The organism is Rhizobium sp. SL86, from assembly GCF_026672545.1.
Lineage (GTDB): Bacteria > Pseudomonadota > Alphaproteobacteria > Rhizobiales > Rhizobiaceae > Neorhizobium.
Map to the genome: position 1 here is coordinate 1 of NZ_JAPPRJ010000008.1, position 436,768 is coordinate 436,768.

477 protein-coding genes, 2 tRNA genes and 6 pseudogenes (1 of these 485 cut by a window edge) are annotated in these 436,768 nt (G+C 61.8%); 207 read left to right on the plus strand and 278 right to left on the minus strand.

Features of this window, described 5'->3' with window-relative positions:
- Positions 1–188: pseudogene (locus OU993_RS20675) on the minus strand (hypothetical protein); the annotation flags it as partial.
- A gap of 147 nt (positions 189–335) precedes the next feature.
- On the opposite strand from OU993_RS20675, the gene OU993_RS20680 reads away from it, so the two are divergent.
- Positions 336–713, plus strand: a complete 378-nt coding sequence (locus OU993_RS20680) for a hypothetical protein (protein WP_268160630.1) — start codon at positions 336–338, stop codon at positions 711–713.
- Positions 714–902: 189 nt separating this feature from the next.
- Here the strand turns inward: OU993_RS20680 and OU993_RS20685 are convergent, their stop codons facing one another.
- The 55 genes from OU993_RS20685 to OU993_RS20955 form a co-directional block, all read right to left on the minus strand.
- A complete protein-coding gene (locus OU993_RS20685) occupies positions 903–1,244 on the minus strand; it encodes a phage baseplate assembly protein domain-containing protein (protein ID WP_268160632.1) in 342 nt (113 codons plus the stop codon).
- An 18-nt stretch (positions 1,245–1,262) separates the two neighbouring features.
- Positions 1,263–1,550 carry a phage baseplate assembly protein gene (locus OU993_RS20690; protein ID WP_268160634.1) on the minus strand — a complete coding sequence of 96 codons (288 nt, stop codon included), beginning with the start codon at positions 1,548–1,550 and terminating at the stop codon, positions 1,263–1,265.
- On the minus strand, positions 1,511–2,149 hold the full coding sequence (locus OU993_RS20695) for a hypothetical protein (RefSeq protein ID WP_268160636.1): 639 nt from the start codon (positions 2,147–2,149) through the stop codon (positions 1,511–1,513). The genes OU993_RS20690 and OU993_RS20695 overlap by 40 nt, the downstream gene beginning before the upstream one ends.
- A gap of 321 nt (positions 2,150–2,470) precedes the next feature.
- A complete protein-coding gene (locus tag OU993_RS20700) occupies positions 2,471–2,881 on the minus strand; it encodes a hypothetical protein (protein WP_268160638.1) in 411 nt (136 codons plus the stop codon).
- Between the two features lie 49 nt (positions 2,882–2,930).
- On the minus strand, positions 2,931–3,641 hold the full coding sequence (locus OU993_RS20705) for a DNA circularization N-terminal domain-containing protein (protein ID WP_268161266.1): 711 nt from the start codon (positions 3,639–3,641) through the stop codon (positions 2,931–2,933).
- Complete coding sequence (locus tag OU993_RS20710) at positions 3,553–6,498, minus strand: phage tail tape measure protein (protein ID WP_268160640.1); 2,946 nt, start codon at positions 6,496–6,498, stop codon at positions 3,553–3,555. Before OU993_RS20710 ends, OU993_RS20705 begins: the two co-directional genes overlap by 89 nt.
- Before the next feature lie 83 nt (positions 6,499–6,581).
- Positions 6,582–6,716, minus strand: coding sequence for a hypothetical protein (locus tag OU993_RS20715; RefSeq protein WP_268157394.1), 135 nt, complete (start codon positions 6,714–6,716; stop codon positions 6,582–6,584).
- On the minus strand, positions 6,716–7,192 hold the full coding sequence (locus tag OU993_RS20720) for a hypothetical protein (RefSeq protein WP_268157396.1): 477 nt from the start codon (positions 7,190–7,192) through the stop codon (positions 6,716–6,718). The genes OU993_RS20715 and OU993_RS20720 overlap by 1 nt, the downstream gene beginning before the upstream one ends.
- On the minus strand, positions 7,189–7,554 hold the full coding sequence (locus OU993_RS20725) for a phage tail tube protein (protein ID WP_268157398.1): 366 nt from the start codon (positions 7,552–7,554) through the stop codon (positions 7,189–7,191). Before OU993_RS20725 ends, OU993_RS20720 begins: the two co-directional genes overlap by 4 nt.
- A 12-nt stretch (positions 7,555–7,566) precedes the next feature.
- The gene (locus OU993_RS20730; RefSeq protein WP_268157400.1) at positions 7,567–9,054 is read right to left on the minus strand and encodes a phage tail sheath subtilisin-like domain-containing protein; all 1,488 of its coding nucleotides are present in this window, start codon (positions 9,052–9,054) and stop codon (positions 7,567–7,569) included.
- 2 nt (positions 9,055–9,056) lie between these two features.
- Positions 9,057–9,293: a DUF2635 domain-containing protein gene (locus OU993_RS20735; protein WP_268157402.1), complete on the minus strand. Its 237-nt coding sequence runs from the start codon at positions 9,291–9,293 to the stop codon at positions 9,057–9,059.
- Positions 9,290–9,880: a hypothetical protein gene (locus OU993_RS20740; RefSeq protein ID WP_268157404.1), complete on the minus strand. Its 591-nt coding sequence runs from the start codon at positions 9,878–9,880 to the stop codon at positions 9,290–9,292. The genes OU993_RS20735 and OU993_RS20740 overlap by 4 nt, the downstream gene beginning before the upstream one ends.
- A complete protein-coding gene (locus OU993_RS20745) occupies positions 9,880–10,314 on the minus strand; it encodes a gp436 family protein (RefSeq protein ID WP_268157406.1) in 435 nt (144 codons plus the stop codon). Before OU993_RS20745 ends, OU993_RS20740 begins: the two co-directional genes overlap by 1 nt.
- 23 nt (positions 10,315–10,337) lie before the next feature.
- A complete protein-coding gene (locus OU993_RS20750; RefSeq protein WP_268157407.1) occupies positions 10,338–10,739 on the minus strand; it encodes a hypothetical protein in 402 nt (133 codons plus the stop codon).
- 119 nt (positions 10,740–10,858) lie between these two features.
- Positions 10,859–11,752: a Mu-like prophage major head subunit gpT family protein gene (locus OU993_RS20755; protein WP_268157409.1), complete on the minus strand. Its 894-nt coding sequence runs from the start codon at positions 11,750–11,752 to the stop codon at positions 10,859–10,861.
- 9 nt (positions 11,753–11,761) lie between these two features.
- A complete protein-coding gene (locus OU993_RS20760) occupies positions 11,762–12,157 on the minus strand; it encodes a hypothetical protein (protein WP_268160643.1) in 396 nt (131 codons plus the stop codon).
- Between the two features lies 1 nt (position 12,158).
- A complete protein-coding gene (locus OU993_RS20765) occupies positions 12,159–13,208 on the minus strand; it encodes a phage protease (protein WP_268160645.1) in 1,050 nt (349 codons plus the stop codon).
- 74 nt (positions 13,209–13,282) lie between these two features.
- A complete protein-coding gene (locus OU993_RS20770; protein ID WP_268160646.1) occupies positions 13,283–13,786 on the minus strand; it encodes a phage virion morphogenesis protein in 504 nt (167 codons plus the stop codon).
- The gene (locus OU993_RS20775; protein ID WP_268160648.1) at positions 13,783–14,958 is read right to left on the minus strand and encodes a phage head morphogenesis protein; all 1,176 of its coding nucleotides are present in this window, start codon (positions 14,956–14,958) and stop codon (positions 13,783–13,785) included. Before OU993_RS20775 ends, OU993_RS20770 begins: the two co-directional genes overlap by 4 nt.
- A complete protein-coding gene (locus OU993_RS20780; protein ID WP_268160650.1) occupies positions 14,955–16,547 on the minus strand; it encodes a DUF935 domain-containing protein in 1,593 nt (530 codons plus the stop codon). Before OU993_RS20780 ends, OU993_RS20775 begins: the two co-directional genes overlap by 4 nt.
- The gene (locus OU993_RS20785) at positions 16,547–18,232 is read right to left on the minus strand and encodes a hypothetical protein (protein ID WP_268160651.1); all 1,686 of its coding nucleotides are present in this window, start codon (positions 18,230–18,232) and stop codon (positions 16,547–16,549) included. The genes OU993_RS20780 and OU993_RS20785 overlap by 1 nt, the downstream gene beginning before the upstream one ends.
- Positions 18,229–18,867: a phage protein Gp27 family protein gene (locus OU993_RS20790; RefSeq protein WP_268160652.1), complete on the minus strand. Its 639-nt coding sequence runs from the start codon at positions 18,865–18,867 to the stop codon at positions 18,229–18,231. The genes OU993_RS20785 and OU993_RS20790 overlap by 4 nt, the downstream gene beginning before the upstream one ends.
- Before the next feature lie 3 nt (positions 18,868–18,870).
- Positions 18,871–19,182 (minus strand): VpaChn25_0724 family phage protein, encoded by a 312-nt coding sequence (locus OU993_RS20795; RefSeq protein ID WP_268160653.1) that lies wholly within the window; start codon positions 19,180–19,182, stop codon positions 18,871–18,873.
- A gap of 7 nt (positions 19,183–19,189) precedes the next feature.
- A complete protein-coding gene (locus OU993_RS20800) occupies positions 19,190–19,516 on the minus strand; it encodes a DUF2730 family protein (RefSeq protein WP_268160655.1) in 327 nt (108 codons plus the stop codon).
- Positions 19,513–19,728, minus strand: coding sequence for a TraR/DksA C4-type zinc finger protein (locus OU993_RS20805; protein ID WP_268160657.1), 216 nt, complete (start codon positions 19,726–19,728; stop codon positions 19,513–19,515). Before OU993_RS20805 ends, OU993_RS20800 begins: the two co-directional genes overlap by 4 nt.
- Entirely contained in the window at positions 19,718–19,906 is a 189-nt protein-coding gene (locus tag OU993_RS20810; RefSeq protein ID WP_268160659.1) for a hypothetical protein, read from the minus strand. The genes OU993_RS20805 and OU993_RS20810 overlap by 11 nt, the downstream gene beginning before the upstream one ends.
- Positions 19,907–19,919: 13 nt before the next feature.
- Positions 19,920–20,285, minus strand: coding sequence for a hypothetical protein (locus OU993_RS20815; RefSeq protein WP_268160660.1), 366 nt, complete (start codon positions 20,283–20,285; stop codon positions 19,920–19,922).
- Entirely contained in the window at positions 20,282–20,575 is a 294-nt protein-coding gene (locus tag OU993_RS20820) for an NAD(P)+ transhydrogenase beta chain (RefSeq protein WP_268160663.1), read from the minus strand. The genes OU993_RS20815 and OU993_RS20820 overlap by 4 nt, the downstream gene beginning before the upstream one ends.
- Positions 20,576–20,693: 118 nt before the next feature.
- Positions 20,694–21,398: a peptidoglycan recognition protein family protein gene (locus OU993_RS20825; RefSeq protein WP_268160666.1), complete on the minus strand. Its 705-nt coding sequence runs from the start codon at positions 21,396–21,398 to the stop codon at positions 20,694–20,696.
- A 78-nt stretch (positions 21,399–21,476) separates the two neighbouring features.
- Positions 21,477–21,866 (minus strand): hypothetical protein, encoded by a 390-nt coding sequence (locus OU993_RS20830; RefSeq protein ID WP_268160668.1) that lies wholly within the window; start codon positions 21,864–21,866, stop codon positions 21,477–21,479.
- Positions 21,863–22,057, minus strand: a complete 195-nt coding sequence (locus tag OU993_RS20835; protein ID WP_268160670.1) for a hypothetical protein — start codon at positions 22,055–22,057, stop codon at positions 21,863–21,865. Before OU993_RS20835 ends, OU993_RS20830 begins: the two co-directional genes overlap by 4 nt.
- Position 22,058: 1 nt before the next feature.
- Complete coding sequence (locus OU993_RS20840) at positions 22,059–22,301, minus strand: hypothetical protein (protein ID WP_268160674.1); 243 nt, start codon at positions 22,299–22,301, stop codon at positions 22,059–22,061.
- Positions 22,298–22,594 carry a hypothetical protein gene (locus OU993_RS20845; protein ID WP_268160676.1) on the minus strand — a complete coding sequence of 99 codons (297 nt, stop codon included), beginning with the start codon at positions 22,592–22,594 and terminating at the stop codon, positions 22,298–22,300. Before OU993_RS20845 ends, OU993_RS20840 begins: the two co-directional genes overlap by 4 nt.
- On the minus strand, positions 22,594–23,235 hold the full coding sequence (locus tag OU993_RS20850; protein WP_268160679.1) for a gp16 family protein: 642 nt from the start codon (positions 23,233–23,235) through the stop codon (positions 22,594–22,596). Before OU993_RS20850 ends, OU993_RS20845 begins: the two co-directional genes overlap by 1 nt.
- Positions 23,232–23,504 carry a hypothetical protein gene (locus tag OU993_RS20855; protein ID WP_268160681.1) on the minus strand — a complete coding sequence of 91 codons (273 nt, stop codon included), beginning with the start codon at positions 23,502–23,504 and terminating at the stop codon, positions 23,232–23,234. Before OU993_RS20855 ends, OU993_RS20850 begins: the two co-directional genes overlap by 4 nt.
- Entirely contained in the window at positions 23,501–23,746 is a 246-nt protein-coding gene (locus OU993_RS20860; protein ID WP_268160684.1) for a hypothetical protein, read from the minus strand. Before OU993_RS20860 ends, OU993_RS20855 begins: the two co-directional genes overlap by 4 nt.
- Positions 23,743–23,940 (minus strand): hypothetical protein, encoded by a 198-nt coding sequence (locus OU993_RS20865; RefSeq protein WP_268160687.1) that lies wholly within the window; start codon positions 23,938–23,940, stop codon positions 23,743–23,745. The genes OU993_RS20860 and OU993_RS20865 overlap by 4 nt, the downstream gene beginning before the upstream one ends.
- Complete coding sequence (locus OU993_RS20870) at positions 23,937–24,188, minus strand: hypothetical protein (RefSeq protein ID WP_268160690.1); 252 nt, start codon at positions 24,186–24,188, stop codon at positions 23,937–23,939. The genes OU993_RS20865 and OU993_RS20870 overlap by 4 nt, the downstream gene beginning before the upstream one ends.
- A 10-nt stretch (positions 24,189–24,198) precedes the next feature.
- Positions 24,199–24,558, minus strand: coding sequence for a hypothetical protein (locus tag OU993_RS20875; RefSeq protein WP_268161267.1), 360 nt, complete (start codon positions 24,556–24,558; stop codon positions 24,199–24,201).
- 71 nt (positions 24,559–24,629) lie between these two features.
- Positions 24,630–24,884: a hypothetical protein gene (locus OU993_RS20880; RefSeq protein WP_268160692.1), complete on the minus strand. Its 255-nt coding sequence runs from the start codon at positions 24,882–24,884 to the stop codon at positions 24,630–24,632.
- A complete protein-coding gene (locus OU993_RS20885) occupies positions 24,881–25,282 on the minus strand; it encodes a hypothetical protein (protein ID WP_268160695.1) in 402 nt (133 codons plus the stop codon). Before OU993_RS20885 ends, OU993_RS20880 begins: the two co-directional genes overlap by 4 nt.
- Complete coding sequence (locus OU993_RS20890; protein WP_268160697.1) at positions 25,275–26,471, minus strand: hypothetical protein; 1,197 nt, start codon at positions 26,469–26,471, stop codon at positions 25,275–25,277. The genes OU993_RS20885 and OU993_RS20890 overlap by 8 nt, the downstream gene beginning before the upstream one ends.
- Positions 26,468–26,782 carry a hypothetical protein gene (locus OU993_RS20895; protein WP_268160700.1) on the minus strand — a complete coding sequence of 105 codons (315 nt, stop codon included), beginning with the start codon at positions 26,780–26,782 and terminating at the stop codon, positions 26,468–26,470. Before OU993_RS20895 ends, OU993_RS20890 begins: the two co-directional genes overlap by 4 nt.
- A gap of 11 nt (positions 26,783–26,793) precedes the next feature.
- A complete protein-coding gene (locus OU993_RS20900; protein ID WP_268160702.1) occupies positions 26,794–27,450 on the minus strand; it encodes a DUF3164 family protein in 657 nt (218 codons plus the stop codon).
- A gap of 4 nt (positions 27,451–27,454) precedes the next feature.
- On the minus strand, positions 27,455–27,739 hold the full coding sequence (locus OU993_RS20905; protein ID WP_268160704.1) for a hypothetical protein: 285 nt from the start codon (positions 27,737–27,739) through the stop codon (positions 27,455–27,457).
- Entirely contained in the window at positions 27,736–28,047 is a 312-nt protein-coding gene (locus tag OU993_RS20910; protein ID WP_268160705.1) for a hypothetical protein, read from the minus strand. The genes OU993_RS20905 and OU993_RS20910 overlap by 4 nt, the downstream gene beginning before the upstream one ends.
- Positions 28,044–28,331: a hypothetical protein gene (locus OU993_RS20915; protein ID WP_268160707.1), complete on the minus strand. Its 288-nt coding sequence runs from the start codon at positions 28,329–28,331 to the stop codon at positions 28,044–28,046. The genes OU993_RS20910 and OU993_RS20915 overlap by 4 nt, the downstream gene beginning before the upstream one ends.
- The gene (locus OU993_RS20920) at positions 28,328–29,353 is read right to left on the minus strand and encodes an AAA family ATPase (protein WP_268160709.1); all 1,026 of its coding nucleotides are present in this window, start codon (positions 29,351–29,353) and stop codon (positions 28,328–28,330) included. Before OU993_RS20920 ends, OU993_RS20915 begins: the two co-directional genes overlap by 4 nt.
- 118 nt (positions 29,354–29,471) lie before the next feature.
- Complete coding sequence (locus OU993_RS20925) at positions 29,472–31,430, minus strand: transposase domain-containing protein (RefSeq protein WP_268160711.1); 1,959 nt, start codon at positions 31,428–31,430, stop codon at positions 29,472–29,474.
- A complete protein-coding gene (locus tag OU993_RS20930; RefSeq protein WP_268160712.1) occupies positions 31,427–31,627 on the minus strand; it encodes a hypothetical protein in 201 nt (66 codons plus the stop codon). The genes OU993_RS20925 and OU993_RS20930 overlap by 4 nt, the downstream gene beginning before the upstream one ends.
- Positions 31,624–31,881, minus strand: a complete 258-nt coding sequence (locus OU993_RS20935; protein WP_268160715.1) for a DNA-binding domain-containing protein — start codon at positions 31,879–31,881, stop codon at positions 31,624–31,626. The genes OU993_RS20930 and OU993_RS20935 overlap by 4 nt, the downstream gene beginning before the upstream one ends.
- A complete protein-coding gene (locus OU993_RS20940; RefSeq protein ID WP_268160718.1) occupies positions 31,878–32,342 on the minus strand; it encodes a hypothetical protein in 465 nt (154 codons plus the stop codon). Before OU993_RS20940 ends, OU993_RS20935 begins: the two co-directional genes overlap by 4 nt.
- Positions 32,339–33,184 carry a ParB N-terminal domain-containing protein gene (locus OU993_RS20945; RefSeq protein ID WP_268160721.1) on the minus strand — a complete coding sequence of 282 codons (846 nt, stop codon included), beginning with the start codon at positions 33,182–33,184 and terminating at the stop codon, positions 32,339–32,341. Before OU993_RS20945 ends, OU993_RS20940 begins: the two co-directional genes overlap by 4 nt.
- Complete coding sequence (locus tag OU993_RS20950; RefSeq protein ID WP_268160723.1) at positions 33,185–33,556, minus strand: hypothetical protein; 372 nt, start codon at positions 33,554–33,556, stop codon at positions 33,185–33,187.
- Entirely contained in the window at positions 33,553–33,705 is a 153-nt protein-coding gene (locus OU993_RS20955) for a hypothetical protein (RefSeq protein WP_268160726.1), read from the minus strand. Before OU993_RS20955 ends, OU993_RS20950 begins: the two co-directional genes overlap by 4 nt.
- A 61-nt stretch (positions 33,706–33,766) precedes the next feature.
- Between OU993_RS20955 and OU993_RS20960 the strand changes: the two genes are divergently transcribed.
- Positions 33,767–34,207, plus strand: coding sequence for a hypothetical protein (locus OU993_RS20960; protein WP_268160729.1), 441 nt, complete (start codon positions 33,767–33,769; stop codon positions 34,205–34,207).
- Between the two features lie 255 nt (positions 34,208–34,462).
- Here OU993_RS20960 and OU993_RS20965 read toward each other — a convergent pair whose 3' ends face one another.
- Positions 34,463–34,783 carry a helix-turn-helix domain-containing protein gene (locus OU993_RS20965; RefSeq protein WP_268160732.1) on the minus strand — a complete coding sequence of 107 codons (321 nt, stop codon included), beginning with the start codon at positions 34,781–34,783 and terminating at the stop codon, positions 34,463–34,465.
- 130 nt (positions 34,784–34,913) lie between these two features.
- Here OU993_RS20965 and OU993_RS20970 point away from each other — a divergent pair, with 130 nt between their 5' ends.
- Positions 34,914–35,429, plus strand: a complete 516-nt coding sequence (locus OU993_RS20970) for a hypothetical protein (protein WP_268160734.1) — start codon at positions 34,914–34,916, stop codon at positions 35,427–35,429.
- Positions 35,430–36,132: 703 nt separating this feature from the next.
- On the opposite strand, the gene OU993_RS20975 is transcribed toward OU993_RS20970, so the two are convergent.
- Positions 36,133–36,354 carry a helix-turn-helix domain-containing protein gene (locus tag OU993_RS20975; protein ID WP_268160736.1) on the minus strand — a complete coding sequence of 74 codons (222 nt, stop codon included), beginning with the start codon at positions 36,352–36,354 and terminating at the stop codon, positions 36,133–36,135.
- Positions 36,355–36,803: 449 nt separating this feature from the next.
- Here OU993_RS20975 and OU993_RS20980 point away from each other — a divergent pair, with 449 nt between their 5' ends.
- The 3 genes from OU993_RS20980 (at position 36,804) to OU993_RS20990 (ending at position 39,014) form a co-directional block, all read left to right on the plus strand.
- Entirely contained in the window at positions 36,804–36,932 is a 129-nt protein-coding gene (locus OU993_RS20980) for a hypothetical protein (protein WP_268160739.1), read from the plus strand.
- A gap of 182 nt (positions 36,933–37,114) precedes the next feature.
- Positions 37,115–38,077: a 1-phosphofructokinase family hexose kinase gene (locus tag OU993_RS20985; protein ID WP_268160742.1), complete on the plus strand. Its 963-nt coding sequence runs from the start codon at positions 37,115–37,117 to the stop codon at positions 38,075–38,077.
- A 106-nt stretch (positions 38,078–38,183) separates the two neighbouring features.
- Complete coding sequence (locus tag OU993_RS20990) at positions 38,184–39,014, plus strand: universal stress protein (RefSeq protein WP_268160744.1); 831 nt, start codon at positions 38,184–38,186, stop codon at positions 39,012–39,014.
- Here OU993_RS20990 and OU993_RS20995 read toward each other — a convergent pair whose 3' ends face one another.
- From OU993_RS20995 to OU993_RS21020, 6 genes are all read right to left on the minus strand, one after another.
- The gene (locus tag OU993_RS20995) at positions 39,015–39,854 is read right to left on the minus strand and encodes a GNAT family N-acetyltransferase (RefSeq protein ID WP_268160747.1); all 840 of its coding nucleotides are present in this window, start codon (positions 39,852–39,854) and stop codon (positions 39,015–39,017) included.
- Positions 39,851–40,594 (minus strand): aspartate/glutamate racemase family protein, encoded by a 744-nt coding sequence (locus tag OU993_RS21000; RefSeq protein ID WP_268160749.1) that lies wholly within the window; start codon positions 40,592–40,594, stop codon positions 39,851–39,853. Before OU993_RS21000 ends, OU993_RS20995 begins: the two co-directional genes overlap by 4 nt.
- The gene (locus OU993_RS21005) at positions 40,594–41,415 is read right to left on the minus strand and encodes an ABC transporter permease (RefSeq protein ID WP_268160751.1); all 822 of its coding nucleotides are present in this window, start codon (positions 41,413–41,415) and stop codon (positions 40,594–40,596) included. Before OU993_RS21005 ends, OU993_RS21000 begins: the two co-directional genes overlap by 1 nt.
- Position 41,416: 1 nt before the next feature.
- On the minus strand, positions 41,417–42,322 hold the full coding sequence (locus tag OU993_RS21010) for an ABC transporter permease (protein ID WP_268160753.1): 906 nt from the start codon (positions 42,320–42,322) through the stop codon (positions 41,417–41,419).
- 245 nt (positions 42,323–42,567) lie between these two features.
- The gene (locus tag OU993_RS21015; RefSeq protein ID WP_268160755.1) at positions 42,568–43,857 is read right to left on the minus strand and encodes an ABC transporter substrate-binding protein; all 1,290 of its coding nucleotides are present in this window, start codon (positions 43,855–43,857) and stop codon (positions 42,568–42,570) included.
- Between the two features lie 46 nt (positions 43,858–43,903).
- Complete coding sequence (locus OU993_RS21020; protein ID WP_268160757.1) at positions 43,904–44,989, minus strand: ABC transporter ATP-binding protein; 1,086 nt, start codon at positions 44,987–44,989, stop codon at positions 43,904–43,906.
- Between the two features lie 259 nt (positions 44,990–45,248).
- Here OU993_RS21020 and OU993_RS21025 point away from each other — a divergent pair, with 259 nt between their 5' ends.
- Positions 45,249–45,959 carry a GntR family transcriptional regulator gene (locus tag OU993_RS21025; protein WP_268160758.1) on the plus strand — a complete coding sequence of 237 codons (711 nt, stop codon included), beginning with the start codon at positions 45,249–45,251 and terminating at the stop codon, positions 45,957–45,959.
- Between the two features lie 8 nt (positions 45,960–45,967).
- On the opposite strand, the gene OU993_RS21030 is transcribed toward OU993_RS21025, so the two are convergent.
- On the minus strand, positions 45,968–46,828 hold the full coding sequence (locus tag OU993_RS21030; protein ID WP_268160760.1) for a LysR family transcriptional regulator: 861 nt from the start codon (positions 46,826–46,828) through the stop codon (positions 45,968–45,970).
- 134 nt (positions 46,829–46,962) lie between these two features.
- Between OU993_RS21030 and OU993_RS21035 the strand changes: the two genes are divergently transcribed.
- On the plus strand, positions 46,963–47,142 hold the full coding sequence (locus OU993_RS21035) for a hypothetical protein (protein WP_268160762.1): 180 nt from the start codon (positions 46,963–46,965) through the stop codon (positions 47,140–47,142).
- Between the two features lie 53 nt (positions 47,143–47,195).
- Here OU993_RS21035 and OU993_RS21040 read toward each other — a convergent pair whose 3' ends face one another.
- On the minus strand, positions 47,196–49,016 hold the full coding sequence (locus OU993_RS21040) for a methyl-accepting chemotaxis protein (RefSeq protein WP_326493860.1): 1,821 nt from the start codon (positions 49,014–49,016) through the stop codon (positions 47,196–47,198).
- Between the two features lie 324 nt (positions 49,017–49,340).
- Here OU993_RS21040 and OU993_RS21045 point away from each other — a divergent pair, with 324 nt between their 5' ends.
- Both OU993_RS21045 and OU993_RS21050 read left to right on the plus strand, forming a co-directional pair.
- Positions 49,341–49,694, plus strand: a complete 354-nt coding sequence (locus OU993_RS21045) for a hypothetical protein (RefSeq protein ID WP_268160763.1) — start codon at positions 49,341–49,343, stop codon at positions 49,692–49,694.
- 127 nt (positions 49,695–49,821) lie between these two features.
- Positions 49,822–50,175 (plus strand): DMT family protein, encoded by a 354-nt coding sequence (locus OU993_RS21050; protein ID WP_268160765.1) that lies wholly within the window; start codon positions 49,822–49,824, stop codon positions 50,173–50,175.
- Here the strand turns inward: OU993_RS21050 and OU993_RS21055 are convergent.
- The 5 genes from OU993_RS21055 to OU993_RS21075 form a co-directional block, all read right to left on the minus strand.
- Entirely contained in the window at positions 50,159–51,022 is an 864-nt protein-coding gene (locus OU993_RS21055; RefSeq protein ID WP_268160767.1) for a glycerophosphodiester phosphodiesterase, read from the minus strand. The genes OU993_RS21050 and OU993_RS21055 overlap by 17 nt on opposite strands.
- Positions 51,023–51,039: 17 nt before the next feature.
- Positions 51,040–51,798 carry an iron ABC transporter ATP-binding protein gene (locus OU993_RS21060; protein ID WP_268160769.1) on the minus strand — a complete coding sequence of 253 codons (759 nt, stop codon included), beginning with the start codon at positions 51,796–51,798 and terminating at the stop codon, positions 51,040–51,042.
- Positions 51,795–52,766: an iron chelate uptake ABC transporter family permease subunit gene (locus OU993_RS21065; protein ID WP_268160771.1), complete on the minus strand. Its 972-nt coding sequence runs from the start codon at positions 52,764–52,766 to the stop codon at positions 51,795–51,797. Before OU993_RS21065 ends, OU993_RS21060 begins: the two co-directional genes overlap by 4 nt.
- Complete coding sequence (locus OU993_RS21070) at positions 52,756–53,724, minus strand: ABC transporter permease (RefSeq protein ID WP_268160773.1); 969 nt, start codon at positions 53,722–53,724, stop codon at positions 52,756–52,758. The genes OU993_RS21065 and OU993_RS21070 overlap by 11 nt, the downstream gene beginning before the upstream one ends.
- Before the next feature lie 95 nt (positions 53,725–53,819).
- Positions 53,820–54,746: a siderophore ABC transporter substrate-binding protein gene (locus OU993_RS21075; RefSeq protein ID WP_442793021.1), complete on the minus strand. Its 927-nt coding sequence runs from the start codon at positions 54,744–54,746 to the stop codon at positions 53,820–53,822.
- 275 nt (positions 54,747–55,021) lie between these two features.
- On the opposite strand from OU993_RS21075, the gene OU993_RS21080 reads away from it, so the two are divergent.
- Both OU993_RS21080 and OU993_RS21085 read left to right on the plus strand, forming a co-directional pair.
- On the plus strand, positions 55,022–55,864 hold the full coding sequence (locus OU993_RS21080; RefSeq protein WP_268160775.1) for an alpha/beta hydrolase: 843 nt from the start codon (positions 55,022–55,024) through the stop codon (positions 55,862–55,864).
- Between the two features lie 126 nt (positions 55,865–55,990).
- Complete coding sequence (locus OU993_RS21085) at positions 55,991–56,803, plus strand: SDR family oxidoreductase (RefSeq protein WP_442793030.1); 813 nt, start codon at positions 55,991–55,993, stop codon at positions 56,801–56,803.
- A gap of 297 nt (positions 56,804–57,100) precedes the next feature.
- Here the strand turns inward: OU993_RS21085 and OU993_RS21090 are convergent, their stop codons facing one another.
- Both OU993_RS21090 and OU993_RS21095 read right to left on the minus strand, forming a co-directional pair.
- Positions 57,101–57,385, minus strand: coding sequence for a hypothetical protein (locus tag OU993_RS21090; RefSeq protein ID WP_268160778.1), 285 nt, complete (start codon positions 57,383–57,385; stop codon positions 57,101–57,103).
- A 4-nt stretch (positions 57,386–57,389) separates the two neighbouring features.
- Positions 57,390–58,730, minus strand: coding sequence for an NAD(P)/FAD-dependent oxidoreductase (locus OU993_RS21095; RefSeq protein WP_268160779.1), 1,341 nt, complete (start codon positions 58,728–58,730; stop codon positions 57,390–57,392).
- A 200-nt stretch (positions 58,731–58,930) separates the two neighbouring features.
- Between OU993_RS21095 and OU993_RS21100 the strand changes: the two genes are divergently transcribed.
- Entirely contained in the window at positions 58,931–59,056 is a 126-nt protein-coding gene (locus tag OU993_RS21100) for a hypothetical protein (protein WP_268160781.1), read from the plus strand.
- 133 nt (positions 59,057–59,189) lie between these two features.
- On the opposite strand, the gene treY is transcribed toward OU993_RS21100, so the two are convergent.
- Together treY and OU993_RS21110 are read right to left on the minus strand one after the other, a co-directional pair.
- The gene (gene treY / locus OU993_RS21105) at positions 59,190–61,859 is read right to left on the minus strand and encodes a malto-oligosyltrehalose synthase (protein ID WP_268160783.1); all 2,670 of its coding nucleotides are present in this window, start codon (positions 61,857–61,859) and stop codon (positions 59,190–59,192) included.
- A gap of 136 nt (positions 61,860–61,995) precedes the next feature.
- Positions 61,996–62,277 (minus strand): hypothetical protein, encoded by a 282-nt coding sequence (locus OU993_RS21110; protein WP_268160786.1) that lies wholly within the window; start codon positions 62,275–62,277, stop codon positions 61,996–61,998.
- Positions 62,278–62,464: 187 nt separating this feature from the next.
- Here OU993_RS21110 and OU993_RS21115 point away from each other — a divergent pair, with 187 nt between their 5' ends.
- Both OU993_RS21115 and OU993_RS21120 read left to right on the plus strand, forming a co-directional pair.
- Complete coding sequence (locus tag OU993_RS21115) at positions 62,465–62,653, plus strand: DUF3008 family protein (RefSeq protein WP_268160788.1); 189 nt, start codon at positions 62,465–62,467, stop codon at positions 62,651–62,653.
- Positions 62,654–62,830: 177 nt separating this feature from the next.
- Complete coding sequence (locus tag OU993_RS21120; RefSeq protein WP_268160790.1) at positions 62,831–63,154, plus strand: hypothetical protein; 324 nt, start codon at positions 62,831–62,833, stop codon at positions 63,152–63,154.
- Between the two features lie 54 nt (positions 63,155–63,208).
- On the opposite strand, the gene hutX is transcribed toward OU993_RS21120, so the two are convergent.
- Positions 63,209–63,742: a heme utilization cystosolic carrier protein HutX gene (gene hutX / locus OU993_RS21125; protein ID WP_268160792.1), complete on the minus strand. Its 534-nt coding sequence runs from the start codon at positions 63,740–63,742 to the stop codon at positions 63,209–63,211.
- Entirely contained in the window at positions 63,739–64,083 is a 345-nt protein-coding gene (locus OU993_RS21130) for an antibiotic biosynthesis monooxygenase family protein (protein ID WP_268160795.1), read from the minus strand. The genes hutX and OU993_RS21130 overlap by 4 nt, the downstream gene beginning before the upstream one ends.
- Positions 64,084–64,260: 177 nt before the next feature.
- Between OU993_RS21130 and OU993_RS21135 the strand changes: the two genes are divergently transcribed.
- Genes OU993_RS21135 through OU993_RS21145 form a run of 3 tightly spaced genes read left to right on the plus strand, consistent with a single transcriptional unit; the run spans position 64,261 to position 67,019 of the window.
- Complete coding sequence (locus tag OU993_RS21135) at positions 64,261–65,136, plus strand: heme/hemin ABC transporter substrate-binding protein (RefSeq protein ID WP_268160797.1); 876 nt, start codon at positions 64,261–64,263, stop codon at positions 65,134–65,136.
- A gap of 3 nt (positions 65,137–65,139) precedes the next feature.
- Positions 65,140–66,228, plus strand: a complete 1,089-nt coding sequence (locus OU993_RS21140; protein WP_268160798.1) for a FecCD family ABC transporter permease — start codon at positions 65,140–65,142, stop codon at positions 66,226–66,228.
- Positions 66,228–67,019: a heme ABC transporter ATP-binding protein gene (locus tag OU993_RS21145; RefSeq protein ID WP_268160801.1), complete on the plus strand. Its 792-nt coding sequence runs from the start codon at positions 66,228–66,230 to the stop codon at positions 67,017–67,019. Before OU993_RS21140 ends, OU993_RS21145 begins: the two co-directional genes overlap by 1 nt.
- 15 nt (positions 67,020–67,034) lie before the next feature.
- On the opposite strand, the gene OU993_RS21150 is transcribed toward OU993_RS21145, so the two are convergent.
- Complete coding sequence (locus tag OU993_RS21150; RefSeq protein WP_268160803.1) at positions 67,035–67,400, minus strand: YbaN family protein; 366 nt, start codon at positions 67,398–67,400, stop codon at positions 67,035–67,037.
- A gap of 221 nt (positions 67,401–67,621) precedes the next feature.
- On the opposite strand from OU993_RS21150, the gene galE reads away from it, so the two are divergent.
- From galE to OU993_RS21180, 6 genes are all read left to right on the plus strand, one after another.
- Complete coding sequence (gene galE / locus OU993_RS21155; RefSeq protein ID WP_268160805.1) at positions 67,622–68,611, plus strand: UDP-glucose 4-epimerase GalE; 990 nt, start codon at positions 67,622–67,624, stop codon at positions 68,609–68,611.
- Positions 68,612–68,638: 27 nt separating this feature from the next.
- On the plus strand, positions 68,639–69,343 hold the full coding sequence (gene ung / locus OU993_RS21160; protein WP_268160807.1) for a uracil-DNA glycosylase: 705 nt from the start codon (positions 68,639–68,641) through the stop codon (positions 69,341–69,343).
- 132 nt (positions 69,344–69,475) lie between these two features.
- On the plus strand, positions 69,476–70,408 hold the full coding sequence (locus tag OU993_RS21165; RefSeq protein ID WP_268160809.1) for a VOC family protein: 933 nt from the start codon (positions 69,476–69,478) through the stop codon (positions 70,406–70,408).
- A 10-nt stretch (positions 70,409–70,418) separates the two neighbouring features.
- Positions 70,419–71,027, plus strand: a complete 609-nt coding sequence (locus tag OU993_RS21170) for an alpha/beta hydrolase (RefSeq protein ID WP_268160811.1) — start codon at positions 70,419–70,421, stop codon at positions 71,025–71,027.
- Positions 71,028–71,196: 169 nt separating this feature from the next.
- Entirely contained in the window at positions 71,197–71,502 is a 306-nt protein-coding gene (locus OU993_RS21175; protein ID WP_268160813.1) for a hypothetical protein, read from the plus strand.
- Between the two features lie 138 nt (positions 71,503–71,640).
- Positions 71,641–72,042: a RidA family protein gene (locus OU993_RS21180; RefSeq protein ID WP_268160815.1), complete on the plus strand. Its 402-nt coding sequence runs from the start codon at positions 71,641–71,643 to the stop codon at positions 72,040–72,042.
- Between the two features lie 14 nt (positions 72,043–72,056).
- On the opposite strand, the gene OU993_RS21185 is transcribed toward OU993_RS21180, so the two are convergent.
- From OU993_RS21185 to OU993_RS21220, 8 genes are all read right to left on the minus strand, one after another.
- Positions 72,057–73,610, minus strand: a complete 1,554-nt coding sequence (locus tag OU993_RS21185; protein WP_268160817.1) for a pyruvate kinase — start codon at positions 73,608–73,610, stop codon at positions 72,057–72,059.
- A gap of 103 nt (positions 73,611–73,713) precedes the next feature.
- A complete protein-coding gene (locus OU993_RS21190; RefSeq protein WP_268160819.1) occupies positions 73,714–74,283 on the minus strand; it encodes a transglycosylase SLT domain-containing protein in 570 nt (189 codons plus the stop codon).
- Positions 74,284–74,356: 73 nt separating this feature from the next.
- Positions 74,357–74,938: an NAD(P)H-dependent oxidoreductase gene (locus tag OU993_RS21195; protein WP_268160820.1), complete on the minus strand. Its 582-nt coding sequence runs from the start codon at positions 74,936–74,938 to the stop codon at positions 74,357–74,359.
- Positions 74,939–75,315: 377 nt separating this feature from the next.
- Positions 75,316–76,731, minus strand: a complete 1,416-nt coding sequence (locus OU993_RS21200) for an FAD-binding oxidoreductase (protein WP_268160822.1) — start codon at positions 76,729–76,731, stop codon at positions 75,316–75,318.
- 5 nt (positions 76,732–76,736) lie between these two features.
- A complete protein-coding gene (locus OU993_RS21205; protein WP_268160824.1) occupies positions 76,737–78,044 on the minus strand; it encodes a cytosine deaminase in 1,308 nt (435 codons plus the stop codon).
- Positions 78,044–78,859 (minus strand): ABC transporter permease, encoded by an 816-nt coding sequence (locus tag OU993_RS21210; RefSeq protein ID WP_268160826.1) that lies wholly within the window; start codon positions 78,857–78,859, stop codon positions 78,044–78,046. Before OU993_RS21210 ends, OU993_RS21205 begins: the two co-directional genes overlap by 1 nt.
- The gene (locus OU993_RS21215; protein ID WP_268161269.1) at positions 78,859–79,635 is read right to left on the minus strand and encodes an ABC transporter ATP-binding protein; all 777 of its coding nucleotides are present in this window, start codon (positions 79,633–79,635) and stop codon (positions 78,859–78,861) included. The genes OU993_RS21210 and OU993_RS21215 overlap by 1 nt, the downstream gene beginning before the upstream one ends.
- 357 nt (positions 79,636–79,992) lie before the next feature.
- The gene (locus OU993_RS21220; protein WP_268160828.1) at positions 79,993–80,997 is read right to left on the minus strand and encodes an ABC transporter substrate-binding protein; all 1,005 of its coding nucleotides are present in this window, start codon (positions 80,995–80,997) and stop codon (positions 79,993–79,995) included.
- A gap of 195 nt (positions 80,998–81,192) precedes the next feature.
- Between OU993_RS21220 and OU993_RS21225 the strand changes: the two genes are divergently transcribed.
- Positions 81,193–82,158, plus strand: a complete 966-nt coding sequence (locus OU993_RS21225; protein ID WP_268160830.1) for a LysR family transcriptional regulator — start codon at positions 81,193–81,195, stop codon at positions 82,156–82,158.
- A 296-nt stretch (positions 82,159–82,454) separates the two neighbouring features.
- Here OU993_RS21225 and OU993_RS21230 read toward each other — a convergent pair whose 3' ends face one another.
- Complete coding sequence (locus OU993_RS21230; protein ID WP_268160832.1) at positions 82,455–83,252, minus strand: creatininase family protein; 798 nt, start codon at positions 83,250–83,252, stop codon at positions 82,455–82,457.
- Between the two features lie 121 nt (positions 83,253–83,373).
- Positions 83,374–84,261 (minus strand): DMT family transporter, encoded by an 888-nt coding sequence (locus OU993_RS21235; RefSeq protein ID WP_268160833.1) that lies wholly within the window; start codon positions 84,259–84,261, stop codon positions 83,374–83,376.
- A 200-nt stretch (positions 84,262–84,461) separates the two neighbouring features.
- On the opposite strand from OU993_RS21235, the gene OU993_RS21240 reads away from it, so the two are divergent.
- The 5 genes and pseudogenes from OU993_RS21240 to OU993_RS21260 all read left to right on the plus strand — a co-directional run bounded on the left by OU993_RS21240 (position 84,462) and on the right by OU993_RS21260 (position 90,285).
- Complete coding sequence (locus tag OU993_RS21240; protein WP_268160835.1) at positions 84,462–85,760, plus strand: adenylosuccinate synthase; 1,299 nt, start codon at positions 84,462–84,464, stop codon at positions 85,758–85,760.
- A 60-nt stretch (positions 85,761–85,820) separates the two neighbouring features.
- Positions 85,821–86,039: pseudogene (locus OU993_RS28955) on the plus strand (hypothetical protein); the annotation flags it as partial.
- A 556-nt stretch (positions 86,040–86,595) separates the two neighbouring features.
- The gene (locus tag OU993_RS21250) at positions 86,596–88,395 is read left to right on the plus strand and encodes a hypothetical protein (protein WP_268160839.1); all 1,800 of its coding nucleotides are present in this window, start codon (positions 86,596–86,598) and stop codon (positions 88,393–88,395) included.
- Positions 88,396–88,558: 163 nt separating this feature from the next.
- The gene (locus OU993_RS21255) at positions 88,559–89,494 is read left to right on the plus strand and encodes an ABC transporter ATP-binding protein (RefSeq protein ID WP_268160841.1); all 936 of its coding nucleotides are present in this window, start codon (positions 88,559–88,561) and stop codon (positions 89,492–89,494) included.
- Positions 89,491–90,285 carry a hypothetical protein gene (locus OU993_RS21260; RefSeq protein WP_268160843.1) on the plus strand — a complete coding sequence of 265 codons (795 nt, stop codon included), beginning with the start codon at positions 89,491–89,493 and terminating at the stop codon, positions 90,283–90,285. Before OU993_RS21255 ends, OU993_RS21260 begins: the two co-directional genes overlap by 4 nt.
- An 89-nt stretch (positions 90,286–90,374) precedes the next feature.
- Here OU993_RS21260 and rpoH read toward each other — a convergent pair whose 3' ends face one another.
- The 4 genes from rpoH to OU993_RS21280 form a co-directional block, all read right to left on the minus strand.
- Positions 90,375–91,277: an RNA polymerase sigma factor RpoH gene (rpoH, locus tag OU993_RS21265; protein WP_268160845.1), complete on the minus strand. Its 903-nt coding sequence runs from the start codon at positions 91,275–91,277 to the stop codon at positions 90,375–90,377.
- 255 nt (positions 91,278–91,532) lie between these two features.
- On the minus strand, positions 91,533–91,811 hold the full coding sequence (locus OU993_RS21270; protein WP_268160847.1) for a helix-turn-helix domain-containing protein: 279 nt from the start codon (positions 91,809–91,811) through the stop codon (positions 91,533–91,535).
- Positions 91,780–92,055: a BrnT family toxin gene (locus tag OU993_RS21275; protein ID WP_268160849.1), complete on the minus strand. Its 276-nt coding sequence runs from the start codon at positions 92,053–92,055 to the stop codon at positions 91,780–91,782. Before OU993_RS21275 ends, OU993_RS21270 begins: the two co-directional genes overlap by 32 nt.
- A 65-nt stretch (positions 92,056–92,120) precedes the next feature.
- Positions 92,121–93,149 carry an RluA family pseudouridine synthase gene (locus tag OU993_RS21280; protein ID WP_268160851.1) on the minus strand — a complete coding sequence of 343 codons (1,029 nt, stop codon included), beginning with the start codon at positions 93,147–93,149 and terminating at the stop codon, positions 92,121–92,123.
- Between the two features lie 40 nt (positions 93,150–93,189).
- On the opposite strand from OU993_RS21280, the gene OU993_RS21285 reads away from it, so the two are divergent.
- Both OU993_RS21285 and OU993_RS21290 read left to right on the plus strand, forming a co-directional pair.
- Entirely contained in the window at positions 93,190–93,573 is a 384-nt protein-coding gene (locus tag OU993_RS21285) for a hypothetical protein (RefSeq protein WP_268160853.1), read from the plus strand.
- 2 nt (positions 93,574–93,575) lie between these two features.
- A complete protein-coding gene (locus OU993_RS21290; protein ID WP_268160856.1) occupies positions 93,576–94,412 on the plus strand; it encodes a TrmH family RNA methyltransferase in 837 nt (278 codons plus the stop codon).
- Positions 94,413–94,436: 24 nt separating this feature from the next.
- Here the strand turns inward: OU993_RS21290 and OU993_RS21295 are convergent, their stop codons facing one another.
- Positions 94,437–95,684, minus strand: coding sequence for a hypothetical protein (locus OU993_RS21295; protein ID WP_268160857.1), 1,248 nt, complete (start codon positions 95,682–95,684; stop codon positions 94,437–94,439).
- Positions 95,685–95,781: 97 nt separating this feature from the next.
- Positions 95,782–96,375 (minus strand): DUF1134 domain-containing protein, encoded by a 594-nt coding sequence (locus OU993_RS21300; protein WP_268160858.1) that lies wholly within the window; start codon positions 96,373–96,375, stop codon positions 95,782–95,784.
- 196 nt (positions 96,376–96,571) lie between these two features.
- Here OU993_RS21300 and chpT point away from each other — a divergent pair, with 196 nt between their 5' ends.
- On the plus strand, positions 96,572–97,219 hold the full coding sequence (chpT, locus tag OU993_RS21305) for a histidine phosphotransferase ChpT (protein ID WP_268160860.1): 648 nt from the start codon (positions 96,572–96,574) through the stop codon (positions 97,217–97,219).
- 110 nt (positions 97,220–97,329) lie between these two features.
- On the plus strand, positions 97,330–97,692 hold the full coding sequence (locus OU993_RS21310; protein ID WP_268160862.1) for a response regulator: 363 nt from the start codon (positions 97,330–97,332) through the stop codon (positions 97,690–97,692).
- 176 nt (positions 97,693–97,868) lie between these two features.
- Here the strand turns inward: OU993_RS21310 and ctrA are convergent, their stop codons facing one another.
- A complete protein-coding gene (ctrA, locus tag OU993_RS21315; protein ID WP_268160864.1) occupies positions 97,869–98,570 on the minus strand; it encodes a response regulator transcription factor CtrA in 702 nt (233 codons plus the stop codon).
- Positions 98,571–99,008: 438 nt separating this feature from the next.
- Here ctrA and OU993_RS21320 point away from each other — a divergent pair, with 438 nt between their 5' ends.
- On the plus strand, positions 99,009–99,359 hold the full coding sequence (locus OU993_RS21320; RefSeq protein WP_268160866.1) for a flagellar export protein FliJ: 351 nt from the start codon (positions 99,009–99,011) through the stop codon (positions 99,357–99,359).
- Between the two features lie 93 nt (positions 99,360–99,452).
- Here OU993_RS21320 and OU993_RS21325 read toward each other — a convergent pair whose 3' ends face one another.
- Entirely contained in the window at positions 99,453–99,734 is a 282-nt protein-coding gene (locus OU993_RS21325) for a GNAT family N-acetyltransferase (protein WP_268160868.1), read from the minus strand.
- 91 nt (positions 99,735–99,825) lie between these two features.
- Between OU993_RS21325 and OU993_RS21330 the strand changes: the two genes are divergently transcribed.
- Complete coding sequence (locus OU993_RS21330) at positions 99,826–100,290, plus strand: paraquat-inducible protein A (RefSeq protein ID WP_268160870.1); 465 nt, start codon at positions 99,826–99,828, stop codon at positions 100,288–100,290.
- Positions 100,291–100,392: 102 nt separating this feature from the next.
- Here OU993_RS21330 and sciP read toward each other — a convergent pair whose 3' ends face one another.
- Together sciP and OU993_RS21340 are read right to left on the minus strand one after the other, a co-directional pair.
- Positions 100,393–100,668: a CtrA inhibitor SciP gene (gene sciP, locus OU993_RS21335; protein ID WP_165218067.1), complete on the minus strand. Its 276-nt coding sequence runs from the start codon at positions 100,666–100,668 to the stop codon at positions 100,393–100,395.
- A gap of 183 nt (positions 100,669–100,851) precedes the next feature.
- On the minus strand, positions 100,852–101,883 hold the full coding sequence (locus OU993_RS21340; RefSeq protein ID WP_268160871.1) for a DUF2793 domain-containing protein: 1,032 nt from the start codon (positions 101,881–101,883) through the stop codon (positions 100,852–100,854).
- Positions 101,884–102,148: 265 nt separating this feature from the next.
- Here OU993_RS21340 and OU993_RS21345 point away from each other — a divergent pair, with 265 nt between their 5' ends.
- From OU993_RS21345 to OU993_RS21360, 4 genes are read left to right on the plus strand one after another with little or no spacing between them, the layout of a single operon-like run.
- The gene (locus OU993_RS21345) at positions 102,149–103,402 is read left to right on the plus strand and encodes a sarcosine oxidase subunit beta family protein (RefSeq protein WP_268160872.1); all 1,254 of its coding nucleotides are present in this window, start codon (positions 102,149–102,151) and stop codon (positions 103,400–103,402) included.
- A gap of 17 nt (positions 103,403–103,419) precedes the next feature.
- Entirely contained in the window at positions 103,420–103,707 is a 288-nt protein-coding gene (locus OU993_RS21350) for a sarcosine oxidase subunit delta (protein WP_268160873.1), read from the plus strand.
- Positions 103,707–106,664, plus strand: a complete 2,958-nt coding sequence (locus OU993_RS21355; protein ID WP_268160874.1) for a sarcosine oxidase subunit alpha family protein — start codon at positions 103,707–103,709, stop codon at positions 106,662–106,664. The genes OU993_RS21350 and OU993_RS21355 overlap by 1 nt, the downstream gene beginning before the upstream one ends.
- A gap of 11 nt (positions 106,665–106,675) precedes the next feature.
- Positions 106,676–107,227 (plus strand): sarcosine oxidase subunit gamma, encoded by a 552-nt coding sequence (locus OU993_RS21360; protein WP_268160875.1) that lies wholly within the window; start codon positions 106,676–106,678, stop codon positions 107,225–107,227.
- Here OU993_RS21360 and OU993_RS21365 read toward each other — a convergent pair whose 3' ends face one another.
- Complete coding sequence (locus OU993_RS21365; protein ID WP_268160876.1) at positions 107,228–108,430, minus strand: multidrug effflux MFS transporter; 1,203 nt, start codon at positions 108,428–108,430, stop codon at positions 107,228–107,230.
- Between the two features lie 120 nt (positions 108,431–108,550).
- Here OU993_RS21365 and OU993_RS21370 point away from each other — a divergent pair, with 120 nt between their 5' ends.
- Complete coding sequence (locus tag OU993_RS21370) at positions 108,551–109,204, plus strand: TetR/AcrR family transcriptional regulator (RefSeq protein WP_268160877.1); 654 nt, start codon at positions 108,551–108,553, stop codon at positions 109,202–109,204.
- A 40-nt stretch (positions 109,205–109,244) separates the two neighbouring features.
- Here the strand turns inward: OU993_RS21370 and greA (OU993_RS21375) are convergent, their stop codons facing one another.
- Positions 109,245–109,727 carry a transcription elongation factor GreA gene (greA, locus tag OU993_RS21375; RefSeq protein WP_268160878.1) on the minus strand — a complete coding sequence of 161 codons (483 nt, stop codon included), beginning with the start codon at positions 109,725–109,727 and terminating at the stop codon, positions 109,245–109,247.
- A gap of 366 nt (positions 109,728–110,093) precedes the next feature.
- Between greA (OU993_RS21375) and OU993_RS21380 the strand changes: the two genes are divergently transcribed.
- From OU993_RS21380 to OU993_RS21420, 9 genes are all read left to right on the plus strand, one after another.
- A complete protein-coding gene (locus OU993_RS21380; protein WP_268160879.1) occupies positions 110,094–110,525 on the plus strand; it encodes a type II toxin-antitoxin system VapC family toxin in 432 nt (143 codons plus the stop codon).
- A gap of 168 nt (positions 110,526–110,693) precedes the next feature.
- The gene (locus OU993_RS21385; RefSeq protein ID WP_268160880.1) at positions 110,694–113,123 is read left to right on the plus strand and encodes a GcvT family protein; all 2,430 of its coding nucleotides are present in this window, start codon (positions 110,694–110,696) and stop codon (positions 113,121–113,123) included.
- Between the two features lie 220 nt (positions 113,124–113,343).
- On the plus strand, positions 113,344–114,246 hold the full coding sequence (locus OU993_RS21390; protein ID WP_268160881.1) for a branched-chain amino acid ABC transporter permease: 903 nt from the start codon (positions 113,344–113,346) through the stop codon (positions 114,244–114,246).
- Between the two features lie 49 nt (positions 114,247–114,295).
- Positions 114,296–115,648 (plus strand): high-affinity branched-chain amino acid ABC transporter permease LivM, encoded by a 1,353-nt coding sequence (gene livM, locus OU993_RS21395; RefSeq protein WP_442793031.1) that lies wholly within the window; start codon positions 114,296–114,298, stop codon positions 115,646–115,648.
- Positions 115,648–116,517, plus strand: a complete 870-nt coding sequence (locus OU993_RS21400) for an ABC transporter ATP-binding protein (protein WP_268160883.1) — start codon at positions 115,648–115,650, stop codon at positions 116,515–116,517. The genes livM and OU993_RS21400 overlap by 1 nt, the downstream gene beginning before the upstream one ends.
- Positions 116,517–117,263, plus strand: coding sequence for an ABC transporter ATP-binding protein (locus OU993_RS21405; RefSeq protein WP_268160884.1), 747 nt, complete (start codon positions 116,517–116,519; stop codon positions 117,261–117,263). The genes OU993_RS21400 and OU993_RS21405 overlap by 1 nt, the downstream gene beginning before the upstream one ends.
- 24 nt (positions 117,264–117,287) lie before the next feature.
- Positions 117,288–117,641: a DUF6867 family protein gene (locus OU993_RS21410; protein ID WP_268160885.1), complete on the plus strand. Its 354-nt coding sequence runs from the start codon at positions 117,288–117,290 to the stop codon at positions 117,639–117,641.
- 141 nt (positions 117,642–117,782) lie between these two features.
- On the plus strand, positions 117,783–118,898 hold the full coding sequence (locus tag OU993_RS21415) for a branched-chain amino acid ABC transporter substrate-binding protein (RefSeq protein ID WP_268160886.1): 1,116 nt from the start codon (positions 117,783–117,785) through the stop codon (positions 118,896–118,898).
- A gap of 212 nt (positions 118,899–119,110) precedes the next feature.
- Entirely contained in the window at positions 119,111–119,707 is a 597-nt protein-coding gene (locus OU993_RS21420; protein WP_268160887.1) for a hypothetical protein, read from the plus strand.
- Positions 119,708–119,760: 53 nt separating this feature from the next.
- Here OU993_RS21420 and OU993_RS21425 read toward each other — a convergent pair whose 3' ends face one another.
- The 4 genes from OU993_RS21425 to OU993_RS21440 form a co-directional block, all read right to left on the minus strand.
- Entirely contained in the window at positions 119,761–120,291 is a 531-nt protein-coding gene (locus tag OU993_RS21425; protein ID WP_268160888.1) for a chemotaxis protein CheD, read from the minus strand.
- A gap of 211 nt (positions 120,292–120,502) precedes the next feature.
- Complete coding sequence (locus OU993_RS21430; protein ID WP_268160889.1) at positions 120,503–121,039, minus strand: AAA family ATPase; 537 nt, start codon at positions 121,037–121,039, stop codon at positions 120,503–120,505.
- A 127-nt stretch (positions 121,040–121,166) separates the two neighbouring features.
- Complete coding sequence (locus tag OU993_RS21435; protein WP_268160890.1) at positions 121,167–122,093, minus strand: response regulator transcription factor; 927 nt, start codon at positions 122,091–122,093, stop codon at positions 121,167–121,169.
- Positions 122,086–125,472 (minus strand): hybrid sensor histidine kinase/response regulator, encoded by a 3,387-nt coding sequence (locus tag OU993_RS21440; RefSeq protein WP_268160891.1) that lies wholly within the window; start codon positions 125,470–125,472, stop codon positions 122,086–122,088. The genes OU993_RS21435 and OU993_RS21440 overlap by 8 nt, the downstream gene beginning before the upstream one ends.
- 215 nt (positions 125,473–125,687) lie before the next feature.
- Here OU993_RS21440 and OU993_RS21445 point away from each other — a divergent pair, with 215 nt between their 5' ends.
- Complete coding sequence (locus OU993_RS21445; protein WP_268160892.1) at positions 125,688–126,506, plus strand: aspartyl/asparaginyl beta-hydroxylase domain-containing protein; 819 nt, start codon at positions 125,688–125,690, stop codon at positions 126,504–126,506.
- A 166-nt stretch (positions 126,507–126,672) separates the two neighbouring features.
- On the opposite strand, the gene OU993_RS21450 is transcribed toward OU993_RS21445, so the two are convergent.
- Positions 126,673–127,269 carry a LysE family translocator gene (locus OU993_RS21450; RefSeq protein WP_268160893.1) on the minus strand — a complete coding sequence of 199 codons (597 nt, stop codon included), beginning with the start codon at positions 127,267–127,269 and terminating at the stop codon, positions 126,673–126,675.
- 402 nt (positions 127,270–127,671) lie between these two features.
- Here OU993_RS21450 and OU993_RS21455 point away from each other — a divergent pair, with 402 nt between their 5' ends.
- Positions 127,672–128,634 (plus strand): GlxA family transcriptional regulator, encoded by a 963-nt coding sequence (locus tag OU993_RS21455; protein WP_268160894.1) that lies wholly within the window; start codon positions 127,672–127,674, stop codon positions 128,632–128,634.
- 151 nt (positions 128,635–128,785) lie between these two features.
- On the opposite strand, the gene OU993_RS21460 is transcribed toward OU993_RS21455, so the two are convergent.
- A complete protein-coding gene (locus OU993_RS21460) occupies positions 128,786–129,880 on the minus strand; it encodes a 5-methyltetrahydropteroyltriglutamate--homocysteine S-methyltransferase (protein WP_268160895.1) in 1,095 nt (364 codons plus the stop codon).
- A gap of 494 nt (positions 129,881–130,374) precedes the next feature.
- Between OU993_RS21460 and urtA the strand changes: the two genes are divergently transcribed.
- From urtA to aidB, 20 genes are all read left to right on the plus strand, one after another.
- Positions 130,375–131,661 (plus strand): urea ABC transporter substrate-binding protein, encoded by a 1,287-nt coding sequence (gene urtA, locus OU993_RS21465; RefSeq protein ID WP_268160896.1) that lies wholly within the window; start codon positions 130,375–130,377, stop codon positions 131,659–131,661.
- A 256-nt stretch (positions 131,662–131,917) separates the two neighbouring features.
- The gene (urtB, locus tag OU993_RS21470; RefSeq protein WP_268160897.1) at positions 131,918–133,522 is read left to right on the plus strand and encodes an urea ABC transporter permease subunit UrtB; all 1,605 of its coding nucleotides are present in this window, start codon (positions 131,918–131,920) and stop codon (positions 133,520–133,522) included.
- Positions 133,519–134,688 (plus strand): urea ABC transporter permease subunit UrtC, encoded by a 1,170-nt coding sequence (urtC, locus tag OU993_RS21475; protein WP_268160898.1) that lies wholly within the window; start codon positions 133,519–133,521, stop codon positions 134,686–134,688. Before urtB ends, urtC begins: the two co-directional genes overlap by 4 nt.
- A 5-nt stretch (positions 134,689–134,693) precedes the next feature.
- Positions 134,694–135,452, plus strand: a complete 759-nt coding sequence (urtD, locus tag OU993_RS21480) for an urea ABC transporter ATP-binding protein UrtD (RefSeq protein ID WP_268160899.1) — start codon at positions 134,694–134,696, stop codon at positions 135,450–135,452.
- Positions 135,453–135,705: 253 nt separating this feature from the next.
- Entirely contained in the window at positions 135,706–136,401 is a 696-nt protein-coding gene (urtE, locus tag OU993_RS21485) for an urea ABC transporter ATP-binding subunit UrtE (protein ID WP_268160900.1), read from the plus strand.
- Positions 136,402–136,550: 149 nt separating this feature from the next.
- Positions 136,551–137,753 (plus strand): alpha/beta hydrolase family esterase, encoded by a 1,203-nt coding sequence (locus OU993_RS21490; protein ID WP_268160901.1) that lies wholly within the window; start codon positions 136,551–136,553, stop codon positions 137,751–137,753.
- On the plus strand, positions 137,690–138,514 hold the full coding sequence (locus OU993_RS21495; RefSeq protein WP_268160902.1) for an urease accessory protein UreD: 825 nt from the start codon (positions 137,690–137,692) through the stop codon (positions 138,512–138,514). The genes OU993_RS21490 and OU993_RS21495 overlap by 64 nt, the downstream gene beginning before the upstream one ends.
- A 22-nt stretch (positions 138,515–138,536) precedes the next feature.
- Positions 138,537–138,839 carry an urease subunit gamma gene (locus tag OU993_RS21500; protein WP_137136226.1) on the plus strand — a complete coding sequence of 101 codons (303 nt, stop codon included), beginning with the start codon at positions 138,537–138,539 and terminating at the stop codon, positions 138,837–138,839.
- Positions 138,840–138,851: 12 nt separating this feature from the next.
- Positions 138,852–139,157: an urease subunit beta gene (locus OU993_RS21505; RefSeq protein WP_268160906.1), complete on the plus strand. Its 306-nt coding sequence runs from the start codon at positions 138,852–138,854 to the stop codon at positions 139,155–139,157.
- 17 nt (positions 139,158–139,174) lie between these two features.
- Complete coding sequence (locus OU993_RS21510; RefSeq protein ID WP_268160907.1) at positions 139,175–139,597, plus strand: lysozyme inhibitor LprI family protein; 423 nt, start codon at positions 139,175–139,177, stop codon at positions 139,595–139,597.
- A 146-nt stretch (positions 139,598–139,743) separates the two neighbouring features.
- Positions 139,744–141,456 carry an urease subunit alpha gene (gene ureC / locus OU993_RS21515; RefSeq protein ID WP_268160909.1) on the plus strand — a complete coding sequence of 571 codons (1,713 nt, stop codon included), beginning with the start codon at positions 139,744–139,746 and terminating at the stop codon, positions 141,454–141,456.
- Between the two features lie 42 nt (positions 141,457–141,498).
- Positions 141,499–141,774, plus strand: coding sequence for a ribbon-helix-helix protein, CopG family (locus tag OU993_RS21520; protein WP_268160911.1), 276 nt, complete (start codon positions 141,499–141,501; stop codon positions 141,772–141,774).
- 6 nt (positions 141,775–141,780) lie between these two features.
- Positions 141,781–142,062: a type II toxin-antitoxin system RelE/ParE family toxin gene (locus OU993_RS28960; RefSeq protein WP_442793023.1), complete on the plus strand. Its 282-nt coding sequence runs from the start codon at positions 141,781–141,783 to the stop codon at positions 142,060–142,062.
- 88 nt (positions 142,063–142,150) lie between these two features.
- Positions 142,151–142,573: a GNAT family N-acetyltransferase gene (locus OU993_RS21525; protein ID WP_268160913.1), complete on the plus strand. Its 423-nt coding sequence runs from the start codon at positions 142,151–142,153 to the stop codon at positions 142,571–142,573.
- 56 nt (positions 142,574–142,629) lie between these two features.
- On the plus strand, positions 142,630–142,872 hold the full coding sequence (locus OU993_RS21530; protein WP_268160915.1) for a hypothetical protein: 243 nt from the start codon (positions 142,630–142,632) through the stop codon (positions 142,870–142,872).
- Between the two features lie 181 nt (positions 142,873–143,053).
- Complete coding sequence (locus OU993_RS21535) at positions 143,054–143,590, plus strand: peroxiredoxin (RefSeq protein ID WP_268161270.1); 537 nt, start codon at positions 143,054–143,056, stop codon at positions 143,588–143,590.
- Positions 143,591–143,712: 122 nt separating this feature from the next.
- Entirely contained in the window at positions 143,713–144,240 is a 528-nt protein-coding gene (gene ureE, locus OU993_RS21540; protein ID WP_268160917.1) for an urease accessory protein UreE, read from the plus strand.
- Between the two features lie 6 nt (positions 144,241–144,246).
- Complete coding sequence (locus tag OU993_RS21545) at positions 144,247–144,918, plus strand: urease accessory protein UreF (RefSeq protein WP_268160919.1); 672 nt, start codon at positions 144,247–144,249, stop codon at positions 144,916–144,918.
- 81 nt (positions 144,919–144,999) lie between these two features.
- Positions 145,000–145,620, plus strand: a complete 621-nt coding sequence (ureG, locus tag OU993_RS21550) for an urease accessory protein UreG (RefSeq protein ID WP_268160921.1) — start codon at positions 145,000–145,002, stop codon at positions 145,618–145,620.
- Positions 145,613–146,431, plus strand: coding sequence for an AidB family quorum-quenching N-acyl homoserine lactonase (gene aidB / locus OU993_RS21555; RefSeq protein ID WP_268160923.1), 819 nt, complete (start codon positions 145,613–145,615; stop codon positions 146,429–146,431). Before ureG ends, aidB begins: the two co-directional genes overlap by 8 nt.
- 42 nt (positions 146,432–146,473) lie before the next feature.
- Here aidB and OU993_RS21560 read toward each other — a convergent pair whose 3' ends face one another.
- The 7 genes from OU993_RS21560 to OU993_RS21590 form a co-directional block, all read right to left on the minus strand.
- The gene (locus tag OU993_RS21560) at positions 146,474–147,160 is read right to left on the minus strand and encodes a Crp/Fnr family transcriptional regulator (RefSeq protein ID WP_268160925.1); all 687 of its coding nucleotides are present in this window, start codon (positions 147,158–147,160) and stop codon (positions 146,474–146,476) included.
- A gap of 128 nt (positions 147,161–147,288) precedes the next feature.
- The gene (locus tag OU993_RS21565; protein ID WP_268160927.1) at positions 147,289–150,624 is read right to left on the minus strand and encodes an efflux RND transporter permease subunit; all 3,336 of its coding nucleotides are present in this window, start codon (positions 150,622–150,624) and stop codon (positions 147,289–147,291) included.
- Positions 150,625–150,640: 16 nt separating this feature from the next.
- Positions 150,641–151,849 carry an efflux RND transporter periplasmic adaptor subunit gene (locus tag OU993_RS21570; RefSeq protein ID WP_268160929.1) on the minus strand — a complete coding sequence of 403 codons (1,209 nt, stop codon included), beginning with the start codon at positions 151,847–151,849 and terminating at the stop codon, positions 150,641–150,643.
- Positions 151,850–152,217: 368 nt separating this feature from the next.
- Positions 152,218–153,210, minus strand: a complete 993-nt coding sequence (locus OU993_RS21575) for an ABC transporter substrate-binding protein (protein WP_268160931.1) — start codon at positions 153,208–153,210, stop codon at positions 152,218–152,220.
- 26 nt (positions 153,211–153,236) lie between these two features.
- Entirely contained in the window at positions 153,237–154,103 is an 867-nt protein-coding gene (locus OU993_RS21580; protein ID WP_268160933.1) for an ABC transporter permease, read from the minus strand.
- A complete protein-coding gene (locus OU993_RS21585) occupies positions 154,100–154,978 on the minus strand; it encodes an ABC transporter permease (protein WP_268160935.1) in 879 nt (292 codons plus the stop codon). Before OU993_RS21585 ends, OU993_RS21580 begins: the two co-directional genes overlap by 4 nt.
- A 198-nt stretch (positions 154,979–155,176) precedes the next feature.
- Positions 155,177–155,965, minus strand: a complete 789-nt coding sequence (locus OU993_RS21590; protein WP_268160937.1) for an ABC transporter ATP-binding protein — start codon at positions 155,963–155,965, stop codon at positions 155,177–155,179.
- 124 nt (positions 155,966–156,089) lie between these two features.
- On the opposite strand from OU993_RS21590, the gene OU993_RS21595 reads away from it, so the two are divergent.
- Positions 156,090–156,500 carry a cupin domain-containing protein gene (locus OU993_RS21595; RefSeq protein ID WP_268160939.1) on the plus strand — a complete coding sequence of 137 codons (411 nt, stop codon included), beginning with the start codon at positions 156,090–156,092 and terminating at the stop codon, positions 156,498–156,500.
- A 257-nt stretch (positions 156,501–156,757) separates the two neighbouring features.
- Here OU993_RS21595 and hydA read toward each other — a convergent pair whose 3' ends face one another.
- From hydA to OU993_RS21610, 3 genes are all read right to left on the minus strand, one after another.
- Positions 156,758–158,212 carry a dihydropyrimidinase gene (gene hydA / locus OU993_RS21600; RefSeq protein ID WP_268160941.1) on the minus strand — a complete coding sequence of 485 codons (1,455 nt, stop codon included), beginning with the start codon at positions 158,210–158,212 and terminating at the stop codon, positions 156,758–156,760.
- A gap of 100 nt (positions 158,213–158,312) precedes the next feature.
- Complete coding sequence (locus OU993_RS21605; protein WP_268160943.1) at positions 158,313–158,519, minus strand: hypothetical protein; 207 nt, start codon at positions 158,517–158,519, stop codon at positions 158,313–158,315.
- A gap of 40 nt (positions 158,520–158,559) precedes the next feature.
- A complete protein-coding gene (locus tag OU993_RS21610) occupies positions 158,560–159,813 on the minus strand; it encodes a Zn-dependent hydrolase (protein WP_268160946.1) in 1,254 nt (417 codons plus the stop codon).
- Between the two features lie 292 nt (positions 159,814–160,105).
- Here OU993_RS21610 and OU993_RS21615 point away from each other — a divergent pair, with 292 nt between their 5' ends.
- Positions 160,106–160,750 (plus strand): TetR family transcriptional regulator C-terminal domain-containing protein, encoded by a 645-nt coding sequence (locus OU993_RS21615; RefSeq protein ID WP_268160948.1) that lies wholly within the window; start codon positions 160,106–160,108, stop codon positions 160,748–160,750.
- Between the two features lie 6 nt (positions 160,751–160,756).
- Here the strand turns inward: OU993_RS21615 and OU993_RS21620 are convergent, their stop codons facing one another.
- Positions 160,757–161,059 (minus strand): ArsR/SmtB family transcription factor, encoded by a 303-nt coding sequence (locus tag OU993_RS21620; protein WP_268160950.1) that lies wholly within the window; start codon positions 161,057–161,059, stop codon positions 160,757–160,759.
- A gap of 82 nt (positions 161,060–161,141) precedes the next feature.
- Here OU993_RS21620 and OU993_RS21625 point away from each other — a divergent pair, with 82 nt between their 5' ends.
- Positions 161,142–161,486, plus strand: coding sequence for a carboxymuconolactone decarboxylase family protein (locus OU993_RS21625; RefSeq protein ID WP_268160952.1), 345 nt, complete (start codon positions 161,142–161,144; stop codon positions 161,484–161,486).
- 26 nt (positions 161,487–161,512) lie between these two features.
- Here the strand turns inward: OU993_RS21625 and OU993_RS21630 are convergent, their stop codons facing one another.
- Positions 161,513–162,565 carry a YeiH family protein gene (locus OU993_RS21630; RefSeq protein WP_268160954.1) on the minus strand — a complete coding sequence of 351 codons (1,053 nt, stop codon included), beginning with the start codon at positions 162,563–162,565 and terminating at the stop codon, positions 161,513–161,515.
- Between the two features lie 113 nt (positions 162,566–162,678).
- Between OU993_RS21630 and OU993_RS21635 the strand changes: the two genes are divergently transcribed.
- Positions 162,679–163,560 (plus strand): LysR family transcriptional regulator, encoded by an 882-nt coding sequence (locus tag OU993_RS21635; RefSeq protein ID WP_268160956.1) that lies wholly within the window; start codon positions 162,679–162,681, stop codon positions 163,558–163,560.
- A 135-nt stretch (positions 163,561–163,695) separates the two neighbouring features.
- Here OU993_RS21635 and OU993_RS21640 read toward each other — a convergent pair whose 3' ends face one another.
- Positions 163,696–163,896 (minus strand): hypothetical protein, encoded by a 201-nt coding sequence (locus tag OU993_RS21640; protein WP_268161271.1) that lies wholly within the window; start codon positions 163,894–163,896, stop codon positions 163,696–163,698.
- A 469-nt stretch (positions 163,897–164,365) separates the two neighbouring features.
- Here OU993_RS21640 and OU993_RS21645 point away from each other — a divergent pair, with 469 nt between their 5' ends.
- Positions 164,366–164,881: a helix-turn-helix domain-containing protein gene (locus OU993_RS21645; RefSeq protein ID WP_268160958.1), complete on the plus strand. Its 516-nt coding sequence runs from the start codon at positions 164,366–164,368 to the stop codon at positions 164,879–164,881.
- A 7-nt stretch (positions 164,882–164,888) separates the two neighbouring features.
- Here the strand turns inward: OU993_RS21645 and OU993_RS21650 are convergent, their stop codons facing one another.
- Positions 164,889–165,083, minus strand: a complete 195-nt coding sequence (locus OU993_RS21650) for a type II toxin-antitoxin system VapB family antitoxin (RefSeq protein ID WP_268160960.1) — start codon at positions 165,081–165,083, stop codon at positions 164,889–164,891.
- 157 nt (positions 165,084–165,240) lie between these two features.
- Here OU993_RS21650 and OU993_RS21655 point away from each other — a divergent pair, with 157 nt between their 5' ends.
- Entirely contained in the window at positions 165,241–166,134 is an 894-nt protein-coding gene (locus tag OU993_RS21655) for a helix-turn-helix transcriptional regulator (RefSeq protein ID WP_268160962.1), read from the plus strand.
- A gap of 66 nt (positions 166,135–166,200) precedes the next feature.
- Here OU993_RS21655 and OU993_RS21660 read toward each other — a convergent pair whose 3' ends face one another.
- From OU993_RS21660 to OU993_RS21670, 3 genes are all read right to left on the minus strand, one after another.
- The gene (locus tag OU993_RS21660; RefSeq protein WP_268160964.1) at positions 166,201–166,377 is read right to left on the minus strand and encodes a hypothetical protein; all 177 of its coding nucleotides are present in this window, start codon (positions 166,375–166,377) and stop codon (positions 166,201–166,203) included.
- Between the two features lie 138 nt (positions 166,378–166,515).
- Positions 166,516–167,829, minus strand: a complete 1,314-nt coding sequence (preA, locus tag OU993_RS21665; RefSeq protein ID WP_268160966.1) for an NAD-dependent dihydropyrimidine dehydrogenase subunit PreA — start codon at positions 167,827–167,829, stop codon at positions 166,516–166,518.
- A gap of 17 nt (positions 167,830–167,846) precedes the next feature.
- Entirely contained in the window at positions 167,847–169,208 is a 1,362-nt protein-coding gene (locus OU993_RS21670) for an NAD(P)-dependent oxidoreductase (RefSeq protein ID WP_268160968.1), read from the minus strand.
- Positions 169,209–169,302: 94 nt separating this feature from the next.
- On the opposite strand from OU993_RS21670, the gene OU993_RS21675 reads away from it, so the two are divergent.
- From OU993_RS21675 to OU993_RS21705, 7 genes and pseudogenes are all read left to right on the plus strand, one after another.
- Positions 169,303–169,881 carry a hypothetical protein gene (locus OU993_RS21675; RefSeq protein ID WP_268160970.1) on the plus strand — a complete coding sequence of 193 codons (579 nt, stop codon included), beginning with the start codon at positions 169,303–169,305 and terminating at the stop codon, positions 169,879–169,881.
- Positions 169,882–170,087: 206 nt separating this feature from the next.
- On the plus strand, positions 170,088–170,492 hold the full coding sequence (locus OU993_RS21680; RefSeq protein WP_268160972.1) for a FliM/FliN family flagellar motor switch protein: 405 nt from the start codon (positions 170,088–170,090) through the stop codon (positions 170,490–170,492).
- Between the two features lie 224 nt (positions 170,493–170,716).
- Positions 170,717–171,025: pseudogene (locus tag OU993_RS21685) on the plus strand (DUF2325 domain-containing protein); the annotation flags it as partial.
- Complete coding sequence (locus OU993_RS21690; RefSeq protein WP_268160974.1) at positions 171,022–171,258, plus strand: hypothetical protein; 237 nt, start codon at positions 171,022–171,024, stop codon at positions 171,256–171,258. The pseudogene OU993_RS21685 and the gene OU993_RS21690, both read left to right, overlap by 4 nt.
- A 158-nt stretch (positions 171,259–171,416) precedes the next feature.
- On the plus strand, positions 171,417–171,752 hold the full coding sequence (locus OU993_RS21695) for a hypothetical protein (protein ID WP_268160976.1): 336 nt from the start codon (positions 171,417–171,419) through the stop codon (positions 171,750–171,752).
- A gap of 83 nt (positions 171,753–171,835) precedes the next feature.
- Positions 171,836–173,383 carry a cryptochrome/photolyase family protein gene (locus OU993_RS21700; RefSeq protein WP_268160978.1) on the plus strand — a complete coding sequence of 516 codons (1,548 nt, stop codon included), beginning with the start codon at positions 171,836–171,838 and terminating at the stop codon, positions 173,381–173,383.
- A 67-nt stretch (positions 173,384–173,450) separates the two neighbouring features.
- Positions 173,451–174,140, plus strand: coding sequence for an SDR family NAD(P)-dependent oxidoreductase (locus tag OU993_RS21705; RefSeq protein ID WP_268161273.1), 690 nt, complete (start codon positions 173,451–173,453; stop codon positions 174,138–174,140).
- A 3-nt stretch (positions 174,141–174,143) separates the two neighbouring features.
- Here OU993_RS21705 and OU993_RS21710 read toward each other — a convergent pair whose 3' ends face one another.
- A complete protein-coding gene (locus tag OU993_RS21710) occupies positions 174,144–174,572 on the minus strand; it encodes a DUF3429 domain-containing protein (RefSeq protein WP_268160980.1) in 429 nt (142 codons plus the stop codon).
- Positions 174,569–175,723 carry an NAD(P)/FAD-dependent oxidoreductase gene (locus OU993_RS21715; protein ID WP_326493861.1) on the minus strand — a complete coding sequence of 385 codons (1,155 nt, stop codon included), beginning with the start codon at positions 175,721–175,723 and terminating at the stop codon, positions 174,569–174,571. The genes OU993_RS21710 and OU993_RS21715 overlap by 4 nt, the downstream gene beginning before the upstream one ends.
- Before the next feature lie 221 nt (positions 175,724–175,944).
- Between OU993_RS21715 and OU993_RS21725 the strand changes: the two genes are divergently transcribed.
- A complete protein-coding gene (locus OU993_RS21725; protein ID WP_268160982.1) occupies positions 175,945–176,847 on the plus strand; it encodes a flagellin N-terminal helical domain-containing protein in 903 nt (300 codons plus the stop codon).
- 41 nt (positions 176,848–176,888) lie between these two features.
- Here the strand turns inward: OU993_RS21725 and OU993_RS21730 are convergent, their stop codons facing one another.
- The gene (locus tag OU993_RS21730; protein WP_268161275.1) at positions 176,889–178,622 is read right to left on the minus strand and encodes an ArnT family glycosyltransferase; all 1,734 of its coding nucleotides are present in this window, start codon (positions 178,620–178,622) and stop codon (positions 176,889–176,891) included.
- Between the two features lie 125 nt (positions 178,623–178,747).
- Positions 178,748–179,113 carry a winged helix-turn-helix transcriptional regulator gene (locus OU993_RS21735; RefSeq protein ID WP_268160984.1) on the minus strand — a complete coding sequence of 122 codons (366 nt, stop codon included), beginning with the start codon at positions 179,111–179,113 and terminating at the stop codon, positions 178,748–178,750.
- A gap of 123 nt (positions 179,114–179,236) precedes the next feature.
- Between OU993_RS21735 and OU993_RS21740 the strand changes: the two genes are divergently transcribed.
- Positions 179,237–179,836 (plus strand): nitroreductase family protein, encoded by a 600-nt coding sequence (locus OU993_RS21740; RefSeq protein ID WP_268160986.1) that lies wholly within the window; start codon positions 179,237–179,239, stop codon positions 179,834–179,836.
- 22 nt (positions 179,837–179,858) lie between these two features.
- Positions 179,859–180,260 (plus strand): ester cyclase, encoded by a 402-nt coding sequence (locus tag OU993_RS21745; RefSeq protein WP_268160988.1) that lies wholly within the window; start codon positions 179,859–179,861, stop codon positions 180,258–180,260.
- 161 nt (positions 180,261–180,421) lie between these two features.
- Here OU993_RS21745 and OU993_RS21750 read toward each other — a convergent pair whose 3' ends face one another.
- Positions 180,422–181,429 (minus strand): DAPG hydrolase family protein, encoded by a 1,008-nt coding sequence (locus OU993_RS21750; protein ID WP_268160990.1) that lies wholly within the window; start codon positions 181,427–181,429, stop codon positions 180,422–180,424.
- 94 nt (positions 181,430–181,523) lie between these two features.
- Here OU993_RS21750 and OU993_RS21755 point away from each other — a divergent pair, with 94 nt between their 5' ends.
- From OU993_RS21755 to OU993_RS21770, 4 genes and pseudogenes are all read left to right on the plus strand, one after another.
- Positions 181,524–182,447 carry a LysR family transcriptional regulator gene (locus tag OU993_RS21755; RefSeq protein WP_268160992.1) on the plus strand — a complete coding sequence of 308 codons (924 nt, stop codon included), beginning with the start codon at positions 181,524–181,526 and terminating at the stop codon, positions 182,445–182,447.
- A gap of 365 nt (positions 182,448–182,812) precedes the next feature.
- The gene (locus OU993_RS21760) at positions 182,813–183,568 is read left to right on the plus strand and encodes a class I SAM-dependent methyltransferase (protein WP_268160994.1); all 756 of its coding nucleotides are present in this window, start codon (positions 182,813–182,815) and stop codon (positions 183,566–183,568) included.
- Between the two features lie 81 nt (positions 183,569–183,649).
- Positions 183,650–184,582 (plus strand): AraC family transcriptional regulator, encoded by a 933-nt coding sequence (locus OU993_RS21765; RefSeq protein ID WP_268160996.1) that lies wholly within the window; start codon positions 183,650–183,652, stop codon positions 184,580–184,582.
- 103 nt (positions 184,583–184,685) lie between these two features.
- A pseudogene (locus tag OU993_RS21770) lies at positions 184,686–185,213 on the plus strand (SDR family oxidoreductase); the annotation flags it as partial.
- Positions 185,214–185,677: 464 nt separating this feature from the next.
- Here the strand turns inward: OU993_RS21770 and OU993_RS21775 are convergent.
- Positions 185,678–186,004, minus strand: a complete 327-nt coding sequence (locus OU993_RS21775; protein ID WP_268160998.1) for a DUF4236 domain-containing protein — start codon at positions 186,002–186,004, stop codon at positions 185,678–185,680.
- A gap of 65 nt (positions 186,005–186,069) precedes the next feature.
- On the minus strand, positions 186,070–186,894 hold the full coding sequence (locus tag OU993_RS21780) for a S24 family peptidase (RefSeq protein WP_268161000.1): 825 nt from the start codon (positions 186,892–186,894) through the stop codon (positions 186,070–186,072).
- 150 nt (positions 186,895–187,044) lie between these two features.
- On the opposite strand from OU993_RS21780, the gene OU993_RS21785 reads away from it, so the two are divergent.
- The 7 genes from OU993_RS21785 (at position 187,045) to OU993_RS21815 (ending at position 190,833) form a co-directional block, all read left to right on the plus strand.
- Positions 187,045–187,344 (plus strand): helix-turn-helix domain-containing protein, encoded by a 300-nt coding sequence (locus OU993_RS21785; protein ID WP_268161002.1) that lies wholly within the window; start codon positions 187,045–187,047, stop codon positions 187,342–187,344.
- Entirely contained in the window at positions 187,341–188,261 is a 921-nt protein-coding gene (locus OU993_RS21790; RefSeq protein ID WP_268161004.1) for a hypothetical protein, read from the plus strand. Before OU993_RS21785 ends, OU993_RS21790 begins: the two co-directional genes overlap by 4 nt.
- Before the next feature lie 127 nt (positions 188,262–188,388).
- A complete protein-coding gene (locus OU993_RS21795) occupies positions 188,389–189,357 on the plus strand; it encodes a ParB/RepB/Spo0J family partition protein (RefSeq protein WP_268161006.1) in 969 nt (322 codons plus the stop codon).
- 373 nt (positions 189,358–189,730) lie between these two features.
- Entirely contained in the window at positions 189,731–189,853 is a 123-nt protein-coding gene (locus OU993_RS21800) for a hypothetical protein (RefSeq protein ID WP_268161008.1), read from the plus strand.
- Positions 189,850–190,104, plus strand: coding sequence for a hemolysin XhlA family protein (locus tag OU993_RS21805; RefSeq protein ID WP_268161010.1), 255 nt, complete (start codon positions 189,850–189,852; stop codon positions 190,102–190,104). The genes OU993_RS21800 and OU993_RS21805 overlap by 4 nt, the downstream gene beginning before the upstream one ends.
- Entirely contained in the window at positions 190,094–190,669 is a 576-nt protein-coding gene (locus tag OU993_RS21810; protein WP_268161012.1) for a DUF1804 family protein, read from the plus strand. The genes OU993_RS21805 and OU993_RS21810 overlap by 11 nt, the downstream gene beginning before the upstream one ends.
- Positions 190,666–190,833 carry a hypothetical protein gene (locus OU993_RS21815; protein WP_268161014.1) on the plus strand — a complete coding sequence of 56 codons (168 nt, stop codon included), beginning with the start codon at positions 190,666–190,668 and terminating at the stop codon, positions 190,831–190,833. The genes OU993_RS21810 and OU993_RS21815 overlap by 4 nt, the downstream gene beginning before the upstream one ends.
- 81 nt (positions 190,834–190,914) lie before the next feature.
- On the opposite strand, the gene OU993_RS21820 is transcribed toward OU993_RS21815, so the two are convergent.
- Positions 190,915–191,715, minus strand: coding sequence for an RES family NAD+ phosphorylase (locus OU993_RS21820; RefSeq protein WP_268161016.1), 801 nt, complete (start codon positions 191,713–191,715; stop codon positions 190,915–190,917).
- A 467-nt stretch (positions 191,716–192,182) separates the two neighbouring features.
- Here OU993_RS21820 and OU993_RS21825 point away from each other — a divergent pair, with 467 nt between their 5' ends.
- From OU993_RS21825 to OU993_RS21850, 6 genes are all read left to right on the plus strand, one after another.
- Positions 192,183–193,322, plus strand: a complete 1,140-nt coding sequence (locus OU993_RS21825) for a baseplate J/gp47 family protein (RefSeq protein ID WP_268161018.1) — start codon at positions 192,183–192,185, stop codon at positions 193,320–193,322.
- Entirely contained in the window at positions 193,315–193,977 is a 663-nt protein-coding gene (locus OU993_RS21830; protein ID WP_268161019.1) for a phage tail protein I, read from the plus strand. Before OU993_RS21825 ends, OU993_RS21830 begins: the two co-directional genes overlap by 8 nt.
- Before the next feature lie 3 nt (positions 193,978–193,980).
- Positions 193,981–195,639: a phage tail-collar fiber domain-containing protein gene (locus OU993_RS21835; protein ID WP_268161020.1), complete on the plus strand. Its 1,659-nt coding sequence runs from the start codon at positions 193,981–193,983 to the stop codon at positions 195,637–195,639.
- A 14-nt stretch (positions 195,640–195,653) separates the two neighbouring features.
- Positions 195,654–196,229 carry a DUF4376 domain-containing protein gene (locus OU993_RS21840; RefSeq protein WP_268161021.1) on the plus strand — a complete coding sequence of 192 codons (576 nt, stop codon included), beginning with the start codon at positions 195,654–195,656 and terminating at the stop codon, positions 196,227–196,229.
- 168 nt (positions 196,230–196,397) lie between these two features.
- Positions 196,398–197,204 (plus strand): DNA adenine methylase, encoded by an 807-nt coding sequence (locus tag OU993_RS21845; protein WP_268161022.1) that lies wholly within the window; start codon positions 196,398–196,400, stop codon positions 197,202–197,204.
- A gap of 182 nt (positions 197,205–197,386) precedes the next feature.
- Positions 197,387–197,587 (plus strand): hypothetical protein, encoded by a 201-nt coding sequence (locus OU993_RS21850; RefSeq protein ID WP_442793024.1) that lies wholly within the window; start codon positions 197,387–197,389, stop codon positions 197,585–197,587.
- Positions 197,588–197,596: 9 nt separating this feature from the next.
- Here the strand turns inward: OU993_RS21850 and OU993_RS21855 are convergent.
- The 5 genes from OU993_RS21855 to OU993_RS21875 all read right to left on the minus strand — a co-directional run bounded on the left by OU993_RS21855 (position 197,597) and on the right by OU993_RS21875 (position 201,739).
- Positions 197,597–197,673 (minus strand) — tRNA-Arg (locus OU993_RS21855).
- A gap of 125 nt (positions 197,674–197,798) precedes the next feature.
- Positions 197,799–198,275, minus strand: coding sequence for a hypothetical protein (locus OU993_RS21860; RefSeq protein WP_268161023.1), 477 nt, complete (start codon positions 198,273–198,275; stop codon positions 197,799–197,801).
- A gap of 233 nt (positions 198,276–198,508) precedes the next feature.
- On the minus strand, positions 198,509–199,348 hold the full coding sequence (locus OU993_RS21865) for a transglutaminase family protein (RefSeq protein WP_268161024.1): 840 nt from the start codon (positions 199,346–199,348) through the stop codon (positions 198,509–198,511).
- 27 nt (positions 199,349–199,375) lie between these two features.
- On the minus strand, positions 199,376–200,317 hold the full coding sequence (locus tag OU993_RS21870) for an alpha-E domain-containing protein (RefSeq protein ID WP_268161025.1): 942 nt from the start codon (positions 200,315–200,317) through the stop codon (positions 199,376–199,378).
- Positions 200,318–200,329: 12 nt separating this feature from the next.
- A complete protein-coding gene (locus OU993_RS21875; RefSeq protein WP_268161026.1) occupies positions 200,330–201,739 on the minus strand; it encodes a circularly permuted type 2 ATP-grasp protein in 1,410 nt (469 codons plus the stop codon).
- 304 nt (positions 201,740–202,043) lie between these two features.
- Between OU993_RS21875 and OU993_RS21880 the strand changes: the two genes are divergently transcribed.
- Complete coding sequence (locus OU993_RS21880; protein ID WP_268161027.1) at positions 202,044–202,913, plus strand: DMT family transporter; 870 nt, start codon at positions 202,044–202,046, stop codon at positions 202,911–202,913.
- 144 nt (positions 202,914–203,057) lie between these two features.
- On the opposite strand, the gene OU993_RS21885 is transcribed toward OU993_RS21880, so the two are convergent.
- The 3 genes from OU993_RS21885 to OU993_RS21895 all read right to left on the minus strand — a co-directional run bounded on the left by OU993_RS21885 (position 203,058) and on the right by OU993_RS21895 (position 206,060).
- Positions 203,058–203,696 carry a rhomboid family intramembrane serine protease gene (locus OU993_RS21885; RefSeq protein WP_268161028.1) on the minus strand — a complete coding sequence of 213 codons (639 nt, stop codon included), beginning with the start codon at positions 203,694–203,696 and terminating at the stop codon, positions 203,058–203,060.
- 120 nt (positions 203,697–203,816) lie between these two features.
- On the minus strand, positions 203,817–205,406 hold the full coding sequence (locus tag OU993_RS21890; protein WP_268161029.1) for a DEAD/DEAH box helicase: 1,590 nt from the start codon (positions 205,404–205,406) through the stop codon (positions 203,817–203,819).
- A 315-nt stretch (positions 205,407–205,721) separates the two neighbouring features.
- Complete coding sequence (locus OU993_RS21895; protein ID WP_268161030.1) at positions 205,722–206,060, minus strand: hypothetical protein; 339 nt, start codon at positions 206,058–206,060, stop codon at positions 205,722–205,724.
- Between the two features lie 350 nt (positions 206,061–206,410).
- Between OU993_RS21895 and OU993_RS21900 the strand changes: the two genes are divergently transcribed.
- Positions 206,411–210,052, plus strand: a complete 3,642-nt coding sequence (locus tag OU993_RS21900; protein ID WP_268161031.1) for a response regulator — start codon at positions 206,411–206,413, stop codon at positions 210,050–210,052.
- On the opposite strand, the gene mnmD is transcribed toward OU993_RS21900, so the two are convergent.
- The gene (mnmD, locus tag OU993_RS21905) at positions 210,041–210,760 is read right to left on the minus strand and encodes a tRNA (5-methylaminomethyl-2-thiouridine)(34)-methyltransferase MnmD (RefSeq protein WP_268161032.1); all 720 of its coding nucleotides are present in this window, start codon (positions 210,758–210,760) and stop codon (positions 210,041–210,043) included. The genes OU993_RS21900 and mnmD overlap by 12 nt on opposite strands.
- Before the next feature lie 13 nt (positions 210,761–210,773).
- Here mnmD and OU993_RS21910 point away from each other — a divergent pair, with 13 nt between their 5' ends.
- From OU993_RS21910 to OU993_RS21950, 9 genes and pseudogenes are all read left to right on the plus strand, one after another.
- The gene (locus OU993_RS21910) at positions 210,774–211,976 is read left to right on the plus strand and encodes an NAD(P)/FAD-dependent oxidoreductase (protein ID WP_268161276.1); all 1,203 of its coding nucleotides are present in this window, start codon (positions 210,774–210,776) and stop codon (positions 211,974–211,976) included.
- 98 nt (positions 211,977–212,074) lie between these two features.
- The gene (locus tag OU993_RS21915) at positions 212,075–212,782 is read left to right on the plus strand and encodes a DUF1045 domain-containing protein (RefSeq protein WP_268161033.1); all 708 of its coding nucleotides are present in this window, start codon (positions 212,075–212,077) and stop codon (positions 212,780–212,782) included.
- Between the two features lie 88 nt (positions 212,783–212,870).
- Positions 212,871–213,767, plus strand: a pseudogene (gene puuE, locus OU993_RS21920) (allantoinase PuuE); the annotation flags it as partial.
- A 30-nt stretch (positions 213,768–213,797) separates the two neighbouring features.
- Positions 213,798–214,295, plus strand: a complete 498-nt coding sequence (gene uraD, locus OU993_RS21925) for a 2-oxo-4-hydroxy-4-carboxy-5-ureidoimidazoline decarboxylase (protein WP_268161035.1) — start codon at positions 213,798–213,800, stop codon at positions 214,293–214,295.
- Between the two features lie 32 nt (positions 214,296–214,327).
- Positions 214,328–214,618 (plus strand): nucleotidyltransferase family protein, encoded by a 291-nt coding sequence (locus OU993_RS21930; protein WP_268161036.1) that lies wholly within the window; start codon positions 214,328–214,330, stop codon positions 214,616–214,618.
- A complete protein-coding gene (locus OU993_RS21935; protein ID WP_268161037.1) occupies positions 214,615–214,983 on the plus strand; it encodes a HepT-like ribonuclease domain-containing protein in 369 nt (122 codons plus the stop codon). Before OU993_RS21930 ends, OU993_RS21935 begins: the two co-directional genes overlap by 4 nt.
- 6 nt (positions 214,984–214,989) lie before the next feature.
- Positions 214,990–215,496: an ureidoglycolate lyase gene (locus OU993_RS21940; RefSeq protein ID WP_268161038.1), complete on the plus strand. Its 507-nt coding sequence runs from the start codon at positions 214,990–214,992 to the stop codon at positions 215,494–215,496.
- Positions 215,497–215,499: 3 nt separating this feature from the next.
- The gene (gene uraH / locus OU993_RS21945; protein ID WP_268161039.1) at positions 215,500–215,856 is read left to right on the plus strand and encodes a hydroxyisourate hydrolase; all 357 of its coding nucleotides are present in this window, start codon (positions 215,500–215,502) and stop codon (positions 215,854–215,856) included.
- A gap of 1 nt (position 215,857) precedes the next feature.
- Positions 215,858–216,604, plus strand: a complete 747-nt coding sequence (locus tag OU993_RS21950) for a metallophosphoesterase family protein (protein ID WP_268161040.1) — start codon at positions 215,858–215,860, stop codon at positions 216,602–216,604.
- A 4-nt stretch (positions 216,605–216,608) separates the two neighbouring features.
- Here the strand turns inward: OU993_RS21950 and OU993_RS21955 are convergent, their stop codons facing one another.
- Entirely contained in the window at positions 216,609–217,754 is a 1,146-nt protein-coding gene (locus OU993_RS21955; RefSeq protein WP_268161041.1) for an alpha-hydroxy acid oxidase, read from the minus strand.
- 156 nt (positions 217,755–217,910) lie between these two features.
- Between OU993_RS21955 and OU993_RS21960 the strand changes: the two genes are divergently transcribed.
- Positions 217,911–218,156 (plus strand): type II toxin-antitoxin system Phd/YefM family antitoxin, encoded by a 246-nt coding sequence (locus OU993_RS21960; RefSeq protein WP_268161042.1) that lies wholly within the window; start codon positions 217,911–217,913, stop codon positions 218,154–218,156.
- Positions 218,146–218,430 (plus strand): type II toxin-antitoxin system RelE family toxin, encoded by a 285-nt coding sequence (locus OU993_RS21965; RefSeq protein WP_215565347.1) that lies wholly within the window; start codon positions 218,146–218,148, stop codon positions 218,428–218,430. Before OU993_RS21960 ends, OU993_RS21965 begins: the two co-directional genes overlap by 11 nt.
- A 7-nt stretch (positions 218,431–218,437) precedes the next feature.
- On the opposite strand, the gene OU993_RS21970 is transcribed toward OU993_RS21965, so the two are convergent.
- From OU993_RS21970 to puuD, 4 genes are all read right to left on the minus strand, one after another.
- Positions 218,438–218,857 carry a DUF1508 domain-containing protein gene (locus tag OU993_RS21970; RefSeq protein ID WP_268161044.1) on the minus strand — a complete coding sequence of 140 codons (420 nt, stop codon included), beginning with the start codon at positions 218,855–218,857 and terminating at the stop codon, positions 218,438–218,440.
- A complete protein-coding gene (locus OU993_RS21975) occupies positions 218,850–219,098 on the minus strand; it encodes a type II toxin-antitoxin system HigB family toxin (RefSeq protein ID WP_268161045.1) in 249 nt (82 codons plus the stop codon). Before OU993_RS21975 ends, OU993_RS21970 begins: the two co-directional genes overlap by 8 nt.
- Before the next feature lie 102 nt (positions 219,099–219,200).
- Positions 219,201–220,511, minus strand: coding sequence for a guanine deaminase (gene guaD, locus OU993_RS21980; protein WP_268161046.1), 1,311 nt, complete (start codon positions 220,509–220,511; stop codon positions 219,201–219,203).
- A gap of 1 nt (position 220,512) precedes the next feature.
- The gene (puuD, locus tag OU993_RS21985; RefSeq protein ID WP_268161047.1) at positions 220,513–221,754 is read right to left on the minus strand and encodes a urate hydroxylase PuuD; all 1,242 of its coding nucleotides are present in this window, start codon (positions 221,752–221,754) and stop codon (positions 220,513–220,515) included.
- Positions 221,755–222,041: 287 nt separating this feature from the next.
- Here puuD and OU993_RS21990 point away from each other — a divergent pair, with 287 nt between their 5' ends.
- Positions 222,042–222,386, plus strand: coding sequence for a hypothetical protein (locus OU993_RS21990; RefSeq protein WP_268161048.1), 345 nt, complete (start codon positions 222,042–222,044; stop codon positions 222,384–222,386).
- On the opposite strand, the gene OU993_RS21995 is transcribed toward OU993_RS21990, so the two are convergent.
- The gene (locus tag OU993_RS21995) at positions 222,380–223,297 is read right to left on the minus strand and encodes a LysR substrate-binding domain-containing protein (protein WP_268161049.1); all 918 of its coding nucleotides are present in this window, start codon (positions 223,295–223,297) and stop codon (positions 222,380–222,382) included. The genes OU993_RS21990 and OU993_RS21995 overlap by 7 nt on opposite strands.
- A gap of 339 nt (positions 223,298–223,636) precedes the next feature.
- Positions 223,637–224,554 (minus strand): LysR substrate-binding domain-containing protein, encoded by a 918-nt coding sequence (locus OU993_RS22000; RefSeq protein WP_268161050.1) that lies wholly within the window; start codon positions 224,552–224,554, stop codon positions 223,637–223,639.
- A 100-nt stretch (positions 224,555–224,654) separates the two neighbouring features.
- On the opposite strand from OU993_RS22000, the gene OU993_RS22005 reads away from it, so the two are divergent.
- Entirely contained in the window at positions 224,655–224,903 is a 249-nt protein-coding gene (locus tag OU993_RS22005; RefSeq protein WP_268161051.1) for a hypothetical protein, read from the plus strand.
- Here OU993_RS22005 and xdhC read toward each other — a convergent pair.
- The 7 genes from xdhC to OU993_RS22040 all read right to left on the minus strand — a co-directional run bounded on the left by xdhC (position 224,900) and on the right by OU993_RS22040 (position 232,702).
- A complete protein-coding gene (gene xdhC, locus OU993_RS22010) occupies positions 224,900–225,694 on the minus strand; it encodes a xanthine dehydrogenase accessory protein XdhC (RefSeq protein ID WP_268161052.1) in 795 nt (264 codons plus the stop codon). The two genes, OU993_RS22005 and xdhC, sit on opposite strands and share 4 nt — an antisense overlap.
- A gap of 282 nt (positions 225,695–225,976) precedes the next feature.
- Positions 225,977–226,354 (minus strand): endonuclease domain-containing protein, encoded by a 378-nt coding sequence (locus OU993_RS22015; protein WP_326493862.1) that lies wholly within the window; start codon positions 226,352–226,354, stop codon positions 225,977–225,979.
- Positions 226,355–226,359: 5 nt separating this feature from the next.
- Entirely contained in the window at positions 226,360–228,696 is a 2,337-nt protein-coding gene (gene xdhB, locus OU993_RS22020) for a xanthine dehydrogenase molybdopterin binding subunit (RefSeq protein ID WP_268161053.1), read from the minus strand.
- A 207-nt stretch (positions 228,697–228,903) separates the two neighbouring features.
- Complete coding sequence (xdhA, locus tag OU993_RS22025) at positions 228,904–230,376, minus strand: xanthine dehydrogenase small subunit (protein ID WP_268161054.1); 1,473 nt, start codon at positions 230,374–230,376, stop codon at positions 228,904–228,906.
- A 20-nt stretch (positions 230,377–230,396) separates the two neighbouring features.
- Positions 230,397–231,173 (minus strand): 3-hydroxybutyrate dehydrogenase, encoded by a 777-nt coding sequence (locus OU993_RS22030; protein ID WP_268161055.1) that lies wholly within the window; start codon positions 231,171–231,173, stop codon positions 230,397–230,399.
- 139 nt (positions 231,174–231,312) lie between these two features.
- On the minus strand, positions 231,313–231,810 hold the full coding sequence (locus tag OU993_RS22035; protein WP_268161056.1) for an invasion associated locus B family protein: 498 nt from the start codon (positions 231,808–231,810) through the stop codon (positions 231,313–231,315).
- 187 nt (positions 231,811–231,997) lie between these two features.
- Complete coding sequence (locus OU993_RS22040) at positions 231,998–232,702, minus strand: glutathione binding-like protein (RefSeq protein ID WP_268161057.1); 705 nt, start codon at positions 232,700–232,702, stop codon at positions 231,998–232,000.
- A gap of 380 nt (positions 232,703–233,082) precedes the next feature.
- Between OU993_RS22040 and OU993_RS22045 the strand changes: the two genes are divergently transcribed.
- The 6 genes from OU993_RS22045 (at position 233,083) to bacA (ending at position 238,385) form a co-directional block, all read left to right on the plus strand.
- Positions 233,083–234,147 (plus strand): LLM class flavin-dependent oxidoreductase, encoded by a 1,065-nt coding sequence (locus OU993_RS22045; protein ID WP_268161278.1) that lies wholly within the window; start codon positions 233,083–233,085, stop codon positions 234,145–234,147.
- Between the two features lie 21 nt (positions 234,148–234,168).
- Complete coding sequence (gene map / locus OU993_RS22050) at positions 234,169–234,924, plus strand: type I methionyl aminopeptidase (protein WP_268161058.1); 756 nt, start codon at positions 234,169–234,171, stop codon at positions 234,922–234,924.
- A 127-nt stretch (positions 234,925–235,051) separates the two neighbouring features.
- The gene (locus OU993_RS22055; RefSeq protein WP_326493865.1) at positions 235,052–235,309 is read left to right on the plus strand and encodes a toxin-antitoxin system TumE family protein; all 258 of its coding nucleotides are present in this window, start codon (positions 235,052–235,054) and stop codon (positions 235,307–235,309) included.
- Complete coding sequence (locus OU993_RS22060) at positions 235,269–235,649, plus strand: HVO_A0114 family putative DNA-binding protein (RefSeq protein WP_326493863.1); 381 nt, start codon at positions 235,269–235,271, stop codon at positions 235,647–235,649. The genes OU993_RS22055 and OU993_RS22060 overlap by 41 nt, the downstream gene beginning before the upstream one ends.
- A gap of 97 nt (positions 235,650–235,746) precedes the next feature.
- Positions 235,747–236,913, plus strand: a complete 1,167-nt coding sequence (locus OU993_RS22065; RefSeq protein WP_268161060.1) for a YbfB/YjiJ family MFS transporter — start codon at positions 235,747–235,749, stop codon at positions 236,911–236,913.
- A 194-nt stretch (positions 236,914–237,107) separates the two neighbouring features.
- Positions 237,108–238,385 carry a bacteroid development protein BacA gene (gene bacA, locus OU993_RS22070; protein ID WP_268161061.1) on the plus strand — a complete coding sequence of 426 codons (1,278 nt, stop codon included), beginning with the start codon at positions 237,108–237,110 and terminating at the stop codon, positions 238,383–238,385.
- Positions 238,386–238,445: 60 nt separating this feature from the next.
- Here bacA and OU993_RS22075 read toward each other — a convergent pair whose 3' ends face one another.
- The gene (locus tag OU993_RS22075; RefSeq protein WP_268161062.1) at positions 238,446–239,426 is read right to left on the minus strand and encodes a polysaccharide deacetylase family protein; all 981 of its coding nucleotides are present in this window, start codon (positions 239,424–239,426) and stop codon (positions 238,446–238,448) included.
- A gap of 294 nt (positions 239,427–239,720) precedes the next feature.
- Between OU993_RS22075 and OU993_RS22080 the strand changes: the two genes are divergently transcribed.
- On the plus strand, positions 239,721–240,392 hold the full coding sequence (locus OU993_RS22080) for a tetratricopeptide repeat protein (RefSeq protein ID WP_268161063.1): 672 nt from the start codon (positions 239,721–239,723) through the stop codon (positions 240,390–240,392).
- Between the two features lie 35 nt (positions 240,393–240,427).
- On the plus strand, positions 240,428–241,849 hold the full coding sequence (gene der, locus OU993_RS22085) for a ribosome biogenesis GTPase Der (RefSeq protein ID WP_268161064.1): 1,422 nt from the start codon (positions 240,428–240,430) through the stop codon (positions 241,847–241,849).
- Between the two features lie 30 nt (positions 241,850–241,879).
- Here the strand turns inward: der and OU993_RS22090 are convergent, their stop codons facing one another.
- The 4 genes from OU993_RS22090 to OU993_RS22105 form a co-directional block, all read right to left on the minus strand.
- Positions 241,880–242,944 carry a glycosyltransferase family 4 protein gene (locus OU993_RS22090; RefSeq protein ID WP_268161065.1) on the minus strand — a complete coding sequence of 355 codons (1,065 nt, stop codon included), beginning with the start codon at positions 242,942–242,944 and terminating at the stop codon, positions 241,880–241,882.
- A gap of 87 nt (positions 242,945–243,031) precedes the next feature.
- Complete coding sequence (locus OU993_RS22095; RefSeq protein ID WP_268161066.1) at positions 243,032–243,544, minus strand: hypothetical protein; 513 nt, start codon at positions 243,542–243,544, stop codon at positions 243,032–243,034.
- A gap of 153 nt (positions 243,545–243,697) precedes the next feature.
- Positions 243,698–244,279, minus strand: a complete 582-nt coding sequence (locus OU993_RS22100; RefSeq protein ID WP_268161067.1) for an ADP-ribosyltransferase domain-containing protein — start codon at positions 244,277–244,279, stop codon at positions 243,698–243,700.
- 67 nt (positions 244,280–244,346) lie between these two features.
- The gene (locus OU993_RS22105) at positions 244,347–245,258 is read right to left on the minus strand and encodes a sugar kinase (protein WP_268161068.1); all 912 of its coding nucleotides are present in this window, start codon (positions 245,256–245,258) and stop codon (positions 244,347–244,349) included.
- Between the two features lie 187 nt (positions 245,259–245,445).
- On the opposite strand from OU993_RS22105, the gene bglA reads away from it, so the two are divergent.
- Positions 245,446–247,095, plus strand: a complete 1,650-nt coding sequence (bglA, locus tag OU993_RS22110; protein WP_268161069.1) for a beta-galactosidase BglA — start codon at positions 245,446–245,448, stop codon at positions 247,093–247,095.
- Between the two features lie 9 nt (positions 247,096–247,104).
- Here bglA and OU993_RS22115 read toward each other — a convergent pair whose 3' ends face one another.
- Positions 247,105–247,995: an AraC family transcriptional regulator gene (locus OU993_RS22115; protein WP_326493864.1), complete on the minus strand. Its 891-nt coding sequence runs from the start codon at positions 247,993–247,995 to the stop codon at positions 247,105–247,107.
- A 238-nt stretch (positions 247,996–248,233) separates the two neighbouring features.
- On the opposite strand from OU993_RS22115, the gene OU993_RS22120 reads away from it, so the two are divergent.
- From OU993_RS22120 to OU993_RS22130, 3 genes are read left to right on the plus strand one after another with little or no spacing between them, the layout of a single operon-like run.
- Positions 248,234–248,371 carry a hypothetical protein gene (locus OU993_RS22120; RefSeq protein WP_268161070.1) on the plus strand — a complete coding sequence of 46 codons (138 nt, stop codon included), beginning with the start codon at positions 248,234–248,236 and terminating at the stop codon, positions 248,369–248,371.
- 54 nt (positions 248,372–248,425) lie between these two features.
- Complete coding sequence (locus OU993_RS22125; RefSeq protein WP_268161071.1) at positions 248,426–248,701, plus strand: Atu4866 domain-containing protein; 276 nt, start codon at positions 248,426–248,428, stop codon at positions 248,699–248,701.
- 59 nt (positions 248,702–248,760) lie between these two features.
- The gene (locus OU993_RS22130) at positions 248,761–250,554 is read left to right on the plus strand and encodes a M23 family metallopeptidase (protein ID WP_268161072.1); all 1,794 of its coding nucleotides are present in this window, start codon (positions 248,761–248,763) and stop codon (positions 250,552–250,554) included.
- A 2-nt stretch (positions 250,555–250,556) separates the two neighbouring features.
- On the opposite strand, the gene ade is transcribed toward OU993_RS22130, so the two are convergent.
- Positions 250,557–252,251: an adenine deaminase gene (ade, locus tag OU993_RS22135; protein WP_268161073.1), complete on the minus strand. Its 1,695-nt coding sequence runs from the start codon at positions 252,249–252,251 to the stop codon at positions 250,557–250,559.
- 241 nt (positions 252,252–252,492) lie between these two features.
- Here ade and OU993_RS22140 point away from each other — a divergent pair, with 241 nt between their 5' ends.
- Complete coding sequence (locus OU993_RS22140) at positions 252,493–253,782, plus strand: hypothetical protein (protein WP_268161074.1); 1,290 nt, start codon at positions 252,493–252,495, stop codon at positions 253,780–253,782.
- Between the two features lie 91 nt (positions 253,783–253,873).
- Here OU993_RS22140 and OU993_RS22145 read toward each other — a convergent pair whose 3' ends face one another.
- Entirely contained in the window at positions 253,874–254,980 is a 1,107-nt protein-coding gene (locus tag OU993_RS22145) for an ABC transporter substrate-binding protein (protein ID WP_268161075.1), read from the minus strand.
- A 309-nt stretch (positions 254,981–255,289) separates the two neighbouring features.
- On the opposite strand from OU993_RS22145, the gene OU993_RS22150 reads away from it, so the two are divergent.
- Positions 255,290–255,721 carry a thiol-disulfide oxidoreductase DCC family protein gene (locus OU993_RS22150; RefSeq protein ID WP_268161076.1) on the plus strand — a complete coding sequence of 144 codons (432 nt, stop codon included), beginning with the start codon at positions 255,290–255,292 and terminating at the stop codon, positions 255,719–255,721.
- Positions 255,722–255,736: 15 nt separating this feature from the next.
- On the opposite strand, the gene OU993_RS22155 is transcribed toward OU993_RS22150, so the two are convergent.
- The 6 genes from OU993_RS22155 to OU993_RS22180 all read right to left on the minus strand — a co-directional run bounded on the left by OU993_RS22155 (position 255,737) and on the right by OU993_RS22180 (position 260,654).
- Positions 255,737–256,057 (minus strand): hypothetical protein, encoded by a 321-nt coding sequence (locus OU993_RS22155; RefSeq protein WP_268161077.1) that lies wholly within the window; start codon positions 256,055–256,057, stop codon positions 255,737–255,739.
- A gap of 454 nt (positions 256,058–256,511) precedes the next feature.
- Positions 256,512–256,823 (minus strand): ArsR/SmtB family transcription factor, encoded by a 312-nt coding sequence (locus tag OU993_RS22160; RefSeq protein WP_268161078.1) that lies wholly within the window; start codon positions 256,821–256,823, stop codon positions 256,512–256,514.
- A 98-nt stretch (positions 256,824–256,921) separates the two neighbouring features.
- Positions 256,922–257,674, minus strand: a complete 753-nt coding sequence (locus tag OU993_RS22165; protein WP_268161079.1) for a HugZ family pyridoxamine 5'-phosphate oxidase — start codon at positions 257,672–257,674, stop codon at positions 256,922–256,924.
- 4 nt (positions 257,675–257,678) lie between these two features.
- A complete protein-coding gene (gene choV / locus OU993_RS22170) occupies positions 257,679–258,728 on the minus strand; it encodes a choline ABC transporter ATP-binding protein (protein ID WP_268161080.1) in 1,050 nt (349 codons plus the stop codon).
- The gene (gene choW, locus OU993_RS22175; protein ID WP_268161081.1) at positions 258,725–259,570 is read right to left on the minus strand and encodes a choline ABC transporter permease subunit; all 846 of its coding nucleotides are present in this window, start codon (positions 259,568–259,570) and stop codon (positions 258,725–258,727) included. The genes choV and choW overlap by 4 nt, the downstream gene beginning before the upstream one ends.
- 184 nt (positions 259,571–259,754) lie before the next feature.
- Positions 259,755–260,654 carry a choline ABC transporter substrate-binding protein gene (locus OU993_RS22180; protein ID WP_442793032.1) on the minus strand — a complete coding sequence of 300 codons (900 nt, stop codon included), beginning with the start codon at positions 260,652–260,654 and terminating at the stop codon, positions 259,755–259,757.
- A 268-nt stretch (positions 260,655–260,922) separates the two neighbouring features.
- Between OU993_RS22180 and OU993_RS22185 the strand changes: the two genes are divergently transcribed.
- The 3 genes from OU993_RS22185 to OU993_RS22195 are packed head-to-tail and all read left to right on the plus strand — an operon-like array spanning position 260,923 to position 263,440.
- Positions 260,923–261,378 carry a pseudoazurin gene (locus OU993_RS22185; protein WP_442793025.1) on the plus strand — a complete coding sequence of 152 codons (456 nt, stop codon included), beginning with the start codon at positions 260,923–260,925 and terminating at the stop codon, positions 261,376–261,378.
- A gap of 46 nt (positions 261,379–261,424) precedes the next feature.
- Positions 261,425–262,276 (plus strand): hypothetical protein, encoded by an 852-nt coding sequence (locus tag OU993_RS22190; RefSeq protein WP_268161083.1) that lies wholly within the window; start codon positions 261,425–261,427, stop codon positions 262,274–262,276.
- 33 nt (positions 262,277–262,309) lie between these two features.
- Positions 262,310–263,440 carry a DUF2333 family protein gene (locus OU993_RS22195; RefSeq protein WP_268161084.1) on the plus strand — a complete coding sequence of 377 codons (1,131 nt, stop codon included), beginning with the start codon at positions 262,310–262,312 and terminating at the stop codon, positions 263,438–263,440.
- A gap of 15 nt (positions 263,441–263,455) precedes the next feature.
- Here the strand turns inward: OU993_RS22195 and OU993_RS22200 are convergent, their stop codons facing one another.
- Entirely contained in the window at positions 263,456–263,854 is a 399-nt protein-coding gene (locus tag OU993_RS22200; RefSeq protein ID WP_268161085.1) for a PAS domain-containing protein, read from the minus strand.
- A 115-nt stretch (positions 263,855–263,969) separates the two neighbouring features.
- Positions 263,970–264,695 carry a helix-turn-helix transcriptional regulator gene (locus tag OU993_RS22205; protein ID WP_268161086.1) on the minus strand — a complete coding sequence of 242 codons (726 nt, stop codon included), beginning with the start codon at positions 264,693–264,695 and terminating at the stop codon, positions 263,970–263,972.
- A gap of 487 nt (positions 264,696–265,182) precedes the next feature.
- Between OU993_RS22205 and OU993_RS22210 the strand changes: the two genes are divergently transcribed.
- The 3 genes from OU993_RS22210 (at position 265,183) to OU993_RS22220 (ending at position 270,650) form a co-directional block, all read left to right on the plus strand.
- Positions 265,183–267,441, plus strand: a complete 2,259-nt coding sequence (locus OU993_RS22210; RefSeq protein ID WP_268161087.1) for a TonB-dependent hemoglobin/transferrin/lactoferrin family receptor — start codon at positions 265,183–265,185, stop codon at positions 267,439–267,441.
- A gap of 154 nt (positions 267,442–267,595) precedes the next feature.
- Positions 267,596–269,275 (plus strand): formate--tetrahydrofolate ligase, encoded by a 1,680-nt coding sequence (locus OU993_RS22215; RefSeq protein WP_268161088.1) that lies wholly within the window; start codon positions 267,596–267,598, stop codon positions 269,273–269,275.
- Between the two features lie 235 nt (positions 269,276–269,510).
- Complete coding sequence (locus tag OU993_RS22220) at positions 269,511–270,650, plus strand: GGDEF domain-containing protein (protein WP_268161089.1); 1,140 nt, start codon at positions 269,511–269,513, stop codon at positions 270,648–270,650.
- 4 nt (positions 270,651–270,654) lie between these two features.
- On the opposite strand, the gene OU993_RS22225 is transcribed toward OU993_RS22220, so the two are convergent.
- Both OU993_RS22225 and OU993_RS22230 read right to left on the minus strand, forming a co-directional pair.
- Positions 270,655–271,563, minus strand: a complete 909-nt coding sequence (locus OU993_RS22225) for an extensin-like domain-containing protein (protein WP_268161090.1) — start codon at positions 271,561–271,563, stop codon at positions 270,655–270,657.
- Positions 271,564–271,664: 101 nt separating this feature from the next.
- Positions 271,665–273,491, minus strand: coding sequence for a methyl-accepting chemotaxis protein (locus tag OU993_RS22230; protein ID WP_268161091.1), 1,827 nt, complete (start codon positions 273,489–273,491; stop codon positions 271,665–271,667).
- A gap of 474 nt (positions 273,492–273,965) precedes the next feature.
- Between OU993_RS22230 and OU993_RS22235 the strand changes: the two genes are divergently transcribed.
- Entirely contained in the window at positions 273,966–276,155 is a 2,190-nt protein-coding gene (locus OU993_RS22235) for an anthranilate synthase (RefSeq protein ID WP_268161092.1), read from the plus strand.
- A gap of 105 nt (positions 276,156–276,260) precedes the next feature.
- On the opposite strand, the gene OU993_RS22240 is transcribed toward OU993_RS22235, so the two are convergent.
- From OU993_RS22240 to OU993_RS22255, 4 genes are all read right to left on the minus strand, one after another.
- Positions 276,261–276,770, minus strand: coding sequence for a GrpB family protein (locus tag OU993_RS22240; RefSeq protein ID WP_268161093.1), 510 nt, complete (start codon positions 276,768–276,770; stop codon positions 276,261–276,263).
- A 48-nt stretch (positions 276,771–276,818) separates the two neighbouring features.
- Positions 276,819–277,112: a type II toxin-antitoxin system RelE/ParE family toxin gene (locus OU993_RS22245; RefSeq protein WP_268161094.1), complete on the minus strand. Its 294-nt coding sequence runs from the start codon at positions 277,110–277,112 to the stop codon at positions 276,819–276,821.
- Positions 277,100–277,372 (minus strand): CopG family ribbon-helix-helix protein, encoded by a 273-nt coding sequence (locus OU993_RS22250; protein ID WP_268161095.1) that lies wholly within the window; start codon positions 277,370–277,372, stop codon positions 277,100–277,102. Before OU993_RS22250 ends, OU993_RS22245 begins: the two co-directional genes overlap by 13 nt.
- 117 nt (positions 277,373–277,489) lie before the next feature.
- Positions 277,490–278,056: a dual specificity protein phosphatase family protein gene (locus OU993_RS22255; RefSeq protein ID WP_268161096.1), complete on the minus strand. Its 567-nt coding sequence runs from the start codon at positions 278,054–278,056 to the stop codon at positions 277,490–277,492.
- On the opposite strand from OU993_RS22255, the gene OU993_RS22260 reads away from it, so the two are divergent.
- From OU993_RS22260 to queF, 3 genes are read left to right on the plus strand one after another with little or no spacing between them, the layout of a single operon-like run.
- Positions 278,055–278,291, plus strand: coding sequence for a hypothetical protein (locus OU993_RS22260; RefSeq protein WP_268161097.1), 237 nt, complete (start codon positions 278,055–278,057; stop codon positions 278,289–278,291). The two genes, OU993_RS22255 and OU993_RS22260, sit on opposite strands and share 2 nt — an antisense overlap.
- Positions 278,288–279,199: a cation diffusion facilitator family transporter gene (locus OU993_RS22265; protein WP_268161098.1), complete on the plus strand. Its 912-nt coding sequence runs from the start codon at positions 278,288–278,290 to the stop codon at positions 279,197–279,199. Before OU993_RS22260 ends, OU993_RS22265 begins: the two co-directional genes overlap by 4 nt.
- A 2-nt stretch (positions 279,200–279,201) precedes the next feature.
- Positions 279,202–279,666 (plus strand): preQ(1) synthase, encoded by a 465-nt coding sequence (gene queF / locus OU993_RS22270; RefSeq protein WP_268161099.1) that lies wholly within the window; start codon positions 279,202–279,204, stop codon positions 279,664–279,666.
- Positions 279,667–279,741: 75 nt separating this feature from the next.
- Here queF and OU993_RS22275 read toward each other — a convergent pair whose 3' ends face one another.
- Positions 279,742–280,536, minus strand: coding sequence for a DUF2076 domain-containing protein (locus OU993_RS22275; protein WP_268161100.1), 795 nt, complete (start codon positions 280,534–280,536; stop codon positions 279,742–279,744).
- A 153-nt stretch (positions 280,537–280,689) separates the two neighbouring features.
- Positions 280,690–281,280: a HupE/UreJ family protein gene (locus OU993_RS22280; protein WP_268161102.1), complete on the minus strand. Its 591-nt coding sequence runs from the start codon at positions 281,278–281,280 to the stop codon at positions 280,690–280,692.
- Between the two features lie 220 nt (positions 281,281–281,500).
- Here OU993_RS22280 and OU993_RS22285 point away from each other — a divergent pair, with 220 nt between their 5' ends.
- The 3 genes from OU993_RS22285 (at position 281,501) to OU993_RS22295 (ending at position 283,897) form a co-directional block, all read left to right on the plus strand.
- On the plus strand, positions 281,501–282,088 hold the full coding sequence (locus tag OU993_RS22285; RefSeq protein WP_268161103.1) for an ATP-dependent Clp protease proteolytic subunit: 588 nt from the start codon (positions 281,501–281,503) through the stop codon (positions 282,086–282,088).
- Positions 282,089–282,209: 121 nt separating this feature from the next.
- Positions 282,210–283,172, plus strand: a complete 963-nt coding sequence (locus tag OU993_RS22290; RefSeq protein ID WP_268161104.1) for an acetylxylan esterase — start codon at positions 282,210–282,212, stop codon at positions 283,170–283,172.
- On the plus strand, positions 283,169–283,897 hold the full coding sequence (locus OU993_RS22295; protein ID WP_268161105.1) for an esterase family protein: 729 nt from the start codon (positions 283,169–283,171) through the stop codon (positions 283,895–283,897). Before OU993_RS22290 ends, OU993_RS22295 begins: the two co-directional genes overlap by 4 nt.
- Before the next feature lie 29 nt (positions 283,898–283,926).
- On the opposite strand, the gene OU993_RS22300 is transcribed toward OU993_RS22295, so the two are convergent.
- The 3 genes from OU993_RS22300 to OU993_RS22310 are packed head-to-tail and all read right to left on the minus strand — an operon-like array spanning position 283,927 to position 287,047.
- The gene (locus tag OU993_RS22300) at positions 283,927–284,637 is read right to left on the minus strand and encodes an ATP-binding cassette domain-containing protein (protein ID WP_268161106.1); all 711 of its coding nucleotides are present in this window, start codon (positions 284,635–284,637) and stop codon (positions 283,927–283,929) included.
- Positions 284,637–285,812, minus strand: a complete 1,176-nt coding sequence (locus OU993_RS22305) for an FtsX-like permease family protein (RefSeq protein WP_268161107.1) — start codon at positions 285,810–285,812, stop codon at positions 284,637–284,639. The genes OU993_RS22300 and OU993_RS22305 overlap by 1 nt, the downstream gene beginning before the upstream one ends.
- Positions 285,809–287,047 carry an HlyD family efflux transporter periplasmic adaptor subunit gene (locus tag OU993_RS22310; RefSeq protein ID WP_268161108.1) on the minus strand — a complete coding sequence of 413 codons (1,239 nt, stop codon included), beginning with the start codon at positions 287,045–287,047 and terminating at the stop codon, positions 285,809–285,811. Before OU993_RS22310 ends, OU993_RS22305 begins: the two co-directional genes overlap by 4 nt.
- A 64-nt stretch (positions 287,048–287,111) precedes the next feature.
- On the opposite strand from OU993_RS22310, the gene OU993_RS22315 reads away from it, so the two are divergent.
- Positions 287,112–287,738 carry a TetR/AcrR family transcriptional regulator gene (locus tag OU993_RS22315; protein WP_268161109.1) on the plus strand — a complete coding sequence of 209 codons (627 nt, stop codon included), beginning with the start codon at positions 287,112–287,114 and terminating at the stop codon, positions 287,736–287,738.
- 3 nt (positions 287,739–287,741) lie between these two features.
- Here OU993_RS22315 and OU993_RS22320 read toward each other — a convergent pair whose 3' ends face one another.
- Positions 287,742–288,350 (minus strand): LysE/ArgO family amino acid transporter, encoded by a 609-nt coding sequence (locus OU993_RS22320; protein WP_268161110.1) that lies wholly within the window; start codon positions 288,348–288,350, stop codon positions 287,742–287,744.
- A gap of 99 nt (positions 288,351–288,449) precedes the next feature.
- On the opposite strand from OU993_RS22320, the gene OU993_RS22325 reads away from it, so the two are divergent.
- Together OU993_RS22325 and OU993_RS22330 are read left to right on the plus strand one after the other, a co-directional pair.
- On the plus strand, positions 288,450–289,346 hold the full coding sequence (locus tag OU993_RS22325; protein WP_268161111.1) for a LysR family transcriptional regulator ArgP: 897 nt from the start codon (positions 288,450–288,452) through the stop codon (positions 289,344–289,346).
- A gap of 172 nt (positions 289,347–289,518) precedes the next feature.
- Positions 289,519–290,931 carry a putative bifunctional diguanylate cyclase/phosphodiesterase gene (locus OU993_RS22330; protein WP_268161112.1) on the plus strand — a complete coding sequence of 471 codons (1,413 nt, stop codon included), beginning with the start codon at positions 289,519–289,521 and terminating at the stop codon, positions 290,929–290,931.
- 15 nt (positions 290,932–290,946) lie between these two features.
- Here OU993_RS22330 and prmB read toward each other — a convergent pair whose 3' ends face one another.
- Complete coding sequence (gene prmB / locus OU993_RS22335) at positions 290,947–291,882, minus strand: 50S ribosomal protein L3 N(5)-glutamine methyltransferase (RefSeq protein WP_268161113.1); 936 nt, start codon at positions 291,880–291,882, stop codon at positions 290,947–290,949.
- A gap of 81 nt (positions 291,883–291,963) precedes the next feature.
- Here prmB and OU993_RS22340 point away from each other — a divergent pair, with 81 nt between their 5' ends.
- Both OU993_RS22340 and OU993_RS22345 read left to right on the plus strand, forming a co-directional pair.
- Positions 291,964–292,773 (plus strand): pseudouridine synthase, encoded by an 810-nt coding sequence (locus OU993_RS22340; RefSeq protein ID WP_268161114.1) that lies wholly within the window; start codon positions 291,964–291,966, stop codon positions 292,771–292,773.
- A 213-nt stretch (positions 292,774–292,986) separates the two neighbouring features.
- On the plus strand, positions 292,987–293,958 hold the full coding sequence (locus OU993_RS22345) for a hypothetical protein (RefSeq protein WP_268161115.1): 972 nt from the start codon (positions 292,987–292,989) through the stop codon (positions 293,956–293,958).
- 221 nt (positions 293,959–294,179) lie between these two features.
- On the opposite strand, the gene OU993_RS22350 is transcribed toward OU993_RS22345, so the two are convergent.
- A complete protein-coding gene (locus tag OU993_RS22350) occupies positions 294,180–295,418 on the minus strand; it encodes a saccharopine dehydrogenase family protein (protein WP_268161116.1) in 1,239 nt (412 codons plus the stop codon).
- 52 nt (positions 295,419–295,470) lie between these two features.
- Complete coding sequence (locus OU993_RS22355) at positions 295,471–296,568, minus strand: carboxynorspermidine decarboxylase (RefSeq protein ID WP_268161117.1); 1,098 nt, start codon at positions 296,566–296,568, stop codon at positions 295,471–295,473.
- 451 nt (positions 296,569–297,019) lie between these two features.
- Here OU993_RS22355 and OU993_RS22360 point away from each other — a divergent pair, with 451 nt between their 5' ends.
- On the plus strand, positions 297,020–297,211 hold the full coding sequence (locus OU993_RS22360) for a diguanylate cyclase domain-containing protein (protein WP_442793026.1): 192 nt from the start codon (positions 297,020–297,022) through the stop codon (positions 297,209–297,211).
- Between the two features lie 328 nt (positions 297,212–297,539).
- Positions 297,540–299,264: a 2-isopropylmalate synthase gene (gene leuA / locus OU993_RS22365; protein ID WP_268161118.1), complete on the plus strand. Its 1,725-nt coding sequence runs from the start codon at positions 297,540–297,542 to the stop codon at positions 299,262–299,264.
- Positions 299,265–299,324: 60 nt separating this feature from the next.
- On the opposite strand, the gene OU993_RS22370 is transcribed toward leuA, so the two are convergent.
- Positions 299,325–300,716, minus strand: a complete 1,392-nt coding sequence (locus OU993_RS22370; protein ID WP_268161119.1) for an aminotransferase-like domain-containing protein — start codon at positions 300,714–300,716, stop codon at positions 299,325–299,327.
- A gap of 102 nt (positions 300,717–300,818) precedes the next feature.
- On the opposite strand from OU993_RS22370, the gene OU993_RS22375 reads away from it, so the two are divergent.
- Positions 300,819–301,682 (plus strand): DMT family transporter, encoded by an 864-nt coding sequence (locus tag OU993_RS22375; protein WP_268161120.1) that lies wholly within the window; start codon positions 300,819–300,821, stop codon positions 301,680–301,682.
- A 21-nt stretch (positions 301,683–301,703) separates the two neighbouring features.
- Here the strand turns inward: OU993_RS22375 and OU993_RS22380 are convergent, their stop codons facing one another.
- The 3 genes from OU993_RS22380 to OU993_RS22390 all read right to left on the minus strand — a co-directional run bounded on the left by OU993_RS22380 (position 301,704) and on the right by OU993_RS22390 (position 304,143).
- Complete coding sequence (locus OU993_RS22380) at positions 301,704–302,531, minus strand: anti-sigma factor family protein (protein WP_268161121.1); 828 nt, start codon at positions 302,529–302,531, stop codon at positions 301,704–301,706.
- Positions 302,531–303,052 (minus strand): sigma factor-like helix-turn-helix DNA-binding protein, encoded by a 522-nt coding sequence (locus tag OU993_RS22385; RefSeq protein ID WP_442793027.1) that lies wholly within the window; start codon positions 303,050–303,052, stop codon positions 302,531–302,533. Before OU993_RS22385 ends, OU993_RS22380 begins: the two co-directional genes overlap by 1 nt.
- Positions 303,053–303,189: 137 nt before the next feature.
- Positions 303,190–304,143, minus strand: a complete 954-nt coding sequence (locus OU993_RS22390) for a metallophosphoesterase family protein (protein ID WP_268161123.1) — start codon at positions 304,141–304,143, stop codon at positions 303,190–303,192.
- Positions 304,144–304,184: 41 nt separating this feature from the next.
- Between OU993_RS22390 and OU993_RS22395 the strand changes: the two genes are divergently transcribed.
- The gene (locus OU993_RS22395; protein ID WP_268161124.1) at positions 304,185–304,673 is read left to right on the plus strand and encodes an NUDIX domain-containing protein; all 489 of its coding nucleotides are present in this window, start codon (positions 304,185–304,187) and stop codon (positions 304,671–304,673) included.
- A 20-nt stretch (positions 304,674–304,693) separates the two neighbouring features.
- Here the strand turns inward: OU993_RS22395 and OU993_RS22400 are convergent, their stop codons facing one another.
- Positions 304,694–305,680: a glutathione S-transferase family protein gene (locus OU993_RS22400; protein WP_268161125.1), complete on the minus strand. Its 987-nt coding sequence runs from the start codon at positions 305,678–305,680 to the stop codon at positions 304,694–304,696.
- Between the two features lie 248 nt (positions 305,681–305,928).
- Between OU993_RS22400 and OU993_RS22405 the strand changes: the two genes are divergently transcribed.
- On the plus strand, positions 305,929–306,462 hold the full coding sequence (locus tag OU993_RS22405; RefSeq protein ID WP_268161126.1) for a GNAT family N-acetyltransferase: 534 nt from the start codon (positions 305,929–305,931) through the stop codon (positions 306,460–306,462).
- 4 nt (positions 306,463–306,466) lie between these two features.
- Here OU993_RS22405 and OU993_RS22410 read toward each other — a convergent pair whose 3' ends face one another.
- From OU993_RS22410 to istA, 5 genes are all read right to left on the minus strand, one after another.
- A complete protein-coding gene (locus OU993_RS22410; RefSeq protein ID WP_268161127.1) occupies positions 306,467–307,192 on the minus strand; it encodes a class I SAM-dependent methyltransferase in 726 nt (241 codons plus the stop codon).
- Positions 307,189–307,626 carry a GNAT family N-acetyltransferase gene (locus tag OU993_RS22415; protein ID WP_268161128.1) on the minus strand — a complete coding sequence of 146 codons (438 nt, stop codon included), beginning with the start codon at positions 307,624–307,626 and terminating at the stop codon, positions 307,189–307,191. The genes OU993_RS22410 and OU993_RS22415 overlap by 4 nt, the downstream gene beginning before the upstream one ends.
- Positions 307,627–307,747: 121 nt before the next feature.
- Complete coding sequence (locus OU993_RS22420) at positions 307,748–307,945, minus strand: hypothetical protein (RefSeq protein WP_268155107.1); 198 nt, start codon at positions 307,943–307,945, stop codon at positions 307,748–307,750.
- On the minus strand, positions 307,942–308,715 hold the full coding sequence (gene istB, locus OU993_RS22425) for an IS21-like element helper ATPase IstB (RefSeq protein ID WP_268161129.1): 774 nt from the start codon (positions 308,713–308,715) through the stop codon (positions 307,942–307,944). Before istB ends, OU993_RS22420 begins: the two co-directional genes overlap by 4 nt.
- Positions 308,708–310,207 carry an IS21 family transposase gene (istA, locus tag OU993_RS22430; RefSeq protein WP_268154920.1) on the minus strand — a complete coding sequence of 500 codons (1,500 nt, stop codon included), beginning with the start codon at positions 310,205–310,207 and terminating at the stop codon, positions 308,708–308,710. The genes istB and istA overlap by 8 nt, the downstream gene beginning before the upstream one ends.
- Positions 310,208–310,418: 211 nt before the next feature.
- Here istA and OU993_RS22435 point away from each other — a divergent pair, with 211 nt between their 5' ends.
- Positions 310,419–310,814, plus strand: coding sequence for a hypothetical protein (locus tag OU993_RS22435; protein ID WP_268161130.1), 396 nt, complete (start codon positions 310,419–310,421; stop codon positions 310,812–310,814).
- Positions 310,815–311,075: 261 nt separating this feature from the next.
- Here OU993_RS22435 and OU993_RS22440 read toward each other — a convergent pair whose 3' ends face one another.
- The 6 genes from OU993_RS22440 to OU993_RS22465 all read right to left on the minus strand — a co-directional run bounded on the left by OU993_RS22440 (position 311,076) and on the right by OU993_RS22465 (position 318,700).
- Positions 311,076–311,387 (minus strand): helix-turn-helix domain-containing transcriptional regulator, encoded by a 312-nt coding sequence (locus tag OU993_RS22440; protein WP_268161131.1) that lies wholly within the window; start codon positions 311,385–311,387, stop codon positions 311,076–311,078.
- A 12-nt stretch (positions 311,388–311,399) separates the two neighbouring features.
- Entirely contained in the window at positions 311,400–311,726 is a 327-nt protein-coding gene (locus OU993_RS22445) for a type II toxin-antitoxin system RelE/ParE family toxin (RefSeq protein WP_268161132.1), read from the minus strand.
- A gap of 110 nt (positions 311,727–311,836) precedes the next feature.
- A complete protein-coding gene (locus tag OU993_RS22450; protein WP_268161133.1) occupies positions 311,837–313,903 on the minus strand; it encodes a hypothetical protein in 2,067 nt (688 codons plus the stop codon).
- Between the two features lie 10 nt (positions 313,904–313,913).
- Positions 313,914–316,724: a DUF4159 domain-containing protein gene (locus OU993_RS22455; protein ID WP_268161134.1), complete on the minus strand. Its 2,811-nt coding sequence runs from the start codon at positions 316,722–316,724 to the stop codon at positions 313,914–313,916.
- Positions 316,721–317,641 (minus strand): DUF58 domain-containing protein, encoded by a 921-nt coding sequence (locus OU993_RS22460; RefSeq protein ID WP_268161135.1) that lies wholly within the window; start codon positions 317,639–317,641, stop codon positions 316,721–316,723. Before OU993_RS22460 ends, OU993_RS22455 begins: the two co-directional genes overlap by 4 nt.
- A gap of 45 nt (positions 317,642–317,686) precedes the next feature.
- Positions 317,687–318,700 carry an AAA family ATPase gene (locus OU993_RS22465; protein ID WP_268161136.1) on the minus strand — a complete coding sequence of 338 codons (1,014 nt, stop codon included), beginning with the start codon at positions 318,698–318,700 and terminating at the stop codon, positions 317,687–317,689.
- 172 nt (positions 318,701–318,872) lie between these two features.
- On the opposite strand from OU993_RS22465, the gene OU993_RS22470 reads away from it, so the two are divergent.
- From OU993_RS22470 to OU993_RS22480, 3 genes are read left to right on the plus strand one after another with little or no spacing between them, the layout of a single operon-like run.
- Positions 318,873–319,496 carry a DUF1285 domain-containing protein gene (locus OU993_RS22470; protein ID WP_268161282.1) on the plus strand — a complete coding sequence of 208 codons (624 nt, stop codon included), beginning with the start codon at positions 318,873–318,875 and terminating at the stop codon, positions 319,494–319,496.
- Positions 319,493–320,140: a CoA pyrophosphatase gene (locus OU993_RS22475; protein ID WP_268161137.1), complete on the plus strand. Its 648-nt coding sequence runs from the start codon at positions 319,493–319,495 to the stop codon at positions 320,138–320,140. The genes OU993_RS22470 and OU993_RS22475 overlap by 4 nt, the downstream gene beginning before the upstream one ends.
- Entirely contained in the window at positions 320,137–321,399 is a 1,263-nt protein-coding gene (locus OU993_RS22480; protein ID WP_268161138.1) for a CCA tRNA nucleotidyltransferase, read from the plus strand. The genes OU993_RS22475 and OU993_RS22480 overlap by 4 nt, the downstream gene beginning before the upstream one ends.
- A gap of 31 nt (positions 321,400–321,430) precedes the next feature.
- On the opposite strand, the gene OU993_RS22485 is transcribed toward OU993_RS22480, so the two are convergent.
- From OU993_RS22485 to hemF, 3 genes are all read right to left on the minus strand, one after another.
- Positions 321,431–321,625 (minus strand): DUF1059 domain-containing protein, encoded by a 195-nt coding sequence (locus tag OU993_RS22485; RefSeq protein ID WP_268161139.1) that lies wholly within the window; start codon positions 321,623–321,625, stop codon positions 321,431–321,433.
- Positions 321,626–321,735: 110 nt separating this feature from the next.
- A complete protein-coding gene (locus tag OU993_RS22490) occupies positions 321,736–321,936 on the minus strand; it encodes a hypothetical protein (RefSeq protein ID WP_268161140.1) in 201 nt (66 codons plus the stop codon).
- Between the two features lie 202 nt (positions 321,937–322,138).
- A complete protein-coding gene (hemF, locus tag OU993_RS22495) occupies positions 322,139–323,047 on the minus strand; it encodes an oxygen-dependent coproporphyrinogen oxidase (protein ID WP_268161141.1) in 909 nt (302 codons plus the stop codon).
- 176 nt (positions 323,048–323,223) lie between these two features.
- Here hemF and OU993_RS22500 point away from each other — a divergent pair, with 176 nt between their 5' ends.
- Positions 323,224–323,481, plus strand: a complete 258-nt coding sequence (locus OU993_RS22500; RefSeq protein WP_268161142.1) for a hypothetical protein — start codon at positions 323,224–323,226, stop codon at positions 323,479–323,481.
- Between the two features lie 164 nt (positions 323,482–323,645).
- A complete protein-coding gene (locus tag OU993_RS22505) occupies positions 323,646–324,605 on the plus strand; it encodes a flagellin N-terminal helical domain-containing protein (RefSeq protein WP_268161143.1) in 960 nt (319 codons plus the stop codon).
- Positions 324,606–324,786: 181 nt separating this feature from the next.
- Here OU993_RS22505 and OU993_RS22510 read toward each other — a convergent pair whose 3' ends face one another.
- Together OU993_RS22510 and OU993_RS22515 are read right to left on the minus strand one after the other, a co-directional pair.
- Positions 324,787–326,049, minus strand: a complete 1,263-nt coding sequence (locus OU993_RS22510; protein WP_268161144.1) for a hypothetical protein — start codon at positions 326,047–326,049, stop codon at positions 324,787–324,789.
- Between the two features lie 100 nt (positions 326,050–326,149).
- A complete protein-coding gene (locus tag OU993_RS22515; protein ID WP_268161145.1) occupies positions 326,150–326,611 on the minus strand; it encodes a tRNA (cytidine(34)-2'-O)-methyltransferase in 462 nt (153 codons plus the stop codon).
- 383 nt (positions 326,612–326,994) lie between these two features.
- On the opposite strand from OU993_RS22515, the gene OU993_RS22520 reads away from it, so the two are divergent.
- The 3 genes from OU993_RS22520 to OU993_RS22530 all read left to right on the plus strand — a co-directional run bounded on the left by OU993_RS22520 (position 326,995) and on the right by OU993_RS22530 (position 332,031).
- Complete coding sequence (locus OU993_RS22520; RefSeq protein ID WP_268161146.1) at positions 326,995–328,851, plus strand: ABC transporter ATP-binding protein; 1,857 nt, start codon at positions 326,995–326,997, stop codon at positions 328,849–328,851.
- A 114-nt stretch (positions 328,852–328,965) separates the two neighbouring features.
- The gene (locus OU993_RS22525) at positions 328,966–330,084 is read left to right on the plus strand and encodes a diguanylate cyclase domain-containing protein (protein ID WP_268161147.1); all 1,119 of its coding nucleotides are present in this window, start codon (positions 328,966–328,968) and stop codon (positions 330,082–330,084) included.
- Positions 330,085–330,168: 84 nt separating this feature from the next.
- Complete coding sequence (locus tag OU993_RS22530; RefSeq protein WP_268161148.1) at positions 330,169–332,031, plus strand: ABC transporter ATP-binding protein; 1,863 nt, start codon at positions 330,169–330,171, stop codon at positions 332,029–332,031.
- Between the two features lie 67 nt (positions 332,032–332,098).
- Here OU993_RS22530 and OU993_RS22535 read toward each other — a convergent pair whose 3' ends face one another.
- The gene (locus OU993_RS22535) at positions 332,099–332,293 is read right to left on the minus strand and encodes a hypothetical protein (protein ID WP_268161149.1); all 195 of its coding nucleotides are present in this window, start codon (positions 332,291–332,293) and stop codon (positions 332,099–332,101) included.
- 190 nt (positions 332,294–332,483) lie between these two features.
- On the opposite strand from OU993_RS22535, the gene petA reads away from it, so the two are divergent.
- The 3 genes from petA to OU993_RS22550 are packed head-to-tail and all read left to right on the plus strand — an operon-like array spanning position 332,484 to position 335,231.
- Positions 332,484–333,062: a ubiquinol-cytochrome c reductase iron-sulfur subunit gene (gene petA, locus OU993_RS22540; protein ID WP_268161150.1), complete on the plus strand. Its 579-nt coding sequence runs from the start codon at positions 332,484–332,486 to the stop codon at positions 333,060–333,062.
- Between the two features lie 12 nt (positions 333,063–333,074).
- The gene (locus OU993_RS22545; protein ID WP_268161151.1) at positions 333,075–334,346 is read left to right on the plus strand and encodes a cytochrome b; all 1,272 of its coding nucleotides are present in this window, start codon (positions 333,075–333,077) and stop codon (positions 334,344–334,346) included.
- A 24-nt stretch (positions 334,347–334,370) separates the two neighbouring features.
- Positions 334,371–335,231, plus strand: a complete 861-nt coding sequence (locus OU993_RS22550) for a cytochrome c1 (protein ID WP_268161152.1) — start codon at positions 334,371–334,373, stop codon at positions 335,229–335,231.
- A 48-nt stretch (positions 335,232–335,279) separates the two neighbouring features.
- Here the strand turns inward: OU993_RS22550 and OU993_RS22555 are convergent, their stop codons facing one another.
- Together OU993_RS22555 and OU993_RS22560 are read right to left on the minus strand one after the other, a co-directional pair.
- Complete coding sequence (locus OU993_RS22555) at positions 335,280–335,612, minus strand: type II toxin-antitoxin system PemK/MazF family toxin (RefSeq protein ID WP_268161153.1); 333 nt, start codon at positions 335,610–335,612, stop codon at positions 335,280–335,282.
- Complete coding sequence (locus OU993_RS22560) at positions 335,602–335,952, minus strand: hypothetical protein (RefSeq protein ID WP_268161154.1); 351 nt, start codon at positions 335,950–335,952, stop codon at positions 335,602–335,604. The genes OU993_RS22555 and OU993_RS22560 overlap by 11 nt, the downstream gene beginning before the upstream one ends.
- Before the next feature lie 143 nt (positions 335,953–336,095).
- Here OU993_RS22560 and OU993_RS22565 point away from each other — a divergent pair, with 143 nt between their 5' ends.
- Entirely contained in the window at positions 336,096–336,638 is a 543-nt protein-coding gene (locus OU993_RS22565; RefSeq protein ID WP_268161155.1) for an adenine phosphoribosyltransferase, read from the plus strand.
- A 99-nt stretch (positions 336,639–336,737) separates the two neighbouring features.
- On the plus strand, positions 336,738–337,352 hold the full coding sequence (locus OU993_RS22570; protein ID WP_268161156.1) for a LysE family translocator: 615 nt from the start codon (positions 336,738–336,740) through the stop codon (positions 337,350–337,352).
- Positions 337,353–337,402: 50 nt separating this feature from the next.
- Here OU993_RS22570 and OU993_RS22575 read toward each other — a convergent pair whose 3' ends face one another.
- Complete coding sequence (locus OU993_RS22575; RefSeq protein ID WP_268161157.1) at positions 337,403–337,870, minus strand: MaoC family dehydratase; 468 nt, start codon at positions 337,868–337,870, stop codon at positions 337,403–337,405.
- Complete coding sequence (locus OU993_RS22580; RefSeq protein WP_268161158.1) at positions 337,867–338,337, minus strand: MaoC family dehydratase; 471 nt, start codon at positions 338,335–338,337, stop codon at positions 337,867–337,869. Before OU993_RS22580 ends, OU993_RS22575 begins: the two co-directional genes overlap by 4 nt.
- A gap of 66 nt (positions 338,338–338,403) precedes the next feature.
- On the opposite strand from OU993_RS22580, the gene OU993_RS22585 reads away from it, so the two are divergent.
- The 4 genes from OU993_RS22585 to OU993_RS22600 all read left to right on the plus strand — a co-directional run bounded on the left by OU993_RS22585 (position 338,404) and on the right by OU993_RS22600 (position 341,646).
- Positions 338,404–339,060, plus strand: a complete 657-nt coding sequence (locus OU993_RS22585) for a Crp/Fnr family transcriptional regulator (RefSeq protein WP_268161159.1) — start codon at positions 338,404–338,406, stop codon at positions 339,058–339,060.
- A 94-nt stretch (positions 339,061–339,154) separates the two neighbouring features.
- Entirely contained in the window at positions 339,155–339,361 is a 207-nt protein-coding gene (locus OU993_RS22590) for a YgaP family membrane protein (protein ID WP_268161161.1), read from the plus strand.
- Between the two features lie 74 nt (positions 339,362–339,435).
- Positions 339,436–340,425, plus strand: a complete 990-nt coding sequence (locus OU993_RS22595; protein ID WP_268161162.1) for an SLAC1 anion channel family protein — start codon at positions 339,436–339,438, stop codon at positions 340,423–340,425.
- 126 nt (positions 340,426–340,551) lie between these two features.
- The gene (locus tag OU993_RS22600) at positions 340,552–341,646 is read left to right on the plus strand and encodes a hypothetical protein (RefSeq protein ID WP_268161163.1); all 1,095 of its coding nucleotides are present in this window, start codon (positions 340,552–340,554) and stop codon (positions 341,644–341,646) included.
- A gap of 41 nt (positions 341,647–341,687) precedes the next feature.
- Here OU993_RS22600 and ychF read toward each other — a convergent pair whose 3' ends face one another.
- Positions 341,688–342,791 carry a redox-regulated ATPase YchF gene (ychF, locus tag OU993_RS22605; RefSeq protein ID WP_268161164.1) on the minus strand — a complete coding sequence of 368 codons (1,104 nt, stop codon included), beginning with the start codon at positions 342,789–342,791 and terminating at the stop codon, positions 341,688–341,690.
- A gap of 236 nt (positions 342,792–343,027) precedes the next feature.
- Between ychF and clpS the strand changes: the two genes are divergently transcribed.
- On the plus strand, positions 343,028–343,336 hold the full coding sequence (clpS, locus tag OU993_RS22610; protein WP_268161165.1) for an ATP-dependent Clp protease adapter ClpS: 309 nt from the start codon (positions 343,028–343,030) through the stop codon (positions 343,334–343,336).
- A 25-nt stretch (positions 343,337–343,361) separates the two neighbouring features.
- Here the strand turns inward: clpS and OU993_RS22615 are convergent, their stop codons facing one another.
- From OU993_RS22615 to lgt, 12 genes are all read right to left on the minus strand, one after another.
- On the minus strand, positions 343,362–343,811 hold the full coding sequence (locus OU993_RS22615) for a GNAT family N-acetyltransferase (protein ID WP_268161166.1): 450 nt from the start codon (positions 343,809–343,811) through the stop codon (positions 343,362–343,364).
- A gap of 5 nt (positions 343,812–343,816) precedes the next feature.
- Positions 343,817–344,554 carry an aminoacyl-tRNA hydrolase gene (gene pth, locus OU993_RS22620; protein WP_268161167.1) on the minus strand — a complete coding sequence of 246 codons (738 nt, stop codon included), beginning with the start codon at positions 344,552–344,554 and terminating at the stop codon, positions 343,817–343,819.
- Positions 344,555–344,621: 67 nt separating this feature from the next.
- On the minus strand, positions 344,622–345,350 hold the full coding sequence (locus OU993_RS22625) for a substrate-binding periplasmic protein (RefSeq protein WP_268161168.1): 729 nt from the start codon (positions 345,348–345,350) through the stop codon (positions 344,622–344,624).
- 36 nt (positions 345,351–345,386) lie between these two features.
- Entirely contained in the window at positions 345,387–347,762 is a 2,376-nt protein-coding gene (locus OU993_RS22630) for a putative bifunctional diguanylate cyclase/phosphodiesterase (protein ID WP_268161169.1), read from the minus strand.
- 311 nt (positions 347,763–348,073) lie between these two features.
- Complete coding sequence (locus OU993_RS22635; protein ID WP_268161170.1) at positions 348,074–348,670, minus strand: 50S ribosomal protein L25/general stress protein Ctc; 597 nt, start codon at positions 348,668–348,670, stop codon at positions 348,074–348,076.
- 327 nt (positions 348,671–348,997) lie between these two features.
- Positions 348,998–351,256, minus strand: coding sequence for a methyl-accepting chemotaxis protein (locus OU993_RS22640; protein WP_268161171.1), 2,259 nt, complete (start codon positions 351,254–351,256; stop codon positions 348,998–349,000).
- Positions 351,257–351,339: 83 nt separating this feature from the next.
- Positions 351,340–352,272, minus strand: a complete 933-nt coding sequence (locus tag OU993_RS22645) for a ribose-phosphate pyrophosphokinase (protein WP_268161172.1) — start codon at positions 352,270–352,272, stop codon at positions 351,340–351,342.
- A 131-nt stretch (positions 352,273–352,403) separates the two neighbouring features.
- Positions 352,404–353,225, minus strand: coding sequence for a hypothetical protein (locus OU993_RS22650; protein ID WP_268161173.1), 822 nt, complete (start codon positions 353,223–353,225; stop codon positions 352,404–352,406).
- Positions 353,226–353,301: 76 nt separating this feature from the next.
- Positions 353,302–354,453, minus strand: a complete 1,152-nt coding sequence (locus tag OU993_RS22655) for a M24 family metallopeptidase (protein ID WP_268161174.1) — start codon at positions 354,451–354,453, stop codon at positions 353,302–353,304.
- A 1-nt stretch (position 354,454) separates the two neighbouring features.
- A complete protein-coding gene (pgeF, locus tag OU993_RS22660; protein ID WP_268161175.1) occupies positions 354,455–355,249 on the minus strand; it encodes a peptidoglycan editing factor PgeF in 795 nt (264 codons plus the stop codon).
- Between the two features lie 185 nt (positions 355,250–355,434).
- Positions 355,435–356,538: a class I SAM-dependent methyltransferase gene (locus OU993_RS22665; protein ID WP_268161176.1), complete on the minus strand. Its 1,104-nt coding sequence runs from the start codon at positions 356,536–356,538 to the stop codon at positions 355,435–355,437.
- A 19-nt stretch (positions 356,539–356,557) separates the two neighbouring features.
- A complete protein-coding gene (gene lgt, locus OU993_RS22670) occupies positions 356,558–357,400 on the minus strand; it encodes a prolipoprotein diacylglyceryl transferase (RefSeq protein ID WP_268161177.1) in 843 nt (280 codons plus the stop codon).
- A gap of 227 nt (positions 357,401–357,627) precedes the next feature.
- On the opposite strand from lgt, the gene OU993_RS22675 reads away from it, so the two are divergent.
- The 4 genes from OU993_RS22675 to OU993_RS22690 all read left to right on the plus strand — a co-directional run bounded on the left by OU993_RS22675 (position 357,628) and on the right by OU993_RS22690 (position 359,971).
- Positions 357,628–357,888: an accessory factor UbiK family protein gene (locus OU993_RS22675; protein ID WP_268161178.1), complete on the plus strand. Its 261-nt coding sequence runs from the start codon at positions 357,628–357,630 to the stop codon at positions 357,886–357,888.
- A gap of 406 nt (positions 357,889–358,294) precedes the next feature.
- Positions 358,295–358,795 carry a YbjN domain-containing protein gene (locus tag OU993_RS22680; RefSeq protein ID WP_268161179.1) on the plus strand — a complete coding sequence of 167 codons (501 nt, stop codon included), beginning with the start codon at positions 358,295–358,297 and terminating at the stop codon, positions 358,793–358,795.
- Positions 358,795–359,613, plus strand: coding sequence for a pyrroline-5-carboxylate reductase (gene proC / locus OU993_RS22685; protein ID WP_268161180.1), 819 nt, complete (start codon positions 358,795–358,797; stop codon positions 359,611–359,613). Before OU993_RS22680 ends, proC begins: the two co-directional genes overlap by 1 nt.
- A gap of 19 nt (positions 359,614–359,632) precedes the next feature.
- Entirely contained in the window at positions 359,633–359,971 is a 339-nt protein-coding gene (locus OU993_RS22690) for a tRNA-binding protein (RefSeq protein ID WP_268161181.1), read from the plus strand.
- Between the two features lie 3 nt (positions 359,972–359,974).
- Here the strand turns inward: OU993_RS22690 and OU993_RS22695 are convergent, their stop codons facing one another.
- From OU993_RS22695 to OU993_RS22705, 3 genes are all read right to left on the minus strand, one after another.
- On the minus strand, positions 359,975–361,270 hold the full coding sequence (locus tag OU993_RS22695) for an ATP-binding protein (RefSeq protein ID WP_268161283.1): 1,296 nt from the start codon (positions 361,268–361,270) through the stop codon (positions 359,975–359,977).
- Positions 361,271–361,458: 188 nt separating this feature from the next.
- A complete protein-coding gene (locus tag OU993_RS22700) occupies positions 361,459–362,163 on the minus strand; it encodes a response regulator (protein ID WP_268161182.1) in 705 nt (234 codons plus the stop codon).
- Between the two features lies 1 nt (position 362,164).
- Positions 362,165–362,632 carry a MarR family winged helix-turn-helix transcriptional regulator gene (locus OU993_RS22705; RefSeq protein WP_268161284.1) on the minus strand — a complete coding sequence of 156 codons (468 nt, stop codon included), beginning with the start codon at positions 362,630–362,632 and terminating at the stop codon, positions 362,165–362,167.
- 299 nt (positions 362,633–362,931) lie between these two features.
- On the opposite strand from OU993_RS22705, the gene OU993_RS22710 reads away from it, so the two are divergent.
- Positions 362,932–363,123, plus strand: a complete 192-nt coding sequence (locus OU993_RS22710; protein WP_268161183.1) for a hypothetical protein — start codon at positions 362,932–362,934, stop codon at positions 363,121–363,123.
- A gap of 67 nt (positions 363,124–363,190) precedes the next feature.
- On the plus strand, positions 363,191–363,838 hold the full coding sequence (locus OU993_RS22715) for an MBL fold metallo-hydrolase (protein ID WP_268161184.1): 648 nt from the start codon (positions 363,191–363,193) through the stop codon (positions 363,836–363,838).
- A 161-nt stretch (positions 363,839–363,999) separates the two neighbouring features.
- Here the strand turns inward: OU993_RS22715 and OU993_RS22720 are convergent, their stop codons facing one another.
- From OU993_RS22720 to OU993_RS22730, 3 genes are all read right to left on the minus strand, one after another.
- Positions 364,000–364,215, minus strand: a complete 216-nt coding sequence (locus OU993_RS22720) for a cold-shock protein (protein ID WP_003494703.1) — start codon at positions 364,213–364,215, stop codon at positions 364,000–364,002.
- A 446-nt stretch (positions 364,216–364,661) separates the two neighbouring features.
- Entirely contained in the window at positions 364,662–365,552 is an 891-nt protein-coding gene (locus tag OU993_RS22725) for a DMT family transporter (RefSeq protein ID WP_268161185.1), read from the minus strand.
- 124 nt (positions 365,553–365,676) lie between these two features.
- Positions 365,677–366,012 (minus strand): hypothetical protein, encoded by a 336-nt coding sequence (locus tag OU993_RS22730; protein WP_268161186.1) that lies wholly within the window; start codon positions 366,010–366,012, stop codon positions 365,677–365,679.
- Positions 366,013–366,326: 314 nt separating this feature from the next.
- Here OU993_RS22730 and OU993_RS22735 point away from each other — a divergent pair, with 314 nt between their 5' ends.
- The 3 genes from OU993_RS22735 (at position 366,327) to OU993_RS22745 (ending at position 368,299) form a co-directional block, all read left to right on the plus strand.
- A complete protein-coding gene (locus tag OU993_RS22735) occupies positions 366,327–367,529 on the plus strand; it encodes a pyridoxal phosphate-dependent aminotransferase (protein ID WP_268161187.1) in 1,203 nt (400 codons plus the stop codon).
- Positions 367,530–367,637: 108 nt separating this feature from the next.
- Positions 367,638–367,910 (plus strand): type II toxin-antitoxin system Phd/YefM family antitoxin, encoded by a 273-nt coding sequence (locus OU993_RS22740; RefSeq protein ID WP_268161188.1) that lies wholly within the window; start codon positions 367,638–367,640, stop codon positions 367,908–367,910.
- Positions 367,907–368,299, plus strand: coding sequence for a type II toxin-antitoxin system VapC family toxin (locus tag OU993_RS22745; protein ID WP_268161189.1), 393 nt, complete (start codon positions 367,907–367,909; stop codon positions 368,297–368,299). The genes OU993_RS22740 and OU993_RS22745 overlap by 4 nt, the downstream gene beginning before the upstream one ends.
- Positions 368,300–368,330: 31 nt before the next feature.
- On the opposite strand, the gene OU993_RS22750 is transcribed toward OU993_RS22745, so the two are convergent.
- Positions 368,331–369,554 (minus strand): PQQ-dependent sugar dehydrogenase, encoded by a 1,224-nt coding sequence (locus tag OU993_RS22750; RefSeq protein WP_268161190.1) that lies wholly within the window; start codon positions 369,552–369,554, stop codon positions 368,331–368,333.
- 214 nt (positions 369,555–369,768) lie between these two features.
- The gene (locus tag OU993_RS22755; RefSeq protein WP_268161191.1) at positions 369,769–370,866 is read right to left on the minus strand and encodes a calcium:proton antiporter; all 1,098 of its coding nucleotides are present in this window, start codon (positions 370,864–370,866) and stop codon (positions 369,769–369,771) included.
- 217 nt (positions 370,867–371,083) lie between these two features.
- Here OU993_RS22755 and OU993_RS22760 point away from each other — a divergent pair, with 217 nt between their 5' ends.
- Positions 371,084–371,341 carry a DUF2188 domain-containing protein gene (locus OU993_RS22760; RefSeq protein ID WP_268161192.1) on the plus strand — a complete coding sequence of 86 codons (258 nt, stop codon included), beginning with the start codon at positions 371,084–371,086 and terminating at the stop codon, positions 371,339–371,341.
- A 47-nt stretch (positions 371,342–371,388) separates the two neighbouring features.
- On the opposite strand, the gene OU993_RS22765 is transcribed toward OU993_RS22760, so the two are convergent.
- Both OU993_RS22765 and OU993_RS22770 read right to left on the minus strand, forming a co-directional pair.
- Positions 371,389–372,345: a sterol desaturase family protein gene (locus OU993_RS22765; protein WP_268161193.1), complete on the minus strand. Its 957-nt coding sequence runs from the start codon at positions 372,343–372,345 to the stop codon at positions 371,389–371,391.
- 68 nt (positions 372,346–372,413) lie between these two features.
- The gene (locus OU993_RS22770; protein ID WP_268161194.1) at positions 372,414–373,325 is read right to left on the minus strand and encodes a LysR family transcriptional regulator; all 912 of its coding nucleotides are present in this window, start codon (positions 373,323–373,325) and stop codon (positions 372,414–372,416) included.
- Between the two features lie 89 nt (positions 373,326–373,414).
- Between OU993_RS22770 and OU993_RS22775 the strand changes: the two genes are divergently transcribed.
- Positions 373,415–374,458 (plus strand): NAD-dependent epimerase/dehydratase family protein, encoded by a 1,044-nt coding sequence (locus OU993_RS22775; protein WP_268161195.1) that lies wholly within the window; start codon positions 373,415–373,417, stop codon positions 374,456–374,458.
- An 85-nt stretch (positions 374,459–374,543) separates the two neighbouring features.
- On the opposite strand, the gene OU993_RS22780 is transcribed toward OU993_RS22775, so the two are convergent.
- From OU993_RS22780 to trxB, 4 genes are all read right to left on the minus strand, one after another.
- Entirely contained in the window at positions 374,544–375,665 is a 1,122-nt protein-coding gene (locus OU993_RS22780; RefSeq protein WP_268161196.1) for an alkene reductase, read from the minus strand.
- A 47-nt stretch (positions 375,666–375,712) separates the two neighbouring features.
- The gene (locus OU993_RS22785; RefSeq protein ID WP_268161197.1) at positions 375,713–376,009 is read right to left on the minus strand and encodes an ArsR/SmtB family transcription factor; all 297 of its coding nucleotides are present in this window, start codon (positions 376,007–376,009) and stop codon (positions 375,713–375,715) included.
- 557 nt (positions 376,010–376,566) lie between these two features.
- Positions 376,567–377,463 (minus strand): LysR family transcriptional regulator VtlR, encoded by an 897-nt coding sequence (locus OU993_RS22790; protein WP_442793033.1) that lies wholly within the window; start codon positions 377,461–377,463, stop codon positions 376,567–376,569.
- 8 nt (positions 377,464–377,471) lie between these two features.
- On the minus strand, positions 377,472–378,446 hold the full coding sequence (gene trxB / locus OU993_RS22795) for a thioredoxin-disulfide reductase (protein ID WP_268161199.1): 975 nt from the start codon (positions 378,444–378,446) through the stop codon (positions 377,472–377,474).
- A 247-nt stretch (positions 378,447–378,693) separates the two neighbouring features.
- On the opposite strand from trxB, the gene OU993_RS22800 reads away from it, so the two are divergent.
- Both OU993_RS22800 and OU993_RS22805 read left to right on the plus strand, forming a co-directional pair.
- Positions 378,694–379,161 carry an Lrp/AsnC family transcriptional regulator gene (locus OU993_RS22800; protein WP_143125779.1) on the plus strand — a complete coding sequence of 156 codons (468 nt, stop codon included), beginning with the start codon at positions 378,694–378,696 and terminating at the stop codon, positions 379,159–379,161.
- A gap of 159 nt (positions 379,162–379,320) precedes the next feature.
- Entirely contained in the window at positions 379,321–380,082 is a 762-nt protein-coding gene (locus tag OU993_RS22805) for a hypothetical protein (protein ID WP_268161200.1), read from the plus strand.
- 90 nt (positions 380,083–380,172) lie between these two features.
- Here the strand turns inward: OU993_RS22805 and OU993_RS22810 are convergent, their stop codons facing one another.
- From OU993_RS22810 to greA (OU993_RS22820), 3 genes are read right to left on the minus strand one after another with little or no spacing between them, the layout of a single operon-like run.
- Entirely contained in the window at positions 380,173–380,970 is a 798-nt protein-coding gene (locus tag OU993_RS22810) for a glycosyltransferase family 25 protein (protein ID WP_268161201.1), read from the minus strand.
- A 6-nt stretch (positions 380,971–380,976) separates the two neighbouring features.
- Positions 380,977–382,035, minus strand: a complete 1,059-nt coding sequence (locus OU993_RS22815) for a glycosyltransferase family 4 protein (protein WP_268161202.1) — start codon at positions 382,033–382,035, stop codon at positions 380,977–380,979.
- 23 nt (positions 382,036–382,058) lie between these two features.
- Positions 382,059–382,535 (minus strand): transcription elongation factor GreA, encoded by a 477-nt coding sequence (gene greA / locus OU993_RS22820; protein WP_252751128.1) that lies wholly within the window; start codon positions 382,533–382,535, stop codon positions 382,059–382,061.
- A gap of 231 nt (positions 382,536–382,766) precedes the next feature.
- On the opposite strand from greA (OU993_RS22820), the gene OU993_RS22825 reads away from it, so the two are divergent.
- Together OU993_RS22825 and OU993_RS22830 are read left to right on the plus strand one after the other, a co-directional pair.
- Positions 382,767–383,999 (plus strand): putative DNA modification/repair radical SAM protein, encoded by a 1,233-nt coding sequence (locus tag OU993_RS22825; RefSeq protein WP_268161203.1) that lies wholly within the window; start codon positions 382,767–382,769, stop codon positions 383,997–383,999.
- Positions 383,999–385,471 (plus strand): UdgX family uracil-DNA binding protein, encoded by a 1,473-nt coding sequence (locus tag OU993_RS22830; RefSeq protein ID WP_268161204.1) that lies wholly within the window; start codon positions 383,999–384,001, stop codon positions 385,469–385,471. Before OU993_RS22825 ends, OU993_RS22830 begins: the two co-directional genes overlap by 1 nt.
- Here the strand turns inward: OU993_RS22830 and OU993_RS22835 are convergent.
- From OU993_RS22835 to carB, 6 genes are all read right to left on the minus strand, one after another.
- The gene (locus OU993_RS22835) at positions 385,462–387,009 is read right to left on the minus strand and encodes an MFS transporter (RefSeq protein ID WP_268161205.1); all 1,548 of its coding nucleotides are present in this window, start codon (positions 387,007–387,009) and stop codon (positions 385,462–385,464) included. The two genes, OU993_RS22830 and OU993_RS22835, sit on opposite strands and share 10 nt — an antisense overlap.
- 213 nt (positions 387,010–387,222) lie before the next feature.
- Positions 387,223–388,440, minus strand: coding sequence for a DUF2235 domain-containing protein (locus tag OU993_RS22840; protein ID WP_268161206.1), 1,218 nt, complete (start codon positions 388,438–388,440; stop codon positions 387,223–387,225).
- A gap of 45 nt (positions 388,441–388,485) precedes the next feature.
- Positions 388,486–388,953, minus strand: a complete 468-nt coding sequence (locus OU993_RS22845; protein ID WP_268161207.1) for an SRPBCC domain-containing protein — start codon at positions 388,951–388,953, stop codon at positions 388,486–388,488.
- 44 nt (positions 388,954–388,997) lie between these two features.
- On the minus strand, positions 388,998–389,318 hold the full coding sequence (locus OU993_RS22850) for a HigA family addiction module antitoxin (RefSeq protein WP_268161208.1): 321 nt from the start codon (positions 389,316–389,318) through the stop codon (positions 388,998–389,000).
- Positions 389,290–389,574, minus strand: coding sequence for a type II toxin-antitoxin system RelE/ParE family toxin (locus OU993_RS22855; RefSeq protein ID WP_165221667.1), 285 nt, complete (start codon positions 389,572–389,574; stop codon positions 389,290–389,292). The genes OU993_RS22850 and OU993_RS22855 overlap by 29 nt, the downstream gene beginning before the upstream one ends.
- 67 nt (positions 389,575–389,641) lie before the next feature.
- Positions 389,642–393,124: a carbamoyl-phosphate synthase large subunit gene (carB, locus tag OU993_RS22860; RefSeq protein ID WP_268161209.1), complete on the minus strand. Its 3,483-nt coding sequence runs from the start codon at positions 393,122–393,124 to the stop codon at positions 389,642–389,644.
- A 332-nt stretch (positions 393,125–393,456) separates the two neighbouring features.
- On the opposite strand from carB, the gene ypfJ reads away from it, so the two are divergent.
- A complete protein-coding gene (gene ypfJ / locus OU993_RS22865) occupies positions 393,457–394,377 on the plus strand; it encodes a KPN_02809 family neutral zinc metallopeptidase (RefSeq protein WP_268161210.1) in 921 nt (306 codons plus the stop codon).
- Here the strand turns inward: ypfJ and OU993_RS22870 are convergent.
- On the minus strand, positions 394,365–395,225 hold the full coding sequence (locus tag OU993_RS22870) for a LytTR family DNA-binding domain-containing protein (protein ID WP_268161211.1): 861 nt from the start codon (positions 395,223–395,225) through the stop codon (positions 394,365–394,367). The two genes, ypfJ and OU993_RS22870, sit on opposite strands and share 13 nt — an antisense overlap.
- 92 nt (positions 395,226–395,317) lie before the next feature.
- Between OU993_RS22870 and OU993_RS22875 the strand changes: the two genes are divergently transcribed.
- Both OU993_RS22875 and OU993_RS22880 read left to right on the plus strand, forming a co-directional pair.
- Complete coding sequence (locus OU993_RS22875) at positions 395,318–395,809, plus strand: DUF2306 domain-containing protein (RefSeq protein ID WP_268161212.1); 492 nt, start codon at positions 395,318–395,320, stop codon at positions 395,807–395,809.
- A 34-nt stretch (positions 395,810–395,843) separates the two neighbouring features.
- A complete protein-coding gene (locus OU993_RS22880) occupies positions 395,844–396,515 on the plus strand; it encodes a glutathione S-transferase family protein (RefSeq protein ID WP_268161213.1) in 672 nt (223 codons plus the stop codon).
- A gap of 37 nt (positions 396,516–396,552) precedes the next feature.
- On the opposite strand, the gene OU993_RS22885 is transcribed toward OU993_RS22880, so the two are convergent.
- A complete protein-coding gene (locus OU993_RS22885) occupies positions 396,553–397,548 on the minus strand; it encodes an aldo/keto reductase (RefSeq protein WP_268161214.1) in 996 nt (331 codons plus the stop codon).
- A gap of 114 nt (positions 397,549–397,662) precedes the next feature.
- On the opposite strand from OU993_RS22885, the gene OU993_RS22890 reads away from it, so the two are divergent.
- Complete coding sequence (locus tag OU993_RS22890; protein WP_268161215.1) at positions 397,663–398,568, plus strand: LysR family transcriptional regulator; 906 nt, start codon at positions 397,663–397,665, stop codon at positions 398,566–398,568.
- A gap of 150 nt (positions 398,569–398,718) precedes the next feature.
- Complete coding sequence (locus tag OU993_RS22895) at positions 398,719–400,098, plus strand: MATE family efflux transporter (protein ID WP_268161216.1); 1,380 nt, start codon at positions 398,719–398,721, stop codon at positions 400,096–400,098.
- A gap of 102 nt (positions 400,099–400,200) precedes the next feature.
- Here the strand turns inward: OU993_RS22895 and carA are convergent, their stop codons facing one another.
- Complete coding sequence (gene carA, locus OU993_RS22900) at positions 400,201–401,406, minus strand: glutamine-hydrolyzing carbamoyl-phosphate synthase small subunit (protein ID WP_268161217.1); 1,206 nt, start codon at positions 401,404–401,406, stop codon at positions 400,201–400,203.
- A gap of 324 nt (positions 401,407–401,730) precedes the next feature.
- On the opposite strand from carA, the gene OU993_RS22905 reads away from it, so the two are divergent.
- Positions 401,731–402,180, plus strand: a complete 450-nt coding sequence (locus tag OU993_RS22905; RefSeq protein ID WP_268161285.1) for a GatB/YqeY domain-containing protein — start codon at positions 401,731–401,733, stop codon at positions 402,178–402,180.
- Positions 402,181–402,225: 45 nt separating this feature from the next.
- Here OU993_RS22905 and OU993_RS22910 read toward each other — a convergent pair whose 3' ends face one another.
- Positions 402,226–402,558 (minus strand): BrnA antitoxin family protein, encoded by a 333-nt coding sequence (locus OU993_RS22910; RefSeq protein WP_268161218.1) that lies wholly within the window; start codon positions 402,556–402,558, stop codon positions 402,226–402,228.
- Positions 402,521–402,808 (minus strand): BrnT family toxin, encoded by a 288-nt coding sequence (locus tag OU993_RS22915; protein WP_268161219.1) that lies wholly within the window; start codon positions 402,806–402,808, stop codon positions 402,521–402,523. The genes OU993_RS22910 and OU993_RS22915 overlap by 38 nt, the downstream gene beginning before the upstream one ends.
- A 524-nt stretch (positions 402,809–403,332) precedes the next feature.
- On the opposite strand from OU993_RS22915, the gene dnaG reads away from it, so the two are divergent.
- The gene (gene dnaG / locus OU993_RS22920) at positions 403,333–405,354 is read left to right on the plus strand and encodes a DNA primase (protein ID WP_268161220.1); all 2,022 of its coding nucleotides are present in this window, start codon (positions 403,333–403,335) and stop codon (positions 405,352–405,354) included.
- A gap of 392 nt (positions 405,355–405,746) precedes the next feature.
- The gene (rpoD, locus tag OU993_RS22925; RefSeq protein WP_268161221.1) at positions 405,747–407,795 is read left to right on the plus strand and encodes an RNA polymerase sigma factor RpoD; all 2,049 of its coding nucleotides are present in this window, start codon (positions 405,747–405,749) and stop codon (positions 407,793–407,795) included.
- Between the two features lie 66 nt (positions 407,796–407,861).
- Here rpoD and OU993_RS22930 read toward each other — a convergent pair whose 3' ends face one another.
- On the minus strand, positions 407,862–408,101 hold the full coding sequence (locus tag OU993_RS22930) for a DUF2798 domain-containing protein (protein ID WP_268161222.1): 240 nt from the start codon (positions 408,099–408,101) through the stop codon (positions 407,862–407,864).
- A gap of 344 nt (positions 408,102–408,445) precedes the next feature.
- Between OU993_RS22930 and OU993_RS22935 the strand changes: the two genes are divergently transcribed.
- The 3 genes from OU993_RS22935 (at position 408,446) to OU993_RS22945 (ending at position 410,562) form a co-directional block, all read left to right on the plus strand.
- Complete coding sequence (locus OU993_RS22935) at positions 408,446–409,585, plus strand: DUF930 domain-containing protein (protein WP_268161223.1); 1,140 nt, start codon at positions 408,446–408,448, stop codon at positions 409,583–409,585.
- Positions 409,586–409,613: 28 nt separating this feature from the next.
- Entirely contained in the window at positions 409,614–410,036 is a 423-nt protein-coding gene (locus OU993_RS22940) for a secondary thiamine-phosphate synthase enzyme YjbQ (protein ID WP_268161224.1), read from the plus strand.
- Positions 410,037–410,184: 148 nt separating this feature from the next.
- Positions 410,185–410,562: a hypothetical protein gene (locus OU993_RS22945; protein WP_268161225.1), complete on the plus strand. Its 378-nt coding sequence runs from the start codon at positions 410,185–410,187 to the stop codon at positions 410,560–410,562.
- A 323-nt stretch (positions 410,563–410,885) separates the two neighbouring features.
- Here the strand turns inward: OU993_RS22945 and OU993_RS22950 are convergent, their stop codons facing one another.
- A complete protein-coding gene (locus OU993_RS22950) occupies positions 410,886–411,647 on the minus strand; it encodes an SIMPL domain-containing protein (RefSeq protein WP_268161226.1) in 762 nt (253 codons plus the stop codon).
- A gap of 180 nt (positions 411,648–411,827) precedes the next feature.
- Between OU993_RS22950 and OU993_RS22955 the strand changes: the two genes are divergently transcribed.
- Positions 411,828–411,903, plus strand: a tRNA-Ile gene (locus tag OU993_RS22955).
- Between the two features lie 200 nt (positions 411,904–412,103).
- Here OU993_RS22955 and OU993_RS28965 read toward each other — a convergent pair.
- Positions 412,104–412,469, minus strand: a pseudogene (locus tag OU993_RS28965) (tyrosine-type recombinase/integrase); the annotation flags it as partial.
- A 72-nt stretch (positions 412,470–412,541) separates the two neighbouring features.
- Here OU993_RS28965 and OU993_RS22960 point away from each other — a divergent pair.
- Positions 412,542–412,847, plus strand: coding sequence for a hypothetical protein (locus OU993_RS22960; RefSeq protein WP_268161227.1), 306 nt, complete (start codon positions 412,542–412,544; stop codon positions 412,845–412,847).
- A gap of 199 nt (positions 412,848–413,046) precedes the next feature.
- Here OU993_RS22960 and OU993_RS22965 read toward each other — a convergent pair whose 3' ends face one another.
- Positions 413,047–413,313 (minus strand): helix-turn-helix transcriptional regulator, encoded by a 267-nt coding sequence (locus OU993_RS22965; RefSeq protein ID WP_044458832.1) that lies wholly within the window; start codon positions 413,311–413,313, stop codon positions 413,047–413,049.
- Positions 413,314–413,323: 10 nt separating this feature from the next.
- Positions 413,324–413,542, minus strand: coding sequence for a helix-turn-helix domain-containing protein (locus tag OU993_RS22970; protein ID WP_130750046.1), 219 nt, complete (start codon positions 413,540–413,542; stop codon positions 413,324–413,326).
- Positions 413,543–413,607: 65 nt separating this feature from the next.
- On the opposite strand from OU993_RS22970, the gene OU993_RS22975 reads away from it, so the two are divergent.
- The 3 genes from OU993_RS22975 (at position 413,608) to OU993_RS22985 (ending at position 414,883) form a co-directional block, all read left to right on the plus strand.
- Positions 413,608–414,051, plus strand: coding sequence for a helix-turn-helix domain-containing protein (locus tag OU993_RS22975; protein ID WP_268161228.1), 444 nt, complete (start codon positions 413,608–413,610; stop codon positions 414,049–414,051).
- Positions 414,048–414,401 carry a hypothetical protein gene (locus OU993_RS22980; RefSeq protein ID WP_268161229.1) on the plus strand — a complete coding sequence of 118 codons (354 nt, stop codon included), beginning with the start codon at positions 414,048–414,050 and terminating at the stop codon, positions 414,399–414,401. Before OU993_RS22975 ends, OU993_RS22980 begins: the two co-directional genes overlap by 4 nt.
- 197 nt (positions 414,402–414,598) lie before the next feature.
- On the plus strand, positions 414,599–414,883 hold the full coding sequence (locus OU993_RS22985) for a helix-turn-helix transcriptional regulator (RefSeq protein ID WP_268161230.1): 285 nt from the start codon (positions 414,599–414,601) through the stop codon (positions 414,881–414,883).
- Positions 414,884–414,885: 2 nt separating this feature from the next.
- Here OU993_RS22985 and OU993_RS22990 read toward each other — a convergent pair whose 3' ends face one another.
- From OU993_RS22990 to OU993_RS23090, 21 genes are all read right to left on the minus strand, one after another.
- Positions 414,886–415,917 carry a hypothetical protein gene (locus OU993_RS22990; protein ID WP_268161231.1) on the minus strand — a complete coding sequence of 344 codons (1,032 nt, stop codon included), beginning with the start codon at positions 415,915–415,917 and terminating at the stop codon, positions 414,886–414,888.
- A gap of 58 nt (positions 415,918–415,975) precedes the next feature.
- Positions 415,976–416,731, minus strand: a complete 756-nt coding sequence (locus OU993_RS22995; RefSeq protein WP_268161232.1) for an endonuclease — start codon at positions 416,729–416,731, stop codon at positions 415,976–415,978.
- A gap of 31 nt (positions 416,732–416,762) precedes the next feature.
- Complete coding sequence (locus OU993_RS23000) at positions 416,763–418,130, minus strand: DNA cytosine methyltransferase (RefSeq protein ID WP_268161233.1); 1,368 nt, start codon at positions 418,128–418,130, stop codon at positions 416,763–416,765.
- Between the two features lie 19 nt (positions 418,131–418,149).
- Positions 418,150–418,584, minus strand: a complete 435-nt coding sequence (locus tag OU993_RS23005; RefSeq protein WP_268161234.1) for a very short patch repair endonuclease — start codon at positions 418,582–418,584, stop codon at positions 418,150–418,152.
- A gap of 36 nt (positions 418,585–418,620) precedes the next feature.
- Positions 418,621–418,887 carry a helix-turn-helix transcriptional regulator gene (locus tag OU993_RS23010; protein WP_268161235.1) on the minus strand — a complete coding sequence of 89 codons (267 nt, stop codon included), beginning with the start codon at positions 418,885–418,887 and terminating at the stop codon, positions 418,621–418,623.
- Positions 418,888–419,062: 175 nt separating this feature from the next.
- Complete coding sequence (locus OU993_RS23015; protein WP_268161236.1) at positions 419,063–420,913, minus strand: type IV secretory system conjugative DNA transfer family protein; 1,851 nt, start codon at positions 420,911–420,913, stop codon at positions 419,063–419,065.
- Between the two features lie 28 nt (positions 420,914–420,941).
- A complete protein-coding gene (locus OU993_RS23020; protein WP_268161237.1) occupies positions 420,942–422,567 on the minus strand; it encodes a relaxase/mobilization nuclease domain-containing protein in 1,626 nt (541 codons plus the stop codon).
- Positions 422,561–423,043, minus strand: coding sequence for a MobC family plasmid mobilization relaxosome protein (locus tag OU993_RS23025; protein WP_268161238.1), 483 nt, complete (start codon positions 423,041–423,043; stop codon positions 422,561–422,563). Before OU993_RS23025 ends, OU993_RS23020 begins: the two co-directional genes overlap by 7 nt.
- Positions 423,040–423,801, minus strand: a complete 762-nt coding sequence (locus OU993_RS23030) for a helix-turn-helix domain-containing protein (protein WP_268161239.1) — start codon at positions 423,799–423,801, stop codon at positions 423,040–423,042. Before OU993_RS23030 ends, OU993_RS23025 begins: the two co-directional genes overlap by 4 nt.
- Positions 423,802–424,069: 268 nt before the next feature.
- Complete coding sequence (locus OU993_RS23035; RefSeq protein ID WP_268161240.1) at positions 424,070–425,344, minus strand: three-Cys-motif partner protein TcmP; 1,275 nt, start codon at positions 425,342–425,344, stop codon at positions 424,070–424,072.
- A gap of 36 nt (positions 425,345–425,380) precedes the next feature.
- Positions 425,381–426,214 (minus strand): DUF5131 family protein, encoded by an 834-nt coding sequence (locus OU993_RS23040; protein ID WP_268161241.1) that lies wholly within the window; start codon positions 426,212–426,214, stop codon positions 425,381–425,383.
- Positions 426,215–426,276: 62 nt separating this feature from the next.
- Positions 426,277–427,086 carry a DNA adenine methylase gene (locus OU993_RS23045; RefSeq protein WP_268161242.1) on the minus strand — a complete coding sequence of 270 codons (810 nt, stop codon included), beginning with the start codon at positions 427,084–427,086 and terminating at the stop codon, positions 426,277–426,279.
- Between the two features lie 168 nt (positions 427,087–427,254).
- On the minus strand, positions 427,255–427,830 hold the full coding sequence (locus tag OU993_RS23050; protein WP_268161243.1) for a DUF4376 domain-containing protein: 576 nt from the start codon (positions 427,828–427,830) through the stop codon (positions 427,255–427,257).
- A gap of 14 nt (positions 427,831–427,844) precedes the next feature.
- A complete protein-coding gene (locus OU993_RS23055; protein WP_268161244.1) occupies positions 427,845–429,251 on the minus strand; it encodes a DUF2793 domain-containing protein in 1,407 nt (468 codons plus the stop codon).
- On the minus strand, positions 429,248–429,844 hold the full coding sequence (locus OU993_RS23060; RefSeq protein WP_268157381.1) for a YmfQ family protein: 597 nt from the start codon (positions 429,842–429,844) through the stop codon (positions 429,248–429,250). Before OU993_RS23060 ends, OU993_RS23055 begins: the two co-directional genes overlap by 4 nt.
- Before the next feature lie 14 nt (positions 429,845–429,858).
- Positions 429,859–431,010, minus strand: a complete 1,152-nt coding sequence (locus tag OU993_RS23065; RefSeq protein ID WP_268161245.1) for a baseplate J/gp47 family protein — start codon at positions 431,008–431,010, stop codon at positions 429,859–429,861.
- Positions 431,010–431,471 (minus strand): phage GP46 family protein, encoded by a 462-nt coding sequence (locus OU993_RS23070; protein WP_268161246.1) that lies wholly within the window; start codon positions 431,469–431,471, stop codon positions 431,010–431,012. The genes OU993_RS23065 and OU993_RS23070 overlap by 1 nt, the downstream gene beginning before the upstream one ends.
- Before the next feature lie 54 nt (positions 431,472–431,525).
- Entirely contained in the window at positions 431,526–432,041 is a 516-nt protein-coding gene (locus OU993_RS23075) for a phage baseplate assembly protein domain-containing protein (protein ID WP_268161247.1), read from the minus strand.
- A complete protein-coding gene (locus tag OU993_RS23080; protein ID WP_268161248.1) occupies positions 432,038–433,258 on the minus strand; it encodes a phage baseplate assembly protein in 1,221 nt (406 codons plus the stop codon). Before OU993_RS23080 ends, OU993_RS23075 begins: the two co-directional genes overlap by 4 nt.
- Entirely contained in the window at positions 433,258–434,493 is a 1,236-nt protein-coding gene (locus OU993_RS23085; protein ID WP_268161249.1) for a DNA circularization N-terminal domain-containing protein, read from the minus strand. The genes OU993_RS23080 and OU993_RS23085 overlap by 1 nt, the downstream gene beginning before the upstream one ends.
- A protein-coding gene (locus OU993_RS23090; RefSeq protein ID WP_268161250.1) for a phage tail tape measure protein crosses the window boundary here: on the minus strand, positions 434,493–436,768 show its 3' portion. Its footprint extends 379 nt past the window's final position; 2,276 of the gene's 2,655 nt are visible here — the last part of the coding sequence; its start codon lies off the right edge, out of view — the gene reads right to left on this strand; its stop codon occupies positions 434,493–434,495. The genes OU993_RS23085 and OU993_RS23090 overlap by 1 nt, the downstream gene beginning before the upstream one ends.

Genomic DNA, 436,768 nt, shown 5'->3' on the forward strand with positions numbered 1-436,768 from the left:
TACTGCCGCCCCCACCAGGCCTGATGTTCATGCACGTTGCGGATCTCGCCGGCGATCGGCGACAAAAGATTGGCAATGACACCCTGGGCAGAGCGCACAGCGAGCGAGACCTTGGCAAGGGTAACGGCAAGGCCACGCGCCTGGGCAAGCGTTAGAATGCGTTGTTCGACGCGAGGCCATGCGTCCAAAAATGGTCGAGGCGGTATCGATTGGCCAGGGCATCAGTCCGCCACCCTCTTGGTCAGAGACAGCGTCTCGTCATCCACCTGAATGCGGTAGCCCAGCGTGCTCCCGGACCCAATCCACCTCGATCAAGCCGCTGGTTCGCCAGTCTCTTGTTCTACCCAGGCGAAGCCTTCCTGCAGCCAGTATTCGGCGAGTTGGCGGGTTGCTGTTCTCGGTTTGTTTTGCCCGGTCGAGCAGCCACATCTTGCATCCACCGGGCCTGCCGATCGGGCGAGCGCGTCGATGATGCCGCCCTGTCGCTCGAGAAGCTCGCCGGCGCCAGAATCGCGCGGCCTCCGCAAGTCCGTCACCCGATCGGCGCCGCTTCAGACCTCGCCGCCGCCAGCATCGCCGGACCGACGACGTATCGAGCACCGGGCGTCGAAATCCCCGCCGAGCGTGAGATCGCAACGGCGGGTGAGTGGATCAAAGGTGAGGCCAAGGTCGATGAACATGGGCGCTACGCTATCGCGCGCGCGCGGACCTGATCATGCCCGCCGTCGCGGGCGCTACCGATCGGCAATCGGTCTCTTCGCCGCCGCGCACCACAAGGTGCCGATGCGTCTTGTCGATCCGCACGCCATCGTGCCAGATCCCGCCGCCGGTGACGTGAACGCCGGCCGCGTCAACCTTGAACATACACCGCCGACCGAGATGTCCGCCTTCGACGGCAGCCTTCACCGCGATCTTGCCGTCAGCGCCGACGATGACCTTGTTCCGGCCTTGTTGGCGACGCCGACGTCGCCCTTCCTTAGTCCGCCCATGCGCTGCGATGGATTGGAAGGCGGCAGCACCCACATATCGCCTTCATCGCCACCGATCGCGATGGCCAAACTGATCGCGCCATCGGTGTCCGGCACGCCGACGAGGCCATAAGGTTGCCAGACTTCGACATTTTTCCGCTCAATGCCTTCCTCCACCCCAACGGTTGCCGTCTGCATCTCGCCGCTGTCGTCGACCGACTTGATGGAAACGCGGCGGATCATGCCTCGCAGCTTGTCGAAGATCTCCTTGCTCATAGGGCCTCCGCCGTGCCGTCAAGAGTTGTTGTTGCCGGGTCTAGCCAGCCTCTTGCCTTTCCGGTTCTTGCGACGATTGCCGACCGGTTCGGCATCGAAGGCCTCCGGGCTGCAGACGGTGATATCCGTTACGCAGCCGGAATAGTCCTCGATCCAGCCGACACGCGAGATCAACAGGTCGCGGTAGACATCGAGATAGGCATCGCTCACCTCGACCAGCTGATTGACGGTCCATAGCTGGCCGCCGACCTCATGGCCTTTGACGGTCAGTGTGAACTCCTCGCTTTCGCAGCGGGCCGTGCGCATGCGCCGTTCCGCCCGGCCTGGGTAGAGGTGCCGTCTGCCTGAGAGCGGGCCAGATGCACGACCGGGCAGTGGGGGGTGATCTCGTCATCCACCGCGCGTCCCGTTGCCGCGATGCCACGTCGCTCACGCGTCGTGGGCGCTGCCGTCACCGTCCTGTCGATCCTCGGCGCCGATCGGCTCTGCCGTCGCGTCGAGGCGGGCCTCACCACGGGGCTTGCCGCCGCGCCTTCCGATTGGCCTCGCACGGTGGTGTCCGAATGACGGCCGCTGTAATCGAAGGTGCCGCGAGACCGCAATACGTTGCCCGGCAGGGTGAGGGCTGCTGGCGCTCTGGTCTTGCCGGTCTGGGTGATGACGATGCCGCCGATGCCATCCGAGAGCACCAGCGCACGGCGGGAGCGCGCACCCTTCTCGATGGCGGAAAAGGCCGTCTCGGCCAGATCGATCGAATAGCGGGCGAAGGGCTCGCCGGTATCGATCTCGCTGCGGACTGTCAGGCCATAGGGTTTGGCTATCCGTGCGACGGCGTCTTCCAGCTTTACATTGGCATATTCGGCCTGATCGGCCATTGCGGCGCAATCGATCAAATCATTCGCCACGTCGCGTCCGGAGATGGTAACGCTCGCTTAGCCGTCACCGATGTCCGGCTCCACCTTGTCGATCCATCCTTTCAGCACTGTGCGGCGACCGATCTTGATTGTGACGGTTGGCCCTGGCCTGAGCTTCAGGAAAGGGCCGGTAATCGAAAACAGCGGGGCTGTGGCGAATGGCAGGGATAAGGATGTGAGCGGGCACCGTCGCGAAAGGTACAGGAGAATGCGCCGGAAAAATCCTTCTTCAGATCCCGGCTTACCTCACAGGAAAGCCACTGATTGTGTTCCGTGCCTTCGATGAAGAAGCGGATGCTTTTTGCCATCAGGTCAGCTCCCGAACTTCAATCGAAGCGGTGTCGAGATAGGAGGGATGGCGCGGACTGTTGCGCGCAACGATATCGGCATAGACCTCCTCCAGGCGCGCCGGATCATTGCCGGCAATGTGTTGCGCCAGAGCCCAGGCGTCGAGCGGCCGGCCCCGGCGGAAGTCATTACTGCCGGCAGCTCGCCGATGACCTCGTTGAGGTATGCCATGGCAGCGGCCGTGACATCGTTTGCCGCACGGATCAGCACGCTGTTCTCGGCCTGAAGGCTTGTTTCGCCGATCTCTTCCGGCTGCTCGACCAGACGACCGTCGCCATCCGAAACTTCAGCACTATCGGTCAGCACCTCCTGGCTGCTGGCATGTTCCGCGTAAGGGATCTGCCAGCCGCCAGAGCCAAGCACATGAGCGGCCATGCCAACGAGCAGGACTTTGTCGGCAGTGCCGGCGCCGCGTTCGCCTCGGTCAGGAGCCGATCGGAAAGCAGCATGCCGATTTCTGTGAGGCTTTGCGGCGACGGGCTGCTTTTGCGCCGCGATAGCGGATGCGACGGCTGGTTCCTCTGTCACCACTTGCAGGACCGCCGTTGCCGTCAGCCACCATGTCGAGCGCCGCCGGTGTTTCCGGCGCCGAGGCTGCAAGGCCTGCACGCATGGTGCTGACGGCCGAGACCGAACCGCGCGGTGTCTGAAGCGACGATAGGGTCGAGGTGGCAATCCGGCTCGACCGGCGCACCGATGCGGCAACAGAGTTTGATCGAACAGCCGCGATCAGTGACGATGTCGCACCGATCCTGGAGGAGAGAGCCGACAGGAGAGCGGAAAATCCGCCGGCAGACAGCGAGCCGAACGAGACACCGCGCCGCTTGAACCGGGCGCTGATGCGCACCATGCGCAGCTCGCGCGATGAGAACGATATCCGCGCCGGTTCCTCCAGGATGACCGACATGGGGCCAAGCCAGGGATGGATCAGCAGCCCGGCGCCAGGCGTTTCGAAGACGGCTTGAAGGCGCTTTGCCTTTGCACGGTAATCATCGGCCAGGATGAAGGCCTCAATGCTGACGATCGAGGGGAGCACCCCGAAATCGTCATACGCCGCCTGATCGACGCCGGGGAACAGGTATTCCAGGACACGACGGCCGACCTCGGAGGATGTGTCGACGATCGCGATCTCGATGCCGCGATATCGGCCAGGAAGGCAACCGGGCAGCGCATTGAGGCTGTCGAGGATCATCAGTTCCTCCCGATGACACGGCCCGTGTTGACGTTGGGTGACGGCGAGGAGACGTTCGTCTCCTGCTCGACCACACGGCCGGGACCTCGACCTTGACGGTTGCCTGTGTGCTGACGTTGAGGGTTTGCGGCGGGGCTTGTGCCGGCATCGGTGCCTGGGCCGCAGCGATAGCGTTTGGCACCCGCGCGTTATCGTTTGCCGCTCCCGGCGTCCCGCCACCGAGCCATGAGGGCAGACTTGGCCAGCTGATCAGGCTTCCAAAGTCGAGCTTTCCGACCGCGCCGATGATGCGAGTGGGAAGCGCCTTGAACCATTCAACGAGTTCATCGACCTTGCCCTTGACGCCATCAACCATCTTCTGACCGGCGTCGATGCCTGTGTTATAGAAGTCAGCCGGCAACGCCCGGATTGCCGTCAGAAAGTCATTGACCGCTTGTGAACCGTCTCGCCATGTATCGGCTATGCCTTTTGGAACAAGGCTTTCGAGGCTGCGCTTGCCTTCGGCCAGGGCAGCGACAACAGTTACCAGATCAGCAAGAGCTTCAGAAAAGGTGCGCAGGGTGAAGCTTGCTACCTCGATCGTCCCTCCCGCGAAGCCACCGATCCACTTGGCGATGCCATCCGCCTTGGACATGTCAATGTTGATGAGTGAGCCGAGGGCGCGGGCAAGACGCAGCATGCCGCTGCCGATCTCTATGATCGGCTTGACGGGGGCGCCGGGGTTTTCTCCGATCGGGGCCAGATAAGGCGCGAAACCAGACCCGAAATCCTTCAGGGGCTGCCAACCTGCCCGGAACCCCTTAAGCGCGACATCCAAGGCCTCGAAAGCAGCGATCTGCCACTGTCGATCGCCAGGCCGGAGAGATGCATCGAAGGCCAATCCTTCTGAGAAGCCGCTCAACAGCTTCTTCAGGTTCTCCCACCCCGCAGACACGTCCGTTAGGGCCGCGCCCATGCCTTCCTTGAGGATAGGGCCATAACGACCCACCATCTCCTGGCCGGCGGTGATCAACTTGGCGCCGGTATCAGAAATAACCGACCATGCCGCCGAAACCGCTGCGGAAGAGGCCCAATCCCAGGCTTTGCCAATTCCATTCATGACGGCAGGACCATAACGATCCGCCACCTCCTGACCGGCGGTGATCACTCTGGCGCCGGTATCAGAAATAACCGACCATGCCGAAACCGCCGCGGAGGAGGCCCAATCCCAGGCTTTGCCAATTCCATTCATGACGGCAGGACCGTAGCGATCAACCATCTCCTGGCCGGCGGTCACGACGCGGCGGCCAATGTCTAAGGCCAAGGCTCCAAAGGCGGAAAAACCGGACTTGATGCTGTCCCAGATGCGCGACAGACGCGGGCTGACGGTCGACCAGTTGCGGTAGACGAGATAGGCTCCGGCTGCGATGGCCGCGAGTGCGATGCCAACCGGGCTGACGAGGGCGGCCAGCGCCGAAAGACCCGCGCCGATCACCGGCAGGATCAGCCCAAGCGCACCGATGCCGGCAGCGGCGATGACGCCGGCACCAGCGAGTGAAAGCGCCTGGCGCACCATGCCGCCGGTTGCCTTGTCGGTTTCTCGCAGCCACTTCAGAAGCGAGGAGAGGTTTTCGTTGATCATCGGGAGCCAGGAGCCGAAAGCAAAGCCGACCTCGCGTCCGGCCTGCGTGCCGATCTCGTTGAAGGTGATAAGCTGCGTGTTCAAGCTCTTCATCTGGGTTTCGAAGTCTGCGTCACTCATCGCGCCCGTGGCGTTTGCGACCTCTTCCTTGATCCGCTTGTACTCGTCGATGTTCGCGAGCATCGGGATCAGGAAACCCATCACCTGCATATCGGAGAACAGCTCACCCAGCTTGCCGGCACCATAGATCGCCTCAAGCTGCTTTCGCACTTCTTCGAGAGCGTCAGCACCCTTGAACCCGTTAGCCTCGGCCTTCTTGAGCATGCCCTCGATCTCTTTGCCGGACACACCGGTGAGCTTGGAAATCTTCTGGACGACCGCCTCGATCGGGTTAATCCCCTGAATAGCTGCGTTCTGCATGACCTTCAGGATATCGACATTCATCTTCTTGAAGTTTTTCACCGTTTCAGGGGAGGTGATCTTCGACAGGAAGTTGTTGAGATTGTTCGCAGCCTCGGCAGGATCTGCCGTCCCCTTACGGGCAATCTGCAGCATCGTGCCGAGCTGCGTTGCGGCCTCGCGTCCCGTCACGCCCAGCTTTGCCATCTGGCCGGTCAGCGTCGGGAAGTACTTCGCCATGTCCTTGAGTTCGAAGGCGCCTTCCTTGCCGGCAACAATGAGGCCGGCAAGAGCATCATCCAACTGGTCTGCCGGCAGCTTTAGCGTCTGCAGCATGGAGGTTGCGACGGCGGCCATGTCGCCGAAGTCAGCATTGGCGGCCTTGCTCGCTTTCCCGATACTCAACAGCGATGCATCGACCAAGCCAGGATCAAGCCCGGCGGCGACCATCTGGCCCGCGCCTTTGGCAATCACGTCGGAATACTGCCCAACTTTGAGCGCGAGGTCCTCGTATTGCGCCTTCGATTTCTCGACGAGATCGAAGGCCGCCTTGCCGACGAGATTGGATGTGCCGGCAATGTCGAGGAGCTGTTGCTGGAACGCGGCCGCTTCCTGGATCGGTCCCATGAAGGAGATGGCGGCAACCGCGCCGCCGACGAGACCGATCTTGCGGGCCATGCCGGCTATGCCGTCGAGCGTCGAACGCAGGCGGCGAAGCGGACCTGTGAGCAGATCCTTCAGCCGGACGATGACGTCCAAGGCCATATTGCGATTGGACATAGGCGCGCCTCGTTCGAAGATAGCCGCCAAGCTATCGCGCGCGCGAAAAAACGATCATGCCCGCATCGGCGGGCATGATCTCGTCAGGGGGTGTTGAGCCTTGCCACTTCCTGGCGCCAGGCCATCACCATGTTCCACCAGTAGGTCAGCGTGCGGGCGTCGAAGCTGTCGATCTCGGCGGCCGAGAAGCCGGTACCATCGGCGAGCGCGCCAATCATCACCGGCCAGTTTTGCGGCCACTCGTCAAAAAAGAATTCAGCACCCGCCCGCAGTCGGCGATGTCGGCGGCGTCCATCTTGTCGAACAGCTTGTTCATCACCGCCTGGCTGATCTTGGTCGATTGCGCGAAGGCGACCACGTTCATCATCTCCTCGCTGGCGGCGGCAATCGCCCGCTGATCGGCGCCGGTCAGTCGATGGAAGGTGAGCTGCTTGAACTCTCGTTCGCGCACCTTGCCGTCCTTCCTGCTGGCGACGATCTTCGGATAGAGGAGCGGCAGGGTGACCGTGCCGTCCGCGTTGACAGTCGCGCGTCTCGGCAGTTTGTCGAGGTCGCCGGCATCTTCATCGACGACGTCATCATCGTCGAGTTCATTATCCTCGTTGACGATGTCATCGTCGCTGGAGACCTTGGACATTTCGGCCAAGGCATCCTCGTCCAGATCGATATGGGTAGTGCGCCCGATCTTCGTCATGCGAGGATCTCCTCGGCCACGCCGCCCATCCATTTGAGCGGGATCTTGCCGCCTTCGCCGCCGGTGATCACTGGTCGATCGCCTTCCAGGAAGGCGTCATTGATGACGAAGGTCTGGCCGGTATCGCAGCGCACCTGCAATTCGCCCTCCGTCTCGTCGAAGAGGTCGGTCGCCCGCTGGCCGCGCTGCAGGTTGGTCGTCGCATTGACTTCCGAACCCTGGAATTCGCCGGCGCGGCCGACCGTGCGTCCATAGGTAACGCCGGTGTTCTTGATGCCGCCGAGGCGGATGGTGGCACCTTTTTCGACAGGGATCGTCCGGCCGCGCCAGACGATGTCGATGATGCCCAGAACCTGTGTCATGGGTCAGACCTCCTAGACCTGGAATTCAAGCGAGCCGGCAAGCACCATCAGGTTGCCGACAACTTTGATCTGCTGGCGGCTTTCCAGCCGGTTACTGTCGTCCTCCGATCGCGCAAAAACGCTTTCCTTGATGGTGCGCGAGACGTCCTCGATCCAGACCTTTTCGCCGTAGAGCTTGCAGCGCGCGCCCCAGGACGCATGCATGCGGCCGGGCGTAACGACCGCTGTGCCCGGATCGGTGTCGTCGTCATCACGACGCACCAGGGCGGCGACGTCGTCGTCATCGACCAGCTTGGAGCGCGGATACATCAGCGAGACGTAGAGCGCCCAGTCATAGCGGATGCGCGACAGCGTTGCCGGAACCATGATGTCGAGCCAGGCACGATCGGCAGCGCCGAGGTTGGACGTCTTGTAGGTCGTGATCATGCGGCTGATCGTGGTCGTGCCGTCCGACAGATGATCGAAGGTCGAGATCCCGCGATTGAGCAGCAGGTTCTTTTCTTCATCCGTAAACTGGTCAGCCGCCGCCGGCGCCATCACGCCCGGCAGCACCAGTGACCGGAGCTGGCGCGCCGGATCGTTGGTGAGGTGGAAGGCGGCAGTCGCCATGGCGGTCGCCGCAATCGTATAGGCCGGCGTCGGCGAAGCCTTCATGCCGCCGCAGGTGAGGAAGGGGCAATTGGTGAGATTGCCGAAGGTGGACAGTTCCCCGAACGTACCACGCTTGAAGGTGAAGCCATGGCAATCGAGTTTCGACATCGCCGTGTAGCGCGCGGTCAACCAGGTCGCGAGCAGGCCGAGATTGGTGGCATCCGCCCAGGGCGTCACAAGCTTGGTGATCCAGGTGTTGGTCAGCAGATCGAGCACCGACTGGACCGACGGATTGCCGGCGCCGCCCGCCATGGCGGCGACGGTGATCGTGAGGCCCGAGGGCACCGGCTGGACGTCGGTATCGACGCGCAGGTCGATCTCGTTGCCGACCTCGCCACCGTGACGCGCCGTGCAGGTAACGACGCCGGCAGCCGACGCGGCGGTCACTTCCATGTCGAGATCCGCGTTGATCGCGGCGGCAAGCTTGGTTGCCATCGCTGTCACGTTGTCGGAGGTCAGCGCGGTAAAGCGCACCTGGCGTCCACCGATGCGGAAGCGCAGCACGACAGCCGAGGAGGCTGCTCCGACGAAGGTAAAGGTGCCGGTCGATTTGACCGCGCCTTCGGCATCGGCAAGCGCCGTAACATAAAGCGGCGTGACCTTGTTGGCGTCGCGGAAGGCCTTCACCATCTTGGCGCCGACCGAGCCACGGCCGAAGAGCACGTCGCCTTCGGCAGCGCGTGTCACTTCGATGATCTGGCCGGGAGCAAGCGTTCCGGCCGCCAGCTTCTGGCCAGCGATCATTGCCTTTTCCGGCCAGGCGAAGACGCCGGCATTGCGGTAGTTCGGCTTCACTTCCAGGAAGGTGCCGGGCTCCAACCAGTCATAGGGGATTTCGTCGAAATCCATTGTCATTTGCCTCCTTTGGGCTTGGTCTTGGCGACGGCCTCGGCCTCGCCCGTTTCGGTGTCCGGCTCGGCTTCAAGCGCCGGCGCTTCGGTCGGCCGTTCGGCCTCGATCAGATCGCCATCGGCCAGGCGCCGGCGGCGAAACAGGCTGTCCTCGATGTCCATGCCGGTTGTCGGGATTTCGGTCCCATCCGGCAGATGGACTGTGCGGCCCGGTGCGGGTTGGAGGAATTTCATCATGGGGCATCGTCCAGGGTGAGGGTGTCGGATACGGGCACGGCGTCAGGATCGGGCTCGACCATCCAGTCGATCGACAGCGCACGGAAATCGTCAGGCGTGATCAGATCGAGCTTGCCCGGATGCGCCGTGCACTGGATCTCGAAATCCACCTGGGCGATCACGACCGCCTCGTCGCTCCAGCCGTCGGCAATCACGCTGTTGGCGCCGGTCACCGATGCAGATCCCGTGTCGGGTAGTGTCCAGCCATGCATGAGGGCAATCGCGACGTCGCCCATGGCGTCCAGCCCGATCCCCTTCACGTCACCTTTGAAGCGGGTTTCAAGGCCGCTTGAAGCCTTGAAGATGAGGATCAGCCGCCAGAGCATCCGGCCGGCCAACAGACGGCCGCTGCTGGCATCGGCCCGGAAACCCACCCAGGCAATGCCGATGAAGGGGGAGAGACGCGCCAGGCGTTCGAATTCCTTGACGGTCATGACCTGCGGCACGCGCTCGATCGCAAAAGTCTTTTCCGGGAAAGCGAGCCGCAGCCGTTCGGTGATCAGCGGCTCCATCTTGCGGATGTTAGTGTGTTGCAGGGTCAGCGCCATCAGAAGCCTCGCAGGCTGTCGAGCGACATGATGCGCGACCGATCGGACATGCGGGGACCGGAGCCGACGGCCGGACCGGCAGGCAGGGCCGCCGGCACGTCGAGATTGATCAGCTCCTTGGCGATGTTCTCCAGCCAGGTAATCGTTTCCTTGCGCGCCTTGCTCATCTCTTCGGAGGGCTCCATGTGCTCCCCCTGGGCCAGCTCGTAGCGGGCCAGAACACAGGAAGCGCGGACGATCTCCGCCGGCGGCGTCGCGATCGGCACCAGGTAGCGGCCACGGATATAGCCGTCGATCACAGCAGAGACGTCACTGAGTGCCTGCTCGATCTTCACCGCGTCCACCGTCTCGGCCGTGCGGTCCTCCGGCCGGGAGAGCCGGATCATGTGCGTCTCGCCGAAGCGGGCAATCATGTCGGTGACGGTGGCGTACATTTGTGATCCTTGTTCGAAGCGGCCTATTTCTTGGCCGCCGGCTTCTCCGTGGCCGGCTTCTCGGCTGCGGCCTTCGTGGCGGCGTCGAGCTTGGCCTGCAGGTCATCGATCTTCGCCTGCAGCTCGGTCGCCTTTTCAGCCGCCTTGTCGCTGACAGCCTGATCAAAGGCCTTCTGCAGATCCTCGGCCTTGGCCTGGAGACGACTGTCCACCTCGGCCTTCACGCGCGCCTCAAAGTCCGCCTCGGTCGTGGTGCTCTCGCCGTCCTCGAGTTCCCGCACGGTAAAGTTCGGGTCTGCATTGAAGGCCTTGATCTCGGCCTCGCTCCAGCGGCCGGCGTCGTAGAAGGCGGTCGCCGGATGGGCGATGCCATTGCGGCGCATGCCAGGCGAGGTGCAGATGATCTGGAATTTCTTCGCGCTCATGCTTCGTCCTTTCGGGTTTCGAGAAAGCGGCTCGGATCAGCCGTTTTCCGGAGACCCGTCGCCGGCGGGGAGGTGCGCCGGCGACGGCAAGGGGACGCGAGACCTGCCCCTGGGGGAGGTCAGGCGAGGTAGGGAACCTTCACGACCGACACCATGCGGGCCATGACGTTGGTCTCGCCGCCATTGGTCAGTTCCGCTTCGACCAGTTTGCGTGCGGTGATTTCCAGCGCCGGCGGCACGAGCAGCTTCTTGGCGGAGATGTTCAGCACCTGGCCGGAGCGGCGGCGGATCGTGCTCATCGCAGTCAGCGCCGCCGAGAGGTTCGCTTCGTTCAGCGTCGCCTTCGATTTGTAGGCGGTCTGCCAGAGACCGAGGCCGGCATTTGAGCGCCCATCGACGCCCCAGACGAATTTGCCCTGGTAAAAGACGTTTGGATCGTCAGGCGACTGCATCGGGGTAAGAACGAAGGGACGACGGGTCTGATACACCAAGGGCTTCACTGCCTGAGCATCATCGACCAGGTACCAGGCGGGACCGGCGCCATCTGTGAAGTTGGCAACAGAGATCTGATTGCCCTGCTCGTTGTAGCCGGGATGGTCCGTGTCGAAGAAATACTGGCCGTCGTAGCACTTCAGCGTCTCGCCGGTCTTGAAGAGCGGCCAGCAGAGAAGATCCGGGAATTCGGCAGCATCCTGGCCCATCTGTCCGGCGACCGGCGTGAAGATGCCAAGCTGATCATCCTCGATCTGTTCACGCTTGATGGCGATCGTCTTCTCGAAGGTCTTGTTGCGGATGGTGTAAGTCAGCGCGCCAAGATCATGGATCATGCGATCGCCGATCCATTCGCGGAAGCCGGGCAGATCGTCCAGGCGCGGATATTCGTTGATCGCCGAGGTCGAGGGGACGGGCATTGCCACCATCGTGTAGAGCGGCGAGATCGAAGCGAACCGCTGATTGAAGGCGGTCGAAAGCCCGGTATAGATGGCGCGCAGCGTGCTGGCGTTGATATCCATGGTCAATCCTCAGAGGGTTGCGAGCCAGACGCCGTCCGCGTCGATGGCGTCGATGGTGCCGAGTGCCAGAAGCGAGCCGGCCGTCAGCGTGAAGGTGTCGTCGGCCGAGGCGTAGACGGTGGCGCCGATATTCGAGACGGCAGCACCGGCGAGCGGGATCAGCCGGACGTCCTTCTCGACGGTCACGTACAGGTCGCCGGTGGCGCCGCCGCTGTTATCGGCCCGCTCCTCGGCAAAGCCGATCAGCTTGACGGCAGACGCATGGCCCGCCGGCACGGCGTACCTGTCGGCGGTGATGCCCACGGCGGTGCCACCGTAGATCTTCTGGCCGCCGAGAACCGGATAGCCATAACGGCGGCCGAGGCCGGGTTTCTTCTTCGAGCGGATGTCGTCGGTCGCAGCCATGTCAGAGATCCTTTCCGTGGAGCGCCTTGGAGCGATCGGCGAAGGTCTTTTCGTCGATGCCCATCATGGCGGCGATCTGCTTGTCTTCGGCAGACAATGCAGCGCCGGCTTCCGGCTCGCGATGTCCGCCAAGGCCGCCGGCATTGATCGACGGCAGGAGAGCGATCTCCTTCTCGACCTCTGCCGGGTCCTTCATGTGGCGGGCGATCATGTGATCCTTCAGCGCCGGCACGATCTTGCCGGCCTTGACGGCCTCCTCGACCACCGAGACCGCCTTGTCGCGGGCATGGGTCGAGATCAGGGTGGTGAGCTGGCTCTGCAGCGACGTGACCGTCGTCTTCAGCTCGGCGTTTTCCGCCTCGGCAGCCGTGACCTTGCCGCGCGACTGCAGCGCCGTGACAAGCGCGTCGCCGGACGTGCCGGTCGGCAGATCAACGGCTTCAACGATCTTGCCGATCAGGGCGGTATGTGCCGAGCGTTCTTGCTGGGCCTGATGGGCGGATGCGACGGCCGCCAGAACCTCGGCCTCCGTCGCTGTTTCCGGAAGGCCAAGCGCCTTCCGCAACTGTTCAAGCATTACAGCCTCCTGGCTATGGTTATGGAGTGCGGTGAGAGTGAGGTTCGGATTGTTGGTGACGGCGGCACGCAGCAGCCGAATGACCTGGTGTGGCGCATCCTTGGTGTGGACGAAGACCGGCGACAGGTAGCCGTAGCTTTTGGAGATCCAGATCCAGCGGCCTTCCGGTGTCCACTCGACATTTCCCCAAATGCCATCCTCGCGCGCTTCAAGCGCAACGATCCAGGCAACTGCCGGTGTTGGTTTCCCCTCCGGCGCCAGATGATCGATGGCGTGGTTGATGTCGATCGGGAGCTTGCGACCAGGCAGAATGGAGGCGGCGATCACACCGGCCGGCGATGTGACCTCATAGGGTCCGCGACCGTCCGAGCCGGAGAATACACCTGCCGGAATGAGGTGAACCCATTCTGGCGGTCCCTGTTCGGCCTCGTCGACGCCCATCGGCAGGAGGAAGGAGTTGATCGCTGTTTGCATGGCCGGAAAGTGCCATGCGCCGCGTGATCAGATCATGCCCGCCACGGCGGGCGGCATGTGCGGCTCATGTCGTATCAGCGGGGGAGATAGCGCTCGACGAAAGAGAAGACGATCTCTGCGACCGATGTTTCGTCCTCGGCAGATATACCGAGGTAGGGGCGGGCGGGCAAGGTGACGCTCTTGGCCTTGATGAGATCGCCGCCGATGAAGAAGACCAGCGCCGAGGCATCCTTCGGCACGATCGTCGCGCCTTCCTGGTGGACGCGAGCATAGATGACGTTCGTGCCGACACGCACCTCGTCCTGCCCTGCCTGGGCGTTGATGCTGTCGCGCAGACGCCCGCTTTCAGTCAGGATGCGGGTGTTGCGCTTGGTGGCAGCATAGGCGGTGTTCAAAGCCTGCCAGGCATTGCCCTCCGGATCGGTCTGGGTGACGAAGCGCATATGCGTCGAGGCGACCAGTTCCGTTCCGATCGCCGCCATGACCGGTTGTGTATTGCCCATGCGGAAGGCAAGCGTCCGGAACGCCTCCTGGACGGCGCGGTCCTGGATCGTGACGGAAATGGAGACGCCACTCATCGACGCGCCTTCTTGAGGGAGACAAGATCGAGCCAGCGCCGATCACCGTCCGCGATCGGCCGCATTGCCATCGTCCAGGCACCGCCATCGACGCGACCCGTGACAGTCACCGTGCCATCCTCCGCTGTCCGGATGCGGGCGCCCTTCTTCAGCAGCCGCCTCGGGATCGTGGCGAAAACATCAGCCGCGGATTTGCCCGCATCCGTGCGGATACGATCCGCTGTCAGCCGCAATTCGTCGCCGGCATTGACCGAGGCGATGTCGAGACCGTCCTCGACGACGGCAACCGGCGTCCAGGACCCGTCCGGCCATTTGCCCTTCAGCGCCGACCGGACAAAGGCGGCAACATTGGCCTCGGTTGCGGAAACCGCCTTCGGACCAGGCGCCGTCTGTTTCAGCCAGGCCATGCCGGGATTGTAGGCGAAGGATGGATCGACGCCGAGCGGCTGATCGGTGCCCAGCTGGTCGAGATCCGGCGCACGATCGGGACCGTTTTTGCCCAGGCGCTTCAACCGCGCCCGAGAAATCGGAATGACGAAGCAGCCGCACCGGAACCCGTTCGGCGGATAGGCCGTCACCCAGAACGGATCGTCGGCCGGATAGATCTTTTCGTCCCATGCCTTGTGCTGCAGGCGCGGATGAAGTGCGCCGGAATGGCGATATTGCCAATAGGGAAATGTCGCGAGCGTATCTGGCTCGGTCATCTGGGCATAGCGGCCGGCGGCATAGGCGGTCGCAAGATTGGTTTCGAAGATCGTTCGCGTGCGCCAGCCGCGTTCGCCCTTGTAGGACCAGCCGTGCGTTTTCACGATCTGGTCGAAGTCCTTGCGAAACTCCTCGAGCGTCGTGCCTTGCGTCAGCGCCTTCTCGATCGATGCCCTGAAGTCATCGACGAGCGCCACGGTATTGGCGCCGGCGACCATGAACATCTTGGAATGCGCCGCATCCCAGACGTCGCGCCAGCTTTGCGTCGGGATGGAGACTTTCTGACGGAAATAGGCTATAGCTTCGTCGAACGGCAGATCGAGCGATGCACCCGCTGCCGCCATCCTCCCGATCAGACTTGCAATCGATTTCGAAGCCGCTTCAAAGGCCGTGGACGCGATTTGAGCGCCTGCCCGCTTCTGCCTTACCTCGACGCAGGCGAAGCGCGCCAGCGGCCCGCTATTCATGACCGCCCCTTGAGGTCGTCGATCAGCGACGCCTGGCCCGCCAGATGGGCAAGCGCCATGCCGCGCGCCATGGCTTCCGCGAGATCGTCGGGTGACAATTCCAGCTTTGCAAGCCGTGCCGCGGCATCGCGCAGATCGGCCGCCTGCATCAGCGCCTTGCGCACCTCGCCGATCATGCCGTCCATCGCGTCGGCCGCTTCCCGTTCCAGCCGGTCGGTCAGGATCTCGATCTCGTCGCGAGGCTCCGCCGCATGTGCCGAGGCGAAGAGCCGGTCGAGTGCGGCGTTGGCGGAGATCGGCTTCGCGGGCGGCTTGGCTCCGGGCGTTCCGGGATCTGCCGCTGGTGTGGTTACGCGGCCGCCGATCAGCACCGCGTCCGGCTTCGGCGTCGGGATGCCGAGCCGATCGCGCAAATAGGCTTCTTCGGCCGTCAGTCCGTGCTTTGCCAGCTTGTCGAAGGCCTCGGCAAATTCGCCGAGCGGGACCTCGTCAGGACGGCCGATCCGCACATGCGGGTAACGTTCCTGCGGCCCGAAATTGAATGCCACGATGTTCGGGATGAGCTGCTGGTTCAGCGTTGAGGTTGCCATGCCGGCATCGTCGCGCTCGATATCCTCCTGGACGAGGCGATGCTCCTGGCTCACCGCATGGCCGCCGGAGACCGCATCCGTCGTCGTCGTCTGGCCAAGCACCAGTTTCGACACCTGCCGATCGAGCCAGTCGGCGCGCCGCTCGTACATATCCGTCGAGCTGCTCTTCGAGCCGACCTCGTGCAGCTCGATCAGCATCTCGCGGGGGATGATGGCGGCGCAATCACCGGCAATGCCGGAGACCGCACGCCACAGCACATCCTTTTCCGCTTCGGTGGCGCCACGGCCATATTTGCCGATCCGGATCGGCTGGCCGTAGTTCTGGCAGAAGATCGCCCAGTCCTTCGTCGTGAAGCTCTTGAACATCCATGCCCAGAGCGCGACGCGTGCGATGCCGGAGCGGATGGTCAGGCCCGACTTTGATTTGTGCCGGTGGATGATGAACTTGTGCGGCGCAAGCGGCAGACCGTTCACGCCGTCGCGCAGAAGCAGGGTCTCGCCATCGGCGCGATCGAAAGTAAACCACCGCTGCGGCCGCCAGATCAGTTCACGCGGTGCCATGATGCCGGACTTGTACTGCCAGTCAGGCTCCAGGATCGAGACGCCCTTGCCGATCGCATCCAGCATGTCGAAGAGCGAGGCGCGCAGCACGCCGTCATCGATCCAGGACTGGATCAGCTCGGCATGCTTCTTATGGTCGGCGCTATCGGATGCAGGTTTGACCGTGATCGGCAGCTGCGCAACCGATCGCTTTCGGGTCGCCATGACGGCGGCGTAGTGCAGATCGCGCTCCTCGACGTCCTCGGCCAATTCGAAATAGGCTTCCGGCTCGCCGTCGGCTGCAGCGCGCAGAATGCGAGACAGGCGCTGCGGCGTGAGACCATCGGCCGGATGGCCGGAGACGACCTGGCGCACGCCACCCACCTGGGGTGTCGCCTCCGGCGTGGTCAGCGACAGCATCTGTACGACGCGGCCCATGAAATCCTTCAGTGACGCCATCAGAGCGATCCTCTCAAATACACGTCCACGGTCCGGCCGCGCCGGTCTTCGTCGAGCGGCGGGCCGCCATTGTGGCCCATGGCCGTTGCCGCGCCTGTCTGTCGATTGGTCTGGTAGCCGTAGGCAATGGCGTCCTGGCACGATGCAAACCAGGCGAGCGCGCCGGCGGGCGCCGTGTCGCCGTGCCGGTCATAGCCGTCTGCGCCCTTGCTCGAATGTTCGTCCGGCACCTTGATGATGCCGTTGACGTAGGCGAGCGCCTGGTGATCGGCCAGCACGTCGGCATCGAATGGCAGAAGCAGGCTCTTGTCGGTAAAGGCCTCGATATAAGCCGGCATATTGAGCGCGTACCACTTGGCCGACAGCATCACCTCATGAATGCTTTCACCCCAGCGCTGGCGCGCCTTTTCCGCCAGATACTGGCCGTTGCCACGCGCATCGAGCGCGCCGCCGGACAGGCGCGGCAAGCGGTCGCCGATGTAAAACAGGATGTCGCGCTGCTGGTCGAAGGGGATGTTCTTCAGCTCCACGACCAGGCGCGCGCGGCGGATAAGGTCTGCACCGATTTCGAAGACAACGATCGCCGTCTTGTCTCCGGAACGGGCAAAGTCTTCGCCGAAGACATGCTCGCGATCGGCATCAAGCGCGTCTAGAAGCGGCCTCAAGACGCCTTCACAGAACTCTTCAGCCTGCTCCTCGCGCTCGAAATCTTCGAGGTTCTTGAACTCGTCCGGTCGATCCCAGCGTACGACGGCCGGCAAGTCGCGTGACATGCAGCTTTCGATCAGAACGCGGGTGAGTGCTGCACCTTCCGCCTCGGCCGGGATCGCGTCCAGCTCCTGGCGCATCTTCGCCGTGCGCGTGCCGTAGGATAGGCGGATCTTTGCTTCCCAGGCTTCTTCCTTTTCGGAGGACCATTCCTCGCCCTTGATAAGGCAGACGCGCTTGAACAAGCCGTTCTTCACGGCATCGCCGAAGGAATAGGTGTGAACATTGAAGCCGTTCTTGCCGGCGCGGGCTTCCTTGATCAGCTCGTTGAACGGGCTGCTGATACCGTTGTGCGAAGAGATGACGCGAATGCGACCGCCCCATATCAGCAGCGCGTTGACGGCGTCCAAGACATCGCGCACGTCCCGGTGAAACGCCGCCTCATCGATGACGACAGTGCCCTGCAGACCGCGGATGTTTTCCGGACGGGACGAGAGCGCCTCGATCCGGAAGCCCGATGCAAACCGGATGACGTAGCTGGCAATTGCCCTGGTCGTGCCGTCTTCCTTGACGTCGAAGAAGATCCCGTCCTCGATCGTCAGCATTTCCTTGGCAACGACCTTGGCGAAATGAGCGGCATAGCCGATGAACTCGCGGCCCTTCGGTTTGGTGTCGCCGATATAGAAGACGTTCTGGCCGCCGGCAGACCGCTTGGCGGCTGCAATCAGCGTGCAGTCCAGCGCTTCGGCAAAGGTGATGCCGGTGCGTCGGCCCTTTTCACAGACCTTCAGATCGCTCTCGTCGGCCAGCCATTCCGCCTGATGGGCCATCAGGACGCCTTCGGCAAGCGGATCGAGATCCTCCGGGATCTCGCCGCCGCGCGGCAGTTCGTCCGGCAGGTTTGCAGGGTCCTGGGCTAAGACGGGCGGGTCGATCCACTCGCCCTGTGGCAGGCCAGGCAATGCGGGCGTGTTCATTCTCCAGCGCCTTCCGGCTTCTTTTTCGGTCGAACCCCAAGGAATTCACGCCGCGCACGCGCAATGGCTTCCTTCGATACGCCGGGCTCAGCCGACAGCGCGTCCAGCGCCTTCTCCGCATTGTCCTTCATCTCGGCTTCGACCTTGCGCAGCTTCTCCTCGGCTTCCAGCTTGAGGCGCTGACCGGTGGACGCGGTTTCCGCAAGCGCGAGCTGGCGAAGGGCGGTTGCGGCCTCTCGGGCCTCCTTGAAGCTCAGGCCGTCGTCTGCGGCATTCTCCATGACCTCGACCAACAGCGTCTTCAGCATGCGCGTGGAGGCCTGGGTCAACTTGTCGGCATCCGCGCCGTTGGTGCTGGCAACGACGGCATTGGCGATGGCCTGGCTGCGCTGCATCTTCTGGGTCAGCTTTGCCAGGCGCAGGTTGTGACGGTTGAAGGAGGAGAAGTGCGGGATATCGAAGGCAAGGCCGAGTTCGCCCTGGAGCGCAATCAGCTTGTTGCGGAACTCGGCATAAACCTCCGTCTGGGACCGTGGCGTGTTCGCCAGTTCCTGTACCGCCCAGGCGACGATGCCCTCGCATTCCTCCGGAAGCTGGTCGATCGATGACGGTCGCGGGCGGGTGTGCGGAGCCATGGTCTACTCCGCGTCGCCGGGCTTCTGAATTCCGGCAAGGGTATGCCGGCCTTCCACATGGTCGCGGCCGGCACGCGTCAGGACAGCGCTGGTCTCTGAGCCTTCGGTGCGCGTCTTCACGGCGCCGGTATTTTCTTCCATCCAGAGCAGCTGATTGCAGATGTAGTCGCGCGACTTCTTGTAGGAAAACCGCTCCAGGCTCTTCTGGATCAGGAACGTATTGGTCGAACCGCCGGAACGCGGATCGGCCAGATCCTTGAGGATGATGAGGCGAATGTTTTCATCAACCCATTTCTTGTAGTCTTCGCTCAGCATGACACCCTCAATTGCCGTGTTTCAGCAGGAATTCTTCGACGCGCCGCGTGGCGCGTTCTGTCGCGTCCGACGACTTTGCAATCAGGGCGATCTGGCCCTTGAGGTCCGTCATATCGACCTGCAGCTTGTTGACCGTGTCCTTGTTCGGCAGGTGCTTCATGTCACCTTCGACGGCCTGGATGCGCCGATCGTGTTCGACCAGCTTCTTCTCAGACTGATCCATGCGGGCCGTCAGCGTCTTTTCGCCGGAGGAGAAATAGCCCTTGGCGTGACCGAGCAGCGCGATGATCGCGAGTGCCAGGCCGAGATACTGCGAGATTTCGGAAGGGGTCATTTCAGGTAGGCTTCCTTCTCAACGATCTCCTGGCATTCCAGGCATCGTATCGCGGATGGGTAGACGCGACGACGCGCCGGTGAAATCGTGGCGCCGCACTCGCAACTCTCGCGGCCCGCCTTCTTCAGTTCGGCGCGAGCGGCATCGATGCGCGCCTGGCGCTCCTGTTCGACACGCATCTCGCCGAGTTCGCGATCAAAATCACTGTACATGGGCGGCCCCCACGGCAGCGGAACGGCGGGTTTCGCAGATGCGCAGAGCCGCACGATCGCGGCCCCAGAAGCTGACTGTCTCACTACCGCTCAGATCGCGATCCGGCAGAATGACCGGATCGGCGCATCTGAGCTTCGCCTCGGCCGGGATCTCCGGCGTCACGATCACTGTGCGCACGATCGGCTCCCGCTCAACGGGTGAGCAGGCGCACACGATCGCGGCCAAGGCCACAGGCGCCATCATTCGGCAAAGCCGCATTGTCTGTCTCCAACTGGGCAAGCTGCGCCTCGACCGAGGCGACATGGGCACGCGCCGCCTCCTGGGCGGCCATGGTTTCCTTGAGGCGATCCGCGATCAGCTTCTGCGTCGCGGCTTCCGATTTTGCGATCTCGGCCGACCAATGTGTATCCCGCTCGGAGATGGCCGAGGCGCGGGCATCGCCGACCAGGCTCTTGACGGTGGCAAGCGTGGCCCAGCCGATCAGCGCGGCGGCAAGCAGCACCAGGCCCGCAACAATCAGCGGCGTGGCCGCCTTCGAAAGCCACGCCGCGATCATGGGTTTTCTCCCGGGCCTGCGTTCGGCTTGTCGCGGGCATGGTAGGGAGGGGGCGAAACCGCTTCAGGCGCAACGTCGCGGGCCGCTCTAAAGTCGAGCGAGCCGAAACCACGATGGATGCCGAGCATGGCAACGATCAAGCCGACCATGGACGGCACGGCGATAGTGCCGAACTCGACGGCCTGCCCGTTCAATGCCGCGCCGAGGGTCAGCGTCAGCATGACCGCCCAAGCCATGGCCAGCGAGATCCAGAGCATTTGTTTCGAGGTGGAATAAGACGGCTTCTGCATCACAGCGCCCCCACCAGACCGAGAACGACATAAGCCAAGGCGCCTGTGATGATCCCGGTCTGAAACGTCACCATTAGAGCCACGAAGATCAACAGCTTTTCGACGAAGCCGGTTTCCATCACGCCGCCTCCATCGCCTGGAACGGCTTCTGGCCGAGCAGTGCCCGCTCCATTTCGCTGTAGGTCTGCGGGCCGGCCTTGCCGTCAATGACGATGCCGCGCGCCCGCTGGAATGCCAGCGTTTCCATTTCGACAGCCTGATCGAACACGGAACCAGCTCGCAGGATGACGGTCGATCCCGTCACCTTGCGCCAGTCCATCAGACGGTCGATCCAGACGGCAACATCATTGCCGACGTGACCGCGCCGCAAAACGCGATCCAGAACAGGCGTGAAGCCCTTCGACCGGCCCTCGAAGAGATGGTCGTATTCGGCCGAGGCATCGAAACAGGGACAAGCCTTGTTGGCATATTCGTTATGGCCGGAGACCTTCTGGATGTTGAAGCGATCCCGCAGGTCGATTAACTCCTCGTGGAGTGCGATGCGCTGTGCCGTCGTGCGGGTGTCCTTGGCGTCGCGGCCGTCGCGGGTCAGGCCGCCGACATAGACGATGCCGATCGTCGCGCTGTTATGGCCCTCGCAATGGGCGCCGATCTTGTCCAGTGCGCGCCCCTGCCAGCGCTCCCCGAGCAAACCGATGATGCGGTGATAACCGCACCCGGACCAGCCGCGCGCCCGGTGCCAGGCGTCGATTTCGGCGACGGCGACCGTCCGCCCTTCCGGCGTGGCGGTGCAATGCACGATGATTTCGTTGACGGGGCGCATGAAAAAGCTCCAGAGCGGGGGACGATCTGGAGCGAAAATGCATGCTTTGATCCGGCGAGGTCATGCCCGCCACGGCGGTCATTCCTGGAAGAGATCCATCTGCCGGGTGTCTTTTCGGCTGGGGCGCCTGACCGGCTCCCGTTTGCGCGTGCGCTTCAGCAGCTTGTCCACGCCGGTTTCGGTCAGGCCGAGACGTTTGGCGATATCCCGGACGCTGAGATCGGCCTCGACATAACGGCGAGCGCGGAACTCACGGGCCAACGGAACACGTATATACGCACCTGAATACTTCTTGCAAAGACGGGCGGCAAGATCCTCGCCAATGGTCGAAGGCAGATCAGAGCGGGAAATATCAGCGGGCACGTAGATCCGCACGCCGGCATGCGCTTCCACCAGCTCAAAGAAGCCGTCCTCGCCGAGAACGTCGAGCAGGTCCTGTGTGAGATCGGCTGTCTCGTACTTCGTCATCGTTTCGGTCCGCTGCCGAGCCGAAGCTCGATTTCGATCTGCTGGGCGGTGAGCCGTCTCAGCAGATCCTCCCGGTGGATGCGCGTGCGGGCATCGACCCCGCCTCGCGCCAGTTTCAGCTGCAGCTCGCGGCGTTCCTTCCTGATCTTGTCCAGTTCGGAGCGATCGAAGAGCGGCAGCTGGATGGCCATGTCAGTCCTCCGCCGCGCCGTAATCGCGGTAGCAAGATGGCGTGTGACGATGGACGACATTGACGACGCGTCCGTCCGACACCACGAGCTTCACGCCCTCGGCGATGATGCCGGTGGCGCCTTCGCGAATGCCGCGCTCTGCCAGAGCCGCAATCTGGGCGCGGATCTCTTCGGCATCGAACCCGTGCACCAGCTGCATGAAGCGGAGGATGGCCTTGTCGGTGACTTGATGTGGGTGTGTCATATGCCTGCCGCTCCTTCGATTGCCGCCACTTTGCAGCGGTCCCACAGACGATCGAGCCGCCGCCACATTGCGACGGCCGCGAGCCGATCGGACGATCCGCCCGGATAGGTCCACCATTCCCGATAGGCCGGCTTGCGGGCGATCAGCCGGCGCGCGATCCGCTTGGCGGCCGCGTAATCAGACCGCAGTTTGCGCGGTACCAGGCGCCAGTGCTTGCCGCAGATCCACTCGCCACGATGGCGCTTCGTGGTGCACCGGCAGTACGGGACACAGCAGGAGAGACGATCGGCCATCACGCACCTGCCTTCCGGGCGCGCACCTGTTTGCCCAGCTCGTTCATCACCGTCTGCCATTCCGAGGCCTTCACCTCGGCCAGATAGATGACCTTGCCGCCAAGGCAGTTTTCGACAGCCTGGTCGAAGCCCTTCCGCACCATCAGCGTTGCCTCCGGATGCAGGATCTTCCACTGCGCCCAGGCGATCTTCGCGCCATCGCTGACCAGCCAGTCGTAGCCGTTGCTGTTGCCGTACATCACGCCGGCCTCGCGCTTCAGCCAGCCCTTCAGCGCCTCGATCGCGGCACGCGCGTCATCGGCGTGGTGCAAAAACCGGGAATGATCGAGACCGGTCTGGCGCTTGATGAAGGTGAGCAGCGCCGCATCGGTGCGATCGCGGATGACGCCGAGATTGTAGCCGGCGATCCAGAGCGCCTGCAGCTTCTTGGCAAACTTGCCCTGGAGCCCTTTTTGAGAGGGCTTCGAAGACGGCTCGAAGCCCTCGTTGCGCAGCACCGTCAGCACGGCCTGGCGCTCGGCCTCGGTCATCGCCTTGGTCGAGGATTTGCCGGTGATCTTGGCCAGCTTGGCGCGATAGGTGTCATCGTCCAGGCCGAGCTGTTTCTTCGCGACATGGATGGCGGCGGTCGAGGAGGTCATAGGTCATCCTCCCGCATGTCGGCAATGCGCAGCAGCGGTGCGGGCAAGGCGAGGCGTGTTTCCCGCTTCGGCTTCCGGGCCGCTTCCTTGGCGGCTTTCTCAGCCGCCACTTGCTCGCGCTGGATCTCCGCCAAACATTCGAGCAGAAAGCCGAGCGAACCGGGCTCCGCGCATTCGATCTTGATCGTCACCACACTCTTGCCGCCTTTCACGACGGCCGAGTAATCTTTTAAGCGATCATGGCGCTGGTTGAGGTAGATGATGCTCATGCCCATCCCTCCAGCCGCGCGTTGATGGCGACGAGGATCTCCGCGTCTTGTGGATCCTTTGTCACCATGATCGAGATCTTCGCGGCATCGAGCAGGAGCTCGACAACGTCCTCGTCGAAGGTGAAGCCAGAAAGGGTCGGCCCCTCGGTCGAAAATCGAAGGAGATCCGCCAGCGCGTTGCTCGCCTGGCTGGCTGCGACAAGAGCGAGCCGCTGGCGCTCCAGCAATTCCGTATCTGTCATTTCATCCTCCTGTCGATCTGGCGGGCCAGCGTGTTGAGGTTGAGATCCATCATCACGGTCGAGCGGTCCGGCTCCTCGACCACGATGCGGGCGTAAAGCTCGCCCTCGGCCGTCAGGATCTCGCAGCCATCGCCGGAAAATTCCTCGACCAGGGCGTTCAGGATGGTGTCGAAGCGGGTCTGGTCCTGGCTCATGCCACACCTGCCACGGCCAGCGGCCCAAGCACCGTCTCGTCAAGTCCGCGTCGATCAGCGACGGCCTGGGCGGCATCCAGGTGTGCGGCGATGATCACGCCGTCATAGATCCGGCCGTCATCCGCCCGGAACGAGGTGAGAAAGACAACGCCGCAGGCTGCGAGCGCGTTGACGGAGCGGGCGTCCATCCCCAGCGTATCGTCAAAGCAGATGCCGTCTGCGATCGGGAGATCGGGATGGATCTTCATCGCCCGCTCCTCAATAGGCCATGTCGGGCGCATAGAAGCACCGAAGCGTGTATTCATCCGGATAGAGGCAGAGGTGATAGAACTCGTCCCGGCTCCGGCGCGCCTCGGCAATCGGCACCACATGGCGATGATGCACGGTGACCAGGCGGTGATCGCCCGGTCTAAGCTCGATCTCATAACCCTCCGCCGTGATGCGCACCCGGTCGGTGCGGATCATCTGGCAATCGCCGGTGTGGCTGTTGCCGTTGCAGCAATAGGCGTCGTATTCCCAGCCGGCCGCCGCCTGGTGCGCCAGCGCCACGCTGGCCACCAGCAGCGCCAGCACCAGCACGGCAGCGCCGGACAAGAGCGGCACGATGCGCGAGAGCATGAAGCCCCGCAGGATCAGCGCCAGCGCCAGAAGCACGGCGCCCGAAAACAGGATGATGGTCGCAGTCGCATTCAGCATATCGGACCTGCCTTGGCGAGCGATGCCGCCGCCTCCTGGTTGAGATGACGCGCGGCAACATGGCTGGCCGAGGGACAGGCCCGCGACACCGCGATCTCCTCGTTGGCGATCACGAACTCCGCACCGCATTCAAAAGTGGAAATGGCGAAGGCGATCCCGCCACCGCCGCTGACGATTTGGGCCCCGCAGGCCGGGCAGCGCGACTGCGCCACCAGTGTCTTGATGCGAGAGGTGAGGAGGGCGGTCATGGGGCCGTCTCCCTCGGTTGCGGTGATGGGTTGGCGATCCGCGCCTTAACGACTGCGATGCAAAGCGCAATCGCGGGATTGGCGGCCTTGCCGTCAGCAGAAGACGCCTCATCTGCGCGGTCGCAATGGTCGGCATGGTGCCGAGAGACGTGAGCCCAGCCATTGGGGAACAGAGGCGTGCAACCACACCGCCAATACCACCCAGGCAAAGCATCTGCGCACAAACGGACTGCGCATTGCATGTCTCGGGTGAAGTCCGCGATGCCGAGATATCCGCCGCAGATAACTATTCCGCCGGCGGTCAACTGACCGAAACAAAGGGCAATTTCCTTATCAATCTCGGCGCTGGGAGCTTCCAAGGTTTCAAGTTTCTTAAGCAGCTCCAGCAGGTCAGCCATTGTCCGAGCCCTCCGTAGCGGCGGCCAGATACGCGGCCAATGCCGCGCGGTAGATTTTCGGCGCGTGCCATTTCGGATCGAAGATGACTGTATCAGGGCCGGGGTAGTTCTTGACGAAATACTCCGCGAACTGTTCGAAACCAGGGGATGCCGTGCCTACCGGCAGCTGCCCGGTAACCGGCACGGCATCCTTGCCATCGCACTCCGCTGTCCGGATCTGGTTACCGGGAGGCGTTGGCATTTCGTCATAATCCGCCAGCCAATTGGCTATGCGGGTCAATGCTACCGAAAAATCATGATCCGGCATGCCGTGAAGCAGCGCGCGTGCCTCTGCCGCGCTGATGGTGAGTACGGCCAAATTAGTTGCTGGATCGGGAGTTTCCGCGTACTCAACACGCGAGGGTTCCGGCTCTTGGCTCTGCAATCCGGACGGCAACGAGGCCGGGGTAACTTGGAAATAGCCCTGGCCTCCCTCACTATGCGATGTCGCCGCCGCCAGTTCGGCATTCTGCCAGGCGAACAGCAGCCGCTCGATGATCTGCTCTCGCGCATCGTCGTCCATATCGCCTTCACCATCGTAGACGTTCATGGCGGTGTGGATCAGGTCCTGGTCGTTCGGCAGCCATTCCTTGTTGCGCTGGATACCCTTGAAGCCAGTCCAATCCAGGGCCTGCTTCGTTTGAAACGACGGTCCAGCGCGGAAGGCCTCATAAGCCCTTTTGGTGTAGTCAGCTTGGGCGGCTTCACGTGCGGCGTGTTGGGTTTTGATGCCATCGATATGCATCATGCAATCCGCGCCCGGATAGGACAGCGTCCAGTCCCCTTCCGTCCCACTGATGCTGTAAAAACGGGTGATCCCAAATGCGCCCGCGTAGACGGCAGGGCCAACGGATGATTTCCCGCGAACGATCCACTGCAGCGGTTTCACGGACTGAAGGGATGCCGTGCCTACCGGCAGCTGCGCCGACAGGCCGAGCTTGTCGGCTTTCCAGAGGTTCCACAAAATGGCAATCGCTTTGCCATCCGTCTTGTTGCGGTAATAGCCCGTGTCTCCATGGCTGCACTGCGTGAGGTCGCAATACATGCCGTCAATGAAGTGATGGCCTTCCGCAGCCAAGGGCTCCTCGGTCACCTTGTCCGCGAGTTTGGTCAGCGTTGCCCACTCGGAGCGTGCGATCTCGTCCCTCATACCGCACCTGCCTTCCGGTCGGTCTGGAGTTCACGCCCCTTGTGCTGTGGCCGTCCGGGGAGCGGGTAGTGCAGCTCGACGCCAAAGGTTTGCACCGCATCCAGCGCCGCCGTTGCCCGGCGGCGGTAGCCGTCATGGCAGTGGGCATTGTCGGGATTGGCCCAGGTGTCGCGCTCGCGGCCGATGTTGTCGCCAAAGTCCCGGCGCCCCTCGGCGTCCATCTTCTCGATTGTCTGGAGCGTCAGCGTCTCCTCGTAATCGAAGAGCGCGATGGCGACGGCCTCGACCAGCTTGTCAGGATATGTTTCCATCTCTCCCTCCCTCAGGCCTTGGCGAGATCGATGGTGACGGCCTGCCACTGGCCGTCCGGCTTTTCGCGGGTGTAGAACCGCACATATTCCTTCGAGCCGGTCACCCGCATCGCATCGCGGATGGCATCCATGGCCCGCACCCACCGCTCGTCCTCGATCGAGTGGCGCAGCAGCATGAAGATCTTTGCCCGGTTGATCTTGCCTTCCTTGTCTGTGTCGAAGGCATCGGAAACGAGCGCCTGGATCTCCGGCCGGCTGTCGGCCGACCATTCGTTCAGGCATTCGTCCACCAGCTTCTTGGCAATCTGCAGCTCCGGCCCGAAATCGATCAGCTCGGCCACCTGCACCTGCACCTTCATCAGGCCGTCGAAGGTCTGATAGGTGCGGTTCCCTTTCGCGCCGCCGATCTTGGCGCCGTATTCCTGGGCGAGCAGGGCGTCGAAGGTGCCGAGATCCACCATCGTGTGATCCCGGAACCGGGCGATCTGCTGGTTGAGATCGAGCGCGAATGCCATGATCTTGCGCACGGTCTCGTCTTCCAGCTTGTGCTGCGGCTTCACCATTTCCAGCGGCACCAGGCTGCCCTTGGCGTCCGGAATGTATTGGCGACCGTTGATGACGATGACGCCATCGGTGCGGTCGGTCTGTTCGATGATCACGGCTTCCATGGGATCAATCCTTCTTGTCCAGGATGTAGGCTTTGCGCACGCCCTTGATGGCACTCATGAGTGCCTCATGGGCGGCCGGTTCGCCGACGGTGTGTTTGACGCGTTCCAGGTGATCGAGCGCGGAGACGACGCGCTCGAGAGAGTTTTTGAGGGCCGCATTGGTCGGCCGCATTTTGAGACGTGGAGCCGCCTTCTTGATCAGCGCCTGATGGATTTCCGGCGTGACCGCATTGACGATCCGGTCGAGCGGGATGCGGACTTCGGCGAGCACAATCAGATCGTCATTCATGCTGCGTCACCTCCGGAAGGGTCGGGATTGACGATGACGGTCCGGCGCGCGGCCCTACGCTGGAAGGGCACGATCTCGCCCGTCCGGCCATCAAGAACCGGCGCTGTCCGCCGTGGCTTCAGGAAAGCCAACCGCTGTTCCAGCAGCCGGTTGTCCTCTTCCAGCTCGATGCCGAGCGCGCGGATGGTGTTGAGGGCCTTAACCAGGGACTGCACCTGATCGGCATTCATCCGGCACCCGCTCTTCTGGTGCGGCGCGAACAGATCAGCGATCGTCTTGGTGTACTGGGAGATTTTCAGATCCGTCATGACCGGCCTCCCTTCGAAAAGTCGGGCCGCAGGATCTTGCCCTTGGCATCGGCAATCATGTCTTCGAGGTGGTTGGTGGCGGCCTCCTCCATGAGGCCCTTTCGTTTCGCGTCCTCGAAGATGTCGCGGAAGATCGACAGCTCACGCTCCGCCTTTTGCACGCTCACAGCGATCGCGCTGATCAAGGCACTTGTCTGATGGATCTCCTCGACGGGCACGTCCGCATTGCGGCTTTTGAAGTCGGAGGCGATGGCCTCCAGTTCCGTGGCGAGACTGAGCGTCATGCGATGTCTCCCAGGTCACGGTTCTTCCAGGCATCGCGCAGCAAGCCGAGCGTGATGTCCTCGCCGCTGGACAGGCCGGAAATCAATGCCGCCTTGATGGTCCGGTCGATATTGCGCAGCGCGCCCGGCTTCTGGGCAATGACCTTGAGGAACTTGACGCAGTCCTCGTCCGAAATCCCCCAGGCGGAGATCAGCATTTCCGCGCCAAGCTGCGGGTTGTTCTCCCGCTTCAGACGCCGGTCGAAACGGGTGGCGACCTGGGCACGGCTCATGACGGATTTGCTGCGATCGAGAAAAAAGGAGGTGGCGGTGTCCTCGTTGCCGAGCAGCGCCAGACCGCAATTGTTGATGTCAACGAAGTGCCGCAGCTGGTTGATCGCGTCCGGTACCAGGTTTTGCGCCTCATCGACGATGAGGAGCGAGCCTTCGCCGATCCGCTGCAGCTTGCGGCCGATCGTGCGCACAAGTCGGGTCGGGTTGTGCTCGGTCACCTGCAGCTCCTCGGCGACATCGACGAGGATGCCGTGGATCGTCTTGGTGTGCGGGCTCGCCGTCACCATGAAGACATGCGGCCGGTAATCGCGGAAATGCTTGGCCGCCGTCGTCTTGCCGGCGCCGGAAGGCAGGGTCACCATCACCATGCCGGCGCTGATCTGGGCAAAGAGCAGCGTCTTGATCACATCCTCGCCAGTGGGTGTTTTGAGGTAACGGGGAGAGACCGGCAGCGTGGCGGCAATCCGCGTGCTTTCTTCCAGATTGTCCAGCCAGGCGCTGATCTGGTCGTTGAGGTTCGACAGCACCCCGGCATAGTTGCCGGTCGTCCATTGGCTGAAGGTGGCTTCCGCCATGCCGGCGCGGCGCCGCACCTCCGCCTTCGACCAGCCGTTCAGCTTCGAAAGTTCGATGACGGAGCCGAGCAGCTTGCGCCAGCGGTCCACTTCCACCGGCAGGTGCTTGACCATGAACTCGGTGCTGGGCTGCGGTATGGTCCAGGCGCCGGTTGTGTTGATCGGAGTTTTCATTTAGAAGGTTCCTTGGTTCTTATGTTTTGGCAGGCTTTCGGGCCTGCCTTTCTTTTTTGGGGAACCGTACGCACTACAAATCGGCCCCTGATGAGCCCGAGCAGAAACACGCTTCGGGCTATTCCCGGTTGGGGAACAGGATGATGTCGGCATCGCCCATCAGGCGTTCGATGCCGGCATTGAACTTGTCGTCGAAGCTTTCCGCCTCCTCCGTCTCAGACGGCTCGATCTTCGGCAGGGCAGCCGATCGCGTGACCAGCCGTGTCACGGTCGGCCCCTTCGGCGGCTTGGCGGGCTTCATCTTCTCGGCCTTGGCCATCAGATCCTTGAGATCGAGATCCGTGAGACGTTTTGCGGCCATCTTCTGGGCCATCTGCGCACGCTTGCCGTCGCTCTCGGCGCGGGCCCGTTCACGGGCTGCGGCCTGGCAATCGAAGCCGACCTTGGCGATGCAATCGGCCTCGCCGAGGAAACGTCCTTCCGGATCGTAGACCTTGATGGCGCCATGCAGATCGGCCGGATCGAAGCGGGCGGCGACCTTGCGCCCGATCCATTGGGTGAGGAACGGCGCGTGGTAGCGGTTGCCAAACAGGTGGATGGCGCCGTCCGGCTTGCGGGCCGTGACCTTCTCCGCTGCCAGCATCCAGAGCGAACGCTGGGCAGGGCTGGCAAAGCGCACGAACTGGCCGTGGGTCTCCATGCTCGCCTCAAACACCTGGTCGAAGCTGCGGCCCTTGGCGGTCTCCGTCTTGCGGCCGGTGCGGGCATTGTGTTCCGCCACCTGGGCGGCCACATGCGCTTCCAGTTCCGCCACCGGAATGGCGCGTTGATTGTAATTCTCCGGCTTGTGCTGGGTGCTGCGCCCGGTATAGGCGCCGGCCATGGCGGGATGTTTGGAGATGTTTTCCGCCAGATCGCCCCAGGCCCGCTCGATCGGCTTCGACTGGCCCCGACGCGGTTTCACGAAGCGCCCGTCGATGCCGAGCGTCTTCAGAAGGCCGGCGACTTCATCCTCCGTGATCTTGAAACGGTGGCGGGATTTGGCACCGCCAGAAATCTTCTTGCTGGCGAAGGCCTTGCCGTTGTCCATGTAGAGCCGTTCGGGGATGCCGTACTGCTCGACCATGTTGCCGATGACGGTGCGCACCGCCTCCCAGGTCTCCGCCTCGGTCAGCACCCAGGACAGGATCTTGCGGGAGTAGAGGCACTGTGTGCCGACCAGATAGAGGCGTCCCTGCCGTCCGTCTTCAAACTGGACATGCAGGTCGAGCTTGTGACCATCGGTGTTGACGTACTGCATGGCATGCAGATGCGCGACGCTGCGTTGCTGGGCCGGGATGAGCTTGCGGGCCTCCTCCTTGCCCTTGCGGGCCATAATCTGCACCGCCTTCGGGATCTTTACGCTCATGTGCCGGCGCAGGGTCCGTTCGTGCGGGATCGGCGCCCAGCCATTCGCTTCCGCCACCGCCTTCATCCGACGATAGCAGGCCGAAAATGCCGAACCTTCGGGCCGTAGGAAATCGGAGACCAGCACGTCCCAGGCCATCGGGTGCACGTCTGCCGTCTCGGTCACCACGCCGAGCGCCTTCTTCGAGGTCGAGGGCGCCAGCGCTGCAATCCAGTCCTGCCGCGCATGACCTTCGGTCAGGCCGCGCCATTCGTGATAGGTCGATCGGGCAACGCCGTAGCGCCTGCGGATCTCCGCCATGGCCTGGGCGGATGTGGCGCCGTCGCGGATCATCGTCTCGACGGTAACAAGCACGGTCAGGCGGCGCTCGCATTCGGCCTTTTGCGCCGTCGTTAGGCGCTCAAAGACCTCCCAAAGCCCCTTCGAACGGTCCGTTTTCGGGGTTTGAGCCTCCATCATGAAGGCCAGCTTCTGCCGCGCGGCATCGGGCAGCAGCGCAATGTGGTACTCGTAAAGAATGCCGCCGTTTGCGCCGGTCACTTTACGAAAACGCCTTTCGTCGGATCGCCATCCGTTTTTGATGGCAAAGTGGGAAAGGTTGGGAGCATCGACTGGCAGACCCGGCAGCTTCGCCTCGACGAGATCCTTGACGGAAAACCACTCTTTCATGGGCGGCTTCCCTTCTTCGCCTCGATCACGGCACGGATCTCCGCTTCGTGCCGCTGCACCAGGCGAAGTGTCAGCGCCACCGCCTGCAGCTGGTCGATCAGCAACGCCCGCTGCGGATTGCTGGACGCCACGATCGGAAACTTGCCCGATGTGATGGCGTCGATCGCGGCGATCTGGCTGGCAAGCGAGACCTTCATGACCGCTCTCCCCTCGGGCGACGGAGGATGCGGGCTCCCGCTACGCGCGCCTGCAACTGCGCCACCATGGGCAGTTCCTGATTGAGGCGTCGACGGAGTGAGCGTTCCGGCGGAATTGGCGACCAGTCATTTATGTCTGCCAATCTCAACAGGCGGCGGTAGCAAGAGGAAAAGCTCGGAGCCTCAAGCCGAAGGTAATCCAGAAGAAGCGCTTTCCACGCTTCGGGATGGCACTCTGCTCGTTGTGCGATCATGACCGCTCTCCCCTCGGACGAACCGAGACCGGACGCGCCTTCAGAAGGCGAATGTGGTCGGAGAGCGCCTTTTGCTCCTGTTGCAGGCGGGCAATCTCCGCAAGCCGTGGCTCGTCGCCCTGCAACAGGGTCAGGCCATCTTCGGAAACGACACTGTCCCAAAGCCAGACCGCACCGGTGGCGCGGACAAAAGCCTTGAACCGGACAAGGCTCACGTCGTGGCCTGTCTTGCTCTCGGCTGTGTAGGCGTCGAGCGCACCCTTGGAGACGCTGGCAAGGCCGAGATATTGCGCCATGCGCGCCGCAATCACCGGCCTGTCATAGGGGCATTCGCGAATGGCCCGCGCCATGTCGCGCTTCAGGCGGGCGCGGAACCGGTCGAGATCGATGCGCTCGACGGCGGAGCGCGCTTCGAACACCGGAACCTGGAAGAAATCAAGCTGTGACGGATCGCGCTTCATTGTGCGGCCTCCAGGAAGCCGAGGTCACGCTTTTCGCCGATATGCTCGACGATGCGGGCAAGGGTGTCGTCGTCGGCTTTCTCGACTAGCGCCACCATCTTGCGGAAGATCTCGTCCTGCAGGATGGCGGCATCCGGCGCGGCCTTCGGCTTCAGCCAGCCCCAGATAGTTTTGAGATCCGCGCCCTCGCGTAAGCCCGCCGCCACGCGGGCCTGATCGTCGGCTGGCAGTTTGGCGAGTTTCAGCAATGCTTTCTGGTCATTCTCGGCAGGCGTGCCGCGCACTGCCGTGCGAAGGGCAGGGGTGAGCTTTTGGCCGATCTTGGTCACATTAAAATATGTGGCCCTGCCAAAACCGAGCCGTTCCTGAACCTGCTCGGACAGCTCCCGGCCAGGCGCGAATATCGAAGTACAATCGTTGGACTTCGGGAGCTTGTTGCCGATCTTGAGGTTCCGCGTGCGATCGATCTTGCCGAACTTCTCCTCGTAGATCTCGCGGAATTTCAGCACGAAAAGTGCTCGATCGAGCGGGTTCAACTCGTTGCGATAGATGTTTTCGGAAAGCTCAATGAGTTGCGCCTCGACGGCGTCGGCGGAAACGACGATGACATCGATCTCTTCCCAGCCATTCAGCTGCGCACCGCGCAACCGGTGGCCACCGGCCACCAGGGTCAGCGGGGTCTTGCCACCATTGGCGGCGGGCGTCGAACGCACGGTGATCGGGTTAATCAAGCCGCGATCCATCATGGAGGCGGCAATCGCGGCGGCATGATCCTCGTCGATCGGGCGGGCGCGTTCGCCAACCAGGATCGAGGCAATCGGAACACTCTTGAACGTCGCCATTTAAGCCGCCTCCGCCTGGGCCGCAGCTGCTTCCAGCATCGACGCCATGAAGATCTCGTGGGCACGCATGGCCATCCGCTCATAGGCCCGGTCGAAACAACCTTCGTCGCGGCGGCAGCGCACCACGCGGTTCGCCTGCATCACCGACCAGCGGGCAACGCCGAGCAGCGCCACCAGCCGGCGGCGCGGCACGGTGAATTCCGAGTTCAGGATCGCAATCACGATCTGCCGGGCAAGCTTCGCATCGAACATGTCGCGCGGTGGATCGATGATATCGCGCATCGGGAGATGGTTGAAATGCGCCCGCACCGCCCGGAACGTGGCGTTGATCATCGCGCCCAGGCGCTCGTCTTCGCTGTAGGGGTTCGTCATGACGCCACCTGCTGGATGAGCGTCAGCAGCGCGGCCGCGAAACCGGCAAGAGCACCGGAAAAGAGCAGTGCCGTTTCGGCCAGGCGGCAGACCGGGGAGGCAGACGGCACAAATGGCACGACGTCGATTTTGGCCGTGCGTTTCGCCATTGGCGGCGTTGCGAAATTGCGCGACGGTAACCCGGAAGAAGACAGAACGGGGTGCTGACGAATGGACAGAATGACGAGAGAAGAGATGATGGAAGCCCGGATGAACGGCTTGGAGCGACGGATCGAGCAGCTGGAAAGTTGGACGGGGGCCGACGAGGACGGCAACTGGCGTGGCGAAGAGGCTTCCGTCACGGACAGAATGTTCGCGCAGGAACTGCTCATCATGCAATTATTGCGCAATCTCGAAGCGGTATCCCCACACTTTTCGGTCAAGCGGTTGCGCGAGGAAACCCATGCCCTGGCAGTGCTCATCCATGATGAGCTGAACCCAAATTCGGACTTGCCAGCTGACGAGCTGGAGCGGTCGAGGAGAAAGATGATCCGTGTCATCGACGATCTCCTTCCGGTGTCTCGTCATGATGCGCAGGAGGTTGAGAGCACAAAAGTGCATCTAACTCTTGTGCCGGAAGGCGCTTCAGGCGAACCAGGAGATCCCGCATAGCGCGCATGTGGGCCTGCCGTTTGCGATCAAGCGAAACCTCTTCCTCGCTCGGAAGGCGATCCAGACCGGCCCCAAATGCCGCCTCAAACTCCGGATCTACAAGGATGACGCCGGGCTGCCCAGGGATACGCCGAAAGCATTCGGCCAGCTGTTCTGCCGTAAGCAGTGAAGCACTACGGGCGCGCAAGCCGGCTTTGAATTCAGCCTCGGCGGTCGCCCTTTCGCGAGCGGCATTCACATCGTCGAAACCAACCATCACGCCGCCTCCTGATCTTGGCCTATCGGTCGGCGACCGTTCCGATAGTTGATGGCCGGCTGCGGGCTCAAGCGGCGCCCATCCGCATGGTAGCGGGTGCGCCACAGGAACTCGGGCCGCGTATTGAGAGCCGCTGCAATGGCGCGCTCGCCGGCAAGATGCGGCTCATGCACGGCATTGCCCGCCGTGCCGGTGGGTAGGCCATAATCCTTGTCGATCTGCGACAGCGTCAGCTTGGCGAGGATCAGGCGTGCCTTGATCCGGGCGATTTCTTCGAGCCTTTTGCGCTCGGTCTTGTCGGTGGCTGCATCGCGATGCATAAACAAACCCTTCGATACCAACTGGGGAGGCCCTGGCCGGCCTCCTTTTTTGGGATGGTGAAATCTGCGAACACAGGAAGGAGTAACCCAAAATGGGTGTGTTGTAAACACCCAAAATGGGTGAGCACGGATGAGTAAAGGTAAGGAGTTGTGGAAGGCGGCCGGCGCTCGATTGGCTGCAGCTCGCCTGCATGCGGGCTTTAGTTCGCAGAGGGTCTTTGCGGAGGCCGTGGAAGCGGCAGAGCCAACTATTGCTAAGTACGAGCAGGGCGCTCGCGAGATACCTATGTGGTTGCTGGTATGGTTAGGCGAGCATCACGGCATCAACAGTGGGTGGATCGTAAGCGGGCGCGGGGACATGATCGACGATCCATCAAAGGCGCCGGCACCAAGCACGGCGGTCGATCCCTGGGCCATGGCCCGTGCCTGGGCCGTGATCGAACGGATCTGCAAAGAGACCGGACGGACCGTGACCGGCACGCAGATCGCCGAGGAGGCGGCAATCCTCTACAGCGCGCTGCTCAGCCGCATCGTCGATGTGAGGGATCGCCCCATGGTCGAGGCGGCGCTGGCGGTTCTGGGTGAGGAAGCGAAAGAGCGAATGCTGAAGGTCGAGCCCGGCACTGGCAAACGCTCGGCTTTATGATCGTACCAAACCCAGCCCATACATGAGACAACCCTAAAGGGGCGCGTGGCAAGATTTCGCAACTTTGCTTTGAGATGAAAGGTTACCGGTTAAGGTTGACGCCGACGATGCTGATGGCTATCGCGCACACTTCTTTTTGGTGCGGCGTTACAAACCGATCGCCCCGTTAATCAGGCCGGTTTTTTGTCGGATTGTGTAATGATTTTAGTATTTTATATGTGCGCTGCGGCGTCGGTTTGTACAAAATACAAACCGCCAATTGGAATTCCGGGCGGTTCATGCTCGATTGGCACTGCTGATCGTCGTCAGCCGCAACGCTCCGGATCGCGATTTTTCAATGACTTGAGGACGCTTCAAAGCCGCGTCACGCCTTTTCGAGGATTTCATGAGGGATCGCCCCGCCTTCGGCCACTTTTCCGGCTTTGGCTCGATTGCCGCGATTTCAACTGTCAAACCGCCGGCCGCCGAGATCCTCTATTTGTGCACCTAAGGTGTTCAGTTTCCTAGCAAATATCGCCAGTTCTCACATCTTCCTAGATAACCCGGTAATTCCGGATCTTTCTGTCAGACAACAACAATGAATGTCGAGGCGCACGGGTTTCCGGGGCGCCTTTTTTGTTGCGCATTGGTCGCCGGGCGTCTGGTGACGTTAATCAGAGGTTTGCGAGAGCGGGCTTTGGCCCGCTCCTGCCTGAGGTTCTGTTCAGACGGCCAGCGAACGCAGCTTGAGGGCTGCCGCAACGCGCTGAAGGCGGCTCGGATCAAGATCCGCACCGGATTCGATCGCTCCAAGTTCTCCGACGGTCAAGCCGCAGGCAATGGCGAGGTCCTCCAGGCTATAACCGGCGGCGCGTCTTGCTTCTGCAATGGTCGAGGCAATGGAAACAGACTTGGTGGTATCGAATTGGGTCTGTGAGATGGTCATGGATCACTCCTTTGGGTGTGCCGACCGAAGTCGGAAAATGAAGCATCAGCAGCAAAGGATGTCGCGGTACTGAAAAACTCATGCCGCAGCGCACCATAGATAGGCCCGAATTTTCCAGAGTCAAAGCGCATTTGCAGAATGCCGGCCCGCTCACGCCGTTTTGTCGGCAAAGGCATGCGTTTTTTAGTCCTGCTGCGTACCAATTGATGTCGAACAAGTCCTTCCGCCCGTTATGATTGTGTCTTTTGAGGGCGTGATGGAACGGGGAAAGTCATGCTCCGCTCTTGCGGCGGCGTGGCAAAGCATTTCTGCCGCTGATCTTGACGGATGTTTGAAGTCGGCCCACACTCACCGCGTACAGGATGTTCATCAGACTGGGAGTTGCGACTATGATTGGTGGTTTGACTCTGTTTGGTTTCGATCTCTTCGGTTTGTCAGAGAGATCTATGATGCGTAAGCAGCCTGTGGTGCGCCAGGAGGCTGAAAGCCCCGCTCCGGAAAAGGAGGAGGCCAAGCCCGACGAGCGGTCGGTGGAACCGTCCGAAAGCTTCTTCTGGGGCATGTATCCGGTATATTGACGTCTTCGCAGGTGCAGCATGACCGCGCCTGTCCGCGGCGGTCGATTATCTAAATTGTTTCGTCCGGCTGCGCTGGATCAAACAAAACGCGTTCATGCGTGTTAGCCGTAAAGGAACGGTCGGGCTTGCAAGCCGGCCGTTCCTTTGCCTGCGAAGCAGGCCGGTTTCAGAAAGGCGCGCGCATGTCCGATATTCTGTGCATCACGCTCAATCCGACGCTCGATCTGTCCAACGAGGTGGACCGGGTCGTGCCCACCCACAAGGTCCGGGTGCGCAACCAGCGCCAGGATGTCGGCGGGGGCGGCATCAATGTTGCCCGGGTTGTCGCGGAACTTGGCGGGGATGCCGATGCGCTGGTCCTGTCGGGTGGTGCAAGCGGCACCATTCTCGCGGCGGCCCTGGAGGCATTGCCGATCGGGCGCCACATCTTCCCGATTGCGGGCGATGTACGTATCGCCTTCATGGTCTTTGAACAGGAGACCGGCCAGGAATATCGTTTCGTGCCGGAGGGACCGGTCGTGACGGAGGCGGAACTGCAGCCGGTGCTGGATTTTCTGGAAACGCATCCGGCCCGTTATATCGTGGCGAGTGGCAGCCTGCCGCGCGGCCTTGGCCCCGACACCTATGCCCGTATGGCAAAGATTGCCCGGCGAACCGGTGCCCGTTTTGTGCTGGATGCCTCCGGCGAGGCGTTGAACGCGGCGATCAGCGAGGGCGGCATCTTCCTGTTCAAGCCCAGCCTCAGCGAGTTGGAGAAACTCGCCGGTCACAGTCTGGATATCGAGGCGGCGCGTGTGTTTGCCGGTGATCTCATCGCCCGCGGTACCGTCGAACATGTGGCGCTGACGCTCGGCGGCGACGGCGCCATGCTGATCAGCGCCGAAGGGGCGGTTCGCATGCCGGCGATTTCCGTTCCGGTCCGTTCCGCGGTCGGTGCGGGGGATAGTTTCGTGGGCGCCATGGTCTGGGCGCTCTCGCATGGCCAGACCATGCGAGAGGCCTTCCGTTTCGGCCTTGCCGCCGGGGCGGCCGCCGTCATGACCCCTGGCACGGAACTGTGCCGGCGTGCCGATATCCTCAACCTTTATGGCCAGGCCTGCGCCGATCAGCATGAGGAAGAGGCTGCGCGCTGGGTTTCAGCCTGAGGATTTTCTCGCGTAAGTTTGACGAAGATCAAGAGCATAACGAAGGGCTTCACCTAGTTTGCCTGCAGCCGGCCGTCAGGCCCGCACAGTTTGAAGGAGAAAGACGATGTTGTTCAAGACCGTTCTCGCCGTCATCGGCAGCAAGGACCAGGCGGCCGACATTCACCGGGCAATCGACGTGGCGACGAAGCTCGGCGCGCATCTGTCCGTGCTGGCGGTGGATTTGTCGCTCCCGCCGACGGTGGGTGACTATCCGGTCGGAACCGCCTGGCTGGACAATCGTGTCGAAGATATCAAGGCGCTGCATGAGGCGGCCGACAAGGCCAAGGCAGCCTGCGAAACCGCCGGCATTCCCTTCGATCTGGAGCGTTATTACACCGAAAAGGCCTTCCTCGCCGATCTCGTATTCCAGCGGTCGCTGTATGCCGATCTGGTGGTGATGGGCGACAAGACACGCGCCGTTTCGGCGATCCTCAACTCCGTCGTCGATGGTGCGGTCTTTGACGCGCAGCGGCCGATGCTGCTTTTGTCTGGTGCAGACAAGCCGGTCGAGAAGGTCAAGACCGTGCTGCTCGCCTGGAATTCGCGGGCCGAAGCCGGCCGTGCGGCCCGCGAGGCGATCGATTTCTTGAGCAATGCCGAGAGCGTGCATGTCGTCCTCGTCGATCCGGATGCCTCCTATCAGGCAAGCGGGGGCGAGCCGGGTGCGGATGTTGCGACTTTCCTCGCCCGTCACGGAGTCAGCGTCACCGTCGATCAGCTGCCGAGCGGTGGTCGTCCGGTAGAGGATATCCTGAGAAACCATGCGGTCGAGATCGGCGCCGATCTCATCGTCATGGGCGCCTATGGCCATTCGCGGCTGCGCGAGCGTGTGTTCGGCGGCGTGACACAGTCGATGCTGGAGAATCCTCCGGTGCCGGTCCTGATTGCGCGGTAATCAGCCCAGTTCGAGTGTCGTGACGCCAAAAACGAGGCGCTCTTCCAGGCGGGGAGGGGCGCCTCGATACATTCGGGCCGTGTCGAAACCGCGGGTAAAACCGAAGCCGGAGAGATGGATGGAAAACTCCGCCTGATCCTCCGGCACGTCGATGGCGAGCGGTTCATCCTTCGCCTCGCGGGCCAGCGCTGCAAACAGCCGTTCCGCCTCTTCCGACGTTTCCGCAAACAGCGGACCGATCTTGAAGCCGTCGTGACAGCAGCGCAGCACGCCGTAACCACGGATCGTATCGCCGCGTATCAGCGCGAGGGCGATCCGCGGCGGCTTCAGCCAGGCTTCGAGGAAGGCCTCGCGCGGGGCGGGGAAGGCACGGCGGTCGAAGGCGGAAATGGCCGGCAGCAGCGCATCGGTGACGGTCACGATGTCGGCGGATGCGCGCGTCAACGCCGGAAAACGGCCGCTCCAGCGCCAGGTGCGATAGGCGGGCACAAAGCCCATCGCCGCATAATTGCCCTGCTGGGCCGGCACGCCGTCAAGCCCGATCGTGCGACCGTCGAGCGAGGCCATGGCATGATCCCAGACCGCCCGGCCAAACCCTTTCCCGCGACAGTCCGGACGGCTGATGTAGAGGCCGATAAAGGCGAAGTCTGCGCCATACCGCACGGCGGAAATGCCGGCGGCCATGCGCCCCTCGCTGAAACAGCCGAAAAAGCCGCCCTGATCTGCGGCGCGAAAGGGCGCCGCATCGGCAATCCCCGGATTCCAGCCCTCCGCCTTTGCCCAGCCGAGAAGCTCATCGACCTCGGGCAACGTCAGCGGGCGGATCTCGGGTGTTGTCATGCGGTCAGCGCTTTCGGTTCGAATGGCTCCAGCAGCCCATGATAGGGTTTGGAGATGGGAAAGGCATAGGCGCCGCGTTTGGCGGTGGAAAGCCCCATGGCAATCAGCGCTTCCGCCTGCTTCACCGCCGCCGCCACGCCATCGACCACCGGCACGCCGAATTCGCGGCGAAGCTCTGCCGTCAGATCCGCCATGCCGGCGCAGCCGAGCACGATCGCCTCCGCCTTGTCCTCGCGCAGTGCTGCGGCAATCTCGTTGCGCAGCCGGTCGCGGGCGTTTGATTGCGGATCCTCCAGCGAAAGCACCGGAATATCGGCAGCGCGCACTTTTGCGCGGCCCGTCATGCCGTAACGATGCACCAGATGTTCGAGCGGCAGGCGGGACCGTTCCATGGTCGTGACGATGGTGATCCGCTGGGCGATGAAGGAGACGGAGGCAAGGGCCGCCTCACAGATGCCGATCACCGGAATGCCGGCGAGTGCGCGGGCGGCATCGAGGCCGGTGTCGTCAAAACAGGCAATGATCGCGGCGCGCGCGCCGGCCTTTTCGCCGCGGGCGATTTCCATCAGCAGGCCGGGGACGGCGAGCGCCTCGTCGTAATAACCCTCGATCGAGACCGGCCCCATGGAGGAGGTCGCGGCGATGATCTCCGTGCCGGGGGCGGCGACGCGGCGCGCGGCATCAGCCGCGGTTGCCGTCATGGTGGCGGTGGTGTTCGGATTGACCAGCAGGATCTGCATCAGCGGCGCGCCTGGTTGCGGCGGTTGAGCGCCACGATGAGGCCGAGCGTGCCGGCAATCACGAGGAAGGAGAAGATGGTGGTGACAGTGCCGAGCGCATAGAGCACCGGCGTCGTGACATTCGTCGTCATGCCGTAGATTTCCAGCGGCAGCGTGTTGTAGGTGCCGGATGTCATCAGCGTCCGGGCGAATTCGTCATAAGAGAGCGTGAAGCCGAAGAGGCCGACGCCGACGAGCGAGGGCGCGATCATCGGCAGCACGACATGGCGGAAGGTCTGCCAGGAGGTGGCGCCGAGATCGCGTGCGGCCTCCTCGTAGGAAGGCGAGAAGCGGTTGAAGACGGCCAGCATGATCAGGACACCAAAGGGCAGCGTCCAGGTGAGATGCGCGCCGAAGGCGGACGAATACCAGGCCGGCTGCAGGCCAAGCTGCGAGAATAGAACGCCGATGCCGAGCGAAATGATGATCGACGGCACAACGAGGCTTGCGACGGACAGATAGAAGAGCGGGGTCGCGCCGATGAACTTGCGGCGGAAGGCAAGCCCCGCCAGCAGTGAGACCACCACTGTCACGATCATCACCATCAGCCCGAGCGCCAGCGAGCGACGGAAGGAGCCGCCGAAATCACCCACCGCTTGGGTTTCGAAGAGGTTGGCGAACCAGTGCAGCGAGACCCCGTTCAGCGGGAAGGTGAGCCCACCGTTTTCGCCCTGGAAGGAGAGGATGACGATCGCCGAGAGCGGGCCGTAGAGAAACAGCACGAAAAGGGCAAAAAAGATCGCGAGGATGTAGAATTCGCGGGAGCGCTTGTCGGCATACATCTTAGAGCTCCTTGCGGATATCGACGATGCGCAGAATGCCCGCGACCATCATCAGAACGAGGACAAGCAGCACGACCGCATTGGCGGCGGCGGCCGGATATTGCAGAAGCGACATCTGGTTCTTCATCATCAGCGCGACCGAGGCGCTCTGGCCGCCGGACATCACCTGCACGGTGGAGAAATCCGCCATCACCAGTGTCACGACGAAAATGGTGCCGATCGCCATGCCGGGTTTGGCGAGCGGGATGATGACGTTGGTGAGCACCTGCCAGCTTGTGGCGCCGGCATCACGCGCCGCTTCCACCAGCGATTTGTCGATGCGCATCAACGTGTTGAAGATCGGCGTCACCATGAACAGCGTGTAGAGGTGCACCATAGCGAGCACGACGGCGAAATCCGAATAGAGCAGCCATTCCACCGGTTCGGAGACGATGCCGGCATTCACCAGGCCGGAATTGATCAGGCCGTTTCGCCCGAGCACCGGAATCCAGGAGATCATGCGGATGATGTTGGAGGTGAGGAAGGGCACGGTGCAGATGAGGAAAAGCACCATCTGCATGGCGGTGGTGCGGATGTGGAAGGCGAGGAAATAGGCGACCCAGAAGCCGAGGAACAACGTGATTGCCCAGACCATGGCGGCGTATTTCAGCGTGTTGAAATAGGTCTGCCAGGTAACCCAGGAGCCCAGCGTCTCCTCGTAGTTCATCAGCAGGAAATCGGGATACATCTGGGCAAAATCGTAATCCCAGAAGCTGACCACGATGATCATCAAAAGCGGCAGAGCGAGGAAACAGCCGAGGATCAGCGTCAGCGGCGTCGCCTGCAGATAGGAGGCGAACTTCGGCGAAACGCGAAAGCCCCGCTTCGGCCTCGGCGTGCCTGCGCCTATGAATCGGACTGTCGTCATTGATCGTTGTCTCCTTTGGGAATTCCCCCTCTGGCCTGCCGGCCATCTCCCCCACAAGGGGGGAGACACCATGCGGCCCGGCATTGCCCTCCATCGGAGGTTTGTCTCCGCAGTTGTCTCTGCGGAGGTCATGACCAATTGGTGCTCCTCCTTGCTCCTGCCCTGCCTTTAAGGTGAGGCGGTGCTCCGGGTTTCCCTCCCCCTTGTGGGGAGGGTGGCCGGCAGGCCGGGAGGGGACTTTCGCCTTAAGCCGCGATGAACTCGTTCCAGCGGCGGACCATGTAGCGGTCCTCGTCCATGACGGAGTTCCAGCAGGCGACCTTGCCCATGCGGTCCTCGAAGGAACCGCCGTCGCGCACGGCGCCGGCCTTTTCCATCACCTTGCCTTCCGGCGAGAGGATTTCGCCTTGAGCCGGCTTGCCCTCGATCCAGTAACCCCACTCGTCGGCGCTCATGAAGCCCTTGGCGGTTTCCATGCAGGCCGAGTAATAGCCCTGGCGGTTCAGGTAACCGCCGACCCAGCCGGACGTGTACCAGTTGATGTATTCGTAGGCCGCATCGAGCTGGGCGCCCTTCAGGTGCGCTGCGAGACCCAGACCGCCGCCCCAGGAGCGGTAACCTTCCTTCAGCGGCTGATATTTGCAGGCGATGCCCTTGGAACGGACGGCGGCAACCGCCGGCGACCACATGGACTGGATGACGACTTCGCCGGAAGCCATCAGGTTGACCGATTCATCAAAGCTCTTCCAGAAGGCGCGGAACTGACCGGCCTTCTTGGCCTTGATGAGGAAGTCGATCGTGGCATCGATTTCCGCCTTCGTCATGTTGCCCTTGTCGGCATATTTGATGTTGCCCATGGCTTCCATGATCATCGCGGCATCCATGATGCCGATCGACGGGATGTTGAGGATCGAGGTCTTGCCCTTGAAGGCCGGGTCCATGATGTCGGCCCAGGTGGTGATCTCGCGGCCGACGAGGTCGGGGCGGATGCCGAGCGTATCGGCATTGTAGATCGTCGGCATCATGGTGAACCATTCGGTTTCGCTCTTGGCGAAGGTCTTGGTGCCGGGCTTTTCGACATAACCGACGGTGTGCGGTGCGGTCCCTTGCGCAATCACGCTGTCCGGCTTCAGCTTGCCGTTCTTGAACAGCGGAACGACCTTGTCGTAATATTTCAGCTTCTTGACGTCCATCGGCTGAATGACGCCGGTCGGATAGACCTTCTTCAGGATCCAGTATTCGATGTCGGCGATGTCGTAGGAATTCGGCTGCGTCACGGCGCGCTGGGCGGCGGCGTCCGAATCCGTCGCGGTCATTTCGAGCGTGATGCCGAGGTCCTTCTTGCACTGCTCGGCGATCGCATTGATGTTCGACACGCCGGTGCCGAACTGGCGCAGCGTGATCTTCGACTGGGCCCAGATGGTGGGGAAGCCGGTAATGGCGCCGGAACCAGCGGCGAGGCCGGCGGCGGCAGAGGCGGTCTTCAGCAGGTTGCGGCGGCTGATGCCGGCCGGCTTCTTCGGTGTATCGGTCATGCCATGTTCCTCTCTTTGTGGTTTGTCAGCAGGGTCTTGTTCTTGGTTAGTGGGGTCGGCCGAGAACGATCACGTCCTCGGGCGCCCAGGACAGCTGGATGGCTTCGCCCACCTTGACGGGTGTCGCGAAGAACATCGTGTCGCTGAGGATGGCCGTGAACTCCTCGATGCCGGCGCCGGTGGCGACCAGTTTGACGGAGGAGCCGCGGTATTCGATGTTGGAGATCGTGCCGGTGAAACCGAGCCCGGTTTGCGCCACCTCACCGATCTTCACCCGGTCGGTGCGGATGGCGATGTCGGCCGGATCACCTTCCGGCGTGCCGCTCGACGGCGCCCAGAAACTGCCGCCAGCGGGAACCGACAGCACTGTTTCCGTCATGTTCGAGGTGGTGACACGACCGGAGATGACGTTGTGATCGCCCATGAAGCGGGCCACGAAGGCGGTGGCCGGCCGCTCGAAGACGGTGCGCGGCGGTGCGGCCTGTTCAATGCGCCCGTCATTCATGACGACGATGATATCGGCAAGCGCCATCGCCTCTTCCTGGCTGTGCGTCACATGCACGAAGGTGATGCCGAGCGAGGTCTGCAGCTTCTTCAGTTCCGCGCGCATGCGGATCTTCAGGAAGGGATCGAGCGCCGAGAGCGGCTCGTCGAGCAGCAGCGCTTCCGGATCGGTGATGAGGGCGCGGGCAAGCGCCACGCGCTGCTGCTGGCCGCCGGAAAGCTGCGCCGGGCGCCGGTTCGCATAGGGCTCCAGCTGCATCAGCTTCAACATCTCGAGCGCCTTGGCACGGCGGGTTTCCTTGTCGATCCCCTTCATCTTCAGGCTGAAGGCGACGTTGTCGATGAGGTCGAGATGCGGGAAAAGCGCATAGGACTGGAACATCATCGCCGTGCCGCGGGCGGCGGGTGCCAGATCGGTGACATTCTTGTTGCCCAGCAGCACATCGCCGCTGGTGATGCTTTCATGGCCGGCGATCATCCTGAGCGTCGTCGTCTTGCCGCAGCCCGAGGGGCCGAGAAGGCAGCAATAACTGCCGGCCGGGATCTTCAGGCTGATCGCGTGCACGGCCGTCGTTGATCCATAGACCTTGGTGACGGAGGCGATTTCGATCTCTGCGGCTTTCGTCATGCATGTCTCCCCTGAGGCAGACAATTCCATGCATCTGGCGTGCCAGTTCCGGTTCCTTCTGAAAACCCGGAGGATCATGCTGCATCGAAGGGCAGTGCTTCATCCGTATGCACAGAAGCAATGCAGCATCTGCACAAGAATTCATCGGATCGTGTACGATAGATGGCGTCAATCGTATTCAATTTATAAAGGCGAGACGAACGAGCCTTTGCAAACCGCACCTGTCGGGTTTACAACAATGACAGAAGCAGGATTTGCCATGAACATCAGCGAAAAGATCTCCCCCTTCGATGTCGTGCCCGATGACCGTGCGCTGGCCATCCGGGAGGCTTTGCGCAATGCCATCGTTGACCGGCGCCTGGCACCGGGCACGAAGCTTGTGGAAAGCGAAGTGGGCGATCTGTTCGAGGCAAGTCGCACCGTCGTTCGCGCCGCGCTGCAGATGTTGACCTTTGAAGGCCTGGTCAAGACGGAACGAAACCGGGGCGCTTTTGTATCCAATCCGACGCCGGAAGAGGCACGGCAGGTGTTCGCCTCACGGCGGCTGCTGGAACCCGGCATTGCGGCGGCAGCGGTCGAGCGGATCACGGATGCCGATATCGAGGCCTTCCGCCACCATCTCCAGGAGGAGGTCCGCTTCATGAACGAACGCGGGCCGTCCGCGCGCCGGGCAGAGATCAAGGCGTCCGGCGATTTTCACCTGATGCTGGCGAGTGTCGCCGGCAACCTCATCCTGCAGCGCTTCATGGATGAACTGGTGGCACGCTCCTCACTGGTGATTGCGCTCTATGGCAGCACCGGCGTTTCCCGCTGCGGCCATCACGAACATGCCGATATCCTGGAAGCGCTCGAGACCCGCAATGCCGAGCGCGCGGCGGCCCTGATGCTGCACCACATCGATCATATCGAGGCGGATCTCGACATCCGCGTGCGCGACGGGCTGGCGCTCAAGGATGCGCTGGATATCTGAGACGCGCCTCAGCTTTCGCCCCTCAACAGCTTTTCCGACCGCTTGAACAGGCCCGCCAGCCGGTCGATGACCAGGCGCATTTCCGGTCGGTGGCGGTCGTCATCATTGGCAACGATGAAAAGGGGATGCGACAGCTCGGCGATCACCGGTCCGGCGCGGCGCAGGGCGGCAAGACGGTCGCCGACGAAACAGGGCAGGACACCGCGGCCATTGCCGGCCAGAAGCAGGCGCAGCAGCAGGGGCGGTGCGTTCGTCCAGGTGGTGATATCGGCCTCGTGGTTCTGGAACACCCATTTGTCGGAGGGCGTGACCGCGCTTTCGGTGCCGATCGATGTCCAGGGCAAGGCATCCGGATCATCAATCCCGGCCGCGCAATAAACGGCATAACGCACCTCGACCGAACGGCGCACCGCGAGGTTGCCGGATTGCGGTCGGCGGCTGGTGATGCGCACATCGGTGCCGCGGAAACTGAAATCGGCTTCCTCACCGGTCGTCTTGCAGCAGAGCCGGAACGCGTCCTTTGGCTGGCGGATCTCCGGCGTGTGGTCGGCAATGAAGCCGGAAAGCCACGCATCGCTGCCGATCGAGACGATCGGCATGGTGAAGGCACGCTGGTGCCATTCGGAAATGCCTTCGGCGGCGGCGTGCATGGCGCGCACGCGCTCCATCAGCATTTCCCCATCCGGTGCGAGCCGATAACCCTGCTGGCTGCGGATGAAGAGGGCGCGCCCCATGCTGCGCTCGAGCGCCAGCATCCGCCGACCGATCGTCGGTGCGCTGAAGCCCGTGCGTTCGGCCGCACCCGCCAGCCCACCTTCGAGGGCGACGTGGAAAAACAGTTTCAGATCATCCCAGTCGGTGCGCTGCATGTGTCGAGGTTAGCAATGCAGGAATGTGCGGTCCATCGTTCATGGATGAAAGATGCCTTTCGATCGCGGCTCTACCAGAACCGGCCGCAAGGGCGCAGATGCGGCAGAGGACACGCATTGCCCGGAGGAAGACCATGCTGCTCGGCGGGATCGTTTTATGGCTGGAGCTGCGCCGCAGTGCGGAACGGTGCGAGGCTATCCGGCGCGACGGGCCGTTGATGGATCCGCTGGAACGGGCGGAATGGCGGGGCCTCGGTTTTGTCCTGCCGCTTCTCGCCTGGTTTTCAGGCGGCGGGAAACGGCGGCGGACATAAAAAAGGCCCCGAAACCGGAGCCTTCTTGTATTGCTGTCGCGTAATGGCCGTCGTCAGGCGGCGCGGCTGTAACCTTGCGCCTGGCCACCGGCTTGCGGCAGGCGGAACTGGCCGAGAAGCTGCAGCAGGGTTGCGGCTTCGGTCGACAACTGGTGGGAGGTGGCGGTTGCCTCTTCCACCATGGCGGCGTTCTGCTGCGTGCCCTGGTCGATGGAGTTGACGGCGGTATTGACCTCCTGCAGGCCGAGCGACTGTTCGCGGTAGGCTTCGGCGATCGCCTGGACGTTCGAGGTGATCTGCTGCACCTGATCGACGATGCCTTCCAGCGCCTTGCCGGTATCGCCGACCAAAGAGACGCCGTGGGCGACCTGCGCGCTCGAGGTGTTGATCAGGTCCTTGATCTCCTTGGCGGCCTTGGCGGAGCGCTGGGCGAGTTCCCGGACCTCCTGGGCGACGACGGCAAAACCCTTGCCGGCATCACCGGCGCGGGCGGCTTCGACACCGGCGTTGAGGGCGAGCAGGTTCGTCTGGAAAGCGATCTCGTCAATGACGCCGATGATCGAGGAAATCTCGCCGGACGAGGTTTCGATTGCGTGCATGGCGTCGACGGCGGAGCGCACGACACCGCCGGAGCGGCGGGCATCCTCGCCCGTCGAGGCCACCAGTCGGCGGGTTTCCTCGGCGCGCTTGGCGCCGTCGCGGACCGTTGTGGTGATTTCTTCCAGCGCTGCCGCGGTTTCCTCGATCGAGGCGGCCTGCTGTTCGGTACGGCGGGCGAGATCATCGCTCGACGAGCGGATTTCGTTGGCACCGGCGCTGATTGCGTGGGCATTGCTGCCGACAAGGTGCATCGCCTGGGCGAGCTTGTCGAGCGAGTGGTTGAAGTCGTTGCGCAGGCCGTCGAGCGCCGGCGTGAACGGCCGGTTGATGCGGTGCGACAGGTCGCCGTCGGCAAGGGCCTTGAGGCCGTTTGCCAGCGCCTGCACCACTTCCGCCAGCGCGCCGGCCTCTTCTGCCTTCAGGGCCTCGTTGGCGGCACGTTCCTGCTCCGTCATACGGCGTGCAGCTTCGGTCTTGCTCTCCAGCTCGCCACGCTCCAGCGCATTGGCGCGAAACACCTCGACGGTCTTGGCCATGGCGCCGATCTCGTCGCGGCGGTCCGTGCCTTCGATAGCCGATGTGGCATCGCCGGTGGCCAGAGCCGCCATGCGGGCGCGCAGTCTTTCCATCGGCGCGGTAATGCCGGCGCGGGCGACGTAGACGGCAATAGCGATCGTGGCGAGGATGCCGGCGAGCAGGGTGATCATGCTGCTGGTGATCACGGTGCTGGTTTCGGCGGAAATCAGCTTGCCGCCCCCTTCAACGAGGCCCGTCAGGGTCGTATTGTTGGCGCCTGACTTGCTGGAGAAAAGCGGTGACAGCTGGTCGAGCGAACGGACCAGCGCGATCGCCTCGTCATTTTTGCCGGCTTCCTTGGCGGCGACAACCTTGTCGTAGACCGCCTTGAACTGGTCCATCAGGCCGAGCAGTTCGTCAGAGGCGGGCTTCGTCTGCGGCACCATTTTCGCAATGTCGACGAGCTTTGCCTTGGCGCCGTCCAGGTTGCGCAGGAATGCGGACTTGCCTTCATTATAAGACGGTGTGCCGAGATCGTTGACGGCAACGCGGGTAATCGCGTTGATGGCCGTCCACATGCCGGCGGAGGACCGGGCGCCCAGCACGGCGGCGGTTGCCTCATTGGCAATGAAGTGGGCGTAGCGGTCGTTTACGGTGTCAAACTGGTTGCTGACATAAGAAACGCCGCCGACGGAGATGAGACCGAGAAAGATGATGACCGAGAGAATCTTGGTCCGTATTGAGAGATTGCCTAACATCAATGAACCTTCAAAAAAGAGGAAGGCGCGTTCCCGGCCCCTGCCAGCAGCACGCTCGAGGTGAAGGCAAGATCGAACGCCAATGTATAAATCCCCCAACCTATGCCCCAGACGAGATAAAGTGCTCAAAAGGTTAATCCGGCGTGTAAAAATCGAGGCAAACGGTTGTAAATCGTGACGCAAAGGCATCGGTACTGATCACGATGACGCTTTTCCGCTACACCGACTGGGCTTACAGTGATGGAACCCGAATCTGCATTATGCGTTCAGTGCCGGGCGTAGAGAAATTTGTGTGCCGGACCAGACCGGCGCCAAGGAGGAAACATGTTGAAGGTGATCCATGCCGCCGGCCTGGCCCTTGTCGTGACCGTTGCAGGTCTTGCAACGACGTCGCCCGTTCGGGCACAGGATATCGAGTTGCGCATCGGGCCGGATGGTGTGCGCCCGGTCATCCGCGATCCGCGCCAGCCGGAATATCGCGGCGATGATCGCCGCCGCCCGCCACCGCCGCCGCGTGGCTGCAGCGAACGTGAAGCCCGCGCCGCAGCGCGCGAGGCCGGTCTGCGTGATCCCGAAGTGGTGCGCGTGACCCCCGGTCGCGTCGTGGTGGAAGGTTATACCCGCCGCGGGCCGGAGCGCATCACCTTCGCCAACGAGCGTGGCTGCCCGGAACTCTGAGGCCTTGCGCCATCGAATCTGTTAAGAAGCCCGGTTCGCGCCGGGCTTTTTGCTGCCTTGAGTTTGACGCGAGACGGTGCAAGAGCTTCAGCGTCATCATCTTCTTCTCAACGTCGAGATCCTGCCCATGCCCTTTTCGCTTTCGCCTGCGGCCGTCTGGCCGATCGTGATGCTGCTTGCCTCGAATGTCTTCATGACCTTTGCCTGGTATGGGCACTTGAAGCACAAGAGCACGGCGATCTGGATCGCGATCGTCGTCAGCTGGGGCATTGCCTTCTTCGAATATTGCCTGGCGGTGCCGGCAAACCGGATCGGCTCGGAAGTCTATTCGACGGCGCAGCTGAAGACGATCCAGGAGGTCATCACGCTGCTGGTCTTCTCCGGCTTTTCGGTCTTCTGGCTGGGTGAGAATTTTACCTGGAACCACGCCATCGGTTTTGCGCTGATTGCGGTCGGCGCCTCGTTCATCTTCCGGGGCTGACCCGCGCTGTCCACGCCCGCTCGGTGGCCGGCGCCTCGTCGGTGGTGATCTGGTCGGGCTTCAGCGACATCAGCGTGGCAAACTGCTGCCATTCCGCCTCGCTGAAGCCTGTGTCCGGGTTCTTCAGGTTATAGGTCCAGGCGTCCACCCGCCGGCCGGCATCGTGGCAGAGGCCGATGAGGTCGAGGCCCTTGTCGTGTGCAGCCAGGATCAGCGGCCAGGAGAGATACACCATGTCCGGCTCGGTCGCTCCCTGAAGGTCTGTCTTCAGCTCCGCCTCCACGGCGGCGGCGCCCTGGGCGGCGAGAATCTCCACCAGCTTGTCGGTCGGGTCGATGCCGCGGGGGATTTCCGGCAGGCGCTCTTTGATCGCGACGATCAGGTTGAGATCTCCCCCCGAAACAATGATCGAGCCGCCGGCCTGTGAAAAATGCTCGGCCAGATGATCGAGCCCGCGCTCGCCGATCGTCGTCAGCCGGTCCTTCATGTCGAACTGGAGAAGGGCCTCCGGATGCGCCTTGGTCAGCAGCGAGGCCAGGTCTTCGCTGAGGATTGGCGGGGTGCCGCCAGCCTTCATTCTGAGGCTGCGGATGGTGTCGACCGCGCTTTCGCAGACCCGGCCATGCCCGGTGGTTTCGCCTTCCAGGTTCGGATCATGCAGCACCACGAACCCGCCATCGCCGCGCACCCGCAGGTCCAGTTCCATCGAGGCGCCAACGGAGAAACCGAGCGCCATGGTTTCTGCCGAAAACAGCGGCGCATCGAGGCTGAGGCGAAGGCGGTGCCATTTGAGGCGGGTGCGATGCCCGGCGTGGAACAGGTCAAGACCGGGTGCAGTGTCGCGCATGGCTGTTCGAGTATCCGTCACGTGTAATAGGTTGCGATACGGTTCGGCCCCAATTGGTGAACCGCAAATTCCGTTCCATAGATAGAGGATAAGATCTCCGGACGCACGATCTCGTCCGGGCTTCCCTGCAGGAACAATTGCCCGTCGCGCATGACAACGATGTGATCGGAATAACAGGAGGCAAAATTGATGTCGTGGAGAACCACGACAACGGTTTTTCCGAAATCGCGCGCGGCATCCTTCAGGATCTTCATCATGCCGACCGCATGGCGGATGTCGAGATTGTTGAGCGGCTCGTCGAACAGCATGTAATCGGTGTCCTGACAGAGCACCATGGCGACGAAGGCGCGCTGGCGCTGGCCGCCGGACAGTTCGTCGAGATAGCGTTCCCCGAGCGTCTCCAGACCGAGATAGGCGAGTGCCCTTTCCACATGCGCCTTGTCGTCCAGCGTCGGGCGGCCCTTGCTGTAGGGATAACGCCCGAAGGTGACGAGATCGCGCACCGTCAGCCGCGCCACGATCTGGTTATCCTGCCTGAGGACCGCAAGCCGGCGGGCGAGCGCATCGCCGGGCGTTCTGGCGACATCCAGTCCGTCGACCAGAACCTCACCTTTGTCCATCGGAAGCAGGCGCGCGACCATCGACAGAAGCGTCGACTTGCCCGCCCCGTTCGGCCCGATGATCGAGGTCAGCCCGCCCTTCGGCAGCGTCAGGCTCACGCCATCGACCACCAGCGTACCGTCATAGGCCTTGGAGACATCGCGGATCTCGATCATCGGATGGATCCCTTCAGGAGGACGAGAATGAAGAAAATGCCGCCGGCGAACTCGACGATGATCGGCAGCGCCGTGTCGAAGGCGAAGACGCGTTCCAGCACCGTCTGGCCGCCGACCAGCGTGATGATGGCGATCAGCACCGCCGCCGGCAGGATGTGCCGGTGCTTGTTGGACGGCATCACCAGATAGGCGAGGTTGGCGACCAGCAGGCCGAAGAAGGTGGCGGGTCCGACGAGCGCGGTGGAGACCGAGACGAGGACGGCGACGAGCATCAGGATCAGCATGCTGATGCGCCGGTGATCGACGCCCAGCGAGATCGCCGCCTCGCGCCCGAGTGACAGCACGTCGAGGGTGTGGAAGATCCGCCAGGCGGCGAGTGACACGAGGCCGACCAGGCTCAACGATACGCCAAGCAGATGGCTGTCGATGGTGTTGAAATTGGCAAACAGCCGGTCCTGCAGCACGACGAAATCATTCGGATCGATGATCCGCTGCAGAAAACCGGAGAGGCTGCGGAACAACACGCCGAAGATGACGCCGGCAAGCAACAGCAGATGGATGCTTTTCAGCGCGCCGGAAAACAGCAGCTGGTAGAGGGCCGCCGAAAACACCATCATCACGCCCACTTCGATGACGAAGAGCAGGCGCCCGTCCAGAGCGGAGACCGCCGTGGCGCCGAGCACCAGCACGAGCAGCGTCTGCAGCAGTCCGTAGAGACTGTCGAAACCCATGATCGAGGGGGTGAGGATGCGGTTGTTCGTCACCGTCTGAAAGAGCACGGTCGAGATCGCGATGGCATAAGCGACCGTTGCCATGGACAGAAGCTTCGTGCCGCGGAAGGAGAGGATGAAGGACCAGCTGCCGCGGGCGCCAAGCGTCATGAAGGCGACGGCGCTCACAATCGCCAGCACCGCAAGCAACGACAGCACGAGGGCAGGGGAGCGGCGGCTTTTCCCTCTAGGCGGCACGGGTTTTCCTCCTCAGGATGAGGTAGAGGAAGAAGGCGCTGCCTATGACGCCGAGCACGGCGCCGACCGGGATCTCGAAGGGCGCAATGACGATCCGTCCGACCATGTCGCAGACAAGCACGAGGCCGGCGCCGAGAATGGCGATCCAGGGGAGCGTCCGGCGCAGGCTGTCGCCCATCAGCATGCTGACGACGTTAGGAACGATGAGGCCGAGAAACGGAATGACGCCCGCCGTCACGACCACTGAGGCGGTGACCATGGAGACGATCACGAGGCCGAAGGTCATGATGCGCCGATAGTTCAGGCCGAGATTGGTGGAGAATTCCTCGCCGAGGCCCGCCAGGGTGAAGCGGTCCGCCGCGACATAGGCGGCAACCGTCAGCGCAAATCCCAGCCACAGGATCTCGTAACGGCCGCGCAGCACGGCGGAGAAGTCGCCATTGTCGAAGGCGGCGAGCGACTGCATCATGTCCAGCCGATAGGCGATGAAGGCGGAGATGGAATAGATCACCCCGCCCAGCATCAGGCCGACCAGCGGGACCATGACAATGGAGCGGAGCGGGATCCGCCGCAGGATGGCGAGGAAAAGTGCTGTTCCGGCAAGCGCGAAGGCGGAGGCAAACAGCATTTTGCCGATCACCGGCATCGAGGGCGAGACGATCAGTGCGACCAGCATGCCAAGCCCCGCCGATTCCACCGTGCCGGCGGTGGAGGGTTCGACAAACCGGTTGCGTGCCAGCATCTGCATCAGCGTGCCCGAAACGGCAAGACCGGCACCTGCCAGCATCAGGGCGATGGTGCGCGGCACCCGGCTTGCCCAGATGACGAGCATGGCCTTCTCATCCGCCGTGCCGCTCAAGACGGCGAGCGGCGACACCTCGCTGACGCCGAGAAACAGGCTGGCCAGGGCAAGGGCCGCAAGGGCGATCAGCGCAAGGACAAGACGCATGACGTTCATTAGACCGGGCGATGGACCGCTTGCGGCTGCCAGCACCCTTCAAGAAGGGCGCATTGGCGCACGGTTTGCCCCGGTGCTTTCCTCAGTTCCTGGCCTCAGTTCTTGGCGAGCGCCGTGGCGAGCTGGTCGATGGTCTTCTGCATGGCGGTCAGACCACCGCCGACGATATACATCGCGACCCCGTCCATGTAGACGACATGGCCGTTCTTCCAGGCCTTGGTCTGGCGCACGATCTCGTTGTCGAGAAGCGCGCTCGCCGCCTGTCCCTCACGGCCGACGGCGGCATCGCGGTCGATGACGAACAGCCAGTCCGGGTTCTTTTCCAGGATGTATTCGAAGGAAATCTGCTGGCCGTGCGTATCGGCCTGGATGGTGCTGTCGGCGGGCGTCATGCCGTAATCGGTAAACAGCGCACCGAAACGCGAGCCGGGACCGTAGGTGCTGATCTTGCCGCCGGTGGTGAGGATCAAGAGGCCCGTGCCGGCGCCCTTCGCCTTCTGGCGGAGCGCCTCTTCGGAGGTGTTGAGTTTTGCCAGCGCCGCATCGGCCTCCTTCGCCTTGCCGAACAGTCCGGCAAGCGTACGGACGTTTTCCTCGGATTGGGCGAGGAACTTCGCGCCGTCGACGGACATGTCGATGGTGGGGGCGAGCTTCGACAATTCCTTCAGCTTGGCGGCGGAGCGGGCGGAGACGATGATGAGATCCGGCTGAAGCGCGGCAATCGCCTCGTAATCCGGTTCGAACAGGGTGCCGACCTTCTCGACATTGTCGGCCTGGTATTTCTTCAGGTAGTCCGGCATGGGCGCCTTGGGAACGCCGGCAACCGGGATGCCGAGCGCATCCAGCGTATCGAGCGTGGCGAGGTCGAAGGTCACCACCGTCTTCGGCGCCGCCTTCAGCGTGGTCTCTCCCTGCGCATGTTTGATGGTGATCGGATCTGCGAAGGAGGGGAGAGCGGACAGCGCCAGCGTCACGGCGGCGGCGAGCAAGGCGAGCGGCCGGGCGGAGATCCTCATCGTCATCGGATTATCCTTTGTCCATTCCTGCGGTGCCGCGGGTTCACGCAGCCGCCGAACGTTGATAAGTTGAGAAGTCTGGTTCACTTAGTTAAAGCGGGACGACGACGTCAAGAAAGAACTTATGCCGTCCATCACAACCCGGGGAGCGACCATGCGCTGTCCCATCTGATCCACACGCCCTTGCGCGATTAAAAGAGGCCGCAAAGGGCCAGAACGAGGAATGCATGACACCCTGCGCCATCAGCCGCCGAAGCCTGCTTACCGGATTGCCCTTATTGATGATGCCCACGCTGACCAACGCGCAGATGCGCGTCGCCGACACCACACTTGCCATCCTCACCGCCAATCCGCCCAGCCATCATCTGGAGGATCGGGTCGTGAGCCTCGGCAATGGCCGCCGCTTCCGTATCTTCCGGGCGATCCCGAAGAAACGTGCGCCGGCGGCCGGTTATCCCGTGCTGACCTTGCTGGACGGCAATGCAATGTTCGATGACCTGACGGTGGGCCTGCTTGCGGCCTGCCCGGATCTCGTCGTGATCGGCCTCGGTTACGATACGCCGCGCAAGTTTGCGCAGGACGAACGGTCGCTCGATTACACCCCAGCCAAGACCCTCGACGGCGGCCCTTACGCCGATCCGAGCCGGCAGGGCCGGATCTATGGCGGCGCATCCGCCTTCCTCGATATGGTGATCGGCGAGCTGCGGGCCGCGTCGGAGGCTGGGATCGACATTGATCCGCGGCGACGGCATCTCGGCGGGCATTCTTTCGGTGGGCTTTTCGCGCTCTATACCCTGTTTCGGCGGCCCGATGCCTTTGCCGGTTATGCGCCGGTCAGCCCGTCGCTCTGGTGGGCGAGGCAGCAGATGGCGCAGCTTGAGGCGAAGGCCGTTTTTCCTGCGGATCAACGTCTCAAACTTTTCGTGGCGCTCGGCGACAAGGAGCAGCGTTCGAACGACAAGGGTCCGCCGCCGACGGGGCCTGCTCCGGAGACCATGGAACTGATCCAGCGCCTTTCGGCCCGCCCGCAGTTCAGCGTCAGCGCCATGGTGCTGAAGGATCATGTGCACGGGGCAACACTTCTCGGCGCGCTGCCGCATATGCTTGCCTGGGCGAACGGATAGAGATCGACGGGCGGGTGCTTCTGGAACATCGGCCTTGGCCTCCAGTTGGGGTGACTTCTCCAACTTGAAAGGTTTTCCATGACCCAGAATTACCCAACGCCGCCGTTTCAGCAGAGCAAGATCGCGATGCCGGGCCTGACCCGGGAGATGCAGCCGGTGCCGGACCACGGCGAACAGTCCTATCGCGGCTCCGGTCGCCTGACGGGCAAGAAGGCGGTGATCACCGGTGGCGACAGCGGGATCGGCCGTGCGGTTGCCATCGCCTTCGCGCGCGAGGGCGCCGACGTGCTGATTGCCTATCTGGAGGAGGACGAGGACGCTCAGGAAACCCGCCGCCACATCGAGGAAGCGGGGCGCAAGGCCGTGCTCGTCTCCGGCGACCTGCAGTCGGCCGACCATTGCCGCCAGGTGATCGACAAGGCCGTCTCCGAACTCGGCGGGGTCGATATCCTCGTCAACAATGCCGCCCACCAGGCGAGCTTCCCTTCCATCGAGGAGATTTCTGACGAGGAGTGGGAACTGACCTTCCGCGTCAACATCCATGCGATGTTCTATCTGACGAAGGCCGCGGTCAAACACATGAAGCCGGGCAGCGCGATCATCAACACCGCCTCGATCAATTCCGACAGCCCGAACCCCTCGCTGCTCGCCTATGCAACCACCAAGGGGGCGATCCAGAATTTCACCGCTGGACTTGCCCAGTTGCTGGCGGAAAAGGGTGTCCGCGCCAATGCGGTGGCGCCGGGTCCGATCTGGACGCCGCTCATCCCGTCGACGCTTCCGGAGAAATCGGTGAAGAATTTCGGCAAACAGGTGCCGATGCAGCGCCCCGGCCAGCCGGCGGAACTCGCCACCGCCTATGTGATGCTTGCCGATCCGCTGTCGAGCTATGTATCCGGTGCAACCATCGCAGTTACCGGCGGCAAGCCGATCATCTGATCATTCGCGGCACGGACCTCTTCCCATAAGGGGAGGGGGTCCGGGGTGCCTCGACCAACACGGTCTGCGGTAAAGTTTGTCCTATTCATACATGGGCACGAAGCTCGGCGTTATCTGTCTGTTTGCGGATTGGATGATCGCGCATCAACAAGCTCATTCCGTCGTCATCCTCGGGCTTGACCCGAGGATCGCTACAACTACTGACATTCCAAATTGCTCGTGGCAGCAGGACTTTGCGTGATGGATCCTCGGGTCAAGCCCGAGGATGACGATGGAGGGCAGGGAATCCCCCCCCCCTCAGCTATGGCGCCCCACATGGCGGGCGAGATCCTCGAATGTCACCTCGGCGCCCTTTTCCGCCGCCTCGTTGGCGGTGAGGAGAAGACGGATGGGGAAGGCAACTGCCTTGCGGTGCGAATCGGACACGGTTGCCGGCTGCGGATCGCGCAAGACCGTCCGCTCGGTCTCCAGCAGCATTTCGCGGATTTCCTCATGCGTCAAAAGCTGTTTTTCGACGAGCAGGCGGTTCATTGCGGCAACCGCCAGATAAAGGCCTTCAAGCTGCGGGTTGGCTGTGTTCATTCCTTCACTCCGGTTGTGTCGTTGCGGGCAGCACGGAGGCGACGTTTTCGTCGATCAGGCGCGCGCCGCGCTGGCGGGTCAGGTAACGCCAGATCCACTGGATGGTGACGAGCAGGCGCTTTTCGAAATTGACGAGCAGGTAGACGTGAACGATCGCCCAGAGCAGCCAGGCGAGGCGGCCCTTCAGCTGCCAGCGGCCGAAATCGAAGATCGCCGCGTGCCGGCCGATGACGGCGGTGTTGCCGCGGTTGTGGAAGTGGAAGGCGCCCGGTTTGCGACCGTCGAGAAGCTCTGCCCGCAGCGCCTGGCCGAGAAACTGCCCCTGTTGCTTGGCAACCTGGGCAAGCGCCGGCAGCGGCTTGCCGTCCTCGCCGAGCCCGAGCGCGGTATCACCGATCGCAAAGATGTCGGCAAAGCCCGTGATGCGCAGATCCGCATCGACGGGAATGCGCCCGCCCGCCTTGCCTTCGATGTTCAGCCAGCCGGCAGCGGGCGAGGCTTTGACGCCGGCCCCCCAGATGACATTGCCGGTCAGGATCGTGCGGCCGCCGGCGACGACGCGGTCGCGCGTCACCTCTTCGACACGTTCGCCCGTCATTACCTCGACGCCCATCTTCTTGAGTTCGGTCGCGGCATAGGTGGTGAGCTTTTCCGGGAAGGCGGCGAGAATGCGCGGGCCGGCCTCCAGCAGCAGGACGCGGAAATCCTCGGGCGCAAGCCTGCGGAAATCGCGGGTGATCATGAAACGCCCAAGCTCCGCGATCGCGCCGGCCATCTCGACGCCGGTCGGTCCGCCGCCGATGATCACGCTGGTCAGAAGCGCCTTCTTCTCTTCGGAGTCGGTGGACAGTTCCGCGCGCTCGAAGGCGAGCAGCAGGCGCTGGCGGATCAGCCGTGCCTCGTGGATGGTCTTCAGGCCCGGTGCCGCGGCGCGCCAGTCGTCATGGCCGAAATAATTGTATTCGGACCCCGTGGCGATCACCAGCCGATCATAGGGAACGGGCAGGCCATGGTCGACCAGCACGGTTCGGGCTACCGGATCGATGCCGTGCACGTGCGCCAGCATCACCTTGATGTTGCGATAGCGCCCAAGCGAACGGCGGATCGGCTCGGAAATATCGGCTGGCGAAAGGGCTGCTGTCGCAACCTGATAAAGAAGCGGCTGGAAGAGATTGTGGTTGCGCCGGTCGATGACGGTGACGTCGATCACGCTGTTGCCGAGTTCGCGGGCGACCGCCAGGCCGCCGAAACCGGCGCCGATGATGACGACGCGTTGCGGTCTTGCGGGGGCGGCGCGCTGGTCTGTTCCGCCTCTCAAGATCGCCATGTCGGGATTGATGCTCATACACTCGTCCTTTGCCGCGCCGGTGGTTCAAAGACCGCGCCCTTCGGCTGAACCGCTTGATCTGCCGAAGGTTCCGCCGAGAGGGTGCGGAACCAACACGGCGGGTTTGCGTTTTTCAACCGGAACAACATGGAGCGTGAAAATGAACAGCATCGTTTGGCTCGTGGGAGCTGTCGTCATCATCATCGCCGTTCTCAATCTTGTCGGTTTTGCCTGAGCGGCACGACCATCACCCCAACCAGGAGGGACTTATGAACAACATCGTCTGGCTCGTCGGCGCCGTCGTCATCGTGATCGCGGTTCTGTCTTTCGTCGGGATCGCCTGATCCCGCCACTGCACCCTTTAAAAAAGGCGCTCGCGTTCACCCGCGGCGCCTTTTTTCGTGTCTGCAGTCCGGCCATGAGAGGTGCCGAGGGATCTGCCTGCCGCTCCCTTTTGTGGAGAGGCAGGCGATTTCGTCAGTTTTTCACGAGCACCGAAAACGGCGCCTGCTGCAACAGATCTTCCAGCTTCAGTTCGGCGCCTGCCTCGACCGGGTTGCCGCTCATCAGGTCTCGGTAGCCACCGCCGCCGAAGGCTTCGTCGAGAGCGATTGTGGTTCCCGCCCAGAAGGAGGCGTCCGGCAGGCCGGTCGCGTCCTGGATCGCGCCCAGCATCAACCGCGGGGCGATCACCACCACGCGCTTGTCATGCAGACGACGGCCGAAGGCGACGATGTGGTCTGCCGCCTTGCCCCTGACGGTGAGCGGCACGTAGTCACCTTTCCGGAAAAGCTCCGGCTGCTCACGGCGCAGCGGCAGGATTCTGGCGATCACCTGCTGTTTCAGCCGGCCGTCCAGCCAGAGTGCCGGGTCCGAGGTCTCGGCACTCTCGTCGAGGCCGGCGGTCAGGCGGGCAAAGTCCGGCATGCGGCGGTTGTCGGGATCGACCAGGCTGAGGTCGAGACTTTCGCTGCCCTGATACATATCGGGAATACCGGGGGCGGTGAGCTTGATCAGCGTCTGCGTGAGGCTGTTGACGGCGCCAGCGAGAAAGAGCGCATCGAGCCGACTGACGAAATCGCGCCGGAACTCGGCAGCCTCTGGTGAAAACAGGTGTCTGGCATAGGCCGTCACCGCCTTTTCATACCCCTGATTCTGCTCGTTCCAGCTGGTCCGCAGTTTGGCTTCGCGCAACGACTTTTCCAGATAGGGGAGGAAACGTTCTTCCAGGGCCTTCAGGCCTTGTCCGTCATCCGGCCCGAGATCGTCCGGCCACACGCCGATCAGTGCCTGATAGATCAGCCACTCGACGGCCGGCTCCGGCGCGTCGCCATCGTTGAGGGAGACGACAGCCGGACGGTTCATCCGGCGCCAGTCGTCCAGTGCGGCGCGCCAGAGATCGGGCGCTTCCGACAGCGCATAAAGACGGGCGCGGGCATCCTCGCCGCGTTTGGTGTCGTGGGTCGAGGTGGCGGAGAGCCCGGCCGGCTGGCTGTCCTGGCGTCCTTTCATCTCGGCATGGAAGGCGTCGAGGCTGAAGCTTCGGCCATGCGGCTCCGAGCCCACCTCGTTCAGCGCGATCAGCGGGTTCAGGCGATAAAACAGCGTGTCTTCGATGGATTTCGCCATCAAGGGTCCGGTCAGTTGCTGAAAGCGGGTGCGGAACATCCGGGCGCCGGCATCCGAGGCCTGGTTCACGTCGCCAATGAGGATGCGACCGAGGAAGGTCAGCGCCTCCGGTTTCGGCGGGTTCGGGCCCCGGCGCACCTCATCCATCACGTCGGTCAGCCGCTGGCGGTCGGCGAGTTCCAGGCCGATCTCGTTGCCATAGGTGCGGTAGATCGGAAAGGCGATCAGCAGTTCGCGCAGGGCCTTGGCGAGATCCTCCTCCGAGAGGTCGCGCGCCTCCGCGTGGCTGGCCGCGATTTCGCACGCAAGCTCCAGCAGCCGCAGGCCTTCGCCCTCGAAGTTGACATCCGCCATCAACCCCTTGGCGGCGCGCATCTCGGCCTCGAAATCCACCGGTTTGCCGGTGACATCCGCATAGTGACGGTTGAAGGTCTCCACGGCCTCAGGGGCCAGAAGCACGTCGGAAAGGGCTGCAATGAACTCGTAACCGGTGGTGCCGGAGATCGGCCAGCGCGAGGGCAGATGTTCGCCGTCTGCCAGGATCTTCTCGACGATCAGGTAACAATCCGGCCCGACCGCGAGCCGCAGCCGGTCGAGATAAGCGCCCGGATCGGAGAGGCCATCGACATGGTCGACGCGCAGCCCGTCCACCTTGCCCTCTTTGACGAGGTCGAGGATCAGGCCATGGCTTGCCTCGAACACTGCCTGGTCTTCGACGCGCAGGCCGGCAAGACCGGTGATTTCGAAGAAGCGGCGATAGGTGAGGTCACGCGGCGCATCGCGCCAGGAGATCAGCCGGAAGGGCTGGGCCTCGTGCAGGGCCTGCAGTTTTCGGTGATCCTTCGCCTGTTCGACAAGGGCCGCGTCCAGCCGGTCGGCATCCGGACCGTCTGCAAGTCCCCGTATCGCCTCGTGAAAATCCTCTTCCCGTTCGGGGTCGGCCTTTGCGGCCAGCGCGCGGATCTCGTCTGCCAGCGGCAGATCGACGCCGTCCATCGCTTGGGCATAGGTGGAGGGGGCGAGCGGATAATGGCTGTCGAAATAACCGAGCGCCAGGCAGCCGGCCTTGCGGTCGAAAACCAGTGTCAGATCCCCGTCCGCCAGCACTTTTGCAAAATCATCGCCGAGGAAGGGCAGGGTCAGACGTTTTGTCCAGTTGACGTCGAAGAAGCGGGCGTAACGGCTGTCGCGCCCCCATTCGATGATGCTGCGCCACCAGCGGTTTTCCAGTCCCGCCGCCATGTGGTTCGGCACGATATCGAGGATCAGTCCGAGGCCGGCCCCTCTCAGTGCTGTGGACAGCCGTTCGAAACCCTCGCGCCCACCAAGTTCGGGATCGATCTCGTTGGCGTCCGCCACGTCATAACCGTGCGTCGAATCCGGGGCCGCGGTGAAGATCGGCGAGGCGTAGAGATGGCTGATGCCGAGCCGCTTCATGTAGGGCACGAGTTCGACGGCGCGGTCGAAGGTCATGCCGTTGCGAAACTGGATTCGATAGGTGGAGGTCGGGATCGACACGCTGGGCTTCTCCTGCGGATGCGGGGTGGAAACGGGACACCTCCCAACGCAAGCGGGAGTGTCCGGTTCCAGACGCACCGCCGCCGCCTCAAAATTGCGCGGCCTGCGACGCAGGCATTAAGTCGGGTGGTGCTGGTCAGCGTTCGGGATTGTCGGCATTCGCCATCGGGCTGGGTCGACCATCGGGTGCGTCCGAATCCAGCCGCTCGTCGAGATCCTCGAGATCGCTCTCGACGATATAGGTATCGCCACCACCCAGGCGGGAGGCTTCGTGGACGGCCTTGAGGTTTGTTGTGTCCTCGCGGGCATGCAGGGCATCCTCGGCACGCTCCCGACCGTCTTCCGCAAAGCGGCGCGAGCCTTCATCTGTCATCTTCTCGCGGGCATCCATGCTGTCCTTGCTGTCCTTGCTGGCCATCGGCCTTGTCCTTTCCTCATCTGCGGCGCCGAACTGGCGCGCCTGTCGACAGAAGAACCCCCGGAGCAGGCATCCGGTTCCCCGCCCGCCCTGCCACGCTGGAACGGGAGACGGGTCTTGCGAGTTGGCACGACAGAGGAGGGCCGCAGAGCTCTCCGGAGAAGGGCAGGCAGGAAGGAGAATGCAGATGCCGGCGAAATCCAAGGCACAACAGAAGGCGGCAGGGGCAGCCCTTGCCGCCAAACGCGGTGACATCAAGAAGAGCGAGCTTCAGGGAGCCTCGAAAAGCATGGAGAAATCCATGTCCGAAAAGGAGCTGCACGACATGGCGTCCACCAAACGCAAGGGCAAACCGGAGCACGTATCCAACAGCTGAGACCGACGGTCTTTCGTGATCCGATCATAGGACCGCTTCTTCATCTTGAACCTGCGGTCGCCATCCCCATATGGAGCTCGACCCGGTGGTCCGGGCCCCTCTGGTGAAAGATCGGCGCTTTCACGATGTCGGACCTCTTTCTTGCGGCATTGAACGCCGAGTTGGAGGATAAACGACATGTTTTCCGAAATTGCAGCCTGGTTCATCACGATGGCGGTGCTCAACCCCGTGCAGGTCGAGGTTCAGACGCGGCTTGAGCAGGTGAATGCCTCGGCTGCGGCGGCCACGCAGGTGCAGCAGTGCATCACCACCCATGCGCTGCGGCTGATCGAACGGGCGGCGAACGAGCCGTCCTGGGCCGTCACGACCGCCATCGGCGTGTCGGTTGGCTGGACCTCACCCGTGACGCTTCTCGACACAAGAGATCCGAGCTGTGCAGCGCTTGCGGCTCTGCTGCAGGGTGGGGAACAGGCCAAGGAACAGGACGGTGAGCAGTCCTGATTGACATCGGGATGTCGGGGATGCGGAGCGGCGAGAACCGCTCCGCATCGAGTGTCATGCGACGGCGTAACGGTCGCGCAGCGCCTCGAATTTTGACAGCTGTTCGGCCACCAGTTCGCGTGCTTCGTCGCGTTTGACGAAGACCTTGAACATGGCAGAGCCCTTGGCGTTCATGAACCACACCGAACAGGAGCGGCGGCCGTGAAAAGCACGGTCGACGAAGGTGATCCCGGCGCAATTGTCCTTGCGGATATGGCCGCCGATCGGGCTGTCGCCATGGATGTTGAACCAGCCATGGCCTTCACTTCCGGCAGGAAGCGAACCGGTGGCTTCGAGCACGATGTCATCGGTATGGACGATGAACAGGATCTCGCCCCAGCCGGACATTTCTGTCCAGATCGTCTCGAATTCGGCGACCGCGGCCGTCGTCGCAGCACCCTTCGGCAGGATGGCGAGGATCTCCGCTGGCGTCACCTCGGCCTTGGCAGCAATCGCCTCCACCACGCCATCTGGCTTCTCGGCAAGGGCGGCCAGTGCCCGCTCGTGGCGTTCGTCAGGAGGGGCGGAAAGAGCCGTCACGCTGCTCATGCAGCCTCCGCGCGGTTGCCCTTGGCATCTTCGTGAATGATGACCTCGAAACCTTCGAAATGCGGGCCGGAGAGATATTCGACCTTGCCGCGGTTTTCACCGGCGCGCGCATGAGCGGCGCGGAACTGCTCGGACTTCGTCCAGGCAGTGAAATGCTCCTGGGTTTCCCACAGCGTGTGCGAGGCATAAAGCGTGTGGTCCTCGTGCTTTGCGCCCTTCAGCATGTGAAATTCCAGGTAGCCCGGAACGGTCGAAAGATGCCGCTCGCGCGTGCGCCAGATCTCTTCAAACGCCTCTTCGAAACCCGGCACGACACGGAAACGGTTCATTGCGATATACATGGATCAGCATCCTCTTTTAAGTGGTGTGGTGGCCTCAAGATATCTGTTGCCCCGGCTCTTGAAAAGCCCTAAACCAGAGCTACACACTCCAGTTTGGGAATGGGGAGCGGCGCGTCTTTTAAGGGCGCGGATGACCGCCCCCGCCCGGTTAAGGCGTCGAGGCGAAACGATATGACGATGCGCGCTGTTTTCAAAACAGGTTTTCTTGCGGTTCTCGTGAGTGGAGGTCTCGGCATCGCGCCGGTGCTCGCCTCCGATGCCACAAATCCGTCCGCCAAGCGGATCGTTTCCATCGGCGGCACGGTGACTGAGATCCTGTACGCGCTCGGCGCCGGGGACCGGATCGTCGCCCGCGATTCGACCAGCAGCTTTCCTGTCGAAGCCATGAAGAAGCCGGATATCGGCTACATGCGTGCGCTGTCGCCGGAAGGCATTCTCGGCCAGACGCCGGACCTCATCCTGTCGGAAGACGGTGCCGGTCCGCCGGATGCGCTGGCCATTCTGAAGGCGAGTGAAATCCCGATGGTGACGATCGACACGCCGCCGCAAGGTGCCGCGATTGCCAAGAAGATCCGCGACGTGGGTGCGGCTGTCGGTCTTTCCGACAAGGCGGAGACCCTGGCGGTGAAGACCGATGCGGATCTGGCGGCACTGGCGGGCGAGACGGCGAAACTGCCGCAGCCCCGCAAGCGGGTGCTGTTCGTGCTGTCGATCGCCAATGGCCGCATCATGGCCGGCGGCAAGGACACCGAAGCGGCGGCCATCATTGAGATGGCCGGTGGCGTCAACGCGGCAGAGGGTATTACCGGCTACAAGCCGCTGACGGACGAGGCGGTGATTGCCGCCAAGCCGGATGTCGTGCTCGTCATGCAGTCCGGCAATCATGGTGTGAAGCCGGAGGAGGTGTTTGCGCTTCCCGCCTTCCAATCCACGCCGGCGGCCGCCTCCAAATCGCTCCTCCGCATGGATGGCCTGCTGCTTTTGGGCTTTGGGCCGCGCACGCCGGATGCGGCGCGCAGCCTCGCCTCCAGCCTCTATCCGGGGAGCTTCTGAGCCATGCGGTCTGAGGCGTTGCGGCTCAGTCTCGGCACCGATGACGGCGACCGCTCGCGCCAGGGTGTGCTGTGCATTGCCGTGCTTCTGCTGCTTTTGGCCGTTGCCTGCCTCATTTCGCTCGGCAGCGGCCCGACGGGTGTCGATCTTTCGCATCTGTGGCTCTATCTGACCGGCCGCGGCGGTGAGCTGGCGGTGCAGGAGCGTGTGGTGCTGGAGGCGGTGCGTCTGCCGCGCACGGCGCTTGGGCTTCTGGTCGGTGCGGGGCTGGCGATCTCCGGCGCGATGATGCAGGGCCTGTTCCGCAATCCGCTCGCCGATCCTGGCGTCGTGGGCGTTACCTCAGGCGCTGCATTGTTTGCGGTGGCCGGCATCGTCCTGGGCGGCGGTCTGCTGGCTCCGGTCTCCATGGCGCTCGGCAGCCATTTCCTGCCGCTGATGGCCTTTTTCGGCGGGCTGTTTAACACTTGGCTGCTTTACCGCATCGCGACGCATGGCGGGCAGACTCATACGACCACGCTGATCCTTTCCGGCATCGCCGTCGGCGCGCTTAGCCTTGCGCTGATGGGGCTTCTGATCTTCATGGCCGACGATCGTCAGCTGCGCGACATCACCTTCTGGAATCTCGGCTCTCTGGGGGGCGCCACCTTCACCCGCGTCGTCTCGGTCCTGCCGTTCGTGGCGCTGGTGGTTGCCATCATCCCCTTCGTCGCACGCGGGCTCGATGCACTGATCCTCGGCGATGCGGCGGCCTTTCATATGGGCATTCCGGTGCAGCGGCTGAAGCGGCTGGTCATCCTCGCCGTCGCTGCGGCCTGCGGGGCAACCGTTGCGGTCTCCGGATCGATCGGTTTCGTCGGCATCGTCGTGCCGCATCTCTTGCGCCTCGTCATCGGCCCCTCGCACCGTTTCCTGCTGCCGGCCTCCGCCATTGGCGGCGGTGCGCTTTTGCTGGTGGCCGACAGTGTCGCCCGCACGATCGTCGCGCCCGCCGAACTGCCGATCGGCATCATCACCGCTCTCTTCGGTGCGCCGGTCTTCCTGATGCTGCTTCTCGGCCGCAACGGTGCGCGCCGCATGGGAGAACACTGATGATCCGCGCCCATTCCGTCACGATCGAACGCGCCGGCCGTCGCCTGCTGGACGAGGTCTCGCTCGAGCTTCGGCCGGGCGAAATGACGGTGATCATCGGGCCGAACGGGGCGGGCAAATCGACCCTCCTGAAGGCGCTGTCGGGTGAGATCGGTGTCAGCTCCGGGCGCGTAACCTATGACGGCATGGAAATCTCGCTCTACCAGCCGCAGCAACTGGCGGCGCGCCGGGCGGTGCTGCCGCAGGCAAGCGAGCTTGCCTTCCCGTTCACCGCGCTGGAAATCGTGCGCATGGGGGCGGTGGCGCAAGGCGCTCTCGATCCGACCGTGCAGGCGCGCCAGGCGCTGATGCGGGTCGGGCTCTCCGGTTTCGAGGGGCGCAGTTATCCGTCGCTCTCGGGTGGCGAACAGCAGCGTGTGCAGTTTGCCCGGGCGCTCGCCCAGGTGCCGAAGGCGTTCGATCGCGGGCTGGCGCGCGGCCTCTTTCTCGATGAGCCGACGGCAAGCCTCGACCTCGGCCATCAGATTGCGGTTCTCGAAACGGCGCGTGCTTTTGCCAATGATGGTGGCATGGTGCTGGCCATCCTGCACGACCTGAACCTTGCGGCGGAATTCGCCGATCAGGTGATCGTGCTGCACAAGGGGCGTGTCGTGGCCGAGGGGCCATGCGTCGAGACGCTGAGCGACGAGATCATTGCCAATGTCTATGGCATTGCCGGTGCCGTTGGCCGCATGCCGGCCGCCCATATTCCTTTCGTGCTGCCGCAATCGCGGCATGGTGCGTCTGCCTGAACGTGTGCCAGCGGTTCACGCGCCGGCATCCGGTCTTGTGACGATGAAAAGCGACGAGCCGGCCAGAATCGCCAGCACCAGAAGCGCGCGCCAGAGCGGCGGCGAGGTGCCGAACAGAAAGATCGCATAACTTGCCGCCATCAGGCTGAGGGCCGCGACCTTCGCCTTGCGCGAAATCGCGCCATTGCGCCGCCAGTCCTGCAGCGCCGGACCGAAGCGCGGATGGTTCATCAGCCAGGCTTCGAGTTTCGGCGAGGAGCGGGTGAAACAGGCGACGGCGAGCAGCAGGAAGGGCGTGGTCGGCAAAAGCGGCAGAAAGGCGCCGACGATGCCGAGCGCCACGAAGAACCAGCCAAGGCCGAGAAAAACCCATCGCGTCATCAAAGATCCATCCGTCATGCGCCGCCTGCGATGATAGCGGAAGGCGCGGAAAGAGGGAAATCCTTATCGGGCCGCTCAAGTTCCAATTTTGCCACTGCGGCAGACAGGTACGCTTGCGGCAGACGTGACAGAGCTTCGTTTTCAGCCGCCGCACAGGCTGGCCTTTGATGCGGACGCGGCTATAGTGCACCCCGCAGTTCACAGGGAGTCGTAGCCGGTTCATGTCTCAGAAAAAGGTCCTCGTCGTCGGCGGTGCCGGTTATATCGGTTCGCACAATTGCCTGCTGCTTGCCGAGCGCGGCTACCAGCCGATCGTGTTCGACAACCTGACCAACGGCCATGCGGAATTCGTCAAGTGGGGACCGCTGGAACAGGGTGATATCCGCGACCGGGCGCGTCTCGATGAAGTCTTCGCCAAACACAAGCCGGATGCGGTTCTGCATTTTGCCGCCCTGATCGAGGTGGGTGAATCGGTGAAAAACCCGGTCGCCTTCTACGACAACAATGTCATCGGCGCGCTGACGCTTCTCTCGGCGGCGATGGAGGCCGGCGTCAAGGCCTTCGTCTTCTCCTCCACCTGCGCGACCTACGGTCTGCCGGAACAGGTGCCGATGGACGAGACGCATCCCCAGGCGCCGATCAACCCTTACGGCCGCACCAAGTTTATCATCGAACAGGCGCTGAAGGATTACGGCACCTACAAGGGCCTGCGCTCTGTGATGCTGCGCTATTTTAATGCTGCCGGTGCCGATTTCGAAGGTCGCATTGGCGAATGGCATACGCCGGAAACCCACGCCATTCCGCTTGCCATCGAGGCTGCCCTTGGCCGGCGCCAGGGTTTCAAGGTTTTCGGTGACGATTACGACACCCGCGACGGCACCTGCGTGCGCGACTACATCCATGTTCTCGACCTGGCGGATGCGCATGTGCGCGCCGTCGATTACCTTCTGGCCGGCGGCGAGACGGTGGAACTCAACCTCGGCACCGGCACCGGCACGACGGTGAAGGAACTGCTGGCGGCGATTTCCGACGTCTCGGGAAAACCGTTCCCGGTCGAATATGTCGGTCGCCGCGACGGCGATTCCACCACGCTCGTTGCCAACAATGAAAAGGCGAAGGCGGTGCTGGGCTGGGAGCCGAAATATACGTTGCACGACATCATCCGCTCGGCCTGGGACTGGCACTCGAAGGCCAATTTCCATCTCCAGTAACCGGCAGCGACAGAGGGAAGGGCAGGCATGGCAGAGAACGGCGTGAAGCTGGAGGAAAGCTGGAAAGAGGTGCTCGGCCCGCAGTTTGCCGATCCCTATATGGCAGCCCTCCGGCAGTTCCTGACCGCCGAGAAGGAAGCGGGCAAACGCATCTTCCCGAAGGGCAGCGAATATTTCCGTGCGCTCGACCTGACGCCGCTGCCCAAGGTGAAGGTGGTAATCCTCGGGCAGGATCCGTATCACGGTGCCGGCCAGGCGCATGGCCTTTGCTTCAGTGTCCGACCCGGCGTGCGCATTCCGCCCTCGCTCGTCAATATCTACAAGGAAATGCAGACGGATCTCGGTATTCCGCCGGCTCAACACGGTTTCCTCGAACACTGGGCGCGTCAGGGTGTGCTGCTCTTGAACAGCGTGTTGACGGTGGAGGAGGGGCGTGCGGCCGCCCACCAGGGCAAAGGCTGGGAACGTTTCACCGATGCCGTCATCCGCGCCGTCAACGAAGACTGCAGCCACGTCGTCTTCATGCTCTGGGGATCCTACGCGCAGAAGAAGGCCGCCTTTGTCGATCAGCGCCGGCATCTGGTGCTGAAGGCGCCGCATCCGTCGCCGCTCTCGGCCCATAACGGCTTTTTCGGCTCCCGGCATTTTTCCAAGGCCAATGCCTACCTGATCTCCAATGGACGCGAACCGGTGGATTGGCAGCTTCCCGCGGCGCCGGCGCTTGATGGCTGAGCGCAAGATGCGTTTTGTGAACAATGCGTTCTGATTGTTCACTCTATGCGCTGACCCAAAAACACACCATCTTCACCCCAGACAAGCGGACCGATCACCGGCCCGCAGAGATTGAAGACAAAGGGTCACGCCATGTTGAACCAGATCAAAGGCCTGCATCACGTCACATCGATGGCTGCCAGCGCCCGTACCAACAACCAGTTCTTCACCGATACGCTCGGCCTGCGCCGCGTCAAGAAGACCGTCAATTTCGACGCGCCGGATGTCTATCACCTCTATTACGGTGACGAAGTCGGCACGCCCGGTTCGGTGATGACCTATTTCCCGTTCCCGCACATCGCCCAGGGTCGTCCCGGCACCGGCGAAGTCGGCACCACCGTCTTTTCTGTTCCGCAGGGCGCGATTTCCTACTGGGGCAACCGGCTCGCCTCCAAGGGCAGCCTGGAGATGAAGACCGACGAGGTTTTCGGCGAAAAGCGTCTCAACTTCTTTGGCCCGGATGGCGATGGTTTTGCCCTGGTTGAAGTGAAGGACGATCCGCGCGCCGCCTGGACCGGCAATGGGGTCGACGTCGATCACGCGATTCGCGGTTTCCATTCGGCCTCCATGCGTCTGCGTGATGAAGGCGCAACCGTCGAACTCCTGAAGTTCATGGGGTACGAGCAGGTGGACCATAAGGATGGCGTCACCCGCATGGGCATGCCCGGCGGCAATGGTGCCGATTACATCGACATCGAGACCATGCCGAACATTGCTCGCGCCAATCTCGGCGCCGGCTCGGTGCACCACATCGCCTTTGCGGTCGAAAACCGCGAAAAGCAGCTGGAAGTGCGCAAGGCGCTGATGGAGACCGGTTACCAGGTCACCCCCGTCATCGACCGCGATTATTTCTGGGCGATCTATTTCCGCACGCCGGGCGGCGTGTTGTTCGAAATCGCCACCAATGAACCGGGCTTCGATCGCGATGAGGATACCGCTCATCTCGGTGAAGCGCTGAAACTGCCGACCCAGCACGCCCACCTGCGCTCCTATTTGGAAGAGCATCTGGAAAAGCTGGAAGGCTAAGGTGAACGCCATGACCACAGACGCCTATATCCACCTCAAGCGCCCGGGCAAACCGGGCGCCCCCATCCTCTTTGCCTTCCACGGCACGGGCGGTGACGAGAACCAGTTCTTCGATTTCGCCAGCCGGCTTCTGCCCGATGCGACCGTGATTTCGCCGCGCGGCGATGTCTCCGAGCATGGTGCGGCTCGTTTCTTCCGTCGCCGGGCGGAGGGGCTCTACGACCTCGAGGATCTGGCGCGGGCGACGCAGAAGATGGCCGGTTTTGTTGCCGCCCATCGCGAGGCTGCTTCTGCCGGTCCGGTGATCGGCCTCGGTTTTTCCAATGGCGCGAACATTCTCGCCAATGCGGTGATCGAGAAGCCGGAGTTGTTCGACGCCTCCGTGTTGATGCATCCGCTGATCCCGTTCGAGCCGAAGCCACGGCCCGGAAAGGGCAGCGTGCTGATCACCGCAGGCGAACGCGATCCGATCTGCCCGGTGCCGTTGACGCAGGCGCTTGCCGATTATTTCACCGCCCAGGGCGAAAAGGTCACGTTGGACTGGCATTCCGGCGGGCACGAGATCCGCGGCAACGAGATCGAAGCGGTCAAGGTGTTTTTGGCACCCTACGGGGCGTGAGGGGGAATTCCCCATCTGTCGCCGGGCCGGATCAAACGGGATGCAATCTCGGGCCGGCCTGTGCTATCCTCTACGAAACGCAATCAATAGGCGCACACCCAAGGCATTGTCGCACGGACTTGGATTTCAGGAAGGGCATGGAATCGATCTGAAAGGAGCTGGAGCAGGCATGAGCACGGACAATATTAGTCTTGAGTTTCTGGCAAAGCAGGCAAAACTTCAGATGGATGAAATGCGTCTGGTCCGGAAGGATTTGGGCGATATGATGCGGCTGTTGAACGCGACCTATGATCTGACAAGACGGGTCGAGCGACGGGAAACAGAGCTTCGTGATGACATCGAGTTGATGGTCAAGATGGAGCTTGGAGGCTCGCTTGCCAATATTCAAACGGCAATCGAAAGTTCGCTGTCCCGGATCGAAGACAGCGTCAGGACTGTTGAGAAAAGAGTGGAAACGCTGGAAAACAAGATCTGACGCGCTGATTTGGAATGATCGCGACAAGTGATCCGCCACCCGATCTCTGTTCCCGCCGTAGCGGCATTTCCGCTTCCGACCCGCTCCACCCCAGCTATACTTTCTCCTCGATACCCACAGAATCAGGAGTGTGCGGGCATGGCGCCATCGGAAAAACAGCTCTTCAACCCACCCTCCGTGCGCAAACCCTTCGGGGCCTATAATCATGGTCTTCTGGTGCCGCCGGGTGCAGCGCTGCTTGTCACCTCCGGCCAGCTCGGCATTGCCCCGGACGACACGATCCCGCCGGACGTGACCGGCCAGGCCGAGCTTTGCTTCGAGGCGATCAAGGCCATTCTGGCAGAGGCCGGTATGACGTTTGCCGATGTCATCCGCATCTCCGGTTTCGTGACGAAGCGCGAGGATTTCGCGCCTTACATGGCCGTGCGCGATCGCTATACGGCAGAGCCGAAGCCGGTTTCCACGCTGATCGTGGTCGGCGGGTTCACCCGCCCGGAATTCCTGGTCGAGGTGGAGGTGACGGCCGCCCGCATTGTCTGACGGCCGCCTCTTCCTCACGCCTGCCAGCTCTTCAGCGCCCGCAGCATCGGCGTTTTCTTGACGATGTGCTCGTCCATGCGCGACAGCAGGTGATCGAGCAAGGAGACGGCGTCGGCGACCGCCGGTCCCTTGTTCAGCATCACGCATTCGGCGCGCGCGGCCATGGCGGCATCGGTCATCTCGCCGCGCGAGGGAAGGCCGGTCTTGACGAGGTCCTCGAGCACCTGGGTCGCCCAGATCACCGGTACCGAGGCCGCCTCGCAGATCCAGAGGATTTCCTCCTGCATCTCCGCCACGCGCTCGAAACCGATTTCGGCGGCAAGATCGCCTCGGGCGATCATCACGCCGAAGGGGCGCCGGTGGCGCAGGGCCGCGGCAATCAGGGCCGGCAGGTTGCGCACCGCCTCCGGCTGCTCGATCTTGGCGACGATGCCGAGCGGGGTCGTGCGCGGCGGCACCTTTGCGAGCGCCTCTTCCAGGAGGTCGATATCCTGCGGGCGGCTGACGAAGGAATAACCCAGCATGTCGGCGCATTCCACGACGGTTGCGAGATCCGTCTCGTCCTTGGCAGTGAGCGGCGACAGGCCAAGTGCGGTGTCCGGCAGGTTCAAGCCCTTTTCCGGTTTCAGCTTGGCGCCGCCCGTCTTGCAGCGGTTGACGCGGATCGTCGCTTCGTTACGGGAAAGCGCCTCGACAATGCCCTCCAGCTTGCCGTCGTCGTAACGTACGCGGTCACCGATCGACAGGCGGGTGACGATTTCCGGCAAGGAGACCGAAGCACAGGCAACGATGTCATCGTCCAGCGACGGTTCACCCTCTGCCACCAGCCGGAACAGGTCGCCGACCTGCAGCTTGGCCTTCTTCTCCGGCACCACCCTTTCGGTGCGGATTTTCGGGCCGGCAATGTCCATCAACACCCGCACCGGCACGCCCAGCCGCTCCCCGGCGGTCCGCACATGGCCGGCCATGGCAAGCCAGGCCTCGCGGTCGTCATGGGCGCAGTTGATGCGGGCGATGTTCATGCCGCGGCGCACGAGGTCGAGCACGAAATCCGGCTGGTCCTTCGCTTCAGAGGGCAGGGTCACCATGATGCGGCAACGGCGCCGTCCCGGCACGTCGCCGAGCAGGCCGTCGGCGGCTTCGGCAAGAAAGGTCTCGCCCTGGAAGAAGGCTGCCTCGTTTGCGCCGTTGCTGCGCGGAAAGGTCTCGTCCGCATGCGGCGCAAGCATGGCGAGAACCGCATCAAGGGTCGGCAAAACGCGGCTTTCAAGCCGTCCCAGCGAGGAGAGGCCGCAGGCCATCAGCCGGCGTTGCAGCGGGCGGATGTCGTGGCGGCGCAGCGTCAGGTAATGGGCAAGATTGGTCAGGCGGGACTGGTCGCGCGGGGTCAATGCTTCGGTGCCGCCAAGCTCGTCGAGCAAGGGGGCCGATTCCGTGGCGATGGCCGTGCGCAGGATTTCGACATCCGCGTAGAGCGACGGCAAGGTCACGGTTCCATCGATGGTCTGGTCGGCGGCCTGATCGGCCTCCATCGTGGCGGCGGTTTGGTGGGTTCGGGTCTTCGGCATGCTCGTCTCTCCACATCGCATCGCAATCAACCTGCGATGCGGAGATAACGGTGTTATGACCTTGCGGCTTCAGGCTTTGCGATAAAACAAAGACGATGCAAAATCAGTAGCCGCAGCTATGCAATTGCCGTTCATAACGGTCTGCAATGCCGGCGGAGCGTTGGGCGGCCGCACGGATGGCAGAGGTGAACTTGCCGCGCTCGTAGCCCGCATGGCCGGCATAATAGGCAAGATACAGCCGGTAGGTATCGGTCAGCGCAATGCCGTTCCGGCGGTTGCTCTTGTTGTGATACCAGCCGACGAACTTGATGGCATCGCCAAAATCGGTGCGGCTTGCCGCCCAGCGGCCCGTTTCGCGCTGATAGGCCGCCCAGGTGCCATCAAGCGCCTGTGCATAACCATAGGCCGAGGACGGCCGTTTCCACGGAATGAAGCCCAGCAAATAGATGCGCTTCGGCCGTGCATAAGCGCGGAAGCCGGATTCGGTGTAGATGGTGGCCATCAGCACGGGCACAGGGACACCGTACTCGCGCGATGCGCGTTTTGCCTCGCGTGCCCAGTTGTTGAAGAGCCCATCGCGCTGCGCAAAGATGGCGCAGGCGTTATCAATCCTGCTCGGCGCGGTTCCGCAGCCGGCAAGAAAGAGAAGGGCGATGAAAAACGCATAACGCATCGCTTATCCTCTCGATCTGAGAGGATTAATAGCCGGTAAAAATTAAATAAAGGTTGAGCGATCCGAGTGCGTCTCAGAAAGCTTCCATCTCGGCCTTCACCCTCGCCAGGAAGGTGGCCCGGGTTTCCTCGGTGCAATTGTTCATGTCGTAGTGGGCCAGGAACTTGACCGGCGCGCCGATCTTGATCTGCGCGCGGATGACGCGTTTGATGATTTTCTTCGGCGGGTTGCCGACCAGGAAAGCCCGCATCGGGGTTCCGCCATAGGTCATGACGGCGGCGAGTTTTTCGATGTGGCGCAGCGTCGGCGTCAGTTTCCCGTCCTGAAGCGCAAAAGAGACGCCCGGCAGCCAGACGCGGTCGAAATAACCCTTCAGCATGGCGGGGAAACCGAAATTCCAGACCGGCGTGCAGATGACGAGGCCCTGGGCGGCCTTCAGCCGTGCCACGTAACCCTCGAGCCCCGTCATGTTCTGCGGATAGTCATGATAGATGCGCCGGCCATGGGCGGAAAGAACAGGATCGAAGCCTTCCGCATAAAGATCGCAGGCATCCACCTCGTGGCCGGCCTTTGCCAGGCTCTCGCAGGTCTGGCGGAACAGCGCCTTGCCGTAACTTTCCTCGACAGGATGGGAATGCAGCACGAGGACGCGCATCGAACAATCTCCAAATCATTCCCCGCAGCCATAGCCGTCGGGACCGGTTGAAAATATCCGCGCCGTTTGTCCCAGCACCCCGGCCCTTCGCCGCCCAGCCGAAGGGGTCAGGGTGCCATGTCTTGATTGCATGAGCCGGGGAACCCGGCCGGGAGTACCTTCGGAATGGCTGTGATGGCGGTGATTGTCGGTCAAAATCCTCTTGGCGATGGGTTGGCGTGCCGGGATGACCCCTCATCCGCCCTTCGGGCACCTTCTCCCCAAGGGGAGAAGAGATGGCCGCACCGCTTGCGGTTCTCCTCTCCCCTTGGGGAGAGGGTGGCCGAGCGAAGCGGAGGCGGGTGAGGGGGCGCCCCGGACGAAGCGCTTATGCAATCCTATTCCCCCGCTTCGGCAAAGGCCTGCAAACCGGGGAACAGGTAGTTCTTGCCGGCCTTGAAATCGAAATCGGGGTTTTCCCAGGCAATCATCTTGCCGGGGTTCAGCAGGCCCTTCGGATCGGTTTCCTTCTTGAAGGCCAGTTGCACCTCGTCGGTCTGCTTCATGCCGCCTTCCTCCAGCGTGTAGCGGTGCGGGTTGAAGATGGGGCAGCCATGATCCTCGTGGATGCGGATGATCTCCTCCAGCCGCTCCTTCGTTGTATAGCGCACCAGCGGCAGGCCGGCGCATTGCATGTTGCCGTCGAACTTGATGAATTCCAGGTGGCCGGGCACCTCGTCGCCAAAGATTTCGACCATCTTGCCGACCTTGGCGACATGGTCCGGGCTCGGATACTGCACCTGAAGATAGGTAAAGGTTGGATCGACCTTCAGCGCGCGCAGCGTTGTGTGGTTCCAGGCGAGCTCGTAGGCATGCGGTATGCCCTTCATGCTCTCGACCATGTCGGAGCGGAACAGGATTTCGCCCTTCATGCGCTGCGTCAGCGCCACAAAGGCAGCCACCGAATGCGGCGCCACCATCACGACGACGATCGACTGGTCCCGATGGCGAATGAACGGCTTGTGGCGCGGGAAATAGTCATACGGGATCGGCGCCGCGATCGGGGCGATCTCCTTCAGGAGCAGCCCGTTCTTGTGGGCGAGCACGTCGGAGAAACGCACCGCATCCATGAAATCGTCGTAACCGACCAGCACGTCCACCCAGTCATAGGCCGGCGCCAGCGGCATCTCGACCTCGGTGATGATGCCGTTGGTACCATAGGCGTGGCTGACCTTCTGCAGGTCCCAGGCGGTCAGTTCCAGCACCCGCGGTTCCGCCTCCATGGTGACCACGCGCAGGCGCAGGATATTGCCGAGGTCGCGAAGGCCGCCCCAGTGGATGGAGCCGACACCGCCGGAGCCGCCGGCGATGAAACCGCCGATGGTGGCCGTCTGGGCGGTGGACGGGTGGAAACGCAGTTCCTGGCCGGAATGCGCCTTCGTCTGTTTGTCGAGTTCCGCGATGATGATGCCGGGCTCGCAGATGACGCGGCCGGGGTGGATTTCCTTGACCTTGTTCATGTTGATGAGGTTCAAGACGATGCCGCCGGACAGCGGCATGGCCTGGCCGTAATTGCCGGTGCCGGCGCCACGCGGGGTGACCGGCACGCCATGCGCGAAAGCCACCTTCAGCGTGCGGATGACCTCGTCTTCCGATTTCGGCGAGACGACGAGATCGGCCGTGACATGGTCGAGCTCCGCCTTCAGGATCGGCGAATACCAATAGAAGTCCCGGCTTTTCTGGCGCACCAGCGCCGGATTGTCCTCCACCGCGATGCCTTCGAGGTCTTTCTTGATCTGTGCGTAATCGGCCATGGCGCTCACTTCATCAGGATCGGGTCAAGGTCACGGTAATCCGGCAGGCGGCGGTCGATGCCCATGCCATTCCGCATCACGATGCGGTCCGCCTGCGGACGGGAAAGGAATTCGCTCCAGCGCCTTGCGCTGAAAAGCACCAGATCGGCGGGGGCTCCCGCCGCGATGCGGCCGATGTCCGGCCGGCCGAGAATGTCGGCGGGCGTCGTGGTGACGACGCGCGCGGCCTCATCCAGCGGATGGTCGAGATGCAGAATGCGCACGGCCTCGCGCAAGACTTCCACGCCGTCGAGATCCCCATAGGCGTAGAAGGGGTCGCGGGTATTATCCGAGGAGACGGCGGTCTTCACGCCGGCGGCCGCCAGTTCATGGAACAGCGTCACGCCGCGCCAGCGTGGTGTGCGGCCTGCATGGCGATCCTGCAGATACATGTTGCACATCGGCAGTGAGACGACGGACAGGCCGGCTTCCGCCACAAGATCAATCGTCCGCTTGGCGAGTTCATCATCCTGCCTTGCCAGCGAGCAGCAATGGCCGACGGTGACCGCGCCCTCAAAGCCGGTCTTCAGCTTGATCTCGGCAATCGTCTTCAGGGTGAGAACCTGTTTGTCCTCGGTCTCGTCCACATGCAGATCGATGTCGAGCCCGTTGTCGCTGGCTGCCCGAAACAGCGTCTCGAGGATCTTTTCGAAATCGGGCAGGATGCGGGTCGCACCACCGAGCAACCCGCCATGGCGTTTCGTCACCGCGACGATATCGCCGAAGACGGCCGGGTCGAGTACGGATTCGAGCGGCAGCAATGCCACGGCCTGCAGCGCGACCTTGTCCTTCCACTCCTCGCGGATTTCGGAAAACACCTCGAAGGAAATGCGGTGCTGCGGCGGAATGCTATCCAGATGGGTGCGGATCAGCTTGGTGCCATGCGCATAAGCCGTCTTCAGCGAAAATTCCATGCGGGCACGCACATCGTCTGCCGACCAGTTGGCCGTGCGATCAGCACTGACGTTTTCCAGAGCCCCCATGAACGTGCCGTCCGGATTGCGGCGGCGCTCCCAGATATGGCCCTTGTCGAGATGGGTGTGCATGTCGACGAAACAGGGCCAGACCATGCCGTCGCGCAGATCGGTGCGGGGCAAAGCGGCCGGTGCGGTGCCGGGGGTGAGGATGGCGTCGATCCTGCCATTGGCGATCACCAGATCGGCGGCGACCAGACCCTCTTTCGCCGGGGCTGAAAACCCTTCCACCGTGATGGCCGGCAGCGTGGCATTGGCCAGCACGAAATGCGGTGCGTTGGGAAGTTCGGCAAAGGACATCAGTTTTCTCTCCGGAGGCTGCTTTCGTGCCAGCGATGCAGGCTGAGCCAGGCGATGAAGGAGGTTATGCCGAAGATCACCACGCCCAGCACCGAGAGCAGGATGAGGGCGGCAAACAGGCGCGGGATGTTGAGGCGGTACTGGGCTTCGAGCAGGCGGAAGGCGAGGCCGGATCCGGCACCCGCGGACCCGGCGGCAAATTCCGCCACGACGGCGGCAATCAGGGAGAGGCCACCGCCGATCTTGAGGCCGGTCATGAAATAGGGAAGCGAGGCGGGCAGCTTCAGATAGAGCAGGGTCTGGAACCGCGAGGCGCCATAGAGATCGAACAGGTTCAACAGGTTATGATCGACGCTTTTCAGGCCCTGCACCATGTTCGAGAGGATTGGGAAAAAGGCGACGAGGAAGGCGCAGATGAGCAGTGCCACCTGGGTCGTCGGCGCATAGATCAGGATCAGCGGCGCAATCGCCACGATCGGTGTCACCTGCAGAATGACGGCGATCGGATAAAAGGCCGTCTCGATCCATTTCGACTGGACGAGGAAGATGGCGATGCCGACACCGCCGATGAGTGCCAGGCCAAGGGCTGCCATGGTGATCTTGGTGGTGACCCAGAGCGCAGGCGAGAGCGTGCCCCAGTCCTTGACCAGCGCACCGGCAACGGCGCCCGGGCCGGGCAGGATATATTGCGGCACGCCGGTCGCCGTCACGAGAACCTGCCAGAGCAGGATGAGGGCGATCACGACGCTGATCGGGATCAGGATCCGCAGCATGGTTTCGCGGTGGCGCGCGACGAGCGATTGTTCGGGCGACATCAATGCATCTCCAGTCCGTCGGCCAGCGGGAAGCCGATGGCCTCCAGCAGCGATTGCGAGACCTTTTCGCAGGTGGCGCGATACTCTTCCGAGGTCCGGTAGAGCGGGCCGCGCTCCAGGCTGGTGGCGAGCGGGAAATCCGCATGTACGCGGCCCGGCCGTGCCTTCATCACCACGATGCGGTTGGAGAGATAGGCACTCTCGAACACCGAATGGGTGACGAAGATGACGGTGATGCCCGTCTCCCGCCACAGGCGCAAAACGTCGTCATTCAGTTTCTGGCGGGTGATCTCGTCGAGTGCCGCGAAGGGCTCGTCCATCAAAAGCAGCTTCGGTTTCGTTACCAGTGCGCGGGCGATCGAGACACGCATCTTCATGCCGCCCGACAGTTCGCGCGGATAGGCATCGGCGAAATCCTTGAGCCCCACGGTTTCCAGACAGGCCATGATGTCCTGGCGCGCCGCCGTCTTGGAAATGCCGCGCAGGCGAAGCGGCAGGTAGACATTGCCGAACACCGTCTGCCAGGGCATCAGCGTCGGTTCCTGGAAGACAAACGAGATATCCCCTTCCGGAAGCCCCTTGGCATTGATGCGCGAGGCGGGCCAGTCAATGGTGCCGGAGGTGACGTCGCCAAGGCCCGAGATGATCCGCAGCGCCGTCGACTTGCCGCAGCCGGAGGGACCGAGCAGGCTGACGAACTCGCCACTTTCCACCGTCAAGGACATGTCCGACAGCGCGAGCGTGCCGCTGGAGAAACTCTTCGACACGTTGGACATCACCACCAGCGGGCGCTTGGGGGATGGGGAGGGGGGGTGTTGCTCGAGCGATTGCAAATCTGTCATTCCGTCACGCGATCAAAGGGCTGGCCTTCGGTATTCTTGCGGAAGACAAAGCGGGGGTCGTACCCCCCTCTGTCCTGCCGGACATCTCCCCCTCAAGGGGGGAGATCGATATGTGGCACCCGTCCCGCTCCCCACACACGTCGCCATGGCGAGAATGGCCTCCATGAACACGCCCTTCTCGCTCAGAGCGCCGGCGACAGTGAGGAGGCGAAGAGCTTGCTTCCTGCCGATCTCCCCCCTTGAGGGGGAGATGTCCGGCAGGACAGAGGGGGGTGACGGTTCCTGACTGGCTTACTTCTTCAGCGCCATGCCGACGCCCTTGCAGACGAACTTGGTGGTGTAGGCCTTCTTGTAGTCGAGGTCCTTCGGCTCCACGCCGATCTGCACCATCTCGTCGAAGAACTTCTTGTAGCGTTCGTCCGTCATGCAGCCGATGCCCTTGGTCAGAGCCTCGCCGGATTCCAGGATGCCGTATTCCTTCATCTTGGCGATGGAATAGGCGATCTGACCATCCGTCATTTCCGGATTGTCCTTCTTGATCAGGTCGTTGGCCTTCTTGTTGTCGCCGTAGATGTAATTGTACCAGCCCTCGATCGAGGCATCGACGAAACGCTGCACCACGTCCGGCTTCTTGTCGATCATGCCCTGCGTGGTGGTGATCATCGTGGAATAGGGGTTGTAACCCGCATCGGCGAGCAGGAAGACCTTCGGCGCCCAGCCGGCCTGTTTTTCGATCTCATAGGGTTCCGAGGTCAGGTAACCCTGCTGGGCGGACTTCTTGTCGGCGATGAAGGGCGCCGGGTTGAAGGTGTAGGGCTTGTACTGCTCCTCCTTGAAACCCTTGAAGTTCTTCTTCATCCACTCGAAATAGGTGACATAACCGTCCTTGCCCATGAAGATGGTGTCGAGCTTGGCGAGATCCTCGAATTTCTCGACGCCCGCATCCGGATGGGCGAGCAGAACCTGCGGGTCCTTCTGGAAGATCGAGGCAACCGAGATCATCGGAATGCCTTCCTTCACCGCATCCATGTCGCCAAGCGGGCCGCCCATGTAGAAATCCACCTTGCCGGCGATCAGCAGCGCGCGGTTGGCGGCGTTCGGGCCGCCTTGGATGATCGTGACCTTCAGCCCGTATTTCTCATAGGTGCCGTCGGCCACGGCCTGGTAGAAACCGCCGTGTTCAGCCTGGGCGAGCCAGTTCGTGCCGTAGGAGACCTCGTCGAGGGCGAAAGCCTCACCCGAAGCGGCGAGGCCGAAGCCGATTGCGAGAGCGGCAAGCGATGCCTTGATTGTCATGTGCGTGTTCATCCGACGTTCCCTTGTTCTCCGGAGACAGCCTCTTTTCAGGCTTTCATTTTTTCCCATTTCAGCCATTGCTTTTGACCTTTGAAAAGCGCCAAAATTCGCTCGGAACGATGCCTTATTGGCATCGCTTGACGGTCGGATGCACAAATTGTGCGTCGTGGTGAAATTTAAAGCAACGGGCCTGTGATGCTCCATTCGCGAAAACTGCATTACATCGACGAAATTGCCCGCGCCGGCTCCATTCGCAAGGCGGCGCAGCGGCTGAACGTTGCCTCTTCCGCCATCAACCGGCAGATCCTGGCGCTCGAGGAAGAGCTTGGTGTGCCGATCTTCGAACGCCTGCCGCGCGGGCTGCGGCTGACAGCGGCGGGAGAACTGTGCATCGAACATATCCGCGAGGTGCTGAAGGCATATGACAAGCTGGAAACCCGGGTCCGGGGCCTGAAACTGCCGCAAGGCGGGCGCGTGTCGATGGTCTCGACCGTTGGTCTTGCGGCTGGTCCGCTGCCGGAAATCGTCGCCCGTTTCGTCGAGCAGCATCCGCGCATGCGCCTGCAGCTGGCGATCGACGGGGCGACGACCACCGCCAATCCGGTGCTGTCCGGCGAAGTGGATCTCGGCATCGGCTTCAACATTCCGGCCACCGCCGGGCTTCGCACGCTGGCGAGTTTCGATATCCCGATCGGCGTCGTTTTGCCGCCGGATCATCGGCTGGCGAAGGAGGAAGGGCCGCTGGAGCTTGCCAAGGTGGTGCAGGAACCGCTGGTCCTCGCCCAGTCCGGCATGAGCCTGCGCAGCATGATCAACCTCATCCTTGCACCGCTTCCTGCGCCGGTGGAGCCGGTCGTCGAAAGCGGCGGGCCGGAAACGCTGCGCCATCTCGTCAAGCGCGGCACGGGGCTCACCTTCCTCAATCCGCTCGACGTGATCGGCGACTGCCGCCGCGGCGAACTGGTCTTCCGGCCTCTCGCCGAACCGCACCGCCGCCAGCAGCCGCTGAAGATCTTTGCCCGGTCGCGCGCCACGCTTGACACGGCGGCGAGCCTGTTCGTCGAATTCCTGCTGGGCGAGCTGACGGTGCTGGTGGGGGAACTGGAGGCCAAGGGGCATGTGCCGAAGCAGAACGCGGCTGGTTTTTCACAACGGGATTGAGAGTGCGCGACCTACTGCATCTGCGGGGTAAAGGCCCCTCCCGCGAGGTACAGTCCGCTGATGAAGATGGGGTTGGTGCGGTATTCACGACACTGCCCCCTCTCCCCGCCTGCGGGGAGAGGGGTGGGGTGAGGGGCTTTGGCGGCGCAAAAGCGTGTGGCTTGCCCCTCATCCGGCCTGCCGGCCACCGTCTCCCCACCGAGCGGGGAGAAGAATAATCGCGGCAACCTTTCGGCCCAAAGCAACGGCGGAGGGGGAGCGGCTTGCTCAGACGTTGATCGCTTCGGAAAAATCAGTCATCGCGAATACAGCGCGCTCAGCGGATAATTTTCCAGATCGCGCAGCAGCTCGATGAAGCCCGCCACCTGGTGGCGGCAGATGGCTTCGCCCTTGTCCGCCGTGCCGGCTGCCGCATTGCCGACGACGCCGTTGGGGTTGAGGTCGTGGGCGATCCAGGCGAGCGAATGGGGCGGGAGCGGCTGCAGGAAACGCGAGTTCTCCTTCATCCATTCGGCGCGCGAGGCAAAGTTTTCCGCCTTGTCCATCCGCACCAGGTCGGGGCGGAAATACAGCATCAGCGAGGTTTCCACCTCGCCGCCGTGAATGCCGAAGGCCTGTTCATGGGCGCTCACCATGCCGTCCGGATGGCCGAAGCGGCCCCATTGCGTGGCCACCACCGCCATGCCGAAACGCACCCGCATCTCGCGCGCCACGATGTTCATGATGTCGAGATTGCCGCCGTGCGAATTGACCATCACCAGCTTTTTCACGCCGGCTTCCGCCACCTTGCCGCCGATCGCCGTCCACATCGGGATCAGAAGTTCGGCGGAATAGGAGAGGGTGCCGGGACCGTAGATGTGTTCGTTCGCCTTGCCGATCTCCTGCGTGGGCAGCACCAGGATGTCGAGATCCTCCGGGCGCTGGCGCTTCAGCTCGGCCAGCATGCCGTTGGCGATCGCCACATCGGTTGCGATCGGCAAATGCGGGCCGTGCTGCTCGGTGGAGGCCAGCGGCAGGATGGCAATGGTCCGGTCTGCGGAAAGGCTCGCGAAATCGAGCGTGTTCAGTTCGTTCCAGTAAAACGGCTTGGCCATGGCGCTTTTGTCTCCCTGACGGCAATCCCTCTTGGTTAGGAGATGATGGCGGGGCCGAAAAGCGCCAAATTCCGCGCGGCTTGCTCTCTTTTTGCGATCGCTTGTGACGACCGCCCGCAGTTCAACCGTCCTGCGGCTTCCACCGTTCGGCAATCGCAATGCCGCCAAGCGCCAGCACCAGGGCCACGATATGGAACGTGTAGAGTTCCTCGCCGATGATGAGGACGGAAAGAAGCGTGCCGAACACCGGAACGAGGTTGATGAACAGGCCGGCCCGGTTGGCGCCGATATGGTCGATGCCTTGGATATAGGAGATCTGCGCGATCAGTGAGGCGAAGAGGCCGGTATAAAGCGCCGCCGCCCAGCCGGGGGCATCCGGCCAGATCATCGTCCCGCGGCTCCACTCCCAGGCCACCAGCGGCAGGGTGCACAGGAGCGCGACGAGCGCCGGGATCGCCATCATCGTGCGCCAGTCAACCGGCGGGCGCCAGCGCAGCGCAATCGTATAGGCGGCATAGGCGACAACCGCGATCAGCATCAGCCCGTCGCCGAAATTGACGCTGAGCGACAGCAGCGTCGCGAGATCTCCGTGCGAGGCGGTCAACGCCACGCCGATCAGCGTCAGCGAAAAACCCAGCACCTGGGCGAGCGAGATGCGGATGCGAAACAGCAGGAAATTGGCGAGGAAGATCAGGAAGGGAATGCCGGCCTGTTCGATCGTGACGTTGATCGCGGTGGTGTAATGCACGGCGGAATAGAGCAGCACGTTGAACAGCGTGTAGCCGACGGCGCCAAGAAAGGCCATCAGCGGCAGATGGTGTTTCACCACCGGCCAGTCCTTCTTCAACTGCGGAATGGAAATCGCAAGAATGATGGAACAGGCAAAGATCCAGCGCCACATGGTCAGCATCATCGGGCTGACGTGGCCGATGGCCAGTTTGCCGACGACGGCATTGCCGCCCCAGCTCAACGTCGCGAGGATGAGGAAAAAATAGGCTCTCAAATGCAAGGGGATCCTCCCGGATGAACGGGCGGTGCGTGCCTTCCCGATCTTCTTTGGCAGGGGAAATAGCCCTTCCATTTGCAATCTGTCACGCAAAAACAGCCGGAAAGGTCACAAACGTGTCGCTTTCCCGAAAATGACACAGTATAGATGCGCCGGTTTGAGCGGGAGTCTGGGGCCCGCAGGTACAGCAGGAAAGCTTCGAAATGACGAATGTCGTGGTAATCGGTTCGCAGTGGGGTGACGAGGGCAAGGGCAAGATTGTCGACTGGCTCTCTGAGCGCGCCGACATCGTCGTGCGCTTCCAGGGCGGTCACAATGCCGGTCATACGCTGGTGATCGACGGTGTCAGCTACAAGCTTTCGCTGCTGCCGTCGGGTGTTGTGCGTCCCGGCAAGATGGCCGTGATCGGCAATGGCGTGGTCGTCGACCCGCATGCGCTGATCGCCGAAATGGGCCGCCTGAAGGATCAGGGTGTCGAGGTGACGCCGGAAAATCTGCGGATCGCCGAAAACGCCACGCTGATTCTGTCGCTGCACCGCGAGCTTGACGGCATGCGCGAGGATGCCGCCTCCAACAGCGGCACGAAGATCGGCACCACGCGCCGCGGCATTGGCCCCGCCTATGAGGACAAGGTCGGGCGTCGCGCCATCCGCGTGATGGATCTGGCGGACCTCGAGGCGCTTGAAGGCAAGGTCGAGCGGATCCTCACCCACCACAATGCGCTGCGCCGCGGTTTTGGCGCGCCGGAGGTGGAGCACAAGACGATCATGGAGGAACTCACCTCGATCGCCGATCGTGTGCTGCCTTTCATGGATTCGGTCTGGCGGCTTCTCGACAAGGAACGCCGCAAGGGTTCGCGCATCCTGTTTGAGGGCGCGCAGGGTTCGCTGCTCGACATCGACCACGGGACCTATCCCTTCGTGACCTCGTCCAACACGGTCGCCGGTCAAGCGGCAGCCGGTTCCGGCATGGGCCCGGGTTCGCTCGGTTACATCCTAGGCATCACCAAGGCCTATACGACGCGTGTGGGCGAAGGTCCGTTCCCGACGGAACTGACGGACGAGATCGGCCAGTTTTTGGGCGAGCGCGGCCATGAATTTGGCACAGTTACCGGGCGTAAGCGTCGCTGCGGCTGGTTCGACGCGGCGCTCGTGCGCCAGTCGGTCGCCACGAACGGCATCACCGGCATTGCGCTGACCAAGCTCGACGTGCTGGATGGCCTCGACGAACTGAAGATCTGCGTCGGCTACAAGCTGGACGGACAGGAAATCGACTACCTGCCGGCAGCCCAGGCGGCACAGGCGCGTGTGGAGCCAATCTACATCACGCTGGAAGGCTGGAAGGAATCCACCGTCGGCGCCCGCAAATGGGCGGATCTGCCGGCTCAGGCAATCAAATATGTGCGCCAGGTGGAGGAACTCATCGGTGCGCCGGTGGCGCTTCTCTCCACCAGTCCGGAGCGGGACGACACAATACTTGTGACGGACCCGTTTGAAGACTAAAGTCCGGCGCTATCTACCTTTTCACTCGGCGCCAATGCCGGTGATCAAGAGAAAGTATCAATGGCTGATTTTGTAGCGGTTATTCGCCGGGCCGTCGATGGTCTGGCGAACAATACTCCCGAGATGCGTGTCCGGGTTTATGAGAAGGCTCGCAGCGCCGTTCAGCGGCAGCTGGAGAACATGAAGCCGCGCCCTTCGGACGAGATGCTGCGTCGCCAGTTGGAAAAGCTGGACGCGGCCATTGCCGCCGTGGAGGCAGAGCATGCGGAGGCTCTGCCCCCGGAACCTGCCGCACCCGTGCCGCCGGTACCGGTTTATGCCGCGCCGGAGCCGGTCGTCGAGGAAGACGCCGCTCCGCAGCCATCCGAAGAGCATCCGCCTGCCGAACAGCCTGCAGAACCGGCCCAGCCCTACGCCGAGACGTATGACGGCCACCCGGCGCACAGCGACGAGCCTGAGGCAGAAGAGGTTGCCGCAACCGAGCCTTACGCTCCGGAACCCTATCATCCCGAGGATACGGCGGCAGACGAGGTTCCCGTCACAACCGACGCCCTCGATACACCCTACGCTGCCGAACCGGTCGAGAGCGAGCCGGTCGCCGAGGCCTATTCTCCCGCACAATCGCAGCCGCCAGCCGATCCGTTTTCCGATGACGAGCATGCCACGGCAGCGGCACCCCAGCACGCCTGGTCCTCGGCCGAACCGGCCTATGAGGCTGCGGCCGAGCAGTACGAAGAGCCCGTTACCGAACCCACGGCCTGCACCCGTTGATGATGTGTGGCGTCCGGAAGAACCCGAATCCGCGTTCGAACCCAGCCTGCACGACAATCGGGAGGTGGTCTACGACCGGCCGTCCTACCACGAGCATATCGACGAGGCGGCCCACGAACCGCAGCCAGCCGAGGACACGCCGTTTGCCGCAGCACCGGTCGTAGAACCCGCTGCTGATCTCCTGGCGGATTTCGACCAGCCGAGGGCTGCCGTCTCGCAGATCCGCAACGAATGGCCGGATGCGCCGTCGACCGCTCCGAGCGTGACGTCCAGCGCCTATGACGAGGCGCCGGCTCATACGACCGATGCGAACGACTGGTATCTTCCCGAGGCGACGGTCGAGACGGATGCGCGGTTTGGCGCCAGTCAGCCGGCTGCGGCTAAACAGCCCTACGGCACGTCGGAACGGGATTGGGCCGCGCCGGGCGATTTTGGCGCGCAGGCGCCGACCGCACCCGCTCAGGGCGAACCCGAGGACATTTTCAGCGCGCATTTTGATGACGAGCAACATGCGACGGCACAGGCCCGCATGCCGGCCGTCTCCGACCTGCCCGATCTGACGGCACCGCCGGCGAAATCCGACGAGCGCGGTTATGACGACGACCCGCTGGCAGAGTTCCTGCAGCCGACGGCCGCACCGGCGAAGAGCGCGCCTGCCGCCGACGACGCGGATGATCCCTGGAACGATCTGGAAGAACTGATCGGTTATGACCGCAATGCGGCGGCAACGGGTGCAGCCGCCGGCGGACGCGATGGCCGTTCCGACAGCGCCGAACTTGAAGCGCTGATGGCCGCGCCGGTTGCCAAGTCCTACCGGATCAAACCGAAGCCGAAACGCAGTTACGCGGTGATCCTGCTTGCCGTCCTCGGCCTTGCCCTGTTGGGTGGTGGCGGTTACGCGATCTGGATGAACCGTGCGGCACTGAATTCGCTCGTTGGCAATGGCGCGGGTCCGGAGGCCTCCGGAACCGCCACGCCGGCAACGAACGCGACACAGACCGCGCAGACGACGCCGGCGGCGGCGACCACGCCTGCCGCGAATGGCGGAACGGCTCCGACTGCTGCGACGCCTGCTGCCCCGAACGAACCGGCAGGCCCGACCAAGTTCACCCAGCGGCTTCTCGCGAATGGAACGGAAGTCGACGAAGGATCGGGCGGTCCGCAGGCGACAGCCGGCGGTCAGTCGGTGGCGCAGCTGAATGCTCCCCCGGCAGACCCCGCGGCCGGCCAGCCCGCCAGCCAGGCGACCCCGGAGGCAACCGCGCCGGCGGCACCCGCCACCACGCCTTCGGAGGCGCCGGCGCTCGCGGGCGAAAAGATCTTCCTGTATGAAGAGCGTGTCGGTCAGTCGACCCCGATCGCCATCGAAGGCACCGTCTCCTGGGCGCTGCAGAACGAAGCCGGCGAAAACGGTCGTCCGGAACCGGTCGTGCAGGGACGTATCAACATTCCGGGTCGCGGCCTGACGGCGCTCGTCACCTTCAAGCGCAATACCGATCCGTCGCTGCCGGCCAGCCATCTGGTGGAATTCGTCTTCTCGCTGCCGAAGGATTTCGAGGGCGGCGCGATCGACAGCGTCTCGCGCATTTCGATGAAGTCGACAGAGCAGGATCGCGGCGATCCGCTGATTGCGGTGCCGGCGAAGATCACCGCCGATTTCCATATGGTGGCGCTGAACGACTTCCCGGATGCGCGGGCCCGCAACCTCGAGCTGCTGCGCACCCGCAACTGGATGGATGTGCCGCTGGTCTACAATACCGGTCGCCGCGCGCTTCTGACCATGCAGAAGGGCCCAACCGGAACAAAGGCCTTCGACGAGGCGATCAGCGGCTGGCAGTCTCTGGCGCCGCAGCAGGGGCAGTGATCCCGCCAGTCTACGTGATGTTTCGAGATCCGCCGAAAGGACTTTCGGCGGATCTTTTCGTATCGGAACCTTCCACCGCCGCGAACACAGAAATGCCGCGGTTGCTGTGGAACACTGCGCCAAAATCGGTGCGGGCAAATCGGTGCAGGTAAGGGGCGTGGCCATGCGTGGACGATCAGACGGCGCGCAGACCGCAGCACGCGAGGCCGGACCCGCTCTCGATATCGTAGCCGTTCACAAACGCTACGGCACGGGCCCATCCCGCGTCCTGGCGCTCGACGATCTCAGCCTTGCGGTTCCGCGTGGCGCCATCTACGGCCTTCTCGGCCCGAACGGCGCCGGCAAGAGCACGCTTTTGCGCATCATTGCCGGGCTTGTGCGGCCCGATCGCGGCTCCATTCGCATTCTTGGCGCGCCAGCGGGGCCGGCCGCGCGCCGCCGGCTCGGCATGCTGATCGAGGCACCGGCCTTTTATCCCTTCCTGACGGCCCGCGATCATCTCGACATGCTGGCGCGTGCGTCCGGCACCATGGCGCTCGTCGAGCCCGTGCTGGCGCGGATCGGTCTTGCCATGGCCGCCGACAAGAGCGTCTCCGGTTTTTCCCTCGGCATGAAACAGCGGCTCGGCATCGGCTGCGCACTCGTCGGCCAGCCGGAGATGATCGTGCTCGACGAACCGACCAATGGTCTCGATCCCGACGGCATTCTGGAAATGCGATCGCTGATGCGCGAGCTTGCCCATCGCGACGGGCTGACGGTGCTTTTGTCCAGCCATCTTCTGGACGAGGTGGAGCGGGTCTGTGACCGGGTCGCCATCCTCAGCCACGGACGGCTTGCGGCGGAAGGGGCGGTGACCGAGCTTCTCGATCGGGAGGGCCGGTTCTTCCTGAGGGTCGATACACCGGAGCGGGCGCTGGCCGAGCTGCGTGGCCTTGCAGAACCCGGCGATGACGGGATCTATCTGCGGATCGATCGTGATCGGGTGCCGCATCTCATCCGCTCTCTGGTTGGCGCAGGGATCGGCATTCACGAAGCGAAATGGGTCAAGCCGGACCTCGAATCGGTATTCCTGTCGCAAACACGCGAGGACAGAGCATGAGGGCGCTGTTTTCCGCCGAGATGCTGAAGCTTGCCCGCCAGCCGGGTGTTCTGTTTTTCGGCTTCTTTGCCGTGCCGATGCTGGCAATCCTGTTCAAGCTTATCCTGCAGGGGCTCGTACTGGTGCGGACGGGGCGTTCGACGGAGGGCAGCGTCGATCTCTTCCTGTCTGCGGCAAGGGCGCTTTCGGTGTCCGGCAATTCGCTCGGCCACCTGTTCTACGCACTCGGCGTCGCTTCGATATTCTTCCTCGAATATCGCTATTCGACCTGGCGCCTGATCGTGCCGCGCTCTGCGCGCAGCGAGCTTTTGGCGGCAAAGTTCCTGGTCTGCCTTGTCTGCCTGTCGGCCGGCCTTGTCGTGGCGGTGCTTGGTGACATGGGACTCAACCTCGCGCTTGCCCTGGTGAACGGCCAGGGACTTGCCGGGCTCAGGATCGATCTGGGTTCGGTGCCGCTTGTGGTCGCGGCCTTCGCCGCTGCGCTGCTGGAGCTTTCGGTGCTCGCAGCCCTGGTGGCGACGATCGTCATCATCTGCCGTTCGCTGGTTGCCGCGGTCCTTCCGGCCTTTCTGCTGGCGATCGGCGCCTCCATCCTGCAGCTTTATCTGGGGCGGGACGCCGACGGCCTGCCGCTGCCGAGTTATGCGGCACAGTCTGTGCGGGACTGGCTTTTTTCGGCCGGTGGTTCCGCGGCCGGTCTGGAAGGACTGCTGGTTCTCCTCGCCTGGCTCGTGGGTCTGTTGACGCTCGGGTCGATCTGGTTTGCACGCCAGCAACTGGCGACGGAATAGGTTTTTTCACGCGCTGCGTCTTCCAAAAACAAAAGCCGCCCGATCATCAGACGGGCGGCCTCGTGTTTGATGCAGTTCCTGCGCGCGACTTATGCGTCGACGACCCGCAGGGCCTTCGCCTGGGCCAGTGCTTCCTTCTGCACGGCCTCCTGCACCTTTTCAAAGGCGCGGACCTCGATCTGGCGGACACGTTCGCGGCTGATATCGAACTCGGCAGACAGCTCCTCCAGCGTGACCGGATCATCCGAGAGACGGCGGGCTTCGAAGATGCGGCGTTCGCGTTCGTTCAGCACGCCGAGTGCCTTTTCCAGCATGCGGCGGCGGGTTTCCAGCTCGTCCTGCTCGATCAGCACCTCTTCCTGGCTGTCGTGCTCATCCACTAGCCAATCCTGCCATTGGCCGGATTCGCCTTCGGTGGCGCGGATCGGCGCGTTCAGCGAGGCGTCGCCGGTGAGGCGGCGGTTCATCGAGACCACCTCCTCTTCGGAGACGTTGAGCTTTGTGGCGATCTCCTTCACCTGGTCGGGTTTCAGGTCACCTTCATCGATCGCCTGGATCTTGCCCTTCAGGCGGCGCAGGTTAAAGAACAGCCGCTTCTGGTTGGCGGTCGTGCCCATCTTCACCAGCGACCAGGAGCGCAGGATATATTCCTGGATCGAGGCCTTGATCCACCACATGGCATAGGTCGCCAGGCGGAAGCCACGTTCCGGGTCGAATTTCTTCACCGCCTGCATCAGGCCGACATTGCCTTCGGAGACGACCTCACCGATCGGCAGGCCGTAACCGCGATAGCCCATGGCGATCTTCGCCACGAGGCGCAGATGGCTGGTCACCAGCTGATGGGCGGCGTCACGATCCCCATGTTCCGCATAACGCTTGGCGAGCATATATTCCTGCTGCGGCTCCAGCATCGGGAACTTGCGGATTTCATCGAGATAACGGTTCAGTCCGGCTTCGCCGGAGGTAATCGACGGTAGAGTATTGCGGGCCATAAAGCACCCCCTTCTGATCCTTGTGCGGCTCCCTTGCGTTGTCCCCTGGTCTGAACCGGTGACTGAACCAGTCGGCGAGCCTTGTCAGCGCGGGTCATTCCCTCGACCCCGCACCGATCCACGTAACAGATAAGTGCGGCAGAAGGGTGATTCAAGCACTGGCGCGCGCTCACGTCCTTGTTATGACATTACGGGTTTTGCGCGTCTTGGATCATTCGATGGAGACGGACGAGGCGTTGCGGGTTTTCGCCTACCTCACGCAACCGCCTTGGCGACCATCTCTGGAAACTGGCCGATCACGCGCACATACGCCATGGCGAAATCCGGTGCCGTGGTCCGGGCCTGCTCCCAGTCCCGCAAGGTGCCAACCGGAACCTTGAAACGATCGGCAAATTCGACCTGGGAGAGACCGAGCCCGGTCCGCGTCCGGCGGATCAGACGCGCACGCTGTGCGCGTTCGAGGCCCTCTGCCGTCACGTCGAAATCTTCCGGATCGGAGGGATCAGCCGGTAGAATGATAGGCTCGTTCTTCACCTTTGTTGCTCCTTCTGACGGATATGAAACGCGGCAAATCGTTGCGCCAAACGAACACACCGGTGAAGAGCTTCTGACCGATTGCGCCGACGACCTTGAACCGATTTTCTCGGTCCGCCTCCCGAATGGACGGCAATATGATATGGTTCGGATCCTCAAAGATCACGTCACCGACAGCGAGCGAAACACTGTGTCGCACCCTGTTCGCAGCATCCTTGTCAGGATCAAACCGGTTCTCGCACATGGATGGTGAATATACGGGATTTCCGTAGTGCTGTAAATGCCCACCGGTCCGTGGCGCAGCCAGCCTCACCCGTCCCGCATCGCCTCCAGCAGCTCCTCCAGGTCCGCCGGAACCGGCGCCTCGAATTCCATCACCTCGCCGGTGCGGGGATGTTCGAAGGCCAGCAGATAGGCGTGCAGCGCCTGGCGGTGGAAGCGGTTGACCACCGCCTTTGCCGCCTCCGGCAGGCGGTTGGCCTTGGTCTTGAAAGCGGCGCCATATTCCGGGTCGCCGATCAGCGGGTGGCCGATATGGGCCATGTGCACGCGGATCTGGTGGGTGCGGCCCGTCTCCAGCCGGCATTCGACCAGAGAGGCAAGGCAGGTGGCATCCTCCTGCTCCAGAAAACGCTCCACCACCTCGTAATGGGTCACCGCCTCGCGGGCATCCATCGCCTCCTCGCGCTTGACGCTGCGCTTGGTGCGGTCGGCGCTGGAGCGGCCGAGCGGTGCGTCGATCGTGCCGCGCAATTGCTGTGGGCGGCCCCAGACGAGCGCGATATAGGCGCGTTCCAGATCGCCGGTGCGTCCGTGATCGGCAAACTGGGCGGCCAGATGCCGGTGGGCGGCATCGTTTTTCGCCACCACCATCACGCCGCTGGTTTCCTTGTCCAGCCGGTGCACGATGCCGGGGCGTTTGACGCCGCCGATGCCGGAGAGGCTGTCGCCGCAATGGTGGATCAGCGCGTTGACCAGCGTGCCGGTCCAGTTGCCGGCGCCCGGATGCACGACCAGCCCGGCGGGTTTGGCGATCACGATCAGGTCGGCGTCCTCGTAGAGCACGTCGAGCGGAATGTCCTCGCCCTTCGGTTCCGGATCTTCCGGTTCGGGCAGGCCGATCTCGATCAGATCGCCGGCGCGGATCTTCTTTTTCGCTTCCGTGCACGGCGTTCCGTTGAGGGAAACCGCGCCCTGTTCGATCAGCGCCTTGATGCGGCTTCTGGAAAATTCGCCGTCCAGTTCGGCGGCAAGCCAGGAATCCAGCCGGCCTTCGGCGTCTTCGCCGGCGGTCAGGACTTTCCTCGGGCGGGAAGCTTCGTTAAAGGGGTCGTTCATTTCGTTTTCCAGATCAATCTCAGCAAGGACGCCCAGCACCATGGCCAATCACGAACCGGAGCACCTGGAGGAAGAGCCGCTCGATCCGGTGATGGAAAAGGTCCGCCGCAAGATGGTGCGCCTGCAGATCGTTTCGGCCGGCATCATGTTTGTCAGCCTTATGGCGGTCTTGGTGGCCGTTGTCTACAAGGCGTCGAACACCGGCGAGGCGACAAAACCGGTGGCAGCAAGCGGATTTGCCGTTCCCGCCGACCAGCCCCTGTCTGCCACCGCGACCCTGCCGGCCGGTTTCGTCATCCAATCGGTGTCTTCTTCCGGCAGCCAGATCCTGTTCTACGGCACACTTGCCGGCACCCGCAAGGCGATGATCTACGATCTCTCCGTCGGGCGCATCATTGCCGACGTGACGGTGGCCGAACACTGATCATGAGCCTTCCCGCCCGAGAAATGATCCGCATCGAGGATGCCGGCGATCCGCGCATTGCCGAGTTCCGCGACATCAAGGAGAAGGATCTCGTCGGGCGGGCCGGCGGTTTCATCGCCGAGGGAACCGTGGTGCTGCGCATGCTGGCGGCGGCCCATGCGGCGGGCGGCGCCTTTCGGGCGGAGAAGATCCTGCTTCTGGAAAACCGGGTGGCAGGGCTCGACGCCTTGCTGCAGGCCTTTCCGGCAGAGGTTCCGGTCTATGTCGCCTCCGGCGCCGTGCTGGATGCGATTGCCGGTTTCCATCTGCATCGCGGGGTTCTGGCGCTCGGGCGGCGTCTTGTCTTGCCCGATGTGCAGGATCTTCTGGCCACCGCACCCGATCCGGCGCTGGTGGTGGTCGCCTGCGGCATTTCCAATCACGACAATCTGGGCTCGATCTTCCGCAATGCCGCCGCCTTCGGCGCATCCGCCGTGCTGATGGACGATATCTGCTGCGATCCGCTCTACCGCAAGGCGCTGAGAGTTTCGGTCGGCGCGGTGCTGTCGGTGCCCTATGCCCGCGGCGGCCACGCGCTCGACCTGCTGCAGACGGTCGATCAAGCCGGCTTTGCGATCTGGGGCCTTTCGCCGCGCGGGGAAACGGATCTGCGCGACATTGCGCCCGGCCGCGGCATCGCGCTCGTCACCGGCACGGAAGGCGAAGGGCTGCCGGCAGATGTACTCGCCCGCTTCCGGTCGGCCCGCATTCCGCAGCGGCCGGGCCTCGACAGCCTGAATGCGGCGACCGCAACCGGGATCGCGCTTTACGAGATCGCCCGCCTGCAACGGCTGATCTAGCTCACGGCGATCAACGCCACGGGATTACCCCTGACCGTCGGTCGGCGGAACGAGCGTCTCATAGGTCCTGCGGGCTCGCGTGGCGAGGCTCTCTCGGTCTGTCTGGCGCTGTTCGTCTTGTTCTTTGGCAAGCAGGGCCGGGATCGGGGAGGTTTCGCCCTCGCGCGCCGCCGTCAAGGCAACCATGTCGGCAGCGATGCTGGCGAGTTCGCGCCGGAGCGCATCCTGCGCCTTCTTGCTCTTCGATTTCGGCAGTTGCGCGGCAAGCGCGGTGCTGCGATTGCGGATATCGTCGGCAAAACGCGTCAGATCGATCATCGGGGTCACATGCTCTTTTTGGTCTGCCGGATGCGCGGCGCCGTTCTCGAAGGCGGGCTGATCATCTGTCCGATCATCCGATTGATCGCTTGACGCATCCCGGAACGACATCAGTTCTGACGGGTTTGCGCCATTGACGGGTTTCAGTGGATAGTTGCCGGTCACCGGCTGCCAAAGGACGCCCGTTACTGCTTTTTCACGGCCGCGCGCGCGGGCAAGCTCTTCTTCGCGGCGCTCGAGCCGTGTCGCAAGGTCGGTCCTGGTCGCCACTTCGCGGGCCAGTTTCTCGTCCAGCCGAGCGAGCCGCCGCTTTTCCTCCTGCAACTGCGTCTCGGCTTCCTTGGCCCGTGCGGTCAGAAGCTTGACTTCGGTGCGCAACGTCTGTCGCTCCTCGCGCAGGTTTTCCGCCCGGATGCGGGTGTTTTCAAGCTCGGTGTCTCGTGCTGCGAGCGAGATTTTCAGGTCGTCGAGGTCTGCGAGGATACGGCTGATACGCTTCTGCAGCGCATCCGTTTCCTCGTTCTTGGCCTCCAGCGTGTTCTCGATCAGGGCCAGCGACTGCTTCAATTGCAGGATGAAACCTTCCTCGCGACGCAGCCGCGATCTCAGATCGGCCGCCTCCGTGCTCATCGCGTCGACCTGCATCCGCATCTCGTGATTGGCGGCGTGCAATTCGGTGGTCTCGGCCGCCAGCTTGTCGAAGCGGACCTGCAACTCGATCGCCCGGTCGCGCTCCTCGATCAGGTCCTGTTTGGTGCGGGCATTTTCTGCGGCGTAGACGGCGCGTGCCATGTCTCTTTGCGCGCGGACTTCCGCCGGGCTGATCGGCATCGTCGCCTTCAGGCGGTTTTCCGTGTATCGCACCACCCGCCGGTGAACGGCGGGCGCAATCACCATGACGATCAGAGTTGCGCTGAGAAAACCCAGGCCGAACAGAAGCGCGAACTCGATCACGGGACATCCATCAAAGATTGGTGTTGTCGATAGAGCTAAAACATCGCTTCCGCGGCGGCAATAGCGCCGATGGTACGAAGGCCCGGCATTTGGTCCGTCAGAAGGGGTTCCAGGTCGGCGCCTGGGTAAACTTCAGGTAACCGACATTCACGCCCAGGCGGGCGCCAATGCCGGTGCGGATCGGCACGACGATCACATGTTCGTTTTTCAGCGCCGTCATACCGACGCCGGCGACGACGAAGGCCGAACCGCTGACGCCGCCGAAGCGCGAATAAAGGCTCTGGATGTCCGGCAGACCGTAGACCAGCATCATGGTGCGGGCGCCCTGGCCGCCGTAATCGAGACCGAGCGAGGGACCCTGCCAGAAGGCCGGATGATTGCCGGCATTCTTCGTGTAGAGTTCGCCTTCGCCATAGGTCAGACCCGCGATGAAGGCACCGGAACCCTCCTGGCCGAGGATGTAACCGTTCGGCAGCCCGTATTGCTGGAAGGCCTTCTCCACCACTTTCGCCAGGCCGCCCGTGGTGGAGCCGAAAAAGCCATGGCCGGCATCGACGATTTCCTGCACGCTGTATTGCGAGCTGTTCTGGGCCTGCTGTGCCTTGGCACCGATGACCGGAAGCGCGAAAAACGCGGAAACGAGCAAAACGGCAAACAGCCTTGTGGAGCCGAAAACTCTGTCGAAGCGCATTGGCCTCTCCATTTTTTGTCCATTACAATGCCGAGCGTTGCGGCTGCAGCATCTTGCGATGATCCTGTTAACAACCGGTTTACCAAAAATGGTGTCATTATGGCGGCAATCGCGGCCCGGCACTGCCGCCCGTCACACCCGCACAAGTTTTTCGTGAAAATTTCACGCCAACGAGCCTCATATCAGGAACAAGCCCATGCCGAAGAACCCGAATCTCACCCTCAGCGGTCCCGATCTGGCGGCGCTCCTGTGCAGCCGGGTGTGCCATGATGTCATTTCGCCGGTCGGCGCCATCAATAACGGCCTCGAGCTGCTCGACGAAGGCGGAACGGATGCCGATGCGCTCGACCTCATCCGCACGTCCGCGCTCAACGCCTCGGTGCGTCTCAAGTTCGCCCGTCTTGCCTTCGGTGCCTCCGGTTCGGTCGGCGCCTCCATCGATACCGGCGAAGCGGAAAAGGCCGCCAAGGACTTCGCCGCCGCCGAAAAGAAGACGGAAGTCACCTGGAGCGGCCCGCGCGCCATCATTCCGAAGAACAAGGTGAAGCTGCTGCTCAACCTGTTCATGGTCGCCTACAGCTCCATCCCGCGCGGCGGTTCGCTGGACGTGCTCCTGGAAAACCCGGAAACCGACGCGAAGTTCACGATCACCACCAAGGGTCGCATGCTGCGCCTGCCGCAAAAATATGTCGAAGTCAGCAGCGGCACGCTGGAGGAGGCGATCGATGCCCATTCGATCCAGCCCTATTACACCGTGCTGTTGGCCGATGAGTGCGGCATGGAACTGAAGCATGTGGTCTCCGAAGACCGTATCGCCTTCATCGCGGAAACCTCGATCGTCTGATCCCTTCCGGTAACGCTTCATTAGCTGTCGCCGGCTAAGCTTCGAGACTTGCAGCCCGGGTCGGTCATCCGGGCTCGGCGGGTTTGTGCCCGCGGCTGGTGGAGGTTCTCATGCGACGCCTGATGATTGCAGATACATCCGACATCGTCCGTACGGTTGCCAAGCGCATCCTGTCGGAACTCGGTTTCCTGGTCGCGGAAGCTTCCAGCGATCGTGAGGCGATGATGCGTTGCCAGGCCGAACTGCCGAACGTCCTGATCGTCGACGCCAATCTGGAGGGCGCGCTGGAGTTGATGTCTTCCGTGCGTGCCCTGCCGGAGGGCGACAAGGTGCGCATCTATTATTGCGTCATCGAAGCCGATCTCAAGAAAATGATGGCTGGCAAACGCGCCGGCGCCGACGACTTCCTGCTGAAGCCGTTCGACCGCAAGATCCTCACTTCCGTGTTCGCCAACATACCGGCTGCGGCGTAAGGCACAAGCCGCAACAACCCACGACATTATGACCCCTTCGCCTGGATGCAGCGGAGGGGTTTTCGTGTTCAAGGGGGGAGGGCGATCTCCGGATGCTCTAAAGGCCTCAACGCAAAACGCCCGGATGATGATCCGGGCGCGTAACGTGTCGCGGGGTTTGCGGCAAAGTGGAGAGATCAGGCGGTTTCGGCGTATTCGTTGCCGTCCGGCTCGCGCAGCACATAACCGCGGCCCCAGACGGTTTCGATGTAGTTGGCGCCGCCGGCGGCGTTGGCAAGCTTCTTGCGCAGCTTGCAGATGAAGACGTCGATGATCTTCAGTTCCGGCTCGTCCATGCCGCCATAGAGGTGGTTGAGGAACATTTCCTTGGTCAGCGTCGTGCCCTTGCGCAGCGAAAGCAGCTCGAGCATCTGGTATTCCTTGCCCGTCAGGTGGACGCGCTGGCCACCCACTTCGACGGTCTTGGCATCCAGGTTGACCACCAGTTCGCCGGTCACGATGATCGACTGGGCATGGCCCTTCGAACGGCGGACGATGGCGTGGATGCGTGCGACAAGCTCGTCCTTGTGGAACGGCTTGGTCATGTAGTCGTCGGCGCCGAAACCGAGGCCACGAACCTTGTCCTCGATGCCGGCCATGCCGGACAGGATCAGGATCGGCGTCTTGACCTTCGACAGACGCAGCGTGCGCAGGACTTCGTAACCGGACATGTCCGGCAGGTTGAGGTCGAGCAGAATGATGTCGTAGTCGTACAGCTTGCCGAGGTCGACGCCTTCTTCCCCGAGATCCGTCGTATAGACATTGAAGCTCTCGGATTTGAGCATCAGCTCGATGCTCTGGGCAGTCGCGCTGTCATCTTCGATGAGTAGAACCCGCATAATTTTCCCCTTTACCGCCGCGAAGGTGTGAATGCCCCCTAACGCGAAACGGATCCAGACGTTGCCTGATTTGGAAGCTGACACCAATTGGTTAACAAACTCTGACTCCCTTTGGCAAGGCACAGGAATTCGTTAAACAAACTCGGTATTCGCCTGATTTCTCTTGTGAATCTGCCAGCGCCATACCTGAATCACTTTGTGAGCATTTGGCCTTAAGTGATTCAATCGACTCATCATTGTCGAAGGCCGAAATCGGCCATGGCATTTACGGACCCTTAAACGATCGTCCCTATCATTAACGATGCCCGTAAATGAAAGGTTACCGCGGACGCCAAATTCCTTAACGCCGCAGCAATTTTTTCATCCGAACTGTGGCAGTTCGGACTCAGGGTTAACAGTGTAGAAGCCGGGGTCTCGCTATCCACGGGAGTATTGCGTATGAAGACGCGTGACAGCCTTGTGCGCCTGAAAGAATTTCAGGTGAATGAAAAGCGCCGCCAATTGCAGCAGTTACAGCTGATGATGGCGGAGTTTGAACGTATGGCGAAAGAACTGGAGCACCAGATTTCGCTGGAAGAGAAAAAATCGGGCATCACCGATCCGAATCACTTCGCCTATCCAACCTTTGCCAAGGCCGCACGTCAGCGGGCGGACAACCTGCAAGTCTCGATCCGGGAATTGCGGGTGCAGCAGGACGGTGCCGAACTGGCGCTTGAAGAAGCCCAGGCCGAACTTGCCAAGGCAACAGCTCTCGAAGAACGCGACGGCGGCATGCGCGCCCGCGCCTGAGATACGCCACCGTCAGATGCGAGACCCGAACAATCCCTGGCGCGGATGCATATTTTGCATCCGCGCTATCTCGCATGCGTCATGACCGGCCCGTCAGCCCTGGATGATATCGTGCCATTCGGGATGGCGTTGCAGCTGGGCCTTAAAGAAGGGGCAGAGCGGAATGATCTTCCAGCCGCCGCTTCTCGCTTCCAGAACCGCGTGTTCGGCAAGTGCCTGGCCGACGCCCTTGCCACGCAGCGCATCGTCCACCTGCGTATGATCGATGATGATCAGCGACGGACTGGCGCGTGAATAGGTCATCTCCCCGAAGTGACCCGCCAGTTCGGCCCGGTAGCGACCGCCGGACTTGCCTTCTTCCTGCATGATCTGCATCGTCGTCCTTCCGCATTCATCTTTGCGCTTCGTCGGTCTGCCGTCATGATGTAGGACGCCGATCATGCAAAACCAGACGGGAAGGGTGCGAATGGAGCCGCAAAGACGCCGATGGCTGGCGCGGATGCTGATCCTTCTCGCGGGGTTTTGCCTCGTGCTCGGCCTGACCCTGCCGATTCTGCGGATGGATCGTCTTTACGTCTTCACGCAAACGCCGTCGATCATCGACCTGATCGGAGGTCTCTGGTCCGAGGGCGAGTGGATGCTTGCGGTGCTGATTGCGCTTTTCTCGGTGATCTTCCCGGTCTTGAAGCTCGTCGTTCTCATCGTGCGGGAGAGCGGGCGGATGCTGTCCGCCGGCATGCTCGGCCGCGCGCTACCGCATCTGTCCAAGTGGTCCATGATCGACGTGATGCTGGTGGCGATTGCGATCTTCGCGGCCAAGAGCAGTGGCCTGGCGGCTGCCGTGGCGCAACCGGGCCTCTGGTTTTATGCGGCCTCGGCGGTGATCGTCGGGCTGCTTTTGCCCGTGACGACATCGGCGGGCAAAGAATAACGGCATTTTCCGGCAGAGCGCGCGACGCTGCAGGTGAGCGTCACGCAAAATATCCCGCGGGAGTGATCTCGCGGGGATCGTGGAGAAACGCAGCGTTTTTGCCTAGTGGCGGTACTGCTGAATGCGCGTGGTCCGCAGACCAGCCAGGCCGTGCTCGTTGATCGAGGACTGCCAGGACAAAAATTCCTCGACGGTGAGGGTGTAACGTTCGCAGGCTTCCTCGAGACTCAACAGGCCACCACGCACCGCAGCAACCACCTCCGCCTTGCGGCGGATGACCCAACGGCGCGTATTGGCCGGCGGAAGGTCCGCAATGGTCAGGGGGCTGCCATCGGGGCCGATGACATATTTCACTCGAGGGCGGATCATTTCGGTCATTGGACTCTCTACACTACACAAGACCACAAAGCGGAGCCTAGCCGCTCAGATTTAACAATTACCTAAACAGGAACATCACTTTAGAAGGAGTTTCTCGCATGCGGCTGTTTCTGCAGCGGTCTGTGCATAACTTCGGTCCGTCAGAGTATTTGTGAGAATATCCGCATGTAATGACGGATCGGCTCAGAGCCGGACGAGCGTCAGCTGCGTGCGGCCGGTGCCTTCGTCGATCGTGGCGGACCCGCCATGCAGCAGGCTGAGCTCATCGCCGGCATAAAGCTGGACGAGTGCCACCGCGTTTGTGGTGGCCGGTGCCGCGGCCGGTCCCTGCACGGTCAGCAGCGTTGCAAAGCCGTTGCGGCGCAGGCTGACGGAAAAACCGGACGAGGCGGTGACGGTGACCATAAGCGCCACCAGAAACAGGCCATCGGCCGGCACGGAGATCGCATTGCCGCCGCCCGGCAGTGCCGGTCCGAGCGTGAAGCCGCCCTGTTCCAGTGCAAGGTCGGTAAACCCCGTTTCGCTGCCGGCGGCGGGTGTCGAGGTGCCGGAGGCGCGATGGGCACGGGCGAGCGGCCGGTTCGGCATCGAGACCCGGCCTTCGCCATCACAGTGCAGCGCGGTTGCCCAGGCCGATCCGTCGCCGCTCACCTTGATCGAAAAGGCGTCATTGCCGGAGAGGCCCATTTCGGCTCTGCCGGACCAGTTCGACTGGAAAAGCAGCGAGGCGGTGTCGCCGGCGGTCGCCTTGTTGAGCTTCAGCTGATGACCGCCGCCGGCATGGTTGAGAAGCGTTGCGGGGGAGGAGAGCGCAAGGCGGTTCGTGTCGTCCGGCGTGGCCGAAATTCCGAGGCGGGTCGGGGTCAGGACATCGGGCAAAGGCGGGCGCTCCCAGCCGCTGCCGGTGTAGATCTTTAACAATCCGCTGTCCTTGAAGAAGGCCAGGTAACCGGCGCGCGGTGTGGCAAACAGCCAGCCGCCGTCCTGAAAGCAGGCAATCGCGCCCGCCCGTCCACTCCAGGCGCCGGTCGGCGCCCCACCGACGGCAAACCGCTGCCCCTCCGAGGGCGCGCCGGGTGCGACATCCCCTTCATATTCCAGGGCGAGCTGGACGAGGCGGTCGAGCATCACCAGCGCCTCGTTGTGCATCACGTGTTTCTGAGCCTGGGAGGGCAGGATGTAGGGCAGTTGGAGGTTGGGCGTGCTGTCGGCCATGCTGGGCTCCGTCGTGGCTGTTGTCTCCATCATGCTAAGGGAGGCGCAGAGGCCGGGGATGATCGGGGCGCCAAGGATTTGAAAAGACAGGCGGCGGCGGGCAGGCCATCCCCGTTCAGTTCGCGGTGCCCCGCGGCGTGGCGCGACTGCCACGCTTCTTCATCTTCGCGCGCTTGGCCGACAAAGCCGCGTGAAGAGAGGGGAGAACGGACTTGTCCTTTATCTTGCATATGCGAAGGTGGGCGAATTCTTCCAGGATACCTGCATGCGCTATTCCGCCCTTGAGATCATCAAACACGCGTTTTCCGGCAACCGGCACTGGAAGCCGGCCTGGCGGGAACCGCAGCCGAAATCGCATTATGACGTGATCATCGTCGGTGGCGGCGGGCACGGCCTGTCGACGGCCTATTATCTCGCCAAGGAATTCGGCGTGACCAATGTCGCGGTGCTGGAAAAGGGCTATCTCGGCTCCGGCAATGTCGGGCGCAACACGACGATCATCCGCTCCAACTATCTTCTGGAAGGCAACGAGCCCTTCTACGAGTTTTCCATGAAACTGTGGGAAGGGCTGGAGCAGGATTTCAACTTCAACGCCATGGTCTCACAGCGCGGCATCGTCAACCTGTTCCATTCCGATGGCCAGCGCGATGCCTATGCGCGGCGCGGCAATGCCATGCGGATGCACGGCGTGGATGCCGAGCTGCTCGACCGCGAGGCCGTGCGCAAGATGATGCCCTTCCTCAATTTCGACCATGCGCGGTTTCCGATCCTTGGCGGGCTGTTGCAGAAGCGGGCTGGCACGGCGCGCCATGATGCGGTTGCCTGGGGTTATGCGCGCGGCGCCGACAGCCGTGGCGTCGATCTGATCCAGAACTGCGAAGTGACCGGCATTGTGCGCGATGATGCCGGGCAGGTGACCGGCGTCGAGACGTCGAAGGGCTTCATCGGCTGCACCAAGCTGGCGCTTGCGACCGCAGGCCACACCTCGGTGACCGGCAAGATGGCGGGGCTCGACCTGCCGATCGAAACGCATGTGCTGCAGGCCTTCGTTTCGGAGGGGCTGAAGCCGGTGATCCCGAATGTCATCACCTATGGCGCCGGGCACTTCTACATCTCGCAGTCCGACAAGGGCGGTTTGGTCTTCGGCGCCGATATCGACTATTATTCTTCCTATGCGCAGCGCGGCAATCTCGCCACCGTCGAGCATACGATCGAGGAAGGCGTCTCGTTGATCCCCGGCCTGTCGCGCGCCCGGGTGCTGCGCGCCTGGGGTGGGGTGATGGATATGTCGATGGACGGCTCGCCGATCATCGACAAGACGCCGATCGACAACCTCTATCTGAACTGTGGCTGGTGTTACGGCGGCTTCAAGGCCACCCCCGCCTCCGGTTTCTGCTTTGCCCATCTGATCGCCAAGGACGAGCCGCATTATACGGCACGCCTGCTGCGTCTCGACCGCTTCCGGCGCGGCTTCGTGGTGGATGAAGGCGGCAAGGGCCCGCAGCCGAACCTGCACTGACGAGACAAGAAAAGACCATGGCAAGCCTGATCACCTGTCCCCATTGCGGGGTCCGCCCCAAGGAAGAATTCTCGATCCGCGGCGATGCGGTGCCGGTGCGCCCTGCGCCGAACGCCTCCGATGAAACCTGGTATGCTTATGTCTATGTGCGCGACAATCCGAAGGGGCTGATCCGCGAATACTGGCACCACACGGGTGGATGCCGGCGCTTCCTCGTGGTCGAGCGGGACAATGTGACCCATGAGGTGTTTTCCGTGACCGATGCGGCGGATCTCGCGCGCAGCGCTAGCGGGGAGGTTGCCTGATGGTGTCCTATCGTCTCGCGTCCGGCGGCGTCGTCAATCGCAGCCACACACTTGGCTTCTCCTTTGATGGCAAGAGCCATCGCGGTTTCGAGGGGGATACGCTGGCCTCCGCTTTGCTCGCCAATGGTCAGCTGCTCGTCGGCCGCAGCTTCAAATATCATCGTCCGCGCGGCATCGTGACCGCCGGTTCGGCGGAACCGAATGCGCTCGTTTCCATCGGCACCGGGGCCCGCACGGAACCGAACACCCGAGCGACCGTGGCGGAACTTTATGACGGGATGAGCGCCGCCAGCCAGAACCGCTGGCCCTCGCTTTCCTTCGATATCGGCGGCATTAACAGCCTGCTGTCGCCCTTCCTCTCGGCGGGTTTCTACTACAAGACCTTCATGTGGCCGGCTTCCTTCTGGGAAAAAGTCTATGAGCCGTTGATCCGCCGCGCCGCCGGTCTCGGACGGCTGGTGACGGAGGCAGATCCGGACCGCTACGAAAAGGCCTGGGCGCATTGTGACCTGCTGGTGATCGGCTCCGGTCCCGCGGGTCTGATGGCGGCGCTGGCTGCCGCGAGGGCCGGTGCTCGCGTCATCCTGGCGGATGAAGGGTTCCGCCTCGGCGGCTCGCTTCTGTCGGAAAGCGTCTCCGTCGGTGGCCAGCCGGCGGCAGACTTTGCCGGCGCGGTGATTGCCGAGCTGTCCTCCCTGCCCAATGTCACGCTGATGCCGCGCACCACCGTCTTCGGCTGGTATGACGACATGGTGTTCGGCGCGGTCGAGAAGGTGCAGAAACATGTGGCCGAGCCGAGCCTCGACCTTCCGGTGGAGCGGCTCTGGCGTATCGTGGCGAAACGCGCCATCCTCGCCTCCGGCGGGGAAGAACGCCCGCTCGTTTTTGGTGGCAATGACCGTCCGGGCGTGATGACCGCGCAAGCGGCGCGCACCTATCTCAACCGCTACGGGGTGTCGGTCGGCCGCAAGGTGGCGATCTTCACCAATGGCGGCTCCGGTTACGGCTTGGCGCGTGATCTCGCGGCGGCCGGCGTCGAGGTGACGGCGCTGATCGATGCGCGGCGCGACAGCGGCGATCTCGTGCCGGACGGGTTGCGGCTGATCCGCGGCGGCGCGGTGACGGCGACCAAGGGGCATCTGGCGCTGAAAGGCATCATTGCCGACCGCTCCGGTTACGAGGAGGCGATCGCCTGCGATGCGCTGGCGATGTCCGGCGGCTGGTCGCCGATCGTGCATCTGATGTGCCAGCGCGGTGCCAGGCCGATCTGGTCGGAGGAAAAACAGGCGTTTCTGGCGCCGGATGTCGGTGCGGCCTTTGTGCCGGTCGGCAGTGCGGCAGGGTTTGCCGATCTCTCCGCCTGCCTGAAGGACGGGGCGGAGAAGGCGACGGCGCTTTGCCGCGACCTGGGACTTGCCGCTTACGAGGTGGACGTGCCGGAGGTGGAGGGTGCCTATGACCCCGATTTTGCGCCGCTCTGGTACGTGCCGGGCTCCAAGGGCAAGGCCTTCGTGGATTTCCAGAACGATGTGACGATTGCCGATCTGGGGCTGTCGCAGCGGGAAGGCTATCGCTCGATCGAGATGAGCAAACGCTACACGACCGGCGGCATGGCGACCGATCAGGGCAAGCTCGGCAATGTCAACACGATCGGCATCGTCGCGGGCATGCGCGGCATTTCGCCCGCCGAGATCGGCACCACGACCTTCCGCCCCTTTTATACGCCCGTCTCCTTCGGGGCGCTGGCGGGCACGTCGCGGGCTGAACATTCGCGGCCCGTGCGTCGCTCGCCGCTGCATGGCTGGGCGGCGAAGAACGGTGCGGTCTTCGTCGAGGCGGGGCTCTGGTACCGCTCCTCCTGGTTCCCGCGCGAGGGCGAAAAGACCTGGCGCGACAGCGTCGACCGCGAGGTGCGCACCGTCCGGACGAGCGCCGGCCTCTGCGACGTCTCGACGCTCGGAAAGATCGAAATCTTTGGCGCAGGTGCTGCGGAATTCCTCAACCGCGTCTACAGCAATGCCTTTCTGAAACTGCCGGTCGGCAAGGCGCGTTATGGCCTGATGCTGCGCGAGGATGGCATCGTCTATGACGACGGCACCACCAGCCGGCTCTCCGAAAACCACTATGTGCTCACGACCACCACGGCCTATGCGGCGGAGGTGATGACGCATCTGGAATTTGCCGCGCAGACGCTCTTTCCGCATCTCGACGTGCGGTTTGCCTCCTCCTCCGACCAGTGGGCGCAGATGTCGATTGCCGGACCGAAGGCGCGAATCATCCTGCAGCGGGTGGTGGAAGACGATCTCTCCGATACCGCATTCCCCTTCCTTGCCGCGCGCGAGGTGACGCTGAAGGGCGGGCTTGCCGCCCGCCTGTTCCGCATCTCGTTTTCCGGAGAGCTGGCCTTCGAACTGGCCGTGCCCGCCGGTTATGGCGAGGCGGTCGCCGATGCCATCATGCAGGCCGGTTACGAGGAGGGCATCTGCGCTTACGGCGTCGAGGCGCTCAACGTGCTGCGCATCGAAAAGGGCCATGTGACGCACAACGAGCTGGACGGCCGCACCACCGCAGACGATGTGGGGCTTGGCCGGATGATGGCGATGCAAAAGCCGGATTTTATCGGCAAACGGCTCTCCACCCGTTTCGGCCTGACGGCGGCCGACCGGCTGCAACTGGTGGGGCTGAAGCCGGTGGAGGCCGATGGCGAGATCAAGGCGGGCGCGCATCTCTTGAAGGAGAATGCCAAACCCTCCACCGTCAACGACCAGGGTTATGTGTCATCGGCCTGCTACTCGCCGACGCTCGGTTCGTATATCGCGCTCGCCATGCTGAAATCGGGCCGCGAACGGTATGGCGAAAAGATCGTGGTGTGGGATGCGTTGCGCGACAGCGAGATCCTGGCCGAAGTCTGCGCGCCGGTCTTCGTCGATCCCGATAACGTCAAACTCCAGGCATGAAGGAGACGCCGATGACCATCGCCTTCGTTCACCGGCATGTGCTGGAAGATCATATCACCGGCTTCGAGACGAAACCGAACCCCCACCACATCACGGTGCCGCGTCACCCGACCATTCTGACGGTCCTCGCCCATGCGGGTTCGGAGGCTGCCGTCGGTGCAGCCCTTCAGCGTCTGGATGGCGTAACCCTTCGTTTCTGCGGGCCGTGCGAATGGCTGTGTGTTTCGGAGACCGTATCTGCGGAGGGGCTTTTGCGCCTTGTGCGCGAGATCGAAGGCGCCTCTGCCTTCGATCACAGCGATGGCCGGGTGCTGCTGCAGATCACCGGACCGAATGTGCGCAAAATCCTCGCCAAGTGCCTGGCCGTCGATCTGCATCCGGAAGCCTTTGCCATCGGAAGGTCTGCCAACATGCTGGTTGCGCATGTCTCGGGCAATCTCGCCCGCACCGGGGAAAACAGCTTCGAGATCATCGTGCCGCGGTCTTATGCGGGCGTCGTGTTCGAAGAGTTGAAGGAAATGGGCCGCGAGTTTGCACTCACGGCCGGATTTTCCGAGGCCTGATCAGGCGATTGCCTCCTGCGGCTGGCGCGACGGGCCGAAGGCCGTGAGCGCAACCACCGCGGTCGCGACAGCGCAGAGCGTCATCACTAGGATCAGCGGCAGCGCGGTGCCGTCATCCAGCACGCCGATGGCGAAGCTTCCGAGTGCGCCGGCGCCGAAACCGAGCGCGCCCATCAGAGCGGCTGCCGTGCCGGAAATCGCACCATGAGCCTCCATGGCGAGGATGTTGCAGGTCGGCATGATGCCGCCGATGGCCATCACCATGATAAAGAGCAGGATGCAGAGTGGAACGAGGCCTGCCATGCCGCTGACTTCCATGGACAGGAGAAGGAGGCCGGCAGCGGCGTAAACGCAGGCGCTGAGCTTGACCATGCCGCGGATGCCGATGCGGCCGGCAAGCTTTGCGCTGACCTGCGTTCCGATGCCGATGCCGATCGCGTTCAAGCTGAAAATGACCGCATAGGCGAGGGGAGAAAGCCCGTAGACATTGATCAGCACGAAGGACGAGCCAGCGATATAGGCAAAGAAGCCACCCTGGGCGAGCGCAAGCGCTCCGGCATAAGGAATGAAGTTGCGCATCACCAGAAGACGCGCATACCAGAAAATTGCGGTGCTCGGCCGGCTGCTGGCCCGCATGGCTGGCTTGCGGGTTTCAGGCAACATCAGGGCGGTGATGAGCGCCACTGCGACGCCGAGGCCGGCAAGCACGGCGAAAATCACCCGCCAGTTGCTCCACTGCAGCAGGATGCCGCCGAACAGCGGTGCAAGGACCGGCGCCAGGCTGAGCACCAGCACGACCACAGACATCAGTTTTGCGGCCGCCTGGCCGGTATAGACGTCGCGGATCGAGGCCGTGGCGATGACCATGCCGATCGAGCCGCCAATGCCCTGCAGGAAACGGAAGCCGAGCAGCTGGTCGGCCGTGGAACTGAAGAGACAGCCGAGCGAGGCCAGCACGAAGATGCTCAGCGCCAGATAGATCATCGGCTTGCGGCCGGTCTTGTCCGAGGCCGGGCCGTAGAACAGCTGGCCGATCGTGAAGCCGACGAAATAAGTCATCATGCTCAGCTGAACGCGGGCGTCGGTGCTGGCCAGGTCTTCGGCCATACGCGGCATCGCCGCCACGTACATGTCGGTGGCAAAGGGACCCAGCGAGCACACGGCTCCCAGGGAGATCGCGAGTGACGTGTTTTTTTCTTGCATGGGGGCGGTTCCGTAGCGCAAGGAGGTTGCAGGTCTGATTTGGAAACGATAACGTTTCCTCTTCGCATACGGAAACGCATCCGTTTCCTATTGTCAACCGTCATTTTCGGGGAGGCGATCATGTCAGGGGCAACCGCAACGTCAGGGCGTCCGCAAAGTCTGCCGGACGAAGAGCGTAAGGCATTGATTTTGCACGCGGCGGAAAATGTCTTCGCGCAATTCGGCTATGGCGATGCAACAATGGAAGAGGTGGCCCGCGTCTGCGGCATGGCTAAGAAGACGGTTTACAAATTCTATCCGGACAAGGCCTCCCTGTTCGGTGCGCTCGTCGAAAGCCATGACGACATGGCGCTGACCGAAGTCCGCTCGACCTCTTTGCAGGGTTCAGCGCTTGCTGATCCGCGTGAAAGGCTGGCCCGGATGCTGGAGGAACTGGCAAACCTGATCCTGTCGCCGCGGCAGATCACGCTCACCCGACTCGTCATCGCCGAATCGATCAAATATCCGGAACTGGCGCGGCGGTTTCACCGTGACTGCGTGGAAAAGACGCTCGGACATGTCACCCAGGCGCTTGCCCAGGATGGTGCGCTTCAGCTGCCTGCCGGCATCGACCCGCGAATCGTTGCGGACATGTTCGTCTCCACCGTGCTTGGCACGGTCCACCTGCGAGCCTTGATGTTGAACGTGCCAAAGGTGGATCTGGAGGCGGAACTGAGCGATCGCATCACGTTTGCCACGGAGCTGCTCAGCCGGATCTTTCTTCGTACTGCCTGATGTCCGGGGCCGGGGAGGGGGCTGGCGGATCTGCGGAGGCTCAGGAAATCGCCAGGATCTCCAACTCCTGGCCCGCAACCGTCACCAGAGCGCCGACCGTCTTGCCAAGCAGCGCCTGGGCAACCGGCGAGACATAGGAGACGCTGCCGGCCTTCGGGTCGGCCTCATCCTCGCCGACGATGCGATAGGTCTGCACGCGCCCGTCCTCACGCTCGAACCGCACCGTGCTACCAAAGGCAACCACCTCCTGCGATGTGGGCGCCGGGCGAAGTTCGGCGGTGCGCAGACGCTCCACTAGATACCGGATATCGCGGGCAGGTCCGGCCGACTGGCGCCGGCGTTCGTTGACATCGTCCACCGCCTGCGCCGCCTCGAAAGCAGCGCGCGCCAACGCCAGATCCCGCTCCAGCGCCTTCAACCCCTCTTCGGTGACGAGATTGGGATGCTGAGAGATGACCCGTTCGGGCAGGATGGTTTCTGCGGCGGTCTCTGCACTGTCTTCCTTGGTGAAGGCTACGCTCAAGGGTCTTCAACTCCGGTGGGTGATCAAACGCTCATGATAGACCGGCGCGCGGGGAGGGGGAAGGGATGGGGGTGCTTTGCGTCTGCGAAAGCCCAATCCTGTTGGATCATCTGCAGGTAGAATTTCGCGCATTCTCGGTCTATAATCATAGAATGACAAAAGCCGATATCAGACGGGAAGCTACGGGAAAGTGGGTAGTGCGCGATCCGCGCAACGGTCGCTTCGTTGAGGTGCGCGGAGCAAACTCAATGAAACCGTCGAAGCTGGAGGTGGCTGGTGACATCGATCTGACGAAGCCGATTGCCGAGCAGGTGCTGGCACGTCCTCAGCCGCAGTCAAGCGCGGCACGAACCAGACGTTGAGTGGATGGCCGGCGTCCTGCTTGACACGCACGCGCTTTTCTGGCTCGTGACCTCTGTCGAAAGGCTGTCCGAAGAGGCGCTGCTTGCCATCACCGATGCTCGCGACGCGGGCGGTCTTCTCGTATCCCCGATTACGGCGTGGGAGTTGTCGATCGCATCTCACAAGCCTGCTCACCGGGACCCACCGAATTTGGGTGCCAACACGGCTTCGAGATGGTTCTCACAAGCCATTGCTGCAACCGGCGCAACGCTCGTTCCAATAAAACAGAAGATCGCCTGCGAAGCAGCATCCGTTGTGGTCGATACCGGTCACAAGGACCCAGGCGATTGTTATCTGATTGCGACGGCGCGAATCCGCCGCGTACCCATCGTTACTCGCGATGCCATGCTTCAAAGGCTCGCTTCTCCCGATTATCTCAGCGTGGTGGTTTGCTGAGCGCCGTCTGAGCCATGCGGTTGGCTTTACGCTGCACTCTGACAAATGCCCGATACCCGCCCTGCCATGCCGCAAACGGCACAACTTCTTTCGCGAAAACGACTATTGCCTGTCATCACCTGCCTCTAGGCTCCAGCCAAACCGGTTCGGCCAAGGGAGTGTATGCGGATGAAGAGTCATGCCAGGGTTGTCGTGATCGGCGGTGGGGTCGTCGGCTGTTCGGTGCTCTACCATCTCACCAAGTTTGGCTGGACGGACGTGGTTCTCGTCGAGCGCTCCGAACTCACCTCCGGTTCCACCTGGCATGCGGCAGGCGGCATGCACACCATCAACGGTGATCCGAACGTTGCCAAGCTGCAGAAATACACGGTCGAACTCTATAAGGAGATCGAGGCCTATTCTGGCCAGGATATCGGCCTGCACATGACCTCCGGCCTGATGCTGGCAGCGACGCCCGAGCGGTTCGACTGGATGAAGTCGCTGCTTGCCAAGGGAAAATATGCCGGCGGCGAAGCGCGGCTGATTTCTGCGGACGAAGCCTATGAGATGATGCCGCTGCTTGACCCGACACAGTTCGTCGGTGCCGTCTTCGATCCGCATGAGGGCCATCTCGATCCTTATGGCACCACACATGCCTATGCCAAATCGGCCAGGAAGAACGGTGCCGAAATCTACCTGCACACCAAGGTGGAGGCGCTCAGCCAGACACCGGACGGCACCTGGCGGGTGATCACCGACAAGGGCGAGATCTTTGCCGAACACGTGGTGAATGCGGCGGGGCTCTGGGCGCGCGAAGTCGGCCGCATGGTCGGGCTGGAACTGCCGGTGCTTGCCATGGAGCACATGTATCTCATCACCGAAGACATGGACGAAGTGGTCGATTTCAACCGCCGCACCGGCAAGGAACTGATGCATTGCGTCGATTTCGACGGCGAGATCTATATCCGCCAGGAACGCAACGGCATGCTGATGGGCACCTACGAAAAGGACTGCCGCCCCTGGTCGCCGATCGAAACGCCCTGGAGTTTCGGCCACGAGCTTCTGGCGGAGGATCTGGAACGCATCACCAACGAGTTGGAGGTCGGCTTCCGGCATTTCCCCGCCTTCAACAATGCCGGCATCAGAAAGATCATCAACGGCCCCTTCACCTTTTCGCCGGACGGCAATCCGCTGGTCGGGCCGGTGCGCGGCATGACGAATTTCTGGTCGGCCTGCGCGGTCATGGCCGGCTTCAGCCAGGGCGGCGGCGTGGGGCTGGCGCTTGCCAACTGGATCATCGAGGGCGATCCGGGGTTTGACGTCTTTGCAATGGATGTCTGCCGTTATGGCGATTACGCGACGCTTGCCTATACCAATGCCAAGGTGCGCGAAAACTATTCGCGCCGTTTCTCGATCCGTTATCCGAACGAGGAACTGCCGGCGGCACGCCCGCTTTTGACGACGCCGATCTATGACCGGCTGAAGGCGGAAGGCTCTGTGTTCGGTGCATCCTATGGGCTGGAGACGCCGCTATGGTTCGCGCCACCGGGCGTGGAAGACCGTTTCTCCTGGCGCCGTTCGACGGATTTCGAGCATGTTGGGGCGGAAGCCAAAGCGGTGCGTGCCGGCGTCGGCCTGATGGAGACATCTGGCTTTGCCAAATATTCGGTGAGCGGCGAAGGCGCAGCCGACTGGCTGGACCATCTGCTGGCGGGAAAAATCCCGCCGGCCGGGAAGATGGCGCTGGCGCCGATGCTGAACGAGGCCGGCAAGCTGATCGGCGACTTCACGCTGGCCAATCTGGACGACGACGATTTCCTGCTGATCGGCTCCGGTATTGCCGAGGACTACCACATGCGCTGGTTCGAGAGCCATCTGCCGGACGACGGCTCGGTGGAGATCAATCCGCTGGGCCTGAGCCTTGTCGGGCTGGCGGTTGCAGGGCCCAAGGCGCGTGCCGTGCTAGAGGGCCTGACACATGACGACCTTTCCAACGAGGCTTTCCCTTTCATGGCGATCCGGGAACTGGATCTCGGCATGGCGCCGGTGCTGATCGGCCGGGTCAGCTATACGGGCGATCTCGGCTACGAGCTGTGGATGCGGCCGGAATACCAGCGATATGTGTTCGATCTCCTGATGGAGGCGGGCAGGCCGCACGGCATCCGGCTTTTTGGTCTCCGGGCGCTCAACGCGCTGCGGCTGGAAAAATCCTATGGCAGCTGGTCGCGTGAATACCGCCCGCTGTACGGGCCGCTTGAGGCGGGGCTCGGGCGATTCGTGTCGCTGAAGAAGGAGGCGAATTTCATCGGCAAGATGGCGGCGATCGAAGAAAAGCTCTCCGGCGGAACGTTGAGGCTCGTCACCTTCGTCGTTGATGCGACGGATGCCGACGTGCTGGGCGACGAACCGATCTTCCTGAACGGCGCTGTGGTCGGCTGGGTGACATCCGGTGGTTATGCCCATGCATCCGCTTGTTCGGTCGCCCTCGGTTACGTTCCGAAGGCACATGCCATGGTCGAAACGGGCTGGCAGATCGAGATCCTGGGCGAGATGCACAATGCCGTGCTGACGCTCGAACCGCTGTTCGATCCATCCGGTTCGTTGATGCGTCAAGCGTGAAACGGCGGCTTTTTGGGCGTTTTATGCTGATTTTCTAGGTTCTTTGGTCTGTTTTGCGCCAGTTTCCGGTTCGGTTGGGGGTAAATGACGTCAATACATCATTTTGACTTCCCTTTTCGGATGAAAGCGGTATGAAATTTCCAACACCGAAGAACCCATAAGGGCCACACATACAAGAGGCGCGACTGACGTTCCTGCAGATCGCGTCCGGGGGAAAATTATGGAGTATTTCATCCAGCAGCTCCTGAACGGGCTGACTCTTGGATCCATCTATGGTTTGGTCGCGATCGGCTATACGATGGTTTATGGCATCATCGGCATGATCAACTTTGCCCATGGTGATATCTTCATGCTCGGCGGCTTTGCCGCGCTGATCGCCTTCCTTGTCCTGACATCCTTCATCGCTGGCGTGCCGGTTGCGCTCGCTTTGCTGATCATGATGGTTGTCGCGATGCTGGTGACGAGCCTGTGGAACTGGACGATCGAACGTGTGGCCTACCGGCCCCTGCGTGGTTCGTTCCGCCTGGCGCCGCTCATCACCGCGATCGGCATGTCGATCGTGCTGTCGAACTTCATTCAGGTGACCCAGGGACCGCGCAACAAGCCGATCCCGCCGCTGATCAACGATGTCTATCATTTCGGTGATGTGACCGTTTCGCTGAAACAGCTGGTGATCGTCGTCGTAACGGCTGTGCTGCTCACCGTCTTCTGGTACATCGTCAACAAGACGCCGCTCGGCCGTGCCCAGCGTGCCACCGAACAGGACCGCAAGATGGCGGCGCTGCTGGGTGTCGACGTCGACCGGACGATCTCCATCACCTTCATCATGGGTGCGGCGCTGGCTGCCGTCGCCGGCACGATGTACCTCATGTATTATGGGGTCGCCTCGTTTGCCGATGGCTTCATCCCTGGCGTGAAGGCCTTCACCGCAGCCGTTCTCGGCGGCATCGGCTCTCTGCCGGGTGCTGTTCTGGGCGGTTTGCTGATCGGCCTGATCGAATCCCTTTGGTCCGCTTATTTCTCCATTGCATACAAGGACGTGGCGACCTTCGCCATTCTGGCCTTCGTGCTGATCTTCAAGCCGACCGGCATCCTCGGTCGTCCCGAAGTGGAGAAGGTGTAACTCCATGCCGAACACAAACTCTTCTGCCAATGAAACGGCACCGGGCGTGATGGCCCAGGCCGTCAGGGAAGGTCTCTTTGCCGGCGTTCTGGCGTTTGGCATGTTCCTTCTTTACGTCGGGATCGAAACCTACCAGAACATCGACAATGCGCTGGTCTGGCGCACGCGCTGGGGGCTTTTGGCCATCTTCGTTCTGGTTGCCGCCGTCGGCCGTTTCCTGATCGTCGGGTTCGTCAAGCCGCGCCTCGACCGCCGCAAGCTGTCCAAGGCGAAGGCCGGCATTCCGGAAGTCTCCGACGACAAGGGGTTCTTCCACAAGAACTTCCTGAAACTCTCCATGCTGGCGCTGGTTCTTTACCCGCCGATCGTCGTCAGCCTGTATGGCGTGCAGGGCTCGCTGAAATTCGTCGACAATTTTGGCATCCAGATCCTGATCTACGTGATGCTGGCCTGGGGTCTCAACGTCGTTGTTGGCCTCGCCGGTCTGCTCGACCTCGGTTACGTCGCCTTCTACGCCGTCGGTGCCTATTCCTACGCGCTGCTGTCGGATACGTTTGGGCTGTCCTTCTGGCTGCTTCTGCCGCTCGCCGGCATCCTGGCCGCCTTCTGGGGCATCATTCTCGGCTTTCCGGTCCTGCGTCTGCGTGGCGACTACCTCGCCATCGTCACACTCGCCTTCGGTGAGATCATCCGCCTCGTGCTGATGAACTGGTCGGATGTGACAGGCGGGACCGCCGGCATTTCCGGCATTGCGAAAGCCTCGATTTTCGGCATCTGGTCCTTTGATGTCGGGGCGGACAACAATTTCGCCAAGGTGTTCGGCCTGCCGATGTCGTCTGCCTATTACAAGATCTTCCTGTTCTACGTGATCCTGGCGCTTTGCCTGATCACCGCATACGTGACGATCAAGCTGCGCAGCATGCCGATCGGCCGCGCCTGGGAAGCCTTGCGCGAGGACGAGATCGCCTGCCGTTCGCTCGGCATCGATACGGTCAAGACCAAGCTGACGGCCTTTGCCATCGGCGCCATGTTCGGCGGCTTTGCCGGTTCCTTCTTTGCCGCACGCCAGGGCTTTGTATCGCCGGAAAGCTTCGTCTTCCTGGAATCGGCGGTCATCCTTGCCATCGTCGTTCTCGGTGGCATGGGATCGCTGACCGGCATCGCAATCGCCGCGGTGGTGATGATCGGTGGTACCGAACTGCTGCGTGAGATGGAATTCCTGAAACACGTCTTCGGTCCGGATTTCACGCCCGAACTTTACCGCATGCTGCTCTTCGGCTTGGCCATGGTTGCGGTCATGCTGTTCAAGCCGCGCGGTTTCGTCGGCTCGCGTGAACCGACGGCCTTCCTCAAGGAACGCAAGGCCGTCTCCGGAAGCTTCACCAAGGAGGGTCATGGCTGATGACCCCCGGAAACACCACGATGACACGCGATACCATTCTGAAGGTCGAGCATCTGTCGATGCGGTTTGGCGGGCTGATGGCGATCAACGACCTGTCGCTGGAGGCCAAGCGCGGCGAAATCACCGCGCTGATCGGTCCGAACGGCGCGGGCAAGACCACCGTCTTCAACTGCATCACCGGCTTCTACAAACCGACCATGGGCATGATCACGCTGACCCAGAAGGACGGCGATCAGTTTCTGCTCGAACGTCTGTCGGATTTCGAGATCACCAAAAAGGCGAAGGTGGCCCGTACCTTCCAGAACATCCGGCTGTTCTCCGGCCTGACGGTTCTGGAAAACCTGCTGGTTGCCCAGCACAACAAGCTGATGAAGGCCTCCGGTTACACGATCATGGGCCTGCTCGGACTCGGTTCCTACAAGCGCGAGGCCGATGGGGCGATCGAGCTTGCCCGCCAGTGGCTGGAAAAGGCCGATCTCATCGACCGCGCCGACGATCCGGCTGGCGATCTTCCCTATGGCGCCCAACGCCGGCTGGAAATTGCACGCGCCATGTGCACAGGTCCGGAACTTCTGTGCCTCGACGAACCGGCCGCTGGTCTCAACCCGAAGGAATCGCTTGCCCTCAACACGCTGCTCAACAGCATCCGTGACGAGACCGGAACCTCGATCCTGCTGATCGAGCACGACATGTCCGTGGTCATGGAGATCTCCGACCATGTCGTCGTTCTGGAATACGGCCAGAAGATTTCCGATGGCACGCCGGACCATGTGAAGAACGATCCGAAAGTCATTGCCGCCTATCTCGGTGTCGATGACGACGAGCTGGAAGAAGTGATGCATGAAGAACTCGACGGGGGCTCGCACTGATGTCCGCCAACGCTAATCCCCATGCAGAACCTCTCCTGACGGTTTCGGGCGTCGAGACCTATTATGGCAGCATCCGCGCGCTTGCCGGCGTCGACGTGCATGTCAACAAGGGCGAGATCGTCAGCCTGATCGGCGCCAACGGCGCCGGAAAATCGACGCTGATGATGACGATCTGCGGCAGCCCGCAGGCCCGCAACGGCTCCGTCGTGTTCGACGGCACCGACATCACCAAGATGCCGACGCACCTGATCGCGCGCCGCCGCATCGCCCAGTCTCCGGAAGGCCGGCGCATTTTCCCGCGCATGACCGTCTACGAGAACCTGCAGATGGGCGCCGGTCTCGACAACCTGAAATATTTCGACGAGGACGTGGAGAAGATCTTCGCGCTTTTCCCGCGTCTGAAGGAGCGCCAGAGCCAGCGCGGCGGAACGCTGTCGGGCGGCGAGCAGCAGATGCTGTCGATCGGTCGTGCGTTGATGGCCCGCCCGAAGCTGCTGCTGCTGGACGAGCCGTCGCTGGGTCTCGCACCGCTGATCGTCAAGCAGATCTTCGAGGCGATCAAGGTGTTGAACGAGAAAGAGGGGCTGACCGTCTTTCTCGTCGAGCAGAATGCCTTTGCGGCACTGAAATTGTCGCACCGGGCCTATGTGATGGTGAATGGCAAGGTGACCATGAGCGGATCGGGCAGGGAACTGCTTGCTAATCCGGAAGTGCGCGCCGCCTATCTCGAAGGCGGACGGCATTGATGCCGGCATCAGGGAGACGATGACATGCAAGGTCTTTTCTTTGAAACCGATACCGGCGCCCGTTATGTGCTGCGCTTCATCGTGCTGATGATCGGTCTTTGGACCGCCTGGCGCACCGGCCGTGCGGTTGCGGAAGGCTGGAAGGAACTGCCACTGGTGTTCGGCTACGTGCTGCTGCTCGGCGTTCTGATGCGCTTCCTGCACTTTTCGCTGTTCCAGGGGCCGTTCCTCAGCCTCGGTTATTATCTCATTGATGTCGTGCTGCTTCTTGTGTTCGCGATTGCCGGTTTCCGGCAGCGCCGTACCAACCAGATGGTGGAGAACTACTACTGGCTCTACGACAGAAGCAGCATGTTCTCTTGGAAGAAGAAGAATTGACAGTCTGAGGTTTTCGGCCTCAGATTGCAACCAATCAGACTGGGCGTTTGCCCAGACAAGGGAACCAGTTACCGGCGCAGGGGTGGTGGGTCTTGCGTTCGGTCTTTACACCGACCCGCTCAAAAAACTGGGAGTATCATTATGAAGAAGTCTCTTCTCTCAGCAGTCGCGCTGACGGCCGTCATGGCGTTCAGCGGTTCTGCTTGGGCCGACGTCATCATTGGCGTTGCCGGTCCTCTGACCGGCCCGAACGCAGCCTTCGGCGCACAGCTCCAGAAGGGTGCGGAACAGGCTGCAGCCGACATCAATGCTGCCGGCGGCATCAACGGCGAAAAGATCAAGATCGTGCTCGGCGACGACGTGTCCGACCCGAAGCAGGGCGTCTCGGTTGCCAACAAGTTCGTCGCTGACGGCGTGAAGTTCGTGGTTGGCCACTTCAACTCGTCGGTTTCGATCCCGGCATCGGAAGTTTATGCCGAAAACGGCATCGTGCAGATCACGCCGGCTTCGACCAACCCGAAGTTCACCGATCGCGGCCTGTGGAACACCTTCCGCACCTGCGGCCGTGACGACCAGCAGGGCGCTGTCGCCGGCAAGTATATCTCCGAAAAGTTCAAGGGCGTACCGGTTGCCGTCGTTCACGACAAGACCACCTACGGCCAGGGCCTCGCTGACGAAACCAAGAAGGCGATGAACGCGCTGGGCGTCAAGGAAGTCATCTACGAAGGCATCACCGTTGGCGACAAGGACTTCTCGGCCCTCATCTCCAAGATGAAGAATGCCGGCGTTGGCGTTGTCTACTTCGGCGGCCTGCACACCGAAGCCGGTCTTCTGATGCGCCAGATGGCCGACCAGGGCGTCAAGGCGCCGCTGATGTCGGGCGACGGCATCACCTCCAACGAACTGGCGTCGATCGCCGGCGACGCCGTCAACGGCACGCTGATGACCTTCCCGCCGGATCCGCGCCAGAACCCGAACGCCAAGGACCTCGTCGAGAAGTTCCGCAAGGCTGGTTTCGAGCCGGAAGCCTACACGCTCTATTCCTACGCCGCGATGCAGATCTTCGCTGACGCCGCCAAGGCCGCCAAGACGAACGATCCGACCAAGGTTGCGGAAGCCATGAAGGCCAAGGGTCCGTTCAAGACCGCCATCGGCGACATCGGCTTCGACAAGAAGGGCGACATCACCCGTCCGGACTATGTCATGTACGAGTGGAAGAAGGGCCCGGACGGCAAGTACAGCTACTTCCAGATGTAAGATCCATCCGGATCATCATCATCGATCTGAGAGGAAGCCCGGTTTCGCACCGGGCTTCTTTTTTTCCTCTCCGCGGTGGTCGCCGCGTCTTTTTTGATCTCAGGCTGACCTTGCGGCCGGTCCGCGACCTCTTGCCAAGACCGGCGACATCATCGACATTCGAAACGAGGCATCAATGGTTGCGCGGGCACCGCGCGTCAGGGGGAACATCCGTGCGTTCAGCAGTGCTTGCGGTCATGGTTGCGCTGGCTGGCCTGTCCGGCTGTACTCAGGTTGCCCAAAAGGCCGAAACGGCGGCCAACCGTTCCTTCACCAGTTATGCGCTGGGCAAACCTTACGCTGAGGTCGCCAGCCTCGGCACCTCGCCCATGGAGCGGCTTGCCGGCAATGACAGGGCAACCTTCGGCCCGCTGCTTGGCTCGATGCCGCTTGCCAACGGAATGACCATCTATCGCCACATGGCGCCCTCCGCCCGCACCGAGACCGGTACCGATTTCGGCGGCCTGGTCGGCACATCGTCGGTCAGCAGCAACAACCGGCTGTCCTATTTCCTCGTCGGACCGGATGGTATCGTGAAGGACTGGGCGACCGGCTCGGTGCCGGGCAATGCCAGCAGCTGCATCAGCTATATCGGCGGCATCATCCAGCGTTGCTCGGATCTCACGCAGTTCGAGGCGTCGCTCACCCTTTATGATGCGCGGGTGCTGACGAAGGACGGGCAGCCGATTTCCGTCTGGGGTGCACCGGCAACCACGGCAGCGGTACCGGCTGCTTCGGCCAAGCCGACACGGCCGGCGCCGCGAACCTAGGCGTTCGTTCCGGCTCTGATCATTCGGAAATGTCTTTCGGCAATGTCTGTGGATCAGAACGCCCGTTGCGGCAATCGGGCGACCTCCCGGCTTATGCCGGAAAGAGGCGTGAAATCCTCCGTTTCTCGGAGGCTCGTCCTGCCGGTCGCGGGATGGAAGGTCACCCAGCGGGCGACATTGCCGCCGAGATGGGCTTCGACCAGCTTGATGCCGTTGGACTGCAGGAAGTTTTTGGCATAGTCGGCGTTCAGCGCGCCGGGATTGCTGCTGCTGTCGTCTCTCAGGCGCCCACCGAACAGCTTGGCCACGAGCCGCTCGCGCCGCGCGCCGCGACGGCACAGACCCGCGACAAGACTGGCCATCGCCACATCACCGTAACGGTGTCGTTGAGCGGAGGGTGCGTCCTTGCCGCCGTTTGGCAATACGAAGTGGTTCATGCCCCCCACGGCCCGGACGGGATCGTAGATGCAGGCGCAGACGCAGGAGCCCAGGACGGTGCTGAAGATCGTGTTGACGTCATTCGACACCAGGCATTGGCCGCTCAACAGATGGATGACCTCAAGGTCGTCGTTGTTCTGCTCCAAGCAATGATCTGCTTTCATGGGTTCGAGGGTGCCTCTTCATCCAATACAGGACTTTCGTCCGCTGCCCAGCTGCCAATGTAAGGTCATTTAATACGACCAAACATAAGAAATATGTATTTTATGAAGTTCTGAAATATAATTGATGCAGAATGGTCAACAAGAACTGAAACTGCCGTGATTGCCGGTTCTATCCCGCTTCAGGACTGGCACGTTACGCCTGCCTGGCCAGCGTGTGAAGCAAAAATTCCGCCCGGGCTTCCACGGGCGCTTTCGGCAGGACGATGATGGCATAACCCAGGGCAGGGTAAGCGGCTTCCAGCCTGCGATATTCCTCGACCGCATCCTCAAACCCGTGGCGGCGTTCGGCATCGCCGACATAGATTTCCGGCCAGGGCGGTGTCAGAAACACCATCCGGTGATACCGATGTATGGTCTGCAGCGGCGTGAGCACATCGTCGCCGGTGACATGCGCGAGAGCGACCGCAGCATCGATGAGGCTGCGATCAAAGAAGACGAGGCCTTGCCTGCCGGCAGCGCTGCGACGGTCCTCAAGCGCAAGGGTCATGGCGCGGCGGGCAAACGCGGCCATGTCCGTCCAGGGCAGGGCGTTTCCGCCGCGCGCCAGTTCGTCGGCAACAATGCGTCGGCCGGGTTCCTCGACCGTTGGGTAACCGCGGCGGCGCAACTCCTCCAGAAGCGTCGATTTTCCGCCGCCCGAACAGCCGGAAATGATGACGAAACGGTCCATGACCTGTCCTCAAGATTGGGTTTCGGTGGATTTGGTCGAGGCCGGTGGCCTCACGATCGAACGGGTCGACAGGCCCGGTCCGGCCGATGACCCAGGTCAAACGGTGCTCGACGCAACGGGCGGTGCCTCACACCTCGTGCAGCACATTGGCCGCCTTGACGGCGGCCGAAGCGCGATTTTCCACGCCGAGCTTTACGTAGATCTGTTCGAGATGTTTGTTCACCGTACGCGACGACAGGCCCAGGATATCGCCGATATCCTTGTTCGACTTGCCCTTGGCGATCCACAGAAGCACTTCGGATTCGCGGGTCGTCAAGGCAAAATGCTCGCGCAACACGGCATCGCCCGGCCGATTGCCGGCGCCGGTGACGCGGAACAGATATTCGTCCGGGCCGATCGCGCCGAGATAGGCGAACTGCAGGCTGGTCTCCACACCTTCCTGCTGGAAGGAAAAGGCGGCATCGCGGGAGAAACCGGGACCGTCGCGCCCGCCCATCCAGGTGGCGATCTGGCGGATCACCAGATCAAGCCCGTCATCGCGGCCGATCGCCGAGTTGATCAGCCGGGTCGCCTGCGGGGTGGACCAGTGCAGACCGCCATTGCCCTTGACCGCCAGCAGGTGCCGGCCGGCGGCATCGAGCGCCACGCGGGCGCTCTGGGCGGAACGGGCATTGGTGAGATGCACGCGGATGCGGGCACGCAGTTCGTCGATGTTGATCGGCTTCGTCAGATAATCGACGCCGCCGGAATCCAGTGCATGCACGACATGTTCCGTTTCGGTCAGCCCGGTCATGAAGATCACCGGCACCTGCGCCACCGCCGGGTTCGCCTTCAGCCGCCGGCAGGTGGTGAAACCGTCCATCGCCGGCATCACCGCATCGAGCAGGATGAGGTCCGGCGTGATACGGTCGACGATGTTGAGCGCCGACTGGCCGGAGGTGGCGATCAGCACGGAGAAACCGGAGGCCTCCAGCGCCTCGGTCAAAAATCCCAGCGCTTCCGGGCTGTCATCGACCAGAAGAACGATGTCGCGGGGCTTGGCCAGGTCAGACATCGCCGATGATCCTCTCCTCGGTGAATCGGTTGAGGAATGTCCTATAGCCTGTCAGGTCGAAAGCTTGAACATAGCTGGCCGCTTCCTGCGCAAAGGCCTGGTGAACGGGCTCGCGGGAAATCTCCGCCAGCTTCGCCTCGATGCCGCGGATATAGCCGATTTCGCCGAGTTCGATCAGATCCTGCAGGTGCCGCGGCCCAGGGCTGACGAGGACGGGTTTGGTAACCGGTGCATCCGGCAGCCGCTCCCCCTCATGGATCCAGGAAAGGCCGAGATGCACGGCGAGCTTATCGGAGAGCTGGCGGATATCGACGGGTTTTGCCAGCGTGTCGTTGTGCCCGTCGCCGGCGCGCACCGTCGAGGCGCCATCGCCGATATTGGCAGACAACATCAGGATCGGTGCCGTCTGGCCGCCTTCGCGCAGTTTTTCGACCAGCTGCCAGCCGTTCATGCCGGGCATGCGGATATCGACGAGGAAAAGATCCGGCTTTACGCCTTCGATGAGCGTCAAACAGTCCGGTCCGTCCTTGGCGGTCAGCACGACGAAATCCATCGGCGCCAGCACCTCGCGCATCAGGTCGCGGTGGTCCTCGTTGTCGTCCACCACAACGATGGTCCGGCGTGCGCCGGTGTAGGAAATGATCTTCTTCTCTGCCGCCGGCAGCGTGCTTGCGCGGTCGATGGCGGACAAAAGCAGGCGCACCTTGAAGGTGGAACCCTCGTCCTTGCGGCTTTCGACCGAGATTTCGCCACCCATCGTATTGGTCAGAAGTCGGGTGATGGTGAGGCCGAGGCCGAGCCCCGGCATCGGCCGCACATTATCGGCCTCGCCGCGCTGGAACGGCTCGAAGATGCGCGAAATATCCTTCTCGGCAATGCCGCGGCCGGTATCGGCGATGGTGAAGGTTGCCACCTGGCTGCGGTAATCCACCTTGAAGCGGACACTGCCGGTTTCGGTGAACTTGATGGCGTTGGAGAGCAGGTTGACGAGGATCTGCCGCAGCCGCTTCTCGTCGCTTCGCACATAATGCGGCAGGTTGCGGGCACGCTCATGGATGAAATCGAGCCCCTTCGCCTGCGCCTGCGGGCGGACCATCTCGATGATCTGGTCGAGGAAATCGTGGATGTTGATCTCGTTCGAATAGACCTGCAGCTTGCCGGCCTCGATCTTGGAAATATCCAGCAGCCCGTCGATCAGGCCCGACAGATGGTCTGCCGAGCGCTTGATCACCTTGATCGCCGACTGGCGGGGCGTTGGAATGCTGTCGTCGCGTTCGAGGATCTGCGCATAACCGAGCACGGCATTGAGCGGCGTGCGCAACTCGTGGCTCAAGCCCACCACGTACCGGCTCTTGGCGCGGTTGGCGGCTTCGGCCACCTCCTTCGCTTTCTGCAGTGCCGCATCCGTCTTCTTGTGCGCGGCGATTTCCTTCAAGAGCAGCGTGTTCTGGCGTGAGGATTCCTCTTCCGCCACCACCCGGCTGTCATGGGCGAGCACATAGAACCAGGAGACGATGCCGGCGATGATGGCAAAGACGAAAAAGACGATCAGCACCGTGCCGTAGATCACCTCGGCATTGGCAGGGGCCGCTTCGCCGACATGGTAGGCGATCATCGCAAGAATGCCGCCGATCAGGGAAATCGAGATGACGGCGGTCAGCGCATAACGGCCAAGCCGAGTCATCAGCCGTTCGACGATGCTGTCGGAGAGGAACGACCTTGCCACGCTGCCGATCTGCGCCTTCATCTGCGCCTTCGGTTTGCACATGTCGTGGCAGCGGCTGTCCAGCGAACAGCAGAGCGAACAGATGGGCGCCGCATAGGCAGGGCACCAGGCCATGTCCTCCGGCTCGAACGGATGCTCGCAGATGGAGCAGGTGATCGAGGTCTGGTTCTTCCAGGCATAACGCGGCTTGCGCGCCAGATAGAACTTTCCCTTCGTACCCCAGGCAATCAGCGGCGAAAGCAGGAAGGCCGAGAGTGTGAGGTAGGTGGAGAGCGAAGCCAACAGCGGACCGAAGGCGCCGAAATGGGCGGTGAGCGCAATCGCTGCCGATCCGAACATCGAACCGAGGCCGACCGGGTTCAGGTCGTAGAGATGGGCGCGCTTGAACTCGATGCCGGGGGGCGACAGGCCGAGCGGTTTGTTGATGAAAAGATCCGCCGAAATGGTGCAGAGCCAGGCCATGGCGATGATCGAGAAAATACCGAGCGTCGCTTCCAGCAGGCGGTAGATGCCAAGCTCCATCAGAAGCAGCGCAATTGCCACGTTGAAGATCAGCCAGACGACACGGCCCGGATGGCTGTGGGTCAGCCGCGAGAAGAAGTTCGACCAGGCGAGTGACCCCGCATAGGCGTTCATCACGTTGATCTTCAACTGCGACACGACCACGAAAGCGGCCATCAGCAACAGGGCGGCGGTGTCGTTCGGGATCATGTAACCGAAGGCGGCGAGATACATATGCGCCGGATCGGCGGCCTCGCGTGCCGGAACGCCCATCGACAGCGTCAGCACGGCGAGGAAGGACCCCGCCAAGAGTTTCGGCACGCCTACCACCACCCAGCCGGGACCGGCGAGGAAAACGGCGAAGCGGTGGCGCCATTTCTGCTGTCCTTCCGGCGGCAGGAAACGCAAAAAGTCCACCTGCTCGCCGATCTGCGGCATCAGCGCCAGGATGACGGCGGAGGCAGCGCCGAATTCCACGATGTTGAAGGGGGCGGCCTGTCCGGCATGGGCATTCGAATGGTTGATGCCGGCAAAACTGCGCCAGAGATCGAATTTTTCCCAGTCGACGAAGGCGATGAAAATGAACGGCAGGACGTTGAGGATGATCCAGAAGGGCTGTGTCATCAGCTGGAAACGGGAAATCAGCTGCACGCCGTAGATGACGAGCGGGATCACCACCACGGCGCTGATCATGTAGCCGAGCCAGGGCGGAATGCCGAGCGCCAGTTCCAGCGCCGCCGTCATGATCGAGGCCTCGATCGCAAACAGCATGAAGGTGAAGCTCGCATAGATCAGCGAGGTGAGCGTCGAGCCGATGTAACCGAAGCTTGCGCCACGGGTGAGGAGATCGATATCGACCCCATGGCGGATGGCATAACGGCTGATCGGCAGGCCGACAATCAGCATGGCGACCGCTGCCGTCAGGATCGCGAAAAAGGCATTCGTCGTGCCGTAGGAGAGCGTGATGGTGCCGCCGATCGCTTCCAGCGCCAGAAAGGAAATCGCGCCGATCGCGGTGTGCGAAATGCGGTTGGACGAAAAGCGCCGCGCGCTCTTGGCGGTAAAACGCAGCGCATAATCTTCCAGCGTCTGGTTTGCGACCCAGCGGTTATATTCGCGCCGGACGGGAATGATGCGTTGCCGCGCTGCCATGCGCCATGCTGTCCTTTTGTGCATGCTGATCGATTGTGCACTTTCCAGGGTTCGGCAGAATTTTGCAAGCCGCATTACGGGCTGCCACAAAGCCGTCACCGGTCCTTGAAAGCCGCCGCAATTGCGCCAATCTCAGAAGTGCAAATGGAACCAACCGGATGCGCCGTCCGCGGCGTCTGCCGTCTCCCGTCAACCTTCATTATGCGTGATCTCCCGTGAAACCGTCTCCAGCCACTATTTCCACGAATGAACAGACTTTCGGGACCGAGGGCATTCAGCCCATGGACCGGCCCAGCCGCATCACCCGCTTCTTCATGGGGATCGTGGCCTGGGCGGAAAAGCTCAATTTCAAATATGCCAGGCTCGGCAATCCGCCCGTCTATGACAACGCCACCTTCCCCTGGGCGGCGGACATCGAGAAGGCGGCACCCGCTATCCGCGCCGAACTCGACAAGATCCTGTTGCGCAAGAACGAGCTGCCCTCCTTCCAGGACATTTCCACCGACGTGAAGACGATCTCGACGGACAATGGCTGGAAGACCTTCTTCCTGCTTGGTTTCGGGGTGAAATCGCAGCAGAACATCGCCGCCTGCCCGGAAACCTGGAAGGCCTGCCAGAAGATTCCCGGGCTGACCACGGTAATGTTCTCGATCTTCGAGCCGGGCAAACACCTTCCCGCCCATCGCGGCCCTTATAATGGTGTGCTGCGCCTGCATCTCGGGCTCATCGTGCCGGAACCGCGCGACAAGCTTGCCATCCGCGTCAAGGACCAGATCTGCCACTGGGAAGAGGGCAAGGTGCTGATCTTCGACGATGCCTTTGAGCATGAGGCCTGGAACCACACCGACCATACCCGCGTCGTGCTGTTTGTCGATTTCGTCAAGCCGCTGAAGTTCCCGGCCCGCTTCGTCAACTGGTGCCTGATGAATATGGCCATCTTCACCCCCTTCATCCGTGAGGGGCTGGATAACCACCAGGAATGGGAAAAGAAGTTTTATGCCGAGGCGGAGAAACTCCGAAACCGGCCGAACTGACGAACCTCATCGGCCGGTATGCGGTCAATGTGCGGCGGACTGGTGTATGGGAAAGGCGCAGCGATCATCGCTGTTCGGACCAGAACGGTGGTCAGTTGAATGACCACCGTTGCTCCCAATCCCGGTGTGGTTCCATCGGTCCCGAGAGGCGATACGATATCGACTGTTATCGGAGAAGCGGCCAGAGGCTCGCAACGAGCAGCAAACCCATGGCGATATTGAACCATTTCAATCGTGACGGCTGCGTGAGTACCTGGCGGAGGACCATACCGAAGCCTGCCCAGACCGCAACGCTCGGCAGGTTGACAATGGCGATCACGGCCGTGATCAGCAGGGTCGAGGCAAAGGGATTGTCCGCATTGGCATAGGCCGCCATTGCAGTTGTCGCTGCAATCCAAGCCTTCGGGTTAACCCATTGGAATGCCGCCGATTCCAGAAATGTGAGGGGTCGTGCAGCGTCTGTCTGGCCGTCCGAGATCGTCCGGGATGTGCCGATCCGCCAGGCGAGATAGAGAAGATAGGCGCCGCCGGCAAGCCTCAGCGCCAGACCGATCGGCGGCCAGGCGGTGATCAGGGCGCCGAGGCCGAAACCGACGGCGAGAAGCACGGTGGAAAAACCGGTGGTAATGCCGAGGATCTGCGGCACCGTGCGCCAGAAGCCGAAATTGGTGCCCGAGGCGAGCAGCATGACATTGCTTGGCCCCGGCGACACAGAGCCGACGAAGGCAAAAAGGGCGACGGCAAAAACAGTCTCGTATGGCATGACATAACACTCCCTGCGGGGAGACCGTCTCCCGGCGGCGTTCAAGATTGAGTCACAACAGGAAACGAAGGCGCCGAGCAGAACCCACCGACATCCAAGGATCGCGCGTGGCGAAAGACGGGTGGCGGATCAAAGCCGATGCGACGTATCGTGCCGAGGGTTGAGAGAGGCTGGATCGCTAGTCGTCTTCACGGTGGCTTTCCCGTGATCACCGCAATGGCCGCGGGTGCAGTGTCCTGAAAATGGATGCTCATGGGGCCAAGCCCGCGACCTTCGCAACGGCTGTTCACCGATCGTCGTGACGTCATGGCCATGCGCGTTCCTGTTGCAATGTCCGGATCATGGCGGAGCTTGCTGCACTCTGCTATTGTCAATATTGACAGTCTTGATAGGGATATTGCCATGAAACTGCAGGTCCTGGCCCTTGATGGCGTCTTCGACACCGGGCTCTCGTCCATCCTTGATGTCCTCACTACCGCCAATGAACTCACCATCATGCTCGCGCTCGACGTGCCGTCTTTCGAGGTCTCGATCGTTGGCATGCAACGCGAGGTGCGAACGGCGCAGGGGCTTGTCGTTCCGGTCTCGGCCATGCCAGCCCCGGCGAAAGAGGGTTGGCTTGTCGTTCCGGCGATTGGCTACAAGACGCCGGATCTGCTTGTGCCAGCGCTGGCGCGGTCGGATGTCCAGGATGCTGCAGCCGCACTCAGGGAGGCAAGGGCCGGTGGCATCAATCTTGCCGCCGCCTGTATCGGAACCTTCGTGCTTGCCGAATCCGGTCTGCTCAATCGGGAAAAGGCAACCACGACCTGGTGGCTTGCGCCGCTCTTTCGCCAGCGTTATCCGACTGTCCGGTTGGAGGATGGGCGGATGCTGGTGAAGTCCGGTGCGCTGGTCACGGCCGGCGCGGCCCTCGGCCATGTGGACCTGGCGCTCTGGCTGGTGCGCCAGGCGAGCCCGGAATTGGCAAACCTCGTGGCACGCTATCTCATCGTCGACCACCGGCCGGCGCAATCGGCCTATGTTATTACGGATCATCTCGCCCATGCCGATCCCGTGGTCGAGAAGTTCGAACGCTGGGCGCGGGACCGGCTGTCCGAAGGTTTTTCGCTCGACGATGCGGCCGATGCCGTCGGCGCCAGCAAACGCACGCTGGCGCGCCGTCTGCAGCAGGTGCTTGGCAAGACACCGCTTTCCTATTTTCAGGATCTGCGCGTCGAACGTGCGGTGCATCTGCTGAAGACCAGCGACAAAAGCGCCGATGAGATCGCCGGCATGGTCGGATATGCCGATGGCGTGACCTTGCGGACTCTGTTGCGCCGCAGGCTCGGTCGCGGTGTGCGGGAGGTGCGGGCGCTCGGCTGATCAGGCCCGCGTGGTGTTGTTCGTCGGTTTCGTTAAACCGCTGAAATTCCCGGTCTTGCCTTATCAACAGGGACCGGCCGCACTGAGGGCCGTCTGTAAGCGGCCTGCGAGCGCAGTCGCGCGCAGACCGCTTGTGTATTCAGGTTAGCATTCAGGCTTCGCCCCAGATCGTCTCGGCGGTCTTGACCACCAGCTCAAGCTTTCGCCTCTGGTCGTCCTCGGTGATGGCGTTGCCGTGCTCGGTCGAGGCGAAGCCGCATTGCGGGGCAATGCCCAGTTGGTCCATGTCGACAAACTTCGCTGCATCATCGAAATGGCGGCGCAGCGAATCCAGGTCTTCCAATTCGCCCGTCTTCGTGGTGATGAAGCCGGCCATGACCCGCTTCTTGCCCTTGGGCAGAAGCTTGAGCGGCTCCAGCCCGCCGGCGCGATCGGTGTCATATTCCATGAAATAAACATCGACACTGGTCTTGTTGAAGATCGCGTCGGCTGCGGCATCGTAGCCTCCGGATGCGACATGCGTGGAGCGGAAGTTGCCGCGGCACATGTGCATGCCGATCACCATGTCGGACGGACGATCCTTGATCGCTTCCTCGAGCATCCAGGCATAGCGGTCGATCAACCAGTCGGGATCCTGGCCCATGGCCTTGCGCAGGTCGCGCTGCTTCGGATCGCACAGGTAGGCGAAGAAGATATCGTCGAGCTGGAGATAACGGCAACCGACGGCGTAGAAGGCGGCGACGGCCTGTTTGTAGGTCTCGGCAATATCGCTGAACAGTACGTCCGGGTCCTTGTATTCGGGCGGCCGCACATCGGCGGGGTCGGTCCGGAAGTGCACGCAGGACGGCCCCGGAATGGAGATCTTCGGGCAGACATGCGTGTGCTCTTTCACGAAGGTGAAATGCGCCAGCATCGGGTGATCGGCGGGAAAGCCGAGCTTGCCGTTGATCACCGGGTGGATCGGTGGGAGCTGCGTGCCGTGGAATTGCACGCCTTCTCCGCGCGTCTCCATGTCCATTCCGTCGAGCATGCCCAAAAAATCGAAATGCCAGTAGGCGCGGCGCGCTTCGCCGTCGGTCACCACCTTGAGGCCGACATCCTCCTGCATCTTGATGAGGGACGGGATTTCGGCATCCTCGATGGCGCGCAGTTCGGCGGCCGGCGCATGGGCGTGCCGGGCCTCGGCGATGCGACGTGGACGCAGCAGACTGCCGACGTGGTCGGCACGAAAGGGCGGTGTGGGCATGGGGATCCTCCTATGGTTGTTTTCCTCTTGTGTTGTGGCGCGACTTCAGACATTCGCGCGAGCGCGCTGCAACACAAACGCCGGCTGACCCTGCATGCCTGCGGCTGCAAGACGCCTCGTCTCCAAGGTCCAACAGTGCCCTGTCGGCGTTGTAATGCAAGAACTTCTTGATGCCGCGGATATGATGGAAGGCGTGGACAACAGATGATGGCCAGTAGCCTGTTCACCCGTTCCACCACCGAAATGGCGCCGCATGCCGATCTCGATGCCATGATGCACTCCCCGCGTCCCCGATTTTCGCCGGGGCAACTCCGGCAAGCGGCCGAGGGTTCCGCCTTCCCGGTCAGATGGCTGCGCAAACTTCCCCTTTCGCCCCCTGGCTTACGTCATTTTACGTATGCCGTTTTGCGGTGCAGCAGCCGATAGTTCGTGAAGCAACGGTTAACGGCCAATCCAAGGCGCGTTGCAAACGAACAAGAAGAGGGGTTCGAACCATGAGTTTCAAGACGAAGCTTGGCGGCGCAATGCTCGCCGCCATCATGTCCACCACGGCATTCCACGGCGCATTCGCCGCCGATACCATCAAGATCGGCGTCCTGCATTCGCTCTCCGGCACCATGGCAATTTCGGAAACGACGCTGAAGGATGCCATGCTGATGCTCGTCGAAGAGCAGAACAAGAAGGGCGGCGTTCTCGGCAAGAAGCTTGAGGCCGTCGTTGTCGATCCGGCCTCCGACTGGCCGCTGTTTGCCGAAAAGGCCCGCCAGCTGATTTCCCAGGACAAGGTCGCCGCCGTATTCGGTTGCTGGACGTCGTCCTCGCGCAAGTCCGTCCTGCCGGTCTTCGAAGAGCTGAACTCCATCCTCTTCTACCCGGTCCAGTACGAGGGTGAAGAATCCTCGCGCAACATCTTCTACACCGGTGCCGCTCCGAACCAGCAGGCCATTCCGGCCGTCGATTACCTCGCCGAAAACGAAGGCGTTGAGCGCTGGGTTCTCGCCGGCACCGACTACGTCTATCCGCAGACGACCAACAAGATCCTGAAGGCCTACCTGATGTCGAAGGGCGTCAAGGAAGAGGACATCATGATCAACTACACGCCGTTCGGCCATTCCGACTGGCAGACGATCGTCACCGACATCAAGAAGTTCGGCTCGGCCGGCAAGAAGACCGCCGTCGTTTCGACCATCAACGGTGACGCCAACGTTCCCTTCTACAAGGAACTCGCCAACCAGGGCATCAAGGCCGAAGACATTCCGGTCGTTGCCTTCTCCGTCGGTGAAGAAGAACTTGCCGGCCTCGATACCGCTCCGCTCGTCGGCCATCTCGCCGCCTGGAACTACTTCCAGTCCGTCGATGCCCCGGTCAATGCCGAGTTCATCAAGACCTGGCATGCGTTTACCAAGAACGACAAGCGCGTGACCAACGACCCGATGGAAGCCGCCTATATCGGCTTCAACGCCTGGGTGAAGGCCGTCGAGGCCGCCGGCACCACCGACACCGACAAGGTGCTCGACTCGATCATCGGCGTCTCCGTGCCGAACCTGTCGGGTGGTTATTCGACCGTCATGCCGAACCACCACATCACCAAGCCGGTGCTGATCGGTGAAATCCAGGCCGACGGCCAGTTCGAAATCGTTCAGCAGACCCCCTCCGTCGTCGGCGACGAGTGGTCGGACTACCTGCCGGACTCCAAGGACCTGATCTCCGATTGGCGCAAGCCGATGTCCTGCGGCAACTTCAACGTTGCCACCGGCAAGTGCGGCGGCAAGGGCAGCTGATCGCTCGGTCGGGTCCAAGACCCCTCCCAACCCTCCCCACAAGGGGGAGGGCTTTAACCCAGCCAACCCGCCGAAGCCGATTGAAGCCCGGGCGGGTGCCGCGAAGTGTCTCCCCCCTTGTGGGGGAGATGGCCGGCAGGCCAGAGGGGGTAGTGCTTTGTCTGCCTCGTCGTAACGCCGGTTCCGTCAGGAAAAGGTGCTGGCAGGCGGCTGAGGGGGCCTCAGACACAGCCGCCCGCCAACCGGGGACAAAAAAATGCTTATCCGTTTCATCACACTCGTTTTCCTCCTTCTTTCCATCGCCACATCCTCGTTTGCCCAGTCCGATCCGAAGGCGTTGATCGACCAGCTCGGCAAGGCGGATTTCAAGCAGGCGGAAGAGCTGATCGGCCAGATCGCCGCGACGGGGGACCCGCGGGTCGTGCCGGCGCTCAACGCGTTTGGCGAGGGCGATCTTTACGCCCGCAAATCCGATGGTGCCGTGTTCATCACCAAGGCCGCGGGCGCCAATTTTGCGCTGATCGATCCGCTGACTGGTGAAAGCGCCGGCGAAGCGCCGAAGGCGGCGATGGTGAAGCTCAAGATCAACAACAATCTGCGCCGCGTCATTCGTTCGGCGATGGGCGGCCTGACGCTGCTGAGCCCGGACCGCACCGTTCGTCTGCAGGCGGCTGATGCCGTTTTGCGCTCGCCGTCGGCGGAAAACCTCGAATTGGTCGAGGCAGCCCTCGCCAAGGAAACCGACCGGGAGGTGAAGGCCCGGATGGAAGAGGCGCGCGCCGCATCCATCCTGATTTCCAACCGTTCGGTCGAGGAAAAACGTGCCGCCATCGAAACCGTCGCAAGCCTCGGCGGACGCGGTGCGATCAGCATCCTGATGTCGGCGTCCTCCTCGCTTGATGCCGCGCTGAAGCCGGATGTCGATGCGGCGATTGCCAAGATCGAGACGACCCAGGCCTTCTGGGACATGGGCCAGAATGTCTGGTACGGCATCTCTCTGGGCTCCGTGCTGCTGCTCGCCGCCATCGGCCTTGCCATCACCTTCGGCGTGATGGGCATCATCAACATGGCGCATGGCGAAATGGTCATGCTTGGCGCCTATTCGACCTTTGTGGTGCAGGAGGCGATCCGCACGTCCGCGCCGCATCTCTTCGACTGGTCGCTGGCGATTGCGCTGCCTGTTGCCTTCCTGGTCACGGCCGCCGCCGGCCTCATCATCGAGCGCGGTGTCATCCGTTTCCTCTACGGCCGCCCGCTGGAAACCCTGCTTGCCACCTGGGGCGTTTCGCTGATCCTGCAGCAGCTCGTGCGCTCCATCTTCGGTCCGACCAACCAGGAGGTTGGCAACCCGTCCTGGATGTCCGGCGCCTTCCAGCTCGGCCAGATGCAGATCACCTGGAACCGGCTGTGGATCGTCGCCTTCTCGCTCACCATCTTCCTTGGCCTGCTGCTCCTGATGAAACGCTCCGCCTTCGGGCTCCAGATGCGTGCCGTCACCCAGAACCGCCGCATGGCCTCGTCCATGGGCATCCGCACGCCCTGGGTCGATGCCTTCACCTTCGCGCTCGGCTCCGGCATCGCCGGCATTGCCGGCGTAGCGCTCAGCCAGATCGACAACGTTTCGCCGAACCTTGGCCAGTCCTACATCATCGACAGCTTCATGGTCGTGGTCTTCGGCGGCGTCGGCAATCTCTGGGGAACGCTGGTCGGGGCACTCTCGCTCGGTGTGCTCAACAAGTTCCTCGAGCCTTCGGTCGGTGCCGTTCTCGGCAAGATCCTGGTGCTCGTTCTGATCATCCTCTTCATCCAGAAGAGACCGCGCGGCCTGTTCGCGCTCAAGGGAAGGGCGATCGAAGCATGATCACCAGCTTTATTCTTCGCGCGCTCGAAGGCCGTATCGTGGCGGCCATTGCCATCCTGCTTGCCGTGGCCGTGCTCGTGCCTGCCAGCAACCTCCTGACGCCCCCCGACAGCGCCCTGCATATCCCAACCTATGCCATGTCGCTGATGGGCAAGTATCTGTGTTATGCGCTGCTCGCGCTGGCGCTCGATCTCGTCTGGGGTTACTGCGGCATCCTTTCGCTCGGCCACGGCGCTTTCTTTGCGCTCGGCGGTTACGCCATGGGCATGTATCTGATGCGCCAGATCGGCTCGCGCGGCGTCTACGGCGATCCTGTCCTGCCGGACTTCATGGTCTTCCTCAACTGGAAGGAACTGCCGTGGTTCTGGCATGGCATGGACATGTTCTGGTTCGCCATGCTGATGGTGCTTGTCGTGCCCGGCCTGCTGGCCTTCATCTTCGGCTGGTTCGCCTTTCGCTCGCGCGTCAACGGTGTTTATCTCTCGATCATCACGCAGGCCATGACCTATGCGCTGATGCTCGCCTTCTTCCGCAACGACATGGGCTTCGGCGGCAATAACGGCCTGACCGACTACAAGGACATCCTGGGCTTCTCGGTTCAGGCGGACGGCACGCGCGCCGTGCTCTTCGCGCTCTCGGCGATCCTGCTGTCGCTTTGCCTGCTGCTCGCCTCGGCGATTACCCGCTCGAAATTCGGCAAAGTGCTGGTCGGCGTGCGGGATGCGGAAAGCCGGGTGCGGTTCCTCGGCTTCCGGGTGGAAAACATCAAGCTCTTCACCTTTGTCGTCTCGGCCATGATGGCCGGCATTGCCGGCGCGCTCTTCGTGCCGCAGGTCGGCATCATCAATCCGGGCGAGTTTGCGCCTGCGAACTCCATCGAAGTCGTCGTGTGGACGGCGGTCGGCGGGCGCGGCACGCTGATCGGCCCGATCATCGGCGCGGTGCTCGTCAATGGCGGCAAAAGCTTCTTCACCGGTGCCTTTCCGGAATTCTGGCTCTATGCGCTCGGCGCGCTCTTCATCTGCGTCACGCTGTTCATGCCGAAAGGCATTGTCGGCACGGTGCAGGGCATGCTCGCCAACCGCCGTGCGGCACAGGCGGCGGCAAAGGCCGAGGCCGGGCAGAACGATGACCGTGCCACCCCACAGATCCAGGCAGCGGAGTAAGAGTGATGGAAGTCAATGACGGCAAGGCCAAATCGCTGCTGTATCTCGACGGGGTCTCGGTCTCCTTCGACGGGTTCAAGGCGCTGAATTCGCTCTCCTTCGTGGTGGAGCCCGGCGAACTGCGCGCCATCATCGGGCCGAACGGTGCCGGCAAAACGACGATGATGGACATCATCACCGGCAAGACGCGGCCGGACAGCGGCACAGTGCTTTTCGAGGACAGGATCGACCTGACGAAAAAGGACGAGGCCGACATCGCCCAGCTCGGCATCGGCCGCAAATTCCAGAAGCCGACCGTGTTCGAAAGCCACACGGTCTGGGACAATCTGGAACTGGCGCTGAACCGCAAGCGCGGCGTGTTTGCCACCCTGTTCTATCGGCTGACGGCGGAGGACAGGGACCGCATCGAGGAAATCCTCGCCACCGTGCGTCTCGGCCATCGCCGCGACGAGCTGGCCGCCAATCTGTCGCATGGCCAGAAACAGTGGCTGGAGATCGGCATGCTGCTTGCCCAGGAACCGAAACTGCTCTTGGTCGATGAGCCGGTGGCCGGCATGACCGATGCCGAGACCGCGGAGACCGCCATCCTGCTGCGCGAGATCGCCAAGAGCCGGTCCGTGGTGGTGGTGGAGCACGACATGGGTTTCATCCGCGACCTCGGCGTCAAGGTGACGTGCCTGGCGGAAGGTTCGGTGCTGGCGGAGGGATCGATCGATTTCGTCTCGAATGATCCGAAGGTCATCGAGAACTATCTGGGGCGGTGAGGGGGATGCGGAATTTGCTGCCTTTAACCCCCTCTGGCTGCCGCCATCTCCCCCACAAGGGGGGAGATCTTTCGCGGCACCGCCTCGGCCCAATAGGGGCGCAGACGATGAGGCAGGGTAAGTCCCTCCCCCTTGTGGGGAGGGGTTGGGGAGGGGTCTTTTTACCCAATCCCGTGGCTCACATCGTTGCAGAGATACCCGGCAGGGCAGAGGGGGGTAACCTCGGAACTAAGCGGATCACCGGAGGCACTCCATGCTGACAGTCAACAACATCAACCTTCATTACGGCGCGGCACAGGCGCTGCGCGGTGTTTCCATCGAGGCGCCGATGGGCAAGATCACCTGCGTGCTGGGCCGCAACGGGGTCGGCAAGTCGTCGCTTTTGCGTGCCATCACCGGGCAGCATGCGGTCTCCGCCGGCACGATCGCCTTCAACGGCGAAAGCCTCAACGGCCTTGCACCCTTCAACCGGGCCAAACACGGCATCGGCTACGTGCCGCAGGGACGAGAGATCTTTCCGCTGCTCACCGTCAAGGAAAACCTGGAAACCGGGTTTGCGCCGCTGCCGCGCAAGGAGCGCTTCATTCCGGATGATATTTTTGCACTGTTTCCGGTGTTGAACTCCATGTTGTCGCGCCGCGGCGGCGACCTGTCGGGCGGCCAGCAGCAACAGCTTGCCATCGGCCGCGCTATGGTGACCCGGCCGAAAATTCTTGTGCTGGACGAACCGACGGAAGGCATCCAGCCGTCGATCATCAAGGATATCGGCCGGGCGATCCGTTACCTGCGCGATTCCACCGGGATGGCGATCCTGCTGGTCGAACAATATCTCGACTTCTGCCGCGAACTCGCCGATCATGTCTACATCATGGATCGCGGCGAGATCGTGCATGAAGGGGCAGCCGAGACGCTGGATACGCCGGAGGCGAGGAAACATCTGACCGTGTGAACCTGTGTCATTTATGATAGCTCATCACTTTTTGCGGCTCTGCCGCCTGCGTGCGGGGTTTATCAAGGGGGGTCTAATATGTTAATCGGGCGGCGCTTTTCATCCAAAGCATGACACCCTTTTCCGCACGCTCTGTCACGAGGCGCTTGATGGCATTTGGACTTTCGACTGGCACCGTCGCCCGCGCTCTTGCTCGCCTGACCGCCGCAGGGGCCTTTTTATTGGGCGCAATCGCTGTTGCCCAGGCCGCAGGATGCGGGGTTCCGGTCGAACCGGGCTACCACGACGTGACGCTTGATGTCGGCGGTCACAGCCGCTCGGGGGTCGCGTTCATTCCGCCGGGTTATACGGGCACGCAGAAGGTGCCCCTCGTGTTCGACCTGCATGGCAGCAACAGCAATCCGCGTGGGCAGATGGCCCGCAGTTCCTGGGACAAGGTGGCGGCGAAGAACGGTTTCATCGTTTTTGCGCCGCAGGGTAGCCTCTCCGGCACCACGCCGGGCACGCATGCCTGGAACGTTCCGGGCGTCACCTTTCGCGAGGGCGGGCTGGATGAGGTCGCCTTCCTGAAGGCTGCCGTCGAGCGGGTGAAGGCGGACTATTGCGTCGATCCGGCGCAGGTCTTTGCCTCCGGTTATTCCGGCGGTGGGCGTATGCTGTCGGCCTATGTCTGCTCCGGCGCCGATGATTTTGCCGCAGCCGGTTTCGTCAATTCGCTGCGCGTCGGCCTGCCGGTCGAAAGTCGCGATGGTCGCTGGCGGCCGGACCCGACCACCTGCCGCCCGGCAAAGCCGATCTCGATCATGGCATTTGCCAGCGTCAAGGACGAACAGAACCCCTATGCCGGCGGTGGCAAACCCTATTGGCAGTACAGTTTCAAGACGGCGCTGCAGCGCTGGCTGGAACTCGACGGCTGCAAGCCGGCGGCCAAACCCGAAACGGTCGACGACGTGACCTTCAGCCTGTTCGAGACCTGCCAGAACGGCGCACGTGTTGCGTCTTACGAATTTGCCGAGGGCAATCACGACTGGCCGAAGCCGAGCCAGAAGGCGCGGGTGATCGCCGCCGCCACGGACGGCCAGGCGGCCGGTGTGGTGCAGGTGTCAAATGCCCGCAAGCCGAGCTTTGATCCGAATATTGATCCGGCGCCGCGGATGTGGGACTTCTTCCGCAAGGCCGACAGCACGGATGTCATTGCCACCGCAACGCCGCCCGCGACCAAGGTCAAGGCGTCGGCAGCGTGCGGCGGTGATCCGGCATCGGCCGTACAGACAGTCGAGGGGATGACGTGCAGCAGCAATCCGCCGCAAGAGCCGCGCCGCAGCGGGCTCGGGGCAAAGGGTGCCTTGTAACCAAACAACTGGCGGGCCGCACGCGGCTTGCCGAACTGTACCAGGAGGGCTGCGGCAAGATCCGCCTGCCCGAAACCTTCGATTCCTCCCTCGAAGCCATCCTCATCAACAGTTCCGGCGGGTTGACCGGCGGCGACCGGCTGGACTGGTCGCTCGCTGCCGGCCCCGGCACGGACGTCATCGTCACCACTCAGGCCAACGAGAAGATCTACAAGGCCGCCGCCGATACGGCTTTGCTCTCCAGCCGGCTCGAGGTGGGCGAGGGGGCAAAGGTTGCCTGGCTGCCTCAGGAAAGCATTCTGTTCAACCGCGCCTCGCTCACCCGCGAGCTTTCCGTCGATCTGGCGCCGAGTGCCGAATTCATGGCGGTCGAAGCGATCATTCTCGGGCGGACCGCGATGGGTGAACGTGCCGAGACCGGCCTTTTCCGCGACCGCTGGCGCATTCGCCGCGGCGGCAAACTCATCCATGCCGAAGACGTGCGGCTGGAGGGCGAGATCGCAAGACTTTCGGCCGAACCCGCGGTGCTCTCCGGCAAGGTGGCCTTTGCCACCGTCATTTATTCCGGACCTTCCGCCGAGCTGTTTTTGGCGCGTGTGAGGTCCGTTCTCGACGGCCACCATGCTGGCGCAAGCCATTGGCAGGACAAGCTGATCGTGCGCGTTGCCGCAACGGACGGATTCTCTTTAAGAAAAATTCTTGTTCCGGTCATTTCGCTCTTGCGAAACGGCGCGCCCTTGCCGAAAGTCTGGAACACATGACAGCAAAAGATTTGGGGAAGCCATGAATCTCAGCCCGAGAGAAAAAGACAAGCTTCTGATTTCCATGGCGGCCATGGTGGCGCGCCGGCGGCTGGAGCGCGGCGTCAAGCTTAACTATCCGGAAGCCATTGCGCTGATCACGGATTTCGTCGTGGAAGGTGCGCGCGATGGCCGCGCCGTGCCCGATCTGATGGAAGCCGGCGCCCATGTCATCACCCGCGACCAGGTGATGGAAGGTGTGGCCGAGATGATCCACGACGTGCAGGTGGAAGCGACCTTTCCGGACGGCACCAAGCTGGTGACCGTTCACGAACCGATCCGCTGAGGGGGAAAACGCATGATCCCGGGTGAAATCATTGCCGCCAGCGGCGAGATCGAACTGAATGCCGGACGCCCGACGATCACGGTCGAGGTGTCCAATACCGGCGACCGTCCGGTGCAGGTGGGCAGCCACTATCATTTCTACGAGACCAATGCCGGCCTCTCGTTCGACCGCGAGAAGACGCGTGGCATGCGGCTCGATATTCCGGCGGGCACCGCCGTTCGTTTTGAGCCCGGTCAGACGCGCGAGGTAACGCTTATTCCGCTGTCCGGCAAACGCGAGGTCTACGGCTTCCGCCAGAAGGTCATGGGCAAGCTGTGAGAATAAGGAAACGGGCGGTGATCAAGGCGGGCCTCGGCATACTGTATCTCTGCGGCTGCGTGCTCCTGATGGATGCGCCGTCCTCCGCGGAGGACAAGCCTTCGGTGGCCTGTGACCAGGCGGTGAGCCAGACCGACATCAACATCTGCGCCGATCTCGATTACCGCGCTGCCGACAAGGCGTTGAACGCCCAGTGGACCGCGACGAAGAAAGTGCTGACCGGCTGGGACGCGGAGCTTGAAGCCCACAACAAGGGCGCCGTCGAGGAACTGACGAAGGCGCAACGCGCCTGGATCACCTATCGTGATGCCCATTGCAATGCGGTCGGTTACAGCGTGTGGGGCGGCAGCCTCTATCAGGCGGTGATCCTTGGCTGTCTTGCCGAGGTGACGCGCAACCGCACGGCGGAATTGAAGCAATTGGCGGACGGCATCCAGTAGGGTGCCGACCGCCGCAATGATCCGCGTGAGTGCTGCGGCAAAGCCTGCGTGCGCTCCGCATAAGACTTGGACGTACCCGTTTGCAGTCACCGGTCTCCCGCCGGATCTGCTGCCGAAATTCTCCCGCCTCGAAGGAGTCTGACCCGATGCCCTACAAGATGTCCCGCGCCGCCTATGCCTCGATGTTTGGTCCCACCGTTGGCGACAAGGTGCGGCTTGCCGATACCGAGCTTTTCATCGAGGTGGAGAAGGATTTTACCGCTTACGGCGACGAGGTGAAGTTCGGCGGCGGCAAGGTCATCCGTGACGGCATGGGCCAGAGCCAGGTGACGCGCGCTGATGGCGCCGTCGATACCGTCATCACCAATGCGGTGATCGTCGATCACACCGGCATCATCAAGGCGGATATCGGGCTGAAGGACGGACGTATCGTCGCGATCGGCAAGGCTGGCAATCCGGATACGCAGCCGGGCGTCAACATCATCGTCGGGCCGGGCACGGAAGCGATTGCCGGCGAGGGCAAGATTGTCACCGCCGGTGGCATGGACGCCCATATCCATTTCATCTGCCCGCAGCAGATCGAAGAGGCGCTGATGAGCGGCCTCACCTGCATGCTGGGCGGCGGCACCGGCCCCGCGCACGGCACGCTTGCCACCACCTGCACGCCCGGCCCCTGGCACATCGCCCGCATGATCGAGGCAGCCGACGCCTTCCCGATGAACCTTGCCTTTGCCGGCAAGGGCAATGCCTCGCTGCCCGGCGCGCTCGAAGAAATGGTGCTCGGCGGCGCCACCTCGCTGAAACTGCACGAGGATTGGGGCACGACACCCGGCGCCATTGACTGCTGCCTGTCGGTTGCCGATGAGTATGACGTGCAGGTGATGATCCACACCGACACGCTGAACGAAAGCGGCTTCGTGGAAGATACCGTCGGCGCCATCAAGGGCCGCACCATTCATGCCTTCCACACCGAAGGCGCCGGCGGCGGCCATGCGCCGGACATCATCAAGATCTGCGGCCAGCCGAATGTCATCCCGTCGTCGACGAACCCGACGCGGCCCTACACGGTCAATACGCTCGCCGAACATCTCGACATGCTGATGGTCTGCCATCATCTCTCGCCGTCGATCCCGGAAGACATCGCCTTTGCCGAAAGCCGTATCCGCAAGGAAACCATTGCAGCGGAAGATATTCTCCACGATATCGGCGCCTTTTCGATCATCTCGTCGGACAGCCAGGCCATGGGCCGCGTCGGCGAAGTGATCATCCGCACCTGGCAGACGGCCGACAAGATGAAGCGCCAGCGCGGCAGCCTGCCCGGCGAGACCGGCGACAACGACAATCTGCGTGTGCGCCGTTACGTGGCGAAATACACGATCAACCCGGCGATCGCGCATGGCGTCAGCCACGAGATCGGCTCGATCGAAATCGGCAAACGTGCCGATCTCGTGATCTGGAACCCGGCCTTTTTTGGCGTGAAGCCGGATATGGTGCTGATGGGCGGCGTGATTGCGGCTGCCCCGATGGGCGATCCGAACGCCTCCATCCCGACACCGCAGCCGGTGCATTACCGCCCGATGTTCGGCGCCTATGGCAAGGCACGCACGAACTCCTCCGTCACCTTCGTCTCCCAGGCTTCGCTCGACGCAGGTCTTGCCGGAAGACTCGGCGTTGCCAAGCAGCTGGTGGCGGTAAAGAACACCCGCGGCGGCATTTCCAAGAAGTCGATGATCCTCAACGACCTGACCCCGCATATCGAGGTGGACCCGGAAACCTACGAGGTGCGTGCCGATGGCGAACTCCTGACCTGCGAACCGGCAACCGTGCTGCCGATGGCGCAGCGGTATTTCCTGTTCTGAGGAGCCCTTTGGCAGGCGGATGCTCTGTGATAGGATGTCGCCATGAGCACCAAGGAGACTGTCAGCATCGACGGTGACTTGAAAAAGCGTCTCGCTGTCATCGCGGAACGCGAAGGTTCGACCGTGTCCGAACTGGCTGAAGACGTTTTGCGGCTTCATGCGGAGGATGTTGAACGCCAGGAGGCCGAGTTTGCCGAGGATGATCGCCGCTGGGCGAAATATCTGGAGACGGGCGAATCTATCGCGTTCGAAGATTTCATGTCGGAGCTTCAGTCTTTGGCTGACGAGGCAGGTCGCAAGGCGGCGGGCGCTGCGTGAAGATTGTTGTTCTGCCTGAAGCGAGGCAGGATCTTCTCCGCCTTCGCAACTTTCTCCTGGTGCGGAATCCGCTGGCGGCGCAAAAAGCTATATTGGCGATCAGAGGCGGCTTTTTTTCGTCTACAGGACAATCCGAAACTTGGTGCGGATGTGGAAGGACGGCCTGGAGACCGGCAGCTCTTCATCCCCTTCGGCAATAGCGCATATGTTCTGCGCTGCAGACTGGACGAGGCGCGGGATATTCTGATCGTGGTCCGGATCTGGCATGGGCGGGAAAGTAGAGACTAAGACGCGGAGTTCGCCTGCTTCTTCCATTCGTCGCCCACCTTTGTTCCTTTTGTTGACCGGTACGACAATGACCATTGAAGTCCGAAGAATGACTGCGGCGGATCTTGACGTTTGGTCCCGCATGCGTGCCTGCCTGTGGGGCAGCCTCGATCTCGACGGACATCGTGCGGAGATCGCCGCGATGGTCGGCAATGCCCGTCATCGTGCCTATCTTGCCGTTGGGCCGAATGGCGAAGCCTGCGGTTTTGCCGAGGTGTCGATCCGCGATTACGCGAATGGTTGCACACAAACGCCGGTGCTGTTTCTCGAGGGGATCTGGGTGGAGCCGAAGACGCGGCGATCTGGTGTGGGTGCGTCTCTTCTCTCCCGCATCACCTCCGATCTGAGGGGCGAAGGACATGTTGAACTGTGTTCGGATGCCGGGCTTGAGAACCTCACCTCCCACGAGGCGCATGCGGCCTGGGGTTTTGACGAGACCCAGCGGGTCGTCTATTTCCGCAAGCCGCTGTGATGGCAAGTGCCCGCGTTTGGTGGTAGATTTCGGTCCTGTCACGTCAGGGTGGAGCCATGGCTGAAGACATCAACAATCTTGTGCTTGAACACCTGCGCGCTGTCCGCGCGGACATCCGCGACATGCGGGATATCCTGCGTGAGCAGGGCAGCCGTCTGACCCGGATCGAATTGGGGCTCGCCGGTCTTCGCCGAGATCAGGGAACTGATGCAGAAGGCGTTGCAGAGATGGGGCTGCGGCTGGATCGTCTCACCGACAAGATCCACCGGATCGAGCGGCGGCTCGACCTCACGGATTGATGAACGAACGTGCTGCACCTGTGCCATGACCAAGGCGCATAACCGCTATGCATTGCTGTTAAAATCACCGTTCCATGCTGCACTGCACGCAAAGACCGGGTAAAATCTCTCCTGTGTTTTCGCCGACTGGCGTCCGTGAGGCGTCGGGGCGCCTATGTGTTTTTACAGGAGACGATCCATGTTGATTGGCCGCAAAGTGCCTGATGTGACCTTCCGCACGCGCGTTCGTGATGAATCGATCGGCGGCCCCAATCCCTTCCGCTGGCAGGATGTCACCTCGGCGGATTATTTTGGCGGCAAGCGCGTTGTGCTGTTTTCGCTGCCGGGCGCCTTCACGCCCACCTGCTCCACCTATCAGCTGCCGGATTTTGAAAAGCTCTATCCGGAATTCCAGGCGGAAGGCATTGACGAGATCTACTGCATCTCCGTCAACGATGCCTTTGTGATGAATGCCTGGGGCAAGTCGCAGGGTCTCGACAACGTCAAGCTCATTCCGGATGGTTCCGGCGAGTTCACCCGCAAGATGGGCATGCTGGTGCGCAAGGACAATCTCGGCTTCGGCCTGCGCTCCTGGCGGTATGCCGCCGTCATCAACAACGGCATCGTCGAACAGTGGTTCGAGGAAGAGGGCTTTTCCGACAACTGCGAAACCGACCCTTATGGGGTTTCCTCGCCGCAGAACATCCTGGAAACCCTGCGCCGCAAGGAAGCTGCCTGAGTTTTGGGAGGGGCGGGCTCTTTTCCTGCGCCGGCCCCTCATCTCGTGCATCGCAAAATCCTGCTTGTCATGCGGGACGGGCTTCGCAATGATGGCAGCGAAGTCACAGGAACAGAAATCCCATGCAGCATGTCCATTCCTACCGCCCGGCTGGCGAGATCAGCGATCCGCCCGTCGATACCGTCACGCTCCCGCATGACCTGCGCCATCTGCGCCGCAAGCTCCTGCATCTCTCCAATGGCGACATGGTGATGCTGGACCTGAAGGAGGCCGTGCTGTTCCATGACGGCGACCGGCTGGTGCTGGACAATGGCGATACGGTGGAAGTGAAGGCGGCGGCGGAAAAACTGTTCGAGGTGAAGGCGCGCAACACGCTGCATCTCATCGAACTCGCCTGGCATCTCGGCAACCGGCATCTCTCGGCACAGATCGAGGAAGGGCGTATCCTGATCCTGCGCGATCACGTGATCCGCTCGATGCTGGAAGGTCTGGGTGCCAGCGTTAGCGATGTGGAGGAGCCCTTCCAGCCCGCCCGCGGCGCCTATCACAGCCACGGTTCGCATGGTCATGCTCATGATCACGGGCACAAGCACGACCATGGCCACGATCATTCCCATGGACACGGGCACGATCATCATCACCACGATTGAGACCCGATGAGCGGTTCCTCTGAGATGCAGGCCCTGCTGCGGCTGATGGCTTGGCTGTCGCCGGCCTTTCCGGTCGGCGGTTTTGCCTATTCCGGCGGACTGGAGCGGGCGGTACATGATCGTCTGGTGACGGATGCCGTCGGGTTGGAGGCCTGGTTTTCGACGCTGCTGCGCCATGGCACGCTGTGGAACGATGCGGTTCTCCTCTCCGCCTCCGCGGCGGCAAAGGGGGAGAGCGAGGTGCTTGCGGAAGTCGCCGAACTGGGTCTGGCCCTGGCGGGTTCCGCCGAGCGGCATCTGGAAACGCTGTCCTTGGGCAAGGCCTTTCTTTCCGCCGCAACCGCCTGGCCGCATTCGGTGTTTGCGGCGCTGCCGAAGGATTGTCCCTATCCGGTCGCTGTCGGTGCGGTCGCCGCCGCGCATGGCATCGACGCGGTGCAGGCGCTCGCCGCCTTCCTGCATGCCGGCCTCTCGCAAGGTGTGTCTGCCGGCATCCGGCTGGGCGTCTGTGGCCAGCAGCAGGGGGTGGAGATCCTCGCCCGGCTGGAATCGCTGATGGCGGCGACCGCCGAACGGGCGGCACGCGCCAGCCTCGATGACCTTGGCACGGCGACTGTGCAGGCGGATATCGCCTCGCTCCGGCACGAGACGCAGGTTTCGCGCCTGTTCCGGTCCTGACGACCGTTCAACGTTTTGTCGCCTTGTGCGGCGCAGCGGCGGCGTTATGCTGCCGCCATGATTTTCTGGAAAGGCATGGACATGACATCGGCAAACGGACCCCTTCGCGTCGGCATCGGCGGCCCGGTCGGCTCCGGCAAAACGGCGCTGACGGAAAAGCTCTGCAAGGCGATGCGCGAGACCTATTCGGTCGCGGTCGTCACCAATGACATCTACACCAAGGAGGATGCCGAGGCGCTGGTGCGGATGCAGGCACTCTCCTCGGACCGGATCGTCGGTGTGGAAACCGGCGGCTGCCCGCACACCGCCATTCGCGAGGATGCGACGATCAATCTGCAGGCGATTGCGGGCCTCAACGATCGCTTTCCGGATCTCGACGTGGTCTTCATCGAATCCGGCGGCGACAATCTCGCCGCGACCTTTTCTCCGGACTTGGCCGACATCACCATCTACGTGATCTCCACCTGCCAGGGCGAGGAAATCCCGCGCAAGGGCGGGCCGGGCATCACCCGTTCGGACCTGCTCGTCATCAACAAGAAGGACCTCGCGCCTTATGTCGGGGCCGATCTCGACGTGATGGACCGGGATGCCAGCAAGCAGCGCGGCGGCATGCCCTTTGTTTTTACCGATCTGAAGCGCGGCGAGGGGGTCGATCATATCGTGCGTTTCCTCGAAACGCATGGCGGGCTGCAGCATGCCTGAGACGAAGCGTTTCGGTTCCTATGATGTGACGGTTCTGATCGACGGCGTCTACAAGGCGCCGATCGAGCACCTCGCGCACGCGAGCAGCGAAGGGGTCCGCGATGCGGCTGTCGCCGCCTGGGGGGCGCCGACGGTGGACATGGACGTCAACCTGTTCCTTCTCACGGGACCGGACGGCGTGACGCTGGTCGATGCCGGCACGGGACCGTTCTGGGGGCCGCAGCTCGGGCTTGGCCGGGCGGCACTCGCCGAAGCGGGCGTTCGGCCGGAGGATGTGGTGCGCGTGCTTGTCACCCATCTGCACGGCGATCATGCGCTTGGGCTGTTTGCCGATGACGGCGCCTATTTTCCGAAGGCGGAGATCTTCGCGCCGAAAGCCGACCTGGACTTCTTCGGCAATTCAGCCCTGAAGGAGACGGTGCCGACTTACCGGCGCGGTGGCTTTGATATTGCCGCACGGTTGCTGGCAACCTACGGCGAGCGGGTGAAACCGGTGGAGGAAGGTCCCGTCTTGCCGGAGATCGAGGCGATCGCCATGCCGGGCCACACACCCGGCCATTTCGGTTATCTGATCGGCGAGGGGACCGACCGGCTTGTTCTGTGGGGTGATCTGGTCCACGCGCCGGCACTTCAGCTCGATGATCCGGATTTCTGTTTTATCTATGATGCCGATGCCGCACAGGGAGCCGCCAGCCGCCGGTCGATCTTTGCACGGGCAAGCAAGGAGGGCTGGACGGCCTCCGGCGGCCACGTTTCCGGCTATGTGCGTGTCGAGCGTGCCGGTGAGGGCTGGCGTTTTACCCCGGCCTGACCGTCAACCGACAAGCCGGGTGAGTAAGGCGCCCGGCAGATGTCAGACGTCCTTCAGCGCTTCCACATTGCCGATCTGGATCACCCGGCCGCGTACGGTCACGCCGGTGCGGCGCAGCGACGAGAAGGCGCGCGATAGCGCTTCGGGCGCCAGGCCCAGCATGCCGGCGAGAAGACTTTTCTGGTAGGGCAGGCGGATCGAGGTCGGGCCGTTTTCCGTCGCGCAACGGGTCAGGAGATAATCGGCCACGCGCTGCGGGGCGGTGTGCAGCCGGTCGTTCACCACGCAGTCCATGGTTGACAGCAGGTGGTCGGAGAGCGTCGCCATGATCGCCTTCGCCACCGTCGGATCCTGTTCGGCGAGTTCGCGCACATCCTGCATGTCGAAGCGGGCGAGGGTCACGTTTTCCGCCGCCTGGGCATTAAAACGGTATTTGTCGCCGCCATAGATCAGGCATTCTGCAAACATGTCGCCCGGGCCGCAGATGCGGATATCCGCCTGCCGTCCGTCGCGGCTGACCCGGTAGAGACGAACATAACCGCTCAGCAGGCAATAGAAGGAGAGTGCCGCTTCGCCTTCGCGGAAGATCGAGGCGCGCGCCGGCATGGTCGCGATATGCGCGCCGTCCAGCATCTTTGATGACGCCATCGGGGACAGCGCTCGGATGAAGCTCGTCTTCGACAGAAGAGTCCGCTCGCGTTGATTTGCCCTGTGATTCCTGTCCAGCATCGCCTGTCGCTCCCCTTGCACGTCATTGTCCCTCGGACTGCGAACGGGAGTGAAGGTAACACCACGCGGAAAGGCCCAATTTGACGTCGATCAAACTGGGCCCCTCGAAAGATTAATTTTGTTTGTGCTTATTCAGCTGCAAGTGGTGGCAGTCGAAGCACATTGTTGCCCGCGGAATGCGAGGCGCGCGGGTGCTCCTCATGGGCCGATTTTGCGGTAAGGCTGTCCAGCCTCTCCTGAAGTGCCGCAATCTTGGCCTCGTTGTCGCGGGCAACGCGGCTCAGCTCCTCGTCGGAGAGGATTGGATCCTCCTCTTCCTTCTGGCCGACGAAGCGGCTGAAGATGCGGCCGAGCAGGCGTGACACGTCGTCCATGATCAGGAAGAAGGCTGGCACCACCACGAGGCTCAGCACCGTCGAAACGATGATGCCGCCGATTACGGCGATCGCCATCGGCGCGCGGAAGGAGCCGCCTTCACCAACGCCGAGCGCTGAGGGCAACATGCCGGCCGACATGGCGATCGAGGTCATGATGATCGGGCGGGCACGCTTGCGGCCGGCTTCGACCATGGCTGCGACACGTTCCATGCCATGACGGCGCATCTCGATGGCGAAATCGACCAGCAGGATGGCGTTCTTCGTCACGATGCCCATCAGCATGAGAATGCCGATCAACACCGGCATGGAGAGCGCATTGTTGGTGACGATGAGCCCCACCGCCACACCGCCGATGGCGAGCGGCAGCGAGAACAGGATGGTGAAGGGCTGGATCACGTCCTTGAACAGCAGGATCAGCACCACCAGCACCAGAAGCAGGCCGAGCAACATGGCATTGCCGAAGCCCTGCACCATTTCCGCCTGGATCTTGGCGTCACCGCTTTCGGCGAGCCGTACCGTCGGCGGCAGATCGGTTTCCTCGACGATGCGCTTGAATTCGGCGGTCGCCGTATCGAGCGCGGTGCCCTGCGGGATGTCGGAACCGATCGAGACGACGCGGCTGCGGTTGTTGCGTTTGATCGAGCTCGGACCTTCCGAATAATCGATATCGGCAACACTCGACAGCGGAACGGTGGAGCCGGTGGCCGTCTTGATCTTCAGGTTGCGGATCGCCTGCAGGTCACGGCGCACGTCGAGCGAGGCCTGCGAGCGGATCGGGATCAGGCGGTCGTCGAGTGAGATCTTCGGCAGGGCGGCGTCCACGTCGCCGATCGTGGCGACACGCACGGTTTCCGAGATCTGCTGCGGCGTGATGCCGAGGCGGGCCGCCTCGTCCTTGCGCGGACGGATCTGCAGCTCCGGACGCGGCAGCGCGCCTTCAGAGGAGACGTTGGCCAGGACCGGCGAGGCGCGCAGCCGGCTTTCGAGCTTGGCGACCGCATCATCCAGCTCTTCGCTGTTGCTGGCGAGGAAGTTGAACGTCAGTTCGCGTTCGCCGCGATCATTCAGCTTGGTGATGCGCACATCCGGCACGGCGCGGACTTTTGCGAAGATTTCCTCCTCGATCTCCCACTGCGGACGCGTGCGACCCTCCACCGTCATCTTCGGCACATACTGGCCGATGAGCGGCAGCGAGCCGAGGCCCTTGTTGACCAGCGTCTTCACAAGCGAATGTTCGATATTGCCGAGAATGACGTTGACGGTTGCGCGGCGCAGTTCGAGGTCACCCTTCGGCGAGGCGCCGCCGAGGATGAAGACGCTTTCCACGCCTTCCATCGGCTTGATGATGTCGTAGAGCGCATTCGTCGTGGTCGAGGTCTCGTCGAGCGTCGCATTCGGCGGCAGTTCCACCGAAAGCGTGATACGCGAGCGGTCTTCCGGCGGCAGGAAGCTGCCCGGCACCTGCATCAAAAGCATGATCGAGCCGATGAGGAAGGCGATGGCGCCGACCAGCGTGGCGTAGCGCATGTACCAGCGCTTCGTCGTGCCCGTCACGAGCCGCGTATAACCCTTCATGATCCAGCCGTCATTGTCGTGATGGTCGTCCATCGCGTCTTCGGCCCGCATCAGGTAGGCGGCCATCAGCGGTGTGATGAGGCGCGCCACAAGCAGCGAGAAGAAGACGGAGATCGCCACCGTCAGGCCGAACTGGATGAAGTACTGGCCCGGAATGCCCGGCATGAAGGAGACCGGCACGAAAACGGCGATGATGGTGAAGCTGGTGGCGATAACCGCCAGGCCGATTTCGTCGGCGGCTTCCAATGCGGCGCGGTACGGCGTCTTGCCCATCTTGATGTGGCGGGCGATGTTTTCCACCTCGACGATCGCGTCGTCAACGAGAATACCCGTCGCGAGCGTCAGGGCCAGGAAGCTGACGAGGTTCAGCGAGAAACCGAGCAGATCCATGACCCAGAAGGTGGGGATGGCCGACAGCGGCAGCGCAATCGCCGAAATGAGCGTGGCGCGCCAGTTGCGCAAGAAGAGCAGGACCACGATGACGGCGAGGATTGCGCCTTCGATCAGAGTGTGGATCGCCGCTTCGTAATTGCCATAGGTGAAGTAGACGGAGTCATCCACCATCTGGATGTTGACGTCCGGATGAGTTTGACGGATCTCGTCGAGCTCGGTGGCGACGGTTTCGGCCACCGAGACTTCGCTGGCGCCCTTGGCGCGGAAGACGGCGAAGGTGACGGTCGGCTCGCCATTGAAGCGCGAGAAGCTCTTCGGTTCCTCGTAGGTGTCCGTCACGGTACCGAGATCGGACAGTCTGACGAAACGACCGTTGGAGAGCGCAATCGTGGTGTCGGCAAGTTCGGCAACGCTGCGGGCGTCGCCCAACGTGCGGATGCTCTGTTCGTTGCCACCCACCTGACCGCGGCCGGAGCCGAGATCGACGTTGACGCTGCGCAGCTGCGCGTTCACCTCCGGCGCCGTGATGCCGTAGGAGTTCAGTTTGGCCGGGTCGAGCGCCACGCGCACTTCACGGTCCGCGCCGCCGTAACGGTCGATACGACCGATGCCGGGCTGTCCCTGCAGGGCGCGTTTGATGGTGTCGTCGACGAACCAGGAGAGTTCCTCGAGCGTCATGTTGGGTGAGGAGACGGCAAAGGTCTGGATCGCCTGGCCTTCGACATCCACCTTCGAGACGATCGGTTCGTCGACGGAGGCGGGAAGATCGCCGCGAATACGGTCGATGGCATCCTTGACGTCCTGCACGGCCTCTTCCGTCGGTTTTTCGATACGGAAGAGCACGGCCGTGTTGGACTGTCCGTCGGTCACGGTGGAGGTGATTTCGTCGACGCCGCTGATCGAGGCGACGGCGTCTTCAACCTCCTTCGTCACCTGCATTTCGAGTTCCGACGGCGATGCGCCGCTCTGGGTGACGGAGATGGAGACGACGGGAACGTCAATGTTCGGGAAACGGGTGATCGGCAGCGTGTTGAACGCGCCGATGCCGAGGAAGACCAAGAGCGCGAAGCCGAGCAACGGCGCGATCGGGTTGCGGATGGACCAGGCGGAAAAGTTCATGACGATCTCGTCTCCGTCAGTTCGATGCGGCGGCCGGTTCTTCCGGCTTTGGCGCGATGCGGTCGCCGTCGCGAACGAAGGCACCCGCCTTGGCAACGACGATGTCGCCCTCAGCAAGGCCGCTCAGGATCTGCACGTAACCGCTGTCCTGGATGCCGATCTCGACTTGAACCTGCTTCACGACATTGTCTTCGACCTTGCGGGCAATCGTGCCGGCCCGTTCTGTCGTCACCGCCGATTGCGGCAGCGAGGGTGCCGTTACCTCATTGATGATGATCCGGGCGCTGGCATACATGCCCGATTTCGCACCGGTGCTTTCGTCCACGACGATATGCACCGAACCCAGCCGCGTGGCGGCATCGACAACGGGCGAGACGAGGCGCACCTTGCCCGGCAGCTGATCGCTGCCGCCGGCGACCGTCACCTTGGCCGGCATGCCGGCCTTGATGCGGCGGATCGCGCTTTCCGGCACATCGGCAACCAGTTCGATGGCGCCGTCGCGGATCATGGTGAAAAGCGGCGTGCCGGAGCCGCTCGCAATCGCACCAACCTTGGCATCACGCGCCGAAATGACGCCATCAACGGGCGCCTTGACCTCGGTGCGTTCCAGCTTCAGATCGATGTCATCGATCTGCGCCTCGACAACCTTGATATCGGCTTCGCCGGCGCTGACGGCCTGTTTGGCGGCGTTCAGCCGGGCAAGCGCCGCATCGGCCGAGGCCGTCAATTGTTCGACCTGCGAGATCGACACGGTACCATTGCGGCTCAGTGTCACTGCACGGTCCCGCTGGCGCTCGGCGTCGTCGGCGTTGGCCTGTGCCTCGATCACCTGGGCCCGGTATTGTGCAAGGGCGGCTTCGGCCTTTGCCCTGTTCGCCTGCAACTGGCTTTTCTGCAGAAGCAGGCTGTCGCTGTTGAGTTCGGCCACCACATCGCCGGCCTTGACCCGGTCGCCGACATCCGCATGCAGCGTCTTGATCGACAGACCGTCCACCAGAGGCTGCACGAAGATCTCCTGGACCGGGCGGACGGTGCCGCTTGCCACGACGCTGTCGACCATCGGACGGGATGAGACTTGCGTCACCACGATGGCGGGAAGGCGGCTCGCCTCGGCCTGTGGCCGGGCGGGGGCTGCCTGCTCCTGTGCATTGACGGAAACGGAAAGCCCGGCGGAAAGGGCAATCGCAGCGATGACGGTGGCAAGCTGTGTGTGTCGGGTAATCATTCGTATTATCCGGCCTATCGTGGCAGTTCCAACTATGGGTACGGGTACTTGCTGGGGCAGTGGCGGTCTTTCGTTGCTGCACGCACCAGTCGGCAACGCAACGAAGAACGCTCCGGGCATAGTAAAAGGGCACTGGCCTCCCGTCCCTGTGCCCCGTTTCGCTTGCCCGATCGGTCTCAGCCATAGGTGGCTACGGTTCCTCCTGCCCGCAAGACCACGGCACAACAAATCGTGATCAGTCTAGTCGCACTGCACAACCGGATCAATGACCGGATGTTGCTGCCGCTCATCACTTCTTTTATTGCAAAACAGAAAAACGCGCAGCCTGAGACTGCGCGTTTCTGGAACGTTTCGGTACTGTTATTTTGTTATTTCAGAGCCGCAGCGGTGATGTCCAGCGTGTAGGCGCCCTTCGGCTCCTTGGTGATGACGGGATCGGAACCGCCACCGAGCAGCGTCTTGACCGTGCGGTCATAGTCCGCCTTGTCGAGCGCGCCGTTCGAGCCGGCGGTCAGCTTGGCGATTTCGCCCATCATACGCTTCTGGTGCTTTTCCGTCTGGGCGCCGGAGGCATCGTTGTCCAGCACGATGCCGGCTGCTTCATCGGGGTTCTTTTCGGCATATTTCCAGCCCTTCATCGAGGCGCGGACGAACTTGACCATCTTTTCCTTGAAGGCCGGGTCCTTCAGCTTGTCTTCCAGCACGTAGAGACCGTCTTCAAGCGTGGCCACGCCCTCGTCCTCGTACTTGAAGGTGACGAGCTGGTCCGGCTTGATGCCGGCATCGATCACCTGCCAATATTCGTTATAGGTCATGGTGGAAATGCAGGCGGCCTGCTTCTGCAGGAGCGGATCGACGTTGAAACCCTGCTTCAGTACCTTGACGCCATCAGCGGAGCCATCCGTCTTGATGCCAAGTGTCGCCATCCAGGACAGGAACGGATATTCGTTGCCGAAGAACCAGACGCCAAGCGTCTTGCCCTTGAAATCGGCGGGCTTGGTAATGCCGGTTTCCTTGAGGCAGGTCAGCATCATGCCCGACTTCTTGAACGGCTGGGCGATGTTAACGAGGGCTACACCCTTTTCGCGGGTGGCAAGTGCCGAGGGCATCCAGTCGACGATCACGTCGGCACCGCCGCCGGCGAGCACCTGCGGGGGCGCGATGTCCGGGCCGCCCGGCTTGATGTCGACGTCGAGGCCTTCCTCCTTGTAGAAACCCTTGTCCTTGGCGACGTAATAACCGGCGAACTGCGCCTGGGTGACCCATTTCAGCTGCAGCGTCACCTTGTCGGCGGCAGCGGCCGACATCGCCGTCAACGAGACGGCTGCGGCCAGCATCAGCGATGCGAGTTTCGTTTTCATGGTGTGAGTTCCCTCTTTTTTGGTTGTTACCTCCGCCCACCGCGGACGGAGGGATGCCAGAAGGTGACGGCCCGTTCACTGAGCGCCACCAGACCGTAGAAGACCGAGCCTGCCACCGCGGCGACCGCGATTTCGGCCCAGACCATGTCGATATTCGCGCGCCCCACTTCGGTGGAGATGCGAAAGCCCATGCCGACGATGGGCGTGCCGAAGAATTCCGCCACGATGACGCCAATCAGCGCGAGTGTCGAGTTGATCTTCAGTGCGTTGAAGATGAAGGGCCAGGCCGCCGGCAGGCGCAGCCTGACGAGCGTCTGCCACCAGGAGGCGGCATAGGTGCGCATCAGGTCGCGTTCCATGTGGCTGGCGGCTGAAAGCCCCTGCACCGTGTTCACCAGCATCGGGAAAAAGGTCATGATGACGACGACGGCCACCTTCGAGGGCCAGTCGAAACCGAACCACATGACCATGATCGGTGCGACGCCGACGACCGGCAGCGCCGAGACGAAGTTGCCGATCGGCAGCAGGCCCTTCTGCAGGAAGGGCGAACGGTCGATGAGGATTGCGACCAGAAAACCGAGCCCGCAGCCGGCGACATAACCGGTGATGACCGATTTCAGAAAGGTCTGCTGGAAATCCGCCCAGAGCACCGGCACCGAGCCGGTGAGTTTTGCCCAGATGGCGGAGGGGGCCGGCAGGAGGATCGGCGGGATCTCGAAACCGCGCACCAGGCATTCCCAGATGACGAGCAGGGTGACGCCGAAGATGAACGGCACGGCAAGGCCGATGGCACGCGAGACCGCTAGCGAGCGCGGCGTCTGCCGCACCAGCCATTCGTTGAGCGCCCAGGCGCAGAGCCAGACGGCAAGCGCGAGGAACATATAACCGTTCATGGTTTCACCCCCATGCGCTTCAGAACAAGGCCGTGCGCCGCGCCGACAATGGAGACGAGGACCGCGGCAAGGCCAGCGGCCATGAAGAGGGCCGCCCAGATCTGGATCGTCTGACCGTAATAGGAGCCCGAGAGCAGGCGGGCACCGAGCCCCGCCACAGCGCCCGTCGGCAATTCACCGACGATCGCCCCGACCAGCGAAATCGCGATCGCCACCTTCAGCGAGGTGAAGAGATAGGGCATGGCCGCCGGCCAGCGCAGTTTCCAGAAGGTCTGGCTGTTGCTGGCATTATAGGTGTGCATCAGGTCGATCAGCAGCGTATCGGGGCTGCGCAGGCCCTTCACCATGCCCACGACGACGGGAAAAAAGGAAAGATAGGTCGAAATCAGGGCTTTGGGTAAAAGACCTGAGATGCCGATCGAGTTCAGGACGACGATGATCATCGGCGCGACCGCAAGGATCGGGATCGTCTGACTGGCGATCACCCAGGGCATCAGCGACTTGTCCATCGCCCGGTTGTGCACGATGCCGACGGCGAGTGCGATGCCGAGCACGGTGCCCATGCCGAAGCCCATCAGCGTCGCCGAGAGCGTGATCCAGGCATGGTAGACGAGGCTGCGTTTGGAGGTGACGGGCTTGGCGACCGTCGTATCCCAGAGTTCGGCAATGATCTGATGCGGCGCCGGCAGGATCGGCCGTTCCTGGTTGAAGGTCTGCGGAATGATTTCGCTGAGGGTGACGGTGGTCCCCGCCCGTGCGGCCTGATCGCGCACAAAGGGGGCGTTCAGGTAGATGACGAAGACATGCCAGATGACGAGGATCGCCGCGATGACGGTGAGGACGGGGAGGATGCGGTCGCGGAGGAGGGAGGTCATGGGGTTTCTCCCACCAACGCGGTAATGCCCCTCATCCGCCTGCCGGCACCTTCTCCCCGTTCTGACGGGGAGAAGGGTGTATGCCGCGCCGCCTCGGCCGACTGGAAGGCTGACATGAGGCACGTCCCCTCTCCCCGTTTTGATGGGGAGAGGGTTAGGGTGAGGGGCCGCAAGACAAGCCCGGATAACGGCCCGCTCCTACTCCTCATAACTATGTCCCGCCTTCAGGCCCTCGCGGACGCGGTGGGCGATTTCCAGGAATTCCGGTGTGTCGCGGATCTCCAGCGGGCGATCGCGGGGAAGGGTGGATTCGATCACGTCGGTCACCCGGCCGGGGCGCGGGCTCATCACCACGATGCGGGTGGAGAGGTAGACCGCCTCGGGGATCGAATGGGTGACGAAGCAGATCGTCTTGTTGGTCTTGTCCCAGAGTTTCAGCAGTTGTTCGTTCAGATGGTCACGGACGATTTCGTCCAGCGCGCCGAAGGGTTCGTCCATCAAGAGCAGGTCGGCATCGAAGGCGAGCGCGCGGGCAATTGAGGCGCGCTGCTGCATGCCACCCGAGAGCTGCCACGGATATTTCTTGCCGAAGCCCGCAAGGTTGACGAGGTCGAGCATGGCGGCGATCCGCTTCTTCTGCTCGTCTGCGCTGTAGCCCATGATTTCGAGCGGCAGCGCGATGTTCTTTTCAATCGTGCGCCAGGGGTAAAGCGCTGCTGCCTGGAAGACATAACCATAGGCGCGCGCAAGGCGGGCATTTTCCGGAGTCATTCCATTGATTTCGATCGAACCGCTCGTGTGTTTCTCGAGGTCGGCGATCACCCGCAGGAAGGTGGTCTTGCCACAGCCGGACGGGCCGATGAAAGAGACGAAATCGCCCTTCTTGATATCGAGGTTGACGCCGGTCAGCGCATGCACGGGGCCGTCGCCGGTCTCGAAGGTGAGGCCGAGATCGCGGGCGGAAACGACGGAGGCGGGGCTGTTCATGCCAACGTCTCCCGTCGAGAATGCGATATGGAAAGGGGCATTTTATCTGGTATCTTCTGTGGCTGTTGCCGCACCGGCCGGCCTTCAGAGCCGCCGCCGGCAGGGCTGTTGGAGGAAATTTCACATGGACGCATCATCGAAGCCCACCTGCCGGCTGGTGAAGCCGGGCAATACCTATGACGGCAAACAGGGCCTCAGCTATTTCGAGGGAATCGCAGCGGAAACCGTAGGGTCGAAGGGCATCTGCATGCATATCCTGACGATGCCGCCGGGCGCACGCGCCAAGGCGCATCTGCACGAGAACCACGAGACGGCGATCTACATGCTCGCCGGCCGGGCCGACACCTGGTACGGCGACAATCTGGAACATCATGTGGTGGTGAGCGCCGGCGAACTCTTCTACATTCCGGCCGGCGTGCCGCACCTGCCGGCGAACACGTCCGACGAACCGGCGACCGCGATCATTGCCCGCACCGACCCCAACGAGCAGGAAAGCGTGGTGCTGCTGCCAGAGCTGGATGCTTTGGCGCGGTGAGTACATATGCGGCGGCAGGGGCGGCGTGCCGGAGGCACCCCCCTCTGGCCTGCCGGCCATCTCCCCCTCAAGGGGGGAGATCGGCAGAACGGCTTGTCGCTCATTCCCTCGTTCACGTCGGGCAGCAACCGCATGTCCACGAAAGGCCAATGGAGATCGAGACGGTGCAGCAGTCCGATCTCCCCCCTTGAGGGGGAGATGCCCGGCAGGGCAGAGGGGGGTATGCAACGCGCCCATGGCTGCCGTCATCGGACCGATCACACCCCGCTGGCCGGAATGCCGGTGCGTTCCACCTTCCGGGGCGCCGTCAACTCCTTCCAGGTCGAGAGTGCCCTGGACACCGCCGGGTAGGGTTCGCGGGCGACGAACTGGCCGTGGCCCTCGCGGGTCTTGATGGCGCCGTCCTCGATGGCAACCACGCCGCGGGTCAGCGTGTAGCGCGGCAGGCCCTTCACGGTCTTGCCTTCAAAGACGTTGTAATCGATCGCCGATTGCTGGCTCTTGGCGCTGATCGTCTTGGTCAGCGTCGGGTCCCACACCACAAGATCGGCATCCGCGCCGACCAGAATGGCGCCCTTCTTCGGATAGACGTTGAGGATCTTGGCGATATTGGTCGAGGTCACGGCCACGAACTCGTTCATGGTGATGCGTCCGGTCGCGACGCCATAGGTCCACAACATCGGCATGCGGTCTTCCAGGCCGCCGGTGCCGTTCGGGATCTTGCGGAAGTCGCCGACGCCGTAGCGTTTCTGGTCGGTGGTGAAGGCGCAATGGTCGGTCGCCACCACCTGCAGAGAGCCGGCGGCCAGGCCCGCCCAGAGGCTGTCCTGATGCTGCTTGTTACGGAAGGGCGGGGACATGACGCGCCTTGCGGCGTGATCCCAATCAGGGTTCGAATATTCGGTTTCGTCCAGCGTCAGGTGCTGGATCAGCGGTTCACCGTAGACGCGCATGCCGTTCTGGCGCGCGCGGCGGATGGCTTCATGTGCCTGTTCGCAGGAGGTGTGCACCACATAGAGCGGTGCGCCCGCCATGTCGGCGATGATGATGGCGCGGTTGGTGGCCTCGCCCTCCACCGTTGCAGGGCGGGAATAGGCATGCGCCTCCGGGCCGTTATTGCCTTCGTCCATCAGCTTCTGTTGCATGGCGGCGACCACATCGCCGTTTTCCGCATGCACCAGCGGCAGGGCGCCAAGCTCGGCGCAGCGGGAAAACGAGGCGAACATCTCGTCGTCGTTCACCATCAAGGCGCCCTTGTAGGCCATAAAGTGTTTGAAGGTGTTGATGCCCTTTTCCTCAACCACCGTCTTCATGTCGTTGAACACCTGTTCGCCCCACCAGGTGACGGACATGTGGAAGGAATAGTCGCAATTGGCACGCGTCGCCTTGTTGTCCCAGCGCTTCAGCGCATCGAGAAGCGACTGGCCGGGATCGGGCAGACAGAAATCAACGACCATGGTCGTGCCGCCGGCAAGGGCCGCCCGCGTGCCGCTTTCGAAGTCGTCGGCCGAATAGGTGCCCATGAACGGCATTTCGAGATGGACATGCGGATCGATGCCGCCCGGCATGACGTAACAGCCGGTCGCATCCAGCACCGTATCGCCCGTAAGATTGGGGCCGATCTCGACGATCTTGCCGCCCTCGACCTTCACATCGGCCTTATAGGTGAGATCGGCGGTGACGATGGTGCCGTTCTTGATGACTGTGGTCATGGGTTCGGTTCCCTCCGCTGGTTTTGGGAACCTCCGGCAGCATCGATGCCGGAGGCCCGATGCCTATTGTGGTATTGTTGGTGAGGTTGCGTGACGGTTGTCAAACCTCGACGAGATCGAGGCGCCGTTCAATCCGATCCAGCCGCTGATCGATCCGATCGACGCGGCGTGAGATGCTGGCATATTGCTGCTCGAGGAATCCGAGCCGCTCTTTCGCTTCAAGGTGAAACTGCGTGTGCAGGGCAAGTGTTTCCTGCATGCGCTTGAGCGTATCATAGATGAGTTCGTTCGTGACCGTGTCGGACATGACATCATCTCTCGATCCATCGAATATAGCGCCAACACGCTCACCCCACAATCTCCGCCGTTTCAATCACCGCGTGAAACAACACGTCGCAGCCGGCGGCCGCCCAGTCCTTGGAGATCTCTTCCGCTTCGTTGTGCGAAAGCCCGCCGACACAGGGGCACATGATCATGGTGGAGGGCGCCACCTTGGCGGCCCAGCAGGCATCGTGACCGGCGCCGGAAATGATGTTCATGTGGCTGTAACCCAGCTTTTCCGCCGCCGTGCGCACCCGCTCGACCAAGGTCGGATCAAAAGTCACCGGATCGAAATGGCCGACCGCTTCCACCGAACAGCCGACGCCGAGCGCCTCGCAGATTTTTGCCGCCTCCGCCTCGATTTTGGCGCGCATGCGGTCGAGTTTGTCCTGCGACGGCGTGCGGATATCGACGGTGAACACCACCTTGCCGGGCAGCACGTTGCGGGAATTGGGGGAAAAGAACACCTGGCCCACGCCGCCGACGGCGCCCGGCTGTTCGGACATGGCAACCGCCTGCACCATTTCCAGGATACGGCCGAAGGCGAGGCCGGCATTGACGCGCAGGTTCATCGGCGTGGAGCCGGTATGGGCTTCCTTGCCGGTCAGCGTGAATTCCAGCCACCAGAGGCCCTGACAGTGGGTGACAACGCCGATCTGCTTGTTCTCGGCTTCCAGGATCGGACCCTGTTCGATGTGATATTCGAAATAGGCGTGCATCTTGCGGGCGCCGACCTCTTCTTCGCCCTGCCAGCCGATGCGCTTTAATTCCTCGCCATAGGTCTTGCCGTCCGGATCCTTGCGCGAATAGGCGTAGTCCAGAGAATGCACGCCGGCAAACACGCCCGATGCCAGCATGGCGGGCGCAAAACGCGCGCCTTCTTCGTTCGCCCAGTTGGTGACGACGATCGGGTGTTTCGTCTGGATGCCGAGATCGTTCATCGTGCGGATGACTTCAAGCCCGGCCAGCACGCCCAAAACGCCGTCATATTTGCCGCCCGTCGGCTGCGTATCGAGGTGGCTTCCGACATAAACGGGCAGGGCCTCCGGATCGGTGCCGGGGCGGGTCGCGAACATCGTGCCCATCTGGTCGACGCCCATGCTGAGGCCTGCCGCCTCGCACCAGCGCTGGAAGAGGTGGCGGCCTTCGCCATCGGCATCCGTCAGCGTCTGGCGGTTGTTGCCGCCGGCAATGCCGGGGCCGATCTTTGCCATCTCCATCAGGCTGTCCCACAGCCGATCGCCGTTCACGCGCAGGTTTTCGCCTGGTGCTGCCACCATACGTTCATTCCTTCATCTGGTCAGCCGTTGGATCGAGTGATGCGGCTGCTGTTCCCGTGACGGTCCGCCCATCTTCTTGTGACCTCGGCTCGCGCGATGGCTTGCCTTTGTCGGATGGGTCATTGATAAATTGACCGATTGGTAAAAGCTTACAATGTCCGCGCCGGTACTCAAGCCGAAAAATGCCGGGACGATGAAAAAATGAACACAAATCCGGCAGTGGGTTTGCGGGGATAAATTTTGTGCATCTGCGTTTCGTGTTATGCGGATGCGAGAGGGAAGTCAGGACGCAATGATTCCAAGGGCGGCGAAAACACAGCGGCGCACCCGCATTCAGGAGGAAAAAGAGGAGAAGATCCTCGAGGCGGCACTCGACGTGTTTTCCGCCTATGGTTTCCGGGGCGCGACGATCGACCAGATCGCCGAGGCCGCCGGCATGTCGAAACCCAATCTTCTCTATTATTTCCGCACCAAGGAAGCGATCCACCGCACGCTGCTCGACCGGATGCTGTTTACCTGGCTGGAGCCGCTGCGCGCCTTTGATGCGGCAGGCAATCCGGAAAGCGAGATCCGCTCCTACATCCGCCGCAAGCTGGAAATGTCGCGGGATTTCCCGCGCGAAAGCCGGTTGTTTGCCAATGAGATCCTGCAGGGCGCGCCGCATATCGAGGACGAGTTGAAGGGCCCGCTGAAGGAACTGGTGGATGAAAAGGCGCAGGTGATCCGCGCCTGGATCAAGGCCGGCAAGATTGCCAAATGCGACCCCTATCACCTGATCTTTTCGATCTGGGCCACCACCCAGCATTACGCCGATTTCGACGTGCAGGTGCAGGCGGTGCTGGGCGACAAATCCGGCGAAGGGCGTTTCGAGGATGCGGCCCGTCATCTGGAAGAACTGTTCCTGCGCGGGCTGAAGGTGGAAAAACCGAGTCTCTGAGCAGGGTTAGGGCGTTGTGCAGAAGTGCCGTTCGAGCACCGCCATCAGTTCCGCCACCGCGGCGTGGTGAATGGAATAATAGAGCGTGCGGTGATCGCGGCGAAAAGCCACGATGCCCTCGTCCTTCAGCTTCGCGAGATGCTGCGACATGGAGGTCTGGGCAATGCCCGTCTCCTCGATCAGCTGCGTAACTGAGCGTTCCCCCCTGATCAGCGCGCAGAGGATCAGCAGACGGTGCGGGTTGGCGAGCCCTTTCAGGAAACCTGCGACATCTTGCGCCATGCTCGGCAAATCATCGGCCATCGCCATTCCACTTTCTTCTCGCTACAGGTTTTTCTGATATCATGGAAACATGAATTGAAAAATCGCAAAAAGTCGAAAAGGAGCGGGCATGTCAAAGGATTTCAAGCAGATCACCAGGGATATCAGCGCCTATACGGCGGAGATGCGCAAGCTGACGCCGGATGCGGTGAACGGCTTCTACGCGCTCGCCAAGGGGGCCACTGCCGATGGCGCGCTGTCGAAGAAGACGAAGGAGCTGATTGCGCTGGGGATCGGCATTACCCAGCGCTGTGATGGCTGCATCGGTTTTCACGTCAAGGCGCTGAAGGATCTCGGTGCGACGCGCGAAGAGATTGCCGAGGTGGCGGCCATGGCGACCTATATGGGCGGCGGGCCAGCCATGATGTATGCGGCGGATGCGCTGCGGGCCTGGGACCAGTTCAACGAGGCCTGAGCGTTCCCACGGCTCCGGCGGAGGGCTCAAAAACCCGCCAGCCGCACCATCAGATAACCGAAGCCGGAGATGAACAGCCAGCCGAAGGCGCCGAGTGCCAGCGGGCGAAAGCCTTCGGCGGCCAGTTGCTTCATGTGGGTTTGCAGGCCCATGGCGGCGAGACCGCAGGAGAGCAGGAAGGTGCCGAGCAGGCCGGCATCCTGCGAGAGGGCCGGCGGAAGCGTGACGCTGCTGTTCAGTCCGACCATGGCCAGAAAACCGATGACGAACCACGGGAAGGGCGCGGCCCCGGCCTTCACCGTGCCTGTGCCACCTGAGCGAAACAGCGTCAGCGCGAGTGTCAGCACCAGCGGCGCCAGGAGCACGACGCGGGCGAGCTTGGCGATGGTGCCATATTGGCCTGCCACGTCGCCGGCCTGGAAGGTGGCGGCCACCACCTGCGCCACTTCGTGGATGGTGGCGCCCGACCAAAGGCCGTAGGCGACGGCGTCCAGATGCAAGGGCAGCATCAGGAGCGGAAAGAGCAGCATGGAAAACGAGCCGAAGATTGTGACGCAAGCGACCGCATAGGTCACGTCCTCATCACGCCCGCGCACCACGGCATTGGCGGCAATCACGGCAGAGGCGCCGCAGACGGAGGTTCCGGCCGCAATCAGCCCCGTCAGGCGGCGATCGACGCCAAGCAGGCGCCCGACGAGCGTCACCGCGGTGAAGGTGGCGGCAAGCGTCACGATGACGACGGCAAGGCCCGAGAGGCCAAGCGAGAGGAGCTGTGAAAGCGTGATCTGCAGCCCGAGCAGGATGATGCCGAGCCGCAGGAGACGTTTCATCGAAAAACCGATGCCGGGTCGGCAGGCAACGGGCGGTCGGCGCAGATTGCCGATCAGCATGCCGATGACGATGGAGAGAATGAGCGGTGACAGTGCCTGGATGCCGGTCAGCGCGCGAAAACCCATGGCGGCAGCCGCGATGCCTCCGGCAAGCGCAAGGCCGGGGATCAGCGACAGAAGGGGCGACAGCGCCAGACGGGACAGGCCGGCTGCTGGCAGGGTCTCCACGGGTTTCGTCTGGTGCAGCATGGCATGCCTTCATTGATGTCTGCGGATCATGGCAGACACTTTGCACGCCTTCTTTTCATCGATCCAACAAATCGATATGATTATTTCGATCGATAATGACGATTGATTGTCCCATGACGCTTGAACAGTTGCGGATCTTTCTGGCGGTGGCGGCACAAAGCCATGTGACGCGGGCAGCGGAAGAGCTGCACCTGACGCAGTCTTCGGTGAGTGCGGCGATTGCGGCGCTCGAGGAGCGGCACGGGGTGAAACTCTTCAACCGGGTAGGCCGCGGCATCGAGTTGACGGAGGCAGGGCGTCTGTTTGCGCCGCATGCCGAGGCGGTGCTGGAAAAGGCGGCGGCTGCGACGCGGCTGCTGAAGGATCTGTCTGGCGCCCCGGCGGGACACCTTGCCATCCATGCAAGCCAGACGGTGGCGAGCTATTGGCTGCCCCAGAGGCTGATCGCTTATCGCGAGCGCCACCCTCAGGTGGATCTCACCATGCATGTGGGCAATACGCGGGCGGCCGCCGAAGCGGTGCTTGGCGGCCAGGCCGATCTGGCGGTGGTGGAAGGGCGGGTGGACGAGCCGGCGCTCTCGGTGGCGCGTGTCGGCGAGGACCGGCTGGTTCTGGTGGTCGGCCGCCGCCATCCCTGGAGGCAAGGGCAGGGGATTTCCCCGTCCGATCTTGTTCAGACCAGCTGGATCCACCGCGAAGAAGGCTCTGGCACCCGGGCGGCGCTGGAACAGGAATTGTTGCGGCTTGGTATCGCCCCTCAGGCGCTGACGGTCGCGCTGGAACTGCCTTCCAACGAGGCGGTGATCGCTGCCGTCGAGGCCAGTTCCAGCGCCGCCGTGCTCTCCTTCCGGGCGGTGGAGGCGCATCTGGCGCAGGGGCGTCTGGCCATGCCGGATTTCCCGATGCCGACACGGCCCTTCTTTCTGCTGATGCACCGCGAACGGCACGTCACGCGGGCGATGAAGGCGATGGTGGAGGTGCTGGTAGAGGCCTAGGATTGCACAATGAGCTGATGGTCGCCCAATCACCCTGCTTGCGGGGAGAGTGTGGCCGAGCGAAGCGCAGGCCGGGTGAGGCATGCTGTCGGGCAAAGGCTCTTCTCGTCGCCCCAGCCGGTCAGCCGTCTGCGGTCACATCCGGCGGGCTTCCAGCCGCTTGCGGTCACGCTCCAGATGCTGCACGCCAAGCTCCGTCAGGCGCATCTGGCGTTTCTGAAACTCGCCGCGCACCTGGATCAAACCCTGTTCCTCGGCCTCACCCAGCGTTTTGAGGCTGGTTCCCTTTGGTGGAGACTGCCAGCCGGCGCCGACTGCGCTGTGCAGCAAGACCATGATCTTGATCATTTATTCTCCGGGGTTGGATAAGGGAAGGCGGCTGCGTGGCCGTTGTGTATTCTGCTGTTGTTAGCCGATCTTGCGCGGTCTGTAACGGGGAAGCAGGGTTATGGTTGATATGGTTTGTGCGTCATCAACTTATGGTAATGCTCTGGCTGAGTGTTCCACCCGGCAACACTTCATCCGATCTTTATTTCTGTAGTTCAATGGCCTATATAAATGGTGGCATGGACGCTCGAAAATGTAAGCTTTCTATTGCAGGACGACGGAACGGATCATCCGGTGTGCACGGTGGTCATTCAGACGCCCGCCGGCACCTTCTCTCTGATGTGCGAGCCACACCTGGACAGTGATTTGCTTTGCTTGGCTGGATTGCATGTGCAGGGAGAGGATATTTCTCCCAATCAACTTGGCCCCTCCCGTTTGCGGATGTTGGCCGACCTGGTGATGAAGGAGATGCGGTGCGATGAAATCGTCATTGAGGGAGCGTTTCGAACGACTGGGGCCGGTCGAGGTCGTCACCCCCGGCCAATCCGGTTCGCGCGCCGTCGTCACCCTGCATCTTGATCCTGCTGTTGCGGCAATCAAATCCATCACGGTCGTTCGCTTGTTGGTAGAGAACGGCATGACCATGCTGACGGCCAAGCGGGCTGTGGAGAAGGCCATGGAGACGGGGCAGGCGACATTTGTCGTTCCCGGCTTGCGGGACGCAGAGGCCTTCGCCGCTATCATCGCCGATTGCGGTTTTACGGCCAAGGCCGTTGCCGCGCGCCCGGTTGATATTACTGCCTTGCGCGCGGAGTTGAAGCTGACGCAGGAGCAATTCGCGCTCACCTACGGCATCGATGTCGAAACCCTGCGAAACTGGGAGCAAGGCAAGCGCCGCCCGGATCGCGCCGCCGAGGCCTATTTGCGGGTAATCGAGCGCATGCCTGACGCGGCAAGAGTGGCGCAGGAGGATGAGTTGCGCAGGTTGGGGTGAGGCGATGTCATCCCTCGTTGCGATTTCGGGGCGCGGCTTCGGCATCGGGCATGGAGCCTCCCAGCGCGATAAGACGGTTGCCGGACTCGATGCGGACCAGCATCTCCAGCGCCTGCCGAACAAGAACTGCGGTCTGATGAGTTCCTGTCAAAGAGCGGGCTTGCTCAAGGAGATGGTCGTCAAGGTTGATCGTGGTCCGCATCCCGTGCTCCCTTGTCCGGGCATCAAATTATCACCGCTCGGTGCAAGATGCGATGCTCCGGTGTTGTCCACCAAGACCAGGACCGGCTGTTTTCCTTCCTGTCTGGACTTGGCGGCGCAAGCTGGCTACTTACAGTTGCCGGCGATGAGATACCCCCATGGCGCACAACGAGAGTTCTGACTTCATCCGTGAGGCGGATAACCGCCAGGTTTTTGCGGCGCAGTTGCAGCGTGGCCGCTTTACGGCGGCGCGTATCTCCGTCGGTTTTGCCGCCGATGATCGTTTGACGGATCCGCATGCCCTGGAGGATGCATTCCTGATTGCCTACCAGAACCGCGATTATGCCGGTGATCTCTGGGTGGATGGCGCTCACGTTCCAACGCAGATGATGCCCGGCGGCAGTTTTACCTTCTATGACTACCGGCGGCAGTGGCAGGCCAATCTGCGGTCGGAATTCGACTGCCTGAACTTCCATCTGCCGCGATCGCTGATCAATGGCCTGCTCGAAGAGGAGGACGGAACGGCGGTGGAGACATTGGTGCTGGCGCCCGGGCAGAACGTGTCCGATCTGACCGTGACCTCGCTCAGCCAGGCCATGCTTGCGGCCGTTGTTCAAGACCAGGGCGGAAGCCCGCTGCTGCTCGACCAGATCGCGCTCGCCTTCTGTACGCACCTTGCCGCAACCTATGGCAACCGGCAGCAGCGCATCTTTGCCGCAAGCCGTCTTGCGCCCTGGCAGGAACGGGTTGCGCTCGAGTTTCTGGCCGCCAGCGAGGACGATGCCGTCTCCATCAAGGCCGCCGCCGATCACTGCCGCCTGTCGCAGACCTATTTCGTGCGGGCCTTCAAACGCTCCTTCCACATGACGCCGCATCAATGGCTGATGCGCCGGCGGCTTGAAAAGGCACGGGATCTCTTGAAGAACACCACGCTGCCGGTGTCTGAGGTGAGCCGGCTCTGCGGTTTTGCCGATGCGGCCTATTTCTCCCGGCTCTTCCAGTCGCGCATGGGGATCTCACCATCGGCGTACCGGCGGCGTTGCCAGGAGTGAGGGTTGTCTCGCCCTTGCCGGGTGGTCCAAATCCGCCTCTTTGCCTAAAGCCGGATCGCTTGCCTGCTATTGCTTGCAGGCGATCTCCCGATCCTTCTTGTCCCAGATGTAGCGCCCCGATGTTTCGTCCGCGCATCGGTCGATGTGATCGTTGAGAGCATCGAGAATTTTTCCGCCGAGGCCAGCCCCCAGGAGAACGATCAAGACGAGGGCGGTTGCAAAGTATCTCAAGCCGGTGCGCATCAAATCTCCAGCTTTCTATTTCCTCACTTACACGAACTTGTAGGGCAGGAACACTTTATCTTGGAATGTGTGAATAACGGAAGTCAGTCTGCAAACCCGGGAGGGGGCACCCGCGTGCCCCGCCCCATCTCAATCCCCTCACTCCGCAGCCACCTGCGCCATCGGGTTGTTCGGATGCGTGGTCCAGTTTGCATAGGTCGGATCGACGATCTTGCCGGTGCGCTGGTCGAGGGTGCCGGGTTCTAGCCCCACCATGGTGATGCAATTTTCGACCGGGCAGACGTTGACGCAGAGGTTGCAGCCGACGCATTCGTCTTCCATCACCTCGAAGTGCCTGACACCATTGACCATGCTGGTGATCGCCTGGTGCGAGGTGTCCTCGCAGGCGATGTGGCAGCGGCCGCATTTGATGCAGGCGTCCTGGTCGATATGGGCTTTGGCCACATAGTTGAGGTTGAGGTACTTCCAGTCGGTGACGTTCGGCACGGCGCGGCCGCAGATGTCGTCAAGCGAGCGGTGGCCCTTCTCGTCCATCCAGTCGGAAAGGCCGGAGATCATTTCCTGAACGATCTTGAAGCCGTAGGTCATGGCGGCGGTGCAGACCTGCACGTTGCCGGCGCCGAGCACCAGGAATTCCGCCGCATCGCGCCAGGTGGTCACACCGCCGATGCCGGAGATCGGCAGGCCGTAGGTTTCCGGATCGCGGGCGATTTCGGAGACCATGTTGAGCGCGATCGGTTTCACCGCCGGGCCGCAATAACCGCCATGGCTGCCCTTGCCGCCGACGCTTGGGATCGGGGCAAAATTGTCGAGATCGACCGAGGTGATGGAGTTGATCGTATTGATCAGCGAAACCGCATCGGTGCCGCCGCGTTTTGCGGCACGCGCCGGGTTGCGGATATCGGTGATGTTCGGCGTCAGCTTGGTGATCACCGGCATGCGGGTGTACTGTTTGCACCAGCGCACCACCATTTCGATATATTCCGGCACCTGGCCAACGGCCGATCCCATGCCGCGTTCCGACATCCCATGGGGACAGCCGAAATTGAGCTCGATGCCATCGGCGCCGGTTTCTTCCACCAGCGGCAGGATCGCCTTCCATTCTTCCTCGACACAGGGCACCATGATCGAGGCGACGAGCGCGCGGTCCGGCCAGTTCATCTTGACCTGCTTCATTTCCTGCAGGTTGACCTGAAGCGGGCGGTCGGTGATCAGCTCGATATTGTTCAAGCCGAGAAGACGGCGGTCGGCGCCCCAGATCGCGCCGTAGCGCGGGCCGTTGACATTGACGACCGGCGGACCTTCCGAGCCGAGCGTCTTCCAGACGACACCGCCCCAGCCCGCCTTGAAGGCACGCTCGACATTGTAGGCCTTGTCGGTCGGCGGCGCAGAGGCCAGCCAGAAGGGGTTGGGCGACTTGATGCCGACGAAGTTGTTTCTGATATCAGCCATGGTTCATCCTCCCGTTCTCAAGCGACAGCCACAGCCGGCTGACCGGCGGAAGCAAAGGCAAGATGAATGGCGTCTGCCGCATCGCGGCCATGGGCGACGGCTTGCACGGTCAGGTCCTCGCCGCGGCTGGTGCAGTCACCCCCGGCATAGACGCCGTCCATGGAGGTGCGACAGTGTTCGTCGATGACGATGCGGCCGCGGTCCATGGCCAGTGCGCCCAGACCGCTTGCCCGGAAGGACTGGCCGATCGCCTTCATCACCTGATCGCAGGCGATGACGCCCATTTCTCCGGTGCCGGTCAGATGACCGTCGCGCAGGGCCGTATATTCCAACTCGATGCCGGCCACGGCCCCATCGCGGCCGAGGATGCGTTTCGGCGAAAGCCAGTGGCGGATCAGCACGCCCTTGGAGGCGGCGAGATCCTGCTCGTATTCGGAGGCGTTCATCTGGTCCTTGCCGCGGCGATAACAGATGGTGACCTCCTCGGCGCCCAAAAGCTTTGCCTGCACGGCCGCGTCGATGGCGGTCATGCCGCCGCCAAGCACGACGACGCGCCGGCCGATCGGCACGTTTGCCTTGTCGTCGGCCTGGCGAAGCGCCGCGATGAAATCCACCGCATCCTCGACGCCGGAGAGATCCTCGCCTTCGATGCCGAGACCGTTGACGCCGGCAAGGCCGAGGCCGAGGAACACCGCGTCATATTGCGCGGTCAGATCCGACAGCGAGAAATCCCGGCCGAGCGCCATGCCGGTGCGGATCTCGATGCCGCCGATGGCGAGCAGATACTCCACTTCCTTCTGGGCAAAATTGTTGGTCGCCTTGTAGGTGGCGATGCCGTATTCGTTGAGGCCTCCGGCTTTTTCGCGGGCGTCGAAGACGACCACCGTATGGCCATTCATCGCCAGGCGATGGGCGCAAGCCAAGCCCGCCGGACCGGCGCCAACCACGGCAATGACCTTGCCGGATTCCGCCGCGCGATGAAAAAACTGGCGGCCCTGGTCCATGGCGATATCGGTCGCATACCGCTGCAACCGGCCGATCTCGACGGGTTTGTCTTCCGCCGTGTTTCGCACGCAGGCTTCTTCGCACAGCGTTTCGGTGGGACAGACGCGGGCGCACATGCCGCCCAGAATGTTTTGCGAGAAGATGGTGCGGGCGGCACCGAGCGGATTGGCCGTCGATATCTGCCGGATGAACAGCGGGATATCGATGGCGGTGGGACAGGCCGTCATACACGGCGCGTCGTGACAGAAATAACATCTGTCGGAAGCCACCAGCGCTTCATGCCTGTCGAAGCGCGGATGAAGGTCGGAAAAATTCGTCTCGTAATCTGCAGGCGAAAGACGACCGCCCGCAATACCGCTTCCCAGTCTGTCCATGTTGCATCCCTCTTTTATCATGGAATTCTTACGCAACTGAGGAAGCGTAACACGGGATAAATTTTTATCAATCGGTCAAATTTTGGATTTGCGCTTGGTCAAGCCCTCACAATTTGAGGGGGATATCGGCCTTTTTTGCGCCATTGGTTGTGGCGATTGCAGCCTTTGCCCGCTTGTGTTGACCTTTGGCCTGAATTATATGGCTAACAATTCGTTAACGTATGATTTTCGGGCATTCACCATGGCCAACCCGCAGAAGACTCGTCACTATCTTTCGCAGTATTACGCGCCTGCACCGCAGGAAGAGGCACAGTTTCGCAAGGTCAACCTGGTCGCGCGTGCTGTCTATCCTGTTGCCGGGTTGAAGACGTTCGCAACGATGCAGGTTCGCATCGTCGGGATCACCGACAAGGGCGCGCTGTTGCAGTCGAGCATGATCGAGCACCTGTCGGACCATTTCTATCTCTGCCTTGGCGAACGCGAGATCTTTATTACCTGTGCCAAGCGCAATATTCATGACGGCGGTATGGTCGTTGGCTTTTCGGAACGCGAAAGCCCCGCTTTCGTCGATGCACTGGCCCGCATCCCCTTTCCGCTCAGCACGCTGAAGCGCATGCGAGGCGCCTGTGCGCCGGCCATCGAGCAGAGAATCACACGTCGCCACCACAACTGATCCGTCGCGCCTGATCCGTGTTGGGCGGCGGGAAACCGGCGTCTATTTCCCGTTTCGTGACGCCGGCAAGGCGGGGGCGGGCATCGTTCTGCGCCCTCGATCGTGGATGTTAATGTTCCGTTTACCCTGATGCGGGCTTCGGCTGGTCGTTTCCCGCGAGAGCCGTAACAGCGCGTTTCGCTTAACCCGAAACGTGAGGTGTGATCATGCACGATCAGGACGACGAGACGCTGGCGGGATTTTCCAGCGGGACAAGGGACGGACACGCGCCTGCCTTTTCCGCGGATCTTTCGACGCCGATACGCGAGGTGCGCATGCCGGTCGAGACGGTTGCTTTGCGGTCGGGCGAGGGGCAGGGGCACACTGGCCATGCCAATCCGCGCGTCAACGACATCCCCGTCGAGATCCAGGTGGTCATCGGGCGGGCTCGTTTATCGGTCGCGCAGCTGATGAATGCCGGTCCGGGTGATTGCTTCCGCCTCAATACGCGCTTTGGCGAACCGGTCGAACTGCAGGTCAACGGCAAGTCCATCGGGTATGCCGAACTGGTGGCGGATGATTTCGACAATCTGATCGGGGTCCGGCTCGTCTCCATCGCACCGCAGGTCTGAGGTGGCACCGGCGGATCGGCTGCAGCAAAAAATATGATGGATTCCCTCAAGTTTATTCTTTACTCAATTTATCATGTTATCTATGGTCCGGCTCGCACAGACCCGCAAGGGCAGACTCGCGAACGAGGGAAAAACGAGCCGTGGCCAAGAAGGACAAGCGCAAGACATCCAGCAAGCCGGGACCGGTGGACCGTGTCGAAAAGGTCGAGGAGAGCAGGGGCGTCAAGAGCTTTCTTTATGTCGGCGGACGTGACTGCCAGGTGGCGCACCTGCGCGAAATCGCCAACAATTTTGGCGCGGAACTGATCCATCACGACGGTGGTTTGAGAGAGGCAGTCTCGCGCATCGATACGCTGCTTCCCTCCGTGGACTGCGTCTTCTGCCCCATCGACTGTATCAGCCATGATGCGTGTCTGAGGGTGAAGACCGGCTGCAAGAAGTTCTCCAAGGCCTTCATCCCCTTGCGCAACGGATCGAAATCCAGCCTGGAGCGTGCGCTCCAGACCATGCAGGAACGGAATGCCACACGATGAGCGATGATCGCCGCGACGCCACCCTTTTCATTGGCCTGCACAAGCTTGCCCAGCAGAACGGTGACGGCCTTGTGCCGGAACTCTACGATCTTTTGACCCGCCGTCCGGACGAACTGCCGGAAGGAAACGGTATCGTGCGGTTTCCGATCGGCCGCACACGCCCGCCGGCGGCGGACGCCCGTGTCGATGAGGTTGGCAAGCCGGCGGATGTGATCCCGCTGCGGCGCGCCTGACCGGGGATCTGCAGCGCGGGCGTACCATTCCGGCACATCGCGCCGTGCCAAGATTGCCTTCGGGCGAGTCTCTTTGCCGCTCTTTAACCGACGGGTTAAACCAGAATTGAACATCTGCCGCTGCTGACGCATAATCACATTCAGCGGAGACATGATCCATGCGGCGGACCTTAGCATTTTTCATTCTGGCGGCGCTCGCCGGCCCGGCCGGCGCTGTCGAGAGCGGGCGCAAACCGCTCGTCGATTTTGCAGCCTATTCCATTTTTATCGTGGCAAACGACAATTGCGGCAACCTTCATTTTGACGCTGAAAAACTGCGGCTCGGCATGGACCGGTTCGCCAACTCCCTGAACTGGGGCGAAAAGAAGCGGCGCCTGCAGGCCCGCGCGATGGTGAGCGACAACCAGAAGAAGTTCGAGGCGGATCCGCAAGCGTTCTGCGCCTCCGCCCAGAAGATCGTCGGGACCTACGACAAAGACGGCATCCGCTACTGACGTCCGCGCAGGGCAGAACGGCAATCCACGGGCGGCGATCCGCCGTAACGGGGTGATATATCCCTCGTGCCGTGTGTTGATCCATGCCGTCCTGCCGCCATCTCATTTTTGTCCTCGGCGACCAGCTGAGCCCGACGCTTACCAGCCTCTCTGATGCCGACCCGGCGCGCGACGTGATCCTGATGGCGGAGGTCATGGCGGAAGCGACCTATGTGCGCCATCACAAACAGAAGATCGCCTTCATCTTCTCCGCCATGCGGCACTTTGCCGACGAACTGCGTGCGCAGGGCTTTACCGTTCGTTACACGCGCCTGAACGATCCCGACAATGCTGGTTCGCTCAGCGGCGAACTGCGCCGGGCCGCCGAGGCGCTGCAGCCGGAGACGGTGATCGTGACGGAGCCCGGCGAATGGCGGGTGCTGGAGGACATGAAAGGCTGGGGACAGCTTCTGGCCCGTCCGGTCAAAATCCGGCCGGATACGCGCTTTCTGTGTTCCCATGCCGAGTTCCGCGCCTGGGCGGAAGGGCGCAAGGAACTGACGATGGAATTCTTCTATCGCGAGATGCGCCGCAAGACGGGGTTGCTGATGGAGGGCGACCAGCCGGCCGGCGGCCGCTGGAATTTCGACACGGAGAACCGCAAGCCGGCAAAACCCGACCTGCTGCGGCCCAGACGGCGCAGCGTCAGCACCGACGCGATCACGCAGGAGGTGCTGGCGCTGGTGGAAGAGCGGTTTTCCAGCCATATCGGCCGGCTCGACCGGTTTGGTTTTGCGGTGACGCGGGCCGAAGCCGAAGACTTGCAGGATGCCTTCATGGCGGATCACCTGCCGCAGTTCGGCGAGACGCAGGATGCGATGCTCTCTTCCGACCCGTTCCTCAACCATGCGCTGTTGTCCTTCTACATCAATATCGGTTTCCTCGATCCGATGTCCGTCTGCCGGGCGGCCGAGCGCGCCTATCTGGAAGGCCGCGCGCCGCTCAATGCCGTGGAGGGTTTCATCCGCCAGATCATCGGCTGGCGGGAATATGTGCGAGGCGTCTACTGGCTGAAGATGCCGGACTATGTGGAGAGCAATTTTCTGGACGCCCAGCGTCCATTGCCGGACTTCTTCTGGACGGCGGAAACGGACATGGCCTGCCTTTCGACGGTGATCGGCGAGACGATCGACCATGCCTATGCCCACCACATTCAGCGGCTGATGGTGACCGGCAATTTTGCGCTGATTGCCGGGCTTCATCCGCATCAGGTGCATGAATGGTATCTGGAAGTCTATGCGGATGCCTATGAATGGGTGGAACTGCCGAACGTGATCGGCATGAGCCTGTTTGCCGATGGCGGCGTTTTGGGGTCGAAACCCTATGCGGCGAGCGGCAACTACATCTCGAAAATGTCGGACTACTGCAGCCGCTGTCGGTACGACGTGAAGAAGAAGACGGGCGAGGGCGCCTGTCCCTTCAATGCGCTCTACTGGGATTTTCTCGATCGCAACGGCGAAAAACTGTCGGGCAACCGGCGCCTGGCGCAACCCTATGCCACCTGGCGGCGGATGAGCGAGGCCCAGCGGCAGGATTATCGTGCCAGTGCCGCCCGTTTTCTCGCGAAACTTGAGGCCGGCGCGCGGGTGTGAGGAAAACCGGTCGCGGCTTTTATGCGTAAAACCTTGCAGATCAACGGAGGAGCCGCCCATGAGCCTGATGACATCCCTGCCGCACGGTTATCGTGCTCTGGTGATTGGTGCGAGCGGCGGTATCGGCAGCGCCATGGCCGAAGTGATCGAGGCCGACGACAACTGCGGCGAGGTTCTCCGCCTGTCGCGCAGTGCCGGTGGCCTGGACGTGACACGCGAGGAGAGTGTGGCGGCCGCCGCCAGCGCGGTCTCCGGCGAATTTCACCTGATCTTCTGCGCCACCGGCGGGCTCACCATCGATGGCATCGGCCCGGAAAAATCGCTGCGGCAGATTTCCGGTGAGGCGATGATGAAGCAGTTTTCTTTGAACGCCGTCGGCACCGCGCTGGTGACCAAGTATTTTGCGCCGAAGCTTGTGAAACGCGAACGGGCGCTGATGGCCTTCCTGTCGGCCCGTGTTGGTTCGATCGGCGACAATCACCTGGGCGGCTGGATCTCCTATCGCGCCTCCAAGGCGGCGCTGAACCAGATCGTCCGCACCGCCTCGATCGAACTGGCCCGCAGCCATCCGGAGAGCGTGCTTCTGGCGCTGCATCCGGGGACGGTCGCCACCTCGTTGTCGGAAAAATACTCCGGCAACCACGAACGCACGGAGCCTTCCGTCAGCGCCCGTAACATGCTTGCGGTTCTCGACCGGATGAGCCCGGCAGAGACGGGGCGCTTTTATGCCTATGATGGTCAGCCGATCGAGTTCTAGGCCTCAGACGAGAATGATCTTCGCGAGATAGGCGATACAGACGAGGGCCGTCACCCGTGTTCTGAGGGTCCAATACCAGGGTTTTTCCAGATTGGCGGAGGCGAGCTTTCGATCGGCCGCAAGAAGTGCCGCGAAAATGACCAGCTGGACGGTCAGCGCCGCGCGTCCGGGCTCGATCAGCAACGTGGCCCAGGCGGCAAGCGCAAGCACGTTGCTGGCAATCAGCTGGCCGACGGCGGCGGTCTCCCGGCCCTGCACGATGCCCCACAGGGTTCCAGCCATGAACGAGGCGATGACTGCGCCATAGGCGAGGAAACCACGCAGCGCATCGAAGGGCTCCAGGATCGCCAGCGTCGGCGGAAGCAGCAGGAAAAACGGCAGCGCGCCGGCATAAGTGAGGGCCTGGGTCAGCGGGCGAGACGAAAGGGTCATGAGAACACCTTGGCGAACTTTGATTGCAGGGCTTCTGCGAGGGCTGTGCCGCTTAGAAATGCCGCTTCGACCCGGTTGCCGAGGCACCAGTCGCCGCAGGCAGCGATCTGCCGGCCCGCATCGAGAAGGAAGGGCTGTCCGAGCGGTCGCGCCACATTGGCATAACGCCAGCGGTGAAGGTCGATCGACAGCGCCTCCTGCCAGCCGATCGTCGGATAGAGGTTTTGGCAGGCTTCCAGCATCAGATCGCGCACCGCCTCCGGTGGCACCTCCAGATGCCGGTCCGACCAGCCATTCTCGGCATGCACGACAAGCGTCGGTGCCGGATCTCGATCCGGCTTGCTGTTGTTGGCGGCGATCCAGCTGATGACGGGATGATCGACCCGGCTTGCCGCAAAAGGAAGGGCGGCCCCATCCGGCAGGCGGATCATCAGCGTGAAACAGCCGTTCATCTCTACTTTCGCCAGCGCCTCCCGTTCGTTCTGATCAAAGGGCATGAGTTTGGCGGTCTGCGGTGCCGGTGCCGAGGAGATCACCCAGTCGAAGGGGCCGAAAGGCCCGGTCTGGGTCATCAGATACCAGGCGCCCGGCTCTCCTTCGACGGATTGCACGGGCAGGCTGCAGAGCACGGCAAGGCCATCGGCCAGCGCGCGCGACAGCGCCGTCATGCCGGGAACTCCGACGAAACGGGGCGAGCGGTCTTCCAGCCGTTTCATGGCGCCGCTCGCATCGGTTTCCATCAGGGACGCATCCCAGGTCTGGATCACGCCGCGCTCCAAAACCTCTTCCAGAGCCGTATGGAAGCGCGGATCGCGGATGGTGAAATATTGCGCCCCGTGATCGAAAGTCGCCTCGGGGCGCCGGCGTGTCGCCATGCGTCCGCCAAGCCCGCGGCTCTTTTCGAAGATGGTCACGTCTGCTGCGCTGGCAAGGGTTCGCGCCAGGCTGACGCCGGACATTCCAGCGCCGATGATGGCGATTTTCGGCTGTCCCATCAGCTGCTTCCTTTCGATCTGCGGCAGCGCTCCGAACAGTATTTGACCTGCTCCCAATCCCGTTTCCATTTCCTGCGCCAGCTGAAGGGGCGGCTGCAGGCCGGGCAGGTCTTTGTGGGCAACAGGCTTTTCGGTGTCTGCTTTGGCATGGGTCACGCATGTTTCACATAACCGACATTACGCGCCCTTCGGCCGTGCGGATCAACCGGCGAGAGCGGTCTCGACGGACCCAATGTTTACCAGGTCATTGAAATATATGGTTTCTCAAATATTAACGCAGTTATCCGATATTAACTCGGCATTAACCATCAGTGGATCAGATCAGGGCCTCTTCGCCCGCTTATGACAAGCCCCCACCCCTGATTCTCGGACGAACTATGACCAGTATTCTCACGAATGCGGGCGCAATTTCTGCGCTCCAGTCCCTGCGCGGTGTCTCGAGTGACATGCTCGATGCGCAATCGGCGACATCCACCGGCATGCGCATCGATGCGGCGGACGACAATGCCGCCTATTGGTCGATCGCGACCACCATGCGCTCCGACAACAAGACCATTTCCGTCGTTGTCGATTCCCTCAACCTGTCGGATGCCAATGTCGGGGTGGCATATGAGGGCATGCAGTCGGTGATCGATGTGCTGGACGACCTGAAGTCCAAGATCGTCGCGGCGAAGGGCGAGGGGGTGGATCGCGGCAAGATCCAGAAGGAGGTGACGCAATTGCAGGAACAGATCCTCTCGATCGCTCAATCCGCAAGCTTCAACGAGGTGAACTGGCTGAACACCGATATCGACCTGTCGGATCCGGCGCAGAACCGCACCGATCTCATCGCCTCCTTTTCGCGCGAGAAAAATGGCGTGTCCGTCAGTACCATGTCGGTCGAGTTTGCCGAGACCTCGCTGTTCAACACACAGGGTGGCGGCCTCCTCCAGGCCGATCCGAGTGATCCGGAGACGAACGGGCAGGCCCTGCTCGATATCGATGTCGCGGCAAATCCGGACATGCTGGAGAGCTACATCGCCTATGTCGATGTCATCAATGAACGGGTGATCGACAGTGCGGCCACGCTGGGTGCCCTGCAGAACCGGTTGACGATCCAGAGCACTTTCGCCGAGAGCCTCATGGACAGCATCGATTCCGGTGTCGGCAACCTGGTGGATGCCGATATGAACGAGGTGTCGACGCGGCTGAAGGCGCTGCAGACGCAAGAACAACTGGCGACCCAGGCGCTGTCGATTGCCAATTCGGCCAACCAGAACATTCTGCAACTGCTGCAGTAACCGACCGGCGATCCGGTCACCCCATCGCCGGGGCGCTGCGGTTATCGCGATGCCACGGCGTTTTGCGGTTTGGCGAAAACCTGCATGGTCCTCAGCTTCATGCCGTTGACATTGCGACCGATGGCGGTCGCTGTGGGTGAGACGGGGGTGCCGCGGCGGGCCAGGTCCGTCTGGAAGGCGGCGCTGTTTTCCTCCGCCACCACGGCGACGGCGCAGTCGGCTTCACTGAAAAGTGCCGCCGCCTGCGGCCCATCCACCAGCCGGGTGCGGGTTCCGAGCCGGAAAACGATGCTGGGTTCGGCATAACCGACGACGATCATCTGCGGATCAGTGCAGGTGCGGGCCGATGCCACGGCCTCGGCAATCCGGTCGGAGAGCCAGAAATCGCGCGCCTGCGGCAAAAGCACGGCATAGGCCATGGCATAAGCAAGGCCGGCGCTCACCGTCATGGCGGCAAGTCCGGGCATCAGCCGGTTGGCGAGGAACAGGCGCCAGGCGACGATGCCGGCCGCCGCCACTAAGAGGCCAAGCGCCACACCCGCAAAACTCACATGGCCCTGCAGGTGATAGAGAGCGACATTCAGGCCGATGCCGAGGATGAGGCCGCCCGCCGCCATGCCAAAATAGGTGAACCGGAACCACCAGGTGTCGCGGCGAAGTCCGCCCTGCGTCAGGGCCACGCCGGAAAGCACCGCCAGCGCCGGCATCATCGGCAGCACGTAATTCGGCAGTTTTGTCGCCGTCAGCTCGAAGACCAGCCAGGCGGGTACGGCCCAGTAAAACAGGAACTGCACGGCTTTTTCGCGCCGGTTCTTCCACGCGAAAACAAAAGCGAGCGAGGCAAACACCGAAAGCGGCCAGAAGGTGCCGAGCGCGACGAGAAGATAGGTGCCGGGCGGCGCGCCATGGCTTTCCTGCGCCGTGGCGATCTTGCCCAGAACGTCGCGGCCGAGCGATTCGCGGAAGAAATCGCCACCGGAAATCACGCCGATGGCAATCAGCCAGGGCAGCACGACCGCCGCCATGGCGAGCATCCCCCGCACGGGCGACAGCGATCGCAGCAGCGAAAAGGACCTTTCGGTCAGCGTGATGCCCAGCCCCGTCAGGCCGATGATCAGCGGCGCCATCGGTCCCTTGATCAGGATGCCGAGCCCGAGCGAGAGCCAGAACAGCGCATTGCGCCAGAAGACCTGTTTGCGTTCCGGATCGAGACAGGCGTGGATGAGGGCGAACTGGCTGGCGACGATGGTGGCGCACAACATCGCGTCCGTCTTAGCAATGCGCGCCTCGAGCGCCAGTTCCACCGTGGTGACTGCAAAAAGCCCGGCGATGAGCCCGGCTTTCGGACCGGACAGACGGTTGGCGATGCCGTAGGTGAAAAGGCCGACGAGGAGCGCCCCCAGCAGCGAGGGCAGGCGGTAGACCCACAATGGGCTCGTTTCACCGTGCCCGGTCGCAAGGCCCGTCAGGCCCTGCAGCCAGTAGATCCCCACCGGCTTTTTGTAACGCGGATTGTCCTGGAAGCGGATGTCGACCCAGTTGTGGCTCTCCATCATTTGCCGGCTTGCCTGCACGTAAAGTGCCTCGTCGCGGTCGGTCAGCGGCAAGAGGCTGAGGCCGGGCAGCAGCACGCACAAGGAAACGAGAAGCAGGATTGCGAGATGGCGGAGGTGGGAACCTGTTCCGGAATGCGCCGGCGCCGCATCGGGCGACTGCCCCTTCTGTCCCGCAGGTTCTACCGTGACCATCATCTCGTCCGCCGTTTCATTCAGCACCGGCAATGACGGATCGCCGGAATTGACTGCGGCGCACACAAATCCGCGCCATCGGCAAAGTCAATGGCAAGAGCGCTGCTCGTGTGTGAAACGTCTGTCATACGGCCGCGGATTGCGCGGCGCAGTCAATACCGCGTGCTCGGGCGGCCGGCTGATCGGGATTGGCGGATCGCGGCGTGGTTGGCTTCGGCCCAGTCCTTCATCAGGTGGAACGGCACCAGCAGGGAATGGCCAAGCGCGCTGAGCTCGTATTCCACCCGCTGCGGCACGACCGGGTAGACCCGACGTTCGACGAGGCCGTCCAGTTCCAGCCGTCGCAGCGTCTGCGACAGCATGCGTTGCGAGATGTCGGGAATGCAGCGTTTGATCTCGGAAAAGCGCAGCGTCCCGCCTTCCAGATGCAGAATGATCAGCATGCTCCAGCGGTCGGACACCCGGTGCAGCACATCGCGTATCGGGCAATTTTCAAGATTGTTTTCCAGTGTTTCCATCAGGTTCTTCAAGCGAGCGGTTACCGCGCGGTTACCAGGTAATTTCTCGCTCCCTTTCTTGCGCGGCTCTTTGCCGCTTCATAATTTCGCGCCGTTGGTAACCAGATGAGAGCAGGTTCAGGAATGGATGTAAACAACAACACCCGCGTGGCTGACCACCCGATCGCGGATTTCTTCAAGGATCGCTGGTCGCCGCGGGCCTTCGGCACGGAGACGATGTCGGGGGATGACCTTTTGGGTCTGCTCGAGGCTGCGCGCTGGGCACCGTCCGGACTTAATGCCCAGCCGTGGCGTTTCGTCTACAGTTTTCGCGGCGAGCCTCAGTTTGACGCGCTGATTGCGGCGCTTTGGGAGGGAAACCGGGGCTGGGCGCAACACGCGGCTGCGTTGATCGCCATCACCACAAAGACCACCCTCGTTCTACCGGGCAGCGAGACGGAGGTGCCCAATCCTGGCCATGCCTTCGATGCCGGTGCGGCCTGGAGCCATTTTGCCCTGCAGGCGCATCTGAACGGCTGGTCCACCCATGCCATGGGCGGTTTTGACCCGGCAAAGGCTGCTGCCGCGCTGAAAATGCCCGAAGGCTATGCCATGCAGGTGGTCATTGCGGTTGGCAGGCGCGCAGATGCCGATCAACTGCCCGAAGCGCTGCGCGGCCGCGAAAGCCCAAGCCCGCGCCGCCCGGTCCTCGACCTGGCCTTCCACGGCACATTTCCCCTTTAATGCTCCCAGGAAAGGAAACAGCATGAAAGAAGACAAGAAGGCGATCGTGCGAAAGCTGATCGAGGACGTACAGGTCGGCGGCGATTACGCCGTTTTTGATGCCCTGATGCATCCGGATTTCATCGACCACACACCGGCGCCAGGGTTTGCGCCGGACCGCGACAGCGTGCGTGAGTTTTACCGTGCCTTTCACGCGTCCTTTTCGGAACCGGCCTGTGTGATCGATTTCCAGACGGTGGAAGGCGATCTCGTCACCACCCGCAAGACCTATACCGTCACCCATTCCGGCCCGTTCAACGGCCTTGCGCCGACCGGACGCCGGGTGACATTCGATGTCATCGACGTGCTGAAGGTAGAAGGCGCATTCATAACCGCGCATTGGGGCATTCTCAACATGATGCGCATCATGGGGCAGATCAGCTAAGCGTCAGCCCTGGACGCACACACTGGTCCGTTCCGACAGGCCTTGTGCCGGCCGAGGTTTCGTCCGGCACAAGGCGGCGATCGCCGCCGCCGAAACGGCCGGCGCTGCCACGATCCTCAGCAGGCCGGCCCGCTTCGTGCCCGGGTCGGCTCTCGCCACCGTCAGCCAAATGCTCGATAAATGCCGGGCAAAATGCGTGCGAGGTGGTTGAACTCTGTCATGTCGTGCACCGACATTTCATAGGCCGTCGATTCCACAACCTGCTCGTTGAACCCGATCTTTTGCAGCATTGCCGGAGCCTTTTCCGCATTGGCGAAACGGGCCATGTCCGGATGGGCTCCGATCCAGTAGCGGCTCAGCAGTTCCATGCCGGCGCTCGTATCGCGGGCAATGTGGACCATCAGCGTGAACGGGATATCGGGCGCCGGTGTTGCATAGCAGACGGCGCTGGCGCTCGCGGTAAACCCTTCCCGCGCCAGGGCCTGGGCGTCGAAGCCGAGCACTGCCGGTTCGGAGAAATGGATGATGGCGTCGAGACGGCTCGGCCCGATCCATTCCTGGATGCGATTGGGGTTGTTGAAGAGCCGCTTTTCGTAGCTCAGCGAGGTATCCTTCAGGCGGGCCGGGTCGGCGACGCTGGTGTCGATATGCGCCTGGGGAAACCAGAGCATGTAGCGTTCTTTTTCGACGGGGTGCCATGTGAACCACCACTTGAACATGTCGGTGGTCACGCCGGGCATGACAATGCGGCTTTGCGCATAGGCCATCTGCCCATCCAGCACGGCATAACCATTGTCCTTTGTCTTAAAGGACGGGTCGAGCAGGCGGTTGAGGTTCTGTGCACTCGGTGACGGCGCCTCGCCGGGAGCGAGCGGGCCAAACTGGATGGCCTTTGCGGCGGCCGACGGGACCGAAAGGTCCGTATCGAGGAAGGGCGCATAAGGGCTGGTGCGCACGGCCTGTTCATTGGCGGTGCGCTGCTTCTGGCATTCCAGGGAAAGATAGGTAACCGCGCTCCAGTCCCCGTAGGCATCGCGTAGCGCCGCGGCTTCGGCGGCCGACTTCGCTTGCGCCGCGGCCTGGCCGGGCAGGAGGGCGGCAGACGTGGTTCCAACGATTGCGACTGGGGCACTCTTGAGAAGGGTGCGACGGGATAGCGAATGGGTCATGAGCGAGCTCCTTGGTGAAAATTCGACGCTTGACCCTGACGTTACGCCATGCTCCTCATCAATCAAATCGATCCAGAGCATGAGGGGAATTGACGTGGCTGATATTGCGAACATCGATCTCAATTTGCTGATCTCGATGGAAGCCCTTCTGGAGGAAAGAAATGTGTCGCGCGCGGCGCGGCGTCTTTCTCTCGGCCAGCCCGCCATGAGCCATAATCTGGCGCGCCTTCGACGCCTTCTGGGGGACGAATTGCTGGTGCGCAGTGCCGGCGGCATGGTGCCGACGGCAAAGGCCATCAGTCTCGAAGTCGAACTGCGTGCGACCATGCGCAAGATCCGCATGTTATTTGAGGAGCAGATGCCGTTTGACCCTTCAACGGCGCAAATGTCCTTTCGACTGGGCGTGACCGACAGCGCTGAAGCCATCCTTGTCCCGGCCGTCTCGGCCCTGCTGCTGGAAAAGGCGCCCGGCGTGACGCTCAAATTGATCCCCATCGACGGGGTCGATGTCGCCGATGGTCTGGAAACGGGCGTCTATGATCTCGCCATCGGCACCTTCGCCGGCGGGCGAAGTTACCACAAACAACGTGTGATCTATCACGAAGGTTATCACACGGTCTTTAATGCCGCTTTGGTCGCGATCGGTGACACGATGACGCTTGATGACTACAGACGGTTTCCGATGCTGGTGGTCGAGGGACCAGATGGAGACGCGGTTCTCGATGCGCTGGGACGTCTGGACGTGTGGCCTCATATCGCTCTGCGAACGCCCCATCTGCTGACGGTGCCTTCCATCGTTTCTCATGCCCCGATGATCGCAACCGTCCATACCCAGGTGGCGGAACGGTTTGCGGAGCATTTCAATCTGTCCGTCCGTCCGCTTCCAGAAGAGGTCGCCCTTGCGCCTGCGCAGCTGATGCTGATGTGGCATGCGGCGAGCGACAAAGCCCCGGCCCACCGCTTCATGCGCGATCTCGTCGTCGAAGGCCTCAGATGTCTGCGGGGGATGAAACCGTAGACTGCCGCTTTCGCCCGGCTTTTGCGTTTCTTGCGACACTGATCGTGTGCGCTCAAAAATGCGAAATGGCGCGCCGTGGCGGGGGAAGACGAGAACTGTGTCTACGCCGCCGTCCTCCTTTAAGCCCAATTCATCTGGCAAAGCGTCTGCAGAACGCAACGCACCCGGATTGGCAGCTGCGGATGCTGCAAAAGCGGGTCGCATGTATTCACGGGCAGGAATAATCGCCGAGAGCCGTTGTCCCACCCCAGAAGCGCGTCCCCTGTTATGCCTTCTGTTTCAAACGCATAAGGGACCCGGTGGAGCGAAACGGTGAAGTCTGCCCGAAAAGATGAAGCCAACTTCAGCCGGCAAAGGCTATCGCAATGCACACATCATCTGAAGGCTACAAGACCGGTGCACAGGCTTATGTCAGTGGTCGGCCGAGCTATCCGCCCGAGGCGCTCAACTGGTTGCGCGACAGTGTGGGTATCGGACCCGGTCGGACGGTCTTGGAATTGGGGGCCGGCACCGGAAAATTCGTGCCCCTGCTGCGGCAATGCGGAGGAACGCTGCTTGCCGTCGAGCCCATCGATGCCATGCGCGCGCAGCTAACGGCCAAGTTTCCGGAGATCAAGGCTCTGGCCGGTTCGGCGGAAGCCATCCCTTTGCCTGACGCCTCCGTTGATGCCGTCGTCTGCGCGCAGGCCTTTCACTGGTTTGCACATGCCGCCGCCTTGCAGGAGATCAGACGGGTTCTATCGCCAGGTGGCGTGCTGGGGCTCATCTGGAACGGCCGGGCCGAGACAGTGCCATGGGTCGCTGACTTGTCCGCCATCACCGACATCTGGGAGGGACATACGCCCCGCTATGTGACGGGGGAATGGCGCCGCGTTTTTCCCGCTCCCGGATTTGAATTCATAGAGGAACGTCATGCCCGCAACGCGCATGTTGGTCCGGCAGAACAGGTCATTGTCAAACGCACATTGTCCGTCAGTTTCATCGCTGCCCTGCCTCAGCAGCAACAGGACCACGTCGAAGACCAGGTGCGGGCGCTGATTGCGCGAACCCCTGAACTCTCAAAGGGCGGTGAGGTTTCCTTTCCTTATCAGACGAGCATGTTTACCTATCGCAAGATCTGATCAACCACGCCATTCGGCACTGGACGTGCCGACCTGGACGATCGATAACTCATTATCGGAATAATATCTTGGATCATCCGCATGGACCCTTTCGGTGATGTGATTGCATTGCTTCGGCCGAACACCGCCATCGCCAAGCCCATTTCCGGTCGGGGCGTATGGGCCGCGCGCTATGCAGCCCATGATGCCCCCGGTTTCACGATCATCCTGAAAGGTGTGTGCTGGGTGACATTTGAGGGCGAGACGCCCTTGAAGCTTGAAACAGGCGCCTTTCTGCTGTTGCCCACAACGCCCGCCTTCACGCTCAGCAGTCGTCCCGGCATGGACGGGACCCCGACAGAGCCGATGGATGCGCCGGTTCGTCACGGAGATCAGGAGGGCGAGGCGGATTTCGTTGCGCTGGGCGGCACGTTTCGCATCGAAACGGCGAATGCGCCGCTGCTTCTCGCCCTGTTGCCGCGCATGATCCATGTGCCGCCATCCGAGGGTCGATCGGCACGGCTCGGTCGGCTGATTGATCTTATTGCGGAGGAATGTCTTGGCGACGAACCGGGCAAGGACATGATCCTCCAACGTATGCTGGAAGTTCTTCTCATCGAGGCCCTTCGCGCGCATGGCAAGACGATGGATAATGACCACGTCGGCCTGCTTCATGGCATGCGTGATCCGGCTTTGGCGCGTGTGCTTGCGGCCATGCACGCCGATGTGCGCGGCGACTGGACGGTGGCCAGTCTTGCCCGCATCGCCGGGCAATCGCGTTCCGCCTTTGCGGCACGCTTTGGCGCGGCGCTCGGCTGTGGCCCGATCGAATATCTGGCCCGCTGGCGGATGGCTCTTGCGAAGGACGCGCTGCTGCGGGGCGCCAAGACACTTGACCGGATTGCCGATGAGATCGGTTATGAATCCGCCAGCGCCTTCAGCACGGCCTTCCGCAAGCGGCTGGGTTGCCCGCCGGGTCAATTCGCCCGGATCAACGCTTGTGGTGATCATGCCCGAGACCAGGGCGCGCGCTAGAGTGCCATTCTGGACGGTTGGACAATGATTACGGATCCTGAATTATAGGTCGTCCCGCGGATCAGGGCTATCAGGGAACCATCCGAAACGAATGGAGGTACCCATGCAAACGATCCTGATTACCGGCACATCCTCTGGCTACGGCCTGGAGACGGCGCGGCATTTTCTCGACAAAGGGTGGACTGTCATCGCCACGATGCGCCGGCCCGATGCAAGCCTTTTCCCTGGTTCTCCGAAGCTGCGTCTTTTGCCGCTCGACGTCACGAGTGACGAGAGCATTGCGGCAACGGTCGCGGCGGCCGGGCCGATCGACGTGCTGGTCAACAATGCCGGCATCGGCGTTGTTGGCGCATTCGAGGCGACACCCATGGCGCATATCCGCAAGGTCTTCGCCACAAACACGTTTGGCGTCATGGCGATGTGCCAGGCGGTCATTCCGCACATGCGTGAACGCCGGTCCGGCGTGATCGTCAACGTGACGTCGAGCGTGACGCTGGCCGCCATGCCGCTGGCGGCCGCCTACACCGCCAGCAAACAGGCGATCGAGGGCTTCACCGGATCGCTCGCGCATGAACTGGGCCACTTCAATGTCCGGGCGAAGCTGGTGGAGCCGGGTTATGGACCGACGACGTGTAGGGGGGTGTTACCTTTGGCACAGAGTCGATGATCTCGCACAATGTGTTATCTAATTGATATGCATTACTATTCGGCGTCAAATCCATGCTTGACCGTCGGATTGTGATGAAATTAGGCCGCCGAAGTACAGACGAAATCGCGCATGGTTCGCGCACTATCTGCCGTTTCGCTAGCAGAGTTGTGACAAAAGGCTTTCATGCTCGCCTATCTGCGGAGAAGCTTGTCCGCATGGATGTTTTCATCCGGCGACGCCTCTTTCTGAATGCGGACCTGCGGTTGGTTTCGCAGTTAAGATTGGCATGGCGGAGGATGCAGGTCCGAAAATCGTTCGGACCTGCCTTATGCCGTTCGGACCTGCCGCACACCTTTGAATTCAAACGCATTTCGATTGTGGCTTGCGCGTGATGCGGTGATCTGAGGTCCGAACGGCAAAAATCAATCCTGCAAATTTCCAGCGTGCTATTTCACCATGGCCAGCACAATGATGACGACCAACCCTCCGAGGGCCATGAAGAAGCCTGTCCGAACGATCCGACCAAAGGACGGCGAAGCGGAACCCTCATCTGCTGTCTGCAGAGACTTATGCTTCCGTTTTCTGCCAGGTGTCAGTTGCTTGCTGACGTGAACGCCCGTGCCTGGGACACCCGCGCTGACATGCTGGCTGCCGTTCGTATTGACGGTATAGCCGGCACCTTTGGTCCCTACTCTTGCCGATACACCACGATGTGTCAGGTTCAGGCGCAATCCTGGCGCAATTTTCAGCGTTCTGCGAAACTTAAATGCCATGTTATTTTCCTCCCACCCCCTCAACGTCCCTATGGCCGGGTTTTCCGCAACATCGACTGCTTTCACTAGTGCGTCGGCAGCGGCGCGTGCCCCACAAAAACGATACGTCCCCCGACGTACAATTCACTAACTCTATCAGCGTCGAACGATTCATCAGGGTAGCCGGCCGCCGCATTGTCGGAAGTCAGATATAGTCGGCCATCCAAACGCCACCGCGCGCGTTTGACGAGTACGCGTTCATTGACGTTGAAGTGGTAAATTCGACCGTCATCGACGATAACTTGCGATGCATCCCCTATAAGCATGGCGCCATCTGGAATGGTGGGATGCATTGAATCGCCACGCGCCTCAAGCACATAACAGAAGTCCGGATTTGCCCCCAGATTGCGCAAGAAGTTTCTCGCGAACGCCATTTCCCCAACCGGAGCTTCGCTTGAAGCGACCAAGCCGTTACCTGCAGATGCTCTTGCGTCGAACGTCGGCAGGTAAACTAACTCCTGAGACTGTGCAATTTCCTTTGACGCACGACCTCCACTCGTGGAGCGATGATGCTCTCCCTGAAGCTCTTGCGGAATGACGCCAGAATAAAGGGATTGAATGTCACGTGCCTCGTAAGAATCACCATGGTCCACGGTCACGTAACGCGAGTCACCCTCCGCCCCTAAAACCTGTTTTCCTTCGGCCAACTCTTCAAGAGTCAGACCAATTGCACGCGCGATCTTGAGCGCATTCATGGCCGAGGGCGCGGAGCGCAGCGACACGTACTTGTTTAACGTGCCGACCGGGATGCCGGTCTTTACCGACATCACACCAGATTTGCCGCCAGCCTGGATCGCGTCACGGACATGTTCCCGGAACAGCCGTTCGTGCTCATCCTCAATTTCGGTCACTATCGCGCTCCTATGCCCAATTGGGAATTGACGAAATTCCCAATTGGGCATATCTGTTTATTGCAGCCTGCTTCGGCAGGCCGCGATTGTCCAAAATCAACCGAAAGAAAGCGGGCGTTGCAGCACCCGCTTCCATCAGGAGTTAGTCGTATGAGCAAAGCCATCGCCTGGACCTCGAAGAGGATCCTTTGCGAAATCCACGAACGCGGAATGACGCTCGAACAGCTCGCCCTTCGCAACGGCCGCAATCCCAGCTCTTTCCGCAATATCTGGACCCGTCCCAACAGCATCAACGAGGGCATCATTGCCGAGTTCATCGGCATCAGGCCTGAAGTGCTGTGGCCGAAACGCTATCCCAAGACCACCACTCGCATTTACGATAGCTTGAAATACGGACCGTTAGAAAGTCAAAAATCTAACTCTGCCTCTGACATGCAGGTGGCGGCATGACCGCGATCCTGTCAGCCAAGCGCCCCGCCTCAGACAGGAACGCTGCCGTTTCAATTCCGTTCTTTGACGACTTGCCGATTGCCGCCATTTCGGCCACCCAACGCCTTTATGACGAAGCCATCGCCCCAGGCTTCAGCGTGCCCGCCGCCTATTCCACCTTCGTGTCACAGTTGAATTCCACGGGTGCCGATGCGCCGGCCCGAGCGCATTTTAAGCGCTGGATTGCCGGCGTGCAGGCGGGGCTGATCGAACGCCCGGTGCTTCCGGACGCACACATGGCGATCTCCGCGTCGGAGCAGAGCTATTTCGAGACCTTACCTGCTGCCGCCATGCCGGCTTTGTCGGAGCTCTGGGACGAGGTTCAAGCCTCGACGGGTTCTAACGATGAGGATGCCGAGGACGAGAAGACATTCGATCTCTTCTTCGAGGCGATGCGGGCCATCGGTCATCGCGAGCCGCAATGGAAGCAATTCGTCGCCTATGCCGGGGCAGTTCGTGCGGGGCAGGTGGAGCGGCCAGCACGGCAGATCGATGTCACCGAGACCTTCATTGCGGATGCGGAAACGATCGGCACCGAGCCACGCCAAAGCGTCGCGGCGGATGTCCTGACACAGCATCCTGAAACCGGAATGCCATCGCGGCCGGAAATCACGCGGCAGAAGATCCTCTCCGCCCTGATATCTGCGCCGCCTTTGTCGACTGCGGTCGTCAACAAAACAGAGATCCGACCGGCTCCTGCCATTCTCGCCATGCAGGCAGCAGCGGGGCGCCTTTTGGAAGAAAACATCATCCATTTGAGCCGGCAGATCGAGCAATCTGCGCGGGCGACGACCGCCCGCATGTTGCGGATGATGGCCGATGAAATGGAAGGCGCGAATGCTCCTCGCATGCCCTGCGGGCCGGCCCCTCAGTCCTGATAGCTCGAACTCGACCTTCAGACCTTCGCCTGCCGATCCGGTCTTGCGTCCGGCGGGAAATAGCGGGGTCGCCGTATACCCCTCGCGGCGGCTCCGCTGACCATCATTTTTGCATCACAGGTTCAGCATGACCAAAACTAAGACGCCCACTATCTCTGATGTTGGCAACTCGGAAGCGCAAAGCGTACCCCTTGCCTGGATCGACATTCCCGAAAATCGCGCGCGTTCCTTTGATCCCGATGAAGCCGCCGCTCTTGCGCCCGCTATTGCTGCCGCAGGCCTTATCCATCCCATTCGTGTTCGCATCATCGGCAACAGATATTGCCTGGTTGCTGGCCGAAAGCGGCTGGAAGCCATGCGGCTCCTGGGATGGGATGCCATCCCGATCACCATTTCCGCTGCGGACACCGACGACGAGGCCCGCCTTGAAGAGGTGATGGAAAACCTTGGCCGTTTTGATCTGACCAAGCTCGATCGCGCCCAGCATCTCTACGAACTGAAACAGGTTTATGAGCGGCTGCACCCGGAAAAAAAGCATGGAGGCGATCGTAAGTCGGAGATCAAAACGCAAAATTTGCGTCTTGATGCTGACGCTTCCGAAGTTTTGGGTTTTGCAGCAGCGACGGCGGAAAAGATCGGTCTATCGCGCCGGTCCATCGAACTCGCCGTCAAACTCTGGACCGACCTCACGCCCGATAGCCGCAAGCGTGCTGCCGGAAGCTGGCTCGCGGATCATCAATCAGGCCTGAAAGAGCTGTCCGAACAATCGCCCGCTGATCAGGCGAAGGTCTTGGACATGGTGCTGGCCGATCCTCCCTCGGTCGCGACCATTTCCGAGGCTGTCATGCGGCTCGAAACCGGCATTGCCCTGACGCCAACCGAGAAGAAGATCATCAGCGTCAGCAAGGGCGTCCAGTCCTTGGCCAAACCAGTAGCCGCCGTGATTGGCGATCGATCTCGCATCGACGACCTTCAGGAAGGTATCGCCACCCTCAAGAAGTTCCTCGGCAGGCTGGAAGACCACGAGCTGGATAGCGTCATCGTGGAGCACGAAGAGCGGATCATTGCGTCCCTGAAGCGTCGGGGACGCATCTGATCATGAGCCGCCGCCGCGACCCCCTCACGAAAGATCTGTTTACCTGGGAGCCGCCGAAAGTGGCCGTAGGCTACAGCCCCGACGTGGTCGGTCGCGGACGGCTGGATGCCAAGATTGCGAGGCTGATATCGCATGCTCTTCGCGATGCTCGCGAAGAGCAAGGCCTTAGCCGGGAGGCGGTGGCGCAACGGATCAGCGACTTCCTCGGCCGGAAGGTCTCAGCCGACATGCTCTACAAATGGACGTCTGAAAGCTCGGAAGATCCCCGACTAACAGGCAGGCACCGATCCTTGTTCGGGCGCCGATCACGATCGATCTGGCTCCAGAGGCGCGCAAGGCCTGTCCGCCGCTTTCGTCCAAGCCCGACCGGGACATGACGCAGGCCGAAGTTTTTAACGGCTGGGCGGGTGACCGTGCCGCCCGAAACATCTGCGAAGCGCGGCGGGCCGCTGCGGTCGCAGCCATCGACGCTGCCAATACGAAGGACCTTCCGTGACTGAAATTCCGGGTTTCCCTGCCCTTATCGCCCAGAGGGTCGATAATGCCCATACGCGGATCGACGGTGTCGAAGGGCGCGTTAGCCAGCTTGAGCTTTCGGAGGCGGTTGCTGCCGAGCGGGCCAAGAATATGCAGAACAGCCTTTCTCAGATCGAGGCGAACACGAGCCGCGTGGTGTGGCTTGTGGTGACGGGCCTTGTCGGTGCGCTGGTTGCCTTCGTCATCAAGGGAGGCCTCAATGTCCAATGAGCAGGACACCCGCCGCAAAGCGCGCTCCGATTACGTCTATCGCCGCATGACTGGTGCGACGATCTCCCTGGCGCTGAACATCTCCCAGGCGACATTCGGACGCTGGAAGAAGGCCGCCAAAGCCGCTGGCGATGATTGGGACCTCGCACGATCCGCCTCGATCATCGCAGGCGAAGGTATCGAAACCGTCGTTTCTTCCGTTGTCGAAGACTTCATGATCATGGCCCAGGCGCTGCTTGAGGAGATCAAGAATGGCGAGCTGACCATGGACCAGAAGGTGAAGCACCTGGTCGCGCTGGCGGATGCCATGACCAAGATGCCCAACTGGATCAATCATGGCCTCTGGATGCGTGCCCAGCGCATTGCCAAGGGGGACACGGCCAAAGCCCAGGCCGCCTTTGTGGCAGAGGCGGTGATGTTCGAGGGCGAGAAGCTGACCATCACCGATCTCGCCGAACTCGTGCCGGCCGGCGACGTGCTGCAGCTCATCGGCGAAGTGTTCGGGAAGGACGGCGGTGCTGAAACCGAAGACGGTGATGAGGGAAACGGCGTGACAGCCCATTGAGGCTGTCGGCGCCCGTCCAGCACCTGTTCATGATCGAGCGGGGCTGGGATGCCGCCACGCTCGATGCCATGGCCGAAGATGAGTTCGGGTTCTGGTTTGATGAGGCGATTGCGCTGGAGGAGGCGAAGGCGGAGGCAGTTCGGGAGACAGCTGGCACGCGATAAGTGGAACGCGCCAATAGCGGTTTCGGCTATTTGCCAATGGATGTCAGCTGGTTCTTGGCGTCCGCATCTGCCTCAGCAGCGTTAAGTATTGGCAGTCCAAACTGAACTGCTAGCTTGCTCTGCATACGGACGCTTCCAGTTGATCGAGTAAACGGCCGACGCTTGCGGAGTCGCCGCGTCTGGATCGAAAAGAACGATGTTAGCTGCTCGAACGTGATCCTCGTGAGGGCGATCATTTTTCTCACGCCAGCCCGGCGACCAGAAAGAAGTGCGATACACTAACCCGTCAAAGCCGCTCTCCAAGAATGCTGAGGCAATTAGGTTGCAAGTTCTGTAGTGCAACTCCCGATCGCTGTCAGGCACACGACGGGACACAAATTTGGCTGTTTGAGAAAGCAGCCACTTGTCACGATCTTCGTCGGTAGGTTCTTTGCTTAGAAAAACACCTAAAGGAGTTCCGAGCTTCAAGAGCTTGGCGAGTCTGATCGGCCGAACCGTTTGGAATGTTGCGACAGTGCAAGTGTCGGAAGACAATGCGCGAACCTCTGCTAAACAGACTTCCATGCTGGTGGAAAGGTAAAGAACTGGCTGGTTTGGAGGATTAAACCTGCCAAGAGAGGTTTTCTCCTTCGGCGGTGCCCCTAGGTCCTTACCCGCTAACGGACAAATCTCAATCCGACCGGACTCGGGGTCGTCAAATACGATATAGTCATTTCGAGCTCGGAATGCCTTGAAACCCGTTTTTAGGGTCTCTTCATCTCCTGCCTTTGCAACGGCAGAAACTATCCGCTCAGCAGAATCACAAGCGGATCTTAGATCACTCTTGCCGCCACGGTTTATCGCAGCTTTCATTCTCTCAGGATCGTCTTTGAATGTTTCCACGATTCGGAATTCCTTCTTCGCATTTAACTGTCTGGAGTCTGTATTGCGGACATTAGTTCAACTGTCAGAGGGTCTTGTTTCGTTACATCTTTATCATTTGCTGTATGGTGACCACCATCCGCTTCGGGCTGAAAGGGACGTCAAATTCATCAGCGTGAGTGTCTTTCATTGATTCAGACTGACGCCAGCACGGACCTGACGTCCGCTCTTCCCCCTCCACACGCGCGCGTAATCTCCGCTCCACCACCGAGCCGGAGCCGCGCGCATGAAGTTCATGATGATATTCGAGGGGGTCGATCGAGCCACCAAGGTCATGCACAAGATCATGGCGGCCGAGAAAAAGGCCGCCGCCTCGGTGAAGGCTGGCGCCAAAGCCTCCGAACAATCCAACAGCATGGCGACGCGTGCCGCCGAGAAGATGGCCGCTGCCTATGCCAAGGTAGCGTCAGGTGGACGAAAGGCGTTCAATGCCGTCGTGTCCGGCGCCCAAGCGCACGATCGAAGAGCTTCGCGCGGCAGGCGCCCCGGACTTTTTCGAACGCAATCCTTCCGTTCTGAAGGCGCAATTCAAGGCGAAGTTCGAGGCCGTCTCCGGCCGCACGCTTTATCCGGCACAAACCGAAATGTTCCTGATCGAGGTCGCGGCCTATGCGCTTTCGCTGCTGAACGAGGCGGCCCAGAACGGCGTGCTGCAAAACACCATCGTGTTTTCCGAAGGACGGCATCTGGAAGAACGTGCCGCCAATGTCTCGACCTTCAAACTCCTGGCGCAACCGGCCGTGACCACGCTGGAATTCCGGCTGTCTGCTGTGCGGCTGGTCGACACGGTGGTTCCAAACGGAACGCGCGTGGGTGCCGGCACGATCGTGACCTTCGCCACGGACGCCGATCTCACCATTCCATCGGGCATGCTTGCGGCCTCCGTTGCCGCAACGGCCGAGACGGCGGGAGCCACCTGGAACGGTCTCAGCATCGGCACGGTGAGCGACATTCTCGATCCCGTCGCCTTCGTCACCTCCGCCGCCAACACGACCGTGGTGTCCGGTGGCACCGATATCGAGGAGACCGAGCGGTTTCGGCTTCGCGCCGCCAATGCGCTGTTCACGATCGCCAAGGCCGGGCCGAAGAACGGCTATCGGGAACATGTAAAGGCGGTCAATCCGGAGATCGTCGATGTCGAGGTGATCCGACCGGAGCCGGGTTATATCGACATCTATCCACTGATGAAGACGGGCCTACCTTCGGCAGAGCTGAAGGCCGACATTCTGGCCTATCTCGATCCGGAGACGCGTCGGCCGATGGGTGATCATGTCACCATCCACGATCCCGAGCCCGTTAGCTTCGATGGCGTTCTAACGGTGCGCGTCAGCGAGGCGGCGGCCGGTCAAAAGGCCTTGTTCGAAGAGGCGGCAGCGCTCGCCTTCCTTCCCTGGACGCAGGAACTCGGACCCCATGTGGCGCCGTCCGTCATCACAACGGCGGTCAAGGCACTGCCGCGTGTGGTGGATGCCGCGCTGGCGGGATTCGCCTTCACTAAGCTGGAACGCCACCAGTTCGCGACCCTCGGTAGCCTGACTGCCAACATTGTGGTGGTTGCCGATGACTGAGCCAATGATTCCGCTCACATTGGTGCCACCCGGCATCAACGACCAGCGCGACCGTGATTTCGTCTCGGCATTGTCTGAGACGCTGTCCACCTTCCAGCCTTCGGCTCTCGTTATCCAGGACGCTTTGACCGCGCCAAGCGACCTTCTGCCCATCATGGTCGTCGAGGCGGGCTTGTCCGACTTCGTATCGGCCGACATGCGTGAAGACCTGCTCCGCGCCATGATCTCGGCCGCTCCCGAGATCCACGCGCTCAGCGGCCTGATCGCCGGCACACGCCGCGCCCTGGCGGCGCTGAATATCTCCATCCGCTGGACGCAGTGGTGGCAGGAGGTGCCGAAGGCGCACCATGACACCCACAAGGTCGTGCTGTTTCTGAACGACACCATCATTCAAGGTCGTGCGCCGCTCGATCTAGAAAACCAGCGGGCAGCCGCCCGCGTGATTGCCGCTACCAAACGCTACAGCCAGGACATCGCGGTCCAGTACGGCGTGCGGGGTGACGGCGTCATTTATGCCGGCGCCTCCTCCAGGCGTGGTCGATCCGTTCGCATCAACGCGCCTCAGCTCGGCAACGCACGCTTCCCTTTGTCTTCCTTTTTCGGCACGGCCACCCGCCATCTGCGCGTGGTCCGTATCAACGCTCGGGAAACCTGATCCATGGCCCAGCCTTATTTTTCGCTTGTCACGACCCTTGGTCGCAACAAACTCGCCGCGAGCGCTTCGGGCGGTCCGGCCGTCGTGATTACGCATTTCGCCATCGGCGACGGGAACGGTGCGGAAACGAGCCCCACCGCCGCCAGCACGGCCCTTGTGCGCGAGGTCTGGCGCACATCGGTGGAAAGCGTTGTCATTGATCCGGACAATCCTTCGGCTGTCCTGGTGACGGCCATCATCCCCACAAATGCCGGAGGATGGTGGATGCGAGAGTTCGGCGTGTTCGATCAGACCGGCGTGATGATCGCCGTTGCAAGGCCTGTGAGCCAGTACAAGCCGACCGCGACTGAAGGGCAGCTGGAGGATATCCGCTACGAGTTCCAGATCGTCATCGGCGAAACCGCCAACGTAACGTTGCTGGTAAATCCGAGCGTGCTGCTTGCCTCCCGCGAATGGGTCGAAAACCGCAAGGTACCTATGGGACAGCTCAGTCGTCTGCCTTGGTTGCCGGTAATCTCCATGACGCTGTCCAGCGCGCCGGGTGCACCTGCGCTCGGCGATGCCTATGTGATTCCGCCTGGAGCGACGGGCATCTGGGCAGCCAATGTGGGGAAACTTGCCGAGTGGACAGGCGCGTCCTGGTCGTATCTGACAACGCCCCCCGGCCACGGCATCAGCCTTCCCGATGGTCGCATCTTCGAGAAGCTCGGCGGCAGTTATGTTGAGATGCTGGCGACAGAAAGCCGCTCGGGCCTGGTCGAGCTGGCAACGATTGCGGAGGCGCTTGCAGGTGCCGACGCCTCGCGCGCCGTGACCTCGGCCGGACTGTCCGCAGCGATTGCGGCCATCATGCCGCCGCGCCCGAACCTCTGCCCCAATGGCGGCTTTGAGGATGGTCTGACCGGTATCAACCTCCTCAAGTCCGGCGTTGGCGCCTGGAACGGACAGATCGTTGATAATGATTGGGGGCGGTCAATCTCTCTGACCGTTGGTTCCAGTGGCACCTATGTCGTTCTCTGGCCAAAGTTCCCGGTCAACGCCGGCATGACCTACACGGTCTCCGGAGACGCGGTTCTGCTCGCTGCCGGCGGCACGGTCGGATTTGATCTGGAGTGGACTGACGCGTCGAACACGGTCATCTCCTACGTTGCCCCGAAGCCGCGCGCTCCAGGTGATTTCGATGACGGTGCATCCGGCCGCCAAAGTATGGCGGTTTCCGGCATCGCGCCGGCCGGTGCGGTCTCGGCACGGGTGCGCTGTGTCTTCTTCGATACGGTCGATCCCGTGGCGATGTATGCCCGCTACGCCAAGGTCGAGAGAGGAAATCTGCCGGCCACGGCATACACGTCGCGCGCCAAGCAATCTGCCATTGCCGGCAACGGATACATCGATTTTACCGGTGGTCTGACCATGCAGTGGGGGACAGGCTGGACGGCAGACGGCACGGCCCTCATCAGCTTTCCGAAGGCGTTTTCCGCCCAGCCCTACGTCTCCGTCGGCTGGGATGTTGGCGCCAGCACGTGGACGACTGCGAACGCATCCTTCGTGGGTGCCGGTGACGTCACCCCCACCACGGCAGTGATCCGATCGGTCAACTGGACTGGCTCGGCGATGCGGCTGCACTCGGCCAACTTCTCCTTCATCGCACTTGGTCCGACCTGACAGAGGTAACCGGAATGTTGAACGATCCCGCAAAATTCTATTTCGCACCCTCGACCCGGGGGTTTTACATCGACGCTCAGGCAAGGCCCGAGGATGCGGTCGAGATCACACAGGCGCAGCATGCGGAATTCCTCGGCGTCCTCAATGCCGGGGGCAGTGTGCAGACGATCGACGACGAGCTCGTTGCCGTGCCGCGCGGCGTGTCGTTTGCAGACCAGCAGGTCGACAAGCTCCGGCTGATCGAGGCCAAGGCGAACGATCTCCTGAACGGCGGCTATGCGACCGGCGGCCTGCACGTCGCTCTGACCGACGCCTCCCGTGCGGACCTGACCGCGATGGCGACCACGGCCGGCTTTGCGGTGTCCGGCGTGGTGCCCTGGCCGGAAAGCTATCAGATGGGCTGGATCTCGATCGAGAACGTTAGAATTCCGCTGCCGACACCTGAGGAGGGCATCCTGCTCGCGGCCGCCATCGGTGACTTTTATGCGCGCATCAAGCAGCACGCCCGCTCGCTGAAAGATGCCGTCAATATTGCTGAAGACGCTGACGACCTAGCCGCCATCGATATCGAAAGCGGGTGGCCGCAGTGATGCAATCAGATTGCCGCCCGGCATAAGTCGGGTGGCCGGGGAGCGTCATGCTCTCCGAGCGACGGGCCTTAGTTTGGCGACCAGTCCCGTCCGACAGCGATATGCATAACCGTCGCACCCGTACCCTGCAGGGCGGGGCATGTGTGACTGAGTCGCGAGCTTCTTGAAATGGTAAATCTCACTCCGGTTCATCCGGTCACGCCCGCCGCAGCCTATATCGGGGGCAAGCGTATCCTGGCGAAGACCATCATCGCTCGGATCAATGCAAAGCCGCACGAGGTCTATTGTGAGCCCTTCGTCGGCATGGGCGGCATTTTCCTGCGCCGCTCGATGGCGCCGAAAATGGAGGCGATCAACGACATTAATGGCGAGGTCGCCAATCTCTTCCGCATCCTGCAGCGGCATTACCCGCAGTTTATGGACACGCTTCGCTTCCAGGTCACCAGCCGGCGTGAGTTCGAACGGCTGTCCAGGACAGACCCGTCCACGCTGACCGACCTGGAGCGCGCGGCACGCTTCCTCTATCTCCAGCGCCTGGCATTCGGCGGCAAGGTCCGTGGACAGACCTTTGGGGTGACAATGGATGGTGGCCGCTTCAACCTCATGAAGCTTGCTCCGCAGCTCGAAGAGATCCACGAACGGATGGCCGGCGTGGTGATCGAGAACCTCGGCTGGCGCGCCTTCATCGAACGCTATGACAGGCCATCGACGCTCTTCTATCTCGACCCGCCTTACTGGGGCTGCGAGGACGACTACGGCAAAGCGGTCTTCAGCCGCGAAGACTTTGCGGAGATGGCAGAAGTGCTCGGCCGCATTCGAGGCCGCTTCATACTGTCTTTGAACGCCGTTCCTGGCGTCTTCGAAACCTTCTCGAAATTTGAGATCGAGGAGGTCGATTGCAGCTATTCGATCCAGGGTCAGGGGCGATCAAAAGACGTGAAGGAGGTCATCATATCCGGCCAAGCAATAGAGTAATGCGTCGGCTTCAACCTTGGCCTTTGCACGCCGGACAAATTTTCTGTCCAGAAGCTAACGCACGTCCGTCCAGAAGGCAGCGCCGCGCCACAGAAAAGAATAATTTTTTGTGCCAAAGCTAACGCACGCCCGTGCCAAAGGTCGCGCCGCGCCACACGACGCGGTTTGCGCAGAATACGGATGTGCGGATCGAAGATCTGATCCCACCAGCCTATGCCGGTTTTGCAACGCCCATCTTCGAGGCATTCGCGCACCCGGCCGTGACGACGAAGGAAACGGATGTCGCAGAGGCGGTCTGGCAGGCCGTTCACGATACATCATGCCAACTTCAGTTCCCCGCCGGTCCCGACGCGGTGGCTCTGTTTGAAGCCCGCCGGGCATAATGCAGGAAATGGCGCACCCGACAGGATTCGAACCTGTGACCTTTGGAATCGGAATCCAACACTCTATCCAGCTGAGCTACGGGTGCGTGCTTTTGGAAGAATCGAAGCCAAGGGCTGCGATCTCGCCGGTGGAGGGTTCATAACAAAGGTCGGCGCCCGCATCAATCGGCAAACGTCATAAAATGCAATCGCCGTGCACAGGCGCTGTTGCTCAGCGGAAGAAGGTGAGCCGCTGGGCGCGGTCCACCAGCATGTTGGCGATCGTCATGCGGATCGTCGCCTGCCGGCGAAAATCGGGATGGACGAGGTCCGGGTGGTTGAGTTTTGCAAAACTGCGGCGTTTTTCCGCCAAAATCTCCGATGTATCCGTCAGTTCCAGGGCGAGATCCTCTTCCACTTCGGCCTCGCTGAGGCGGGCAAGGAAAGCGGGCATTGGCGGCGGGGTAGGCGTGTCCTGCGCCGTGTCCGGCGCGGTTTCGGCCTGATCTGCAGCAGGCAGGTCGGCCAGGAGATCGAGATAGGCGTGGTTTGCCCGCACCGGGACTTCCGCCGTCTCGATCGGCGCGACAAAACCGGCATTCAGCCCGGAAATGCGAAAGGACGCGTTTTCGACAACGGGTTCCTCGTCCGGTGCCTCGTGATCGAGCCGGGTCAGGATGGACTGAAAGACCGATTTGCCAAACAGCATGCGTTCTCCCCTGGGTGGGCAGGAGAAAACCACGCAAAGATGGCGCCGGGCTTGCGGCGCAGCGCTTACGGCGGCACGCCGGCGCCGATGCGCTGTGGGTGCAGCATCGAGGCGGTTGCGCCGGGGAGCGCCGGTTCGTTTGGCAAGGACCAGCCATCGTGCGACGGACACCGTCCTTTCCCCGGACAGGTCGGGTCAGGGGAAACGGTAGCGCAAACAGGGTGTGCGAGGGGTTACGACTGGTTCTGGCTCTGGCCGTTCTGATCCTGCATCTGGCCATCGGCTGCGACCGTCAGGCTCACTTTGAGGTTTTCGCCGGCAGCCCCGATGCGCATGCCCGAAACGGGGGCGGCATCGCGGTAGCTGAGGCCGGTTGCGATGCGTACATACCGTTCGTCCGGGCAGATCTTGTTGGCGGCATCAAAACCGACCCAACCGAGACCCGGCACATGCACCTCCGCCCAGGCATGGGTTGCCACCTGTTCCACAAGCCCTTCCATCAGCAGATAACCCGAAACATACCGGGCCGGCAGACCGAGAAAACGGGCCGCGGAGACGAAGATATGGGCATGATCCTGGCAGACGCCGCTCTTCGCCTCGAGCGCCTGTTCCGCCGTGGTTTCGGAATCGGTCGTGCCGGGCAGGTAGGCCACCGCCTCGTGGATCGCCTCCATCAGCGCATGCATCTGTGCCAGTTCGCTGTCGCCCTTGACGCTGCGGGCGAGGTCCTTGACGAGTTTGCCTGCCTTGGTCAGCGGCGTGTCGCGTAGGTAGAGCCAGAGCGGCACGAAGCCCTGGTGCGGGCCGACAACGCCGGCTTTATCCTGCGTTTCGATCTCGCCGGAGGCGACGATACGGATCAGGTGCTCGCCGCCTTCGACGGAGACGAGGTTGACCATATTGCCGAACTGGTCCGCATAACCGGCCTCGATCGTGGCGCCGTCGACGGTCAGATCCCAGCTGATGACGGTCTGGTTCGTGCCGCTTTGCGGGCGAAGCCTGAGCCGCTGCAGCGCATAGGCCACCGGTTCGTCGTAGAGATATTCGGTCGTGTGAGAAATCTTCAATCGCATTGCGGCTGGTCCGTCCCCCGGTCCGCTTCAGTGGTAGAAGCGGTAGCCTTCTGAAATTTCGGCGCTGAGCTGGTTGTTGCGGCTGATGAAATCCTCCAGGAATTCATGCAGGCCCTGGTCCATCACGTCGGCGATCGAGCCGCGCGTGAGCATGGACTTGATCGCGGCCGCCGTATCATGCGCGGTGTGGTGCTGGCCGTATTCCTTTTCCAGATAGCCCAGATTGCTGACGATCTTTTCGTAACAATAGGCAAGCGAGCGCGGCATGCGCACGTTGAGGATCAGGAAATCGGCTATGTTGGAGGGCCGCAGTTCCGCATCATAAACCCAGCCATAGGAGCGGTGGGCCGAGACCGACCGCAGGATCGATTCCCACTGGAAATTGTCGAGCGAGGAGCCGACCTGGCTGACGGCCGGTAACAACACGTAATATTTCACGTCGAGAATGCGGCTGGTATTGTCCGCCCGCTCGATGAAGGTGCCGATGCGTGAGAAATTATACTGGTCGTTGCGCAGCATCGAGCCGTGGAAGGCGCCGCGGATGAGGCCGGCGCGCCGCTTGATCGTGTCGATCACCTGCGGCAGGTCGGCGGCCTTCACCTTGCGGCCGAGCAGCTGTTTCAGCTCGATCCAGCACTCGTTCGTCGCCTCCCAGGTCTCCCGCGTCAGCGCCGTGCGCACCATGCGGGCATTGTTGCGGCCGGATTCGATGCAGGACATGACGCTCGACGGATTGGCGAGGTCGCGCAGCAGGTAATCGATGGCGTTGGCCGCCGTCACCGTGTCATGCACCTCGCCGAAGGCATCGCGTACGCCGGCACTTTGTAAAACGCCATCCCAGTCCTCGTCCGTCGAGCCGGAGCGGGTCAGCGAGACCCGGAGGCCCGCATCCACCAGACGGGCGATGTTTTCGGCGCGCTCGATGTAACGGAACATCCAGTAGAGGCCGTTTGCGGTTCTTCCCAACATTGTTTTACGCCCTCAATCTTCCAGTACCCAGGTGTCCTTGGTGCCGCCGCCCTGGCTGGAATTGACCACCAGCGAACCCTGCTTCAGCGCCACGCGGGTGAGCCCGCCCGGAATGATCTTCACCTTGTCGGAGACCAGCACGTAAGGCCTGAGATCCACATGCCGGGGCGCGATGCCCTTGTTGACGAGGATCGGCACGGTGGAGAGCGACAGCGTCGGCTGGGCGATGTAGTTGGCGGGCTTCGCCTTCAGCTTGTCGGCAAAATCCGCCCGCTCCTTTTTGGAGGCGGTCGGGCCCACCAGCATGCCGTAGCCGCCGGAGCCGTGCACCTCCTTCACCACCAGTTCCTCCAGATGCTCCAGCACATATTTCAGGCTGTCGGCCTCGGAACAGCGCCAGGTCGGCACGTTTTCCAGAAGCGGCTTGCGGCCCGTGTAGAACTCGACGATCTCCGGCATGTAGGAATAGATCGCCTTGTCATCGGAAATGCCGGTGCCGGGCGCATTGGCAATCGTGATGTTGCCGGAGCGGTAGACATCCATGATGCCCGGAACGCCGAGTGCCGAATCCGGCCGGAAGGTGAGGGGATCGAGGAAATCGTCATCGACGCGGCGGTAGAGCACGTCGATCGCCTCGTAACCGCGGGTGGTGCGCATCTTCACCTTGCCGTCGATGACGCGCAGGTCCGAGCCCTCGACCAGTTCGACACCCATGGTATCGGCCAGGAAGGAATGTTCGTAATAGGCCGAGTTGTAGATGCCGGGGGTCAGCACTGCCACACGCGGTTTGCCCTTGCAGCCGGGCGGTGCGAGCGAGGCGAGCGACTGGCGCAGAAGATAAGGGTAATCCTCCACCCGCTGCACCTTGTTCATGGTGAAGAGTTCCGGGAACATCTGCATCATGGTTTCCCGGTTCTCCAGCATATAGGAGACGCCGGAGGGGGTGCGGGCATTGTCTTCCAGCACGTAGAACTGATCTTCGCCGGTGCGCACGATATCGGTGCCGACGATATGGGTGTAGACGCCACCCGGCGGCTTGAAGCCGATCATTTCCGGCAGGAAGGCAACGTTCTTTTCGATCAGCGCGCGCGGAATGCGGCCGGCGCGGATGATTTCCTGCTTGTGATAGATATCGTCCAGGAACGCGTTGAGCGCGAGAACGCGCTGTTCGATGCCCTGCGCGAGTTTGCGCCATTCGCGGGCGGAGATGATGCGGGGGATGATGTCGAAGGGGATGAGCTTTTCGGAGGAATCGGCATGGCCGTAGACTGCGAAGGTGATGCCGGTCTTCCGGAATATGTTTTCCGCGTCCCTGGATTTCTGGATGAGATGCGCAGGATCCTGTGCGTCGTACCACTCTTGGTATGTCTGGTAGGGCGGTCGCGGAAGGTTGTCCGCAGTCAACATTTCATCAAATGCCAATGGTGTATTCCCCGGTTTTTGTTCATAAGAGTACAAGGTTTGCAGCATTGCAAGGACCCTGCGCAGGCAAGAGGCAATTTAATTGCCGCCGGGGAAGAGGACTGCATGAGGCCCTCTGGCAACCGCACAAAGCTTGTGCAAATGCCCGTTTGACGCGTTCTTTCACTCCCCTTCCTTTTCAGGGTCTTGGCTGTGAGATTTTCTGTGCCAAGGCTTCAGTTTTTATCCTTTGACTGAATTTCAGCCAGGCTTTACCGCTCGCCTGCACGCTTCATCGGCATTTTCGGCAAGGCTCATATTGGCAATGTTCTTCCGTCTGGCTCCTCTCGTCTTCGTGTTTTTGTGGTCGACCGGCTGGATCGTTGCCAAAATTGCCGCGACCCATGCCGATCCGTTGACGTTTCTTGCGATGCGCCATGCGCTGGCGGCGGCGGCCTTTGCGGGAATGGCCGTGCTGGTTCGCGCGACCTGGCCTTCCTCGCGCCTTGCCGCGGCGCATGGCTTCGTCTCCGGCATCTTGCTGCACGGGCTTTATCTGGCAGGTTTGTGGTGGGCGATCGGGCAGGGCGTGCCGGCGGGCCTTTCCGGCATCATCGCCGGCCTGCAGCCACTTCTGACCGGGCTTTTTGCGCTTGCCCTGCTTGGCGAGCGCCTGAGCCGTGGCCAGAGCGCCGGCCTCGTGCTCGGTTTTTCCGGTATCGTGATCGCCGTTTCGCCGCAGTTTGCCGGACTGTTCTCGACAGGGCTCACCGGCCTTGCCTTTCCGGTGCTCGTCAATCTTGCCGCCATGCTCTCCGTCACGCTCGGCACGCTTTACCAGAAGCGGTTTCTCGGCGCCGGCGATCTGAGAACCATTGCGGTGTGGCAATATCTCGGCGCCGTTGTGGTGACGCTGCCGCTGGCGCTTTTGCTGGAAGACCTGCATTTCGACTGGACCCTGGCTGCGATCGGCGCCATGGCCTGGTCGGTGTTCGGCCTGTCGATGGGGGCGGTCGGCCTGCTGCTTTATCTTATCCGCCGCGGCCAGGTCTCGCGCGCCGCCTCGCTCATCTACATGGTCCCGCCGCTGGTGGCGGTGGAAGCGACCGTCATCTTCGGCGAACCGCTGAGTGTGCCGATGATCGTCGGAACGGTGATCGTTGTGATGGGCGTGTATCTGGTGAACCGACGGTGAGGATGCGGATGATTACGTAACCGAAGGTCACCCCGACGCCCGCGGTCATAATCTCTTCCGTCTACTCGACCGCCATCCGGAGGAGATAGACCGCCTCAAACGAGCATGACTGTTTCCGCATATACACGGATGTCTGCCTTTCGATCACGGTCGGCTCGCGGATGACTCCTGAACTGGTCCTCGCCTGGCTCTGGATGCAAACATAAACCCAAACGCGGCGCCGAGCAGCATGGCCACGGCATGGCCCGGCTTTGGATAACCGACTGCTGTGATGTCCAAAAGCAGACCGGGCATGAGGACGAATGCGGCAAGACCCTGCAGCCAGCGCGAGGCCTGTCTCTCAACGATCGCGATGGCCAAGGCGGCACTTGCAAACGCAAAGGTGGCTTGAGACGCTCCCGTCCCGATGTTCCAAGGGGCCTCAATACCCCAGGGGCTCATGGCTGTCGCGATGCCTCCGGCGAAAAACCAGATGACAAGCAGCCGTCCCGCGCCCAGGCGTGCCTCCAACAGCGAGCCTAGTAATAGAAGTCCGGCAAGGTTGAGCAGCATATGCAGTTGCTTGACATGGACCAACTGCGCGGTGGCCAGACGCCAAAATTCTAAATCTGCCAGGCGTTCGAACGACGTGCCGCCATAGGCAAGAAGCTGTGTCACCTTTACCGTTCCCATGGGATTTCCGGTGACGCGCAGCGCGACGAACAGCGAATAACCAAGTGTGAGTGTGCAAAGGAGGATGGTGGCGTGGTTGTTTCGTAACCAGCCAGCAGGTCGGAATGTCACGCGTTTGTCCCCCATTCGGCGTTGTTGAGGCCAGACACCTTCAAAACCTTGGCCAAAATACGACAACACCCGCCTGCGTTGCTGCAGGCGGGTGTCTAATATCACGCGATGTGCGATTGATCAGGCGCGGTCGCGGCGGCGCTGGCCGCCATTGTCGCTGCCGCCGAACTTCACCGGGCCGCCATTGGCGGGCTTGGCGCCGCCGCGGTTGCCGGACGGTTTGGGGCCGTTGCGGTGGTTGCGCTTCGGACCGGCTTCATGCGGTGCATGGGGAGCGTGACGGTTTTCGCCGCCATTGCCGCGCTTGCGACCATCACCCGGCTTGCCGCCAAACGGCTTCTTGCGCTGCTGGCCGAGATCCGACGTTCCTGAGAGATCCATGTCGCCGTCGAAGGCCGGAGCCTCGTCACGCGGGCGGTCGAACCGCGGGGCGCCGCCGCGGCGGGCATTGCGGCTGTCACCACGGCCGCCATTGCGGCCTGCACCGTCACCACGGGCACCGTTTTCACGCGGCTGGCCATTGCCACGACCCTGGCCACCACGCGCCTTCTGAGGACGCTCGGGGCTGCGCAGTTCGGAGGGACGTTCGCCCGATGCCACGGTGATCTCGATGTTCATCAGGCGTTCGATGTCGCGCAGCAGGCGGGTTTCGTCCGGTGCGCAGAAGGCGATCGCGATACCGTCGCGGCCGGCACGGGCGGTACGGCCGATGCGGTGGACATAGGCGTCCGCCACTTCCGGCAGGTCGTAGTTGAAGACGTGGGTCACGCCCGGAATGTCGATGCCGCGGGCGGCGACATCGGTTGCCACCAGAACACGGATCTCGCCGTCACGGAAAGCCTTCAGCGCGCGTTCGCGCTGACCCTGGCTCTTGTTGCCGTGAATGGAGGCCACCTTGAACTCGACCTGTTCCAGATGTTTGGAGAGCTTTTCGGCGCTGTGTTTGGTGCGCAGGAAAACCATCGCGCGGCCATCCGGATTGGCGCGCAGCGAATCCTTCAGCAGCGTCGTCTTGTCGTTCTTGCCGGCGACGAAGTGGACATACTGCTCGATCTTGTCGGCGGCCTTGCCGGGCGGGGTGACTTCCACCTTCACCGGGTCGCTCAGGTAGTCCTTCGCGAGTTCGGCGATTGCCTTCGGCATGGTCGCGGAAAACAGCAGGGTCTGACGGTTCTTCGGAACCATCTTCGAGATCTTGCGCAGGTCATGCACGAAACCGAGGTCGAGCATCTGGTCGGCTTCGTCGAGCACCAGGTAACGCACGGTGGTGAGACCGATCGCCTTGCGGCTGATCAGGTCAAGCAGGCGGCCGGGGGTTGCGACGAGAATGTCGGTGCCCTTTTCCAGCATCTGCTGCTGCTTGTTGATCGAGGCGCCGCCGACGACGGAGTTGATCTTCAGGGGCGTGCCGCGCACATAGCTCTTCAGGCTGACGGCGATCTGGTTCACCAGTTCGCGGGTCGGGGCCAGGATCAGTGTGCGGGTGGTGCGGTTGTCGGGACGCTTGGGGTCCTTCAGCAGCATTTCGATCAGCGGCAGGCCGAAGGCGGCCGTCTTGCCGGTGCCGGTCTGGGCAAGGCCCACCATGTCACGGCCTTCGAGCAGAAGCGGGATGGCCTGGGCCTGGATCGGCGTCGGCGTGTCGTAACCGAGCGCGGCAAGCGTGGATACGATCTGCTTGGACAGGCCAAGCTCTTGGAAATTCGTCAAGTCGAATACCTTTCGGGGGCGCCAAAAGAGGTCGCCCGCACGGCACCATGCCGTTCGGTCTGCCTTTGGCGTCAAGAACCCCGCGTGAAATGGGAACTTGTCAGTGGGAAACTGCTTTCCGGCGCAGGCCCGTTTCGGGCCGTGCATTGCGTGCGCCTTGTTCCTTCTTCGCGAACCATTTTCGTCGCAGGGCCAGCTCACGCGGCAGCCGGAAGGTGAAAGCTGGACTGCATGTGCTGCTTTGCACACAAAAAGTCAAGAGCCCGCGTCGAAATCGCCGCGGGCCAGGCATCGATGCAGTCGCATGGGATGGGCTCAATAGACGGGGCAGACCTTGACGCGGAAGGCATCGCCCCAGTCGTTCTCGCGCCATTCATAATGGCAGCGGGGGCGCGGCGGTGGCGCCTCGCGGTAATAGGTCTGGTGGTAGACGACCGGGGGCGGTGGCGGCGGGTCGATATAGACGCGTTCGCGATAGACGGGGCCCGGAGGCTGCGTTGCGATGGCGCCACCGATGATGCCGCCGACGGCGCCTGCTGCGACACCTGCCCAGAAGTCGTCGCGGGCCTCAGCCGCCGGTGCCGTTGCAGCAAGCGCGCCGGCCAGCGTCAACGAAACAAGACCGGCAGTGATGGACTTTCTCAATACGGTCATGGCTTTTTTCCTTTCACCCTTCAATCCTGATGGGTACTCCATGAGGATCATTCGCGAAGCGGGCAAAAAGATGGAAAAATCAGCGGGATAAGTCTGAACATCCGTTCATCTGGCGACAGCCGGGAGCTGAATTTGTCCCGGCCTCATGCGTCGAAAACGGGTATCGCGGCACAATTCGGCCGAATCTGTGGCGCAGCTGCGGCCGGCCCGACGCGGCATCGCGAGCCGGCACCTATCCCTGAAGTTGGTTGATCGAGCGCAATGGCCCGTTAACGACAATCGTGCCATTTCCTTGCTAACATAGAATTATGCGAATCACGCCGGTGGCGGCTGATTCGTCGGGGTATGGTTTGACGAACGACGGCGAACTACTGCAGCGCGCCTGCGAGCGCATCAACGATCTGGACGTGCCAGCCTTCATCAAGGACGGTGCGCTTCGGTATGTCGCTGTCAATGACGCCTTTGCCCGCCTGCACGGGGCCGAACGCAACCAGTTTCCCGGGCGCCTCTCGCAGGAATTCGGTCTGCGCGTGGAAGACGAGGAATGCCACGACCGCCAGCGGCGGGCGCTTGTCTTCGGCAGCGACGAGATCGCATGCGTCCGTGACCGGTCGGGGCGCCGGCTGCACGACATCCGCATCGAGCGTTTCATCTCCGAAAACGACAAGGCCTATCTGTTTGCCGTGTTCGAGCAAGACAAGACACAGGCCGTTGCCGCAACAGAAGCCGGCAGCGGGCTGCGGGACTTCTCGGATGCAGGCGTCAATCTGCAAATGCTCGGTTCGGCGCTTGACCTGCTGGATGCGGGTATCGGCATTTTCAGCGAAACGAACAAGCTTCTCTATTTCAACGATGAGCTGGCCAACTACTACCGCTCGCTCGGTTTTGAACTGAGCATCGGACGTGAACTGCGCGACGTGCTCGAAGGGATCTACGATCACCACAACAAGGTCGATCAGGCGCAGCAGGATGCGGTCGATGCGCGCCGGGAGTGGGTCGACGGACGCATGGAGATCCTGTCGAGGCAACACTGGCAGGCCACCGAACCTCTGCCGGACGGGCGCTGGCTTCGCAGCGTCAACAAGCGGCTGAACAACGGCTGGCTGATCATCCTGCGGCTCGACGTGACCGAGTTCAAGGTGCAGGAAATGCGGCTGGGCAAAAAGATCGAGGAGGCCGAGATCTATCGTGCCGCCTTTGAGGACCTGCCTGTCGCGGTGTTCCTGCGCGATAGCCAGCGTCGGCTCGTTTATGCCAATGCCGCCTATGAGGTGATGCTGGGCGACAAACGCGAGCGCTATCTCGGCCAGACGGAAGAGGAGATGTTTCCTGGCCCGAGTGCGCGTTTCCGGGCGGAAAACGAAAAGGTCCTGGCCGAGGGCGGATCCATCGAAAAGGCAGAGGAGGTTCCCTTTCTCGATGGCCGGTCGATCTCTGCCATTACCCGGCTCGGTCGCATCTCATCTCCTGCCGGTGAACCTTACATTGTCGGTTCGATCACGGATGTCACGCTGGTTCGCGATGCACAGAGAGAGGCGGAACGCCTGCATGCCGAACTTCAATCGATCCTGGAAGCTTTGCCGGTCGGTGTTGCGATCTTCGATCGCGATCTGCGCATCGAATATGCCAACCGCATGCTCAACGAGTTCTGGCGGCTGGAAGGCGAGGAATACCGCAACTGGAGTGGCGAAACCTATCGCTCGTTCCTGCAGTTCAATTTCGATCGTGGCGCCTATGTGCATGAGGGCGTGGATTTTGAAACGCTGTATGAACGGCGCGTGGCGCTTTGGCGCGACACGGGTCCGTTCAAGCCGTTCGAACTGTCCAACATCGACGGTCGCTGCATCCTTGTCGATCGCGCGCATGTCGCCGATGGCAAGATCCTGATCAGTTGCGTCGACATCACCGGTATCCGAAAGCATCAGCAGGAAGTGCAGGAGGCGCGTGAGGCGCTCGATCGCCATGCTCTGATGATGCATGAAGCGACGAGCGCGATGTCGCAGGGTCTCATGGTGTTGCGCAACGATACGGTGTTCTTCGCCAATGATGCACTGATCGACATGCTGGAGGTTCCGGCGGACACGCTCGAGCAGGGCAAGGACTGGCTGGAAGCATTCAACTATCAGGCCGAGCGTGGCGATTTCGGAACGCCGGAAAACGCCGAGCGCATCCGTTCGCAGCTTTTGGGACAGAACGAAAAACGGAAGCCTCTCAAGCTGTCGATCTGCATCGGCGGTCGCCGATGGGTGGATATCGAAGGCAAGCTTAGCGGAAGCAGCAATACACTCGTCGTCTTTACCGACGTTACCGAGGTCAGGCAGCGCGAACGCGAGCTCGAACGCCTGCTGAAGCGGGCCGAAGCGGCCGACCGTGCGAAGTCGGAATTCCTGGCCAATATGAGCCATGAGATCCGCACGCCCATGAACGGCGTGCTCGGCATGGCCGAACTTCTGTCGAAATCAAACCTCGATACGCGCCAGAAGACCTTTACCGATATCATCATGAAGTCCGGCAATGCGCTTCTGACGATCATCAACGACATCCTGGACTTTTCGAAGATCGATGCCGGCCAGATGAGCCTTCGCCAGGCGCCCTTCGATCCGGTGGATGCGATCGAGGATGTGGCGAGCCTGCTGTCCTCTTCGGCCGCGGAAAAGGATATCGAGCTCATCGTGCGGGGCGCCGATGTGCATCATATGGTGCTGGGGGATGCCGGGCGCTTCCGGCAGATCATCACCAACCTGATCGGCAATTCGATCAAGTTCACCGAACGCGGCCATGTGTTCATCGATATCCAGTCGGAGCTCCGGGGGGATCGCGAGCTCGACCTGACGATTCGCATTGAGGATACCGGGATCGGCATCCCGGCGGACCAGTTGGAGCGAATCTTCGAGAAGTTCTCGCAGGTTGATGGTTCGTCCACACGCCGCCACGAGGGAACCGGGCTTGGCCTTGCCATCACCTCCGGCCTCGTCGATCTGTTCGGCGGACGGATGGCGGTGGAGAGCGAAATTGGCAAGGGGTCGGTCTTTACCGTCTCTGTCACGCTGCCGATTGCACGGCAGCGCCTTCCGAATGATCAGATCGCCCACAGCGTCCAAGGTGCGCGGGTGCTTGTCGTGGATGACAACGAGGTCAACCGCCGTATTCTCACCGAACAGCTGCGGCTCTGGGGTTTTGACTGTGTTGCCGTCGACAACGGCAGGGATGGTATTGCTGTGCTGCGCGCCGCTGCCGACCTGGGCGTCAGCGTCGATGCCCTGATCCTCGATTACCAGATGCCGGAGATGAACGGGTTTGCGGTGGCGAAACTGATCCGCGAGGACAGCGTGCTTGGCGATCTGCCGATCATTTTCCTGACCTCGATGGATACTGCCAGCAGCGAGGGCGCGTTCGACACGCTGAACATCCAGGCGCATCTGATGAAACCCGCCCGCTCGCACCTGTTGCGCACGACGGTGGTCGAGGTCATCCGGTCCGGACGGGCGCAACTGCGCGAAATGGCGCGTCCTTCCTTGTTTGTTGGTCCGGCAGAGCCGCAGCCGGTGCAAGAGGTTCAGAGTTCTGCGGCAGATCCGCAGAGGGAAGGCGGCGGCCTCGACGTGTTGGTCGCCGAGGACAATGAAGTGAACCAGATCGTCTTTACCCAGATCCTGCAGGGCATGGGTGTCGATTTCAAGCTTGTCAGCAATGGCGCGGAAGCGGTCGAAGCCTGGCGCCGCAACCGACCGAACCTGATCCTGATGGATGTGTCCATGCCGGTGATGAACGGCCATCAGGCGGCACGACGCATTCGCGAAATCGAACGGGACGAAGGTGGCCACGTGCCGATTATCGGCATCACGGCGCATGCGCTGGAAAGCGACCGCGATCTGTGCCTGGCCGCCGGTATGGACGATTACCTCTCCAAGCCGATCAGCCCGGAGATCCTGGAAGCCAAGATTGCCGAATGGCGCAAGGTGCCGCCTGCCGTCGAAGCGTCACGCAGTTAAAGACGGTTTGAGGCCGCACAGCATCTCGCGCTTGCCGGCAAAGCCCGGTCGCCGCTCGACGATGAAACCGGCGGCCTGCAGGTTGCGTCGCACGAAACCGGCCGCGGCATAGGTGGCGAAGCTGCCGCCCTCCTTCGTCTTGTCATTGACGGCCCGCATCAGCTCGAGCGACCACATCTCGGGATTGCGCGAGGGGGCAAAGCCGTCGAGATACCATGCGTCGAAGGCAAGATCGGCTTTTGGCACCGTTTGTTCGGCCTTGCCGCAGATGACGGTGAGCCGCATCGTTTGCGACAAAACGAGGTCGATCATGCCGCCGGGCTCCTCGGGCCAGGCCGCAACGAGCGCCTGGCGCTCCCGGTCAATCTCCGGCCAGTGCGAGAGCGCCTTGTCGATGTCCGCAGCCGCCATCGGGTAAAGTTCAAAGGATGTCATGTGCAGCTGCGCGTCGCCGCGTGCTTCCAGCTGCCATTGCCGCCAGGTCTCGCAGGCGTTGAGCCCCGTGCCGAAGCCCAGTTCGCCGATCCTGAAAATCCCCTCCTTTGGCCACCGCTCCGGCAGGCCGTTGCCGGAGAGGAACACATGGCCGCATTCCAGCCGCCCGTCCGTCTGGCAATAAAAGTGATCGCCAAACTGCGTCGAATAGGGCATATCGCCCTCGCGCCATTCCAGCGCTTGTCCTTCCACCGTCATGTCGGGATCTGCCATGGGCCATTTCTCCTTGGGGCAAGCCGATAGTCCCGCAAACGCCGCCGGTCAATCGAAAGACGCGGCGAAAGACCTGCCGCAGTCGATCGAACTTTTGATCATCGGCGGCGGTATCATGGGGCTCTGGGCGGCGGTGAAGGCGGAGCGGCTGGGCATCAAAACGCTGCTTCTCGATGCGGTGCGTCCGGCAGCCGGCGCCAGTGGCGGTCTGCTTGGCGCCCTGATGGCGCATATGCCGGACCAGTGGAACGACAAGAAGCGGTTCCAGCTGGAAGCGCTGATTGCGCTCGAAACCGAGGTGGCGGAGCTTGAAGCGCAGACGGGCCTTGCCTGCGGTTACCGCCGTTCCGGACGTCTCATTCCCTTACCGAAACCGCATCTGCGGCCGCTTGCCGAACGCCGCGCGCCGGCTGCGGCAGAAAACTGGGTGTTTGCCGGTCGTCGTTTCTCCTGGACGGTTCGAGACTTGCCGTCCGATCCTCTCTGGCTGTCGCCGGATGCCTGCGGTGCCGGCGTGGTGGAGGATACGCTGGCTGCCCGGATTTCACCGCGGAGCCTGACCACAGCGCTCGTTGCGGCGATCGATGCGGGGCGGCATGTGCAGCGTGCTGACGGCCTCTCCGTCCGGCGCCTCCTGCCGCGCCAGGCCGAACTGTCGGATGGCCGTCGGATGTCCTTCGGTCATGCGATCGTTGCCGCCGGCACCGGTTCCTTTGACCTTCTGGCGCAGCTTGGCCCACCGCTCGCGCGACCGCTCGGAGCCGCCGTCAAAGGGCAGGCGGCGCTGCTGGAGGCGGATGTCGATCCCGCCCTTCCGGTTGTCTTTCTGAACGGGCTTTACATCGTGCCGCATGAGGACGGGCGAATCGCGATCGGCAGCACCAGCGAAGACACCTTCGACAGTCCAGAGGCCACGGATCATCAGCTGGATGCGCTCCTTCGCCGCGCCATGGAGGTTTCACCAAAACTTCAAGGCGCACGCGTGGTTGAACGCTGGGCGGGCGTGAGGCCGAAGGCGATCGACCGCGAGCCGATGGTGGGGCCGCATCCGGACGCACCGCAAGTCTTTGCTTTGACAGGTGGTTTCAAGGTCAGCTTCGGCCTTGCCCATAAACTTGCCGATGCAGCGCTTGGCCTGCTTGGCGGGCGGGACCTTCTCCTGCCGGACGGCTTTCAGATGTCGCATCATCTTCAGGTTGCACAAGCCTCAGGCTAACCACAAATCCGTGTCGTCAATCTGTCACGCAAATCACCTAGATCCTCGCTCAACCAAAACGACGGGGGTCCAGGGCAGGGCGACAGGGAAGGTGACGGATGCGATACGCCATCAATTTTACGCCGCCAGCGAGCGACCCGCTGACGATTGCTGCCTCTCAGTGGCTCGGACGCAACGCCTTCTCCGGCGAAGCGACGGAGCTGCCCCCGATCCGTGGTCTCGACCTGCACGAGATCGCCTTCAACACGGCTGTTCCGCGGCGTTACGGTTTTCACGGCACGCTGAAACCGCCTTTCCGTCTCGTCGAAGGTGTGGCCGAACCGCTGCTGTTGCGCAATCTGATGCATTTTGCCGGCCAGCATGAGCGCTTCCGCCTGCCGAAGCTGGAGGTGGCACGTCTCGGCAACCGGTTTGCCCTGATGCCGAGCGAAGTCAGCGAACCGCTGCATCACCTGGCGGGCGCGGTCGTGCAACATTTCGACGCCTTCCGTGCACCGCTGACCGATGCGGAGCTGGAACGCGCCGATCCCGGCCATCTCTCCGCCTCCCAGTTTGCCAATCTGCATCGCTGGGGCCATCCGCATGTGATGGACGAATTCCGGTTCCACATGACGCTGACGGGGGCCGTTGCGCCGCATCTGATCGGCCGCCTGGAAGAGGTGCTGCGCCGTTATTTCGAGCCCTATCTCGAGCGGGAACTGGAGATGGCCAACCTGGCGCTGTTCGTCGAGACGGAGCCGGGCGCACCCTTCCTCGTCCACTCCCTGCATCCGCTCGGAAGTGTCGCCTCGCGCCGCATCGCCTGAACCAAGCCTGTTTGCAGTGCATCACGGCATCTCGACATCTGGTGCGAGGATGCTACCGTCGGCTCACTGTTTCAGAAGGTGATTTTCGATGGTGGCAGACGCTTATCCGCGCAATCTCGTTGGTTATGGCCGCAATATCCCGGACCCGAAATGGCCGGGAGGTGCGCATGTGGCCGTTCAGTTCGTCATCAATTACGAGGAAGGCGGCGAAAGCTGCATCCTGGATGGCGATCCGGCCTCGGAAAACCTGCTGTCGGAAATCGTCGGTGCCGCCGCCTGGCCGGGCCAGCGCAACCTCAACATGGAAAGCATCTACGAATACGGCTCGCGTGCCGGCTTTTGGCGCCTGCACCGTCTGTTCACGGGCCTCAACGTGCCTTGCACGGTCTATGGCGTGACGCTGGCCATGATGCGCAACCCTGATGCGGTGGCAGCGATGAACGAAGCCGGTTGGGAAATCGCCAGCCACGGTTATCGCTGGCACGAATACAAGGATTATCCGGAGGAGCTGGAGCGCCAGCATATTCTCGATGCCGTGCGCCTGCATACGGAAGTCGCCGGCGAGCGCCCCTATGGCATGTATCAGGGCAAACCGTCCATCAACACGCTGCGGCTGGTGCAGGAGGAAGGCGGTTTCCTCTATTCCTCCGATAGTTATGCGGATGACCTGCCCTTCTGGGTGAAGGGCGTGGACGGCAAGCCGTTCCTGATCATTCCTTACACGCTGGATGCCAATGACATGCGTTTTGCGACACCGCAGGGTTTCAACTCTGGCGACCAGTTCTATACTTACCTGAAGGACACCTTTGACGCGCTCTATGCGGAAGGCCAGGAAGGCGCACCGAAGATGATGTCCGTCGGCCTGCATTGCCGCCTTGTCGGGCGTCCAGGCCGTATCGCCGCGCTGAAGCGCTTCATGGAATATGTGCTCGGCCACGAGAAGGTATGGATCCCGAAACGCATCGAGATCGCCCACCACTGGCACCAGCACCACAAGCCGGACAGTATTTGACCGATGACACGCAATGACTTTGTCGACCGCTTCGGCGGCGTTTTCGAACACTCGCCCTTTATCGCCGAACGGGCCTATGATGATGATCTGGTGCGTGGCGAGACGCTGACGGTGGACCGTGTGCATGCGGCACTCGTCGCTGTCTTCCGTGTAGCGTCAGAGGAGGAGCGGCTCGGCGTGCTGCGCGCCCATCCGGATCTCGCCGGAAAGCTCGCCATTGCCGGCGAGTTGACGGAGGACAGCCGCAAGGAACAGGCCGGCGCCGGGCTCGACCGGCTGAGCGCGGACGAACACGCCCGCTTCACCGAACTCAACACCGCCTATGTGGAGAAATTCGGCTTTCCCTTCATCATCGCGGTCAAGGGGCTGACGAAGGACGACATCCTTCAGGCCTTCGAAAAACGCATCCACAACAGCCGCGAGGATGAGTTCTCGACCGCCTGCGGGCAGGTGGAGCGCATTGCACTGCTGCGGCTTCAAAGCATGCTGCCGTCGGCGTGAGAATGATGTAGGATCCGCGACAGGAGTTCATCATGCGCCCATCGGACGTGCTGGAAAGGAACAGGGAGCGTATTCGCCAACTCGTGGCTCAACACCACGCGGCGAACCCGCGTGTGTTCGGCTCCGTCGCACGGGGAGAGGATCGGGAGGACAGTGACCTCGACATTCTGGTCGATACTTTGGAGGAGACGACCCTTTTTGATCTCGGCGGCTTGCAGCATGATCTGGAAAGCCTGCTGCAGATGCGTGTCGATCTTGCCACCAGCAAAGGGCTGCGACCGAGGGTCAGAGACCGTGTTCTGGCCGAGGCCATCCTCCTGTGAGCCGCGATCTGGACCGTCTGCTGGATTCGATTAACCATATGACGGAGATGTTCACCGAGACCGGTGCATTCATCGAGGGAATGACGGCGGAGGGTTTTCGTGCCGATCGCCTCCTTCAGCGTGCGGTCAGCATGGACCTGGTGATCATTGGCGAAATCGCCTCCGACATCCTGAAGCGCAGCCCCGATTTTGCAGCGGACCATCCGGAGATCGGATGGACGGAACTCGTCGGTCTGCGCGATCACATTCAGCGGGACCTTTCGAGCGTCGATCCAGCGGTACTATGGTTTGCGGCCAGCGATACGGTGCCCCAACTTCTCTCCCAGCTGCGCGCTCTGCGCCATTTCCATGCCCAAGGTGAATAATCCGAAATGCCCAAGACACTTCCCATCCGTCCGCTGACGCGCGACGCTTTCCTTGCCTTCGGCCATGTGATCGAGGCCGATCCTTCCTCCATAAAGCTCATCAACGGCGGCAATACCGAGCGGTTTCATGGTCTGGCGGAAGCGGAGGCAACAGGCGAGGGCGCTCGCGTCATCCTCAATATTTTCCGCGGCAAACCGCGCGCCTTCCCTTACGAGCTCACGATGATGGAGCGCCACCCCTTCGGCAGCCAGAGCTTTTCGCCGCTGAACGGTCGGCCTTATCTCGTGGTGGTATCGGAGGACCAGGACGGCTGTCCGGGCGAGCCGCAGGTGTTTCTGGCGCAGGGTGATCAGGGTGTGAACTACCGCGCCAATGTCTGGCATCATCCGCTGATGACGATCGATGCCGTCTCGGATTTTCTGGTTGTCGATCGCGACGGGCCGGGCAACAATCTGGAAGAATTTTTCTTTGATGAACCCTTCGTCATCACCGCACCCAGCATCAGCGAGTAGGCCATGACCGGACTGACCACCCATGTTCTCGACACCGCTCTCGGCAAACCCGCCGAGGGGCTCGTGATCGATCTTTATCACCTGGAGGGTGATGGCCGTTCGCATCTGAAGACGGTCATCACCAATGCCGATGGCCGTGTGGATGGCGGGCCGATCCTGATTGGCGACAGCTTCCGCAAGGGGACCTACGAACTGGTCTTTCATGCCGGGGATTATCTGCGCCGCAGCGGCGCTGCGCTGGCGGAACCGGCTTTCCTCGACGTGATTCCCATCCGTTTCGGCATTGCTGATGAGAGTGGCCATTATCATGTGCCGCTTTTGATTTCGCCCTACGGTTATTCCACCTATCGCGGCAGCTGACATGCGGTTTGCCGCCATCGCCGATATTCACGGAAACTGCGCGGCGCTGGAGGCGGTACTGGCGGATATCGCCGCCCACGGCATCGCGACCGACAGCATCGTCAATCTCGGCGACTGCCTGTCGGGGCCGCTGGAAGCCGGGCGGACGGCGGATCTCCTGCTGTCGCTGGATCTGGTGAGTGTGCGCGGCAACCACGACCGATACCTGATCGAGCACGAGGCGGGGAACATGCATGCCTGGGAAGCGGATGCCTTCCGGCAGCTGACGCCCGCGCATCTTGACTGGCTGCGGAGCCTTCCGTTCTCGCGCGTGTGGCGGGACGCGGTGTTTCTCTGCCATGCGGTGCCGAAGCATGATCACACCTATTGGCTGGAGGAGGTCAAGCCGGATGGCGCGGTCTGCCTCAAGCCGCTGGTCGAGATCGAACGTCTGGCCGATGGCATTTCCCAGTCGCTGATTCTTTGCGGCCATTCACATCTGCCGCGCGCCGTGCGCCTGCCGGATGGGCGGCTGATTGTTAATCCCGGCAGTGTCGGCTGCCCGGCTTATGATGACGACACGCCCTATTATCGCCGTGTCGAGGCGGGATCGCCGATGGCGTCCTATGCGATCTGCGAGCGCCAATCCGGCGTGTGGTCTGTTACCTTCCGGCTAGTGAATTACGACCATATGAGCCAGTCAAGGCTGGCGGCCGCGAACGGCCGCCCCGCCTGGGAAGCGGGGCTGGCGACGGGATGGCTGGGGTAGGCCTTCAATACGGGCAGTGCGCGATCACGCTGCGATCGACCGCCTTGATGTCCCGCTTGCCGCAGAGCGCCATGGTGATGTCCATCTCCTTGGCGATGATAGTCAAGGCCAGTTCGACGCCTTGCCTGCCCATGGCGCCGAGGCCATAGAGGAAGGGGCGGCCGATATAGGTGCCCTTGGCGCCAAGCGCCACGGCCTTCAGCACGTCCTGGCCGGAGCGGATGCCGCCGTCGAGATGCACCTCGATGCGGTCGCCGACGGCCTCGACGATTTTTGGAAGCATGCTGATCGAGGAGGGGGCGCCGTCGAGCTGGCGGCCACCATGGTTGGAGACGATGATCGCATCGGCGCCGGTATCGGCGGCGGCACGCGCGTCCTCCTCGTCCAGAATGCCCTTGATGATCAGCTTGCCGTTCCAGCGTTCCTTGATCCAGGCGATATCGGCCCAGGAGAGGCGCGGATCGAACTGTTCCGCCGTCCAGACGCTGAGCGAGGAGAGGTCGGAGACGTTCTTGGCATGGCCAACGATGTTGCCGAAACCGTGGCGTTTGGTGCGGGCCATGTCGAGGCACCATTGCGGGCGGGTTGCCATCTGCCAGATGTGTTTTGGCGTGAATTTTGGTGGCGCGGAGAGACCGTTGCGCAGGTCCTTGTGGCGCTGGCCGAGAATCTGCAGGTCGGCGGTGACGACGAGTGCCGAGCAGCCGGCCTTTTTGGCGCGGTCGATCAGGCTTTCGATGAAGGCGCGGTCCTTCATCACGTAAAGCTGGAACCAGAAGGGTTTCGAGGTGACAGAGGCGACATCCTCGATCGAGCAGATGCTCATGGTCGACAGCGTGAAGGGCACGCCGAATTCCTCCGCCGCCTTGGCGGCCAGCATCTCGCCATCGGCATGCTGCATGCCGGTCAGCCCCGTCGGTGCCAGCGCCACGGGCATGGCCACCGGTTGGCCGATCATTTCGCTTTTCAGCGAACGGTCCGTCATGTCCACCAGCACGCGCTGACGCAGCTTGATGCCTGAAAAATCCGTCTCGTTTGCCCTGTAGGTGCCTTCGGTCCAGGAGCCGCTGTCGGCATAATCGAAGAACATTTTCGGCACGCGGCGGCGGGCAAGGGCTTTCAGATCGCCAATCGTCAGTGGCTTGGACATGGGGTGGTTCTTCCTCCGAAACATTCTCCGACAAGTAACACATGGAAGGCGGGAGGAAAGCGAATTTCGGCTCGGTTGTGCCTCCTGTGCGGCTCTGTCACAGGCGGTAAAGAGATGATATAAGGTGCTTAATTCAGTGCTGAAGAAAGACCTTTCATGCAGCGTGTCGAAGCGGAAATCGCCGTTAGCGTCTCCGATCTGAAAAAGAACCCGACCGCCATCGTTGAAGGTGCGGATGGTCACGCCGTCGCGGTGCTGAACCATAACCGCGTGATGGCCTACATGGTGCCCGCCAGCACCTACGAAGCCATGATAGACGCGCTGGACGATCAGGGGCTTGTCGATCTGGTGCAGAAGCGAAAGGGAGAACGCGGAATCCCGGTTTCTCTTGATGACCTATAGGCTGGAATTTCTTCCGAGTGCTCTGAAGGAATGGGAGAAACTGGGCGCGACCCTTCGCGAACAGTTCAAGAAGAAACTCGCCGAGCGTCTGGTGACGCCGCACGTCCCGGCAGATCGCCTGAGCGGGCTGGCTGACCATTACAAGATCAAGCTGCGTGCTGCGGGTTACCGGCTCGTCTATCGGGTGGAAGACGAGCGTATTACTGTTGTCGTCGTGGCCGTCGGAAAGCGCGAGCGTTCCGAAGTTTATAAGACAAGCCGAAAGCGGTCATGACTTTAAATCAGGCAGCTTCATCAATGGTTGTCTGGTAATCCTGTAGGCTTTGCAGAGTCCGGATCGTATTGATGGCTTTCTCCCGGGAGGTGAATGGCGAGGAGTGAAACATAATTTCGCCATTCGGAGCTATCAGCTGAAACATGTACTGTCCGTTTCTGTCTTTTATCAGTACAAACCGATAACTGTCATTGCTGGTCTGCGCGCCCGCCTGACTGCCATTCTGGTCCGCCAGAAATTGCCGGATGCTCTCTTCATCAGGCGTTCCCATCGGGAAATGCTCATCCTCATACGCAACAATGCGATCAACAAGGTTGTTCAATCGTTCCCCATCGGCCGTGCCGGGTTTTGCGCCCCAGAGTATCGTCAGGTCGCGCAGCGCCTTCTCATAGTCTTGCTCGGACTGAATTGTCTGGAGTTCATCCATGCTGCACCTTCGTCACATCAATGTGGTCATAGTCCCCGTGTGAGCCAATCCACTTTATCCAAACGAGGCCGTTCTCATAGTCAATGGCGGCCACGAGTCGGTAGTGGTTGCCCTTGATGTTGAACACCACGCGCTCGGCGTTCACGATACTTGCCGCCGCGAACGTCTTCTTTACCTCTGCAGATGTCTTCCATTCGGCTTTGAGCGTCAGATGATACCAGACATCCAACGCTTCAGCCACGCTATCCTGTTCCCTGCGGCTCGCAAGGTTCTCGACGAAATGGCGTAGCGTTGAGCGCGCTATGATCCTCATGTCGCGATCGTAACAGTGCGCAAGGAAAACTCAACCCAGGGCTGATTTTGCCGCCGCGCCCGCCACATAAGTCTCCACCACGCTGCGGTCGTCGCCCAGCGTCTGCAGCAGGAACAGTTCCTCCGGCAACGTGCTCACCGTTTCCATGCGCAGCCGCATGGCTGGTGTCGCGCTCGCATTCAGCACGACGAGGTCGGCGTCGGTGCCTTCCTCCAGCGTGCCGATGCGATCGACAAGCGACAGAGCCTCGGCATTGCCGCGGGTCATGCGGTAGAAGCTGTCGAGCGGATTCAGGCGTTCTCCCAGCAATTGCTGGATCTTGTAGGCCTCGTCCAGCGTCTTCAGCATGGAATAGCTGGAGCCGCCGCCGATATCGGTGGCAACCCCGATGCGCACCGGCTTCTCCCGGCGCGCCAGCGCCTTCAGGGGAAACAGGCCGGAGCCGAGGAAGAGATTGGAGGTCGGGCAATGGACTGCGACCGATCCGGTCTCCGACAGAACATCCGCCTCGCGTTCCGACAGGTGGATGGCGTGGCCGAGCAGCGTCTTTTGGCCCAGCAGGCCGTAGCGGGCATAGATGTCCGTGTAATCGATGGCCTCGGGATAGAGTTCGCAGGTGTAGCGGATTTCCTCATGGTTTTCCGAGAGATGCGTCTGGATATGCAGGTCGGGGAATTCCTTCGCCAGCGCCTCAGCCGCGCTCATCTGCTCCGGCGTCGAGGTGATGGCGAAGCGCGGCGTGATGGCCACATGGTTTCTGCCCTTGCCGTGCCACTCTTCGATGACCGCGCGGGTCTCGTCATAACCCATTTGCGGCGTGTCGAGCAGGCCCTGCGGCGCATTGCGGTCCATCATCACCTTGCCGCCGACCATCAGCATGTTGCGGCGCATGGCCTCGGCAAAAAAGGCATCGGCGGAGGTCTTGTGCACGGAGCAATAGGCGACGGCGGTCGTTGTGCCCTGGCGCAAGAATTCGTCGTAGAAATGCGTGGCGATGCGCGCCGCATGCGCACTTTCCACAAAGCGGCATTCCTCCGGAAAGGTGTAGGTGTTCAGCCATTCCAGAAGGTTGGCGGCATAGGAGGCGATCACCTGCATCTGCGGGAAATGCACATGGGTGTCGATCAAGCCCGGCAGGATCAGATGCGGGCGGTGATCGATCTCCTGAACATCCACCGGCGCCGCGGCCTTCACTTCCGAATAGGAACCGCGCTTCAGGATGCGCCCATCCTCGATCAGCAGGCCGCCGTCCTCTTCGTAAGAATAGCTTGCCGTATCGGCGAGATTGTCCGGCGCGCGGTGGAAGGAAAGCAGGCGGCCGCGAAGAAGAAGAGAGGTCATGTCAGCGTGTTGCTCCGGCGCCGTTCGTGGCGCTTTCGTACCAGGCCGTCAGAAGCTTGCGCTCTTCCGGCGTGATGGCGGTGATGTTGCCGGGCGGCATGGCATGGCTGCGCCCGGCCTGGATATAGATCTCGTGGGCGTGCTTGGCGATCTCGCTGTCGGTTTCCAGCTTCACAGCCTTCGGCGGAAAGGTGATGCCTTCCCAGACAGGCTCCTTCGCATGGCACATGGAACAGCGCCCCTGGACGATGTCACGCGCTTCGGCAAAATGCACGTCCGCGGCAAATTTCTGCTGCACGGGGGACAGCGCGGTGTCCGTCTCGCCGGTCAGCACCTTCGGCACGGTCGATAGCCACATGATGAGGATGAAGAGGATGACCGTCACCAGCCAGGTCCAGGTGGGGTGTCCCTTGCGGGCATGGGTGGTGTTGAACCAGTGGCGGATGGTGACGCCCATCAGGAAGACGAGTGCCGCAATGACCCAGTTGAACTGCGTGCCGAACGCCAGCGGATAGTGGTTCGACAGCATGAAAAAGATGACCGGCAGCGTCAGATAGTTGTTGTGCAGCGAGCGCTGTTTGGCGATGCGGCCGTATTTCGGGTCCGGCGTGCGCCCGGCAATCAGGTCGGCCACGACGATCTTCTGGTTCGGGATGATGATGAAAAAGACGTTGGCCGACATGATGGTCGCGGTAAAGGCGCCCAGATGCAGGAAGGCGGCACGGCCGGTGAAGACCTGCGTATATCCCCAGGCCATGGCGACCAGCACGACGTAGAGCAGCGCCATCAGCCCCCAGGTGTTTTCGCCGATCGGTGACTTGCAGAGTTGGTCATAGATGATCCAGCCGACCGCCAGCGATGCCAGCGACAGACAGATGGCCTGCCAGGGGGAGAGTGGCAGCACGCCGTGATCGATCAGGAAAAGATCGGCGCCGCCGTAATAGACCACGGCCAGCAACGCGAAACCCGATAGCCAGGTGACATAACTTTCCCATTTGAACCAGGTGAGATGCTCCGGCATCTGGGCGGGCGCCACCAGATATTTCTGGATGTGGTAGAAGCCGCCGCCATGCACCTGCCATTCCTCGCCGTAAGCGCCCACCGGCAGATGCGGCCGTTTCACCAGGCCGAGATCGAGCGCGATGAAATAGAAGGACGAGCCGATCCAGGCGATTGCGGTGATCACGTGCAGCCAGCGCACGGCAAAGTTCAGCCATTCCCAGGCCACGGCATATTCATACATCCGGCAGATCCCTTCACATTCCCCGAACGGTCACATTGCGAAAAATTTCGTCCGTTGCATAGGCGGAAAGCATGCACCGCAACATGCCAACCGATGCCATTTTGGCAGCGCAAATGGACGGCGGACCTGACGCGAGGCTGTCCTGGGCTATCAGTTGTGCATCGCGAAAACTTGCGGATTCGCCGACTCATTGGTCTGCGCTAATATGACGATTGCAAGACAGCCGGTGAAAGGTGGGTATTGCGGGTTCACCGGTGGTGATGCATTCATCAACGGAGAATAAGCTCATGCGAAGCATTCTGGCGCTTGTGATGATTGCGTATGCGTCTGCGTCCCCGTCCAGCCTCAGCGCACACGAGGCCCATGCCGGTTGGAAATACGAAGCTTACTGCTGTAATGGCAACGAGCACACCGGCGATTGTCAGATGATCTCGACGAAGAATGTCCGGGTCACATCGAATGGCTACGAGATTTCTCTCAAGGCCGGCGAACATCGGCTGGTGACGAAAAACCATGCCTTCAGCGTGCCGCAAAGCGAAGCGCGCCGCAGTCAGGACGAGGAATATCACCTCTGCCTCTATCCGAACGAGGATACGCTGCGCTGCTTTTATGCGCCCGACATGAGCTACTGAGCGGCACCCGACGGCAACAAGATCTGGGGCGGCAGGGTCTTCAGCAGCCACTGGCGGAAGGTCTGTACCTTGACCGATTGGCGGCGGCTTTTCGGGGAGATCAGCCAATAGCTCCGGTCGTCCTTCTTGAAGACCTCGAAGGGCATGATCAGGCGGCCGGCCTCCAGTTCTTCCTGGTGAAGAAACGGGCTCAGCAGTGCCACGCCGTGACCGGCAATGGCGGCGCTGCCTTCCAGATCCAGCGCGCCGTCGGCATCGATCGTGATCGTGCCGGGCAGGGGGATGTCGATGCCGTTCGACTGAAACCACATTCCCCACCATTTGCTGCTGGCGCCGATCAGCGGCAGTTTCAGAAGATCCGCGGGGGTCGTCACGCCGCCGATTGTTTCGGCCAGCTTCGGGTTCAGCATTGGCGCGAAATTGAGACGGAACAGCTCCTGGCTTTCCATGTTGGGCGGCGGTGCTTCACTGCGCAGAATGGAAATATCGGCGTTGTCGCTGAAGAAGTCCGCCGATCTGTTCATGCGGAGAATACGAATGCCCAAGCCCGGATGCTCTATTTGGAACGCGCCGATATGACGGGCAAGCCAATGGGATGCGAACGTCGGTGTGGAATGGATTGTCAGGATACCGGCATCCTGACCGCGGGCCTCGGTCACCGCCTCGGTCAGAAGACCGAATGCTTCCGTGACCTTGGGCAGCATCCGTTCGCCCGTTGATGTCAGCTCGATGCGCCGTGCCTGGCGCAGAAACAGCATCTCGCCGACATGTTCCTCCAGCAGCTTGATCTGATAGCTGACGGCCGTCTGGGTCATGCCCAGTTCCTCGCCGGCTTTGGTGAAACTGCCGAGCCGCGCAACCGCCTCGAACACTCTGAGTGCATTCAGCGGCAGTTGGCGCGATAGCTTCATCGATAAGTTCTCTTTCTGGATCGCTTGTCAGATTGAATTGGTATCTGGCTGCAAACCGGCGCATTTGTCGATCCGGAAACGACAAAAAAATCAACAGATGACGGAGGCCATCATGGCGGTCTGGACCACTGGTTCTGTCCGGAGGAGAAGCGCGTTCTGGGTTTGGGCAAAACGGCTTCTGCCGGGCCGCAACCGACCCGCGGCGTTGCGGCTCGACGATCTGCCGGATGCGTTGTCCCGGGATGTGGCGGCACCACAAGCTCCGTTGCCGAAACCGAGGGATGATGTGTGGGCGCGCATAGCAGCTGCGAAACTGCCGCGGTTTTGACGGACACCGTTCTACATGATGCCGCTGTCCGGGCCCTTGTCGAAGCTTGGCAGGGTTTTCTGCAGGAAGGCCCGGAAGGCGCGCAGCTTGGCTGTCTGGCGCCGGGCCTCCGGATAGACCAGCCAGTAATGCGAGCCGTCCTCGCAGGTGAGGTCGAAGGGCTGGATCAGGCGCCCCATCGCGACGTCATCCTGATAAAAGTCGGGCCTCAGAATTGCCACGCCATGGCCGGCAATCGCGGCGGCCGCTTCCACCGCCTGTGAGCCAAGCCGGTTTCTGGAGGCGCTTTCGAGCGGCGCATCAGGGTGCCCCGCCGCGGTGAACCAGAGGCGCCACCAGGGGTCGCCCGGATCGATGATCTTCAGTTTCAGGAGATCCAACGGGTCGTGCACGCCACCGATCGTGTCGGCAAGTTTCGGGCTCAGCATCGGGGTGAAATGGTTGCGCATGACGAAATGCGACTTGAGGCCTGGCCATTCGCCGGTGCCGACGCGGATCGCCAGATCGGCCTCGGTTTTGCTGAAGTCGATCACCGCCTGCGAGGTTTCAAGCCGCACGGCAATCGTCGGATTGTCGAGCTGGAAGATGCCGAGATGCCGGGCCAGCCAATGGCTGGCAAAGGTATGCGTCGAATGGATGATCAGCGTACCCTCGGCCACGCCCTGCATCTCGTTGACGGCGGAGGCCAGGATGTCAAAACCTTCCGTGACCTTCGGTGCCAGTCGCGCACCGGCTTCCGTCAGAAGGATCTTGCGCGGTTGGCGGAGGAACAGCGTTTCCTTCAGCGTCTCTTCCAGCAGCTTCACCTGATAGCTGACGGCCGTCTGCGTCAGGCCGAGCTCTTCGCCCGCCTTGGTGAAACTCAGGTGGCGGGCCACCGCCTCGAACACGCGAAGCGCATTGAGTGGAAATTGCCTCGACAGTTTCATGCATCAGTCCTCTTGATCCATAGAGACGAAGCTTCGATTGGATCGAAGCGCCCGCATTCGGCATCATGTCATCAGATACCGTCGCGCGTGGAGATGCAAGATGCAAAGGTTACAGGCTGTTGTGCCCCTCTATTTGATCCGCAGCCTATTTTCTGAAGAGAGTGGCACGCGTTTCCTCGCCATTCTGGCGGGGAAGTTCAGGAGCAGAAAATTTGATGCAGAGGCGATGCCCGAGCATCTGAAGCAGGATCTCGGGCTGACCGATTTTCATGATCGGCGCCACCCTCCGCGCCGCTCGCCCAGTGCCTTCGATGCGGCGCGCGACGTGTTCCTGCGACGGCCGCTTTAGCTGGTCCCGGCGAGCCGAGTCACCAGTTCGGCGGCCACCAGCGCCGCAATCACCGCCGGGCGTTTGTCGCGCACGGCTCTTCCGCCGATCGGCAGTACAAGGGCCTCGCTTGATACGGTTCCTTCCGTTTCGCGCGCCAGCCAACTCTTGAAGGTGGCGCGCTTGGTGGCGGAACCAATCATGCCGACGTAAGCGAGGTCGTCGCGCGCCAAAGCCTCGCGGGCGATCAGGAAATCCAGCGCATGGTCATGCGTCAGGATGACGACGGCGCTGCCGGACGGGAGATCCTTGACCAGTGCTTCCGGCATTGCCACATGCCGTGCCGTGACCGTATCGGGCAGGCCATCGAGCGCATCGGCGCGTGTTTCCACCACCGTCACCCGGAAGGGCAGGGGCGCAAGCGCTGCCGCCAGTGCGCGGCCTACATGCCCCGCGCCGAACAGCATGACGGCGGGATAGGCGGCGGACTCTGCGGCAGCCCGTGACTCAAGGTCAGCCGCCACCGGTGGCGTCACCTTGCCAAACGACAGGAGGGTCCGCCCGCCGCAGCATTGGCCGATCTCCGGCCCAAGCGGCACATCCATCTGTGTTTGGCCGCTGCCGGACAGCAGGGCCCGGGCATTGTCGATCGCCAAAAATTCCAGCTGACCGCCGCCGATGGTGCCGAAGATCTCCGTGACTGACACCAGCATGAAGGTCCCTTCCTCCCGCGGCGTCGAACCCTTCGCCTGCGTGATGGTGACGAGGACGGCGTCAGGGTGTTGGGCGAGGAAGGCTGTGAGGGCGGTCATGATGGCCGACCTCTGTTTTGCCGTGCCGCTTTACCCCCCTCTGTCCTGCCGGACATCTCCCCCTCAAGGGGGGAGATCGACTCGTGGTGAGCTTCCCAAGCTTTCCCAGACTGTAGAGATTGCGGCATCCATGGAGATAGAGAGGTGTACAGAGGCTGCGTCTTGCTGATCTCCCCCCTTGAGGGGGAGATGTCCGGCAGGACAGAGGGGGGTGCGGCCCACACATGCAGACGGCAGGACTGAGGGGGGTGGGCCACAACTGTCAGCGCTAATGTCTGAGGGTTACTCAAAGCGGTCGATCCCGATGACCCGTAGAATGTGCGCGCAGGCATCATCGAGGTCCTGCATGATGTCCGTACTGGTGAACCGAATGACTTGCCAGCCAAGCTTTGCAAGCGCCACATCTCTCTGCTGATCTCGAACAATCTGCCGGTCCAGCGAATGTGTTGCCCCGTCGATCTCGATGATCAGTTTGTGATCGGGACAAGCGAAATCGGCAATGAATCCACTGATCGGCATTTGTCGCCGAAAGCGCAAGCCCATCAGCCGATGGGCGCGTACCGCATTCCAGAATTTCAACTCCGGCTCCGTCACCGCGCGGCGCATGCGCCGTGCGTTCTGACGATTGTGAGCTGGAACCTCGAAATGCGGCATCGCCATCCCCGTCACAGGGCCTTCAGGCGCTCCACCGCCATCAGCACGCGCTCCGGTGTGGCGGGGGCATCGAGACGCGGGCAGACGCTATAATCGGCGATCGAGGCGACCGCCATGGAAAGCGCCTCCAGCACCGAAATGCCCAGCATGAAGGGTGGCTCGCCGACGGCCTTGGAGCGGCCGATCGTCTGTTCGCGATTTTCCGACCATTCCGCCAGCTTGACGTTGAAGATCTTCGGTCGGTCGGAGGCGAGCGGGATCTTGTAGGTGGAAGGCGCATGCGTGCGCAGGCGCCCCTTGGCGTCCCACCACAATTCCTCGGTCGTCAGCCAGCCCATGCCCTGCACGAAGGCGCCTTCCACCTGGCCGATGTCGATCACCGGGTTCAGCGATTTGCCGACATCGTGGAGGATATCGGTGCGGTCGACCAGATATTCGCCCGTCAGCGTGTCGATCGAGACTTCCGAGCAGGCGGCGCCATAAGCGAAGTAGAAGAAGGGTCGGCCCTTGCCGGCCGCGCGGTCCCAATGGATCTTGGGCGTCTTGTAGAAACCGGCGGCGGAGAGCTGCACGCGGTCGAAATAGGCGGCCTTCACCAGCGCGTCGAAGCTCACCGTCTCGGTGCCGATGCGCACGCGGTTGGGCAGGAATTCGACGTCGCCAGCTTTCGCCTGCCATTTGCGGCAGGCGAAATCGATCAGCCGGTCCTTGATCTGGCGTGCGGCATCGTAAGCCGCCATGCCGTTCAGGTCCGAACCGGAGGAGGCGGCGGTGGCGGACGTGTTTGGCACCTTGCCGGTGGTCGTCGCGGTGATCTTCACCCGTTCGATATCGACGTTGAAGGTATCGGCCACCACCTGCGCCACCTTGGTGTAGAGCCCTTGGCCCATTTCGGTGCCGCCGTGGTTCAGGTGGATCGAGCCGTCCGAATAGACATGCACCAGCGCGCCGGCCTGGTTGAAGGCGGTCATGGTGAAGGAAATGCCGAACTTGACCGGCGTCAGCGCGATCCCCTTGCGGATGACTGGGCTGTTCTCGTTGAACTCCAGGATTGCCTGGCGGCGGGCGCGGTAGTCGCTGGAGGTTTCCAGCTCCTCCACCAGCCGCATCAGGATATTGTCCTCCACCTCCTGGTGGTAGGGCGTCAGCGTGCGGCCGGAGCCGGGCTCGCCATAGAAATTCAGCTTGCGGATATCGAGCGGGTCCTTGCCCACCGCATAGGCGATCTCCTCGATGAAACGCTCGCCGCCGACCATGCCCTGCGGGCCGCCGAAACCGCGAAACGCGGTGTTGGAGCAGGTATGGGTTTTCAGCGGCTTCGAGGTCAAATGCACATGCGGGTAGAAATAGCTCGAATCCGCGTGGAAGAGCGCGCGGTCGGTCACCGGGCCGGACAGGTCGGAGGAGAAACCGCAGCGCGCCGCAAACGTCGCGTCCACCGCGTGGATGCGGCCCTCGTCATCGAAGCCCAGTTCGTAATCGACGCGGAAATCATGCCGTTTGCCGGTCACCATCATGTCTTCGTCGCGGTCCGGGCGGAATTTGACGGCACGGTTGAGCTTCTTGGCGGCCACCGCCGCCAGGCAGGCAAAATGCGCGCCTTGGGTTTCCTTGCCGCCGAAACCACCGCCCATGCGGCGTGTGTTGACGGTCACCGCATGGCTGGCGCAATTCAAAACATGCGCCACCATGTGCTGCACCTCCGTCGGGTGCTGGGTGGAGGACCAGACGGTCACATCCTCGTCTTCGCCCGGAATGGCAAAGGCGATCTGGCTTTCCAGATAGAAATGCTCCTGGCCGCCGACATAAAAGCGTCCCGTCAGGCGGCGAGGCGCTTTTGCCATCTCCGTTTCCGGTTCGCCGCGCTTCAGCGTCATCGGCGTCACCACCAACGGCGCATTGTTCTCCAGCGCGCTGTCGATATCCGTCCAGTGCGGCAGGTCGCGATACTCGATCTTGGCCAGACGGGCGGCCCGGCGGGCCTGGTCGCGGGTTTCGCCGATCACGACGAAGATCGGCTGGCCGTGGAACTCGACCTTGGTGGTGGCGAGCAGCGGCTCGTCATGGCTGCCATTGGAGGAGACGTCGTTGATGCCCGGAATGTCATCCGCCGTCAGGACCATGACCACGCCGGGGGCGGCTTTGACCGCCGAGAGATCGATCGACAGGAACTCGGCATGGGCGCGGTCGGCAAGGCCGAGGGCTGCATGCAGCGTGCCGGCGGGTTCGGGAATGTCGTCGATGTATTCGGCGCTGCCGGTGACATGCTTGTGCGCCGAATCATGGCGGAGCGAGGCATGCATCGGGCCGTTTATGGTGTCCTTGGTGTCGAAGGTGGTGGTATCCATCAGCGGGCTCCTTCGATTGATGTTTGTCGGGAGGCGGCATTGATTATGCCCCTCACCCTAACCCTCTCCCCGCATGCGGGGAGAGGGGACGCGCCCGACGCAAGGCTGCGATGGGCGGAGGCGGTGCGGCAATTCTCTTCTCCCCGCTGGCGGGGAGAAGGTGCCGGCAGGCGGATGAGGGGCAAAGCCACGGCGAACTGCATCATCTCACGCCTCCTCGGGCTCGAAGCGCGCCAGTTCCTGTGGCTGGCCGGCGGTTTCCAGGAAAAAGCGGGTGAGCAGGTTTTTTGCCGCCAGCGAGCGGTATTCGGCCGTCGCCCGCCAGTCGGAGAGCGGCTGGTAATCCTCATCGAAGGCGTCGCGCACGGAGGCAACCGTGTTCCAGCTCCAGGGACGGCCGATAAGCGCCGCTTCCACGGCCTTGGCCCGTTTCGGCGTTGCCGCCATGCCGCCGAAGGCGATGCGACAGGTTTCGACGCAGCCTTCCGCATCGAGCGCCAGATAAAAGGCGCCGAGCAGGGCGGAAATGTCCTCGTCGCGACGTTTGGAAATCTTGTAGACGGCGAAGTAGGCGTCCTCCGGCGCATGCGGCACGGTGATCTTCTCGACAAACTCGCCGGGATTGCGGTCCTGCTTGCCGTAGGCGATGAAGTAGTCCTCGAGCCGCATCGTGCGGCTGCCGGTGGCGGAGCGCAGGGTCAGGTCGGCACCCAAGGCGATCAGCGCCGGCGGCGTGTCGCCGATCGGCGAGCCGTTGGCGATATTGCCACCGATCGTGCCCATGTTGCGCACCTGCTGGCCGCCGATGCGGTCGATCAGCCGGCCGAGCGCCGGGTGGCGGCCTTCCAGAATGCCGAGCGCCTGCGCATAAGTGACGCCGGCGCCGATCACGATGCCGCTCTCGTCTTCGGTGATCGTCTGGAGGTCGGTCAGGTGGTTGATGAAAACGACCGGGTTCAGCGGCCGCATCTGTTTCGTCACCCAGAGACCGACATCGGTGGCGCCCGCAACGATGGTGGCGGCGGGTTCTGCGGCCAGCACCTCGGCCAGCGCATCGAGCGTTCCGGGAATGATCGCCCGATCCTTGCCCTTGGTTACGGTAATGGTGTCGGAGGAGGCGCGGATGGTCCAGAGTTTCGCCATGATCTCGGCCCGGTCGCGCTCGATCGGGTCGAAGAGGGCGCTGGGGCGTTCGGTCGCCACCTGTTCGGCTGCCTTGATGATCGGCTCGTAGCCGGTGCAGCGACAGAGATTGCCCTGCAGCGCGATCTCGATTTCCGCCCGGCTCGGAGTGTCGTTCGTCATCCACAGGCCGTAGAGCGACATCACGAAACCCGGCGTGCAGAAACCGCATTGCGAGCCGTGACAGTCGACCATCGCCTGCTGCACTGGGTGCAGCTTGCCGTCCTTGGCGGCCAGGTGTTCCACCGTTACCACATGCGTGCCGTGCAGGGAGCCGACGAAGCGGATGCAGGCATTGACCGCCTCGTAGCGCAGCGCGCCGCCGATCAGCCGGCCGACGAGCACCGTGCAGGCGCCGCAATCACCCTCCGCGCAGCCTTCCTTGCTGCCGGTCAGCCGCCGCCTCAGCCTCAGATAATCCAGAAGCGTTTCGGTGGGCGAAAAATCCCCGACGGAAACCTCTTCGCCATTGAGGATGAAGCGGATGGCTGACGTCATGCGTGTTCCCTTGCCAAGGTTTATTGGGCGGTCCAGCCGCCGTCGATGGAGATGTGGGTGCCGGTAATCTGTCGTGCCGCGTCGCTGGCGAGGAAAAGCGCGGTTGAGGCCACTTCCTCGATGGAGACGAATTCCTTCGTCGCCTGCAGGCGGAGCATGACGTCCGTCTTGACCGCCTCTTCCGAGATACCACGTTCGCGCGCCGTGTCGGGGATCTGTTTCTCCACGAGGGGCGTCAGCACGTAGCCGGGGCAGATGGCGTTCACTGTAATGCCGAATTCGGCCAATTCCAGTGCGGCGGTTTTGGTCAGGCCCAAAACGCCGTGCTTAGCAGCGACATAAGCCGATTTGAACGGGGATGCAACAAGTCCGTGCGCGGAGGCGACGTTGATGATGCGGCCTTTGCCGGCCTTCTTCATCAGCGGAATGGTGTTGCGCATGGTGTGGAAGGCCGACGAGAGCAGGATCGCGATCAGCTGATCCCATTTTTCGATCGGGAAATCCTCGATCTTCGCCACATGCTGGATGCCGGCATTGTTGACGAGCACATCGACGGTGCCGAAGCGTTGTTCGGCAAGGCTGATCAGGTCGGCGATCTCGGCGGGTTTCGTCATGTCGGCGCCGTGATAGAGCACCGTACCTTCGCCCAGGCGGTCGAGCTCGGCGCGGGCGGCCTCGATCTCGTCGGCCTTGCCGAAGCCGTTGATTACCACATTGGCGCCATCGGCGGCAAAGGCGCGGGCAATGCCGAGCCCTATGCCGCTGGTGGAGCCGGTGACGACGACGGTTCTTGCCATATTCTTCCTCCCCTTCGTGTGGCTGCATGCTGCAGCGCGTCAGGGAAGGTTATGCGCAAAAGGGCAGGGCTGGCAATGGTTTGTCACAGCCCTGCCTCTGGCTTGGTCCGGGGGCTAGTCCCGTCCTGCCGCGAGCAGTTCAGCGGCAGTTGCGCACCGCCTGCAGTGCCGCCGTGACCCCCTTCAGGGAATAGGTATAGCTGGTATTGGTGCCACGTGCGGAGGTCGCCTTCAGCGTCATGTCCGAACCGCCGCGCATGGCCGCCACCAGTGCCGGTTCGCGGGCCGGGTCGCGCACCCAGGCGGTCTTGTCCTTCGGCACCAGCGTGAAGGTCTCATTGCCGATGGTCAGCGTGATGCGGCTGTCGGTCTTCAGGTCATAGGCCATGATGGCCTGCGGCATATAGGAGGAGGCGCCGGCCTGGGGTGCGACAAGGAAGAAATTGTCGCCGTGGTTGACGCTCGTCGGCAGAGCTGTGGTCGGCACCGAGAGAGCATAACAGCTCTTGTTGTTGCCGCTGCCATAGGAATAGACGCCCCATGCTCCGAACTGTTTGACGCGGGTGGGCTGTGCACTGGCGCTGAGTGCAGTCAACAGTACGGCGGAAACGGCTAGGGCGCATGCCTTGGCGGACATCGAACTCTCCTGATCATGGCAGATGGATACATCCCGCACGCGAAACGAGAGCGGGTGTGACAGCGCGTGATTGTTCGGGAGGAGAGTTACCGAATGGTTAACGGTGGGATCAACCCTTTCCGAGACAAGCTCACAAAGGGTTGATTGCCCGTGTGCGGCGGCGCAAAACCGCCGCTCGGGCGTCACTTCAGGGGCGGGCGGGAATGTCCACGCCGCGCTGTACGGCAGGCCGCGCCATCATCCGGTCGAACCAGGCCGACAGGTTTTTGCGCGTGTCGTATTCCACCATCTCGCCCGCTTCGTAGAAGCCGATCAACGAGCGGATCCAGCCGACAATGGCGAAATCGGCGATGGTGACGTCACTGCCCATGATGAAGTCGCGGCCATCCAGCCGCTGGTCGAGAACGCCGAGCAGACGCTTCGTTTCGGTGAGGTAACGGTCGCGCGGACGTTTGTCCTCGATGTCCTTGCCGGCAAACTTGTGGAAAAAGCCGAACTGGCCGAACATCGGGCCGATGCCGCCCATCTGGAACATCACCCACTGGATGGTTTCATAGCGGGCGCTCGCCTCAGTCGGCAGAAACTGACCGGTCTTTTCGGCGAGATAGATCAGGATCGCGCCGGATTCGAACAGCGCCAGCGGTGCGCCGTCCGGACCGTTCGGATCGAGGATGGCCGGGATCTTTCCGTTCGGATTCAGCGACAGGAATTCCTCGCCCCAGGTCTCGTTCTGGCCGATATTGATGAAATGCGGCTCGTAGGCGAGCCCGGTTTCCTCCAGCATGATCGAGACCTTCACGCCGTTCGGCGTTGGCGTCGAATAAAGCTGCAGGATATCCGGATTGGCGGCCGGCCAGCGGCGGGTGATGGGGAAGGCGGAAAGATCGGCCATGATGTCCTCACGTGGCAAAGGAAGGCCGGACTATAACGCGCAAAGGACATTGCGCCAGAGGTGGGGGAGGGGAGGTTTCGCCGAAACCGGATTTACCAGCGTCTCGGACGGGGCGGTCGAAAAACCGCGAATGGTTTGAAGAGGATGCTGCCGGTCTTTGACAAAACGATTCCGTTTCTTCCTGAATCTCTTGAGGTTTTCCCGTCGGATGACGATCCTTGTGAAGCGTCGCATGAGCGGAAACGGGCAAGACATTGGGGGGGGATTCATATTAGCAACGCACCCTCATCGAGTTTTTCGAAGGAGCTCTTCGAAACTTTCCGGTTTCAACACGGGACGCCGGTCCCTATCTAGCGAGCAAGAACAGAGGGATGACCGTTATGGAACTCGGCCTTTACACGTTTGCGGATGTCGATCCGAACATTGCCAGCGGCAGCCGCGGCCAGGATGCGGCCACGCGGCTGCAACATCTCATCGAGGAGATCGAGCTTGCCGATCAGGTGGGGCTCGACGTCTTTGGCCTCGGCGAACATCATCGTCCGGATTATGCCGTCTCCTCGCCGTCGACCGTGCTTGCGGCCGCGGCAGTGAAAACGAAGAATATCCGGCTGACCAGCGCCGTCTCGGTCCTCAGTTCGGATGATCCGATCCGTGTCTTCCAGCAGTTTTCGACCGTTGATCTTCTTTCCGGTGGCCGGGCGGAAATCATGGCGGGGCGTGGCTCCTTCATCGAATCCTATCCGCTGTTCGGTTACGACCTCAACGATTACGACCGGCTGTTTTCGGAAAAGCTCGATCTGCTTCTGACGCTTCGCGATAACGAGATCGTCGAATGGGCAGGTGAACTCAGGGCGCCGATCCAGCGGCGCGGCGTTTATCCGCGTCCGCTGCAGGACAAGCTTCCGGTGTGGATCGCGGTCGGCGGCACGCCGCAATCGGTGGCGCGTGCCGGTGCGCTCGGCCTGCCGCTGGCGGTGGCGATCATTGGCGGCGACTATGCCCGGTTTGCGCCCTTCTTCGAACTGTACCGCGAAGCGGCCCGCCGCTCCGGTCACGATCCGAAGACATTGAAGACGAGCATCAACGTGCATGGTTTCGTTGCCGATACGACCGAGCAGGCGGCAGACCAGTTTTATGGCCCGCAGGCCGCCGTGATGGATAGGCTCGGCCGTGAGCGCGGCTGGCCGCCGACGAACCGCGCCCAGTTCGACCGCGCCCGCTCGGCGCCCGGCAATCTCTTTGTCGGCGATCCGGAAACGGTGGCGGAAAAGATCGTCGCCGCCCACACGGTGTTCGGCAATGACCGGCTGCTGATCCAGATGGCGATCGGCCTGATGCCGCACGATCAGATCATGCGCGGCATCGAGCTTTTCGGCACGAAGGTGGCGCCGCTTGTCAGAAAAGCGTTGACGCCTGCCCAAGATGGGGCGAAACCCGCCGCCTAAAACGGTAGCCGGATTTCGCCCATGATCATTACCTCCGACGACGAACTTCAGAAGCTGAAGGCCATCGGGCGCATCTGCGCCCAGGCGGTCGAGGTGATGGCGAAGGCACTGGAGCCGGGCATCACCACGCTCGAACTCGACCGGATCGGCCGCAAGGTCTTGGAAGAGAATGGCGCGCAGTCCGCGCCGGAATTCTGCTACCAGTTTCCGGGGGCGACCTGCATCAGCGTCAACGAGGAAGTGGCGCACGGCATTCCGGGAAGCCGGGTGATTGCGGCGGGCGACCTCGTCAATATCGATGTTTCGGCCGTGAAAGACGGCTTCTTCGGTGACACCGGTTCCTCCTTTGCCGTGCCGCCGGTCAAGCGCGAGATCGAGAAACTGGTGCGCGACGGGCGGCGCGCGCTGTGGACCGGGCTGCAGCAGGTGAGGCCGGGCAAACCGATCGCCGGCATCGGCCAGGCCATCGGCGCCTTCGCCAAAAAGAACCGCTATACGCTGATCACCAATCTGGCGAGCCACGGTATCGGCCAGTCACTGCACGAGGAGCCGGCGGAAGTGCCGACCTGGCCGGATCCCGATGAAAGCCGCATGATGGAAGACGGCCTCGTTTTTACCGTCGAACCCTTCCTGTCGCTCGGCGGCGAATGGGCCGAAGACGGCGGCAATGGCGATCCGTGGACGCTCTACAGTGACCCGAAGGCGCCGACCGTGCAGTTCGAACACACCATCGTCGTGACCCGCAACGGCCCGTTGATCCTGACGCTGGCGGAGTAGGGGTTCAGGCTCCACTGTCACTGTTGGCCCAATTGACAACGGCCTGTCGTTGCTGCCTAATGGTGTGATGAAGGCCGTCAAGCTGATGCATGACAAGCGCGTCTTCGCGGATGGTTCGATCGTTGAGATGGTGCTCTGGCGTGTCCCGACACCCGTACCTGCCAGCCAGCACCGGTTCAAATACAGTCTCTACTTCGGCCGTCATGGAATACGCCTCGTCGGGTTCGACAATGAGCGGGGGAAGGGAGATCACTGTCACCTCGACGGGCAGGAATACCCGTACCATTTCACCAGTGCGGAACAGTTGATTGACGACTTTCTCCGGGAAGTGATGAGGAGACTGGATGATGACCAAAGCCTTGATCCGGATCAGGCGAAGCGATGAGGTCAGGGCTGATCTGCAGGCCATGGGCGAACGGTTCAGCCAAGCCTGGGCGAACGAAAGGGCGTGTCAACCTCTTGCCATTTTAACCTTTGAGAGCCCGGCGCAGCTTTTTTCCGTTCTGTCGCCCAAACGTTGGGAACTGGTGGAGCAATTGCAGCGATTGGGCCCCTCAAGCCTTCGCGGACTCGCCCGCTCGCTTGAGCGCGACGTCAAGCGTGTGCACGAGGACGTCGCCCTGCTGACCGATTGGGGGCTGGTCGAACGGAATGAGGCGGGCCTGCTTTTTGTGCCCTATGAGGAGATCGAGGCCGATTTCGTGCTGAAGGCAAGCGCCGCTTGACCGGTGGCGCCTGACGCAGCCCCTGCATCATCAACTCTGATGGGTTGCGTCAGAATTCCTGCATTGCACCGGCCCCGCTTTGCTGCGACGAAAGGGCATGTCCTTGTCTCTTGCCCTCGAACGTCCGCTGCTTGCCGGTTTCGCCGGTGCCGTTGCCATGGCCGCCGCCATGGGCTTCGGCCGCTTCTTTTTCACGCCCGTCCTGCCCGGCATGATGAGCGGCATTCCGCTGTCTGCTGCCGATGCAGGGCTGATCGCCGGCGGCAATTTTGCCGGTTATCTGGCCGGCGCGCTGCTCGCCAGCCAAGCCTGGGCGGCCGGGCGGGAGAGGTGGCTGGCACTTGCCGGGCTTTCTGCCACCGCTCTGCTTCTGGCGGCGATGGCGGTCACGACCGCGCTGCCGCTTTTCATCCTGATCCGCTTTCTCGCAGGGTTGGCCAGCGCCTTCGCCATGATTTTTACGTCTTCGATCGTGCTGCCATATGCGGTGGGGCGAAGCGCGGTCCAATCTGTACATTTCGGCGGGGTGGGGGCGGGCATCGCCTTTTCCTCCGTCGTTGCCTTCCTGATCCAGAGGGCAGCCGGCGATGCCGCGCATGGCTGGCGGCTGGACTGGATCGGCGGGGCCGTGATCGTGCTGATGGCCGCCCTTTTTGTGGCCCGCCATCTGCCGAAGCCGGTGCATGGTCGGCAGGCGGCGCCCGAGCCGCCGATGGCCTGGACCCGACCTCTGGTTCTGCTCACCCTTTCTTATGGTCTGTTCGGTTTCGGTTACGTGGTGACTGCCACCTTTCTGGTTGCCATCGTGCGTATGGCCGCAGCCGGGCCTGCGGTGGAGGCGGGCGCCTGGCTGGTAACCGGGCTTGCCGCCGCCTTCGCGCTGTTTCTCTGGCAACCGCTCGCGCGGCGTCTTGGCCTCGGGGTGTGTTATCTGCTCTGCCTGCTGCTCGAAGCGGGGGGCGTGTTTGCCTCGGTGCTGTTGCCGCCGGTGTCCGGCGCGCTGCTCGGTGGGCTGCTGCTGGGGCTGACCTTCATGACGGTCACCGCCTACGGTCTGCAGATCGCCCGCGCGCTTGCGCCGGATAGTCCGCGCCGGGCGCTGGCACTGATGACGGCGGCCTTCGGCACGGGCCAGATCGTCGGGCCACTCGTTGCCGGCTGGGCGACCGAGTGGAGCGGGTCCTTCACACTCGCCTCCGTGCTGGCGGCGAGCGTTCTCCTGATTTCTGCCGTTCTGATGATGCCGGTGGTTCGCCACGCCTGAGATCTGCTCGAGTTGAGGGTAACAGCGCATCAAAGATTTCTGCGATACCGCCACCTGAATGCGCTGCCGGGGCAATAAGCGTTACAATTGCGTAAGATGGCGGCTTCGCCATTGCTGGAGTTTTGGAACTGGCTTAGGTTCCGGGCAAACCAATCGCCTTTGGCGTCCCATCGCAACAAGGGATATCTGCCCCCGTGTTCCATTCCTTCTTCCCAAAACCCAAACTCTTCTTCACCTCGGCAGCCGTGTGGGCGCTGATCTTGATCCTCGGCTGGTATGCTGGCGGAGAAGCTCTGGGTGCCTCGATCGGTCTGCCGCCATTGCCTGATGGCCAGAGCCCGGTCATCGGCGTTTCGGTGTTCTGGTCTACCCCGTTCCTGTGGTTCTATCTGTATTATGCGGTCAGTGTTGCGATCTTTTCCGCCTTCTGGTTCTGGTTCAGCCCGCACCGCTGGCAGATGTGGTCAGTGCTCGGCTCGGCGCTGATCATCTTCACCACATATTTTTCTGTCCAGGTCAGCGTTGCGATCAATGCCTGGTACGGACCCTATTACGACCTCATCCAGCAGGCGCTGGCCCGCACTGCGCCCGTCACGGCGGAACAGCTTTATGTCGGCATGCTGGGCTTCGTCGGGATCGCCTTCGTTGCCGTCACCGTCGGCGTGTTGAACCTGTTCTTCATCAGCCACTATATCTTCCGCTGGCGCACCGCGATGAACGAGTTCTACATGGCGAACTGGAGCAAGCTGCGCCATATCGAAGGCGCCTCGCAGCGTGTGCAGGAAGACACGATGCGCTTCTCCTCGACGGTGGAGGGTCTCGGCGTCGGTTTCGTGCGCGCCATCATGACGTTGATCGCCTTTCTGCCGGTCCTTTTCACCTTCTCCGAGACGGTGAACGAGCTACCCTATTTCGGCCAGGTGCCGCATGCGCTGGTCTGGGCGGCCATCATCTGGTCGCTGTTCGGCACGGTGTTTCTGGCGCTGATCGGCATCAAGCTGCCGGGGCTCGAATTCCGCAACCAGCGTGTCGAAGCCGCCTACCGCAAGGAGCTTGTCTATGGCGAGGACGATGAAGGCCGTGCGCAACCGGTGACGGTCAACCAGCTCTTCGCCAATGTGCGCAAAAACTATTTCCGTCTCTACTTCCACTATATGTATTTCAACGTCGCGCGCATCTTTTACCTGCAGGCCGACAACATCTTCGGAACCGTGGTGCTGATCCCGTCCATCGTCGCCGGCAAAGTCACGCTCGGCCTGATGAGCCAGATCATGAACGTGTTCGAGCAGGTGCGCGGGTCTTTCCAGTATCTGATCAATTCCTGGACGACCTTCGTGGAACTGATGTCGATCTACAAACGCCTGAAGGCCTTCGAGGCGGCGATCGACGGCGAGCCGCTGCCGGTGATCGACCAGCACTATCTGGAACGCGAGGCAGAGGGCGGGGAAATCGCCGCGGACAAACCGACCTGACCAGACGCATTCTTTCTTCGAAGAGCCCGTATCATCGTTGATGATGCGGGCTCTGCCGTTTCAGAGGCCAGATCGATGTTCGGACGCTTCGCGACCGTTGAGCATGTCGATCGCTTCGGCATAGGTCACGCAGGCGACGTCTGGCATGTGGCAGACCTCCGTCACCAGCCGTTCCATGGCCCGCCAATAGGCGCCGCCATTCATTTCGACGAAATGGAAACCGAGCTGGAGCGGTATGCGGTCGCCTTTATATTCCCGGTCGAAGGCGGCACGGAAGGCGGCATAGCTGCGCTCCTCGAATTCCGTTGTCCGGCTCGGGTTTTCAACGCCGGCCGAGTGGCGGATGAAGAGATTGTAATCCATCGCGATGATCCGGCGGTTTTCCGGTCCTTCCGGGATCAGCGGCAGGCCGAAGTTCAAAATGCCCTTGCTGGCCTGCGGCAGAGACGGGCCCTTGGTGATGCCGCTCGCATCATAGGTAAAACCCTCGCGCCGTTCGGCCTCGTTCAGCGCATCTGAGGTCGATAGATACGGCGCGCGAAAACCCTGGATGGATTGCACGAAACCACGCCATTCGGCGGGTTCGCGGTCCACGGCGCCGAGATCACTCCAGGCGGAGGTGAGCACCGTGCGGAAGGCCTGCATTTCCTGACGCCAATCCGCGACACTCCAGTCCTTGCCGTCGAAATGGCCGCAGGTATGGCTGGCAATCTCGTGGCCTTCCTGGTGCGCCTGCCAGATATGGTCCAGCCGGGTGACCGCCTCGTCCTTCGTCTGGGCAAAACCGACATTCGACCGGCCCGCCTTCTGCCTCGGTCCCTGATAGGTTTTGGCCCGGTCGCGGTCGATCACCAGCGTGCAGGAGAGGAAATAGGTGAAATGCGCGCCGGTCCGTTGCGCGACATCCCGGCTTCTCTGCCAGAGTGCGTTGTTGCCGGCGCCATCAAAGGAGATCAACAGAAGCTGTTTCGGCCTGTCCGCAGCTTGGGAAAGGGTTGTGGAGGCAAAAACGGCAGCGACGAAGACGGAAAAGAAGCGCAAAACAATTCCTTGGCATGGGGGCAAAGCTGGTTCTTGTCTGTGGTGAATGCGGCAAAGGCGGGGCGAGGCTGCTGACGGGTGTTTTTTGCGCGATGGCGACGGTCACTTCTGGCTCTGTCCCTCATTCGTGGCAGCATCCGCCGATCGTGTCTGCGCCACGCGACTGCGCATGGGGCGTTACCTCCCTTGTGTCTCGCCTGACATGCGGCCTTACATTCCCCCTTACATCCTGGGCAAAATAGGTTAGAAGGCTGGCTTTCGAGATCAGGGGCCGCAGTGCGGCCGGAGTTTGGCATGGCACACGATAACGACAGCTTTATCCGCGAAGTGAACGACGAATTGCGCTCCGAGCAGCTGACCAGCTTCTGGCGCCGCTTTCGGCCGTTCATCATCGGCGGCGCTGCGTTGATCGTGCTCGGTACCGCCGGTTACCGCGGTTATGAATACTGGCACACGCACAATGCCTCGGTCTATGGCGATGCCTTCCTTTCGGCACTGAACCTTGCCAAGGAGGGCAAGACGGACGAGGCGCTGACCGCGCTGCAACAGCTGGAAAAAGATGGCGGCGGCGCTTATCCGGTGCTGGCGCGCCTGCGGGCGGCAACGCTCCTTTCGGAAAAGGGCGACAAGGCCGGTGCCGTTTCCGCCTTCAATGCGGTCGCGTCCGATAGCTCCGTGCCGCAGGTCCTGCGTGACCTCGCCAAGATGCGGGCCGCCTGGATCCTGATCGACACCGGCACCTATGACCAGGTCTCCGCCGAAGTCGAGGTCATGGCGACCCAGAACCAGGCTTTGCGCCATTCGGCACGCGAAGCCCTTGGCCTTTCGGCCTACAAGGCCGGCGACATGGCGAAAGCCAAGCAATGGTTCCAGGAAATCGCCAATGATGCGGAAACCCCGCGCAACGTTGCCAATCGGGCGCAGATCATGCTCGACACGATTGCCGCTACCGGCAAGGCACCGTAATATTTGAACAAGAAGGCCCAGAAAGGGACCCCTCCATGAGTTTCACCGTCGCCATTGTCGGGCGCCCCAATGTCGGCAAGTCCACGCTGTTCAACCGTCTGGTTGGCAAGAAGCTGGCGCTTGTCGATGACACGCCGGGGGTTACGCGCGACCGTCGCCCAGGTGACGCGAAGCTTGTGGATCTGCGTTTCCGCATCATCGATACCGCCGGTCTCGAAGAGGCCGGGCCCGAGACGCTCGAAGGCCGCATGCGCGCCCAGACGGAAAAGGCCATCGACGAGGCGGATCTGTCGCTGTTTGTCGTGGACGCCAAGATGGGTCTGACGCCGGTCGACCAGTCGCTGGCGGAAATGCTGCGCCGGCGCGGCAAGCCGGTGGTGCTGGTGGCCAACAAATCCGAAGCGCGCGGCTCCGATGGTGGCTTTTATGACGCCTATACGCTGGGGCTCGGCGAGCCTGTACCGATTTCGGCCGAACACGGCCAAGGCATGATCGACCTGCGCGATGCGATCGTCGAGGCGATCGGCCCGGAAAAGGCCTTCGGCGACGACGAGGACGACGAGGCGATCACCGACATCGATGTGCGCTTCTCGGACGACGAAGACGACGAAACCGAGCCGGCCTATGACGACACCAAGCCGCTGCGCGTTGCGATCGTCGGCCGTCCGAATGCCGGCAAGTCGACGCTGATCAACCGTTTCCTCGGCGAGGACCGGCTGCTGACCGGTCCGGAAGCCGGCATTACCCGCGATTCCATTTCGGTCGAATGGGACTGGCGCGGGCGCACCATCAAGATGTTCGACACCGCCGGCATGCGCCGCAAGGCGCGCGTGCAGGAAAAACTCGAAAAGCTGTCGGTTGCCGATACGCTGCGCGCCATCCGTTTTGCCGAGACCGTCGTCATCGTCTTCGACGCCACCATTCCCTTCGAAAAGCAGGACCTGCAGATCGTTGATCTTGTGCTGCGCGAGGGACGCGCCGCCGTTCTCGCCTTCAACAAGTGGGATCTGGTGGACGATCCGCAGGCGGTGTTGGCGGATCTGCGCGAAAAGACCGAACGGCTTCTGCCGCAGGCGCGCGGCATCCGTGCCGTGCCGATTTCCGGCCAGACGGGTTATGCGCTCGACAAGCTGATGCAGAACATCATCGACACCGACATGGTGTGGAACAAGCGTATCTCGACCGCCAAGCTCAATCGCTGGCTGGACGGCGTGCAGGTGCAGCATCCGCCACCGGCAGTCTCCGGCCGTCGCCTGAAGCTGAAATATATGACGCAGGTGAAAGCCCGCCCGCCGGCCTTCATGATTTCCTGCACGCGCCCCGATGCCGTGCCGGAATCCTATCTGCGTTATCTGATCAACGGCCTGCGCGCCGATTTCCAGATGCCGGGCGTGCCTGTTCGCATCCATCTGAGAGCGGCGGAAAACCCGTTCGAGAACAAGCGCAAAAAACGGTAAAACGCACCGGGCGCATGCTCTCCCTTCGATTTACGACGGTAGTGCGGCGCGAAAATTGCGCTTGCGGCCGGGCAGGGCCTTTTTGCCCTGGGCGATCAGCACATTGTTGAGGAACTGTTTCGACGCGGCTTCCCAGGTGAAGTTGCGCGCCAGGCGGCGGGCATTTTCGCGCGGGCAGGAGAGCGCGTCGAGGCAAGCCTGGCGGAGGTCTTCGTTGAGCGCGCCAGCGCCGGACCCCTCTTCGATGATATCGACCGGCCCGGTGACGGGAAAAGCGGCCACCGGCACGCCACTTGCCAGTGCTTCGAGGATCGTGTTGCCGAACGTGTCGGTCTTTGACGGGAAAACAAAGACATCGGCCTGGGCATAAGCGCGTGCCAGATCCTCACCGGTCTTCATGCCGGTAAACAGGACGTCCGGATAACGCCGCTGCAGGGCTTCCCGTTCGGGACCATCACCGACCACGACTTTCGAACCCGGCAGGTCGAGATCGAGAAAGGCCGGCAGGTTCTTTTCCACCGCAATGCGGCTGACCGTCATGAAGATCGGCCGCTTGAGGCCAAACGGTTCCTCTTCCAGCGGACGCGGATGAAACAACGTCTGGTCGATGCCGCGGCTCCAGCGCAGGAGATTTTTCAGGCCGAGCTTGGAAAGTTCGCGTTCCAGGCTTGCGGTTGCCACCATGCAGCCATTGCCGGCATTGTGGAACCAGCGCACGAAGGCGCGCATCCAGCGGATCGGCACCGGAAAACGCGCCGCCACATATTCGGGAAAGCGCGTGTGATAGCTGGTGGAGAAGGGCAGGTCGTTCTTCAGGCACCAGCGGCGGGCGAGAAGCCCGAGCGGTCCTTCGGTTGCGATATGCACCGAGGTCGGCCCCTGGCTTTCCAGCAGTTTTGCAACAGCGGAATAACTGGCAACCGAAAGCCGGATTTCCGGGTAGGTGGGGCAGGGGACGCTCGCGAAATTCTGCGGCGTGATCATCGACACCTCGACACCCATCCGCGTCAGTTCGCGGTTGGTGTTCTCGATGGAGCGAACCACGCCATTGACCTGCGGATACCAGGCATCGCTCACGATGGTGATTCTGGTCATGCACCCGACCCTCGCTTGTATCGGAAACGACTCAACCGCCGTCCCCGCAACGCCGCCCTTATCGGCGATCCGTGTTACACGGTGATGTCAGGGGCGGTTGCGCGATCCGTTGATTAGCCTCTGCTGTTCGGACGAGATTTTATCCGCTGCCCGGGCTTCGTTCAGGGCGTAGTCAAGCCATTGGAGTCTTTCAAGCAAAGGATCGACCAGACGTGCAGGCTGGCGAAGTTCATGCTCACTCGCCCAGCGCAGAACCGCCTTGAGTTTTTCGTTCAAAACTGCGGTGAGACGCGCGAACCATGCAAGCGCATAGGCTTCCGCAGGATCTTCGTCCAATCCCGCAAGCCAGCCGCCAAGCTTGCGTAGCTCTTCGACTTCTGCCGTATCCACGTCATAGATGGGGCCGCCGGTTGCCCGAAACAGCAGAGGCAGGGCAGACTGGACGGCGTCCACCACGGAACGGCTTTCCATTGCGAGACCTTGGATGCGTGCGCCATAGGCCATGGAGATCGGGTATTCGGCAGCGGCTTTCACCGCGTAGGTTGAGATCGCATGAAGCGACAGCAGGATGCCGTGAATGTCGTCGGCTGTATCGGTCATCGGCAAGGATCTAAGATCGGCGATGACACTGCCTGTCGACCGCAGAGGCGCATCTTGGCGCAGGGCTTTGGTCTCCGCCTTGCCCTTCGCCTCGAGAAGGATGCGCGCATCCTGCAGAAGCTCTTCGTCTGTCGGCTGATGCGTCATCGCACACTAGACCTCATTCAAGATCACTATAACACCATCTTGGGTCTCATCCAAACGAGACACCCGGAAGCGCGTATTCGGTTGGAAAATCACTTCGTCTTCATCGGGATTGGCCGAGAAGTGACCGATCCGGCGACCTGTTTTGCTGCGCAAGGTCAGCCAGTCACGGCCGCCGAAGAGATTCAAATCGCTCCTTGTCGTGCAACTCAGGAAACCGGCATCCGCGAAACTGCCGGCCCTTACCTCTTCCAACATGTCCGCTGGCAGGTTTGTTCTGCGATGCACCGGACCCGCCCAAACGGGCAGTTCGTCTAGGGCCGCGATGAGTGTGAAGATCAGTGCATCCAGCGGTTCCACCGCAGAGGTTTCCCGGGCACGAAACCGCAAATGCTTGTTGATACGCTGGAAAACCGTCAAACCCTCTCGTTTCCGGCTGATCGTGTAGGCACGCAGGCAGATGATCTGCGGTTTCGTCAATCCATTCAGCTGCGCCGAAGCCAGAACGGGCTCGGAATTTCCCGATTCCAGCAGTTCATAAGCTGCGGCATCGCCCAGACAGTCACACAAGCCGTCATACCAGGTTGCCACACAAATTGTTCCGATTGCATCCTATGGATGATCGGATTGGCGGCTGCCTCTTGTCAATCAGCGATCGTCACCTTGGCAACAGCGCAAAATCAATCAGCGCGCCGTGATGGGCGATGACGACGGAGGCTACGGCGGCGCCGTGGGCGGCGGCTTCCGGCAGGGAGCTTCCGGTCATCAGCTTGCCGATCAGGCCGCCGTTAAAGCTGTCGCCGGCGCTTGTCGTGTCGACCAGGCTTTCCGGCCGGGCGGCCGGCACGAAGATGGTCTGACCGTCCTCGCCGACAGTTGCGCCTTGTGCACCGCTCTTGACGATCACCTGGCGTGCGCCGAGCGACTGGTAGCGCTCGATGCTGGCTGCCACGTTCTGATCGCCGAAATGGGTGTTTTCGTCGTCGAAGCTGGGCAGCACGATGCTGGCGGCGCGGGCACCGGCGCTGATCGTGTCCAGCATGACCTCGCGGTTTTCCCAAAGCCGCGGGCGGATATTGGGGTCGTAGGCGACCGTCTTGCCGGCGGCCTTGGCGCGGCGCAGTTCCGACAGAAGGGTTTCGCGCGCCGTTGGCGTCAGGATCGCGAGCGTGATGCCCGAGAAATAGACGACATCCGCCGTCTCGATCGCCTGGCGCAGATGATCGGCATCGTCGGCCAGCGCGCGGGCAGCCGAGGTGTCACGCCAGTAGCTGAAGGTGCGCTCACCGTCCTTCAGGGAAATCAGGTAGAGGCCGGGCGTCTTGCCGGGCATGCGGCGGATCTGCTCGGTGCCGATACCGGCCTTTTGCATGAAACCCAGCATCTCGTCCGAGAGCGCGTCGTCGCCGAGGCAGGTCAGGTAGTCGACGGCAATGTCATCCGGCAGGCTGGCGCGTAAATACCAGGCGGTGTTGAACGTATCTCCGGCAAAACCCTTGCGCAGCAGGCCATTGCCCGCCTGCGACAGTTCCACCATGCACTCGCCGATCGAGAGAATGCGTCTTGTCATCGGATATTACTCTCTCCTTCTGCCCCGCAAGCGGCATAGGCCGAACCGCAGTCCAAGGCAAGCCGGAGGTCGTGCACTCACGTCATTCCCCCGGCCGATCGACTGATCAGGTTCTTCTTCATTTGTCTTTTGCTGCAAGGTCACTAGGTTGTCGTCTGGACAGAAACACAGATGGAGCGAAGACGGCATGGCAACGGGAACGGTACGCAAGGGCGATCCGAACTGGTGGCGCGGCGCGGTGATCTACCAGGTCTATCCGCGCTCTTTCCAGGACACGTCCGGGGACGGCATCGGCGATCTTCAGGGCATCACCGCCCGCCTGCCGCATATCGCCTCGCTCGGCGTCGATGCCATCTGGCTGTCGCCCTTCTTCACCTCGCCGATGGCGGACATGGGCTATGATGTGTCCGACTATTGCAATGTCGATCCGATGTTCGGCACGCTGGCCGACTTCGATGCGATGATGGCCGAATGCGAGCGCCTGGGCCTCAAGGTGATCATCGACCAGGTGATCTCGCACACCTCCGACCAGCATCCCTGGTTCGTCGAAAGCCGGGCAAGCCGCACCAATCCGCGCGCCGACTGGTACATCTGGGCTGATCCGAAGCCGGATGGCACGGCGCCCAACAACTGGCTGTCGATCTTCGGCGGCCCGGCCTGGGAATGGGATGGCGTGCGCAAGCAGTATTACATGCACAACTTCCTCTCTTCGCAGCCGGACTTGAACTTCCACAATCCGGATGTGCAGGATGCCGTGCTGGCGACGGTGAAGTTCTGGCTGGACCGCGGCGTGCATGGTTTCCGCCTCGACACCGTGAACTATTATTTCCACGACAAACAGCTGCGCAACAATCCGCCGATGGTCTACGATCCCGACTCGACGGGGCTCGAGACGGATACCAATCCCTATTCGATGCAGCATCATCTCTACGACAAGAGCCAGCCGGAAAACATCGACTTCCTGAAGCGGTTGCGCGCATTGCTCGACCGCTACGATTGCCGCACGACGGTGGGCGAGGTGGGCGATGCGGATCGTTCGCTGACGACGCTTGCGATCTATACCAGCGGCAATGATAAGCTGCACATGTGCTACACCTTCGACCTCCTGAGCCCGCGTTTCACGGCCGATCATATCCGCGGCGTGGTGTCGAAATGCCAGGAGATCGTCACGAACGGTTGGGTCTGCTGGGCCTTTTCCAACCATGACGTCGTGCGGCATGTCTCGCGCTTCATGCAGGCGCCGGAGGAGCGCGAGCCGATCGCCAAGATCGCCATCAGCGTTCTGTCTACCCTGCGTGGTTCGATCTGCCTCTATCAGGGGGAAGAGCTTGGACTGCCGGAGGCGGAACTTTCTTTCGAGGACCTGCGCGATCCCTACGGAATCCGCTTCTGGCCGGCTTTCAAGGGTCGTGACGGATGCCGTACCCCGATGGTCTGGGAGGCGGATCAGCCGCTCGGTGGGTTCAGTGCCGGACCGAAAGCCTGGCTTCCGGTGCCGCCCGAGCATCTGCCGCTTGCCGTCAGCGCGCAGGATGGGATCGAAACCTCGATCCTCGCGCATTACCGCGAGACTCTTGCCTTCCGCCGCGCGCATGGGGCGCTGCTGGACGGTGACATGACCTTCCTCGACACACAGGCCGATCTTCTGGCCTTCGTGCGCGAAAAGGGTGGCGAACGGCTGCTTTTTGTCTTCAACCTCACCCGCGAGGCGCAGGATTACCTGCTTCCGGTGTCGCTTGCCGATTGTTACCCGCTGCCCATGCCGGGTTACAATCCGCCGGTGGAAGACAAAGTGGTGCGCCTCGCGCCGTTCGACGTGTTCTGTGCCCGTCTCTGACGGTGCGGTTCAGGCGGAGGCCGGCGCATAGGCGGCCGGCTCTGCCTTCAGCCGCGACACATCCTGGATCGGTGGTGCACCGAACAGGCGCCGATATTCGCGGCTGAACTGCGAGGGGCTGTCATAACCAACCCGGTGGGCGGCACTGGCTGCATCCAGCGCTTCGGCGAGAATGAGGCGGCGCGCCTCCTGCAGGCGCAGCTGTTTCTGGTATTGCAGCGGGCTCATCGCCGTCACTTCGCGGAAATGTTCGTGCAGCGAGGACGTGCTCATGCGCGCCTCGCGGGCCACCTGATCGATGCTGAACGGGCGGTGATAGTTCTGCCGGATCCAGGCGATCGCCCGGTTGACCTGCGACAGCCGGCTTTCCGGCATCAGCATGCGCCGAAGTTTTGCCGCCTGGTCGCCGCGCAGCAGCCGGTAGAGGATCTCGCGTTCGATGAGTGGCGCCATGACGGGAATATCGTCCGGCGTATCGAGCAGGCTGACGAGACGCAGGGCGGCATCCACCAGCTTCGGATCGGTGCGGCTGAGGCAGATGGCCTTGCCGCAGCTTTTTGATGGCGACGCGGAGGATGAGGCAATCGGTACCTCCATCACCAGGGCTGCCAGCGCGTTCATGTCGAGATCGAGCTTCAGGCTGAGATAGGGGACGCCCGGGCTTGCCTCAAGCACCTGGCCGGTGACCGGTAGCTCGGCGGAGGCGATCAGATGGCGCGCCGGCCCGTATTCATAGACCTCGTCCGCCAGCACGACCTGTTTCGATCCCTGTGCGATCAGGCAGAGCGCCGGCTGTTGCACGCCCTGCATCGGTTCGGTCGGTTTCGACATGCGCACCAGGTTGAGGCGCGGAATGGCAGTCTCCACCACTCCATCCACCTCGGTGTGTTGTGCAATCAAGCGAGAAAGATCCTGCAATTGCTGCATCATCCTGCCTTTCCAATTCCTTCCAATGGCCTGGAAAACCGGGCCTTGTGCAGTGTCAATTATCAGCCGCGGCCCGATGATGCCAGTGGAATTGCGCAAGCTCCGGATTTTTGTGCAATCATCTCGGAGTCCTGATCTACCGCGTCTGCGGTTTGCCTTGGCATATTGCCCCTGCAACGCAAAACGCACATTCCATAGAAAGGAGACGGAGATGCAACATTTCCAGCGGCTACTCGAAAGCCCATTCAACTGGGTGGTCCATTTGATCGAAACGACGAAGACGCAGCACCGCATGTCCGTCGAGCGTCGCAAGCGCGCCGAGCTTCGCCGTCGATATATGAACGGTTGAGCTTTCCTGAAAGGGGCGGGACCGGTGGTTCCGCCCGGATTGCTGCCGATTATCATGCAATCCATTCCCATCATGTCCATGCAGGAGAGATCCATGACCAGCCATGCCTATACCGGGCTGTGGATAACCGACGACGGTTTCATTCGCCACGAACTCTTGCCGAACGGCCGGTATGTCGAAGGCCGGGGTCATCGGGAACGTGCCTATCAGGGCCGTTACGAGATCCGCGGCAACCAGATCGACTACAAGGACGACACCGGCTTTTCTGCCGATGGCGAGTTCCGTAATGACATTCTCTATCATGCGGGCATGGTGCTTCGGCGCGGTTGACACATTTTCGCCACGTAACACGATAACGTCTGCCGGGACTTCAAACGGAGCTTCGGCGGATGGCGATAGCGGCACTTCACGCAGGATCGGACGACGCGGATTGCCGGTTCGGTGCCATTCATCCTCGCCAGCATGTGATTGCTTACTCCGTCCGCGCGCATTGGCGCATTTCGCTGGCACTTCTCCTGCTGGCGGCGGGTTCGACCTGTCTTCTGACCGAAACGATCACCCATTCGGTTGGCCATCTGCCGAAACCGCAGAAATCGGTGGTTCTTGCCCGAAGCCGGCGTCAGCCTGTGGCCACACCGAAGGCCGGGCGTGTCTGGATGCCGGAGATTTCCAGCGCACCGCGCAAGCTCGATCTGATCGAGCGCATGGATGACGGCTCGCTTGCCCATTCCTCCTATTTTAATGTCTCGCTTGATCTCAGCGCTGCCGACGAGAAGGCCTCTCCGTTGCTTGCCGCCTATCAGGATGGCCGCAGCGAGGATGATCCCTTCGGCCTGGTGCTGCGCGCCTCGCACGGAGACGGGAGCGCAGCGAATGCTCCAGCCGATGTCGCGACGAAACAGCGACGTTTGGGCCCGGTGCTGGGCGAACCGATCAATGTGAGTGTCGCGCCGGTCAAGCCGGCCGGTGCGGTGCGACGGCTCGTGTCCATGCCGGCCCACGACGAACCTCTGATCAACATCGAGGGTGCCGTCGATATTCCCGCGCAGGAATTTGCCGCACTGGCGGCCGATCTGGGTGCCGGCAGCGTCAAGGCGGGCGAGGAACTCGATCTTCTGGTGCGCGAAGGTCGGGAGGGGTCGGATAGCCTGCAGATCATCTTTGTCCGGCACAAAAGCAGAAACGGAACGGAACGCCTGCTTGCCCGGCGCGACAACGGCCATTTCCAGGCGGTGAGCGACCGCCGGCTTTATGATCGTCTTCTGGCCGAAGCTCTCGCGGCGGAAGACGCGAAACGCTCAGCCAAAAGCACGGCCAAGCCGCAGGATGTGAAGGCGCTGTCGCGGGCGCAACAGGATTATCCCAAACTGGTCAGCCACCTTCGGCACTCGAATGTTCCGTCACGGGTCGGCGTGCAGGTCGTCGATCTCCTCCGCAAGAACGGCATCCAGTGGGAGGGCGAGGAAAAGGAGCCCGTCATCGATGTCGTGTTCCGCAAGACGGAGGATGGCCTCGAAGATCTCGTCTCGGTGGCGGTGAACGAGGGCGGACATGTCCGGCACTTCTACCGTTACGCCGCCTCGGACGATGGAGAGGTGGAATATTTTGATGACCGGGGCCGGTCCGTGTCCAAACAATTGATGCACAAGCCGGTGCCGGCCGGCAAGCTGGGCGATGGTTTCGGCTGGCGTGTGCATCCCATTTTGAAGGTGCGCAAGTTCCACAATGGCGTCGATTACCGCGCGCCGCAGGGATCGCCGATTCTGGCGGCTGGCGATGGCGTTGTGATCAAGATTTCGTCGGAACCCGGTTACGGCAAATATGTGCGCATCCGCCACGATGGCGGTTATACCACCACCTATGCCCATATCGCCGGAACGCCGAAGGGTCTTAGCGTTGGCCAGCATGTGTCGCAGGGAGAGGTGATCGCCTATGTCGGCTCGACGGGCCTTTCGACCGGGCCGCACCTCTATTACGAATTGCGGGTCGGCGATCGTTATGCCGATCCGACCAAGGCGCAAATGTCGGCCGGCACGACACTGAAGGGGCGGGCGCTCGACGAGTTCCAGTCGCAGGTGAAGCGGGTGGAATCGATCGCCAATGCCATTAAGACCTCCGCCACTTCTGCGGCGGAGGCGGTTGCCCAGGCACTGCGGCCCGGGGCACGCCAGAGGGCTGACTAGGCTCAGTCGAGCAGCCGGAACTGGTCCACGTCCACCATGCCCATGTCGGAAATCTTCAGGTGCGGAATGACCGGCAGCGGCAGGAACGCGACCTGCAGGAAGGGTTCCGCCAACGTAGTTCCGAGCGCATAAGCCGCTTTCCGCAGGCTGGTCAGCGTGTCGCGTACCACCTCATAGGGTTCAAGGCTCATCAGGCCCGCGACCGGCAGGGCGATCTCGCCGGTGACCTTGCCGTCCTCGACCACGACGAAACCGCCACGGATCTCCGACAGGCGATTGACGGCAAGCGCCATGTCATCCTCGTTTACGCCGACGACGCAGATATTGTGGCTGTCATGGCCGACGGTGGAGGCGATCGCCCCTTTCTTCAGGCCGAAACCCTGGACAAAACCATTGGCATGGTTGCCGTTCTTGCCGTGGCGTTCGATGACGGCGACCTTGATGATGTCGTTGGCGAGATCGACGCTCGTCTGGTTGCCGGCCGACGGCAGGCGGTAACGGCGATGTTCGGTGATGATCTTGCCCGGCAGCACGCCGATCACCGGCAGTTCCTCGCTTTTCACCGGCACGGCAAAATCCGCCGCCTTGACGAGGCGCGCCTTGACGCTATCGAGGCCGACCGGTTCGACCGGCTCGCGAGTGGCAAAGAGCTCCGGTGTCACGCGCCGGCCTGCGGCAAACACCATCTCCGCCTTGCAGTTTTCCAGGCTGTCGATGACCACCAGATCGGCGCGCCAGCCGGGCGCCACCAGACCGCGGTCGCGAAGCCCGAAGGCACGTGCGGCGGAAATCGAGGCGGCGCGGTAGATTGCCAGCGGCTCGACGCCATGGGCAATCGCCGTGCGGATCATGAAATCCAGATGGCCTTCCTCGGCGATATCGAGCGGATTGCGGTCATCGGTACAGAGCGCCAGATAGGGCGACAGGCGCTCGGTGATGATCGGCATCAGGGCGTGCAGGTCCTTGGAGACGGACCCTTCGCGCACCAGGATATGCATGCCCTTGCGGATTTTTTCGAGCGCTTCGGTGGCACTCGTTGCCTCGTGTTCCGTGCGGATGCCGGCGGAGAGATAACCGTTCAGCGCCTGACCGGAGAGCAGCGGTGCGTGGCCGTCGATATGGCCGCCCTGGAAGGCCTCGAGCTTGGCAATCGCCACCGGGTCCTTGTGGATGACGCCCGGAAAATTCATGAATTCGGCAAGCCCGATCACCTTCGGATGGTCGCGGAAGGGCAGAAGCCGCTCGATCGGCAGGTCGGCACCGGAGGTTTCCAGATGGGTGGCCGGCACACAGGAGGAGAGCTGGACACGCATGTCCATGATCGTCTGCTCGGACGAATCGAGGAAAAACTGGATGCCTTCCGTGCCGATGACATTGGCGATCTCGTGCGGATCGCAGATCGCGGTCGTCACACCATAGGGCAGCACGCAGCGGTCGAATTCGTGCGGGGTCACCAGCGAGGATTCGATGTGCAGATGTGTGTCGATGAAACCCGGCACGACGATCTTGCCGGTGATGTCGATGACCTCGCGCCCCTGGTAACCCTCGCAGGTGCCGACGATCGTCTGGCCGCAGATGGCAATGTCGGAGGCGACGAGTTCGCCGGTCGTCAGGTCGAAAAAGCGTCCGCCCTTCAGAACGATGTCGGCCGGTTCGCGGCCCGTGCCCTGGTCGATACGTCGTTCAAGATCGCTCATCGTGTCGGTCTCCGATTCATGCTGACCGCACAGTAACCGTGTGCGGTGCGGCACGGAAGGGCATAGCTCAATGCCGGGCCGAGAAGGCGGGCTCACGCTCTGTATGATTTGCGGGTGCCGGCAAATTTCCATCAGCACCGATCGCCCGCGCCGTTTGTCGAATTTTTGTCATCTGGTCGGCGTAGCGTCGTTTTCGCAACCAGAGGGGGAATGTTCATGGATATTTACCAGCAGATCTGGAATGCCGATCAGGCGGGCAATGGCGTGGAAACCCATTCTGCCCGGGCAGACCGGCGATGAGGAGCGCGGTTATGTCCGCGTCAACAATAGCGGCAGCCGCGACGATACGCGGGTGATCGAAGCGGTCAAGATTCCGCCGTCCAAACGTTTCACCTATGAGCGGGTGCTGGCGCTGTTCGACAATTATGCGCTGGACGAGCAATCGCCCGAAATTGAAACGCCGGAGGAACGCCAGGAAATCCACGATCTTCTGGAAGCGGTCCTCGATACGCCGCCGATGCAGATCGCCCGCGAATATGTGGCACAGGCAAGCGGCAGCATCATCTCGCGTGACCGCTGGTATGGCGTCCTGCTGGAGCACTGGTTTCGCTCCTTCTCGCAGAAGGGCGATCCCGCGCTGACCGGTTTCGAACATGTGTTTGTTGGCGAGCAGGAGGGGGCAAAGGTTCAGGGTTACCACTTCTGGTACAAATATTACCTGGATGACGGCATGGCGACGGAAATCGACCGCCAGCGGTTCCCGGGTTTTGCCGATGACCGCATCGTCTACATTCGCGGGCTCTACGACGACGGCCAGACATCCTTTCCGGAATCGGTGACGATTTCCTATCGATGGAATGCGCCGGATTACGAACGCTGGACGAAAGAAGGTGATCCACAGGCCATCATCCGCCCGCTGACCAAACCGAAGGGCGGCTTTTTCGTGGGCTGCAGCGTCGAGGGGCTGATGGCGATCGGTTCGGTGCGTGCACATCTTGGCGCCCGCGCGCCGAAGGAGGCTGTCATCAATGGTGCACGTTACGATCTCAAAGTGTTTCGAAGCGCCAACGAACAGCATATCCGCACATTCTACCCGGTCTTCATGGGACCGGCTGGCACCGGTCCTGCACCGGACGCGGGAAGTGTAACGCCCTCCGGTCCGCAGCGGCCCGATCCGGCGCGGCCACCGGTGCCGCCCGTCATCGACAGTCCGGTCCGGATCATTGCCGCGCTGGTCAACCCGGTCGGGGACGATCAGGGCCATGAGACGGTGACGCTGATGAACACAGGCGCCCGGGCGCAATCGCTCGAAGGCTGGTTCCTGGTGGACAAAGCCGGACTGCGTTTCGGCCTGTCGGATGTGACGCTTGCCCCCGGTATTGCCCAGACCGTGCGGCTGCCGGTGAAATCGATCCAGTTGTCGAACAAGGGCGGGGAGATCCGCCTCGTCAACCGAGACGGCCATACGGCGCATCTCGTTCATTATTCCAAGGCGCAGGCCAAGGATCAGGGAAGGACCATTCTCTTCTAATCCCGCCGCGACCAGCGCATCGCCTCTTCGGCGCAGAAAACATCGTGCCGGGCAGATCATTCTGCCCGGCCTTTCGATCTTTCGGCGGTGCTTATTCCACCGGAACCATCTTGCCGTCCTTCCACTGGAAGAGGGCAAAGGTCTGGGAGGTGAGGTCGCCGGTTTCGCCATAGGTCAGATCGCCGATGACGGTCTTGACCGGCTCTCCGGATTTCAGCGCCGTCGCCACGGCGGTCGCATCCTCGTCAGTGCCCGCCCGTTCGATGCCGGCCTTGATGACTTCCACGGCCGCATAGGCATTCAGCGTGAAGGCCTCCATCGGAATGTTGCGGGCGGCAAGCGCGTCTGCGGCGATCTTGGCATTCGGGCCCTTGCTGGCATCGGCGGCGGTGGTGAAGATCGTGCCGTCGGCGGCAGGACCGCCAATGCTGGCAAGCTCGGTGTTGGACAGACCGTCGCCGCCGATGAACAGCGGCTTGATGCCGAGATCGGCAAACTGGCGCACGAGCAGGCCGGCTTCCGGATGATAGCCGCCAAAATAGACCACATCGATGTTCTGCGCCTTGATGCGGCTGGTCAGGGCGCTGAAATCCTTGTCGCCGGGGGTGAGTGCCTCGTTGAGGACCTCTTTGACGCCGCCTTTGTTCAGCGCCGCCTTGAAGGCGTCGGCGAGACCTTTGCCATAGGCGCCTTTGTCGTTGAGGATGGCGATCCGCTTGTCCTTGGCGGTTTTCAGCAGATAGGCGGCGGCCACTTCTGCCTGCTGGTCATCACGGCCGCAGGTGCGCAGAACGGTCGGCAGGCCGCGGGTGGTCAGTGCCGGCGTGGTTGCCGTCGGGGTCACCATCAACACGCCGTTTTCGGCCAGTGCATCGGAGGCCGGCATGGCAACGCCAGACGTGACGGGGCCAACGACGAAGCGGATGCCGTCACCGATCAACTGGTTGGCGGCGGACACGCCCTGTTTCGGTTCACCGGCATCATCGGCAATTTTCAGGGTGATCTTTTCGCCCTTGATACCGCCGGCCTTGTTGATGACGTCGATCGCGGTTTCAACGCCGTTCTTGACCTGGTTGCCATAGGCGGCAACGGGGCCGGTTACTGGCGCGATCAGGCCGATGACGATATCCGCCCGCGCAGCGGATGCCAGGGACAGGGTGGCAAGGGCGGTGGCGCCCAGCAAAGTTCTGAGGTTCATGTGGCTCTCCTTGGGTGGCCGATGCGGGTGCAGGGCCTTTGCGCGCCGCGCAACAGCTACCTTTGCCGACGTCCTGCAGAACAGGATGTGCCAAGCGGCGAAAGGAATGCGCGGTCGATGCCGGTCGCGCCATGTTTGGCTGCGAACCGTCTCAAATGTTTAGAAATTTGCCCGGGCATGCGCAAGGAAATATCCGATTCGGCATCATTTTTGTGCAGATGCCTATGTCAAAACCTCTCTTTCCGTAAGATTTGGCTGTTTGACCGTGATCCGTGCGGTGCAGAAGGGCCTCTCCTTGCGGTTGCTCCTATGCGTCTCTATCTGCGGAGAATGGAACAGGATCTCGACATCGGCCCGGTCATCGTCTTCGACGGCGATTGTGTGCTGTGTTCGGCGAGCGCCCAGTTCGTGTTGCGGCATGATCGGGCGGCGCGCTTTCGGCTGGCGGCCATGCAGAGCCCTGCAGGCGCAGAACTTGCGCGTCGGCACGGCATCAACCCGGAGGAACCGCAGTCGATCGTCCTCGTCGCAGGACCAAAGGCGTTCACCGACAGCGATGCCATCATCGCGATCGGGCAGGGGCTCGGCTGGCCGTGGAAGGCCGTGTTGGCGCTGCGGATCGTGCCGAAGCGGCTGCGCGATGCCGCTTATCGCTTCATTGCACGCAACCGCTATCGGCTGTTCGGCCGGCGCGATGGCTGTTTTGTGCCCGCGCCGGAACACCGCTCCAGGATCCTTTGACGGTCAGGCCCGGGCTCAGTTCGACGGTGGCGTCACTTCGAAGGAAAAACCGTCGCGGCTGCAGCGGCGCACCTGTTCCGGCCCGCTTCGTCGATCACGTTCGGCACCGGGCCGTTCCCAGGACATGCGAGTGACCGTGTCGCAATCAAAACCGCTGTCCGGCAGGTCCGGTTTGGTGGCCTCCTGTGGCGGATGTGCACTCGGCGGCTTGAAGGCCTGGGATTTCTGCGCGTCTCCCTTGCCGGCGTTGCCCCAATCGATCGCATTGGCATGGGATATGGCAAGAGTGGTCAGCGCGGCGCAGACCAGCGCCAGCCCTGTCATCATCTGTTTCACGGATCTGCGGCTCCTTGACCTCGTTTTCCGGTTGCGTTGTCAGATGGTCCCCGCGGCATGGAAGAACAGGATCGCGCAGAGGTCAAGCCTCGACGCACCAGGGTCAGGCGGAGGGGAACCGGAGCCGGGGATGTCAGGGGACGCGAGCCAACTGTCGTTTTAAGAGCCAGAGGGGTGTGCCGGTCCGTCTGTCGTCGTAATGGCCGCAGAGGCGGCAATGTGGCAGAAGTCTTTGATTTTGAATGCTGGCTTCGCATCGTTCGACCGGAGGCCGGTCATCGTGGTGACCGATCGGTCCGGCGCCAGCGATCACGCACCGTCCCTTCGGCTGTTCTATTGCCGAAGGTTTCCGGCAGGACGAGGTGCAAGATAAAAAAGCAGGATGAACACACCTTGGGTATGCGTCCTTCCTGCTTCCTTCAAGTCCCGGATCAGCGCGATGATTGCGCTGTCATCAGGCCGCAGATTTTGCCGGCTCTGCTTCGCAGTACAACTCTTCCAGAGTTTCGAGAACCTTCATGACGGATTCGGCAGAGCTGGAATAATAGATGGTCTGGGCGTCGCGACGCGTGTTGACCAGCTTCTGAGCCCGCAGTTTGGAAAGATGTTGCGAGAGTGCCGACTGGCTTAACCCGACCTTCGTTGCGAGTGCGCCTACGGCAACCTCGCCCTTGACCAGGCAACACAGGATCATCAGCCGCTTGGGATTGGCCATCGCGGACAGCAGATTGGCTGCGGCAGCCGAGTGCTCAGTGAGTGTTGTCATTTCTTGTTCCTCAGTCGTCCCCTAGTAACACGTTACCGGTTTGGGAGCGGTAACAATGTATCACAAATCTAGCAAGTCGCAGTAAGGATTGTATATCCCTAAATTTTGCGTATCCGGTATACAGCGTCAAGTATTTGTGCAAGCTGGGCTTCTACTGGCAACGGTTCGGCCATTCCGAGTAGAAATTCGTACCGGAATGATACACTTCCGCTGACCAAGTTGAAGCCGGCTGGATCCAGCCCTGCCAAATGGTAGCCTGACGCCTTCGGAGCGCCAACCACAGCAGCAAGCTGAGTCGCATCCCGATACTTTATCATAATATCTTCTTCCAGCCGCAGCCAGTCCTCCGGGGCGCCTGGTACAGGGATTTTGAAGGCCTCGCCGTCGAGCACATAGGCCCGGCCGAACCCTCCGTTGAGCGAGGCGTGCTGCGGCTCCAGCCGGAAGAAGCTGAAGTCGGGAAAATCGATGTAGAGGGAGGCCTTCGGGTGCCGGTTGAGAAAGCGCTGCCGCGCCCTTTTGTGCTCCGGCGTGTCGCGCGCCACCTGTTTTGCCGTGGCGAACAGGGTGATGCGCGGGTGGGCGAGCGGATCCCCCTTGCCGACCTCGCCGGCGAGCAGCGAACAACGGGGATCGGCGATCAGGCTTTGTGTGTGCGAGGCAAGCGCCGACACGAGGATCAGCGGCGTGCCATCGAGATCGGTCGCCATCAGGGCCCGGCTGACCGCAGGGAAGCCTGAGTCCCGGTCCTGCACGGCAAGCGAGACGAAGCGGGCGGAGCGAACGAGCTTGCGGGCAAGGCTGAGGCCATCGGGATCTAGCTCCCGCAAGACGTTCTGCTTTTCTGTCACGGTTTCACCCTTCGCGGCGCCGGTGACGGGTCAGACCGGCGATGATGTCGTCTGCACCGATGGTGCCGATCACGGCGCCGTTGTCAACGATGCCGATGACGCCCGGTTGTCGCGCCAGTGCGTCCATCACGTCGATCAGCGGCGTTTCCCGGCGTGCTGTCGCAGTCACCGGTGCCTGGGCGGTTTCGTCCGCACCGGCACGCATGATGTCGCCGGCCGTCAGCATGGTGATCGGGTTCAAGTGCTGGACGAAATCGGCAACATACTGGTCGGCCGGCTTCTGGACGATCTCCTGCGGCGTGCCGCACTGGACGATACGACCGCCTTCCATGATGGCGATGCGGTTGCCGATGCGGAAGGCCTCGTCCAGATCGTGGCTGACGAAGAGAATGGTCTTCTTCAGCCGGCTCTGGAATTCGAGAAGCTCATCCTGCAGACGCGTGCGGATGAGCGGGTCGAGCGCCGAGAACGGCTCGTCCATCAGGAGGATCGGCGCGCCGGTGGCAAAGGCACGCGCAAGCCCGACGCGCTGCTGCATGCCGCCGGACAGTTCGCCCACCTTGCGGTCTGCCCATTGCGACAGGTTCACAAGTGCCAACTGCTCGGCAACCTGTGCCTTGCGCTCCTTTTCGGGCACGCCCGCCAGCTCCAGCCCGAAACCGACATTGTCGGCGACCGTGCGCCAGGGCAAAAGACCGAACTGCTGGAAAACCATCGAGACCGTGTGCATGCGCAGGTCGCGCAGCACTTTCTGCGAACAGCGGTAGGGATCGACCGCACCGCCCTTGCTCATGACGGTCACGGAGCCACGCACCACTGGTGCCAGGCCGTTGACGGCTCTGAGCAAGGTCGACTTGCCGGAGCCGGAAAGCCCCATCAGCACGAGGATCTCGCCTTCGCGAATGGTGAGCGAGGCTTTCGAGACGCCAAGCACGAGGCTGGTGGCCTTGCTGATCTCGTCGCGGCTTTTGCCGTCATCCATCATGGCAAGGGCGCGATCCGGCTGGTCGCCGAAAACGATATCGACGGCGCCGAAGATGATTGCATCCGTCATGCGCCTTCTCCTTCGCTGTCGGCCCGGAACATGCGGTCGAGGATGATCGCCAGGATGACGATACAGAGACCCGCCTCGAACCCGCGTGCGACATTGACGGTGTTGAGGGCCCTGACCACCGGCACGCCGAGGCCATTGGCGCCGACGAGGGCTGCGATCACCACCATCGACAGCGACAGCATGATGGTCTGGGTCAGCCCCGCCATGATCTGCGGCATGGCAAAGGGCAATTCCACCTTGCTCAGTACCTGTGCCGGCGTTGCGCCGAAGGCAACGGCGGCTTCGGTCAGCGCGGAAGGCGTCGAGATGATACCGAGACGGGTGAGGCGGATGGGCGCTGGAATGGCGAAGATAACGGTGGCGATCAGGCCAGGCACCATGCCGAGACCGAAGAGGATCAGCGCCGGAATGAGATAAACGAAGGTCGGGATCGTCTGCATCAGGTCGAGCATCGGACGCAGAAGCTCGTAGAGCCATGGGCGGCGGGCGCAGGCAATGCCGACCGGAACGCCGATCGCCATGCTGACGGCGGCCGCGGCCACGACCAGCGCCAGCGTTTCGGTCGTTTCCTTCCAATAACCTTGGTTGATGATGAAAAGCAGTCCGAGACAGGTGAAGACTGCGACGCCCGCCGAGCGGCGAAAATACCAGGCGATGCCGGTGAAGGCGGCCACCACCGCAAGCGGATGCGGCCACTGGAGAACGAGGAGAAGCGCATCGATGATGTGCTTGAGGACGGTGGAGAGCCAGTCGAAAAACCAGGCGCCGCTGAGGGTCAGCCAGTCGACGAAGTGTTTGGCCCAGATCCCGACCGGGATTTTGTGGTCTGTCAGAAATTCCAAAGGACGTCTTCCCGTGTTGGACAGATTGCGCGGGAGCGGCATGAGCTTTGCCGGAGGCAGGACTCAGCGCCTGGCGAATGCAATCGTGCGAGCGCATTCCCCGCACGGCACCAATCAGCACGGAACGGACGATCGCCTCCGCAATGGAAAGCGACCGCCCCGGTTCCGCACGGGCCTTGTCCCCTTAGAGACCGAGCTTTGCCTTGACCGCAGCCAGTCCATCCTTGCCGTCGAGCGTGGTGACGCCCGCAAGCCAGGGGGTGACGGCCGAGGGATTGTCCTTCAGCCAGGAGAGGGCCGCCTTCTGCGGGTCCTGGCCGTCGTTCAGGATCTTGCCCATGATGACGTTTTCCATGGGCAGGCTGAACTTCAGGTTGGTGATGAACGTGCCGACATTCGGGCAGTCCTTGGTGAAGCCGGCGCGGACATTGGTGTAGATCTGCGCGCCGCCGAAATCGGGGCCGAACACCTCGTCGCCGCCGGTCAGATAGGTCAGCTTGAAGTTCGCGTTCATCGGATGCGGTTCCCAGCCGAGGAAGACGATCGGCTCGCCGGCCCGGTCGGCGCGGGCGACCTGCGCCAGCATGCCCTGTTCGGAGGATTCGACGAGTTCGAGCTTCTTCAGGCCGAAACTGTCCTTGGCGATCATGTCGAGGATCAGACGGTTGCCGTCATTGCCGGGTTCGATGCCGTAGATCTTGCCGTCCAGCTCCTTGGCGTGGGTGGCGATATCCTTGAAATCCTTGATGCCGAGCGCGGCGCCCTTGGCATTGGTGGCAAGCGTGTATTTGGCGCCCACCAGGTTCGGGCCGAAGGATTCGACCGACTTGTCGTTCAGGAAGGGACGCACATCGGCTTCCTGCGTCGGCATCCAGTTGCCGAGGAAGACGTCGATATCCTTGTTCTTCAGCGACTGATAGGTGACCGGCACCGACAGAACCTTGACTTCGGGCGTATAGCCGAGTGCATCGAGGAGCACGGCTGCGGTCGCCGTCGTCGCGGTGATGTCCGTCCAGCCCACGTCCGAAAAACGAACGGTGCTACAGCTTGCCGGATCGGCGGCCAGCGCCTGACCCGTGGCCATCGCGGTGATGAGAGCCGCGACCGATAATTTCAGCGAAGTCGTTCCTGGCATGAGATTGCTCCATTTTTATGTTCCCCGGCCATTATCAATATATGGAAAGGGCAAGCAAGCACGCCTATTCGCGCCGGAAGATAGGGGGTGTTTGCGACAATGTGTCCAAAATGTGGTTTGACTTCGGTCAAACCATAAGCGTTGGCGGCAGCGTATCAGCAGGTCCGAAACAACAGTGACGACCGCACGAGGCGGTGCGTCCACAAGGAGCCTGACGATGAAATGGACGACCCTGATTGCAGCCGGCGTGATGATGGCCGGCAGCGCCCTGTGCGGTACATCTGCCGCTGCCGCAGAGTTTGAAGTCAAGATGCTCAACAAGGGGTCCGATGGCGAGGCCATGGTGTTCGAACCGGCTTCCTTAAGGGTTGCCGTGGGCGATACCGTCCGTTTCCTGCCGGTCGACAAGGGGCATGATGCCGCTGCGGTCAAGGAACTCATTCCCGAAGGTACGGAGGAGTTCAAGGGCAAGATGAACCAGGAACTGGTGGTGACCATCACCAAGGAAGGCGCCTATGTGATCAAGTGCTCGCCGCATTGGGGCATGGGCATGGTGGCGCTGATCGTGGCAGGCGAGGGCGCGCCGGCCAATCTGGAGGCCATCAAGACGGCGAAGATGGCCAAGAAGACCCGCGAACGCCTCGACAAGGAGATCGCCGCGCTCGGTCTTTGAGCGTTTGCGCAGTTGCCTCTGTGCTTTATGAGGCAAGTCTCCTACATTGATCCCACGCGGCGACGAGGGGGCGGTGATGGGCGGACAGGCGCTGACGGATGGCACGGCGGTTGGCGAGACACTGGCCGCCCTGCGTGCCAGATTGTCGATGGTGGTGAGCCGTCTGCTGACCGGCGGGCGGCTCAGCGGTCGTCTTGTCCGCCACGATCTGCTTGACGGGGCGCATGAGGAGATGGACCGCGTCGCGATCGAAGCGCGTCAGGTGGAAAGTCAGCTCGTCCGGCGCATCTTCGATATGGATCAGGAGACGCAGCGGCTCCTCGCCTCGCTGCAGCAGCAGACGGAGACGGCGCGCCGCTCCGGATGGCGTGCGCGTTTCGGCCTGAAGAGACCGGAGCGGATGGATGCCGAGGCGGATCGCCGCGCGCTCGTTGCACTGGTTGCCCTGGTGCGGGAAACCGACACGATGCTGGGGGCCCTGGAGGACCATCGGAGCGTCCTGCGAACGCTGCTTGTCGAGAGCGAACAGGCGCTGGACGAGGCGCTCATGCGCCTGCGCTCGCTTGCGGCAAGGCCGGAAGGGGATCACATGACGGAGGGCCTGCAGCCGGCCATCGATCTGCTGCAGGAACTCGTCGACAGGATCATCGGGCTGATCGGTGCCGTCAGCCTGCTGATCAACAAGCTGTGGATCGATGCGGAGGAGCAGATCATCGCCCTGTCGGGACTGAAGCTTGTCCTGAACGATGCGGAGGAGAGCCTGCCAAGGCTTGCCGAGCTGTTTCGGCGGGCGGAACGCGGCCTGCTCAGCGTGCGCGGATTGTCTTCCCGCCAGGAGCGAATCAACGACGCGTTCCGCTTTCGGCTGAACGCGTCTCGACAAGCCGCCACAGGATAACTACGTGGAAGGCGGTCTTTGGAGGGCCTGTTGATGATGGATGTCGTTTCCGCCTTTTTCCGCCGGGCAGGCGCTGCCGTGTGGCGGGCTCTTCAGCTTGGATTTGCTGCCATCGCCTGGCCGTTCATGGCGGCCCATGGCTGGTATCGCCAGCGCCATCTGATGATCAAGCTGCCGGTCGCGGCGGCGTTGCTGTTCCTGGTCGGGCTCTACGGTTATTTCATCTGGCAGACGCAGGTCTGGACCGGCTTCGACCCGAACTTCACCGACCGCTACCAGCTCTCCGAACGGACAGTCGCGGCCGGCCAGCCGCTTGCGCCGCAGACGGCGTCCGCCAGCGATCCGGTCCGCAGCTGCCAGTCCTCCGCGATCGTCGATACGGTCGCCGACCTGACGGACCAGAACGTCAACCAGAATGCCTGGATTTCCTCCATGCTGCTCTACCGTCTCGGCCTGTTCGGCATGGACTGGGACCGCACGCCGTTTCTCGACAACAAGGCGTCCTTCCAGCGCGGGGTGAACCAGGCGGTGCGGCGCACGGCAGTCGAACTCGTCGATACGCTCGGCCGGGTGCGTGGCACCTCCGGCATCAACAACGATCTGCAGGATGCGCGCGGAAACCTGCAGTTCGACGAATATTCGTGGTATTTCGGCCTCGATCCCTTCGGCTTCAAGACGCCGACGCCGAGCTACTACCGTGCGGCGATCAACAGCCTGCGCAAGTTCAACGTCGATCTGGCCGCCTGCAACGCGCTGTTCGATACCCGCGCCGACAATCTGGTGCAGTTCGTCGACCGTATCGCCAATGATCTCGGCTCGACCTCGGCGATCCTGCGGGAGCGTTCGGAAAATCACAATGCCGGCTGGTTCGACACCCGGGCCGATGACCGGTTCTGGTTCGCCTATGGCCAGCTCTACGGGTATTCGGCCGTGCTGTCCGCTGCCGGTGCAGACTTCGCCCAGGTCATTCGCGAGCGCAATCTCGGTTCGCTCTGGGGCGAGACGCTGTCGCAGTTCCAGGCGGCGCTTCGCATCCAGCCCGCCATCATCTCGAACGGCAGCGAATCCGGTCTGCTCATGCCGACGCATTTGGCGACGATGGGGTTCTATATCCTGCGCACCCGTTCGAACCTTGTCGAAGTGCGTCAGGTTCTCGACCGCTGAGAGGCGCCGGAGCGGTCAGTGCTCTGTCATCAGCCGGTGCATGCCTTCGCACCGGTGCGGCACAACCTCCCAGGTGATGCCGACGACCTCGCCGCTCGTGCCTTCCTTCGCGCGGAAACGGCCGGTCGAGCAATACCAGCGATAGCTGTCGCCCTCTTTGCGGATGCGGTGGATCTTCTGATAGGACATCGGCTGCGCGGATGCACCTTCGTGCGCTTCCATGACGCGGCTCAGATCGTCGGGATGAAGCCTTGCCGAAATCTCCATCATGTTCACAGGCCCCTCGGTCGAGGGCAGGCCGAAGAAGCCGAGAAGCGTCTCGCAGAAATAGGTATGGCCGGTATCCAGATCATGCCGCCAATAGCCTAAGGCATTAAACGTCGAGAAAATCTCGACCACATCGGCGTCCGTCATGTCAAACGGTCGTTTTGCGGCTTTTTCATCCATCGATCGAACACGACATGTGTTCTTGACGCAACATGCCGCTCCCTCACTCGCACTTCAGCTACCTGAGCGGATCGAGCGGGATTTAGCTGATCAGCCGCAGGCGAATGGCTTTGGCTACCAGCTGAGTCCGATTCACGCAATCGAGTTTCTTGATGGCCTTATTTAGGTAGGTGTTGACCGTGTGATCCGACAGCGACAGGATGTTTGCGATCTCCGCCGATGTCTTGCCCTGCGATGTCCAGCGAACCACTTCCAGCTCGCGGGCGGTGAGCAGATTGCGATGCAAAGGCTCGTCGCCGCGCAGTCTGTCGAAGCTTCGAAACGACTGGAGAAAGAGCATTCCGAGTTCGTTGAGCTCGGGCAGCGTCAACAGGGCGCGATCGCCATCCAGACGCATGACGAAGACCGATCCGTTCGACGAATAGAGAGGCATCGCAACGCCCGTTGCAATGCCCCAGATCTTCAAGATGCGGGTCATGGTGTCGGGAAACGCGAGGCGCAGGTCTTCCTGACGCTCGTTGCTGTAACTCCAGCAAAGCGGCAGTGCCATGTTCTTGAGGAGCGGGACGAGTGGACAATGCACCAGCAGGCGCCGTGCGTCGAAGTCCTGGATCAGGCGCCGCGGGAGTGTGGTTTCGATGATGAGGGACGAGAGCGTGTGATCGCTTGGCGCCGGGGCCGTCATCAGCGTGAAGAAACGAAAGCCAAACTGTGCTGGCAGTTTTTCCATCGCAGCAACGATGGCCGCCCGCGAGTCCGCCGACGAGATTTCTTTGCTGAGGACGGAATGGCGTTCCAGTGTAATCATCAGGTGATCTTGTCACACATGCGAAGCAGTGACCCCTCAGGCAAACCGAGGAATGTCGCAGACGGGTGGAGAGAATGTTTCAATGTCTTCTCTTATCACGGGGCCAAGATAAAGCGAACGAATATTCAGTTCCACTTATTTTATGGAATACAACTGGAATCACTTTTTTCCGTTAATGTATCGGAAAATCCCATGTACTTGCTTTTCACAGAGACAGAAAACGTACTGTCGGTTGTTTCTTGATTAGCTCTTTGGGCAATGCGCAATCCGCAGTTGATTCACTGTTGTCAAATCGCCTCACCGGACAGGATCCCACCTAAATATGATCATTTAAATCATGTTTAATGTTGACAATATAAATCATGTTTTTTATGGGGCTTAAGTGAGGCGCGCCCGCGTCAGCCCATCATATCAAGACCGCCAGGACCCCTGCGGCGCGCAAGCGCCGTTGCGTGCTTTGGCGTGCCAGCCCGAGGAAAGATCGTACATGTTGCTCCGTAATCATACCAATCTGCTGGCTTGCACCGCGCTTGCCCTTCTGGCCCTGTCGTCGGGAGCCACAGCACAGGAGCAGCAGACAACAACCTCGGAGGCGACCGTCCTGCCGCGCATCACCGTCAAGGGCCAGCGGGTCAATGCGCCGAAGGGGTCCGCCACGGACACTCCGCTGACCACGGAGACGACCCGCGAGGAGCTGGACAAGAAGCAGATCACCAGCATCGAGGATCTTGGCCGCGTGGCGGAACCCGGTGTGAACTTCAACCGCTCGAACGGTGCCGTCAACATCCGTGGCCTGGAAGGCAGTCGCGTGCTGACCACGATCGACGGCATTCCGCTGCCCTACCTGTCGGATGCGACCCGCAGCGCCAGCGGCGGCGTCGATACGGTCAATTTCAGCTCGCTGTCTGCGGTGGATGTCATGCGTGGCGCCGATTCCAGCCGTGCCGGCGGCGGCTCGCTCGGTGGCGTTCTTGCCTATCGCACGCTGGAGCCGGAAGACCTGATCGGTGAGGGCAAGGATTGGGGCGGGATTGTCAAGACCACCTATGACAGCGCCGACAAGAGCTGGCGGGGTGCGGTTGCCGTCGCCAAGAAGATCGACAACACCTCCGTGCTCTTCCAGGGCAGTTATGCAAAGGGCAATGAGCGCCAGACGAACGGTTCGGTTGGCGGCTACAGCACCACCCGCACGGAAGCCAATCCGTCCGATTACAAAGAGAACAACCTTTTGTTCAAGCTGCGGCAGGAACTGGAGGGCGGCCACACGATCGGTCTCACGGCCGAGCGCTATCGCAAGGACCGCGATACGGATGCCATGACCAACCAGACGCTCACCGGTAATTATCGCCCCGGCGGCTACAACACGCAGAAGGATTCCGACCGCGACCGTGTCTCGATCGACTACAAGTTCGAGAGCCAGGACAAGGACAGCTTCATCGACAACATGTGGGCGTCGCTTTACTATCAGAAGACGCGGACGTTGGACGGCTATACGGGTTATCGTTGGACCTCCGTCATCGGCCCGATCGGTCGTGAAAATACCACGGAAGAGAAGGATTTCGGCCTGATCGGCTCCGCCCAGAAGAGCGTCGAGATCGGCGGCAACAACCACCTCTTCACCTTCGGTTTTGATCTCGTGACGCTGACCAGCGAACAATATTCTGCCGGTTACGACAATTGCGGCACGAAACCCGCGAGCGGCACCTATACAGGCACGCTTTCGGCCTGCAACAACCTGCACACCAACCAGGCTGACACACCGAAGGTGGATGGCAACCGCATCGGCTTCTACCTCGATGACGAGATCGCGCTCGGTCAGACGGGGCTTCGCCTGACACCCGGCGTGCGCTTCGACTGGGTCAGCTACGAGCCGAAGATGACCGACGCTTTCGCCCGCAATGCCTCGAAGCCGTCGCTGCCGGCCTCCTTCGAGGACACAGCGGTTTCGCCGAAGCTGCGGCTTGCCTATGATCTGGCTCCGAATGTCGAGCTGTTCGGCCAGTGGGCGATGGGCTTCCGTGCGCCGACCACCGGCGAACTCTACAGCCGTTTCGGCGCCAGCGGCACGTATTTGCGCATGGGCAATCCGGATCTCGAATCCGAAACCAGCAACGGTTTCGAACTGGGCGCCAATCTGGGTGACGAAAGCTTCGGCGGCCGCATCAACCTCTTCTACAATCGCTACAAGAACTTCATCGACACGCGCAGCCTGACATCCGCCGAAGCTTCCGCCATGGGGCTCAGCCTTGCAGATTACCGCCAGGGCGGCATCATGAGCTACCAGAACATCGCCCGCGCCGAGATCTATGGTCTGGAAGTGTCGGCGCAGAAGATCTTCGCCAACGGCTTCCGTATCGGCACCGGCATTTCCGCGATGAAGGGTAACGATCTCGACAACGACACCTTCCTGCGCTCTGTCGCGCCGATGAAGGCGGTCGCGAGCTTCGGTTACGACACCGAAACCTGGGGCGTCGGCGTCGACGTGATCGGCGTGGCGGGCTCCAAGGACGATGACGGCAAGGGCGGCACCTACTTCCAGACGCCCGGTTACGGCGTTGTCGATCTGACCGCCTGGTGGGAGCCGGAGCAGGTCAAGGGCCTGCGCATCAATGCCGGCGTCTACAACGTCTTCGACCGCACCTATTATGATTACAGCAGCGTGCGCACCAACGGCGCCACCCAGGCGCGCGAATTCTACTCCGAGCCCGGCCGGACCTTCAAAATCTCTCTGACACAGCGCTTCTGATCTCCAGTCGCCGTGTTGAGACGGGGGGTGGCACTGCGTGTGCCGCCCCTTTTCTGTTTGCATCCTCGAACGTCTGTCGATCCGTCATTCACAGGTCGCCTGCCGATGGTCTATGCAGGGAGGAACTGCCGCCCGCTTTTGACGAGGAACATGCATGGGACCTGTGCCGTCGGACATCGAAATCGCTCGTGCCGCCAAAAAGAAACCCATCCAGGAGATCGGCCAGCGGCTTGGCATCGGGACGGAAGACCTCATTCCCTATGGGCACGACAAGGCGAAGATCACCGCAAGCCTGATCTCGTCTCTGGCCGATCGTCCGGACGGCAAGCTGATCCTGGTGACGGCGATCAATCCGACGCCGGCGGGTGAGGGCAAGACCACGACCACCGTCGGTCTCGGCGACGGACTGAACCGCATCGGCAAAAAGGCGATGGTCTGCCTGCGCGAACCCTCGCTCGGTCCGTGTTTCGGGGTGAAGGGTGGCGCTGCCGGCGGCGGGTATGCCCAGATCGTGCCGATGGAAGACATCAACCTGCACTTTACCGGCGATTTCCACGCCATCACCTCGGCGCACAATCTGCTCGCGGCGATGGTCGACAATCACATTTACTGGGGCAATGCGCTCGACTTCGACCTGCGCCGGGTGACCTGGCGGCGTGTCGTCGACATGAACGACCGGGCGTTGCGCCAGATGGTCGGCCCGCTCGGCGGCGTCTCCAACGGTTATCCGCGCGAGACCGGCTTCGACATCACGGTCGCCTCGGAAATCATGGCGATCCTGTGCCTCGCTTCTGATCTTTCGGATCTCGAACAGCGGCTCGGCGCGATCGTCGTGGGTTACCGCCGCGACAAGAGCCCGGTCTTCGCGCGTGACCTGAAGGCGGATGGCGCCATGGCGGTGCTGCTCAAGGATGCCATGCAGCCGAACTTCGTGCAGACGCTGGAAAACAATCCGGCCTTCGTGCATGGCGGTCCGTTTGCCAATATCGCGCATGGCTGCAATTCGGTCGTGGCGACCCGCGCCGCGCTGAAGCTTGCCGACTACGTGGTGACGGAAGCCGGTTTCGGCGCCGATCTGGGAGCCGAAAAATTCTTCGACATCAAGTGCCGTGAGGCGGGTCTGAAACCTGCGGCGGCGGTCATCGTCGCGACCATCCGGGCGCTCAAGATGAATGGCGGCGTCGCCAAACCGGACCTGTCGAAGGAAAATGTCGGCGCGCTCATCGATGGCTGCGCCAATCTCGGACGGCATATCGAAAATGTCGCGAAGTTCGGTGTGCCGGTGATCGTGGCGATCAACCACTTCTCCTCTGACACGGATGCCGAGGTGGAGGCGGTCCAGACCTATGTCCGCTCGCTGGGCGTCGAGGCGATCCTCTGCCGCCACTGGGCCGAAGGTTCGGCCGGCGTCGAGGAACTCGCCAACAAGGTGGCAGCACTTGCCGATTCCGGCACGGCGGATTTCAAGCCGCTTTATCCCGACGACTTGCCGCTTCTGCAGAAGATCGAGACCGTTGCGCGCGAGATCTACCGCGCCGGCGAGGTGACAGCGGAAAAGGCGGTGCGCGACCAGTTGAAGGCGTTTGAGGAGCAGGGCTACGGCCATCTGCCGGTCTGCATTGCCAAGACGCAATATTCCTTTTCCAGCGATCCGGACCTGCTCGGCGCGCCGACCGGCCACACGCTGCCGGTGCGCGAGGTGCGCCTGTCGGCTGGTGCCGGTTTTGTCGTGGCGATCACCGGCGAGATCCGGACCATGCCCGGCCTGCCGCGCTCGCCGTCGGCGGAGCGCATCCACCTCAATGAGGCGGGCTATATCGAGGGCCTGTTCTGATGCACTGCCCCTTGCGGCCGGGCTTCTGTCGCAGATCCGCACAGGGCGTCGAGCGATCGGGGGGCATTCCGGCCGACTTCAAGAGTGACGTGCGGACTTGCACGCGGTGGCTGTATTTTCTGGAAATACTTTAACCTTTCCCATGGAAAGGCAGGGCTTTTCTCTTTTAGGGACTGCTATTTGCAGGTTTCTCAAAACATCTGTGTGTAGAAGGCGGCAACGATATGGAGCCGTCATGCAGACACATCTGGAAAGGCTGAGCGACGAGGCGCGGCTGTGGCCACTGACCTGGCTCACGGACATGAGCAACGCGCCAGGCAGCGAGTTGCAGCGTCGCCTGCGACTGACGCTGACCGCCTCCATGATGCCCATGATCCTGGGGTGCGCCAATACGGCGACGGTAACGTTGATTGCCTATTTTCGATCCGGCAATTCTATCTTTCTTTGGTTCGCCCTTCTGGACCTAGCGTTGATCGCTCTGCGTGGTGCAATCCGCCTGCCCAGGTTCCGGCCCTGGCACACCGATGGCGTGTTTCTCTGCGGAACCCTCTGGGCGGCCACCAATGCGGCTTCGACCCTGATGATCAGTCTCGGCAGCGACATGCCAATGATCATCCTGGTCACCGCCTCGGCCTTCGGCTCCTGTGCCGGTATCATCTCGAACAACTTCGTGGCGCCGCGTTATGCGATGATGCAGATCTTGATGATCGATGCCGCATTCAAGATCTCCTTCGCCACGCGCGTGCCGGAGTTCATTCCGCTGCTTGTGCCGCAGGCGGTGATTTTCATTGCCGGGCTGAACTGGATCATGCACCGGCAGCGCGACACCACCCTTCGCGCCATCTCGGCAGAGATCGAAAACCGTAACCACGCCCTGAGCGATCCGCTGACCGGAGTGTTGAACCGGCGCGGCCTGCAGGCAAGGGCCGAGGCGATGATGACGGAGAACCAGTCGCTGCAACTGTTCTGTCTCGATCTCGACGGCTTCAAGACGGTCAATGACCGGTACGGGCACGCGGTCGGAGACGACGTGCTGAAAATGGCGGCGGAGCGTCTGCGCGACTGCCTGCCGGACGCTGCCATCTGCCGTCTGGGAGGCGATGAGTTTCTCATTCTTACCGCCTCGCTTGACCGTCGCGCTGCAGAAACCATGGCCTCCCGTATCATCATAGCGCTGTCTACGCCTTATCCCGTCGCCGGAACGGTGGTCCGCATCGGTGTCAGTGTCGGCCTGTCGGACGTTGCTGCCGACCATGGCGATCTCACGCAGTCGATGCTGTCTGCCGATCAGGCGCTCTACCGGGCCAAGGCCTCCGGCAAGGGGCGTTTCGTCTCCGCCGAAGACATGCCGATCGGGCTTGCCGGAACGGCGTGAGAGGTCACCGGCAATACCGGTATCCGGCCTTTCTTTCGAGCACGTCCAGATGCAGGTGATCCTGGTGGGTGGCGTCGCTGCCGGGCGACAGCACGGTGGTGAAATGCAGGCAGGCGCCGGCGGTGATCGTCCGCTGGAAAGCGCCGGTCATCGTCGGATCCTCCGTCTTCGGGGTCATCGCCACCAGCTCGCCCTTCGATAGATCCAGGCCGATGATGTCGATGGCATTGCCGCGCGCATGTTCGGAAATCTTGCCGGTTTCGGCACCATTGCGCTTGCGGCAGGTATAGGCCGGGGCGTTGCGGACGCCGGTGAGCTTTTGGTCCGGCAGGGCGAGCGCCAGCGTCGGCTGAACCGTGTCCTTCAGCCAGTGCGAGAGGGCGAGCGCCGCCTGACACCGCATCGGTGACGGATCCGAGAGTGCCACGCCGGGTAGCGGTTGTGTCACGACGAGCGGTTTTTCGATGCCGCAGATACCGTCCTCGTCCCGGATCGGATCTTTTGTCTCGAACTGTGCGCCGATCGCTTTCAGGTCGCGCAGGCAAGCCTCGAGTTTTATGGGATCCTCCGCCACGATGGCGCTGACCTTCGGTTCCGGCTCGGGTTCGGTTTTCGCCGCGGCGGGGTCGTCCGCCTGTCTGTCACCGGTGTCATCCGGGGTGGTTTCGGGAGCCCCGGTCTCGCGCCTTTCGTCGGATGGCGTCTGGGTGGGTGCCGGAGCGTCGGGTGCCGGTTTGGGGCGAGGCGTGGCAACCGGCCTGTCCGGCGGGGTCTCTGCCTGGAGGTTTGCCGGTTTCTGCGTCGGCAATGGTGGGCTGTCCGGCAGGCTGGCCGCTGTCAGGACCATGGCCGAAAATGTTGCGGCCAAGGATCGGGCGGCCCAACTTGCCGCCCATGCTGTGGATCGTCTCATCTCGCCGTCCTCGCGATCTGCTCCTGGAGAACTCGCTTGGAGCGAGGTCCCTCAAGGGCAGGTAACGCATGACGGCCGGATTGGTCGCAGACGGAGGCGGATCAGGCCGCCCTGCGGCGCGGCCGCGGATCGAGCGCCACTTCGTCTTCGCGACTGACGAACTGGTTGACCAGCGCCACCATCTCGCCCACCTCTTCGGTCAGCGAATGGCTGGCGGCGTTCATCTCCTCGACCATGGCAGCGTTCTGCTGGGTGATCTGGTCCATCTGGTTGACGGAGGTGTTGATGGCCTGCAGCACGTCGCTCTGTTCGCTGGTGCCGAGTGCGATGGTTTCGATATCGCTGGCGATCGAGGCGATGTCGTTCTCGATTTCCTTCAGTGCCTCGCCGGTGCGGGAAACCAGCGCCACGCCACCGGCCACTTCGGTGGTCGAATGAGTGATGAGCGCATGGATTTCCTGCGCTGCGTTGGCGGAACGTTGGGCGAGCGCACGCACTTCCTGCGCGACGACGGCAAACCCCTTGCCGGCTTCGCCGGCGCGTGCGGCCTCGACGCCGGCGTTCAGCGCCAGCAGGTTGGTCTGGAAGGCGATCTCGTCGATCAGGCCGGTGATCGAACCGATGCGCTGCGAGGCGTCTTCGATTCGGCTCATGGCATCGATCGCCTGGCGGACGATTTCGGCAGAGCGCCCGACATTTTCGCGCGCATGGTTGCTCTTCGTCATCGTGTTCTTCGTCAGGCCGCTTGATGCCGCGATGTTGGAGGTGATCTCGTCGAGCGCCGCGGCCGTTTCTTCCAGCGCCGCGGCCTGCTTTTCGGTGCGGTGGGCCAGATTGTCGGCGGAACCGTCTAAGCTTTCGGCATTGGCGCGGATCTCGTCCGCCTTGCCGAGTACCCGGCGCATCGTCTGCTGGAAGACGGCCAGCGAGCGGTTGAAGTTGTTGCGCAGCACCTCGAATTCCGCGTCGAAGGGTTCGTCGAGGGTGACGTGGATGTTGAAGCGCGACAGGCGGTCGAGACCGGCGCCGAGATCGTCGATGACCTTCTTCAGCGTGGCGGCACGCTCCGTTTCCAGGTGAAGCTGGCGGTTCCGCTCCTCGCTCGTCTGCTGTTCGTGGCGGTCTGCTTCCTGCTCCAGTCTTGCCTTTTCCAGCGCGCCGGCGCGGAAATGCGCCACAGCCTTTGCCATGTTGCCGACCTCGTCCTGCCGGTCGGCATGCGGCACGGGGCTTTCGAAATCACCTGTCGCAAGAGCTGCCATGTATCGCTCCATGTCGCGCATCGGCGTGATGGCGCGCCGACGGAACAGCACGATGCCCCCCAGAAGGACTGCGATCGCCACACCGCTTGCGGCAAAGGCCATCGAACGGTAGACCGCACCAGAGGCCGAGGCGCGCGCTTCGACGGCGATCATGTCGTTTTTCGCCAACGTCACCAGCTGCACGACCGCGGCGCGCTGGACACGGAAACGCTGCCGAAGCTGCGTCAGGTCGGTTTCCTTGCCGTTGACGGCGGCGATCTTGAATTGCGGAACGACGACGTCGAACAGTTCCTTCCAAAAGGCTTCCGAAGCCGCCTTGTAATCGCCGAAGACGAAGGAGGCGGTTGCCGGCGGCAGCGGTTTGGTGGCCCACACCGTCATCCGCTCCTTGTAATCCGCATGCAGCCTGTTCAGCACCTCGATATTGGCGCTTGCTTCTTCCGGATAAGCGGCCGTTTCCGTTGCCGTCAGATAGGCCTCCACCACAAACATCGGCGGCGGCAGGATATCGGCCACCAGGTCCTTGGCGTCGATGATGAGGCTGTATTCCGGTCCGTCGATCTGGAGTTGCCGCAACGAATAGAGAAGCGTGCCGACCGCGACCGAAAGCCCTGCCAGGAGTGTAAACCCAAACAGCACTAGAAAGCGCGATATTGTCATCTGCATGCGGGTGAGCTCCCGTTTGTGGCTCAAAGACTCGTGGTTCGGGCACAGGTAAAGTTGGTTAACCCAAGATTAAGGAAAGCATAAATGTGTTATTCAAATGCTAATGTGTCGCTGGTATTCTTCCATCATGACTTGTATGCCTCCTGTTTTTGTGGCGCAGATTTACCCGTAAACGTGGTTTTGCAGACGTGGTGATGGCAGGTTCGGTGACGCTGCGGTCTCGGCAGGGGAGGGTGGTGACGTCGCCCGCGACATCGCGCAGAACCCGCTTGTCAGAAACACAGGCCCACGCTATGAAAGACGCCATGAAAACGTCGAGCAACATGATGATCTGGTGGTGGGCACGCTAAACGCGGCCTTGACCAGTCATGTCCAGAGACGAGACAAAGCCGCCCGAAACTCCCGAGGCGGTTTTTTTATGTAAAAACCTCCTCCAGAACCGGGCTTGATGGGAAAGTGGAAGAGGTTAAGAGCATGGTAACCATCATCGAAGACGACGGCTCGGAGGTCTACGAGACCCGTGGCGGCATTTCCGTCAGCCGCAAGCGCAGGCCGACCCCTTACGCCAATGCCGTGTCCAGCTACGTGGACAAACTGGACGAACGGCGCGGCGCGGTCTTCTCTTCCAACTACGAATATCCGGGTCGTTATACGCGCTGGGACACGGCCATCGTCGACCCGCCGCTCGGCATCTCTTCCTTTGGCCGCTCTGTCTGGATCGAGGCTTATAACGGCCGCGGCGAGGTTCTGCTCGAATTCATTGCCGAGCGTTTGTCGAGCGAGCCGGACCTGACGCTGGGGGCACGCTCCGCGCGCCGCCTCGATCTGTCGGTCAACAAACCCGCCCGCGCCTTTACCGAGGAAGAGCGCTCCAAGATGCCAACGGTGTTTACCGTTTTGCGCGCGATCGTCGATCTCTTCCATTCCGATGCCGACAGCGCCATCGGGCTCTTTGGCGCCTTCGGTTACGATCTTGCCTTCCAGTTCGATTCGATCGACCTTTCGCTCACCCGTCCCGACGATCAGCGCGACATGGTGCTGTTCCTGCCCGACGAAATCCTCGTGGTGGACCACCACGCCGCCAAGGCCTGGATCGACCGCTACGATTTTGCCCGCGATGGCAAGACGACGGTCGGCAAGTCGGAAGAGATTGCGCCCGAACCCTTCCGCACAACGGACACGATCCCGCCGAAGGGCGATCATCGCCCCGGCGAATATGCCGAGCTGGTGGTGAAGGCCAAAGAAAGCTTTCGGCGCGGCGACCTGTTCGAGGTCGTGCCCGGCCAAAAGTTCATGGAACGCTGCGATTCGAAACCCTCGCAGATCTCCAACCGCCTGAAGGCGATCAATCCCTCGCCCTATTCCTTCTTCATCAATCTCGGAAACCAGGAATATCTCGTCGGCGCCTCGCCGGAAATGTTCGTGCGCGTCTCCGGCCGGCGGATCGAGACCTGCCCGATTTCCGGCACGATCCGCCGCGGCGAGGATGCGATCTCCGATTCGGAACAGATCCTGAAGCTGCTCAACTCCAAGAAGGACGAGAGCGAGCTGACCATGTGCTCGGACGTCGATCGCAACGACAAGAGCCGCGTCTGCGAGCCGGGCTCGGTCAAGGTCATTGGTCGCCGCCAGATCGAGATGTATTCCCGCCTCATCCACACGGTGGACCATATCGAAGGCCGCCTGCGTCCGGACATGGACGCTTTCGACGGCTTTCTTTCCCACGCCTGGGCCGTCACCGTCACCGGGGCGCCAAAACTCTGGGCGATGCGTTTCATCGAAAAACACGAAAAGAGCCCGCGTGCCTGGTATGGCGGCGCGATCGGCATGGTGGGCTTCAACGGCGACATGAATACCGGGCTGACGCTGCGCACGATCCGCATCAAGGACGGCATTGCCGAGGTGCGGGCCGGCGCAACCCTGCTCAACGACAGCGACCCGCATGAGGAAGAGGCCGAAACCGAACTGAAGGCATCCGCCATGATTGCCGCGATCCGTGATGCCCGCACGGGCAATACCGCCAAGATCAGCCGCGACGTACAGACGGTCGGGCAGGGGGTGAAAATCCTGCTGGTCGATCACGAGGACAGCTTTGTTCACACGCTCGCCAACTACTTCCGCCAGACGGGGGCCGAGGTTTCCACCGTGCGCACGCCGGTGCCGGAAGAGATCTACGACAGGATCAAGCCGGATCTCGTGGTGCTGTCGCCCGGACCCGGCAATCCGAAGGACTTTGACTGCAAGGCAACCATCAAGGCGGCGCGCGCCAAAAATCTGCCGATCTTCGGTGTGTGCCTCGGCCTGCAGGCGCTGGCGGAAGCCTATGGCGGGGAGCTTCGGCATCTTGCGGTTCCTATGCATGGCAAGCCGTCGCGCATCCGCGTGCTCGAACCGGGCATCGTGTTTGCCGGCCTTGGCCGCGAGGTAACGGTCGGCCGTTATCACTCGATCTTTGCCGATCCGGCAACGCTGCACCCCGATTTCATCATCACGGCGGAAAGCGAGGATGGCACGATCATGGGCATCGAGCACGCCAAGGAACCGATCGCGGCGGTGCAGTTCCATCCCGAATCGATCATGACGCTCGGCGGCGACGCCGGCATGCGGATGATCGAAAACGTGGTGGCGAACCTCTCGCGCCGGGCGAAGGAACAGGCGGCGTAAAAATCTGCGTCTCGGACTGCCGGACCCTCGCATGCCGCCTGGTGTGCGAGGGTTTTTGACGGGCATTTTTCTGGAATATCAACGCGGGTGGCATTTGCCGAAACACTAGCGGATTTGCGGCGGGGGTCCCATCAAGGCATCAATAAAAGGCGCTTTCTGCGCAAGATACTCGCCGATGCCCTCCCGGTTATTGGCCTCCAGCCGAAGCTTCAGATCTTGATATTGCTGCCGAATAGCAGGATCAGCTCGTAAAAGATCGCGAAAGCGGATCATTCGCTCAATCTGCCAATGACCCATGACGCAGATATGTACTTTATGTGTTCGAATTCCTCCAACATCGCGACGGAAAAAATGGTGGCCTTCTGAAAGATTGCTTCCACGTACATAGCCCAGATCCCGCATGGCTGCGTCGCGAATTGCCTCGTTTTGATGCTCGGATAATTCAACCAGTAGGTCTATTTCAGGTTTCGCCGCAAGATCTGGAACCGCTGTGCTTCCGACATGATGAATCCCGCGAAGTTCCGAATTAAAACATTTTGCAATCCGCTCTGCTTCGACTGAGAATTGAAAAGGCCATTGGCTGTTGTAGAGAGAGATTTTGCTGGTGAGCGCCATTGATGTCTTTCCTCGAAATCTGAACAGTCGCAAACAACAGCAATCGAGTCAGTACCCTGCTTCCTTCTGATGCCGAAAGGCCAGAATATAAACCGCGTCCTCTGCCGGCTCGTGACGATAGAGAGCCACATAGCCTGTGTCTCCAAAGGCAATCACCAATTCGCGCAGTTCTGGTTTTTCCAGCAGTGGTCTGCCCATATCGGGTGATGTTTCAAGCTGCCGAAATTGACGTTTAATCGCCGCCGCCGCCCGCGATGCAGCCTCCGGTGCCTTGGCGGCAAGAAAACGCTGGCAACGTTGTAAGCCTTTGACGCCGCCTTCCGTCACGATCAGTCGTGGCACTCTGGCACCGGCTTCTCGTCGTCGCTGCCCCAGGTGCTGAGCCAGGCGCTGACCTCTTCGCCGGTCAGGTGGCGACCGGTTTGCGTGTAGGCGGCCCAGGATGCCATGGCTTCCTGTTTGAAACTCTCGCGGGCTTCTTCCCGCTCGACATATTGCTGGATGGCTTCGAGCATGATCCAGTGCGGCGAGCGGCGACGCTGGCTGGCAAGCTGCTGGACGCGACCCTTCAGCCTGTCGTCAATCTTCAGGGAGGTTGCCATCAAAGCTCCATATTACCGAGTAATACCTGATGGTAATTTAATCCTCTGCCCCACTCGTGTCCATAGCGGGCTCTCGGCGGTTCGAATACCACAACGGCAACTGTGGCTGCCGCTATCTCAGCTCGGCAATCCAATCAGCTTTTCAAAGTCTTCCCAGGTGTCGTCCATGGCGTAGGGGCCGGTGAAGGGAATGTTGAGGTGGCCGAAGAGCGGCGTCAGCTGCCATTCGGCGGTTTCCTCGTCCACGTTCGCCACCTGTTGCAGGTACATGACCGAGGCAAGGCCGGTGCGGTCGGCGCCGCTCTTGCAGTGCACGAGGATCGGGCCTTGCGCATTGCGCAGGAGGCTGACCAGCTCGAAACTTTGTTCCGGGGTCAGCGCCTTGCGGGCGGACATGGGGAAATCGATATGGGTGACGCCATGCGCCTTCGCCGCAGCCAGTTCGTCCTCATACCATTGCGCGCCGGGTTTTCCGCCACGCAGGTTGATGACCGTGCGGATGTGGTAGGTCTCGATGTAATGATCGAAACCCTCCTTGGAAAGCTGAGCGGATCGGTAGAACTGGCCGGGAACCACTTCGTGGAAATTGCCGGTCAGCTGCAGGAAACCGAGATAGGCGCCGAGCAGAAGCATCGACGCGGCCAGACAGAGGCCGGCGCGCTTTGCGACATGTGATAACTTCATGATGTCCCCCGTCGGACCGAAGCAGATACACCCGGACCTGCTGGAACATGATCAATTTCCGATCCATGGCAGATTTGTGGCAGGGCGTAAAAGCTTGCCGAAGTGCTTTGACATTCCGGTCAATCCGAGCGATAGACCGCACGAAACCGAAACCGCCGAGCGCTATTATACGCTCGGCGGTTTCGCCGTTTTCAGGCTTTTGCAATTCATTCGCATGCGCACGGAAAGACGATGACCGACGACGAAAAACAGCTTGTGCAACGCCTTGCCTTATGGGGCATTCCGCTTTCGCTTGGCGTCATGGGCCTCAAGCTTCTGGCCTGGTGGGTCACCGGATCGGTGGCGCTTCTGTCCGACGGGCTGGAAAGCTTCGTCAACGTTGCGGCGGCCTGTATCGCCTATTTCGTCATTCGCTACGCGCAGCGCCCGGCCGATCACGACCACCAGTTCGGCCACCACAAGGCGGAATATATCTCCGCGGTCATCGAAGGCGTGCTGATCGTGATCGCCGCGCTTCTCATCGTCAAGGAGGCCTGGGGCGGGCTGGTCGCGCCGCGGCTGCCGGAGGCGCCGGTGCTGGGTCTGGCGATCAATGCGGCTGCCGGCGTGATCAATGCCGCCTGGGCGACGCTTCTCATCCGTTACGGCACCAGCCATCGTTCGCCGGCATTGAAGGCCGACGGGCAGCACATCATGTCGGATGTCGTCACATCCGCCGGCGTGCTGGTCGGCCTCGTCCTGGCGCTTGTGACGGGTTATGCCATTCTTGATCCCATTCTCGCCATCATCGTTGGTATCAACATCCTCTACCAGGGCTCCAAGGTGATTTCCCATTCGCTCGGCGGGCTGATGGACAAGGCGGTGGAGCCGGAAGAGGAAGAGGCGATCCGCGAGGCGATCCGCACACATTCCGCCGGCGCGCTCGGCGCGCATGATCTCAGAACCCGGCGGGCCGGGGCTGTCGCCTTCATCGATTTCCATCTGGTGGTGCCGGGCAAAATGCCGGTCGGCGAGGCGCATGCGATCTGCGACCGCTTGGAAGATGCGATCAAGGCGGCTATTCCCGGCGCATCACTCGCCATTCATGTGGAGCCCGAGGGCGAACGCCCGCATGGGCTCAAGGTCAAGGTAGAAGGTCAATAGTCATGAGCATGACGGATGTCAGCGGGCTCTCGCAGCTCGGAAAACAGGTGGAGGCTCCCACCAGCCCGGAAACGGCGGTTCTGGAAAAGGTGCCGAACAGCAATGCCGGAACCGATTACGTGGTGCGCTTCACCGCGCCGGAATTCACCTCGCTCTGCCCGATGACGGGCCAGCCGGATTTCGCCCATATCGTCATCGACTACATTCCGGGCGACTCGCTCGTCGAATCGAAGTCTCTGAAACTGTTCCTTGCATCGTTCCGCAATCACGGCGCCTTCCATGAGGATTGCTCGGTCTATATCGCCAAACGACTTGTGGACCTGCTCGCGCCGAAATGGCTCAGGATCGGCGCCTACTGGTATCCGCGTGGCGGCATTCCGATCGATGTCTTCTGGCAGACGGGAGCCGTGCCGGAGGGTGTCTGGTTGCCGGACCAGGGTGTGCCGACCTATCGCGGCCGCGGCTGACCGGCCGGATTTCGACAGAGAGCCTTTTGCATCGCGGGGAAGCCTCAGCTTTCCCGCGATGCCGTTTCTGCCGGCTCAGACGAAATCGCCGCTGTCGTCGTTGCCGAAATCGGAGTCGTCGTTCCAGCCGGCATCGTTCGTGTCCAGATCGGCCTGCTGCAGACCGTCGTCCGGGTCCAGGTTGGCGCTGGCATTGGTGCCGGTATCGATCTGCGGCGGATCATTGTTGGGATCGCCGAAATAGTTGTTGATGACGGTTTCCTCGACCGGGGCACTGCCAAAACCTTCGCTGAGCGGCGAACCGAGCCCGAGGCCCGCCATGTGGTGGCCGAAGATGCCGCTGAGCGAATTGGCTAGCAGCATGCCGCCGGCAACGCCTGCGGCGGTTCCAAGCGCGCCCGTCAGGAAGCTGCTGCCGGCAGAGGGTGTGGGCATGGCCTGCGACCACGGTCCCGTCGGAGCCTGGGGATAGGCGGGTGCCTGCGCATAGCCCTGCGGCTGGCCCCAGGGCGCGCCGCGATTGGTTTGCGGATAGGCGGGACGCGGCTGTGCGGCGGGTGCTGCGCGCGGCGGCTGGCTGGAGCCAAAGATCGAGCTGAGGAAACCGCGTTCTTCCGGCTGCGGCGCGGGTTTTGCCAGGTTATCTTCCAGTTCGCGGACCCGGTTTTCGAGATCGTTGATGTGTTTGGAGGCGGCTTCGAGCCCCTTTTCCTGCACGATGACGGCCTGCGCCAGATAATAGGGCGCGGCCGGTTCGGCGCGCACCGCATCGGCAATCAGCCGTTCGGCGTCGGCATCGCGCGGGGTGCCTGCGGCGGTGCGAATACGGTCGAACAGGGCGGTCAAAAGCTGGCGTTCTTCCGGTGACATCGGGTCTCTCCTTCGCTCAAAGGCTCTTTGCCTGAGCCATGAAAAAGAAATGGGGCCGGATTCGGTCCGTGTCACCGGGGTTCTGCCTTAATTCTTGGTAAGGCAGGCGAAGGAGGGAGGGGAGGGCGCAGAAGCGCCCACCCGATGGTGTTGTCAGCCGCCGAAGGCAAACGAGAGGCCGGCCAGTGCGGCAAGCCCACCGAGCATGCGCGGCACGACCGGTGCCGTGCGGCTGACCAGCAGGCCGAGCACCAGACCGGCGGCATGCAGGAGGGCGGTTGCCGCAATGAAACCGAGGCCGAAGGCCCAGGCACCGGCCTCACCCAGTTCGGCGCCATGCGCATGGCCGTGGAACAGCGCAAAGACCGCAACAACGGCGGCCGATGCTGCGACCGGCAGGCGGACCGCAAGACCGACCAGCAGGCCAAGGCCGATGACGGAGGCGAGGATCGCCGGCTCGACGAAGGGCAGGTGGATGCCGAACACCGCCAGCGCGAAACCGAACGCCATGGTGGCGACAAAGGCGGCGGGAACGGCAAAGAGCGCGGCACGGCGGCCGGGCGTTGCGGCAATCTGCGCGGCCCACAGACCGACGGCGACCATGGCGAGAACGTGATCGGCACCGAAGACCGGATGCGAGAGGCCGGCGGCAAAGGAACCGTGGGCCAGCGGATCGAGATGAGCGAAAGCCGGAGCGGCGGCGGCGGCAAACAGGCCGGCGGTGAAAGAAAGACGTTTCAACATAAAGGGTTCCCCTGACAATCGGCAGCGGCAGGCAGGGTCCTGCTGCACTGCGTCAGGCGCAAGATTAGGCAGTGCCCAAAAATCTGTCCATCCGCAAAATGACGGTGATTGGATTCACCTTGCCGGAAGTTCAGGCCGGCTCTTGCCGTTTCGCTCATTGTCTTGCGCGCCCGAACGCATTATGTCCGGTGACATGCACATCCACATTGGAGATCGCTCTATGCTTGATGAGAATGACGACGACAAGACGAAGGAATTGCCACTGGGGAAGGAAACGGAGGCGAACCTCTTCAAGTCGCGTTCGATCTTCATCTATGGCGGCATTACCCAGGAACTGGCGCAGAAGGTCTGCACCCAGCTCGTCGCGCTTGCCGCGGCCTCCGATGAGGATATCCGCATCTACGTGAATTCGCCGGGCGGCCATGTCGAATCGGGTGACTCGATCCACGACATGATCAAGTTCATCAAGCCGAAGGTCTGGATCATCGGCACCGGTTGGGTCGCGTCCGCCGGCGCGCTGATCTACGTCTCCGTGCCGAAGGAGCGTCGTATCTGCTTGCCGAACACCCGCTTCCTGCTGCACCAACCGTCCGGTGGCACGCGCGGCATGGCGTCCGACATCGAGATCCAGGCCCGCGAAATCATCAAGATGAACCAGCGCCTGATCAAGATCTTCTCCAAGGCCACCGGCCAGACGGAAGAGAAGATCGCCAAGGACATCGACCGCGATTACTGGCTGTCGGCAGAAGATGCCGTCTCCTACGGTCTGGTTTCGAAGATCGTCGAAAGCCAGTCCGAAATCGGCTGATCGTTTCGGCCATCGTTGCGACATTTGCCCCGTCGGAAACATCCGGCGGGGTTTTCCGTATCCATCTCCGACGCAAGGCGCGTGTCCTGCGTCGGCGGCACGTCCAGAACCGGTGCATCACATGAGCATTCCGACCGAACATCCCTTCGAATTCGACCCGACCTACGGTTACAGTCTGGAGGCGCTTCAGGCACTTCAGGCGCCGGAGGCCCCGGAGGGATTTGATGCGTTCTGGGCCGGCCGCTATCAGCGGGCGCTTGGCGTCGCGCCAAAGCCGGTGCGTCGCCCGAGCCCTTTGTCGCATCCGGCCTGGCAGGTGGAGGAGATCCAATTCACCTCGACCGATCGCGTGCGGATCGGTGGCTGGCTGCTCACGCCGAAAACGGGAGAGATCCGCCGCGGCATCGTGGTCGGCCATGGTTATGGCGGGCGCGACGCGCCGGATTTCGATTACCCGGTCAGCGATGCCGCGCTTCTTTTTCCCTGCTTCCGCGGCATGTCAAAAAGCCCGCATCCGCCGATTTCCGGCAATGCGGTCTGGCATGTGTTGCACCATATCGAGAAGCCGGAAAAATACGTGATCGGCGGCTGCGTTGAGGATCTTTTCGTCTCGGTGTCGGTGCTGCTGGCGCTGTTTCCCGGGCTTGAGGGGCAGATCGGTTATAGCGGTATCAGTTTCGGCGGCGGCATCGGCGCGCTGGGTATCCCCCATGATCCACGGATCGATCGCGGATTTCTGGAGGTGCCGACCTTCGGCAACCGTCCGCTCTGGCTGACGCTGCCCTCCACCGGCAGTGCGGCGTCGGTCCAGATCTATCGCAAGACCCATCCGGGCGTGGATGCGCCGCTGCGCCTCTTTGATGCCGCAACGGCTGCAACGCGAATCACCGTGCCGATGCTGGTGGCGCCGGCGCGGTTCGACCCGGCCGTGGCGCCGCCCTGCCAGTTTTCCGTCGCCAATGCCGTGCCGCAAAAATTTAATCAAACCTTCATTCTCGACGCGGGCCACTTCGACTATCCTGACGCTGCGGCGCAGCATAACCTTCTCTCCGAGAAGGTCAGGACATTCTTCGGAGATCCATGAACCGGGAATATTTACGCTGGTACAGTCCTCGCCTCCATCGAGAGATGGAGCTTTTGATCTTTGGACATGCTGGCGCAAAGGTCCTGATGTTGCCGACCCGCGAGGGTCGCTTCTTCGAATACGAACAGCTCGGCATCGTGGCGAGCCTGGCCGACAAGATAAAGGCCGGCCAGTTGCAGCTCTTCTGCATCGAGGGCATGGCGGGCGAGACCTTTTACAGCTGGTGGCGACATCCCGGTGACCGTATCCGCCGCCATGCGCTGTTTGAGGACTATGTGCTCAGCGAGGTTCTGCCGCTGATGAATGCGCGCAATCCGCATGACTGCACGATCATCCAAGGCTGCAGCCTGGGCGCTTTTCAGGCGGCGAGCCTCGCCTTCCGCCATCCGCATCTCTTCCGCAAACTCGTCGCCTTTTCCGGTCGTTACGATCTGACGCTGAAGGTCGAGCATTTCGACGACCTGCTGGGCGGTTATTACGATGACGACGTCTATTTTCGCACGCCCACCCATTTCCTGCCCAACCTGCCGCAGGGCGACCATCTCGACCACCTGCGGCGCATGGAGATCGTGCTGGCGATCGGTGCCGAAGATCCCTTCCTCGACAACAACCGCCACCTGAGCCAGCTGCTGGCGGAAAAGGGGGTGGCGCACCAGATGTTTGTCTGGGAAGGGCGCGCGCACCGGGCCGGTGCCTGGCGGCGGATGGCGCCGCTCTATATCTGACGGCCGCAGTCTGACAGCCGCTGGCGTAGTCAGACGATTGCCGGCTTCTGCACCGTCTTCGTGTCGGAGATGAGCCGTCCTTCCTCCATCACGAGAATGCGATCGGCCAGATCGACGATCCGGTTGTCATGGGTCACCATGACGGTGGTCGTGCCGCGCTCGCGGCCGAGCGCCTTCAGCAGTGTGACCACCTGCAGGCCGCTTTCCTTGTCGAGTGCTGCGGTCGGTTCATCGGCGAAGATGATCTTCGGGCCGCTGACGAGTGCGCGGGCAATCGCGACGCGCTGCTTCTGGCCGCCGGATAGCGAGCCCGGCAGATAATCGATGCGATGCTCAAGCCCGAGGAGGGCGAGCATGTGTTCGATCGCCCGCTGCCGTGCCTGGGCATTGCCACGACCATGCACTTCGAGCCCCATCATGACATTCTGCCGCGCGGTCAGGCTTTCATGCAGATTGTGCGCCTGGAAGATGAAACCCACCTCGCGGCGCAGCGCCTCGAGACGTTTGGGACCGGCACCGTGCAATTCCTCGCCAAGCAGCAGGATGGAGCCGTCCATCACCTCGCGCAGGCAGCCCATCAGGGTCAGCACGGTGGTCTTGCCGGAACCGGACGGTCCCATCAGCACGGTCAGGCTTCCCGGCGCAATCGACAGCGAAATGTCGAAAAGCGCTTGCTTGCTGGCTTCGCCCTTGCCGAACCAGTGGTTCAGATGACGGATGATGATGGGGCTGTCTGTCATCAGAAAAGATCCGCGGGATCTGCGCCATTGAGGCGGCGGGTGGCGAGCGTGCCGGAAATCACCGATGCAGCCAAGGTGCCGACGAGCACCATGACGGCGCGCTGGAGGTTCATCTCGACGGGAAGCGCAGTCACTCCCGACAGAAAGCCGTAGACGAGGTTTGACAGGAGGAAGCCGGGCACGAAGCCGAGGAGGCCGAGCACCAGCGCCTCTTCCAGCACGATGCCGAAGAAGAAACGTTGCGGATACCCCATGGCCTTCAGTGTCGCATATTCCTTGAGGTGGTCGGCGACATCGGTGGACAGCACCTGGTAAACGATGACGATGCCGACGAGGACGCCCATGAACACGCCGAAGCCGAAGATCACCCCGGTAGGGCGCTCCGTCGTCTGGTATCGCACATCGTCGGCGATGGCATCGGCGGTGGAGCGGACCAAGACCGGCTCATCCTTCAGCATCTCTCGCAATTGCGCCACGAGCGCCGGGATTGCCTTTTTGTCCTCGACCTGCAGGAGGATATGCGAGGGTGTCCCGCCGATCCGCTTCGGAAACAGCGACAGGAAGGTCTGGTCGGATGCGAAGATCACCCCATCGGCGGAAAAGCCGGCTCCGACGCCTAGCGTTCCGACGGCTGTCACCGTGCGGTCCTGCACCTCGAAACGATAGGGCGTCTGTTGTGTCACGCCGGCAAGTTCCTGCGGATCGACGCCACGGATCGAGCGATCGATCAGGACGTGATCGGAGGGTGTGAGGCGCGCGAGGGCGGGCTGCACCTGAGGGCCGGCGAACGATCCGGCTTCGATGGGCAGCGCATAGACCATCAGGTTGACGGTGTTGCCGTCCGCCCGCTTCCAGTCCAGCTTGCCCATGTAGAGCGGCGCTGCGGCGCTGATGCCCGGAACGGAAAGCGCCCGGAAGAGCAGGCGTCTGGAGACCGATGATCCTTCCGTCAGCGTGTTGCTGTCGTAGGACGAGATCATGATGTCGGAGACGATCGGATCGTAACTCGTCTTGATCGTGCCGTTGAGGACGCCGAGGATGCCGAGCTGGACAAAGACCAGCATGTTGGCGAAGGCGACGCCCGCAAGGGCGGCGGCGAGACGGGCCGGATTGTGCCGCAATTGCAGCCAGCCGATCGGCAGCCGGCCAAACAGCTTTCCGAGAATGTAGCTCATGAGGCCGAGCCGGTAATGGTGATGCGGCCGGTGACTTCAAGGCCGGTCAGGCCGCGGGCGCGGTCGGATGAGGCACGATCGAGATCGCCGGTGACGCGCACGATCCGCGCATCGGTATTGGCGACCGGATCGGAAGACAGGACTGTCTGGCGTTCCACCTCCAGGCCGACCCGGCTGACAGTCGCTTTCAGTGGGCTGGCGAGCGCCGGGCTGGTGATCTCGATCGACTGGCCGGGGGCGATGGAACGGATGTCCGTCTGGTATACTTCGAGCTCTACCTGCATGTTCTCGGTATCGCCGAGCGTCGCAAGCCCGTTGGTGCTCGGCCTTTCCCCGACGCGGCTGATGAGCGAGATCACCGTGCCATCGATGGGCGAAAGGATGGTTCCCTTGCTGAGATCCCGTTCCGCCGTGTCGAGCTGGATCTTGGCAACCTCCACATTGCGGGTGGCAAGGGCGATATCGGCCTGTTCGGCGGGATTGGCGGCGTCGTAACGGGCAACAGAGGAGCGCGCCTTCAGGAGGTCGCTGTTCGCCTGGGCAAGCTGGGCCTCCGCCGATTGCAATGTCGAGGTGGACGAGGCGCCGCCCTGCTGCAGGCTTCTGGCGCGGGCAAGCTCCTTTTCGGCAAGCTCCAGCGCAGCCTTGGCGCTTTCCTCGGAGGCCTTCGCTTCGGCAAGGCTGGTCGAGACCGTCAGCTTCGTCTGTGACAGCGTTGCCTCGCTGGCGGCAAGGTTGGCTCTGGCGCTTGTGACGGCAGCCCGCAGCGACGGCAGATTGTCGAGTTCGGCGAGCACCTGGTTTGCGGTGACGTGATCGCCTTCGTCCACCAGGATCTTTGCGATGCGCGCATCGCTGCCGCCATAGGGCGAGGAAACCGTAATGGTCTTGCCACGCGGCAGCAGATGCCCGAGTGCGGTGACCGACGCAACATCGCTTGCGGCCACTGGCAGTTGCGGCGGTGGTGATACGGCAATCGGCGATGATGTGCCGCCGCCGGGTTTCAGTCCGGTGACGCCAAAAAAGGCTTTGAGACCCGGCGGCTGGAAATAAAGGCCGATGACGGCGCCGGTAAACAGGATCACCATGAGGACGGGAAGCCGCCAGAGACGGCGGATCACCTGCAGAGGCGGAGGGTCTGCCGGTCGCGCGGCCGGGACCACCAGCGTTTCGCGCGGCACGGGAAGCGAGACCGGCGTCGCAACAGCTTGCGCGTCTTGCTGCGTCTCTGACATGATGACCCCTGGCGATTTAATGACTCTATGGTCATTAATAGCGGAATGGCATGAGGAAAACAACATGGATGTGGAACAAGGTCCGCGCCGGCGTCAGCGCCGAAAGGAGGCGAGACCCTCCGAGATCATTGATGCGGGGCTTTCGCTGTTCAGCGAACACGGATTTGCCGGCACACGCCTTGAGGACGTGGCCAAGCGCGCGGGCATCGCTAAGGGCACGGTCTATCTGTATTTTCCCTCCAAGGAGGCGCTTTTCGAAGCGGCGGTGAAGGAACGGATCGTTTCAAACATGGACGCCATGGGGCAACTGGTTGCCTCCTTCGAGGGGACGACGGCGGAGCTTCTCAGGCGGTTCTTCGAAACCATCTACACGCATATGATGGAGGGTGATGCGGGAATCCTGATGCGCATCCTGATCGGCGAGGGGGCGCGGTTTCCGCATCTGATCGAACTGCATCGGAAAATCGCCATGCAGCGCGGGCTGGAGACGATGAAGGCCATGCTGAAACGCGCCGAAGCGCGCGGTGAACTGCGCATTCCGGCCGAGGATATCGACCCGCGCATGATCGTTGCGCCGCTTGCCCTTTTCGCCATTGCCAAGGATATCTTTCCAAGGGACAGCATTGGCACTCGGGAGGATTTCATTCGCCGACATTGCGACCTGATGCTGAACGGCATGCTGGCGAGGTGAGTTTCAGTCGCCGATGACCAGCCGGGCGGCGATGCTCCACATGACAAGTGCAATGATACCTTCGAGGATCCGCCAGCTGGACGGGCGCGCAAAGAGCGGCCGAAGCCAGCCTCCACCATAGCCCAGCGAAAAGAAAAATAAGAAGGAGCCGCTGGTGGCGCCGAGCGCGAAACTCGCTTCCTGTCCGGGAAACTGGGTGGAGATCGTGCCGAGCAGCACGACGGTGTCCAGATAGACATGCGGATTGAGCCAGGTGAGTGCCAGACAGGTCAGCATGGCCTGTGACAGGGGCGCCGGGGTGCCGCCAGCTGTCGCCAGCGCCGCGGTGGAGGTGATGGCGGAGCGCAGGCTGAGCGCGCCATACCAGATCAGGAAGACGGCGCCGGCTCCGCGCATCACCGGATCGAGCCAGGGCAGCAGGCCGACGATCTGGCCGAAGCTTGTCACGCCGAGCGTGATGAGGAGCGCGTCGGACGTGGCGCAGGTCAGGCAGACGAGGAAGACGTGTTCGTTGCGAAGCCCCTGGCGCAGCACAAAGGCATTTTGTGCGCCGATGGCCAGGATGAGGCTGAGGCCCATGCCGAGCCCCGTGACGTACACGGCGAAATCCAACAAAGATACAATCTCCCTGACTCATTTTCGCATTTGTTAAATGCAGTGAGGCTAAAGATCGAACGAGAATTCCTTGTGCTGATTAAGTGGAGCTAATGAATGCTGGACTACGCAGCCCTTGCGGCCGTCGCAGCAGTCGTTCAGACGGGCAGTTTTGAGCGGGCGGCAAACCTGCTGCACGTGACGCCCTCTGCCGTGTCGCAAAGGGTGAAGCAACTGGAGGAACGGCTGGGTACGGTGCTGATCATCCGCGGTCAGCCCTGCAGTGCGACGGAACAGGGCGCGTGGCTCTGCCGGCATGTCGAGCATGTGGGCATGCTGGAGAAGGAACTGCTGCAGAACCTGCCGCCGCTGGCCGACCGCGAGGCGCCGGCCCTGAAGGTGACGCTGCATCTGGCCACCAATGCCGACAGCCTGGGGACCTGGTTCCTGAGCGCGATCTCCGATTTTGCCAATGCTTCCGATTACCTGCTGAAGATCGAGGTGGATGACCAGGAGCACACGGCGGAATGGCTGCAGAAGGGGCGGGTGCTGGCCGCCGTGACCGGCCACGGCAAGCAGGTGCAGGGTTGCCGCATGACGCGCCTTGGCAGCCTGCGTTACCACGCGACCGCAAGCCCCGCTTTTGTTGCCCGTCATTTTGCCGATGGTGTCAACGCCGCTTCGCTGTCGCAGGCACCGGCCCTGACCTACAACCAGAAGGACCGATTGCAGGAGCAGTGGATCCACCAGGTCTGCGGCCGGTCCGTCAACTATCCGACCCACTGGCTGCCTTCGACCCATGCCTTTGTCGAGGCAAGCCTTATCGGCACCGGTTGGGGCATGAACCCGGCGGTGCTGGTGAAGGACCACCTGAAGAGCGGTCGTCTCATCGATCTCTCGCCTGGAACGGTTCTCGACGTGCCGCTTTATTGGCAGGTCAACCGCATGGTGGATGATCAGCTTTCGGGGCTGACACAGGCGGTGATTGCGGCGGCGCGAGCGGCTCTGGTGTGAGGGCCTTTCCTCTCCAATTTTCGAGGGTATATCAACTTATTTGCAACGGTTAATCGATAAACTCGCATCTAACGTGCAGTTTTTGACACAATTTCTTTCGCGGCGGAGCGCTCAGCGGTCCGTCCAGTATGCAGCTGCTTTAGCCATTGCGAAACGCGCCGGAATACGGGCAATGGCTCGGGCATCATTGGGGACAGCAGTACTTTTGTCCGGTTTCCTGAATCCGATATTTGCCTATCTTAGCCCCCGTCTTGCGCTCCGCCGGGATCGGGTGGAATGGACGTCTGCCGAAAGACACGAGCAGCGTGTCCGCAATCTCATCCTGGTTGGCGGTCTGCTTTGTGTTGTCATCAGCCTGATCTGGTCGATCGTTTATCTGCAGATGGGGGATATCTGCAGGTTTTCGGTCACGATGTTGACGGTGCTGGCGGGGGGCTTTCTGTTCGTCCTGGTTCTGCAGGAGCGCATGCGGGTTGCAGCGGTGTTCATGATCCACATTCTGGTGGTCACCGTGACGCTCTCAAGCCTCGCCGAGATGCCGCCTCCCGGTATCCCACGATCCGTGCACATGAACTTCCTGCCGGTGGCGACCGCCGCCTTCCTGATCTTCTACCGTGAGGGGATCTACCTGCGGATCGTCGTGCCGCTCGTCATCCTTCTGATTTTTCTGGTGTTCCAGATGCATCTCGTGCCGCCTCCGGCGACGCAGGCATTGCCTCTGCCGCAGATTGGCTGGCTCGGCGTCTGGGCCAACAATATCACCGCGATCGGTTCGACCTGTGTCGTGATTGCCATGATGCAGACCAACATATCGCTGCGGCGCGCGCTGGAAAACGACATTCGCCAGGCGATTGCCCGCGGCGAGTTTCATCTTCACTACCAGCCGCAGATGGATGGCACGGGCCGGATGATCGGCGCGGAGGCGCTGTTGCGCTGGCGCCATCCGGTGCGGGGCAATGTGCCGCCCGGCGAGTTCATTGCGCTCTCCGAAGAAACCGGCCTGATCATTCCGATCGGCGAATGGGTGCTGCGCAGCGCCTGCGCGCAACTGCAGGCCTGGGCCAACAATCCGGCGACACAGCACCTGACGATTGCCGTCAATGTCAGCGCCTCGCAGTTCCGCCAGCCGGATTTCGTCGAGCATGTCCGCTCCATCCTGTCGCTCAGCGGCGCGCCGGCCTCCCGGCTGAAACTGGAACTGACGGAGAGCGCGCTGGCCGATGACGTGGCGATCGTTGTGGCCAAGATGAGAGCGCTGAAGGAAATCGGGATCAGCTGGTCGCTCGATGATTTCGGCACCGGTTATTCGTCGCTCAGTTCGCTGAAACGGCTGCCGCTCGACCAGCTGAAGATCGACCAGTCCTTTGTGCGCGACCTGCAGACCGATCCGCGCAACATGCCGATTGTCGAGGCGATCCTCAGTCTCAGCGAGACGCTGGACCTTTCGGTGATTGCCGAGGGCGTCGAGACCGAAGCCCAGCTTGCCGCTCTGGCCAATGCCGGCTGCCGGTATTTCCAGGGTTATTATTTCAGCCGGCCGATCCCGATCGCCGAGCTGGACCGTTTGCTCGCCACACAGGCATGAGCGGTTTGTTCGGCGTCACGCGACGCCGAGCGCTTCCGCCGAAATCCAGAAAACCGCATCCTGCGACTGCGCGGTCTCGATCCACGAGAATTCCAGCTGCGGGAATTCTTCTTCCAGGATTTCCCGGCCCGAGCCGATCTCGCACAACAGACCGCCGCCAGGATTCAGGAACCGCGGTGCGTCCGCCAGGATCCGGCGCACCAGATCCAGCCCGTCCTCGCCGCCGTCATGCGCCAGGCGCGGTTCGGCCTGGTATTCCGGCGGGTAACCCTCGAGCGCGGCATGATCGACATAGGGCGGATTGGTGATGATGAGATCGTAGGTGCGGCCTTCGAGTGGGGCAAACAGATCGCCCTCCAGAAGCTCCACCCGGTCTTCCACCTCGTGCGCTTCCACGTTGATGGCCGCGACGGCCAGCGCATCGGCCGAAAGATCCACCGCATCGACCCGGGCATTGGGGAAAAACTTTGCCGCCAGCACCGCGAGGCAACCGGAGCCGGTGCAGATATCGACCGCGCTTTCCACCAGCATCGGTTCCGGCAGGAAGGCGGAACCGCTTTCGTTCAGATATTCGGCAAACAGGATCTCGCCGATATGCGAGCGCGGCACGATGACCCGTTCGTCCACATGGAAGCGCACGCCCTGGATGTAGGAGCGGCCGGTGATGTAGGCCGACGGCTTGCGGCTCGTCACGCGCCTCTCGATCCGTTCGGCCAGCATGCGGCGTTCGTCGGGCAGGAGTTTTGCATCGAGGAAGGGATCGAGCACGTCGATCGGCAGTTCCAGCGAATCGAGGATCAGGAAAGCGGCGTCGTCGCTGGCCGTATCGGTGCCGTGGCCGTAACTCAGCTCGGCGGCGTTGAAGCGGGAAATCGCGTAACGCCAGTAATCGCGCACGGTGACCAGTTCCGCGATGACCACAGTCTGGTCGATGATCTCGTTCGGGTTCATGGGCGCCTCTCTTCCAAACCGTCGGGCTCTCCTTTATGGGCAAAGCATGGTTTGGGCAACGGGGTCGGAGCGGGGATCAGCATGGTGAAGAACAGCCGCAACCGCCCGCCACCTAAACCGGCCCGGACACCGGACACCTCCCGTGGCAGGCAGGCCTCGCCGCGACAGGCGGAGGCCGGCAAACGTGCCACCCTGCCGCGGGCGCTCTCCAAGCTCGGTTTCTGCTCGCGCGGCCAGGCGGAGGCGCTGATTGCCGAGGGCAGGGTGCGGATCGGCAGCCGTCTCGTGACCGATCCGGAAACCTGGGTGGATCTTGCGACAGACGCGATCTTCGTCGACGGCAGGCGGGTCGCGGCGGAACAGCGGCTCTACCTGATGCTGAACAAACCGCGCGGGCTCGTCACCACACGGCACGACCCGCAAGGCCGCCCCACCGTCTTCGACTGCCTGAAGGAGATCAAGGCCACGCACCTTTCCGCCGTCGGCCGGCTGGACAAGGCGAGCGAAGGCCTGCTGCTCTTCACCAACGACACCGATTTCGCCAACCGCCTGATGGACCCTGAGACCCATGTGGCAAAAACCTATCACGTTCAGGTGGAAGGGTCGGTAAACCCGGAGACGCTTTCCCGCCTTGCCGCCGGCGTGGAGCACAAGGGCGAATTTTTAAGTGCCGAGCGTGTGACCCTGATCCGCGAGGGCGAAAAGAACAGCTGGCTGGAATTCGTGCTGACCGAAGGCAAAAACCGCCAGATCCGCCGCATGCTGGAAGTGGAGGGCATCGAGGTTTTGCGCCTCATCCGCATCGCCATCGGCAGCCTGGAGCTGGGGACGCTGGAGAAGGGCGCGGTGCGGGAACTGACGGAGGCGGAGCTGCGGGGGCTTGGGGGGTAGGGCTTTGCATGAATTAACCTTGCAATTCTGGAATGTCGATCCGCAATTGCGAGGATGATGCCGCTACGAAGACCGTCTGAGTTCGTCGATGAGGCGGAAGCGGCAGAGCTTTTCCTTTTGGTGGACCTGAGGCCATTTCTCAAGTCGTTGCAATCAATGATCGTAAGAGTCAAAATTACATGATAGCTCATTTCTGTTCCGTTAGAGGGTTTGATGATGCTTCTTGTGCTCGCTCACATCTTTCTCGCTCTAGTGTTATTTCGCTTGGTGAATTGGCTCGGTGAGCATGCAACTGATTTTGGTTACGCAAGCACCACATTGTTCGAGGAGCCGACAGAGTCTCTTGCGCTCAATTTCTTGATACGTGCTCTAGCTCCATCGGTGTACCTGGTTGCTTTGGGCGCAAGCGCCGTTGCGTCAGGATTTCCTGAGCTTCGTATCGGAGTGTATTGGATTGCAATCTATTATTATTGTATCCGAGGGGCTTACATATTTGCTGTTAATATGCAGCTCCTCGTAAATTGGTACCGCTTTTTTCGTCACACAGTTGTTGGCCTTCTAGCTGCGTGGCTAGCCTATGAAGCGCTAATCCTGCCAAATCGTTCGCTATTGCCCGACCTAGATGCAGCTGGCAACGAACTGTGGCTAGCGATAATTGCGTTCCTCTATGCTGCTTCCAATAGAGTTACGGTGTCAGATGGTGGTGGTGCTCGTAGACGTAATGCGTTTGTGAAAGCCAGCTTCGATCGCGCTAAGAAGTCCTTCGGAGAATTGATCGATGGGCAGATAGCAGACGAACGGGTGAAGCTAATGGCATACTCAATTCTAGTTTACGAAGATTACTGTCGTCCGCCGACGGTGCGACTGCTGGAGCGTTTGATCTTTTGGAGAGAGCAAGTGACAACCGGTGTGATGCAGGTATCGTCTCGCGCTCGTCTCACTGATGCAGAGAGCGTTCAGCTTGGTGTCAAGAAACTGAGTGAGTCTTGGCTCCACCACTCTGAAAAGGAGCCGTATCTCCGCGTCAAGGAGACTATCGCTGACTACAATCGAGATGACGAGTACGTTTGGAAAGTGCTCGATGTGATGGAACTTGTTGCCAAGAGAGCGGCGCCAGAGTTTTGGGCCGTCTACAACGGACTCTACGAAGACAATACTACCGTTGATGGAGGCGCATCTGAATAAGCGCCGCTCTATAGTCTATGTAGCAGTCATCATGCTCGGGCTTGTGCCGACATATATCGTGATATCCGCAATCTCGACCCCACCGTCTTCCGCCGACGGCAGTAGATCCTCGGGACTGCGCCCGAGGATGACGGCGGTGGCCCTTGTGGCCAAAGAAAAACCCCGCCAGATCGCTCCGGCGGGGTCCGATTTCCTCAATCCTCAAGCGCTGACCCGCGCTCTCAGAACTCCACAGCCCGATCACCATCCTCGTCTTGGATGCGGGTCGGCAGGCCGATCTTGTTCAGCAGGTTGATGAAGGGCTTCGGCGGCAGTTCTTCGACGTTCGCCATCTTCTTCACGTCCCATTCGCCGGTGGCGACCAGCATGGCGGCTGCGACCGGGGGGACGCCGGCGGTGTAGGAGATGCCCTGGCTGCCCACTTCGTTATAGGCTTCCTTGTGGTCGGCGACGTTATACAGGAAGACGGTCTTTTCCTTGCCGTCCTTAAGACCCTTCACATAGTCGCCGATGCAGGTCTTGCCTTCGTAATTGGGGGCAAGCGAGGCCGGGTCGGGCAGGCAGGCTTTTACCACCTTCAGCGGCACGACTTCGGAACCGTCGGCGAGCTTGACCGGCTGTTCGGACAGAAGGCCGATCGACTTCAGGACGGTGAAGACGTTGATGTAGTGATCGCCAAAACCCATCCAGAAGCGCACGTCGGCGCCTTCCATGTTCTTGGCCAGCGAATGCACTTCGTCATGGCCGCAGAGATAGGCGCGACGGGTGCCGACGACCGGCAGGTCGTAATCCTTGCCGATCTCGAACATCTTGTTGACCTTCCATTCGCCGCCCTGCCAGGAATAGACGACGCCGGTGAACTCGCGAAAATTGATTTCCGGGTCGAAGTTGGTGGCGAAGTATTTGCCGTGGCTGCCGGCATTGATGTCGACGATATCGACATCGGTCACCTTGTCGAGATATTCGTCCTTGGCAAGCCGTGCATAGGCGTTGACCACGCCCGGGTCGAAACCGGCGCCGAGGATGGCGGTAATGCCCTTGTTCGCGCATTCTTCGGCGCGCTTCCACTCGTAGTTTCCGTACCACGGCGGCGTTTCGCAGATCTTGTTCGGCTCTTCGTGGATCGCCGTGTCGATATAGGCCACACCCGTATCCATGCAGGCGCGTAAGACCGACATGTTGAGGAAGGCCGTGCCGACGTTGATGACGATCTCAGTGCCAAGCGTCTTGATCAGCGCCTTGGTGGCCTCAATGTCGAGCGCGTCGAGCGCATGGGCTTCGAGAACGCCCGGCTGCTTCATCGCCTTCTTTTCGTGGACCGAGGCAATGATGGCGTCGCACTTGGCCTTGGTGCGCGAGGCAATGTGGATATCGCCCAGCACGTCGTTGTTTTGCGCACATTTGTGCGCCACGACCTGTGCCACGCCGCCCGCGCCGATGATGAGCACGTTCTTTTTCATGATGGGGACCAACTCCTTGTCCAATCGTCAGAAACCTTGACCCTGAGGAATTTCAGGACAGGCTTTGTTCGTAGTCCGCGTAAGAAAATTCACGGACCGTCCTGAGGCTGCCATCCAGTTCGCGGATGGCGATTGCCGGCATTTTCACGCCGTTAAACCAGTTTTTCTTGACCATCGTGTAACCTGCGGCGTCCTGGATGGAGATCCGGTCGCCCACATTCAGCTCGTTCGGAAAATCGAACTCGCCAAAAATGTCGCCGGCCAGGCAGGACTTGCCGCAGACCATGTAACGATGTGGTCCCTGGTTGGGGGGAACCTTTGCGCTTTCACGGTAGATCAGAAGATCCAGCATGTGCGCTTCGATGGATGAATCCACCACGACAAGGTTCTTGCCGTTGTAGAGCTTGTCGAGCACGGTGACTTCCAGCGTCGTCGATTTGGTGATCGAAGCCTCGCCGGGCTCCAGGTAGACCTGCACTCCGAACTCGCCGGCAAACCGCTTCAAGCGTTCGGCGAATTTTTCGAGCGGATAGTGTTCGCCGGTGAAATGGATGCCGCCGCCGAGGCTCACCCATTCCGCCTTTTTCAGAAGCGGCGCGAATTTTTCCTCGATCTGGCCGAGCATGGTGTCGAACAGGTCGAAATTGCCGTTTTCGCAATTGTTGTGGATCATGAAACCGGAGATCAGATCCATCACCGGCTCGACCTGTTTGACGTCCCATTCGCCAAGCCGCGAGAAGGGGCGGGCGGGGTCGGCGAGGTCGAAGGAGGAGGAGGAGACGCCGGGGTTCAGTCGCAGGCCGCGAATGATGCCGGCCGATTGTTGTTCAAAGCGTTGCAGCTGGCCGATCGAGTTGAAGATGATCTTGTCGGCATGGGACACCACCTCGTCGATCTCGTAATCGGCATAAGCGACCGAATAGGCATGGGTTTCCTTGCCGAACCGCTCGTGGCCGAGGCGCACTTCGTTCAGCGAGGACGAGGTCGTGCCGTCCATGTAGTCGCGCATGAAATCGAACACGCCCCAGGTGGCAAAACATTTCAGCGCCAGAAGCGCCTTGGCGCCGGAGTGTTCGCGCAGCCACGCGATCTTCTCCATGTTGGCAAGGAGCTTCGACTTGTCGATGAGGTAATAGGGAGTCTGGATCAAGGCTTTATCCTTCGTGAACCCAGCCGTTTCCGGCGGAAGTGAACGGGACGCCCCGAATGCGTCGGAGGGGGTCCTATGCAAAAGGGGGGCGCAAAGCAAGAGGCAAAGCGGCTCAAACGCCGTGAACGGCTGTTCAAGGTAAATCTTCCGGCATCTCGGCTGGCAAACATTGGGCCGATGCCAGCGCAAGGCCTTCGAAATCAGGGTGAGCAGCGAGATTGTGGGTGACTAGGGCAGGGGAGGTGCCGGGTGCTTAACTGCGCCAGCAAACCGGTTTGGCCTTCTTTGGAATTCCGTAATGCGTCTTGGTTATTCCTGAAGCGCCACCCTTGCTTGGAACTATTCATGCATCTCGACCTTGCCACCGTCCTTGTCCTGCATCCCGCGGCTCTTGTTGTCGGTGCGCTCTGCTTCCTCTCCTTGCGCTGGCGGGCACCGCAGATGACGGGGCTTGGGGTTACCCGTTACCGTCAGCATCGGGGTTGCGGTTGCAAGGGAGCCCGAACCTCTGGCGAGCTTGATCGGTCGCGCGGATGATGCGCTCTATGCTGCCAAGCGGGCCGGGCGCAATCGTGTGGTTAGCGGTCCGCCGGAGCGCGCGCCCGAAGAGCCCGGTACCGCCACCGTGGCCGCCGCCGAATAACACCTCTTGCGCTCTCTTCTCTCTCGCGTTATCTCTCGATCCATGAAGATTTCGGGCGACACCATTTCTGCTTCATACGCTGCGGGCCATGTGGCTTTCCGCACGTCTTCGTTCGCCCTAAACTCGCTTCTTCTCCTCGGCCTTATCCGCGGTTGCCGGGTCCGTTGAGGAGCGCCCGGCGGCCGATCAGAGCCTGCCGGCGTCAGCTCCTCGCACACAATCCCCGTTTGAAGACCAAAAGCCTCATCTGAGGCCTTGATCCACCGTCACGGCGCTGTCACAGGCTTGAGCCACAAGCGCCGACGCTGGACGCGAAGGAGAAGAGATTATGGACGCCAACAATTCCGCTGCCGCAAACACCGCTTCCGGCAAAAAGGGCATGCCCGACGCATCCCGCAAATATCGTCCTTACCCCACCATCAACATTCCGGACCGCACCTGGCCGTCGAAGGTGATCGACAAGGCGCCGATCTGGTGTTCGGTCGACTTGCGCGATGGCAACCAGTCGCTGGTCAACCCGATGGGCCATGACCGCAAGGCGCGCATGTTCAAGCTGTTGCTCGACATGGGTTTCAAGGAAATCGAGATCGGTTTCCCGTCCGCCTCGCAGACCGATTTCGATTTTGCCCGCTGGTGCGTGGAAGAGGGCGGCGTGCCGGCGGATGTTTCCCTGCAGGTGCTGGTGCAGTGCCGTCCCGAGCTGATCACCCGCACGTTTGAATCGCTGCAAGGCGCACACAAGCCGATCATCCACTTCTACAATTCGACCTCCGAACTGCAGCGCCGCGTCGTATTTGCCAAGGATGTGCCGGGCATCAAACAGATCGCCGTCGATGCGGCGAAGATGATCATGGACATGTCGCAGAAGGCCGGTGGCGGTTACCGTTTCGAATATTCGCCGGAAAGTTTTACCGGCACCGAGCTGGAGGTGGCGCTGGAGATCTGCAACGCGGTGATTGCGGAAGTGAAGCCGACGGCCGACAACAAGCTGATCCTCAATTTGCCGTCCACCGTCGAAATGGCAACGCCGAACATCTATGCCGACCAGATCGAGTGGATGTGCCGCAATATCGACAACCGCGAAAACGTCATCATCTCCCTGCATCCGCACAATGACCGGGGCACCGGGATCGCTGCCACCGAGCTCGGGCTGATGGCCGGCGCCGACCGCGTCGAAGGCACGTTGTTCGGCAATGGCGAGCGCACCGGCAATGTCGATGTCGTCACGCTGGCCCTCAACATGTTCACGCAAGGCGTTGATCCGGAACTGGATTGCACTGATATCGAGCGCATCAAGGCCGTCTACGAATATTCCAACGAGATGACGATCCCCGAGCGTCATCCTTATGTCGGCGAGCTCGTCTATACGGCGTTTTCCGGTTCGCACCAGGATGCCATCAACAAGGGCATGAAGGCGATCAAGCAGGCCAACTCCCCGGTCTGGGAAGTGCCGTATCTGCCGATCGACCCGCAGGATGTCGGCCGCACCTACGAGGCGATCATCCGCATCAACTCGCAGTCGGGCAAGGGCGGCATCGCCTATATCCTGCAGCAGGATCACGGCATCAACCTGCCGCGCAACCTGCAGGTGGAATTCCGCGAGGATATCCAGCGCATCACCGACGAGGAGGGCAAGGAGCTTCCGTCGAAGCGCATCTATGAGCGGTTCATCGAGCGGTATGTCGAGCAACCGGAAGGCCGGATCAAGTTTGTCGATCACCACACCTATCCGGCCGGCACCGACCAGAAGGGCATCCGCGTGGTTGCCGCCGAAATCACCGACAAGGGCGAAACGAAGCGCATCGAAGGCAAGGGGACCGGCCCGATCGACGGCTTCATCAATGCGCTGTCGATCTATCTCGGCACGGAACTCTCGGTCGCCGATTATTCGGAGCATTCGCTGCAGCATGGCTCGAATGCCTCGGCTATCGCCTATGTCGAGGTCGAGCATGCCGGCGGAAAGCTGTTCGGCGTCGGCATCAACAAGAACATCGTCGCCGCCTCGCTGGAGGCCATCGTCTCGGCGGCAAATCAGGTGATTGCGGGCAAATAATCCGCCTTACGGTGAAATGAATGAACGCCCGGTGTCCGAAGCGCCGGGCGTTTTTCGTTCTCAGGCACTCTCCCGCAGGGCTTGCGCCAACACCATGTCGATCCGCCGGTCCTGCATCTGCGCCACGTTGAAGCGCATCAGGTTGGAGGCCGTCTGGGTGAGGCTGAAGACATTGCCCGGCGCCAGCACCACGCCCTGTGACAAGGCCCGTTGCGCAATCATGGCGGCGTCGGTTGCGTCGGGCAGTCGGCACCAGAGATAAAAACCGCCGCGCGGGCGCAACACGGGCTCGATGCCGAGCTCTGCCAGGCGTTTTTCGACGTCCCGCCGCGCATGCGAGAGCCGGCGGCGCAGGATGTCCAGGTGCTTGCGATAGCCGCCGCCGGAGAGCACCTGGGCGATGATGTCTGCGGCAATCGGGCTCGGGCCGCCAAAATTGGTGGCGACCTGCAGGTCGACGAGGCCGTCGATCCAGTCGGCGCGCGCGGCAATGTAACCGCAGCGGATCGAGGCGGAGAGTGTCTTCGAAAAGCTGCCGATGCGGATGACACTGGCCAGCCCGTCAAGGGCGGCCAGGCGCACGGAGGTCTCCGGTTCGAAATCGGCAAAAATGTCGTCCTCGACGATCGAGACGCCATGGCGGGTGGCAAGGGTCAGCAGGCGATGCGCAACCTGGGCGGACAGTGTGGCGCCCGTCGGATTGTGGAGCGCGGAATTGGTGAGGTAGAGGCGGGGTCGTTCCGTCTCCAGCACCGTTTCAAACGCATCGAGATCGGGTCCGGCAACCGTATAAGGCACGCTGACGACTTTCACCTGGTGTGCCTTCAGCAGCGCCTGGAAATTGAAGTAGCATGGATCGTCGATCAGCACCGTATCGCCGGGCCTCAGCAGGAAACGGCAATTGAGATCGAGCGCCTGGGTTCCGGTGCTGGTCAGCATCAACTGATCCGCCTGTGCGACGAGCCCCTCTTCGGCAAAGCGGGAAAGCAGCAGGCGGCGCAGCGCCGGCGAACCGCGCGTGCTGCCATAATCGGCCAGCAGTGCCGGGCTGGAACGGGCCACCTGCCGCATGGCGCGGCTGAGCGCCTCCTGTGGCATCCAATCCGCCGGCAACCAGCCGCAGCCAGGGCGAAGAACCTCGTCGCCCGCATCGAGCGACTGGCGCGAGACCCAGAAGGGATCGACGGCGCGTGCCTGCGGGGTTGACGACTGCATGAGTGTCAGCGGCTGCAACAGGCCGTCGGCGACGTAGAAACCGGAGCCGCGTTGCGCCCGGATCAGTCCCTCGGCGACCAGCCGCTCATAAGCGTCCACCACGGTTGCGGGGGAAACCTTCATCGTTGCCGCGAAACCGCGCACCGAGGGCAGCCGGTCACCGGGCAGCAACGTGCGCGCTTCGATGCGGGTGCGAATGGCATCCATGACCGCGTGTCTGCGTGTGCCCATGTCCATGTGTATCGCCCAATGTGTCAGTACAGTTTCTGGAAATTGTATATGTCTGTGTCTGTGATTGCCAGTGGCGAAGCCTATAACCGATGCCGAAAGCGAGGGATCATGAAGGCTTCAGTGGATGGATGGCTCAGCGGCTTGGTGGGGGTGGTGATTTTCAGCGGATCGCTGCCGGCAACCCGTGTGGCGGTGGCGGATCTTTCGCCGCTGTTTCTCACCTCGGCGCGGGCGGTGATTGCAGCCCTGCTGGCTGCAGCCCTGCTGGCGGCGCTGCGGGAAAAACGTCCGGCCCGCAGCGACCTGATGTCACTCGCCGTCATTGCGTTCGGGGTTGTTGTCGGTTTTCCGCTGCTGACGGCGCTTGCGCTGCAAACCATCACCTCGGCGCGCTCGATCGTCTTTATCGGCCTGTTGCCGCTCGCCACCGCGATCTTTGGCGTGCTGCGCGGAGGGGAAACACCGAAGCCGCTGTTCTGGCTGTTTTCGTGCCTCGGAAGCGCGGCGGTCGTCGGGTTTGCAGCGCAATCGGGCGGAGCGGGAAATCTGGGAGGCGATCTCCTGATGCTGGCCGCGATCATCGTCTGTGGCCTGGGTTATGCGGAAGGCGCCCGTCTGTCGCGCCGGCTGGGCGGCTGGCAGGTGATTTCCTGGTCGCTGATCGTCGCACTGCCGCTGATGCTGGTCATGACGCTCACCCATCTTCCGGCCGATTGGTCTGCCATCGGCGCCGGCGCCTGGGGCGGGCTTGCTTACGTCTCGGTGTTCAGCATGCTGGTCGGGTTCGTGTTCTGGTATCGCGGCCTGGCGATCGGCGGCATCGCGGCGGTCGGTCAGCTGCAATTGCTGCAGCCGTTTTTCGGGCTTCTGCTGGCGGCACTGCTGCTCAACGAGCCGGTCAGCCCCGCAATGCTGGCGGTCACGGTCGGCGTGGTGGTGTGTGTCGCACTCGCGCGCCGTTTCGCGCGCTGACGTGGGTGGCTCCGCTCCGGATCAGATGATCCTTGCGACCTTCGCGGCCAGCGTATCGAGAAAGGCGTCCGAGGAGGGGCCGGTCAGGACATAACTTGCCTGCAGGCCCTGCCAGGTGACGAGCCCGATATCGTCGCGGATCACTTCACGCATTTCCGTATCGGTCGGCGCGAGGCTCTTTGCGAAGGAGATGGCAATCACTTCGGAGTCCCGGTTGCGGTAGACAAGTTGACCAACGGGGCGGCCACCGGCCGAATAAAGCCGGGCGCCGATGAATTCCAGCCCGTCTTCCGTCAGATCCGGAATGCGGAACGATACGCCGGTGGTGGCCATCAGCCATTCGACGATATGGGCCGATTCATTGGCCGGAAGTTCCACCAGATGGCGTGATTGGCGGGAAAACAGCCGGTAGTGCGACGTCACGTCATCGAGCCAGGCCTTGCTCGGATCGCCGGCGATGTCGGCATAGGTCATCATGCTGGGACGTGCGCCGAACATATATCCGGCACCCGCACCGAGACCGAACATCAAAAGAGACGAGGCAACCACCGTCACCAGCGTCGGCTTCAGCCGCACCTTGCGGCGTGGTGCCTCGGGAAACTGGACGGCGCGGCGTGGTTCCGATGCCGTCTTGATGGAGCGCACGAGATCGAGCGATACCGGCTCCTTGAGCAGAGCATCGAATTGCTGGCGTCCTATCTCGTTTGCCTGACGCAGCGCCTCGACCTTTGCTCGTGCCTGCGGATCGCTCTCAAGAAGTGCATCGAGTGCCGCGCTCTCGGCCTCGGAGAGCTGACCGTCCAGCTGCGCCGAAAACTGCGACTCGGGGTTCTTGCGATTGTCCGCCATCAGGCCCTTCGCTCTTTGGTGTTGGTTGCCAGCGCAGAGAGCGCACGGCGTGCGGTAAACATGGATTTGGCGATCGTGTCTTCCGTCGTCCCCATAATGGCAGCCGCGTCCCGGTAACCCAGGCCCTCGACCGCACAAAGAAGGAAAACGGCAGCAGAATCGTTCGGAAGCGTGTCGATTATGAGGCGAGATGTCGGACGATTGTGCGTGACGTTCGGCCGTGCGCGGGTCCCCTGTTCGCCGGCCTTGCGCTTTTGTGCATCCTTGCGTGCCAGGAGACGCAGCCCGGTGAACAAGCGTACCTCCAGAGGCACGTCGCCGCGCCAGGCCGAGGACTTCAGCACGGCATCTTCACAAGCACGGGTCACCAGGGTGTCCACCCTGCTTTCGTCCCGGCAAAGCGCCAACGCAAAACGTCTCAGTCGCGGCAGAATGGCGACGAGGTCGCGTCGGATATCCGGTCGTGCGGGCGCGGGTTCCATGTGCTCGTCTGTCTTCTCTCGCTGGTTGTTTCGGGGCATCTTGGAAAGCAGGTTTGCACTTAAGCATATCGGGCTTTCGCCAAGCTAGCGGAATATTGGCGTGAGCAACATGGCAGTTGTGGCAAATATCGCCTGTCGCAACAGACAGGATAGTGCCTCAGGTTTTACTGTGCCATTCACAGATCGAGCGTCAGCGGCGGCGGTTGCGGAATGGCCTCCTCCGTGCCCCAGAGAATTCGCCGCTGTTCGTGTGCGATGGCGTCCGCCGTTTCGGTGAGACCATACCGATCGCAGGCAAGGTTCCAGGCGCCGGGTTTGCCGGAGAGCGTAAAGAGATTGTAGGCGGCCGGTGGCTTGTGGCCGCCCGGACCCTGCGAAGCCGAGGCGATACCGACCACCGGCACGTCGCCATGATGTGTTTTCAGCGTATAGACCGTGTTGAGATGCGTATGCCCATGCAGCACGAGTTCCGCACCGCCGACCGAAAGGGCGGCGGCAAAACGCCTTATCCCGATCATCCGCTTGTGCGAGGGGGCCGCGCCGCGGATTGGCGGGTGATGGATGAGGACGACCCGGAAGAGACCGTCCTGCTTGGCCCGTTTCAGGAGATTGGCCGTTTCGCGCGCCTGGCGAGCACTGAAATAACCGCCGGCGGAAAAGGGTAACGTGGCATTGGATGTCGAGCAGCCGATGATGGCGATCGGTCCGCGCCGGCGATAGGTCGGGAAGACATGTTCTTCGTCCGGCCAGTCTTCCGGTGAATCGTCGCCGGCGATGAAGGGATACCATTCCCGGACGGAGCGATGATGGGCACCCGGCACATAGGCATCGTGATTACCCGGCACCACTGTCGTTTCCAGCGGTTTGCCGATGCTTTCGAGCCACTCGCCCGCCAGCTTGATTTCGATCGGCGTCGCGAGATTGACGAGATCGCCCGTGATCATCAGGTGTTCCGGGCCCCTGAGGCGCATGTCGCTCAACAGGAGATCCAGCGTGTTGACCAGCAAATGCTTGCGTCGGTTCCGGTGCCAGTTGATAAAGCCGGTAATCCGTTTCGATGCCAGTTCACGCAAGGTGAGGCGCGGCAGCGGGCCGAGGTGAATATCGGAGATATGCGCGAACGTGAACATGGGCGCAGACATAGAGCCAAGAGGCCAAAGGGGCAAGGCGCATGGCGGATGAAGGCATACCCGAGATCAGCGGCATCAGGACGCGCATCACCGTCTTCCTGTTGCATCGTCTGTTCGTGCTGACGCGCGGTATGACGATGGGGGTGCGCGCGGCCTGTTTCGACGAAGCGGGGCGTGTGTTCCTGGTGCGCCACACCTACGTGCCCGGCTGGTACATGCCGGGTGGCGGGGTTGAACGTGGCGAGACGGTGACGGCAGCCCTTGCCAAGGAATTGCGAGAAGAGGGCAATCTCGAAATCATCGGGGAGCCGGAACTCTACCACGTCTACCAGAATGCCAGGGCAAGCCGCCGCGACCATGTCGTCTTTTACAAGGCGATCGTCCGGCAGGTGGCGCCACGCAAGCCCGACCGGGAAATCGCCGAAAGCGGATTTTTTGCGCTCGATGCGCTGCCGCCGGATGTGACGGCGGCAACGCTGCGGCGCATCCGCGAGCTTTCGGGAGAGCAGCCGAAAGCGGATATCTGGTAGGGGGCGGCCGTTGCCGTCGCTTAACCGAGAGCCTCGCGGTTGTGGGGGGCGTCGAGGTCCAGTTGCGGTCCAAGCGGTACCACGCCGGTCGGGTTGATCGTTTTGTGGCTCCGGTAATAATGTTCCTTGATGTGGCGCATGTTCACCGTCTCGGCGATCCCGGAAACCTGATAGAGATCACGCAGATAGGCGGACAAGTTGCGGTAGTCCGCGATGCGGCGGATGTTGCACTTGAAGTGGCCGACATAGACAGCATCGAAACGCACCAGTGTCGTAAACAGCCGCCAATCAGCCTCCGTCAGACGGTTGCCGACAAGGTAACGCTGCGTGGCGAGGCGCGTGTCGAGCATGTCCAGCGTGTCGAAGAGCGTGGTCACGTTCTGCGCATAGGCCTCTTGCGTCGTCGCAAAACCGGCCTTGTAGACGCCGTTGTTGACGCTGTCGTAGACCAGCCGGTTGATCTCGTCGATCTCGGGCAAAAGGTCCGCCGGACAGAAATCGTCGGTCGAGCCGGTCAATCCGTCGAAGGCGGTGTTGAACATGCGGATGATCTCCGACGACTCGTTGGAGACGATGGTGTTCTTCTGTTTGTCCCAGAGGACCGGGACGGTCACCCGCCCGCTGTAATGCGGGTCGGCATTCACGTAAACCTGCCAGAGGGTTTTGGCGTCGAAGAGCGGGTCCGCGGTCGCGTCCGCATCGTCCTCGGGTCGAAATTCCCAGCCTTGTTCCAGCATCAGCGGATGAACGACGGAGACGGAAATTGCGTCCTCCAGCTTCTTCAGTTTGCGGAAGATCAGCGTGCGGTGCGCCCAGGGGCAGGCGAGCGACACATAGAGATGGTAACGCCCGGCTTCGGCCTTGAAGCCGCCGTCACCGGTCGGGCCGGGTGCGCCATCGGCGGTGACCCAGTTGCGGAAGCTTGAGTCGGCCCGCTTGAAATGGCCGCCCGTCGATCGCGTGTCGTACCAGACGTCCTGCCAGACGCCATCCACCAGCCTGCCCATCGGTGTTTCCTTCTTTCTTTATTTACGTGACGGGCAATGTGGCAGCAGGGTCGTGAAATTTCGACCCCCGCAACGGTAGACAGTGTGTTTTTCGTGGACGACCGAAAAAAATCTTGGTATTGCGCTCCGTCAATTGGAGACACTCATGACTGAAGCCCGGACCCTTCGACGACGCTGACAGAGCCTGACGGTGCAAAATCGCACCGCGCCGAACCGTTGTCTTGTCCGCTTTCTGGTTTCAGCCTTCCATGCACGCTCACGAACTCGTCTACCTCACCGAGGACGCGTCGCACGACGCCATCATCGAAATCATCAATGCCGAGGCCTTTGGTCCGGGTCGCTTCACCAAATCGTCTGCCCGTATTCGCGAGCAGGGACCGCATGACCGGTCGCTGTCCTTCGTCTGCGCCGATCGGGGCGAAACGATTGCATCGGTCCGGATGACCCCGGTTCGGGCGGGTGATGTGTATGGCCATCTTCTCGGACCGCTCGCCGTGCGCCCCTCGCACAAGAATATGGGCATCGGCCGCGAACTCGTGCGTATCGCCATAGAGGCGGCGCGGCGGAAAGGTTCGGAGGCTGTCATCCTGGTCGGGGATCCGCCCTATTACATGCCGCTCGGTTTCGAGAAGGTGCATCACGGCGCTTTGACCTTCCCGGGCCCGGTCGATCCCGGCCGGGTTCTGGTGGTGCCGCTTGCGCAGGGTGCTCACGACCGCCTGAAGGGCGTGATCGCCTGGCATGGCTGGCAGCCGCAGGCGGTCGCCGCGGCCGCCGAATAAGGGATCACGGTTTCGTCCATTCCATCAGATGCGCATAGGGCACGCGGTTGTAGGCCTCGCGTGCCGCAGGAGGGCCGCCGATCGCCGGTGGTTCCTCGAAGCGAGTCAGTCGCAGGCCTGCCTCCAGAAGAAGCGTCATATACCGGCTCATCGGGCGGTGATGGTTGAGGATGCGGATACCGCGCCAGGCCTGCCAGTCGGCATGTTCTTCGAGATAACGATCCACCCGCACGAATTGCTTGCGCCCCGCTCCATCTTTCACCCAGGCGGTGCCGCCGCACGCGGTTATGAAGGGGTTGAGATTTGCGATCAGCAGCGTTCCTTGCGGACGCAGGACACGGGTCATTTCGGCGATCGCCTTGGCGAGGTCCGGGATGTCGATCAGCGTCAGGTAACTCACCACCAGATCGAAGCTTTCCTCGGGAAAGGGCAGGGCCTCTGCCTCTGCCCTGAGATAGGTGCCGTGCGGATCATGCTTGCGGGCCGCCGCCAGCAAGGGTTCCGTCGGATCGATGCCGGTCACCGTACCGATGCCGTAGTGCGTGCGCATCCGCCGGCAGAAACGGCCTTCGCCGCAGCCGACATCCAGCGCGTGATCAAAACGGCGTTCCGCCATGATCCGGTCGATGGCAGGATCGAGCACGAATTCGCGGCTGAAATCGCCGTTGTCGCCCTGGCTTTCGATCCAGGCCGGCGCGGATTGCGACCAGCCGTTTTCCTCTTCGTTCATCGGGCGTCTCCCGTCTCGAAGCGCTTGTGCAGCCAGGAGATCGTCATGTCGCCGGTCAGAGGTCCGTGTTGTCCTATGAGCGCATAACCGCAACGTTGATAGATCTTGAGCGCCTGCGGGTTCATCGTGTCGAGATAGGCGCCGATGCAGCCACGCCGTTTCGCCTCATCTTCGGCCAGTTGCAGCAGCCGGGGCGCAAGACCCTGGCCGCGCATCGCCTCGGGAATGAACAGCAGCCGGACATAAAGCCAGCCACGCGCGGTATAACCGACCAGCCCACCCTCGACGTTGCCCTCCGCATTGCGCAGGGGGATGGAGAGGTCACGTTTGTCGCTCTTGCCAAAGGTCGCGATATTGTAGGCGACGAGCGGCGCTTCGATCGCCTTTTCGTCCTCCGGTGTGATCGCGTCGGTCACCGTCAGGTCGTAAGCCATGCGTTGTCTGCGCCTCCGTGAGATCGGATGCGCGGTTGTTGGCGGCTGTCCAAAAGCGCGGATAAATGGTGCCGAGGATTGAGAACTTTGAAAGCGGCTGAAGAAGCCGCCTTCAGTGTTGCTAATCTTGATTATCGTCGGAAGCTTGTTGGTTTTGGACCATGTGCTGGATGTCAGGGGCGTAATGGTTCCAGATGGCGTCGCGCAGATCATCGAGGAGTTCGAAGACGGCCCATGCCTGCTCGGGGGTCCATTCGGCACTGATGAGGATTGGCAGGCCACGCTTGAGACCTGAAGAGTGGTGCGTCTTTTCGGTCATGATGCGGGCTCTGTTTCGCCGGATTGGTGACTGGCGCGTTGCTGACGCTGGGCTATGGAGCGCTCGTTGGCTTCCTTGAAGCGATAGGAATCTCCTTCGATCGCGACGACTTCGCAGTGGTGGACGAGACGAGCGACCAGGCTGACGACGCACGCGGCGTTCGGAAAGACCTCCGACCATTGCGCAAAGGGTTTATTGGTGGTGACGATGGTCGAGCGTTTCTCGTATCGGCGGCTGATGAGCTCGAAGAGCAGATCGGCATGGCGGTTGGAATAGGATAGGTAGCCGATCTCGTCGATCAGCAGGACGTCATGGGAAGCATAGTACTGAAGCTTGCGGCGCAGCAGGGAATCGCTGTCGATGGCGGCGAGTTCGCCGAGCATTTCGCTGGCGGTGCGGAACAGGACCGAATGGCCCCGGATGAGTGCCTGGTAGGCGATGTTGAGGGCGAGCGTCGATTTGCCGACGCCGTTCGGACCGATGAAGACGATGTTGGTGGCATCCTTCATGAATGCCAGCGTCATCAGTTCCTCGACGGTGGCGCGGTCGATGCGGCGCGGCCACTTCCAGTCATAGTCGGCCATTTGCTTGAAGTGGCCGAGCCTGGCGGTGCGCATGCGTCGCAGCAGCGAGCGGTCGGAGCGCTCGTCTTCTTCCCACCGGATCACGGTCGGCACCCAGTCCTGTGTGGCGATCTCGTCCCAATGGGCCGTCAGGCCATAAAGGCGCAATTGTCTGGCGCGATTGAACAGGGTGTCGATCTTATTCATCGTCGTTTCCTTTCAATGTGAGTTGATCGTAACGGTCGAGCTTGTGGGGAATGACAGTCGTGTCCTTCTTGCGGACATGCTCGGGCAGCCTGGTTTCGACCGGGGGCGGAGCGCCCCGCGCAATCCGGCGGCGTTCGAGCACTGATCGAACCGCCTTGGAATGCGAGGCGCCGGCGCGCAAAGCGTCTTCGACGGCCGCCTGGAGTTCCTGGGCGCCGTAGAGGTCGAGCAACGTCAGCATGGCGTTGGTGATTGCGCCGATATTGGCGCCACGTTCTGCGGCATGCATCATCAGCTTCTGACAAGCCGGCACGGCCCGCGTCAGGCTATTGAGGCCGCGATGCTGGCGTGCCTCGCGCTTGACGGCGACGAGTGCCTTCAGGTGCTGAGGATCCTCGATCTGCTGGCCCCTATCGAAGCTGCGACGGTGGCTGGCGATCATCGTGGCGGCGTCGAATATCCTGACCTGGACGAGATCGGCGCGAACGGTGAGTGTTCGTTGGACATGCGTATGAGGGACCGAGTAATCGTTCAGATCGAAGCGCACGTAGGGTGTCTTGCCAACCTTCACGGCCACCTGCTCCTCGACGGGATAGGGATTGGCCGGCAAGGGCAGAAGCATGGGCTGTTCTTTTGAGAACGCCTCACGCACCGTCATTGCCCGGTCCTCCGGGCATGGCCTGTCGGCAGCCTGGGTCCGGCACCAGTGTTCGGCCTGGGCATTGAGATCGTCGAGGTCCTTGAAGGTGCGGGCGATGAAGAAGGCTTCCCGGATGTGGCGAATGGCGCGCTCGACACGGCCTTTCTCGTTGCCCCGTGCTACCGCGACAGGACGGGGTTCGAAGCGATAATGAGCCGCGAAGGCCAACAATGTCGGATGGAAGCGGATGGCATCGCCCTGCCGTTCAAGGACGGCGGACTTCAGATTGTCGTAGAGCAGCACTCTGGGAAGGCTGTTCCAGTCGTTGAATGCGCCGACATGGCCGCGCAGGAAGTTTTCCATGCGGGCATCAAGGAAGAAGCGCAGATAGATGTCGCGCGAGTAGGATAGCACCATGACGAAGGCCATCAGCGGGCGGCGGGCCCTGCCGATCTCGATGTGGCCAAAATGACCCCAGTCGACCTGGCCCTGCTCACCCGGCAGGGTGCGTAGTCGTAGATAAGCTTCCGCCGCCTTCCGTGGTCGGTGCAGCGCCACCATGTGCCGGAAGTGGTCGGGCGATCCCTTATAGCCGCGCTCCTGCACCATCCCGTAAAGGCGGCTGGACGTCAGGTCAGGATATTTGGTCAGCGTCTGCTGGATAAACGGCAGGTACAGGTCGATCTCGGCGGGGCGGATCACCGGCCTGTGTCGAGGCAAGCCCGCGTCCTTCAGGACCCTGAAGACGGTGGTGTGATGGCAATGCAATTGCTTGGCGATCGTGCCGCAGCGCCACTTCTCAACGTGGTACAGGCGCAGGATCATCGCTTCCTTCTCGGCAGATATGGTCATCGGTTCGATCTCCATGGTCGAATGGACGCACGTGTGTCCCCCGGCGACGCACGAAGCCGCGGCGAAAGAACAGCGGCACAGAGCTGCCGCAGCGCCGGCACCACGGCTCGATCGATGACACCACGCCAGCGGTGCCATCGCCCGGTGCAACGATGCCGCCGTTTGTGGACGCCTTCAGTCGTGAACCCTCTGGAACGACGGGTGGAGAGTGATGCGTCACGTTTTTGCGAGCCTGCCGATATCGGCGGGAGCGATCGGCATGGGCAAAGCGCCCCGGCCGGGTGCTCTGGTAGCGCCGTCCGGCTGCCCGCAGGCTGGTCACGGCGCGCCGCATGGGCGCAGGCAGAACCGCAATAGCGCTGACCCCGATCGCAATGGCGGCAAAGCAGAACCTGCGCGCGACACCGCCCGCAGAGGAAGAAACGAGCAGTTTGCATCGCGGCGGCGCACCTTTCGAAGCGCCGTCGGGATTGATCGGAGAAGCTCGACGGAATGCGCCAATACCATTATAATGACGCTCACCGTGAACCAGTCGGCAGTCCTGCGTGATGACAGCCACGTCATCTCACAGATGCCTGAGGGATTGGACATCGAATTGGCCTGGTAGCTTTGGTCGATGTCTGTTTGCGGCGCTCCGCCAGTCTATCATTGACGGACGCAGCGCGGGATGTGCCTCAGTCGCCCTCCGGGCTCCTGACGCCACATCCCGCGCTCATCTCCCCCATCAAAACCTTTGCAATAATCTCAGGGCCCTGTCCGCCGCGTCCAGATTCGCCGTAATCCCGTCTCGGCACCAAATATGCGCGGTTCTCAACAGCCACCGACAGCGGTTTAGCAGACGCATGCACGGGCGGAAAGTCGGGAGGGGTCAGGTCTGTGAGGTGGTTTCTTCCAGAGGACGGACGGAAAGGCGCAGCCCCATGCTGCGCAGGAGGGCGCTCAGGCTGCGCAGTTCCGGATTGCCGCTCTCCGACAGGGTTCGGTAAAGCTGGGTCGGGTTCAGCTCGGCTGACCGCGCCACAGCCGGCACGCCGCCGAATGCCTTCGTCATCTGCCGAAGCGTCACAAGCAGTTCGCCCTGATCGCCCTCGGCCAAGATCGCATCCAGCGTTGCCGCGGCAAGATCCGGGTCCTTTCGGAAGATCTCCTCCATCGACTCGTCATGACTGCGGTCCTTCATGATATTCGTCTCCTAACCATCAGTCCGGTCGCTCCAGTCGCGCCAGAAGGCATGCGCGCGCATGATATCGGCGTCCTGTGTGCGTTTGCTCCCGCCACAGAGAAGCAGGATGACCTGTTTGCCGGTGCGCGCGTAATAGACCCGGTAGCCAGGACCGACGTCGATACGAAGTTCATGGATACCGTCGCGCAGGAATTTGCTGTCGCCGAGATTGCCCTGTTCGATCCGGTTCAGCCTGCGAATGATCGCGATCTTGCCCTGCACGTCCCGCAAATCGCGCAGCCATTCGGCAACCACATCTGCGCCGTCTCGCGTAACGTAATGCCTGACATCCAGCATCGTCACAAATTCGTTTAAAAACGATTATTAGGGTCATTCTGTCCTGTCGTCAATGATGACAGGGACAAGCCCGAAAGGAGAAAGCTTCTCCTTTCGGGTCTTTTTACACGTCACCGTCCCTCGCGCCACCACATCGCGGAGATGGCCATCAGCAGCACGGCAAGGCCGGCGAAACCGGCAAACAGCGGCGTGGTATCGATGCCGCGCAGCACGGTTTCGTCGGTCATGCGGATGACCATGCGGTTCGGGTCGTTGATGCGGACCTCGCCGCGCACCGGCAGAATGTCGGGCAATTGCACGCTGTCGCCGTCCTCGATACGGGTTACGAGGCCGCGGGTCTTTTCAGCATAGGGCGCAAGCGTTTCCGTGGTGGAAATCATCGCCTTGAACTCCGGGGCGTCCACGGTGCCGATATGCACGAGCGTGGAAAACTCGCCGTTCGAGACTTCGAACAGGCCGGTTTCCTCCATCCGCTTTTCGATGCGATACAGACCGGGGCCGGCGGCGGTGAAGGGAATGCTTTCGGTGCGGCCGGACGGATAACGGATCGTTGCGGGACCGGGATCGTCGCCGATTGTCTGGCGGGTGGCCTCCAGCGTGCGGCCGACGGCGCGTGCGGTCAGCGCCTCTTCCTCCAGTTCCGGTTCCTTCATCAGCCAGTGCGCGATGCGGCGATAGAGCGCCACATGCGGGCCGCCGCCTTCGAAACCGCGGGCCCAGAGCCAGCCCTGGTCGGAGAGAAGCATGGCGACGCGGCCTTCACCCTCGCGACTGAGCACCAGAAGCGGGCGGTTGCCGTCACCTTGCATCACGGTTTCGCCTTGCGGCTGGGTGACATCGATGGTGCGGAACCAGCGGCCCCAGGCGGGCGGTTCGCTGCCGGAGCCATCGAGACCGCGGGTGACCGGGTGTTTTTTGCCGAGATCGGAGAGGCGCGGGAAGAAACCGGCCTGATGTACGTCGCCTGTTGGCGCTGCCGGCAGGACGGTCGCGAGCGGCGTGGACGCAATCGAATCGCGACCGGCATGTTCTGGGCCTGCGGCGATCAGCAGTGCGCCGCCGTTTTCGACATACTGGGCGATGTAATCGTAATAGAGAATCGGCAGCACGCCGCGGTGCTGGTAGCGGTCGAAGATGATCAGGTCGAAATCGTTGATCTTTTCGACGAACAATTCGCGTGTCGGGAAGGCGATCAGCGACAGTTCGTTGATCGGGGTGCCATCCTGTTTTTCCGGCGGACGCAGAATGGTGAAATGCACCAGGTCGACCGAGGCGTCGGATTTCAACAGGTTGCGCCAGGCCCGTTCGCCGGCATGCGGTTCACCGGAGACGAGCAGCACGCGCAGGTTCTGGCGGATACCGTCGATCACGTGGACGGCGCGGTTGTTGGCGGTCGTCACCTCGCCCGGCAGTTCGGCAACGGAAAATTCCATCACATTGCTGCCGCCGCGCGGCACGGTGAAGCTGAACGGGATCGGTGCGCCGGGTGTCGCCTGCAGGTTGGCGATGATCTCGCCGTTCATGCGCACGGTGACGGGTGCTGCGCCACCCTGGGCACGACCGTCATCAAACACCCGGAGCGTCATCTGCTGTTCTTCGCCGACAATGCCGAAGCGCGGCGCGCGCACCACCTCGACACGGCGGTCGAATTCGTTGGCGCGGCCGGTGATCAGGCCGTGGATCGGTGCGTTGAAGGGCAGGGTCTGGTCAACGCCCGGCAGATCGTGGATCTGGCCATCGGTGAGAAAGACGGCGCCTCCGACGCGGCCCGGCGGCACATCGGCGGTCGCGGTCGAAAGCGAGGAGAACAGTCGTGTGGAGGGCGTGTCGGAATTTTCGTCGTCCCGCACCTCGACGACGCGGGTTTCGATGCGTGGAAAACGCGAGAAGCGGTCCTGAAGCTGTTTCAGGGCCTCGTCCGTCTGCGCCACCCGTTCCGGCGTGTCCTGGCTCTGCGACCGGTCGACAATGACGGGAACGATGGTCGACAGCTGTTCGCGGTCTTCCTGGGTCAGCGTCGGATTGGTGAGTGCAAGCAGCAGCGCCGCCAGTGCCAGGGCGCGCAAAAGACTGCCGCGCAGGCCCCGCCACAGGGAAAGGACAACGAGGATCGCCGCGAATACGGCGAGCACGGCGAGGACGGGCAGCGGGAGGAAGGGCGCAAACTGAATGTCCATCATCGCGCTCCTATTGTCCCAGCCGTTCAAGCAGCGCCGGCACATGCACCTGGTCGGCCTTGTAATTGCCGGTCAGCATGTACATCATGATGTTGACGCCGGCGCGGTAGGCATATTCGCGCTGCATCTCATCCGGCGGCACCGTTGGCAGCACGGCACGACCCGAGTCGTCGATCGCCCAGGCGCCGGCGAAATCATTGCCGGTGATCAGAAGCGGCGTCACGCCATCACCGGTCGAGGAAAGCTGGCTGCCGGAATTGCGGGCATCCTGACGTGCCTCGACCCAGAGCGGGCTGCCGGAATAACGGCCGGGGAAGGACGACAGGAGATAGAAGGTGCGCGTCAGCACATGGTCTTCCGGCGTCGGCTCCAGCGGCGGGATGTCGATATTGGCAAGAATTTCCTGAAGCCGCTGGCCGTTGGCACTCGGCGCTCCGCCGGCATCGAGCGTGTTCAGCTGGTCGCGCGTGTCGAACAGCACGGTGCCGCCATTGCGCATATAGGCATCGATGCGGGAAATCGCCGCCTGGGTCGGCATCGGCGCGCTGGCCGAAATCGGCCAGTAGATGATCGGGTAGAAGGAGAGCTCGTCCCGGCTGATGTCGAGGCCGACCGGGGCGCCGGGTTCCAGCGTGGTGCGGTAGGTGAGGAACTGGCTGAGACCTTCCAGCCCCTGTTCCGACAGGCGGTCGACATCGGCTTCGCCGGTCACGACATAGGCAAGGTGCGTGGTATCCAGCCGCTCCAGCGCCTGTTCATCGCCCGGCTTCAGATCCTGCGCCCGGCTTTCGTTCGGCGTGAGGGCGAAGGGAAGGAGGGCAAGCATCAGCATGGCCGCCGTGGAGCGGGCCGCCCGCGGGGTGCGGGCAAAGGCGCCGTTCATGACGAGCACGATCAGGCTGTCGATCAGGAGCATGATCAGGGCTGCGGTGAAGAGGGCAGGGCGCAAGGAGATCGCCTCGCGTCCGACCAACGCCTCGCGGGCAACGTTCATTCCGGCTCCGTCGAGAGCGACCGGGTTCAGCTGCGCATCCGCAGGCAGAAGATTGACGGCGGTAAATCCGTCTTCCGAGCCGTAAAGACCGGGCGGATGGTCAAGGCTTGCGACAGGCACCTGGCCAGCACTCACCGTGATCGGTTTTGCCGCGGCCGTTTCGGCTGTCAACACGCCGGTCGCGTTCAGCAGTCGATAGGGCGGCAGGGAGGCGGCGGTTTCCGATGTCTGCGCATTGCTCTGTGCGCCGCCGGCGCGGGACAGCTGCACGATCCGGCGCAGCATCTCGACGAAGGTGCCCGACAGCGGCAGGTCGGACCAGGTCGCTTCCGCACTGACATGGAAGAGCACGATGCGGCCTGCATCGATCTGCTGCGTCGTCACCAAGGGCGTGCCGTCGGCCAGGCTGGCCCAGGTCCGTTCGGCAAGATCCGGTGTCGGTTCGGCAAGAACCTGCCGTTTCACGGTCACATCTGTGGCGCGCGGCATGCCGGCAAAAGGCCCGAAGGTCGGGAAATCCGCCAGCGGTTGCGGTTCGGCCCAGGAGAGTGCGCCGCCGAGCGCGCGTTCGCCGCGGCGCAGGATGACCGGCACCAGCGGATCATCGGTCGGGGCAGCGGCGAGGCGCGGGCCGGCAAACCGGATCAGCATCCCGCCGCGGGCAATCCAGCGCTGCAGCGGCTCATAGGTCTCGGCCGGCAGACGGCCGATATCGGCCATGATGATCGCGGACGGGTTCTGCTGCAGGATATCGGGGATCGAGGCGGAGAGATCGGCGCTCTTCGGTTCGATGAGATCGGCATAAGGCTGCAGTGCGCGGCTGATGTAATAAAGCGGCAGGAGCAGCGGCTGCAGGTCGTTGCCGCCATCGCCGGCAATCAGCGCCACACGACGGCGCTTGAAACCATCGTCCAGCAGGTGGACGGCTCCGGCGCTTGCGCCGTTGTCGATCGAAAGCCGTGCAAAATCGTTGCGCAGTTCGAAGGGCGCGGCAATCTCCGCTGTTGCCGTGGCGGCGCCTGCGGCAAAAGACAGTTCACCGCTTGCCAGCGAGCGGCCCTGCTGGTCGAGCGCGTTGACGGTATAGGTCGCGGACGCGTCGCGCGTCAGCCGCGCGGCCGTAACGCTCATCGCGCCGGCATTGTTGGTGGCGCCTGTTAGCGCCAGTGCCTGACCGCCATCGCCCTCGATCAGGCGCAGGTCGGCAGGCGAGAGGCTTTCGAGAGCGGACATCATGTCGGTATCCTGTGGCGTCGCCACACCATCCGACAGAAATGCGACGGTACCGGGGCGGGTACCGTTGAAGGCTTCGGTCAGCGCCGCGGCGGCCCGTTCGCGCTCCGGCACCAGCGGTTTCGGTCGTGCCGCCATCAGCTTTTCGCGGGCGGCGGCGGCACTCCCTGGCACGGCGTCATGGGTGGGATCGGCGGTGAAGACGATCGCGACCGGCAGGTCGGCATTTTCCGCGTCGCCGATCATGATGTCGGCGGTTTCCACCCGCCGTTCCCAGTCGCGCGCCGTCGACCAGCTGTTGTCGACGATGATCGCCAGCGGTCCGGCGGTCGACAGCGAACCGGTGCGCGGGTTGAGAACCGGATCGGCAATCGCAAAGATCAGGGCCGCGGCCATCAGCATGCGCAGGAGCGTCAGCCACCAGGGGCTTTTCGCCGGGGTTTCCTGGCGTTTCAGCACGGAGGCAAGGATGGCAAGCGGCGGAAACACTTCGGCCTTCGGGCGCGGCGGGGTGAGCCGCAGCAGCCACCAGATGGCTGGAAGCGCCACGAGCGCGATCAGGATGGCGGGGCTGGCAAAGGCGAGGGCACTCATGCGCGCGCTCCCGACAAAACGGGTGGATTGCCCGACAGATAACCGTGAATGGCGGCGAGTGCCTCGGATGCGAGATGATCGGTGCGATGGAAAACGAAGTTCCAGCCCATGTGGCGCAGCGACTGACCGAGGTTTTCGCGGCGCGCCAGATAGGCGCGCTGGTAGTCTTCCTTCAGCGTCTCGGCGCGGCCGGAGACCAGCTTTTCGCCGGTTTCCGGATCGGTGAACTCGGTGCGGCCGCTATAGGGGAAGATCTCTTCGGCGGGATCGGCCACCTCCACCACATGTCCGCGCAGGTTGCGGCGGGCAAGCGGCGTGATGCGCTCCATGATCCGGTCGGCATCATCGAGAAAATCGCCGATCAGCACGATATCGCTTGCCCCGCGGATCATGCCGGTCTCCGGCATGCCGGCGGTCGGCGGGGCATGCATGATGGCGGTCGCCAGGCGTTCGGCGGCATTGCGGGCGGCGACCGGCTCCATCACGCCGGGGCAGCCGATGCGTTCACCGGAGCGCGCCAGGATTTCCGCCAGCGCCAGCATCAGCACCAGCGCGCGGCTTTCCTTCGACACCGTGCCATAGGTCGATTTGTACATCATCGAGGCAGACATGTCGGCCCAGAGCCAGACGGTGTGGGCGGCCTCCCATTCCCGGTCGCGGACATAGGTATGGTCATCGCGGGCGGAACGGCGCCAGTCGATGCGGGCCAGGCTTTCACCTTCCGAATAAGGGCGGAACTGCCAGAAATTTTCGCCGATGCCGCGTTTGCGACGACCGTGCCAGCCGGCAATCACGGTATTGGCAATGCGGCGCGCCTCGACCATGCAGTCCGGCACCAGGATGGCCCGCTGCCGTGCGCGTGCCAGCACCTCGCTGCCGGGGGTCTGCGGAACGATCTGGCCGATGGATGATGCCACGCCTGCTCCTTTGATTTCGTCTGTTCGTATGGGCCGCGCCCGGCGTTAGCCGCGCGCCTGCTTGACCAGTCCCTGGATCACGTCACGCACGCTCATGCCTTCCGCGCGCGCCGCAAAAGCCAGCGCCATTCGGTGTTCGAGCACCGGCTCGGCAAGGGCGTGCACGTCGTCGATCGACGGTGCGAGTCGTCCCTCGTAAAGCGCCCGGGCGCGGGCACAGAGCATCAGCGCCTGGCCCGCACGCGGGCCGGGGCCCCAGGCCACATGCCGGTCGGTCAGCGTGTTGCCCTGGCCGGGACGCGCCGAGCGCACGAGCGAGAGGATCGCATCGACGACGCTGTCGCTGACCGGCATCTGGCGGATCAGGCTCTGGATCTCCTGCAGCCGTGGCGCATTGATCACGCCGCGCGGCTTGGCTTCGGAAATGCCGGTTGTTTCGAGCAGGATCTGCCGTTCGGCTGCGAGATCGGGATAAAGCACATCCACCTGCAGCAGGAAGCGGTCGAGCTGGGCTTCCGGCAGCGGATAGGTGCCTTCCTGTTCCAGCGGGTTCTGGGTTGCCAGCACATGGAAGGGGGCGGGCAGATCATAACGCTGGCCGGCCACCGTGATGTGGTATTCCTGCATGGACTGCAGCAGCGCCGACTGGGTGCGCGGCGAGGCACGGTTGATTTCGTCGGCCATCAGCAGCTGGGCGAAGACCGGCCCTTTCACGAACCGGAAGGAGCGGCGGCCCGTTTCGTCTTGGTCCATCACTTCCGTGCCGAGAATGTCCGACGGCATCAGGTCGGGCGTGAACTGGATACGGTTGGCATCGAGCCCGAGGACTGCGCCGAGCGTCGTCACGAGTTTGGTCTTGGCAAGGCCCGGCACACCGACGAGCAGCGCATGGCCGCCGGAGAGGACCGCGATCAGGGTGTTCTCCACCACCTGTTCCTGGCCGAAGATGACCTTGCCGACTTCGGCGCGAATGGCGGCGATATCGGAGAGAGCCTGTTCGGCCGCGGCAATGATCGCCTTCTCGTCGAGTGGAGTTTCGGTGGAAGTCATGACGCCCATGTCGGTCTCCATCAGGCTTTCTCACCGGCGTCCTGCCGGGGATCGCGAATCGCTTCTGTGGCACGATCACATCGTGCTCTTGAACTTATTCCCACGCCAGCCGCTGACAAGAACGATCGAAATGACTATCTCGTGAGAGAGACGCGCATACATGGCAACCATGAATGAAATTATGGCAGGCGAAACGATAAACACCGCGACGGATGCTGCAGGCCTTGCTGCGATGATTGCGCGTGCGGCCGAGCAAACGGGTGACGGCAAGCGGGGTTTGCCCCCCGTAGAACGTTGGAATCCCCCGTTTTGCGGGGATCTGGACATGGAAATCCGCGCGGACGGTACCTGGTTCTATCTCGGAACGCCGATTGGCCGGCCGGCGCTGGTGCGCCTGTTTTCCACCGTCCTGCGCAAGGACGAGGATGGCAAAACCTATCTCGTCACGCCTGTGGAAAAAGTCGGAATTCGCGTCGAGGATGCACCTTTCCTTGCCGTTGAAATGACCGTGACGTTGCGTGAAGACGTTCCCGTGATCACCTTCCGGACCAATCTCGGCGATGTCGTCGAGGCCGGCGAAGAGCATCCGTTGCGTTTCAAGATCGTCGGCGAAGAGCGCCAGCTGAAGCCCTATGTGCATGTCCGCGGCCGGCTGGAGGCGTTGGTGTCACGGGCCGTGATGTATGATCTCGTGGAGCTTGGCGAGGTGATCGAGGTGGATGGCGTGGCGATGTTTGCCCTCCGCTCCGGTGGCGCCGTCTTTCCCGTCATGCCGGCGGACGAACTGGATATAGCTGCCCGATGAGTGATGTCCTTGTGCAGCCACCGCTGTTTACCGCTGCGGATTTTCGCCGCCGTGCCCAGAACCAGAGGGGTGCGGCGCTGGCGGATGCCGTGCATGATCATGGCGATCATCTCCTGAACCCCGGCATCGTCCAGCATGTCGAGGGGCTTGCGCTGAAGGATGCGGCGGTGCTGATCCCGGTCGTCGATGACGAGGATGGCGCAAAGATCATCCTCACCCAACGCACCACGGGGCTGCGCAAACATTCCGGCCAGATCGCCTTTCCGGGCGGAGCGATCGATCCGGAGGATGGCGGGCCGGAAACCGCGGCACTGCGCGAGGCGGAGGAGGAGATCGGTCTTGACCGCCGTTTCGTCGAGCCGGTCGGCCGGCTGCCGGATTATTTTGCCGCGAGCGGTTTTCGCATCACCCCGGTGCTTGCCGTCGTCCAGCGCGGTTTCGATCTGACGCTCAATCCCACCGAGGTGGAACACGCCTTCGAGGTGCCGCTCTCCTTCCTGATGGATCCGGCCAATCACAGCCAGGGCAGCCGGGAATGGCAGGGCGCGATCCGGCATTTCTACGTCATGCCCTATCGCGACTGGCATATCTGGGGCATTACCGCCGGAATCCTGAGAACACTTTACGAAAGGTTATACCGATGACGAGCCTCGCCGGTCAGACCTGGCTCACCGATCCCGCCGTGCAGGCGGTGTTTTCACTCCTGAACGCCGATGGCGGGGAGGGGCGGATCGTCGGCGGCGCTGTGCGCAACGCGCTGATGGGATTGCCGATTTCGGATGCCGATTTCGCTACCACCAATTTGCCGGACGAGGTGATGGCACGGGCGAAAAAGGCCGGCATCAAGGCGGTGCCGACCGGCATCGACCACGGCACCGTGACGCTCGTCATCGACGGCCGCGGTTTCGAGGTGACGACGCTGCGCAGCGATGTGGCGACCGATGGACGCCACGCGACGGTCGCCTTCGGGACCGACTGGCAGGCGGATGCGGAGCGACGCGATTTCACCATGAACGCGCTCTATGTAACGGCGGACGGCGCGGTGATCGACCTCGTCGGCGGCCTTAAGGATATCGAAAGCCGCACCATTCGGTTTATCGGTGACGCCTCTGTCCGTATTGCCGAGGATTACCTGCGCGTTCTGCGCTTCTTCCGCTTTTTTGCCTATTACGGCTCCGGACGGCCGGATGCCGACGGGCTGCGCGCTTCGGCCAAAGCGAAGGATCGGCTGGATCATCTGTCGGCCGAACGTGTCTGGACCGAAATGCGCAAGCTCTTTGCCGCGCCCGATCCGGCACGCGCCTTGTTGTGGATGCGCACCTCCGGCGTGCTGACCGTCATCCTGCCGGAAACGGAAAAATGGGGCATCGATGCCATTCACGGGCTGGTGGCGACCGAACAGGCGCTGTCCTGGACGCCGGATCCGCTCTTGCGGCTGGCCGCGATCATTCCGCCGGATACGGAACGTGTGGTGGCGCTTGCCAAGCGTCTGCGGATGTCGAATGCCGAAAGCGAGCGGCTGCTGCAATGGGCACAGGCGCCGCAGGTAACGGTGGACCTGGCCGAAACCGCGCTCGATCGTCTGCTTTATCGGCATGGCAAGCCGGGGCTTTTGATGCGGCTCAGGCTCGCTTTGGCGTCGGCGCGAGCAAGCGCCGTCGGCAATGATCAGGACATGCTGAAGGCAGCGAAACTTTCGACGCTTCTGGCGCGTGCCGAACGGTTCGAAAAGCCGAGTTTTCCGCTCGGCGGCAGCGATGTGATGGAGGCCGGCGTGCCGGCCGGCCCGCGGGTTGGCGAGTTGCTGCGGGAGCTTGAGAGCCTCTGGGTGGAGCGCAATTTCGCGCTTAACCGGGCAGCGCTTGCCGCCCGGCTGAAGGACATGATCGATCAACAGGCCTGAGAGGCCCGCAATGGAGCGTCGCCGATCCGGTTCAGGCGGATGCCTTGGCCGGATCGTCGCTGCGGATCCGCGCCTTGATGTTGTCGATCATGTTCTCACGGATATAGGTCTCGCCGTGGACCGAGCGCATGTGCTCGACCGCGCGGCGCACCACTTCCGCATCCTCATCTGCCCGGGTGTGCCAATCGCATCCCGGGACCAGAGTTCCACATTCGAAACGTCGCATAGGAGCCTCCATCCGTTGATGATGGGCATTCCGTTTCCTCCAAACGGTCCGCCCCCATGGCTCAACGGATCAGGATCGGCTGTGTTCCCGTGGCTGATGCCGCAAACGGTCTAATCCGACAGGGCCCAGGCGTGAAAGACCGACGGATGCGCCTGGCCGGCGCGTTGATCGGCCGTTCCGGCGTCATTGGCCGCAGCCGATGTCGTGCGCGCCTCGCCGGCCACTTGCCGGCGCACCTGCTCGACATAAAACGAATGTGGCAGGTCGGTGTCGCTGCGGGCACGAAGCTCGGCGGCCATCCTGTCGATCATTTCAGGGGTTTCGATCAAACGCGCCTTATCTGTACCCGTTGGTACTGGCGCGGTGGATACTGGCACGCTCCTCGATGTAACCATGACATCCTCCTCCGGTGCAGTTCGTTGAAAACTACCACCGGAAGCTTGATTCGGATATGTCAAATGTCAACTCAACAGAGTGTCACATTTTCGCCGGATGTGCTCTTTTGGCCAGTTCTTACGGCCAGCGCACGAGGGGCGGCAGGGATGACAGGATCGACTCGACATTGCCGCCGGTTTTCAGGCCGAAAATCGTGCCGCGGTCGTACAACAGGTTGAACTCCACGTAGCGCCCGCGCCGCACCAACTGCTCGTCCCGGTCCGCGTCCGTGACCGGCGTGTCGAGGTTGGCGCGGACGATCTTCGGATAGACGGCGTGGAAGGCGCGTCCCACATCCTGGACGAAGTCGAAATTGGCCTGCCAACCGCCTTTGTGTTCCTCGGGATACAGCCAGTCGAAGAAAATGCCACCGATGCCGCGCGGTTCGTTGCGATGCTGCAGGAAGAAATATTCGTCGCACCAGGCCTTGTACCGGTCGTAATCGGCAACGGTCTCGTGCCGTCGACAGACCTCCTCCATCGCGCTGTGGAAGGTTTGCGTGTCGATGTCGTCCTGCGAGCGGCGGCGGTTCAACATGGGCGTCAAGTCCGCCCCGCCGCCAAACCACAGGCCGGTGGTCGCCACCATGCGGGTGTTCATATGCACGGTCGGGACGCTGGGATTGACCGGATGGGCGATCAGCGAGATGCCCGAGGCCCAGAACCGCGGATCTTCGGTCGCGCCTGGCATCTGCTTGCGGAATTCCTCGGAAAACTCGCCATGGACGGTGGAGGTGTGCACGCCGACCTTTTCGAAGACGCGACCCTCCATCATCGACATCACGCCGCCGCCACCCTTGCCATCCTCCCGCAGCCAGGCTTTGCGCGTAAAGCGGCCGGCCGGCCGGTCGGAACCGGAGAACGCATCTTCCAGTGCCTCGAAGGTGGTACAGATCTCGTCACGCAGGTGTTCGAACCAGGCGCGGGCGGAAGCCTTCTTCTCCTCGATATCATCCGGCAGGCCAACGGGGATCTGCGGTCTTTCCATGGGCTTCCCATCCTCTGATATCTCAAGACGGTCCGGGCCGGCCGCCTCTGTGTTCGTGTCACGCTCTGGGCTTTAGCCAAGGCTTGGTCCCGGTGCAACCGGACAGGTTGGCACAGCCGATTCGACTCATGCCGCTGCTTGTGCCAAACTACCTGCCATCCTCAGAGGTAGAACGTATGGCAAAGTTCTCACCACCGCCGCTTGCCGGGCTGAAGCGCAGGATCGATCGCCACCGCCAGGAGAAGGCCGGTGATGCGCAGGGACTGTTCGTTCGGCAAACCTACACGCTCCCCCGGGACGATGCGCGCCAGAAGGCGCAGGAATGGTTCGATGCCTTCCCCAAGGCCGCCTACTGGACGGAAGTGGAAAGCTGGCGGCAGCTGGACGGCGACAAGATCGAATTCACCATGCGGCGGTTGCCGACCGCCGACTGATGGCGAAATCCGATAGCCGGCTTGTGCCCCGCCGATTCTGATGGAATTACGGCCTTTGCTAAAATTCTAAGATCTCGTGAAAGCGAACCGCAAAACCTGCACGTTAAAACCTGTTCGTGTGGGCGAGAAACATTCTCGCTTTAGGACAGGTTTAAGGGGTGTAGATGGTATCGACCTCAGTCAATTCGACAGCAGCTTCCGCGCTCTCCCTGCTGGGCGGGACGACGCGGGCGTTGAGCGAAAGCACGACGCGTGTCGCGTCGGGACGAGAGGTGCAGTCGGCATCGGACAATGCGGCTTACTGGTCGATCGCCACGACCATGAAGTCGACCAATCTCTCGCTGTCGAGCGCCGAGGATGCGCAGGCCTTTTCCGCCGCGATCGCCGATACGGCTGCCGTCGGCATGGCCCATGCCAGCGAGATCATGTCGGAGATCCAGTCGAAACTGATCCTGGCGAAGACGCCGGGCGTCGACAAGGATGTGCTGAATTCCGAAATTACGCAGCTGAAAGAACAGCTTGGCACGGTCGTCGACTCGAGCTCCTTCAACGGTCAGAACTGGCTGAAGACATCGGCGAGCGAAAGCCCGAAGATGGAGAGCATGGTCGGTTCCGTCACTAGCAATGCGCGTGGGGATGTTTCGGTCAATGTCATCAACTTCGACCGCAGCCAATCCAACCTTGTGGCGGAAGGTGATGCAAGCGACGGTCTTTTGACGCGTTCCTATTCCGGCATCACCAAGTCCGGGTCGGCTTACGATTATTACCTCCTCGATGCCGGCTCGACGACGCCGGCCGGCGGTTCTGCCCGCGAGATCGGCCTGTCGAGCACGACGACGGATGACGAGATCGACGGCATGATCTCCGCCATGAACAGCATGATGAAGGGAATGACGGATGGAGGGGCTACGATCGGCGCAACAAGCAGCCGGATCGACACGAACGCCGATTTCCTCGCCAACCTTCAGGACGTGACCCAGATCGGGATCGGCACGATGGTCGATGCCAATCTCGAAGAGGAGTCTGCTCGCCTGGCTTCGCTTTCGGTGCAGCAGCAGTTGCAGACCATCGGTCTCAACATCACCAACACATCGATGGCGGCAAGTCTGAAGATTTTCGCCTGATGTGAGCAGTTTGCCTTGGCGGGTGAGAGAGGGAAGACTTTCTAGTCCCTTGTCGTCTCTTCCTCTCGCCCGCCAGACCCGAAAATGCCGGTGGGGAAACCCGCCGGCATTTTCACGTTCATCATCCGTTGATGGAGGCCCGGCTGATGGAGGCCCGGCGAGTGAACGACCGGGCCGGTGTTCAGCGTTTGCGGCTGCGCGCGGCCCGTCTGGTGGCCGCCGGCTTGTCTGCCGGCGGCGGTGTGAGCACCGGTTCGGCTGCGATTGGGACGGGCATCTCGGTCACAGCCATCGGCAGCACGTCTTCCTCGACGGTGTCCTGCATGTCGGGAGGCGATGCGGGTTCGGGCAGGGGCGCGGCAAACACGGGCGCCGGAACCGAGGGCTCGGCAACCACGACCGGCAACGGTGCTTCCTCGACGACGACCGGAAGCGATAGCGGGGCTGCTTCGCTCATTTCCGGTTCGGCGGGCAGCGGTTCGTTTGTGTTGCTCGCCGTGCGATTGATCGCCCTTGCCATGATCTTGTGCACCACGTCGGTCACCGGCAGGTGGTTTGGCAGGTCCGTATTGGTGTGATGCAGGGCGTTCGGCACGATCTCGTCGGTATCGAGGAAACGCCGGGAGTTCAGTTCACCGAACCAGTCCCATTCGCCCATCACGTCGATCACCGACTTGAACATCGGCGGCATGGCGATACGGGCGCTGAGCGTGATGACGGTTGCCCGCGCGGCGAGCTTTTCGGCCGCGCTCCGTTCTTCCTTGACCAGATTGTAGAGCGCCTCGGAAATGACTAGGTTGCCCTTCGAATGGCCGACCAGCAGCGAAAATGACAGGCGGGGATCGCTGAGCAGCGCGCGCACCGTCTGGGTGTCGAGGCTGCGCTCCTGCAGGCGTTCCGACGAAAGCCGGGTGGCGGCGCCAAATTGCGGCCGTCCGAAGAATTCGTCGAGGATCTCGAAAGAGTGGCGAACGCTGTTCAGCGCACCGAACAGGAAATAGCCGCCCATCGCCTCGGTTACCACGTCGGCGAGACCGTAGCCGGAAATGACGGCCGCGACCGGTTTGCCGATCGCATCGGCGACATTGCGGGCGAGTGCTGCGGAACCGAGCGCCGAACTGCCGACGCCGGCTACCACCAGCGCGTCGATCGTACGACCGCCGCCCATGATGAAGTCGTCGATCGTGTCGCAGAGCGTCAGGGGCGGGCCGCCGGTGGGCGGCACGATGAGGATCGCGCCCTCGGCGGCAAGACAACCGCTGATATAAAATACTTCTTCCGCCGTGACCGTTTTCACGTCGTAGAACATGGCGTCCAGCGAGGTATTGCGGCGCCGTAATGCCTCCAGGGTCAGATTGCGCACGGGGGAGTGCTGAATCCGTTCGGGAAGGCTTAAAGTTCGGGCAAACTGGGTGACGCCGTGGGTGAATGCGGTGGGGAACATGATCCGTCTCTCTTAAGGCTGGGAGTGTTCATGGCATGCATTCGTTTCAGCATCTTTGCATAAAGATCGGGATCTGCCAACGCCACTTCAGGCTGTATCGTCAGCCCCAGGCGATTTGCCGCATGGCCTCGCCGGCCATCATTGCCGCCGACATCGCCACGTTGATCGATCTTTGCCCCTCCACCATGGGAATGATCAGGCGGGCATCGGAACGGTCGTGGACGTGGTCGGGCACGCCGGCACTCTCGCGGCCGAAGAGCAGGATGTCGTTGCTTGCAAAGCGGAAATCCGTGTAACGCGCGGCGGCCTTGGTGGAGGCGAGAACGAGCCGGCGGCCCTCTTCGCTGCGCCAGGCATCGAAGCTTTCCCAGTTGACGTGGCGCGTCATCGCAACGCTTGCGAGATAATCCATTCCGGCGCGGCGGAGATTTTTGTCCGATAGGACGAAACCTGCGGGTTCGATGATGTCGACCTTGAGGCCGAGACAGGCGGCAAGCCGCAGGATCGTGCCGGTATTTCCCGGAATATCAGGCTGATAGAGAGCGATGCGCAACTGGTTCATCAGGACCTCTTGAGGGATCTTGGCGGCTTTTGCGCCGCTATCTCATCCACAGGCGGTGTGATGCAACCGTCACATTCGCTGCCGCACTCGAAAAGCGCAGCCGATTGGCTCTTTTCAAGCACAATGGTTGCTGGTAATGCGGGATCATCTGAAACGCCAGCCAAGGAGGCAGACATGGATATGACCGTGATGACGCGCCTCCGCCGCCCAGCCTGGTTGCTGTTGGCCTGAGGCGTTCGCGGTTTCCGCACATCTCCTGCAAAAATTATCTTTCGTGGCCGGCACCCGGCCTCGTCCTTTGAATTTCCTCCGTTGACGACCATTTCTTTTGGCGCGCTTGCGCGAGGGTCGGTCGCGACGGTCCCGATTGACGGAGCATCCTGATGTTTGCCTGGTTTGAACAGCGCGTGAATCCCTATCCGACAGACGCGCCGCAACTGCCGCCCAAGGGCCTGTTCGCCTTCTGCTGGTATTATACCAAGCCGGTCTGGCCCTGGCTGGTGGTGCTCGGTTTCTGCTCGATGGGCATCGCCGTGATCGAGGTGTTTCTCTACCAGTTCCTCGGCAATATCGTCGACTGGCTGAGCAATGCCGATCGTGCCACCTTCCTCGCCAATGAGGGCTGGCGGCTGGCCGGCATGGCGGCACTTTTGCTGATCGGTCTGCCGCTCATCGGTTTCATCCATACGCTGACCATGCACCAGGTGCTGGCCGGCAGTTTCCCGATGATTGCCCGTTGGCAGATGCATCGTTTCCTGCTGCGCCATTCGATGACCTTTTTTGCCAACGAATTTGCCGGGCGGGTCTCGACGAAGGTGATGCAGACGGCGCTCGCCGTGCGCGACGTGGCGATGAAGATCATCGACGTCTTCGTTTATGCGATCAGCTTCTTCGTCTCGATGCTGGCGCTGGTTGCCGCCGTCGACTGGCGTCTCGGTCTGCCGCTGCTCGTCTGGCTGATCTTCTACATCCTGATCCTCCGACACTTCATCCCGCGGCTGCGCCGGCTTTCGAGCGCCCAGGCGGATGCCCGCTCGATGATGACGGGCCGGATCGTCGACAGCTACACCAACATCGCGACCGTGAAGCTTTTCTCGCATGCCGGTCGCGAGGAGACCTATGCCAAGGAAGGCATGGACGAGTTTCTGGGTACGGTGCACGGCCAGATGCGGCAGATCTCGCTGCTCAACATCGCAGTCGACATCAACAACGTGCTCGTGCAGTTCTCCGTGGCAGCCCTCGGCATCTGGTTCTGGTTGAACGGTGAGGTCAGCATCGGTGCGCTGGCGGTCGCCATCGGCCTGTCGATGCGCGTCAACGGCATGTCCAACTGGATCATGTGGGAAGTGGCGGCGCTGTTCGAAAGCATCGGCACCGTCTATGACGGCATGGGCATGATGACCAAGCCGCACGATATCCTGGACAAACCGCAGGCCAAGCCGCTTGCCGCACCGCGCGGCGAGATCGTCTACGAGGATGTCCGCTTCCATTACGGCAAGCAGAAGGGCGTCATCGAGGACTTTTCGCTCACCATCAAGGCGGGCGAAAAGGTTGGGCTCGTGGGCCGGTCCGGGGCCGGCAAGACGACGCTGATGAACCTGCTGCTGCGTTTCTATGACGTCGAGAAGGGACGCATCCTGATTGACGGCCAGGATATCGCGCAGGTCTCGCAGGATAGTCTGCGTGCGCTGGTCGGCGTGGTGACGCAGGATACCTCGCTTCTGCACCGCTCGATCCGCGACAACATCGCTTATGGCCGTCCCGAGGCCACCGACGAGGAGGTGATCGAGGCCGCCAAGCGGGCCAATGCCTGGGATTTCATCCAGGGGCTTGCCGACCAGCAGGGCCGCACGGGGCTCGACGCGCATGTCGGCGAGCGCGGCGTGAAGCTTTCCGGCGGCCAGCGGCAGCGGATCGCGATCGCCCGTGTCTTCCTGAAGGACGCGCCGATCCTGATCCTCGACGAAGCCACCTCGGCGCTGGATTCGGAAGTGGAAGCGGCGATCCAGGAGAGCCTGTTCAAGCTGATCGAGGACAAGACGGTGATCGCGATTGCCCACCGGCTGTCGACGCTGACCCAGATGGACCGGCTGATCGTGCTCGACAAGGGCCGGATCATCGAGGAGGGCACGCATGGCGAACTCGTCTCGCACGGCGGCATCTATGCGGACCTGTGGAACCGCCAGTCGGGCGGTTTTCTTGCCGACCAGACCACGCAGGAGACGGAAGCGGCGGAGTGATCCGCCGCATTTCCGGCCCTTCCGAGGGCCATCCGTTGCATTTTAACGAAACGTTTAAACTCTTGGATCGGTCCGGAGCCTACGATGAGCCGGTCACGATTCGGGAGTTTGCCTATGTCGACCACTTCGTACGGGAGCACCAAGGAGGCCTCGATCGGCCGTCAGGCGATGGTCGTTTTGACCCGCCTGGGTCTTGATCTGACGCCCGCCAATTTTCACCTGGTCTCGCTTCTCTTGAAGGGTGAAAACGCCGAGCTCAAGCGGAGCTTTCAACACCTGAAGCGGCCGGTGTCGCAGGCAGACCTCACCGATCTCGCGCATCGTTTCCTGCCCTTCCTGTTCGAGCCCGCGGAACAGGTGGTGGAGGCGCTGGCGCTGGCGCCCGTCCTGCCGAAGGTCGAGACGTCGCTCAAGGACATGCAGGTCTCGCTGCAGGCGTTCGAGGAACAGCTTGCCAAGGCGCAGGCGGTGATGGCGGCGACGCCCGAGCCGGCCGCCGCGCCGTTGGCGCATATGGTCAATCTCCTGAAACAGTCGGCCGGCGAGCAGGTCAATGCGGTTGCCGAACTGCAGGCCTCGTTGTCGCAATGGCTGGCGGACATGGCTCCCGCCGGACAGAAGGACGACGCGCCGGACGCAGTGATCGCGCCGATGCACGCCCTGTCGCCGACATCCTCCATGCCGGACAACATCATCAGCCATGGGCTTGGTGAACGCGCCACCATGATGAGCCGTCTGCAGGCCCTGCATTCCGGTGAACAACACCTGGATGGTTACAGCCTGATGTTGTGCCGCGTCAGCGGTTTCGATGCCTATCGCAGTCCCGCGATGGCCAAGGCGCGCGACTACCTGCTCGATACGATCGGCCAGCAGACCGGTCGATTGATCGGAAAGGATGATAGCGCTTGCTGGATGTCGGTCGATGAACTCGGGCTGCTCTTGAATTCCAACAACGAGATCCACCTGATCGATGTGAGCAACCGGCTCCGCCATGTGGTGGATGGGGCGCTCGGCCACGCTCGGCGAACCGTCAAGGATCTGCCGGCGCTCAACTGCCGTTTCGGTTGTGCGACGGCCTACGGCACGGCATCGCCCGCGCAGCTTTACGGCAGCGCACGGCTCGCGCTACAGCGAGCGGAACTGACCGAGGACGAAAAGCTGGTGATCAATGCCGTTGCCCCGCTTGCTGCCAACCAGCGTTACCACGCGATTTACGGTCGCCATTATCAATAAACCTGTCGCGGTCGGATCGAAGATTGCAAAGATTTAAGGCGGGGGCCGGCTTGTTGCAGGCGCGAAACGGCCTATACCCATCTTATGATCGACGCCCTGTTCCGCTTCTTTGAAGACCGTATCCAGCCCTTTGCGCCGCGTGCCGATCTGAGGCCGCCAAAGGGCACCATCGCCTTCATCTGGTTCTACGCGCGCCAGGCCAAATTCCCCTTCCTTGCGATGCTGGTGCTGGGCGGCATGACAGCGGCCATCGAGGCGGCGCTCTTCTGGTTCGTCGGCCGGCTGGTGGATATCCTGGCAACCGTCAACAAGGCAGACGGCTGGAGCGGACTTCTGGCCACGCACGGATGGGAACTGGCGGGCATGCTGGTGCTGATCGGCCTCGTGCGCTTCCTGATTACCATGGCGACCGCGCTGGTGGACCAGCAGATCATCACCCCGGGCTTCTACAATCTCGTGCGCTGGCAGTCGTACCAGCATGTGGCGCGGCAATCGATTTCCTTCTTCCAGAACGATTTTGCCGGCCGCATCGTCACCAAGGTGTGGTCCGGAGGGCAGTCGGCGGGCGATCTCGTCACCTCGCTGATGGAAAGCGTCTGGTTCGTCCTGATCTATGCGGTCTCGATGCTGACGCTGATCGGCGGGCTGGACTGGCGCTTGGCGATGATCGTCGTCGCCTGGGTGGTGATCTTTTCCTTCCTCGCCCGTTATTTCGTGCCGCGCATCCGCTATCATTCGCGCGAAACGGCGGAGGCCGCTTCCATGCTGAACGGCCGCATGGTGGACAGCTACAGCAACATTCAGACGCTTCGGCTCTTCGGCCGCGACGAGGTGAACGACCGCTATATGCGGGAAGGCTTCGACACCTTCCAGTCGACGACGATGATGTTCACGCGCTTCATCACCGGCGTGCGCGCCTCGATGGCGCTGCTCTCCGGCATCATGATCACCAGCATGGCGGCACTTTGCATTCATCTCTGGCTGGATGGGCGCATCAGTTCCGGTGCCGTTGCCTTCACATTGGCGCTGGTGTTGCGCTTGAATTTCCTGCTCGGGCGCCTGATGACGCAGTTCAATGGCATCATGCGCAATTTCGGTACCGTGCAGAATGCCGCCGAACTGATCTCCCAGCCGATCGGCCTGACGGATGCGAAGGATGCGACGGATCTCGTCGTCACGCGTCCGGAAATCCGTTTCGAGAATGTCAGTTTCCACTATGGCCGGGGCAAGGGCGTGATCGACACGCTGAACCTGACGATCGCGCCGGGGGAAAAGGTCGGCATCGTCGGCCGCTCCGGGGCCGGGAAATCGACGCTCGTCAACCTGCTTTTGCGCTTCTACGATGTCGAGAGCGGGCGCATCCTGATCGACGGGCAGGATATCGCCAAGGTCACCCAGGAATCGCTCAGGGCGCAGATCGGCATGGTGACGCAGGATACCTCGCTCCTGCACCGGTCCATTCGCGACAACATCCTGTTCGGGCGGCAGGACGCCACGGACGCGCAGCTTCTGACGGCAGCACGGCGCGCGGAGGCGGAAGGTTTCATCCGCGCGCTGGAGGACCAGCGCGGCCGCAAGGGATTTGACGCGCATGTCGGTGAACGCGGAGTGAAACTCTCAGGCGGCCAGCGGCAGCGTATCGCCATTGCCCGCGTGATGCTGAAGGACGCGCCGATCCTGGTGCTGGACGAGGCGACGTCGGCGCTCGATTCGGAAGTCGAAGCAGCGATCCAGTCCAATCTGGACGAACTTATGAAGGGCAAGACGGTGCTGGCGATCGCCCATCGCCTGTCGACGATTGCTGCGCTCGACCGGCTGATCGTGATGGACAAGGGCCGTATCATCGAACAGGGCACCCATGCCGAGCTTGTCGCTTCCGGCGGGCTTTATGCCGAGCTATGGTCACGCCAGTCCGGCGGTTTTCTCGCGGTCGACGAGCCCGCCTGAGGCGGTTTTTCAAAAAGAGATGCCGGTATCGGCGCGAATCATGTTCAACTCCCGCCGTAACGGGGGATCAGGCATGGCATGATGGAGTGCCGCGGGCGGCAAGATCCTTCATGTTGTCGCGCCAGTGATGCTGTTTTTCCTCCAGCGCCGCATGAATGCCATGATTTCTGGCCTTCGCGCCGAATCGGCAGCTCCTGCGTGCAGTGCAACATCCGGGCTGCGCCTTGATCTGGCGCAAGGCAAAAGGGGAAAATCTCTGCATATGCAGGCCTTCCGAGCTTTATTGACCCGCGACAATGTGCCCATAGGCTGTTGGGGAGGCTAGACTTATTGTTGAGCGACGCTTAAAAATTTTAGCGGGAGATGAGAGGCCGGTTGCGTCCAGACCGGCTTCATGAGGGGCGAGGGGCAATGCAATATCATCACATTTCTGTGCAGAGGATGGTTTCACCGTGAGCGAGCACGACACGACGAGCGGAACCGTGGGCGAGCCCACTCGCCGCGATTTCCTTTACCTGACGACCGGCATGGCGGGTGCGGTGGGGGCCGCCGCCGTTGCCTGGCCATTCATCGACCAGATGCGGCCTGATGCCTCCACGTTGGCGCTTGCCTCGATCGAGGTGAATGTCGCGAGCCTCGAGCCCGGCATGTCGTTGACGGTGAAGTGGCGGGGCAAGCCCGTCTTCATCCGCAACCGCACGGCCAAGGAAATCGAAGAGGCTAAGGCCGTTCAGCTCGCCGAGCTGAAGGATCCCGTCGCCCGCAACGCCAACATCGCGGCTGACGCGCAGGCGACCGACCTTGATCGCTCCGCCGGCGAAGGCAAGGAGAACTGGATCGTCATGATCGGCTCCTGTACCCATCTCGGCTGCGTGCCGCTCGGCCAGTCCGGCGATTTCGGCGGATGGTTCTGTCCCTGCCATGGCTCGCACTACGATACGGCGGGCCGCATTCGCAAAGGTCCGGCGCCGCAGAATCTGGCCATCCCGACTTTTACTTTTGCAAGCGATACCGTGATCCGGATCGGCTGAGGGGACTAATCAATGAGTGGGCATTCCAGTTATCAGCCTTCCACGGGCTTGGAAAAGTGGATCGACGCACGGCTTCCCCTGCCGCGCATGATGTATGACAGCTTCGTCGCCTATCCGGTGCCGCGCAACCTCAACTACGCCTACACCTTCGGTGCCATGCTGATGGTGATGCTGGTGGTGCAGATCCTGACCGGTGTCGTGCTCGCCATGCATTATGCGGCGGAAACGACGGTTGCCTTCAATTCCGTCGAAAAGATCATGCGCGACGTGAACCACGGCTGGCTGTTGCGTTACATGCATGCCAACGGCGCGTCCTTCTTCTTCATCGCCGTCTACCTGCATATCGCCCGTGGCCTCTATTACGGCTCCTACAAGGCGCCGCGCGAAATCCTCTGGATCCTCGGCGTGGTGATCTTCCTGCTGATGATGGCGACCGCCTTCATGGGCTATGTTCTGCCCTGGGGCCAGATGTCCTTCTGGGGCGCAACCGTCATCACCGGCTTCTTCTCGGCCTTCCCGCTGGTGGGCGAATGGATCCAGCAGTTCCTGCTCGGCGGGTTTGCCGTCGATCAGCCGACGCTGAACCGCTTCTTCTCGCTGCATTACCTGCTGCCCTTCATGATCGCCGGCGTCGTCATCCTGCACGTCTGGGCCCTGCATGTGACCGGCCAGACGAATCCGACCGGCATCGAGGTGAAGACCAAGACGGACACGGTCCCCTTTACCCCTTACGCGACGCTGAAGGATGCGCTGGGTCTGTCGATCTTCCTGATCGTCTATGCCTGGTTCATCTTCTACATGCCGAACTATCTCGGCCATCCCGACAACTACATCATGGCCGACCCGCTGAAGACCCCGGCGCATATCGTTCCGGAATGGTATTTCCTGCCGTTCTACGCCATGCTGCGCGCCATCACCTTCAATGTCGGCCCGATCGATTCCAAGCTCGGCGGCGTCCTCGTGATGTTCGGTGCCATCATCGTTCTGTTCTTCCTGCCCTGGCTCGATACGTCCAAGGTTCGCTCGGCGGTCTATCGTCCGTGGTACAAGCTGTTCTTCTGGATCTTCGTGGCCAACTCGATCATGCTCGGCTGGCTCGGCGCCATGCCGGCGGAAGGCGTCTACGTCATCCTGTCGCAGATCGGCACGGCCTATTACTTCGGCTTCTTCCTCGTTCTGATGCCCGTTCTGGGCCTGATCGAGACGCCGAGGCGCATCCCCAACTCGATCACGGAGGCCGTGCTTGCCAAAAATGGCAATGTCACCGCCGACATGCGCGCCTGAGCAGAAGACGGAGAGGACCAAACGATGAATAAGCTTGTAAAAAGCCTCCTGTCTCTGGCGCTGCTCACCGGTCTTGCGACCGGCGTGCAGGCCGCCGAAGAGGGTGCGCATGCCGAGGGCGGCACGCCGCATTACCCGATCCACAAACCGCACAACCTGGATTGGAGTTTTGCCGGTCCCTTCGGTCATTATGACAAGGGCCAGCTGCAGCGTGGCCTGAAGGTCTACACCGAGGTCTGTTCGGCCTGTCATTCGATGAACCTCGTTTCCTTCCGCACGCTGGAGGGGCTTGGTTATTCGGAAGCGCAGGTAAAGGCCTTTGCCGCCAATTACGAGGTGCAGGACGGCCCGAACGATGATGGCGAGATGTTCACCCGCAAGGCCGTGCCTTCGGACCATTTCCCGTCGCCCTTCCCGAACGTGCAGGCGGCGGCTGCTGCCAATGGCGGAGCGGCCCCTCCGGATTTCTCGCTGATCGCCAAGGCGCGCGGCGTGACCCGCGGTTTCCCGCAGTTCGTCTTCGACATCTTCACCCAGTATCAGGAAGGCGGACCGGACTATATCTATTCGCTGCTGACCGGTTACCAGGAGCCGCCGGTCGGTGTCGAAGTCTCGCCGGGAACGCATTACAACCCGTATTTTGCTGCTGCCGCATCTCTCGCCATGGCGCCGCCGCTCTCCGACGGACAGGTGACCTATGAGGACGGTTCGCCGCAGACCCTCGACCAGTATTCGAAGGACGTCTCCGCCTTCCTGATGTGGGCCGCCGAGCCGCACCTGGAAGACCGCAAGCGCACCGGTTTCATGGTCATGGTGTTCCTGGCGATCTTCACCATTCTCATCTACCTGACGAAGAAGTCGGTCTACGCCAACAAGGAGCATTGAGCTTCCGGCGCAGGATGTTTCTAAAAGGCGGCTTTCGGGCCGCCTTTTTCATAACAGGATGTTGGCGAGTTCCCGCTCGCAGGCGAGCCTGTCGAGGCCCGAGAGCGATCCCAGCCGCCGCAGCACGAGTTCGTTCGGGATGGTTGCCAGCCGCCAGCGGATGACGCACGCTGCGTTGAGGCTCGCGGACTGCAGGTCACGGATCAGGATGTCACTCGGCCAGGCCGTTGCCTTTGCGGTGGTGATCATCGCCACGACCGTGGCGTCGTTGCGCTCGTTGAAGTGGCGGCCGGACAGGATGACGACTGGTCGTCGTTTCAGGACCGGTTGTTCGGCAAAGGGGAAGGGTACGACGGCGGTATCGTAACGGTCACAGATCACGAAATGCCGCCTCGTCCTCGGCGCTTTGCCATTCCGGAAACAGCGAGACAGCCGACAGGCGGTTTCGTGGCTCTTGCGGAACCTCGCGGACGGTCAGGCGGTCGCCGCGCTTCGAGCCATACCATTCGCTCCAGACGTCTCGCATGGCGCCGCTGGGCTTGATGCCATCGGTCGGGCGTCCATCGGCGCCACTTTTCATGCGCTTCCAGCGCCCGACGACACCGCCAACCTCGAGATGGATTTCCTCTTCTGCTTGCAATGCCGTCAAGCGTTCCAACAGTGTCTCGCCTTCGATATGCTTGAACCAGATGACCTGATCCGTTAATCGAACGTGCTGCATCTGCGACCTCCAGTCCTGCGCGATGATAATCGATCTCGGCGGCGGGTTCCAGCGGGCGCCAGGTGCCAAAACTCATGATGTCGTCGTGTTGCGACGCAAGGATAACGATCGCCGCCTTTCTGCGAACACAGGAATTGGACCCGATGACTACTGCCGAGAAAACGCTTGCCGCCTCCATCCGTGCCATCCACGATTATCCGAAGCCCGGCATCATCTTCCGTGACATCACCACGCTTCTGGGGGATGCCAAGGCCTTTCGGCAGGCGGTGGATGAGTTGGTGCGTCCCTATCAGGATCTTGCCATCGACCAGATCGCCGGCATCGAGGCGCGCGGTTTCATTCTCGGCGGCGCCATGGCGCATCAGCTGTCGGCGGGTTTCGTGCCGATCCGCAAAAAGGGCAAGCTGCCGCACACCACCGTCAGCGTCGCCTACAGTCTCGAATACGGCGTCGACGAGATGGAGATGCATGTGGATGCGGTGCAGCCGGGCGAGAAGGTGATCCTGTGCGACGACCTGATTGCCACCGGCGGCACGGCGGAAGGGGCGGTAAAGCTGCTGCGCCAGATCGGCGCCGAGGTCGTGTCGGCCTGTTTCGTCATCGACCTGCCGGAACTTGGCGGTCGCAGGAAACTCGAGGCGCTCGGCGTCGAGGTGCGCACGCTCGTCTCCTTCGACGGCCACTGAGCCCATCCTGTCCGTGCCTGACCCCTGTCCGGTGCCGGTGCTTGCCAGCGCCTCCACACGGGCGTAGCGTTGACCCCCGGAACAAGACGGGGAACGACAATGGATCTTTCGACACTGGTCGCCTTCGGGGCGACGTTTTTTGTGTTTGCCGCCAGTCCCGGCCCGGACAACATGACGATCCTGGCGCGCACCGTGCATGGCGGTGCGGCCTCCGGCATTGCCTATGGCCTTGGCACCGTGACCGGCATCCTGATCTTTCTGGGGCTTGCCGCTTTCGGCCTCTCGGCGGCTGCGGCGGAGATGGGGGCAGGCATGACCGTGCTGCGTTATGCGGGGGCTGCCTATCTGATCTGGATGGGCATTCGCATGTGGACGGCGCCCGCCACGGTGCCACAAGCGCGGGCGATCTCGGATACGCGTGATCTGCGCCGCGGTTTCCTCACCGGCGTCGTGCTCAACCTCGGCAATCCGAAGATGCCGCTCTTCTATCTTGCGCTCCTGCCGCATGTCGTGGGCCCCGATCTGTCGATCGGCGACTTTTTGAGCCTTGCCGTGGTGATCCTTCTGGTCGAGGTGCTGGTGATCGGCGGGCATGTGGTACTGGCCAGCCGGGCGCGGCGCCTGCTTGGCACGCCGCGCGTGGTGCGCAATGTCAATCGCGGCGCGGGCACGCTGATGGTCGGGGCGGGCGTGGCGGTGATTGCCACGCGTTGAGCCTTCGCCTGCGTTGCCGGTCGCATCGCAGGCGAAAGGACCGGTGCCTCTCAGGTGAATTCCATTACGCTGCTGTCGAATTGCAGAACCTTTTCGCCGTTCTGGTTCACGCCTTCATTGAAGGTGGAATTCAGCCAGGTTCCCGGTCGGGAGGCGAGTTCGCGCGCCTCGGTCAGCGTGACGAAATAGGTGACCTGGTCGCCGGCATAGACCGGGCGGATCCATTTCAGGTTCTTGAAGCCGGGGGAGGGGCCGAGCTTGGGCGGATCGATGCCCTCCCGTGTCAGGCGGATGTGCTCCTCCTTCCAGTGGGCGAGGAACATCTTCATCCAGCCGGCGCAGGTATGCCAGCCGGAGGCGCAGAGCCCGCCGAAGACGTAGGATTTTGCCGCTTCCGCATCCATGTGGAAGGGCTGCGGATCGAATTTTGTGGCGAAGCGGATGATATCGTCTGCCGTAAATTCCAGCGTGCCGGTTTCGATGCGGGTGCCGATCGGGTTGAGTTCTGCGAGCCTCATGCGGTTGTCTCCCCGGTGTCGCGCATGCCGAACATGATGACCTGTTCGGCGGCGCAGACGGCCTGTCCGCGCTGGTTCTGAAGTTCGGTGCGCATGCGCACGAGACCGAGGCCGGGGCGCGATTTCAACGCGCGCGCTTCCAGCACCGTTGCCTGGCCGGCCAGCGTATCATCGGCGAGGACCGGCTTTTTCCAGTCCATGAATTCGATGCCGGGCGAGCCCTGACAGCTGGAGTTTGCGATGTGCGAATCGACGATCATCCGCATCAACATCGACGATGTATGCCAACCGGAGGCGGCAAGGCCGCCGAGGATGCTGGCTTTGCCAGCCTCTTCCGAAAGATGCATCGGTTGCGGATCGAATTCCGTCGCAAATTCAATGATCTCCGCCGCGCTGACGGTTTTGGGGCCAAGGGGGAATTGCCGTCCGGGGACGAAGTCTTCAAAATACAATCTGTCTGCCTGCATCCGGTGTCCAATCCTCCCTCAGAATGTACGCAGTGAGTCTTATGCCCCCAAATGGAGAGAGGGTCCATGATGAGTTGGCTGCGTGATGCAGGCTTTCTTGCCGCACTGGAACCGGAATGGCGGCGGGAATTGGAGGGCCTCAAACCCGTGCATGTGCCGGCGCGGACCACGCTGTTTCGCCCCGGAGATGCGGCGCAGAGTTTCGTCATCCTGCTGTCGGGGCGCATCGGCGTCTACCTGACGGGGCGCAACGGCCGCGAACTCCTGCTTTATGCCGTGTCGCCTGGAGAAACCTGCGTGCAGACGACGCTTGGCGTGCTGGGCGGTGCGCCTTACACCGGGGAAGCGATTGCCGAAACGGACCTCGTGGCGGTCATGGTGCCGCCGACCGTCTTCGAACGGCTGATGGCGGGCTCTTCCTCCTTCCGGCAGTTCGTGTTCAGGGCCTTTGCCGCCCGGCTCGGCGATCTGATGTTCGTTCTGGAGCAGGTGGCCTTCGTCAAGGTGGAACAGCGCCTTGCGCATGTGCTTCTCGATCGTGCCGATGCGAGCGGGGAGGTGTCGGCCACTCACCAGGACCTCGCGGTAGCAATCGGCACGGCCCGCGAGGTGGTGTCGCGCCGGCTGGAGGCTATTGCCTCCAAGGGGTGGATTGCCAACGAGCGCGGGTCGATCCGCATCCTCGACCGGGCGGCGCTGACAAAAATGGCCGCACAACCCTGACATCCTGCCGGATCCGGTGACTTAGTCACCGAGCGGCAGAAAGCGGCGCGCTAACCTTGTGATCATCCACTCAAAGATCCCAAGGGAGAAGGTCATGTTTGCCAAGAATGTCGGATCCATCGATCGGTTGCTGCGCATCGTCGCCGGTCTTGTCCTGCTGTCGCTGTTCTTCATCTTCCCGGACGCTTCCTGGCGGTATTACACGCTGATCGGCGTGGTGCCGTTGCTGACCGGGCTGATGTCGTCCTGCCCGCTCTACAGCCTGTTCGGCCTGTCCACCTGCCCGGTCCGCAAGGCCTGAAACGCCACCGGGACCGGCAGGCGCCTCTGGTCTCCCTGCTGGTCCCCGCTTGTATTCGAGGGGATAGACGGTTCATGACATCGATCGATCATTCACAGGCCGGGCTCGGTTCACCCGCGCGCGGCAGCCTGCAGCATTTGCCGCTGCCGCTTTTTGCCGTGCCGATGGGGCTTGGCGGGCTGGCGCTCGCCTGGCGGGACGCCGCAGTCGTCCTTGGTGCGCCGGTCATGATCGGCGAGGCGCTAATGGCGGTTGCGGCCATTGCCTGGCTGGTGATCCTGGTGGCGCATGCCACGCGCACGTTTCTCCACCCCTCCGCTTTGGCCGGTGATCTCGTCCACCCGATCCGCAGTGCCTTTGCCGGCGCGATCTCGATCGGCCTGCTGATCCTGTCCGGTGGCGCCATTCCCTATTCGACGGATCTCGCCGCCGGTCTCTGGTTGACCGGTGTCTCTCTGCATCTGGTGGTGGGCGTGTGGATCGTGCGCAGCCTGCTTCTGTCGCCGCGCGATGCCGCAACGCTCACGCCGCCGCTTCTGATTCCACTGGTCGGTAATGTCCTGGCGCCCATCTTCGGGGCAAAACTCGGTTTCGTCACAGCGTCCTGGATGCTGTTCGGCCTTGGTGCGCTGCTCTGGCTCATCGTCCAGCCGCTGATCCTGCTGCGCCTTGCCACCGGCCCGCAGCTTCCGGCCAGAATGCGGCCGACGCTTGCCATCCTGCTCGCCCCGCCGGCGGTCGGCAGTATTGCGCTGGCCGCGCTGACCGGCGGTTTTGGCCCCGGTCCGCTTGCGGTCTATGCGCTGGCCGCGCTGATCGCCGTGGTGCTCCTGACGCTTGTTCCGGTGTTTCGCACAGTGCCCTTCGCCATGTCCTGGTGGGGTTACACCTTTCCGGCGGCCGCCTTTTCCATCGCCTCTCTGAAAGTGGCCCATCATTCTCCAATGGACTGGCATGGGCCGGCGTTATGGGTGCTGCTTGTCTTCGTCAGCGGCGTCATCGCGACTGTCTCTATCGCGACACTGAAGGCCCTCTGGAACGGCCATCTGCTGCAGCCGGAATGAGGCTCCTGCAACGGCATCGGCAAGGAGCGGTGCCGCCACGGCACATGGCGGTTGTCACTCCGCCCGACGCCCCATAATGTCCGGTGGACCCCGAACCAATCCGGGGCTGGCGGGAGCGGCATTGAGATGACAGGTCTGCGTGGTGCATTGGAAACGGCGGTCGCAAGGGGTCTCGTTGAGCCGACCAAGCTTGGTGCGCTGGAGGCGCATATCGAGGCGGCATTGCCGGGCCTCAGGGAGGCGCCGCGCGCTGCAGTCGATGATCCCGCGCGGCCTGCCGTCATCGAGACCGAGACGCCGCGTTTCATCCGCGGTTTCCACGACGTTTTGATCACGCTCGGCCTGACGGTTCTTCTGATCGGCGTCGGCGGGCTTGGTGCCATCATCGGGCTTTTGCCGGTCGTCCTCATTCTGGCAGAGATCCTGGTGCGCCGGCAGCGGCTGGCGCTTCCGGCGGTGGCGCTGACCATTGCCATGGCGATCTGGGCGGTGGTGATCTGCCAGTTGGTTGCAGATGATATGGGCTGGTCCGGTGACAGCTATCTGCTGCTGGCGCTGCGCTTCCTGGCTTTTCCGCTGATGATGCTCGCCTTCTACTGGCGCTACCGGATCCCTGTGGCGCTCGCCTTCGTCATTCTGTCCTTCTTTGCCGTGCTGTTCCTGGGGCTGGTAGGCCTCCTGGAGATCGGGCTTCGCTCGACGAACATCCTGATCGATCACCCGTCGATCGTGCTGGTCATGGGTATTCTCGCCGCACTCGGCCTGTTTGCCGTGGCGATGACCTATGATCTGTCGGACCCGGCGCGGCAGAGCCGCCGCTCCGACATTGCCTTCTGGCTGCATCTGGCGGCCGCACCGGCCCTGCTTTATGCGGGGCTCGCGACCCTCTTCATCGTCTCGTTCGGCACGCTGTCCGATTTCGACGACCAGATGCGCGACGCCTCGACGCCGGGCGTCATTGCCCTGGTTGCGATCCTGATGCTGATCGGTGTCGTCATCGACCGGCGCGCCTTTGTCACCTCCGGCCTCATCACCCTGATCGTCACGGTGACGACGCTTTTGCGCAACAGCGCGATCGAGATGGACAATGTCATCTTCCTGGCGCTGATCACCGTTGGCGTCATCGTGCTGTCGGTCGGCATCGGCTGGCAGCCGCTCAGGCGCGTCGTGGTCGGTCTCTTCCCGCCGGAACTCAAACAAAAACTGCCGCCCCTGCAATGAGGGACGGCAGACAAACGATTTTGAACTGAAGGCTGTGGCGATCAGGTGTTGAAGCGGAAGTGGATCACGTCGCCGTCCTGGACGACATATTCCTTGCCTTCGTCGCGGCCCTTGCCGGCTTCCTTGGCGCCCACTTCGCCCTTGAAGGCGATGTAATCGTCATAGGAAATGGTGAAGGCACGGATGAAGCCGCGTTCGAAATCCGTGTGGATCACGCCTGCGGCCTGCGGCGCCTTCGTGCCGCGCACGATCGTCCAGGCACGGCATTCCTTCGGGCCGACGGTGAAATAGGTGATGAGGTCGAGCAGGTGGTAACCGGCGCGGATCAGGCGGTCGAGACCGGCCTCTTCCAGGCCGAGGGCCGACAGGAACTCGCGGGCTTCCTCTTCCGGCAGCTGGGCGACTTCCGCCTCGATGGCTGCCGAGATGATCACGCATTCCGCACCCTGCGCCTCGGCCATCGCCGCAACCGCTTCGGTATGTTTGTTGCCGGTCGAAGCATCACCCTCGGCGACGTTGCAGACGTAGAGAACCGGATGCGAGGTCAGAAGGTTGAGGCCCTTCAGGATCTCGATCTCTTCCGGCGGAAGCGTCTTCAGAAGCAGGCGGGCAGGCTTGCCTTCGTTCAGGAGCTTGACGACCGCTTCCATGATCGGAAGCTGCGCCATCGAATCCTTGTCCTTGCCGGTGGCGCGCTTGCGGGTCTGTTCGACGCGGCGCTCCAGGCTTTCGAGATCGGCAAGCATCAGCTCGGTGTCGATCGTCTCGGCATCGCCGACCGGATTGATGCGGCCTTCGACGTGGGTGATGTCGTCATCCTCGAAACAGCGCAGCACATGCACGACCGCATCGACTTCGCGGATATTGGCGAGGAACTTGTTGCCGAGGCCTTCGCCCTTCGAGGCGCCGCGCACGAGGCCGGCGATGTCGACGAAGGAGATGCGGGTCGGAATGATTTCCTTGGAGCCGGCGATGGTTGCCAGCTTCTGCATGCGCGGATCCGGCACCGCCACTTCACCGGTGTTCGGCTCGATGGTGCAGAAGGGATAGTTGGCTGCCTGCGCTGCGGCCGTCTTGGTGAGCGCGTTGAAGAGGGTCGACTTGCCGACATTGGGCAGGCCGACGATACCGCATTTGAAGCCCATAAGGGTTCACCCGTCCTTGAGTTTTCGATTGTGCTGTGGCTATGGGGGAAAGCTGCCAGACGGTCAAGGGTGGGAAGAGTGTCGGATGCCGTTTCGGCGCTTGCGGCATTGGCGGAAGGCTCCGTTTGTCCTATCTTTCACGAGACTGGCACATGGTTCTGGCAAGCCTGCCGCCAAACAAGGGCTCTCGCCGTCACGGTGGCGGCGATCCCGATGGTCCCAGGGAATAATCGGTCATGGCAAATCAGGTCGGTCTCAAACAGCAGACGGTGACGAAACCCAAGGTGGAGCGGCCGAAGCTCTACAAGGTGCTTTTGCACAATGACGACTACACGCCGCGCGAATTCGTCGTTCTGGTGCTGAAGGTCGTCTTCCGCATGGGTGAGGAAGCAAGCCAGAAGGTGATGATCACCGCCCACCGCATGGGGTCCTGCGTGGTGGTGGTCTGCCCGAAGGATGTCGCCGAAACCAAGGTGAAGGAAGCGATGGATCTCGCCAAGGATGCCGAGTTTCCGCTGATGTTCACGGCCGAGCCAGAGGAATAGTCGCCGGTCGCCGACGTTGCGCGGTTCAGTCGTTGCGGATCTGAAAGCCCGTCTTGTCCTGCACGAAACCGCAGCCTTCGTAGAATCGGTGCACCGCTTCGCTGTGCCGGCCCGTCAGCAGCATCACCTTGTAGCAGTTCGCCGCAAAGCCGACGCCGATCGCATGGCGCACCACCGCGCGTCCAAGCCCGCTTCCCCGCATTTCCGATAGCGTCACCACATTCTCGATCAGGCCATAGGGCCTGGCAGAGCGGGTGAGGTTGGGGATGACGATGAGTGTTGCCGTCGATACGATCCCATTGTCCTGTTCTGCCACGAAAACAGTGAGGCCGGGCTGCGTGAGCATCTGCTGGAACGCGGCATCCGCCTGGGCAGGCGATAAGATCGGATCGGCGGGATTGAGTTCGCGGTAGAGCGCCAGCAGATCGTCGAGATCACCGGCGGCAGCCGGGCGGATGCTCACGTCCGGCCGCATGGCGATCACCCTTCATCCTTCTTCGAAAACATCCGCTTCAGCATGTCCGCCATCGGGCCGGTTGTCGGCAGCGCCTTTGGCTGGTTGAAATGGCGGGCCTGACGGATATGCGACTGGCCGGCTGGCTTCGGTTCCTTCGCTGCCTTGGCGGTTTTTGTCGTCTCGTCATCCGCCTTGCCGCCGACGGCGAGCGCCAGCTTGTTCATCAGCTGGCTGTCCTCGTTTTTCACCAGCATCTCTGCATTGTCGGCAATCGCATCGAGAAGCGGTTCCAGCCAGTCGCGGTCCACCTTGGCAAAATCGCCGAGTACATGATTGTGCACCAGTTCCTTGGCGCCTGGATGGCCGATACCGAGGCGCAGGCGGCGGTACTCCTTGCCGCAATGAGCATCGAGCGATTTGACGCCGTTATGCCCGCCATGTCCGCCGCCGACCTTGATGCGCGCCTTCGCCGGGGGCAGGTCGAGTTCGTCATAGATGGCAACGATGTTCTGCGGCCCGAGCTTGTAGAAGCGCATGGCCTCGCCGACGGCTTCGCCCGACAGGTTCATGAAGGTCTGCGGTTTCATCAGCAGCACCTTCTCGCCCGCCAGTTCGCCTTCGGAAATCTCGGCCTTGAATTTCTTCGACCAGGGCGAAAAGCCCGGCTTGCGCTGGATGGCGTCCACCGCCATGAAACCGATATTGTGGCGGTTGCCGGCATATTTGCCGCCGGGATTGCCGAGACCTGCGATGATGAGCATGGAAAACGATCCTTCTGCCGTCCGACCGCCTTCCACCGCGAAACCGGGGTGAAGTCAAGCCGTTCCCTTACGGGCTTTTCGGCAGGCCAAAGCGTGTGAGGATGCGGTTCTGTTCGCCCGACGCACGCAGTCGATCAAGCGCGGCCTGCATCTGGGCAATCAGCCTGTCCGAAACGGACTTGTTGCAGGCAATGCCGAGATCCTGTCTTGACAGTTCGCCAAGGACACGGATTGGCGTGCCGCCGGCGGAGAGTGTGTCGAAAACGCCCTGAGACATCGGCATCAGGTCGATGCGTCCGCTCAGAAGCTTGGCGAGGGTCAGGTCGAAGCTGTTGCTGAGGTCGATCTTCGTGAAGCCCCTGGCGCGCAACAATTGTTCCGTATAGTCCTCGCGCTGCGTGCCGATGGAGAGGGAAACGGCCTCGTCCACCGATTTTGCCTTCAGGTCAGCATCGGCGCGGGCCACCAGGAAGTTGATGTCGCGGAGCAGGGGGGTTACCCACTTGAAGCGTTTTTCCCGCTCCGGTGTGCGGGCGGCAGCGAAGGTGCAATGGTTTGGCCGGGTTTCGGCCAGTGCGATGGCACGCGCCCAGGGCATCACGTCAATCGAATAGTCCGTTTTGGTCTCGATCCCATGCATGATCGCGTGGACCTGTTCGACGCCGGCGCCCCTGGCCGTTCCGTCGTCGTCCGCAAAGGAATAAGGCGGATAGGGCTCCGTCGCGAAACGGATTTCCGCCGCCTTCGCGCTCAAGGAGATCAGGGCAAATGCCAGGGCCAGAACAAGATGCGTCATGTTCCCCTCATCCACAGATGTCGGTTGAGTATGACGCTAACCTGCACGCGTTTCCAGCTGATTTACGTTTTTGCTGATATTCGCGACAATATCGTTGATCGCCAGCGGGCGGGAGAACAGGTAACCCTGCGCGCAGTCAATGCCGATCTCCTTAAGAAGCGAAAACTGATCTTCCGTTTCCACTCCTTCTGCAACGACCAGGCAGTTCATCTTGTGTGAGATGGCGCTGATACCTTCCATCAGCATGCGGTTTTTATGCTGAACATCCGTGGCGTCCAATCCGATGGAGCGGATGAAGGACTGGTCGATCTTGACGATATCCACGGGGAAGCGGCTCAGATAGCTCAGCGACGAATAACCGGTTCCGAAGTCGTCGAGGGCGATGCGGTATCCAAAGCCGTGCAGTGTGTCCAGAACGGTGCGAATCTGCGGGTTGTCGTGCATCAGCACCGCTTCGGTGATCTCGATGACGAGGCGCTGCGGCGCAATCCCATACCGTCCCGTCAGCGAGGTCAGTCGGATCGGCAGGCTCGGCTCGAACTGCAAGGGCGAGAAGTTGACGGCAACATAGGCATTCGCCATGTCGGGCAGACGCGACAGCTGGGCGAGGTTGGCAAGCGAATCCTCGAGGATCAGGTTGCCGATCTGGCCGATGGATCCCGTCTCCTCGGCGACGTCGATGATGCCGGCCGGTGACATCAGTCCCTTGCGCGGATGGCGCATGCGCATCAGGGCCTCGAAGCCGACGATTCGACGTTCGGCGACATCCATGATCGGCTGGAAATGCGCCTCGAACCAGTTCGCGGCGATCGCAACCTCGATATCGCTTTCGATTTCCGCGCGCTGGCGCGCGCGTTCCGAGATCGAGTTGTCGTAGATGTTGGCGCCGTTCTTGCCGTCGCGCTTGCGTGCATACATGGCCATGTCGGAGCGCTGCAGCAGTTCGCTGGCGCTTGTTGCGTGGCGGGGGTAAAACGCAAGCCCGATGCTGGCGCTGAGGCGGACGCTGGTGGTCTCCGTGCGAAACGGCAGTTCGAATTGATCGACGATCCTCTGGCCGATCTCGACGGCGCGCCGTTCTGCGCCTTCGCCGGTGACGAGGATGGCAAATTCGTCGCCGCCGAGACGGGCGGCCGCATCATCCTCGTGGATCAACGGCCGGATGCGCTCGACGAACTGGCACAGCACGCTGTCGCCGGCGGCATGGCCGAGCGTATCGTTGATCTGCTTGAACCGGTCCAGATCGACGAAGAGGCAGGCCACTTCGCCCTGCACACGGTCGGCTGCGGCAATCTTCTCATCCAGAATGGCTTCGAAACCCTGGCGGTTCAGAAGGCCCGTCAGATGGTCGGAAATCGCCTGACGGCGGTTGCGGGTTTCCGACTGCTTCAGTTCCGTCACATCGGTCATGACGCTGAGCGAGGCCGGAAGGTCGTTGCCCGAGGAGGTGAGCGCCGTCTCGAGGATGAGGACGTCCATGGTGCGTCCGTCGGCGCAGAGGAAGCGCACGGTGACCTCGCAGACACCTGCGATGGAGCGCGTGCGCCCCTTGCGACTCCGGTAGGTTTCATGGTCCTCCGGCACCACGAGTTCGACGAAGGCGCGGCCCAGCACGTTCTGGCGGGCATAACCCGTGGCAAGCAGCCAGTAGTCGCTGACGGCAAAGATCATGTCGTTGCTGTTCAGCGAAAACAGCATGGCCGGCGTCAGGTTGTAGATTTCGGTCGTCTGCTGGTGCGCACGCTTCAGTTCGCGCTCTTCGCGCTCCAGCTGGATCTGCATCTGGTTGAAGCTGTCGGCAAGCCGGCCCATTTCGTCGGTGGAACGCCAGTCGACATGGTGGCGCGATCCAAGGCGCCGCGTGGCCTCAACCGCCGCCGTCAGACGCATCAGCGGGCGGATCACCATGGTCCGGTTGCCGAGAATGGCGGCGCCGACAACGGTCAGGATCGCCACCGCAAAGATGGAGATGAAGGCAATCTCCATGCTGGTGAGCGCGGAGAACAGACCGACCGTCTGGTAACGGACAACCAGTGTTCCGACCGTCTGATACCCTTCGTTCGACCGGTAGAAGATCGGCCGGCTGACCGGCTGCAATTCCTGGGAGGCGTCGCGGACACGGCTTTCCACCACGTCGAGCTTGCCAAGCGTATCGGTGACCTGAACGACCTGAATGCCACGCTCGTTCAAAAGCGCGCTCGTGATCTGGCGGATGCTTTCGACATCGAGATCCCAGAGCGGTTTGGCAAGGGCCTGTGCATTGGCTGCAATCACGATCTCGACGTGTTCGTGAAGGCTTTCGGCAACCTGCCTGGAGGAGAGCGCGAGAAACAACGTAAAGAGCGGCGCAACCACGATGAGCAGCGCCGCGATGATGATTGCGATGAAACGGCTCTCGACTGAACGAGTCACTTTATGCCTCATTCAAGCATCCAGACATTGCGGCTCACTTCCTCTGTGAATGGCCGCTATGCTTTCACTCATTCATTAAACATTGTTGAACCGAAGATGCGAGAACTGAAACTCTTGGCCTGGAAAATGTGCTGTTTCGGAACTTTGCGGCGTCAGGCCGCAGCTTTCGTCGCTGAGGGACGGTTTCCCGTTCCTTTTGTGCTGACGGAAGGGGTGCTCGCAAGCCGAGCGGCTGTCTTCGTCTCGGGAAGGGGAGACAATAAAAAACCCGCCGCGGTTTCCCGGGCGGGTTTTCAGTGAACCGGAAGGTCTTATTCGGAAGCGGCGTCTTCCGAGGTGCCGCCAGCCGGAGCAACGATCGTCGCGATGGTGAAATCGCGGTCCGTGATCGTCGGCTTGGCGCCCTGCGGCAGCTTGACATGCGAAATGTGAATGCTGTCGCCGATCTTGAAGCCGTCGAGGTCGACGGTGATGAATTCCGGAATGTCGTTGGCCGGAACCATCATTTCGACTTCGTGGCGCACGATGTTGAGAACGCCGCCGATCTTGATGCCGGACTTTTCTTCGTTGATGAAGTGAACCGGAACGTCAACGGTCACCTGGCTGTCAGCGGACACGCGCAGGAAATCGACGTGCAGGACGAAGTCGCGGACCGGATCCAGCTGGTAGTCCTTCGGAAGAACCGAGATCTTGCCGCCGTTGTAGTCGATCGTGGCAACCGTGGTCATGAAACCGCCGGCATGGATGCGCTTTGTCACTTCGTTGGCCGACAGAGCGATGGAAATCGGGGCCTGCTTGTCACCGTAGATGACAGAGGGAATCAAACCGTTGCGGCGAAGTTCACGGGAGGACCCCTTACCAACCCGTTCGCGCGCCTCGGCCTTGAGCTCGTAAGATGCGTGGCTCATGGCATATCCTTTCGAGGTTATTGGAGAAACCCATCGGCAGCACAGGGGCTGTCAGATGAATTTGAAGGGCATCATCCGATGCGCTTCATCCGCGTTGCCTCCAAGGGTGTCTACGCGGACGGCGCTCCATAGACCATAAGGGTCTTGCTTGCAAGGCATTTGCCGCCCGCCGCTGAAGCGACGCCTCATGGCTGGCATCCGGTTTGCCAAGTTTCCCATGTATTCCTAGAGCCCGAGCATCTCCAGTCCCCACGTCAAAGAAACGCCCGCCGGACCGAGGGGCCGGCGGGCGTTGTGATGCGCCTCACATCGTGTGGTGCTGCCGCCTTATGCGACGCGGCGATGGGGTTCCTCACCGGACAGGGCGAAATGCGAGATGCGGTTGCCGAGTTCATCGGCCTCATGGGAGAGCGAGAATACCGCTGCAGTCGTTTCCTCCACCATGGCGGCGTTCTGCTGGGTCATCTGATCGAGATCGGTGACCGAGGAGGAGATTTCGCGCAGGCGCCCCGACTGTTCGCGGGAGGCTTCGGCGATCACGCCGATCGTCTGGTTGATCGAGGTGATGCTCTGCTGGATCGTGGTCAGGCTGTCGCCGGTCTTCAGCACGAGTGCCACGCCGTTCTCCACATCCGTGGCGGATGTGTTGATCAAGGTGTTGATGTCGCGGGCGGCGCCGGCGGATTTCTGCGCCAGTTCGCGCACTTCCTGGGCGACGACGGCAAAACCCTTGCCGGCTTCGCCTGCGCGGGCCGCTTCGACACCGGCATTCAGCGCCAGCAGGTTGGTCTGGAAGGCAATCTGGTCGATCACGTCGATGATCTGGCGGATCTTTGCAGACGAATCCTCCAGCCGTTCCATCGCCACGATGGCGTCCTGGACGATGCTGGCCGAGGATTTTGCACTGGTGAGCGCGGTCGCGGCCACGTCGACGGCTGTATCGCACTGCTGCAGCGTCTCGGTGACCGAACCGCTCATTTCGGCAAGGGCGGCGGCGGCTTCTTCAAGCGAGGCTGCCTGGCGCTCGGTGCGATGCGCGAGGTTTTCGGAGGCGCTGCGAAGATCGACGGCGCCCGCACGGATCGTGTCGGCGCTGGCCGTGACCGACTGCATGGTGGCCTCCAGCTGCCGGATAGATCCGTTGAAATCGATGCGCAGCTGGTCGAGGGTGCCGGCGAAGGGTTGGTCGATCGAAACGGTCAGTTCGCCGTTGGACAGGCGCCGGAGGCCGCCTGCCAGGGCGGAGATCGCCCGCTCCAGTTCTTCTGCACTGCGGGCCTTTTCCGCCTCGCGGTCCCGACGCTCGATGTCGAGTTCCTGGTCCCGCTCTCTTGCGGCCGCCTCTATCCGTTCCTTGTCCAATGCGCTGTCACGGAACGATGCCAATGCCCGCGCCATGGTGCCGATTTCGTCGCCGCGGTCGGCAGCATCGACCTCGATCGATTTGTCGCCGTCATTGAGGCGGTTCATCAGGTTGGCGAGACGGGTCAGCGGTTTTGTCAGCGAGGAGGAGACGATGACGCCCACGAGACCCATCGCCAGCAAGATCGCCACCGTTGCGAGCGTTGCCCAATAGGCAAGATTGTTGGCCGGCGCCAGGACCTTTGCTTCCTTCTGGCCGACCGCCAGGAGGTTCGGCTGGCCGAACATCGACACCGGCAGATAGGAATAGAAAAGGCGACCATCGCCGGATCCGGCAAACGCCGCGCCAGCCTGCGAAGCCTTGGCGGCTTCGATCAGTTCCGGCGGAACATCGCTGGCCGCGCCGGTGCCGGCCCGGACGGTGCCGTCCGAGGCGATGAGGTAGGCGGCATCGGTGCCGGCGCCGTCCGGAATGACGACCGGGCCAAGCTTGTTGGGGGCAATGCGGAAGATGATGGCGCCCTTGACCTTGATCTCGCCCCAGTTGCTGACTGCAAGCGCCCGTCCGACAAAGGCGGAGACCTTGGAATCCTCGGAGGCAAAGGGCGCGAAGCCGGTCGCATAGGTCTGCCCGACGGTCCCCTTGCTGATCTGGTCGTAGATCGCCTTCAGGCTCGCGTTTTCGGCCTCGCCGACATTGGTGGTGAATTCGCGACCCTTGGTGACCGAATAGATGACGGTTCCGGTCGTGTCGATCACGTAGATATCGCTGACACCGGTGTTGCGCCAGGCGCTCGACAAGGTGCCGTGAATGCCGGCATGCTGAACGCCGTAAAGAAGCTTGGTGCCGTTGCCGTCGAAGGCGGCGCGCTGCTCCGGCGTCTTTGATTTGTCCTGGAAGGCCTGGATAATCTTCGGGCCTTCGATCTTCAGGAAGTTGGCAACCAGATCGGATGCGTCACCGATCGCCGTGTTCTGCGACAGTTCGGCGAGACTCTGGTCGATCCGTGCCGAAAAACGTTGCAGGGCCTTCGACTGATTGTCCGCCACCGATGCCAGGCGCAATTGGCTGGCGTCGATCAGGCCGCTCTTGCCGATCTGGTAGCTGACGATACCCACCGACAGGCAAGAAATGAGTGTGGCGCCAAGAACGAGCGAGGCGACCTTTGTCTTGACGGTCCAGAACGACCGCTTTGAACCACTGGATAAAACCGACGAAACCATGTGAAACCCCTCCGAAGTGGGGGGATTTTACGGTGACGCAACTTTATATCTGATTAACCTACGCAAGGAATAGCTGTGCAAGCTCAATCGAAGAGGCTGGAGACCGATTGTTCCAGGGCCGTCCGATTGATCGCCTCACCGAGCAGGCCGGCGGTCGAGACCACGCGGATGTTCGGTGCGGACTGGACTGCGGTCGTCGGCTGGATGGAATCGGTGATGACAAGTTCGCGCAGCTTCGACGAGGTGATACGGGCCACCGCGCCGCCGGAGAGCACGCCGTGCGTGATATAGGCCGTCACGCTGGTCGCGCCGTTCTTCAGGAGCGCTTCGGCGGCATTGCAGAGCGTGCCACCGGAATCGACGATGTCGTCGATCAGCAGGCAGTCCTTGCCGGTCACGTCGCCGATGACGTTCATGACTTCGGATTCACCAGCGCGCTCGCGGCGCTTGTCGACGATGGCCAGCTGACAGTCGAGGCGCTTGGCCAGCGAACGGGCGCGCACGACGCCGCCGACGTCCGGGGAGACGACCATGACGTTCTTCAGGTCGTAATGTTCCTTGACGTCGCGGGCGAGGATCGGAACCGCATAGAGGTTGTCCGTCGGAATGTCGAAGAAGCCCTGGATCTGGCCGGCATGCAGGTCGAGCGTCAGAACGCGGTCGGCACCGGCCTCGGTGATCAGGTTTGCAACGAGCTTGGCGGAGATCGGGGTGCGCGGGCCGGCCTTGCGGTCCTGGCGGGCGTAACCGAAATAGGGAAGAACGGCGGTGATGCGCTTTGCCGAGGACCGACGGAAGGCGTCGATCATGATCAGCAGTTCCATCAGATGGTCATTGGCAGGAAACGAGGTCGACTGGACGACGAAGACGTCTTCACCGCGCACGTTTTCCTGGATTTCGACGAAGATTTCCTGGTCTGCAAACCGTCTGACGCTGGCTTTTCCGACTGGAACATTAAGATAGGAACAGATCGCGTCGGCCAAGTGCCGGTTCGAATTCCCTGCGAAAACCTTCATTGGGGCCCGCCTGTTTTTACGCTGGATGCGGGCCTTTTACCGTGGACGAGCCCGAATGCAAGGCCTCTCAACAAAAGCCCTGAGTTTTTTGTGAATACTGCGTGAAGGCCAGCATCATCAACCGACGCCATTCAGCCGTTGCGGCTCTGGCGCCACTGCACATATTCCGACATGGTTTTCTGGCCGATCAGCTGCATGGTCGCGGCCGGGACGGCGGCCCAGGGATCACCACCGGAGGCGGGAACGGTCTCCTGACCCTGGATCCGGTGGAGGCGGGCGCCGGCGGAATCCAGCACGTCCCAGACATAAACGACCGTGACCTTTCCTTCGTTGTCGAAGGCGGAAAGGTAACCCTTCAGGATGTGCTCGCTCGACGTGTCGCTGGAGGATTTGATCGTCAGCCCACCGGCGCGGGCCGATGCGCCAAGCTGGCGCGACAGCGGCGTAACGGCCTGCACCGGCGCGCCGATGATCGGCAGGAAGCGGATGGAGGCCTGTGACGGCGCGGCAGAGGCTGCCGGATCGAGCGCTGCCGTTTGTGAAGGGCCTGCCGGCGGTTCGCTTCCCGGTGCCGGCTGCTGTTGTGTGACAGCTGGTGCGGATTGTTGCGCGGATGGTGTCGTGGCGGCGCTCGGCGGCGGCAGGGGGGAGGACTGGACCGGTGACAGATCGCCGGAATCCAGCGCCTGGGCCTGCGCTTGCATCGTGTTTTGCGGCGGCGTGCGGTTTGTCGCGGCAGACGGACCGCTAGAGGTTCCATAGGCGGAGGCGGGCGGATCGGCGGTTGCCGCCAGGCGGCGCGCCTCGTCCTGCGACACGGGGGTGGATCGGGTCGAGGAGGGAAACAGTCCTCCGCCCACATCGACCTGCGGGGTCAGCGCATCGGTGGTGTTGCACCCTGCCAGAACGGCTGCCAGGGTGGCGGTCAGAAGTGCAACTCCCCAACGGTGCATCCGACGTCCTTTCCGTTCCTCCCGGCCAAAGCCAGATTAGGGGCGGCCTTTCCGTGGTGTCAACCTCGGGTGGCTGTCAGCGTGCGATCAGATCCAGATCGTGCCGGGAAAGAGAGAGCGGCGCCCCTTCGGTCGTCAGATAGGTCTGGCCGAGCGTCATGGCCGCACCACTGTCGGAATCCATGATGATCATGTGCACGAAGAGCGACATGTCGGGCAGGATCTCCTGCGGATTGCCGGCGTGGAACATCTGGTGCTCCATCCAGGACGGCGAAAAGCGCGCGCCGAGCGAATAACCGCAGGCATTGAGGCGATGTCGGGTCAGCCCCCGTTCGTCGATGATGCGGGCATGGGTATCGAAGACATCGCCGAAGGTATGGCCGGGCGTCAGCACCGCCTCGATCGCCAGGATGGTTTCCCGGCAGGCATTGTAGAGTTCCCGGTGGCGGCCCGTCGGTTCACCGACCAGCACGGTGCGCATCATGGCGGCATGATAGTGGGCGCTGACGCCTGCCCATTCGAGCGTCAGCTGGTCCCGGGCATCGAGCGTACGCCGTCCGGCCTTGTAGCGGCAGAGAAGCGCATCCGGGCCCGAGCCGATGATGAACTCATTGGCGGGATAGTCGCCGCCGCCGGCAAAGATCGCGCCCTGCATCGCCGCGAGGATATCGGCCTCGCTGCCGCCCGCCGTGATGAAGGGGAGTGCTGCATCCAACGCATCGTCGGCAAGTTCTGCGGCCCGTTTGACGTGGACGATCTCCGCCGGGCTTTTGCGCAGTCTCAGACGGCTGACGAGGTAGGAGGTATCCGAGACCTGGCAGAAGGAGGAAAGCTGATCATCGAGCAGGCGGGCAACCCGGCCGGTCATGCCGTGGGTGTCATATTCGACGCCGATCTTCGCGCCGAGCAGATCCATCTCGCTCAACAGGTTCTTGAGATCGACGGTCGGATCGGCGTTCACCCGGTCGACCCAGATATGGATCTTCTCGAGCACCGAGGTGTGACGGGCCTGACGCAGGTCGGCGGAACGGGTCAACAGCGCCATCTCGCCATCGGCCTTCACCACCAGGCATTGGAAGAAACAGTAGCCGAAGGTGTCGTAGCCCGTCAGCCAGTACATGCTCTCCTGCGCGAAAAGCAGCATGGCGTCGACTTTCTCCACGCGCATGGCTTCCTTCAGGCGGTCCAGGCGTTCGGCAAACTCGCTTTTGTCGAAATGCAGGCCCATGTCAGTCCTCCGTGATCGCGATGGCGGAAATCTGGCGCCCGTAATCGGGTTCGGCCAGATGGGTGGTGCGGCGATAGGAAAAGAAGCGGCCCGTATCCGGATAGGTGTCGAGCCCGAGGTTTTCCGCCCGGATGCCGGCTTTCAGCAAGCGTTCCGTCGTCAGCGCCGGCAGGTCGAACATCGCGTGACCCGGCTTTGCAGAGGGCGAGAAAAAGCGGCGGTAATCCGGGTTCTCGGAGAGGAAGCGATCGACGAATTCCGGGCCGACCTCATAACTTTTGCCGGCAATCGAGGGGCCGAGGCAGGCGACGATCTCGGACCGTTCGGCGCCAAGCGCCAGCATCGCCTCAATGGTGTTTTCGGCAACGCCGTAGAACGCACCCTTCCAGCCGGCATGGGCGGCGCCGACGATCCGGTTCTTCGGATCGGCAAACAGGATCGGCCCGCAATCGGCGGCCAGCACGCCCAGCACCAGGCCCGGCGTTTTCGTCACGAGCCCGTCGGCGCTCGGGCGCTCGCCCGCATAGGTCTCGTCCACCGTCACCACATCCGGGGAGTGGACCTGGTTGACGGTCGCAAGCCTTTCCAGCGGCTGGCCGAACCAGGCGGCTACACGTCTGCGGTTTTCCAGCACGTCGCGTCGCACATCGTTGGAACCGAGGCCGACATTGAGGCTGGCGTAAAGCCCGCCGGAGACGCCGCCCTGGCGGGTGAAATACCCGTGACGGATCGTGTTGCCGCAACTAGCCTTCAGCAGGGGGCTCTCTATCGGCGTCAGCGCGGGGTCGTGCATCATCTCGTCGCTCTGCTGTTCGGGAGGGGCTGGCAGCGCCAAATCGGCGCAACAGAGGCCGGGACTTGATCCGGCTGCTTCGTTTCGGCGCAAATGTGGACCGAGGGCAGCCGCGATGTCAACGCCTCACCCCGCGGCGGATGCAAGCCTCGGCGATGTGCCGATGACATCAGGCGCACGCGTGCTCTTCAGCTTCTCACGGGTCGAAAGGGGGCGAGCGTCACGCTCGGGCTCGAGACCGCCATGACCTTGAACAGCTCACCCATCTTGCCTTCGCCGGCGCCCGCAAGCCGATCGACGGCTACCGCGATGGCGCGTTGCTCGGCCTCCGCTTTGCCATTTGCAAGCCGGCTTGCGCGTTCTGCAAGACCGAGGCCGAAAAGGAAATCGCCCTGGTGCATGCAGCCGTTGATCTGGATGCCGGAGGCGCGGGCGATCCGGGCGAGATCTTCGAAATCGACGTGGCTCGTCAGATCCGCCTGTCCGGGATGAGCCAGCGGAGGATCATAGTCATGGTGCAGCACGGCCTGCAGCGTGTCGCCGAAGGAGGTCGCCATGTGTCCGTAATCGATGATGAGCGCCGAGCCACCATTCTGCTTCAGCCGTGAACAGAGCGCGTTCATCACCGCCTGGCGGGCGGGGGCCACTTCGAAGACGGTGCCGTCCGGTTCCGCGCCGGAGCCCGGCGGCAGGAGTGCCGGATCGATGGTCGCAACGCCGATGCCGAAAGCAAGGTTGTCGTCGGCATCAAGCCCCACCAGCCGCTCGCGAAAACCGGTCGGCGTCCGGACGAACTGGCGGATCGGGATCGCGTCGAACAGCTCGTTGGCGGCAATCAGGGTAAAACCCTCCGGCACTTCCTCGAAAGCGGAATGCCAGGTGATCTTGGACGAAAAGACTTCGAGGGTGACACGCTGAACGCCGCGCAGGCGCTCGCTGGTTTCCACCATGTGGACGTCGAGGCTGTCGTAAAGGGCTGGCGCCAGCTTGCGGATGACCCGCAGCATGTCGAGCATCATCGTGCCGCGGCCGGGGCCTATTTCAACAAGGTTGACCGGTGTCGGGCTGCCATGCTGCTGCCAGGCATGCACCATGAAGATGCCGGTCATTTCCCCGAACAGCTGGCTGATCTCGGGCGCGGTGATGAAATCGCCGCCGGCACCGAAGGGTTCTCGGGTGCGGTAATAACCGTAGTCCGGATCGGCCAGGCACAGGGCGAAATAGTCGGTCACGCTGATCGGCCCGTTCATGCGGATCAGGGTCTTGATTTTTTCGGCAAGCGGCGTGGTCAAGGTCAGCCTCGTCGTCGCGTCAGGATGTTGGTGCGGCGCGGCGGGCGCGCCAGATCGCCCAAAGGCCGAGGAAGAACATGGGAAGCGACAGCACCATGCCCATCGTGAGCCAGCCAAAGGCGAGGTAACCGAGTTGCGGATCCGGCTCGCGGAAAAATTCCACGAAGATGCGCGAGAGAGCATAACCGCAGACGAATATACCAGCAACTACACCCGGTTGGGTGAGCGCCTTCATCCGGTGAGTCATAACGCGCAACACGAGAAGCAGGACAATGCCTTCGAGCGCTGCCTCGTAAAGCTGGCTGGGGTGCCGCGCAAACGGGCCGCCGGTCGGAAACACGAAGGCCCAGGGCACGTCGGTGATCCGGCCCCAGAGCTCGCCATTGACGAAATTCGCGATGCGGCCGAACAGAAGGCCGAAGGGAGCCACCGCCGCCACTGTATCGAACAGGCTCCAGACCGGGATCGCGTTGCGGCGGGCAAACACGATCATCGCCAGCGTCGTGCCGATCAGGCCGCCATGGAAGGACATGCCGCCATTCCAGATCTCGATCGCCCGGATCGGGTTTTCGATCACGGCAGCCATATCGTAGAAGAGGATGTAGCCGATGCGCCCGCCGAGGACGACGCCGCCGGCCACCCAGACCAGGAAATCGTCGAGCTTTTCCGGCGACATGGGAGAGGTGCCGCCCGGCCACAAATCCGCGCGCGCCACCATGCGCTTGGCATAATACCAGCCCAGCATGATGCCGACGACATAGGCCAAGCCGTACCAGTGAATGGCAAGCGGCCCGATCGAAATGGCGATCGGATCGATGTTCGGGTAAGGCAAGATCGCGAGGAGACTGGGTGCTGAATACAAATGAACATACCTCGGCAGACAGTGCCGCTACTTGGCGGAACATGGCGGTCTGCCCCCCGTCCGGTCAAGACGAATCTCCGTTCAGATGTCGTCATCCTCAGGGAAGTCACAGGAAACAGGCGTGCGATGCTTCCGATTCTTCTTGCAAGACAATCGCCCTGACCCTACCTCATCTCTATCGGAATAAAGTTCGCCGCCTGGCCGGCGAGAGTATGGAGAGCGATGCCATGTCGACCGGAACGAACCGTATGCTGGATGAGTTTGCGCGGCTGATGACCGATGCAGCGGGTGCGGCGCAGGGGCTGCGCCAGGAGGCGGAAACCGCCATGCGTGCCCAGATGGAGCGCTTCATGAACTCCATGGATCTGGTCAAGCGCGAGGAGTTCGAAGCTGTCCGCGAAATGGCCATCAAGGCGCGTGACGAAAACGATGCGTTGAAGGCGCGCCTTGACGCACTGGAAGCCAAGCTGACCTCGGGACAGGCCTGATCCGTCCCGAAACGACACGGCGTGCCCCCGATTTTTAGCGGGGACGCGCCTTTTTTGATGTTGACCGCCTCTTCGGCCCGTCTTTGTCCGCAACTAATTTGATGGCTGTGGACACATCTGAAAAAGCCTGTCCGCAGAGTCAGTTAATCCGAGTCGCTGACATGGTTTTCGAAGCTTGCGGTTGAGTCGTCCCCGCAAAATCGGGCCCCAGGGGCTGGCGCTGTGACTCTTCGCCTATACACTGATTTTAAATGATGATTCTAAACGGCGACCGCAAGCTCCAGGCAGGGGATGGGCGGTAGATTAAGAGCTGCGCAGGATCATCGGAAAATGAATTTCCGGTATAGTGTTCGCGTCTGGCTGTCCTCGCACGAATGTCGCTTCATCCCGGTTGAGAAGGTGCCGCATGAGCCTGATAGATATCGATATGGAACGTCACTCGAACCCGGTCGACATGATCGAGTTCGTTGCAGCCTCGAATGACTGGACGTTTGAACGTGCGGGCGAGGACGAAATTGCCATGACGGTGGCCGGTCACTGGGCCGATTACCACATCTCGTTTTCCTGGATGGAAGAGTTCGAAGCGCTGCATCTTGCCTGCGCTTTCGATATCCGGGTACCGGATGCACGCGTGAACGAGGTGATCCGCCTTCTGTCGCATGTCAACGGTCAGGTGCTGATGGGGCACTTCGATCTGTGGCGCCAGGAGGACGTCGTGATCTTCCGCCAGTCGCTGCTTCTGGCCGGCGGCGCCGAACCGACCAACCAGCAGGTCGAAGTGCTGCTGTCGAACGCGCTCGAAACCTGCGAGACCTATTATCAGGCATTCCAGTTCGTCGTCTGGTCCGGCATGGACGCCAAGAAGGCGATGGAAGCGGTTCTGTTCGAGACCGTCGGAGAGTGCTGATGTCGATGTCGTCTGCGGCGCCGCTGGTTCTCATCGGCGCCGGCAATATGGGCGGAGCCATGCTATCCGGCTGGCTGAAGAGCGGTGTCGATGCCTCGGCGATCCTGGTCGTCGACCCGTCCCTGTCCGAGGCCCGAAAGGCCGAGATCGAGGCGGCTGGTGCTGCCCATGCGTCTGCTGCGCCGGAGGGGCTTGAGGCCGGTATTCTGTTTCTCGCCGTCAAGCCGCAACTGATGGGCGCCGTTTTGCCGCCCTTGAAGGGGCTTGTCGGAGCCGAAACCGTCGTCGTCTCCGTGGCGGCCGGTACGACGCTTGCCTTCCTGCAGAACCATCTTGGCGAGGCCGGCATGGTGCGTGCCATGCCGAACACGCCGGCGATGATCGGCCGTGGCGTGACGGGGGCCTATGCCAATCCGAAGGTCAGCGAAGCCCAACGCGCCGCCGTGCATGATCTGCTGAAGGTCAGCGGGCCGGTGGAGTGGGTGGCGAGCGAAGCCGATATCGATGCCGTGACCGCGGTGTCCGGCAGCGGCCCGGCCTATGTTTTCTATCTCGTGGAATGTATGGCGGAAGCCGGCCGGAAGCTCGGCCTTCCCGCCGATCTTGCCATGCGGTTGGCGCGCGAGACCGTGTCCGGTGCCGGCGAACTGCTGCACCGGTCCGAAGACGAGGCAGCGCGCCTTCGCCAGAACGTCACCTCGCCCGGCGGGACCACGGCGGCCGCACTGTCCGTGCTGATGGCCGATGACGGCATGCAGCCGCTGTTCGACACGGCGCTCGCCGCCGCCCGCAAGCGGGCCGAGGAACTGGGCAGCTAAACTACAAGGAAGACAGGGCGTGGCGGAGATTACCTGGGACGATTTCGAGAAGGTCGATATTCGTGTCGGCACGATCATCGAGGCCGAGACCTTTCCGGAGGCACGCAAGCCCGCCTACAAGCTGAAGATCGATTTCGGTCCCGAGATCGGCATAAAACGGTCCTCCGCGCAGATCACCGTTCATTATACGCCGGAGACGCTCATCGGCCGGCAGGTGCTCGGCGTCGTGAACTTTCCGCCCCGCCAGATCGGCCCGGTCCGTTCCGAAGTGCTGACGCTCGGTTTTGCCGATGAGGCAGGCGCGATCGTTCTGGCCGGCGTCGAGCGGCCGGTGCCAAACGGCATGAAGATGATGTGAGCCTCAGGCCGGAACCCTGACCACAGCACGAAGACCGCCCTGCGGGCTGTCGGCCAGCGTGACATTGCCGCCATGCGCGCGGGCAATGTCGAGCGCAATGGAAAGCCCGAGGCCGGTGCCGGAGGCGTTGAGGTTGCGGGCCTGATCCAGGCGGTAGAAGGGTTTGAACACATCCTCGCGCGAGGCTTCCGGAATGCCGGGGCCATCGTCGTCGAAGGTGAGTGTCAGCCATTTGGCGCTGTGGCGCGCATCCACATGCAGGGTCTTGGCGTAACGTTGCGCATTCTGCGCGAGATTGCCGACAAGACGGGCAAAGGCGCCCGGCCGCACCGCCAGGAGATCCTCGCCCTCGATGCGGTACGTCATCTGCTTGCCGTTCAGGGCAAAGTCGGCGCGGATCTTTTCCAGAAGCTCGCTCAGCTTCAACTCGCCGAAATCCTCCTCCGCCTCGGTGCGGGCAAAGGCGAGATAACCCTCCAGCATGCTCTGCATGTCATCGACATCGGAACTCATGCCGGCGAGATCGGGATTGTTGCCGGCGAGCGCCAGTTGCAGCTTGAAGCGGGTCAGGATGGTGCGCAGATCGTGGCTGATGCCGGCGAGCATCGCGGTGCGCTGTTCCATCTGGCGTTCGATGCGTTCGCGCATCTGGATGAAGGCGTAACCGGCCCGGCGGATCTCGTCGGCGCCGCGGGGCACGAAGGGGCCGGCGCGCTGGCCCTTGCCGAAACTCTCCGCCGCATGCGCCAGCGCCAGGATCGGCCGGATCTGCCCGCGCAGGAACAGGATCGAGATGCTGATCAGCAGCAATGAGGTGCCGAACATCCAGACGAGGAAGATATGGGTGTTGGCGGCATAGGTCTGGTTGCGCACGGTGAAGACCCGGAGCACCTTGTCGCCAAGCTGCAGGCGGATCTCGACGAGACGGCTGTCGCCCACCGTGTCGATCCAGAAGGGCAGGCGGATTTGCTCGTTGATCTGGTCGGCCAGGATGTCGTCGAGGATCGAGAAGAAGGGTTTCGGCCGTGGCGGCGGCAGCTGCCCGCCGGGCTCGATTGCGACGTTCATCGTCAGCTGGTCGCGGGCGATACGGATGACATCGGCATATTCGCCATCGGGCGAGGGGAAGGTGCGGATCATCTCGATGATGGCCGCGATGTCGCGGGTGGTGCCCTGGGCGAGCCGCTCGGTGACATTGCGCCAGTGCCGCTCCATGAAGACGGCGGAGACCACCGTCTGGGTCAGCAGCATCGGGATGACGACGATGAGGACGGTTCGCAGATAAAGGCCGGTCGGCATACGGCGTTTCAGCCAGCGGCCAAGCGGCGCCCAGCCGGGCGGCGCCTTCACCAGATCGCGCTTTTCGCGCAGCCAGCCAAGGTCGCGCTCCAAGCGCTCGCGGATCACGACCGCATTTTTCCTGGCAGCCTCTGCGACGCCCTTCATGCTCGTCCTTCCGGTTGCCCCGATCCGATGCCTATTTCCGCTCAATCTATACTGAGACGGTAACCCACACCACGAACGGTCTGCAGGTAGACCGGGTTGGCGGGATCATCCTCGATCTTGCGGCGCAGCCGGTTGATCTGGACGTCGATCGTCCGCTCGCCGACCTCCGCATCGTCGCCGATCAGTTCGTGGCGGGGAATGGTGTCGCCGGCACGGAGCGCAAACAGCAGCATGATTTCCTGCTCCCGGTCCGTCAGCCGGATGGTTTCGGCGGCGCGACGCAGTTCCTTTCGGGCGATCGAAAAGGTGAAGGGCCCGAACATGATCTGGTCGATCTTCGGTGCGTCCGCCTGCACATTACGGCGCAGGATATTGTTGATGCGCAAAACGAGTTCACGCGGATCGAACGGTTTTGGCAGGTAATCGTCGGCGCCGGCTTCCAGTCCCTCGATGCGCGATTCCGCTTCCGCTCTGGCGGTCAGCAGGATGATCGGGATTGCCCGCTTTTCGCGCATTGCCTGGGTCAGCGCAATTCCCGTCTCGCCGGGCATCATCACATCGAGGATGATCAGATCGAAATCGAGGCCCTCCAGCTTGCGCCGGGCTTCGGCGGCATCGCCTGCCACGGTGACGCGGAACCCCTGATCCATCAAGTAACGATGCAGGAGATCGCGAATGCGGGTGTCATCATCCACCACCAACAGGTGGGCTGCGTCATCGGAAAGGGACACGATACCATTACCCATCTCAGTCGCCCTCGGTTTCGACAGTTTCCAGACCCTCTTTACGTCCGCGCATGGCGCGCAGGAATGCCACGACGCCGTCCCGCTGTTCCGGCGACAGATCCTGCATTGCATCGGATATGCGGCGGGACTGAGGCTCGGACAGGGCAAGCGCCAGTTCACGGCCCGCCAAAGTGGGATAAAGGCGCCGCTGGCGGCGATCCTTGGCGCCGGCCATCTGGCGAATATAGCCGCTATCGATCAGCTGCTTCAGGACGCGCGCCAGGCTTTGTTTGGTGATCTGCAGGATTTCCAGGAGATCCGTCACCATCATGCCCGGCTGCCGGCAGACGAAATAGACCACACGGTGGTGCGCGCGCCCCATCTCGATCTTGGCGAGGATGGCATCCGGATCGGACACGAAATCTCGGTAGGCGAAAAAGAAGAGTTCGATCGTTTCGAAGTCGATCTTGCTTTCATCGACAGCCGGCATCGGCGCAAGCGCCTTCTTGACGGCTTTGGCGGTCGATCCCGATGGCACCTGTCATTCCTTTCATGCCTTCATGCGCCGGCAAGCTGGCCCCATCGCCAGGCTGCCGCCAGCAACGCTTCCAGATGCGCTCTCTGATTAATCGCGAAGCGGCCCAACAATCAACCGGATTGTCAGCAAGACACACAGGCCCGCCCTTCTTTCGCACCCCCTTCTTTCACACCGTTGTGGGCAGACAGGCGGGCAGGGGAACCTTTCCTGGCGCACCTCGTTGCGAAGCTATCGGAATTCGGAGAGATAACATGGCCTTGGCATCGTTCACGGAAGAGCTTCAGCTGCGCGATGACGCACGTCAAGAAGCGAGCGAACATCCGTTGCGGCCCGTCCTGATCACGGTGTTCAGCCTGAAACTTGTCGTGGCCGCCGTTCTCCTCGGTTGCGTTTCGTTGGCGCCGCCGGTCTCGGCGCAGGGCGGCTATTTCTTCGCGGAATGATTTTTGCTGCGTGCCCGGACGAACGGTCTTATATCCGAAGACCATTCTCCAGAGTCAGCGAGGCATCATGGGTCAGCTCCAAGCCGGTATCATCCCGGTCACGCCATTCCAGCAAAACTGCACCATTCTCTTCGACAGCGAAACGAAGGATGCCGTGGTCGTCGATCCGGGCGGAGACGTATCGCGCATCGTCGAGGTGGTTGGCGAGCAGGGGCTCAGCGTCAAGGAGATCTGGATCACGCATGGTCATATCGACCATGCCGGCGGTGCCGACGAGCTGCGCGAAGCGCTGGGCGTGCCGGTCGTCGGTCCGCATGAGGCCGACAAACCGCTCCTCGACATTCTCGATACCCGCGCCGCAGCCCTTGGCTTCGATATCCCCGCCCGCAAGCTGGTGCCGGATCGCTGGCTGAACGAAGGCGACGTCGTTTCTCTAGGGGAGCACACTTTCGAGGTCTTCCATTGCCCGGGCCATGCGCCCGGCCATGTCATCTTCTTCAACCGCGACATGCGCTTCTGCATCATGGGCGACGTGTTATTCAACGGATCGATCGGTCGTACCGACCTGCCGGGCGGCAATCATCAGCAGCTTCTGGACAGCATTCGCGACAAGGTTCTGCCGCTCGGCGACGATGTGGGTTTTCTGTGTGGCCATGGGCCAGGCAGCCGGATCGGCGACGAACGCCGCAGCAATCCATTCCTGCGCGGGCTCTGAGGCGGCGCCGAGGAGAGTTGAAAAACACTGAGGGGCGGGCTTGAGAGGTTCGCCCCGGAAACAGGCAAGCATTCGTCGTGCCGTCGAGCACGACGTTGCATATGCACAAAAAAACCCGGCACGACTGCCGGGCTTCAACTCGAAAAGAAAGCCGTAAGGGATCAGCCAGCAATCTGCAGATTGACTGCCTTCGGGCCCTTGCCGCGACGATCCGGTTCCGTGTCGAAGCTTACTTTCTGGTTTTCTGAGAGACCGGACAGGCCGGAAGCCTGTACGGCAGAAATGTGGACGAAGATATCGGCTCCGCCATTGTCAGGCTTGATAAAGCCGAAGCCCTTGTCGGTGTTGAAGAATTTTACAGTGCCAGTCTCGGCCATGCATCAGGTCCTTTTTCCTCTGTCCGTGTTCAGCGGCGGACAGCATCACGATGTTGCCCACGAGGGGCAGGCGGCAGGCATTTCGAAAATTGAGGAAAGGGGCCCGTGTTACCGCGTGGGATGAGAGAAGCCATCATGCCGATATTTCTTCCTTCTTCCCCCGCTCGGAAGTTTTGGCGCTTCCGAAACGCTTATTATAGCTCTTCCCATGCTCGCAAATTGCCCGAACATCCACAGAGTGCTGTGTTTATCGAAAATTGGCAAGAAAAAGTTTTCTAACCTTGCGCCGAAGACAGCGAAAAGGTGTAAAGGCCGCCCGCAAAACGGCGGTTTTGGGGAGAAGGCGGCCTTGAGCCCCCTGTCGAAGGGCCGGTTTCTCGACCACAGGTTGTTTTGCGTCGTGTCCGGAGCTGCGCTGGAAGGTCCGGTTTTTCATCGGCGGCTATCTAATATGCAGAGTTTCGCCGTTTCAGCAGTTCAGGCACCAGTTCTACGGTCAGCATGGCAAGCAATATCAGCGCGCAGCCGAGATAACCTGTGGCCGGCAAGGTTTCGCCAAGCAACGCGGCGCCGAAAAAGGCACCGAACAAGGCTTCCGAGGACAAAAAGATCGCTGCCTGAGGCGCTGTCGTGTAACGTTGGCCGATGACCTGAAGCACGAAGGCAAGTCCGGACGAGACGAGGCCGACATAGAGAATTTCGGCCGCCGCGTTTTCGACCGCTGCCAGCGAAACGGGTTCCAGAGCAATCCCGAACGCCATGGACAACAGCGCGCAGGTGGCAAATTGCGTCGCCGACAGCGCAAGCGGGCGGGAAGAGCGGGCAACGAAACGTCCGGCCAGCACGATCTGCAGCGCCCAGAAGACGGCACAGGTGACGCTCCACAGGTCTCCCGTCGACATGGCGGTGAAGGTACCGCCGCTCAGCAGGAATATGCCGCAGAGTGCAATCAGCGCTACCGGCCAGATGATCCAGTGCGGTGCCTGGCGGAACAGGAGGACGGAGATGACCGGCACGAAGACCACGTAGAGGCCGGTCAGAAAGGCGGAGTTCGTCACCGTCGTCGTGGTCAGGCCGATCTGCTGGGTGATAGCGCCACCGAACAGCGCCGTGCCCACGAGGATGAAGGAGAGGAGATCCCCTTTGCCCGGCGCGGCGCCGAGGCGCTTCTGCTCGAGGAGGGCGAAGGGAAGAACGGCGATGGCGGCAATGGCAAAACGCAGGCCGACGAACCAGAAGGGGCCGATCGCATCCATGGCGGTCGCCTGTGCGACGAAACCGCCACCCCAGATGGCGGCGGCCAGCAGTAGAACAAGGTTCGCCTGGAGGCGGGTCATGTGGTCGATCCTGGCGTGAAGGAGCCTGACGGGGAAGGGCGGTCAAACGGCAAGTGCCGCCCCTCTACCAGCAGACCGGCACCGTCGCAAGACGAAGAGGCCGGCCCACCTGTCGCGGTCCTGCTCAGGAGCGGCTGATGCGTCCGCCATGGCTGCGGGCACGGTCTTCGCCAGACAGGGCCTGGCGAAAGCTGCGGCGCCACAGTCCGGCCGCGGCAATCGAGAAGGTCAGGATCAGCCCGGCGTAGAGGAGACGCTGATCCGGGGTCGGTGTGCGATCAAGCAGCAGCTGCGGGCTCACGATCTCGGACCAGTTGCGGATTTCGGCAGCGCCTGCGGTATCGACGAGAACGAGCATCATGACGGCACAGGCCGCAAGGGCCGTGATGGCAACCCACAGGCTGATGCCCTTGCGCCGCAGACGGATCCGCGTGGTGGCCTCTTCGTCATCCAGGAACATGGTCGTTTCCTCTTTCGCTGCTCTTGCCGTGCTGCAGAGAAAAGCCCCGGAAAGCGACGCCACAAGGACCGATTTAAGGCAGTCACCGGCATTTATTGAGGCGAAAACAAGGCGCTATTAACAGTGGTTAATTTGTCACGTCATGCTGTTGTCACATCAGCTCTTCCTCATCTTTGCGGGGAATGCCGAATGCTCTCATATGCGGTGCCGGAATCTGGTCTGTTGGCCTTGAATTTGCGGGTTTCTTTCGACATAGAAGGCGACGGCAGAACCAGACTGGTCTGCCGTTTCAACAGCTTCAGGATCCCACCATCATGGCCTTTCTTGCCGATGCACTTTCCCGCGTAAAGCCGTCCGCCACCATCGCCGTCTCGCAGAAAGCCCGTGAGCTGAAAGCGAAAGGCCGCGACGTGATTGGCCTCGGCGCCGGTGAGCCGGATTTCGATACGCCGGACAATGTGAAACAGGCGGCCATCGATGCGATCAATCGCGGCGAGACGAAATACACGCCGGTCTCCGGCATTCCGCAGCTGCGCGAGGCGATTGCCGCCAAGTTCAAGCGCGAGAACGGTCTCGACTACACGCCTGCCCAGACGATTGTCGGCACCGGCGGCAAGCAGATCCTGTTCAACGCCTTCATGGCAACGCTGAACGCCGGCGACGAAGTGATCATTCCGGCCCCTTACTGGGTGTCCTATCCGGAAATGGTATCGCTGTGCGGCGGCACACCGGTTTTCGTCGCGACCACGCAGGAGAACAACTTCAAGCTCCAGCCGGCCGATCTCGAAAAGGCGATCACGCCGAAGACGAAGTGGTTCGTGTTCAACTCGCCCTCCAACCCGTCGGGTGCGGCCTACAGCCATGACGAGTTGAAGGCGCTGACGGATGTGCTGGTCAAGTATCCGCATGTCTGGGTGCTGACGGACGATATGTACGAGCACCTGACCTTCGGTGATTTCAAGTTCGCAACGCCGGTTGAAGTCGAGCCGAAGCTCTACGACCGCACGCTGACCATGAACGGCGTGTCGAAGGCCTATGCGATGACCGGCTGGCGTATCGGCTACGCGGCAGGTCCCCTGGAACTGATCAAGGCCATGGATATGATCCAGGGCCAGCAGACCTCCGGCGCCTCCTCGATCGCCCAGTGGGCGGCTGTCGAAGCGCTGAACGGCCCGCAGGATTTCGTCGCGCAGAACAAGAAGATCTTCGAAGGCCGCCGCGATCTCGTGGTCTCCATGCTGAACCAGGCCAAGGGCATTTCCTGCCCGAACCCGGAAGGCGCCTTCTACGTCTACCCGTCCTGCAAAGGGCTGATCGGCAAGACCGCACCGTCGGGCAAGGTCATCGAAACCGATGAGGATTTCGTCACCGAGCTTCTGGAGACGGAAGGTGTGGCCGTGGTGCATGGCTCGGCCTTCGGCCTCGGCCCGAACTTCCGCATCTCCTACGCGACATCGGAAGACCAGCTGGAAGAGGCCTGCCGCCGCATCCAGCGCTTCTGCAACGCCTGCCAGTAAGCAGATCGGTCTGTTCTGTGTGAAGGGGCTCGCCAGCGATGGCGGGCCCTTTTGCCGTCCTGCCGGCCATTGTTGACGGTCTCACGGCGCGGGCGTAGACTTTCATCCATGAAAACCGTGTCCATCGCCGAAGCTCAGGATCGTTTTGACGAACTCGCGCAGGATGTCGAGAGGGGCGAGACCGTGACCGTGACGCGTGACGGAAAACCGGTGTTCGACATCGTGCCGCGCGAAGGTGTGACGCAGAAGAGGGGCGGGATTGACCTGGATGCTCTTCATGCGCATTTGCGGGCACTCGGTGTCAAAGACCCGGTCCCCTATATCGCGGACGATTTTGATGATCCTCTGCCTGAGGATTTTCTGCTGCGACCTTTGCCTTGAGCAGCCGATATCTTCTCGATACCCACATCATCCTCGCCATCTTGCGAGCTGACGTTTATGAACGCTTTCCGTGGCTCGCGAGGCTGGTATCTGCTCCTGATTTTGTGGGCGTCGTCAGCGTTGCCAGCCTTTGGGAAATCGCGATCAAGACCCGCCTGGGAAAGCTTGATCCGGGAATTGCGCTTGAGCGCATGAGGTCCAGTCTTCAGGATGCGGGCCTGACAATCTTGCGCATCGACATCGAACACGTCCTGACCGCCGCCGAGCCTGAGCCGCCGACGCGCGATCCTTTCGACCGGCTGTTGCTTGCGCAGTGCCAGGTGGAGGGATTGCAGCTCGTCACGATCGACCGGGCATTGGTCGGCCATCCCCTGGCGTTCCGGTTCTGACCCGTCGTGGGGCCAGAACCGGAGCTTTCGATCATGCCTTGGTCAGCTTGACGATGGTCGAGCCTCCGCCGCCGCGCTGTTCGGTGACGGCGTAGACGGCGCCGTCCGGTCCGACCTTCACGTCACGGATGCGGGCGTCGAGCGGTAGGCGTTCCTCGAATTTCACGCGGTCGCCCTCCATGTGCAGGACAACGATGCCCTGGCTGACCAGTCCGCCGACGAGGAAGGCGCCCTTCCATTCCGGAATGGCGTTGCCATCGTAATAGGCCATGCCGGAAGGGGCGATGACCGGATCCCAGTAATAGACCGGTTGTTCGGTATTGGACATGCGGGTGATGCCCTGGCCGACCGGGGCGCCGCTGTATTCGACGCCGTAGGTCACCTCCGGCCAGCCATAATTCTTGCCAGCCTCCGGCAGGTTCAATTCATCACCGCCGCGCGGGCCGTGTTCCACTGTCCACAGCCGCCCCTCGCCATCGATGGTCGCGGATTGCAGGTTGCGGTGGCCAAGCGACCAGATCTCCGGCTGCGCATTGTTCTGGCCAATGAAGGGATTGCCCTTGAAGGGTTCGCCCTGTTGCGTGATCCGGAAGATCTTGCCGAGGCCACTGTCGAGATCCTGCGCCTGGACACGCGGTTCGCGGTCGGACCGTTCTCCGACCGTCACATAGAGTTCACCCTGTGGCCCGAAGGCGAGGCGAGAGCCGAAATGTTTATTGCCGTCATAACTCGGCATCTGGCGGAAGATCACCTCGACATTCTCCAGCCGTCCGCCGCCATTGTCATCGGGCACCAGCCGCGCGGAGGCGACAGAGGTGCCATTGCCGTCTTCGCGTTCTTCCGAGAAGGAGAAGAAGATCCGGCCGGAACTCCGGTAATCCGGCGCAAGCGCCACGTCGAGCAGGCCGCCCTGGCCGCTCGCCAGCACCTTCGGCACGCCGCCAATGGCGGGGCCCGCCTTGCCATCCTTGGAGATGATGTGCATCGCGCCCTGCTTGGCGGTCACCAGCATGCGACCGTCGGGGAGGAACTCCATGGCCCAGAGATGCGGTAATCCCTTTGCCACCGTCTCGCGTTTGATCTCAGGCATCTTTGCAGGCTGCGGTGCGCGCGTCTGGTTTTCGAAGGCCGGTTCCTGGTTCGGTGCGTTCGGCGGACCGCGCTCGGCCGGCTGGCCGGCTTGCTGCGCCAGTGCCGGCAGGGCAAGGGCTGCGGAAAGCATGGTGCTGGCAAGGATGATGGGCAGGCGTTTCATGATCTTCTCCCGAAATCTATGTGACGCTCATCAGGGTATCGCGTCGAGTCCGGCCGCCTCCGGCGACCCTCCACCCATGCATGTAGGGCGAGATGCTGACGCTTGCCGCAGGTTCGCCGGTTCAAGTTTGCTTTATCGACAGTTGATGTCGTTTGTCATGTGCCTGTCAACGTGAGTCCGCCCATGCTGCCAAGTCTTTGGGTTCGCTGAATTTTTATAGACCGAGTAGGGTCAGAACGATGAAGGTGGCAAAGAGCACAAAATGTGTCATGCCCTCGATCGCATTGGTCTCTCCGTCGTTGAGATTGATCGCTGCGGCAATCAGTGTGATCGTCACCATCACCGTCTGGACCGGCGTCATCGCCATGATGAAGGGCTGGCCGGTATAAAGCGCGATCGCCTCCATGACCGGCACGGTCAGGATGACGGTCGAGAGCGAGGCGCCCATGGCGATGTTGACGACTGCCTGCATGCGGTTGCGTAGCGCTGCCCGGAGCGCCGTCAGGATTTCGGGGGCTGCGGAAATCGCCGCGACGATGACCGCCATCAGGGCCGGCGGCGCGCCGGTCCCCACCAGCCCCTGACCCATGAAGGCCGACATGAATTCCGCCAACAGGCCGATCAGCACCACGCCGATGAGGATGATCGTAATCGAACCCGCCGTCGAACCATGCTCCGGTTCGGGTACTGCGGTGCCGTTTGCTGCAGGCGCCTTCTGTTTCGGGTAGCTGTAGGAGAAAAAATAGCTGTGTGCGCCCACCTGCATGCGCAGGAACAGACCGTAGAGCGCGATCATCGCGACGATGGTGAAGGCGGAATAATAATGCCAGCGATCCTTCGGCACGAATTCCGGCACCACCATGGATATGCCCATGGCGGTCAGGATCATCACGCCGTAGGTCTTGCCGGAATTGTCGTTGTAGGGCTGCTCGCCGTGGCGCAGGCCGCCCAGCAGGGCAGCAAGACCCAGGATGCCGTTGATGTCGAGCATCACGGCCGCATAGATCGTGTCGCGCACCAGCGTCGGGGAACTGCTGTTGTTCATCAGGATGGCAAGGATCAGCACCTCGACGGCCACCGCCGAGAGTGTCAGGATCATCGTGCCATACGGATCGCCCACCTTGTGGGCGAGAATTTCTGCGTGATGCGCGACGCGGGTCGAGGTCAGCACGATGACACCGATCAGTGCTGCGGCTGCCGCAAGTGCTGCGATCTGGCCAGCGGCCAGAACATGATGTTCGGTGAAGAATGCAACGATGGCTGTGAGCACAGCCACCAGAAGAAACTTTTCTCGTCCGATGACTGATGGCATGCTTGAACCCGTGCGCTGGTGAGAAGACGCCATTTATGGCGGCACGGCACTCTATCAAGTTCCAGCGTGGCCGCCGTGGTGCATTGGCGTTCCTTCGTGCAGTCCTATGCGCTTTTCTGCCGCATCATCGGCGGAACCGAATGTCGGCTTTGCGAATTGCGTCAGCGGACGGGCGGAGAAGCCCCAGCTTGAGCCAACAAAAACACAGGAGGAACTGATGACCAAGGTGACGTACAAAGTCGTGCAGCATGATGGCGGCTGGGCGTACCGGGTGGATGACGTCTTTTCGGAGACCTTTCCCACCCATGATGCGGCACTGGCGGCTGCCCGGATCGCGGCGGCCGAACAGCAGGTCGGCGGCGAGCCGGAAGAGATCAGCTGGCAGGATTCGGCCGGCAATTGGCATATCGAACACAGCGATGGCGGCGACCGGCCTGAGGCCGAAGTGGTGGACGAGGCCACGCCCACTCGCTGACAATCGGTTCTAAACCGGGCGTACGCCTTGCGGGGCGCTGTTTCCGATCAGGCGGAGGGGCGAGCTTCATCTGCCGGGACGGGCTCGCTGATCGCCGTCTGCGGGGCTACCGCCTTGGGTGCCTTTCCGAGAATCTGACGCGCCCCCTTGCGGGAAAACGGCTGCACCAGCTGTCCGAGGAAGTCTGGTGCGACACGGCCGGTGATACCGATATCGCGCGAGGGTTCGCGCGGCGGGTTAAAATAGGTCCCGAAGACCTGGTCCCAGAGGATAAGGTTTTCACCGTAGTTCGTGTTGCCTTCGGCAATCACGCGCGAATGGTGCCAGCGGTGCAGGCGCGGCGTGCTGAAGACGAGGTCGAGAGGGCCGGTCCGCACATCGATGTTGCAGTGGGTGAGGATGCCGATGAAGGCGGTCACCGCGCCGATCCAGAGAAAGACCGGCAGCGGTGCGCCGAGCAAATAAAGCGGGATCTGGCTGAGCGCGATCTTGAAGCCGGAATCGATGAAGTGGAAGCGACCGGTATTGACCACCCAGAGCCGTGTGACGCTGTGATGCAGTGCGTGAAAGCGCCAGAAGAACAGGCTTTCGTGGGCAAACCGGTGGGCGGCGTAAAGCCCGAGTTCAGCGATGATCAGCCCGAGCACCACCTGCAGGGCAAGCGGCAGCGCATGTGGCCATAGATCGAACTGCGGATGGGTGAGCGGCTGCACGAGGGTGGCGATGCCCATCGGCAGCGAGGCCCCGATCGCCGCGCAAAGCTGAACGGCCCCTTTGCTGAGCAGCGTATGCGCGAGGTTGTTGATGGTCTCGCCATCCGGAGCCAGCCAGTCCCGGTCGTAGGGCATCAGCCGTTCCGCAAGCGCAATCAGAGCAACGATGGTCAGGTAGACCACATTGAACCAGAAGAGCGGCGCCTCCGACTGGAAGGCGATATCGCTGCCGATCAGTCCCGTGACCAGGAAGAACGGCCAGAGGCTGTAGGAAAGAAGACTGTATAACACCCGAAAACCCCGATCCGGCTGCCGTCAATGCTCCTTGTATAACCAAGGATTTCGGCGTCCGTCCACCGTTATCGCCGCGTCGCGATATAGTCTTGCAGGCCGGTGACAAGCGCGTCGAAGGTCCTGCGGTAGCGCGGGGTCGTTTTCAGGTCTTCGTGCATCGCGACGAAGGTCGGCAGCGTCAGGCGGAAATCCGGAAAGAGGCGCACGAGATGCGGGTCGCGCGCAGCCAGTCTCGTCTGGCAGAAGCCGATGCCGACGCCGGCGCGGATGGCCGCCAATTGCGCCAGATTGCTGTCGGCACGGAAGGACCAGCAGGGCTGTTCCGGATCGGGAAAGTCCGGCGCCTGTTTGCGGATCTCGCCGATCATGGCGCGGATGAAGGCGGTGCGGCGGTCATAACCGATGATACAGTGGGTGCTCAGTTCCGCAAAAGAGACCGGCCTGCCGTGACGGGCAAGATAACCGGCATGGGCATGCAGCCCCAGCTCGATTTCACCCACATGGCGGACCACCAGCGATTCCTGTTTCGGCTGGGTCATGCGCACGGCAATATCGGCCTCCCGTCGCAACAGATCCTCCACGGCATCGGACAATGACAGTTCGATGCCAAGTTTTGTGTGTTCGCTCTGCAGGGCTGCAAGGATGGGCGGCAGAACCTCCACGCCGATGACGTCGCTGGAGCTGATCCGGACGGTGCCTTCGATTTCGTTCAGCGCGCCTGTGGCCTGGCGACGCAGCGCAGCGGCTGTCGAGGCAAGCGACTGGGCGTAGGGCCTGAGCGAAAGCGCGAGTTCCGTCGGCATCAGGCCTTGCTGCGAGCGGGTGAACAGCACATGGCCGAGCGCCTGCTCCAGTTCATCCACATGCCGACCGACGGTTGGTTGTGTCAGTCCCAGTGCTCGAGCGGCCCCGGAGAGCGAGCCAGACTCGAGAACGCCGAGAAATGTGCGGTAGAGGTTCCAGTCCGGATCATTCATTTTTGAATATCATCCATCTACATTCAGCGAATTCCTTATACTGAGATCCTGCGGGATATTCCAGGCATCGAAACCAAGGAGATGCCGTCATGCCCGTCGAAAATGCTGTGATGATGATTGAAAAGCCCCTCGTACTCGTGCTCGGCGCTACGGGTGGGATTGGCGGGGCGGTGGCCCGCCGGCTGTTGCTGAAGGGCTGGAGGGTGCGGGCTCTGAACCGCAACGCGGCCGAGGCGGCGCGCCGGGAACCGGCCTTCGAGTGGGTGCAGGGTGACGCGATGAAGCCGGACGACGTGGCGCGTGCGGCGCAAGGTGCCGGCTTGATCGTCCATGCGGTCAATCCGCCCGGTTACCGGGATTGGGAGAAACTGGTCCTGCCGATGCTGGACAACACGATTGTCGCGGCAAAGCAGAACGGTGCGCGCATTCTTCTGCCCGGCACCGTCTACAATTACGGCCCGGATGCCTTTCCGCTGATTACAGAAGACAGCCCGCAACGCCCCCTGACACGCAAGGGCGCCATCCGCGTCGAGATGGAACGCCGGCTGAAGACTGCCTCGGAAGAGGGAGTGCGGGTCCTGATCGTCCGGGCCGGGGACTTCTTTGGTCCGGGGGCCATCAACAGCTGGTTCTCTCAGGGCATGGTCACCACCGGGCAGCCGCTCCAGTCCATCAAGCGCATCTCAAAACCCGGTATCGGGCACCAATGGGCCTATCTGCCGGATGTCGCCGATACCATGGTACGTCTGGTGGAGCAGGGTGATCGCCTGTCCCGCTTCGAGCAATTTCACATGGATGGGGTGTGGGATCATGACGGTCTGCAAATCATCGGCGCGGTCGAACGCGTGATCGGGCAGCCGATCCCCATTCGTCAGTTCCCGTGGTGGGTGCTGATGCTTGCGAGCCCCTTCGTGCCCTTGGCTCGCGAGATCCGGGAGATGCGGTATCTGTGGCAGCGGCCGGTACGCCTGTCGAATGCAAAACTTCGCGGTTTTCTGGGGCAGGAACCGAGCACGCCGCTCGATACGGCGATGCGCGCAACGCTGGAGGCTTTTGGCTGCATGCCGGGTCACCAGGCTCCCGTTCCGCGCAAGCGGCGCACCGAGACCGGGCGCGTTGAAAGCCTTGCTTGAAGCAAACACGGGGTGCGGCGTCTTCAAGACGGCATCGAAACGAGGCCCGTGGAAACACGGGCCTCGCTGTGTTGATCAGGCCAATTTATTCGGCAGCGTCGAGTGCCGGATAATCGGTGTAACCTTCCGCACCGCCGCCATAGAGCGTCTTCGGGTTCACCTCGTTCCAGGCGGCCCCGTCCTTGATGCGGCGGACGAGGTCGGGGTTTGCGATGAAGGGCTTGCCGAAGGAGACGAGGTCCGCCTTGCCGCTCTCAACAGCTTCCTTGGCCGTTTCGGCGGTGTAACCATTGTTGACCATCCAGGCACCCTTGCCGCCGGCAGCGACGTACGCCTGCTTGAAGGCGGCGTAATCGAAGCTGGTGCCTTCATACTGATGGTCGCGCGGACCGCCGGTGGCACCCTCGATGACGTGGATGAAGGCGAGGTTGCGGCTGGCGAGCTGCTCTGCCACGGCATTAAAGACGGCCTGCGGATTGCTGTCGCGGATGTCGTTGGCCGGTGTGGTCGGCGACAGGCGGATGCCGGTCTTGTCGGCGCCGATTTCTCCCGCCACGGCATCCACCACCTCAAGCGTCAGGCGGATGCGGTTTTCGATCGAGCCGCCATAGGCATCCGTCCGCTGGTTGGCACCATCCTTCATGAACTGGTCGAGCAGATAGCCGTTGGCGGCATGGATCTCGACACCATCAAAGCCGGCATCCACAGCGGCGCGGGCCGCCTTGCGGAAATCCTCGACGATGCCGGGAAGTTCGGCCAGGTCGAGGGCGCGCGGTTCGGATGTTTCGGCAAAGCCGCCGGTGCCGTCATCATTGATGATGTAGGTCTTCGATTTCGCGGCAATCGCGGAGGGCGCAACCGGCGCTCCCCCATTCGGCTGCAGCGAGACGTGCGAGATGCGGCCGACATGCCAGAGCTGCGTGACGATCTTGCCGCCGCGGGCGTGCACGGCATCGGTCACCTTCTTCCAGCCGGCGAGCGCCTCCGGAAGGTAGAGACCCGGGACATCGGCATAGCCTTGTCCCTGATGGGTGATGGCGGTGCCTTCCGAAACGATCAGGCCGGCGGTCGCGCGCTGCTCGTAATAGACGACGTTGAGGTTGTTGGGGATCGCTTTCGGCGAGCGGTTGCGCGTCAGCGGGGCCATCACGATCCGGTTCTTCAGGGTGAGGTCGCCAAACGTGACGTCATCGAACAATGTCGGCATCAGAATATCCTTTTGGTAGGCAGGGAAGGTGGGATGAGAGGGGAGGCTCAGAGTGTCTCCCCGAGATGAGCAAGGAAGGCTCGGATGGCCTCTTCGTCGCGGTGGTAGAAGGTCCACTGACCAACCTTGGTGATCTTCACCAGGCCGGCCTTTTCGAGCGTTGCAAGATGCGCGGAGACGGTCGACTGCGACAGGCCACAGCGCTTTTCGAACTGGTTGGCACAGATGCCCATGTCGAGCGGATGGGCCTGCGAGGAAAAATGCGCTTCCGGCTGCCGCATCCATTCCAGGAACTCGACACGAACCGGATGCGAAAGCGCTTTCAGGATTTCAGTCTTGTCCACAGTGCAATCCTTAGATCGTTCTGGACCGATATATGGATCGAAGAAATACGATTTAAAGGGGGTGACATGCTGCAGGGCAAAAAAAAGGGCCGCAGATTTCTCTGAAGCCCGAAGGTGTGAAGGTTGTTAGAACCTCCAGAGGGGAACAGCCAACGCGGGCAACGAGGGGATGTCGCCAATGTGCGCCAGCTGTCAGGAATATGGTGCCAAGGGGAAAGCCTCACAAGGGGGAGCGGGTGTTTCGATTGGATTTTTTAGTATTTAAGGAAAATGGCGGGTAAAAAAAGAGGGCCACCGGATTGCTCCAGGGCCCTTATAAGTTTGAAGGTCAATAAAACCTCCAGAGGGGAACAGCTGCTGCGGTGGAACTGGGAGGAAAAGCCACCATGTGCATCAGCTGTGTGCGATATGGTGCTTTCTTGTGCAGTGAACAATCCATTTTTGTGCATCACAGCCATGCAGTGGAAGCAGGGCTGTGCGAAAGCATTCGGCAGAGTTCATCGTTCTTCAGATATAATCAATGAAAAACAAAGGCTTGCCTCGGGTCGTCGCTGCGATCAGAAACTCCAGTTGCGTGCCTTGGCGACGATGAAATCACGAAACACTTTCAGCTTCGCTGCATTTTTCATCTCGTCGGGATAGCAGAAATAGGTGTCGAAGGACGGAATGTCGGCATTGATGGCGAGCTGAATCAATCCCGGATCGCGTCCGACGATGTAATCCGGCAGCACCGCGATGCCTATCCCCAGCAGGCAGGCGCGCTTGATCGAGGTCTGGCTGTTGATCTGCAGGTGCGGCAGGCGCGGATTGTCGGAATTGCGTCCGGCATATTCCAGCCAGTTGACGTCGAGCAGGTAGTTCGGTGCCGGTTCACCGAAGGTGATGATGCGGTGCTGGTCGAGATCCTCGATCGTCTGCGGTTCACCGAACCGATTGATGTAGGAGGGTGCTGCATAGACGTGCATGTGCACCGTAAACAGCTTGCGCTGGATGAGATCCGACTGCTGCGGCTGGCGCAGGCGGATGGCGCAATCGGCATGGCGCATGTTCACGTCCAGTTCCTCGTTGTCGAGGATGAGCTGGATCGACATTTCCGGATAGAGCTGCAGGAATTCCTGCACCTTGTCCGTCAGCCAGCCCTGGCCGAGGCCGACGGTGGTGGTGACACGCAGCTTGCCGCTCGGCTTTTCCGTCGTTTCCGTCAGCTGTACCTTGACGGTTTCCAGCTTCAGAAGCACGTCGTGCGCCGTGCGGTAGAGGAGTTCCCCCTGTTCGGTGAGGATCAGGCCGCGCGCGTGGCGGTGGAAGAGCTTGACGCCCACATCCTGTTCCAGCGCGCTGACCTGGCGGCTGATGGCCGACTGGGACAGATGCAGCTTGTCGGCTGCATGCGTGAAGGAGCCGGCTTCCGCGGCGGCGTGAAAAATGCGCAGCTTGTCCCAGTCGAGTGGCACTACCATTGTTACTCCGCAGCCTGCGCGACGGGCTGGATGCCCGCGAGATAACGTTCCGCCTCAAGGGCGGCCATGCAGCCCATGCCGGCAGCCGTGATCGCCTGGCGGAAGGTGTCGTCGGTCACGTCGCCGGCGGCAAAGACGCCCGGCACGTCGGTTGCCGTCGAATCCGGCGCCGTCCACATGTAACCGTTGTCCTTCAGCTTCACCTGACCCTTGAAGAGTTCGGTGGCCGGCGCGTGGCCGATAGCGACGAAAACGCCGTCGATAGGCCGTTCGGTGATCTCGCCATTCAGCGTGTTGCGCAGCTTGACCCCCGTCACCGATGGCGGCATCGGCGGTTTGGCAGGCGTACCGGTGATCTCGGCGACTTCCGAGTTCCACAGCACCTCGACATTCGGGCGCTGGAACAGGCGTTCCTGCAGGATCTTTTCCGACCGGAAGCTGTCACGGCGATGCACAACGGTGACCGATTTGGCGATGTTCGACAGGTAGAGCGCTTCTTCGACGGCGGAATTGCCGCCGCCCACCACGATCACGTCCTTGTTGCGATAGAAGAAGCCATCGCAGGTGGCGCAGGCGGATACGCCAAAGCCCTGGAAATGCTGTTCGCTCTCGATGCCCAGCCATTTCGCCTTGGCGCCGGTGGCGATGATCAGCGTGTCGGCGGTCCAGACCTGGCCGGAATCGGTCTGGATCACGAAGGGGCGCTGCGACAGCTGCACTTCGGTGACGAGATCATTGACGATCTCGGTGCCGACATGCACAGCCTGGTTCAGCATCTGCTCCATCAGCCAGGGCCCCTGGATCGGATCGGCAAAACCCGGATAGTTTTCGACATCGGTGGTGATCATCAGCTGGCCACCCTGTTCCATACCGGCGATCAGCACCGGCTTCAGCATGGCGCGGGCGGCGTAGATGGCGGCGGTATAACCGGCAGGGCCGGAGCCGATGATGAGAACATGGGCATGGCGGGCAGACATGGAACGGATCCTTTCGCGTGGCGCCGTGGGCGGATACAGCCGAACGTGACAAGGCCTACAGGCGGCGCCTTTTCAGCTCATTTATGATCGTTCCCTGCGGCAATTCAAGGTCACCCCGACCCCGACGGACAAGCTTGGCGAGTTACGCACAATAATGGTGCGCCGGCGCGACATAATCTTGCGCGTTTTCCTTGCGTTCGGGATGACTTCGGCTATTAGCATGGCAAAAAGCGATATGAGGTTTCCCGTGCTCAGAGCCGAACTCGACGCCATCGACATCAAGATTCTCCGAGAACTGCAGCGCGACGGCCGCATGACCAATGTGGAACTGGCCGAACGCGTCGGCATTTCCGCGCCGCCCTGCCTGAGACGCGTGCGCAAGCTGGAGGAGGCGGGCGTCATCGAGGGGTATGCGGCGATCCTCAACGGGCCGAAACTCGGCTTCGATCTCGTCGCCTTCTGCCTCGTCGGTCTCAAGCACCAGTCGGAGGCGAACCTGAAGGCCTTCGCGGCGCTCGCGCAGAGCTGGCCCATCGTGCGCGAGGCCTGGATGGTCTCCGGCGACAGCGATTTCCTGCTCCGCTGTACGGCGGAAAATCTCACAAGCTTTCAGGATTTTGTCATCGAGGTGCTGGCTGCCAATGAACACGTCGATACCGTCCGAACGATGCTGACCATCCGCCAGGTGAAGAAGCTGGGGCTGGTAGAGGTCTGAGGACCTGACGTTTGTGCGGTAAATGGCGACCCGGGTGATGCAAAAGACGTCCCCCGATCCGTTGTGCGGCCGGTCCGTGATTCATCCCGGCGTCAAGGCGGTTGTGATCCTGCACGGCGGCAGACGAATGACGACAATTGATATGAAACGGAGCCCCCGTTGAAAACTCTTATCTATCAGTTCTGGAAAGGCAGCGTTCCCGCCTATGCCCGGTTAAGCGCTCGCCTGTTTGCGGACTATGCGAAACGGCATGGCGCGGACTATCGCTTCGATGAAAATCCCGATTTCTTCAAAGGCAAGTATTCCGAATATTATCATGCACTTCGCCCGATTTATGATGACAGTTTTCTCGCCTATGATCGCGTCATATTCGTCGACTGCGATGTCTATCCCAAAGCGGCCGCCTCTGCTGATCTCCTGACCTGCGACGTTGGTCATATCGGCATGGTCGAGGAGGTGGCGCCGGAAATTCGCGAAGACCGTCCCCGCTGGCTGAATGACCGGAACGATCGTCGTTGGGCGATCGTGTGCGCCGGCATATTCCGCGCCACGCTTCCACGTTCGTCTGCCGGGACAGCTCGAATCTTCAACTCCGGCGTCATCGTCTACACCCGGGAGGGTCTCCAGGCGGCACGACGGCATTTTCCCAGCCTGAACGTCTATTCCGCGGTGATGCGCCTTGTGTTCCTGCCGCGCTTTTATCGCCTGGACCAGAACTATCTGGGGATGGCCTGCTTCCGGAAGGGGATGGAGTTCACGGTTCTCGATCACCGATGGAATCGCATCGTGAAGGCCCGTTCACTCGACGAGAACCGTCTTCTCAAGGCGCCTTGGGGCGATGCGGAATTTGTCCATTGGCAGGTCCGCGACAGACGCGACTATACGGAAAGCCAGATCATCGCGATGGTCGAAAGCGCCTGAACCTCCCACTTTGTCGGAGGTCGAATTGCTGGAGCGGCGTGTCGCCGAGCCGCGGCCATCCGGCGTCACGATGGCTGCATTCCGAGGATGTCACGCCGGAAACTTCAGTTTCACGTTTTTCCGCGAGCCGAAGATGTTGATTGATGAGCCCGCGAGCGCGAAGCGCGTCTGACCGTAAAGCCGGTGAAGCTCTCGAAGCATTTTTTGCGGCAGGGACTTTTTCTTCTCGCGTTTCCAGGCGCGTTCGATCTCGCCCCCGAGGCCCAGCGTCGAATTGGGTAGAAACTGATCCTGGATGCACAAAGCCGGAATGGTCTGGTAGATCGTGCAATCGTGAAAGATCGTCGAGCTCGGGTCGAAGACCACATGATCGATTGCGCGCTCGACAAAACGTGTCGCGTGCAGCAGGCGTGTGGCTGCGAGAGGCGTGATGATGTAGCCTGCAAAGCCCAGATGGGCCGACAGCAGGCGAGCGAGACGCCGCCTTGCGCCGATCGAAACGATCTGTCTCGATACCGCAATCGTCTTGCCGGTCGTTTCGAATTTCACGATGTCCGCATCGTGCGGTAACCAGTCGGCTTCGCGCAGCCACTCATGCGCCGATGGGGCGAGGTGGATGTCGTCCTCGACGACTGCGCCGGGTTCTCCGCTTGCCACAACCATTTCCCAGAAGCGGCGATGACTGAGGAGAACGCCAATTTCGCCTGGGGTCAGGATAAGACTTCCGTCTTCCCGGGTGGCGGACCAGCGTGCCTGCTCTTCCTGCGACAGCTGACGTCCATCCACGGCAGGCAAACGCACCCAGTCGAGACGTTGAGCATCCAGGATCTCGCGCATGCGCTCCATCCGCTGCGTCGCCCGATCAAGGTTGATGACATAGACTTTCATGAGTTTTTACCGTTCCGCGAGCAGATCCGCATAGACCTTTCCGATCGCCTCTGCCTCGCGTTCGATGGAAAAATTCGCCTGCATGTGCACGAGCGCTGCTGCCCCCTGGCTTTGACACAGCGATGGGTCGGCGAGATAGGGGCGGATACCGGCGACAAAACTGTCGAGGGCGCCACGCTCCACCATGCATCCCGTTTCGCCATCGAGGATGAGTTCGGCAAAGGCGCCGACATCGGCGGCCACCACCGGCACACCGGTTGCCATGGCTTCCAGCGGCGTCAGCCCAAACCCTTCCCAGCGCTGCGGGGCAACGAAGAGATTGAGGGCCCGGTACCACGCGTTGATATTGGTGTGTTCGCCGACGAAGAGAATGCGCTCGCCAAGGCCGGCTGCTTTCACCTTTGCCTTCAGTTCTTCCTCGAAACCGATGTGTTTGGCCGTCGCGCGCCCGGCGATCACGGCCTTCCAGTTCGGGTGTTCAGGCAGCAGCCGGATCATCGCGTCGACGAAAAGATCGGTGCCCTTCTGGTGACGCACCCGGCCGAAGCAACCGACATAATGGAATGCCGGATCAAGTCCGATCGCGACCTTTGCAGCAGCCTTGTCCGGTGCGGGCGAAAAGCGGCCAAGATCGATGCCGTGCAGGATGACGGTGCTTTCGCGCTCCAGATAGGAGGCGGTCTTCTGGCAGACGGCAATCACCCGGTCCATCTTCGAGATCAGCCATTTCGTCCAGCCGGTGTGCCGGCGCTGCGAGGCAGAGGTGAAAACGAGTTTCAGCGGCATGCGCAAAACGTCGCGCAAGATGATGCCGGGCAACATTTCGATGTTACGGCGGGCATGCCAGACGCGCACCTTGCGACCCTCAGGCGGGCGCCAGAGCGCGGGCAGGGCGGTGTAGTCCATCGAGGGCAGATGGCCGGGCAGGCCCGGCCCGAAGGTGATGACCTTCTGGCCGAGCCGGTTCTGTATCGGTACGAGCTGGATGACGGTGGAGGTGACGCCCGAAAGCCGCCGCTTGAAATGCGGCGCAATCACCTCGACCTCTGTGAGATCACTGGACACGGGGGCTCGACCGCTTCTGTTCTTCAGCCCCAGGAAACCTGCAGAACCTCATAGGCCTTGGAGCCGCCCGGCGCATTCACTTCGATGCTGTCGCCGACTTCCTTGCCGATCAGCGCACGCGCAATCGGCGACGAGATCGAGATGCGACCTTCCTTCACGTCGGCTTCCTGGTCGCCGACGATCTGGTAGACCTTCTCCTCATCGGTATCTTCGTCCACCAGCTTGACGGTGGCGCCGAACTTGATCTTCGAGCCGGACATCTTGGTGAGATCGATCACCTCGGCGCGGGCCGTCAGGTCTTCGAGCTCGGTGATGCGGCCTTCATTGTGGCTCTGCGCTTCCTTGGCGGCATGGTATTCGGCATTTTCCGACAGGTCGCCATGGGCGCGCGCCTCGGCAATCGCCTCGATGATCCGGGGACGCTCTTCCTGCTGGCGCCAGCGCAGTTCCTCCTGCAGCTTGGTAAATCCGGACGGCGTCATCGGTACCTTGTCAACCATGTGTCTTCTTCCTCAGTCTCATGGCCGCAACGCGCGGCCACAAAAAGAAACAGGTCCCGGAGCGATACTCCGGAACCATGCGAAATCCTCAATTCCTCGAATCATAGCAGAAACGCGGCGCGAATTTCCAGAAAATTCGAAATAGGGCAGTGGCGCTGACCTGCAAGGTGGTCCGGCGGCGGGGAGCGCGCGTATTGACTTGCGAAGCAAGAACATATAGTGAACAAACTAATGAAGAAGTCGCTGAAAGAACGTCTCGCCATCCTCTCGGATGCCGCCAAATACGATGCCTCCTGCGCATCGAGCGGCACCACGAAACGGCATTCGGCCGGCTCCGGCGGGCTTGGGTCGACGGAAGGCTCCGGCATCTGTCATGCCTATGCGCCGGACGGGCGGTGCATTTCGCTGCTGAAGATCCTGCTCACCAATTTCTGCATCTATGACTGCGCCTACTGCATCAACCGGTCGTCCAGCAATGTGGAGCGGGCGCGGTTTACACCGGAAGAGGTGGTGTGGCTGACGCTCGAATTCTACCGGCGCAACTATATCGAGGGACTGTTTTTGTCCTCCGGCATCATCCGTTCGTCCGATCACACGATGGAGGAGATGGTGCGCATTGCCCGTGAGCTTCGCACCACGCACAATTTCCGCGGCTACATTCATCTGAAAACCATTCCGGAGGCGTCCGCGGCGCTGATCGAGGAGGCGGGGCTTTATGCGGATCGCCTGTCGATCAACATCGAACTGCCGACCGATACCGGCATCGGCCAGTTCGCTCCGGAAAAGAAACCTGACAACATCCGCCGCGCGATGGGCGATCTGCGCCTCAAGATCGAGGATGCGTCCGAACCAACGCTCCAGACGAAGAGGCGCAAGCATTTCGTGCCCGCCGGCCAGAGCACACAGATGATCGTCGGGGCCGATGGCGCAAGCGACGCCACCATTCTCGGCACCAGTGCCAGGCTGTACGGCAGCTACGGCCTGAAACGTGTCTATTATTCCGCCTTCAGCCCGATCCCGGATGCCTCCTCCAAGCTTCCGCTGATCAAGCCGCCCCTGATGCGCGAACACCGGCTTTACCAGGCCGACTGGCTCTACCGTTTTTATGGTTTTGAGATCGGCGAAATCACCTCGGTGACGCAAGACGGCAATCTGGATCTCGACCTCGACCCGAAACTGTCCTGGGCGCTCGGCCATCGCGACCGGTTTCCGGTCGACGTCAACCGCGCACCGAAGGAAATGCTGCTGCGCGTGCCGGGCTTCGGCACGAAGACGGTGAAATCCATCCTCTCGTCACGTCGTTTCCGCCGCATCCGCCTGGAGGATCTCGGGCGGCTCGGCGTCTCCTTGCGCAAGGTGCAGCCCTTCATCGTCGCGGACGGCTGGACTCCGCATCGGGTACTGGAACGTTCGGATCTGAAGGCGATGTTTGCGCCGCAGCCGGAACAGCTGACGTTGTTCTGATGCAGACGGTATTCCTCAACGGCCGCGGTGACTTTGACGAGTGGCGGGACGCCGCGCGGGTGCTTTTGCTGAGCGAGGTGGAGCCCGAGCGTATCGACTGGCGCATCGCCGGGGAGGGGGCGGATCTGGCCGGTTTTGCCGAGACGCCGCTGCCGGTGCCGCCGCCGGGCAGAAAGGCGGTCGCCGTGCCGCCGGCCTTCCTGGAGCTTGCCGAGAGTATCGTCTGCCACAGCGATCCGGCCCGGTTTTCGCTGCTTTATCGTCTGCTCTGGCGCATCCGCGAGGATCGAGCCCTGCTGCAGGTGGTCTCGGATCCGGATGTCATCGCCGCTCGCAAGCTGGAGAAATCCGTGCGGCGCGACAGCCACAAGATGAAGGCCTTCGTGCGGTTCAAGGAGGTGACCTCCGACGATCCGACCGGGCGGCGGCGTTCGTTCATCTCCTGGTTCGAGCCGGATCATTTCATCGTCGCGCGCATGGCGCCGTTTTTTCGCCGCCGCTTCTTCGACATGGACTGGGTGATTGCCACGCCGAAGGGATCAGCCGCCTGGGACGGTGAAAGCCTGACCGTCTCCGATCTGCCGGCGGAAAAACCCACGGCCACCGATGCGACCGACGATCTGTGGCGTATCTATTATGCCAACATCTTCAATCCGGCGCGGCTGAAGGTGAAGGCAATGACGGCGGAAATGCCGAAGAAATACTGGAAGAACCTGCCGGAGGCCGCCCTCATCCCGGACCTCATTGCCACTGCCGAAGCCAAGGTGATCGAGATGGCTGCGCGGGCAGCCTCGCAGCCGCCCGCCTTCCATGCGCGGCTTCAGGAGCGGATGGCCGAGGAACGGGCGGACCCCGCTCCACCGCCAGAGGGCCTCGAGGCGCTGCGCCATGCGGCAAGCCGCTGCACGCTCTGTCCGCTGCACTGCCATGCGACGCAGACCGTGTTCGGCGAGGGCAGTGTCACGGCAAAGGCCATGATCGTCGGCGAACAGCCGGGTGACCAGGAGGATCTCGCGGGGCGTCCGTTCGTCGGTCCGGCTGGAAAACTGTTCGACGGCGTGCTCTCGGAGATCGGGCTCGACCGCTCGAGCCTCTACGTCACCAATGCGGTGAAGCACTTCAAATACGAACCGCGCGGCAAGCGGCGTATCCACCAGAAACCGAACCAGTCGGAAATCGAACAATGCCGCTGGTGGCTGAAGCAGGAGGTAGAACTCGTCCAGCCGAAGCTGATCGTCGCGATGGGGGCGACCGCCTATTTTGCGCTCACCGGTGAGAAGGAACGGCTGACGGATATACGCGGCAAGATCTTTTCCATGACGGAGGGGCGCAGGCTGTTCGTCACCGTGCATCCCTCTTTCCTGCTGCGTCTTCCCGACGAGAGGCGCAAGGCGAGCGAATTGTCGCGCTTTCGCGAGGAGATGGCCGTCGTCCGGCAGCTGGCCGAAACGGGCTGTCCCGATTATCCGTGACCGGCAAGGGCCGTCTCGTCGATATGCGCCTTGGCAAAGATATGCCGTGCGAGGACGGCAAGCAGGATCAGAGTGACGGAGGCGACAAGGCAGCAGGCGGCAAAACCGAGACCGAAGGCGGCCCGTGCGTCGAAAAGCCAGTCGGGTTGCACGGAGGGCGAGACCAGTTTGGCCACGTCGACGGCGCCGGCAAGCGTCGCCGTGATCGTTTCGGCGGTCTGTGTATCAAGCCCCGACAGGTCCGCGTCCCGCATCATCAGCCGGTAGACGACCGTGCCGAGACTGCCGAGGACGGCGACGCCGAGCGCGCCGCCGAATTCCGCGCTGGTTTCGGAGATGGCGGAGGCCGAACCGGCACGCTCCGGTGGTGCCGTGCCGACGATCAGGCCGGTTGTCGTGAGAATGACCGGCACGAAACCGAGGCCGACCAGCATGCTGGCAAACAGGATGGCATAGAGGTTCTGGTGATAGGCGGCGAGCGCCATCACGGTGGTGCCGATGGCATTGACCACAAGGCCGGCAAGCACCGTCTTGACCGGACCGAGCCTATTGGTGACGCGCCAGGCCTGCAACGACATCAGCGTAAAGACGAGCGCCGAGGGAACGGACCAGAGGGCGGCCTTCAGTGGCGAAAGGTCCAGCACCAGCTGCAGGTAGAGGTTCTGGAACAGGAAGACACCGAACACGAAAAAGACGCCGGCAAGATTGACCAGCAGCGAGGCGGTGAAGGCGGGGATGCGAAACAGCGCCAGATCGATCACCGGGTGTTCCAGCCGCTTCTGGCGGCGGACGAACAGGATACCGATGACAAGGCCTGCGAGGATGGCGAGAAGCTGGTCATGGGCATAACCATAGGCCGCCATGTGTTTCAGCCCGTAGATGATCGGCAGCACCGTTGCGAGCGACAGCAGCACGCTTGCAAGGTCGAGGCGGCCACCGTCTGTATTGCGGTATTCCGGCAGCAGGAGGGGTGCCACCGCCAGCAGCGCCAGCATGATCGGAATGTTGATCAGGAAAACGGCGCCCCAGTGGAAATATTGCAGCAGAAGCCCGCCAAGCAGCGGCCCGACGAGACCACCGAGCGCAAAGGCGGTGCCCCAGATGCCGATGGCGCGGTTGCGCTCGGATTCGTCCTGGAAAAGGTTCACGACAAGCGAGAGGGTGGAGGGCGCAATCGTGGCGCCGGCGATGCCAAGCAGCGCGCGCGCCAGAATCAGCTGGCCGGAGGTTTCGGCAAAGGCCGCAAAGGCAGAGGCGAGGCCGAAAAAGAAGGCGCCGATCAGAAGCACCCGCCGGCGACCGATCCGGTCCCCGAGCGTACCCATGGTCACCAGGAAACCCGCCACCATGAACCCGTAGATGTCGTTGATCCACAGGAGTTCGGCGGGCGAGGGATCGAGATCCCGTACGATGGCCGGAATGGCAAGGAACAGGACCGAGAGGTCCATCGAATACACGAGGCAGGCGATGGAGAGGACAAAAAGCCCCGTCCATTCGCGACGTGTGGCGCGCTGCGGCGCAAAGTTCTGGTCCGCCATGGCGGGCCACCTCCCATTCCCAATGGTCCTGATGTTCCGTGCGTGGCCCCGTATCGCCTCTGATCAGGCGTCTTCGCCATGCACCTCCTCCGGCGGCGACACTTGGTTGCCGCCTGCATTTTGGCAAGGGGACAAGGCGTTGAGCGGGTTCGGTTTTGTAAGCGAATGCTGATGTGGTGCGCGGTTGCAACAGAACGGCCGAGGCACAGGATCTCAATCGACGAAGAGGGCGTCGCTCGGCAGGTTCGGCGGATTATAGGGACCGGCGGCCTGTCGAAGCTTGACCGAGGTGTGCACCAGTGCCGCGGACGGAATAAGGCGATGATCCTGGCGCGGAAGATAGATGCCGCCCGCCGGTTTACCGGCATTGCGGAAGGAGGTGGCGGGGATCTTGCGCGGCAGCCATTCGATCGCCGGCCAGAACTTCGTCATGGAGTCATGCAGCGGCACGGTGGCATCGGGTGCCACATATCTGGGATTACCCTTGCCCTCGACCAGTTCATTCACCATGCGGCTGCGATAGACCAGTCCAGCGGGTTTCGTTTCCTTGATCATCCAGCAGAGCGGGATCTTGATCTGCTGGCTTTCCTTTTCCGGATAACCGCCGCCCACATCGCCATGCACGCCGGCAAACCAGACTTCCTTGACATCCTGGTCACGGATTCCATCCTCGTTCCTCGGTTTGAACGGGCCGCCCCAATAGGCTTGACCCGGCGTCCACAGTTCCGGCTGGAACATGGTGCGGCGTTCGTCGATGGCCACCGCGTGGCGAACCATCTCGACGCTGGCATTGCGATCAGTAAAGGGGTGCGTCTTCAGCTGCGGCCCCCATTTGCCGGGTTCGATCACCGAGGCGACCGTATCGAAGAGCCCGAGCAGGCGGATCGGCGGACGATCATTGCGCAGCGTGCGCTCGTAAAGGCGCATGGTCTCGAAGGCGGACGGGGCCTCGCCGACCGCCTGGTTCTGAGCCTGCTGTTCGTGGTCGGGGATGCCCTTGTAGGTGCGATAGGCGTAATCGAGCAGGTTCAGATGGATCTTCTTCGTCAGGCCGAAGGCGTGGATAAAACCCGCCAGCACACGGGCGGTATAGGCGCCACGGCTGAAACCGAAGATGAAGATGCGGTCGCGGTCGCTATGGCGGCCATTGGCATCGACGGGGCCGGCATCATAATGCTCGACCAGCATGCGGTAGGCTTCCTTGACATTTTCGTCCAGCCCCCAGCCGGTGGCCAGCCCCCAGACTTCCGAAGCCTCACGCTGCAGCTTCGACCAGGCATTGGCCGCGCCGAAGGTGCCGACGCCCGGATCGTAATAAACGATCTGTTCCGGCGAACGCTTGAGGCAGCCGAACAGGCGCAGGATATTGGTGCGGTCTGCGGAAATCTCGTTCGAAGTTCCGTCGAACAGAATGACAATGTTCTTGGACATCCACTTCCCCCTGATCGCCTCATGCGACGGGGTATTGTGGTTGCGTCAGGCGGAATCTTCAACCAAATTCCGCCGACCCGCCAGCAAACGTTCCAGCCGGTCGAAATTCTGCTCGTTGGCGAGCGCAATGAATTTCGTCAGGGTCGTGTTGTCCTCGTTCGGCTCCATCCGCATCAGCCAGGTCAGCCGGCTTGCGTTGTCGCTTACCACCTCGAAGCGCATTTCCATGTCGAAGACATGGATCGGGTCGTGATGAGTAAAGGTGATGCGTTCCGGCACGATGATCTCGCCAAAGGTCGAGCGGTTGAGGAAATCCGTGCCGTTGGACGCGGTCATGGTGATCAGCCATGTGCCGCCGGGCTCAAACTCAAAGCGGTGGATCACATTGGTGAAACCCTCCGGCCCCCACCAGAGCGCCAGCTGTGCCGGATCGGCAAAGGCCTGGAAAACCTCGGCTGAGGGAAAGGCGAGGACGCGGGAGCTCTCGATTTCAACGGGGTCTTGGATGGGCATGGGCGGATTCGATCGATCTGATGAAAGTCTTCAAAGATGAGCCGTTACGCGGCCCGCGGGGTGATGGCATTCAGTTCATCCGCAATGATGCGCCGCCGTTCCATGAGGTCGTGATCTGCCTGAAGACCCAGAAAATAACCTTCGCTCATGCCGAAATAACGGGCCAGCCTCAGATCGGTATCGGCCGTGATCGCCCGCTTTCCCTGGACGATTTCGTTGATCCGCCGCGGAGGAACGCCGATGGCGCGCGCCAGGGCATTCTGGCTGAGCTGCAGCGGCGCCATGAATTCCAGCGCCAGGATGTCGCCCGGCAGAGGGTTTGGAAGCAGATCCTTGTCAGTCATGGTAATCGACGATTTCGACATTGTCGGCGCCTCCATCCTTCCAAACGAAACAGATCCGCCACTGGTCATTGATGCGGATGCTGTGCTGACCTGCGCGATTTCCCTTCAGAGCTTCCAACCGGTTACCGGGCGGAACTTTCAAGTCCGAGAGCGTGCGCGACTGGTTGATCATTCGAAGCTTGCGCAGTGCTGCGACCTGGATGTCAGCTGGAAGCCTGCGGCTTCTTCTGCCGTCCCATATGCCACGTGTCTCGCTGTCACCGAAGCTGCGTATCATGGCCGACGGTAGCAAAAAGCCACCCATAACGCAATGCGCTATGGGTGGCCGTCATTATGTCAAAACCTCAGAAGTAGCTCTGCAGCGGCTGGACTTCGAGCTGGCCTTTCTTCAGCGCCTCGATGGCCTGGGCGGCGGCCATGGCGCCGGCCATGGTCGTGTAATAGGGCACCTTCTGCATCAGCGCCGCACGGCGCAGCGACTTCGAATCCGAGATCGCCTTGTTGCTATCCGTCGTGTTGATGACGAGCTGGACCTGGCGGTTGCGGATCGCGTCCTCGATATGCGGACGGCCTTCGAGCACCTTGTTAACCTTGATCGCTTCGATGCCGTTTTCGGCGAGGAAACGTTGCGTGCCGCCGGTGGCGAGAACCTTGAAGCCGATCTGGACCAGAAGCTTGATCGCCGGCAGGACGCGGACCTTGTCCTCGTCGCGCACCGAGACGAAGACCGATCCGTCGCGCGGCAGTTCGACGCCGGCGCCGAGCTGGCTCTTGGCAAAGGCCAGCGCGAAGTCGCGGTCGAGACCGATGACTTCACCGGTCGAGCGCATTTCCGGTCCGAGCAGCGTGTCAACGCCGGGGAAACGGGCGAACGGGAAGACCGCTTCCTTGACGGCAATGTGCTTCAGGTTGCGCGGGTCCGGCTTTTTGCCATAGGCGGCGATCGCCGCATCCAGCTTTTCGCCGGCCATGATGCGGGCGGCGATCTTGGCGATCGGCGCGCCGATGGTCTTCGCCACGAAGGGCACGGTGCGCGAGGCGCGCGGGTTGACTTCGAGAACGTAGATCGTGCCGTCCTTGATGGCGTATTGCACGTTCATCAGGCCGCCGACATTGAGTGCCTTGGCGAGTGCCGTCGTCTGACGCTCCAGCTCATCCAAAAGCTCGGCTGAGAAGGAGCGGGAGGGCAGCGAGCAGGCCGAGTCACCCGAATGGATGCCGGCTTCCTCGATATGCTCCATGATGCCGGAGACGAAGACGCTCTCGCCGTCGCAGAGCGCATCGACGTCCACCTCGATCGCATTCGTCAGGTAGCTGTCGAAGAGCAGCGGGTTCTTGCCGAGGAGTGTGTTGATCTGGCCGGTCTTGTCGTTCGGATACCGCTGCTTGATGTCTTCCGGCACCAGTTCCGGCACGGTGTCGAGCAGGTAGCTCTGCAGCATGCCCTCGTTGTGGATGATCTGCATCGCGCGGCCACCCAGAACGTAAGAGGGGCGCACGACGAGCGGGAAGCCGATTTCAGAGGCCACCAGGCGAGCCTGTTCGACCGAATAGGCAATGCCGTTGTTCGGCTGGGCGAGGTCGAGCTTCATCAGCAGCTTCTGGAAGCGGTCGCGGTCTTCGGCGAGGTCGATCGCGTCGGGTGCGGTGCCGAGGATCGGGATACCGTTCTTTTCCAGCGCTTCGGCAAGCTTCAGCGGCGTCTGGCCGCCAAACTGCACGATGACGCCGACGACTTCACCCTTTTCCTGTTCGGCGCGCAGGATCTCGATCACGTCTTCGGCCGTCAGCGGCTCGAAATAGAGGCGGTCGGAAGTGTCGTAGTCGGTCGAGACCGTTTCCGGGTTGCAGTTGATCATGATCGCTTCAAAGCCGGCATCCTTCAGCGCGAAGGCGGCATGGCAGCAGCAATAATCGAACTCGATGCCCTGGCCGATGCGGTTCGGGCCACCACCGAGGATGACGACCTTCTTGCGGTCGGAGACTTCCGCTTCCGAGCGGGCGGCGCCGACGAAGGGCGTCTCGTAGGTCGAATACATGTAGGCGGTCGGCGAGGCGAACTCGGCGGCGCAGGTATCGATGCGCTTGAAGACCGGGCGAACGTTCAGGCTGTTGCGCAGCATGGCGACATCCTTCGGCTTGCCGTTCGTCAGCGAGGCGAGGCGGGCGTCGGAGAAGCCCATGGCTTTCAGCATGCGCAGGTTTTCTGCGTCCTTCGGCAGGCCGTGCTCGCGAATGCGGGCTTCCATGTCGACGATCGCCTTGAACTGGGCGATGAACCACGGATCGATCTTGCAGCCTTCATGCACTTCGGCTTCCGACATGCCGAGGCGCAGGGCCTGGGCGACCATGCGCAGGCGGTCCGGCGTCGGCGTGCCGATCGCGGCGCGGATGGCGTTCTTGTCGTCGCCCTGGCCAACGCCGGGGATCTCGATTTCGTCGAGACCGGTCAGGCCGGTTTCCATGCCGCGCAGCGCCTTCTGCAGCGATTCGGCAAAGGTGCGGCCGATTGCCATGACTTCGCCGACCGACTTCATGGCGGTCGTCAGGACCGGCGAGGCGCCCGGGAATTTTTCGAAGGCAAAACGCGGGATCTTTGTGACGACGTAATCGATCGAGGGTTCGAACGAAGCGGGCGTTGCGCCGCCGGTGATGTCGTTTTCCAACTCGTCCAGCGTGTAGCCGATGGCGAGTTTCGCCGCGACCTTGGCGATCGGGAAGCCGGTCGCCTTCGAGGCGAGCGCCGACGAGCGCGAGACGCGCGGGTTCATTTCGATGACGACGAGGCGGCCGTCCTTCGGGTTAACGGCGAACTGCACGTTCGAACCGCCGGTCTCGACGCCGATCTCGCGCAGCACCGCAATCGAGGCGTTGCGCATGATCTGGTATTCCTTGTCCGTCAGCGTCAGCGCCGGCGCAACGGTGATCGAATCGCCGGTGTGGACGCCCATCGGGTCGATGTTTTCGATGGAGCAGATGATGATGCAGTTGTCCGCCTTGTCGCGGATCACTTCCATCTCATACTCCTTCCAGCCGAGCACTGATTCCTCGATCAGCACTTCGGTGGTCGGCGACGCATCGAGACCGCCATTGACGATGTCGAAGAATTCCGAACGGTTATAGGCAATGCCGCCGCCGGTGCCGCCGAGCGTAAACGACGGGCGGATGATCGCCGGCAGGCCGACATGGTCGAGCGCTTGGGCGGCAATCGCCATGGCATGCGCCATGTAACGCTGCTTGCGGTCGGTCTCGCCGAGGTTCCACTGGTTTTCGAGCTCGTCGAGCGCCTTGTCCAGCGCATCACCCGACAGCGTTTCGCGCAGCTTGGCGCGTTCGGTTTCGTGCGTCTTGCGGTCGGCATCCTTGATCTCGGTGGCGTTCGCCAGCATCGAGCGGGGCGTTTCCAGGCCGATGCGGGCCATGGCCTCTCGGAAGAGGGCGCGGTCTTCGGCCATGTCGATGGCGGCAGGTTTGGCGCCGATCATCTCGACATTGTAGCGGTCGAGCACGCCCATGCGCTTCAGGGAAAGCGCGGTGTTGAGTGCCGTCTGGCCGCCCATGGTGGGCAGAAGCGCATCGGGGCGCTCCTTGGCGATGATTTTTGCCACCACTTCCGGCGTGATCGGCTCGACATAGGTCGCATCCGCCAGACCCGGATCGGTCATGATGGTCGCCGGGTTGGAGTTGACCAGGATGACCCGATACCCTTCTTCCTTCAGCGCCTTGCAGGCCTGGGTGCCGGAATAGTCGAATTCGCAGGCCTGGCCGATGACGATCGGCCCTGCGCCAATGATGAGAATGGACTTGATATCTTGGCGCTTCGGCATGTCGTCTTTCCGCTTATATCTGCCTGCGCAGAAAACCGGCCGGGTGAGGCTTCACCGGTCGGGCGCAAGGCGTGGGTTCTTTCAGGCTAGAAGCGGCTTATAGGGAAATGTGGGAGCGGAAGGAACCCCCAATCTTCGTGAATCTACAGAAGCCGGACACACTTGACCCAACTGCGCTGGATGCCGCCGGACCATGCGTTTCTGAGCGTGCACTGATGTTCTTTCGGAGAGATTTGTGTTAGCCGTTGCCGAGGGCAGGTATTGGTCTGCAGACGGAAGCCGAAGATGATGCGCGGCGTTCTGAGTTGCTTCTGAGTTCAGGGAAATATCACATGGAATGGCGGGGCCGGCGGCAGTCTGACAATATCGAGGATCGGCGCGGGCAGTCGGGCGGCATGCGGTCCGGGTCCGGCTTTCGCATTCCTGTCGGCGGCGGCGGACGGCGCGGTGGCGGCATCGGGATCGGCGGTCTGGTGATGATCCTGATCGTCTGCGCCGTGCTCGGCATCAACCCGCTCACACTTCTCTCCGGTGGCGATATCGGGCTGGGCGACGGCTCCTCCGGTTCGCAGCAGCAGCAGCAATCGGCACCGCGCAGCGCGGCGGATCAGGAGATGCGGGCGTTCGTCGGAACGGTGCTTGCCGAGACGGAGGATACCTGGAACCGGATCTTTCAGCAGAGCGGTGACCGGTATCAGGAGCCGACGCTCGTCTTGTTTTCCGGCCAGACGCAGTCGCAATGCGGCTTTGCCTCGGCGGCGACCGGTCCCTTTTATTGCCCGGGAGACCGCAAGGTTTATCTGGATACAGCTTTCTTCCGCCAGCTCTCCGGACAGTTCGGTGCATCGGGCGATTTTGCCCAGGCCTATGTGATCGCGCACGAGGTCGGTCACCACGTGCAGAACCTGATCGGGGTTCTGCCGAAGTTCAACCAGATGCGCCGCTCGATGAGCGAGGCGGATGCCAACCGCATGTCGGTCAGGGTCGAACTGCAGGCCGATTGTTTTGCCGGTGTCTGGGGCAAGACCACGCAGCAACGGGGGCTGCTCGAACAGGGAGACCTGGAGGAGGCGCTGAATGCCGCTCAGCAGATCGGCGACGATACGCTGCAGAAGCGCGCCCAAGGTTATGTCGTGCCGGAAAGCTTCAACCACGGCGCCTCGGCGCAGCGCATGCGCTGGTTCCGCAAGGGCTTTTCGAGCGGCAACATGCAGGCCTGCGATACGTTTTCGCCGAGTTATCAGCAGCTCTGATCGGCGGCGAGCGGCGGCCGCGCGCCGCCGAAGCGGGCGCGAAGGTCGGCCTCGTAAGGGCGGCTGACGGGAAGCAGTGTGCCATCGGCGGTTTCGACGAAGAGCTTTCCGCGTGCGCGGCTTACGGATTTAACATGTTCGTCGGCCACCCAGTGGGACCGGTGGATGCGGCGGCCGCTCACCTTTCCCGTCTCGTTCAACGCATCGGAGAAACGCAGGAGGATGAGTTCGCGGCCGCGCGAGGTCACAACCTCGGTATAGTGGTCCTGGACCGAGAGGCGCAGCAGCCGACCGCGGTTCTGCGGGTTCAATCGTTCCACGAGAGGCGGTGTCGTTGCGGCTGGTTCCGATGGGGCGCGCGGCTCGGATGACGCCGAGCCTTCGGGTGCCGCGACGGGGTGCGGACGTGCCGGCGCGGCATTGCTGCTCGTCAGATAGGTGAGAAGACACAGCAGCAGGCAGAGCGGCAACGAGATTCTCGTCTGTTCCAGGACTTCGCCGAAGGTGATCGGATCGCCGGTGAAGCCGGCCTGCAGAAGCGTGATGCCGAACCCGATCGGCGGTGCCGCGAGTGCGGAACCCAGCAGCATGCGGGCGAGCCTTGAGGGGATCTGTGCCTCCAGCAGGACATCGACGACGGTGGCGAGCACGACGGCAATGGAAAAGGCCATGACGTGCAGCAGCATCCAGAAGGACAGCCGCTGCAGCAGCGGCATGGACTGGCCGGTGCCGAAGGGGCCTGTCACCGTAAACACCAGCACGACCACGAGAATGGTTGCCCAGTAACGCCCGGAGATCAGGAACCCGCGCAATTCACGAAGCGCGAATTGCAGCTTTGCGTCATCCACGAATGCTTCTCCCTGCTTCACGTTTTTGCCGTTTCGTCGCAGGAAGTCTTGCCGGAGAAAAAGCTGCGTTTCAATCGGGGGCTGATTTCGCAATGACACTCGAACCACTTTACACCGCACCGCTTGCCGTGCAGATCCATGTGGCGACGGTCATGCCGGCCGCCGTGATCGGCGCCTTCCTGCTTCTGTGGCGGCGCAAGGGCTCTGCGCTTCACCGCCTTCTCGGCAAGCTCTGGATGGTGCTGATGGTCACCACGGCCATCTCCACCTTTTTTATCCACTCCTTCAATCTCTTCTTCGGCTTCAGCCCGATCCACATTCTGTCGGTTCTGACGATCGTCAATTGCTGGGCTGCCTATCGTATGGCGCGTCGCGGCAATATCCGCGGCCACCGCATTGCGGTCACACAAGCCTATGTCTGGGGCATCCTGGTTGCCGGCGGCCTGACCCTGTTGCCGCACCGGATCATGAACCGCGTCGTCTTCGAAGGAAGCTCGTTTTTCGACCTCGTGTTGCTGGCCGCGCTTCTCCTGTTGCCCTGGTTGCTTTTCCATTTGCAACAGACCAAGCTGAAGCACGTTTAGCCGCACGACCGTCTGTCATTGGTTCAGGATTTCCATGATCATCGTTCATTATCTCAACAATTCCCGCGCCCATCGTATCCTCTGGCTGCTGGAGGAACTTGGGCTTGCCTATGAGGTGAAGACCTACCAGCGTGGGCCCGACATGCGGGCACCCGCCAGTCTGAAGGCCGTTCATCCGCTGGGAAAATCGCCGGTCATCGAGGATGGCGGCCGCATCATCGCCGAAAGCGGGGCGATCATCGAGTATCTCGTCGAGACCTATGGTGAGGGCAGGGGCCTGAAACCGGCGGCCGGCACCGATGAGGCGCTGCGCTATCGCTACTGGCTGCATTATGCCGAAGGCTCCGCGATGCCGCTTCTGCTGCTGAAGCTGCTGTTTCTCCGGCTTCCCGGCCAGCTGCCGTTCTTCCTGCGGCCGGTCGCCAGCATGATTGCCAACGGCGTGCAGGGCAAGCTTGTCGACCCGCAGCTTGCCGATCATCTGGCCTTCTGGAACAGCGAGCTTTCGCGGGACGGCTGGTTTGCCGGATCGGCCTTCTCCGCCGCCGACATTGCGATGAGTTTTCCGGTCGAAGCCGGCATGACGCGGATGAAGAGCATGGGGGATGTCAGCGCCGTGCGGCGTTATCTGGACGCCATCCGTGCCCGCCCGGCCTATCAGCAGGCGCTTGAGAAGGGCGGGCAATACGATTACGCGACGAGTTGAGCGAAGGCGGTCTGGATCCGCCTCCGCCTGGCGTTGATCAGCGCTCGCTGTCGAGATGCGCCATCTGCTGATCGGCGTAGCGGCTGCCGAAGGCCGCCCCTTTCGGCACCGCCCGTTCGATGGCCGACAGATCCTCGGCCGTCAGCGTGACGTCAAGGGCACCAAGCGCTTCCGTCAGACGGTCGCGGCGACGGGCGCCGACGAGCGGCACGATGTCCCGTCCCTGGTGAACCACCCAGGCGATCGCCACCTGCGCCACGGAAACGCGCTTCTCTTCGGCAATCTGGCGCAGCGCCTCGACGAGCGCGAGGTTCTGTTCGAGATTGCCCTCCTGGAAGCGCGGGCTCATGGCGCGGAAATCGCCCTTTGCCGTTGATCGGTCCCTTTGCCAATGGCCGCTGATCAGGCCGCGCGACAGGACGCCATACGCGGTGATGCCGATGCCGAGTTCCCGGCAGGTCGGCAGGATCTTGTCCTCGATGCCGCGCGAGATCAGCGAATATTCGATCTGCAGGTCGGAGATCGGATGCACGCTTGCGGCGCGGCGGATCGTCTCTGCGCCCATTTCCGAAAGGCCGATGTGGCGGACGTAACCAGCCTTCACCATATCAGCGATGGCGCCGATCGTGTCTTCGATCGGCACGTCCGGATCGAGGCGCGAAGGGCGGTAGATATCGATGTAATCCACCCCGAGCCGGGTCAGCGTGTAGGCAAGTGCCGTCTTGACCGCCTGCGGGCGCGCGTCGTAACCGAGCCAGCCGCGATCCGGCCCGCGCAGCGCGCCGAACTTGACGCTGATCTGCACCTTGTCGCGCGGGACCCCCTTCAGCGCCTCGCCGATCAGCATCTCATTATGGCCCATGCCGTAGAAATCGCCGGTATCCAGCAGCGTGACGCCGCTGTCGATCGCCGCATGAAGGGTGGCGATGCTCTCGGTGCGGTCGGTTGGACCATACATGTCCGACATGCCCATGCAGCCGAGACCCAGTCTCGATACCTGCGGGCCAGTCTGTCCCAGTTGATGCATATCCATGATCGTCGTCCTTTTCGTCAAAGCCTTGTCTCGATCGGCTGGGGACCTTTTACGATGTTCGGCGTTGTGCGATAATCCGATCTCATTTGCACAGCCTGTTCGGAATTTCGTACAATGGCCGATCTCCCTCTGACAGAACTCGATGCCTTTGCCGCCGTTGCACAGGCGCGAAGCTTTCGGGCTGCGGCCAAGCTGCGCGGCGCATCCGCCTCCTCGCTCTCCGATGCCCTGCGGCGCCTGGAGGAACGGCTCGAGGTGCGGCTCTTGAACCGCACGACGCGCAATGTGTCGTTGACGGAAGCGGGTGCCCGGCTTCTAGAGCGGTTGCGGCCGGGGCTTGCGGAAATCGAGGCGGCGCTCGACGGCGTCAACAGTTTTCGCGATACGCCCATGGGACGGTTGCGGCTCAACGTGCCGGGTGTCGTGGCGCGGTTCGTGTTGCCGGAGATCGCCGCCCGGTTTCTTGCACGTTATCCGGACATCACGCTCGATGTCGCGACCAATGATGCCTTCGTCGATGTGATCGGCGAGGGGTTCGATGCCGGCGTGCGTTACGAGGAATCGCTGCAGTCGGACATGATTGCGATCCCGATCGGCCCGCGGACGCAATCCTATGTCGGAGCGGCCGCGCCCAGTTATATCGAGCGGTTCGGTGTACCCGATCATCCGCGTGATTTGCTGCAGCACCAGTGCATCCTGCACCGCTTCTCCAGCGGTCGCGTCCTGCCGTGGAGTTTTGAGGAGGAGGGGCGGGAATTTACCATTCTGCCGCCTGCCCGTGTGATCGGCGAGACCTCCGACCTGGAGGTGGCGATGGCGGTTGCCGGACACGGCATCATCTTCACCTTCTCGGAATTCCTGGCCGAGGCGCTGAAGCAGGGGACGCTGGTGCCGGTCCTTGCGCCCTGGACGCAGAGCTTTTCCGGGCCATTTCTCTATTACAACAGCCGACGGCACATGCCGGCGCCACTGAAAGCCTTCATCGAGTTTCTCAAAACGGAGAACCGGCGCGGCAGTTGAAGCGATCGATCACGGCGATTGAGGGGTTGCAGCAATAATATTGCTGGGTTGCGCAAGCGGCTTGTTTAATCGGCCGCCATTCACTAGAGAGTTTCAAGGCCGTCTGCCCATTTTCCGGGCAGCGGCTTTTTTGATTTTGGAGTGCAAGTCATGGCGAAGCTCGATGCTGCGCGCCTCATATCCTCCGACAATTCCTGGGGCGCGCATCTGCGCGGCACGCTGGTGCTCGGCCTTCCCTTTGTCGGCGCGCAACTGGCGCAGATGGCGATCAACACCACCGATGTGATCATGGTGGGCTGGCTCGGGACGACGGAACTCGCTTCGGTCGTTCTGGCGACGCAGATGTTCTTTGTCGTCCTGATCTTCGGCACGGGCTTTTCGAACGCCGTCATCCCATTGGTGGCCCAGGCCGTTGGACGTGGCGATACGGTGCAGGCCCGCCGCTCGGTGCGCATGGGCATGTGGGTGGTGATTGCATACTGCGTGCTGACCGCGCCGCTTCTGTGGTTTTCCGAACCGATCCTCCTGTCGCTCGGTCAGGATCCTCAGGTAGCGTCACTGGCGCAGGATTATCTGCGCATCCTGCAATGGGGCATGTTTCCGGCGCTTCTCCTGATGATCCTGCGTGCCTTCGTCAGCGCGCTGGAGCGTGGCGGGATCGTGCTTTACGTCACGATCGGCATGTTCCTGCTCAATGCCTTCCTTGATTACGGCCTGATCTTCGGCAATTTCGGCCTGCCGCAATGGGGGCTGGAAGGGGCGGCTGTCGCCTCCCTCGGCTCGAACCTGCTCGGCCTCGCTCTGATCGTGCTTTATATCGAAAGCCGCAAGGACATGCGCGCCTACGAGATCTTCGTGCGTTTCTGGCGGCCCGACTGGGTGGCCTTCCGCGAGATCCTGAGCGTCGGGCTGCCGATCAGCTTCACCATTCTTGCCGAAGCGGGCCTGTTTTCGGCGGCATCGCTGCTGATGGGGGTTCTCGGCACCCAGGAACTCGCGGCCCACGGCATCGCGTTGCAGCTCGCCTCGATCGCCTTCATGATCCCGCTCGGCCTTGCCCAGGTCGCCACGGTCAGGGTGGGTATTGCCCGTGGCCGGCGTGATCCGCTCGGCGTCAAACGCGCCGCAATTGCGGTGCTCGTAGTCGGGCTCGGCATTGCCGCGGTCGGCAGTCTCCTGTTTGCCCTTATTCCCGCAGCCCTGGGACGCCTGTTCCTCGATACCAGCCAGCCCGATGCCCAGGCCGTTCTGCTGCTCGCCGTGCCGCTGATTATCGCTGCCGGGGCCTTCCAGATGTTCGATGGCCTGCAGGCGGTGGTGGCCGGGCTTCTGCGCGGCCTGAAGGATACCAAGATCCCGATGGTCCTGGCGCTGATCGCCTACTGGCCGATCGGATTCTTCTGCGCCTGGCTGTTCGGTTTCGTCTTCGATCTGCGCGGACCGGGGATCTGGATCGGGTTTGTCACCGGCCTGATGGCAGCGGCCGTGATGTTGTCCATCCGCTTCTGGGTTCTGGTACGCCATACCTGAAGACGAGCGGGGAGTGTTGCGGCATGTCCCCGAGAGCGGCCTTGGCCACACATAAAAAGGCCCGCGACGAGCGCGGGCCGGATCTGTCAAGAAGTTGCGCGATCAGCGCTCGGCGAGTGCCGGTTCGCCCTTCTTTTCCCGCACCATGTTGATGAAGCGGCGGAAAAGATAGTGGCTGTCCTGCGGGCCCGGCGAGGCTTCCGGGTGATGCTGCACGGAAAAGACCGGCTTCCCCGCAAGACGCAGGCCGCAATTGGTGCCGTCGAACAGCGAGATGTGGGTTTCTTCCACGCCATCCGGCAGCGACTTCGAGTCGACCGCAAAACCGTGGTTCATCGAGACGATCTCCACCTTGCCGGTGGTGTGATCCTTGACCGGATGGTTACCGCCATGATGGCCCTGATGCATCTTTTCGGTCTTGGCGCCGAGTGCCAGGCCGAGCATCTGGTGGCCGAGGCAGATGCCGAAGGTCGGCGTCTCGCTCTCGATGATGGCGCGGATCACCGGCACGGCATACTCGCCGGTTGCCGCCGGGTCGCCCGGGCCGTTCGACAGGAAGACACCATCCGGCTTCAGCGCCATGATGTCTTCGGAAGAGGTCTGGGCCGGGACCACGGTCACCTTGCAATCGAGGCCGGCAAACAGGCGCAGGATGTTGCGCTTGACGCCGTAATCGACGCAGACGATGTGGTATTTCGCATCGTCCGGTCCGAGCGTGCCATACCCTTCGTTCCACACCCAGGGCGTTTCCGTCCACTGCGACGACTGGCCCGAGGTTGCTTCCTTGGCGAGGTCGAGGCCGACGAGGCCGCCCCAGGCACGGGCTTCCGCCTTCAGCGCCTCGAGGTCGAAATTGCCGCTCGGGTCATGGGCGATGACCGCATTCGGGGCGCCGTTTTCGCGGATCCAGGCGGTGAGCGCGCGGGTATCGATGCCGGAGAGGCCGATGATGCCGCGCGAGGTCAGCCAGTCGTTCAGGTGACGGGCGGCGCGGTAGTTCGACGGGTCGGTGATATCGGCCTTGAAGATCGTGCCGACGGCGCCACGGCGGGCGGCGGGCGTCAGGTCCTCGATGTCTTCATCATTGGTGCCGATATTGCCAATGTGCGGAAAGGTGAAGGTCACAATCTGGCCGAGATAGGAGGGATCGGTGAGGATCTCCTCGTAACCGGTCAGGGCCGTGTTGAAGCAGACTTCTGCCGTCACCTTGCCCGTGGCGCCAACCCCGTGGCCTTCAATCACCGTTCCGTCGGCAAGGACAAGAACGGCGGTCGGCTTGCGGGTGGTCCAGGGTGCTGTCTCAGTCATGTCGGTTCGTCTCCGCCCGAGCCCCACCACTTGCAGCGGCAGGACGGTGGGTCCATCTATGGTCGCAGAAAAGGGCGCGCGGACAGGTCTCGCGCAATGCTCAGCGTGTTAATGATCGTGCAGGTCCCCGACATAACGAAAGCCGAGGGGGCGGTCAATCGCGCACTCTGGCCGGGAGGTGGATTTCTCAACACCGCTTGTCAAGGCGCGAGTGCTTGATTGATCCGCCTTTCAGCCTGCGCTATGACGGCAGCGCACAACAGGGAAGGACAAGCGGCGGCCGGACGGGCCGAGCTTTTCGTTCCGAAGGAGAACAATAAGATGATGCGTGACAAGCTTTCCAATGCCATGAAGGATGCGATGAAGGCGAAAGAGGCAAGGCGCCTCTCGACCGTGCGTCTCATCCAGACGGCGATCAAGGATCGCGACATCGCCAATCGCGGCGCGGGCAAGGACCCGGTCAGCGACGACGATATCCTGCAGATCCTGCAGAAGATGATCAAGCAGCGCGAAGAATCTGCCAAGATCTACACCGAAGGCGGCCGGGCCGAGCTTGCCGATCAGGAGCTCGCCGAAATCGAGATCATCCGCGATTTCCTGCCCGAACAGCTGTCCGACGAGAAGGTGCGCGAGATCATCGCCGGCATCATTGAGGAAATCGGCGCGCAAGGCCTGCGCGACATGGGCAAGTGCATCGGCCTGTTGAAGGACCGTTATGCCGGCCAGATGGACTTCGCCAAGGCCTCCGGCATGGTCAAGGACATGCTCAAGTAAGACGACGGGCGTTTATCGTGAGAACGGCTGGTGCGGGCAACCGCGTCAGCCGTTTTTGCTTTTCTGCTCGGTCACGAAGTGACGGAGCACGGCATTGATCCGCGTCTGGTAACCTTTGCCGGTCGCCTGGAAGAAATCGACAATATCGTCATCCAGACGAATGGAGATCGCCTTCTTCCGACGCGGCTCCACCCATGTGGCCTCGGACCAGTCGATGTCGATCAGGTCCTGCCAGTCGGGATCATCACGCATGGAGGCGACAATCTCCTCGTCGGTCAGGGCGTCCACGCGGGCTCCGTCCGTTTGGCTCTTGATACCCTGTAGCCGCTTGCGGCGAATTTCATCCGCTGTGACGCGCGTAATATTTTCTTCGCTCATTGTGTCTCGCAACCCGCGCTGAAATAATCCTGCATGCGTTACCTCTCATGGTGAAGACAACGGTAATCAAACGCTCATCATCCTGACAGACGGCTATCCAGCGTTCTTCTTCGCGATATGCAGATCGGAAGATGTAGGCATTTTCATCCAACGCCAATACGACATCCTCGAAGTCAATGCCGTGCTTGTTCAGGTTGATAAAGCGCTTCCGGTGATCCCACTCAAACTGTCTGAACGCATAGTTTTCCATGCTGGGCATCCGCGCGTCCGAGTCATTCTCCCGTGCGCCTCGTGTTTGATCCGGATGCCTGTATCGCGAATTGTATATACAGATTGACGGATGTCAATGTCGAGGCTCTGCGCGCCATAGTTGAGAAATTCGACGGATAACGCAACCCTCTCTTCTGCCTCGTAGGCAAGCGAGGCAGAGCTCGGGATTGCTCTGCCTCTTACGCCTGGACATGCATTGCCATCCGGGGGCGGGAGGGCAATGCGTCCGGCACCTCGTTGGGGGGCAAGGTGCCGTACTTGAGCTTCCTGTTGGAGAGTGGGACATCAGGAAGACAGGAACATCCAAATCCCGTTTGAGCCCGAGTTCAACTTACAAATTCGTAATTATTGTACTGGCCAGTTTGCCCCAAAAATGACGCAAGTCGGGCCGCCTATATCCGGTTTTGCAGGCGGTGGTCACTGTGGATATCGGGTACCCCTGTCGGTGGCCGTGGTGTTTGCGGGCAAGCAGGCCTATATGGATGACTTGTCCATGAGGTGACGATGCGGTTTTCCAACAACTTTCTCGACGAAATACGCGATCGCGTGCCGATCTCGGCGGTGATCGGCCGTCGTGTGACCTGGGACAAGAAAAAGACCAATGTCTCCCGCGGTGATTATTGGGCCTGCTGCCCCTTTCATGGCGAAAAGAGCCCGAGTTTCCACTGCGAGGACCGCAAGGGGCGTTACCATTGCTTCGGTTGCGGCGTGTCCGGCGATCATTTCCGCTTTCTCCAGGAAATCGAGGGGATGAGTTTTCCGGAATCGGTGCAAACCATTGCCGATCTGGCCGGCATTGCCATGCCGCAGCCGGACGTGCAGGCCGAGCGGCGCGAGAAGGAGCGGGCAACCCTTGTCGATGTCATGGAAATCGCGACGCGTTTTTTCCAGGACCAGTTGCAGAGTGCCGCCGGCGCAAAGGCGCGCGCTTATCTGCGTGACCGCGGGCTGACGGCGCGTACCATCGAGACCTTTCGCCTGGGTTATGCGCCGGAAAGCCGCAATGCGCTGAAGGAACATCTGGCCTCCAAAGGTGTCTTAAAGGAGCAGATGGAGGCCTGCGGGCTCGTGGTGCACGAGAACGTGCCGGTCTCTTATGACCGGTTCCGTGACCGCATCATGTTTCCGATCCTCTCGTCGCGCGACAAGGTGATTGCGTTTGGCGGGCGGGCGATGTCGCCGGATGCGATGGCGAAATATCTGAATTCCAACGAGACCGAGCTCTTTCACAAGGGCAATGTTCTCTACAATTTCACCCGCGCGCGCAGAGCCTCGCAGGCGGCGTCCAAGGGACCGGACGCGCAGCCGCCGGTCGTGATTGCGGTCGAAGGTTATATGGACGTGATCGCGCTGCACCAGGCGGGTGTGGAAAATGCGGTGGCGCCGCTGGGCACGGCGCTGACCGAAAACCAGCTGGAATTGTTGTGGCGCATGTCGCCGGAGCCGGTTCTCTGCTTCGACGGTGACGGAGCGGGCCTTCGCGCTGCGCACCGCGCCGCCGATCTGGCGCTGCCGCACATCAAGCCGGGCCGTACGGTGCGTTTTGCGCTTCTGCCGGATGGCAAGGACCCGGACGATCTGGTGCGCCACGAAGGCCGCGCCCCCTTCGACCAGGTGATGGCGCAGGCCAAACCGCTTGCCGAGATGATCTGGATGCGCGAAGCCGGCAACGGCAATTTCGAGACGCCGGAAAAGCGGGCGGAGCTGGAAGCGCGGTTGAAGCAGGTGGTCGCGGTGATCGCCGACGAGGGTGTACGCCGCTTCTATCAGCAGCATATGCGCGAACGGTTGAATGCCTTCTTCCGGCCGGAGACCGGGCAGGGCGGTCAACGCCAGCCGTTTGCGCCGCGCGGCGGGCGTGGCCAGGGTGGTGCTGGCGCGGGCGGCCAGCGCGGCAACGGGCCGGGCGGTTTCGGTGCGTCGCGCCCGCTCGGCGTGTCGGATCGGCTGGCGCGCTCCGGGCTGGTGCGCGGTTACCAGGAACTGCCGGCGCTGCGCGAGGTGGTGCTGGCGATCACCATCGTCAACCATCCGCAGCTTCTGCTGGAAGAATATGACGAGATCGCCGCGATTGATTTCGAGAACAAGGATCTGCAGCGTTTCTGGTCGGCGGTGTTGCCGGCGGCCGCGACGGCGGGTCCGAACCTGTCGCGCGCCTATCTGATCGAAAAGCTCGGCGCGCAGGGGTTTGATCCGCTCGTCCAGGCGCTGGAACAGCAGGTGCGCAATGCAAGGCTCTGGACCGCAACGGAACAGGCGGCGATGGAAGATGCCCGGGAAGGCTACCGCCAGGCGCTTTCGCTGCACAAAAGAACCAAGGCGCTGCGGCTGCAGAAGATGGAACTGGAGCGCGAGATCGCCGCGGCAACCGAGGCCGGCGACGAGCAGATCATCGATCCGCTGCTGCGGGCGCTGGCGGAAGTGCAGTTCGAGATTACGCGCATGGAGAACCAGGAAGCGATCATCGATGGCTTCGGTGTGATGTCCGGGCGCGTCAAGGGCGCAGCCGTTAGTCACGGCACATGAAGAGGCAGCTTTTTACCATGGATTTTTCGCGGCGTCGCAAAGCCTTGTCATTCGGCGGGAGCTTCCTAAATAAGCGTCAACCGCAGTGCTGGCCGATCAAAGCTGCGTGCTGCTCCGAATTTTCCACTTTTAACTGCGCATTGCCTTCATAAAGGCTTGACGGAAAGGAAAATTGTGGGAATCACCGTTCCAGGCAGAAGAAGGCGGAGCAAAGCAGATCAGCCACGAAAATCAGAATCGTTGGCGTGAGGGCGGCGAATGCCTCTTGCGGCGTAAACTCCCGACTGGTTAAGCGGGAATAAAGGTCCACCCGGTACGTGAGTGAGTGTGATTCGCAAGCGCGGCAGCGGTTGACGAAACGCCGCTGAAGACGTCCAAGGAAAGACGAATACATGGCAACCAAAGTCAAAGAAAACGACGAAGCAGAGAACGAACGCGACGGCGCTACGGACGGTCCGCTTCTCGATCTTTCTGACGATGCCGTCAAGAAGATGATCAAGCTCGCCAAGAAGCGCGGTTACGTGACGATGGACGAGCTGAACGCCGTGCTGCCCTCCGAAGAGGTGACCTCCGAGCAGATCGAGGACACGATGGCCATGTTGTCCGACATGGGCATCAATGTCGTCGAGGACGAGGAAGCCGAAGAGCAGGCCGCCGGCGAGGATGACGCCGAAGAAGACGGCGAAAGCGAGGGCGGCGAACTCGCCCCCACCGGCAGCACCGCCGTTGCCACCGCCAAGAAGAAGGAACCGGCCGACCGCACGGACGATCCCGTTCGCATGTATCTGCGCGAAATGGGGTCTGTCGAGCTTCTGTCGCGCGAGGGCGAAATCGCCATCGCAAAGCGCATCGAGGCCGGCCGCGAAACCATGATCGCCGGTCTCTGTGAGAGCCCGCTGACCTTCCAGGCGCTGATCATCTGGCGTGACGAGCTGAACGAAGGCACGACGCTGCTGCGCGAGATCATCGACCTCGAAACGACCTATTCCGGTCCCGAGGCGAAGGCCGCGCCGCAGTTCCAGAGCCCGGAAAAGATCGAGGCGGACCGCAAGGCTGCCGAAGAAAAGGAAAAGACGCGCAAGACCCGTTCGGTCGGCGAGGACGACATCACCAATGTCGGTGGCGACCTGCCGCCCATGGAGGAAGAGGAAGAGGACGACGACGAGTCGAACCTCTCGCTTGCCGCCATGGAAGCGGAACTGCGCCCGCAGGTGATGGAGACGCTCGATTTCATCGCCGAAACCTACAAGAAGCTGCGCAAGCTGCAGGACCAGCAGGTGGAGGCGCGCCTCTCCTGCACCGGCACGCTGTCGTCCGGCCAGGAGCGCCGTTACAAGGAACTGAAGGACCAGCTGATCACGGCGGTGAAGTCGCTGTCGCTCAACCAGAACCGCATCGAAAGCCTGGTCGAGCAGCTCTACGACATCAACAAGCGTCTTGTGCAGAACGAAGGCCGCCTGCTGCGTCTGGCTGAATCCTACGGCGTCAAGCGCGACAGTTTTCTCGAACAGTACCAGGGCGCCGAGCTTGATCCGCACTGGATGAAGTCGATTGCCAACCTGTCCGCCCGCGGCTGGAAGGAATTTGCCCGCGCCGAAAGCAATACGATCCGGGAGATCCGCCAGGAGATCCAGAATCTCGCCACCGAAACCGGCATTTCGATCACGGAATTCCGGCGCATCGTCTCGATGGTGCAGAAGGGCGAGCGCGAGGCGCGCATTGCCAAGAAGGAAATGGTCGAGGCGAACCTGCGTCTCGTCATCTCGATCGCCAAGAAATACACGAACCGCGGCCTGCAGTTCCTCGACCTCATCCAGGAAGGCAATATCGGCCTGATGAAGGCGGTCGACAAGTTCGAGTATCGTCGCGGTTACAAGTTCTCGACCTATGCCACCTGGTGGATCCGGCAGGCGATCACCCGTTCGATCGCCGACCAGGCCCGCACGATCCGCATTCCGGTGCACATGATCGAGACGATCAACAAGATCGTGCGCACCTCGCGCCAGATGCTGCACGAGATCGGCCGCGAGCCGACGCCGGAAGAACTGGCCGAAAAGCTCGCAATGCCGCTCGAAAAGGTGCGCAAGGTCCTGAAGATCGCCAAGGAGCCGATCTCGCTCGAAACCCCGGTGGGTGACGAAGAAGATTCGCATCTCGGCGATTTCATCGAGGACAAGAACGCGCTTCTGCCGATCGATGCCGCGATCCAGGCGAACCTGCGCGAGACGACCACCCGCGTTCTCGCCTCGCTCACTCCGCGTGAAGAACGCGTGCTGCGCATGCGCTTCGGCATCGGCATGAACACCGACCATACGCTGGAAGAAGTCGGCCAGCAGTTCTCGGTCACCCGCGAACGTATCCGCCAGATCGAGGCGAAGGCGCTCCGCAAGCTGAAACACCCGAGCCGCAGCCGCAAGCTGCGGAGTTTCCTGGATAGCTGAGGCGGTCGCACGTTCGAAGACAATCAGGACCCGGCGGGAGCAGTTCCGCCGGGTTTTTTGATGGCCTTACACCGGTTCGACCAGAGCCTTGACGGCACGGCGTGTGACCGGCAGGGCGCAAAGCAGCGTCGGGAAGGCAATGATCCAGGACAGGCCCCAGGCGTGCATCCATTTGCCGAGGAAATCGGCGCCCGGTCCCGTGTTCGTCAAGGTGGCGACCGCCGAGACGACAAAGGTCATGAGGATGGACAGGATGAACGGCAGGAGAAAGCCCGCGGCACGCGCGGGAAGTCGCTTCATGGTCATATCGGTTCTCGTTTGGAGATGGAGCGGCACTGAACACAACATGGGCACCCCGCATTGAGCGTGACACCTTCGCCCAGTGACGGTCCGAAGGGTGGTGCGTTGCTTCTCGTGAGACGCTTACGGCCGATGGAAGTTCGACGAGGAGCTGATAGCGTGAAACCTTCCGCCTTGCAAGATCACGGCCCGCACCTGCCGCACGGATCGGGCCGATGGCCAGACGCGCGAGACCAGCGCAGAGGGGTCACGGGCGCCCCGCATCGCCGCAGCACAATGTTTTTCATCTCTGTTGCTGATCCCCTCTCGATCCCGCCGGCATTCGGGCCTACATCGGAGAAATGCAGGAGATGCCGGATAGAGACGAGATGAGGGCGGATGAGCCGCTGGCAAGCCGGATGCCGGGCGTGCGGCGTACCTTCGGCATTGCGGGTTCGATTGCCCTGCATCTTCTTCTTGTTGCACCCTTCCTGGTCAACCTGACTTTGCCAAACCACGACAAACCGCAGGAGGAGACGGTTTCAGTCGAGATCGTGCCGCCGCCAGAACCGGAACCTCAGCCGGAACCCGAGCCCGAACCAAAACCTGAACCGGAGCCGCCTCAACCGGAACAAGCCGAACCACCGGCTCCGGAACCCCCGCCGCCCGCACCGCAGCCGGAGCCCGAACCGCCAGCGCCGCAGCAGCAGGCGGGTGCACCGGCCCCGCCCATTCCCACCCTCAGGCCAGTCTTCCGCTTTGGTGAAGAGACCCGCGGGCCCGAACAGACGGCCGATGGCAACAGCGCCGAGGAGACGGCAGAGGCGCCAAAACCGGCAGAGCCCGCCGAGGATCCGAAACCTGCCGAGACCGCGGAGGCAAAACCTGCGGAGGCGAAGCCCGCCGAAACGCCCGCCGAGCCGAAAGAGACGACGGAGGTGCAGCCTGAGGCGCCGGCTGACGAACCTCCGGCCTCACCCGAGCAGCCGGTGGTAGACAGTGCCGCGATTGCGCTCCTGACGGCACCGACGCCCTCCGATATGCAGGCTTCAGAACCCGGCGCAGCAGACGTCGTGCTGCCGGAGACGGTCGTGCGGCCGACGCCGCGTCCGGCCTCTGCCGCTGCGGCGGAACGGCCGATCCCGGAGATGGAGGAGGTCAAACGGCTCTATTCCTCCTCCAGCACCGGCGACCAGCGGGCGATGACGGCGATGGCCGGCATTCCGCGCGGTGAACGCGCCGGGCAACTGTGTGCCTCGGAGCTGCAGGCGCAACTGCGCAATGGCTCGCCTTCTTACCGGCCGGAGCTCATCCCGGCCTATACGCTCGCCCCCGGCGCCACGGCGCTGAAGGTCGGTCGCGGCGCCTTCCGGGCAGCGGGTGTCTGGTACGATGTCAGCTTCTCCTGCCAGGTGAATGCGGATGCGACCGAAATCCAGTCGTTTTCCTATGCGGTGGGCAGCCGTATTCCGCGCAGCGAGTGGCGTGCGCGCGGTTTTCCGAATTTCTGAGGCGACGATTTCAGCATTGGAGGCAGCCATGCCGCAAACGGTTCTTTCGATCTCCACCCGCGGGCAGGGGCTTTACGAGTTTACCGATCAGGTCGCGCACTTCGTGCGCGCCTCCGGCGCGGGCGAGGGGCTCTTGACCGTTTTTGTGCGCCACACCTCCTGTTCGCTGCTGATCCAGGAGAATGCCGATCCGGATGTGCAGCGCGACCTGAAGGAATTTTTCCGCCGCCTGGTGCCGCCGGGCGACGATCTCTCCATGCGCTGGATGGCGCACACCACGGAGGGGCCGGACGACATGCCGGCGCATATCAAGGCGGCATTGACGGCAACCTCGCTTGGCATCCCGGTGATGGGCGGGCGGCTTGCGCTTGGCACCTGGCAGGGCCTCTACCTGTTCGAACATCGCGACCGCCCGCACCGGCGTGAGGTGGTGCTGCATCTTTCCACATGAGACAGGTGCTTCGTTCGCGCGTCTCCTTCGACCTGAATTGTCCCTGAACGTACGGTTCGGTGGCGGTTCAGGTGCCGTGTCCTAATTTGACCTCCATCAGCCGACGCCAAGTTTGGCGGCAGGTTTCAAACTGTATGGAGGAACGCCCATGTCAAACCTCATCGCCAAGGTCGGCCTTGTTGCCCTGATGGCCGTTACGGGCCTGGTGGCGCCGGTATCCGGCGCTTCGGCCGCCGATGGAGGCCTGCGGGGCCCGGATCTGCGTGTGGAGGTGCAATGGCACGGCGACAACCGTGGCCCCGACCGGGGCCGGCCCGACGGGGACCGTTATGACAGGGATCGGCACGGCCGGCGCGACATCTGCGCCCCCTGGCTTGCGGAAGACAAGGCCAGCCGTATGGGCTTGCGGCGCGCCCGGGTGGTGGATGTCAACCGCCGGGTCGTCGTGGTGGCCGGTTTCGACCGCGGCGGTCGTGACCGCGTCGTGTTTGCCAATGAACGCGGCTGCCCGCTGATCCGCCGTTGATCGTACCAGATCCTCCTCCATCAACGGATGGAGAGGTGGAACCGCCGTCGGTGCTCCCCTAGTGCGCCGGCGGCGGTCTCTTTGTGTCCGGAAGGGGGCGTCGAAGGACAGTCTTCCGCCTGTCGATCCCGATCGAGGGTTTTCGCGGGCCGCCCCCGGTTCCGCAGGGATCCGGCAGAGCCGCGATCGTCACCATGGCTGCCTGATGAAAAAAACCGCCGCCGGCTTGCCTCTGCCGGCGGCGGATCTGTTGTATCGATGTCCGGCCGGACAACCTGCGAAGGCGTCCAGGCCGGCGGCCGACCGAGTATTCAGGCGAGCATTCAGGGCCGCGGTTTGAGGTCGAACCGCATGTCGACGGTGACGGTATAACTGTTCTCGCCGCCGGCGATTGGCACCGGGGATGCCTCCTTGGCCATGGCCATGGTGCGCATCAGCGGCATGGGCTCCGGCTGGGCCGTATTTTCCGAAATCGACATCACCGGCCCGAGGGCAAGCCCTGCCGCTTCCGCCAGAACCTTCGCTTTTGCCATGGCATCGGCCACCGCCTGGCGGCGCGCCTCCTCGACCGTCTTTTCCGGATCGGCATTGGTGAAGGTGATCTGGCCGCCCTGGTTGACGCCAAGCGTGACCGACCGGTCCAGGATGGCGCCGAGCTTGGCAATGTCGCGCACCCGGAGTGTCAAGCCGTTCGAGACCTGGTAACCGATGATCTGCGGCTGCGGATCGCCACTGCCCTGGCGGTTCGGATCGGGCTGGCTGTAGCGCGGATAGATCGAGAATTCGCTCGTCTGCATGTCGCGTTCGGCCAAGCCATCGGCCTTCAGCGCCTCGATCACCGCGCGCATGGCGGCCGAATTGGAAGACAGCGCGGCCTGCGCAGTTTCGCCAACGCGCGTGACCGTCAGCGACAGGACCGCCATGTCGGGCGCGACCGCCGCACGGCCTTCGCCCGTTACGCTGATAAAGGGATGCGGCGGAGGCGGTGGGCCTTCGGCGCTGGCCGGCTGCGCAAAACCAAGGCCCGCCGCAAGAAGCGCGACCGGAAGCGCCATGCTTCTGAGCGTGAGATAATGAGCCGTCATGGAGATCCTCCGCAAGGTGTTGATGTGCCGGCCGCCAGCTGCGTGCACCGGTTCAACGATAGCTGCCTGCTGATTGTGAAGCCAATACGGCGAGACTTGTGAAGGCGCAGATTTTGCGTTAGAGCCCACAACACGCCGGGTGTGCCATTGCCCCGGTTGGCCGCAACACGCTTGCGCGCCGGGCCTGTAGCTCAATGGTTAGAGCCGGCGGCTCATAACCGCTTGGTTGGGGGTTCGAGTCCCTCCGGGCCCACCATTTCTGTCTTCGGACGTTGTTTTTCCATCATTTTTTCCTCGATTTGTCTCACCGGAATCCCGGCTCGATGAAAGTGGGACATTTTTGCGGGCCACGTAGGTTTTACGGCGCTCGAAACCGGCATCAATGATGCGCTTGGATTGGGCGGCTTTCGTGTAGTGCTGAGCCATCTTGGAATCAGACCAGCCAAAGATCGCCATCAACTGATGTTCGGTAGCACCTGCCTCGGCGAGGATCGTCGCGGACGCCTTTCTGAGACCGTGCGACGAGCATTCCGGTAAATCGGCATCGTTGCACCACTGGCGCATCTTATTGCCGAAGCCGTTCCCGCTGAACGCCTTGCCGTATTCGGTGGCAAGGAAGGTCGGCTGATCATGCGTAATCGCGTCCAGCGCCTCGCGAAGCTCGTCCGTGACCGGCAGGCTGAGGGACTGTGCATATGTGCCCGAACCCTTCTCCGGCATGAACTCGATACGGTCGGCGACCAGGTTCCGCCAGCCGAGCTTGACGAGGTCAGAGCGTCTGACGCCCAAATTCAGCATCAGTTCCATTGCAAGCCGGGCCATGGAGCCGAACGGATAAGCTGCGCGATAGCGTGCCAGCTCCGCTTCGCTCCAAGTATGGAAACCGGGAGATTTATGGATTTTGGTGACGCCGTTCGCGGGGTTGAAGGTCGCAAGTTCTGCGCTGATGGCCCAATTGAACAGCGCCTTCAGATACTTGACCAGCTTGTCAGCCGCGCCGGGCGTGCCAACACGCTTCATCTGACTGGCTTCGATGTCGGATTTGCGAATCTTCTTGAACGGCAGCTCGCCCACATTGCCGCAATAGCGATTGAGAACGCTCTTTTTGTCCTTCTGCGTGGCCGGCGACTGGCTTTGAAACGCCTTCGAGCGATAATAGGTCTCGACCAGCCAACGAACCGAGCCGGGCTCCAGTCTTGAAATCGGGACGGTCTTTTCACCACGATCACCAGCCATGACGCGGTGATATTCCTCGGTAAACGCCTGGGTGACGCTGCCGGCCTCGTCCAGATAGGCGGACGTCATCCGGTACTTCGGCATGCCTGGCAGGCGGAGATAGAACCGCTCATTGCCATGCCGATCGACATCCCGTGAGCAGAATTTAAAGGGGACGCGCTGATTACCCGACCGCATGATCAAACGGGTTTTCGCCATCGTCTTCGTCTCCGCTCAAGCCCTGTTCTTTGATATCGTACCAGGACGCGCGGATTTCCTCCGCATCCCAGCGGCGCAGTGCGCCGATCTTCACGCCTTTCGGCATAAGGCCACGGCGAACCCAGTCGTCAAAGGTGCCCGTCGAGACATCGAGAAGTTCCGCCGCACGAACGCGGCTAACCGCGACTTTGTAGATGGGGCGTGGGGCCAGCGCTTCAGCTTGCTGCTTCATGTGCCGCTCCTCACGCTCTGGAGGCGCTGTCAGCCAGCGCCAAAGCCTTCTGCTTGGGCTCGACCATATTCGCCGCAAGATACTCATCCACGGCGTTTTCCGGCAGGAACAGGCTTCCACCGATCCGCACATGACGGATTTCCTGCTTGGCGATCAGGTTTCGGATGCGGGCAACCGGCCATCCGGAACGGTCTGCAAGTTGTTTAGGGGATAAGAGTTGCGCCTGCATTGGAAATTCACCTCCAACTGATGATAGAATGATACGAACCCGAAAGAATCACATCAAGCTCAAAAATGCAACGCGATTATCAGAAAAATAATAACTCGATGCAAGATACGCTGCTCATTCAGATGGGCAAACGTTTGGCTATGATCCGGGAAAACTCGGGATTGAAGCAGATCCCGTTTGCGGAAGCGCTTGAGGTCTCACAGGGCGGCTACAACACCTATGAACGCGGCCAACGAGAGATCCCCGTTCGCGTGCTGCGCGCGCTATACACGAAGTTCAACGTCAATCCAGTCTGGATGATGACCGGCGAAGGCAGCCCCTACAATCGAGACACCGTCGATCTGTATCACGACGTCACGAACCAAGTTGATGCCTTTATCGTGCGGGAAAACTGTCAGGTGGAACCGGACAAGCGCTTGAAGCTCATCCGGTTCCTGATCGACTACGCCGAACAACACGGCGAATTCACAGAGGAAATTGCAGAGAAATATCTGAGGTCAGCGATATGAGTAAGTCGAGCTTTGAACAGAAAATCGAACAGGGTTTTTACACTATCGGCCGCCAGCGCGATCAATTGGCATCCGAAAAGCGAAGGCTGGCAAGGCAATTGCGCTATGCCCAACATTCGGCCCGGCTCGCGAGCCTTTCAAAGCAATACGATTTTGGGATGGTCTTCTTCGCAGCGATCGGAGCTGTCTTGCTCATTGTGTTTGATGGGAGAGGCGACTCCGATGCTTGGTTGACACCTGTGCTGAGCCTGTCCCTCATGCTGTTCGCTAGCGGTAGCGCGTTGCGTGGTCGGAAGATGGTCAGCCGGATCAGAAGCTTCAATGATCGGTTCGGTAGCTGGCAATTCTGACGGAAAATATTCAACCCACTTTGATGGGATGATTAATTTTGAACAGCGCACTATTTGGTCCACTGAAAGGGTCAATTAATGCGCCGGCTCCCATCACGCTGCGACGCCGGAATTCAAGGGCGGCCCGGCCAGCTACTCGGGCTCGTCCGTTGGTAAGTGATCATCTCGGCATCGTGCCGCAGGAGTAGGGACCGCGAATGGCGCGTTGGAAGAAGCCATCGAAAGATGAAATCCTGGAGAACCGTCGAGCGCTGGCGGAGCGAGCACGCTGCGGTGATCTACGGCTGCCTGGAGGCGTTGCGGAACTCCGCAAGGGTATCGGCATGAACCAGGAACAATTCGCCACGATCCTTGGCCTCACCCGAAGGCAAATTGCTGACATCGAACGGGGTTACGGTAATCCTACGTATGCAACGCTCGAGAAGATCGGTCGCCTGTTCGGCTTTTCGCTTGGTTTTATACCCAAAGCCGAAACCGAATGAATTCAAGAAATTCTTTTGGACTTTGAGATTTTCTTGGGTTTCCAGGAAATGCCTGATATCGGAGGGCATGCTTCGTAAAGTGCGGCCGATTGAATCACCAGGGGCATGTCATGCAAAGCGCCCTGGAATTTTTTGACGAATTCCACCCGGTCGATGGGAGCAAACTGTGCGACATATACAAATTGGCGCTTAAGCTCAACTACTGTTGCCGCGCCTGGTCTACGCACCACCTGAATTACAATCGGAATAATTGCGTCGATTGCATCTTCACCGGTCAAATCTGAGGTAAATGAGAATGCAACACCCACCTGCTCTCTAATCTGATGCTCAAGAATACGCTCGCCGAGCTGTTTAGCCTCAACCGTGACATAGGCGCGTATTTTCTTTAATTCAGCAGAACGGATTGTGGCGATGAATGTCGCATCAATTTCTGGCTGAGTCTTGACGGAAACTTGTAGGTGAGCAAGCGTTTCAACTGAAAGGCCGAACTCACTGGCGCGAACTGCAAGGTGTGTTTCTATCAATCGTTGTGAAACGGCAATTTGAATCAACCAGGGTTCATCCTGGCGACCAAGTGTTCGGGCTTCGACTGGTATACTAAGAGATTCAAAACGAAAAATAGGTAGATCGGCCGTTGGATCAAATCGGTCAGGGAAAGGCTCTGTATCGCTGGGCTCGAAGGGTACAAATTCGAACACCTGCATGTTGCCGTAGACTTGCCGCGCAGTGATACGCATTGAAGCTAGCCGCTTAGGCCAGTTTCTGTTGCAGGTATGCTTACGAATAAAATCTTTGAGGAAATTTGCTGCATTTCCTGTGCTAAGTTGTTTTTTCTCCCCCTTGTGGCGACGGTTACGCTCTGTAATTGCATCGACAAGCAAAGAGCGATCTACCACAAGTCTCCTCTCTACGGGCCAGGAATCCGAGCCTAAAAGCCTATCATATAGAATCTCAATTACTTCGGGCTTCATGGATTGAACCACGGGATCTTCTGAATCCGGTTCGTCCCGCTTGCTGTCGGTGTCGTCGATCATAAGCATCTTACCTGTTTCTAAGTATGCTATGACCCGATTCGGGTGTTAATGGTAAGAGTCAGACATAAGAGCGTATAGCATCCCGATCTAGCTCCGAGGCCGGCATGAGCTTGTAATGGCGCTCTTCAACTACCTTGACCTGGCCTTCGTCCAAAGTAAGCTCGAACAACGCTATGACACTGCCTGACATAAATTGGGCTGCCACCGGTCGACATCTAACGCCCGGAAACTTTTCAGCAGAGAAGGCGAGGTCTTGGCCAGTTTGAACAACACCTATTTGATCCTTGCCGCCTTTGGCCTGCACGGGAATGACATAGTGACAACCATATTTATCGAGGCCGATGTAGAGTTCATCTATCTCGATTTGCCCCACACCTTTGACGGTAGTCCTCAGATGATTCTGAAGACTATATGTAGTCAACCCTAGGAACGTGTCGATCAGGCGATTGTACCTGACAATAGCTAGCAGCGCTTGCTCGTCATCCATTGCGTAAGCCCTAATGATTTCGGGCGTCGAGTCTGGTATCGCAATAGTAACTAAGTTCTCATGAGGAACAATTCGGGTTATCTTCACCAGTCGAAAGCGGTAGCGAGCTTTCCCCGCTCCCTCAATAACCCATTCGAGACCTTCAGGCTGCGTCGAGGTAATTGTTTCGGGCAATGGTATTCTAAAGCGGAAGGAGTAAATCAGGTCTCCAATGTTTTTCGGCAGAGCAATTTCGAGTTCAGCGGCAAAAGATTCGATTTCCTCACGAGCAAACTCGAAACCGGATACGTTTTCGGACCAATGGGCGAAAAAGACACGCTCGATCAAGACCTTGTATCGATTTTGGGCAGGATCTGGTCTAGCCATTTACAACGCGTAGCAAAATCCGCGCCTCCTCGATCTCGGATTGCTTACGTTTCTTGGTCCCGCTTTTTCTGTCTCGTTTAGAATTTGGTTTGGCGACCCCAAAATGCTCGGCCGCTTCCGCAAGCTCCAAATAAAGCAGCGCTTCGTCTCCGAGTGTAATTACTTGAGGAGGGCGTGCAGGTTTTATTCCTAGAGCCCTCATTACTGTCGCGGCGACAGCGCGTGCCAATGGAGGAGGAACTGAATTTCCTATCTGCCGCGCACCGTGCCATTTTGTCGAGTGCAGGCGAAACCAGTCGGGGAAACCGTGCAATCGCGCCATCTCTCGGACAGTGATGCAGCGGTTGTGCAAATAATGAATGGGACGGGGGCTTGTGAACGCCCCGCGCGCACCATCGGTGCCAGCTCGCAAAGTATTTGAGAGGCCATCCGGCGACAGCTTAAAAAAGCGGCTAATCGGCTCAATGCAACCAGGTTCCGTCTCAGAGAACCGCCTTCTAGATATATCGGTATGAGTGGTTCGCGCGCTGGAAGTGAGAATTGCTGGATTCCATTCACGGACATAACCATAATGCCAAGCGTCATTGGTTGTGCAACGCATCTCCGCTGCAAAGTCTGACGCTTTCTTGAAGGCCGTTGTTCTGACTGCGTCAACCTCTATCAGTGTTTCGAATCGATCAGCGTCAGGTAGATCGCCTATCGCTTGTTCGCAGGACGGCCCGAACGGAAGGCCTTGCATCTGCCGCTTACCGTCCGCCGGATTAGTTTTCGGCAGCGGGTAGTCTGGAAGCTCGCGTCCAGTTTTCGCGCCGAGCAATATTAGACGCTGACGATGCTGAGGAACCCCGTAATGTGCGGCGTCAAGTACCCGCCATGGCAAGCGAATTTGGTATCCTTTTGCGGCAAATGCCTGAACCAACTCATCGAGAAAAGCACGCTGCTTACCTAAGGTTAACCCTTTGACGTTTTCAAAAACAAATGTATCGGCGTCAAGCTCAGCTACAAGCCGAACGAAATCCATTACCAGGCTGTTGCGGGGGTCATCGAGTACGCGTTGCCCAATTAATGAGAAGCCCTGACAAGGAGGGCCGCCAAACACACAATCGATGCGCCTATCTCCAAGGCCTGCTCTTTCTCGAATTTCTTTACCGGACAGGCCCGCGACCGATTGTGGGATCACTACGGTATTGGGGAAATTGAACTTGTGGATCGCGCAGTGAATTGGATCGATCTCTACAGCTGCTGCCACCTCAAAGCCGGCCTGTTCAAAGCCAAGACTCATTCCGCCAGCGCCCGCGAAAAGGTCTATGGCAAGTGGTCGAGCGTGGGGCTGAACTGTTGGCGTATCTTGATTCTTCATGTGCTCACCCTAGAGGGGTTCACTGATTTTGTCGATCGGATTTTTTGGGTCCACCGAGGAATGTCCCCAGTCTTCTCAACACGTCTGCTACCTCTTTCAACTCGCATTCCCAAATGACAATACACTCCCACCCCATAGCGTCTAGCGCATCCAGATTCCGTCTATCCCGTATCTTGTTCGCTTCCAGCTTAGGCCCCCAGTATTCGAGCCGCGATTTTGAGCCGCGACCTTTCCGACAATCGTGACCATGCCAAAAACAACCATGCACGAAGATCGCTTTCTTGCGCCCTGGGAACACAATATCAGGTGAACCCGGTAGGTCCTTTCTATGTAGCCTAAAACGATACCCGGCTTCGAAAAGTATTTGGCGTACTTTCCGTTCTGGACCGGTGTTTTTGGTTTTGACGGACTGCATAATCCGTCGTCTCTGTTCAGGTGATCTTGTGTCAACCATTGGCCGACCACCGATCGCAACGACTAGAAGAAATGCTCATGTTTCCATACTCGTGCCACCCATAGTGTCAGGTAGCCGTCTGCGCTCGCCGGGGAGCAGGATATCTACGGAGCAGCCGAGCGTCTGCAGAACGTGCAACACTTTTCCGATCTGTGCTGTCGGCTTACCTGCTTCGAGATCGACAATGAAACGGACCCCAACGCCGGAGACGCCAGCAAGCTCGTCCTGCCGTAGGTTTTGCTCCTTACGCACGCTCCGCACCAGGGCGCCGATATCGTTTGAAGTTCTGACTTGCTTTGCCATCATGATCTTCCCGCTCGGGAAATTATTAAAGATATTCGCCTGGTGTCGAGCACAAATTTCCCGAGCGGGAAGATCATTCGAATCTCGACTGGCAAACCGACCTTCGGCAGATTGGGAGTTGTCGCGCCGCTAATTGGAAGCCGCAACGATACCGATCAAGCGCCTTGCATACGAACTACACCATCGGGTTCCGATCCAGCTTCCCACGATATGCCGGATGCCGGTGGGAAACGATCGCGTCAATCAACGCTGGAGGTTTCGACCCCGTAAGCAGCAGCATCTTGCCGGTCTTCATCTCCAAAAGCTGATCGGCGGTCATGAGCTTCTGGCGCTGCTCGGCGGTGGAGGTCTTGCGGCTCTCACCGAACTTCGCGGATGATTGCTTGGTGCGGGTCAGCACTGTCTGATCGCCAAGCGCGCTCGCGGCCCAATTGGCGGTTTCGAATTCGGCGCGACCGAGACCGAAAATTCGGGTTGTAACGCATGAGCCGAGAATGCTGGCGGTGTCGCCCTTGCCATACACGCTTTCGATCTGGCCCTTGTCCTGGGTGATGAATAGCGCCTCGATGCCGCAGCCGGCGGCAACGTTGGCGATGTTAATCAGCTTTTCCATGCGGCCGAGACGGACGAATTCATCCAGCACCAGCAGCACATTCTTTTTCGGCTTCTTGGCACCCTCAAGGCGCACGGCCATGCCGAGAATGATGTTCGTCAGCAACCGGAGAAAGACGGCCTGGGCGTCCACTTGGTCGAGCGGCACGACCATGAAGAGGTCGGCGCGACCCTCGAACAGGTTTTCGAGCGAGCATGTCGATGCGCTGAGGAAACTGCGCAGTTCGTCGGAGCGCGCCCAATCGAAAGCCTTTTTAATGGTCGTCTTTATCGCGCCGCGCTCGTTTTCCCCGGCTGCAAGGAAGGTGGCAGCGGCGGCGGCTGGGCGGGTTGCGAATGTCTCCGGCGCGCTTGCCCATTCCGTCAGTGTCTTTTCAAAGCCGGCGGAAAACAACAGGTCCATGACGGTGATCAGGTTGCGATCGGCGTCCACGCGCCTGGTCATGACGACCTCGATCACGGCGGCGATCATCGATTTCGCCATTTCGGCGAAATGCGAGCCGTTTCCGCCTTCCGGTCGAACAAGCCCCTCGGCAATGACTTCGATGTCGCGGACAAGGTGCGCTTGCCGGATATAGTCTAGCGGGTTGAACTGGTCCTTCGACGGCTCGATGACGCCGAATGGATTGAGAACCACGACCTGGCGGCCGAGCGCCTGCCGATAGCGGCGGGTCACGGCGAAGTTTTCGCCCTTGATGTCGAGAACCGCGATCGGCCCGTCATGGTCGATGATGGCGGGAATGACGACGGACACGCCTTTCCCGGCGCGGGTGCCGGCGATGGCGACATGGTGGCCGGCGCGCCATCCGGTCTTCGGGTTGGGGCGGTAGCGCAGCATTGCGCCGCCGGAGAGACCGAGCGGCAAGCCTGCATCGTTGTGGCAGAGCTGGCGCAATTCCTGGCGATTCATCCATCGGGCGCGCCATGGGCCTTGTTTCGAAATGCGGCTTGACGAAGCGGGGGCGGCAATCGAGATCGCTCGCAGAATGAGGAACAGCGGCACAGGCAGGCCGATGGCGAGGCTGGTTTGCACGCCAAGCTTTTGCGCCTCTGTGAAGCGGTCCCATGTCGAAACCATCCCACGGACGCTCTCGATTCCGGAATAGCCTGCGTTTCGCCAAGCCTTGAAGCTGTCGAGCAGGACGCCGGCCGCAATGGTGGGGTCGGTAAGGGCGAGAGCAGACGCGGCAAGGAGGGCAGCCCCCACAGCTAAGCCCGACGCGCTGCGGATGCGGCCCTGGGTGTCTCCCACCAAGGTCAGCAGCGCAAACCCTAAAAACATGACCAGGATCGCGGCGCGCGCGTTTTGGTAGATGGGTGGCCAGAACAACGGCGCTGTCTCCATCAGCAGGAAGCCGGCGGCAACGACGGCAATGGAAAGGGCATAGCGATAGGGCTGAATGATCAAATTCATGGATCGAAACTCCAGAAGGAAATGAGGATCAGTTGCGACCGCGACCGGGTGCGGGTGATCGAGTTGTCACGTCTGCGGCGCGACCGCCTCCAGCATCGCTTCGGCTTGCTCCAGCAGGGCTAACGCTTCTGTCAGCTCGGTCGAGGCCGTGCCGTTGGAATGACTGTTTGAGGCGAGCCAGGCGTTCATGAAGGTAGCCTGTGACGCGATGAGCGATTTCAGCGATCCTTCCAAAGCCGCTTGCCGATTTTCGATCATGTCGGAAGAGCGTTTCTCCAGCGCCTCGAATTGCGCGGTCCCGCTCTGCAAGGTGTTCATCAACGTCTCGACGTAACCCAGCAATTCGCGTTCCAGCGGCGAAAGGCTCTCGGGCGTTGGTGTTCTGGTGGTTTCGGTCATCGGTCAATCTCCCTGGACGATCTTCAGGCATGGCGTTTTGTCGGTCCCGGCCTGGCAGGTGATCAGCTGAAGGCGGTTGACGTCCCAGGTCAGGACTTTGCCGCTGCTGGTCTGGTTGATCTGCAAGCCCATCTGCCAGAGGCTGGCGCTCTGGGCGCGGTCGATCATCAGGCCCGCCCAAAACCAGCTCGCGGTGAAGCTCAACAGGACGATCAGTAGCGCCACCGCGCCCATGGTCAGGAAGAACGGCTGCACCATCGACCGGAGCCGGTTCACGTCCGCCTCGGTCGTCGCCAGTGCCTCGCTCAAGTGCTGGCGGTTCGCGTCCGTGAAGCTGCGGATATCGGTCTCGATTGTAGCTTGCGCGCGCTTCAAGGCTTCGCTCCAATCGGTCTCGAAGCTCGTCGAGGGCGATGGCGTCGAGCCGGCTTCCGGAACGGCTGGGCTCGCCAGCCGATCTTTCAAGCGCTCGCTCAAGGGTATTCTCTCGGGTCCAGTCTTCACGGAACAGGTCTCCTTTCAAACGCCAGCGCACGTCGGTCTCGGGGTCGCGCACGGTGATGTAATTTTTGCCGGCGCGCGGCAGATCGAAACCTGCCGCCGTCAAAGCCTCGGTCATGCTCGGGCGGTTGCGGATGTCGCCGGTCTCGATGCGCTGGACGATCCAATCATGGATCAGCTCGCGGGCATCGCCGCGCCTGACGCTCTCGATGAGGCTGACGGTCTCGCGGGCGCGCTCCGGCGCCATCGGATCGTTCCAGCCGTGTTCCTTGTTCAGAACATCGCGCAGGGCGTCGTAGTGCTTCTGGTAGCCGGGGGGCGCGATGTTGAGGCTGCGCCCGCTCACAAGCTCCATGCGCGGCGTCACGAAATGTAGCTCGACGCGGCCCTCATGGGTGTGGCGGACCCACAGCATATCGCGCTGGTCGGCTTCGAGGCCGGCAAAGGCAAGGCTCTCGAAGGCATCCATCACCTGCCGTTGCTGGGCAGGGTTCGGCGCGTCTTCCGCCGTGAAGGCGATGACGCCGGCGCGATAGGTCCACTGGTGCGGGCAGGCGTCGATCAGTGCGCGCATGCGGTCGCTGTCGCCGCGCAGCACCTCCGGCAGAGGCTCGCGGGCAAACAGCATGACCTCGCGGCGCTCATCGCGGATCGCATTGCGGTTCTGGTCGTAAGCGACGACGTCGCGCTCGACCAGGTAGTCAACCGGTCCCGATCCGCCGCCCTGGCCGTTGCGGAAGAACTTGATCAGCACGGCGCGCCATCCTTGGCCGTGAACTGCTCAAGGGTTTCCGATAGCGCCCGCTCGATGGCGACCAGGCGCGCGGCAACCGTGATTGCATCGATGGCGGACACCTGGCCCTGAACTTGGGCCGTGTTCAGCCATCGCGCAATCTGGTTGAGGTTGCCGCCGATCCGCGCGACGGCGCGCACCAGCTCCGGGTCCACCTTGGGGACCGGACGGCGGCGGCGCGCCTCGGTGAGGCCAAGCGCTTCCCGCATCAGCGTGGCAAAGGGCAAGCCAGCCCGCGCCGCGCGTGCGGTCAGCGCCTGCTTTTCCGATGCTGTGCAGCGGAAAACCACGACGGCATTGAGGTCGCCTTTGGGCGATCGCCGGGTGCTCTTGGTGGGGTTTGAAGGGGAGGCTTGCCTCCCCTCACAAGGCTCCCTGTCGGACGGCTCGCCGTATGACAGGGGTCGCCTTGCTCCTTTCAAATCGCCGTCCGTCATGACGCCCTCCGAAGGTCGGTTTGTCGGGCAGTTTCGGTGGCAATGTGGTCACGGCGGCGGCTGAAGAAAGCGATCCAATCCAGCGCACTCGGGCTTGTGTCGTCCGGTGGCCAATAGCTGGGCAAGGCATAGCCTGGTTTCCCGGTTTTCACCGTCCGCATGCCCAAGGCGTCGATCGAAGGAAAGCCGTGACGACGTAGCCAATCGCGCCACTGCTCGACCTGATCTGCTTTGGTTTCGGCCACGAAAACGAGCGGGACGGCTCGCCGCGTCTCGACGCGCGGCGGGGCGTCCTCGCGCGGGTTAGGTTTATTTATTTTTTCTTTTTCTAAGTTTGGTGGACATATTTGTCCCCCTTTGCCGGACAAATCTGACCGCCTTTCCGGACGAATTTGACCGCCTTTGTCAGGGTAAAGGGTGACAACTTTGTCCGTCTTTTCGCGGGCGTCCGATGCGCGTAAAATCGACGCCGCTGAGGGACGATATTCCGTGTTGTGCCCGACGCCATTTCCGCGCTGGACCTCGAACCATCCTTTGACCTCAAGTTCACGGACGGCGCGCTGTATGGTCTTGACGCTCTTGCCGGTCGCGTCGGCAATCGTTTGATAGGACGGCCACGCCTTTTCGGTGTGGCCGTTCAAATGCGTGGTGATGATATAGAGCGCCACGGATCGCGCGCTGTCGCTCAAATCCTTGTCGCAGCTCAACTGTTGAAGCCATTGCAGCTTCACGTCCCGGAATGGCCGCACCCCGCTCATGCGCGCCTCCCTGGTCGCAATACAACCGGGAAAGAAGGGCCGGAAACGGCCGGAAAAAGTGGGACGGCGGCTTTACTAACCCATTGATTTTTATAAAATGGGGTCTTCGTCCCACACGGGGTTAAGCTGCTGATTTTCCTGGAATTCGGCAGGCCCTCCGGGCCCACCACCTCAATCTTCTGACGTTTGTAGCTTGACGCGGATTTCCGGAATTTTGACACCAAGATCCGGAAAAATGAAAATTCCAGTTTCGATGACAAATTTCCCGCTATCGTTTCGGAGACTTGGGGGCGCCAAAGCTGAACGAATATTGCCGGTGCACCTCGATGAAGTCTTCGCGAGAGGGGTTGCTCGCCCTCCTCAGTTTGCCGTCTTTGTCTAAGATGGCGAGTCTGCGCGACTGGGTCAGCGAGCCAAAGGTGGCTTCGAGGTCCGATAAGCGTGCGGGAGTTTCATTGACGATGCGATCAATGAACTGGCCGTAATTGATTTGCTGAGCATCACCACTGAGCCTTCTCATCACATCTTCTTCTAGTCTTTTCAGCATTTGTTCGCGCTCGTAATCCGCAAACATGAATTGAGGAAGGTTGTCGATCTGCGGATTGAACCCGTTGATTTCTAGACCGCCTCTTCCTTGGTGGACCGAGTGATTTTTGACGGCCCAGTGACTGTCTACCATGACGTTACGGGCTGTCGCATGGCGTGACAGATGAACAAGCCATAGATCTTTGGCCGCTTCCTGGGATCTGATAAAGAACGGTGTCGCGAATTCGGCGCTGGTCGAGCGCTGCAAATGGCTGAGCAGTATTCGCTGGACGGCATATCTCCCGCCATCTGTTCCTCTGAGCCTTACAAAGTCACGAACCTGCTCAGGCATCAATCCAATTGGCACAACGGCTTTGAGATTTTCAGGTCGATCGGACAGGTAGTCGATCAGAAAGTCGACCGCGAACGTGAGGATGCATTCTGCGCGTTTGAACTGCTGGAAAATCGAGCGGATGGTCGACACTGGGGCAAGCGTATAACCCTTCTGATCTAGAAGAAATAATGATCGACCAACGTTGTTGGCCGTCCGCTTCTTTATGATCTCCTGTATGTCTACGGCGGCCGCCTCGAATGGCTTCGTGTGGATGAATATGTCTTGACCAATCCTAGAGCCGTACCCGTGATTGTGTAACTGCTCTAATAGGAAGGCAGTGGCGGCAGGGGATTTGTCCACAAAATGGAATTGAGCATCAATGGCTAGCGGTTTTGCCCTGGCCGCATTTAGTCGAAGATGTGCTTTTGAGACGGCGTTCAAAAGCAGGAATGGCGTGCCCTGCACATGACGCCCATTATCATCAAACGCCCCACCACCGCAAAAGCCGTCAATTAACGTGATGCGAAGACGGTCAATTGAAGGCTTCCGGACGACAGCGTCAAAGTAGGCATCAAGGTAATGCTCAATCAGTCTGAGCTTTGCTCCGCTGTGCGAGCGGAGTGCCGGGGGTGGTGAACCGATTTTCCATTCGAATTTTGCTATGACCTTGCCCTCCGGTTGCATAACTCAACCTCAGGCACAAGCGATTCGTCAACGCGCTTATGCTGCATTCTCCGAACGAAACATCACGTTGGGAAATTCTCTTATGAGTTCGCCATCCAATAGGCCCCCACCTTTCCCGTGAGGATCTATTTCTTTCACTATAGCTGCAGCCAATCCCTCTTCTTGGACCAAGGGATTGTTGGCCAAAGCTCCCCACTGCTTATGAAAAGGCGCGACATTAAAGCGGCGGCAGTCTGCAATCACATCTCTGACCCACTGCGGGTCCATCGGGCGAGCACCATGACCGCTCTCGCCCCCGCTAATCAGCCAATCTGGCTTCGGATCACCTTCCGTGAGCCGCAGTGACCCGATTGCAGGCTCATAGGAGACGAACCATACTGCTGCGGGCACTTCGGAGATGAACCGTTTGCGCTGATCGAAACGCGTTTGATCTTCGGCTGTGAAGCCGAGCCAAACATTGTGGTAGCCGTGGGTGCCCCAGTCTGTTGGAAGCATCTTCTTGATATTCTGTGGCCTTTTCGTTAGAAGCTGCCAATCCAAGGCCGGTGTTGCCTTGATCACTTCGAAGAGATCCGCACGCCATTGCGGGTCTGCTTGGTTGTCAAACACATCTGCCAGCGAAGCACAAAATACACGCTGCCTTCGGCCATGCTGTGCGGCAAATTGAGCCGCTTTCTGCTGCCAAATGTGAGGGGCTTTCCAGTAAGCCTCGGTTGTTCGCTTTCGCGGTGAGTTACCCCATTTGACGTGGCCGGACCGCTTCGACCAGGCCTCTGCATAGCAGTTATCACAGCCAGGGCTGATATTGGTGCAACCGGTCCAGGGATTGAACGTGTGGTCGGTCCACTCAATAGCTGAATTCATGGCCATCACACGTCTCCCTGCACCAAATCACTCGCATTGTACCTTCAACTTTTATCCTGACCAAAATCTTAATCCGGCAATCTGAAGTTTGAGATAAGAACCTCTTTCACCTCCTTCGCCCGCCCTTGGCCCTGGATGGAATAGCTGCAGTCCACCTCCTCGATCTCGAACTTCGAGAAGGTTTCGAAGACGCCTGGAACGGCGTTCAAAGACAGGATGAAGCGGCCTCGAATGCGGCCGAGCACCTCTGCCATCTCGGCGAAATCCTCGCGGCTGAAGACGGCTTTGCCATAGTCGTCCTCGCAGCCCCAGTAGGGGGGATCGAGATAGAAGAGCGTCGTCGGCCGGTCGTAGCGTTCGATGAAGGCGCGCCAGCCGAGGTTCTCGATCACCACGCCCGATATGCGCTCGTGGATCTCTTCCAGCTGCGGTGCAAGCTTCATGAGGTTGAACCGGCCGCCGTCCATTGTCACGCCAAAATTCTGACCGCGAACCTTACCGCCGAATGCCAGGCGCTGGAGGTAGAGGAAGCGCGCCGCGCGCTCCAGGTCCGTCAGTGTGGACGGGTCTGTCCTGGACAGCCGTTCGAACTCGCGCCGGCTGGTGACCTGGAAGCGGAGGGTGTCCATGAACTGCGGATAGTGCCGCTGCAGGATGCGGAAGAGATTGGCGACCTCGCCATTGATGTCGTTGATCGCCTCCATCTTCGGCGCCAGCGACCGGCGCAGGAAGATGCCGCCCATTCCCACGAAAGGCTCGCAATAGGCCTCGTGCGGCGTGGCATTGATCCGGGCGATGATGGTCTTCGCCAGGATGCGCTTGCCCCCGATATAGGCTGCGGCGGGTGTCGCCGGATGAACCGGAGTGAGATTTACCATTTCAAGAAGCTCGCGACTCAGTCACACATGCCCCGCCCTGCAGGGTACGGGTGCGACGGTTATGCATATCGCTGTCGGACGGGACTGGTCGCCAAACTAAGGCCCGTCGCTCGGAGAGCATGACGCTCCCCGGCCACCCGGCTTATGCCGGGCGGCAATCTGATTGCATCACTGCGGCCACCCGCTTTCGATATCGATGGCGACCAAGCCGTCCGCGTCTTCAGCAAGAGTGACGGCATCTTTCAGCGAGCGGGCGTGCTGTTTGATGCGCGCATAAAAATCACCGATGGCGGCCGCGAGCAGGATGCCTTCCTCAGGTGTCGGCAGCGGAATTCTAACGTTCTCGATCGAGATCCAGCCCAGCTGATAGCTTTCCGGCCAGGGCACAACGCCGGACACCGCAAAGCCGGCCGTGGTCGCCATCGCGGTCAGATCCGCACGGGAGGCGTCGGTCAGAGAGACGTGCAGGCCGCCGGTCGCATAGCCGCCGTTCAGGAGATCGTTCGCCTTGGCGTCGATCAGCCGGAGCTTGTCGGCCTGCTGGTCTGCAAACGACACGCCGCGTGGGACGGCAACGAGCTCGCCGTCGATCGTCTGCACACTGCCCCCGGCATTGAGGACGCCGAGGAATTCCGCATGCTGCGCCTGTGTGATCTCGACGGCATCCTCGGGCCTTGCCTGAGCGTCGATGTAAAACCCCCGGGTCGAGGGTGCGAAATAGAATTTTGCGGGATCGTTCAACATTCCGATTACCTCTGTCAGGTCGGACCAAGTGCGATGAAGGAGAAGTTGGCCGAGTGCAGCCGCATCGCCGAGCCGGTCCAGTTGACCGATCGGATCACCGCCGTGGTGGGCGTGGTGTCACCGGCACCCACGAAGGATGCGTTCGCGGTCGTCCAGGTGCTGGCGCCAATATCCCAGCCGACGGAGACGTAGGGCTGGGCGGAAAACGCCTTCGGAAAGCTGATGAGGGCCGTGCCGTCTGCCGTCCAGCCTGTCCCCCACTGCATGGTCAGACCACCGGTAAAATCGATGTATCCGTTGCCGGCAATGGCAGATTGCTTGGCGCGCGACGTGTATGCGGTGGCCGGCAGATTTCCTCTCTCGACCTTGGCGTAGCGGGCATACATCGCCACGGGATCGACCGTATCGAAGAAGACACAGCGCACCCGTGCCGAGACCGCACCGGCCGGCGCAATGCCGGAAACCGCCATGCTTTGGCGGCCGGATGCACCGTCATCGAAATCACCTGGAGCGCGCGGCTTCGGTGCAACGTAGGAGATGACCGTGTTCGACGCGTCAGTCCACTCCAGATCAAATCCGACCGTGCCGCCAGCGGCCAGCAGGACCGCGTCTCCAGAGACCGTGTAGGTTATGCCGGCGTTGACCGGAAACTTTGGCCACAGAACGACATAGGTGCCGCTGGAACCAACGGTCAGAGAGATGGACCGCCCCCAATCATTATCAACGATCTGTCCGTTCCAGGCGCCAACGCCGGACTTGAGGATGTTGATACCAGTCAGGCCATCCTCAAAGCCGCCATTGGGGCAGAGGTTCGGGCGCGGCGGCATGATGGCCGCAATCGCTGCGGACAGTCCGGCCGATGTCACGGCGCGCAAGACGTCGGCACCTGCAAGTGCCTCGGCGACAGTTGCCAGCTCGACCAGACCTGAGCGGCTTTCTGTCGCCAGCATCTCACCATAACTGCCTCCGACTTTCTCAAAGACGCGGCCGTCCGGAATGCTGACGGCGTGGCCGTTTGGCGTGGTCAGATAGGACCAGGATGCGCCTGTCCATTCCGCGATCTTGCCCTCGTTTCCGGCCCAAATGCCGGTGGCACCAGGGGGAATGAGATAGGCATCGCCCTCGGCCGGCGAACCGGGCGCGCTGGACAGCGAAACGGAGTTGACCGCCATCCATCGGCGCGCGCGCGAGCCGCCGTTAAGGCCGAGGATCTTCAGGGCCTGGTAGAGCTGCGACCAGTCGCCGGCGTTGGGGGCGAGGCCCGCTTCGGAGACGATCCGCAGGATCTCTTCCTGGATGCTGTTCAGCCAGAGTGCCGTCACCTCCGTTCCGAAGATGCCCGTTTCGAGGTCCTCGTCGCGGAAGCCTCTGCGGCCAGCGCCGATATCAACCGTGCCTGCGCCGTTGACGCGATCCATCATGCCTCTCCGTAATTGAAAACAACGTGTGTGTGGGCGGGCTTCAGGCGCCGGATCTCGCATTCGATCGACGACAGCTCGAAGGTGCCGAGCCGCTGGCCGGCACGGGACACGCCCGCGCGGAAATTCGTCACGGTGACGAGGCCCGGAATGTTGACCCGCCAGGTGAACTGGCAGCCCTCTGGTCGCAGGCGTTGGCCTGCTCGCAAACCTCCCGCCCTGGACGGCCAGAACTCATCGATCGTGATCTCGACGCCGAGCGCGCGTGCTAGTGAAATGAAAAAGGGGATCGACTGGCCGCCGCGTGCCGTCCAGCGCTGATGGGCCAACCGCCGACGCTGCTCGATGGTCAGGGCCGCCTTGTCACGGCCGCAGGGGTCCGGGCCTAAGCACCGCTCAAAATCCGTCAGCAGATTATTGGCGGATCTTGGATCGGTCTCGCGCATCAGCGCCTCGGCCTGATCTTCCGCTTCCTTCAGTGCAACAGCGACCCCTTCGAGAATGGCGTCAATCAATCCGTCGCGGACGCCGAGCGCCCAGCCTGGCATAATCTTGCCGATCAGGCTTTGAAGGATATTCGAAACAGTTCTGGCCATGCTTCAAATCCCTCTCAATCCAGCCAGGTGATGGCGCCGGCGACCGGGCATGCGGCCCTGTCGAGCGTGAAGGGTGCGGCTGGCGACGTCAGGTCATGGGCATATTCGCCAGACGATGAGGAGATCGCCTCGGAGATGCGCGAGGGTTCGATCAAGGCACCGATCGGCGACGTGTTCTGATCATCGTCCTCGTCACCAAGGGTCAGGATGAAGCGCTGATATGCTGCCGAGACCGCCGCCCTTGTGACGGACGTGTCCGGCCGCAGACGGACCGAAATCGGGATGGCGGCAAGGCTTGCGGCAACCGGGATCGTCCTTGCTGTCACCGGCCTCACACCGGTCTGACTGCCGATCAGCCCCAGATGCGCGCCAATCGTCTCAAGCTCAGGCGTGGTCGGAGTGCGCGGCGTCCCATCGGCATTGGCAAGCGCAACCACGACCCCAACGGACCCGCGACCGATCCAGTCCTCGACGGGCTTCACCGCATAGACATCGGCCACCTCAGCCACCCATGCCGAATAGTCCTGTGCAGCACCGCCCATCGGCGGCGTGCGGATGCGGCGCAAATAGGCGACCTGGATCTCGGCCGGCGTTTCCGCATCGGCGCCACCCGAGAACGGATTGGCGACCGAGACGCGGGTCACACCGTCGATTACAGCATCCGTTGACAGCACAATGCCGGCGGCCAGGTTGCCCCCGGCACCTGCCGTTACCGCCTCGGCCGAGAGGGTGATCGCGCCACCGCCTGGGATCGTCCCGCCGGCCGTCGTCACATAGGCCTGCCCATTGCCGGCCGTCAACGGAATGCCGGAGGCCAGGACGGTTCCTGCGGCGCCCTCGAACATCACATCGCCAAGCGCCTTGATGGCGGCACGACCCTCGACGCCCCAGATGTTCGCATGCCGGAGGATCATCTCCTCATCATCGGCGCTGTCCGGCATGTACTGCCGCCCCCACCAGGCCTGATGTTCATGCACGCTGCGGATCTCGCCGGCGATCGGCGACAAAAGATTGGCAATGACACCCTGGGCAGAGCGCACAGCGAGCGAGACCTTGGCAAGGGTAACGGCAAGGCCACGCGCCTGGGCAAGCGTTAGAATGCGTTGTTCGACGCGCGAGGCCATGCGTCCAAAAATGGTCGAGGCGGTATCGATTGGCCAGGGCATCAGTCCGCCACCCTCTTGGTCAGAGACAGCGTCTCGTCATCCACCTGAATGCGGTAGCCCAGCGTGTGCTCCCGGACCCAATCCACCTCGATCGTCGCTGGTTCGCCAGTCTCTTGTTCTACCCAGGCGAAGCCTTCCTGCAGCCAGTATTCGGCGAGTTGGCGGGTTGCCTCGGTTTGTTTTGCCCGGTCGAGCAGCCACATCTTGCATCCACCGGGCCGACCGATCGGCGAGAGCGCGTCGATGATGCCGCCCCGCCGCTCGGAGAAGCTCGCGGGCGCCAGAAACTGCGTGCGCCCCTCCGGCAGTTCGTCATCCGGATCGGCGCGCCGATCGAGACCTGCCGTCACCAGCATCGCCGGGACTGGCGACGTATCGAGCACCAGATCGAAGTCCTCGCCGAGCGAGAGATCGCAACGACGGGTGAGTGGATCAAAGGTGAGGCCAAGGTCGATGAACATGGGCGCCACGCTATCGCGCGCGCGCGGACCTGATCATGCCCGCCGTCGCGGGCGCTACTCGATCGGCGGATCGGTCTCTTCGCCGCCGCGCACCACAGCCCCGTGCCGATGCGTCTTGTCGATCCGCACGCCATCGTGCCAGATCCCGCCGCCGGTGACGTGAACGCCGGCCGCGTCAACCTTGAACGATACACCGCCGACCGAGATGTCCGCCTCGACGGCAGCCTTCACCGCGATCTTGCCGTCAGCGCCGACGATGACCCGATCTCCGGCCTTGTTGGCGACGCCGACGTCGCCCTTCCTCAGTCCGCCCATGCGCTGCGATGGATTGGAAGGCGGCAGCACCCACATATCGCCTTCATCGCCACCGATCGCGATCGCCAAACTGATCGCGCCATCGGTGTCCGGCACGCCGACGAGGCCATAAGGTTGCCAGACTTCGACATTTTTCCGCTCAATGCCGTCCGCCACTTCAACGGTTGCGGTCTGCATCTCGCCGCTATCGTCGATCGACTTGACGGAAACGCGGCGGATCATGCCTCGCAGCTTGTCGAAGATCTCCTTGCTCATAGGGCCTCCGCCGTGCCGTCAAGAGTTGTTGTTGCTGGTGTCTTGCCAGCCTTCTTGCCCTTCCGATTGGTGCGGCGATTGCCGACCGGCTCCGCATCAAAGGCTTCCGGGCTGCAGACAGTGATGTCGGTAACACAGCCCGAATAGTCCTCGATCCAGCCGACACGCGAGATCAACAGGTCGCGGTAGACATCGAGATAGGCATCGCTCACCTCGACCAGCTGATTGACGGTCCATAGCTGGCCGCCGACCTCATGGCCTTTGACGGTCAGTGTGAACTCCTCGCTTTCGCCGCGGGCCGTGCGCATGCGCCGTTCCGCCTCGGCCTGGGTAGAGGTGCCGTCTGCCTGAGAGCGGGCCAGATGCACGACCGGGCGATGGCGGGTGATCTCGTCATCCACCGCGCGTCCCGTTGCCGCGATGCCACGTCGCTCACGCGTCGTGGCGCTGCCGTCACCGTCCTGTCGATCCTCGGCGCCGATCGGCTCTGCCGTCGCGTCGAGGCGGGCCTCACCACGGGCTTTCGCCGCGCCTTCCGATTGGCCTCGCACGGTGGTGTCCGAATGACGGCCGCTGTAATCGAAGGTGCCGCGAGACCGCAATACGTTGCCCGGCAGGGTGAGGGCTGCTGGCGCTCTGGTCTTGCCGGTCTGGGTGATGACGATGCCGCCGATGCCATCCGAGAGCACCAGCGCATGGCGGGAGCGCGCACCCTTCTCGATGGCGGAAAAGGCCGTCTCGGCCAGATCGATCGAATAGCGGGCGAAGGGCTCGCCGGTATCGATCTCGCTGCGGACTGTCAGGCCATAGGGTTTGGCTATCCGTGCGACGGCGTCTTCCAGCTTTACATTGGCATATTCGGCCTGATCGGCCATTGCGGCGCAATCGATCAAATCATTCGCCACGTCGCGTCCGGAGATGGTAACGCTCGCTTGGCCGTCACCGATGTCCGGCTCCACCTTGTCGATCCATCCTTTCAGCACTGTGCGGCGACCGATCTTGATTGTGACGGTTGGCCCCGGCCTGAGCTTCAGGAGAGGGCCGGTAATCGAAAACAGCGGGGCTGTGGCGAATGGCAGGGATAAGGATGAGCGGGCACCGTCGCGAAAGGTAAAGGAGAATGCGCCGGAAAAATCCTTCAGATCCCGGCTTACCTCACAGGAAAGCCACTGATTGTGTTCCGTGCCTTCGATGAAGAAGCGGATGCTTTTTGCCATCAGGTCAGCTCCCGAACTTCAATCGAAGCGGTGTCGAGATAGGAGGGATGGCGCGGACTGTTGCGCGCAACGATATCGGCATAGACCTCCTCCAGGCGCGCCGGATCATTGCCGGCAATGTGTTGCGCCAGAGCCCAGGCGTCGAGCGGCCGGCCCGGGCGGAACGTCATCACTGCCGGCAGCTCGCCGATGACCTCGTTGAGGTAGGCCATGGCGGCGGCCGTGGCATCGTTTGCCGCACGGATCAGCACGCTGGTCTCGGCCTGAAGGCTGGTTTCGCCGATCTCTTCCAGCTGCTCGACCAGACGACCGGCGCGATCCGAAACTGCAGCACGAACGGTCAGCGCCTCCTGGCTGCTGGCATATTCCGCGTAAGGGATCTGCCAGCCGCCAGAGCCAAGCACATGAGCGGCCATGCCAACGAGCAGGACTTTGTCGGCAAGTGCCGGCGCCGCGTTCGCCTCGGTCAGGAGCCGATCGGAAAGCAGCATGCCGATCTCTGTGAGGCTTTGCGGCGACGGGCCGCTTTGTGCCGCGATAGCGGGTGCGACGGCTGGTTCCTCTGTCACCACTTGCAGGACCGCCGTTGCCGTCAGCCACCATGTGTCGAGCGCCGCCGGTGTTTCCGGCGCCGAGGCTGCAAGGCCGGCACGCATGGTGCTGACGGCCGAGACCGAACCGCGCGGTGTCTGAAGCGACGATAGGGTCGAGGTGGCAATCCGGCTCGACCGGCGCACCGATGCGGCAACAGAGTTTGATCGAACAGCCGCGATCAGTGACGATGTCGCACCGATCATGGAGGAGAGAGCCGACAGGAGAGCGGAAAATCCGCCGGCAGACAGCGAGCCGAACGAGACACCGCGCCGCTTGAACCGGGCGCTGATGCGCACCATGCGCAGCTCGCGCGATGAGAACGATATCCGCGCCGGTTCCTCCAGGATGACCGACATGGGGCCAAGCCAGGGATGGATCAGCAGCCCGGCGCCAGGCGTTTCGAAGACGGCTTGAAGGCGCTTTGCCTTTGCACGGTAATCATCGGCCAGGATGAAGGCCTCAATGCTGACGATCGAGGGGAGCACCCCGAAATCGTCATACGCCGCCTGATCGACGCCGGGGAACAGGTATTCCAGGACACGACGGCCGACCTCGGAGGATGTGTCGACGATCGCGATCTCGATGCCGCGATATCGGCCAGGAAAGCAACCAGGCAGCGCATTGAGGCTGTCGAGGATCATCAGTTCCTCCCGATGACGCGGCCCGTGTTGACGTTGGGTGACGGCGAGGAGACGTTCGTCTCCTGCTCGACCACACGGCCGGGGCCTTCGACCTTGACGGTTGCCTGCGTGGCCACGTCGATGCGCTGCGGCGGCGCCTGGGCCGGCATTGGCGCTTGCGCGGCGGCGATGGGGTTGGCCTGGATGTTTACATTGGCCGGTGTGCGATCATATCGCCCGATACGTGTCTTCGGCGCGTCCTGGACGGACGGCAGAAGATCCATGACGGACTTGATGCTGCTGGCCAAGGTGTTCCAGGCTCCCGTCACGCTATCCGGCAGAAGCCCGCCCCAGTTAATTCCCTCGGCGACGGCGTCAGCGACCTTTGCAATGCCTTCGGCGACCCTCGCCAGAAGATCGGCAAGCTTGGCGATCAGATCGACGGCAAGTCCGAGGCTGCCACCGGCGAGGTCGCCGAGCCCCTTGAAGAAATTGCTGACGGTTTCCGGCTGGTACCCAAGCATTCGACCGATCGCATCGGCGATCTTCACGAAAGCCTCGCCGATGCGCACAAGCGAGTTGACCGTGCCGCCGATATTCTTGCCGATCCCTTCGAGGTAAGGAGCAAAGCCGGACCCGAAATCCTTCAGCGCCTGCCAGCCAACCCCAATGCCCTTGAGAGCAGCATCCAATGCCTCGAAGGCTGCAATCTTGGCATTGTCGATCGTAAGCCCCGAGAGATCGACGTCGAGAGCCAACCCTTCCGAGAAGCCGCTCAACAGCTTCTTCAGGTTCTCCCACCCCGCCGACACGTCCGTTAGGGCCGCGCCCATGCCTTCCTTAAGGATAGGGCCATAACGATCCACCATCTCCTGGCCGGCGGTGACCAGCTTGGCGCCGGTATCAGAAATAACCGACCATGCCGAAACCGCTGCGGAAGAGGCCCACTCCCAGGCTTTGCCAATGCCATTCATGACAACAGGGCCATAACGACCCACCATCTCCTGACCGGCGGTGACCAGCTTGGCGCCGGTATCAGAAATAACCGACCATGCCGAAGCCGCTGCGGAAGAGGCCCACTCCCAGGCTTTACCAATTCCATTCATGACGGCAGGACCGTAGCGATCAACCATCTCCTGGCCGGCGGTGACGACGCGGCGGCCAATGTCTAAGGCCAAGGCTCCGAAGGCGGAAAAACCGGACTTGATGCTGTCCCAGATGCGCGACAGACGCGAGCTGACGGTCGACCAGTTGCGGTAGACGAGATAGGCTCCGGCTGCGATGGCCGCGAGTGCGATGCCAACCGGGCTGACGAGGGCGGCCAGCGCCGAAAGACCCGCGCCGATCACAGGCAGGACCAGCCCAAGCGCACCGATGCCAGCGGCAGCGATGACGCCAGCGCCAGCGAGCGACAGCGCCTGGCGTACCATGCCGCCGGTGGCCTTGTCGGTTTCTCGCAGCCACTTCAGAAGCGCAGCGAGGTTCTCGTTGATCATGGGAAGCCAGGAGCCAAAGGCAAAGCCGACCTCGCGTCCGGCCTGCGTGCCGATCTCGTTGAAGATCGTCAGCTGCCGGTTGAGGCCTTCCATCTGCGTCTCGAAATCCTTGTCGATGACCGAGCCGGTGGCGTTTGCAACCTCTTGCCTGATCCGCTTGTACTCATCGATATTCGCGAGCATCGGGATCAGGAAATCCATGACCTGCATGTCGCCAAAAATCGAACCGAGCTTGCCGGCGCCGTAGATCTTCTCCAGCTGCTCGCGGACGGAAGCCAGCGCATCGGCGCCCTCAAGACCGTTGTCCTTGGCGGTCTTCAAAAGCCCGGCGATTTCCTTTCCGGAGATCCCCGTCAGTTTCGAGATCTTCTGCACGACGGCCTCGATCGGGTTGATGCCCTTCGTGGCAGCGTCCTTCATCACGGCTTCGATATCGACGCCAGCTTTCGCGAAGTTCTTGATGGTCTCGGGCGCCAGGATCTTCGAGAGGAAGTTCTTGAGGTTGTTGGCGGCTTCCGCCGGATCGCTCGTGCCTTTGCGGGCGATCTGCAGGGCAGCACCAAGGGTGTTGACAGCTTCGCGGCCGGTCACACCAAACTTCGCCATCTGGCCTGTCAGCGTCGGGAAGTAGCGTGCCATGTCCTTTAATTCGAAGGCGCCTTCCTTGCCGGCCACCACGAGGCCGGCCATCGCACCCTCCAGCTGATCGGCGGGCATGCGTAGTGTGGTTAGGAGCGAGGTCGCCACGCCTGCCATGTCGTTGAACTCGGCATTGGCCGCGGTCGCAGAGCGACCGATCA

Excerpts from the sequence above, each read along its gene's own strand:
- OU993_RS20685 (WP_268160632.1), bottom strand. The coding sequence starts at position 1,244 with ATGAGCAAGGAGATCTTCGACAAGCTGCGAGGCATGATCCGCCGCGTT.
- OU993_RS20690 (WP_268160634.1), bottom strand. The coding sequence starts at position 1,550 with ATGCGCACGGCCCGCTGCGAAAGCGAGGAGTTCACACTGACCGTCAAA.
- OU993_RS20700 (WP_268160638.1), bottom strand. The coding sequence starts at position 2,881 with ATGGCCGCTCATGTGCTTGGCTCTGGCGGCTGGCAGATCCCTTACGCG.
- OU993_RS20710 (WP_268160640.1), bottom strand. The coding sequence starts at position 6,498 with ATGTCCAATCGCAATATGGCCTTGGACGTCATCGTCCGGCTGAAGGAT.
- OU993_RS20715 (WP_268157394.1), bottom strand. The coding sequence starts at position 6,716 with ATGATTGGCGCGCTCGCCGATGGTACCGGCTTCTCGGCCGCCGAGATC.
- OU993_RS20720 (WP_268157396.1), bottom strand. The coding sequence starts at position 7,192 with ATGACGAAGATCGGGCGCACTACCCATATCGATCTGGACGAGGATGCC.
- OU993_RS20725 (WP_268157398.1), bottom strand. The coding sequence starts at position 7,554 with ATGACACAGGTTCTGGGCATCATCGACATCGTCTGGCGCGGCCGGACG.
- OU993_RS20730 (WP_268157400.1), bottom strand. The coding sequence starts at position 9,054 with ATGGATTTCGACGAAATCCCCTATGACTGGTTGGAGCCCGGCACCTTC.
- OU993_RS20735 (WP_268157402.1), bottom strand. The coding sequence starts at position 9,293 with ATGATGAAATTCCTCCAACCCGCACCGGGCCGCACAGTCCATCTGCCG.
- OU993_RS20740 (WP_268157404.1), bottom strand. The coding sequence starts at position 9,880 with ATGGCGCTGACCCTGCAACACACTAACATCCGCAAGATGGAGCCGCTG.
- OU993_RS20745 (WP_268157406.1), bottom strand. The coding sequence starts at position 10,314 with ATGTACGCCACCGTCACCGACATGATTGCCCGCTTCGGCGAGACGCAC.
- OU993_RS20750 (WP_268157407.1), bottom strand. The coding sequence starts at position 10,739 with ATGAGCGCGAAGAAATTCCAGATCATCTGCACCTCGCCTGGCATGCGC.
- OU993_RS20755 (WP_268157409.1), bottom strand. The coding sequence starts at position 11,752 with ATGGATATCAACGCCAGCACGCTGCGCGCCATCTATACCGGGCTTTCG.
- OU993_RS20760 (WP_268160643.1), bottom strand. The coding sequence starts at position 12,157 with ATGGCTGCGACCGACGACATCCGCTCGAAGAAGAAACCCGGCCTCGGC.
- OU993_RS20765 (WP_268160645.1), bottom strand. The coding sequence starts at position 13,208 with ATGCAAACAGCGATCAACTCCTTCCTCCTGCCGATGGGCGTCGACGAG.
- OU993_RS20770 (WP_268160646.1), bottom strand. The coding sequence starts at position 13,786 with ATGAGTGGCGTCTCCATTTCCGTCACGATCCAGGACCGCGCCGTCCAG.
- OU993_RS20775 (WP_268160648.1), bottom strand. The coding sequence starts at position 14,958 with ATGAATAGCGGGCCGCTGGCGCGCTTCGCCTGCGTCGAGGTAAGGCAG.
- OU993_RS20780 (WP_268160650.1), bottom strand. The coding sequence starts at position 16,547 with ATGGCGTCACTGAAGGATTTCATGGGCCGCGTCGTACAGATGCTGTCG.
- OU993_RS20785 (WP_268160651.1), bottom strand. The coding sequence starts at position 18,232 with ATGAACACGCCCGCATTGCCTGGCCTGCCACAGGGCGAGTGGATCGAC.
- OU993_RS20790 (WP_268160652.1), bottom strand. The coding sequence starts at position 18,867 with ATGGCTCCGCACACCCGCCCGCGACCGTCATCGATCGACCAGCTTCCG.
- OU993_RS20795 (WP_268160653.1), bottom strand. The coding sequence starts at position 19,182 with ATGCTGAGCGAAGACTACAAGAAATGGGTTGATGAAAACATTCGCCTC.
- OU993_RS20800 (WP_268160655.1), bottom strand. The coding sequence starts at position 19,516 with ATGACCCCTTCCGAAATCTCGCAGTATCTCGGCCTGGCACTCGCGATC.
- OU993_RS20805 (WP_268160657.1), bottom strand. The coding sequence starts at position 19,728 with ATGTACAGTGATTTTGATCGCGAACTCGGCGAGATGCGTGTCGAACAG.
- OU993_RS20815 (WP_268160660.1), bottom strand. The coding sequence starts at position 20,285 with ATGATCGCGGCGTGGCTTTCGAAGGCGGCCACGCCGCTGATTGTTGCG.
- OU993_RS20820 (WP_268160663.1), bottom strand. The coding sequence starts at position 20,575 with ATGCAGAAGCCGTCTTATTCCACCTCGAAACAAATGCTCTGGATCTCG.
- OU993_RS20825 (WP_268160666.1), bottom strand. The coding sequence starts at position 21,398 with ATGCGCCCCGTCAACGAAATCATCGTGCATTGCACCGCCACGCCGGAA.
- OU993_RS20830 (WP_268160668.1), bottom strand. The coding sequence starts at position 21,866 with ATGACGAAGTACGAGACAGCCGATCTCACACAGGACCTGCTCGACGTT.
- OU993_RS20835 (WP_268160670.1), bottom strand. The coding sequence starts at position 22,057 with ATGGCCATCCAGCTGCCGCTCTTCGATCGCTCCGAACTGGACAAGATC.
- OU993_RS20840 (WP_268160674.1), bottom strand. The coding sequence starts at position 22,301 with ATGACACACCCACATCAAGTCACCGACAAGGCCATCCTCCGCTTCATG.
- OU993_RS20845 (WP_268160676.1), bottom strand. The coding sequence starts at position 22,594 with ATGGCCGATCGTCTCTCCTGCTGTGTCCCGTACTGCCGGTGCACCACG.
- OU993_RS20850 (WP_268160679.1), bottom strand. The coding sequence starts at position 23,235 with ATGACCTCCTCGACCGCCGCCATCCATGTCGCGAAGAAACAGCTCGGC.
- OU993_RS20855 (WP_268160681.1), bottom strand. The coding sequence starts at position 23,504 with ATGAGCATCATCTACCTCAACCAGCGCCATGATCGCTTAAAAGATTAC.
- OU993_RS20860 (WP_268160684.1), bottom strand. The coding sequence starts at position 23,746 with ATGACAGATACGGAATTGCTGGAGCGCCAGCGGCTCGCTCTTGTCGCA.
- OU993_RS20865 (WP_268160687.1), bottom strand. The coding sequence starts at position 23,940 with ATGAGCCAGGACCAGACCCGCTTCGACACCATCCTGAACGCCCTGGTC.
- OU993_RS20870 (WP_268160690.1), bottom strand. The coding sequence starts at position 24,188 with ATGAAGATCCATCCCGATCTCCCGATCGCAGACGGCATCTGCTTTGAC.
- OU993_RS20875 (WP_268161267.1), bottom strand. The coding sequence starts at position 24,558 with ATGCTCTCGCGCATCGTGCCGCTCTTGTCCGGCGCTGCCGTGCTGGTG.
- OU993_RS20880 (WP_268160692.1), bottom strand. The coding sequence starts at position 24,884 with ATGACCGCCCTCCTCACCTCTCGCATCAAGACACTGGTGGCGCAGTCG.
- OU993_RS20885 (WP_268160695.1), bottom strand. The coding sequence starts at position 25,282 with ATGGCTGACCTGCTGGAGCTGCTTAAGAAACTTGAAACCTTGGAAGCT.
- OU993_RS20890 (WP_268160697.1), bottom strand. The coding sequence starts at position 26,471 with ATGAGGGACGAGATCGCACGCTCCGAGTGGGCAACGCTGACCAAACTC.
- OU993_RS20895 (WP_268160700.1), bottom strand. The coding sequence starts at position 26,782 with ATGGAAACATATCCTGACAAGCTGGTCGAGGCCGTCGCCATCGCGCTC.
- OU993_RS20900 (WP_268160702.1), bottom strand. The coding sequence starts at position 27,450 with ATGGAAGCCGTGATCATCGAACAGACCGACCGCACCGATGGCGTCATC.
- OU993_RS20905 (WP_268160704.1), bottom strand. The coding sequence starts at position 27,739 with ATGAATGACGATCTGATTGTGCTCGCCGAAGTCCGCATCCCGCTCGAC.
- OU993_RS20910 (WP_268160705.1), bottom strand. The coding sequence starts at position 28,047 with ATGACGGATCTGAAAATCTCCCAGTACACCAAGACGATCGCTGATCTG.
- OU993_RS20915 (WP_268160707.1), bottom strand. The coding sequence starts at position 28,331 with ATGACGCTCAGTCTCGCCACGGAACTGGAGGCCATCGCCTCCGACTTC.
- OU993_RS20920 (WP_268160709.1), bottom strand. The coding sequence starts at position 29,353 with ATGAAAACTCCGATCAACACAACCGGCGCCTGGACCATACCGCAGCCC.
- OU993_RS20925 (WP_268160711.1), bottom strand. The coding sequence starts at position 31,430 with ATGAAAGAGTGGTTTTCCGTCAAGGATCTCGTCGAGGCGAAGCTGCCG.
- OU993_RS20930 (WP_268160712.1), bottom strand. The coding sequence starts at position 31,627 with ATGAAGGTCTCGCTTGCCAGCCAGATCGCCGCGATCGACGCCATCACA.
- OU993_RS20935 (WP_268160715.1), bottom strand. The coding sequence starts at position 31,881 with ATGATCGCACAACGAGCAGAGTGCCATCCCGAAGCGTGGAAAGCGCTT.
- OU993_RS20940 (WP_268160718.1), bottom strand. The coding sequence starts at position 32,342 with ATGAAGCGCGATCCGTCACAGCTTGATTTCTTCCAGGTTCCGGTGTTC.
- OU993_RS20945 (WP_268160721.1), bottom strand. The coding sequence starts at position 33,184 with ATGGCGACGTTCAAGAGTGTTCCGATTGCCTCGATCCTGGTTGGCGAA.
- OU993_RS20950 (WP_268160723.1), bottom strand. The coding sequence starts at position 33,556 with ATGACGAACCCCTACAGCGAAGACGAGCGCCTGGGCGCGATGATCAAC.
- OU993_RS20955 (WP_268160726.1), bottom strand. The coding sequence starts at position 33,705 with ATGGCGAAACGCACGGCCAAAATCGACGTCGTGCCATTTGTGCCGTCT.
- OU993_RS20960 (WP_268160729.1), top strand. The coding sequence starts at position 33,767 with ATGGACAGAATGACGAGAGAAGAGATGATGGAAGCCCGGATGAACGGC.
- OU993_RS20965 (WP_268160732.1), bottom strand. The coding sequence starts at position 34,783 with ATGCATCGCGATGCAGCCACCGACAAGACCGAGCGCAAAAGGCTCGAA.
- OU993_RS20970 (WP_268160734.1), top strand. The coding sequence starts at position 34,914 with ATGAGTAAAGGTAAGGAGTTGTGGAAGGCGGCCGGCGCTCGATTGGCT.
- OU993_RS20975 (WP_268160736.1), bottom strand. The coding sequence starts at position 36,354 with ATGACCATCTCACAGACCCAATTCGATACCACCAAGTCTGTTTCCATT.
- OU993_RS20980 (WP_268160739.1), top strand. The coding sequence starts at position 36,804 with ATGCGTAAGCAGCCTGTGGTGCGCCAGGAGGCTGAAAGCCCCGCTCCG.
- OU993_RS20985 (WP_268160742.1), top strand. The coding sequence starts at position 37,115 with ATGTCCGATATTCTGTGCATCACGCTCAATCCGACGCTCGATCTGTCC.
- OU993_RS20990 (WP_268160744.1), top strand. The coding sequence starts at position 38,184 with ATGTTGTTCAAGACCGTTCTCGCCGTCATCGGCAGCAAGGACCAGGCG.
- OU993_RS20995 (WP_268160747.1), bottom strand. The coding sequence starts at position 39,854 with ATGACAACACCCGAGATCCGCCCGCTGACGTTGCCCGAGGTCGATGAG.
- OU993_RS21000 (WP_268160749.1), bottom strand. The coding sequence starts at position 40,594 with ATGCAGATCCTGCTGGTCAATCCGAACACCACCGCCACCATGACGGCA.
- OU993_RS21005 (WP_268160751.1), bottom strand. The coding sequence starts at position 41,415 with ATGTATGCCGACAAGCGCTCCCGCGAATTCTACATCCTCGCGATCTTT.
- OU993_RS21010 (WP_268160753.1), bottom strand. The coding sequence starts at position 42,322 with ATGACGACAGTCCGATTCATAGGCGCAGGCACGCCGAGGCCGAAGCGG.
- OU993_RS21015 (WP_268160755.1), bottom strand. The coding sequence starts at position 43,857 with ATGACCGATACACCGAAGAAGCCGGCCGGCATCAGCCGCCGCAACCTG.
- OU993_RS21020 (WP_268160757.1), bottom strand. The coding sequence starts at position 44,989 with ATGACGAAAGCCGCAGAGATCGAAATCGCCTCCGTCACCAAGGTCTAT.
- OU993_RS21025 (WP_268160758.1), top strand. The coding sequence starts at position 45,249 with ATGAACATCAGCGAAAAGATCTCCCCCTTCGATGTCGTGCCCGATGAC.
- OU993_RS21030 (WP_268160760.1), bottom strand. The coding sequence starts at position 46,828 with ATGCAGCGCACCGACTGGGATGATCTGAAACTGTTTTTCCACGTCGCC.
- OU993_RS21035 (WP_268160762.1), top strand. The coding sequence starts at position 46,963 with ATGCTGCTCGGCGGGATCGTTTTATGGCTGGAGCTGCGCCGCAGTGCG.
- OU993_RS21040 (WP_326493860.1), bottom strand. The coding sequence starts at position 49,016 with ATGTTAGGCAATCTCTCAATACGGACCAAGATTCTCTCGGTCATCATC.
- OU993_RS21045 (WP_268160763.1), top strand. The coding sequence starts at position 49,341 with ATGTTGAAGGTGATCCATGCCGCCGGCCTGGCCCTTGTCGTGACCGTT.
- OU993_RS21050 (WP_268160765.1), top strand. The coding sequence starts at position 49,822 with ATGCCCTTTTCGCTTTCGCCTGCGGCCGTCTGGCCGATCGTGATGCTG.
- OU993_RS21055 (WP_268160767.1), bottom strand. The coding sequence starts at position 51,022 with ATGCGCGACACTGCACCCGGTCTTGACCTGTTCCACGCCGGGCATCGC.
- OU993_RS21060 (WP_268160769.1), bottom strand. The coding sequence starts at position 51,798 with ATGATCGAGATCCGCGATGTCTCCAAGGCCTATGACGGTACGCTGGTG.
- OU993_RS21070 (WP_268160773.1), bottom strand. The coding sequence starts at position 53,724 with ATGAACGTCATGCGTCTTGTCCTTGCGCTGATCGCCCTTGCGGCCCTT.
- OU993_RS21075 (WP_442793021.1), bottom strand. The coding sequence starts at position 54,746 with ATGACGATGAGGATCTCCGCCCGGCCGCTCGCCTTGCTCGCCGCCGCC.
- OU993_RS21080 (WP_268160775.1), top strand. The coding sequence starts at position 55,022 with ATGATGCCCACGCTGACCAACGCGCAGATGCGCGTCGCCGACACCACA.
- OU993_RS21085 (WP_442793030.1), top strand. The coding sequence starts at position 55,991 with ATGCCGGGCCTGACCCGGGAGATGCAGCCGGTGCCGGACCACGGCGAA.
- OU993_RS21090 (WP_268160778.1), bottom strand. The coding sequence starts at position 57,385 with ATGAACACAGCCAACCCGCAGCTTGAAGGCCTTTATCTGGCGGTTGCC.
- OU993_RS21095 (WP_268160779.1), bottom strand. The coding sequence starts at position 58,730 with ATGAGCATCAATCCCGACATGGCGATCTTGAGAGGCGGAACAGACCAG.
- OU993_RS21110 (WP_268160786.1), bottom strand. The coding sequence starts at position 62,277 with ATGGCCAGCAAGGACAGCAAGGACAGCATGGATGCCCGCGAGAAGATG.
- OU993_RS21115 (WP_268160788.1), top strand. The coding sequence starts at position 62,465 with ATGCCGGCGAAATCCAAGGCACAACAGAAGGCGGCAGGGGCAGCCCTT.
- OU993_RS21120 (WP_268160790.1), top strand. The coding sequence starts at position 62,831 with ATGTTTTCCGAAATTGCAGCCTGGTTCATCACGATGGCGGTGCTCAAC.
- hutX (WP_268160792.1), bottom strand. The coding sequence starts at position 63,742 with ATGAGCAGCGTGACGGCTCTTTCCGCCCCTCCTGACGAACGCCACGAG.
- OU993_RS21130 (WP_268160795.1), bottom strand. The coding sequence starts at position 64,083 with ATGTATATCGCAATGAACCGTTTCCGTGTCGTGCCGGGTTTCGAAGAG.
- OU993_RS21135 (WP_268160797.1), top strand. The coding sequence starts at position 64,261 with ATGCGCGCTGTTTTCAAAACAGGTTTTCTTGCGGTTCTCGTGAGTGGA.
- OU993_RS21140 (WP_268160798.1), top strand. The coding sequence starts at position 65,140 with ATGCGGTCTGAGGCGTTGCGGCTCAGTCTCGGCACCGATGACGGCGAC.
- OU993_RS21145 (WP_268160801.1), top strand. The coding sequence starts at position 66,228 with ATGATCCGCGCCCATTCCGTCACGATCGAACGCGCCGGCCGTCGCCTG.
- OU993_RS21150 (WP_268160803.1), bottom strand. The coding sequence starts at position 67,400 with ATGACGCGATGGGTTTTTCTCGGCCTTGGCTGGTTCTTCGTGGCGCTC.
- galE (WP_268160805.1), top strand. The coding sequence starts at position 67,622 with ATGTCTCAGAAAAAGGTCCTCGTCGTCGGCGGTGCCGGTTATATCGGT.
- ung (WP_268160807.1), top strand. The coding sequence starts at position 68,639 with ATGGCAGAGAACGGCGTGAAGCTGGAGGAAAGCTGGAAAGAGGTGCTC.
- OU993_RS21165 (WP_268160809.1), top strand. The coding sequence starts at position 69,476 with ATGTTGAACCAGATCAAAGGCCTGCATCACGTCACATCGATGGCTGCC.
- OU993_RS21170 (WP_268160811.1), top strand. The coding sequence starts at position 70,419 with ATGACCACAGACGCCTATATCCACCTCAAGCGCCCGGGCAAACCGGGC.
- OU993_RS21175 (WP_268160813.1), top strand. The coding sequence starts at position 71,197 with ATGAGCACGGACAATATTAGTCTTGAGTTTCTGGCAAAGCAGGCAAAA.
- OU993_RS21180 (WP_268160815.1), top strand. The coding sequence starts at position 71,641 with ATGGCGCCATCGGAAAAACAGCTCTTCAACCCACCCTCCGTGCGCAAA.
- OU993_RS21185 (WP_268160817.1), bottom strand. The coding sequence starts at position 73,610 with ATGCCGAAGACCCGAACCCACCAAACCGCCGCCACGATGGAGGCCGAT.
- OU993_RS21190 (WP_268160819.1), bottom strand. The coding sequence starts at position 74,283 with ATGCGTTATGCGTTTTTCATCGCCCTTCTCTTTCTTGCCGGCTGCGGA.
- OU993_RS21195 (WP_268160820.1), bottom strand. The coding sequence starts at position 74,938 with ATGCGCGTCCTCGTGCTGCATTCCCATCCTGTCGAGGAAAGTTACGGC.
- OU993_RS21200 (WP_268160822.1), bottom strand. The coding sequence starts at position 76,731 with ATGGCCGATTACGCACAGATCAAGAAAGACCTCGAAGGCATCGCGGTG.
- OU993_RS21205 (WP_268160824.1), bottom strand. The coding sequence starts at position 78,044 with ATGTCCTTTGCCGAACTTCCCAACGCACCGCATTTCGTGCTGGCCAAT.
- OU993_RS21210 (WP_268160826.1), bottom strand. The coding sequence starts at position 78,859 with ATGTCGCCCGAACAATCGCTCGTCGCGCGCCACCGCGAAACCATGCTG.
- OU993_RS21215 (WP_268161269.1), bottom strand. The coding sequence starts at position 79,635 with ATGTCCAACGTGTCGAAGAGTTTCTCCAGCGGCACGCTCGCGCTGTCG.
- OU993_RS21220 (WP_268160828.1), bottom strand. The coding sequence starts at position 80,997 with ATGACAATCAAGGCATCGCTTGCCGCTCTCGCAATCGGCTTCGGCCTC.
- OU993_RS21225 (WP_268160830.1), top strand. The coding sequence starts at position 81,193 with ATGCTCCATTCGCGAAAACTGCATTACATCGACGAAATTGCCCGCGCC.
- OU993_RS21230 (WP_268160832.1), bottom strand. The coding sequence starts at position 83,252 with ATGGCCAAGCCGTTTTACTGGAACGAACTGAACACGCTCGATTTCGCG.
- OU993_RS21240 (WP_268160835.1), top strand. The coding sequence starts at position 84,462 with ATGACGAATGTCGTGGTAATCGGTTCGCAGTGGGGTGACGAGGGCAAG.
- OU993_RS21255 (WP_268160841.1), top strand. The coding sequence starts at position 88,559 with ATGCGTGGACGATCAGACGGCGCGCAGACCGCAGCACGCGAGGCCGGA.
- OU993_RS21260 (WP_268160843.1), top strand. The coding sequence starts at position 89,491 with ATGAGGGCGCTGTTTTCCGCCGAGATGCTGAAGCTTGCCCGCCAGCCG.
- rpoH (WP_268160845.1), bottom strand. The coding sequence starts at position 91,277 with ATGGCCCGCAATACTCTACCGTCGATTACCTCCGGCGAAGCCGGACTG.
- OU993_RS21275 (WP_268160849.1), bottom strand. The coding sequence starts at position 92,055 with ATGTGCGAGAACCGGTTTGATCCTGACAAGGATGCTGCGAACAGGGTG.
- OU993_RS21280 (WP_268160851.1), bottom strand. The coding sequence starts at position 93,149 with ATGAACGACCCCTTTAACGAAGCTTCCCGCCCGAGGAAAGTCCTGACC.
- OU993_RS21285 (WP_268160853.1), top strand. The coding sequence starts at position 93,190 with ATGGCCAATCACGAACCGGAGCACCTGGAGGAAGAGCCGCTCGATCCG.
- OU993_RS21290 (WP_268160856.1), top strand. The coding sequence starts at position 93,576 with ATGAGCCTTCCCGCCCGAGAAATGATCCGCATCGAGGATGCCGGCGAT.
- OU993_RS21300 (WP_268160858.1), bottom strand. The coding sequence starts at position 96,375 with ATGCGCTTCGACAGAGTTTTCGGCTCCACAAGGCTGTTTGCCGTTTTG.
- chpT (WP_268160860.1), top strand. The coding sequence starts at position 96,572 with ATGCCGAAGAACCCGAATCTCACCCTCAGCGGTCCCGATCTGGCGGCG.
- OU993_RS21310 (WP_268160862.1), top strand. The coding sequence starts at position 97,330 with ATGCGACGCCTGATGATTGCAGATACATCCGACATCGTCCGTACGGTT.
- ctrA (WP_268160864.1), bottom strand. The coding sequence starts at position 98,570 with ATGCGGGTTCTACTCATCGAAGATGACAGCGCGACTGCCCAGAGCATC.
- OU993_RS21320 (WP_268160866.1), top strand. The coding sequence starts at position 99,009 with ATGAAGACGCGTGACAGCCTTGTGCGCCTGAAAGAATTTCAGGTGAAT.
- OU993_RS21325 (WP_268160868.1), bottom strand. The coding sequence starts at position 99,734 with ATGCAGATCATGCAGGAAGAAGGCAAGTCCGGCGGTCGCTACCGGGCC.
- OU993_RS21330 (WP_268160870.1), top strand. The coding sequence starts at position 99,826 with ATGGAGCCGCAAAGACGCCGATGGCTGGCGCGGATGCTGATCCTTCTC.
- sciP (WP_165218067.1), bottom strand. The coding sequence starts at position 100,668 with ATGACCGAAATGATCCGCCCTCGAGTGAAATATGTCATCGGCCCCGAT.
- OU993_RS21340 (WP_268160871.1), bottom strand. The coding sequence starts at position 101,883 with ATGGCCGACAGCACGCCCAACCTCCAACTGCCCTACATCCTGCCCTCC.
- OU993_RS21345 (WP_268160872.1), top strand. The coding sequence starts at position 102,149 with ATGCGCTATTCCGCCCTTGAGATCATCAAACACGCGTTTTCCGGCAAC.
- OU993_RS21350 (WP_268160873.1), top strand. The coding sequence starts at position 103,420 with ATGGCAAGCCTGATCACCTGTCCCCATTGCGGGGTCCGCCCCAAGGAA.
- OU993_RS21355 (WP_268160874.1), top strand. The coding sequence starts at position 103,707 with ATGGTGTCCTATCGTCTCGCGTCCGGCGGCGTCGTCAATCGCAGCCAC.
- OU993_RS21360 (WP_268160875.1), top strand. The coding sequence starts at position 106,676 with ATGACCATCGCCTTCGTTCACCGGCATGTGCTGGAAGATCATATCACC.
- OU993_RS21365 (WP_268160876.1), bottom strand. The coding sequence starts at position 108,430 with ATGCAAGAAAAAAACACGTCACTCGCGATCTCCCTGGGAGCCGTGTGC.
- OU993_RS21370 (WP_268160877.1), top strand. The coding sequence starts at position 108,551 with ATGTCAGGGGCAACCGCAACGTCAGGGCGTCCGCAAAGTCTGCCGGAC.
- OU993_RS21380 (WP_268160879.1), top strand. The coding sequence starts at position 110,094 with ATGGCCGGCGTCCTGCTTGACACGCACGCGCTTTTCTGGCTCGTGACC.
- OU993_RS21385 (WP_268160880.1), top strand. The coding sequence starts at position 110,694 with ATGAAGAGTCATGCCAGGGTTGTCGTGATCGGCGGTGGGGTCGTCGGC.
- OU993_RS21390 (WP_268160881.1), top strand. The coding sequence starts at position 113,344 with ATGGAGTATTTCATCCAGCAGCTCCTGAACGGGCTGACTCTTGGATCC.
- livM (WP_442793031.1), top strand. The coding sequence starts at position 114,296 with ATGGCCCAGGCCGTCAGGGAAGGTCTCTTTGCCGGCGTTCTGGCGTTT.
- OU993_RS21400 (WP_268160883.1), top strand. The coding sequence starts at position 115,648 with ATGACCCCCGGAAACACCACGATGACACGCGATACCATTCTGAAGGTC.
- OU993_RS21405 (WP_268160884.1), top strand. The coding sequence starts at position 116,517 with ATGTCCGCCAACGCTAATCCCCATGCAGAACCTCTCCTGACGGTTTCG.
- OU993_RS21410 (WP_268160885.1), top strand. The coding sequence starts at position 117,288 with ATGCAAGGTCTTTTCTTTGAAACCGATACCGGCGCCCGTTATGTGCTG.
- OU993_RS21415 (WP_268160886.1), top strand. The coding sequence starts at position 117,783 with ATGAAGAAGTCTCTTCTCTCAGCAGTCGCGCTGACGGCCGTCATGGCG.
- OU993_RS21430 (WP_268160889.1), bottom strand. The coding sequence starts at position 121,039 with ATGGACCGTTTCGTCATCATTTCCGGCTGTTCGGGCGGCGGAAAATCG.
- OU993_RS21435 (WP_268160890.1), bottom strand. The coding sequence starts at position 122,093 with ATGTCTGACCTGGCCAAGCCCCGCGACATCGTTCTTCTGGTCGATGAC.
- OU993_RS21440 (WP_268160891.1), bottom strand. The coding sequence starts at position 125,472 with ATGGCAGCGCGGCAACGCATCATTCCCGTCCGGCGCGAATATAACCGC.
- OU993_RS21450 (WP_268160893.1), bottom strand. The coding sequence starts at position 127,269 with ATGCCATACGAGACTGTTTTTGCCGTCGCCCTTTTTGCCTTCGTCGGC.
- OU993_RS21455 (WP_268160894.1), top strand. The coding sequence starts at position 127,672 with ATGAAACTGCAGGTCCTGGCCCTTGATGGCGTCTTCGACACCGGGCTC.
- OU993_RS21460 (WP_268160895.1), bottom strand. The coding sequence starts at position 129,880 with ATGCCCACACCGCCCTTTCGTGCCGACCACGTCGGCAGTCTGCTGCGT.
- urtA (WP_268160896.1), top strand. The coding sequence starts at position 130,375 with ATGAGTTTCAAGACGAAGCTTGGCGGCGCAATGCTCGCCGCCATCATG.
- urtB (WP_268160897.1), top strand. The coding sequence starts at position 131,918 with ATGCTTATCCGTTTCATCACACTCGTTTTCCTCCTTCTTTCCATCGCC.
- urtC (WP_268160898.1), top strand. The coding sequence starts at position 133,519 with ATGATCACCAGCTTTATTCTTCGCGCGCTCGAAGGCCGTATCGTGGCG.
- urtD (WP_268160899.1), top strand. The coding sequence starts at position 134,694 with ATGGAAGTCAATGACGGCAAGGCCAAATCGCTGCTGTATCTCGACGGG.
- urtE (WP_268160900.1), top strand. The coding sequence starts at position 135,706 with ATGCTGACAGTCAACAACATCAACCTTCATTACGGCGCGGCACAGGCG.
- OU993_RS21490 (WP_268160901.1), top strand. The coding sequence starts at position 136,551 with ATGGCATTTGGACTTTCGACTGGCACCGTCGCCCGCGCTCTTGCTCGC.
- OU993_RS21500 (WP_137136226.1), top strand. The coding sequence starts at position 138,537 with ATGAATCTCAGCCCGAGAGAAAAAGACAAGCTTCTGATTTCCATGGCG.
- OU993_RS21505 (WP_268160906.1), top strand. The coding sequence starts at position 138,852 with ATGATCCCGGGTGAAATCATTGCCGCCAGCGGCGAGATCGAACTGAAT.
- ureC (WP_268160909.1), top strand. The coding sequence starts at position 139,744 with ATGCCCTACAAGATGTCCCGCGCCGCCTATGCCTCGATGTTTGGTCCC.
- OU993_RS21520 (WP_268160911.1), top strand. The coding sequence starts at position 141,499 with ATGAGCACCAAGGAGACTGTCAGCATCGACGGTGACTTGAAAAAGCGT.
- OU993_RS21525 (WP_268160913.1), top strand. The coding sequence starts at position 142,151 with ATGACTGCGGCGGATCTTGACGTTTGGTCCCGCATGCGTGCCTGCCTG.
- OU993_RS21530 (WP_268160915.1), top strand. The coding sequence starts at position 142,630 with ATGGCTGAAGACATCAACAATCTTGTGCTTGAACACCTGCGCGCTGTC.
- ureE (WP_268160917.1), top strand. The coding sequence starts at position 143,713 with ATGCAGCATGTCCATTCCTACCGCCCGGCTGGCGAGATCAGCGATCCG.
- OU993_RS21545 (WP_268160919.1), top strand. The coding sequence starts at position 144,247 with ATGAGCGGTTCCTCTGAGATGCAGGCCCTGCTGCGGCTGATGGCTTGG.
- ureG (WP_268160921.1), top strand. The coding sequence starts at position 145,000 with ATGACATCGGCAAACGGACCCCTTCGCGTCGGCATCGGCGGCCCGGTC.
- aidB (WP_268160923.1), top strand. The coding sequence starts at position 145,613 with ATGCCTGAGACGAAGCGTTTCGGTTCCTATGATGTGACGGTTCTGATC.
- OU993_RS21560 (WP_268160925.1), bottom strand. The coding sequence starts at position 147,160 with ATGCTGGACAGGAATCACAGGGCAAATCAACGCGAGCGGACTCTTCTG.
- OU993_RS21565 (WP_268160927.1), bottom strand. The coding sequence starts at position 150,624 with ATGAACTTTTCCGCCTGGTCCATCCGCAACCCGATCGCGCCGTTGCTC.
- OU993_RS21570 (WP_268160929.1), bottom strand. The coding sequence starts at position 151,849 with ATGATTACCCGACACACACAGCTTGCCACCGTCATCGCTGCGATTGCC.
- OU993_RS21575 (WP_268160931.1), bottom strand. The coding sequence starts at position 153,210 with ATGAAAACGAAACTCGCATCGCTGATGCTGGCCGCAGCCGTCTCGTTG.
- OU993_RS21580 (WP_268160933.1), bottom strand. The coding sequence starts at position 154,103 with ATGAACGGTTATATGTTCCTCGCGCTTGCCGTCTGGCTCTGCGCCTGG.
- OU993_RS21585 (WP_268160935.1), bottom strand. The coding sequence starts at position 154,978 with ATGACCTCCCTCCTCCGCGACCGCATCCTCCCCGTCCTCACCGTCATC.
- OU993_RS21590 (WP_268160937.1), bottom strand. The coding sequence starts at position 155,965 with ATGAACAGCCCCGCCTCCGTCGTTTCCGCCCGCGATCTCGGCCTCACC.
- OU993_RS21595 (WP_268160939.1), top strand. The coding sequence starts at position 156,090 with ATGGACGCATCATCGAAGCCCACCTGCCGGCTGGTGAAGCCGGGCAAT.
- hydA (WP_268160941.1), bottom strand. The coding sequence starts at position 158,212 with ATGACCACAGTCATCAAGAACGGCACCATCGTCACCGCCGATCTCACC.
- OU993_RS21605 (WP_268160943.1), bottom strand. The coding sequence starts at position 158,519 with ATGTCCGACACGGTCACGAACGAACTCATCTATGATACGCTCAAGCGC.
- OU993_RS21610 (WP_268160946.1), bottom strand. The coding sequence starts at position 159,813 with ATGGTGGCAGCACCAGGCGAAAACCTGCGCGTGAACGGCGATCGGCTG.
- OU993_RS21615 (WP_268160948.1), top strand. The coding sequence starts at position 160,106 with ATGATTCCAAGGGCGGCGAAAACACAGCGGCGCACCCGCATTCAGGAG.
- OU993_RS21620 (WP_268160950.1), bottom strand. The coding sequence starts at position 161,059 with ATGGCGATGGCCGATGATTTGCCGAGCATGGCGCAAGATGTCGCAGGT.
- OU993_RS21625 (WP_268160952.1), top strand. The coding sequence starts at position 161,142 with ATGTCAAAGGATTTCAAGCAGATCACCAGGGATATCAGCGCCTATACG.
- OU993_RS21630 (WP_268160954.1), bottom strand. The coding sequence starts at position 162,565 with ATGCTGCACCAGACGAAACCCGTGGAGACCCTGCCAGCAGCCGGCCTG.
- OU993_RS21635 (WP_268160956.1), top strand. The coding sequence starts at position 162,679 with ATGACGCTTGAACAGTTGCGGATCTTTCTGGCGGTGGCGGCACAAAGC.
- OU993_RS21640 (WP_268161271.1), bottom strand. The coding sequence starts at position 163,896 with ATGGTCTTGCTGCACAGCGCAGTCGGCGCCGGCTGGCAGTCTCCACCA.
- OU993_RS21645 (WP_268160958.1), top strand. The coding sequence starts at position 164,366 with ATGAAATCGTCATTGAGGGAGCGTTTCGAACGACTGGGGCCGGTCGAG.
- OU993_RS21650 (WP_268160960.1), bottom strand. The coding sequence starts at position 165,083 with ATGCGGACCACGATCAACCTTGACGACCATCTCCTTGAGCAAGCCCGC.
- OU993_RS21655 (WP_268160962.1), top strand. The coding sequence starts at position 165,241 with ATGGCGCACAACGAGAGTTCTGACTTCATCCGTGAGGCGGATAACCGC.
- OU993_RS21660 (WP_268160964.1), bottom strand. The coding sequence starts at position 166,377 with ATGCGCACCGGCTTGAGATACTTTGCAACCGCCCTCGTCTTGATCGTT.
- preA (WP_268160966.1), bottom strand. The coding sequence starts at position 167,829 with ATGGCTGATATCAGAAACAACTTCGTCGGCATCAAGTCGCCCAACCCC.
- OU993_RS21670 (WP_268160968.1), bottom strand. The coding sequence starts at position 169,208 with ATGGACAGACTGGGAAGCGGTATTGCGGGCGGTCGTCTTTCGCCTGCA.
- OU993_RS21680 (WP_268160972.1), top strand. The coding sequence starts at position 170,088 with ATGCACGATCAGGACGACGAGACGCTGGCGGGATTTTCCAGCGGGACA.
- OU993_RS21690 (WP_268160974.1), top strand. The coding sequence starts at position 171,022 with ATGAGCGATGATCGCCGCGACGCCACCCTTTTCATTGGCCTGCACAAG.
- OU993_RS21695 (WP_268160976.1), top strand. The coding sequence starts at position 171,417 with ATGCGGCGGACCTTAGCATTTTTCATTCTGGCGGCGCTCGCCGGCCCG.
- OU993_RS21700 (WP_268160978.1), top strand. The coding sequence starts at position 171,836 with ATGCCGTCCTGCCGCCATCTCATTTTTGTCCTCGGCGACCAGCTGAGC.
- OU993_RS21705 (WP_268161273.1), top strand. The coding sequence starts at position 173,451 with ATGACATCCCTGCCGCACGGTTATCGTGCTCTGGTGATTGGTGCGAGC.
- OU993_RS21710 (WP_268160980.1), bottom strand. The coding sequence starts at position 174,572 with ATGACCCTTTCGTCTCGCCCGCTGACCCAGGCCCTCACTTATGCCGGC.
- OU993_RS21725 (WP_268160982.1), top strand. The coding sequence starts at position 175,945 with ATGACCAGTATTCTCACGAATGCGGGCGCAATTTCTGCGCTCCAGTCC.
- OU993_RS21735 (WP_268160984.1), bottom strand. The coding sequence starts at position 179,113 with ATGGAAACACTGGAAAACAATCTTGAAAATTGCCCGATACGCGATGTG.
- OU993_RS21740 (WP_268160986.1), top strand. The coding sequence starts at position 179,237 with ATGGATGTAAACAACAACACCCGCGTGGCTGACCACCCGATCGCGGAT.
- OU993_RS21745 (WP_268160988.1), top strand. The coding sequence starts at position 179,859 with ATGAAAGAAGACAAGAAGGCGATCGTGCGAAAGCTGATCGAGGACGTA.
- OU993_RS21750 (WP_268160990.1), bottom strand. The coding sequence starts at position 181,429 with ATGACCCATTCGCTATCCCGTCGCACCCTTCTCAAGAGTGCCCCAGTC.
- OU993_RS21760 (WP_268160994.1), top strand. The coding sequence starts at position 182,813 with ATGCACACATCATCTGAAGGCTACAAGACCGGTGCACAGGCTTATGTC.
- OU993_RS21765 (WP_268160996.1), top strand. The coding sequence starts at position 183,650 with ATGGACCCTTTCGGTGATGTGATTGCATTGCTTCGGCCGAACACCGCC.
- OU993_RS21775 (WP_268160998.1), bottom strand. The coding sequence starts at position 186,004 with ATGGCATTTAAGTTTCGCAGAACGCTGAAAATTGCGCCAGGATTGCGC.
- OU993_RS21785 (WP_268161002.1), top strand. The coding sequence starts at position 187,045 with ATGAGCAAAGCCATCGCCTGGACCTCGAAGAGGATCCTTTGCGAAATC.
- OU993_RS21790 (WP_268161004.1), top strand. The coding sequence starts at position 187,341 with ATGACCGCGATCCTGTCAGCCAAGCGCCCCGCCTCAGACAGGAACGCT.
- OU993_RS21795 (WP_268161006.1), top strand. The coding sequence starts at position 188,389 with ATGACCAAAACTAAGACGCCCACTATCTCTGATGTTGGCAACTCGGAA.
- OU993_RS21800 (WP_268161008.1), top strand. The coding sequence starts at position 189,731 with ATGACGCAGGCCGAAGTTTTTAACGGCTGGGCGGGTGACCGTGCCGCC.
- OU993_RS21810 (WP_268161012.1), top strand. The coding sequence starts at position 190,094 with ATGTCCAATGAGCAGGACACCCGCCGCAAAGCGCGCTCCGATTACGTC.
- OU993_RS21825 (WP_268161018.1), top strand. The coding sequence starts at position 192,183 with ATGCCGTCGTGTCCGGCGCCCAAGCGCACGATCGAAGAGCTTCGCGCG.
- OU993_RS21830 (WP_268161019.1), top strand. The coding sequence starts at position 193,315 with ATGACTGAGCCAATGATTCCGCTCACATTGGTGCCACCCGGCATCAAC.
- OU993_RS21835 (WP_268161020.1), top strand. The coding sequence starts at position 193,981 with ATGGCCCAGCCTTATTTTTCGCTTGTCACGACCCTTGGTCGCAACAAA.
- OU993_RS21840 (WP_268161021.1), top strand. The coding sequence starts at position 195,654 with ATGTTGAACGATCCCGCAAAATTCTATTTCGCACCCTCGACCCGGGGG.
- OU993_RS21845 (WP_268161022.1), top strand. The coding sequence starts at position 196,398 with ATGGTAAATCTCACTCCGGTTCATCCGGTCACGCCCGCCGCAGCCTAT.
- OU993_RS21860 (WP_268161023.1), bottom strand. The coding sequence starts at position 198,275 with ATGCTGTTTGGCAAATCGGTCTTTCAGTCCATCCTGACCCGGCTCGAT.
- OU993_RS21865 (WP_268161024.1), bottom strand. The coding sequence starts at position 199,348 with ATGCGATTGAAGATTTCTCACACGACCGAATATCTCTACGACGAACCG.
- OU993_RS21870 (WP_268161025.1), bottom strand. The coding sequence starts at position 200,317 with ATGTTGGGAAGAACCGCAAACGGCCTCTACTGGATGTTCCGTTACATC.
- OU993_RS21880 (WP_268161027.1), top strand. The coding sequence starts at position 202,044 with ATGTTCTTCCGTCTGGCTCCTCTCGTCTTCGTGTTTTTGTGGTCGACC.
- OU993_RS21895 (WP_268161030.1), bottom strand. The coding sequence starts at position 206,060 with ATGACCGTATTGAGAAAGTCCATCACTGCCGGTCTTGTTTCGTTGACG.
- mnmD (WP_268161032.1), bottom strand. The coding sequence starts at position 210,760 with ATGGCAGATCCCGACATGACGGTGGAAGGACAAGCGCTGGAATGGCGC.
- OU993_RS21915 (WP_268161033.1), top strand. The coding sequence starts at position 212,075 with ATGCGATACGCCATCAATTTTACGCCGCCAGCGAGCGACCCGCTGACG.
- uraD (WP_268161035.1), top strand. The coding sequence starts at position 213,798 with ATGACACGCAATGACTTTGTCGACCGCTTCGGCGGCGTTTTCGAACAC.
- OU993_RS21930 (WP_268161036.1), top strand. The coding sequence starts at position 214,328 with ATGCGCCCATCGGACGTGCTGGAAAGGAACAGGGAGCGTATTCGCCAA.
- OU993_RS21940 (WP_268161038.1), top strand. The coding sequence starts at position 214,990 with ATGCCCAAGACACTTCCCATCCGTCCGCTGACGCGCGACGCTTTCCTT.
- uraH (WP_268161039.1), top strand. The coding sequence starts at position 215,500 with ATGACCGGACTGACCACCCATGTTCTCGACACCGCTCTCGGCAAACCC.
- OU993_RS21950 (WP_268161040.1), top strand. The coding sequence starts at position 215,858 with ATGCGGTTTGCCGCCATCGCCGATATTCACGGAAACTGCGCGGCGCTG.
- OU993_RS21955 (WP_268161041.1), bottom strand. The coding sequence starts at position 217,754 with ATGTCCAAGCCACTGACGATTGGCGATCTGAAAGCCCTTGCCCGCCGC.
- OU993_RS21960 (WP_268161042.1), top strand. The coding sequence starts at position 217,911 with ATGCAGCGTGTCGAAGCGGAAATCGCCGTTAGCGTCTCCGATCTGAAA.
- OU993_RS21965 (WP_215565347.1), top strand. The coding sequence starts at position 218,146 with ATGACCTATAGGCTGGAATTTCTTCCGAGTGCTCTGAAGGAATGGGAG.
- OU993_RS21970 (WP_268161044.1), bottom strand. The coding sequence starts at position 218,857 with ATGGATGAACTCCAGACAATTCAGTCCGAGCAAGACTATGAGAAGGCG.
- guaD (WP_268161046.1), bottom strand. The coding sequence starts at position 220,511 with ATGACCTCTCTTCTTCTTCGCGGCCGCCTGCTTTCCTTCCACCGCGCG.
- puuD (WP_268161047.1), bottom strand. The coding sequence starts at position 221,754 with ATGTATGAATATGCCGTGGCCTGGGAATGGCTGAACTTTGCCGTGCGC.
- OU993_RS21990 (WP_268161048.1), top strand. The coding sequence starts at position 222,042 with ATGCGAAGCATTCTGGCGCTTGTGATGATTGCGTATGCGTCTGCGTCC.
- OU993_RS21995 (WP_268161049.1), bottom strand. The coding sequence starts at position 223,297 with ATGAAGCTATCGCGCCAACTGCCGCTGAATGCACTCAGAGTGTTCGAG.
- OU993_RS22000 (WP_268161050.1), bottom strand. The coding sequence starts at position 224,554 with ATGAAACTGTCGAGGCAATTTCCACTCAATGCGCTTCGCGTGTTCGAG.
- OU993_RS22005 (WP_268161051.1), top strand. The coding sequence starts at position 224,655 with ATGCAAAGGTTACAGGCTGTTGTGCCCCTCTATTTGATCCGCAGCCTA.
- xdhC (WP_268161052.1), bottom strand. The coding sequence starts at position 225,694 with ATGACCGCCCTCACAGCCTTCCTCGCCCAACACCCTGACGCCGTCCTC.
- OU993_RS22015 (WP_326493862.1), bottom strand. The coding sequence starts at position 226,354 with ATGGCGATGCCGCATTTCGAGGTTCCAGCTCACAATCGTCAGAACGCA.
- xdhB (WP_268161053.1), bottom strand. The coding sequence starts at position 228,696 with ATGGATACCACCACCTTCGACACCAAGGACACCATAAACGGCCCGATG.
- xdhA (WP_268161054.1), bottom strand. The coding sequence starts at position 230,376 with ATGACGTCAGCCATCCGCTTCATCCTCAATGGCGAAGAGGTTTCCGTC.
- OU993_RS22030 (WP_268161055.1), bottom strand. The coding sequence starts at position 231,173 with ATGGCAAGAACCGTCGTCGTCACCGGCTCCACCAGCGGCATAGGGCTC.
- OU993_RS22035 (WP_268161056.1), bottom strand. The coding sequence starts at position 231,810 with ATGTCCGCCAAGGCATGCGCCCTAGCCGTTTCCGCCGTACTGTTGACT.
- OU993_RS22040 (WP_268161057.1), bottom strand. The coding sequence starts at position 232,702 with ATGGCCGATCTTTCCGCCTTCCCCATCACCCGCCGCTGGCCGGCCGCC.
- OU993_RS22045 (WP_268161278.1), top strand. The coding sequence starts at position 233,083 with ATGGAACTCGGCCTTTACACGTTTGCGGATGTCGATCCGAACATTGCC.
- map (WP_268161058.1), top strand. The coding sequence starts at position 234,169 with ATGATCATTACCTCCGACGACGAACTTCAGAAGCTGAAGGCCATCGGG.
- OU993_RS22055 (WP_326493865.1), top strand. The coding sequence starts at position 235,052 with ATGGTGCTCTGGCGTGTCCCGACACCCGTACCTGCCAGCCAGCACCGG.
- OU993_RS22060 (WP_326493863.1), top strand. The coding sequence starts at position 235,269 with ATGATGACCAAAGCCTTGATCCGGATCAGGCGAAGCGATGAGGTCAGG.
- OU993_RS22065 (WP_268161060.1), top strand. The coding sequence starts at position 235,747 with ATGTCCTTGTCTCTTGCCCTCGAACGTCCGCTGCTTGCCGGTTTCGCC.
- OU993_RS22080 (WP_268161063.1), top strand. The coding sequence starts at position 239,721 with ATGGCACACGATAACGACAGCTTTATCCGCGAAGTGAACGACGAATTG.
- der (WP_268161064.1), top strand. The coding sequence starts at position 240,428 with ATGAGTTTCACCGTCGCCATTGTCGGGCGCCCCAATGTCGGCAAGTCC.
- OU993_RS22090 (WP_268161065.1), bottom strand. The coding sequence starts at position 242,944 with ATGACCAGAATCACCATCGTGAGCGATGCCTGGTATCCGCAGGTCAAT.
- OU993_RS22095 (WP_268161066.1), bottom strand. The coding sequence starts at position 243,544 with ATGACCGATACAGCCGACGACATTCACGGCATCCTGCTGTCGCTTCAT.
- OU993_RS22105 (WP_268161068.1), bottom strand. The coding sequence starts at position 245,258 with ATGACAAGACGCATTCTCTCGATCGGCGAGTGCATGGTGGAACTGTCG.
- bglA (WP_268161069.1), top strand. The coding sequence starts at position 245,446 with ATGGCAACGGGAACGGTACGCAAGGGCGATCCGAACTGGTGGCGCGGC.
- OU993_RS22120 (WP_268161070.1), top strand. The coding sequence starts at position 248,234 with ATGCAACATTTCCAGCGGCTACTCGAAAGCCCATTCAACTGGGTGGTC.
- OU993_RS22125 (WP_268161071.1), top strand. The coding sequence starts at position 248,426 with ATGCAATCCATTCCCATCATGTCCATGCAGGAGAGATCCATGACCAGC.
- OU993_RS22130 (WP_268161072.1), top strand. The coding sequence starts at position 248,761 with ATGGCGATAGCGGCACTTCACGCAGGATCGGACGACGCGGATTGCCGG.
- ade (WP_268161073.1), bottom strand. The coding sequence starts at position 252,251 with ATGAGCGATCTTGAACGACGTATCGACCAGGGCACGGGCCGCGAACCG.
- OU993_RS22140 (WP_268161074.1), top strand. The coding sequence starts at position 252,493 with ATGCCGATCAGGCGGGCAATGGCGTGGAAACCCATTCTGCCCGGGCAG.
- OU993_RS22145 (WP_268161075.1), bottom strand. The coding sequence starts at position 254,980 with ATGAACCTCAGAACTTTGCTGGGCGCCACCGCCCTTGCCACCCTGTCC.
- OU993_RS22150 (WP_268161076.1), top strand. The coding sequence starts at position 255,290 with ATGCGTCTCTATCTGCGGAGAATGGAACAGGATCTCGACATCGGCCCG.
- OU993_RS22160 (WP_268161078.1), bottom strand. The coding sequence starts at position 256,823 with ATGACAACACTCACTGAGCACTCGGCTGCCGCAGCCAATCTGCTGTCC.
- choV (WP_268161080.1), bottom strand. The coding sequence starts at position 258,728 with ATGACGGATGCAATCATCTTCGGCGCCGTCGATATCGTTTTCGGCGAC.
- OU993_RS22180 (WP_442793032.1), bottom strand. The coding sequence starts at position 260,654 with ATGGCCACGGGTCAGGCGCTGGCCGCCGATCCGGCAAGCTGTAGCACC.
- OU993_RS22185 (WP_442793025.1), top strand. The coding sequence starts at position 260,923 with ATGAAATGGACGACCCTGATTGCAGCCGGCGTGATGATGGCCGGCAGC.
- OU993_RS22195 (WP_268161084.1), top strand. The coding sequence starts at position 262,310 with ATGATGGATGTCGTTTCCGCCTTTTTCCGCCGGGCAGGCGCTGCCGTG.
- OU993_RS22200 (WP_268161085.1), bottom strand. The coding sequence starts at position 263,854 with ATGACGGACGCCGATGTGGTCGAGATTTTCTCGACGTTTAATGCCTTA.
- OU993_RS22205 (WP_268161086.1), bottom strand. The coding sequence starts at position 264,695 with ATGATTACACTGGAACGCCATTCCGTCCTCAGCAAAGAAATCTCGTCG.
- OU993_RS22210 (WP_268161087.1), top strand. The coding sequence starts at position 265,183 with ATGTTGCTCCGTAATCATACCAATCTGCTGGCTTGCACCGCGCTTGCC.
- OU993_RS22215 (WP_268161088.1), top strand. The coding sequence starts at position 267,596 with ATGGGACCTGTGCCGTCGGACATCGAAATCGCTCGTGCCGCCAAAAAG.
- OU993_RS22220 (WP_268161089.1), top strand. The coding sequence starts at position 269,511 with ATGCAGACACATCTGGAAAGGCTGAGCGACGAGGCGCGGCTGTGGCCA.
- OU993_RS22225 (WP_268161090.1), bottom strand. The coding sequence starts at position 271,563 with ATGAGACGATCCACAGCATGGGCGGCAAGTTGGGCCGCCCGATCCTTG.
- OU993_RS22230 (WP_268161091.1), bottom strand. The coding sequence starts at position 273,491 with ATGCAGATGACAATATCGCGCTTTCTAGTGCTGTTTGGGTTTACACTC.
- OU993_RS22235 (WP_268161092.1), top strand. The coding sequence starts at position 273,966 with ATGGTAACCATCATCGAAGACGACGGCTCGGAGGTCTACGAGACCCGT.
- OU993_RS22240 (WP_268161093.1), bottom strand. The coding sequence starts at position 276,770 with ATGGCGCTCACCAGCAAAATCTCTCTCTACAACAGCCAATGGCCTTTT.
- OU993_RS22250 (WP_268161095.1), bottom strand. The coding sequence starts at position 277,372 with ATGGCAACCTCCCTGAAGATTGACGACAGGCTGAAGGGTCGCGTCCAG.
- OU993_RS22260 (WP_268161097.1), top strand. The coding sequence starts at position 278,055 with ATGATGTCCCCCGTCGGACCGAAGCAGATACACCCGGACCTGCTGGAA.
- OU993_RS22255 (WP_268161096.1), bottom strand. The coding sequence starts at position 278,056 with ATGAAGTTATCACATGTCGCAAAGCGCGCCGGCCTCTGTCTGGCCGCG.
- OU993_RS22265 (WP_268161098.1), top strand. The coding sequence starts at position 278,288 with ATGACCGACGACGAAAAACAGCTTGTGCAACGCCTTGCCTTATGGGGC.
- queF (WP_268161099.1), top strand. The coding sequence starts at position 279,202 with ATGAGCATGACGGATGTCAGCGGGCTCTCGCAGCTCGGAAAACAGGTG.
- OU993_RS22275 (WP_268161100.1), bottom strand. The coding sequence starts at position 280,536 with ATGTCACCGGAAGAACGCCAGCTTTTGACCGCCCTGTTCGACCGTATT.
- OU993_RS22280 (WP_268161102.1), bottom strand. The coding sequence starts at position 281,280 with ATGTTGAAACGTCTTTCTTTCACCGCCGGCCTGTTTGCCGCCGCCGCC.
- OU993_RS22285 (WP_268161103.1), top strand. The coding sequence starts at position 281,501 with ATGCTTGATGAGAATGACGACGACAAGACGAAGGAATTGCCACTGGGG.
- OU993_RS22290 (WP_268161104.1), top strand. The coding sequence starts at position 282,210 with ATGAGCATTCCGACCGAACATCCCTTCGAATTCGACCCGACCTACGGT.
- OU993_RS22295 (WP_268161105.1), top strand. The coding sequence starts at position 283,169 with ATGAACCGGGAATATTTACGCTGGTACAGTCCTCGCCTCCATCGAGAG.
- OU993_RS22300 (WP_268161106.1), bottom strand. The coding sequence starts at position 284,637 with ATGACAGACAGCCCCATCATCATCCGTCATCTGAACCACTGGTTCGGC.
- OU993_RS22305 (WP_268161107.1), bottom strand. The coding sequence starts at position 285,812 with ATGAGCTACATTCTCGGAAAGCTGTTTGGCCGGCTGCCGATCGGCTGG.
- OU993_RS22310 (WP_268161108.1), bottom strand. The coding sequence starts at position 287,047 with ATGTCAGAGACGCAGCAAGACGCGCAAGCTGTTGCGACGCCGGTCTCG.
- OU993_RS22315 (WP_268161109.1), top strand. The coding sequence starts at position 287,112 with ATGGATGTGGAACAAGGTCCGCGCCGGCGTCAGCGCCGAAAGGAGGCG.
- OU993_RS22325 (WP_268161111.1), top strand. The coding sequence starts at position 288,450 with ATGCTGGACTACGCAGCCCTTGCGGCCGTCGCAGCAGTCGTTCAGACG.
- OU993_RS22330 (WP_268161112.1), top strand. The coding sequence starts at position 289,519 with ATGGCTCGGGCATCATTGGGGACAGCAGTACTTTTGTCCGGTTTCCTG.
- prmB (WP_268161113.1), bottom strand. The coding sequence starts at position 291,882 with ATGAACCCGAACGAGATCATCGACCAGACTGTGGTCATCGCGGAACTG.
- OU993_RS22340 (WP_268161114.1), top strand. The coding sequence starts at position 291,964 with ATGGTGAAGAACAGCCGCAACCGCCCGCCACCTAAACCGGCCCGGACA.
- OU993_RS22345 (WP_268161115.1), top strand. The coding sequence starts at position 292,987 with ATGATGCTTCTTGTGCTCGCTCACATCTTTCTCGCTCTAGTGTTATTT.
- OU993_RS22350 (WP_268161116.1), bottom strand. The coding sequence starts at position 295,418 with ATGAAAAAGAACGTGCTCATCATCGGCGCGGGCGGCGTGGCACAGGTC.
- leuA (WP_268161118.1), top strand. The coding sequence starts at position 297,540 with ATGGACGCCAACAATTCCGCTGCCGCAAACACCGCTTCCGGCAAAAAG.
- OU993_RS22370 (WP_268161119.1), bottom strand. The coding sequence starts at position 300,716 with ATGGACATGGGCACACGCAGACACGCGGTCATGGATGCCATTCGCACC.
- OU993_RS22375 (WP_268161120.1), top strand. The coding sequence starts at position 300,819 with ATGAAGGCTTCAGTGGATGGATGGCTCAGCGGCTTGGTGGGGGTGGTG.
- OU993_RS22380 (WP_268161121.1), bottom strand. The coding sequence starts at position 302,531 with ATGGCGGACAATCGCAAGAACCCCGAGTCGCAGTTTTCGGCGCAGCTG.
- OU993_RS22385 (WP_442793027.1), bottom strand. The coding sequence starts at position 303,052 with ATGCCCCGAAACAACCAGCGAGAGAAGACAGACGAGCACATGGAACCC.
- OU993_RS22390 (WP_268161123.1), bottom strand. The coding sequence starts at position 304,143 with ATGTTCACGTTCGCGCATATCTCCGATATTCACCTCGGCCCGCTGCCG.
- OU993_RS22395 (WP_268161124.1), top strand. The coding sequence starts at position 304,185 with ATGGCGGATGAAGGCATACCCGAGATCAGCGGCATCAGGACGCGCATC.
- OU993_RS22400 (WP_268161125.1), bottom strand. The coding sequence starts at position 305,680 with ATGGGCAGGCTGGTGGATGGCGTCTGGCAGGACGTCTGGTACGACACG.
- OU993_RS22405 (WP_268161126.1), top strand. The coding sequence starts at position 305,929 with ATGCACGCTCACGAACTCGTCTACCTCACCGAGGACGCGTCGCACGAC.
- OU993_RS22410 (WP_268161127.1), bottom strand. The coding sequence starts at position 307,192 with ATGAACGAAGAGGAAAACGGCTGGTCGCAATCCGCGCCGGCCTGGATC.
- OU993_RS22415 (WP_268161128.1), bottom strand. The coding sequence starts at position 307,626 with ATGGCTTACGACCTGACGGTGACCGACGCGATCACACCGGAGGACGAA.
- OU993_RS22420 (WP_268155107.1), bottom strand. The coding sequence starts at position 307,945 with ATGACCGAAAAGACGCACCACTCTTCAGGTCTCAAGCGTGGCCTGCCA.
- istB (WP_268161129.1), bottom strand. The coding sequence starts at position 308,715 with ATGAATAAGATCGACACCCTGTTCAATCGCGCCAGACAATTGCGCCTT.
- istA (WP_268154920.1), bottom strand. The coding sequence starts at position 310,207 with ATGACCATATCTGCCGAGAAGGAAGCGATGATCCTGCGCCTGTACCAC.
- OU993_RS22435 (WP_268161130.1), top strand. The coding sequence starts at position 310,419 with ATGCGTCACGTTTTTGCGAGCCTGCCGATATCGGCGGGAGCGATCGGC.
- OU993_RS22440 (WP_268161131.1), bottom strand. The coding sequence starts at position 311,387 with ATGAAGGACCGCAGTCATGACGAGTCGATGGAGGAGATCTTCCGAAAG.
- OU993_RS22445 (WP_268161132.1), bottom strand. The coding sequence starts at position 311,726 with ATGCTGGATGTCAGGCATTACGTTACGCGAGACGGCGCAGATGTGGTT.
- OU993_RS22450 (WP_268161133.1), bottom strand. The coding sequence starts at position 313,903 with ATGGACATTCAGTTTGCGCCCTTCCTCCCGCTGCCCGTCCTCGCCGTG.
- OU993_RS22455 (WP_268161134.1), bottom strand. The coding sequence starts at position 316,724 with ATGAGTGCCCTCGCCTTTGCCAGCCCCGCCATCCTGATCGCGCTCGTG.
- OU993_RS22465 (WP_268161136.1), bottom strand. The coding sequence starts at position 318,700 with ATGGGCGTCATGACTTCCACCGAAACTCCACTCGACGAGAAGGCGATC.
- OU993_RS22470 (WP_268161282.1), top strand. The coding sequence starts at position 318,873 with ATGGCAGGCGAAACGATAAACACCGCGACGGATGCTGCAGGCCTTGCT.
- OU993_RS22475 (WP_268161137.1), top strand. The coding sequence starts at position 319,493 with ATGAGTGATGTCCTTGTGCAGCCACCGCTGTTTACCGCTGCGGATTTT.
- OU993_RS22480 (WP_268161138.1), top strand. The coding sequence starts at position 320,137 with ATGACGAGCCTCGCCGGTCAGACCTGGCTCACCGATCCCGCCGTGCAG.
- OU993_RS22485 (WP_268161139.1), bottom strand. The coding sequence starts at position 321,625 with ATGCGACGTTTCGAATGTGGAACTCTGGTCCCGGGATGCGATTGGCAC.
- OU993_RS22490 (WP_268161140.1), bottom strand. The coding sequence starts at position 321,936 with ATGATCGACAGGATGGCCGCCGAGCTTCGTGCCCGCAGCGACACCGAC.
- hemF (WP_268161141.1), bottom strand. The coding sequence starts at position 323,047 with ATGGAAAGACCGCAGATCCCCGTTGGCCTGCCGGATGATATCGAGGAG.
- OU993_RS22500 (WP_268161142.1), top strand. The coding sequence starts at position 323,224 with ATGGCAAAGTTCTCACCACCGCCGCTTGCCGGGCTGAAGCGCAGGATC.
- OU993_RS22505 (WP_268161143.1), top strand. The coding sequence starts at position 323,646 with ATGGTATCGACCTCAGTCAATTCGACAGCAGCTTCCGCGCTCTCCCTG.
- OU993_RS22510 (WP_268161144.1), bottom strand. The coding sequence starts at position 326,049 with ATGTTCCCCACCGCATTCACCCACGGCGTCACCCAGTTTGCCCGAACT.
- OU993_RS22515 (WP_268161145.1), bottom strand. The coding sequence starts at position 326,611 with ATGAACCAGTTGCGCATCGCTCTCTATCAGCCTGATATTCCGGGAAAT.
- OU993_RS22520 (WP_268161146.1), top strand. The coding sequence starts at position 326,995 with ATGTTTGCCTGGTTTGAACAGCGCGTGAATCCCTATCCGACAGACGCG.
- OU993_RS22525 (WP_268161147.1), top strand. The coding sequence starts at position 328,966 with ATGTCGACCACTTCGTACGGGAGCACCAAGGAGGCCTCGATCGGCCGT.
- OU993_RS22530 (WP_268161148.1), top strand. The coding sequence starts at position 330,169 with ATGATCGACGCCCTGTTCCGCTTCTTTGAAGACCGTATCCAGCCCTTT.
- OU993_RS22535 (WP_268161149.1), bottom strand. The coding sequence starts at position 332,293 with ATGCAGAGATTTTCCCCTTTTGCCTTGCGCCAGATCAAGGCGCAGCCC.
- OU993_RS22545 (WP_268161151.1), top strand. The coding sequence starts at position 333,075 with ATGAGTGGGCATTCCAGTTATCAGCCTTCCACGGGCTTGGAAAAGTGG.
- OU993_RS22550 (WP_268161152.1), top strand. The coding sequence starts at position 334,371 with ATGAATAAGCTTGTAAAAAGCCTCCTGTCTCTGGCGCTGCTCACCGGT.
- OU993_RS22560 (WP_268161154.1), bottom strand. The coding sequence starts at position 335,952 with ATGCAGCACGTTCGATTAACGGATCAGGTCATCTGGTTCAAGCATATC.
- OU993_RS22565 (WP_268161155.1), top strand. The coding sequence starts at position 336,096 with ATGACTACTGCCGAGAAAACGCTTGCCGCCTCCATCCGTGCCATCCAC.
- OU993_RS22570 (WP_268161156.1), top strand. The coding sequence starts at position 336,738 with ATGGATCTTTCGACACTGGTCGCCTTCGGGGCGACGTTTTTTGTGTTT.
- OU993_RS22575 (WP_268161157.1), bottom strand. The coding sequence starts at position 337,870 with ATGAGGCTCGCAGAACTCAACCCGATCGGCACCCGCATCGAAACCGGC.
- OU993_RS22580 (WP_268161158.1), bottom strand. The coding sequence starts at position 338,337 with ATGCAGGCAGACAGATTGTATTTTGAAGACTTCGTCCCCGGACGGCAA.
- OU993_RS22585 (WP_268161159.1), top strand. The coding sequence starts at position 338,404 with ATGATGAGTTGGCTGCGTGATGCAGGCTTTCTTGCCGCACTGGAACCG.
- OU993_RS22590 (WP_268161161.1), top strand. The coding sequence starts at position 339,155 with ATGTTTGCCAAGAATGTCGGATCCATCGATCGGTTGCTGCGCATCGTC.
- OU993_RS22595 (WP_268161162.1), top strand. The coding sequence starts at position 339,436 with ATGACATCGATCGATCATTCACAGGCCGGGCTCGGTTCACCCGCGCGC.
- OU993_RS22600 (WP_268161163.1), top strand. The coding sequence starts at position 340,552 with ATGACAGGTCTGCGTGGTGCATTGGAAACGGCGGTCGCAAGGGGTCTC.
- ychF (WP_268161164.1), bottom strand. The coding sequence starts at position 342,791 with ATGGGCTTCAAATGCGGTATCGTCGGCCTGCCCAATGTCGGCAAGTCG.
- clpS (WP_268161165.1), top strand. The coding sequence starts at position 343,028 with ATGGCAAATCAGGTCGGTCTCAAACAGCAGACGGTGACGAAACCCAAG.
- OU993_RS22615 (WP_268161166.1), bottom strand. The coding sequence starts at position 343,811 with ATGCGGCCGGACGTGAGCATCCGCCCGGCTGCCGCCGGTGATCTCGAC.
- pth (WP_268161167.1), bottom strand. The coding sequence starts at position 344,554 with ATGCTCATCATCGCAGGTCTCGGCAATCCCGGCGGCAAATATGCCGGC.
- OU993_RS22625 (WP_268161168.1), bottom strand. The coding sequence starts at position 345,350 with ATGACGCATCTTGTTCTGGCCCTGGCATTTGCCCTGATCTCCTTGAGC.
- OU993_RS22635 (WP_268161170.1), bottom strand. The coding sequence starts at position 348,670 with ATGAGCCACGCATCTTACGAGCTCAAGGCCGAGGCGCGCGAACGGGTT.
- OU993_RS22640 (WP_268161171.1), bottom strand. The coding sequence starts at position 351,256 with ATGGTTTCGTCGGTTTTATCCAGTGGTTCAAAGCGGTCGTTCTGGACC.
- OU993_RS22645 (WP_268161172.1), bottom strand. The coding sequence starts at position 352,272 with ATGAAGGTTTTCGCAGGGAATTCGAACCGGCACTTGGCCGACGCGATC.
- OU993_RS22650 (WP_268161173.1), bottom strand. The coding sequence starts at position 353,225 with ATGCACCGTTGGGGAGTTGCACTTCTGACCGCCACCCTGGCAGCCGTT.
- OU993_RS22655 (WP_268161174.1), bottom strand. The coding sequence starts at position 354,453 with ATGGGCCTGCATTTCGACAAAAGCGAGTTTGCCGAACGCCTGGACCGC.
- pgeF (WP_268161175.1), bottom strand. The coding sequence starts at position 355,249 with ATGATGCACGACCCCGCGCTGACGCCGATAGAGAGCCCCCTGCTGAAG.
- OU993_RS22675 (WP_268161178.1), top strand. The coding sequence starts at position 357,628 with ATGTCGACCGGAACGAACCGTATGCTGGATGAGTTTGCGCGGCTGATG.
- OU993_RS22680 (WP_268161179.1), top strand. The coding sequence starts at position 358,295 with ATGAGCCTGATAGATATCGATATGGAACGTCACTCGAACCCGGTCGAC.
- proC (WP_268161180.1), top strand. The coding sequence starts at position 358,795 with ATGTCGATGTCGTCTGCGGCGCCGCTGGTTCTCATCGGCGCCGGCAAT.
- OU993_RS22695 (WP_268161283.1), bottom strand. The coding sequence starts at position 361,270 with ATGCCGACCGGCCTTTATCTGCGAACCGTCCTCATCGTCGTCATCCCG.
- OU993_RS22700 (WP_268161182.1), bottom strand. The coding sequence starts at position 362,163 with ATGGGTAATGGTATCGTGTCCCTTTCCGATGACGCAGCCCACCTGTTG.
- OU993_RS22705 (WP_268161284.1), bottom strand. The coding sequence starts at position 362,632 with ATGCCGGCTGTCGATGAAAGCAAGATCGACTTCGAAACGATCGAACTC.
- OU993_RS22710 (WP_268161183.1), top strand. The coding sequence starts at position 362,932 with ATGGCCTTGGCATCGTTCACGGAAGAGCTTCAGCTGCGCGATGACGCA.
- OU993_RS22715 (WP_268161184.1), top strand. The coding sequence starts at position 363,191 with ATGGGTCAGCTCCAAGCCGGTATCATCCCGGTCACGCCATTCCAGCAA.
- OU993_RS22720 (WP_003494703.1), bottom strand. The coding sequence starts at position 364,215 with ATGGCCGAGACTGGCACTGTAAAATTCTTCAACACCGACAAGGGCTTC.
- OU993_RS22725 (WP_268161185.1), bottom strand. The coding sequence starts at position 365,552 with ATGACCCGCCTCCAGGCGAACCTTGTTCTACTGCTGGCCGCCGCCATC.
- OU993_RS22730 (WP_268161186.1), bottom strand. The coding sequence starts at position 366,012 with ATGTTCCTGGATGACGAAGAGGCCACCACGCGGATCCGTCTGCGGCGC.
- OU993_RS22735 (WP_268161187.1), top strand. The coding sequence starts at position 366,327 with ATGGCCTTTCTTGCCGATGCACTTTCCCGCGTAAAGCCGTCCGCCACC.
- OU993_RS22740 (WP_268161188.1), top strand. The coding sequence starts at position 367,638 with ATGAAAACCGTGTCCATCGCCGAAGCTCAGGATCGTTTTGACGAACTC.
- OU993_RS22750 (WP_268161190.1), bottom strand. The coding sequence starts at position 369,554 with ATGAAACGCCTGCCCATCATCCTTGCCAGCACCATGCTTTCCGCAGCC.
- OU993_RS22755 (WP_268161191.1), bottom strand. The coding sequence starts at position 370,866 with ATGCCATCAGTCATCGGACGAGAAAAGTTTCTTCTGGTGGCTGTGCTC.
- OU993_RS22760 (WP_268161192.1), top strand. The coding sequence starts at position 371,084 with ATGACCAAGGTGACGTACAAAGTCGTGCAGCATGATGGCGGCTGGGCG.
- OU993_RS22770 (WP_268161194.1), bottom strand. The coding sequence starts at position 373,325 with ATGAATGATCCGGACTGGAACCTCTACCGCACATTTCTCGGCGTTCTC.
- OU993_RS22775 (WP_268161195.1), top strand. The coding sequence starts at position 373,415 with ATGCCCGTCGAAAATGCTGTGATGATGATTGAAAAGCCCCTCGTACTC.
- OU993_RS22780 (WP_268161196.1), bottom strand. The coding sequence starts at position 375,665 with ATGCCGACATTGTTCGATGACGTCACGTTTGGCGACCTCACCCTGAAG.
- trxB (WP_268161199.1), bottom strand. The coding sequence starts at position 378,446 with ATGTCTGCCCGCCATGCCCATGTTCTCATCATCGGCTCCGGCCCTGCC.
- OU993_RS22810 (WP_268161201.1), bottom strand. The coding sequence starts at position 380,970 with ATGAAAGTCTATGTCATCAACCTTGATCGGGCGACGCAGCGGATGGAG.
- greA (WP_252751128.1), bottom strand. The coding sequence starts at position 382,535 with ATGGTTGACAAGGTACCGATGACGCCGTCCGGATTTACCAAGCTGCAG.
- OU993_RS22825 (WP_268161203.1), top strand. The coding sequence starts at position 382,767 with ATGAAGAAGTCGCTGAAAGAACGTCTCGCCATCCTCTCGGATGCCGCC.
- OU993_RS22830 (WP_268161204.1), top strand. The coding sequence starts at position 383,999 with ATGCAGACGGTATTCCTCAACGGCCGCGGTGACTTTGACGAGTGGCGG.
- OU993_RS22835 (WP_268161205.1), bottom strand. The coding sequence starts at position 387,009 with ATGGCGGACCAGAACTTTGCGCCGCAGCGCGCCACACGTCGCGAATGG.
- OU993_RS22840 (WP_268161206.1), bottom strand. The coding sequence starts at position 388,440 with ATGTCCAAGAACATTGTCATTCTGTTCGACGGAACTTCGAACGAGATT.
- OU993_RS22845 (WP_268161207.1), bottom strand. The coding sequence starts at position 388,953 with ATGCCCATCCAAGACCCCGTTGAAATCGAGAGCTCCCGCGTCCTCGCC.
- OU993_RS22850 (WP_268161208.1), bottom strand. The coding sequence starts at position 389,318 with ATGTCGAAATCGTCGATTACCATGACTGACAAGGATCTGCTTCCAAAC.
- OU993_RS22855 (WP_165221667.1), bottom strand. The coding sequence starts at position 389,574 with ATGATACGCAGCTTCGGTGACAGCGAGACACGTGGCATATGGGACGGC.
- carB (WP_268161209.1), bottom strand. The coding sequence starts at position 393,124 with ATGCCGAAGCGCCAAGATATCAAGTCCATTCTCATCATTGGCGCAGGG.
- ypfJ (WP_268161210.1), top strand. The coding sequence starts at position 393,457 with ATGGAATGGCGGGGCCGGCGGCAGTCTGACAATATCGAGGATCGGCGC.
- OU993_RS22875 (WP_268161212.1), top strand. The coding sequence starts at position 395,318 with ATGACACTCGAACCACTTTACACCGCACCGCTTGCCGTGCAGATCCAT.
- OU993_RS22880 (WP_268161213.1), top strand. The coding sequence starts at position 395,844 with ATGATCATCGTTCATTATCTCAACAATTCCCGCGCCCATCGTATCCTC.
- OU993_RS22885 (WP_268161214.1), bottom strand. The coding sequence starts at position 397,548 with ATGGATATGCATCAACTGGGACAGACTGGCCCGCAGGTATCGAGACTG.
- OU993_RS22890 (WP_268161215.1), top strand. The coding sequence starts at position 397,663 with ATGGCCGATCTCCCTCTGACAGAACTCGATGCCTTTGCCGCCGTTGCA.
- OU993_RS22895 (WP_268161216.1), top strand. The coding sequence starts at position 398,719 with ATGGCGAAGCTCGATGCTGCGCGCCTCATATCCTCCGACAATTCCTGG.
- carA (WP_268161217.1), bottom strand. The coding sequence starts at position 401,406 with ATGACTGAGACAGCACCCTGGACCACCCGCAAGCCGACCGCCGTTCTT.
- OU993_RS22905 (WP_268161285.1), top strand. The coding sequence starts at position 401,731 with ATGCGTGACAAGCTTTCCAATGCCATGAAGGATGCGATGAAGGCGAAA.
- OU993_RS22910 (WP_268161218.1), bottom strand. The coding sequence starts at position 402,558 with ATGAGCGAAGAAAATATTACGCGCGTCACAGCGGATGAAATTCGCCGC.
- OU993_RS22915 (WP_268161219.1), bottom strand. The coding sequence starts at position 402,808 with ATGGAAAACTATGCGTTCAGACAGTTTGAGTGGGATCACCGGAAGCGC.
- dnaG (WP_268161220.1), top strand. The coding sequence starts at position 403,333 with ATGCGGTTTTCCAACAACTTTCTCGACGAAATACGCGATCGCGTGCCG.
- rpoD (WP_268161221.1), top strand. The coding sequence starts at position 405,747 with ATGGCAACCAAAGTCAAAGAAAACGACGAAGCAGAGAACGAACGCGAC.
- OU993_RS22930 (WP_268161222.1), bottom strand. The coding sequence starts at position 408,101 with ATGACCATGAAGCGACTTCCCGCGCGTGCCGCGGGCTTTCTCCTGCCG.
- OU993_RS22935 (WP_268161223.1), top strand. The coding sequence starts at position 408,446 with ATGCCGGATAGAGACGAGATGAGGGCGGATGAGCCGCTGGCAAGCCGG.
- OU993_RS22940 (WP_268161224.1), top strand. The coding sequence starts at position 409,614 with ATGCCGCAAACGGTTCTTTCGATCTCCACCCGCGGGCAGGGGCTTTAC.
- OU993_RS22945 (WP_268161225.1), top strand. The coding sequence starts at position 410,185 with ATGTCAAACCTCATCGCCAAGGTCGGCCTTGTTGCCCTGATGGCCGTT.
- OU993_RS22950 (WP_268161226.1), bottom strand. The coding sequence starts at position 411,647 with ATGACGGCTCATTATCTCACGCTCAGAAGCATGGCGCTTCCGGTCGCG.
- OU993_RS22960 (WP_268161227.1), top strand. The coding sequence starts at position 412,542 with ATGGATTTTGGTGACGCCGTTCGCGGGGTTGAAGGTCGCAAGTTCTGC.
- OU993_RS22965 (WP_044458832.1), bottom strand. The coding sequence starts at position 413,313 with ATGAAGCAGCAAGCTGAAGCGCTGGCCCCACGCCCCATCTACAAAGTC.
- OU993_RS22970 (WP_130750046.1), bottom strand. The coding sequence starts at position 413,542 with ATGCAGGCGCAACTCTTATCCCCTAAACAACTTGCAGACCGTTCCGGA.
- OU993_RS22975 (WP_268161228.1), top strand. The coding sequence starts at position 413,608 with ATGCAACGCGATTATCAGAAAAATAATAACTCGATGCAAGATACGCTG.
- OU993_RS22980 (WP_268161229.1), top strand. The coding sequence starts at position 414,048 with ATGAGTAAGTCGAGCTTTGAACAGAAAATCGAACAGGGTTTTTACACT.
- OU993_RS22985 (WP_268161230.1), top strand. The coding sequence starts at position 414,599 with ATGGCGCGTTGGAAGAAGCCATCGAAAGATGAAATCCTGGAGAACCGT.
- OU993_RS22990 (WP_268161231.1), bottom strand. The coding sequence starts at position 415,917 with ATGATCGACGACACCGACAGCAAGCGGGACGAACCGGATTCAGAAGAT.
- OU993_RS23000 (WP_268161233.1), bottom strand. The coding sequence starts at position 418,130 with ATGAAGAATCAAGATACGCCAACAGTTCAGCCCCACGCTCGACCACTT.
- OU993_RS23005 (WP_268161234.1), bottom strand. The coding sequence starts at position 418,584 with ATGGTTGACACAAGATCACCTGAACAGAGACGACGGATTATGCAGTCC.
- OU993_RS23010 (WP_268161235.1), bottom strand. The coding sequence starts at position 418,887 with ATGGCAAAGCAAGTCAGAACTTCAAACGATATCGGCGCCCTGGTGCGG.
- OU993_RS23015 (WP_268161236.1), bottom strand. The coding sequence starts at position 420,913 with ATGAATTTGATCATTCAGCCCTATCGCTATGCCCTTTCCATTGCCGTC.
- OU993_RS23025 (WP_268161238.1), bottom strand. The coding sequence starts at position 423,043 with ATGACGGACGGCGATTTGAAAGGAGCAAGGCGACCCCTGTCATACGGC.
- OU993_RS23030 (WP_268161239.1), bottom strand. The coding sequence starts at position 423,801 with ATGAGCGGGGTGCGGCCATTCCGGGACGTGAAGCTGCAATGGCTTCAA.
- OU993_RS23035 (WP_268161240.1), bottom strand. The coding sequence starts at position 425,344 with ATGCAACCGGAGGGCAAGGTCATAGCAAAATTCGAATGGAAAATCGGT.
- OU993_RS23040 (WP_268161241.1), bottom strand. The coding sequence starts at position 426,214 with ATGGCCATGAATTCAGCTATTGAGTGGACCGACCACACGTTCAATCCC.
- OU993_RS23045 (WP_268161242.1), bottom strand. The coding sequence starts at position 427,086 with ATGGTAAATCTCACTCCGGTTCATCCGGCGACACCCGCCGCAGCCTAT.
- OU993_RS23050 (WP_268161243.1), bottom strand. The coding sequence starts at position 427,830 with ATGTTGAACGATCCCGCAAAATTCTATTTCGCACCCTCGACCCGGGGG.
- OU993_RS23055 (WP_268161244.1), bottom strand. The coding sequence starts at position 429,251 with ATGATGGATCGCGTCAACGGCGCAGGCACGGTTGATATCGGCGCTGGC.
- OU993_RS23060 (WP_268157381.1), bottom strand. The coding sequence starts at position 429,844 with ATGGCCAGAACTGTTTCGAATATCCTTCAAAGCCTGATCGGCAAGATT.
- OU993_RS23065 (WP_268161245.1), bottom strand. The coding sequence starts at position 431,010 with ATGCCCTGGCCAATCGATACCGCCTCGACCATTTTTGGACGCATGGCC.
- OU993_RS23070 (WP_268161246.1), bottom strand. The coding sequence starts at position 431,471 with ATGTTCATCGACCTTGGCCTCACCTTTGATCCACTCACCCGTCGTTGC.
- OU993_RS23075 (WP_268161247.1), bottom strand. The coding sequence starts at position 432,041 with ATGAGCAAGGAGATCTTCGACAAGCTGCGAGGCATGATCCGCCGCGTT.
- OU993_RS23080 (WP_268161248.1), bottom strand. The coding sequence starts at position 433,258 with ATGGCAAAAAGCATCCGCTTCTTCATCGAAGGCACGGAACACAATCAG.
- OU993_RS23085 (WP_268161249.1), bottom strand. The coding sequence starts at position 434,493 with ATGATCCTCGACAGCCTCAATGCGCTGCCTGGTTGCTTTCCTGGCCGA.